This window comes from Herbaspirillum sp. NPDC101396 (assembly GCF_044767365.1).
In the GTDB taxonomy this organism is placed as follows: Bacteria; Pseudomonadota; Gammaproteobacteria; order Burkholderiales; family Burkholderiaceae_D; genus Herbaspirillum.
Window position 1 is genome coordinate 57,672 of sequence record NZ_JBIWNT010000002.1, and the last position, 450,764, is coordinate 508,435.

Annotated in this window: 436 protein-coding genes, 5 tRNA genes, 1 pseudogene and 1 riboswitch (2 of these 443 cut by a window edge); of the genes and pseudogenes, 236 read left to right on the forward strand and 206 right to left on the reverse strand. The window is 60.7% G+C overall.

The window, feature by feature from the left end; translation table 11 throughout:
• The 3 genes in view from ACIROY_RS05175 to pcaF are tightly spaced (at most 25 nt apart) and all read left to right on the forward strand, a layout consistent with a single transcriptional unit that may run on beyond the window.
• A protein-coding gene (locus ACIROY_RS05175) for a 3-oxoacid CoA-transferase subunit A (protein ID WP_402277613.1) crosses the window boundary here: on the forward strand, window positions 1-522 show its 3' portion. Its footprint begins 183 nt before the window's first position; the window shows 522 of its 705 coding nt (coding positions 184-705); its start codon lies off the left edge, out of view; its stop codon occupies window positions 520-522.
• Window positions 519-1,160, forward strand: coding sequence for a CoA transferase subunit B (locus tag ACIROY_RS05180; protein WP_402340245.1), 642 nt, complete (start codon window positions 519-521; stop codon window positions 1,158-1,160). Before ACIROY_RS05175 ends, ACIROY_RS05180 begins: the two co-directional genes overlap by 4 nt.
• Window positions 1,161-1,185: 25 nt before the next feature.
• Window positions 1,186-2,388, forward strand: a complete 1,203-nt coding sequence (gene pcaF, locus ACIROY_RS05185; RefSeq protein ID WP_402340248.1) for a 3-oxoadipyl-CoA thiolase — start codon at window positions 1,186-1,188, stop codon at window positions 2,386-2,388.
• A 27-nt stretch (window positions 2,389-2,415) separates the two neighbouring features.
• Here pcaF and ACIROY_RS05190 read toward each other — a convergent pair whose 3' ends face one another.
• Window positions 2,416-3,201, reverse strand: a complete 786-nt coding sequence (locus ACIROY_RS05190) for an IclR family transcriptional regulator (protein ID WP_402277607.1) — start codon at window positions 3,199-3,201, stop codon at window positions 2,416-2,418.
• Window positions 3,202-3,462: 261 nt separating this feature from the next.
• Between ACIROY_RS05190 and ACIROY_RS05195 the strand changes: the two genes are divergently transcribed.
• Together ACIROY_RS05195 and ACIROY_RS05200 are read left to right on the forward strand one after the other, a co-directional pair.
• Complete coding sequence (locus ACIROY_RS05195; protein ID WP_402340251.1) at window positions 3,463-4,848, forward strand: MFS transporter; 1,386 nt, start codon at window positions 3,463-3,465, stop codon at window positions 4,846-4,848.
• Window positions 4,849-4,874: 26 nt separating this feature from the next.
• A complete protein-coding gene (locus ACIROY_RS05200; protein WP_402277604.1) occupies window positions 4,875-5,315 on the forward strand; it encodes a type II 3-dehydroquinate dehydratase in 441 nt (146 codons plus the stop codon).
• A 79-nt stretch (window positions 5,316-5,394) separates the two neighbouring features.
• Here the strand turns inward: ACIROY_RS05200 and pcaD are convergent, their stop codons facing one another.
• From pcaD to pcaH, 4 genes are read right to left on the reverse strand one after another with little or no spacing between them, the layout of a single operon-like run.
• Complete coding sequence (gene pcaD / locus ACIROY_RS05205) at window positions 5,395-6,663, reverse strand: 3-oxoadipate enol-lactonase (RefSeq protein ID WP_402340254.1); 1,269 nt, start codon at window positions 6,661-6,663, stop codon at window positions 5,395-5,397.
• A 7-nt stretch (window positions 6,664-6,670) separates the two neighbouring features.
• Window positions 6,671-8,062: a lyase family protein gene (locus ACIROY_RS05210; RefSeq protein WP_402340257.1), complete on the reverse strand. Its 1,392-nt coding sequence runs from the start codon at window positions 8,060-8,062 to the stop codon at window positions 6,671-6,673.
• A gap of 18 nt (window positions 8,063-8,080) precedes the next feature.
• Window positions 8,081-8,599 carry a protocatechuate 3,4-dioxygenase gene (locus ACIROY_RS05215; RefSeq protein ID WP_402340259.1) on the reverse strand — a complete coding sequence of 173 codons (519 nt, stop codon included), beginning with the start codon at window positions 8,597-8,599 and terminating at the stop codon, window positions 8,081-8,083.
• Window positions 8,600-8,615: 16 nt separating this feature from the next.
• Window positions 8,616-9,308, reverse strand: coding sequence for a protocatechuate 3,4-dioxygenase subunit beta (pcaH, locus tag ACIROY_RS05220; protein ID WP_402340262.1), 693 nt, complete (start codon window positions 9,306-9,308; stop codon window positions 8,616-8,618).
• A gap of 203 nt (window positions 9,309-9,511) precedes the next feature.
• Here pcaH and ACIROY_RS05225 point away from each other — a divergent pair, with 203 nt between their 5' ends.
• From ACIROY_RS05225 to ACIROY_RS05255, 7 genes are all read left to right on the forward strand, one after another.
• Window positions 9,512-10,330 (forward strand): IclR family transcriptional regulator C-terminal domain-containing protein, encoded by an 819-nt coding sequence (locus ACIROY_RS05225; RefSeq protein ID WP_402277594.1) that lies wholly within the window; start codon window positions 9,512-9,514, stop codon window positions 10,328-10,330.
• A 251-nt stretch (window positions 10,331-10,581) separates the two neighbouring features.
• Window positions 10,582-11,373, forward strand: coding sequence for a MetQ/NlpA family ABC transporter substrate-binding protein (locus tag ACIROY_RS05230; RefSeq protein ID WP_402277592.1), 792 nt, complete (start codon window positions 10,582-10,584; stop codon window positions 11,371-11,373).
• Between the two features lie 33 nt (window positions 11,374-11,406).
• Window positions 11,407-12,708, forward strand: coding sequence for an LLM class flavin-dependent oxidoreductase (locus ACIROY_RS05235; protein WP_402277590.1), 1,302 nt, complete (start codon window positions 11,407-11,409; stop codon window positions 12,706-12,708).
• A 363-nt stretch (window positions 12,709-13,071) separates the two neighbouring features.
• A complete protein-coding gene (locus tag ACIROY_RS05240; RefSeq protein ID WP_402340265.1) occupies window positions 13,072-14,544 on the forward strand; it encodes a PDZ domain-containing protein in 1,473 nt (490 codons plus the stop codon).
• A gap of 43 nt (window positions 14,545-14,587) precedes the next feature.
• Window positions 14,588-15,601, forward strand: coding sequence for a S1C family serine protease (locus tag ACIROY_RS05245; protein WP_402340268.1), 1,014 nt, complete (start codon window positions 14,588-14,590; stop codon window positions 15,599-15,601).
• A 273-nt stretch (window positions 15,602-15,874) separates the two neighbouring features.
• Window positions 15,875-16,339, forward strand: a complete 465-nt coding sequence (locus tag ACIROY_RS05250) for a (2Fe-2S)-binding protein (protein ID WP_053200521.1) — start codon at window positions 15,875-15,877, stop codon at window positions 16,337-16,339.
• Window positions 16,340-16,349: 10 nt separating this feature from the next.
• On the forward strand, window positions 16,350-18,470 hold the full coding sequence (locus ACIROY_RS05255; protein ID WP_402340270.1) for a molybdopterin cofactor-binding domain-containing protein: 2,121 nt from the start codon (window positions 16,350-16,352) through the stop codon (window positions 18,468-18,470).
• Between the two features lie 67 nt (window positions 18,471-18,537).
• Here the strand turns inward: ACIROY_RS05255 and ACIROY_RS05260 are convergent, their stop codons facing one another.
• Both ACIROY_RS05260 and ACIROY_RS05265 read right to left on the reverse strand, forming a co-directional pair.
• Complete coding sequence (locus tag ACIROY_RS05260; protein ID WP_402340272.1) at window positions 18,538-19,269, reverse strand: 2OG-Fe(II) oxygenase; 732 nt, start codon at window positions 19,267-19,269, stop codon at window positions 18,538-18,540.
• Window positions 19,270-19,358: 89 nt separating this feature from the next.
• Window positions 19,359-20,201: an aldo/keto reductase gene (locus ACIROY_RS05265; RefSeq protein WP_402277579.1), complete on the reverse strand. Its 843-nt coding sequence runs from the start codon at window positions 20,199-20,201 to the stop codon at window positions 19,359-19,361.
• A 160-nt stretch (window positions 20,202-20,361) separates the two neighbouring features.
• Here ACIROY_RS05265 and ACIROY_RS05270 point away from each other — a divergent pair, with 160 nt between their 5' ends.
• Window positions 20,362-21,111, forward strand: a complete 750-nt coding sequence (locus ACIROY_RS05270) for a CDP-diacylglycerol diphosphatase (protein WP_402340274.1) — start codon at window positions 20,362-20,364, stop codon at window positions 21,109-21,111.
• 10 nt (window positions 21,112-21,121) lie between these two features.
• Here ACIROY_RS05270 and ACIROY_RS05275 read toward each other — a convergent pair whose 3' ends face one another.
• The gene (locus ACIROY_RS05275) at window positions 21,122-22,186 is read right to left on the reverse strand and encodes an AraC family transcriptional regulator (RefSeq protein WP_402340277.1); all 1,065 of its coding nucleotides are present in this window, start codon (window positions 22,184-22,186) and stop codon (window positions 21,122-21,124) included.
• Between the two features lie 343 nt (window positions 22,187-22,529).
• On the opposite strand from ACIROY_RS05275, the gene ACIROY_RS05280 reads away from it, so the two are divergent.
• The gene (locus tag ACIROY_RS05280; RefSeq protein WP_402340280.1) at window positions 22,530-23,975 is read left to right on the forward strand and encodes a PLP-dependent aminotransferase family protein; all 1,446 of its coding nucleotides are present in this window, start codon (window positions 22,530-22,532) and stop codon (window positions 23,973-23,975) included.
• Window positions 23,976-24,154: 179 nt separating this feature from the next.
• On the opposite strand, the gene ACIROY_RS05285 is transcribed toward ACIROY_RS05280, so the two are convergent.
• The 4 genes from ACIROY_RS05285 to ACIROY_RS05300 form a co-directional block, all read right to left on the reverse strand.
• Window positions 24,155-24,652: a spore coat U domain-containing protein gene (locus tag ACIROY_RS05285; RefSeq protein WP_402277571.1), complete on the reverse strand. Its 498-nt coding sequence runs from the start codon at window positions 24,650-24,652 to the stop codon at window positions 24,155-24,157.
• A 224-nt stretch (window positions 24,653-24,876) separates the two neighbouring features.
• Window positions 24,877-26,586, reverse strand: coding sequence for a thiamine pyrophosphate-binding protein (locus ACIROY_RS05290; protein ID WP_402340283.1), 1,710 nt, complete (start codon window positions 26,584-26,586; stop codon window positions 24,877-24,879).
• Window positions 26,587-26,764: 178 nt separating this feature from the next.
• On the reverse strand, window positions 26,765-27,658 hold the full coding sequence (locus ACIROY_RS05295) for a helix-turn-helix domain-containing protein (RefSeq protein WP_116434580.1): 894 nt from the start codon (window positions 27,656-27,658) through the stop codon (window positions 26,765-26,767).
• Between the two features lie 115 nt (window positions 27,659-27,773).
• Window positions 27,774-28,037, reverse strand: coding sequence for a hypothetical protein (locus tag ACIROY_RS05300; RefSeq protein WP_402340286.1), 264 nt, complete (start codon window positions 28,035-28,037; stop codon window positions 27,774-27,776).
• A gap of 94 nt (window positions 28,038-28,131) precedes the next feature.
• Here ACIROY_RS05300 and ACIROY_RS05305 point away from each other — a divergent pair, with 94 nt between their 5' ends.
• The 3 genes from ACIROY_RS05305 to ACIROY_RS05315 all read left to right on the forward strand — a co-directional run bounded on the left by ACIROY_RS05305 (window position 28,132) and on the right by ACIROY_RS05315 (window position 31,105).
• Entirely contained in the window at window positions 28,132-28,470 is a 339-nt protein-coding gene (locus ACIROY_RS05305) for an NIPSNAP family protein (protein ID WP_402277568.1), read from the forward strand.
• A 107-nt stretch (window positions 28,471-28,577) separates the two neighbouring features.
• The gene (locus tag ACIROY_RS05310; protein WP_402340289.1) at window positions 28,578-30,203 is read left to right on the forward strand and encodes an L-lactate permease; all 1,626 of its coding nucleotides are present in this window, start codon (window positions 28,578-28,580) and stop codon (window positions 30,201-30,203) included.
• Between the two features lie 86 nt (window positions 30,204-30,289).
• Entirely contained in the window at window positions 30,290-31,105 is an 816-nt protein-coding gene (locus tag ACIROY_RS05315; protein ID WP_402340292.1) for an SDR family NAD(P)-dependent oxidoreductase, read from the forward strand.
• Window positions 31,106-31,168: 63 nt separating this feature from the next.
• Here the strand turns inward: ACIROY_RS05315 and ACIROY_RS05320 are convergent, their stop codons facing one another.
• Both ACIROY_RS05320 and ACIROY_RS05325 read right to left on the reverse strand, forming a co-directional pair.
• Window positions 31,169-32,068: a serine hydrolase domain-containing protein gene (locus ACIROY_RS05320; protein WP_402340295.1), complete on the reverse strand. Its 900-nt coding sequence runs from the start codon at window positions 32,066-32,068 to the stop codon at window positions 31,169-31,171.
• Between the two features lie 9 nt (window positions 32,069-32,077).
• Window positions 32,078-32,803 (reverse strand): GntR family transcriptional regulator, encoded by a 726-nt coding sequence (locus ACIROY_RS05325; protein WP_402277561.1) that lies wholly within the window; start codon window positions 32,801-32,803, stop codon window positions 32,078-32,080.
• Window positions 32,804-33,053: 250 nt separating this feature from the next.
• On the opposite strand from ACIROY_RS05325, the gene ACIROY_RS05330 reads away from it, so the two are divergent.
• The 6 genes from ACIROY_RS05330 to ACIROY_RS05355 all read left to right on the forward strand — a co-directional run bounded on the left by ACIROY_RS05330 (window position 33,054) and on the right by ACIROY_RS05355 (window position 39,039).
• The gene (locus tag ACIROY_RS05330; RefSeq protein WP_402277559.1) at window positions 33,054-34,352 is read left to right on the forward strand and encodes an ABC transporter substrate-binding protein; all 1,299 of its coding nucleotides are present in this window, start codon (window positions 33,054-33,056) and stop codon (window positions 34,350-34,352) included.
• A 77-nt stretch (window positions 34,353-34,429) separates the two neighbouring features.
• Complete coding sequence (locus ACIROY_RS05335) at window positions 34,430-35,281, forward strand: carbohydrate ABC transporter permease (RefSeq protein WP_402340298.1); 852 nt, start codon at window positions 34,430-34,432, stop codon at window positions 35,279-35,281.
• Window positions 35,282-35,283: 2 nt separating this feature from the next.
• Entirely contained in the window at window positions 35,284-36,123 is an 840-nt protein-coding gene (locus ACIROY_RS05340; protein ID WP_402340300.1) for a carbohydrate ABC transporter permease, read from the forward strand.
• Window positions 36,124-36,126: 3 nt separating this feature from the next.
• Window positions 36,127-37,107 (forward strand): hypothetical protein, encoded by a 981-nt coding sequence (locus tag ACIROY_RS05345; RefSeq protein ID WP_402277553.1) that lies wholly within the window; start codon window positions 36,127-36,129, stop codon window positions 37,105-37,107.
• 17 nt (window positions 37,108-37,124) lie between these two features.
• On the forward strand, window positions 37,125-37,880 hold the full coding sequence (locus ACIROY_RS05350; RefSeq protein ID WP_402277551.1) for a ribonuclease activity regulator RraA: 756 nt from the start codon (window positions 37,125-37,127) through the stop codon (window positions 37,878-37,880).
• 58 nt (window positions 37,881-37,938) lie between these two features.
• Window positions 37,939-39,039, forward strand: a complete 1,101-nt coding sequence (locus ACIROY_RS05355; RefSeq protein ID WP_402277550.1) for an ABC transporter ATP-binding protein — start codon at window positions 37,939-37,941, stop codon at window positions 39,037-39,039.
• 22 nt (window positions 39,040-39,061) lie between these two features.
• On the opposite strand, the gene ACIROY_RS05360 is transcribed toward ACIROY_RS05355, so the two are convergent.
• The gene (locus ACIROY_RS05360) at window positions 39,062-39,979 is read right to left on the reverse strand and encodes a LysR family transcriptional regulator (protein WP_402277548.1); all 918 of its coding nucleotides are present in this window, start codon (window positions 39,977-39,979) and stop codon (window positions 39,062-39,064) included.
• 257 nt (window positions 39,980-40,236) lie between these two features.
• Here ACIROY_RS05360 and ACIROY_RS05365 point away from each other — a divergent pair, with 257 nt between their 5' ends.
• The 7 genes from ACIROY_RS05365 (at window position 40,237) to ACIROY_RS05395 (ending at window position 47,501) form a co-directional block, all read left to right on the forward strand.
• On the forward strand, window positions 40,237-41,340 hold the full coding sequence (locus ACIROY_RS05365; RefSeq protein ID WP_402277708.1) for a porin: 1,104 nt from the start codon (window positions 40,237-40,239) through the stop codon (window positions 41,338-41,340).
• Between the two features lie 91 nt (window positions 41,341-41,431).
• Window positions 41,432-42,469 (forward strand): ABC transporter substrate-binding protein, encoded by a 1,038-nt coding sequence (locus ACIROY_RS05370; protein WP_402341380.1) that lies wholly within the window; start codon window positions 41,432-41,434, stop codon window positions 42,467-42,469.
• Between the two features lie 204 nt (window positions 42,470-42,673).
• Window positions 42,674-43,483, forward strand: a complete 810-nt coding sequence (locus ACIROY_RS05375; RefSeq protein ID WP_402340303.1) for an ABC transporter permease — start codon at window positions 42,674-42,676, stop codon at window positions 43,481-43,483.
• Window positions 43,480-44,259 carry an ABC transporter permease gene (locus tag ACIROY_RS05380; RefSeq protein ID WP_116434571.1) on the forward strand — a complete coding sequence of 260 codons (780 nt, stop codon included), beginning with the start codon at window positions 43,480-43,482 and terminating at the stop codon, window positions 44,257-44,259. Before ACIROY_RS05375 ends, ACIROY_RS05380 begins: the two co-directional genes overlap by 4 nt.
• Before the next feature lie 6 nt (window positions 44,260-44,265).
• Complete coding sequence (locus tag ACIROY_RS05385) at window positions 44,266-45,282, forward strand: ABC transporter ATP-binding protein (RefSeq protein WP_402340306.1); 1,017 nt, start codon at window positions 44,266-44,268, stop codon at window positions 45,280-45,282.
• Window positions 45,283-45,320: 38 nt separating this feature from the next.
• A complete protein-coding gene (locus ACIROY_RS05390; RefSeq protein ID WP_402340309.1) occupies window positions 45,321-46,286 on the forward strand; it encodes a nucleoside hydrolase in 966 nt (321 codons plus the stop codon).
• Window positions 46,287-46,427: 141 nt separating this feature from the next.
• Complete coding sequence (locus tag ACIROY_RS05395; protein WP_402341382.1) at window positions 46,428-47,501, forward strand: adenosine deaminase; 1,074 nt, start codon at window positions 46,428-46,430, stop codon at window positions 47,499-47,501.
• Window positions 47,502-47,671: 170 nt separating this feature from the next.
• Here ACIROY_RS05395 and ACIROY_RS05400 read toward each other — a convergent pair whose 3' ends face one another.
• Window positions 47,672-48,712: a hypothetical protein gene (locus ACIROY_RS05400; RefSeq protein WP_402340312.1), complete on the reverse strand. Its 1,041-nt coding sequence runs from the start codon at window positions 48,710-48,712 to the stop codon at window positions 47,672-47,674.
• 203 nt (window positions 48,713-48,915) lie between these two features.
• On the opposite strand from ACIROY_RS05400, the gene ACIROY_RS05405 reads away from it, so the two are divergent.
• From ACIROY_RS05405 to pdeM, 4 genes are read left to right on the forward strand one after another with little or no spacing between them, the layout of a single operon-like run.
• Window positions 48,916-49,986 (forward strand): ligase-associated DNA damage response exonuclease, encoded by a 1,071-nt coding sequence (locus ACIROY_RS05405; RefSeq protein WP_402340315.1) that lies wholly within the window; start codon window positions 48,916-48,918, stop codon window positions 49,984-49,986.
• On the forward strand, window positions 49,979-51,649 hold the full coding sequence (locus ACIROY_RS05410; protein WP_402340318.1) for an ATP-dependent DNA ligase: 1,671 nt from the start codon (window positions 49,979-49,981) through the stop codon (window positions 51,647-51,649). Before ACIROY_RS05405 ends, ACIROY_RS05410 begins: the two co-directional genes overlap by 8 nt.
• Window positions 51,630-54,200: a ligase-associated DNA damage response DEXH box helicase gene (locus tag ACIROY_RS05415; protein WP_402340321.1), complete on the forward strand. Its 2,571-nt coding sequence runs from the start codon at window positions 51,630-51,632 to the stop codon at window positions 54,198-54,200. Before ACIROY_RS05410 ends, ACIROY_RS05415 begins: the two co-directional genes overlap by 20 nt.
• Complete coding sequence (gene pdeM, locus ACIROY_RS05420; protein WP_402340323.1) at window positions 54,197-54,880, forward strand: ligase-associated DNA damage response endonuclease PdeM; 684 nt, start codon at window positions 54,197-54,199, stop codon at window positions 54,878-54,880. Before ACIROY_RS05415 ends, pdeM begins: the two co-directional genes overlap by 4 nt.
• 3 nt (window positions 54,881-54,883) lie before the next feature.
• Here the strand turns inward: pdeM and ACIROY_RS05425 are convergent, their stop codons facing one another.
• Together ACIROY_RS05425 and ACIROY_RS05430 are read right to left on the reverse strand one after the other, a co-directional pair.
• A complete protein-coding gene (locus ACIROY_RS05425) occupies window positions 54,884-56,254 on the reverse strand; it encodes an iron-containing redox enzyme family protein (protein ID WP_402340326.1) in 1,371 nt (456 codons plus the stop codon).
• 489 nt (window positions 56,255-56,743) lie between these two features.
• Window positions 56,744-57,139 carry a hypothetical protein gene (locus ACIROY_RS05430; protein ID WP_402277527.1) on the reverse strand — a complete coding sequence of 132 codons (396 nt, stop codon included), beginning with the start codon at window positions 57,137-57,139 and terminating at the stop codon, window positions 56,744-56,746.
• A 323-nt stretch (window positions 57,140-57,462) separates the two neighbouring features.
• Here ACIROY_RS05430 and ACIROY_RS05435 point away from each other — a divergent pair, with 323 nt between their 5' ends.
• Entirely contained in the window at window positions 57,463-58,026 is a 564-nt protein-coding gene (locus ACIROY_RS05435; protein ID WP_402340328.1) for a hypothetical protein, read from the forward strand.
• Window positions 58,027-58,036: 10 nt separating this feature from the next.
• Here the strand turns inward: ACIROY_RS05435 and ACIROY_RS05440 are convergent, their stop codons facing one another.
• The 4 genes from ACIROY_RS05440 to ACIROY_RS05455 form a co-directional block, all read right to left on the reverse strand.
• Window positions 58,037-59,962: a PAS domain S-box protein gene (locus ACIROY_RS05440; RefSeq protein WP_402277525.1), complete on the reverse strand. Its 1,926-nt coding sequence runs from the start codon at window positions 59,960-59,962 to the stop codon at window positions 58,037-58,039.
• Between the two features lie 180 nt (window positions 59,963-60,142).
• Window positions 60,143-60,463: a DMT family transporter gene (locus ACIROY_RS05445; RefSeq protein WP_402277523.1), complete on the reverse strand. Its 321-nt coding sequence runs from the start codon at window positions 60,461-60,463 to the stop codon at window positions 60,143-60,145.
• A gap of 59 nt (window positions 60,464-60,522) precedes the next feature.
• On the reverse strand, window positions 60,523-60,978 hold the full coding sequence (locus ACIROY_RS05450) for a carboxymuconolactone decarboxylase family protein (protein WP_402340331.1): 456 nt from the start codon (window positions 60,976-60,978) through the stop codon (window positions 60,523-60,525).
• 124 nt (window positions 60,979-61,102) lie between these two features.
• Complete coding sequence (locus ACIROY_RS05455; protein WP_402277519.1) at window positions 61,103-62,536, reverse strand: PLP-dependent aminotransferase family protein; 1,434 nt, start codon at window positions 62,534-62,536, stop codon at window positions 61,103-61,105.
• Window positions 62,537-62,754: 218 nt separating this feature from the next.
• On the opposite strand from ACIROY_RS05455, the gene ACIROY_RS05460 reads away from it, so the two are divergent.
• Together ACIROY_RS05460 and ACIROY_RS05465 are read left to right on the forward strand one after the other, a co-directional pair.
• Complete coding sequence (locus tag ACIROY_RS05460) at window positions 62,755-63,363, forward strand: FMN-dependent NADH-azoreductase (RefSeq protein WP_402277517.1); 609 nt, start codon at window positions 62,755-62,757, stop codon at window positions 63,361-63,363.
• Window positions 63,364-63,518: 155 nt separating this feature from the next.
• On the forward strand, window positions 63,519-64,790 hold the full coding sequence (locus ACIROY_RS05465) for an HD-GYP domain-containing protein (RefSeq protein ID WP_402277515.1): 1,272 nt from the start codon (window positions 63,519-63,521) through the stop codon (window positions 64,788-64,790).
• A gap of 16 nt (window positions 64,791-64,806) precedes the next feature.
• On the opposite strand, the gene ACIROY_RS05470 is transcribed toward ACIROY_RS05465, so the two are convergent.
• From ACIROY_RS05470 to ACIROY_RS05480, 3 genes are all read right to left on the reverse strand, one after another.
• Window positions 64,807-65,070: a DUF2024 family protein gene (locus ACIROY_RS05470; protein WP_402277513.1), complete on the reverse strand. Its 264-nt coding sequence runs from the start codon at window positions 65,068-65,070 to the stop codon at window positions 64,807-64,809.
• A 92-nt stretch (window positions 65,071-65,162) separates the two neighbouring features.
• Window positions 65,163-65,708 carry a carboxymuconolactone decarboxylase family protein gene (locus tag ACIROY_RS05475; RefSeq protein ID WP_402277511.1) on the reverse strand — a complete coding sequence of 182 codons (546 nt, stop codon included), beginning with the start codon at window positions 65,706-65,708 and terminating at the stop codon, window positions 65,163-65,165.
• Window positions 65,709-65,783: 75 nt separating this feature from the next.
• Complete coding sequence (locus ACIROY_RS05480) at window positions 65,784-66,536, reverse strand: hypothetical protein (protein ID WP_402340334.1); 753 nt, start codon at window positions 66,534-66,536, stop codon at window positions 65,784-65,786.
• 138 nt (window positions 66,537-66,674) lie between these two features.
• On the opposite strand from ACIROY_RS05480, the gene ACIROY_RS05485 reads away from it, so the two are divergent.
• A complete protein-coding gene (locus ACIROY_RS05485; RefSeq protein WP_402340337.1) occupies window positions 66,675-67,550 on the forward strand; it encodes an AraC family transcriptional regulator in 876 nt (291 codons plus the stop codon).
• Between the two features lie 17 nt (window positions 67,551-67,567).
• Here the strand turns inward: ACIROY_RS05485 and ACIROY_RS05490 are convergent, their stop codons facing one another.
• Window positions 67,568-68,470: a LysR family transcriptional regulator gene (locus tag ACIROY_RS05490; protein WP_402277505.1), complete on the reverse strand. Its 903-nt coding sequence runs from the start codon at window positions 68,468-68,470 to the stop codon at window positions 67,568-67,570.
• 122 nt (window positions 68,471-68,592) lie between these two features.
• Between ACIROY_RS05490 and ACIROY_RS05495 the strand changes: the two genes are divergently transcribed.
• Window positions 68,593-69,273, forward strand: a complete 681-nt coding sequence (locus ACIROY_RS05495; RefSeq protein ID WP_402340340.1) for a type 1 glutamine amidotransferase domain-containing protein — start codon at window positions 68,593-68,595, stop codon at window positions 69,271-69,273.
• Window positions 69,270-69,578: a putative quinol monooxygenase gene (locus ACIROY_RS05500; RefSeq protein ID WP_402340343.1), complete on the forward strand. Its 309-nt coding sequence runs from the start codon at window positions 69,270-69,272 to the stop codon at window positions 69,576-69,578. Before ACIROY_RS05495 ends, ACIROY_RS05500 begins: the two co-directional genes overlap by 4 nt.
• Window positions 69,579-69,587: 9 nt before the next feature.
• Here ACIROY_RS05500 and ACIROY_RS05505 read toward each other — a convergent pair whose 3' ends face one another.
• Window positions 69,588-71,375: an ATP-binding protein gene (locus ACIROY_RS05505; RefSeq protein WP_402340346.1), complete on the reverse strand. Its 1,788-nt coding sequence runs from the start codon at window positions 71,373-71,375 to the stop codon at window positions 69,588-69,590.
• A 112-nt stretch (window positions 71,376-71,487) separates the two neighbouring features.
• Here ACIROY_RS05505 and ACIROY_RS05510 point away from each other — a divergent pair, with 112 nt between their 5' ends.
• From ACIROY_RS05510 to ACIROY_RS05520, 3 genes are all read left to right on the forward strand, one after another.
• Window positions 71,488-72,114, forward strand: a complete 627-nt coding sequence (locus tag ACIROY_RS05510) for a response regulator (protein WP_402340349.1) — start codon at window positions 71,488-71,490, stop codon at window positions 72,112-72,114.
• A gap of 183 nt (window positions 72,115-72,297) precedes the next feature.
• Window positions 72,298-73,761, forward strand: coding sequence for a hypothetical protein (locus ACIROY_RS05515; RefSeq protein WP_402340352.1), 1,464 nt, complete (start codon window positions 72,298-72,300; stop codon window positions 73,759-73,761).
• A 1-nt stretch (window position 73,762) separates the two neighbouring features.
• Window positions 73,763-75,184: a surface lipoprotein assembly modifier gene (locus ACIROY_RS05520; protein ID WP_402340355.1), complete on the forward strand. Its 1,422-nt coding sequence runs from the start codon at window positions 73,763-73,765 to the stop codon at window positions 75,182-75,184.
• Between the two features lie 6 nt (window positions 75,185-75,190).
• On the opposite strand, the gene ACIROY_RS05525 is transcribed toward ACIROY_RS05520, so the two are convergent.
• Window positions 75,191-76,138: a cupin-like domain-containing protein gene (locus ACIROY_RS05525; RefSeq protein ID WP_402340358.1), complete on the reverse strand. Its 948-nt coding sequence runs from the start codon at window positions 76,136-76,138 to the stop codon at window positions 75,191-75,193.
• 61 nt (window positions 76,139-76,199) lie between these two features.
• Window positions 76,200-76,820: a CGNR zinc finger domain-containing protein gene (locus ACIROY_RS05530; RefSeq protein WP_402340361.1), complete on the reverse strand. Its 621-nt coding sequence runs from the start codon at window positions 76,818-76,820 to the stop codon at window positions 76,200-76,202.
• Between the two features lie 286 nt (window positions 76,821-77,106).
• On the opposite strand from ACIROY_RS05530, the gene ACIROY_RS05535 reads away from it, so the two are divergent.
• The 5 genes and pseudogenes from ACIROY_RS05535 to ACIROY_RS05555 all read left to right on the forward strand — a co-directional run bounded on the left by ACIROY_RS05535 (window position 77,107) and on the right by ACIROY_RS05555 (window position 80,302).
• Entirely contained in the window at window positions 77,107-77,955 is an 849-nt protein-coding gene (locus ACIROY_RS05535; protein WP_402340364.1) for an alpha/beta fold hydrolase, read from the forward strand.
• Window positions 77,956-78,130: 175 nt separating this feature from the next.
• A pseudogene (locus ACIROY_RS05540) lies at window positions 78,131-78,178 on the forward strand (hypothetical protein); the annotation flags it as partial.
• On the forward strand, window positions 78,178-78,969 hold the full coding sequence (locus tag ACIROY_RS05545) for a zinc-binding dehydrogenase (RefSeq protein ID WP_402340367.1): 792 nt from the start codon (window positions 78,178-78,180) through the stop codon (window positions 78,967-78,969). The pseudogene ACIROY_RS05540 and the gene ACIROY_RS05545, both read left to right, overlap by 1 nt.
• A 46-nt stretch (window positions 78,970-79,015) precedes the next feature.
• Window positions 79,016-79,783, forward strand: a complete 768-nt coding sequence (locus ACIROY_RS05550; RefSeq protein WP_402340370.1) for an SDR family oxidoreductase — start codon at window positions 79,016-79,018, stop codon at window positions 79,781-79,783.
• A 93-nt stretch (window positions 79,784-79,876) separates the two neighbouring features.
• Window positions 79,877-80,302, forward strand: a complete 426-nt coding sequence (locus ACIROY_RS05555) for a hypothetical protein (RefSeq protein WP_402340373.1) — start codon at window positions 79,877-79,879, stop codon at window positions 80,300-80,302.
• Here the strand turns inward: ACIROY_RS05555 and ACIROY_RS05560 are convergent.
• The 6 genes from ACIROY_RS05560 to ACIROY_RS05585 form a co-directional block, all read right to left on the reverse strand.
• Window positions 80,299-81,999: a methyl-accepting chemotaxis protein gene (locus ACIROY_RS05560; RefSeq protein ID WP_402340375.1), complete on the reverse strand. Its 1,701-nt coding sequence runs from the start codon at window positions 81,997-81,999 to the stop codon at window positions 80,299-80,301. The genes ACIROY_RS05555 and ACIROY_RS05560 overlap by 4 nt on opposite strands.
• A gap of 359 nt (window positions 82,000-82,358) precedes the next feature.
• Complete coding sequence (locus ACIROY_RS05565; RefSeq protein ID WP_402340378.1) at window positions 82,359-83,480, reverse strand: porin; 1,122 nt, start codon at window positions 83,478-83,480, stop codon at window positions 82,359-82,361.
• Between the two features lie 154 nt (window positions 83,481-83,634).
• Window positions 83,635-84,090 (reverse strand): hypothetical protein, encoded by a 456-nt coding sequence (locus tag ACIROY_RS05570; protein WP_402277704.1) that lies wholly within the window; start codon window positions 84,088-84,090, stop codon window positions 83,635-83,637.
• A 248-nt stretch (window positions 84,091-84,338) separates the two neighbouring features.
• Window positions 84,339-85,022, reverse strand: coding sequence for a 4-carboxy-4-hydroxy-2-oxoadipate aldolase/oxaloacetate decarboxylase (ligK, locus tag ACIROY_RS05575; RefSeq protein ID WP_402277702.1), 684 nt, complete (start codon window positions 85,020-85,022; stop codon window positions 84,339-84,341).
• A gap of 11 nt (window positions 85,023-85,033) precedes the next feature.
• Window positions 85,034-86,065 (reverse strand): amidohydrolase family protein, encoded by a 1,032-nt coding sequence (locus ACIROY_RS05580; protein WP_402277700.1) that lies wholly within the window; start codon window positions 86,063-86,065, stop codon window positions 85,034-85,036.
• A gap of 8 nt (window positions 86,066-86,073) precedes the next feature.
• Window positions 86,074-87,225 (reverse strand): 4-oxalomesaconate tautomerase, encoded by a 1,152-nt coding sequence (locus ACIROY_RS05585; protein WP_402340381.1) that lies wholly within the window; start codon window positions 87,223-87,225, stop codon window positions 86,074-86,076.
• A 125-nt stretch (window positions 87,226-87,350) separates the two neighbouring features.
• Here ACIROY_RS05585 and ACIROY_RS05590 point away from each other — a divergent pair, with 125 nt between their 5' ends.
• The 3 genes from ACIROY_RS05590 (at window position 87,351) to ACIROY_RS05600 (ending at window position 91,486) form a co-directional block, all read left to right on the forward strand.
• A complete protein-coding gene (locus ACIROY_RS05590) occupies window positions 87,351-88,556 on the forward strand; it encodes a LysR family transcriptional regulator (RefSeq protein ID WP_402277469.1) in 1,206 nt (401 codons plus the stop codon).
• 268 nt (window positions 88,557-88,824) lie between these two features.
• A complete protein-coding gene (locus ACIROY_RS05595) occupies window positions 88,825-90,153 on the forward strand; it encodes an MFS transporter (RefSeq protein WP_402277467.1) in 1,329 nt (442 codons plus the stop codon).
• Window positions 90,154-90,163: 10 nt separating this feature from the next.
• The gene (locus tag ACIROY_RS05600) at window positions 90,164-91,486 is read left to right on the forward strand and encodes a gallate dioxygenase (RefSeq protein ID WP_402340384.1); all 1,323 of its coding nucleotides are present in this window, start codon (window positions 90,164-90,166) and stop codon (window positions 91,484-91,486) included.
• 46 nt (window positions 91,487-91,532) lie between these two features.
• Here the strand turns inward: ACIROY_RS05600 and ACIROY_RS05605 are convergent, their stop codons facing one another.
• A complete protein-coding gene (locus tag ACIROY_RS05605) occupies window positions 91,533-92,420 on the reverse strand; it encodes a LysR family transcriptional regulator (protein WP_402277465.1) in 888 nt (295 codons plus the stop codon).
• Window positions 92,421-92,582: 162 nt separating this feature from the next.
• On the opposite strand from ACIROY_RS05605, the gene ACIROY_RS05610 reads away from it, so the two are divergent.
• Window positions 92,583-94,115: an MFS transporter gene (locus tag ACIROY_RS05610; RefSeq protein ID WP_402340387.1), complete on the forward strand. Its 1,533-nt coding sequence runs from the start codon at window positions 92,583-92,585 to the stop codon at window positions 94,113-94,115.
• Window positions 94,116-94,124: 9 nt separating this feature from the next.
• Here ACIROY_RS05610 and ACIROY_RS05615 read toward each other — a convergent pair whose 3' ends face one another.
• From ACIROY_RS05615 to ACIROY_RS05625, 3 genes are all read right to left on the reverse strand, one after another.
• Entirely contained in the window at window positions 94,125-94,790 is a 666-nt protein-coding gene (locus ACIROY_RS05615; protein ID WP_402277461.1) for a response regulator transcription factor, read from the reverse strand.
• 233 nt (window positions 94,791-95,023) lie between these two features.
• Window positions 95,024-96,184 carry an alpha/beta hydrolase family esterase gene (locus tag ACIROY_RS05620; protein WP_402340390.1) on the reverse strand — a complete coding sequence of 387 codons (1,161 nt, stop codon included), beginning with the start codon at window positions 96,182-96,184 and terminating at the stop codon, window positions 95,024-95,026.
• A gap of 22 nt (window positions 96,185-96,206) precedes the next feature.
• Complete coding sequence (locus ACIROY_RS05625; RefSeq protein WP_402340393.1) at window positions 96,207-96,620, reverse strand: CopG family transcriptional regulator; 414 nt, start codon at window positions 96,618-96,620, stop codon at window positions 96,207-96,209.
• Window positions 96,621-96,997: 377 nt separating this feature from the next.
• Here ACIROY_RS05625 and uvrA point away from each other — a divergent pair, with 377 nt between their 5' ends.
• Window positions 96,998-99,577, forward strand: a complete 2,580-nt coding sequence (gene uvrA / locus ACIROY_RS05630; protein WP_402340396.1) for an excinuclease ABC subunit UvrA — start codon at window positions 96,998-97,000, stop codon at window positions 99,575-99,577.
• Here the strand turns inward: uvrA and ACIROY_RS05635 are convergent.
• From ACIROY_RS05635 to ACIROY_RS05650, 4 genes are all read right to left on the reverse strand, one after another.
• A complete protein-coding gene (locus tag ACIROY_RS05635; RefSeq protein WP_402277454.1) occupies window positions 99,558-100,019 on the reverse strand; it encodes a cupin domain-containing protein in 462 nt (153 codons plus the stop codon). The genes uvrA and ACIROY_RS05635 overlap by 20 nt on opposite strands.
• 63 nt (window positions 100,020-100,082) lie before the next feature.
• The gene (locus ACIROY_RS05640; RefSeq protein ID WP_402277453.1) at window positions 100,083-101,399 is read right to left on the reverse strand and encodes an MFS transporter; all 1,317 of its coding nucleotides are present in this window, start codon (window positions 101,397-101,399) and stop codon (window positions 100,083-100,085) included.
• Window positions 101,400-101,469: 70 nt separating this feature from the next.
• Window positions 101,470-102,228, reverse strand: a complete 759-nt coding sequence (locus tag ACIROY_RS05645) for an aldolase (RefSeq protein WP_402340399.1) — start codon at window positions 102,226-102,228, stop codon at window positions 101,470-101,472.
• A gap of 95 nt (window positions 102,229-102,323) precedes the next feature.
• The gene (locus tag ACIROY_RS05650) at window positions 102,324-103,202 is read right to left on the reverse strand and encodes a LysR family transcriptional regulator (RefSeq protein WP_402277449.1); all 879 of its coding nucleotides are present in this window, start codon (window positions 103,200-103,202) and stop codon (window positions 102,324-102,326) included.
• A gap of 291 nt (window positions 103,203-103,493) precedes the next feature.
• Here ACIROY_RS05650 and ACIROY_RS05655 point away from each other — a divergent pair, with 291 nt between their 5' ends.
• Complete coding sequence (locus ACIROY_RS05655) at window positions 103,494-104,615, forward strand: asparaginase (protein ID WP_402340402.1); 1,122 nt, start codon at window positions 103,494-103,496, stop codon at window positions 104,613-104,615.
• A gap of 280 nt (window positions 104,616-104,895) precedes the next feature.
• On the opposite strand, the gene ACIROY_RS05660 is transcribed toward ACIROY_RS05655, so the two are convergent.
• Together ACIROY_RS05660 and ACIROY_RS05665 are read right to left on the reverse strand one after the other, a co-directional pair.
• Window positions 104,896-105,849, reverse strand: a complete 954-nt coding sequence (locus tag ACIROY_RS05660) for an amino acid ABC transporter substrate-binding protein (protein ID WP_402340404.1) — start codon at window positions 105,847-105,849, stop codon at window positions 104,896-104,898.
• Between the two features lie 26 nt (window positions 105,850-105,875).
• Window positions 105,876-106,298 carry a VOC family protein gene (locus ACIROY_RS05665; protein ID WP_402277699.1) on the reverse strand — a complete coding sequence of 141 codons (423 nt, stop codon included), beginning with the start codon at window positions 106,296-106,298 and terminating at the stop codon, window positions 105,876-105,878.
• Between the two features lie 168 nt (window positions 106,299-106,466).
• Between ACIROY_RS05665 and ACIROY_RS05670 the strand changes: the two genes are divergently transcribed.
• Window positions 106,467-107,390 carry a LysR family transcriptional regulator gene (locus tag ACIROY_RS05670; RefSeq protein WP_402277444.1) on the forward strand — a complete coding sequence of 308 codons (924 nt, stop codon included), beginning with the start codon at window positions 106,467-106,469 and terminating at the stop codon, window positions 107,388-107,390.
• A 210-nt stretch (window positions 107,391-107,600) separates the two neighbouring features.
• Window positions 107,601-107,891 carry a putative quinol monooxygenase gene (locus ACIROY_RS05675; protein ID WP_402340407.1) on the forward strand — a complete coding sequence of 97 codons (291 nt, stop codon included), beginning with the start codon at window positions 107,601-107,603 and terminating at the stop codon, window positions 107,889-107,891.
• A gap of 90 nt (window positions 107,892-107,981) precedes the next feature.
• Here ACIROY_RS05675 and ACIROY_RS05680 read toward each other — a convergent pair whose 3' ends face one another.
• Both ACIROY_RS05680 and ACIROY_RS05685 read right to left on the reverse strand, forming a co-directional pair.
• Window positions 107,982-108,389, reverse strand: coding sequence for a VOC family protein (locus ACIROY_RS05680; protein ID WP_402277442.1), 408 nt, complete (start codon window positions 108,387-108,389; stop codon window positions 107,982-107,984).
• Window positions 108,382-108,879: a helix-turn-helix transcriptional regulator gene (locus ACIROY_RS05685; RefSeq protein WP_402340410.1), complete on the reverse strand. Its 498-nt coding sequence runs from the start codon at window positions 108,877-108,879 to the stop codon at window positions 108,382-108,384. The genes ACIROY_RS05680 and ACIROY_RS05685 overlap by 8 nt, the downstream gene beginning before the upstream one ends.
• Before the next feature lie 278 nt (window positions 108,880-109,157).
• Here ACIROY_RS05685 and ACIROY_RS05690 point away from each other — a divergent pair, with 278 nt between their 5' ends.
• On the forward strand, window positions 109,158-109,589 hold the full coding sequence (locus tag ACIROY_RS05690) for an acyl-CoA thioesterase (protein WP_402277439.1): 432 nt from the start codon (window positions 109,158-109,160) through the stop codon (window positions 109,587-109,589).
• 158 nt (window positions 109,590-109,747) lie between these two features.
• Here the strand turns inward: ACIROY_RS05690 and ACIROY_RS05695 are convergent, their stop codons facing one another.
• Complete coding sequence (locus ACIROY_RS05695; RefSeq protein ID WP_402340414.1) at window positions 109,748-110,002, reverse strand: hypothetical protein; 255 nt, start codon at window positions 110,000-110,002, stop codon at window positions 109,748-109,750.
• A 96-nt stretch (window positions 110,003-110,098) separates the two neighbouring features.
• Here ACIROY_RS05695 and ACIROY_RS05700 point away from each other — a divergent pair, with 96 nt between their 5' ends.
• On the forward strand, window positions 110,099-110,878 hold the full coding sequence (locus ACIROY_RS05700; RefSeq protein ID WP_402340417.1) for an AraC family transcriptional regulator: 780 nt from the start codon (window positions 110,099-110,101) through the stop codon (window positions 110,876-110,878).
• Between the two features lie 475 nt (window positions 110,879-111,353).
• Here the strand turns inward: ACIROY_RS05700 and ACIROY_RS05705 are convergent, their stop codons facing one another.
• Together ACIROY_RS05705 and ACIROY_RS05710 are read right to left on the reverse strand one after the other, a co-directional pair.
• On the reverse strand, window positions 111,354-111,767 hold the full coding sequence (locus tag ACIROY_RS05705; protein WP_402340420.1) for a TipAS antibiotic-recognition domain-containing protein: 414 nt from the start codon (window positions 111,765-111,767) through the stop codon (window positions 111,354-111,356).
• A gap of 245 nt (window positions 111,768-112,012) precedes the next feature.
• Window positions 112,013-112,918 (reverse strand): LysR family transcriptional regulator, encoded by a 906-nt coding sequence (locus ACIROY_RS05710; RefSeq protein WP_402277433.1) that lies wholly within the window; start codon window positions 112,916-112,918, stop codon window positions 112,013-112,015.
• Between the two features lie 199 nt (window positions 112,919-113,117).
• Here ACIROY_RS05710 and ACIROY_RS05715 point away from each other — a divergent pair, with 199 nt between their 5' ends.
• From ACIROY_RS05715 to ACIROY_RS05735, 5 genes are all read left to right on the forward strand, one after another.
• Window positions 113,118-114,440 carry an aspartate aminotransferase family protein gene (locus tag ACIROY_RS05715; RefSeq protein ID WP_402340423.1) on the forward strand — a complete coding sequence of 441 codons (1,323 nt, stop codon included), beginning with the start codon at window positions 113,118-113,120 and terminating at the stop codon, window positions 114,438-114,440.
• Between the two features lie 110 nt (window positions 114,441-114,550).
• The gene (locus tag ACIROY_RS05720) at window positions 114,551-115,441 is read left to right on the forward strand and encodes an amino acid ABC transporter substrate-binding protein (RefSeq protein ID WP_402277430.1); all 891 of its coding nucleotides are present in this window, start codon (window positions 114,551-114,553) and stop codon (window positions 115,439-115,441) included.
• Between the two features lie 181 nt (window positions 115,442-115,622).
• Complete coding sequence (locus ACIROY_RS05725) at window positions 115,623-116,336, forward strand: amino acid ABC transporter permease (RefSeq protein ID WP_402340426.1); 714 nt, start codon at window positions 115,623-115,625, stop codon at window positions 116,334-116,336.
• 51 nt (window positions 116,337-116,387) lie between these two features.
• Window positions 116,388-117,071: an amino acid ABC transporter permease gene (locus ACIROY_RS05730; protein ID WP_402277427.1), complete on the forward strand. Its 684-nt coding sequence runs from the start codon at window positions 116,388-116,390 to the stop codon at window positions 117,069-117,071.
• A 15-nt stretch (window positions 117,072-117,086) separates the two neighbouring features.
• A complete protein-coding gene (locus tag ACIROY_RS05735) occupies window positions 117,087-117,824 on the forward strand; it encodes an amino acid ABC transporter ATP-binding protein (protein ID WP_402277426.1) in 738 nt (245 codons plus the stop codon).
• 247 nt (window positions 117,825-118,071) lie between these two features.
• Here ACIROY_RS05735 and ACIROY_RS05740 read toward each other — a convergent pair whose 3' ends face one another.
• Both ACIROY_RS05740 and glmS read right to left on the reverse strand, forming a co-directional pair.
• The gene (locus ACIROY_RS05740) at window positions 118,072-118,617 is read right to left on the reverse strand and encodes a hypothetical protein (RefSeq protein ID WP_402340429.1); all 546 of its coding nucleotides are present in this window, start codon (window positions 118,615-118,617) and stop codon (window positions 118,072-118,074) included.
• A gap of 83 nt (window positions 118,618-118,700) precedes the next feature.
• Window positions 118,701-120,518 carry a glutamine--fructose-6-phosphate transaminase (isomerizing) gene (gene glmS / locus ACIROY_RS05745; RefSeq protein WP_402340432.1) on the reverse strand — a complete coding sequence of 606 codons (1,818 nt, stop codon included), beginning with the start codon at window positions 120,516-120,518 and terminating at the stop codon, window positions 118,701-118,703.
• A gap of 147 nt (window positions 120,519-120,665) precedes the next feature.
• Here glmS and ACIROY_RS05750 point away from each other — a divergent pair, with 147 nt between their 5' ends.
• Window positions 120,666-121,130, forward strand: a complete 465-nt coding sequence (locus tag ACIROY_RS05750) for an Lrp/AsnC family transcriptional regulator (protein ID WP_402340434.1) — start codon at window positions 120,666-120,668, stop codon at window positions 121,128-121,130.
• Between the two features lie 37 nt (window positions 121,131-121,167).
• On the opposite strand, the gene glmU is transcribed toward ACIROY_RS05750, so the two are convergent.
• Window positions 121,168-122,526, reverse strand: coding sequence for a bifunctional UDP-N-acetylglucosamine diphosphorylase/glucosamine-1-phosphate N-acetyltransferase GlmU (gene glmU, locus ACIROY_RS05755; protein WP_402340437.1), 1,359 nt, complete (start codon window positions 122,524-122,526; stop codon window positions 121,168-121,170).
• A 277-nt stretch (window positions 122,527-122,803) separates the two neighbouring features.
• Here glmU and ACIROY_RS05760 point away from each other — a divergent pair, with 277 nt between their 5' ends.
• Entirely contained in the window at window positions 122,804-123,862 is a 1,059-nt protein-coding gene (locus tag ACIROY_RS05760; protein WP_402340440.1) for a glycosyltransferase family 4 protein, read from the forward strand.
• 58 nt (window positions 123,863-123,920) lie between these two features.
• Complete coding sequence (locus ACIROY_RS05765) at window positions 123,921-124,823, forward strand: hypothetical protein (protein WP_402340443.1); 903 nt, start codon at window positions 123,921-123,923, stop codon at window positions 124,821-124,823.
• A gap of 63 nt (window positions 124,824-124,886) precedes the next feature.
• Here ACIROY_RS05765 and ACIROY_RS05770 read toward each other — a convergent pair whose 3' ends face one another.
• Window positions 124,887-126,845, reverse strand: a complete 1,959-nt coding sequence (locus ACIROY_RS05770; RefSeq protein ID WP_402340446.1) for a hypothetical protein — start codon at window positions 126,843-126,845, stop codon at window positions 124,887-124,889.
• Between the two features lie 305 nt (window positions 126,846-127,150).
• Between ACIROY_RS05770 and rfbF the strand changes: the two genes are divergently transcribed.
• The 4 genes from rfbF to ACIROY_RS05790 are packed head-to-tail and all read left to right on the forward strand — an operon-like array spanning window position 127,151 to window position 131,391.
• Window positions 127,151-127,927: a glucose-1-phosphate cytidylyltransferase gene (gene rfbF / locus ACIROY_RS05775; protein WP_402340449.1), complete on the forward strand. Its 777-nt coding sequence runs from the start codon at window positions 127,151-127,153 to the stop codon at window positions 127,925-127,927.
• A 10-nt stretch (window positions 127,928-127,937) separates the two neighbouring features.
• On the forward strand, window positions 127,938-128,489 hold the full coding sequence (locus ACIROY_RS05780; RefSeq protein ID WP_402340452.1) for a dTDP-4-dehydrorhamnose 3,5-epimerase family protein: 552 nt from the start codon (window positions 127,938-127,940) through the stop codon (window positions 128,487-128,489).
• Window positions 128,486-129,709, forward strand: a complete 1,224-nt coding sequence (locus ACIROY_RS05785; protein WP_402340455.1) for a methyltransferase domain-containing protein — start codon at window positions 128,486-128,488, stop codon at window positions 129,707-129,709. Before ACIROY_RS05780 ends, ACIROY_RS05785 begins: the two co-directional genes overlap by 4 nt.
• A 32-nt stretch (window positions 129,710-129,741) precedes the next feature.
• Window positions 129,742-131,391: a hypothetical protein gene (locus ACIROY_RS05790; protein WP_402340458.1), complete on the forward strand. Its 1,650-nt coding sequence runs from the start codon at window positions 129,742-129,744 to the stop codon at window positions 131,389-131,391.
• Between the two features lie 53 nt (window positions 131,392-131,444).
• Here ACIROY_RS05790 and rfbD read toward each other — a convergent pair whose 3' ends face one another.
• From rfbD to ACIROY_RS05835, 9 genes are all read right to left on the reverse strand, one after another.
• Window positions 131,445-132,380, reverse strand: a complete 936-nt coding sequence (gene rfbD, locus ACIROY_RS05795) for a dTDP-4-dehydrorhamnose reductase (protein ID WP_402340461.1) — start codon at window positions 132,378-132,380, stop codon at window positions 131,445-131,447.
• A complete protein-coding gene (gene rfbC, locus ACIROY_RS05800; RefSeq protein ID WP_402340464.1) occupies window positions 132,377-132,922 on the reverse strand; it encodes a dTDP-4-dehydrorhamnose 3,5-epimerase in 546 nt (181 codons plus the stop codon). Before rfbC ends, rfbD begins: the two co-directional genes overlap by 4 nt.
• An 11-nt stretch (window positions 132,923-132,933) precedes the next feature.
• A complete protein-coding gene (gene rfbA, locus ACIROY_RS05805; RefSeq protein WP_402340466.1) occupies window positions 132,934-133,839 on the reverse strand; it encodes a glucose-1-phosphate thymidylyltransferase RfbA in 906 nt (301 codons plus the stop codon).
• Window positions 133,836-134,903, reverse strand: coding sequence for a dTDP-glucose 4,6-dehydratase (rfbB, locus tag ACIROY_RS05810; RefSeq protein WP_402340469.1), 1,068 nt, complete (start codon window positions 134,901-134,903; stop codon window positions 133,836-133,838). Before rfbB ends, rfbA begins: the two co-directional genes overlap by 4 nt.
• Before the next feature lie 22 nt (window positions 134,904-134,925).
• Entirely contained in the window at window positions 134,926-135,936 is a 1,011-nt protein-coding gene (gene galE / locus ACIROY_RS05815; RefSeq protein WP_402340472.1) for a UDP-glucose 4-epimerase GalE, read from the reverse strand.
• 32 nt (window positions 135,937-135,968) lie between these two features.
• Window positions 135,969-137,048: a CDP-glucose 4,6-dehydratase gene (rfbG, locus tag ACIROY_RS05820; protein WP_402340475.1), complete on the reverse strand. Its 1,080-nt coding sequence runs from the start codon at window positions 137,046-137,048 to the stop codon at window positions 135,969-135,971.
• Window positions 137,049-137,397: 349 nt separating this feature from the next.
• Window positions 137,398-138,372, reverse strand: a complete 975-nt coding sequence (gene ttcA, locus ACIROY_RS05825; protein WP_402277382.1) for a tRNA 2-thiocytidine(32) synthetase TtcA — start codon at window positions 138,370-138,372, stop codon at window positions 137,398-137,400.
• A 35-nt stretch (window positions 138,373-138,407) separates the two neighbouring features.
• Complete coding sequence (locus ACIROY_RS05830; RefSeq protein WP_402277380.1) at window positions 138,408-138,803, reverse strand: dihydroneopterin aldolase; 396 nt, start codon at window positions 138,801-138,803, stop codon at window positions 138,408-138,410.
• A 39-nt stretch (window positions 138,804-138,842) separates the two neighbouring features.
• Window positions 138,843-139,634: an SDR family oxidoreductase gene (locus ACIROY_RS05835; protein WP_402277378.1), complete on the reverse strand. Its 792-nt coding sequence runs from the start codon at window positions 139,632-139,634 to the stop codon at window positions 138,843-138,845.
• Between the two features lie 73 nt (window positions 139,635-139,707).
• Between ACIROY_RS05835 and ACIROY_RS05840 the strand changes: the two genes are divergently transcribed.
• From ACIROY_RS05840 to ACIROY_RS05860, 5 genes are all read left to right on the forward strand, one after another.
• Window positions 139,708-140,853, forward strand: a complete 1,146-nt coding sequence (locus tag ACIROY_RS05840) for a class I SAM-dependent methyltransferase (RefSeq protein ID WP_402277376.1) — start codon at window positions 139,708-139,710, stop codon at window positions 140,851-140,853.
• Between the two features lie 13 nt (window positions 140,854-140,866).
• Window positions 140,867-141,061, forward strand: coding sequence for a DUF2905 domain-containing protein (locus ACIROY_RS05845; protein WP_053200312.1), 195 nt, complete (start codon window positions 140,867-140,869; stop codon window positions 141,059-141,061).
• A 9-nt stretch (window positions 141,062-141,070) separates the two neighbouring features.
• Window positions 141,071-141,727, forward strand: a complete 657-nt coding sequence (locus tag ACIROY_RS05850) for a response regulator (RefSeq protein ID WP_402277374.1) — start codon at window positions 141,071-141,073, stop codon at window positions 141,725-141,727.
• The gene (locus ACIROY_RS05855) at window positions 141,724-143,028 is read left to right on the forward strand and encodes a sensor histidine kinase (protein ID WP_402340478.1); all 1,305 of its coding nucleotides are present in this window, start codon (window positions 141,724-141,726) and stop codon (window positions 143,026-143,028) included. The genes ACIROY_RS05850 and ACIROY_RS05855 overlap by 4 nt, the downstream gene beginning before the upstream one ends.
• A gap of 90 nt (window positions 143,029-143,118) precedes the next feature.
• Complete coding sequence (locus ACIROY_RS05860; RefSeq protein ID WP_402340481.1) at window positions 143,119-144,606, forward strand: DegQ family serine endoprotease; 1,488 nt, start codon at window positions 143,119-143,121, stop codon at window positions 144,604-144,606.
• 85 nt (window positions 144,607-144,691) lie between these two features.
• Here the strand turns inward: ACIROY_RS05860 and kefC are convergent, their stop codons facing one another.
• Both kefC and ACIROY_RS05870 read right to left on the reverse strand, forming a co-directional pair.
• Complete coding sequence (gene kefC, locus ACIROY_RS05865) at window positions 144,692-146,491, reverse strand: glutathione-regulated potassium-efflux system protein KefC (protein ID WP_402340484.1); 1,800 nt, start codon at window positions 146,489-146,491, stop codon at window positions 144,692-144,694.
• A 21-nt stretch (window positions 146,492-146,512) separates the two neighbouring features.
• Window positions 146,513-147,097 (reverse strand): NAD(P)H-dependent oxidoreductase, encoded by a 585-nt coding sequence (locus ACIROY_RS05870; RefSeq protein ID WP_402340487.1) that lies wholly within the window; start codon window positions 147,095-147,097, stop codon window positions 146,513-146,515.
• Between the two features lie 294 nt (window positions 147,098-147,391).
• On the opposite strand from ACIROY_RS05870, the gene ACIROY_RS05875 reads away from it, so the two are divergent.
• From ACIROY_RS05875 to ACIROY_RS05895, 5 genes are all read left to right on the forward strand, one after another.
• The gene (locus tag ACIROY_RS05875; RefSeq protein WP_402277364.1) at window positions 147,392-148,432 is read left to right on the forward strand and encodes a gamma-glutamyl-gamma-aminobutyrate hydrolase family protein; all 1,041 of its coding nucleotides are present in this window, start codon (window positions 147,392-147,394) and stop codon (window positions 148,430-148,432) included.
• Between the two features lie 190 nt (window positions 148,433-148,622).
• On the forward strand, window positions 148,623-148,928 hold the full coding sequence (locus ACIROY_RS05880; RefSeq protein WP_116434473.1) for a YqjD family protein: 306 nt from the start codon (window positions 148,623-148,625) through the stop codon (window positions 148,926-148,928).
• A 17-nt stretch (window positions 148,929-148,945) separates the two neighbouring features.
• The gene (locus ACIROY_RS05885) at window positions 148,946-149,338 is read left to right on the forward strand and encodes a phage holin family protein (protein WP_402277362.1); all 393 of its coding nucleotides are present in this window, start codon (window positions 148,946-148,948) and stop codon (window positions 149,336-149,338) included.
• Window positions 149,339-149,358: 20 nt separating this feature from the next.
• Window positions 149,359-149,775: a hypothetical protein gene (locus ACIROY_RS05890; RefSeq protein ID WP_402277361.1), complete on the forward strand. Its 417-nt coding sequence runs from the start codon at window positions 149,359-149,361 to the stop codon at window positions 149,773-149,775.
• 73 nt (window positions 149,776-149,848) lie between these two features.
• Window positions 149,849-150,505, forward strand: a complete 657-nt coding sequence (locus ACIROY_RS05895) for an OmpA family protein (protein WP_116434470.1) — start codon at window positions 149,849-149,851, stop codon at window positions 150,503-150,505.
• Between the two features lie 102 nt (window positions 150,506-150,607).
• On the opposite strand, the gene ACIROY_RS05900 is transcribed toward ACIROY_RS05895, so the two are convergent.
• Entirely contained in the window at window positions 150,608-151,192 is a 585-nt protein-coding gene (locus tag ACIROY_RS05900; protein ID WP_116434469.1) for a cytochrome c5 family protein, read from the reverse strand.
• A gap of 204 nt (window positions 151,193-151,396) precedes the next feature.
• Here ACIROY_RS05900 and ACIROY_RS05905 point away from each other — a divergent pair.
• From ACIROY_RS05905 to ACIROY_RS05965, 13 genes are all read left to right on the forward strand, one after another.
• Window positions 151,397-151,472, forward strand: a tRNA-Arg gene (locus ACIROY_RS05905).
• 329 nt (window positions 151,473-151,801) lie between these two features.
• Window positions 151,802-152,146 (forward strand): ATP synthase subunit I, encoded by a 345-nt coding sequence (locus tag ACIROY_RS05910; RefSeq protein WP_116434468.1) that lies wholly within the window; start codon window positions 151,802-151,804, stop codon window positions 152,144-152,146.
• Window positions 152,143-152,958, forward strand: coding sequence for a F0F1 ATP synthase subunit A (gene atpB / locus ACIROY_RS05915; RefSeq protein WP_016835152.1), 816 nt, complete (start codon window positions 152,143-152,145; stop codon window positions 152,956-152,958). Before ACIROY_RS05910 ends, atpB begins: the two co-directional genes overlap by 4 nt.
• A gap of 77 nt (window positions 152,959-153,035) precedes the next feature.
• Window positions 153,036-153,281: a F0F1 ATP synthase subunit C gene (atpE, locus tag ACIROY_RS05920; RefSeq protein ID WP_006461334.1), complete on the forward strand. Its 246-nt coding sequence runs from the start codon at window positions 153,036-153,038 to the stop codon at window positions 153,279-153,281.
• A gap of 76 nt (window positions 153,282-153,357) precedes the next feature.
• Window positions 153,358-153,828 (forward strand): F0F1 ATP synthase subunit B, encoded by a 471-nt coding sequence (locus ACIROY_RS05925; protein ID WP_116434466.1) that lies wholly within the window; start codon window positions 153,358-153,360, stop codon window positions 153,826-153,828.
• Window position 153,829: 1 nt separating this feature from the next.
• The gene (locus tag ACIROY_RS05930; protein ID WP_402277357.1) at window positions 153,830-154,363 is read left to right on the forward strand and encodes a F0F1 ATP synthase subunit delta; all 534 of its coding nucleotides are present in this window, start codon (window positions 153,830-153,832) and stop codon (window positions 154,361-154,363) included.
• A 54-nt stretch (window positions 154,364-154,417) separates the two neighbouring features.
• Window positions 154,418-155,959 (forward strand): F0F1 ATP synthase subunit alpha, encoded by a 1,542-nt coding sequence (atpA, locus tag ACIROY_RS05935; protein ID WP_402340490.1) that lies wholly within the window; start codon window positions 154,418-154,420, stop codon window positions 155,957-155,959.
• Between the two features lie 17 nt (window positions 155,960-155,976).
• Window positions 155,977-156,864 carry a F0F1 ATP synthase subunit gamma gene (gene atpG, locus ACIROY_RS05940; RefSeq protein WP_116434464.1) on the forward strand — a complete coding sequence of 296 codons (888 nt, stop codon included), beginning with the start codon at window positions 155,977-155,979 and terminating at the stop codon, window positions 156,862-156,864.
• 52 nt (window positions 156,865-156,916) lie between these two features.
• Complete coding sequence (atpD, locus tag ACIROY_RS05945; RefSeq protein WP_016835147.1) at window positions 156,917-158,317, forward strand: F0F1 ATP synthase subunit beta; 1,401 nt, start codon at window positions 156,917-156,919, stop codon at window positions 158,315-158,317.
• Between the two features lie 71 nt (window positions 158,318-158,388).
• A complete protein-coding gene (locus ACIROY_RS05950; protein WP_402277353.1) occupies window positions 158,389-158,811 on the forward strand; it encodes a F0F1 ATP synthase subunit epsilon in 423 nt (140 codons plus the stop codon).
• Window positions 158,812-159,035: 224 nt separating this feature from the next.
• Window positions 159,036-159,446 carry a CoA-binding protein gene (locus ACIROY_RS05955; RefSeq protein ID WP_402277351.1) on the forward strand — a complete coding sequence of 137 codons (411 nt, stop codon included), beginning with the start codon at window positions 159,036-159,038 and terminating at the stop codon, window positions 159,444-159,446.
• A 46-nt stretch (window positions 159,447-159,492) separates the two neighbouring features.
• Window positions 159,493-160,305, forward strand: coding sequence for a PPK2 family polyphosphate kinase (locus tag ACIROY_RS05960; protein WP_402277349.1), 813 nt, complete (start codon window positions 159,493-159,495; stop codon window positions 160,303-160,305).
• Window positions 160,306-161,073, forward strand: a complete 768-nt coding sequence (locus ACIROY_RS05965; protein ID WP_402340493.1) for an SGNH/GDSL hydrolase family protein — start codon at window positions 160,306-160,308, stop codon at window positions 161,071-161,073.
• Window positions 161,074-161,123: 50 nt separating this feature from the next.
• On the opposite strand, the gene ACIROY_RS05970 is transcribed toward ACIROY_RS05965, so the two are convergent.
• Complete coding sequence (locus ACIROY_RS05970; RefSeq protein WP_402340496.1) at window positions 161,124-161,921, reverse strand: transporter substrate-binding domain-containing protein; 798 nt, start codon at window positions 161,919-161,921, stop codon at window positions 161,124-161,126.
• 147 nt (window positions 161,922-162,068) lie between these two features.
• On the opposite strand from ACIROY_RS05970, the gene hemE reads away from it, so the two are divergent.
• The 9 genes from hemE to ACIROY_RS06015 all read left to right on the forward strand — a co-directional run bounded on the left by hemE (window position 162,069) and on the right by ACIROY_RS06015 (window position 172,709).
• Entirely contained in the window at window positions 162,069-163,163 is a 1,095-nt protein-coding gene (gene hemE / locus ACIROY_RS05975) for a uroporphyrinogen decarboxylase (RefSeq protein WP_402277344.1), read from the forward strand.
• Window positions 163,164-163,903: 740 nt separating this feature from the next.
• A complete protein-coding gene (locus tag ACIROY_RS05980) occupies window positions 163,904-165,940 on the forward strand; it encodes a primosomal protein N' (RefSeq protein WP_402277343.1) in 2,037 nt (678 codons plus the stop codon).
• Window positions 165,941-166,099: 159 nt separating this feature from the next.
• Window positions 166,100-166,618 (forward strand): DUF6622 family protein, encoded by a 519-nt coding sequence (locus tag ACIROY_RS05985; protein ID WP_402340499.1) that lies wholly within the window; start codon window positions 166,100-166,102, stop codon window positions 166,616-166,618.
• Between the two features lie 135 nt (window positions 166,619-166,753).
• Window positions 166,754-168,481 carry an arginine--tRNA ligase gene (gene argS / locus ACIROY_RS05990; protein ID WP_402340502.1) on the forward strand — a complete coding sequence of 576 codons (1,728 nt, stop codon included), beginning with the start codon at window positions 166,754-166,756 and terminating at the stop codon, window positions 168,479-168,481.
• Window positions 168,482-168,488: 7 nt separating this feature from the next.
• Window positions 168,489-169,139 (forward strand): SPOR domain-containing protein, encoded by a 651-nt coding sequence (locus tag ACIROY_RS05995; RefSeq protein WP_402277339.1) that lies wholly within the window; start codon window positions 168,489-168,491, stop codon window positions 169,137-169,139.
• Between the two features lie 87 nt (window positions 169,140-169,226).
• Complete coding sequence (locus tag ACIROY_RS06000; RefSeq protein ID WP_402277338.1) at window positions 169,227-169,937, forward strand: thiol:disulfide interchange protein DsbA/DsbL; 711 nt, start codon at window positions 169,227-169,229, stop codon at window positions 169,935-169,937.
• 92 nt (window positions 169,938-170,029) lie between these two features.
• The gene (locus ACIROY_RS06005; protein WP_402340505.1) at window positions 170,030-170,803 is read left to right on the forward strand and encodes an SDR family oxidoreductase; all 774 of its coding nucleotides are present in this window, start codon (window positions 170,030-170,032) and stop codon (window positions 170,801-170,803) included.
• 12 nt (window positions 170,804-170,815) lie between these two features.
• Window positions 170,816-171,781, forward strand: coding sequence for a methionyl-tRNA formyltransferase (gene fmt, locus ACIROY_RS06010; RefSeq protein ID WP_402277336.1), 966 nt, complete (start codon window positions 170,816-170,818; stop codon window positions 171,779-171,781).
• A gap of 22 nt (window positions 171,782-171,803) precedes the next feature.
• Window positions 171,804-172,709, forward strand: a complete 906-nt coding sequence (locus ACIROY_RS06015) for a LysR family transcriptional regulator (RefSeq protein WP_402340508.1) — start codon at window positions 171,804-171,806, stop codon at window positions 172,707-172,709.
• 80 nt (window positions 172,710-172,789) lie between these two features.
• Here ACIROY_RS06015 and ACIROY_RS06020 read toward each other — a convergent pair whose 3' ends face one another.
• From ACIROY_RS06020 to ACIROY_RS06035, 4 genes are all read right to left on the reverse strand, one after another.
• A complete protein-coding gene (locus ACIROY_RS06020) occupies window positions 172,790-173,242 on the reverse strand; it encodes a cupin domain-containing protein (protein WP_402340511.1) in 453 nt (150 codons plus the stop codon).
• A 24-nt stretch (window positions 173,243-173,266) separates the two neighbouring features.
• Window positions 173,267-173,878: an isochorismatase family protein gene (locus ACIROY_RS06025; protein WP_402340513.1), complete on the reverse strand. Its 612-nt coding sequence runs from the start codon at window positions 173,876-173,878 to the stop codon at window positions 173,267-173,269.
• 202 nt (window positions 173,879-174,080) lie between these two features.
• Window positions 174,081-174,866 (reverse strand): glycosyltransferase, encoded by a 786-nt coding sequence (locus tag ACIROY_RS06030; RefSeq protein WP_402340516.1) that lies wholly within the window; start codon window positions 174,864-174,866, stop codon window positions 174,081-174,083.
• 172 nt (window positions 174,867-175,038) lie between these two features.
• Window positions 175,039-175,602, reverse strand: a complete 564-nt coding sequence (locus tag ACIROY_RS06035; RefSeq protein ID WP_402340519.1) for a 5'-methylthioadenosine nucleosidase — start codon at window positions 175,600-175,602, stop codon at window positions 175,039-175,041.
• Between the two features lie 192 nt (window positions 175,603-175,794).
• On the opposite strand from ACIROY_RS06035, the gene metH reads away from it, so the two are divergent.
• The 4 genes from metH to ACIROY_RS06055 all read left to right on the forward strand — a co-directional run bounded on the left by metH (window position 175,795) and on the right by ACIROY_RS06055 (window position 182,156).
• Window positions 175,795-179,541: a methionine synthase gene (metH, locus tag ACIROY_RS06040; protein WP_402340522.1), complete on the forward strand. Its 3,747-nt coding sequence runs from the start codon at window positions 175,795-175,797 to the stop codon at window positions 179,539-179,541.
• Window positions 179,542-179,590: 49 nt separating this feature from the next.
• The gene (locus ACIROY_RS06045) at window positions 179,591-179,866 is read left to right on the forward strand and encodes a hypothetical protein (RefSeq protein ID WP_402277328.1); all 276 of its coding nucleotides are present in this window, start codon (window positions 179,591-179,593) and stop codon (window positions 179,864-179,866) included.
• A 325-nt stretch (window positions 179,867-180,191) separates the two neighbouring features.
• A complete protein-coding gene (locus ACIROY_RS06050) occupies window positions 180,192-181,376 on the forward strand; it encodes an MFS transporter (RefSeq protein ID WP_402277695.1) in 1,185 nt (394 codons plus the stop codon).
• Between the two features lie 99 nt (window positions 181,377-181,475).
• Window positions 181,476-182,156, forward strand: a complete 681-nt coding sequence (locus ACIROY_RS06055; protein ID WP_016834912.1) for a MarC family protein — start codon at window positions 181,476-181,478, stop codon at window positions 182,154-182,156.
• 6 nt (window positions 182,157-182,162) lie between these two features.
• Here the strand turns inward: ACIROY_RS06055 and ACIROY_RS06060 are convergent, their stop codons facing one another.
• The 4 genes from ACIROY_RS06060 to ACIROY_RS06075 all read right to left on the reverse strand — a co-directional run bounded on the left by ACIROY_RS06060 (window position 182,163) and on the right by ACIROY_RS06075 (window position 187,718).
• Entirely contained in the window at window positions 182,163-182,777 is a 615-nt protein-coding gene (locus ACIROY_RS06060; RefSeq protein ID WP_116434441.1) for an LON peptidase substrate-binding domain-containing protein, read from the reverse strand.
• 40 nt (window positions 182,778-182,817) lie between these two features.
• A complete protein-coding gene (locus ACIROY_RS06065; RefSeq protein ID WP_402277326.1) occupies window positions 182,818-184,380 on the reverse strand; it encodes a SpoVR family protein in 1,563 nt (520 codons plus the stop codon).
• Window positions 184,377-185,642 (reverse strand): YeaH/YhbH family protein, encoded by a 1,266-nt coding sequence (locus tag ACIROY_RS06070; protein WP_402277325.1) that lies wholly within the window; start codon window positions 185,640-185,642, stop codon window positions 184,377-184,379. The genes ACIROY_RS06065 and ACIROY_RS06070 overlap by 4 nt, the downstream gene beginning before the upstream one ends.
• Before the next feature lie 153 nt (window positions 185,643-185,795).
• Entirely contained in the window at window positions 185,796-187,718 is a 1,923-nt protein-coding gene (locus tag ACIROY_RS06075) for a PrkA family serine protein kinase (protein ID WP_402277324.1), read from the reverse strand.
• A 1,000-nt stretch (window positions 187,719-188,718) separates the two neighbouring features.
• On the opposite strand from ACIROY_RS06075, the gene rpmH reads away from it, so the two are divergent.
• From rpmH to mnmE, 5 genes are all read left to right on the forward strand, one after another.
• Entirely contained in the window at window positions 188,719-188,856 is a 138-nt protein-coding gene (gene rpmH / locus ACIROY_RS06080) for a 50S ribosomal protein L34 (RefSeq protein WP_006461360.1), read from the forward strand.
• A 37-nt stretch (window positions 188,857-188,893) separates the two neighbouring features.
• Window positions 188,894-189,304, forward strand: coding sequence for a ribonuclease P protein component (gene rnpA, locus ACIROY_RS06085; RefSeq protein ID WP_116434435.1), 411 nt, complete (start codon window positions 188,894-188,896; stop codon window positions 189,302-189,304).
• The gene (gene yidD, locus ACIROY_RS06090) at window positions 189,304-189,573 is read left to right on the forward strand and encodes a membrane protein insertion efficiency factor YidD (protein ID WP_402340524.1); all 270 of its coding nucleotides are present in this window, start codon (window positions 189,304-189,306) and stop codon (window positions 189,571-189,573) included. The genes rnpA and yidD overlap by 1 nt, the downstream gene beginning before the upstream one ends.
• A gap of 19 nt (window positions 189,574-189,592) precedes the next feature.
• A complete protein-coding gene (yidC, locus tag ACIROY_RS06095; RefSeq protein WP_402340527.1) occupies window positions 189,593-191,245 on the forward strand; it encodes a membrane protein insertase YidC in 1,653 nt (550 codons plus the stop codon).
• A 105-nt stretch (window positions 191,246-191,350) separates the two neighbouring features.
• A complete protein-coding gene (mnmE, locus tag ACIROY_RS06100; RefSeq protein WP_402340530.1) occupies window positions 191,351-192,757 on the forward strand; it encodes a tRNA uridine-5-carboxymethylaminomethyl(34) synthesis GTPase MnmE in 1,407 nt (468 codons plus the stop codon).
• Window positions 192,758-192,963: 206 nt separating this feature from the next.
• On the opposite strand, the gene ACIROY_RS06105 is transcribed toward mnmE, so the two are convergent.
• On the reverse strand, window positions 192,964-193,155 hold the full coding sequence (locus ACIROY_RS06105; RefSeq protein WP_053195427.1) for a hypothetical protein: 192 nt from the start codon (window positions 193,153-193,155) through the stop codon (window positions 192,964-192,966).
• 242 nt (window positions 193,156-193,397) lie between these two features.
• On the opposite strand from ACIROY_RS06105, the gene ACIROY_RS06110 reads away from it, so the two are divergent.
• Both ACIROY_RS06110 and ACIROY_RS06115 read left to right on the forward strand, forming a co-directional pair.
• Complete coding sequence (locus ACIROY_RS06110; RefSeq protein WP_402277319.1) at window positions 193,398-193,994, forward strand: nitroreductase family protein; 597 nt, start codon at window positions 193,398-193,400, stop codon at window positions 193,992-193,994.
• A gap of 77 nt (window positions 193,995-194,071) precedes the next feature.
• Window positions 194,072-194,148, forward strand: a tRNA-Asp gene (locus tag ACIROY_RS06115).
• Between the two features lie 262 nt (window positions 194,149-194,410).
• Here ACIROY_RS06115 and fusA read toward each other — a convergent pair.
• A complete protein-coding gene (gene fusA / locus ACIROY_RS06120) occupies window positions 194,411-196,519 on the reverse strand; it encodes an elongation factor G (RefSeq protein ID WP_402340533.1) in 2,109 nt (702 codons plus the stop codon).
• Window positions 196,520-196,865: 346 nt separating this feature from the next.
• Here fusA and ACIROY_RS06125 point away from each other — a divergent pair, with 346 nt between their 5' ends.
• Complete coding sequence (locus tag ACIROY_RS06125; RefSeq protein WP_402277315.1) at window positions 196,866-197,498, forward strand: TetR/AcrR family transcriptional regulator; 633 nt, start codon at window positions 196,866-196,868, stop codon at window positions 197,496-197,498.
• Window positions 197,499-197,586: 88 nt separating this feature from the next.
• On the opposite strand, the gene ACIROY_RS06130 is transcribed toward ACIROY_RS06125, so the two are convergent.
• From ACIROY_RS06130 to ACIROY_RS06165, 8 genes are all read right to left on the reverse strand, one after another.
• A complete protein-coding gene (locus ACIROY_RS06130) occupies window positions 197,587-198,519 on the reverse strand; it encodes a recombination-associated protein RdgC (protein ID WP_402340536.1) in 933 nt (310 codons plus the stop codon).
• Between the two features lie 107 nt (window positions 198,520-198,626).
• A complete protein-coding gene (gene dinB / locus ACIROY_RS06135; RefSeq protein ID WP_402340539.1) occupies window positions 198,627-199,781 on the reverse strand; it encodes a DNA polymerase IV in 1,155 nt (384 codons plus the stop codon).
• A gap of 48 nt (window positions 199,782-199,829) precedes the next feature.
• The gene (locus ACIROY_RS06140) at window positions 199,830-200,042 is read right to left on the reverse strand and encodes a SlyX family protein (protein WP_116434429.1); all 213 of its coding nucleotides are present in this window, start codon (window positions 200,040-200,042) and stop codon (window positions 199,830-199,832) included.
• The gene (locus tag ACIROY_RS06145; protein WP_402340542.1) at window positions 200,039-201,334 is read right to left on the reverse strand and encodes a TIGR03862 family flavoprotein; all 1,296 of its coding nucleotides are present in this window, start codon (window positions 201,332-201,334) and stop codon (window positions 200,039-200,041) included. Before ACIROY_RS06145 ends, ACIROY_RS06140 begins: the two co-directional genes overlap by 4 nt.
• Complete coding sequence (locus ACIROY_RS06150) at window positions 201,315-202,058, reverse strand: amino acid ABC transporter permease (protein ID WP_402341383.1); 744 nt, start codon at window positions 202,056-202,058, stop codon at window positions 201,315-201,317. The genes ACIROY_RS06145 and ACIROY_RS06150 overlap by 20 nt, the downstream gene beginning before the upstream one ends.
• Window positions 202,059-202,183: 125 nt before the next feature.
• Window positions 202,184-202,984 (reverse strand): basic amino acid ABC transporter substrate-binding protein, encoded by an 801-nt coding sequence (locus tag ACIROY_RS06155; protein ID WP_402277309.1) that lies wholly within the window; start codon window positions 202,982-202,984, stop codon window positions 202,184-202,186.
• A gap of 245 nt (window positions 202,985-203,229) precedes the next feature.
• Window positions 203,230-204,111 carry an alpha/beta hydrolase gene (locus tag ACIROY_RS06160; RefSeq protein ID WP_402277307.1) on the reverse strand — a complete coding sequence of 294 codons (882 nt, stop codon included), beginning with the start codon at window positions 204,109-204,111 and terminating at the stop codon, window positions 203,230-203,232.
• Between the two features lie 99 nt (window positions 204,112-204,210).
• Window positions 204,211-206,292, reverse strand: coding sequence for a UvrD-helicase domain-containing protein (locus tag ACIROY_RS06165; protein WP_402277305.1), 2,082 nt, complete (start codon window positions 206,290-206,292; stop codon window positions 204,211-204,213).
• 112 nt (window positions 206,293-206,404) lie between these two features.
• Between ACIROY_RS06165 and ACIROY_RS06170 the strand changes: the two genes are divergently transcribed.
• Window positions 206,405-206,878, forward strand: a complete 474-nt coding sequence (locus ACIROY_RS06170) for an SRPBCC family protein (RefSeq protein ID WP_402340545.1) — start codon at window positions 206,405-206,407, stop codon at window positions 206,876-206,878.
• 10 nt (window positions 206,879-206,888) lie between these two features.
• Here ACIROY_RS06170 and ACIROY_RS06175 read toward each other — a convergent pair whose 3' ends face one another.
• The 7 genes from ACIROY_RS06175 to ACIROY_RS06205 all read right to left on the reverse strand — a co-directional run bounded on the left by ACIROY_RS06175 (window position 206,889) and on the right by ACIROY_RS06205 (window position 214,138).
• On the reverse strand, window positions 206,889-208,487 hold the full coding sequence (locus tag ACIROY_RS06175) for a PfkB family carbohydrate kinase (protein ID WP_402340548.1): 1,599 nt from the start codon (window positions 208,485-208,487) through the stop codon (window positions 206,889-206,891).
• Between the two features lie 71 nt (window positions 208,488-208,558).
• Window positions 208,559-209,317 carry an SDR family NAD(P)-dependent oxidoreductase gene (locus tag ACIROY_RS06180; RefSeq protein ID WP_402340551.1) on the reverse strand — a complete coding sequence of 253 codons (759 nt, stop codon included), beginning with the start codon at window positions 209,315-209,317 and terminating at the stop codon, window positions 208,559-208,561.
• Complete coding sequence (locus ACIROY_RS06185; protein WP_402340554.1) at window positions 209,310-210,560, reverse strand: class I SAM-dependent methyltransferase; 1,251 nt, start codon at window positions 210,558-210,560, stop codon at window positions 209,310-209,312. Before ACIROY_RS06185 ends, ACIROY_RS06180 begins: the two co-directional genes overlap by 8 nt.
• Entirely contained in the window at window positions 210,557-211,105 is a 549-nt protein-coding gene (locus tag ACIROY_RS06190) for a WbuC family cupin fold metalloprotein (protein WP_402340557.1), read from the reverse strand. Before ACIROY_RS06190 ends, ACIROY_RS06185 begins: the two co-directional genes overlap by 4 nt.
• A gap of 390 nt (window positions 211,106-211,495) precedes the next feature.
• Window positions 211,496-212,290: a nucleotidyltransferase family protein gene (locus ACIROY_RS06195; protein WP_402340560.1), complete on the reverse strand. Its 795-nt coding sequence runs from the start codon at window positions 212,288-212,290 to the stop codon at window positions 211,496-211,498.
• Between the two features lie 67 nt (window positions 212,291-212,357).
• Complete coding sequence (locus tag ACIROY_RS06200) at window positions 212,358-213,008, reverse strand: FkbM family methyltransferase (RefSeq protein ID WP_402340563.1); 651 nt, start codon at window positions 213,006-213,008, stop codon at window positions 212,358-212,360.
• A gap of 197 nt (window positions 213,009-213,205) precedes the next feature.
• Window positions 213,206-214,138, reverse strand: a complete 933-nt coding sequence (locus ACIROY_RS06205; protein WP_402340566.1) for a glycosyltransferase family 2 protein — start codon at window positions 214,136-214,138, stop codon at window positions 213,206-213,208.
• Between the two features lie 546 nt (window positions 214,139-214,684).
• Here ACIROY_RS06205 and ACIROY_RS06210 point away from each other — a divergent pair.
• On the forward strand, window positions 214,685-216,118 hold the full coding sequence (locus ACIROY_RS06210; protein ID WP_402340568.1) for a GSCFA domain-containing protein: 1,434 nt from the start codon (window positions 214,685-214,687) through the stop codon (window positions 216,116-216,118).
• A 54-nt stretch (window positions 216,119-216,172) separates the two neighbouring features.
• On the opposite strand, the gene ACIROY_RS06215 is transcribed toward ACIROY_RS06210, so the two are convergent.
• The 11 genes from ACIROY_RS06215 to ACIROY_RS06265 form a co-directional block, all read right to left on the reverse strand.
• Entirely contained in the window at window positions 216,173-216,958 is a 786-nt protein-coding gene (locus tag ACIROY_RS06215) for a phytanoyl-CoA dioxygenase family protein (RefSeq protein WP_402340571.1), read from the reverse strand.
• A 38-nt stretch (window positions 216,959-216,996) separates the two neighbouring features.
• Window positions 216,997-218,052 carry a zinc-binding dehydrogenase gene (locus ACIROY_RS06220; RefSeq protein ID WP_402340574.1) on the reverse strand — a complete coding sequence of 352 codons (1,056 nt, stop codon included), beginning with the start codon at window positions 218,050-218,052 and terminating at the stop codon, window positions 216,997-216,999.
• A gap of 4 nt (window positions 218,053-218,056) precedes the next feature.
• Window positions 218,057-218,728, reverse strand: a complete 672-nt coding sequence (locus ACIROY_RS06225; protein WP_402340577.1) for a class I SAM-dependent methyltransferase — start codon at window positions 218,726-218,728, stop codon at window positions 218,057-218,059.
• Window positions 218,729-218,731: 3 nt separating this feature from the next.
• Complete coding sequence (locus ACIROY_RS06230; RefSeq protein ID WP_402340579.1) at window positions 218,732-219,730, reverse strand: aminoglycoside phosphotransferase family protein; 999 nt, start codon at window positions 219,728-219,730, stop codon at window positions 218,732-218,734.
• On the reverse strand, window positions 219,712-220,263 hold the full coding sequence (locus tag ACIROY_RS06235; RefSeq protein ID WP_402340582.1) for a haloacid dehalogenase-like hydrolase: 552 nt from the start codon (window positions 220,261-220,263) through the stop codon (window positions 219,712-219,714). Before ACIROY_RS06235 ends, ACIROY_RS06230 begins: the two co-directional genes overlap by 19 nt.
• 76 nt (window positions 220,264-220,339) lie before the next feature.
• A complete protein-coding gene (locus ACIROY_RS06240; RefSeq protein WP_402340585.1) occupies window positions 220,340-221,272 on the reverse strand; it encodes a transketolase family protein in 933 nt (310 codons plus the stop codon).
• Complete coding sequence (locus ACIROY_RS06245; RefSeq protein WP_402340588.1) at window positions 221,269-222,096, reverse strand: transketolase; 828 nt, start codon at window positions 222,094-222,096, stop codon at window positions 221,269-221,271. Before ACIROY_RS06245 ends, ACIROY_RS06240 begins: the two co-directional genes overlap by 4 nt.
• 71 nt (window positions 222,097-222,167) lie before the next feature.
• Entirely contained in the window at window positions 222,168-223,160 is a 993-nt protein-coding gene (locus ACIROY_RS06250; protein ID WP_402340590.1) for a GDP-mannose 4,6-dehydratase, read from the reverse strand.
• A 10-nt stretch (window positions 223,161-223,170) separates the two neighbouring features.
• On the reverse strand, window positions 223,171-223,770 hold the full coding sequence (locus tag ACIROY_RS06255) for an SIS domain-containing protein (RefSeq protein ID WP_402340592.1): 600 nt from the start codon (window positions 223,768-223,770) through the stop codon (window positions 223,171-223,173).
• Window positions 223,767-224,717: an NAD-dependent epimerase/dehydratase family protein gene (locus tag ACIROY_RS06260; RefSeq protein WP_402340594.1), complete on the reverse strand. Its 951-nt coding sequence runs from the start codon at window positions 224,715-224,717 to the stop codon at window positions 223,767-223,769. The genes ACIROY_RS06255 and ACIROY_RS06260 overlap by 4 nt, the downstream gene beginning before the upstream one ends.
• Window positions 224,718-225,168: 451 nt before the next feature.
• The gene (locus ACIROY_RS06265; protein ID WP_402340597.1) at window positions 225,169-226,248 is read right to left on the reverse strand and encodes a YeiH family protein; all 1,080 of its coding nucleotides are present in this window, start codon (window positions 226,246-226,248) and stop codon (window positions 225,169-225,171) included.
• Between the two features lie 129 nt (window positions 226,249-226,377).
• On the opposite strand from ACIROY_RS06265, the gene ACIROY_RS06270 reads away from it, so the two are divergent.
• Window positions 226,378-227,289 carry a LysR family transcriptional regulator gene (locus ACIROY_RS06270; RefSeq protein WP_402340600.1) on the forward strand — a complete coding sequence of 304 codons (912 nt, stop codon included), beginning with the start codon at window positions 226,378-226,380 and terminating at the stop codon, window positions 227,287-227,289.
• A 4-nt stretch (window positions 227,290-227,293) separates the two neighbouring features.
• Here the strand turns inward: ACIROY_RS06270 and ACIROY_RS06275 are convergent, their stop codons facing one another.
• The gene (locus ACIROY_RS06275) at window positions 227,294-228,748 is read right to left on the reverse strand and encodes a sensor histidine kinase (protein ID WP_402340603.1); all 1,455 of its coding nucleotides are present in this window, start codon (window positions 228,746-228,748) and stop codon (window positions 227,294-227,296) included.
• Window positions 228,745-229,422: a response regulator gene (locus tag ACIROY_RS06280; RefSeq protein WP_402340606.1), complete on the reverse strand. Its 678-nt coding sequence runs from the start codon at window positions 229,420-229,422 to the stop codon at window positions 228,745-228,747. Before ACIROY_RS06280 ends, ACIROY_RS06275 begins: the two co-directional genes overlap by 4 nt.
• Window positions 229,423-229,807: 385 nt before the next feature.
• Between ACIROY_RS06280 and ACIROY_RS06285 the strand changes: the two genes are divergently transcribed.
• The 5 genes from ACIROY_RS06285 (at window position 229,808) to ACIROY_RS06305 (ending at window position 236,165) form a co-directional block, all read left to right on the forward strand.
• Complete coding sequence (locus tag ACIROY_RS06285) at window positions 229,808-230,785, forward strand: Bug family tripartite tricarboxylate transporter substrate binding protein (RefSeq protein WP_402277293.1); 978 nt, start codon at window positions 229,808-229,810, stop codon at window positions 230,783-230,785.
• A gap of 42 nt (window positions 230,786-230,827) precedes the next feature.
• Window positions 230,828-231,922, forward strand: a complete 1,095-nt coding sequence (locus ACIROY_RS06290) for an ABC transporter substrate-binding protein (RefSeq protein ID WP_402340609.1) — start codon at window positions 230,828-230,830, stop codon at window positions 231,920-231,922.
• 169 nt (window positions 231,923-232,091) lie between these two features.
• Window positions 232,092-233,900, forward strand: coding sequence for an ABC transporter permease (locus tag ACIROY_RS06295; protein ID WP_402340610.1), 1,809 nt, complete (start codon window positions 232,092-232,094; stop codon window positions 233,898-233,900).
• A 59-nt stretch (window positions 233,901-233,959) separates the two neighbouring features.
• Window positions 233,960-235,039 (forward strand): ABC transporter ATP-binding protein, encoded by a 1,080-nt coding sequence (locus tag ACIROY_RS06300; protein WP_402340613.1) that lies wholly within the window; start codon window positions 233,960-233,962, stop codon window positions 235,037-235,039.
• 64 nt (window positions 235,040-235,103) lie between these two features.
• Window positions 235,104-236,165 (forward strand): porin, encoded by a 1,062-nt coding sequence (locus ACIROY_RS06305; RefSeq protein ID WP_402277285.1) that lies wholly within the window; start codon window positions 235,104-235,106, stop codon window positions 236,163-236,165.
• Window positions 236,166-236,238: 73 nt separating this feature from the next.
• On the opposite strand, the gene ACIROY_RS06310 is transcribed toward ACIROY_RS06305, so the two are convergent.
• Both ACIROY_RS06310 and ACIROY_RS06315 read right to left on the reverse strand, forming a co-directional pair.
• Entirely contained in the window at window positions 236,239-236,979 is a 741-nt protein-coding gene (locus ACIROY_RS06310; protein WP_402340615.1) for a DsbA family oxidoreductase, read from the reverse strand.
• 58 nt (window positions 236,980-237,037) lie between these two features.
• On the reverse strand, window positions 237,038-237,973 hold the full coding sequence (locus tag ACIROY_RS06315) for an SDR family oxidoreductase (protein WP_402277281.1): 936 nt from the start codon (window positions 237,971-237,973) through the stop codon (window positions 237,038-237,040).
• 112 nt (window positions 237,974-238,085) lie between these two features.
• Between ACIROY_RS06315 and ACIROY_RS06320 the strand changes: the two genes are divergently transcribed.
• A complete protein-coding gene (locus tag ACIROY_RS06320) occupies window positions 238,086-238,448 on the forward strand; it encodes a winged helix-turn-helix transcriptional regulator (RefSeq protein ID WP_402340618.1) in 363 nt (120 codons plus the stop codon).
• Window positions 238,449-238,474: 26 nt separating this feature from the next.
• Here ACIROY_RS06320 and ACIROY_RS06325 read toward each other — a convergent pair whose 3' ends face one another.
• Together ACIROY_RS06325 and ACIROY_RS06330 are read right to left on the reverse strand one after the other, a co-directional pair.
• A complete protein-coding gene (locus tag ACIROY_RS06325; protein WP_402341385.1) occupies window positions 238,475-238,972 on the reverse strand; it encodes an asparaginase domain-containing protein in 498 nt (165 codons plus the stop codon).
• A 79-nt stretch (window positions 238,973-239,051) separates the two neighbouring features.
• A complete protein-coding gene (locus tag ACIROY_RS06330) occupies window positions 239,052-241,685 on the reverse strand; it encodes a chemotaxis protein CheW (RefSeq protein ID WP_402340621.1) in 2,634 nt (877 codons plus the stop codon).
• 321 nt (window positions 241,686-242,006) lie between these two features.
• On the opposite strand from ACIROY_RS06330, the gene ACIROY_RS06335 reads away from it, so the two are divergent.
• The gene (locus ACIROY_RS06335) at window positions 242,007-242,762 is read left to right on the forward strand and encodes an L-asparaginase (protein WP_402340623.1); all 756 of its coding nucleotides are present in this window, start codon (window positions 242,007-242,009) and stop codon (window positions 242,760-242,762) included.
• On the opposite strand, the gene ACIROY_RS06340 is transcribed toward ACIROY_RS06335, so the two are convergent.
• Both ACIROY_RS06340 and ACIROY_RS06345 read right to left on the reverse strand, forming a co-directional pair.
• Complete coding sequence (locus ACIROY_RS06340; RefSeq protein ID WP_402340626.1) at window positions 242,740-243,726, reverse strand: D-2-hydroxyacid dehydrogenase family protein; 987 nt, start codon at window positions 243,724-243,726, stop codon at window positions 242,740-242,742. The two genes, ACIROY_RS06335 and ACIROY_RS06340, sit on opposite strands and share 23 nt — an antisense overlap.
• A gap of 90 nt (window positions 243,727-243,816) precedes the next feature.
• Window positions 243,817-244,842, reverse strand: a complete 1,026-nt coding sequence (locus tag ACIROY_RS06345) for a zinc-dependent alcohol dehydrogenase family protein (RefSeq protein ID WP_402340629.1) — start codon at window positions 244,840-244,842, stop codon at window positions 243,817-243,819.
• A gap of 191 nt (window positions 244,843-245,033) precedes the next feature.
• On the opposite strand from ACIROY_RS06345, the gene ACIROY_RS06350 reads away from it, so the two are divergent.
• On the forward strand, window positions 245,034-245,918 hold the full coding sequence (locus ACIROY_RS06350; protein ID WP_402340632.1) for a LysR family transcriptional regulator: 885 nt from the start codon (window positions 245,034-245,036) through the stop codon (window positions 245,916-245,918).
• Window positions 245,919-246,390: 472 nt separating this feature from the next.
• Window positions 246,391-248,259 carry a phosphoenolpyruvate carboxykinase (GTP) gene (locus tag ACIROY_RS06355; RefSeq protein WP_402340635.1) on the forward strand — a complete coding sequence of 623 codons (1,869 nt, stop codon included), beginning with the start codon at window positions 246,391-246,393 and terminating at the stop codon, window positions 248,257-248,259.
• Between the two features lie 55 nt (window positions 248,260-248,314).
• Here the strand turns inward: ACIROY_RS06355 and ACIROY_RS06360 are convergent, their stop codons facing one another.
• Window positions 248,315-248,755 carry an acyl-CoA thioesterase gene (locus ACIROY_RS06360; protein WP_402277265.1) on the reverse strand — a complete coding sequence of 147 codons (441 nt, stop codon included), beginning with the start codon at window positions 248,753-248,755 and terminating at the stop codon, window positions 248,315-248,317.
• Between the two features lie 329 nt (window positions 248,756-249,084).
• Between ACIROY_RS06360 and ahpC the strand changes: the two genes are divergently transcribed.
• Together ahpC and ahpF are read left to right on the forward strand one after the other, a co-directional pair.
• Window positions 249,085-249,648 (forward strand): alkyl hydroperoxide reductase subunit C, encoded by a 564-nt coding sequence (gene ahpC / locus ACIROY_RS06365; RefSeq protein WP_402277263.1) that lies wholly within the window; start codon window positions 249,085-249,087, stop codon window positions 249,646-249,648.
• A gap of 172 nt (window positions 249,649-249,820) precedes the next feature.
• Window positions 249,821-251,416, forward strand: coding sequence for an alkyl hydroperoxide reductase subunit F (gene ahpF, locus ACIROY_RS06370; RefSeq protein WP_402277261.1), 1,596 nt, complete (start codon window positions 249,821-249,823; stop codon window positions 251,414-251,416).
• A gap of 130 nt (window positions 251,417-251,546) precedes the next feature.
• On the opposite strand, the gene ACIROY_RS06375 is transcribed toward ahpF, so the two are convergent.
• From ACIROY_RS06375 to ACIROY_RS06390, 4 genes are all read right to left on the reverse strand, one after another.
• Window positions 251,547-252,692, reverse strand: a complete 1,146-nt coding sequence (locus ACIROY_RS06375) for a D-alanyl-D-alanine carboxypeptidase family protein (protein ID WP_265214746.1) — start codon at window positions 252,690-252,692, stop codon at window positions 251,547-251,549.
• 199 nt (window positions 252,693-252,891) lie between these two features.
• Window positions 252,892-253,527 carry an alpha/beta hydrolase gene (locus ACIROY_RS06380; RefSeq protein WP_402340637.1) on the reverse strand — a complete coding sequence of 212 codons (636 nt, stop codon included), beginning with the start codon at window positions 253,525-253,527 and terminating at the stop codon, window positions 252,892-252,894.
• Window positions 253,528-253,552: 25 nt separating this feature from the next.
• Window positions 253,553-253,891, reverse strand: coding sequence for a (2Fe-2S) ferredoxin domain-containing protein (locus tag ACIROY_RS06385; RefSeq protein WP_402277257.1), 339 nt, complete (start codon window positions 253,889-253,891; stop codon window positions 253,553-253,555).
• A 42-nt stretch (window positions 253,892-253,933) separates the two neighbouring features.
• Entirely contained in the window at window positions 253,934-255,139 is a 1,206-nt protein-coding gene (locus tag ACIROY_RS06390) for a VanZ family protein (protein ID WP_402340640.1), read from the reverse strand.
• Window positions 255,140-255,192: 53 nt separating this feature from the next.
• Between ACIROY_RS06390 and ACIROY_RS06395 the strand changes: the two genes are divergently transcribed.
• The 4 genes from ACIROY_RS06395 (at window position 255,193) to argB (ending at window position 258,690) form a co-directional block, all read left to right on the forward strand.
• Window positions 255,193-256,044: a biotin--[acetyl-CoA-carboxylase] ligase gene (locus tag ACIROY_RS06395; RefSeq protein ID WP_402340643.1), complete on the forward strand. Its 852-nt coding sequence runs from the start codon at window positions 255,193-255,195 to the stop codon at window positions 256,042-256,044.
• Window positions 256,045-256,048: 4 nt separating this feature from the next.
• Window positions 256,049-256,810: a type III pantothenate kinase gene (locus ACIROY_RS06400; RefSeq protein WP_402340646.1), complete on the forward strand. Its 762-nt coding sequence runs from the start codon at window positions 256,049-256,051 to the stop codon at window positions 256,808-256,810.
• 37 nt (window positions 256,811-256,847) lie between these two features.
• Window positions 256,848-257,642, forward strand: coding sequence for a hypothetical protein (locus ACIROY_RS06405; RefSeq protein ID WP_402340649.1), 795 nt, complete (start codon window positions 256,848-256,850; stop codon window positions 257,640-257,642).
• A 148-nt stretch (window positions 257,643-257,790) separates the two neighbouring features.
• Entirely contained in the window at window positions 257,791-258,690 is a 900-nt protein-coding gene (gene argB, locus ACIROY_RS06410) for an acetylglutamate kinase (protein ID WP_016834869.1), read from the forward strand.
• An 87-nt stretch (window positions 258,691-258,777) separates the two neighbouring features.
• Here the strand turns inward: argB and ACIROY_RS06415 are convergent, their stop codons facing one another.
• Complete coding sequence (locus ACIROY_RS06415) at window positions 258,778-259,695, reverse strand: TraB/GumN family protein (RefSeq protein WP_402340652.1); 918 nt, start codon at window positions 259,693-259,695, stop codon at window positions 258,778-258,780.
• A 25-nt stretch (window positions 259,696-259,720) separates the two neighbouring features.
• Between ACIROY_RS06415 and ACIROY_RS06420 the strand changes: the two genes are divergently transcribed.
• Window positions 259,721-260,449, forward strand: coding sequence for a pyrimidine 5'-nucleotidase (locus ACIROY_RS06420; RefSeq protein ID WP_402277246.1), 729 nt, complete (start codon window positions 259,721-259,723; stop codon window positions 260,447-260,449).
• Between the two features lie 30 nt (window positions 260,450-260,479).
• Here ACIROY_RS06420 and ACIROY_RS06425 read toward each other — a convergent pair whose 3' ends face one another.
• The 4 genes from ACIROY_RS06425 to ACIROY_RS06440 form a co-directional block, all read right to left on the reverse strand.
• The gene (locus tag ACIROY_RS06425) at window positions 260,480-261,061 is read right to left on the reverse strand and encodes a Fur family transcriptional regulator (RefSeq protein ID WP_402277244.1); all 582 of its coding nucleotides are present in this window, start codon (window positions 261,059-261,061) and stop codon (window positions 260,480-260,482) included.
• Window positions 261,062-261,189: 128 nt separating this feature from the next.
• Window positions 261,190-262,158: a tyrosine recombinase XerC gene (gene xerC / locus ACIROY_RS06430; protein WP_402277242.1), complete on the reverse strand. Its 969-nt coding sequence runs from the start codon at window positions 262,156-262,158 to the stop codon at window positions 261,190-261,192.
• Between the two features lie 26 nt (window positions 262,159-262,184).
• The gene (locus ACIROY_RS06435) at window positions 262,185-262,853 is read right to left on the reverse strand and encodes a DUF484 family protein (protein WP_402340655.1); all 669 of its coding nucleotides are present in this window, start codon (window positions 262,851-262,853) and stop codon (window positions 262,185-262,187) included.
• Between the two features lie 235 nt (window positions 262,854-263,088).
• Entirely contained in the window at window positions 263,089-264,294 is a 1,206-nt protein-coding gene (locus ACIROY_RS06440; RefSeq protein ID WP_116434383.1) for a porin, read from the reverse strand.
• 369 nt (window positions 264,295-264,663) lie between these two features.
• Between ACIROY_RS06440 and ACIROY_RS06445 the strand changes: the two genes are divergently transcribed.
• Complete coding sequence (locus tag ACIROY_RS06445; RefSeq protein ID WP_402340658.1) at window positions 264,664-266,256, forward strand: hypothetical protein; 1,593 nt, start codon at window positions 264,664-264,666, stop codon at window positions 266,254-266,256.
• 79 nt (window positions 266,257-266,335) lie between these two features.
• On the opposite strand, the gene dapF is transcribed toward ACIROY_RS06445, so the two are convergent.
• From dapF to ACIROY_RS06460, 3 genes are read right to left on the reverse strand one after another with little or no spacing between them, the layout of a single operon-like run.
• Window positions 266,336-267,187, reverse strand: a complete 852-nt coding sequence (gene dapF / locus ACIROY_RS06450; protein ID WP_402277235.1) for a diaminopimelate epimerase — start codon at window positions 267,185-267,187, stop codon at window positions 266,336-266,338.
• Window positions 267,188-267,210: 23 nt separating this feature from the next.
• Window positions 267,211-268,089: a lipid A biosynthesis acyltransferase gene (locus tag ACIROY_RS06455; RefSeq protein WP_402340661.1), complete on the reverse strand. Its 879-nt coding sequence runs from the start codon at window positions 268,087-268,089 to the stop codon at window positions 267,211-267,213.
• Window positions 268,086-268,970 carry a lysophospholipid acyltransferase family protein gene (locus ACIROY_RS06460; RefSeq protein WP_402341387.1) on the reverse strand — a complete coding sequence of 295 codons (885 nt, stop codon included), beginning with the start codon at window positions 268,968-268,970 and terminating at the stop codon, window positions 268,086-268,088. The genes ACIROY_RS06455 and ACIROY_RS06460 overlap by 4 nt, the downstream gene beginning before the upstream one ends.
• 138 nt (window positions 268,971-269,108) lie before the next feature.
• Between ACIROY_RS06460 and metK the strand changes: the two genes are divergently transcribed.
• The 4 genes from metK (at window position 269,109) to metF (ending at window position 273,293) form a co-directional block, all read left to right on the forward strand.
• Window positions 269,109-270,272: a methionine adenosyltransferase gene (gene metK, locus ACIROY_RS06465; RefSeq protein WP_402277231.1), complete on the forward strand. Its 1,164-nt coding sequence runs from the start codon at window positions 269,109-269,111 to the stop codon at window positions 270,270-270,272.
• Window positions 270,273-270,380: 108 nt separating this feature from the next.
• A riboswitch (S-adenosyl-L-homocysteine riboswitch) is annotated at window positions 270,381-270,457 on the forward strand.
• A 45-nt stretch (window positions 270,458-270,502) separates the two neighbouring features.
• The gene (gene ahcY, locus ACIROY_RS06470; RefSeq protein WP_402340664.1) at window positions 270,503-271,915 is read left to right on the forward strand and encodes an adenosylhomocysteinase; all 1,413 of its coding nucleotides are present in this window, start codon (window positions 270,503-270,505) and stop codon (window positions 271,913-271,915) included.
• Window positions 271,916-272,051: 136 nt separating this feature from the next.
• The gene (locus ACIROY_RS06475) at window positions 272,052-272,402 is read left to right on the forward strand and encodes a phage holin family protein (protein ID WP_402277227.1); all 351 of its coding nucleotides are present in this window, start codon (window positions 272,052-272,054) and stop codon (window positions 272,400-272,402) included.
• Window positions 272,403-272,450: 48 nt separating this feature from the next.
• Window positions 272,451-273,293, forward strand: a complete 843-nt coding sequence (metF, locus tag ACIROY_RS06480) for a methylenetetrahydrofolate reductase [NAD(P)H] (RefSeq protein ID WP_402277225.1) — start codon at window positions 272,451-272,453, stop codon at window positions 273,291-273,293.
• A gap of 59 nt (window positions 273,294-273,352) precedes the next feature.
• On the opposite strand, the gene ACIROY_RS06485 is transcribed toward metF, so the two are convergent.
• The gene (locus ACIROY_RS06485; protein ID WP_402340667.1) at window positions 273,353-273,982 is read right to left on the reverse strand and encodes a 5-formyltetrahydrofolate cyclo-ligase; all 630 of its coding nucleotides are present in this window, start codon (window positions 273,980-273,982) and stop codon (window positions 273,353-273,355) included.
• A gap of 26 nt (window positions 273,983-274,008) precedes the next feature.
• On the opposite strand from ACIROY_RS06485, the gene ACIROY_RS06490 reads away from it, so the two are divergent.
• The 7 genes from ACIROY_RS06490 to ACIROY_RS06520 all read left to right on the forward strand — a co-directional run bounded on the left by ACIROY_RS06490 (window position 274,009) and on the right by ACIROY_RS06520 (window position 284,467).
• The gene (locus ACIROY_RS06490; protein WP_402277221.1) at window positions 274,009-275,961 is read left to right on the forward strand and encodes a transglycosylase SLT domain-containing protein; all 1,953 of its coding nucleotides are present in this window, start codon (window positions 274,009-274,011) and stop codon (window positions 275,959-275,961) included.
• A gap of 41 nt (window positions 275,962-276,002) precedes the next feature.
• Window positions 276,003-276,971, forward strand: coding sequence for a complex I NDUFA9 subunit family protein (locus ACIROY_RS06495; RefSeq protein WP_402340670.1), 969 nt, complete (start codon window positions 276,003-276,005; stop codon window positions 276,969-276,971).
• Between the two features lie 24 nt (window positions 276,972-276,995).
• The gene (locus ACIROY_RS06500) at window positions 276,996-277,694 is read left to right on the forward strand and encodes a glutathione S-transferase family protein (protein WP_402277217.1); all 699 of its coding nucleotides are present in this window, start codon (window positions 276,996-276,998) and stop codon (window positions 277,692-277,694) included.
• Between the two features lie 7 nt (window positions 277,695-277,701).
• The gene (locus ACIROY_RS06505) at window positions 277,702-278,928 is read left to right on the forward strand and encodes a multifunctional CCA addition/repair protein (protein WP_402277215.1); all 1,227 of its coding nucleotides are present in this window, start codon (window positions 277,702-277,704) and stop codon (window positions 278,926-278,928) included.
• Between the two features lie 12 nt (window positions 278,929-278,940).
• Entirely contained in the window at window positions 278,941-279,648 is a 708-nt protein-coding gene (locus tag ACIROY_RS06510; RefSeq protein ID WP_402277213.1) for a GNAT family N-acetyltransferase, read from the forward strand.
• A 96-nt stretch (window positions 279,649-279,744) separates the two neighbouring features.
• Window positions 279,745-280,632 (forward strand): phenylalanine 4-monooxygenase, encoded by an 888-nt coding sequence (phhA, locus tag ACIROY_RS06515; RefSeq protein ID WP_402340673.1) that lies wholly within the window; start codon window positions 279,745-279,747, stop codon window positions 280,630-280,632.
• A 238-nt stretch (window positions 280,633-280,870) separates the two neighbouring features.
• Complete coding sequence (locus ACIROY_RS06520) at window positions 280,871-284,467, forward strand: indolepyruvate ferredoxin oxidoreductase family protein (protein ID WP_402340676.1); 3,597 nt, start codon at window positions 280,871-280,873, stop codon at window positions 284,465-284,467.
• 87 nt (window positions 284,468-284,554) lie between these two features.
• Here the strand turns inward: ACIROY_RS06520 and prmC are convergent, their stop codons facing one another.
• The 17 genes from prmC to ACIROY_RS06605 form a co-directional block, all read right to left on the reverse strand.
• Entirely contained in the window at window positions 284,555-285,406 is an 852-nt protein-coding gene (gene prmC / locus ACIROY_RS06525; protein ID WP_402277207.1) for a peptide chain release factor N(5)-glutamine methyltransferase, read from the reverse strand.
• Between the two features lie 6 nt (window positions 285,407-285,412).
• Window positions 285,413-285,883, reverse strand: a complete 471-nt coding sequence (locus tag ACIROY_RS06530) for a disulfide bond formation protein B (RefSeq protein ID WP_116434367.1) — start codon at window positions 285,881-285,883, stop codon at window positions 285,413-285,415.
• Between the two features lie 418 nt (window positions 285,884-286,301).
• Complete coding sequence (prfA, locus tag ACIROY_RS06535) at window positions 286,302-287,381, reverse strand: peptide chain release factor 1 (protein ID WP_402340678.1); 1,080 nt, start codon at window positions 287,379-287,381, stop codon at window positions 286,302-286,304.
• A 102-nt stretch (window positions 287,382-287,483) separates the two neighbouring features.
• Window positions 287,484-288,785, reverse strand: a complete 1,302-nt coding sequence (hemA, locus tag ACIROY_RS06540) for a glutamyl-tRNA reductase (protein WP_402340681.1) — start codon at window positions 288,783-288,785, stop codon at window positions 287,484-287,486.
• 119 nt (window positions 288,786-288,904) lie between these two features.
• Complete coding sequence (locus ACIROY_RS06545) at window positions 288,905-289,816, reverse strand: alpha/beta fold hydrolase (protein ID WP_402340683.1); 912 nt, start codon at window positions 289,814-289,816, stop codon at window positions 288,905-288,907.
• A gap of 6 nt (window positions 289,817-289,822) precedes the next feature.
• Window positions 289,823-290,506, reverse strand: a complete 684-nt coding sequence (locus tag ACIROY_RS06550; RefSeq protein ID WP_402340686.1) for a winged helix-turn-helix domain-containing protein — start codon at window positions 290,504-290,506, stop codon at window positions 289,823-289,825.
• Window positions 290,507-290,593: 87 nt separating this feature from the next.
• Window positions 290,594-290,860, reverse strand: a complete 267-nt coding sequence (gene minE / locus ACIROY_RS06555; protein ID WP_050476381.1) for a cell division topological specificity factor MinE — start codon at window positions 290,858-290,860, stop codon at window positions 290,594-290,596.
• 1 nt (window position 290,861) lies between these two features.
• Window positions 290,862-291,677, reverse strand: a complete 816-nt coding sequence (gene minD / locus ACIROY_RS06560) for a septum site-determining protein MinD (protein WP_402277197.1) — start codon at window positions 291,675-291,677, stop codon at window positions 290,862-290,864.
• A 52-nt stretch (window positions 291,678-291,729) separates the two neighbouring features.
• Window positions 291,730-292,521 carry a septum site-determining protein MinC gene (gene minC / locus ACIROY_RS06565; RefSeq protein WP_402277195.1) on the reverse strand — a complete coding sequence of 264 codons (792 nt, stop codon included), beginning with the start codon at window positions 292,519-292,521 and terminating at the stop codon, window positions 291,730-291,732.
• A gap of 140 nt (window positions 292,522-292,661) precedes the next feature.
• Window positions 292,662-293,063 carry an SRPBCC family protein gene (locus ACIROY_RS06570; RefSeq protein ID WP_402340689.1) on the reverse strand — a complete coding sequence of 134 codons (402 nt, stop codon included), beginning with the start codon at window positions 293,061-293,063 and terminating at the stop codon, window positions 292,662-292,664.
• Window positions 293,064-293,188: 125 nt separating this feature from the next.
• Window positions 293,189-294,325: a BMP family ABC transporter substrate-binding protein gene (locus ACIROY_RS06575; RefSeq protein WP_402340692.1), complete on the reverse strand. Its 1,137-nt coding sequence runs from the start codon at window positions 294,323-294,325 to the stop codon at window positions 293,189-293,191.
• Window positions 294,326-294,406: 81 nt separating this feature from the next.
• A complete protein-coding gene (locus tag ACIROY_RS06580; protein ID WP_402340695.1) occupies window positions 294,407-295,327 on the reverse strand; it encodes an ABC transporter permease in 921 nt (306 codons plus the stop codon).
• 6 nt (window positions 295,328-295,333) lie between these two features.
• A complete protein-coding gene (locus ACIROY_RS06585; protein ID WP_402277687.1) occupies window positions 295,334-296,422 on the reverse strand; it encodes an ABC transporter permease in 1,089 nt (362 codons plus the stop codon).
• Window positions 296,423-296,426: 4 nt separating this feature from the next.
• Window positions 296,427-298,001 (reverse strand): ABC transporter ATP-binding protein, encoded by a 1,575-nt coding sequence (locus ACIROY_RS06590; protein ID WP_402277187.1) that lies wholly within the window; start codon window positions 297,999-298,001, stop codon window positions 296,427-296,429.
• A gap of 112 nt (window positions 298,002-298,113) precedes the next feature.
• Window positions 298,114-298,896, reverse strand: a complete 783-nt coding sequence (locus tag ACIROY_RS06595) for an ABC transporter permease (protein WP_402277185.1) — start codon at window positions 298,894-298,896, stop codon at window positions 298,114-298,116.
• A gap of 23 nt (window positions 298,897-298,919) precedes the next feature.
• Window positions 298,920-299,747: an ABC transporter ATP-binding protein gene (locus tag ACIROY_RS06600; RefSeq protein WP_402340697.1), complete on the reverse strand. Its 828-nt coding sequence runs from the start codon at window positions 299,745-299,747 to the stop codon at window positions 298,920-298,922.
• Entirely contained in the window at window positions 299,744-300,775 is a 1,032-nt protein-coding gene (locus tag ACIROY_RS06605) for an ABC transporter substrate-binding protein (RefSeq protein WP_402340700.1), read from the reverse strand. The genes ACIROY_RS06600 and ACIROY_RS06605 overlap by 4 nt, the downstream gene beginning before the upstream one ends.
• A gap of 711 nt (window positions 300,776-301,486) precedes the next feature.
• On the opposite strand from ACIROY_RS06605, the gene ACIROY_RS06610 reads away from it, so the two are divergent.
• Together ACIROY_RS06610 and ACIROY_RS06615 are read left to right on the forward strand one after the other, a co-directional pair.
• Complete coding sequence (locus ACIROY_RS06610) at window positions 301,487-302,311, forward strand: outer envelope protein (RefSeq protein WP_402340703.1); 825 nt, start codon at window positions 301,487-301,489, stop codon at window positions 302,309-302,311.
• 136 nt (window positions 302,312-302,447) lie between these two features.
• A complete protein-coding gene (locus tag ACIROY_RS06615; protein WP_402340706.1) occupies window positions 302,448-303,662 on the forward strand; it encodes a urate hydroxylase PuuD in 1,215 nt (404 codons plus the stop codon).
• Window positions 303,663-303,730: 68 nt separating this feature from the next.
• On the opposite strand, the gene puuE is transcribed toward ACIROY_RS06615, so the two are convergent.
• From puuE to ACIROY_RS06630, 3 genes are read right to left on the reverse strand one after another with little or no spacing between them, the layout of a single operon-like run.
• Window positions 303,731-304,669: an allantoinase PuuE gene (puuE, locus tag ACIROY_RS06620; protein ID WP_402340709.1), complete on the reverse strand. Its 939-nt coding sequence runs from the start codon at window positions 304,667-304,669 to the stop codon at window positions 303,731-303,733.
• Between the two features lie 29 nt (window positions 304,670-304,698).
• Entirely contained in the window at window positions 304,699-305,430 is a 732-nt protein-coding gene (locus tag ACIROY_RS06625) for a GntR family transcriptional regulator (RefSeq protein ID WP_402277174.1), read from the reverse strand.
• A gap of 17 nt (window positions 305,431-305,447) precedes the next feature.
• A complete protein-coding gene (locus ACIROY_RS06630; protein ID WP_402340712.1) occupies window positions 305,448-305,696 on the reverse strand; it encodes a hypothetical protein in 249 nt (82 codons plus the stop codon).
• 220 nt (window positions 305,697-305,916) lie between these two features.
• Between ACIROY_RS06630 and ACIROY_RS06635 the strand changes: the two genes are divergently transcribed.
• Complete coding sequence (locus ACIROY_RS06635; RefSeq protein ID WP_402277170.1) at window positions 305,917-307,173, forward strand: M20/M25/M40 family metallo-hydrolase; 1,257 nt, start codon at window positions 305,917-305,919, stop codon at window positions 307,171-307,173.
• Window positions 307,174-307,241: 68 nt separating this feature from the next.
• Here ACIROY_RS06635 and ACIROY_RS06640 read toward each other — a convergent pair whose 3' ends face one another.
• On the reverse strand, window positions 307,242-308,294 hold the full coding sequence (locus ACIROY_RS06640; RefSeq protein ID WP_402277168.1) for an adenosine deaminase: 1,053 nt from the start codon (window positions 308,292-308,294) through the stop codon (window positions 307,242-307,244).
• A gap of 271 nt (window positions 308,295-308,565) precedes the next feature.
• On the opposite strand from ACIROY_RS06640, the gene ACIROY_RS06645 reads away from it, so the two are divergent.
• Window positions 308,566-309,111, forward strand: a complete 546-nt coding sequence (locus ACIROY_RS06645) for a hypothetical protein (RefSeq protein ID WP_402340714.1) — start codon at window positions 308,566-308,568, stop codon at window positions 309,109-309,111.
• 170 nt (window positions 309,112-309,281) lie between these two features.
• Here the strand turns inward: ACIROY_RS06645 and ACIROY_RS06650 are convergent, their stop codons facing one another.
• From ACIROY_RS06650 to ACIROY_RS06675, 6 genes are all read right to left on the reverse strand, one after another.
• On the reverse strand, window positions 309,282-310,010 hold the full coding sequence (locus ACIROY_RS06650; RefSeq protein WP_402277160.1) for an amino acid ABC transporter ATP-binding protein: 729 nt from the start codon (window positions 310,008-310,010) through the stop codon (window positions 309,282-309,284).
• Complete coding sequence (locus ACIROY_RS06655) at window positions 309,991-310,647, reverse strand: amino acid ABC transporter permease (protein ID WP_402277158.1); 657 nt, start codon at window positions 310,645-310,647, stop codon at window positions 309,991-309,993. Before ACIROY_RS06655 ends, ACIROY_RS06650 begins: the two co-directional genes overlap by 20 nt.
• On the reverse strand, window positions 310,644-311,315 hold the full coding sequence (locus ACIROY_RS06660; protein ID WP_402277157.1) for an amino acid ABC transporter permease: 672 nt from the start codon (window positions 311,313-311,315) through the stop codon (window positions 310,644-310,646). The genes ACIROY_RS06655 and ACIROY_RS06660 overlap by 4 nt, the downstream gene beginning before the upstream one ends.
• An 89-nt stretch (window positions 311,316-311,404) precedes the next feature.
• Window positions 311,405-312,187, reverse strand: coding sequence for a transporter substrate-binding domain-containing protein (locus ACIROY_RS06665; RefSeq protein ID WP_402277156.1), 783 nt, complete (start codon window positions 312,185-312,187; stop codon window positions 311,405-311,407).
• Complete coding sequence (locus ACIROY_RS06670) at window positions 312,187-312,993, reverse strand: GntR family transcriptional regulator (protein ID WP_402277155.1); 807 nt, start codon at window positions 312,991-312,993, stop codon at window positions 312,187-312,189. Before ACIROY_RS06670 ends, ACIROY_RS06665 begins: the two co-directional genes overlap by 1 nt.
• Window positions 312,994-313,288: 295 nt before the next feature.
• Complete coding sequence (locus ACIROY_RS06675; RefSeq protein WP_402340717.1) at window positions 313,289-314,284, reverse strand: 5'-nucleotidase; 996 nt, start codon at window positions 314,282-314,284, stop codon at window positions 313,289-313,291.
• Window positions 314,285-314,579: 295 nt separating this feature from the next.
• Here ACIROY_RS06675 and ACIROY_RS06680 point away from each other — a divergent pair, with 295 nt between their 5' ends.
• From ACIROY_RS06680 to otnI, 6 genes are all read left to right on the forward strand, one after another.
• Entirely contained in the window at window positions 314,580-315,275 is a 696-nt protein-coding gene (locus ACIROY_RS06680; RefSeq protein ID WP_402340720.1) for a FadR/GntR family transcriptional regulator, read from the forward strand.
• 107 nt (window positions 315,276-315,382) lie between these two features.
• Window positions 315,383-316,276 carry an L-threonate dehydrogenase gene (gene ltnD / locus ACIROY_RS06685; RefSeq protein ID WP_402277153.1) on the forward strand — a complete coding sequence of 298 codons (894 nt, stop codon included), beginning with the start codon at window positions 315,383-315,385 and terminating at the stop codon, window positions 316,274-316,276.
• A 21-nt stretch (window positions 316,277-316,297) separates the two neighbouring features.
• Window positions 316,298-317,584 (forward strand): 3-oxo-tetronate kinase, encoded by a 1,287-nt coding sequence (otnK, locus tag ACIROY_RS06690; RefSeq protein ID WP_402340723.1) that lies wholly within the window; start codon window positions 316,298-316,300, stop codon window positions 317,582-317,584.
• Between the two features lie 7 nt (window positions 317,585-317,591).
• Window positions 317,592-318,230: an aldolase gene (locus ACIROY_RS06695; RefSeq protein WP_402277151.1), complete on the forward strand. Its 639-nt coding sequence runs from the start codon at window positions 317,592-317,594 to the stop codon at window positions 318,228-318,230.
• A gap of 237 nt (window positions 318,231-318,467) precedes the next feature.
• Window positions 318,468-319,793, forward strand: a complete 1,326-nt coding sequence (locus ACIROY_RS06700; RefSeq protein WP_402340725.1) for an MFS transporter — start codon at window positions 318,468-318,470, stop codon at window positions 319,791-319,793.
• A 66-nt stretch (window positions 319,794-319,859) separates the two neighbouring features.
• Window positions 319,860-320,666: a 2-oxo-tetronate isomerase gene (otnI, locus tag ACIROY_RS06705; protein WP_402277148.1), complete on the forward strand. Its 807-nt coding sequence runs from the start codon at window positions 319,860-319,862 to the stop codon at window positions 320,664-320,666.
• 128 nt (window positions 320,667-320,794) lie between these two features.
• Here the strand turns inward: otnI and ACIROY_RS06710 are convergent, their stop codons facing one another.
• Window positions 320,795-320,947 carry a hypothetical protein gene (locus ACIROY_RS06710; RefSeq protein WP_016834768.1) on the reverse strand — a complete coding sequence of 51 codons (153 nt, stop codon included), beginning with the start codon at window positions 320,945-320,947 and terminating at the stop codon, window positions 320,795-320,797.
• A 233-nt stretch (window positions 320,948-321,180) separates the two neighbouring features.
• Between ACIROY_RS06710 and arr the strand changes: the two genes are divergently transcribed.
• Window positions 321,181-321,627 (forward strand): NAD(+)--rifampin ADP-ribosyltransferase, encoded by a 447-nt coding sequence (gene arr / locus ACIROY_RS06715; RefSeq protein WP_402277685.1) that lies wholly within the window; start codon window positions 321,181-321,183, stop codon window positions 321,625-321,627.
• A gap of 87 nt (window positions 321,628-321,714) precedes the next feature.
• On the opposite strand, the gene ACIROY_RS06720 is transcribed toward arr, so the two are convergent.
• Window positions 321,715-321,790, reverse strand: a tRNA-Phe gene (locus tag ACIROY_RS06720).
• Between the two features lie 195 nt (window positions 321,791-321,985).
• Between ACIROY_RS06720 and ACIROY_RS06725 the strand changes: the two genes are divergently transcribed.
• Together ACIROY_RS06725 and ACIROY_RS06730 are read left to right on the forward strand one after the other, a co-directional pair.
• Window positions 321,986-323,254 carry an FAD-dependent monooxygenase gene (locus ACIROY_RS06725; protein WP_402340727.1) on the forward strand — a complete coding sequence of 423 codons (1,269 nt, stop codon included), beginning with the start codon at window positions 321,986-321,988 and terminating at the stop codon, window positions 323,252-323,254.
• A gap of 94 nt (window positions 323,255-323,348) precedes the next feature.
• Entirely contained in the window at window positions 323,349-324,086 is a 738-nt protein-coding gene (locus tag ACIROY_RS06730; RefSeq protein ID WP_402277146.1) for a DsbC family protein, read from the forward strand.
• A 45-nt stretch (window positions 324,087-324,131) separates the two neighbouring features.
• On the opposite strand, the gene pth is transcribed toward ACIROY_RS06730, so the two are convergent.
• A complete protein-coding gene (gene pth, locus ACIROY_RS06735; protein WP_402277144.1) occupies window positions 324,132-324,713 on the reverse strand; it encodes an aminoacyl-tRNA hydrolase in 582 nt (193 codons plus the stop codon).
• A gap of 215 nt (window positions 324,714-324,928) precedes the next feature.
• Here pth and ACIROY_RS06740 point away from each other — a divergent pair, with 215 nt between their 5' ends.
• A complete protein-coding gene (locus tag ACIROY_RS06740; RefSeq protein WP_402340730.1) occupies window positions 324,929-327,280 on the forward strand; it encodes a Tex family protein in 2,352 nt (783 codons plus the stop codon).
• Between the two features lie 109 nt (window positions 327,281-327,389).
• Here the strand turns inward: ACIROY_RS06740 and ACIROY_RS06745 are convergent, their stop codons facing one another.
• From ACIROY_RS06745 to pilM, 9 genes are all read right to left on the reverse strand, one after another.
• Window positions 327,390-328,124 (reverse strand): DUF5610 domain-containing protein, encoded by a 735-nt coding sequence (locus ACIROY_RS06745; protein WP_402340733.1) that lies wholly within the window; start codon window positions 328,122-328,124, stop codon window positions 327,390-327,392.
• A gap of 264 nt (window positions 328,125-328,388) precedes the next feature.
• The gene (locus tag ACIROY_RS06750) at window positions 328,389-329,540 is read right to left on the reverse strand and encodes an ABC transporter substrate-binding protein (RefSeq protein ID WP_402340735.1); all 1,152 of its coding nucleotides are present in this window, start codon (window positions 329,538-329,540) and stop codon (window positions 328,389-328,391) included.
• Between the two features lie 154 nt (window positions 329,541-329,694).
• A complete protein-coding gene (locus ACIROY_RS06755; RefSeq protein WP_402277139.1) occupies window positions 329,695-330,846 on the reverse strand; it encodes a deoxyguanosinetriphosphate triphosphohydrolase in 1,152 nt (383 codons plus the stop codon).
• Window positions 330,847-330,921: 75 nt separating this feature from the next.
• The gene (gene aroKB / locus ACIROY_RS06760) at window positions 330,922-332,616 is read right to left on the reverse strand and encodes a bifunctional shikimate kinase/3-dehydroquinate synthase AroKB (protein ID WP_402340738.1); all 1,695 of its coding nucleotides are present in this window, start codon (window positions 332,614-332,616) and stop codon (window positions 330,922-330,924) included.
• Window positions 332,617-332,776: 160 nt separating this feature from the next.
• Window positions 332,777-334,840 carry a type IV pilus secretin PilQ gene (gene pilQ / locus ACIROY_RS06765; protein ID WP_402340741.1) on the reverse strand — a complete coding sequence of 688 codons (2,064 nt, stop codon included), beginning with the start codon at window positions 334,838-334,840 and terminating at the stop codon, window positions 332,777-332,779.
• Window positions 334,837-335,370, reverse strand: coding sequence for a pilus assembly protein PilP (locus ACIROY_RS06770; protein WP_402277133.1), 534 nt, complete (start codon window positions 335,368-335,370; stop codon window positions 334,837-334,839). Before ACIROY_RS06770 ends, pilQ begins: the two co-directional genes overlap by 4 nt.
• Window positions 335,367-335,972, reverse strand: coding sequence for a type 4a pilus biogenesis protein PilO (locus tag ACIROY_RS06775; RefSeq protein ID WP_402340743.1), 606 nt, complete (start codon window positions 335,970-335,972; stop codon window positions 335,367-335,369). The genes ACIROY_RS06770 and ACIROY_RS06775 overlap by 4 nt, the downstream gene beginning before the upstream one ends.
• The gene (locus tag ACIROY_RS06780) at window positions 335,969-336,538 is read right to left on the reverse strand and encodes a PilN domain-containing protein (RefSeq protein WP_402340746.1); all 570 of its coding nucleotides are present in this window, start codon (window positions 336,536-336,538) and stop codon (window positions 335,969-335,971) included. The genes ACIROY_RS06775 and ACIROY_RS06780 overlap by 4 nt, the downstream gene beginning before the upstream one ends.
• Window positions 336,535-337,548: a type IV pilus assembly protein PilM gene (pilM, locus tag ACIROY_RS06785; RefSeq protein WP_402340749.1), complete on the reverse strand. Its 1,014-nt coding sequence runs from the start codon at window positions 337,546-337,548 to the stop codon at window positions 336,535-336,537. The genes ACIROY_RS06780 and pilM overlap by 4 nt, the downstream gene beginning before the upstream one ends.
• Window positions 337,549-338,017: 469 nt before the next feature.
• Here pilM and ACIROY_RS06790 point away from each other — a divergent pair, with 469 nt between their 5' ends.
• Window positions 338,018-340,333, forward strand: a complete 2,316-nt coding sequence (locus ACIROY_RS06790; protein ID WP_402277683.1) for a penicillin-binding protein 1A — start codon at window positions 338,018-338,020, stop codon at window positions 340,331-340,333.
• A gap of 96 nt (window positions 340,334-340,429) precedes the next feature.
• Here ACIROY_RS06790 and queC read toward each other — a convergent pair whose 3' ends face one another.
• The 3 genes from queC to ACIROY_RS06805 form a co-directional block, all read right to left on the reverse strand.
• The gene (gene queC / locus ACIROY_RS06795) at window positions 340,430-341,158 is read right to left on the reverse strand and encodes a 7-cyano-7-deazaguanine synthase QueC (RefSeq protein ID WP_402277127.1); all 729 of its coding nucleotides are present in this window, start codon (window positions 341,156-341,158) and stop codon (window positions 340,430-340,432) included.
• A gap of 53 nt (window positions 341,159-341,211) precedes the next feature.
• Window positions 341,212-342,003, reverse strand: coding sequence for a DUF3108 domain-containing protein (locus tag ACIROY_RS06800; RefSeq protein ID WP_402340752.1), 792 nt, complete (start codon window positions 342,001-342,003; stop codon window positions 341,212-341,214).
• A gap of 145 nt (window positions 342,004-342,148) precedes the next feature.
• Window positions 342,149-343,228, reverse strand: coding sequence for a DUF3108 domain-containing protein (locus ACIROY_RS06805; RefSeq protein ID WP_402340755.1), 1,080 nt, complete (start codon window positions 343,226-343,228; stop codon window positions 342,149-342,151).
• Between the two features lie 115 nt (window positions 343,229-343,343).
• Between ACIROY_RS06805 and ACIROY_RS06810 the strand changes: the two genes are divergently transcribed.
• From ACIROY_RS06810 to rfaE2, 3 genes are all read left to right on the forward strand, one after another.
• On the forward strand, window positions 343,344-344,069 hold the full coding sequence (locus tag ACIROY_RS06810; protein ID WP_402340758.1) for a PhaM family polyhydroxyalkanoate granule multifunctional regulatory protein: 726 nt from the start codon (window positions 343,344-343,346) through the stop codon (window positions 344,067-344,069).
• A gap of 140 nt (window positions 344,070-344,209) precedes the next feature.
• Window positions 344,210-345,067, forward strand: a complete 858-nt coding sequence (locus tag ACIROY_RS06815; RefSeq protein ID WP_402277120.1) for a ferritin-like domain-containing protein — start codon at window positions 344,210-344,212, stop codon at window positions 345,065-345,067.
• A 94-nt stretch (window positions 345,068-345,161) separates the two neighbouring features.
• A complete protein-coding gene (gene rfaE2 / locus ACIROY_RS06820; RefSeq protein WP_116434312.1) occupies window positions 345,162-345,635 on the forward strand; it encodes a D-glycero-beta-D-manno-heptose 1-phosphate adenylyltransferase in 474 nt (157 codons plus the stop codon).
• An 87-nt stretch (window positions 345,636-345,722) separates the two neighbouring features.
• On the opposite strand, the gene ACIROY_RS06825 is transcribed toward rfaE2, so the two are convergent.
• On the reverse strand, window positions 345,723-346,229 hold the full coding sequence (locus ACIROY_RS06825) for a copper chaperone PCu(A)C (RefSeq protein ID WP_402277117.1): 507 nt from the start codon (window positions 346,227-346,229) through the stop codon (window positions 345,723-345,725).
• A 50-nt stretch (window positions 346,230-346,279) separates the two neighbouring features.
• Window positions 346,280-346,630 carry a DUF2946 family protein gene (locus tag ACIROY_RS06830; protein WP_402277115.1) on the reverse strand — a complete coding sequence of 117 codons (351 nt, stop codon included), beginning with the start codon at window positions 346,628-346,630 and terminating at the stop codon, window positions 346,280-346,282.
• A gap of 278 nt (window positions 346,631-346,908) precedes the next feature.
• Between ACIROY_RS06830 and ACIROY_RS06835 the strand changes: the two genes are divergently transcribed.
• The 4 genes from ACIROY_RS06835 (at window position 346,909) to ACIROY_RS06850 (ending at window position 350,786) form a co-directional block, all read left to right on the forward strand.
• Complete coding sequence (locus tag ACIROY_RS06835; RefSeq protein ID WP_402277113.1) at window positions 346,909-347,886, forward strand: ABC transporter substrate-binding protein; 978 nt, start codon at window positions 346,909-346,911, stop codon at window positions 347,884-347,886.
• Between the two features lie 98 nt (window positions 347,887-347,984).
• Window positions 347,985-348,959, forward strand: a complete 975-nt coding sequence (locus ACIROY_RS06840; protein ID WP_402277111.1) for an ABC transporter substrate-binding protein — start codon at window positions 347,985-347,987, stop codon at window positions 348,957-348,959.
• A gap of 137 nt (window positions 348,960-349,096) precedes the next feature.
• Window positions 349,097-349,990: an ABC transporter permease gene (locus ACIROY_RS06845; RefSeq protein ID WP_265211753.1), complete on the forward strand. Its 894-nt coding sequence runs from the start codon at window positions 349,097-349,099 to the stop codon at window positions 349,988-349,990.
• Between the two features lies 1 nt (window position 349,991).
• On the forward strand, window positions 349,992-350,786 hold the full coding sequence (locus ACIROY_RS06850) for an ABC transporter ATP-binding protein (protein ID WP_402277108.1): 795 nt from the start codon (window positions 349,992-349,994) through the stop codon (window positions 350,784-350,786).
• A 61-nt stretch (window positions 350,787-350,847) separates the two neighbouring features.
• On the opposite strand, the gene trmL is transcribed toward ACIROY_RS06850, so the two are convergent.
• Together trmL and ACIROY_RS06860 are read right to left on the reverse strand one after the other, a co-directional pair.
• Window positions 350,848-351,330, reverse strand: coding sequence for a tRNA (uridine(34)/cytosine(34)/5-carboxymethylaminomethyluridine(34)-2'-O)-methyltransferase TrmL (gene trmL, locus ACIROY_RS06855; protein WP_402277106.1), 483 nt, complete (start codon window positions 351,328-351,330; stop codon window positions 350,848-350,850).
• A 25-nt stretch (window positions 351,331-351,355) separates the two neighbouring features.
• Window positions 351,356-352,099, reverse strand: coding sequence for a phosphoribosyltransferase family protein (locus ACIROY_RS06860; protein ID WP_402340761.1), 744 nt, complete (start codon window positions 352,097-352,099; stop codon window positions 351,356-351,358).
• A 154-nt stretch (window positions 352,100-352,253) separates the two neighbouring features.
• Here ACIROY_RS06860 and ACIROY_RS06865 point away from each other — a divergent pair, with 154 nt between their 5' ends.
• The 8 genes from ACIROY_RS06865 to ACIROY_RS06900 all read left to right on the forward strand — a co-directional run bounded on the left by ACIROY_RS06865 (window position 352,254) and on the right by ACIROY_RS06900 (window position 358,725).
• Window positions 352,254-353,189, forward strand: a complete 936-nt coding sequence (locus ACIROY_RS06865; RefSeq protein ID WP_402277102.1) for a methyltransferase domain-containing protein — start codon at window positions 352,254-352,256, stop codon at window positions 353,187-353,189.
• A 241-nt stretch (window positions 353,190-353,430) separates the two neighbouring features.
• A complete protein-coding gene (locus tag ACIROY_RS06870) occupies window positions 353,431-353,889 on the forward strand; it encodes a DUF2244 domain-containing protein (RefSeq protein WP_402340763.1) in 459 nt (152 codons plus the stop codon).
• 42 nt (window positions 353,890-353,931) lie between these two features.
• Window positions 353,932-355,104 carry a cytochrome c oxidase subunit II gene (coxB, locus tag ACIROY_RS06875; protein ID WP_402277099.1) on the forward strand — a complete coding sequence of 391 codons (1,173 nt, stop codon included), beginning with the start codon at window positions 353,932-353,934 and terminating at the stop codon, window positions 355,102-355,104.
• 61 nt (window positions 355,105-355,165) lie between these two features.
• Window positions 355,166-356,785, forward strand: a complete 1,620-nt coding sequence (gene ctaD, locus ACIROY_RS06880) for a cytochrome c oxidase subunit I (protein WP_402277098.1) — start codon at window positions 355,166-355,168, stop codon at window positions 356,783-356,785.
• A gap of 34 nt (window positions 356,786-356,819) precedes the next feature.
• Window positions 356,820-356,927, forward strand: coding sequence for a cytochrome oxidase small assembly protein (locus ACIROY_RS06885; RefSeq protein WP_016834733.1), 108 nt, complete (start codon window positions 356,820-356,822; stop codon window positions 356,925-356,927).
• A complete protein-coding gene (locus ACIROY_RS06890) occupies window positions 356,927-357,496 on the forward strand; it encodes a cytochrome c oxidase assembly protein (RefSeq protein WP_402277096.1) in 570 nt (189 codons plus the stop codon). Before ACIROY_RS06885 ends, ACIROY_RS06890 begins: the two co-directional genes overlap by 1 nt.
• A 43-nt stretch (window positions 357,497-357,539) precedes the next feature.
• A complete protein-coding gene (locus tag ACIROY_RS06895) occupies window positions 357,540-357,767 on the forward strand; it encodes a DUF2970 domain-containing protein (RefSeq protein WP_016834731.1) in 228 nt (75 codons plus the stop codon).
• Between the two features lie 97 nt (window positions 357,768-357,864).
• Window positions 357,865-358,725: a cytochrome c oxidase subunit 3 gene (locus tag ACIROY_RS06900; RefSeq protein ID WP_402277095.1), complete on the forward strand. Its 861-nt coding sequence runs from the start codon at window positions 357,865-357,867 to the stop codon at window positions 358,723-358,725.
• Window positions 358,726-358,878: 153 nt separating this feature from the next.
• Here ACIROY_RS06900 and ACIROY_RS06905 read toward each other — a convergent pair whose 3' ends face one another.
• Window positions 358,879-359,079 (reverse strand): twin transmembrane helix small protein, encoded by a 201-nt coding sequence (locus tag ACIROY_RS06905; RefSeq protein WP_016834729.1) that lies wholly within the window; start codon window positions 359,077-359,079, stop codon window positions 358,879-358,881.
• A gap of 69 nt (window positions 359,080-359,148) precedes the next feature.
• Between ACIROY_RS06905 and ACIROY_RS06910 the strand changes: the two genes are divergently transcribed.
• From ACIROY_RS06910 to ACIROY_RS06930, 5 genes are all read left to right on the forward strand, one after another.
• Complete coding sequence (locus tag ACIROY_RS06910; protein ID WP_402277093.1) at window positions 359,149-359,880, forward strand: SURF1 family protein; 732 nt, start codon at window positions 359,149-359,151, stop codon at window positions 359,878-359,880.
• 76 nt (window positions 359,881-359,956) lie between these two features.
• The gene (locus ACIROY_RS06915; protein ID WP_402277681.1) at window positions 359,957-360,475 is read left to right on the forward strand and encodes an SCO family protein; all 519 of its coding nucleotides are present in this window, start codon (window positions 359,957-359,959) and stop codon (window positions 360,473-360,475) included.
• A gap of 7 nt (window positions 360,476-360,482) precedes the next feature.
• Complete coding sequence (locus ACIROY_RS06920) at window positions 360,483-361,589, forward strand: heme A synthase (protein ID WP_402277092.1); 1,107 nt, start codon at window positions 360,483-360,485, stop codon at window positions 361,587-361,589.
• A 4-nt stretch (window positions 361,590-361,593) separates the two neighbouring features.
• Window positions 361,594-362,487, forward strand: coding sequence for a heme o synthase (cyoE, locus tag ACIROY_RS06925; RefSeq protein ID WP_402277090.1), 894 nt, complete (start codon window positions 361,594-361,596; stop codon window positions 362,485-362,487).
• Window positions 362,487-363,083 carry an SCO family protein gene (locus tag ACIROY_RS06930; RefSeq protein ID WP_402277088.1) on the forward strand — a complete coding sequence of 199 codons (597 nt, stop codon included), beginning with the start codon at window positions 362,487-362,489 and terminating at the stop codon, window positions 363,081-363,083. Before cyoE ends, ACIROY_RS06930 begins: the two co-directional genes overlap by 1 nt.
• Window positions 363,084-363,169: 86 nt before the next feature.
• Here ACIROY_RS06930 and rpoH read toward each other — a convergent pair whose 3' ends face one another.
• The 4 genes from rpoH to ftsY all read right to left on the reverse strand — a co-directional run bounded on the left by rpoH (window position 363,170) and on the right by ftsY (window position 367,145).
• Window positions 363,170-364,060: an RNA polymerase sigma factor RpoH gene (gene rpoH, locus ACIROY_RS06935; RefSeq protein WP_402277087.1), complete on the reverse strand. Its 891-nt coding sequence runs from the start codon at window positions 364,058-364,060 to the stop codon at window positions 363,170-363,172.
• 335 nt (window positions 364,061-364,395) lie between these two features.
• Window positions 364,396-365,319 (reverse strand): permease-like cell division protein FtsX, encoded by a 924-nt coding sequence (gene ftsX / locus ACIROY_RS06940; RefSeq protein ID WP_402340766.1) that lies wholly within the window; start codon window positions 365,317-365,319, stop codon window positions 364,396-364,398.
• Window positions 365,316-366,008, reverse strand: a complete 693-nt coding sequence (locus ACIROY_RS06945; protein WP_402340769.1) for a cell division ATP-binding protein FtsE — start codon at window positions 366,006-366,008, stop codon at window positions 365,316-365,318. The genes ftsX and ACIROY_RS06945 overlap by 4 nt, the downstream gene beginning before the upstream one ends.
• 57 nt (window positions 366,009-366,065) lie before the next feature.
• Window positions 366,066-367,145 carry a signal recognition particle-docking protein FtsY gene (ftsY, locus tag ACIROY_RS06950; protein WP_402340772.1) on the reverse strand — a complete coding sequence of 360 codons (1,080 nt, stop codon included), beginning with the start codon at window positions 367,143-367,145 and terminating at the stop codon, window positions 366,066-366,068.
• Between the two features lie 173 nt (window positions 367,146-367,318).
• On the opposite strand from ftsY, the gene ACIROY_RS06955 reads away from it, so the two are divergent.
• The 9 genes from ACIROY_RS06955 (at window position 367,319) to ACIROY_RS06995 (ending at window position 375,798) form a co-directional block, all read left to right on the forward strand.
• A complete protein-coding gene (locus ACIROY_RS06955) occupies window positions 367,319-368,728 on the forward strand; it encodes a M16 family metallopeptidase (protein WP_402340775.1) in 1,410 nt (469 codons plus the stop codon).
• 79 nt (window positions 368,729-368,807) lie between these two features.
• On the forward strand, window positions 368,808-369,485 hold the full coding sequence (locus ACIROY_RS06960) for an AAA family ATPase (protein ID WP_402277079.1): 678 nt from the start codon (window positions 368,808-368,810) through the stop codon (window positions 369,483-369,485).
• Window positions 369,486-369,539: 54 nt separating this feature from the next.
• Window positions 369,540-370,856, forward strand: coding sequence for a M16 family metallopeptidase (locus ACIROY_RS06965; protein WP_402340778.1), 1,317 nt, complete (start codon window positions 369,540-369,542; stop codon window positions 370,854-370,856).
• Window positions 370,857-370,860: 4 nt separating this feature from the next.
• On the forward strand, window positions 370,861-371,523 hold the full coding sequence (rsmD, locus tag ACIROY_RS06970; protein ID WP_402340781.1) for a 16S rRNA (guanine(966)-N(2))-methyltransferase RsmD: 663 nt from the start codon (window positions 370,861-370,863) through the stop codon (window positions 371,521-371,523).
• Window positions 371,524-371,573: 50 nt separating this feature from the next.
• The gene (coaD, locus tag ACIROY_RS06975) at window positions 371,574-372,062 is read left to right on the forward strand and encodes a pantetheine-phosphate adenylyltransferase (RefSeq protein WP_029363547.1); all 489 of its coding nucleotides are present in this window, start codon (window positions 371,574-371,576) and stop codon (window positions 372,060-372,062) included.
• Between the two features lie 81 nt (window positions 372,063-372,143).
• On the forward strand, window positions 372,144-372,401 hold the full coding sequence (locus tag ACIROY_RS06980) for a YfhL family 4Fe-4S dicluster ferredoxin (protein ID WP_402277075.1): 258 nt from the start codon (window positions 372,144-372,146) through the stop codon (window positions 372,399-372,401).
• Between the two features lie 188 nt (window positions 372,402-372,589).
• Window positions 372,590-373,219: a cysteine dioxygenase gene (locus ACIROY_RS06985; RefSeq protein ID WP_402277073.1), complete on the forward strand. Its 630-nt coding sequence runs from the start codon at window positions 372,590-372,592 to the stop codon at window positions 373,217-373,219.
• Window positions 373,216-374,832, forward strand: coding sequence for a rhodanese-related sulfurtransferase (locus ACIROY_RS06990; protein ID WP_402340783.1), 1,617 nt, complete (start codon window positions 373,216-373,218; stop codon window positions 374,830-374,832). The genes ACIROY_RS06985 and ACIROY_RS06990 overlap by 4 nt, the downstream gene beginning before the upstream one ends.
• A gap of 78 nt (window positions 374,833-374,910) precedes the next feature.
• Window positions 374,911-375,798, forward strand: a complete 888-nt coding sequence (locus tag ACIROY_RS06995) for a DMT family transporter (RefSeq protein WP_402277071.1) — start codon at window positions 374,911-374,913, stop codon at window positions 375,796-375,798.
• On the opposite strand, the gene ACIROY_RS07000 is transcribed toward ACIROY_RS06995, so the two are convergent.
• From ACIROY_RS07000 to ychF, 3 genes are all read right to left on the reverse strand, one after another.
• Window positions 375,795-376,889 (reverse strand): DUF484 family protein, encoded by a 1,095-nt coding sequence (locus ACIROY_RS07000; RefSeq protein ID WP_402340786.1) that lies wholly within the window; start codon window positions 376,887-376,889, stop codon window positions 375,795-375,797. The two genes, ACIROY_RS06995 and ACIROY_RS07000, sit on opposite strands and share 4 nt — an antisense overlap.
• A gap of 132 nt (window positions 376,890-377,021) precedes the next feature.
• On the reverse strand, window positions 377,022-377,921 hold the full coding sequence (locus tag ACIROY_RS07005; RefSeq protein ID WP_402340789.1) for a class I SAM-dependent methyltransferase: 900 nt from the start codon (window positions 377,919-377,921) through the stop codon (window positions 377,022-377,024).
• A 15-nt stretch (window positions 377,922-377,936) separates the two neighbouring features.
• Window positions 377,937-379,028 carry a redox-regulated ATPase YchF gene (gene ychF / locus ACIROY_RS07010; protein ID WP_402277066.1) on the reverse strand — a complete coding sequence of 364 codons (1,092 nt, stop codon included), beginning with the start codon at window positions 379,026-379,028 and terminating at the stop codon, window positions 377,937-377,939.
• A gap of 290 nt (window positions 379,029-379,318) precedes the next feature.
• Here ychF and ACIROY_RS07015 point away from each other — a divergent pair, with 290 nt between their 5' ends.
• From ACIROY_RS07015 to tatC, 24 genes are all read left to right on the forward strand, one after another.
• Window positions 379,319-380,122: an ABC transporter ATP-binding protein gene (locus tag ACIROY_RS07015; protein WP_402277064.1), complete on the forward strand. Its 804-nt coding sequence runs from the start codon at window positions 379,319-379,321 to the stop codon at window positions 380,120-380,122.
• Window positions 380,119-380,898, forward strand: a complete 780-nt coding sequence (gene mlaE, locus ACIROY_RS07020; protein WP_116434277.1) for a lipid asymmetry maintenance ABC transporter permease subunit MlaE — start codon at window positions 380,119-380,121, stop codon at window positions 380,896-380,898. Before ACIROY_RS07015 ends, mlaE begins: the two co-directional genes overlap by 4 nt.
• Before the next feature lie 105 nt (window positions 380,899-381,003).
• Window positions 381,004-381,480 carry an outer membrane lipid asymmetry maintenance protein MlaD gene (gene mlaD / locus ACIROY_RS07025; RefSeq protein ID WP_402277062.1) on the forward strand — a complete coding sequence of 159 codons (477 nt, stop codon included), beginning with the start codon at window positions 381,004-381,006 and terminating at the stop codon, window positions 381,478-381,480.
• Entirely contained in the window at window positions 381,477-382,187 is a 711-nt protein-coding gene (locus tag ACIROY_RS07030; RefSeq protein WP_402277060.1) for a VacJ family lipoprotein, read from the forward strand. Before mlaD ends, ACIROY_RS07030 begins: the two co-directional genes overlap by 4 nt.
• A gap of 255 nt (window positions 382,188-382,442) precedes the next feature.
• Entirely contained in the window at window positions 382,443-383,075 is a 633-nt protein-coding gene (locus tag ACIROY_RS07035; protein ID WP_402340792.1) for a phospholipid-binding protein MlaC, read from the forward strand.
• A gap of 23 nt (window positions 383,076-383,098) precedes the next feature.
• Window positions 383,099-383,383 carry a lipid asymmetry maintenance protein MlaB gene (locus ACIROY_RS07040; protein WP_402277058.1) on the forward strand — a complete coding sequence of 95 codons (285 nt, stop codon included), beginning with the start codon at window positions 383,099-383,101 and terminating at the stop codon, window positions 383,381-383,383.
• A 176-nt stretch (window positions 383,384-383,559) separates the two neighbouring features.
• Window positions 383,560-384,471 carry an ABC transporter ATP-binding protein gene (locus ACIROY_RS07045; RefSeq protein WP_116434272.1) on the forward strand — a complete coding sequence of 304 codons (912 nt, stop codon included), beginning with the start codon at window positions 383,560-383,562 and terminating at the stop codon, window positions 384,469-384,471.
• A complete protein-coding gene (locus ACIROY_RS07050; protein ID WP_116434271.1) occupies window positions 384,468-385,232 on the forward strand; it encodes an ABC transporter permease in 765 nt (254 codons plus the stop codon). The genes ACIROY_RS07045 and ACIROY_RS07050 overlap by 4 nt, the downstream gene beginning before the upstream one ends.
• A 74-nt stretch (window positions 385,233-385,306) precedes the next feature.
• Window positions 385,307-385,543 carry a BolA family protein gene (locus ACIROY_RS07055; RefSeq protein WP_029363541.1) on the forward strand — a complete coding sequence of 79 codons (237 nt, stop codon included), beginning with the start codon at window positions 385,307-385,309 and terminating at the stop codon, window positions 385,541-385,543.
• Between the two features lie 14 nt (window positions 385,544-385,557).
• Window positions 385,558-386,808, forward strand: a complete 1,251-nt coding sequence (gene murA / locus ACIROY_RS07060; protein WP_116434270.1) for a UDP-N-acetylglucosamine 1-carboxyvinyltransferase — start codon at window positions 385,558-385,560, stop codon at window positions 386,806-386,808.
• A 13-nt stretch (window positions 386,809-386,821) separates the two neighbouring features.
• The gene (hisG, locus tag ACIROY_RS07065; protein WP_402277054.1) at window positions 386,822-387,487 is read left to right on the forward strand and encodes an ATP phosphoribosyltransferase; all 666 of its coding nucleotides are present in this window, start codon (window positions 386,822-386,824) and stop codon (window positions 387,485-387,487) included.
• Between the two features lie 65 nt (window positions 387,488-387,552).
• A complete protein-coding gene (gene hisD, locus ACIROY_RS07070; protein WP_116434268.1) occupies window positions 387,553-388,866 on the forward strand; it encodes a histidinol dehydrogenase in 1,314 nt (437 codons plus the stop codon).
• Between the two features lie 46 nt (window positions 388,867-388,912).
• Window positions 388,913-389,704, forward strand: a complete 792-nt coding sequence (locus ACIROY_RS07075; RefSeq protein ID WP_402340795.1) for a DNA-methyltransferase — start codon at window positions 388,913-388,915, stop codon at window positions 389,702-389,704.
• Window positions 389,685-390,773: a histidinol-phosphate transaminase gene (hisC, locus tag ACIROY_RS07080; protein WP_402340798.1), complete on the forward strand. Its 1,089-nt coding sequence runs from the start codon at window positions 389,685-389,687 to the stop codon at window positions 390,771-390,773. The genes ACIROY_RS07075 and hisC overlap by 20 nt, the downstream gene beginning before the upstream one ends.
• A gap of 43 nt (window positions 390,774-390,816) precedes the next feature.
• Window positions 390,817-391,413 carry an imidazoleglycerol-phosphate dehydratase HisB gene (gene hisB, locus ACIROY_RS07085; protein WP_402277046.1) on the forward strand — a complete coding sequence of 199 codons (597 nt, stop codon included), beginning with the start codon at window positions 390,817-390,819 and terminating at the stop codon, window positions 391,411-391,413.
• Between the two features lie 63 nt (window positions 391,414-391,476).
• The gene (hisH, locus tag ACIROY_RS07090) at window positions 391,477-392,115 is read left to right on the forward strand and encodes an imidazole glycerol phosphate synthase subunit HisH (protein WP_402340801.1); all 639 of its coding nucleotides are present in this window, start codon (window positions 391,477-391,479) and stop codon (window positions 392,113-392,115) included.
• Window positions 392,116-392,222: 107 nt separating this feature from the next.
• Complete coding sequence (hisA, locus tag ACIROY_RS07095; protein ID WP_402277042.1) at window positions 392,223-393,014, forward strand: 1-(5-phosphoribosyl)-5-[(5-phosphoribosylamino)methylideneamino]imidazole-4-carboxamide isomerase; 792 nt, start codon at window positions 392,223-392,225, stop codon at window positions 393,012-393,014.
• Window positions 393,011-393,775, forward strand: a complete 765-nt coding sequence (hisF, locus tag ACIROY_RS07100; RefSeq protein WP_094562503.1) for an imidazole glycerol phosphate synthase subunit HisF — start codon at window positions 393,011-393,013, stop codon at window positions 393,773-393,775. The genes hisA and hisF overlap by 4 nt, the downstream gene beginning before the upstream one ends.
• Window positions 393,772-394,236 carry a phosphoribosyl-AMP cyclohydrolase gene (hisI, locus tag ACIROY_RS07105; RefSeq protein WP_402277040.1) on the forward strand — a complete coding sequence of 155 codons (465 nt, stop codon included), beginning with the start codon at window positions 393,772-393,774 and terminating at the stop codon, window positions 394,234-394,236. Before hisF ends, hisI begins: the two co-directional genes overlap by 4 nt.
• Entirely contained in the window at window positions 394,233-394,577 is a 345-nt protein-coding gene (locus ACIROY_RS07110; RefSeq protein ID WP_402277038.1) for a phosphoribosyl-ATP diphosphatase, read from the forward strand. The genes hisI and ACIROY_RS07110 overlap by 4 nt, the downstream gene beginning before the upstream one ends.
• A gap of 80 nt (window positions 394,578-394,657) precedes the next feature.
• On the forward strand, window positions 394,658-395,041 hold the full coding sequence (locus ACIROY_RS07115; RefSeq protein ID WP_116434260.1) for a histidine triad nucleotide-binding protein: 384 nt from the start codon (window positions 394,658-394,660) through the stop codon (window positions 395,039-395,041).
• 83 nt (window positions 395,042-395,124) lie between these two features.
• On the forward strand, window positions 395,125-395,346 hold the full coding sequence (tatA, locus tag ACIROY_RS07120) for a Sec-independent protein translocase subunit TatA (RefSeq protein WP_016834683.1): 222 nt from the start codon (window positions 395,125-395,127) through the stop codon (window positions 395,344-395,346).
• Window positions 395,347-395,486: 140 nt separating this feature from the next.
• Window positions 395,487-395,987 (forward strand): Sec-independent protein translocase protein TatB, encoded by a 501-nt coding sequence (tatB, locus tag ACIROY_RS07125; RefSeq protein WP_402277036.1) that lies wholly within the window; start codon window positions 395,487-395,489, stop codon window positions 395,985-395,987.
• 42 nt (window positions 395,988-396,029) lie between these two features.
• A complete protein-coding gene (tatC, locus tag ACIROY_RS07130) occupies window positions 396,030-396,803 on the forward strand; it encodes a twin-arginine translocase subunit TatC (RefSeq protein WP_402277034.1) in 774 nt (257 codons plus the stop codon).
• A gap of 71 nt (window positions 396,804-396,874) precedes the next feature.
• Here the strand turns inward: tatC and ACIROY_RS07135 are convergent, their stop codons facing one another.
• A complete protein-coding gene (locus tag ACIROY_RS07135; protein ID WP_402277032.1) occupies window positions 396,875-397,561 on the reverse strand; it encodes a DUF2461 domain-containing protein in 687 nt (228 codons plus the stop codon).
• A 14-nt stretch (window positions 397,562-397,575) separates the two neighbouring features.
• The gene (locus ACIROY_RS07140) at window positions 397,576-398,748 is read right to left on the reverse strand and encodes a Do family serine endopeptidase (protein WP_402277030.1); all 1,173 of its coding nucleotides are present in this window, start codon (window positions 398,746-398,748) and stop codon (window positions 397,576-397,578) included.
• Between the two features lie 25 nt (window positions 398,749-398,773).
• Between ACIROY_RS07140 and ACIROY_RS07145 the strand changes: the two genes are divergently transcribed.
• Window positions 398,774-399,544 (forward strand): Nif3-like dinuclear metal center hexameric protein, encoded by a 771-nt coding sequence (locus ACIROY_RS07145; RefSeq protein WP_402340804.1) that lies wholly within the window; start codon window positions 398,774-398,776, stop codon window positions 399,542-399,544.
• A gap of 81 nt (window positions 399,545-399,625) precedes the next feature.
• Here the strand turns inward: ACIROY_RS07145 and mscL are convergent, their stop codons facing one another.
• The gene (gene mscL / locus ACIROY_RS07150) at window positions 399,626-400,057 is read right to left on the reverse strand and encodes a large conductance mechanosensitive channel protein MscL (protein WP_402277026.1); all 432 of its coding nucleotides are present in this window, start codon (window positions 400,055-400,057) and stop codon (window positions 399,626-399,628) included.
• A gap of 253 nt (window positions 400,058-400,310) precedes the next feature.
• Between mscL and petA the strand changes: the two genes are divergently transcribed.
• From petA to ACIROY_RS07180, 6 genes are all read left to right on the forward strand, one after another.
• Window positions 400,311-400,919: a ubiquinol-cytochrome c reductase iron-sulfur subunit gene (petA, locus tag ACIROY_RS07155; protein ID WP_053195379.1), complete on the forward strand. Its 609-nt coding sequence runs from the start codon at window positions 400,311-400,313 to the stop codon at window positions 400,917-400,919.
• 2 nt (window positions 400,920-400,921) lie between these two features.
• Window positions 400,922-402,328 carry a cytochrome bc complex cytochrome b subunit gene (locus ACIROY_RS07160; protein ID WP_402277024.1) on the forward strand — a complete coding sequence of 469 codons (1,407 nt, stop codon included), beginning with the start codon at window positions 400,922-400,924 and terminating at the stop codon, window positions 402,326-402,328.
• 22 nt (window positions 402,329-402,350) lie between these two features.
• Window positions 402,351-403,115 (forward strand): cytochrome c1, encoded by a 765-nt coding sequence (locus ACIROY_RS07165; protein WP_116434252.1) that lies wholly within the window; start codon window positions 402,351-402,353, stop codon window positions 403,113-403,115.
• A 93-nt stretch (window positions 403,116-403,208) separates the two neighbouring features.
• A complete protein-coding gene (locus ACIROY_RS07170) occupies window positions 403,209-403,820 on the forward strand; it encodes a glutathione S-transferase N-terminal domain-containing protein (RefSeq protein ID WP_016834673.1) in 612 nt (203 codons plus the stop codon).
• Between the two features lie 151 nt (window positions 403,821-403,971).
• Complete coding sequence (locus ACIROY_RS07175) at window positions 403,972-404,463, forward strand: ClpXP protease specificity-enhancing factor (RefSeq protein WP_402341389.1); 492 nt, start codon at window positions 403,972-403,974, stop codon at window positions 404,461-404,463.
• A 24-nt stretch (window positions 404,464-404,487) separates the two neighbouring features.
• Window positions 404,488-404,563, forward strand: a tRNA-Thr gene (locus ACIROY_RS07180).
• A 1,138-nt stretch (window positions 404,564-405,701) separates the two neighbouring features.
• Here the strand turns inward: ACIROY_RS07180 and ACIROY_RS07185 are convergent.
• The 7 genes from ACIROY_RS07185 to ACIROY_RS07215 all read right to left on the reverse strand — a co-directional run bounded on the left by ACIROY_RS07185 (window position 405,702) and on the right by ACIROY_RS07215 (window position 411,172).
• A complete protein-coding gene (locus ACIROY_RS07185) occupies window positions 405,702-406,007 on the reverse strand; it encodes a hypothetical protein (RefSeq protein ID WP_402340807.1) in 306 nt (101 codons plus the stop codon).
• A 450-nt stretch (window positions 406,008-406,457) separates the two neighbouring features.
• Window positions 406,458-406,781 carry a hypothetical protein gene (locus ACIROY_RS07190; protein WP_402340810.1) on the reverse strand — a complete coding sequence of 108 codons (324 nt, stop codon included), beginning with the start codon at window positions 406,779-406,781 and terminating at the stop codon, window positions 406,458-406,460.
• Window positions 406,782-407,610: 829 nt separating this feature from the next.
• A complete protein-coding gene (locus tag ACIROY_RS07195; RefSeq protein WP_402340813.1) occupies window positions 407,611-407,919 on the reverse strand; it encodes a hypothetical protein in 309 nt (102 codons plus the stop codon).
• 103 nt (window positions 407,920-408,022) lie between these two features.
• Complete coding sequence (locus tag ACIROY_RS07200; protein WP_402340816.1) at window positions 408,023-408,280, reverse strand: hypothetical protein; 258 nt, start codon at window positions 408,278-408,280, stop codon at window positions 408,023-408,025.
• 153 nt (window positions 408,281-408,433) lie between these two features.
• Complete coding sequence (locus ACIROY_RS07205; RefSeq protein WP_402340819.1) at window positions 408,434-409,210, reverse strand: DUF4189 domain-containing protein; 777 nt, start codon at window positions 409,208-409,210, stop codon at window positions 408,434-408,436.
• A 360-nt stretch (window positions 409,211-409,570) separates the two neighbouring features.
• Complete coding sequence (locus tag ACIROY_RS07210) at window positions 409,571-410,098, reverse strand: Atu4866 domain-containing protein (RefSeq protein WP_402340822.1); 528 nt, start codon at window positions 410,096-410,098, stop codon at window positions 409,571-409,573.
• A gap of 3 nt (window positions 410,099-410,101) precedes the next feature.
• Entirely contained in the window at window positions 410,102-411,172 is a 1,071-nt protein-coding gene (locus ACIROY_RS07215) for an aldo/keto reductase (RefSeq protein WP_402340825.1), read from the reverse strand.
• Window positions 411,173-411,371: 199 nt separating this feature from the next.
• Here ACIROY_RS07215 and ACIROY_RS07220 point away from each other — a divergent pair, with 199 nt between their 5' ends.
• The 3 genes from ACIROY_RS07220 to ACIROY_RS07230 all read left to right on the forward strand — a co-directional run bounded on the left by ACIROY_RS07220 (window position 411,372) and on the right by ACIROY_RS07230 (window position 414,652).
• Window positions 411,372-412,256 (forward strand): AraC family transcriptional regulator N-terminal domain-containing protein, encoded by an 885-nt coding sequence (locus ACIROY_RS07220; RefSeq protein ID WP_402340828.1) that lies wholly within the window; start codon window positions 411,372-411,374, stop codon window positions 412,254-412,256.
• Between the two features lie 24 nt (window positions 412,257-412,280).
• On the forward strand, window positions 412,281-413,477 hold the full coding sequence (gene chrA, locus ACIROY_RS07225) for a chromate efflux transporter (RefSeq protein ID WP_402340831.1): 1,197 nt from the start codon (window positions 412,281-412,283) through the stop codon (window positions 413,475-413,477).
• 182 nt (window positions 413,478-413,659) lie between these two features.
• Window positions 413,660-414,652: an SLAC1 anion channel family protein gene (locus ACIROY_RS07230; RefSeq protein ID WP_402340834.1), complete on the forward strand. Its 993-nt coding sequence runs from the start codon at window positions 413,660-413,662 to the stop codon at window positions 414,650-414,652.
• A gap of 13 nt (window positions 414,653-414,665) precedes the next feature.
• Here ACIROY_RS07230 and ACIROY_RS07235 read toward each other — a convergent pair whose 3' ends face one another.
• On the reverse strand, window positions 414,666-415,631 hold the full coding sequence (locus ACIROY_RS07235) for a GlxA family transcriptional regulator (RefSeq protein WP_402340837.1): 966 nt from the start codon (window positions 415,629-415,631) through the stop codon (window positions 414,666-414,668).
• 112 nt (window positions 415,632-415,743) lie between these two features.
• Window positions 415,744-416,370, reverse strand: a complete 627-nt coding sequence (locus ACIROY_RS07240; protein WP_402273883.1) for a flavin reductase family protein — start codon at window positions 416,368-416,370, stop codon at window positions 415,744-415,746.
• A gap of 127 nt (window positions 416,371-416,497) precedes the next feature.
• Here ACIROY_RS07240 and ACIROY_RS07245 point away from each other — a divergent pair, with 127 nt between their 5' ends.
• The 4 genes from ACIROY_RS07245 to ACIROY_RS07260 are packed head-to-tail and all read left to right on the forward strand — an operon-like array spanning window position 416,498 to window position 421,221.
• The gene (locus tag ACIROY_RS07245; RefSeq protein ID WP_402340840.1) at window positions 416,498-418,387 is read left to right on the forward strand and encodes an ABC transporter permease; all 1,890 of its coding nucleotides are present in this window, start codon (window positions 416,498-416,500) and stop codon (window positions 418,385-418,387) included.
• A complete protein-coding gene (locus ACIROY_RS07250; RefSeq protein ID WP_402340842.1) occupies window positions 418,384-419,160 on the forward strand; it encodes an ABC transporter ATP-binding protein in 777 nt (258 codons plus the stop codon). Before ACIROY_RS07245 ends, ACIROY_RS07250 begins: the two co-directional genes overlap by 4 nt.
• A complete protein-coding gene (locus ACIROY_RS07255) occupies window positions 419,157-419,882 on the forward strand; it encodes an ABC transporter ATP-binding protein (protein ID WP_402340845.1) in 726 nt (241 codons plus the stop codon). The genes ACIROY_RS07250 and ACIROY_RS07255 overlap by 4 nt, the downstream gene beginning before the upstream one ends.
• Before the next feature lie 28 nt (window positions 419,883-419,910).
• Window positions 419,911-421,221, forward strand: a complete 1,311-nt coding sequence (locus tag ACIROY_RS07260) for an NAD(P)/FAD-dependent oxidoreductase (protein ID WP_402340848.1) — start codon at window positions 419,911-419,913, stop codon at window positions 421,219-421,221.
• A 100-nt stretch (window positions 421,222-421,321) separates the two neighbouring features.
• Here ACIROY_RS07260 and ACIROY_RS07265 read toward each other — a convergent pair whose 3' ends face one another.
• Window positions 421,322-422,809 (reverse strand): hypothetical protein, encoded by a 1,488-nt coding sequence (locus tag ACIROY_RS07265; RefSeq protein WP_402340850.1) that lies wholly within the window; start codon window positions 422,807-422,809, stop codon window positions 421,322-421,324.
• A 320-nt stretch (window positions 422,810-423,129) separates the two neighbouring features.
• Window positions 423,130-424,881, reverse strand: coding sequence for a putative bifunctional diguanylate cyclase/phosphodiesterase (locus ACIROY_RS07270; protein ID WP_402340853.1), 1,752 nt, complete (start codon window positions 424,879-424,881; stop codon window positions 423,130-423,132).
• A gap of 288 nt (window positions 424,882-425,169) precedes the next feature.
• Between ACIROY_RS07270 and ACIROY_RS07275 the strand changes: the two genes are divergently transcribed.
• Window positions 425,170-426,879, forward strand: a complete 1,710-nt coding sequence (locus tag ACIROY_RS07275; protein WP_402340856.1) for a methyl-accepting chemotaxis protein — start codon at window positions 425,170-425,172, stop codon at window positions 426,877-426,879.
• Window positions 426,880-427,096: 217 nt separating this feature from the next.
• Here the strand turns inward: ACIROY_RS07275 and ACIROY_RS07280 are convergent, their stop codons facing one another.
• Entirely contained in the window at window positions 427,097-427,570 is a 474-nt protein-coding gene (locus ACIROY_RS07280; RefSeq protein WP_402273899.1) for an Lrp/AsnC family transcriptional regulator, read from the reverse strand.
• Window positions 427,571-427,706: 136 nt separating this feature from the next.
• Between ACIROY_RS07280 and mdeB the strand changes: the two genes are divergently transcribed.
• The 4 genes from mdeB (at window position 427,707) to ACIROY_RS07300 (ending at window position 435,184) form a co-directional block, all read left to right on the forward strand.
• Window positions 427,707-430,409 (forward strand): alpha-ketoglutarate dehydrogenase, encoded by a 2,703-nt coding sequence (gene mdeB, locus ACIROY_RS07285; RefSeq protein WP_402340859.1) that lies wholly within the window; start codon window positions 427,707-427,709, stop codon window positions 430,407-430,409.
• Window positions 430,410-430,684: 275 nt separating this feature from the next.
• Window positions 430,685-431,539: an undecaprenyl-diphosphate phosphatase gene (locus ACIROY_RS07290; protein ID WP_402340862.1), complete on the forward strand. Its 855-nt coding sequence runs from the start codon at window positions 430,685-430,687 to the stop codon at window positions 431,537-431,539.
• Between the two features lie 111 nt (window positions 431,540-431,650).
• Window positions 431,651-433,486, forward strand: coding sequence for a DNA helicase RecQ (recQ, locus tag ACIROY_RS07295; protein WP_402273906.1), 1,836 nt, complete (start codon window positions 431,651-431,653; stop codon window positions 433,484-433,486).
• 123 nt (window positions 433,487-433,609) lie between these two features.
• On the forward strand, window positions 433,610-435,184 hold the full coding sequence (locus ACIROY_RS07300) for a methyl-accepting chemotaxis protein (protein ID WP_402340864.1): 1,575 nt from the start codon (window positions 433,610-433,612) through the stop codon (window positions 435,182-435,184).
• A 146-nt stretch (window positions 435,185-435,330) separates the two neighbouring features.
• On the opposite strand, the gene trmB is transcribed toward ACIROY_RS07300, so the two are convergent.
• The 7 genes from trmB to ACIROY_RS07335 all read right to left on the reverse strand — a co-directional run bounded on the left by trmB (window position 435,331) and on the right by ACIROY_RS07335 (window position 442,508).
• Window positions 435,331-436,050: a tRNA (guanosine(46)-N7)-methyltransferase TrmB gene (gene trmB, locus ACIROY_RS07305; RefSeq protein WP_402340867.1), complete on the reverse strand. Its 720-nt coding sequence runs from the start codon at window positions 436,048-436,050 to the stop codon at window positions 435,331-435,333.
• Between the two features lie 110 nt (window positions 436,051-436,160).
• Window positions 436,161-436,234: transfer RNA gene (locus ACIROY_RS07310), tRNA-Gly, on the reverse strand.
• 317 nt (window positions 436,235-436,551) lie between these two features.
• On the reverse strand, window positions 436,552-438,483 hold the full coding sequence (locus ACIROY_RS07315) for a hypothetical protein (RefSeq protein WP_402340870.1): 1,932 nt from the start codon (window positions 438,481-438,483) through the stop codon (window positions 436,552-436,554).
• A gap of 207 nt (window positions 438,484-438,690) precedes the next feature.
• Window positions 438,691-439,572: a hypothetical protein gene (locus tag ACIROY_RS07320; protein WP_402340872.1), complete on the reverse strand. Its 882-nt coding sequence runs from the start codon at window positions 439,570-439,572 to the stop codon at window positions 438,691-438,693.
• Between the two features lie 94 nt (window positions 439,573-439,666).
• A complete protein-coding gene (locus ACIROY_RS07325) occupies window positions 439,667-440,503 on the reverse strand; it encodes an HNH endonuclease (protein ID WP_402340874.1) in 837 nt (278 codons plus the stop codon).
• On the reverse strand, window positions 440,500-441,123 hold the full coding sequence (locus ACIROY_RS07330; RefSeq protein ID WP_402340877.1) for a flagellar motor protein MotB: 624 nt from the start codon (window positions 441,121-441,123) through the stop codon (window positions 440,500-440,502). Before ACIROY_RS07330 ends, ACIROY_RS07325 begins: the two co-directional genes overlap by 4 nt.
• Before the next feature lie 77 nt (window positions 441,124-441,200).
• Window positions 441,201-442,508, reverse strand: coding sequence for a hypothetical protein (locus ACIROY_RS07335; protein ID WP_402340880.1), 1,308 nt, complete (start codon window positions 442,506-442,508; stop codon window positions 441,201-441,203).
• 492 nt (window positions 442,509-443,000) lie between these two features.
• Here ACIROY_RS07335 and ACIROY_RS07340 point away from each other — a divergent pair, with 492 nt between their 5' ends.
• Window positions 443,001-444,188, forward strand: a complete 1,188-nt coding sequence (locus ACIROY_RS07340; protein ID WP_402340883.1) for a GGDEF domain-containing protein — start codon at window positions 443,001-443,003, stop codon at window positions 444,186-444,188.
• 77 nt (window positions 444,189-444,265) lie between these two features.
• Here the strand turns inward: ACIROY_RS07340 and ACIROY_RS07345 are convergent, their stop codons facing one another.
• The 4 genes from ACIROY_RS07345 to ACIROY_RS07360 all read right to left on the reverse strand — a co-directional run bounded on the left by ACIROY_RS07345 (window position 444,266) and on the right by ACIROY_RS07360 (window position 447,326).
• A complete protein-coding gene (locus ACIROY_RS07345) occupies window positions 444,266-445,093 on the reverse strand; it encodes a 2-keto-4-pentenoate hydratase (RefSeq protein WP_402340886.1) in 828 nt (275 codons plus the stop codon).
• Between the two features lie 173 nt (window positions 445,094-445,266).
• Complete coding sequence (locus ACIROY_RS07350) at window positions 445,267-445,704, reverse strand: DUF6196 family protein (RefSeq protein ID WP_402340889.1); 438 nt, start codon at window positions 445,702-445,704, stop codon at window positions 445,267-445,269.
• A gap of 27 nt (window positions 445,705-445,731) precedes the next feature.
• Entirely contained in the window at window positions 445,732-446,358 is a 627-nt protein-coding gene (locus tag ACIROY_RS07355) for a trimeric intracellular cation channel family protein (protein ID WP_402340892.1), read from the reverse strand.
• Window positions 446,359-446,429: 71 nt separating this feature from the next.
• Complete coding sequence (locus ACIROY_RS07360; RefSeq protein WP_402340895.1) at window positions 446,430-447,326, reverse strand: LysR family transcriptional regulator; 897 nt, start codon at window positions 447,324-447,326, stop codon at window positions 446,430-446,432.
• Window positions 447,327-447,416: 90 nt separating this feature from the next.
• On the opposite strand from ACIROY_RS07360, the gene ACIROY_RS07365 reads away from it, so the two are divergent.
• Both ACIROY_RS07365 and ACIROY_RS07370 read left to right on the forward strand, forming a co-directional pair.
• Window positions 447,417-448,409: a quinone oxidoreductase family protein gene (locus tag ACIROY_RS07365; RefSeq protein WP_402340898.1), complete on the forward strand. Its 993-nt coding sequence runs from the start codon at window positions 447,417-447,419 to the stop codon at window positions 448,407-448,409.
• A gap of 188 nt (window positions 448,410-448,597) precedes the next feature.
• On the forward strand, window positions 448,598-449,728 hold the full coding sequence (locus ACIROY_RS07370; protein WP_402273961.1) for a branched-chain amino acid ABC transporter substrate-binding protein: 1,131 nt from the start codon (window positions 448,598-448,600) through the stop codon (window positions 449,726-449,728).
• A 15-nt stretch (window positions 449,729-449,743) separates the two neighbouring features.
• On the opposite strand, the gene ACIROY_RS07375 is transcribed toward ACIROY_RS07370, so the two are convergent.
• On the reverse strand, window positions 449,744-450,598 hold the full coding sequence (locus ACIROY_RS07375; RefSeq protein ID WP_402340900.1) for a D-hexose-6-phosphate mutarotase: 855 nt from the start codon (window positions 450,596-450,598) through the stop codon (window positions 449,744-449,746).
• 137 nt (window positions 450,599-450,735) lie between these two features.
• Here ACIROY_RS07375 and ACIROY_RS07380 point away from each other — a divergent pair, with 137 nt between their 5' ends.
• Window positions 450,736-450,764 carry the start of a homoserine O-acetyltransferase gene (locus ACIROY_RS07380; protein ID WP_402340903.1) on the forward strand. Its footprint extends 1,249 nt past the window's final position, so only the first 29 of its 1,278 coding nucleotides appear in the window; the start codon lies at window positions 450,736-450,738; the stop codon falls past the right edge of the window.

Sequence of the window (450,764 nt, forward strand, 5' to 3'; positions counted from 1 at the left end):
CTGGCGGCGCTGCTCAAGGCCGGACGGGTGAAGAAGATCATCTGCTCCTTCCCGCGCCAGACTGATTCCCAAGTGTTCGACGCGCTCTACCGCGCCGGCAAGATCGAACTGGAACTGACGCCGCAAGGCAATCTCGCAGAACGCATCCGCGCCGCCGGCGCCGGCATCGGCGGCTTTTTCAGCCCGACCGGATACGGCACCATGCTGGCCGAAGGCAAGGAAACGCGTCTCATCGATGGCCGCCACTACGTGCTGGAGTCGCCCATCCACGCCGACTTCGCATTGATCAAGGCGTTGCGCGGCGACCGCTGGGGCAACCTGGTCTATCGCAAGACCGCGCGCAACTTCGGCCCCATCATGGCCATGGCCGCCAAATGCACGATCGCGCAAGTCAGCGAAGTCGTGGCGCTGGGAGAGCTCGATCCGGAAGTCATCGTCACGCCGGGCATCTTCGTCCAACGCGTGGTGCAGACCGGCGTGCAAACCAGTATCCCGAGCAATCTGCAGGAGGCCGCACAATGAGCCGCTATACCCGTGAACAAATGGCCGCACGCGTGGCCCGCGACATTCCCGAAGGCGCCTACGTCAACCTCGGCATCGGCCTGCCTACCAAGGTCGCCAACTACCTGCCGGCCGACAAGGAAATCTTCCTGCAAAGCGAAAACGGCCTGCTCGGCATGGGCCCCGCGCCGGCACCAGGCGAAGAAGACGAAGACCTGATCAACGCCGGCAAGCAGCCGGTCACGCTGCTGACCGGCGGCGCCTATTTCCACCACGCCGATTCCTTCGCCATGATGCGCGGCGGCCATCTCGACATCTGCGTGCTCGGCGCCTTCCAGGTATCGGCCGGCGGCGACCTAGCCAACTGGCACACCGGCGCGCCGGATGCGATCCCCGCGGTGGGCGGCGCGATGGATCTGGCCAGCGGCGCCAAGCAGGTGTTCGTGATGATGGAGCATCAGACCAAGAACGGCGAAAGCAAGATCGTCGGTCAATGTGCCTATCCGCTCACCGGCATCGGCTGCGTCAATCGCATCTACACCGACCTGGCCGTGATCGACGTCACGCCGCAGGGCCTGCAGGTGCTGGAAATAGTCGAGGGATTGTCCTTCGAAGAATTGCAAAAACTGACCGGCGCAACGCTGCGCCCGGCCGCCTGAGCTACATGACTGCAGTGAGGAAAACATGACAGACGTATTTATCTGCGACGCTGTTCGCACTCCCATCGGCCGTTTCGGCGGCGCGCTCAAGGACGTGCGCGCCGATGACCTCGGCGCCGTTCCGATGCGCGCGCTGATGGAGCGCAATCCTCAGGTGGATTGGAGCACCGTCGACGACGTGATCTACGGCTGCGCCAACCAGGCCGGCGAGGATAACCGCAACGTCGCGCGCATGTCGCTGCTGTTGGCCGGCCTGCCGCAGGACGTGCCGGGCGCGACCATCAATCGCCTGTGCGGATCGGGTATGGATGCGATCGGCATCGCTGCCCGCGCCATCAAGTCCGGCGAGGCGCAACTGATGATCGCCGGCGGCGTGGAATCGATGACGCGTGCACCGTTCGTGATGGGCAAGGCCGACAGCGCTTTCTCGCGCCACGCGGCAATCCATGACACCACCATCGGCTGGCGTTTCATCAATCCGCTGATGAAGGCGCAGTACGGCGTCGACGCCATGCCCGAGACCGGCGAAAACGTCGCCGACGATTTCCGGATCAGCCGCGCCGACCAGGACAAGTTCGCGGTGCACAGCCAGGCCAAGGCGGCCGCGGCGCAGCAGAACGGCATCCTGGCGCAAGAGATCGTGCCGGTGATCATTCCGCAAAAGAAGGGCGAGGCGATTACCGTGACGCAGGACGAGCATCCGCGCGCCACCAGCATGGATGCGCTGGCCAGACTCAAGCCCATCGTCAGGGCTGACGGCAGCGTCACCGCCGGCAACGCCTCCGGCGTCAACGACGGCGCCTGCGCCTTGCTGCTGGCCGGCGCCGACGCGGTGGAAAAATTCGGCCTGAAGCCGCGGGCGCGCATCCTCGGCATGGCCACTGCGGGGGTCGCGCCGCGCATCATGGGCATCGGTCCGGCGCCCGCCAGCAAGAAGCTGTTGGCGCGGCTGGGTCTGGACATCGCACAGATGGATGTGATCGAACTGAACGAAGCCTTCGCTTCGCAGGGATTGGCGGTGCTGCGCGAACTTGGCGTGGCCGATGACGATGCGCGCGTGAATCCCAACGGCGGCGCCATCGCTTTGGGCCATCCGCTCGGCATGAGCGGCGCACGCCTGGTGACCACCGCGACTTACCAATTGGAACGCGTTGGCGGCCGTTACGCCTTGTGCACCATGTGCATCGGCGTGGGACAGGGCATTGCGATGGTCATCGAGCGGGTTTAATCGAAGAGGCGTACTCGGCCGACGGTCTTACTCGCGCGACTGATTGAAAATCGGCGAGGACGGACTGTTGCCCGCCAGCTCACGCGCAGCGGCGAGCAGATCGGGGCCGAGGCTCTCCATGCGGCGCATGTCGAGCCGTTGCAGCGGGCCCGCGATACTGATTACGCCGATGGCCGCATAGCCGGTGCGCTGTATCGGCGCCGCCATCGCCGTCATGCCCGGCGCAAATACTTCACTGATGAGCGCATAGCCGCGACGACGGCTTGCCTGGATGAATTCCAGCAAAGCCTGGATCGTCGTCGGCGCGTTGGGACCGTAGTCCTTGGGCTTGCCGAAGCCTTGCCTCGACACCAGTTCCAGCGCACGCTCGTCGGACATCGTCAGCATCCATGCGTGGCCGGTGGCGGAGCACGACAGCACCGTGTCCATCCCCATGTCCGGATCGTAGCGCAAGCCCTTCCTGGCGCCTTGCGACTTCGCCACCCACGTCAGCCGGTCGCCGTCGACGATGGCCAGCCGCACCAGTTCCCCCGATATTTCCGCCAGCCGGTCCAGCGTCGCCTGGGCCACGTCGACGATGCCCGACGTCGCCAGATAACTGAGTCCGAGGCCAACCAGTTTGGTCGTCAGCACGTAGTCGCCATGCTCGCGAATCTGACGCACATAGCCGCAGCGCACCAGGTCGGTCAGCAGGCGATGACAGGCGCTGCGCGGGATCTCGAGTTCATCGGCCAGCAGGGTCAGCGGCGTCGCTTCCGCCTGTGCCGCCAGGTACTCCAGTATCCCCAGCGTGCGCTCCAATACGCCATTCATTGCGGTCCGTCTCCATTGTAATTTTCATGATGCGGAATCAAATTCCAGTGTGGAATTATGTTCCAGAAGCGCTGATATTATCCGCTCAGAACACCGAAGTAAATCTGTAAATGTGTCGAATTAATTCAGGTTACATAAGGCTTTCAGACTGGATTTGAAGTTCTCGCAGCGAATTGAAATTTATTTTTCGGCAGTTCTATTAATAAAAATATGTTCGATTATCGAACAACCAGATAAATTAATTTCCAACAGGAGACAAGGATGAGCACGAGCAGTTATCAAGACTCTCAGCAGGCCGCGCACGAACGCATGGGGACGCGCGCCGTCACCGCCGCAACCGTCGGCACGGCGCTGGAATGGTTCGACTTCACACTGTACGGCGCGGTCTCCGCGACCGTGCTTCCCAAGCTGTTCTTCCCCTCGATGGATCCGACCAACGCCTTGCTGGCCTCGCTCGGCACCTTCGGCGTCGGCCTGGCGGCGCGTCCTCTCGGCGCCATCATCTGCGGCCATCTGGGCGACAAGATCGGACGCCGCAACCTGATGCTCGGCACCGTCACGATCATGGGTCTGGCGTCCGTGCTGATGGGCCTGTTGCCGACCTACGCCATGATCGGCGTGTGGGCCCCGATCCTGCTGGTGCTGCTGCGCATCATCCAAGGCTTCGCGCTCGGCGGAGAATCGACCGGCGCACAACTGATGGCGCTGGAACATGCCTCCCCGGATCGCCGCGGCAAGTATTCGGGTCTGCTGGGTTTGTGCTCACCGCTCAGCCAGATCATGGCCAACGGAGTGCTGCTGCTGATTTCATCGTTGTTGACCAATGACGCCTTTGAAAGCTACGGCTGGCGTATTCCCTTCGTCCTCAGTTTCGTGCTGGTGGTGGTCGGTCTCTACATCCGTCTGAAAGTCGATGAGACGCCCGCCTTTGTGGAACTCAAGAAGACCGCCGCCGCGCGCGTCAGCAGCCCGCTGAAAGACGCCGTGCGTTTTCACTACAAGACGGTGCTGCGCTGGATGTTCTTCTTCTGCGGCCCGGCAGCGCTGTTCTACCTGATCGTGGTGTTCTCGCTGAGCTATGTCACCAAGACGCTGGAAGTGCCCAAGCAAACCGCCTTCCTGCTGCTGATGGGCGCCAACGTCTGCGCCATCGTCGGCGCACTGGCCGGCGGCATGCTGAGCGACAGGATTGGCCGCAAGAAGGCGTTGGCGGTCGGTTCGATTGCCACACTGCTGATCCTGTTCGTGTACTTCCCGATCCTGGAGACCAGGAGCTTCTTCCCGATGCTGGCGATCATGGGCTTGTTCCTCGGCTTCACGCAATTCCAGAGCGGCATCCAACCGGTGGCGTTTGCCGAGGCGTTCCCGACCAATGTGCGCTACTCGGGATCCGCGCTGGCCTACACCGGCGCCAACCTGCTGACCGGCGGCCCGATGCCGATCGTGGCGGTCTGGCTGCTGAGCAAGTTCAACGGCTCGCCTTGGGCGGTGGTTGGCGTGTGCGTGGTGCTGAACCTGCTGTCATTGCTCATGATCATGTGGGGACCGGAGACGCGCGGCATCGACATGAACCGCGTCGATACATCGCATGACGCGGCTGCGCACGACGGCACCGTTGCCGGTGTGCAGACGCGCCGGGCCACCTGAAAACCGATTCAATACTGACTTCATCTATGTCCAAGCTTATCTACGTCCTCAACGGCGCCAACCTGAACATGCTCGGCAAGCGCGAGCCGGAAATCTACGGCACCACCACGCTGGAGGAAATTCGCCTGCGCACGCTGGCCGAGGCCAAAGAGCTGGGGCTGGAGTGCGACTTCCGCCAGACCAATCACGAAGGCGTCATGGTCGACTGGCTGCAGGAAGCCTTCGAGCGCGACGCCGGCGTGATCATCAATCCGGCGGGATTTTCGTTCGCCTCGATTCCGGTGCTGGATGCCGTGAAGCTGATGTCGCAACCGGTGGTCGAACTGCACATCAGCAACATCCATCAGCGCGACGAAGCGCATCGGCATTCGCTGGTGTCGCTCGCGGCCAGGGCGGTGATCTGCGGCCTTGGCGCCGCAGGTTATCCGATCGCGGTTCGGGCGATCGCGGCGTTGATGGAAAATTGAAGTTACTCGGGGGAGGGAAAACGGGCTGTCCGGATGGATTCGGACAGCCCGTTTTTTCTTGAAGCGCAGAGAAGGTCTTTTACAGTTGCGCGAGGAAGTCGCCGACCAGCGCGGCAAAGGCTTCGGGCTGCTCAACGGCGCTGATGTGCGAAGCGCCTTCGATCACCTGCAGCTGCGCGCCGGCAATGGCGTCGGCCAGCGCCTGTCCCATCGCTACCGGCGTTCCCTGGTCGAGCGCGCCGGCGATCACCAGCGTCGGTACGGTGATCTTGCCCAGCCGTGCAGTGGTGTCGACCCTGCCGACGGCGTTGCAGCAGCCGACATAGCCTTGCGCGTCGGTGCTGGTCAGGCGCTCGCGGAAGCGGGCAACGGTGGCGGCCTGGCCGGCCCGGAAGTCGTCATGGAAATAACGCCCCATGACGGCGTCGGCGATCGCCTCGATGCCTTGCTCGCGCACCGTGACGATACGTTGCCGCCAGGCTTCGCGTGCAGCCTCCGGATAGGTCGACGTGGTGTTGGCGAGCACCAGCGCGCGCACCAGTCCCGGATGGCGCAGCGCCAGTTCCTGTCCCGCCATGCCGCCCATGGACAGGCCCACCCAGACTACCGGTCCGGTATCGAGTTCGCGCAGCAGGCGCGCGGCGTCGTCGGCCAGGTCGGCCATCGAATACAAGTCCTCACCTTCACCCTTGTCCGAACTGCCGTGGCCGCGATGATCGTAGGCGATCACGCGGCAATCGCTTGCCAGTTGATTGGCCAGGCCGTCCCACATCATCAGGTCGGCGCCGATGGCATGCGACAGCACCACCGTATGGCGTGGTGCGCGACCGTTGCGCGGCTCGCGCACGGTGTAGTGCAGCGCGGGTGAAGAGAGCGTGCGGCCCTGTTTGCCGATGCCCGGATGGCAGGTGTCGGCCGGACGCTGCGGTTCGACCTTGTAGCCGATCTGCTCGCCCACCTCACGCAGGATTTGCTGGGCGTGACTGAACGCGGTGTTGCCCGCCGGGACGCCGGCGTAGATGGCGGACTGGATCAGCACTTCCTTCATTTCATCGGGCGTCAGGCGCGTGGCGGCGTCGCCCAGCAAGCCGGCGCGCACGTGCAGTTCGAATTCTTCCCAGCGGCCCAGCGCAATCGTGATGGCCAGCACGATGATGCGGCGGGTCTTGTGGTCGAGACCGGGACGGCCCCAGATTTCATTCCAGGCGAAGCGCGTGATCAGGTTCTGAAACTCGGCGTTGAAGTTGGTGGCGCCCGCCACCGAACGGTCTACCCAGGCATCGCCGAGGACGCTGCGGCGATTGCGCATGCCGCGCTCGAAATCGTGGTCGAGAGGATCGAAGCTCATGGTGGTCTCAGTCGTTTTTGTCAAGAAAAAGGGATGACGGGCGGCGCTGCAGCAAGCTCTTCAATTGATGCTCCGCCAGTGTGCGCGCTGCACTCAGCGCCTGAACCGGATCGAACAGATCTTGCACCCGGCGGATGTCGATCTGCTTGCCGAGTTGAGCGTCGTCGTTGATCGCCGCAGTCAGCACATCGGCCAGCTGGCCTTGCGTCGCCACGGTCTGCTGCGTAAGTTTTTCCAGCAAGGCGTGCGCAGCGGGACGGCCGATGGCGCCCGCCAGAAAGATCGATGCCGCTTCGGCAAATACCAGCCCTTGCAGCGCATCGATATTGCGGCGCATGCGGTTGGTGTCGACAACCAGTCCGGCGAAGGCGTCATTCAGTGCGTTGAGAGCGCCGTGCGCGCCGAGGAACAGCGCCGGCCATTCGGCCAGTTCCGCCTGCCAGTTGCCAAGACCGCGTTCATGCTGCTGCGCCATGGCGGACAGCAAGGCGGCCGCGTGATGAGGCGCACGGTTGGCCGCGGCCAGCGCGATCATGGATGACACCGGATTGCGTTTGTGCGGCATGGCCGAGGAGCCGCCGCGGCCGTTGCCGGCGGGTTCGGCCAGCTCGGCGATTTCACCTTGCGCCATCAGGCTGAGGTCGGTCGCCAGCTTGCCGAGGCTGCCGGTGAGCACTGCGACTTCCATGCCGAGCCGGACCCATTCATCGCGCTGGGTGTGCCAGGCGGCGTCCGCCTTTTTCAGCTGCAAGGCGTCGGCCATGCGTTGCGCCACTGCGGGGCCTTTGTCGCCGAGCACGGCCAGCGTGCCGACCGCGCCGCCCAGTTGCAGTTGCAGGGCGCGCGCGGATTGTGCGCGCAGTTGTTCGCGTGCGCGCACCAGCGGCGCGGCCCAGCCGACCAGCTTGAAGCCGAAGCTGGTGACCTGCGCCGGCTGCATCAGCGTGCGCGCCAGCACCGGCGTGGACAGATGTTGCCCGGCCAGCTTCAGCAAGTGTGCGGTCAACTGGTCGAGCTCCACGTCAATCAGTTGCAAGGCCTTGCGCGTGGCCAGCACCATTGCAGTGTCGAGCACGTCCTGGCTGGTGCTGCCCCAATGCACGTGCGCGGCCGCTTCCTGGTTGTCGAGCGCCACGGTTCGGGTCAGCTCCTTGACCAGCGGAATCGCCAGCGCGCCGGCGCGCCGACCGGCTGTGACGATGGCCGCGATGTCGTAGCGATGTACATCGCAGGCATCGCCAATCGCACGTGCTGCGGCTGCGGGGATGACGTCCTCGGCGGCTTCGGCGTTCGCCAGCGCCGCCTCGAAGTCGAGCATCGCCTGGACGATGGCGGCATCGTCGAAGACTGCCATCATCTCCGGCGTGGTCAGAAAACTGTCGAACAGGGAAACGCTCATGGGGAATTCCTCAGCTTCTTATGTGTAGTCGAAGAATACGGTTTCCTGCGCGCCCTGCATATGGATGTTCCACAGATAGGAGCCGTCCGCCTGCTTCTTCGCAATCAGGGTATCGCGGCGTTGCGCGGGCACCTGAGCCAGCAGCGCCGAGTGCGCCAGCCCGGCGTCGTCTTCGAGGAATACGGCAGTGAACTGATGCTTGGTCAGGCCGCGCGCAAACACGGTGATGTACGCCGCCGGCTTTCCGGACGCAGCCGCCGGCGGCTGCGACACCTGCAGCGTGAAGCCGCCTTGTTCGCCGCTCGGTACGCGGCGATAGCCGGGGATGGCGTGCGCGGCTTCCTGCGATGCGCTGGCCGGCATCCAGGCTTCGATCCAGGCGTCATTGATGGCGACGCCGTCGCCGTCGAAGACGGCGCCCGTGATGCGGATGGTCGATGCGCTGCTGTCCACGCCGGTCGTCAGGTCGACGGCCCAGCGCCAGGCTTCATGCGGAAAAGGACCGATGGTCTGCGATGTGGTGATCTTGCTTGTCATGATGTTGTCCAATTGTTCAAAGGCCCATCGGCGTGGCATCGCGGCCGCGCAGCACGATGTCGAATTCATAGCCGAGCATCTTGTCGTCGACGGTCTGCTCCAGGCTGAAGCGCGAGATCAGGCGCTGGCGCGCCGCCGCATCCGGAATACTCTGGAAGATCGGGTCGTACTCGAACAGCGGATCGCTGGGGAAGTACATCTGCGTCACCAGGCGTTGCGCATACACGTTGCCGAACATCGAGAAATGGATGTGCGCCGGACGCCAGGCCTTGTGATGGTTGCCCCAGGGATAAGGGCCCGGCTTGATGGTGACGAAGCGATAGCGGCCGTCGTCGTCGGTCAGCATCTTGCCGAGGCCGGTGAAGTTGGGATCGAGCGGGGCGTCGTGCTGATCCTTCTTGTGCCAGTAGCGGCCGGCGGCGTTGCATTGCCAGACTTCCAGCAGTGAATTGCGCACCGGCTTGCCGTCCTCATCGAGCACGCGGCCGGTGACTACGATCTTTTCCCCCAACGGTTCGCACTTGCCCTGGGCGGTCAGGTCCATGTCGTGCGGCAGGATCAGTTTCGGCGAGGCGAACAGATTGGTGGTCGTGGCCTGCTCGTCGCGCACCCGCAACGGCGCCAGCGTCGGGCCGCGTTTGAGGGTGGATTTGTAGGCGGGATGGATCAGTTCCGGATAGACACCGGGTTCGATGGCGTCGAATTGCATGGGCTCTCCTCAATGGGCTGTCGGCTGGCCCGCAACGGCATGGGGATGTCTCCTGCACGTTCCGCGGGCGGTGGGCAAATCATAGGGAAAACGCCCTTGCGCCCACAAGCGCGGAGCAGCGCACAACATTCGCCATTCGCCCTATTTGTGCGAGAATCGCACAAATAGGGTCTTTTCCGCATTTGCCATTCGCCGAGGAAATCATGGTTCCCATCACACCAGAACTGCAACGCCAGACAAGGGCAGAAGAGGATGCCGGCCTCGGGCAACCGCTCAAGCGCGATATCGTCGCCGGTCTGGAGAAAGGCCTGCAAGTGATCGAGGCCTTCGACCAGGAACGCACGCGCCTCACCATTGCTGAAGTCGCGCAACGCACCGGGCTGACACGCGCCGCCGCGCGCCGCTACCTGATCACGCTGACCCACCTCGGTTACATGCGGCACGACAACAAGACCTTTTCGCTGACGCCGACCGTGTTGCGCCTCGGCCAGTCCTACCTCCATTCGGCGCGCCTGCCGCGCATCGTCCAACCGTTGCTGTATCGGTTGGCGTATTCGCTGGGCGAGGCGGCGTCCTGCGGCGTGCTCGATCACGATCAACTGGTGTGTGTTGCGGCGGTCAGCGCCGGCCAACTGGTGTCGACCACGCTGCAACCGGGTACGCGCGTGCCGGCGTATTGCACCGCCAACGGCCGCATCCTGCTGGCCAATCTGCCGCATCAGCGCATGGCGCAGATGCTGGACAAGCTGGACGTCGAGCAGATCACCTCGCACACGATTACCGACAAAGTGCTGCTCGGACAGGAGATCGTCCGCACGCGCGAGCAGGGCTATGCGCTGGTCGATCAGGAGCTGGAACTGGGCCTGCGCACCATGGCCGTGCCGCTGCGCAATTTCCGCGGCGATGTGGTCGCAGCGATGAACATCAGCGTGCACGCCGCCCGCATGAAACTGGAAGACATGGTTGAACGCTGCCTGCCTGCGCTGCTGAAAATACAAGTCGAAGCAGGTGCCTTGCTGTAGCCTGATTTACCCCTTCTCCGCAGTCATCGTCTCCTTCGCGATGGCCATCGACGTCCGCAAAAAGCGAGCTCGTTCAATCTCGCTGTTGCCGCTCTCCAACTGCAATGAAAACCGCATAACCTAGCGCGGTTTTCTACGTTGGTGCAGCCGGCGCCGGGACCTACACTAGGCCCGGATTCAATTTCAAACCTACGCATCCGGATTCGGGCAAGACGCCCGGCGGGCGCGCACTCAGCTCATAGAAAACCGCCATGATTTTTTCCAAGAAACTGCAGCGCCTGGCGCTGGCCGTCGCCATGTTCTCCGCCGCCGTGTCGGCGCACGCCAATGACACCATCCGCATCGGCCTCAACCCCGGCGTGACCATCGACGTCGTCCAGTTCGTCAAGCAGCAAGCGGCGGCGCAAGGGCTGGACGTGCAGATCGTTGAAATCAGCGACTGGATTTCGCCCAACATCGCGCTCAACGACGGCAACCTGGACGTCAACTTTTATCAGAACACCGCCTTCCTCAACACTCAGCTCAAGCAACGCAAACTGAAGCTGGTGCCGGTGGCGTCGATCTGGAGCATCCAGTCCGGCCTGTTCTCGCGCAAGCTCAAGAAGATCGACGACCTGCCGGTCGGCGCCTCGGTTGCGATCGCCAGCGATCCGCTCAACGGCGCGCGCGGTTTGCTGCTGCTGGAAAAAGCCGGCGTCATTAAATTGAAGGACGGCGTCGGCATCGAAGCCACACGTTTCGATATCGTCTCCAATCCGAAGAAAGTAAAGATCGTCGAGCTCGAAGGACCGCAACTGGCGCGCGCGCTGGATGACGTCTACCTGTCGGCGATCTCGCCTTACGTTTATCTTCCGGCCGGCATCGATCCATCGACCGCCTTCGTCACGGAAGACCTGCGCGATCCGTTGTTCCACCAGGTCGTGGTGGCGCGCGAGAACAACAAGGATGATCCCAAGGTGCAGAAGTTCGTCGCCATCTTCCGCAGCCCGGCCGTCAAGGATTACATCCAGAAAAAATATCCCGCCTTCAAGGTGCTCTGGTAACTTTGGCAATCACGGCCCTACGGCTGCAATGACATGACACAAAAGAATCTGATCTTGAGCCTGTTCCTCGACAAGGCCGGGCATGACTTCGCCGGCTGGCGCCATCCCGACGCCGACAGCGACAATCTCTTCACGCTCGACTACAGCATCAATCTGGCGAAAGCGGCCGAGGCGGCCAAATTCGACATGGTGTTCCTGGCGGACGCGCTGACGCTGCTGCCGGAGAACAACACGGCGTACACCACCACCTTCCAGCTCGAGCCGATCGTGCTGCTGTCGGCCATCATGGCCCATACCACGCACATCGGCCTGACCGCCACCGTCTCCACCACCTACACCGATCCGTATCACGTCGCGCGCAAGTTCGCGACGCTGAACCTGCTCAGCCGTGGTCGCGCCGCCTGGAATATCGTCACCTCCATGCGCGAGTCCGAGGCGCGCAATTTCAATCTCGAAAAAGCCCTATCGCATGAGGCGCGCTACGAACGGGCGGATGAATTCGTCGACGTCGTCAAAAAGCTGTGGCGCAGCTGGGAGCCGGACGCACTGGTGCTCGACCGCGCCTCGGGGCAGTTCGCCGACGACGCCAAGGTGCGGGCGATTCATCATCGCGGCAAGCATTTCTCGGTGGAAGGCGCGCTCAACGTGCCGTCGTCCGCCTATGGTGAACCGGTGCTGGTGCAGGCCGGCGCATCGGGCGTGGGCCGTGAATTCGCGGCGCGCACCGCCGACGTGATCTTTGCCTCGGTGGTCAATCGCGCAGCGGGCCAGGCTTTCTACGCCGACATCAAGCAGACGGCCGCGAAGTTCGGACGCAATTCCGATCACATCAAGATACTTCCCGGCTTCATCCCGGTGATCGGCGACACGTTTGCCGAAGCCAAAGAGAAGAAGGCCTTCCTCGAGAGCCAGGTGTTGTCCGTCGCCGCGATCAGGTATTTGTCGCAATGGCTGGAGACCGATCTCTCCGCGTTCGACCCGGACGCGCCGTTGCCGGACATCTTCGACATCGACAAGATCAAGGGACAGAAAGGGCGCTTCCAGAACATCATGAAGATTGCCAACGACGACAAGCTGAACCTCGGACAACTGGCCGCGCGGGTGGCGGCAACGCGCACGCACCATTCGATGGTTGGCACGCCGGATTTCATCGCCGACGAAATGGCGAACTGGTTGCAGACGAATGCCTGTGACGGCTTTAACGTCCTGCCCACGCATTTCCCCGGCGGGCTGAATGAGTTCACCGAAGCCGTGGTGCCGCGGCTGCAAAGCAAGGGCGTGTTCCGCACCGAGTATGCACAATCGACGCTGCGCGGGCATCTGGGAATTGCCTGACGGCGAGCGCGACGCCGACAATCGATGATGCCGCCTTCGGGCGGCATTTTTTTGCGAGGCGTGGCAAGTCCGCCACGAATTGCATCGCGTTGAAGCAGTGATAGGCACTGGATTTTTCCGATGTTAAGATCGCCGGCAAGCAAAAAATAACAGCAGAGGGTGCGTGCAACGCGCAAGACTAAGCACAGTGCGCGGCGCTTTGATGCATGGGGGAAATTCTTTCGTTTCTTGATGGAAACGCAGAATTGGAAATGTGCTGCAAGCCAATATTTCCATGGGCAAAATTCTCCCGTCTTCCTGATCCCGGATGCGCCGCATCCTGCTGTTATTTTTATTCAAAATCAAATAACGACGGGGATGGACATGATCAATGTGTTGAAGGGGAAGACTTGCGCGGCTTGTGTGGTGGCGGCGTCCTTGCTGGCAGGCTGTGGCGCGCTGGATCCGGTCAACATGATTCTGTCGGCGCGGGCATCGTCCTACGACATGGTTGCCGAGATGACTTCCCCCGAAATGCGCAACATCACACTGACGTCCTTGCGCACCGCCGACTGTTCAGTGCTGGAAGGCATGATCCCGATCTACCAGGAAGACCTGCGCAAGGGCCAGGCCAAGGCGGATCGCGTCGACATCGCCGTCGCCGAAATGAACCTCTCCGTCGTCAGGCAGATCCAGGGCGAAAAATCCTGCCCTGCCGCCAAGCCGCCGACGGTGGCGAAGAATCCGGCATCCACATTGACCGGCCCCGCCGCGGCAGCCGCTTCCACTGCGGCGGCCAACACCAATCAGGGCACGCTGAACATCAGCGTCGACAACGTCTCGCCGGCCATCGCTAAATCGCAGGGCATGGCCGATCAGAAGGGCGCGCTCGTGATCGAGACAAAGAAGGGCAGCGCCGCCGACAAGGCCGGCATCAAGCCGCTCGACGTGATTGTCGAAGTCAACGGCCAGCCGGTGTCGACGCCGGCCGAGTTCGACCAGATCGTCAGCCGCATGCGCCCCGGTTACAAAGCACCGCTGCGCATTGCACGCGCCGGCAAGACGCGCAACGTCACCGTGGTGGTGAGCAAGGACGAGCACGCTGCATCGCCTGCTTCTGCATCAGTTGCATCTGCCGCACCAGTTACATCAATCGCGATCACCGATCCCGATACCGCGCCGTCCATGAGTACGCCGTTGCTGGCCGGGCATGGATGGATGGGCATGCAGTACGGCATGAGCGCTGTCGGCGTGCTGGAAAACATGCCGCCTGCCATTGCAGCTGCGCTCGGCCTGCCGCGACCGCAGGGCGTCCTGATCGGCGGCGCGCTGCCGGGAGCCGCAGCGGACCGGGCCGGTCTCAGAACGCTGGATGTCGTCGTCTCGCTCAATGGCCGGCAAATCGAAAACAAGGAGCAACTCTCCCAACTGTTGGGACGCCTGCCCGCGGCCTCCACCATCAAGCTGGGCATCTGGCGCAACCGCAAACTGGAATATGCGCAGGTCACGCTCGATCCGCAAGTCTCGCAACTGTTGTTGCCGAGCGCCGCACCGGGCTATTGCTTCGCCTGGATCAATGCCAATGCCGCCGCCAAAACCGGCGCCGTCAGTTATGAATTCGTGGTGTCGGCAGCCGACGCTGCGGAGGACATCAATCCGGTCATCGGCGCGCAGTTCCGTGCCTACCTGACCGAGCGCGGCATTGGCGCCGAGTTCGGCAATGCACCCGGTTATGCGGTGTGCCGCAAGTCGCGCGAGGCCATCATCAATGCACGCAATGAAGCGACGGCCGCGACCAAGCAGACGCTGGCGACGACCGGCAAGGACACGCTGGCGGTTTATTGGATACCGCGCTGAGATGCACTGAGCCGCTGCCGATCATCTATTTCAGGGACATCTCATGAATACCTTCCCGAGGGCGCTCGCCTGGCCCACCACCGCCTGCGTCGCGATCGCGCTGTCGGGCTGCATGGCCGTGCATTCGGTGGTCTCGCCGATGATGCAGTCGGCGATGCAAAGCACCGTCGAAAACAATGCCACGCCCGAAAGCATGGGCATCGGCACCTCCGCTTATCGCGGCCATGACTGCGCCTACCTGGCGAGCATGGCGCAGACCTTCACCAAATCGCAAAACGATCCCGCCACGGAAGCCTTCACCCGGAAGACCTTCGGCTGGCACGTCGACGCCATCAATCAGGTGCGCGCCGAACAGGGTTGCGTCGCCGGCATCCCTGCCAGGGTGCCCGCTTCAGGTGAAGTGCCGATGTACGGTTTTTGCTGGTACGCGGAGCCGGGCGGCGTCGGCGCCATTTACTTTTCGACCGTGTTCGCCTATGTGGACTGGTATGCCGATCAGGGGCAGCATGAGCAAAAGGAATTCGACGCCTACCTGAAAGGCCGTTACGCGCCCAAGCCGGCGAGCGCGCTGTGCCAGGGCGAAGACTCGCGCGTCAAGGCCGACGCCGCCCGTGACAAACTGTGGGGCCAGATGTTCGGCAACCTCAGTTCCAGCCGTGTCTCGGTGCCGTGGACGCCGGCCTCCAAACCGCCGCCGCGCCGCACTGTTGCAAAGGCTGCCGCTGTCAGCGCACCAGCAGGCGCATCAGCCTCGGCTGCCGGTGCAGGCAAAACGATCGGCCTGCAATTGAGCGACCTTGACGACGCAACCGCGAAAAAACTCGCACTCAATCCCGCGCAAGGTGCGCTGGTCGGCGAGGTCGCCAGGAGCGGCACTGCAGCGAAGGCAGGCTTGCGCGCGCAAGATGTGATTGTCGAAATCGGCGGCCAGGAAGTGCGTTCACGTGCAGAAGCGCAGACCATCCTCGATGCCATGCGTATCGGCTTCAATGTGCCGCTGCGCGTCTGGCGTGCGCGCAAGATGCATGAGCTGACGCTGGAGGTGGCGCCGCGCTGAACTGTCGATCATGGCGCCGGCCGCAATCCCGCTGCCAGCGCAGTATACAAGCGGGAATAGCGAAAAATTCCTCCTGCAAGTTTCTGCGGATAAGCCTATGATCTGCAAACGCAATCGAGACGGAATCGTCCGCCGCGCTATCCGGCGGGCCTGCTCCGACATTGTCTCCGCTCCATTCTCCCCGGCATTCCCGGTTGCGCCAGGCACGGACATCCGGATGGAGTGACGTCTTCCCCGATGTTCTACCCAACAGGACGTCGGAGGAGTTAAAAGATGACAACCAGCTTCAACCTCAACGGTAAGCAAGTCACAGTCAAAGCGGAACCGGATACCCCGCTGTTGTGGGTGATCCGCGATGAAATCGGCCTGACCGGCACCAAGTTCGGCTGCGGCATGGCGCTCTGCGGCGCCTGTACCGTGCAGCTCGACGGCGCGCCCATCCGTTCTTGCCAGACCCCGGTCTCGGCAGCGGCCGGCAAGAAGGTCGCCACAATCGAATCCCTGTCCAAAGACAATTCCCACCCGCTGCAAAAAGCCTGGATCGCGCACGACGTGCCGCAGTGCGGCTATTGCCAGTCGGGCCAGCTCATGAGCGCCGCAGCGCTGCTGCGCACCAACAAGAATCCCAGCGACGCCGACATCGAAAACGCCATGAGCGGCAACATCTGCCGCTGCGGCACCTATAACCGCATCCGCGCCGCCATCAAGAGCGCCGCGGCTGAAATGCGCAAGGCCTGAGGAGATCGCCATGACAACCACACGACGCGATTTCCTCAAGGTAACGGCGCTGGTCGGCGGCGGCCTCACGCTCGGCGTCAGCCTGCCGGGCGCGGTCAGCGTAGCGCAGGCGGCCGGCACGCTGCACACGCCCAACGCCTGGGTCCACATTGCCGACGACAACACCATCACGCTGATTTCCGCGCGCTCCGAAATGGGCCAGGGTGTCTACACCTCGATGCCGATGCTGATCGCCGAAGAATTGGGCGTCGACATCCGCAAGATCAAGGTCGAGATCGCCCCGGTCGGCGAGGTCTACACCAACGCCTTGCTCGGCGGCCAGCTCACCGGCGGCTCGACCTCGGTGCGCGACGGCTGGGAAAAGCTGCGCGTGGCCGGCGCCCAGGTGCGCACCATGCTGGTCACGGCGGCGGCGCAGAAATGGAACGTCGACGCCGCCACGCTCAAGGCCGCTGACGGCAAGGTCACCGGCCCGGGCGGGCGCAAGGCGACCTACGGCGAACTGGCCGACGCCGCATCCAAGCTGCCTGTGCCCAAGGACGTGGTGCTGAAGGATCCGAAAGATTTCAAGATCATCGGCAAGCCGACCAAGCGCCTCGATACGCCGCGCAAGGTCAACGGCACCGCCGTGTTCGGCATCGACGTCAAGCTTCCGGGCATGGTCTACGCCTCGCTGGAGCAGTGCCCGGTGATCGGCGGCAAGGTCGTCAGTTTTGACGCGAGCAAAGCCAAGGCCATGCCGGGCGTGATCGACGTAGTGCAGATCCGCGACGGCGTGGCGGTGGTGGCTGACAGCTACTGGCGCGCCAAGAAGGCGCGCGAAGCCCTGACCGTCACCTGGGACGAAGGCGCGGGCGCCGCCATCGACAATGCTTCGATGATGGACGGCATCCGCAACGCCAAGGATGCGCCGACGCCGATCAAGAAAACCGGCGACGCCGACGCCGCCATGAAGAGCGCCGCCAAGACCATGCAGGCCGAATACTGGTCGCCGCTGCTGGCGCATGCAACGATGGAACCGCAGAATTTCACCGCTGACTACAAGGACGGAAAATGCCTGGTGATCGGCCCAGCGCAATTCCAGCAAGGTACGCAGGGCAACGTCGCGGCGGCGGTCGGTCTCAAGCCGGAAGACGTCACGGTGCAGACCACCTTCCTCGGCGGCGGTTTCGGCCGGCGTCTGGAATACGACTTCGCGGTGCAGGCGGCGCAGATTTCCAAGGCGGTCGGCAAGCCGGTCAAGCTGCTGTGGAGCCGCGAGGACGACACCACCCATGACTTCTATCGCCCGATGGCTTTCCATCGCATGGCGGCCGGACTTGACGCCGCCGGCAAGCCGGTGGCGTTGACCTTCCAGCTGACCTCGCAGTCAGTGACGCAGCGCGCCTTCGGCCTGCCCAAGGGCACGCTCGATCCGTTCATGGCGGAAGCGGCGGTGGTCGGCTACGACATCCCCAACATGACGCAGGAACTGATCGAACACGACAGCGGCCTGCGCGTCGGCTACTGGCGCTCGGTCAGCCACGCGCTCAACGCCTTCGCCAACGAAAGCTTCATCGACGAGCTGGCCGCAGCCGCCGGCAAGGATCCCTATCAATACCGGCTGGCGCTGCTGGACAAGCAGCCGCGCTTCGCCAACGTGCTGAAGATCGCCGCGAGCAAGGCCGGCTGGGGCAAGCCGCTGGCGAAAGGACGCAGCCGCGGCATCGCCCTGATGGAAGGCTATGACACCTACATGGCGCAGGTGGCGGAGATTTCGGTGAAGGACAACGAGATCACCGTGCACAAGATGTGGGTGGCCGCCGACCTCGGCCGCATGGTCAACCCCGACACGGTGGAAGCGCAGATCGAATCGAGCATCGCCTTCGGCCTGTCGTCGGTGCTGGGTTCGGAAATCACGCTCGACAAGGGCCGTGTGCAGCAGACCAACTTCCACGACTATCCGGTGATCCGCATGTCGCAGATGCCGCGCATCGACGTCACGCTGGTCAAGAGCACCGAGAAGCCGGGCGGCATCGGCGAACCGGCCACGGCGCTGGTTGGACCGGCGGTGGCGAACGCCTTGTTCGCAGCCACCGGGAAACGCGTGCGCAAGATTCCGCTGTCGCCGGACAATATCAAGTCGGCTTGAGCGGAAAATGAAGTAAGCGCAGCAAAATCAGGAAGCGCCTCCGCTGCAAACGGAGGCGTTTTTTTGTTTACAGCGCGTCGTGGAAAATCACGCCCGCCGTATAGCGATGGCCTGAGCGCAGGCGGCTCACGCCGTGGCGCATCTTGACGCGGTAGTAACCGCGCGTGCCTGATACCGGCCGCTCGTTGACGGCGAACAGCAGCGCGTCGCCCTGACGCAGCGGCACCACCTCGGCGCGCGACTGCATGCGCGGGCGCTGTTCGGTGATGACGAATTCGCCGCCGCTGAAATCGCGCCCCGGCGCCGACAGCAGGATCGCCATTTGGATAGGGAACACGTGTTCGCCGTACAAATCCTGGTGCAGGCAGTTGTAGTCGCCGGTTTCATACTTGAGGATCAGCGGCGTCGGCCGCAGCTGTCCGGCGGCGTGGCAGCGCGCGATGAAGTTCTCGTGCGCGGCGGGATAACGCACGTCGATGCCCATCGCTTCGTTCCAGCGGTTGGCCTGGGGCGCCAGGCGGGCATAGAAGGCGGCGCGCAATGCGCCGATGGTATCGGGCAGCGGGTAACTGTAGTACTTGTATTCGCCGCGCCCGAAACCATGGCGCGCCATCACCACGCGGCTGCGATAGAGTTCATCGCGCGCATAGCCGGCGATCAGCGCTTCGCACTCGTCCGCCTGCAGCAGGCCAGGCAGCAGGGCGCAGCCATGTTCATTGAGTTCGGTGGCGATGTCCTGCCAATCCAGCGCATCGGCGCGCCGGACGATGGAGTTGCTGTGGTCGGCCGCGGTATGCATTGTTTCATCCTCTCGTCTGCAAATCGTTATGGACTCAGTGTAAGAGGGCGAGGCGGCGCCGGCACTCCGGCGCTTGCTTTCGAATTCGGCTACAGCATTTCCAGGGGGCGGCGTTTCTTCGGCGGCGCGAAGGCACGGTCGAGTTCGGCAAGATCGGTCGCATCGAGGATCAGGTCCAGGCAGGCGCGATTGTCCTGCACGTGCTGCACCGTCGACGCCTTGGGAATCGAGATCACGCCGGGGCGGCGCAGGGTCCAGGCCAGCGCCACCTGCGCCGGCGTGGCGCCATGGCGTTTGGCGACGGCGGCGAGCGCAGGTTCCTTGAGGATGCGGCCCTGTTCGATCGGCGAATAGGCCATGAGGACGATGTTCTGCTCGGCGCCGAAGGGCAGCAGGTCGAACTCGACACCGCGCCGCGACAGGTTGTACAAGACCTGGTTGACCTGCACATGATGGCCGTTGTCCTGCTCGAGCAGCTCCTGCATGTCGTCGAGGTCGAGGTTGCTGACGCCCCAGGCGCCGATCTTGCCCTGGTCGATCAGCGTTTCCATGGCGTCGATGGTGGCGGCAAACGGATGCGTGCCGCGCCAGTGCAGCAGGTAGAGGTCGATGCGTTCGACCTGCAGGCGTTTGAGGCTGGCTTCGCAAGCCTTGACCGTACCTGTGCGCGAGGCGTTGAAGGGCAGCACCTTGCTGACCAGGTAGACGGCGTCGCGGCGGCCGGCGATGGCCTTGCCGACCACCTTCTCGGCACCGCCGTCGCCATACATTTCGGCGGTGTCGATCAGCGTCATGCCGAGGTCGATGCCGTGTTGCAGCGCCCGCACTTCATCGGCGGCGCGCGCGGCCGACTCGCCCATGTTCCAGGTGCCCTGGCCGAGCGCGGGAACGCGGTCGCCGTTCTTGAGGGTGATGGTCGGGATGGGTTTCATGGCGGCTCCGTGGTGCGAGTGGCGAAGGCTCCAATGTAGCGCAGCCGGCGGGGTCTTGCAGCAGCGGTTAAGATCTTGCATCGTCGGGCATCGCCTTGCTGTAACGGCATCGACATATTCACCACTTAAGCTTAGCCGTCCGGACCAACTAACATCGATCATGCGCATCCTCTCCCCGCTGCTTGTTCTGACACTTGCTCTGCTGTTCACCGCGGCGGCTCCGGCTCACGCCGCCAATCCCGACGCACTATGGCAGATCGCGAACGGAAAATGCCTGCCCAACAGCCTTGCGTCCGGCGATCCCGCGCCATGCTCCATGGTCGATCGCGAACGCGGCTTCGTGATCCTCAAGGACCTGGTCGGCGCGGGCCAGTATCTGCTGATCCCGACCGTGCGCCTGACCGGCATCGAAAGCCGTGAACTGCTGCAGCCGCAATGGCCCAATTACTGGCGCTATGCCTGGGAACAGCGCGGTCGCGTCGGCGCGGCGCTGGGACGGCCGCTGGAACCGGCCCAGCTCGGCCTGGAAATCAACTCTGCCGCGGCGCGCAGCCAGCTACAGTTGCACATCCATATCGATTGCATGCGCCGCGACGTGCCGGGTTTGCTGCGCGCGCACCGGCACGATCCCTTGGGGAAATGGATGCCTTTTATGCTCGAGGGACATCGCTATTGGGTCATGCGGCTGGACGCGGATGCCTTGCAGACGCAAGATCCGTTCAAGCTGGCTGCTGCGCGCAGCGAGCATGCCGCCAACGCGATGGGCGCGCAGTCGCTGTTGCTGACGGGGGCGCGCTTCGATGACGGCGCCGAGGGTTTCTACCTGATCAACATGCCGGTCAATTTCGACCGTGAGGAATTCGGCAGCGCCGAAGTCCTGCTCGACCACGACTGCGCCATCGCGCGCTGAGTCATCCGCCTCAGGACTGGCGCAAGTCCAGCCCGAGTGCGCGGAAATCCTGCGGCGCCATGCCGTACGCGCGGCGGAACGCGCGCGTGAAGTCGGAGGCGCTGCTGAAGCCCAGGCCGTAGGCGATTTCCATGACCGCCGTGCGGCGCAGGCTGACCAGTTCTTCGGCGGCTTCGCGCAGGCGGCAATTGCGGATGTAGGTGCCGAGGCCGCCCTCGCTTTCAAACATGCGATACAGAGTAGGCCGCGACAGGTCGAAGGCGCGCAGCACGCTCTCCGGCGTCAGATCCTTGTGATACAGGTGACTCTGGACGTGGCGCTGGATCTGGCCGCGCAGTACCGACTGGGCGGCGGAGCGGGCGCTGCCGGTGAGGCGCTGCTGTTTGCCGAATGCAGCCAGCAGCAGGTCGACGCAGACGCGGATGGCTTCTTCCGCCGCCGCGGGCGGCATGCTGCGCAGATCCTGGCTGAGCGCCACCAGATGCGCCAGCAGCAGGCGCGTCAGCGGTGACGTGTAGGCCAGCACCTGGCCGTGCAACGCATCGGCGTCGGCGATTTCCGCTTCGACCGTGGCGCGCGGCAGGAAGAAGGCCAGCACATGCGCATAGGTCGGACGCAGCATGCGCATCGGCTGGCCCATGTCCAGCGCCAGAATGCCGGGCACGAATTGGGTCGACTTGCGTTCGCGGCGGGTGTCGGTGAGGGTTTCCATGATGCCCTCCACGGCGACGTGGAAGACGAAGTCGCGCACGTTGTCGCACGAGATTTTAGCCAGCGTGCGCGCCTGCGCCAGCGGGTCGGTGCGGCAGTCGAGATAGATCATGTCCTTGAAGACATACGAATCCATCTCGCCGGTGAAACTTTGCTGGCGCTGCGTGCGTGACATGGGTGTGTCGAGCAGGCCGCTGACGCGTTCGCTCCAGGCCTGCGCCTGCAGCGCGATAGGTTGCTGCGCGACGCTGAAATGATGATGGGTGAAGCGCGATTCGCCGGCAGTTTCAGCCTGCAGGTGCAATGGCCTCTTGCCGCGCGCCGCAATGACGCGGCTCGCCAGGCCCTGATGTTCGCGCGTCATGGACGTCGTCCGTCGCCGGCACATGCGGGCGCCGTGGAAGAGAGTAGGCCGCTGCAAGCGGCTGCTGGGGATGCAGGAATCATTGCCGGGCGATAAAAAGAGGTGTTCTGAGATGTAGCGGGACGGCGATTTTTGTGCAATGCAGTTACTCTAAACAATCCTGTTCTTGCTGCAAAGAAAAATGATTGCCACATCGTATTTTGTTGAGTGAAGCCAACATCCCGGCATTGGATTCTCGTCGGGAAATATTTCGCCAGAGCGCCATGCCCATGGCCTCCCGGCTCGCAGTGTGCGACTATCTTGTCATCCCGCATCTCTTCAAAAACGTACCAACGACTGGTCCATGAAAACCGCCCCCGCTTCCCTGGAACTCAGCGTCGACCGCACGCTGCAGCTGCCGATCTACCTGCAGATTTGCAGACGCTTCAAGACCGCCATCGCTCAAGGCCATCTGCGCGCCGGTCAGCGCGTGCCCGCAGTGCGTGCGCTGGCGACGGAGCTCAACCTGGCGCGCGGCACCATCGAGACCGCGTACCGCATCCTGACTGACGAAGGTTACCTGCAGATGCGCGGCGCCGCCGGCACGGTGGTGTCGCCGGCCTTGCCGGCCCCGGCGGTCGTCACCGACCTGCCGGGCCGTTTTGCAGTGGCCGCCGCCGGCGCGCTGGCGCCCACGCCGGGCGAGCATCACGGGCGCGAGCCGGAGCCGCTCAAGCTCGGCCTGCCCGCGCTCGACGCCTTCCCGCGCAAGGTCTGGAACCGCATCGCCGGCCATCGCCTGCGCACCGGCGAGCCGCTCACCATGGCCTATCCCGATCCGGCCGGCTACGGCCCCCTGCGCGAACGCATCGCCACCTATCTCGGGTTGTCGCGCGGCGTGACCTGCCTGCCGGAACAGGTGTTCGTCACCGCCGGCTATCGCGCCACGCTGGAGCTGGTGCTGCGCAGCCTGGCCACGCCCGACGACGTGTTCTGGTTCGAGGATCCCGGCTATCTGCAGGCGCAACTGTTCCTGCGCAATGCCGGTGCGAAACTGGTGCCGGTGCCGGTGGACGGACACGGCCTGATGGTGGAGGAGGGCGTGCGGCGCGCGCCCGATGCGCGCTTTGCGCTGGTGACGCCGTCGCACCAGAGCCCGCTCGGCGTGACGCTGTCGCTGGAACGGCGCATGGCCTTGCTGGAATGGGCCGGCAAGGCCGGCAGCTGGATCATCGAAGACGACTACGACAGCGAATTCCGCTACCAGGGGCGGCCGCTACCGGCGCTCAAGAGCCTCGACCGCGCCGACCGCGTGATTTATTGCGGCACCTTCAGCAAGGTGATGTTCCCGGGTTTGCGGCTCTCTTATGTGGTGGTTCCGGTCGGTGCGGTGCAACGCTTCCAGACCGTGTGCGCCAGCCTCAACGCGGGATGTCCGTATCTGTTCCAGGCCGGCGTCGCCGACTTCATCGCCCAGGGACATTTCTCGCGCCACCTCAAGCGCATGCGCCTGCTGTACGCCGAGCGTCGCGCGCTCTTCGTGCGCGCGCTGGAGCAGGCCTTCGGCAGCCGCCTGCAGATCGAATTGCAGCCGGGCGGATTGCATATCGTCGCCAGGCTGGACACGCAGGAAGACGACGTGCTGCTGGTCGGGCGCGCCCATGCCGCCGGTTTCGGCATCAAGTCATTGTCCAGCTGGTATCTCGACGCCGAGCCGCAGCGCGGCCTGCTGCTCGGCTTTGCCAACGTGGTCGACGCCGCCATGGCGAAGCGGCTGGCGCAGCGCCTGAAGAAGGCGCTCGACGGCTGAGGCAAGGCCGGTTCAGGCCGGACGCGCAGGCGATTCAGGAAATCTGTTTGGGGTGCAGCAGATACGTACCTGGCAGTCGACGCCCTGGCATGTCGCTGATCGCGCAGTGAGCGCGTGCCGGGCCGTCGAAGAAATGAAGCGAGTTGAGGAGCTGCGGTATTTCGGTATTGCCTGATTGCTTAGTAAGTCAGGGTAACCGTGACGGTGTCGGTATAGACGCCGGCCAATGGTGTCTGGGCGGAAGCGATGCGGCCGTAGACGGTCAGGTTTTGCAGCAGGCCTGTGCCGGTGCCGGCTTGGGTGTCGGTGCCGATGGTCGAGCCCCAGTTGTTGGTGCGGCCGGAATCGCGATACAGCGCATAGTTCAGTGTGCCGCCCAGCGAGCCGGTCATCTTGCGTGCGCTGGTGGTGGCGCCGGTGCCGGCGCCTGCATCCAGGCCGATGGTGTAGGAAGTGCCGTTGGTGCACAGCACGGCGATGTTGCCGGTCTGGTCCACTTGTGTGCTGGTGTAGTTGCCGAAGGCGACGGTCGAACCGACCACGGTGCAGGACGCCAGCACGGTGGCGGTCACGACCAGCGAGCCGGTTGCCGTGGCGGCATACACCGGAGCGCCGGAAATCATGAGGGAAGCAGCGAGAGCAGCGGCGATGATGCGGTTTTTCTTGATGTTCAACATGGCATTTTCTCCTGATCCGGCTGTTTCATCCTCGTCCCATTACGAGGATTTCGAATTCGCCGGGCACAGGTGAACTTTATGTTTTCACCATCTTTGTCGGTATCGGGAGTTCCCTGAAAGTTGTCGCCATTGCTTCGGGAAATTCCTGAGTCGACGCAAACACTCCATTTCCATCGCGCGACCCTCGCTTGTTTCTGCGGGGAAATTGGTTCCGCAATCCCTTGTCACGACTGGCTTTCCTTGCTGTCGGTGCGTTCGGCCAACGCAGTCTTGCGCAATCCCGACAGGGTCGCGCGCGGTGTCAGCATTTCCTTGTCCAGGCGGATTTCGATCAGGTAAGGCATCGAGGTCGAACTGGCGATGCCAAGAGCTTTCTCCAGCGCCGGGGCGAATTCCGCCGTCTTGTCGATGGCGCCGGCGTCGAGGCCGAACGACTTCGCATACGCCACGAAATCCGGATTGTTGAGATCGGTCGCCATCACGCGGCCGGGATAGTTCTTTTCCTGGTGCATGCGGATGGTGGCGTACATGCCGTTGTTGAACACCAGGAAGACGATGCCGAGGCGATGCGCCACGGCCGTTGCCAGCTCTTGAGAGCTCATCAGGAAGCAGCCGTCGCCGGCCAGGCAAATCACCTGGCGGGCGGGGAAGCACAGCTTGGCCGCGATCGCTGCCGGCACGCCGTAACCCATCGCGCCGCTGGTCGGGGCCAGCTGGCATTTGGGTTGCGAGAACTGGTAGTAGCGATGCGCCCAGGCGGTGTAATTGCCGGCGCCGTTGGTCAGGATCGCATCCTGATTCAGGATGTCCTGCATCTGGCGGAACGCCAGCGCCGGGTCGAAGTCGGTCACGCGTGGCGGTGGTTCGATATACGCCAGGTAAGCGTCGCGCGCCTGCTTTTGCCAGCCGCGCCAAGCTTGCGCATCGACCGCCGGCAATTGCGCCGCCATGCGCGCGAAGGCGTTCAGCGTCGCCAGGATCTTGACGTCGGTTTGATAGACACGACCGAGTTCCTCCGCCGCCGGCATCACATGCACCAGCTTTTGTTTGGGGCGCGGCACATCGAGCAGCGTGTAGCCGCTGGTCACCATTTCACCGAGGCGCGAGCCGACTGCGATGAGCAGGTCCGCTTCGCTGACCATTTTGGCCAGCGCCGGATTGACGCCGATGCCGACCTCGCCGATGTAGTTCGGATGGCGGTTGTCGAACAGGTCCTGGCGGCGGAACGACGCCGCCACCGGCAGATTGTGCTGGGCCGCGAAGCGCTCGATGTTGCGAACGCCGTCCTGGTCCCAGTTGGAGCCGCCGAGGATCAGCATCGGTCGCTTGGCCTGTTGCAGCAACTTTTGCATTTCCTGCAGCGCGTCGGGAGCGGGATAGGCTTGCACCGGTTCGACCTTGCCGATGTCGCGCGGGAAGGTCGACTCGGTCAGCATGTCTTCCGGCAGCGCGATCACCACCGGACCGGGCCGTCCCGACATCGCCACGGCAAACGCGCGCGCCACGTATTCGCCGACGCGCGAGACGTCGTCGAGCTGGGTCACCCATTTAGTGAAGGGGCCGAACATGCGGCGGTAGTCAATTTCCTGGAAGGCTTCGCGCTCGCACATGTCGAGTCCGACCTGGCCGACGAACAGGATCATCGGTGTCGAATCCTGGAACGCCGTGTGCACGCCGATGCTGGCGTTGGTGGCGCCGGGTCCGCGCGTGACGAAGCAGATGCCGGGCTTGCCGGTCAGCTTGCCGTAGGCTTCGGCCATGAAGGCGGCCGGGCCTTCGTGGCGGCACGAGATCACGCGGATTTCCTGCTGGTGGTCGTACAGCGCATTGAGGACGTCCAGGTAGCTCTCGCCCGGAACGCAGAACGTGGTATCGACACCTTGCGCCAGCAGCGCATCGACCAGTAGCTGGCCGCCGGTTTTCAGTTTTGACATGCTCGTCTCTTGTATGCCGGCGCACCGGCTGTTGTTGGTTGACAGGGGAAGCAGACGGTCGCAAGGGACCGCCAATCACTGAGACGAGAATACAAGCTGGCGATTTGCCGGTGATAGGACTAATCCGCAGATTTGCTGTACTTCTCGGAGAAAGTGCCGGACGCGAAGGGAGACGAAATCAGGACAGCGGCGCCGAGAATTTTTTCTTGAACTCGCCCGGCGTCATCTGCACGTTCTTCTTGAAGAAGCGGCAGAAGTAGGCGAAGTCGTCGAAGTTGAGGCGATACGAAATCTCGGCAATGCTGAGTTCGGATTGCGCCAGCAGTCGCTTGGCTTCCATCAGGATGCGATCGTGGATCAGCTGCGTGGCGGTACGTCCGGTGGTGGTCTTGACCGCCTCGTTGAGCTTGCGATCAGTGACGAACAGGCGCGCCGCGTAATCTTGCACCGAGCCGAATTCAAGGTAATGCTGTTCGATCAGCAGCTTGAAACGCTTGGTCAGACTGTAGCTGCGCGGTAGCACCGACTCGGCGTCATGCGGCTGGTGCAGGCGGCGCAATCTGGTGAGCAGGATCTGCAGGAACGAGCGCACGATGTCGTAACGCCAGCGCTGGTCTCCGGCGTTTTCCTTTTCGATTTCCTTGAGCAGCGGGAACAGCTCGTCATGCTGCTGCGGTGTCAGGTACAGCACCGGATCGGCATTGGCGATGTGGAAGAACGGGAACTCCGCCAGCTCTTCAATACGGGGGAAAACCTGCAGGAAAAATTCGGGGCTGAAATTGATCGCATAGCCGCTGGCGTCGATCTCCGAGGTCCAGCCGTGGATCTGTCCCGGTGAGATGAAAAACACCGAGTGCGGCACGATGCCGTAGTTGTCGAAGTCGAGCACGTGGTTGCCCTGCGCGTTGCTCATCCACAGGATGTGATAGTAGCTGTGGCGATGCAGGAAGGGGCGCGGGATTTCGTTGCGGCCCTCCAGCTTGACCAGGTCGAACACGAATTCCGCATGGCCGCCGCTGAAATCGGAGACCTCGAAATTGGGCGTGTCGTCGGGAAAGCGGATGTCTTTCATGGGGTCGCTTCAGTGTTCGTCCTGCGATGTCTCCGCCGTGTTGTTGTGATTGATTTCGGTCGGCTGCCTATGCATCGCGTGGTCGCGATTTCCTCTCGGGAAATTGTTTTCGCTGTCATCGATGCACCGGCACAGGATATACAAGCGCGCGTAAAAAGAAAAGCGGCGCAGCTGCCTGTGCATCGCGCGCAAGCCCGCATGTTGCGGCGCATTCCGGCTTTCGGTGGAAAAATCCAATAGAAAAGAAATTAAGTCCTACCGTGCGTCCGGAGGGCTTGGTTAGCATCTGAACCACGCTGATCAATGCCGATTCAATCCGCGCATCGGAACTGTTTTTCCGGATGCGCTTCATTGACTCCGCCGGCGGTTCCATCTCCATACGAAGCTTTCCGACGCGACCTGAAAAACGGTCGCGGGGGTGCGTTCGTCCCTGAAATCTTTGCATCTTGTCCGCATCACTCGAAAGGAATTTTATGTTGCTCGACGTTCGCACCTACACCGCGCGTCCCGGGGCCCTGAAAAAGCATCTGGCGCTGTACGAAGAACACGGCTTCGACATCCAGCGCAAGCACCTGGGCGAACCGCTGGCCTATCTGGTCGCTGAATCCGGTCGCCTCAATTGCTACACGCACATCTGGGTATACCAGGACGCCGCCGACCGCAACGCGCGTCGCGACAGGCTGCAAGCAGACCCGGCCTGGACCGCGTATCTGCAGAAGAGCGCCGACGCAGCTTACCTGGTGTCGCAGGAAAACCAACTGATGACGCCGGCCAAATTCGCGCCGCTGCAATGGCCGCTTACACAGAAATAAATTCAGGCACCGATCCATTTTTCAATCAGGCGAGGACCAGCACAGCCAGCAATCCGCCAGCGCTCCGACGCTCATAAAAAAATAACCATCCATATTGGAGGAGAACCATGTTTCAACAAATTTACGATCCCGTAAACGGGTCGCTGTTCGCGTCCGCCTTGTGCGCGATGCTGCCGTTGCTCTCGATGTTCGTGATGCTCGGCTGGCTGAAGATTTCGCCGCACGTATCGGCGGCGATTTCGCTGCTGATCTGCGCCGTGGTGGCGGGCTTCGTCTATGGCATGCCTTGGGCGACGGTCGCCAACGTCGGCGTCTACGGCGCGGTGTTCAGCGTGCTGACGGTGTTGTGGATCATCGTCAACGCGATCTGGCTGTACAACCTGACGGTGCGCTCGGGCCACTTCGCCGTGCTGCGCGACAGTTTCGCGCTGATCAGCGATGACCCGCGCATCCAGGCGATCCTGATCGCGTTCAGTTTCGGCGCATTGATCGAAGCGCTGGCCGGTGCCGGCACCCCGGTGGCGATCGCCGGCGCGATGCTGGTGGCGATCGGTCTGCATCCGCTGAAGGCGGCGGTGATCGCGCTGGTGGCCGATACTGCGCCGGTGGCCTTCGGCGCGCTGGCGGTGCCGATCACGACGCTGGCGCAAGTGACCGGCCTGTCGTTTGAAGAACTGGGTTATCACGTCGGACGCCAGACTCCGGTGGTTGCCGCCTTCGTGCCGCTGGCGCTGGTGTGGATCATGGACGGCAAGCGCGGCCTGCGCCAGACCTGGCCGGCTGCGGTGGTGGCAGGTTTTGCCTTCGGCGCGGCGCAATGGATCAGCGCCAGCCATTTTTCGGTGGTGCTGGCCGACGTGGTGGGCGCGTTGGCATCGGCCGCTGCCGTGGTGGTGCTGCTGAAATTCTGGAAGCCGGCCAAGTTGCCGGCCGACGCCTTCCAGAACGAGGTCACCAAACAGGCCGAACGCATCCACAGCGACGTCGCCGTCGGCCACAGCCGCAAGCAACTGATGCTGGCTTATGCGCCGTACCTGCTGATCATTGCAATCTTCACCGTGGTGCAGTTCGGCCTCGTGCAGAAGTGGCTCGGCGCGGGCACTTTCAAGTTCGCCTGGCCGGGCCTGGCGATCAGCACGCAGGAAGGCAAGTCCATCGGCACCATGTTCACGCTCAACAGCTTGTCAGCAGCCGGTTCGCTGTTGCTGCTGGCCGGCGCGATCAGTGCGATGATGCTGAAGGTATCGGCGCGCGCCGCGCTGGAAACCTACGGCAAGACGCTGGTGCAGATGCGCTGGGCGGTGCCGACGGTGCTGTGCGTGATGGCGCTGGCCTTCATCATGAATTACTCGGGCCAGACGGCGACCCTGGGCCGCTGGCTGGCGGGCACCGGATCGGCATTCGCCTTCCTGTCGCCGGTGATAGGCTGGATCGGCGTGGCCGTGACCGGCTCGGACAATTCGGCCAACGCGCTGTTCGGCGCCCTGCAGGTGGCGGCGGCGCATGAGACCGGCTTGTCGCCGGTGCTGCTGGCGGCGGCCAATGCTTCGGGCGGTGTGCTGGGCAAGATGATCTCGCCGCAAAGCCTGGCGGTCGGCGCCGCAGCGGTCGGCATCATCGGGCAAGAAGGCCTGATCTTCCGTAAGGTGGTCGGCTGGAGCCTGTTCTTCCTGCTGATGATGGCGACGCTGGTGTACCTGCAATCGACGCCGGTGTTGTCGTGGATGCTGTAAGCGCCGGGGATGTTTTCCGGCGGCAATGACGATTTTTAAAACGAAGGCGGCGCGAGTGTGCGCCGCCTTCCTCGAAGGAGCAAGCAATGCAGGACTATAAGAAACTGTTCGACCTGAGCGGCAAGACCGCCGTGGTGATCGGCGCCGCCTCGGGCATCGGCAAGGCCTCTGCCGAAGCCATCGCCAGCCTTGGCGCACAAGTCATCTGCGCTGACGCAGACCTGGCCGGCGCACAAGCCACAGCGCAGGAAATCTCGGCGCTCGGTCTCGCGCCGGCGACCGCGATGAAGATCGACGCCGCCGACGGCAAGGGCATCGACGCACTGGCGCAGCACGCGCTGCAATTGCTTGGCAAGATCGACATCGCTGTCAGCACGCCGGCGCTCAACATCCGCAAGCTGATTCTCGACTACACCGAGGAAGAATACGACCGCGTCATGAACCTGAACATGAAGGGCGCATTCAACTTCTTCCGCAGCTTCGGCCGGCCGATGATGAAGCAGGGCTTCGGCAGCATCATTGCCTGCTCGTCGATGCGCGCGGTGACCATCGAACCGGGACTCGGCGTGTATGCCGCCTCGAAAGCCGGCATTGCGCAGCTGGTGAAAGCCTTTGCCGCCGAGATGGGGCCGTACGGCGTGCGCGTCAACGCCATCACGCCGAGCATCATCGAGACCAAGCTGACCGCGCCGCTCAAGGAACGCGCCGACATCTTCAAGACCTACGCCGGCCACACCGTGCTGAACCGCTGGGGCCAGCCGTCGGAAGTCGGTTCCGCCGCGGCCTTCCTGGCGTCGGATGCGGCCAGTTACATTTCCGGCAGTTCGCTGCTGGTGGATGGCGGCTGGACCGCAATCGACGGCCCGCCGACCGGACTGACGTCGACGCGGCCTTCGGAATAAAGCGCGACCTCACTTCGCTTAAGCCGGAATGAAAAAACGCCACGATCATCGTGGCGTTTTTCGTCAGGAAGCTACAGCGTTGCAGGCTGCCCATTCAACCACTGCCTGATCCGCCGCAGGCGCAAAAGCGGCCACGGTGCAGCCCGTACTCGCGTAGCGATACACCGCCGCCACGCTGCCCGGTCCGGCGCCGGTATGGCCGACGGCGCCGTCCGCAATCATCAGTCCTGCGCCATAGCCGAAGTTGCGCGCCGGGCGTCCGGGCAGGCTCTCGCCCAGCGGCGTCTTGCGCAGCATTTCCGCCAGTAAGGCCGGCGGCAGGAAATCCGTCGTCAGCAAGCGATCCAGCAGCAAGGCGGCAGCAGCGGGGGACCCCAACAGCAAGCCGTGATAGACCCAGTCCGGATGGTAGCCGTCGGCATTGCCCCAGGCGGATGCGGCGAGGTCGTCCGGTGTTGCGGCGATCATCACCTCCTGAATGCCGAGCGGCGTCATCACAAGCTGCTCAAGCGCCTGTTGCAATGACAAGCCGGTGGTGTCTTCGATGAGGCCGCGCACCAGGAAATAACCGGTATTCGAATAACGCCATCCAGCATCGGGAGCGAACGACAGCGTGTCGGCATCGACCCGCGACAGCATCTCGTCGGGCGGCCACGGCGCATCGCCGCGGGCCACAGCCTGCGCATAAATTTCCCGATCGGAATAATTCGGCACGCCCGCGCTGTGGCGCAGAAGTTGCCGCAGCGTGTAGGGCTTGGCAGGCAGCGGCGCATCAAGCGTGAGCTTGCCGTCGCGCACCAATGACAGGGCAGCGGCGGCCAACACGGTCTTGGTGAAACTCCACCACGGCACCGGCGGCGCATGCAGGTCGCCGCGCACCAGTTTGCCGTCGCGTACAACAGCGATGGCAATCTCGCCGGATGACACAGGAGGGGAAGCCGAGGGAGAAGGAGAAGCGCTCATGCGCGCATCTTATTCGAAGTAGTCCGGATAGCGGCCGGCGATGTCTTCCACGAAGCCTTCGATGAGGCGGATATGCGCGCGCAGCTCTTCCGCCAGCACATCCGGGTCGCCCGCGATCAGGGCCGCGACGATGCGCTCGTGCTGCTCCAACGCCTTGGTGTTGCCCTGCAATTCGGGCACGGCCATGCGGCGTACGCGTTCCATGTGGGCGCGCGCCTGGCGCACCGGTTCCCACGCGGCGCTGTGGCCGGACAAGTCAATCAATGCGCGATGCAGGTCGCCGTCGCGCTGCAGGCCGCCTTCGACGTCGCCGCGCAAGACCGCCTCGCGCTGGCGCTGCAGCAGGTCGCGCACGTGTTCGCGCGCCGCCAGCGGCGCTTTCGCGGCCAGCCGGGCGGCAGCGCATTCAATCGATTCGCGGATGAACAAGGCATCAGCCAGCGTGGCGCGGCTCATTTTCTTCACCACCGTACCGACTTGCGGCGACACCGCCAGCAAGCCTTCGGCGGCGAGGCGGCGAAAGGCTTCGCGCACCGGGGTACGGCTGACGTGGAGGTTTTCGGCGATGTCGGCTTCGGACATCGCCATGCCGGGAGTGAGCGCGGTGCTCAGGATGGCCGTGCGCAGCATGTCGTAGACCTGTTCGCTGGCGGTGCCGCGCCCGGAAGGGCTGAGCGGGACCAGTCGCTGGCTGATATCTACGTCGTCGCGGGTGCTGTTGCGCTGCCTGGGCATGGGGGCTTTCTGGTGAACGGAAACAAGTAAATCTGCAGAGGGCACTCAGTCTACGAGGCGACCCGACCGGCGGTCAACCTCGATGCGAAGCACCTTTCAGCCGACTTCAAAAAAATGTTTGACGCCGTTTTTTTATATAAGTATTCTAGTATACCAATAAAAACAAAGACAGAAAACAAGGCCGTGGACAGGCAACGATGAGCCGCAGCCGTTTTCCGATCCCCATAAACAGGAAAAAACAGGAGACAACATGAACAAGGCTTTCAAGCGCCGTGCAGGCGTAGCCGTGGCTGGCGCTATCACGCTGCTTTCCGCATTCGCGGTACAGGCGCAGCAAGTGGTGCTGAGCTATTCCGACTGGCAGCTGGCGCAGGGCGTGTGGGGCAAGTCGCTCAACGATGTCATCGACCAGTTCGAAAAGAAATATCCCAACATCAAGGTCAACCGCGAGCCGGTGCCGCTGGCGCAGCGCGACGTCAAGTTCTCCACCGCGATCCGCGCCGGCGCCGGGCCCGATGTGTTTGCGCTGGACGCCAATCCGGTGCGCCAGTACATCGCCGAAGGCTGGGTGCGGGAACTCGATCCCTATATTAAAAAAGAAGCCGCCGGTTATATCGACGATTTCTATCCGGTCAGCATGATCCCGCTCACCGTCGACAAGAAGACCTACGGTATCCCGATGAATACCGTGGCCATGACCCTGGTCTACAACAAGAAGCTGTTCGCCGAAGCCGGCATCAAGGCGCCGCCCAAGACCTGGGATGAATTCCGCGCCGACGCCAAGAAGCTCACGCGTTCCTCCACCGGCGGCGCCAACATCGACCGCTGGGGCTTCACCTTCGTGATGGCGCCGGCCGGCTTCGACCTGCGCGCCTCGTCGATCATCCGCGGCTTCGGCGCCGACTTCCTGACGCCCGACAACAAGCATACCGCCTTCAACACGCCGGAAGCGGCGGCCGCCTTCAACTACATCCTCGACCTGATCATGGTCGACAAGTCGGTGCCGCCGGGCGTGACGCAAGTCGACGCCAACGGCGCGCGCCGCCTGCTGGCCAACCGCACCGCCGCGATCAAGATCGGCACCACGTGGAGCCTGCCGGAAGTCAGCGCCATGAACCCCGACCTCGACGGCTGGAACACGCTCGGCATGGCGCCGATGCCGCAGCAGGCCGGCAACGACAAGAAGGTGCGCACCACGCTGTTCCAGAAATCCATTTTCATCAACAAGAACTCCAAGCATCCTGAAGAGGCATGGCTGCTGGTCAAGCATCTGACCGACGCCGCCGCAATGAAGCGCTGGTACGACGACAACAACATGCTGTCGTCGCGCAAGAGCGTCAATGAAGGCTACGACAAGATCCTCGGCAGCGAATCGGCGCGCATCGTGTCGGCGGAAATCCCGCGCGGCTCCTTCCTGCCGCAAACGCCGAAGTGGCCGCAGGTGCTGGAAATCTTCCGCCAGAATTTGCAGGCGGCGGTATCCGGCAGCAAAACCCGCGCTCAGGCGCTGGCTGACATCAATAGTCAGATCGAACTGGCCCTGAAGTAAGCAAGTCAAGCCGCAACAATCTCGGCGGACGTCGTCCCGGCGTCCGTCCGACCTCTTCAAGTTCCTCTGGAAAGCGCATGTTCAATCATCGTTCTTTGGGCTACGCCTTTGTCGCGCCGGGCATCGTCCTGCTGATCGTCATCCTCGGGTTTCCGGCGCTGGCGTCGCTGCTGCAAAGCTTCAACCTGTGGGGCGGCAGCGGCACGCCCGGCATAGGCGCGTATCAGAAGCTGCTGCTTGATCCGGAATTCCGCCAGACCCTGCTCAACACCGCGCTGTTCGTCGTCGTCGTAGTGGCCGCGCACGTGGTGTTGGGACTGAGCGTGGCGCTGCTGCTCAACCTCGATGTGCCGGGGCGCTGGCTGTTCCGGGTCATCGCGATCCTGCCGTGGACCATGCCCGACATCATCGGCGGGCTGATCTTCCGCTTCATCTTCGACACGCTGGCGGGCGGCGTCAACGCCGTGCTGGCGCTGGCCGGTTACGCACCCGTCGACTGGTTCGGCGCGCCCGGGCAGGCCTTCGGCACGGTGATCTTCGCCGAGGTGTGGCGCGGTTATCCCTACGTCATGCTGATCCTGCTGGCGGGTTTGCAAGCCATCCCGCGCGACCAGTACGAAGCCGCCGAGATCGACGGCGTCGGCAAGTGGAAGACCTTCCTGCACATCACGCTGCCGAACCTGAAGCCGATGCTGGCCATCGCCATCATCCTCGACGCCATCTGGGAATGCCGCCTGTTCGGCATGATCTACGGCATGACCGGCGGCGGTCCCGGTTACGCCACGCAGAACCTGTCGCTGCTGGTCTACAAGAACTACTTCCAGTTCTTCGACACCGCCTACGCGTCGTCGATTGCGGTGGTGCTGGCGGCGCTGTTGCTGGTGCTGGCGATCCCGTATGTGCGCATGACCCTGAAAGAAGAGAGCTGAGCATGCAACAACGCCAACAAGGAATAACGTATTGGATCGGCATCGCCGCCGCGCTGCTGGCGATGGCGGCCTATAACCTGCTGCCGTTCTTCTGGATGATCTCGTCCTCGCTGAAGACCGATATCGAAGTCACGTCCTTCCCGGCCACCATCCTGCCCAAGGGGCTGACTACCGCCGCCTATTCGCGCATCTGGAACCAGGAAGGCTTCGTGCTGTACTTCCTCAACAGCGTCAAGGTGTCCGGTTCGACCGCGCTGCTGTCGGCGCTGGTGGGTGTGTTCTGCGCGTACGGCTTCTCGCGCTTCCGCTTCGGCGGGCGCAAGTTCCTGATGACGCTGCTGCTGGCCAGCCAGGTGATTCCGGGCGTGCTGCTGGTCGGTCCCTATTTCAAGATGATGACGCTGGCGGGACTGTACGACACCCACTTCGCGCTGATCCTGGCGCAGACCACGCTGACGCTGCCGTTCTCGGTGTGGATGCTGAAGGGCTACATCGATACCGTGCCGATCGAGATCGACCAGGCTGCCGAGATCGACGGCGCCTCGCCGCTGCAATGCCTGATTTACTGCATCCTGCCCAACATCCTGCCGGGTCTGGTGGCGACCATGATCTTCGCCTTTCTGCTGGCCTGGGGCGACCTGCTGTGGGCGCTGTGCCTGATCAACAGTCCCGACAAGCTGACCATGACGCTGGGCGTGACCAACCTGGTCGGCCAGTTCCGCGTGCTGTGGTCGGACATCATGGCGGCCACCGTGATCGGCTGTGCGATTCCGGCGGGGGCCTACATCTTCCTGCAAAAGTACCTGGTCAAGAGCGCCGCATCGTCGGCGGTGAAGGGTTGAACCATGAACAGCATCACGCATACGCCATTGGGACAAAGCGGCATCGCGCTCTCGCGCATTATCCTCGGCGGCCATGAATACCTGCCCGATGGCCGCTCGCGCGCCTTCAACGAAGACCTCGCCAAGGCGGTCACGCCCGGCCACGTGTTTGCCGGCTTCGGCGGCGCGCAGCGCCAGGCCTTGCTGGCGCATGCGCTCAGTCTCGGCATCGACGCCTTCGACGTCACCATCGATTCGGAGAAGGAGGCGCTGGGACGCAACCTGACCGCGCTGGGCACCCCCGCCGCGATCATGCAGACGCGTCCCGAAGGCATGCTCTACAGCTACGACCCGGGCAATCGCAAGCTGGTCTCGCCGGGTTTGCTGGAAGCCGAAGTGCGGCGCATCCTTGCGCTGACCGGACGCACGCAGATCGACATCCTCAACGTCGGCATCCTCGCCACGGCCTTGCAGCAGGACGCCGATTACATCGCGCGGTTGGGCGAGCAGATCGCGCTTCTCAAGCAAAAGCAGCTGATCCGCTGCGCCGCCGCCGACAGTTTCTCGGGCGCGGCGACATATCTGGCGATGATTGCCGGTGGCGCTTTCGATTCCCTCAACATCAACTTCAACCTGGCTGATGACGCCGCCGCCGATGAAGTACTGCCGGCGGCGAGGGCGGCCGGCATGACGGTGGTGGCGCGCGAGATCTTCATCAAGGGCGCGCTGTTCAACATCGGCCGCGAACTTGGTCTCGCGGCGCCTGCCATCGCGCGCGCCGGCCTGCTGTGGGCCGCGCAACGGCGCGACGTTGACGCGCTGATCGTTGGTGCGCAGGACGTCGGCCAGTTCGATTCCTCGGTGCGGCAGATCCGCCAGGTGCAGCAAGCCGGCGTCGGAACGGAAGAAGACATGCAGACATTGCAGCAACTGCGCGACAGCGACGCCTTGCGCACGCTGCGTCATCGCAATCGCGACGCCTTCCACGGTGTCGCCAACCAATAACCTTAACGGAAGCCACCATGACCACCTCCTCCGCCTCCACCTTGCAAGCAAGCAGCCCGCGCACCCTCGATCCGGCTTTGCGTGACATTTTCCTGCAAGTCAGCGTCGCCACGCTGTCGACCGCGCTGTTCAAACGCGGCTTCCGCAATACGCTGATCCAGGGCGCGCTGCCGCTCAATCCAAACGCGCCGCGCATGGTCGGCCTGGCCACCACGCTGCGCTACATTCCTTCGCGTGAAGACATCGACCACGTCGGCACTTTCGCCGATCGCGAGAACCCGCAGCGCAAGGTGGTCGAGACCATGCCGGCCGGCCATGTGCTGGTGATCGACAGCCGCGGCGACGCCAGCGCCGCCTCGGCCGGCGGCATCCTGATTACGCGCCTGATCCGGCGCGGCGTGGCCGGCGTGGTCAGCGACGGCGGCTTTCGCGATGCACCCGACATTCGCCAGATGGACTTCCCGGTGTATTGCAAGAGCCCGTCGCCGCCGACCAACCTGACGCGCCACCACGCCGCTGACATCGACATGCCGATCGGCTGCGGCGGCGTGCCGGTTTATCCCGGCGACGTCATCGTCGGCGACCTCGAAGGCGTGATCGTGATCCCCGCCGCGATTGCCGCCGAGGTCGCACAGGAAGCCGCGCAGATGACCGTGTTCGAAGACTTCGTCATGGAGCAGGTCGGCAACGGCGCCTCGACCTATGGCCTGTACCCGCCCGAAGAACCGGCGCTGCGCGCCTTCGAGCAATGGAAGCAGGCGCACGGGCGATAAGCGCCGGCATGCACACATCACACGCATCACCAGAATCAACCGAAGGGATATCGCAACCATGGCATCAGTAAGCATCCGTCAACTCGGCAAGCGCTACGGCGACACGCAGATCATCAAGGGCATCGACGTCGACATCCGCGACGGCGAATTCCTGGTGCTGGTGGGACCGTCGGGCTGCGGCAAATCCACCTTGCTGCGCATGATCGCCGGCCTGGAAAATATCAGCAGCGGCGAGCTCGCCATCGGCGGCAAGCGGGTCAACGACGTTCCGGCCAAGGCGCGCAACATCGCCATGGTGTTTCAGAACTACGCGCTGTATCCGCACATGACGGTGGCCGGCAACATCGGCTTTTCGATGCGCATGGCCGGCGTCGGCAAGCACGAGATCGCCACCCGCGTACAGTCGGCGGCGGCCATGCTGGGACTGGAAACCTACCTCGACCGTTATCCGCGCCAGCTGTCCGGCGGCCAGCGCCAGCGCGTCGCGATGGGGCGCGCGCTGGTGCGAGATCCGCAGGTGTTCCTGTTCGACGAGCCGCTGTCCAACCTCGACGCCAAACTGCGCGTACAGATGCGCGCCGAGATCAGGCAACTGCACCGGCGCGTCAAGACCACCATGGTCTACGTCACGCACGATCAGGTCGAGGCGATGACCATGGCCGACCGCATCGTGGTCTTGCGCGACGGCGTGGTGGAGCAGATCGGCGCGCCGCTGGAGCTGTACGACCATCCGCGCAACCGTTTCGTGGCCGGCTTCATCGGCTCGCCGACGATGAATTTCATCGACGGCAGTATTGTTCGCAATGAAGGCGGCATGGCGTTCGCGGCCGGCGACGGCATCCTGTTCCCGCTCAACGCCGACACACAGCAATGGGAAGGGCGCGAATGCGTCTACGGCATCCGTCCGGAGCATCTGCAACTGGTGGGTGAAGCAGGCGGCGGAAGCGTACGGGCGGTGCTGGAGTCAGTCGAACCGACAGGATCGGAAACGCATCTGAGCCTGTCGCTGGGCGGGCATGCCGGAAACAAGCCGCGCACGCTGGTGTGCTTGAGTCACGAGCGGGTTGCGGCGGGCGAGGGCGATGCGCTGTGGCTGCGTCCGGTGGACGGCCGCTATCACCTGTTCGACAGCGCCAGCGGCAACGCGCTGGCAATATAAGAAGGCGCCGTCAGTCGGAATATCAGAACCAGTGGTTGGCCTGTTTCAGGTCATTGCGCAATTCGCGGAAGCAGTGATCGGTCCATTCGCTGCGACTGACTTCATTGCGCCGCATCAGCACGATCTTGCGCTTGAGCGTGGGGAAGCGCAGCGGGGCCACATGCAAGGTGTCGTCGCGCAGGTAGCTGGTATACAGGCTCGGCATGATGCCGATGGCGATGCCCGAGCGCACCACGCCGTACAGCGATTCGCTATGCACCATCTGATAGCGCCGCGATGCCGCCAGGCCGTGCTGCAGCAAAGCGGCTGAAGCGAATTCCCACACGCTGCCCTGGGCGAACATCACGATTTCTTCGCCGGCCATCTGGCGCCAGTGGACTTCCTTCGCGTCGGACAGCGGATGCTGTTTCGACACGATCAACACCAGTTCATCCTCGAACAACGTCACCGTATCGAGCGACATCGAATCGGGCGGCTTGATGCCGACGCAAAAATCCAGTTTGCCCGTATGCAACGATGACAACAGCGCATCGTTGGGCATATCCGACAACAGAATCTCGACATGCTCGTCGTGCGCCTCGTTGTAGCGGGCGATGACCGCCGCCGTCAGCGTCACCGCCGACGGAATCGCGCCGATGCGCACGCGATGGCGGCCGGTGCCGATGGCGTGGCGGATATCGTCAAAGGTATTGGTGGCGGTGTTGAGCAGGTGCTTGGCGTATTCCAGCACCACCGCGCCCTGCGCCGTCAGCGCGATCTGGTGCGTGGTGCGGTCGAACAGCTTGGTGCCGAGCTGGTTTTCCAGCTGTTTGATGGACGCGCTCAGCGCCGGCTGGGTCACTGACAACTGCTCCGCCGCCTTGCTGAAACTGTTGGTGCCGGCCAGCGTGGCGAAGGCCTGCAGGTGGCGCAGCGTGACCTTGTTGGTAAGCTTGATCATGGCGAGGGGGAGCGGCGGCAGCGTAGTCGTGTTGTGATTGGCATATCGTTTACAGATTACTTCCCTGTCGATTCTTTATGGTTATAAGTTTAATTTATGAAATTATAAATATAAACAAATTATATTATTGTTTGACTTGACCTATTCTCCACTTCGGCAAAACGGAATTGATATCGGGCGTTCACCGGCATCGATGTCCGACCTTACTTATTCTGGCCTGAAGGCCTTTTTCCCGGGGGATGGTGATGAAGCAATGGATGATCGGCGCAGTCGCAGTGCCAGCAATGCTGGCGGGCGCTCAGGCGCATGCACAAAGCAAAATGGAAATTTACGGCCTGATTTCCGGCGGCGTCGGCTACCTCACCAACCAGGGCGGTCCGCATAACCTGGAAGCCCTGAGCGGCACCAACCAGAATCCGCGCATCGGCTTCCGCGGCCAGGAAGACCTGGGCGGCGGCTCCAAGGCCATCTTCAACCTCGAGAACGGCTTCAACGTGATGACCGGCGCCGCCGCGCAAAGCGGCCGCCTGTTCGGCCGTCTGTCGTATGTCGGCCTGAGCAACACCGACCTCGGCACACTGACGCTGGGCCGCCAGTACGAAGCGGTCAAGGACTACCTCGGCCCGGTCGTCATCGCCAGTAACGGCGTCCACATCGGCGACAACGACAACGGCTACAACAACCTGCGCGCGCAGAATTCGGTCAAGTACATCAGCCCGACCTTCAGCAACTTCAACGTCACCGCACTGTACGGTTTCGGCGAAGCGGCCGGCGACGCCAGCATCAACCGCGTCATGAGCATCGGTTCCGGTTACAAGAGCGAGCGCTTCAAGTGGGCCGTCGCCTACACCCAGATGGATACGCCCAACAGCGCCAAGAGCCCCGATGGCGCAATGAGCAACGACTACGCCAGCTCGCTGCTGATCTTCAACAAAAGCGCCGTCAACAGCAGCCAGGGCGTGCGCAAGCAGCGCATCGCCGGCACCGGCGGCTTCTACACGGTCGGCAACACCGATTTCGGCCTGATGTACAGCAACGTCAAGTACGACTACCTGGACAACACCAAGCTGACGCTGCAAAACCTGGACCTGAACCTGGTGAATCACTTCACGCAGGCCTTGAACCTGGGCGCATCCTACTTCTACACCGTCGGCAAGTACGACACCATCAACACCAATCCGAAGTGGCATCAGTTCAACTTCCAGGCCGACTACTTCCTGTCAAAGCGCACCGACGTCGCCATCACCTACAGCTACCAGATCGCTGCGGGCGATGCCAAGAACGCCACGATCTTCGGCTTCCCGTCGTCGAGCGACAAGCATCAAGGCGTACTCATGATCGGCATGCGCCACGTCTTTTAAAATCGTAGAAAGCGCTTCGGCCTAAAATGGGCATCGCATCCATGTTTAAAGGAATCTCATTTTGAAAAAAGCATTATTGGCGGGCCAGAATCTGACCCTGAGTCTGACCCTGAGTCTGACCTTCAGCGCAGGCCTGTTCGGCCTGACCGCCACGCCTGCCCATGCCGAAAAGCGCACCCTGGTGCTGTCGGCCTATCCGATCGCCCAGCCGCTGTTTGCCAAATACGTCTATACGCCGTTCAAGGAAAAATGCGGCTGTGAGATCGTGGTCGAAACCGGCAACAACGCCGACCGCATCGCCAAGCTCGATGCGCGTCGCGACAATCCGGTGGTCGACCTGGTCCTGCTGTCGGACTTCGGCATGCTGGAAGCCGCGCGCAAGGGCCTGATCCAGCCGCTCGACTATGCCAAGCTGAAGAACTACGGCCAGGTCTACAATTTCGCCAAGAACCCGATCGGCGGCAACTTCGCGGTCGGCTACACGATCTATTCGGTCGGCCTGGTGTATCGCACCGACAAGATCAAATCGCTCGCTTCGTGGAAAGACCTCTGGCGTGCTGACATGAAAGGCCATCTCTCCCTGCCTGATGTCAGCACGACCCAGGGGCCCCTGACGCTGCAGATGGCGGACATCGCCTGGAACGGCAAGGGCGACGACTTCGCCACCGGCATGCAAAAGATCCTCGAGATCAAGAACAACGTCGTGACCTTCTCCAAGAACAGCGCGCAGTTGTCGTCGCTGTTCGCCCAGGATGAGATCTGGGCGGCGCCGGTGGCGCGCTTCACCTGGGCGCAATTGGCCAAGACCGGCTTGCCGCTCAAGTGGACCATCCCGACCGAAGGCCAGGCCGCCGGCATGAACGTGATGGGCATCGTCAACAAATCGAAGAACGCCGACCTGGCCTACCAGCTGATCGACTTCTGGCTGTCGAAGGAAGTGCAGACCGCGCTGGCGATGGACCTGGTGGATTCGCCGGTCAATACGCAAGTGGTCCTGCCGAAGGACAAGGCCGAGTTCAACACCTACGGCGCCGACCACATCGCCTCGCTCAAATTCGTCAAGCCGGAAAGCCTGCTCAAGCACCGCTCGTCGTGGATGGAGCAGTGGAACAAGGGCATCAGCAAATAAGGTGGCAAGTAAGTTGGCAGTAAGTTGAAAAATGAGCAGGAAGCAAGTTAGAAAGAAGTAAGAAGGATCCTGCCGATGCAGGAAACGCCCGGCGCTCATGCAGCGCCGGGCTTGTGCATTTGAAGCAATAGAAACAACAGAAGCAGCAGAAGGAAGAGGGAGTCCAGGCCGATGTCGGTGCATCAAAAAAAATGGAACGGCGTCATGCTCGTCATGCCGGCGTTGATCTTCACGGTGGTGTGCTTCCTGCTGCCGGTGCTGGCCTTGCTGCTGGACGCCTTCCGCGTCGACGCACCGGCGGCGCATTGGGGGCTGGGGCGCTTTGCCGATTTTTTCGCCGAGCCGCTCAATCGCCAGGTGTTCCTCCGCACGCTGCGCATCGCCGCGCTGGTGACGCTGGTGTCGGCGCTGCTGTCCTATCCCGCCGCCCAGGCCATCGTGCGCGTGGCGCCGCGCTATCGCGGCATGGTGCTGGGCATGATGATCCTGCCGCTGATGGTCTCGCCGATTGCGCGCACCTACGCCTGGATCGTGCTGTTCGGCCGCAACGGCGCAATCAATTCCATCCTGCTCTCGCTGGGCCTGGCCGATGAGCCGCAACGCCTGCTGTTCAGCGAAATGGCGGTGTTCGTCGGCCTGCTGCAATTGCTGTTGCCGCTGATGCTGATGTCGCTGGTGAGCTCGATGGAAAACCTCTCGCGCGACATCACGCTGGCCGCCTCCACGCTCGGCGCCAACGCCTGGCAGGTGTTCACGCGCGTGACCTTGCCGCTGACGCAGGAGGGCCTGATCGTCGGCGGCACGCTGGTGTTTACCGGCTGCGTCACCGCCTACGTGACGCCGGCCTTGCTGGGCGGCCCCAAGGTGCTGATGCTGGAAACGCTGCTGTACCAGAAGGTCAGCGTGGAAAGCGATTTCGGCACCGCCAATGTCATCGCGGTGATCCTGGTGCTCATGACGCTGGCCGTCAACGCCGGATTGAAACGCATCTCTTCGAGTCGGAGCACCGTATGAAAGAAGGATTGTTTTCGCGCGCCATGCTGTGGCTGGTGTTCCTGTTCCTGCTGGGGCCGTTCGTCATCGTGTTCCTGGCCGGCTTCAGCGCCGGCGACACGCTGGCGTTTCCGCCGGAATCATATTCGCTGCGCTGGATCGGCGAAGTGCTGGTCGCCGACGAGTTCCAGCGCGCCTTTCGCACCAGCCTGGAAATCGGCCTGCTCGCCACCGTGATCGCGCTGCTGCTGGGCGTGCCGGTGGCCTACGCCATGTCGCGCATGCCGCCGCCGGGCATGGGTGCGATCAAGCAGATCCTGACCTCGCCGCTGATCATCCCGGCCATGCTGGTGGGCCTGGGTTTGCTGCGCCATTTTGTGCTGCTGGTGGATGCGCCGGTGTTCCTCGGCCTGCTGATCGGGCACATCGGCTTGCTGACGCCGTACGCCGTACGCGTGGTATACGCCAGCCTGGTCAACCTGCGCGTCGACATCGAAGAAGCCGCCATCACGCTGGGCGCGTCGCGCCTGCAGACCTTCTTCCTGATCGTGCTGCCGAACATTCGCAGCGCCGTGATCGCCGCCTTCTTCCTGGCGTTCGTGACCTCGTTCAACCAGGTGCCGGTGTCGCTGTTCCTGACCGGTCCGGGCATCAGCACCTTGCCGATCGAAATGCTGGGCCATATGGAAAACAGCTTCGATCCTTCTATCGCGGCCTTGTCGACGCTGCTGGTGCTGTTCACCATGGCCTTCGTGCTGGTGACAGAAAAGGTGCTGGGCATTTCAAAATACATGTGAGACACGATGAGCTATCTCGAACTACATCAACTGGCGCTCGGCTACGGCAAGAACAAGACCGCCGTCGAGCAACTGGACCTGGCGGTCGAGCAGGGTGAACTGATTTCGCTGCTCGGCCCCAGCGGCTGCGGCAAGACCACCACCATGCGCGCCATCGCCGGCCTGATCGACCTGCGCGCCGGCAGCATCATGCTGGACGGTCGCGACATCGGCCGCCTGCCGCCCAACAAGCGCAACATCGGCATGGTGTTCCAGTCGTATGCGCTGTTCCCGCATCTGAACGTATTCGACAACGTCGCCTTCGGCCTGCGCCTGCGCAAGGTCGATGCGGTCACGCTGCGCAGCAAGGTCGAGCGCGTCATCGCCGCGGTCGGCCTGAGCGGCTTCGAGACGCGGCTGCCGGCGCAGATGTCGGGCGGCCAGCAACAGCGCGTGGCGCTGGCGCGCGCCATCGTGATCGAGCCGAAACTGCTGCTGCTGGACGAGCCGCTCTCCAACCTCGACGCCAAGCTGCGCGTGCAAATGCGCGCCGAGCTGCGCCGCATCCAGCGCGAGCTGGGCATCACCATGCTGTACGTGACGCACGACCAGGAAGAAGCGCTGGCGCTGTCGGACCGCATCGTGGTCATGAACGGCGGCAAGATCGAGCAACTGGACGTCCCGGAAAACCTCTTCAACGCGCCGCGCACGCGCTTCGTCGCCAATTTCATGGGCTTCGAAAACCTGTTCGATTATCGCGATGGCTTCCTCCACGGTGACGGCGGCAAGTTGCCGTTCGCGGTGGCGCCGCCGGACGGCACCGTGTGCGCCGGCTGGCGTCCGGAACGCGTCACCGTCGGCTCCGGTCCCTACAACGGCACGGTGCTGTCGCGCGGTTTCCTCGGCGATGCGGTGGAATACCTGCTGCAGACGCCGGTCGGTCCGGTCAAGGGCATGGCCGCTGCGGCTGCGGCGCGCTGGCGTGAAGGCGACAGCGTCGACTTCGCCTTGCCGGCCGGCGCGGCCTTGCTGCTGCAAGCCTGATTTCACTTCACAAGAACAACCAGCAAGCTGAACACATCATGCAAAAAATATGGCTCGATACCGATCCCGGATTTGACGACTGGCTCGCCATGCTGCTGCTGTCGGCCAACCTCGACGTCGAATGGCTGGGCGTCTCGGTGGTGGCCGGCAATGCCCCGCTGTCGGTGACCTACGACAACGCCCTGCGCATCCGCAAGCACTACCATCTGGAAGTACCGGTGTACGCCGGCTGCGAAGCGCCGCTCAGCGGCGCCGTCGAAACTGCACAATGCATCCTCGGCGCCGACGGCATGGACACCACCGGCGAACCCTTGCCGACGGTGGATATCGGCCAGGTCGAACGCGAACAGGAGCAGCAACAAAAACGCAGCCCGCTGCCGCACGCCGTCGACGCGCTGATCGAAGCGGTGCGCCGGCATCCGGGCCAGCTCACGCTGATGTGCATCGCGCCGCTGACCAACATCGCCACTGCCTTGCAACGCGCGCCCGACATCGCCGCACAAATCAAGGAGATTATCCTGATGGGCGGCTCGGCCGACCAGGGCAATCACACCGCAGCGGCGGAGTTCAACATCTACGCCGATCCGGAAGCAGCCGACATCGTCTTCAACGCCGGCGTGCCGCTGCGCATGTTCGGCCTCAACCTGTGCCGCCAGTTGCTGGTGACGACAACCGAAGTGCAGCAGGTGCGCGCGCTCGGCACCCTGCGCGCCAAATGGCTGGCCGGCTATTTCGAAGCCTATCTGCGTATTCGCAGTCCCGATGGTTCGGTGCCGATGCCGATGTACGACCCGGCGGTGGCGATTTATCTGCGCCGTCCCGAGCTGTTCAGCTTCAAGCCTGCGCGCGTGGATATCGAACTGCAGGGCAAGCTGACACGCGGCATGACGGTATGCGAATTCCGCGTGCCGCGCCGCGCCGCCGCCAACGTCGAGGTCGCCATGACGGTCGATGGCGAACGCGCCATGGCCTGCATGATGCAGGAGTTGCTGGGCACGCTGTAGTCACCAGTCTACCGTCGCTGCATTGCCGCCGCAGGGACAGCGGCAGTTGTTTTTTGCCTATGAATATGGATGTACGCTTTATGAGAACCATGGATGCTTCCGCCGCTGCTGCTGCAGGTCCTGTCGCTGCCGGACATGAATATGCTTGATACCGACATCGACACAATCGGCCCCCTGAATCTGGAACAGTTCGTGCGCGCGCTGCCGAAGATGGAATTGCATTGCCATCTGTTCGGCGCGGTGCGTCGCCAGACCTTCATCGATCTGTCGGTGAAGGCCGGCAACCGCATCTCGCATGACGAGATCGAGGCCTTTTATACGCGTGGCGAGAAGCCGGTCGGTGTGCTGCGCGTACTGCGCGCGCTCGACGCCCATCTGATCCAGGGGCCGTCCGACCTGCATCGCATCACCTACGAATACCTGGAAGACGTGCATCGCCACGGCGTGCGCTACACCGAGTTCTTCTGGAACCCCACCGGCACCGTGCGCGTCTCCGGCATCAGCTACGCCTCGGCGCAGGCCGCCATCGTGCTGGCGATCCGCGACGCCTTGCGCGACTTCGGCGTGATCGGCCGGCTGATTCCCAGCATCGACCGCGAAGCCAGCCCCGATGAAGCAGTGGCCATGGTCGAATGGATGTGTGCGCACCGCCAGCCCGAAGTGATTGGCATCGGCATGGATTACCGCGAGAACGACCGGCCGCCGGAATTGTTCTGGAAAGCCTATCGCGACGCCCGCGTGGCAGGCTTCCGCACCACCGCCCACGCCGGCGAATTCGGCATGCCGTGGATGAACGTGGAAAGCGCCATCGACCTGCTCAAGGTCGACCGCGTCGATCACGGCTACACGGTGGTCGACAATCCGGCCTTCCTGCAGAAGTGCCGGGAGCGCGACATGATCTTCACCGTGGTGCCGACCAATTCCTACTACCTGCGTACGCTGGAGCCGGCGCGCTGGGCGCTGGATCATCCGATCCGCGCGATGGTGCGCGCCGGCCTGCGCGTGCACCCGAATACCGACGATCCGACGCTGCACCTGGTCACACCGACGCGCGCCTGGCTGATGATGATGGAGTTCGGCTTCGGCATCGACGACATGCACGGCTTCATGCTCAACGGCCTCGATGCCGCCTGGATAGCCGACGACCTGCGCCGGCAATGGCGGCAGGAATGGAGTGCAGCGTTCGAATCGCTGCGCGGCCGCCTGGTCATGTAACGGGGATGTTATTACTGAATGAAAAAAGCCGCGCCCTGTTAAAGGCGCGGCTTTTTCTCTTTTTAAGCCTCGGTGGGCGGCTGAATCAATGCATCAGCAGCACGATGAGGATGATGATGGGAATCGGGATTCCCAACAACCAAAGCAGTATGGCTCCCATGCTGATCTCCTTAGGTCAAAGTAACGGATTCGTGTGTGCTGTTGCCGCCGACGGTAGGTTCTACCGCCGTGTACACCACACGGTCCTTGCGGTCACGCAGACGACCGCCGAAAGTTGCCGCCAGGCTGGCGATGAACGCACCGCACAGCAGCGCCACGAACATCCACAGCGAACCGTAGGCTGCAGCCTTGCGGGCGGTATCGGCAGCTTCCTTGGCCTTGGTGGTGGCGTCGTCGATGGCCTTCTTGTAAGCGGCATAGGTGTCGTCGACGCGTTTTTCCGCATCGGCCTGGCTGATGCCGCTACGCTTGGCGATCACTTGCGCAACATAGGTCTTGTCGGCGGCCGGCAGCGCACCGGTGCGCAGCGCATTGGCGAAAATGCGCGTCACTTCATTGCGTTGTGCAGGCGCCAAAGGTGGGCTGTCAGGAGCACCGTTGGCAAGCGGCGCAACCGGAGCTGCATCGGCTGATGCCGGTGCACCGGTTTGCGAGCCTGCAGCAGGAGCGCGGAACAACGTGTCGATGAAGTAGCCAGACGCAGCATCGGCAGTATTGCCATCCGCTGCTGCAACACCACCGGCAGCAGCTGTAGCGCCGGTAGCCACTACTGCCGCCCCGGCCGAACCGGCCACTTTGGCGCCGCTCGATATCACGCTGCCGATGGCGGTGCTGAGCAACGCCGCCGTCGCCAGCGATGCCACTGCCCAGGCCAGGAAGCCGTGCGCGGTGTCGCGGAAATACACTTCATCGGTATGCACGCTGGCCCATTTCACGCGCAGGCGTCCGGCCATGTAACCACCGATGGCTGATGCAGCGATTTGCGTGAAGGTAATCCACGCTACCGTCGACCAGCCGATGGTCTGTGCGCTGAGACCGTTGCCGGACCAGGGCGAGACCGAAGAAAATCCCAGGCCGAAGCCGAGGATCACCAGGATGAAGGACAACGCCGCCGCAGCGAACGCACCCGCAAGGATGGCTCCCCACGAGACGCCGGACGCGATGCTGTCGTCCCCACCAACTGCATGTGCATGCAGGCTACTATTAATCATGTTTTTCTCCTCGAGAGTGTTCTTGTCACGAGAGCAAATGTACCGGCGGCGTTCGCCGCCAACCATAGGACGATCTCGTCACCTTTCGTAGGATTTGCGGCAGACCAGAGGGTGACCGACGCCACAAGCGGAGGTCCGCTGACAGCGCCCGTGTTGCGTCCTGATTACAGTAATGACTTTCCATCATCCTTTTGCGGAGCGGCATGAGCGACATGGTCGTAGTGCGCAAGGAAGGCCTGTACTGCGTTCCAGGTGACTTTTACATCGACCCGTGGCGTCCGGTGGACCGCGCGGTGATCACGCACGCCCATGCCGACCATGCCCGCACCGGCCACGGCCATTATCTGGCGACGGCCGACGGCGCAGGCATCCTGCGCGCGCGGCTCGGCGAGATCCGTCTCGACGCCTTGCGCTACGGCGAATCGATTACCCATAACGGTGTGGCGCTGTCGCTGCACCCGGCCGGCCACGTACTCGGCTCGGCCCAGCTGCGCATGGAATACCGCGGCGAAGTCTGGGTCGCCTCGGGCGACTACAAGCTGGAGCAGGACGGCACCTGCGCGCCGTTCGAGAGCGTGCGCTGCGACACCTTCATCACCGAATCGACCTTCGGCATGCCGATCTATCGCTGGCAGCCGCAGGCGGAAATCTTCGACGACATCAATGCCTGGTGGCGCCGCAATGCAGGGGAAGGGCGCACCAGCGTGCTGTTCTGCTACGCCTTCGGCAAGGCCCAGCGCATCCTGCATGGCCTTGATCCCAGCATCGGCAGCATCGTCTGCCACGGCGCGGTAACGCCGCTCAACGCGCTCTATCGCGATGCGGGCGTGGCCTTGCCGCCGACGTTGGCAGTCGGCGACGTTGACGACAAATCCATCTTGCAACAGGCACTGGTGCTGGCGCCGCCGTCGGCCGCCGGCTCGCCGTGGATGCGCCGCTTCGGCGACTACAGCGATGCCTTTGCCAGCGGCTGGATGCGCCTGCGCGGATCGCGCCGGCGACGCGGCGTCGATCGCGGTTTCATTCTGTCCGATCACGCCGACTGGCCCGGGCTGCTCAGCGCCATTACCGCCACCGGAGCGCCGCGCATCATCGTCACGCATGGTCAGATTCCCATCATGGTGCGCTGGCTGCAACAGAACGGCCTCGATGCCGGCGCCTTCGATACCGAATATGGCGGCGAGGAAGAGATCGAGACGGATAAAGATGTGCCGACATCTGCAGAATCTGCAGAATCTGCAGAATCTGCAGAAGGACAATCCGATCATGCGTGATTTCGCCCACCTCTACGCCGAGCTCGACGCCACCACCGCGACCAACCGCAAGCTGGACGCGCTGCAGGCCTATTTCCGCCGCGCCGAAGCCGCCGATGCGGCCTGGGCGGTGTATTTCCTGGCAGGCGGCAAGCCGCGCCAGGCGGTGCCGACCAAGTTGCTGCGCCACTGCGCGATGCAATACGCGCAGCTCGACGAGTGGTTGTTCGACGAGTGCTACCAGGCCGTCGGCGACCTCGCCGAAACCATCGCCCATATCCTGCCGCCGGCCACGCGCGAGGATGATCTGGGTCTGAACCGGTGGATGACGGAACGCATCGCGCCCTTGCGCGGCGCCGACGCCGAGACCATTCGCGCGGCGCTGTTTTCGTATTGGGACGTGCTCGACTGGCAGGGCCGCTTCCTGCTCAGCAAGCTGATCGGCGGCAGCTTCCGTGTCGGCGTGTCGAAGTTGCTGGTCACGCGTGCGCTGTCCGTGGTCGCCGACGTCGACGCCAAGACCGTCGCGCAGCGGCTGGTCGGCTGGACCGACCGCAGCACGCGCCCGACCGCCGAAGGATTCACCGACCTGATCGCACCGCCGTCCGAGGCCGATCGCCAGCGCCGCGGCGGCCAGCCCTATCCGTTCTTCCTGGCGCATCCCTTGCTGGCCGATCCGGCCACCCTGGGTGACCTGGGCGACTGGCAGGTCGAATGGAAATACGACGGTATCCGCGCCCAGCTGGTGCATCGCGAAGGACGCAGCTGGCTATGGTCGCGCGGCGAAGAGCTGATCACCGAACGGTTTCCGGAACTGGCGCAGTTGCCGCTGCCTGAAGGCGCGGTCATCGACGGCGAAATCGTGATCCGGCGCGGTGAGGGGAACAATGGTGTGATTGCCCCGTTCGCCGACCTGCAAAAGCGCATCGGCCGCAAGACCTTATCCGCCAAACTGCTGGCCGAATTGCCGGCGGCGCTGATCGCCTACGATCTGCTCGAACTGGATGGCGAAGACTTGCGCGGCAAGCCGCAGCACGAGCGGCGCGCGCTGCTGGAACAACTCGCTGGACATATCCCGGCGCTGACTCTGGCGCCCGTGATCGATCTCAACCAAGCCGCCGACTGGAGCGCGCTGGCCGCGCTGCGCGAAAGCTCGCGCGCACGCGGTGTCGAGGGCATGATGCTCAAGGCGAAATCGGCGCACTACGGCATCGGCCGCACCAAGAACGTCGGCACCTGGTGGAAGTGGAAGATCGATCCCTACTCGGTCGATGCCGTGCTGATCTACGCGCAGGCCGGCCACGGCCGGCGCGCGTCGCTGTATACCGATTACACCTTCGCCGTGTGGGATGCCGAAGACGCGGCCGGAGAACGACGGCTGGTGCCGTTCGCCAAGGCCTATTCGGGATTGACCGACGCCGAGATCGCGCGCGTCGATCGCCTCATCCGCAGCAGCACCCTCGAGAAGTTCGGCCCGGTGCGCAGCGTCAAGCCCAGCATGGTGTTTGAAATCGGCTTCGAGGGCATCGCCGCCTCGCCGCGCCACAAAGCCGGCATTGCGGTGCGCTTCCCGCGCATCCTGCGTATCCGCGAGGACAAGCCGATTACGGAGGCGGACAGCCTGTCGACCTTGCAAGTCTTGCTCAACGAAGCGGAAGGACAGCATGCGGCGCGCACAGACTGACAACCCCGGCGCCGATGCCGACCTTCCGCTAGCCGTGGGAAGCGCGCGCAGCACGCCGGTGGAGCGTTGGTTCGCCGCACAGGGCTGGAAGATCTTCGCCTTCCAGCGCGACACCTGGCAAGCCGCCCTGGGCGGCGAGTCGGGCCTGCTGCATGCCAGCACCGGCTCCGGCAAGACCTACGCGGTCTGGTTCGCCGCCTTGCAACGTGCCGTGCCGGCGTTGGGCAGAGCCGGTCCTGTGCTTGCCGCTCCCATCCCCGTCCCCGCTGCCAAGCGCGCCAAAGCGGTCAACCAGACCGGCCTGCGCATCCTCTGGATCACGCCGATGCGCGCGCTCGCGGCGGACACCGCGCGCGCACTGGAAGCGCCGCTGAGCGCCTTGTTGCCGACATGGACCATCGGCAGCCGCACCGGCGACACCTCCGGCAGCGAACGCGCGCGCCAGCTGCGCAGCTTGCCGAGCACGCTGATCACCACGCCCGAGAGCCTGTCGTTGTTGCTGAGCCAGGACGATGCGGCGGCGCGCTTCGGCAAGCTCGACGCCATCATCGTCGATGAATGGCATGAGCTCATGGGCAGCAAGCGCGGCGTGCAGACGCAACTGGCGCTGGCGCGCTTGCGCCGCTGGCGGCCGGACCTGATGGTGTGGGGACTGTCGGCCACGCTGGGCAACCTGCAGCAGTCCAAGGACGCCTTGCTCGGCGTCGACCGCGGCGTGCTGGTGCAGGGCAAGACCCGCAAGAAGATCGTGGTCGACACCCTGATTCCGGAGCATCCCTCGCGCTTCGCCTGGGCCGGCCATCTCGGCCTGCAGATGCTGCCGGCGGTTGTCGCCGAGATCGATCGTCACGCCAGCACGCTGGTGTTCACCAATACCCGTTCGCAGGCCGAGCTGTGGTACCAGAACCTGCTTGCGGCGCGGCCCGACTGGGCCGGCCTGATCGCGCTGCATCACGGCTCGCTGGATCGCGAAGTGCGCGAATGGGTTGAGCTGGCGATCAAGAACGGGCAACTCAAGGCGGTGGTCTGCACGTCCAGCCTCGACCTCGGCGTCGACTTCGCGCCGGTCGAGCGGGTGCTTCAGATCGGCAGCGCGCGCGGCGTGGCGCGCCTGTTGCAACGCGCGGGCCGCAGCGGCCATTCGCCCGGCCGTGTATCGCGCGTGACGCTGGTGCCGACCAATACGCTGGAATTGCTGGAAGCCGCCGGTGCGCGCCATGCGGTTGCCGCCGGCCAGGTGGAACAGCGACCGGTGCCGGAGACGCCGCTCGACGTGCTCGTCCAGCACCTGGTGACGATCGGGCTGGGCGGCGGCTTCCGCTCGCAGGAATTATTTGACGAGGTGCGGACTGCGTACTCCTATCGCGCGCTGCGTCCCGACCAGTGGCAATGGGCGCTCGATTTCGTCGCGCGCGGCGGCCAGAGCCTGACCGCTTATCCCGAGTATCAGCGCGTGGTGCCCGACGCCGATGGCGTGTATCGCGTGCCGGATGCGGCGATTGCGCGCCGCCATCGCATGAGCATCGGCACCATCGTGTCCGACGCCAGCATGCAGGTGCAATACCTGCGCGGTGCACGTATTGGCACCATCGAGGAAGGCTTCATCGCACGCCTGCGCGCGGGTGACCGCTTCCTGTTCGGCGGCCGCATGCTCGAGTTCGTGCGCGTGCATGAGATGACCGCCTATGTGCGGCGCGCCACCAGTGGTTCGGGGGCGGTGCCGCGTTGGCAGGGCGGCCGCATGCCGCTGTCTTCGACGCTGGCGCATGCGGTGCTTGATTGCCTGGAAGAGGCCGCGCATGACGATTATTCCGGCCCCGAAATGCAGGCGGTGAAACCCTTGCTGGCCTTGCAGCAGCAATGGTCGGCGTTGCCCACCGCCCGCAAGCTGGTGGTTGAGCATTTGCACAGCCGCGAAGGTCATCATCTGTTCTTTTATCCCTTCGCCGGCCGGCTGGTGCATGTGGGTCTGGCGGCGTTGATCTCTTACCGGCTGGCGCAGCGGCGCGCCGCGACGTTTTCAATTGCGGTCAACGACTATGGCTTCGAGTTGCTGAGCGTGACGCCGGTCGACATCGCGGAAATATTTCCGGACTCGGACATGGGCGGCGCCTTGTTCTCGTCAGAAAATCTGCTGCAAGACGTCATCGCCAGCCTCAACGCGACTGAACTCACGCAGCGCCGCTTCCGTGAAATCGCGCGCATCTCCGGACTGGTGTTTCAGGGCTTCCCCGGCCAGCCTAAAAGCACGCGCCAGCTACAGGCCTCGGCCAGCCTTTTCTTTGAAGTGTTCCGCAAGCACGACGCCGGCAACCTGCTGCTGACGCAGGCGCAGACCGAAGTGCTGGAGCAGGAACTGGAATTGCAGAGACTGCGCGAGACGCTGGCAGAATTGCGCGGCCGCAGCCTGCAGGTGTGCAGCATCACGCGGGCGACGCCGTTCGGATTCCCGCTGATGGTGGAGCGCTTCCGCGAGAAACTGTCGACCGAAAAGCTCAGTGACCGCGTGGCGCGCATGTTGCAGGAACTGGAAAAGGCGGCGTTGCGATGACAGCAAACCATTCGACTCCCGGCGGTGCTCTGGACATCATCGTGCTCGGCGAGCAACTCAGCCTGTTGCCGCAGCGCGCCGTGCTATGGCGCACGCGCAAGATGCTGATCGTGGCGGACATTCATTTCGGCAAGGCGGCGGCATTTCGCGCCGGCGGCATCCCGGTGCCGCACGGCACCACCCGCGCCAACCTCGATGCGCTGGATGCGCTGATTGCGGCGCACGAGGTCCGGCACATCGTCTTCCTCGGCGACTTCTTGCACGCCAGAACTGCGCGCGCCCCTGCGACGTTGATGGCGTTGCAGCGCTGGCGCGAGCATCACCCTGATATGAAGTTGACGCTGGTGCGCGGCAATCACGATCTCCACGCCGGCGATCCGCCCGCGCAGCTCGCAGTGCATGTTGTCGACGAACCATGGCAGGTGGGTCCGCTGGCCCTGTGTCATCACCCGCAAGAATTGACCGGAGCGTACGTGCTGGCGGGACACGTGCATCCCGTCGTGCGGCTGGCGGTGGGGCGTGATTCGCTGCGGTTGCCGTGCTTCGTCTTTGGCGAGAAACAGGCAACGCTGCCGGCATTCGGTGCGTTCACCGGCGGGTATGAAATACGCGGCGGGCAGGACGAACAATTGTTCGTCTGCACCGATGACCGCGTGTTTATCTATCCGCGGCAGGTCTGAAGATCAGCCGCGCAGTGCGACGCTGAACATGCGCGTCGCCTGCAGTCCTTGCGCCGAGTGATGCGCGCCGGGAGACAGCGCAGTGATCAGCGTTGTCGGATCGTTGCTTGTTGCATGGTCTGCGCCGACAAGACGCATGCCGGTGCGACCGTTCACAGCCTCGCGCGTCGCCCGCACCCGTGCAGCTGCACGGTGAGTCATGCCGCGGCTGTTGCCATCGGCGCGCGTGATCCAGTCGCGCAACAGTTGCTCTTCGCGTGGACTGAAGACGCCGAACATCTCCGCCCCCGCGCCGTTGATGAGTCGCCAGAAGCGGCTCTCCTCAGGATCGCTGCCGCGCTTGATCCAGCCCGCGCGTTCCAGTTCGTACAGGAAGCGGCCGGCGTCTTCCGGATTATCCAGCCATTCATTGACCGTCTTGCCGGCGAAGCGGCAATAGTCCGAATGCATGTTGCGACCGACCGTGGCCTTGTCCTGCAATACGGCGACCAGCGCACGCTCGGGATCGAAGCCGGCAATGACCGCATTGGTGCTCATGCCCAGATCGTTGAGACGATAGCCGTCGCGCACGCGCCGGTAAAACGCGGCGGGGTCGTCCTGCCGCGCGGCGATGTCCGCCACCGCCTGCGCTGCCTTGTGGGCGTGGCCGGTGGATGCATTGTCGATGGTCACATGCAGCGTGAAGTAATACGGGTCGATGCCAAGCTCGTTGAGTTCATAGGCGCTGATCAGCAAATGCAGGGGCAGTTGCTCGTAGCCAAGGTTGTAGCCGATTACCTCGGGCAGGAATCGTTCGGTCTGATAACCGAGCGCCAGCTGGATCGCGCCTTGCACGAAATGCTCGTCGGACAGATCCTGCCAGTCATCGCAGTCGTGCGCGGCCAGCAGCTTCTTGTAGAGCGTGACGTGATTCATGGCCGGATCGCCGTCTCCGAGTTCTTCCAGATAGGTCAGGATTAGCGGACGGAAGTCCGGGTCTTCCCAGTACGCCAGCGTGCCGTACAGCCAGGAGCCGTCCACCAGCTTGGTAGGCGCCACTGCACGGATGAAATTAAGTGCATGCGAGCGCGTCGGGAAGTAACGGCGCGGCGCGCCGTCCTTGCGTGCCGACAGATAAGCCGCGTATTGCTCGCCGACGTGCGCAACACGTTCGCTTACCCATGCCTGCAAATCGTCGGGCGAATCCGGCATGTCGCAGGGCAAGTCGCGCGCCAGTTCCAGTTGCGCCTGCAGATAGCGGGCGCCGTCTTCGCGCGCCATTCGAGATGGTTTGGGGATGGACAAGGCACGGTAGAGAACCGAGCTGGATGCGTGCGTCGCTTCGTTTTGCGCAGGTGCGGTACGGGCGAGAAAATTTGTTGCGGTGGAAGCCATGGTGCCTCTGGATACAAAAAGGGGACAGGTTTCATCTTCGCGCAGTGCGCCGTTCAAGGTAATAGGCCGATCACGCAGTTTGAAGTCGGACGAGACCTGATAGCAGCGTCATCCGAGCATCCTCCCGACGCCATGGTCTTACTGCAATAACAGCGGTGCGCCGACTGACGCCGGAAGATACAGCGTCTATCGTGAACACATGGACGTCGCCTCATGCGAGGCAAGGCATCCTCGGCGTCCCCCAATCACCATACAACATCAAACATCAGGAGAGCATCATGGATATCCGACATCACTCGAAGGCGCCGGTGACGATTGCCGCCACGCTGGTCGCACTGATCGGCATCGGCGCGGTGTGGTTGCTGCGCGTGTATTGGTTCGGCATATAAAAGAAAAGCAAACCGTGTTCCGAGGCTTCTCTTTTTTTGCCATAAAAAAGGCCGCCCCGAAGGCGGCCTGAACCCAAAAGACTATTCTTGACTCAGGGCATCAGCTTTGCTTGGAGCCGCCCTGATTGTTGCCTTGCTGCTTGTTCTGATCGCTGGAACCGGCTTGCTGGCCCTGGCGCGAACCCTGCTGGTCTTGCTGCTTGTTCTGCGGCTGGTTGGCCTGTTCGTGCGAACGTCCGCCGCCCTGCGTGATGCTGGAGTTGCCGGAATTGTCGGCGCTGCCTTGCTGACGACCGGAGCTGGCGTTGTTCTGGTCCTGCTGATTGCGCGAGCCCTTGTCGCTGCCGGCTTGTTGCTGTCCTGCATTCTGACCTTGGCCGGCTTGTTGGCCGCGTTGCTGGTTTTGCTGATCTTGCTGGGCCTGATCCTTTTGGGATTGATTTTGCTGAGCCTGGCCGGGTTGTTGCTGCTTGCTGTCGTTTTGTTGATTGGACATGTAATTCTCCTCGTGATCCGGTCGTTGGAAGACGCCGGCGGACTTGACCGTAGATCCGTTGGCGAGAAACCATCTTGCCTGCAAGCCGGGGTTGTTTCTATCGGCGCAATGCCCATCCCGTTGTGGGTCGACATACCCGCCGCTGTCAGCGGATTGCTCACCGGGAAGGCGGGAAATGCGATTGCTTGCCCGTCAACAATAAGAAATTCTCCTATAGGGCGCGCGCTCAAGGATCGCTACGATGTTGTCATCGGCGCCCCCATGATCAGGTCGGCACTAACGCGCCATCATCAGCGTTTGGAGAATCGGAATTGATTCATGAAGTGACAGTTTATTTCCCGTGGCTGGGAGCTTGTCTGGCGGGATTCGTCCTGATCGCGGCGGCGGCCATTTTCGTACTGCGTCTTTACCTGGTGGAAAACCGCGTCGAGAAGGAGTTGCGCGGCTGCGACGAATTCCTGTTCCTGTGCAAGCGCGCCTGCGATGAAGCCATTACCCCCGATGAGGCATGGTGGCGTGCCGAGCAGGGCGACCTGGGCGCCGGGGCGGCGCGTCTGCATCACCGCCGTAACACCCTGCGCAAAGCCATCAAGATCCTGACCGTCGCCGCACTGGCGGCGTGCGCCTTGCTGATCGCGGGGGCGTTGTCGGCAGCCACGGCGACCGGCAGCATGGCGGTGTCGGCGATAGTGCTGACGCGTTGCATCATTCGCTTTCCCGCGCGCGGTAGCGATGCTGATAGCAGTTGCAGTGAAGGCGTCGCGCCGGTCCGTTCGGTGCAGATCGTGCAATTGGATAAACCGGAGGCGGAGGTCGCCGTGACGCCCGAGTCGGCGCCGCCCGGACTGTCCACACCGCGGACGCAGGTCGTGACGCTGACTTACTGACGGGCAGTGGTCAATCCTTGCTGCGCAGGATTTTGGCCAGATCGGACAGCTGATAGGGTTTGTTGAGGAATGCGAATTCAGTGCCCAATTGCTGGTTGGAGGTCAGTGCCGGGAACGGATGGCCCGAGGCGAGGATGATCTTGGTCGATGGGTGGCGCTGGCGAGTCAGTTGCGCCAGCTCGATGCCGCTGATGCTGTTGGGCATGATCACATCAGTGAACAGGATGTCGATCTGCGGCATCCGCTCCAATACTTCCAAAGCCTCGGCGCCGTTGGTGGCGGTGAGAGCTTCATATCCCATGGTGCGGAACAGCTCGGCCGTGATGTCGAGCAGGTCGATCTGGTCGTCGACGATCAGCACGGTCTCCGCGTGCTGCTTGTGGTCGGTGCTCTGTACATTCGTGGCGTCGGCCTCGACATCGACAGGGACATAAATCGTGAAGCAGGAACCGCAGCCGACTTCGCTGGAGAGCGTCACCTCGCCGCCCGATTGCGAGATGAAACCGTAGACCTGGCTCAGGCCCAGGCCGGTGCCCTGGCCGGAAGCCTTGGTGGTGAAGAATGGCTCGAACACGCGCGCCTGCACCTCGGGCGTCATGCCGCTGCCGGTGTCGGCCACGCTGATCTTGGCATAGACACCGCCAGGCAGCGCGCCCACGGCTTTGTCCCGCAGCGTGACTTTCTCGGTGGCGATGGTGACCTTGCCGCCGTCCGGCATGGCCTGCGTCGCATTGACCACCAGATTCAGCAAGGCGGTCTCGAAGCGCGTGGCGTCCAACTTCACCATGACCGGCGCCGGGCTCTTGCGGATGTCGAACTGGATCGACGAATTGCCCGCACGGCGCAACACCGATTCGAAATCGGCGATGAGCGTGTTGACTTCATGTGTCTCCGGCTGCAGTGGTTGTTGCCGCGCGAACGACAGCAGCTGCTGGGTCAGGATCGCGCCGCGCGACAGCGCCCGGCGGATGCTTTCCATCGAGCGGGAACTGTCCAGCTCGGGAAACTGCACCGCCAGCAATTGCAGGCCGCTCGACGCCACCGCCAACAGATTATTGAAGTCATGCGCCACGCCGCCGGTGAGCTGGCCCAGCGCTTCCATCTTTTGCGACTGGAACAGCGCCGCATTGGCGCGCGCCAGGGCCTGGGCGGTTTCGCGCCGTTCCGTGACGTCGCGCGTGACCTTGGCGAAGCCGATCAGGTCGCCCAGTTCGCTGCGGATGGCGTCGACGATCACGTGCGCCCAGAAGGTTGAGCCGTCCTTGCGTACGCGCAATCCTTCCTGCTCGTAGCGGCCGTGTTCGGCGGCCGTCATCAGGGCGCGCTCGGGCAGGCCGTCGTTGCGGTCGGTCTCGGTGTAGAAGTTGGAGAAATGCGTGCCGATGACTTCTTCCGCCGCATAGCCCTTGATGCGCTGGGCGCCGGCGTTCCAGTTGGTGACCTTGCCTTCCGGCGACAGCATGTAGATGGCGTAGTCGGTGACGCCCTGTACCAGCAGGCGGAATTGCTGCTCACTGGCTTGCAGCGTCTGCGCCGCCAGTTTGTGTTCGGTGATGTCGCGCATGATCTTGGCGAAGCCGAGCAGCTCGCCGTTGTCGGCGACGATCGGATCGATGATGCAACTGGCCCAGTACGTCGCGCCGTCCTTGCGCAGGCGCCAGCCCTCGTCTTCGAACTTGCCGTCGCGCAGGGCGGTGTCGAGCGCTTGTTGCGGCAGGCCGGCGGCGCGTTCTTCCAGGGTATAAAAAACCGAAAAATGCGAACCGAGGATATCTTCGCTGGAGTAGCCGGTGAATTGCTGCGCGCCTTTGTTCCAGCTGGTGACCTTGCCCTGTGGGTCGAGCATGCAGATGGCGTAGTCACGGATGGCCGAAATGATCAGCTGGAAGCGCTGCGCATCGGTGAGCGCCAGGTGGGCGGGTTGACTGCTGAGCATCGGTGTTCCTTGTCTGGCATCCTGAACCTCCGCCGCATGGCCGGTCGCAACGGCGCTGCATGCATGCTCGCCGACGTCGGCTGACAGAGGGTATGGTGCAGTATGCCGGGAGCGGCGCAGTCTTTCAACCTCCACGCCGTGTAGGACTCCCGGCAACAAGGACCGTGCCCGGGCGCCAGCTCAGCTGGCGCTCACCAGCTTGAGCCCGATCACGCCCGCCAGAATCAGCGCGATGCACAGCAGGCGCAACGGCGCCGTCGAGTCGCCCAGCAGCGCCATGCCGAGGATCGCCGTGCCGGCCGCGCCGATCCCGGTCCACACTGCATAACCGGTGCCGACCGGCAGCGTACGCAGGGACAGCGACAGCAGGACGACGCTGGACAGGCCGGTCGCCACCGTCAGCAGCGAAGGAATCAGGCGGGTGAAGCCGAGCGAGGCCTTCATGCCGAAGGCGAAACCGATTTCAAGTACGCCTGCAATGCTCAAGAATAGCCATGCCATGGGATATGTCCGTGGTGATACGCCGGGCCGTGCGGCCGGGCGCGAGGGTGAAAAATGACTTAAGCGGAAACAGCCGCAGCAGGCGCTGGACGGAACGCAACACCGAAACGATTGAAGGCATTCATCAGGCCGATTGCGTAGGTGAGGTCGGCCAGTTCCTTGTCGTTGAATTCGGCCGTCGCGGCGGCATAGTGGGCGTCTGGCACGCCGGTGTCGGCCACGCGGGTCACGCTTTCGGCCCAGGCCAGCGCGGCGCGTTCGCGGGCGCTGAACAAGGCGCCGCCTTCATGCCAGACCGGCACCAGCACCAGCTTGTCGATGGCCAGGCCGGACTTGAGCAGGTCGCGGGTATGCATGTCGATGCAGAAGGCGCAGCCGTTGATCTGCGACACGCGCAGATAGACCAGATCGATCAGCGCCTTGGGCAGGCTGCCTTTGAGCAGGGAGGAGTAGACGCCGCCGAAAGCCTTGTAGGTGTCAGGCGAGGCGTTGGCGTAGTCGATGCGCTTGTTCATGATGAGTCCTTGTGTTTGTCAATGAAGAGACTCCATGGTGCGCCGGCTTGGCCTAGTCCGGAAGATCCATAAATGGACTTGGTTTGTGGACCATGATTTGGCGTGCGGGCGTGCGGATCACCTCTTACAGCAGCGCCAGGATGCGCCGTCCCAGCGCCTCGGCGGCGGCTTCGGAAGCGACGTTGGTGAAATTGACCAGCAGCGCCGGCACGCGCGCGCCGTCGGTGGTCCAGTCAGTCAGCGCTTCGGCGTACAGGCCGTCCTCACGCATGCGCGCCACCAGCTTGCGGTCCGACACGCGGCCGCGCAGGCGCAGGATCAGGTGCATGCCGCCGGGCGGTGATTCAATGCGGATGTGCTTGCCGAGCACGCGCTCAAGGCCGCTGCGGACGGCGTCGCGGCGTTCGGCGTAAAGCTTGCGCATGCGCTGGATGTGGCGGGCGAAATGCCCCTCGGCGATGAAGGCGGTGACGATCTCCTGCGTCAGCGCCGGAATCCCCGCTGCGAACACTTGGCTGACTCCGGCGAAGCGTTCGACCTGCGACTCCGGCACCACCAGATAGGCCAGTCGCATGCTCGGGAACAGGACCTTGCTGAAGGTTCCCGCATACAGCACACGGCCGTCGCGGTCGAGGCTCTTGAGCGCCGGCAGCGGACGGCTGACGTAGCGGTATTCGCCGTCGTAATCGTCCTCGACGATCCAGCTGTCGTTGCGCGCCGCCCATTCCAGCAGCGCCAGCCGCCGCGGCAGCGACAGTGCGACGCACAACGGACTCTGGTGCGCCGGCGTGACCACTGCTGCGCGCGCCCTGGGCGCGGCCGAGATGCCGTGTGCGACCTGCATGCCGTCTTCGTCGACCGGCACCGGCACGGCGCTCATGCCCATGTGCGTGAGCAGTTCGCGCGTCGGCGGGTAGCCGGGATCTTCGACCCAGATGCGGTCGCCGGTGTTGAACAAAGCGTGACCGATCAATTCCATCGTGTGGCGGTAGCCCGCCGTGACGAACACCTGCGCTGGCGAGCAATTGATGCCGCGCGACAGTTGCAGGTAAGAGGCGATCTCGGCACGCAGCGCCGGCAAGCCGTAGACCGACGGATGCGCCATGTCGGCGGCCTGCATGGCGCGCACGCAGCGCGCTCCCAGTCGCGCCCAGATCTTGCGCGGGAAGGCGTCCAGCGCCGGCAGTCCCATCTGGAACGGCAGGATGGAGTCAGGCCGGAAGCTGCTGACCAGCGCCTGCTTCGGCGCGGGCAGTTCAGCGCCGGCCAGGCGTGGTTTGAGATCGGGCGTGACGATGGTGCCGGCCTGGCCGCGCGCCTGGATATAGCCTTCCGCCGCCAGCAGCGAATAGGCCGCCTCGATGGTGCCGCGCGCCAGCCCCAACTCCTGGGTCAGCGCGCGCGCCGATGGAATGCGGTCGCCCGGCTTGAGCACGCCGGCGGCGATGGCGCTGCGGAAGCGGTCGTAGATCTGGCGGTAATACGGTGCGGCCGCCTGCGGATCCAGGGGCGCAAGAGGATTGACGGGGTGGGCGGGCTTGCTTTTGGCGGAGGACATGGTCTGGCAACAGTTATACAGATGTTGAAAAACGATGATGCCATGATGCTACCGGTCGGGGGTACAGGCAAGGTGGATTCGAGTCATCATGGATCAATCAGAATGCAGATTCATGGATCTTGGAGATGGGGCATGGATTTTTTAGAATGAACGCAGTTACTTCCAATTACCTCCGGCTTGGAAGCTCCCCAACCTCACAAACCTCGAATGGATCGACCATGAACATATTGCATCTCAGCTGCAGCCCGCGCGGGCAAGAATCCGAGAGCTACCGGCTCTCGCAGAAAATCATCGGCTTCCTGCAGGGCCGCACGCCGGCGCTGACGGTAGTCCACCGCAACGCCGCCGAGGGCGAGGTGGCCCATGTCGACGGCAACTATGCGGCCGTGCTCGGTGCGGCGCAGGAACCGTCGGGTTTTTCCGCGGAGGGTTCGATCTCCCGCTCGGAGCAACTGATCCGCGAACTGGAGCAAGCCGACGTCGTGCTCATCAGCACGCCGATGCATAACCTGACGGTGCCGTCAGCATTGAAGGCATGGATCGACCATGTGGTGCGCATCCGCCGCACCTTTGACGTCACGCCGCAGGGCAAGATCGGCACGCTGCGCGACCGGCCGGTGTACATCGCCGTGGCGTCGGGCGGCGTGTACGCCGGCGAACGCGCGCGCCAGCCTGACTTTCTGACGACTTACCTGAAGACCATCCTGGCCTCGATCGGCCTGCACGACCTGCGCTTTTTCTCGGTGCAGGGGACGGCTTTCGGCCCGAATGCGCTGGCGCAGGCCAGGGCGGAAGCGGACTTGGCGCTGCGGACTCACTTCGCCTGATCCTGTGTTGATCTTGCTCCGATAACTATTTCATTTTTAACAAGAGGCAAAAAAAAGAGTCACGTTTTACATGTTTGCAATACTATTTGGGCCGGAGAGATAAACAACGCTAAACAGCACCGTCATTCGCCCTAGCCTGAGCAGATTGCAGAAACATGAGCCTTTTGAAAAAGATCAAAGTCGACGAACTCGAATTGGGAATGTATTTTTGCGGCTTCGAAGCCGCATGGCTGGACCATCCATTCTGGAAAAATCGCTTCCTGCTGAAAGATACTGCCCATTTGCAACAGGCGCGCGCCAGCGGCATTACGTATTGCTGGATCGACGTTGAACAGGGCAAGGACGTCACCGTGGCAGAGCCGGAAGCGGAAGAAGTCGAGGCGGAATCTGCACCGGAATCCGTAGCGGAATCCGCAGTTGTTGAAACCGCGCCGGGTTTGCGCGACGAACTGCCGGCCATGGTCGGCGCCGATCCTTTCTTCGAAGAGCTGGAGCAGGCGCAACGCTTGTGCGAGACCGCCAAGGACACCACCAAGGCCATGTTCGCCGACATCCGCATGGGCCGCGTCATCGACATGGACCGCTGCATGGACCTGGTCGACCAGGTGACGGCGTCCATTCTGCGCAACGCCGCCGCCATGACCAGCATCGTGCGGCTCAAGCTGGCCGACGATTACACCTACATGCATTCGGTGGCGGTCTGCACGCTGATGGTGGCGCTGGGCCGCACCATCGGCATGGATGAAGCCGCCTGCAAGGAAGCCGGCCTGGCGGGCTTGCTGCATGACGTCGGCAAGGCCTTCATCCCGGTGCCTATCCTGCACAAGCCGGGCGGCCTGACCCCGGCCGAAATCGACATCGTGCGGCGCCACCCGGTGCTCGGCTACAACCACCTGATCAAGAATTCCAACATCCCGCAATACGCCATCGAGGTGTGCCTGCACCACCACGAAAAAATCAACGGCACCGGCTATCCCGACGGCCTCAGCGGCGCCGGCATTTCGCTGCTCTCGCGCATGGCGGCGATTTGCGACGTCTACGATGCCGTGACTTCCGACCGTCCGTACAAGAAGGGCTGGGATCCGGCCGAGTCGCTGACGGCCATGTCGTCCTGGAGCGGCCATTTCGACAAGACCCTGCTGTCGGCCTTCGTCAAGACGCTGGGCATCTATCCGATCGGCTCGCTGCTGAAAATGGAATCCGGCCGCCTCGGGCTGGTGATTCGCCAGAGTGCGGCCGGACTGACCAAACCGGTGGTGAAGGCGTTCCGCTACGACAGCAACGGCGACATCGTCGACTCGGAAGTCATCGACCTGTCCGACCCGGCGGCGACCGACAGCATTCTCCAGCGTGGCGGCGAGGAATGGCTGAAGTACAACGGCCTCAACAAGCTGTGGATGCAACCGACCCCGCTGCAACCGCGATAAGCCAGCCGGGCCCGGGTCAGGCGCAGTTTTCCATTTCGAGGATCGCGAAGCCGCGCGCCGCAACCTCTTGCTCCACCAGCGCCGTGGCCGACTCCATGTGGCAATAGTTGCATTTCTCCACCGTCAGATGCGTCGGTTGCAATCCTTTCGCCGCCAGGTAGGTGCGGCCGTATTGCAGCACGGTTTCCTGATCCTTGACATCGGCCGGCACCAGGATATCGAAATGCATGCGCCGTCCGTCCGGGCGTTGCACGTAGGTGTCATAGACTGAAATCTGCATCGCTTTCCATCCTTTTCTTTTCCATTGAAGACTGCCGTTCCGACGCCGGGCCTTGAGCTTGCTCCTTGACGCCGGCTCGAAACGGCATGACATCAGGCCGCCGGGTTCAGCGCTACTTTCGGGAAGTCCACCGGCACGTCGAACGCCACGTTGACGTAGTTGGTGAAGATGTTCAGCGCCACGTGGGCGAGGATTTCGACGATGTGTTCATCGTCGAAACCGGCGGCGCGCAAGGCCGTCACATCACCGTCGGCCAACTGGCCGCGATTGCCGACGACCTTCAAGGCAAACGTCAGCGCCGCCGCGGTTTTCGGATCGTCGGATTGGCCGGCTTGCGCGGCCGACATCTGCGCCGCGCTGACGCCGGCGCCTTTGCCTAGCACCGTATGCGCAGCCAGGCAGTATTCGCAGCGATTGCGCTCGGCGATGGCGACGGCGATCTGCTCGCCCAGTCTGGCGCCGAGCACGCCCGAACCGAGCGCGCCGAACGCGCCCCACATGCTCTTGAGCGCAGCAGGAGAATTCGCCACCGCCTTGAACATGTTGGGCGTGGCGCCGAAGGCCTTGTTGATCTGCGTCAGCAGTGACTGGCGATTGGCGGTGGTGTCGGCGGGATTGATGAGTGGTACGCGGGACATGGTGTTTTCCTTTGTTAAAAAATGAAGAGGCGGCGATGTGCTCGCCAGGGGTGATTGCGTTACTGCGCTACTGCATCACTGATCGACTTTGCCCGGCAGGGACAAATTGCCGGAGGCGACCTTGAAGACGTCGGCCACGCACAGCAAAGGGCTATGAACGCTGGCATTGACACGCAGGCCGGCGGTGACGCCGTCGAAGGCGGCGGTTTTCACCACGCCGATGTCGTCGAAGGGCACTTTGACTTCCAGCGTATTGCCCTTGAAGACCGGATTCCAGCCCGGGCTGTCGATCAGCAGGGGCAGGCCGGGCCAGGTCTTGGGCAGCTTGGGTTTGGCGCCTTCAGGAATATCCACGACCTTCAGCGCGCCCTTGCCGCAGGCGTCATCGGGTTGCAGCACCACCCAGTGCGAATGCCAGTCGCCGCCGCTGCCCGCGAACAAGGGGGTGTCGTTGAAATCGGGATGGCTGGTGACGGCGAAGGCGAGGATGCCGCTCTTGGCCTCGAAGCCGACCACGGACGGATCCATGGTGGTCGGCCAGACATAGGAAAACACTTTGCTGCCGGCCAGCTTGCCGGTCTTGCCCGGCTTGCTGGCGCCGGCTTTGCCGGATACCGCGATGTGGAACGTGGCGATGTTGCCTTCGGTGGTGATGCGCGTATGGACGATGTCGAATGGCGCTTTCACTTTGGTGGCGGCAGCGCTCTGGATGCCGCCGCTATGGTCACTGTGATCGCCGTGGCCGGTGCCGTGCGCTGCGGCCAGCTGGCTCAGGCCGGTGCAGGCCAGCGCTATCGTGATGCGCCGGAAGCTTGGATGCAATGTCATGGGAATGTCTCGGTAAATGGGTTGATCCGGATTGGGTGTTTGTGGGCTCACGGAAGTGAGCACAGGAAGAAGTTTGCAGCCGCTGGCGCTACAATTGGTATCAAATCGTCGTTACAACATATCTATTCGTCCAATATCATGGCTGACACAACACCGCCGCTGGATCGGCTTTCTTCGCTGCTGGAGCAGTTCCCGGTCTCCGCGCGGCTGTTCCATACCGGCGCGCTGTGCGGCGTCAGCACCTTTGATGCGCAACCGGGCCGAGGCTTTTTCCATGTGCTGCGGCAGGGTGAGATGGTGGTTACGCACAGCCAGGGCGCCGGGGTGGTGCGCCGGATTGAAGCGACCGAGCCGACCCTTTTTTTCTATCCGCAGCCGCTGACGCATCGCTTCCACAATGCGCCGCGCGACGGCGCCGATTTCACCTGCGCGTCGGTGCACTTCGAAGGCGGCGCCGGTCATCCGCTGGTGCGCGCCTTGCCGCCGCTGATCGTGTTGCCGCTGGCGAGCGTGCCGGCGTTGGCGGGGGTACTGGATTTGCTGTTCCAGGAAGCCGACCAGGTGCGTTGCGGCCATCGCCTGATCGCCGACCGGCTGTTTGAAGTGGTGTTGTTGCAGTTGTTGCGTTGGCTGCTCGATCACGGGCAGGAAGGCGGCGTGTCGATCGGACTGGTGTCCGGCCTGGCCGATCCGCGGCTGGCGCGAGCCTTGACCGCCATGCACGACAGTCCGCATTTGCCGTGGTCGCTGGAATCCCTGGCCGAGCAGGCGAGCATGTCGCGCAGCGCGTTCGCCAGTCGTTTCAAACAGGTGGTGGGAGTGGCGCCGGCTGACTACCTGACCGACTGGCGCATGACGCTGGCGAGGAAGCAGTTGCGCAATGGATGCGCAGTGAAGTTGATCGCACCCGAACTCGGCTACGCCAACGCCTCGGCCTTATCGCGCGTGTTCACGCAACGTATGGGGATGTCGCCGCGCGAGTGGCTGGCGCAACGGCAGGCCGAAGAGAAATAGAGCAGGGTAGAGGGCGTTCACCAGGTATTATCGCGCGCCGTCTCCAGCAGGAAGTCGCGCAGCAAGCGCGCGCTCGGTCCGACCCGCTGCGAGTGGACCAGGAAGATTTCCAGCGGCGCGGTTTCGACTTCCGGCAGCACCTGCACCAGTTCCCCTGACGCCAGCAGCGCGCCGGCGTCGTACGCCGGCAGCCGCGCAATGCCTTCGCCGGCGAGCACGAAGGCCAGCCGCGAGGTGGCGCTGTCGGTCACCAGGTCGCCTTGCACGGCGACTTCGATGCTTTCGCCGCCGGCACGCACGGTCAGCGCCTTCTGCCCCGGCGGATAGATCACCCAGCGATGCTGCTCCAGTTCGGCTACCGACGCCGGCGCACGATGACGGCGCAGGTAGGCCGGCGCCGCGCACAGCATGGTCGGCTCGCGCACCAGGCGGCGCGCCACCAGCGACGAGTCGGCCAGCGGTCCGGCGCGCACCGCCAGTTCGATGCCCTGATTCGCCAGATCGACATTGGCGTCGTTCATCGCCACCTGCAGGCGGATGGCCGGATAACGTCGGCGGAACGCTAGCAAGGCCGGCAGGATGCGTTTGTTGCCGAAGTGATGCGAGCAGGTGATGCGCACTTCGCCGCGCGGCTCGGCGCGCAGCAGCTCCATGCCGCGGATGCCGTCGTGGGCTTCGTCGAGCAGGCGCTCGCAATGCACGCGGAAGGCTTCCCCGGCCGGCGTCAGACTGAAACTGCGCGTACTGCGCAGGGCCAGCGGCACGCCGAGTTTGGCTTCCAGTGCGCGGATATGGTGGCTGACGACGGCGCGGGTCAAGCCCAGAGCACGCGCGCCGGCGGCGAAATTGCCGCTGCGCACGACGGTCGCAAAGATCGCCATGGCGCGCAGTTCATCGAGGATGGGGGAGGGGTTATCCATGTCTGATTGTATTATATTGTTTGACACTGCGTCATCATTGGCGGTGCTACCGGACGCCTGTTCTCCTTGATATCGTTCTTCTCAGCCGAAATGTCTCGGTTTTTTGGAACAAGGAGATTGCCATGAGCGTTCAACATGTACTGTTTATTTTGACAAACACAGCCGAGATCGGTCCGAACAAGCGTGCTACCGGTTACTTTTTCCCGGAAGTCGCCCATCCGTACGAAGTCTTCAATCACGCGGGCATCGCCGTCGAATATGCATCGCCGCTGGGCGGTACGCCGCCGGAAGACGGCTACGACGCCAACGATCCGGCCCAGCTGGCGTTCCGCAACAGCGCCGCCATCCGCCGCATGGCGCACAGCCGCAAGTTGTCCGAAGTCGACGTGCTGGACTACGACGCGATCTTCTTCCCCGGCGGCCTCGGCCCGATGGGCGACATCGCCACCGATCCGGAAGTCAAGCGCGTGATCGCCCGCGCCTGGAACGCCCGCAAGATCGTCGCCGCAGTCTGCCACGGTCCGGCCGCCTTCCTCGGCGTCACGCTGGAAGACGGCACGCCGCTGCTGCGCGGGCGCAAGCTGACTTCCTTCTCCAACCATGAAGAAGCCGGCTACGCCCAGGCCGACGTGCCGTTCCTGCTCGAGGATGCATTGCGCGCCGAAGGCGCCGAGTACGTGGCGGCCGACGACTGGCACTCCCACGTGGTGGTCGACGGTCGTCTGCTGACCGGCCAGAATCCGGCCTCGGGCGGCCCCCTCGCTGAAGCGATCGTCGCTGCATTGAACGGAGCAGCACAATGAGCGCCGCCAATGAAATCACGGTGGTGGCCCGCTGGCAACCCGCCAGCGGAGCGCACGGCGACGTGCTCGCGCTGATCGCCGAACTGCGTCCGAAGTCGCTGGCCGAGCCGGGTTGCCTGGCTTACGAGGTGTACCAGAGCGTGGACGTGCCGCGCAGCATCTTGCTGGTCGAGCGTTACCAGGACCAGGCGGCACTCGATGCGCACAAGGCGTCGGCGCATTATCAGGAGCTGGTGGTGGGACGCGTGCTGCCCTTGCTGACCGATCGTCGCGTGCAGTTGTTGCAGGCGCGCGATGCCGGTTGATGCGCGGGATCAGTCCGCCATCAGCAACTGCGAGATGGCTGCGCGCAGTTGTTGCGGATCCAGCGGCTTGTGCAGCACCTGATAGCCGCTGGCGCTGGCCAGTGCGATGCCTTGCGGCGAGGTGTCGCCGGTGACGATGATGGCGGGGACCTCGCGGCCCGTGGCATGAAAGACGGCGTGGATGACGTCGATGCCGGTGACGTCGGCGGCCAGGCGGAAGTCGCTGATCACCAGGTCCGGTCGGCGCGCGTCGTCGTCCGCTGCGTCCAGGGCCTCCAGCGCTCGCTCCAGCGAACGCGCGGCGAGCACCTTGTAGCCCCAGCTGCGCAACAGGATCTGCATGCTGTCGAGCACTTGCTTGTCGTCGTCGACCACCAGTACGGTGGCGTCCGGCGCAGTTGAGGCAACAACAAGCGGCGCCACGAAAGCAGGCGGGATGTCCGCCTGCCGGGTGTCGCGCAGGCTGCGCAGGTGCAACGAGAAGCACGACCCTTTTCCCGGTGCAGAGCGCAGGTCGACGCGCGCATCGATCAGCTCGGCGGTGCGCTGCACGATCGCCAGTCCCAGTCCCAGACCTTGTTCGCGGTCGCGGGCAATGTTCTGGACCTGATAGAACTCGTGGAAGATGTGCCCGAACTGATCGGCGGCGATGCCCACGCCGGTGTCGATCACGCAGATCTCCAGCATATCGTTGCTCCTGCGCCGGCAGGCCAGCAGGATCTTGCCGTTTTCGGTATAGCGCACGGCGTTGGAAAGCAGGTTGGCCAGGACGTTGTGCAGCAAGACCGGATCGGTGTCGAGCCAGGCCGTGGTCGGCCTGACCTTGAGTAGCAGTCCCTTGGCGGCGGCAACCTGGGCGAACTGGTTGGACAGCAGCGTGAAGGTTTCCTGCAGGCCGAAGCGGCGTTTCTCGATGCGGATCACGCCCGCATCGAGGCGCGAAATATCCAGCAGCACATTGAGCAATTGCGACATGCCGGTGAGCGCCGACTGCAATCGGCCGGCCAGCATGTCGACCATGCCGGGTTCGATGTGCGGCGCCTGGGCCACCGTGCGCAGCGTGGCGATATACAGGCCGAGCGCGTGCGCCGGCTGGCGCAGGTCGTGGCTGGCCGCGGCGAGGAACTGCGACTTGCTGCGGTTGGCTTGCTCGGCGCGTTCTTTCTCTTCGGTGAGCTGGCGGATCAGGGCGTTGTTCTCGAAGCGCAGCGCAATGGCGTCGCGCACGGTGCGCTGGATCACCCGGCTATACGCCAGGTTGACGCCCAGCAGGAACAGCGACAGCACGCCAAGCACCGAAAACAGATGAGTGCCATGCGCGAACGAGCGCATGGCGAATGGCAGCACCGTCGGCAGGGCGTAGACGTAATAGGCCGGCCAGAATGACGACAGCGACGCCACCGAACCGCCGGTCATGCCGGCCAGCACGATGCAGATGTAGACGGTCACGATGGTATTGTCGGGAGAGAAAAACAGCAGTCCCATCGCGCCCCACAGGCAGCCGGATACACCCGCCCAGGCCACGTAGCGCCAGCAGCGGCGCGACGCAGACGCCTCTGCCGCAGTGCCCAGGCTGCGGCGATCGCGCCACACCAGCACGATGCGCAGCGCGGTGAGCAGATAAATGGCCGCCGCCCAGCCCAGCAACGCGGCATGGGCCACTTCCTTCCACAGCAGGAAAATTGTCAGGCCGGCAACCGCAGCGTTGCCGAGAAAAATCGGCGGCGACTGGCGATACAGTGTGTTGACCAGTTCCAGATACACCGACCGGTCTTGGGTGGGGAGCAGGCGCGTCATTGTCGTTGGATGCCGTTGGCTCAGGGCGGCAGGCTTGCCGGGTTGCAATGCAGTTTACTGTAATATCGGCGATCTGATGGGGTGCACGCTGCATTGCAAGGGGATCGCGGGAATGAAAAACATAGTGCTGGCCGAAGACCACGCGATCATTCGCGACGGTCTCAAATTGCTCATCTCGACGCGGCCGAATCTGAGCGTGGTGGCCGATACCGGTGATGGCGGCGACGTCGAGCGTCTGCTGCGCGAGCATCAACCGGACCTGCTGCTGCTCGACCTCGACCTGCCCGGCCTGCATGGCCTCGAGCTGACCCGCCGCATCAAGACATCCACGCCGGCCGTGCGCGTGCTGATCCTCACCGGCAGCCCCGGGCCGGCCTCGGTGCGCGCGGCTTTCGAGGCTGGCGCCGACGGTTACGTGCTCAAGCATGAAAACGCCGATGAATTGTTGCACGCGATTTCCCTGGTGCTGTCGGGCATCGTCTACCTCAGCAAGGGTCTCAACGGCATGGCGGATTTGCCGTCGTCGCCGGCGCCGGCGCCCATCACCGCGCGTGAACAGGAAATCCTCGCCCTCATCGCCCATGGCGCTTCCAGCAGCGACATCGCGGACAGACTCCATCTTTCGGTGTTGACGGTGCGCAAGCATCGCCAGAATCTCATGGGAAAACTATCGCTGCACAACGTCGCCGAAGTCACCGCCTACGCCTTGCGCAGCAACTTGTTCCGCCCCCCGCCTTAGCAGCCGTGGTGGAGGCAAATACTACAGATGCAGTATTTACCGCCGGCCCACCCGGTCTTAGCATGATGCCCACAGAAAACAATGCCGTGATCACCGGCAATCCAGGGGGTAAGCATGCCAGGAAACCATCCATCGCGTATCCGTTTGCAGCGTAGCCGCAGCGTTGCACATCGACTTCCCGCAATGATCGGTCTGCCGCTGATGCTGCTGGCGCCCGGCGCACAGGCGCAACTGCCGGCGGGGGTGTCGGGCGTCAACATCGAACCAATGGATCTGGCCTCAGTCATGTTGCTGGTTCAGCAGCAGCGCACCACCATTCAGAATGCTGATTCCGGTCAGCAACCGCAACTGCAGCAGGAACAGACCAGGCAGGAACAGCAGCAATTGACGAAGCAGGAGCAGGAGCGCAAGGAACAATTGCAGCAGCTGGAGCAAAAGATAAAGCGGCAAGAGCAGGTGAAACAAGAGCAGGTGAAACAAGAGCAGGTGAAACAAGAGCAGGTGAAACAAGAGCAGGTGAAACAAGAGCAGACAAACCAGGAGCAGCAGACAAAGCAGGAGCAGCAGACAAAGCAGGAGCAGCAGACAAAGCAGGAGCAGCAGACAAAGCAGGAGCAGCAGACAAACCAGGAGCAGCAGACAAACCAGGAGCAGCAGACAAAGCAGCAGCTGACAGCCAAAGAACAGGCGGTGAAGGAGCAGCAGCAACTGTCCAAGCAGGCGCTGGGGCGCAAGGAGCAACTGGAGTTGCTGCAGCAAAAGATGAAACAGGAAGAGCAAGCGAAGCAGGAGCTCCAGACCAAGACAGGACAGCAGCAGGCGAAATCGCAGCCATCGGCCACGCCCGACGGCAAGATCGTGTCGCCGCCAAGGCAGCAGTTACTGGCACTGCTTGACCCCGGCAATGGCAAGTCTTCCTCTGCACTGACGACAACCGGCGACGTCGCGATCCATCTGGCTTCCGGACAGGGTAACCGCGATGCGCAGGCGCAAATCGTTGCGTCTGCCGTCGGCACCGCCGTTACCGGCCCGGCGCCGACCGGTTCAATTCCGCCCGAGGCCACGATGCCGTCCGCGGGCGTCACCGCAACAGGTATCGCGGGGATATCTACAGGTGTCGCCGCCGTCGCCGCGGCGCTGGGGGCAGCGGTGTCGAGCAGCAGCGACGCCGGTGGCGCCGTACAGAGCGCACTGCAACAGCAACAGCAGCAGAGTGCAGTGACTGCCGCACAACAGCAGGCCTTCAGTTACGTCACGGCCAACCTGGTCACGCCGCTGGCAAGCTTTCCGACTTCCATGCAGGCCACATACACCGGCCCGGTGACCGGCTCCGCCAGCGTGGGCGCAGGCGTGACCGGTACATTCCAGGCGCAGGTCGATTTCGCGACGATCAGGGGCGGCGCACCGTCGGTGCCTGGCACCATCACCTTCGCCAACGGCCTCGGAGGAACGTCCTTCACGCTGACGCTGATGGGCGGTTTTGTCGGCGGCGCCATGTCCGGCACCTACGCGGGACAGGCGGTCACGGGCTTCGTGATGAACGGGCGCTTTTATGGCCCGGCGGCTGAGCAGCTGGCGGGCAGCTGGTCCATGCAGAACGCCGGCGCCACGCTGACCGGATCCGGTTCCTTCAAGGCGCAGCGCTGACATGAACTCATTCTCTTCCGCCCCGTTCCGGCGTCGCGCCACGTCGCGCGCCTTGTGCGTCGCGCTGTGCCTGAGCTTCGCGGCAGGCAATCCGGCTCATGCACAGGGCACTGCCGAGCCCCGCGAACAGCAGGCGGCGCTGCGTGAACAGAACGCACTGGAACTGGCGTTTGCGCGTCGCGCCCTGGCCGAAAAACGTCCAGACCTCGCCTGCGCGCTGTTGGTCAACACGCTGCCGCAGGACGATACCGAGGCCGAGCGCATGCTGCTGCTGGGACGCTGTTCCAGCGCCAAGCAGGAGCGCGAGCAGGCCGAGCAATACTATCGCCGCGCGATCGCGCTGGCGCCTGCCGCCGCCGCGCCCAAGGTCGAACTGGCCGGTCTGTATCTGGCCGGCGGCCGACGGGTGGACGCCGCGTCCTTGCTCAGTCAGGCGGCCGACGCCAGCGAAGGCCAGGCGCGCGTCATGCTGGATCAATTGACGGCGCAACTGCGGCCCAATGATCCGGTGTCGGCCAGCCTCGGCTCACGCGACAAGCCCTGGGCGTTGCAGGCGTACATGGGCCTGACCTGGGATGACAACACCAATGCCGGTCCGGTGTCGCGCAGTGTGCCGGCCGTCCTCGGCGGCATTCCGATCACCTTCGACCTGGTGGCGGACGCCATGCCGCGCAAGTCTGCGGGCGCCGCGCTGGGGCTCAACGGCAGCTATGCAGTGCGGCTCGACGAGCGCTTCTCGCTACTGTTCCAGGCGGCATGGTCCGGCACCGGCTACTTTGATCGGCAGGACTACAACAATGACAGCACCACGCTGGCAAGTGCGCTGATCTACAGCGACAAGGCCTGGTCCGCGAGCTTGCAGCCCAACGTGCGTTACACCCGCCTGGACGGGCGTTTGCAGGAGACTTCGCCGGGCATGGTCGGGCGCGTCGCCCGTGCGGTCAACGACACAGTCTCGCTGACCGCCACCGGCGGCTACGCCAAACGCATCGTTCATACCGACAGCAGCCGCGATGCCGATGCCTGGCAAGGCGGCGTGGGCGCCATCGCACAGTTGACGCCCGCTCTGCTGGTCGGCGGCGAGTACCTGTGGCAGCGCGAACAAGCGCGTGAAACGGTGTATTCGCGCCGCCTGTCAGGTCCCAGCGCTTACCTGCAATATCGCATCTGTTCCGACGTGCTGCTTGGCGCGAATGTCAGCTACACCGATGTGCGCTATGACCAGGCCATGGCCTTGTTTGACCAGCCGCGCGCCGATCGGCAGATCACCAGTTCGCTTTCCGCACTGTGGGACATCAGCCGCCATGTCGGGCGCAACATGGTGATCCGCGCACAGTACACGCACATCGATAATCCTTCCAACATCGGCTACGGCTATTTCCGCCGCAATATGGCCAACCTGGGCGTACAGATGCAGTTCTGACGCACGTTAAAAATGCGTTGCTGTCGGAGCTTCGTCGCGCAGCACCAGCGGTTGCGCCCGGGCCCAGCGATTGGCCGACAGTGAAAACGTCAGCGCGCGCACCTGGTGATACCAGCCCGCCGGCACGTACAGCAGCTCGCCGGCTTGCATGATGCATTCGGTCAGCGCCGCCTGGCGCGCCAGCGGAAACTGGTCGAAGTCCGGCGCTTCCGGATCGAAGGGCGAGCCGAACAGGATGGCGTTGGCTTCGCGCGGATAGAGGAATTCATCGTGATGCGGCGGCGCCAGGAAGATGCGTTTGACGCCGCGAATCTGCGCAAAGATGTTGTCGTCGTAGTCGCAATGCAGCGGCGTCACGGTGCGCGCCGGCCCGAGCCAGAAGCGCGGCGGCCCCATCTTCTTGAAGTAGGCCGGCCAGTGGCACAGCCGGTTCAACGGGCGCATTTCCAGGTTGCCCACGTAGGGCGGCAAGTCCGGATCTGTCTCGGTGCCGGCGGTGAGATCAAGATATTCACGCAGCGACATGTCCTGCATCGCGCGGTCGGGTGCGAACGCGGTGTTGACGTAATCGCCGACACGCGCACGCACCGGCAACTCGCCGAATTCTGCGCGCAGGTCTTGCGGCGTCAGCGCGCACAGCGGCCACTTGCCGACCAGACCGGTGATGATGAAGGGCAGGCCTTTTGCCGCCAGCGCGTTGAAGGCGGCGGCGTCGAGTGCAGCCACGCGCGGTACTTCGGAAATGGCGGGTAGAGAGCGACTCGCCTGTTTGATGGCGTCGCGCATTGCCGCGATCGAGGCGACGCCGCGCACCTCTGCATCCTTCTGCTCGCGCGCCTGTTTGCGGGCGAGCGCGTCTTCCGGCGACAAGGGTGTTTCCGGCCGCGGCGGCAACAGCCGGGCCGGGTGGGCGGCCTCCTGTGCTTTCTGACTACCTGTTGAGTTTTTTCTCATGGTCTGTTTTTCTGTTGGCGGCGAACAGTTGCGGAGATGGAAAGGCCATCGCCGGCGGCCGCTACCCGTTCCCCTCATTCTTGCGCGACCGGTGCGCCGCCTGCTTGGCGCGATTGCCGCACACGGCCATGCTGCACCAGCGGCGCGCATGGCCCTTGGTCCTGTCCAGGAACAGCATTGTGCAGGCCGGGCCTTCGCAGGCTTTGACGTAGGTGAAATTGTCGTCGCAGACGACGTTCGCCATCGCCTCGGCCAGCGGCAGCAGCAAAGACTCCGGCGTGCGCCAGCGGCGCTCCTGCTTGCGGACGACGCCATTTCCGTCACTCGCCACCATTTGCACGAAAGCTTCATCGCGCGCCAGCAAACGGTTGAGCGGCTCCAGTTCGGCGACGACCGAATCAGGCAAGGGCTGCCCTTTGTGCCGCACGACAAAATCGCGGAACCACTCCCGTAATCCTCTGGCCTGTGCGGCGATCGCATCCAGTTCGCCCGGACCTGCGCTGCGTGCAAATTCTTCCAGCACCGATGCCGGCGCCAATTTCGCCGCGCTCAGCCACGCCAGAAAATCCCTGCCCGAACCCAGCCATTCGACCGGCGTGTCGACGGGCGTGGCCACGGAGTTCAAAAAATCCAGGCCGAGAGCATCGGCCAGGAACATCGGCGGCGGCAGTTGTTGGTCCATGTTGCGACATCCTTTCGTGCTTTGATTACCCAAATAGTAACTTAATAAATGATTTATTAGAAGTTACCTGCCTCTTGAAGGGAAGACCCAGGAAGCGCATCAGAAGGCTATCGTCGTATTCCGACGTATCCATGCAGTAGTGCGTCCTCCCTATCGATATGCGCTCCACTCCTGGAATTTCCATGGGCTGATTAAATAACCTTTAAAAAATAGTTTGACAGGTTACAAATGAATAAGTAACCTTTAAATTGAAATTTAACCAGTTATTCAATTCGAGGAGCCCGTTATGCAGAAAGTACGCAACAAGAAAGTGGTAGTGGATGGTCTGGAAGTGTTTTACCGGGAGGCGGGCCGGCGCGACAAGCCGACGCTGTTGCTGCTGCACGGCTTTCCCAGCAGCAGCCACATGTTCCGCGACCTGATCCCGCTGCTGGCGGAACAATTCCATCTGGTGGCGCCCGACTTGCCGGGATTCGGCCGGACCGCGATGCCGCCGCGCGAGCAGTTCGACTACACCTTCGAAAACCTGGCGCGGGTGATCGCCCGTTTTACGGAAGTGGTGGAGCTGGAGCGTTTCGCGATCTACGTGTTCGACTACGGTTCGCCGGTCGGCCTGCGCCTGGCGACCATGCATCCGGAACGCATCAGCGCCATCGTCACGCAAAACGGCAACGCCTATCTGGAAGGACTCAGCGACGGCTGGAATCCGATCCGCCAATACTGGCAGGCGCCCAACCAGGCCAACCGAGACGCGCTGCGCCAACTGCTAACGCCGGAGGCCACGCTGTGGCAATACACGCATGGCGTCAGTGAGATTGACGCGGTGTCGCCGGACGGTTATTCGCTCGACGACTTCTACATGACGCGGCCGGGTGCGCATGAAGTGCAGCTCGACCTGTTCCTGGACTACGCCGACAACGTCGCGCGCTATGCCGAATTCCAGGCCTATTTCCGCAAGCATCAGCCGCCCGTGCTGGTGGTGTGGGGACGCAACGATCCCTTCTTCCTGCCGGCCGGCGCCGAGGCGTTCAAGCGCGATATTCCGGGCGCAAGAATCGTGTTCTACGATACCGGCCACTTCGCCCTCGAGACGCACGCGGCCGAGATCGCCGCCGAGATCCGCGCCTTCCTGTAAGCGCATCCATCACGTTCACAAACATCAGAGAGGGTTTGCCATGCGCGCCATCGTCATCCAGCAATACGGTCCGGTCGAAGGGCTGGTCTATCAGGACCTGCCGCAGCCGGAACCGCAACACGGCCACGTCGTCATCCGCGTCAAGGCCTTCGGCATCAATCACGCCGAAATGCACATGCGCCGCGGCGAATGGGCCGAGTCGGCGCCGGTCAGCGGCATCGAATGCGTGGGCATCGTCGCGGCCTGTCCGGGCGGCGAATTCGCCATCGGGCAGAAAGTCGCAACCCTGATGGGGGGCTCGGCCGCACCGTCAACGGCAGCTATGCCGAGTACACCCGCGCCCGTGTCGACAACGTCGTCGCCATCGATTCGGACCTGCCGTGGGAAGAGCTGGCGGCGATCCCCGAATCGTATGCGACCGCATGGACCTGCCTGTTCCGCAACCTCGAGATCCGCGCAGGCCAGACGCTGCTGATCCGCGGCGCGACCTCGTCGTTCGGCCAGGCGGCGGTCAACCTGGCGGTCAATGCGGGCTTGCACGTCATCGCCACCACCCGCAGCAAGGAGCGTTTCGCCATGCTGGAAACGTTGGGCGTGATGCGCGTCGAACTGGAAGGGCCGTCGCTGTCGGCGCGCCTGGCGGAAGCGGGGCAGGTCGACGCCGTGCTGGACCTGGTCGGCAATAGCGTCGTGATGGATTCGCTGGCGATCGTGCGGCGCGGCGGGCGTGTGTGCCTGGCGGGATTTTTGGGCGGGCTGGCGCCGGTGCCGGATTTCAATCCGCTGCTGCAGATGCCGAGCGGGGTGCACTTCAGCTTCTTCGGCAGCTTCGTGTTCGGCAATCCGCAATTCCCGCTGTCGGACGTGCCGCTGCAGGCCATCGCGCGCGACGTCGCTCTGGGACGCTACCGGGCCAAGCCGTCGCGGGTATTCAAATTCGATGAGATCCATGCCGCGCATCGCGCGATGGAAGCCAACCAGGCCAACGGCAAGATGGTCGTGCTGGTCGACTGATCAATACAAACTACTTAGACATCAACACACATCAAGGATGAACAACATGAAGAGAACAGCCATCGTCACCGGCGCCAGTCAAGGCATCGGCCGCGCCACCGCAATTCGTCTGGCCAAGGATTTCGGCGTCGTGGTCCTGGTCGCCAGAAATGCCGCAAAGCTGGCGGAGACCGCCGCCGAAGTGGAGAGGGCCGGTGCGCAGGCGCTGGTCATCGACGTCGACCTGAGCGAGCCGGCCGCGCCCGACCTGGTGGTTTGCAAGACGCTCGACGCCTTCGGCCGCATCGATGCGCTGGTCAACATCGCCGGCGACGTGCCGCAGATCGACCTGTTCCAGATGACGGACGCGCAGTGGGATGCCGGCATGTCGCTCAAATTCCACGGCGCGCGCCGCCTGACGATACGCGCGTGGGAAGCGCTGAAGGCCAGCCGGGGATCGGTGATCGTCACCTCCGGCAACTCCGCCGCGGTGCCGAAGGCCGGGTTTGCCGCCGTGGCCGCGATCAACGCCGCCATCGTCTCGCTGGCGAAAGCCTTTGCCGAACGCGGCATCGAGGACGGCGTGCAGGTCAACAGCGTGTTGCCCGGTCCGGTGATGACCGGACGGCGCGAATCCTTCCTCGGCAAATGGTCGGCCGCGCACGACATGTCGGTGGAAGAAGCCAAATCGAAGTTCCTGGACGCGGCCGGCATCAGCCGCTACGGCCAGCCGGAAGAAATCGGCGAGCTGATGGCCTTCCTGGTATCGCCGGCCGCGAAGTGGATGACGGGTTCGGCGATACGCATGGATGGCGGGGAAATCAAGGCGATGTGAGGCAGCGCAGACGGGGCGCATCCTGTTCCATGAGATGATGCGCCTCGGAAAGCAGCGCTGCGATTGGCGCTGCCGCAGACACTCATCTTCACCATGCAAACAACTTTCCTGTTATTGAATGCGCTGTGGTTCGCCGCCGGCTTCATCACGTTCAGCCTGCGCAGCAAGCGCTTCATGAAATTCCTGGTGCGCCGCATGGACCGGCAGGAAAATACCTTGCTGCAATTGCGCACTTCGCTGCATTTTCTCGGCGGCTTCAATTTCGCGCTGGCGCTGTTTTGCGTCGCGCTTGTGGTCACGGGTAAGGTGTTCACGGATGCGCGTCAATGGCAGTTGATCTACTCCTTCCTGTCACTGGCGCATGCGGCGCAATTCCTATGCAATGTACCGGTCGCCTTGCGCGAAGTGAAGAAGCGGCCGCATGCCTGGCCGGTCCTGCGCGGGCCGATGCTGTTCATCTTCGTCACCGATGCCGTCCTGATGGTCGCCAATGCGGCGGCGGTGATCATGCTCGGCTAGAAACTTTCCCAGCTGTCGTTGCTTTGCGTCGCAACAGCAACAACGCTTGCTTTTGCCGGCAAATCCTTCACCGTCTTGCGCGGCAGCTTTGAAGCTTTGGGCGTCACGTCGACGATTCTCACGTTGTCTGAAGCCGCGACGGCGTCGCCCAGCTTGAAAATGCTGACCGCCTGCGATAGCCGTTCAGCCTGCTCCTGCATCGATTGCGCGGCAGCCGCTGCTTGCTCGACCAGCGCGGCATTCTGCTGCGTGACGCCGTCCATTTGCGTGATGGCGCGGTTGATCTCTTCGATGCCGGTGCGCTGTTCCATGCTGGCGGCAGAAATTTCCGCCACGATATTGGTCACGCGCCTGACGCTGGCGACCACTTCTTCCATCGTCGCCCCGGCCTTGCCGACCAGCTTGCTGCCGTCGTCGACCCTGGCCACCGAGTCGTCGATCAGCAATTTGATTTCCTTGGCGGCGGCCGCCGAGCGCTGCGCCAGGCTGCGCACTTCACTGGCCACCACCGCAAAGCCGCGACCCTGTTCACCGGCGCGTGCCGCTTCCACTGCGGCGTTCAACGCCAGGATATTGGTCTGGAAGGCGATGCCGTCGATCACGCCGATGATGTCGACGATCTTGCGCGACGAGGTATCGATGTCGTTCATGGTGCTGACCACCTGGGCCATCACTTCACCGCCTTGCATCGCGATGCCGGACGCCGACACCGCCAGTTGGTTGGCCTGGTGTGCGTTGTCGGCATTCTGCTTGATGGTCGACGTCATCTGCTCGATAGCGGAGGCGGTCTCTTCGATGGAGCCGGCTTGCTGCTCCGTGCGCGCCGACAGATCAAGATTGCCGGAAGCGATCTCGCCGGAAGCCGTGGTGATGGTATCGGTGCCCGTGCGCACTTCGCTGACGATCTTGTGCAGGTTGTCGTTCATGTGTTTCAGCGCATCCATCAATTGGCCGGTCTCGTCGCGCGACTTCACTTCGACGCCGCCGCCGAGATCGCCGGCGGCGACGCGCTGCGCCATGCGTACCGCTTCGCCGAGCGGTCGCACGATCGAACGCGTCAGCACGAAGCCGAGGCAGAGCGACGCCAGCACCGTCAGTGCGGAGCACGCCAGGATCACGTTGATCGCCGTGGTGCCTTCCGCAAATGCGCTGGCGCCGGCCATCCGCAATTGCTTGTCCTGCACTTCGACGAAGCTGTTGGCCGTTTCCAGAAATGCATTCTGCGACGCCAGCAATTTGCGCAGCACTGCATCGGCGGCGGCTTCGGCATTACCGGCGCGCGCCTGAGTAATCACTTCCAGCTTGGCGACGTCGAAATTGCGCGCGGCGTCGGTCAACGCCTTGGCGCGCTTCCTGCCGATTTCGGTGACCTGATTGGCGTCGATCTTGTTGATGGCCTCCTGGGTCTTTCTGGAAGACTCGTCAAGGCGCTCGTAGCGCACCTTGTTGAATTCAGGGCGTGTCGTGTCGATCACGATCCCGCGCAGGTACCTGATCTGTTCATCAAGTCCGTCGCGCACCTCAAAGGCCAGCCGCACCTTGAGGTAACGCTCGTTCATCATCTGGTCGACCGCGCCGTTGATGTTGGTGATCTTGACCACGGCGGTGGCCGCGACCACCATCAGCAGCAACACCACGATGCCAAATGCAGCGCCCAGCCGCGCCCCCACCTTCATATTTTTTATGGATGCCACCATATTCATTCCCGGTTAATTTTATTGAAAAAGCGTCGATGCCTGGTTCCGGCTGTTTTTATATTTATGCCGAAAGCACGGATATGTACTCCCAGTATTGATGCAGAGCAAGAGCGGAGAAGGCCGATGGCGAGGGCTGGAGGGCGGGGTACGGAAGGAAGAACGAGGCGGCGGACCGCAAGGACCGGGGCACTGCAGTCAAAAGAGAGGGTTTTCGGGGTTAACAATAATTTATGAGGCGGCCGCCATTATTTATATTCTTTTGCACGCGTACGCCCACACGCTGCAGCCGGCGATGCAAATGCTTGCCGGCCGCCGCATGCGGGCGTGACGCCTCCCCTTGCAGGAAGCTCCTCAAGATATCAGAACAGGTGACGGATGCCGACCTGGAAGCCGGTTTCGCTGGCGCCCTGGTCCGGGCTCAGCGCCTGGGTCGCGGTCAGGCTGGCACCGGTCATCTTGAAGGCGGCGGTGTGCTCGTTGATCAGTCGGGATGCAACCGCGTAGGCGCGCGTACGTTTCGAGATGTCGTAGTTGACGATCAGACTGAATTGCTTGGCATTGTTGTTGTAGCTGGAGCTGTCCTTGATGTAGCCGCCGCCGGCGCCGACCGTGGTTTGTGGCGTGACACGGTAGTCAGCCGAGAGGCTGTAGGTGTTGTGATAATTGCCGGCCGTGTTGGCGACCACGCTGCCGGTCGGATCGTACTTGCCGGCCGGATTGGTCAGCGCGTTGCCGGTGGTGGCGGAAATCACTTCGTTGGTGCGGAAGAATCCCAGGTAGACCTTGCCGGCGCCGTAGTCGTAATTACCACCCAGCATGAACTGTTTCACGCTCACCGAGTTGGTGGCGTTGTTGGCGTTCAGGTAGGCCGTGCCCAGGTACAGCGGACCTTGCTGCGTCTGCAGGCCGGCTTGGTAGACGGCGTTCGACGGCGTGCTGCCGGCCTTTTCTCCGACCGAGTAGTGCAACTCAAGCGTGGAGTTGGCGAACTTCGGTGAGATGTAGCTAATGTCGTTGTCGACACGTGCCAGCCAGTTGGCGAAGTTGTTGAAAGCGGAGCCGTAAGTGGCCGCGCCGAAGGCATCCATGTTGCCGCTGTAGAAGAACATCGGCGTGTTCTGGCGCCCCAGGCGCACCTCGCCGAAACCGCCGCCCAGTCCGACCCACGACTGGCGGTCGAACAGGCGGAAGCTGTTTTGCTGTGCGCCTGTGCTGGGGTCGAAACCGGTCTCCAGATTGAATGTCGCGCGATAGCCGGCGCCGAGATCTTCGCTGCCGCGGAAGCCGAGCCGGCTGGTCATTTCACCGTTGTTGCCGATCACCGACAGCGACGTGTTCTTGCCGCCTACGGTGCTCTTCTGATAACCGCCGAAGACGTCGAGCACGCCGTAGACCGTCACCGAGCTCTGGGCCTGGGCGAATGGGCTGTACGCGAGCGCCAGTACTATCGGGGCATATTTGATTTGCTTTTTCAATTTCATGGTGGACTCCTCCTGTTGTGTATGAATTTTTCGCAGCGTTTTTTTTCAGACAAGCAGACCCACTCCGCGCCGCCTCTGAGGTTTGCTCTGAGGGCGGCATGGATCGCTGCGCTGCTCTGGTGAGCAGCGCGGTCCTGCAATGGCGGTCGACGGCTTAGCGTTGCCGTTCGAAGTGTTTCTTCACGATCAGCGCCAGTGGCACCGCGAAGAAGAAGTGCGACATGAAGCCGCCGATGATCACCACCGGATCGTAGTAGTTGGGATGGTTGTCCGAGGCGATCATGATGGCGACGTGCATCGCGATCCAGGCCACCACGGCGTAGAACATCGCCACCAGGGTCGCCTCATAGCCTTTGCGGCGGAAATACGGCCAGATGGCGGCGAACAGGATTCCCCACACCAGCGTGAAGAAGAAGTGGATGCCGGTGCCGAGGAAATAGGCCAGCACGCCGAGCGACTCCTGTACGTCCTTGCCGAACACCAGGCCGGTGGCGTTGCGCGGGATGCCGCCGAGCGGCATCAGGTGCTGTGCACCGACCCAGATCAGGGCTTCGTAAATCCAGATGATGACGCCGCCGGTCAGGCCGCCGATGATGCCGGCCCTGAGCATGTCGCCGCGATTTTTCCATCCGTCCGTGGATGGCGCCGCGCCGGTGACGGCGGTGTGTTGTGCTGTTTGCATGATGTCTTCCTTTTTCCTCTTGCGATGGGATAGGGGCTGGGGCGAGAGCGACGGTGATGTCTCTGCGCCTGCCGTTCTTTTGCTCTTGTTATTTCTGGTGCAGCGTGACGAATTGCGGTGTGATCTCCTTTCCTGCGTTCCGGCCGCGCTTTGCCGACCGGCCGTCTGAAAATTGCTCAATCGATGTAGGTAAGTCCGGCCTGCGCCAGCGGACCGCGCATGTCGTACATATCCAGTCCCAGCACACCTGCGGCCAGCCTGGCGCGTTTCGCGCCTTCGAGGTCTTCGCGCTTTTGCGCGACCTGGGCCACACGCACCGCGTCGCCGGCCGGCACCACGGCGACGCCGTCGTCATCGGCCACCACGACGTCGCCGGGATTGACCAGCACGCCGGCGCATACCACCGGGATGTTCACCGAACCCAGCGTGGCCTTGATCGTGCCCTTGGCGCTGATGGCTTTGCTCCAGACCGGGAAACCCATCTCCTTGAGCACCTTGACGTCGCGCACGCCGGCGTCGATGATCAGCGCCCGGGCGCCGCGCGCCATGAAGCTGGTGGCTAGCAGATCGCCGAAATAGCCGTCGGTGCACTCGGCCGTGATTGCCGCGACCACGATGTCGCCCGGCTGGATCTGTTCCGCCGCGACGTGCATCATCCAGTTGTCGCCGGGATGAAGCAGTACGGTCACTGCGGTGCCGGACACCGCCGCGCCGGAGTAGATCGGCCGCATATAGGGCTTCATCAGGCCGGTGCGGCCTAGCGCTTCATGCACGGTGGCGGCGCCGAATTTGCCCAGCTGATCCGCCGCTGCGGCGTCGGCGCGGGCGATATTGCGATAGACGACGCCGAGCTGATTCATGGTGGAAGTTGTCATGCCGGAAGTCCTCGTTGGGTGAGCGCCTGATCCAGGCGTGGATAGACGCGACGTGCATTGCCTTCGAAGATCTGGCGGCGCTCGGCGTCGCTGAGCGCCGCCGCGTCGATGTAGCGTTTGGTGTCGTCGTAGTAGTGGCCGGTCTCGGGATCGATGCCGCGCACCGCGCCGATCATCTCCGAGGCGAACAGCACATTGTCGACCGGGATCACCTTGGTCAGCAGGTCGATGCCGGGCTGGTGGTAGACGCAGGTATCGAAAAAGATGTTATTCAGCAGATGATCCTGCAGCAGCGGCTTCTTCATTTCCTGCGCCAGTCCGCGGAAACGTCCCCAGTGATATGGCACCGCGCCGCCGCCATGGGGGATCAGGAACTTCAACGTCGGGAAATCCTTGAACAGGTCGCTGGTCAGGCATTGCATGAAAGCGGTGGTATCGGCGTTCAGGTAATGCGCGCCCGTCGTATGAAAGCAGGCGTTGCAGCTGGTGCTGACATGGATCATCGCGGGGATATCCAGCTCCACCATTTTTTCATACAGCGGATACCAGTAGTGGTCCGACAGCGGCGCCGAAGTCCAGTGACCGCCGGACGGATCGGGATTCAGGTTGGCGCCGACGAAGCCGTACTCGAGCACGCAGCGTTCCAACTCTGCGATGGAGGTGCGCACGTCGGCGCCGGGCGACTGCGGCAACATCGCGGCGCCGATGAAATTGTCCGGGAACAGTGCCGCCACGCGATGGCACAGTTCATTGCAGATCGCCGCCCAGGTCTGGCTGGTGTGCAGGTCGCCGATGTGGTGCGCCATGAAACTGGCGCGCGGCGAAAAAATGGTGAGGTCGGCGCCGCGTTGCTTCATCAGGCGCAACTGATTACCCTCGATCGACTCGCGCAACTCGTCATCGCTGATGCGCAGTTCGGATGCCTTGGGCGCCGCCGCTGGATTCTGCAGGCTGGCGATCTGCCGGTTGCGCCACTCCTCCAGCGCCTTGGGCGCGGTGGTGTAATGGCCGTGGCAATCGATGATCAGGGGATTTCTCATTCCGTTGTTTCTTTCCAGAGGTCGGCGGGGATGAGTACGTCCCCGCGCATGATGGGACGTGCCGTGCGGAGCAGGGCGGCGCTGACGATTTTTTGTGGATCACGTGCATCGAGTTCGAGCTCGACGGTGAATTCGCCGCTTGGGTGTTCTACCGACACGCTGCGCTGCAGTCCGGTGCCGGCGTTCGCCAATTCATCTGCGACGGTGCCTGCCAGCACGCAGGCCGTCGCGACGGTGACGGCCGCCAGCACGCCGATGGCGTCGTGGCAGACGTGTGGAATGAAGCAGCGCGTGGTGATGGCGCCGCCGGCGCGGGGCGCCGCGACCAAGCACATCTTCGGATAGTTGCGGGCGCGGATGTCGCCCAGCCCCATCGGTTCGCCGACGGCCAGGCGCAGCGCTTCCAGCCGCGCGCGCAGCGACTGGTCGGCATTGAGTTCGGCGGCGCTTTCGTAGCCGCTGATGCCGAAGTCCACCGCGCGCACCAGCACCATCGGCATGCCGTTGTCGATCAGCGTGGCCGCGACTTCGTGCAGGGCGCCATCGGGTGTGTGGAAGCGAATCCGGTCAAGCACCTTGCCGGTGGGCAGCATCGCCGGGCAGACCGAACCGGCCGTGTCCAGGAAATTGATCTTGACCGGCGCGGCTGTACCCGGTACGCCGTCGATGCGGGCGTCGCCGCTGTAGTGCAGGCGGCCGCCCGGCGTCTGCACCGTGACATTGCATTGCATGCCGGTGTTGAGCGTGCGGATGCGTGCCGTGGTGACGCCGTCGCGGATGCCGATCAGGCCGCGCTCCAGTGCAAACGGCAGCACCGCCGCCAGCATGTTGCCGCAGTTGGGCGTCAGGTCGACCTTGTCTGACTCCGGCTGCAACTGGGCAAACAGAAAATCCAGGTCGACTCCTGCGCTGCCGCTGCGCGACACGATGCCGATCTTGCTGGTGAGCGGATGTGCTCCGCCCAGGCCGTCGATCTGGCGCTTGTCGGGCGAACCCATCGCGGCCAGCAAGACCCGGTCGCGCACGCCCGGATCGGCCGGCAGATCGGACGCCACGAAGAACGGTCCGCGCGACGTGCCGCCCCGCATCAAGGTGCTGGGAATGGAGCGCAAGTCGGCGAGCAGGTCCGGATTCTGAGTAGTGTCCACGATCTTTACAAATGAAAATTGACCGGGCAAGTATGCGTGAGCGTATCGTGAGCATGGTTGCGTTGTAACCCTTCCTCTGTTCTAATTTTCTTATCGAGGTGGTTTTTAAATTTTTCGGAAACGCCATGGACCTGCTCAATCTCCGTCACTTGCATGTATTCAATGTGGTCGCCGCGACCGGCGGCGTGCGTCGTTCATCCGACACGCTGCTGCGCGCGTCATCGGCGGTGGCGCGCTCAGTAGCCGCGCTGGAACAGGCCCTGAACACGCAGCTGTTCGAGCGCAAGGGGCGCGGCATGCTGCTGACCGGCGCCGGCGAAGCGGTCCGGTTGCGGGTCGATCGCATCGAAGGCGAACTGCGTGAAGTGCGCGACGATGCGCTGCGCCTGCGTGAACGTACCGGCAGCCAGGTCGCCAGCCTGGATGCGTTGTTCAACGAAAGGCGCCTGCAGGCCGCCGTGCTGCTGGCCGATACGCATCACATGCCCAGCGTGGCGCGCCTGATGAACGTATCGCCGTCAGCAGTCAGCCAGTCCATTTCCTTGCTGGAAGGCATACTCGGGCAGTCGCTGTTTTTCCGCACCGCCCACGGCATGCTGCCGACCGATGCCGGCCGGCGCTGGAGCGAACGATTCGAGCGTGCGCTGGCCGAGTTGCGCCACATTCCTGCAGACATCGCCGCGCTGGACGGCATCGTGCAGGGCACCGTCACGGTCGGTGCATTGCCGCTGGCCCGTTCGCTGTTGTTGCCGGCCGCCGTGGCGCGCGTCCTCGAGAAACATCCGCGTCTGCAAATCCGCTCGCTCGAAAGTCCCTATGAAGAACTGGCGGCAGGATTGATGAGCGGCCGCATCGACTTCATCGTCGGCGCGATGCGTGCCTTCAGTACCGACACCTTCGATTCACGGCCGCTGTTTGCGGACAGCGCGGCGCTGATTGCACGTAGCGGCCATCCGCTGGCGAACAAGAAAAAGATCTCCTACGCCGATCTCGAGGGTTACCCCTGGGTGTTGTCGCGCGCCGGTACGCCGCTGCGCGAATCGATAGAACAGTTCTTTCATGACGACGGTCGGCCGATTCCGCGTGCCGCCGTGGAAACCGGCGATCTCGCATTGCTACGCGGCGTGTTGATATCGAGTGACATGCTGACGGTGATTTCCGCTTACCAGTTGCATCACGAAATTGCCGCAGGCCAGCTGATCAAATTGCCGTTCGCCATGGTGGGCATGGAACGCAAGATCGGCATCACGCAACGCAAGGGTGCGCATCTTTCGCCGGGTGCGGCGGCGCTGGCGCGTGAAATCGAAGCGGTTGCGCCGGACTGGAAATGAAGCAGGCATGCAGCGCCGCCGGCAGTGGCCGGCGCTGAAAAGAATGCCTGAACTTGCCGGCCAGGACCGCCGCCGCAGATTTCAAAGAATCCACCGCGATTAGAAAATTGGAACGCTCAGGTAGCCGAAAGCAATACTCGACGGCGTGCGGAAACGTACACTGCTTGCCATGTCGGGGCCGCTTCTTTGCACTTCGGCAAGCCGGCTCTCCCAGCGCGCAGAGGAGCGGCGGCGGCCCATACCAACTAATACCTATATTGGAGACTTAATGAATACAGCACAATCGCTGGATGTGCGCGCCCATATCAATGGGCGCAAGATGTCCGGTTATCAATGGCTTTTACTGATCCTCTGTTTCCTGATCGTGGCGACCGACGGTATGGACGTGGCGATCATGGGTTTCCTGGCGCCGGGCATCACCAAGGAGTGGGGCATCTCGCGCGCCGCCTTCGGTGCGGTGATGAGCGCAGCGCCGATCGGCCTTGCCATCGGCGCGCTGCTGGTGGGACCGTTGTCTGATCGTTACGGACGCAAGAAACTGCTGATGCTGGCGGTTGGCTGGTTCGGCGTGTTCAGTCTGCTCTCGGCGGCCGCACACGATGTGTTCACGCTGTCAGCATTGCGCTTCCTGACCGGCCTCGGTCTTGGCGCAGCCATGCCCAACGCCACCACGCTGCTGTCGGAATATGTGCCTGAGCGTTCGCGCAGCACCTTGCTGGCGATCATGTTTACCGGCTTTAACCTCGGTTCCGCATTGATCGGCTTCGTTGCCGCAGCGCTGTTGCCGGAATACGGCTGGCGCGCGGTATTGGTGGCCGGCGGCGCCATCCCGCTGGTGTGCCTGCCGATCTATATCTGGCTGGTGCCGGAATCGGCGCGTTTCATGGTCGTGCGCAATTATCCTGCTGACCGGATCGCCCGCACGCTGGCCAAAGTCTGTGGCGGCGATTTTGCACCGGGCCAGACCTTCGCCGTCAGCGAGCCTGCCGTCAGTGGTTCGACGCCGGGCAAGGTGTTGTTGTCGGCGGCCTATCGCAAGACCACGCTGTCGCTCTGGGGCACTTATTTCATGGGCCTGCTGGTGATTTATCTGTTGAGCGGCTGGTTGCCGACGCTGATCAAGGACGCCGGCCTGCCGATCGAAAAGGCAGCCAGCATCACCGCGCTGTTCCAGCTCGGCGGCACCGTCGGCGCACTGGTGGTAGGCTATTTCATGGATCGCTGGGCACCGAGCAAGGCGATAGCGGTCGCCTATGTTTCGGGCGCGGTGTTCATCCTGCTGCTGGCCTCGGGCAGCGTGCAGTCGGGCATGTTTGCAGCGTATGTGTTGCTGGCGGGTTTTTGCATGAGCGGCGCACAAACCGGCATGAACGCCTTCGCTCCATCCTGCTATCCGACCGTGGTGCGCGCCACTGGCGTGAGCTGGATGCTGGGCGTGGGACGTTTCGGCAGCATCCTCGGTTCGTTCGCCGGCGGCGTGCTGCTGTCGATGGGTTGGGGTTTTGCGTCGGTGATCGCGATCCTCGCCGTACCGGCGGCATTGGCGGCGCTCATCATCATTTTCATCCAACTCGGTCAGCGTACCGCAGCAGCATAGGAATATCGTCATGGCAAATATCGTAGGCGCGATCGCGTCGTCGCACACTCCCACCATCGGCTTCGCACTCGATGCCGGCAAGCAGCAGGATGCGGTCTGGGCGCCGATCTTCAAGGCCTACGAGCCGGTGCGAAAGTGGCTGGCCGAGAAGAAGCCGGACGTCCTGCTGATGGTCTACAACGATCACGTGACGTCGTTCTTCTTCGATCACTACTCGGCGTTCACCTTGGGTGTCGGCAACGAGTACAAGGTGGCCGATGAAGGCGGCGGCCCGCGCGACCTGCCGGCCATCGGCGGCCACGCAGCGCTGGCGCAACACATCGGCAGCTCGCTCATGGCCGATGAATTCGACATGTCGTTCTTCCAGGACAAGGCGCTCGATCACGGTTGCTTCTCGCCGCTGTCGATCCTGTGGGAGCACGCCGACGGCTGGCCCGGCAAGATCATCCCGCTGCAAGTCGGCGTGCTGCAGTTTCCGATTCCTTCGGCGCGTCGTTGCTTCAAGCTGGGCCAGGGCCTGCGCCGCGCCATCGAAAGTTATCCGGAAGACCTGAACGTGGTGCTGGTCGCCACCGGCGGCCTGTCGCACCAGGTCCACGGCGAGCGCGCCGGTTTCAACAACACGCCATGGGACCACCAGTTCCTCGACCTGTTTGAAAAAGATCCGGAAGTGCTGCTCGACATGACCCACGCCGATTTTGCGCGGCTGGGCGGCATGGAAAGCGCCGAAGTCATCATGTGGCTGGTGATGCGCGGCGCCATGCCGGCGTCATTGCAATGCCTGCATCGCGAGTACTACCTGCCGTCGATGACCGGCATCGCCGTCGCCGTGTATGAAGGCGCCGCTGCGGCTGGAACGGCCGACGCCGCCTTGCTGGAGCGCCGTGCGGCGGAACATCGCGCGCACATGGCGCGCCAGTTGCAAGGCATCGAAACGCTGCCCGGCACCTATCCGTTCACCCTCCAGACCAGCGTGCGCAATTACCGTATCAACCGTTACCTGCATCAGCTGGCGCAGCCGGCTTTCCGCGAGCGTTTCCGGAACGACGCTGCGGCAACGTACGACGAAGCCGGACTGACGCCGGAAGAGCGCGACATGATTGATCGTCGCGACTGGCAGGCGCTGATTCGCTACGGTGTGATTTTCTTCCTGCTGGAAAAAATGGGTGCGGTGGTCGGTGTTTCCAACCTGCATATCTACGCCGCCATGCGCGGGCAGTCGCTGGCCGATTTTCAACAGACCCGCAATGCCCCCGGCGCGCTGTATTCTGTGGCGGGCGGCGGCGCCGCCAACGCTAAGGAATGGGACCAGCCGAAAGACGGTTCACGCTGAGGCAACCGGCGGCTTCGTCGGCCGAAATTTCGCGCAAAGCAACGGGTCACCGTTGCTTTTTTCTTGTCGGCTTCCGCCTCGTCGCAATCTCTTGCGACAAATCCAGAATCAACTGACCGAAGGCCTGCACCGCCGGTGTCTTTCCTTCGCCGCTGCAGATCAAGGTGAAATTGGCCTTGGGCAGCGGCGGCAAGCCATAGGCGCCGTCGACGATGCGCATGCCCGGCTCGACGTCTTCCTGCGGCAATACCGAAATCGCCAGGCCCGACAGGATCGCCGCGCTGATGCCTTGCTGGCTGGGCGAGGTGAACACGGTATGCCATTTCACACCGGTGTCGTCCAGCGCGCTGATGCCGACGTGGCGATTGATGCACGGCGCCGGGAAGAAGGCGAACGGCAGCAGACGGTCCGGCGCCAGGTCGAACGACTCCGCCGCCACCCACACCAGTTGCGTCTGGCGGATGCGCGTGCCTTCGTCGCTGTCTTCCGTCGTCATGACGACGGCCAGATCCAGGTCGCGGTTGCGCACCAGTGAGCGCAGGTCGAGCTGCATGTTGACGCGTACGTCCAGGCGCACTGACGGGAATGAGCGCGCGAACTGGCACAGCAGCGTCGGCAGGCGATCGCCGACAAAATTCTCCGGCGCGCCGAACCTCACCTCGCCCGAAATCGGCGACGGCCGGAACCGACACTCCAGGGCATCCAGCGCATCCAGGATTTGCCGCGCATAGCGCCGCAGGTCCTCGCCGTCCTCGGTCGGCGTCAGGCTGCGCGTGGTGCGCTGGAACAGCGGCCGTCCCAGTTGTTCCTCCAGCCGGCGGATCTGGTGGCTCACCGCCGACTGCGTCAGGTGCAGGCGCTCGGCGGCGCGCGTGAAGCTGCCGGTATCGAGTACGGCGACAAAGGTGCGCAGCAGCGCGGGATCGAGGTTCATGGAGGGACGGTCGCTCTATTCTCTATTGATGATGGAAATTAATAAGTGCTGCGAAATTAAATCGTTTGTATCACAAATCATCCTTGCCCAGAATCGGGGGTCTGCTTCCGGCCGTCTGCAATCGGCGACCGGAATTCGCTTACTGCTAACCGGGTCTCTGCAATGTCCTTCTCGAAAAACTCCCTGGCCCTGGCCTCGGTCTGCCTGGCCGCACTCATGTTCGGCCTGGAAATCTCCAGCGTGCCGGTCATCCTGCCGACGTTGGAACGCCTGCTGCACGGCGACCTCGCCGACCTGCAATGGATCATGAACGCCTACACCATCGCCTGCACCACCGTGCTGATGGCGGCCGGTACGCTGGCCGACCGCTACGGCCGCAAGCGCCTGTTCATCGCGACCATGTGCTGCTTCGGCGTCACCTCGCTGCTGTGCGGCCTGGCGACCAGCGTGTCGGTGCTGATCGTCAGCCGCTTCCTGCAAGGCATGAGCGGCGGCGCCATGGTGATCTGCCTGCTGGCGATCCTGTCGCATCAGTTTCGCGGCGGCCATGAACGCAGCCGCGCTTTCGGCGCCTTCGGCATCGTGTTCGGCGCGGGCCTCGGTTTCGGTCCGGTGATCGGCGGTGGCATCGTGGCCCTGCTGGACTGGAAATGGGTGTTCCTGGTGCATGTCCCGCTGACTGCGCTGACATTGTTGCTGGCGCTGCGCGGCGTGACGGAGTCGCGCGATCCGCATGCGGGGCGGCTCGACGTTGCCGGCATCGTCACGCTGTCGCTGGCGGTGTTCGGGCTGACGTTCTACATCACGCAGGGAGCCGATTTCGGTTACGGCAGCGTCGCCGGATTGGCGCTGATCGGCGCGACGGCAGTGAGCTTTGCCGTGTTCCTGTGGGTGGAAACCACCGTCGCCCATCCCATGTTCGATTTCTCGGTATTCCGCATCCGCGCATTTTGCGGCGCGCTGCTGGGCTCGGTCGGCATGAACTTCAGCTTCTGGCCTCTGATGATTTACCTGCCGCTGTATTTCCAGGCGGTGCTCGGCTACGACACCGTCGACGCCGGGCTGGCGTTGCTGGCGTACACCTTGCCGACGCTGATCGTGCCGCCGTTCGCCGAACGCTTGTCCTTGCGCTTCCAGCCGGGCACGGTGATTCCTGCGGGCTTGTTCCTGCTCGGGCTGGGTTTCCTGCTGATGTACTGGGGCAGCGCCGGCAGCAATGCGATACAGGCCGGCTGGCTTGCCATGCTGCCGGGTTGCCTGGTCGCCGGCATCGGACTGGGCCTGACCAACACGCCGGTGACCAATACCACGACCGGTTCGGTACCGCCCAATCGCGCCGGCATGGCATCGGGCATCGACATGAGCGCGCGCCTGATCACGCTGGCGATCAATATTGCGGTGATGGGTTTGTTGTTGCTGGAGAGCGTGCAGTCCTATGTGCAGCAGCACGTCGTGGCGGGACTGTCATCGGCGCAGTTGCGTCAGGCCGCGGCTTCCATTGCGGCAGGCAACCTGGCGCAGGGCGTGCAGCAGTTGCAAGGGACAGAGGCGGCCGGCGCCTTGGTGCAAGCCGCGCTGGCGCATGGCTTCGGCGTGCTCATGCTGTACGGCGGTTTCGGTGTGTGGATATTGGCGGCGCTGAGCCGGGCGATCTTCGGTGGGAAGAAGGTGGCGGCTATCCCGGCCTATGAATGAAGGCCAAGCTCACCCGATGATGTCGATGCTCTCGCAAAAACTGTAACCCTGACCATGCTCGGTGCGCAGCGGCAGCTTTTCGCCGCTCAGGTTTTGCCAGCGGCGGCGCAGGCGGCTGATGATCTGGTCCAGGCGGCGTTCGTCGTAGTCGATCCACTCGACGCCGAAGGCCTTGGCGATCTGCTGGCGATGCACCACTTGGCCCATGTTGCGCGCCAGCAGTTGCAGCAGCAGGATTTCCATCGCGTTGATGTCGTGGAAGCGCCCGTCCGGCGCATACAGCCGCCGCTCCAGCAGGTGCAGGCGCCAACTGCTTTTTCGGAGGCGGCGCGAGACCGATGACACGTAGGCCGACAGTTCTCCGAGCCGGACCGGCTTGATGAGGTAGTGGTCGGCGCCGCGTTTGAGGCCTTCGATCTTGTCGTCGATGCTGCCGCGCGCGGTCAGCATGATGGTGCCGATATGCGGATGGGTACGATGCAGTTGTTCGAGGACGGCGAAGTCGTTGCCGTCAGGTGCGCCGATGTCCATGATGGCGATGTCGGCGTCGTCAATCCGGTGCAGGAATTCGGCAAGACTGCCGGTTTCCGATACGCCATGACCCTCGCGTTGGAGAAAGTCGGCGACCTCGTTGCGCAGGCCGGCTTCGTCCTCCAGCAGTAACACCCGAGCCATTACCGGCCCTCCCTGTTTGAAAAATCTGGGCGAGTATAGCACCATGCTTTTAGCGCTGCCTGAGGCGGTTGAAATCGTCCTGGATCTCAGCTTGCCGGCGGACTTTCCGACTTTGCGGTCCATTTCCGCTATTGCTGCGGCAGCTTTTCGGAAAGCATATTCCCATACGCATGGCGACCGTCAACATCAACGGCGTCAACGCCCACCTGCCGGCGCCGTTACGCTCGCCGCATTCAGTCCTGCAAGCTCTCGCTGTCGGCTCTCTGCGTACTGAAAAACCGCAGCATTTCACGCGATGCATCCGGGCCGTTGGCGTCGGTGTAAGAACCACGCGCGCTGCCGCCGGCCCAGGCGTGACCGGCGCCGTGGATCAGCCAGTGCTCGGCCAGCACCGGACGGCCGTCGACGTGCAGCGAGGTGCGCGAGTAGCGATGACCGGTTTCGGTTTTTCCTTCTTCCACGACGGTGCTGATCTTCTCTTCGGATGCCGCCGTTTGCTCGAACCTGGCGACGAAGTCATCGATCAGGCCGGTGCCGTTGGACGGGCTGACCGTGGCATCGCGGTCGCCATGGAAAACGATGACAGGAATCGCCTGCAGCTTGGCGGAAGCGCCGCCCCGGCGTGAAGACGAGAGGGAGGTGCCAGAGGCGCCCCGCATCGCGCTCAATGCCGACGTCAGGTCGCTGGCCGACGCATACGGCAAGCCTGAATGCACGCCCACGGCCTGGTAGAGATCCGGATAGGTCGAGCCCATGATGATGGCCATCGCGCCGCCGGCCGACAGGCCGGCGACGAACACCTGCTTGCGGTCGAGACCGTACTGATTGATCACTTCATTGGTGATGCCGGCGATGAGCGATGGTTCGCCCTGGTCGCGTTGTTGATCCATGGCCTTGAACCAGTTCCAGCATTTTGACGAATTGTCGGAGGCTTCCTGCGCAGGATAGACAACCAGGAAACCTTGCTCTTCCGCCAGCGCGTTCATTTGCGTGCCGCGCGCGAAGTCGTCGGGGTCTTGGGTGCAGCCGTGCAGCATGACGACCAGCGGCATTGCCTCGCCGTCGTAGCCGGACGGGACGTACACCTTGTAGCGGCGGCTGCCTGCCGTGTTGGCATAGGAGCCGGCGACAAATTTGCCGCCGTTCAGGTCGGGAGCTTGCGTGTCGGCTTGCGGCGTGGTTGCGGCGCCGCCAAGGCCGAGCTTGCCCAGCAAGTCGCTCACGAAGTTCTGCGGCGCCAGCTTCTGTTTGGTGCCCGCGGACATGGACGGCGGCTTCAGACCCGCCGCAGCCAGCGCGTCCTGGATGACTTGCGTGGTCTTGCCTGCGCCGTCCGAGTTGAGACGACGGGTGATTTCCGCCATGCGTGCTTGTAAATCGCCGAGCTGAGACATGGATTTCCTTTGAAAAATGAAGCTAATGGATTCGTCCCGCCAACGCCGCCTTGACGGCGGCGCTGGCATGGAAGGCGCCGAGGACGGTCACCGAGTCGATGACCGCTGCCGCCAGTTCGGGGGGAACGTCGGCGGCGATGCTGGCCAGTCCGACCACCTGGACCTGCAGTTTTTCTCCGTTGGCCCGGCTGGTTTCGAGCTGCTGGCGGGAAAAAGCCTGCAAGCCCAGCACCAGGCTCTTGCGCACGATGGTTTGTTTGACGACATCGGAGTGGACTGCAAGCTGGTTGCGGATGGCGGTGCGGATCAGGTCCGTGCGATTGGTGTAAAACCCTTCCTGCACCAGCAGGTCGATCTGGCCCAGATCGACCACGCCAAGATTGATCGTGACTTTTTCGCTGTCTCCTACGCGTGGCTTAAGTTCTGTGACCGACATTGCTGTTCTCCTTTTTATTGATAAAAAGCAATTAAATACAATTAAATAGCTATCCGGGATCTGCGTGGAATCTATTTGGAATCCATTTAGAATCTATATGGATGGTAAGTGGAGTATATGCTAAATTTCGATGATGGCAAGCCCCGGTTCGCAGCAGGTGGTGCAAAGCGCCCCAAGGATGGAGTCTTACGCGCGTTATGCCGAGACGCCGCTACGCAGCGCGCCGGCGCGGGCGGATACTCGGGCGGATACCTTTTCACCGGCGGGCTTGCGCGGCGCTCACGGCGCACATGCGCGGGGGTTGGACGTCTTGACGCTCCCTTCGTCGCTACCATCGCTACCTTTGCCGCTATCACAACAACTTACCGAGTGTTGACATGCCAGGAAAAAACGCTTCTCTGCCGCAGCAACCGGGCTTTGTGCAAGTACGCGGCGCCCGCGAACACAATCTGAAAAACGTCGACCTGGATATGCCGCGCGACGCCTTGGTGGTATTCACCGGCGTCTCCGGTTCGGGAAAGTCGTCGCTGGCCTTCGGCACCTTGTATGCCGAAGCGCAGCGCCGTTACCTGGAATCCGTGTCTCCCTATGCGCGGCGGCTGTTCCATCAGATGCCGGTGCCGGAAGTGACCGAGATCACCGGCTTGCCGCCGGCAGTGGCCTTGCAGCAGCAACGCGGCTCGCCGACCACCCGGTCGTCGGTCGGCAGCGTCACCACCCTGTCGAACTCCCTGCGCATGCTGTATTCGCGCGCCGGCGATTATCCGGCGCGCCAGCCGCTGCTGTACGCCGAATCGTTTTCGCCGAATACACCCGAAGGCGCATGCCCGCGCTGCCATGGTCTCGGTCGGGTGTATGAAGTCACCGAACAGTCAATGGTGCCGGACGATACGCTGACCATCCGCGAGCGCGCCATTGCGGCGTGGCCGACCGCATGGCACGGCCAGAACCTGCGCGACATCCTGGTGACGCTGGGCTACGACGTCGATACGCCATGGCGCGAGATGTCTAAAAAAGACCGGCGCTGGATCCTGTTCACCGATGAGCAGCCGGTAGTCCCGGTGTATGCCGGATTCACGCCGGCTGAAGTCCGCCAGGCGCTCAAACGCAAGGAAGACCCGAGCTATCAGGGCACTTTTACCAGCGCGCAGAAGTACGTGATGCAGACCTTCGCCAACACCGAGAGTGCGTCCATGAAGAAGCGCGTGGCGCAGTACATGGTCAGCAACGAATGTCCCTTGTGCAAGGGGAAACGGCTGCGTCCGGAGTCCTTGGCGGTGACCTTCGCCGGCCACGATATCGCCGATATCTCGCGGTTGTCGCTACGGCAGCTGGCGGAGATTTTCCGGCCAATGATTGCCGGGCAATCAGGCCGGCAAACCGCCGCCGCCAGGGCGCATCCGGAAAAGCAGATCGTCAGGCAGCGCATCGCCGCCGATCTGGTCGCGCGTCTGGACGTCCTGCTCGAACTGGGACTGGGTTACCTGACGCTGGAGCGCAGCACGCCGACATTGTCGCCGGGCGAGTTGCAGCGGCTGCGGCTGGGCACGCAAGTGCGTTCCAACCTGTTCGGCGTCGTGTATGTGCTCGACGAGCCTTCGGCGGGTTTGCATCCGGCCGATACTGAGGCCTTGTTGCGTGCGCTGGATCGCCTGAAGGCTTCCGGCAATTCGCTGTTCGTGGTCGAGCATGCGCTGGACGTGATTCGCCATGCCGACTGGATCGTCGACGTCGGACCCGCGGCCGGCGAAAAGGGCGGGCATATCCTCTATAGCGGCCCGGCGGCGGGACTGGAAGCGGTGACGGCGTCGGCAACCGCGCGCTACCTGTTTGCGCGCGATCGCATGCCTGCGCGCCGGCTGCGCATTCCGGATACCCCGGACGGCTTCCTGAAACTGCGTCAGGTGACGCGCAACAACCTCGACCGGCTGGATGTCGATTTTCCGCTCGGCGTGTTGACGAGCGTGACCGGCGTATCCGGTTCTGGAAAATCCAGTCTGGTCAGCCAGGTGCTGGTCGACCTGGTGACCGCGGCGCTCGGCCAGACGCTGGAAAAAGAGCCGGAAGAAGATGGAGACGACTATCTTGAAGAGGGCATCTCGCACGGTCGCATCGCCGCCGGACTGGAGCGCATCCGGCGACTCATCCGCGTCGACCAGAAGCCGATCGGCAGGACGCCGCGCTCCAACCTGGCGACTTACACCGGCTTGTTCGACCACGTGCGCCGTTTGTTCGCGGCGACCAAGACGGCGCGGTCGCGCGGCTACGATGCCGGACATTTTTCCTTCAACGTGGTCAAGGGACGTTGCCCGACCTGTGAAGGAGAAGGCGCCGTGATGGTCGAGCTGCTGTTCCTGCCGAGCGTCTACGCACCCTGTCCGGATTGCCATGGCGCGCGCTACAACGAGAAGACCCTGGGCATACGCTACCGCGATCGCAATATCGCCGACGTGCTGGCCATGACGGTGGATGCTGCGGCGGCGTTCTTTGCCGACGAGGAGCAGGTGCTGCGTTCGCTGGGCATGCTGCAGGATGTCGGGCTGGGCTACCTGCGGCTGGGGCAGCCCGCGACCGAACTGTCCGGCGGGGAAGCGCAGCGCATCAAGCTCGCCACGGAATTGCAACGCGCCCGGCGCGGCGACCTGCTGTACGTTCTGGACGAACCGACCACCGGCCTGCATCCGGCCGACGTCGACCGGCTGATCAAGCAACTGCATACGCTGGCCGATGCCGGCAACACCGTCATCGTGGTGGAACACAACATGCGCGTCGTCGCCGCCAGCGATTGGGTGATCGACATCGGACCGGGCGCCGGAGAAGAGGGCGGCAAGGTGGTCGCAAGCGGCACGCCCGCCGAACTTGCGCTATCCCGGAGCAGCAGGACGGCGCCGTATCTGCGCCGCTTCCTGGAGGAGCATCGGGACCAGACCGGAGAGTTCATTTCGCCTGGGGAGTGACCGGCGCACGCTGCGTCTTTATTTGCTTGCGTGCGCCCGGATCGAAGCCGGCGCTATTCTTGAAGATGTTGGGTTTGCGATAGATCGCCAGGATGACGCAGCCCTCGGCGCTGTGCGTTTCGTGCAGCGAATCCTTCTTGCGCCAGACGTAGTCGCCGGCACGGGCCATGCCGTCATGGTCTGAAAAAGATCCCTCCAGCACGTAGCTTTGCTCCAGGTCTGCATGCCGGTGCATCGGCAGCGTGGTGCCAGGTTGCCAGCGCAGCAGGCAAGTCATTTCTCCGGCTTCCTTGTTTTCGTACAGCACCTTGATTTCCACGCCTTCGAACTGGGATGGCTTCCAGTCCATTTCCTGCGGGCAGACGTAAATCGAGCCGCCCGGTGTCGGCAATGGCTGGCCGCTCAGCCGTTCTTCATAGGACTTGTCGTGTTGCTCGCTCATGCTTGATTTCCTCCGTGGATTGCGTCTCCGCCTTTGCAGACAGGAGACGCAAGATTCAGATGGCTATTCGTTCGGTTTCATCAGCGACACGCTGACCACGGCGATGAGGCCGAGGCAGGTCAGGTAAGTCGCCAGCATCAGCGGATTACCGTGATTGGCCTTGAGCAGCCAGGTCGCCACCAGCGGTGCCAGCCCACCGCCGATGGCGCCGGACACCTGCACCGCCAGCGAGATGCCGCTGTAGCGCACATGCGGTGGAAACTGTACCGAAAACAGATTGCCTTCCGGGCCGTACAGCAGTGAATAGATCACGCCGATCGCAATCACCATCGCCAGGTAGATATAGGCCTCGGTGCCGGACGCCAGCAGCTTGAAGAACACGAAGCCGAACAGGCAGATGCCGACAGCGCCGAGCGCAAAGATCCTGCGATGGCCGAACTTGTCGCCAAGTATCCCGGTCATTGGCATGAAGAACAGTGCCACCAGCGCGCCGACGATGATGGCGTTGAGCATCAGGCTCTTGGTCAGGCCCAGCTGCAGGGTGCCGTAGGACAGGGCAAAGGTGGCGACGGTGTAGAACCAGGTGACTTCGGCCAGCCGTGCGCCGCAGACCTTGAGCAGGCTTTTCCAGTGATGCCGGATGACGTACACGACCGGCAGCTTCACTTCCTGGCCGCGCTTCTTCATGTTCTCGAAGTCGGGTGACTCGGCCACCTTGATGCGGATGAACCAGCCGACGATCAGCAGGGCCACGCTGGCCACGAAGGGAATGCGCCACGCCCAGCCCAGCATGTCCGCCTCGGGCAGGCGCGCCACTGCAGCCATCGCCAGCGACGACAGGATCAGCCCCGGGGCCACGCCGGTCTGCGGCAGGCTGCCGAAGAATCCCTTCTTGCCTTTCGGCGCATGCTCCACCGCCATCAGCACTGCGCCGCCCCATTCGCCGCCGACCGCCAGGCCCTGGATGATGCGCATGATCACCAGGATCACCGCGCCCCAGTAGCCGATTTGTTCATAGGTCGGAATCAGGCCGATGATGATGGTCGGTATCCCCATCATCAGCAGCGTGATCAGCAGCATTGATTTGCGTCCGATCTTGTCGCCGAAGTGGCCGAACACGATGCCGCCCAGCGGCCGCGCCAGGAAGCCGACGGTGTACGTCGCGAACGACGCCAACGTGCCCGTCAGCGGATCGAAGGCCGGGAAGAACAGCTTGTTGAAGATCAATGCGGCGGCGGTGCCGTAGATGAAGAAGTCATACCATTCGATGGTGGTGCCCAGCATGCTGGCGATGCCGGCCACCACGTGCTGGCGGCCTTCCTTCTTCTCGTGCGGGACGGCGCGCGCGTCCAACTCAACGTTTCTTGCGTTTCCTTGCATGTTGTCTCTCCTCTTTTTTGTCCCGGCACGGGCCCCAGGCATGCAAGCTGCGGGCCGGATTGAATCCGTGTCAGCGGGAAGCGTCGTCCTGGCGGCACCAGTAGTCGAAGGTGCCTTTGACGATGGCCGGCTTCAGCAGGTAGTCGTGCGCCTCGGCGGCGAGATGGTCGGGCAGCGGCGTGGTCGGGCCGAACACGCGCGCGCGGATCTGCATGCGTGCCGCGCGTTCCAGATAGACCGCCAGATAGGTGGCTTCCTCCACGCAGTTGCCGGTGGTCAGCTGGCCATGGCTGGCCAGGATGATCGAGCGGTTGGGACCCATTGCCTCCGAGATGATCACGCCCTCCTGGTCGGCGATCGGCACGCCCGGCCACTCCGCCAGGAACGCGCAGTCGTTGTGGAACGGCGTCATGTCCATCTGCGACACCACCAGCGGCTGCCTGGCGGCCGCCAGCGCCGAGACGTAGGGAGAGTGGGTGTGGACGATGCTGTTGCAATGCGGCCGCTCCTTGTACACCCAGAGATGGAAGCGCGTCGCGGGATTGGCCATGCCCTCGCCGGACAGGGTGGTGAGGTCGCCGTCGACCTCGATGAAATCATCCGCCGTGGCTTCGTCGAAACCGAGGCCGAAGCGCAAGGTCCAGTAGGCGCCGGCGCGTTCGGAGCGGGCGCTGATCTGGCCCGCCAGGCCGGCTTCCTGGCCGGTCATCGCCAGGATGCGGGCGGCATAGGCCAGTGTCTCGCGCAGGGAGCGATTGCTTTTGCCGAGGTGCTGCTGCATTTCCTGCGTGGCGCGCTGGTCGAAATATTCCTTGCTTCGCAGTTCCATCACTACTCTCCTCATCTGATTTGGAATGGGAGGAAGTATTGGTGACGGACTTTATTTAATCCATGACGCCGGATGCATAGCTGCTATGCGTTTTTTTACTTGCTGTTTTGCAGTGCGATCTCAAGAATGAAATCGACCAGCGCCGTCTTTGCACGCCCCTTTTTGGTGATGGCGACGATGCGCCGCTTCAGGGCAGGACCGGCCAGCGGCACGCGCACCAGGCCGTAGTCGTGCAGCAGTTCGGCGGAGATGCGGTCGGGCAGCACGCAGCATGCCGAGGTCAGCGACACCAGCTTGAGCATGGCGTCGACGGTCTCGACTTCGGCCGAAATCTTCGGCGTGAAACCATGGCGGTCGAGCATGCGCCGCAACGCGTAATGCGGCGGAAAGGCCACCAGGGGAATCTCCTGCGCCGCCAGGTCAACCGACGGCTTGTTCGCCAGCGGCGAGCCGGCCTGCACCACCAGCACCATGGTCTCTTCGAACAGCGGCGTGATCTCCACCGCATCGGTGGCGACTGCCGTGTCGTAGACAAAGCCGATCTCGGCCTGGCCCGCCTCGACCAGGTCGACCACCTCCGGCGAACTCCGGCCGACCACGGAAATATTCACCGCCGGGCGCTGGCTCATGAAACTGGCCACCACATTGCCCATGAAGTAATAGCTCAGCGTGTGGATGGTGGCGACCTTGATGCTGCCGGTGGTCCGGCCTTGCTCGTTGCGCAACTGCTTGACGACGTCGTCGATGGCGTCGTAGGCGGGACGCGCGGCGTCGCGCAAACGCACGCCCGCTTCGGTCAGCTTGATGCCGCGGCCGTTGCGGTCGAACAGCTGGTTGCCGACTTCGACCTCCAGTCCGGCCAGGGTGCGGCTCAGGCTGGACTGGCTCATGCCGAGCAGATTGGCGGCTTCCGAGAGCGTCGGGCAGCGGCAGATTTCGAGGAAGAGGCGGACTTGGTGGTCGGCGTGTTTCATGGCTTGGCTGTGATGGCGGAGATGGCTGAAGTGGCTGAGATTGACGACGCTGATGAAGCTGCGATTTTGCGATAAGTCGGACGTCTCCGATACCAAATTCTGGAATTCCGCCATAGGCGGATGATGACCATGAGAAACAGGTAGTGAAATCAACAGCTTGCAGCGTGGGAGGTGCGTTTGCCGGATTGGCCTGATACTTGCACATGTTTCGCAGGCCAGGTCTGGATTGTCGTTTTTTAACTGACTCTCCGTACCGACGCCATTTCTATAAATACAACATCAGGAGACAGCATGAATCAATCTGCACGTTCGTCCACACCCCGCCAGCCGGGAAATCTTGCCGCAACATTCTTCCGCTTCCTCAAACCGAAACGCTCCCTTGTCGCCTTCGCCGCTTGCTGTCTGGTATCCGGCGCCGCGCTGGCGCAGGGGAAGCCCGTGGTGCAGTTCATCGCCACCGGCGGTACCATCGCCATGAAAATCGATCCCGTGACCAAGGGCGTGGTGCCGGCCATTTCCGGCGACGATTTGATGAAGACCGTGCCGGACGCCGGCAAATTCGCCACGATCGAGGTGAATAATTTCTCCAACATGTCGGCCAACTATGTCGAGCCGAAATGGTGGTCGCGCCTGACCAAGGAGGTCGACGATGCGCTGGCCCGGCCGGAAGTCGCCGGCGTGGTCGTCTCGCAAGGCACCGACACGATGGAAGAGACGGCCTACTGGCTTGACCTGACCGTGAAGTCCGACAAGCCCGTGGTACTGATCGGCGCGCAACGCAACGCGTCCGAATCCGACTTCGACGGCCCGCGCAATCTGCTCAACGCCATCCGCATCGCCACCACGGCAGAAGCCAAGGGCAAGGGCGTGATGGTGGCGATGAACAACCAGATCAATGCCGCTCGCAGCGTGACCAAGACGCACACCGGCGCAGTGGAAACCTTCAAGTCGGGCGACTTCGGCTTCCTCGGCGAAGTGTGGGATGACAAGGTGGTGTTTTCACGCACGGCATTGCGTCGCCAGCACATCGATATCGGCCCCGGCGAGATGCCGCGCGTGGAAATCCTGTCGATGTTCGGCGGCGCCGACGGCTCGCTGCTGCGCTATGCAGTCGACCAGGGCGCCAAGGGCATCGTGGTGCAGGCGGTGGGGATGGGGAACATGAACGTCTCGATGTTCGAGGCGGTGAAATATGCGCTGTCCAAGAACGTCCCGGTGGTGATCTCGACCCGCGTCTATAACGGCCGGACCATGCCGGTGTACGGCTTCCCCGGCGGTGGCAAGACCACCTTCGATGCCGGCGCCGTCATGGCGGGCGACCTGAGTCCGCAAAAGGCGCGCCTGCTGCTGATGCTGTTGATGCATCAGGGCAAGACCAGCAAGAAGGACTTGCAGGCGGCGTTTGAGAATTGAAGCCGGCCGGGCTTGGTTGAGTCTGCCGCCGGCAGGGGCGCCGCCGGCGTCGAAATAAACGGTTTCCGGTTCGCGCTTTGGCCTGTCCCTTTTTCCACATCTCGAGGCACCAGGCCCATCACGTCTTGAACTTGCACGGCATTGTCGTGTTCCCCCGGTTGCTGATGCGGCCGGGGGTGTTCAGTCAGCGGCCTCTGACGTAGTGCACGTGCTTCAATAGTTTCTGTACGTGAAGCCACGAGGACTGATCTGCGACGGGCAGGTCATCGGTTTGATCCGCCTATTTCTTCCTGATCGTCGACAACTGCTCTTTTGGTATCGGAGCGTAGTCGGCCGGATTCGGTGAGTTGCTGATCTTGGCGATGGCCGCCTGTGTTTCGGGACTCATCGGCCAGTTCAGGTTTTGCCCATGGGGCAGCGCCGGCGACTGGAACCACTTCGCGTAGATCTTGTTGATGTCGCCGGACTTGAAGATTGTGCTGATGCTCGTGTCGACGATCTGTTTGAATGCAGGATCGTTCTTGCGATAAATCAAGCCGAACGGTTCGACCGACAGCGCTTCCTTTCCGACCACCAGTTCGTTGCTGATCTTGCTCCCGCCTGCCAGGGACGCCAGTACGATATCGTCATTGATGAATGCGGCGGCCCGGCCGGTTTCCACCAGCAACATTCCTTCCGCCGTATCACGTGAGGCAATGATGTCGATACCCAGCTTCTGCCCGTCATTGAGCGTGCTGACCATCTTGATGTGGGTGGTTCCGCTATTGATGGCCAGCTTCTTTCCACGTAGATCTGCCAGGGTCGTGATATTGCTGCTGCGTTTGCTCAGGATGCGGGAGCCGCTCACATAGTAGGTCGGTGAAAACTCCACGATGTTCTGACGTTCTGCAGTATTGGTGGTGTTGCCGCATTCGATATCAACGGTGCCGTTCTGGATCAGGGGAATGCGGCTGGAGGAGGTCACCGGCAACATGGAAATATTCAACTGCGACATGCCCAGCTTGCGTTGAATATTCTTGGCAATGGCCAGGCATAGGTCCACTGCATAGCCTTCATAACTCTGCTTGTCGTTCAGGTAAGAAAATGGTTTGGTCGAATCGCGGACGCCAAGCACCAGCACGCCTTTTTCCTTGATCTTCTTCAATGTTCCGGTCAATTCTTCATCTTGAGCGGCGTTGGCAAGGTGTACTGCCTGGGTGCTCACGAGGCAGAGCGCCATGATGATTTTTTTCATTTTCTTTTCCCTTGAGATTTCAACGGCTACTTGGCAAAGATGTAGTCCATATTGGCGAACGACTTGAACTCCAGTGCATTGCCGGACGGATCCAGGAAAAACATCGTGGCTTGCTCGCCCACTTCGCCTTTGAAGCGGATGTACGGTTCGATGATGAATTTGATATTCGCAGCCTTCAACTTTTCCGCCAGGGCTTCCCATTCAGACAGTTCCAGGATCGCGCCGAAATGACGCGATGGCACGTCGTGATCGTCTACCGAATTGCTCACGCTGAAACCGGTCTCTTCCGGCGCCAGATGCGCCACCAGCTGGTGGCCGTAAAAATTGAAATCCACCCATTTGTCCGAACTGCGACCTTCCGGGCAGCCCAGTAAATCGCCGTAGAAAGCGCGTGCTTCGGCAATGTCTTTCACGGGAAACGCCAAATGGAACAACGATGTCGATGTCATTTTCAATCCTTCTGTTGATGTCGGTTTATGCTGCCCCGCAATGCGCGGAACGCATGCGGACGAAGCACATGACCCTGTGAGTGGCAAGGGATTGAAGCAGTCTAAATACATAAATTTATAATGTAAAATTCTGTATTTTCGTCTTTCATATTCATATTTTTCATAAGCATGATTCGCTATCTGAAGACATTCATCGCCGCCGCACGGCTCGGTTCCTTCTCGACTGCGGGCGCCAGGCTCGGTTTGACGCAGTCGGCGGTGAGCATGCAAATCAGGCGACTTGAAGATGAGTTGAACTGCGAGCTTTTCACTCGCGTGGGAAAGACGGTCGCTGTCAGCGAGCACGGCAAGCAGTTGCTTGTCACAGCAGATGAAATCGTGCGGCTCTTCGAATCCATGAAGGGGCAGACGGAGATCGCTGCCACGCGAGGGAAAATCGACATCGGTGCGATCTCCACCGTGCAGCTCGGATTGCTTCCTGCGGTGCTGGCCGATTTCTGCAAGGAGTTGCCGCTGGTCGAAGTGAACGTGGTGCCGGGGACCTCGGTGCAACTGATGTCGCAGATCGACAGCAACGACTTGTCGCTGGCGGTCATGATCCGGCCCAACCTGAAAATGACCAAGGGCTTGAAATGGACGACCATGCTGCGCGAAACATATGTCGTCATCGCCCCCACCTCGGCGCGTGAGACCTCGATCAAGTCCTTGCTGGAGTCGTATCCGTTTTTGCGTTACAGCCGCAGGTCGTACGGCGGACAGCTGGTCGACCGCTATCTGAAACGCACGCGCTTGCAGGTGAATGACACCATGGAGCTGGATGAGCCGATGGTCATTATCGAGATGGTGAGGAAGGGGCTGGGCGTGGCGATCATTCCCTATGACCTTGCCGCCGGCGCCTCTATCCGGAAAGTGCGTGTCCTGCCGCTGGAAGGGGAGGGGTTCTTCAGGGAAATCGGCGTTTTGCAGCGCGTTACGCCGACACCAAGCGTCGTGGTGTCCACGCTGATGGAGTGTATTTCCCGCGCGGCGGAGGCAAAGGAAGAGAGCAGCATGAAAACGTTGAAGGCGGATATCGACAAAGGGATGCGTTAGTAATCACGCCAATAATCATGCCAAAATCGCGCGGATAACAAGAATTGCAGATCCGGATCTTGACCGGGGACTGAGCCGCTGACATCAGATTACTTCCTTGGTCCAGCCAGAGGGTGCGCTCCGGCACCAAGCCAGTTGGGGCCGAAGCCTCGCACGTCGTTTGCAAAAATAGGATAGCGTACGTGGCTTGATTACTTGTGCGAGGGAAAAATGGATCAAAAATTAGTCATTGTCGCCACGCTGACGGCCAAGCCGGGCCATGGCGCCACGTTGAAAGCCGCGTTGGAGAAGGTAGTGCCGCCAAGCCGGGCCGAAGCCGGATGCCATCGCTATGATTTGCACGCCGACAACGGGAATCCCGATTCCTTTGTCATGCTGGAAGAATGGCGGGACGCGGCTGCGCTGACAGAGCATGAGTCGACGCCACATTTCCAGGCGCTTGTCGCTGCGGTGGGAGGGATTGCCGAGATCCAGATCCGCAAGCTGACCCAGATTGCCTGAGAAGAATGAACGCGGATTGATCGGGAGGGAGCTGCGCAAGGCTCCGCTCCCAGCTCGCAGCGCATTTCTGAAAGCCTTGGTTGGCTCAGTTCAGCGCCGTTCCTGAATCACCTTCCAGCCGTTTCCCGATGGATCGCGAAAACCCGCGTCGACCGTGCCGTAACGCTCCACGGGCTCCTGGGTGATTTCCACGCCCTGCGCTTTCATCCTGGCGCAGGTCTCCCGGCAATCGCGCACGCTCAGCACCAGCGGCGGCATCGCGCCTTTGGCCACCATCGCTTTGAGCGTCTGCGCAGTCGCGGCATCGTGCATCGGCGGCCCGGGGGTAAACAGGCCCAGCTGAAAACCTGGCTGCTCCGGATGCTGCACGGTCAACCAGCGATAGTCGCCGTTCTTGACGTCGGTATGAACGCCGAAGCCAAGCTTGTCCACGTAAAACGCCAGCGCTTCATCCTGGTCCCGCACGTATAGACCCGTTACTTGTACACCATCACTCATTGTCGATCTCCTTTGGTTGGGTCTCCTTTATACCGTCGGCCGACTGGCGCCGCTTCTCCAAAACTGAGGTCTTGAGATCGGGGCGGTGGGCGGCGCTGACGATGCAGGCAGGAACGCTGCTCAGTTCTTGCGCGGCAGCCCGCGCCTGCATGCGTACCGTGCTGGGCTTTTCGCCGGCGATTTCGCGGAAAACGCGCCCGAACGTGCCGAGGCTGCGCCAGCCCGTCTGGAAGGCGATGTCCGTGATCGGGAGCTCGCTGTCGCGCAGCAAGGCGACGGCCCGCTCGATGCGCCGGGTCAGCAAATAGCGATGCGGCGGGGTGCCGAAGGCTTCCTTGAAGGCGCGTGCGAAATGCGCTTGGGATACGTGGCTGACACTTGCCAGCCGTTCAACCGGCCAGTCTTCGTGCGAGGCGGCGTCCATGCGGTCCTTGGCGCGAAGCAGGCGGCGCAATAACTCAGGGCTCTGGATAAGGGTCTCGTTGCTCATTTTATTGTCGGGAATTCTCCTGCATACACCGCCGCAGCGGCCAATGAATAGTCACCTTGCACTTGTCGGGCTTGCAAAGAGTGACGCATCGATACGTCCGGCCGGCGTTGTGAAAGATACGACGTGAAGGCGGATCGGAAGCCCCCGGATCTTGCATTTTAAGAGCTGGGGGCAGATTTTTTTGTTCTTGTCAGCGCGTTGTCAAAAAAAAAGAAGCTCTATCATCAATAATCTGCCAAGTGCTGCCTGGAGTGAGTCGGGCGGTTTCGATTTTTATCTTGAAAACATCACTGCCAGATTGGGTTAAATGTATGTTCACAAAGCACTTCGAAGTAGATCCTGCTCATATCGATTTTCAAGGCGTGGTTGACGGCCTCTATTACCCGTTTTATATGGAGTGGACTCGCCATGCATTCATGAAAGAAGGGCTTGGAATAGATATCGAAGAGGAATTCAAGCAAGGAAAGCTGTATATGGTGCTTGAATATTCTTTGCGCTTCCGTAAAAGCCTGAAGAGCGGGGATAAGGTGGAGGTCACGTGTGAGCTGCAAAGGAATGAAAAGCGCAATCGCGTCAATTTTTTCCAGCAGATCAAAGTTGACGGAGTGCCTTTTGCAGATGCTACGTTCGTCGCGACATGCTTCGTCAACGGCCGTCCGTCCATGCCCGATGCGGTGGCAGAGGCGTTGGCTGAAATGGAAGTGGAGTGAGCAGCGACGCTGGAGCGTGATCTGTTGATTCGCTTGCAGAATGACGAGCCTCAGTTGATCCGTCTTCCAACGTCTGGCGAAAGCGTCCGTCACGATCGTGCGAGCCCCTCATGCGGCGTCAGCTTCTGGCCGATAGCAGGTGAGCAACTCCAAACGCATCAATGTCTCTCCACGAAATCGCGTAAAGCATCGTCACTGATCGAAAGTACCTCGAACAATCCCAGCGCTCGCAGCGCCGGCAAGGAGTCGAGGAGGTCACGTTCGGCAACTGCTCGCTGCGCAGGTTCAGCCGCCGGATCGCACCATACCTTTGCGTTGACCAGAAAAGCACCGACGGTACCCTTGCGGATGATGGTGCCATCTGAAAATTGGAATTTATTTTGGTGATCGGGTAACAGGTCTTCGGCTCTCATCGGAACTCCTTAAGTAGTGGTAACGGGATCATCGTACGTGGCGATCAATGACCAATGTGCGGTATAAAGGACATTCAATAGTCTTTCAAGGCCACAATGACTGCCACTTTGATACCGCTCGAACAAGCTTCTTCTACCGGAGAGCCGCTACTATTGGCCGTGGCGCAGCAGTCTGGAACGGTGCGCATGACCCGTCGCCATCGCCATGCGCGCGGACAATTGCTCGGTGCCGCACAAGGGCTGCTATCGGTCGACGCGGGTAACAGCCGCTGGGTGGTGCCCGCCACGCACGCGGTCTGGATACCACCGGAGGTGCCGCATGGGCTGCGCTCGCACGGGCCGTTCGCTGGTTGGAGTATCTATGTCGCGGCGCCTGCTTGCGCTGAACTACCCGACAAGCCCTGCATCCTGGCAGTTTCCGGCTTGTTGCGCGAAGCTGTGGCGCGCGCTGCATCATGGAAGGACAAGGCGCTGAACGCGGCGCAGTTGCGACTGGCTGGTGTGATCCTCGACGAGATTCGCATCTCGCCGCATGAGGCACTGGGTTTGCCCATGCCGCAGGACGCACGGTTGCTGAAGATTGCGCGCGCACTATCAGATCGTCCCGATGACGAACGTCGGATGGAAGAATGGGCCAACTGGGCCGGTATCGCGCCGCGTACGCTAACACGTCGTTTCACGGCAGAGACGGGATTCAGTTTCACGGGATGGCGCCAGCGCGTGCGTCTGCTGCGCGCACTGGAACTGCTGGCAGCCGGTAAGCCGGTGACGACGATTGCTCTGGACTTGGGCTATGACAACGTGAGTGCCTTTATAGCCTTGTTTCGACGCACTTTCGGTGTTACGCCGGGACGCTACGATACGTTGATGCGTTGAATGTCGTGCGGCTGTTAGCGACAAGATGCCATGTTGGCGAGCGGCGACATTCTTTCAAATTCAGCGTCTGCTCCTGGCCGATTGCGGACCTTAACGTCTACTCGTAGATTTTTCCGAGATATAGAAACACAGCTAGATCTTTCCATGACGGTCCAGTATCACCGCCCCAATCCCTTTGCGCTTCAGCACCTGCAATCGCTGCCTCTAGAAAGCTAGCGATCGAACTATTCTGCCATCCGTTTGCACCGCCCCACTTATATCGCTCGGCGTCAGCGCGTTCGATGTCTTCGGCCTCGGACCTATCTGCACATAGCCAATCTACAAATTGCATAAAACTATCGCGGTCATGGACTGTGTCTGGATCAAAGAAATCTCGTTTCATTAAAGGCGTGTCTCTCTAAGGGGTTATGAATTTGAAGGACTGCTTCTGGCCGGATGCGGACACCGTGCAGTCATGTTCCGGGCGCACTAATTCTTAGAGATACTGATGCGAATAGTGTTGAATGGCTATGCCAAGAAAGCTAACCATAGCAGGATGATATGCATTGTGGAAATTCCGCATATCTTCATTCTCTTCGTAAAACAAACTAATCCCAATATAGGCTTGCTTCGAGGGAGTATAAAAACGGGAGAGAATTTTGTAGTGACGCTCTATTAACGATTGGACCTCCGGTGAGGTAGCGTCAGAATCTTGAATTAGTGGGCTTAACTCTTTATATAGAACGTCCCAATCTTGATGAACCTTATTTTTATCTACATGGGACCAGTTGTCAGTTGCGGATAGGGACGCAGCCTGCTCTGTAGCGAGTGCATCTCGGCATTCTTGAAAGTATTGAGGGCTTGTGTTTTGTGTCGTCATTATTTTGGGGTGATAAGCGGTTCTACTCATAGTCTCCAAGAAAAAATCCTTCTTGTAGCGATTGCGGGCATCATAGCGACGCACAACTAGGAGAGCAACGGGATCTTAAAGGTCTGTTCTCCAAATGACAAAAACCTTCAGCATTTTCTCTTCCCCCTCCAGGTAAGAAAACACATCGACGCTACACGATATTGTTGTATTGGATGGCTGCTACTGGCCGATGGCGCCCTTGATGATCCAGGCAGGGCGATTCTGTTGCCCGTCCCGGGCAATGGTCAGGCTTGCATTTCTTTGTACTTGAGAATCTCTCGCCACATTCTAACCACCAGCGGCCGTAAATTGTTCTTCGGTTTGAATGCGAGGATGGAGACTTCCGTATCCCACGCCCCGTCGCCGACCGGTTCAAGACTCCAATGACGGTGCTGACTGAACGAGCTGTCGGGCAGCCACGCAACTCCCAGTCCCTGAGAGGCGAGGTCGCCCAGCACATCCGACATCTCTGTCTCGAACATGGGCGTGCCTTCCAGCTTGACTTCAGATCCTTCGATGATCTGATCGACGACGCGCGCGAAATACACGCTGGAGCTGTACATCAGCAAGGGTGCAGGGTTGCCTGCACTACCAAGCGAAGCGTGCATTCCGATTTTTTCAATCAAGGCGGGCGACGCGTACGGACGTACGCGCTCTCGACCCAATTCGACGCTTTCAAATAGCAGAGGATCGATCTGGATAGGTGACGCTGCATGATAAAAGCAGATGAGCAGATCGACATTGCCGGCAATGAACGACGACACGATGTCGTGCACGTTGCCGGTCTCCAGCGCACAGATCAGCGGTTGGCCACTGGTCCAGCTGTCCCACCATCCAGGAAGCCGGGTAGTCGCCAGCGCATAGGGCATGGCCAGTTTGATCTTGTCGCGCGACTGGTTGCCGGCCAGGTCGGCCTTGGCGTCGGCTATCTGGCTGACAATCTGCGCCGCGACGCCGCGAAATTTTTCTCCGGCCGGGGTCAGCCTGGTCGGGTACGAACTGCGGTCGATCAGCTTGGCGCCCAGCATCTGTTCCAGAGAACCGATGCGTCTGCTGAACGCTGCCTGAGAAAGATTTCTGATCTCGGACGCACGCGTGAAATTGAGAACTTCCGACAGCGTCAGAAAATCCTGGAACCACTTGATATCCATTATTGCCTTCCTCCCTTACCTATCTTACGTCCAGATCCGCCGATTTCGGCCATGTGAATTTGCGATCACGCGATGCGTCCTGAACATGACGGCGATGCTGCACTTTGCATTGGACGCTCTGCATTCTCAACGTAATACTTAAGCAAATTCTGTGCAACCAGAACTCATCTCATCAAACCATTTTTTGAAAGGAATAGCGATGCCAACATCGACAGAACTGCATTTCGCTGCGAAAGAATTCATGGTGCGCTATGGCGGCGATACGTTTCCGAATCTGTTTCGTTCGGCCAAGGGGGCGGTGGTCATCGACGATGCCGGTCGCGAGATCCTTGACTTCACTTCGGGGCAGATGTGCGCCACCATCGGGCATAACCATCCGGCCATCGTCGCAGCGGTGCAAAAGGCGGGCGAAGAAGCGTTCCACATGTTCAGCGGCATGATTCCAGAGGTGGTCGCCGAATTGGCGACCACCATGGCGCAAGACTGGATGCCGGAGTCTCTGACCAAGTCCATCTTCGTCAATACCGGTTCGGAAAGCAATGAGATCGCACTGCGCATGGCAAAGATGTACACCGGTGGTTATGAAGTCCTGGCGGTAGGCGGCTCATGGCATGGCGTCACCGGCGGATCGAGCAGCGTGTCGTTTGCCAGCGATCGCAAAGGTTACGGCGTGTCGACGCCAGGTGTCTATGTGTTGCCGGAACCGAATGACTATCGTCCCTATATCAAGGGCATGAATGGAGAAGAGTCGGCGCTGACCTGTCTGGAAATCGGGTTGAAGATGTTCGACATGGCTTCCTCTGGTCGTCCCGCTGCGATCATCATCGAACCCATCATCAGCGCCGGCGGCGTGCTGGTACCTCCCAAGTCTTACATGCAGGCGCTACGCAAAGCCGCGGACGAACGCGGCATGCTGTTGATCTTCGACGAGGCGCAAACGGCGTTCGGCCGCATCGGTCAACGCACCGCCTCAGACCTGTTCGGCGTTGTTCCGGACATCATGTCTGTCTCCAAGACCATGGGTGGCGGCTTGCCGCTGGCGGCGACTGTCACGACAGCGCAGATCGAACAGGCTGTGCATGAGCGCGGCTTCACCTTCTACACCAGTCACGTCTCAGACCCGTTGCCTGCGCGCGTGGGCCTGGCAGTGCTCAATACGATTCGCAATGAGGATCTGATTCGTCGCGCGCAGTCTACCGGTTCTTATCTGCGTTCTCGCCTGTTGGAACTACAAACGCGCTATGAAAGCATCGGCGACGTGCGTGGTGAAGGCTTGCTTCTGGGCGTGGAACTGGTGGCCGACAGGGAGTCACGCAATCCGGCGCACGAATTGGGTGCATTAACCACTCAGCGTTGCTTCGAACTGGGACTGAGCATGAACATCCGGCGCCGTCCGGAACGCGGATCCGTGTGGCGCATTGCGCCGCCGCTGACGGTAGAGCACAAGCAGATCGATCAGGCAGTGGATATTCTGGATCGTGCCCTGCGAGAAAGCCTCGACAAGATGGCTGGTGCCTGCTAGTCCCGCCCCGAACCTGTTGCAAATTGCTGTCGAATGCCGCGCCACCTCTGTACCTCATGTGGCTCGTCCAGATTGTCGCGTCTTAAACTCACTTCATGGGGAGCACTGTCATGGTTTCAATTCGTCTTGCAGCATTTACTTTTACCTGTGCGTTGGCAGCATCGGGGGCGATGGCCCAATCCATCGGCACGCTGCAAAAGATTAAGCAGTCCGGAGAGATCGTGTTTGGCTACCGCGAAAGCGCGATTCCATTTTCCTATATCGACGCGAATCAGAATCCGGTCGGCTTCTCCATCGACCTCTGCAACCGGATCGCTGCCGCCGTGCGCGACAAACTGAGCCTGCCCTCCCTGAAAGTGAAATTCGAACCCGTGACTGCATCCAACCGGGTCCCCTTGCTGGTCAATGGTGCTGTCGATGTCGAGTGCGGTTCCACCACCAACACGCTGGAACGGCAAAAGTCAGTCGATTTTCTGAATACGACTTACGTCAGCGGTACGCGGATCATGGTGCAGACCAGCAGCAACATTGCCTCCATTGCCGACCTGAAAGACAAAGCCATTGCGGTCACCGCCGGTACGAACAATATAAAAGCGGTCCAGCAAGCCAATCAGGCCGGCTCCCTCAATCTGAGTCTTGTCTACGGCAAGGACCACGCGGAAAGTTTCCTGATGCTGCAAAACGGCCGGGTAAGCGCGTTCTCAACAGACGACGTTCTGCTCTACAGCATCCGCGCGATGTCGCGCAATCCTGCCGGCACCAAGGTGGTTGGCCCGTTGCTGTCGCAAGAACCCTACGGTCTCATGATCCGCCGCAACGATGATGAATTCAAAAAATTTGCCAATGACGTGCTGGGCGGCATGTTCGGCAACGGTGAATTCAAGAAGACTTACTACAAGTGGTTCAACGCGCCGATCCCTCCCAAGAACATCAATCTCAGCATTCCCATGTCGCCCGAGCTGGAAAAACTGATGGCTGCACCAAACAGTCACGGCGTGTAACAGGCCAGCCTGGTTCAGGCCGCCGCAGGCGGTATCAGCAACGCGATTTCATCCATGTTGCCGCCTGCCTCAATGCTTCCCTGATTTCTTCTTTAACTTGCAGCTCGTGCCCGATATTCCGAGAGGCGATGCATGATCGCTTACGAGTACGCGTTACTTCGGATATGGCAAAGGATAAGCGATGGAATATCAATGGCACTGGAACGTTTTCTTCCAGATATCGCCGGACGCCGGCCAAGCGTACTGGATTCTTTTTGTCAAAGGCTTTGCCGCCACGCTGGCCGTATCGGCCGCGAGCTGGATCATCGCCTTTGTGCTGGGTGTGATCGTCGGCGCGGCGCGCACTTCCCTGATCTTTGGGATACGCATGCCCGCGTATCTGTATGTGCACTTGTTTCGCGGCGTTCCCTTGCTGGTCCAGCTATTCCTCTGGTATTTCGTCTTCCCCGAAATGTTCGACAGCGTGAAGGCGGTGGTAGTGAGAACCGACGCCACGTACGTGCAATTCATCGCCGTGACAGTTTGCCTGGGCTTGTTTACCTCGGCGCGGGTGGCAGAGCAGGTGCGCTCCGGCATTGAGTCACTGTCGCGTGGCCAGCGTAGCGCCGGCATGGCGCTGGGATTGCATCCGGTACAGATCTATCGGTACGTGTTGCTGCCGCAGTCGATGCGCCTGATCGTTCCACCGTTGACCAGCGAGTTGATGAACCTGATCAAGAATTCATCTATTGCACTGACCATCGGCTTCGCAGAACTGACATTTCGTGCGCGTGAAATCGGAGAGACCACATTTTCCTATTTCGAGGCGTTCATTGTGACCACCATTGTCTACATCGCCATCGCGCTGACTGCCTATGCTGTCATGGCGCGTTTCGAACCGAGAAAAACGGCGTAACTGCTGTATTTGCCGTAACGCACGCTTGCGCAGGCAGAGAGGATATTCAATATGACACTGGATTTCGGGATCGTTTCCGACAATATTTCCTACATTGCCAATGGCTTCGCCTTTACGTTGCAGCTGACGGCGGTCGCGACAGTAATCGGCATGCTGCTCGGCCTCATGCTGGCGCTGGCGCGAGAATCCAAGGTGCGGCTCGTTGCGCGCTGTGCCTCGACCTACGTCATCGCCATGCGGTCGATTCCACTGATTCTGGTGCTGTTCTGGATATTCTTCCTGATGCCTTTGGCTTTGCAGTTTCTCTTGGGAGCGGGGGCGCCCGTCAAGGTCGATGGAAAACAAACGGCCATGGTCACGTTCAGCCTGTTTGAATCGGCTTACTTCTGCGAGATTGTTCGCTCGGGCATACGCTCGGTATCTGCAGGCCAGCGCTCTGCTGCATTCGCGCTCGGTCTCAATCCGGTGCAGACGATGGGCTATGTGATATTGCCGCAAGGATTGCGCAATATGTTGCCGATCTTTCTGACCCAGATCATCGTCCTCTTTCAGGATACTTCGCTGGTTTATGTGATTTCGGTCACGGATTTCATGGGCGCTGCTGCCAAGATCGGTGAGCGCGACGGCAGCCTGATCGAGCCGTATCTGTTCGTCGCGGCGATTTATCTCGTGATCAGTGTGGCGATAGCCGAAAGCGCAGTCCGGTTGTTTCGAAAAAAGACCGCACGCGTTTAACTACAAGGAAAATTCATGCTTGCAATAGACAATCTGTCGAAATGGTATGGCGATTTCAAGGTTCTCAGCGACTGTTCCGTTCGCATCGACAGGTGCGACGTCGTGGTCATTTGTGGACCGTCCGGTTCAGGAAAGTCTACGTTCATCAAGACGATCAACGGTCTGGAACCGTTCGATCAAGGGCGTATCTCGATACAGGGAATCGCCGTCAGCTCAAATATGCTGCGCAGCGCGGCGCATCGACGACGCGTCGGGATGGTATTTCAGAACTTCGAATTGTTTGGTCACCTTAGTGTGTTGGAAAATCTCAATCTTGCTCAACGAAAGGTACTGCGGCGTTCACATGAAGAAGCTTCGGGACGTAGTAGAGCAATGCTGGCACGTGTAGGTCTGACGGCTCACGCGGCCAAATATCCGCACCAACTATCCGGTGGGCAGCAGCAGCGCGTTGCCATTGCAAGAGCGCTGACCATGGACCCCGACATCATGTTGTTCGACGAGCCAACTTCTGCCCTTGATCCCGAGATGGTGAAGGAGGTGTTGGATGTGATGGCGGAACTGGCCGCAGCGGGCATGACGATGTTGGTCGTGACCCACGAAATGGGTTTCGCCCGGCAAGTCGCCGATCGGATTATTTTCATGGAGGAGGGGAGAATCGTCGAAGACTGCAGCAAAGAACATTTTTTCGGCGCCGCCAACGACCTCAGTGCTAGAGTACGGCGTTTCTTATCTGTGACACAGGTCTCTCATTGAGAAAATCGTCTGTCGTTGAATGTAGACGTAGTGATATTCTCCAAGCTCACTTCTCTCGGTCATGTTCCTATGGTGTGGTTTCCTAAATGAGAGGGCTGTTTTTGACCGACTGCAGATGTCAAATAATACCAAACTGCAATCCGCGCTATTCGTGGTCACTAGCGAAAATGCACCATTATCGATAGTCAGCAATGGCGTATTTTCCACGAGCCTAAATTGTTCAACGACTGCTCCTGGCCGGTTGTAGTCACTCGATATTCAACACTGCGGTATCACTATGTTGATTGTGAATTGCTGCCAAACCTCGTAAAAAATCATCTAGTTGCGCTGGATGGGATCGCAGATGAAATTTTCCTTCGTTGGCAACTTTCTTCCCGTCACAGTCGAAAAATTGCGACTGCAAATGTGCGGTGATGATCAGCATCCCCCGCGCATTGAATTTCAGCAAAAAATGACAAGCCCCTGCAGCGAATTGCGGATCAAACTCTCCGAACCGTAAGTCATATTGGGTGCCAGGAGCCTCCCCCTTGAATGCCTCCAAGGCTAAAACAAGCTGGCCTAGTTGTTCGTGCCCTGCATAGACTTCAGTCTGAAATCGGGAGCGGCCTTCATTGATTTCGATTCGTAGTTCCAGCAGATCGTCATCCGACCATATCTTGGTGAAACATATTCCTGCATTCATTTCATTCTCGTTCTCAGGATGGCCGCCTCTGGCCGATTGCGTACGGAATGTTGCAAGTGTCGCAAAAGAAAAGCCACTCGTACAAGTGGCTTTTAACTTTTGAAATGGCACAGTGGAATCAATTTCGGACCAGCTGTATTCGGGCCCGACCAACTTTATTGATTGTAGTCAGTTCACTCCAATTTTGTGCAACCTCACTCCACCGTCACAGATTTAGCCAGATTCCGCGGCTTGTCCACATCCGTCCCCCGCGCCAGCGCCGTGTGATACGCCAGCAATTGCAGCGGCACCACGTGCAGGATCGGTGACAGCAGGCCGTAGTGTTCCGGCAGGCGGATGACGTGGACGCCTTCGCTGGAGGCGATGCTGGAGCCGGCGTCGGCGAAGACGTACAGCTGGCCGCCGCGCGCGCGTACTTCCTGCATATTTGACTTCAGCTTTTCGATCAGCGCGTCATTCGGCGCGACTGTGACGACCGGCATTTCTTCCGTTACCAGCGCCAGCGGGCCGTGCTTGAGTTCGCCGGCGGCGTAGGCTTCGGCGTGGATATAGGTGATTTCCTTGAGCTTCAACGCGCCTTCGAGGGCGATCGGGTAGTGCAGACCGCGGCCGAGGAACAGGGCGTTCTCCTTGCGTGCGAAGGCTTCGGCCCAGGCGGCGATGCTTGGTTCCAGCGCCAGCACGCTTTGCAGCGCGGCGGGCAGGTGGCGCATGGCCTTGAGGTGTTCGGCTTCCTGTTCGTCGCTGAGCAGGCCGCGGGTTTGCGCCAGCGCCAGCGTCAGCAGGAACAGCGCCGCCAGTTGGGTGGTGAAGGCCTTGGTCGAGGCGACGCCGACTTCGACGCCGGCGCGCGTGATGTAGGCCAGTTGCGATTCGCGCACCATGGCGCTGGTGGCGACGTTGCAGATGGTCAAAGTGTGCTGCATGCCCAGCGAGCGCGCATGCTTGAGCGCGGCCAGGGTGTCGGCGGTTTCGCCGCTTTGCGAAATCGTCACGACCAGCGAGTTTGGATTCGGCACGCTGTCGCGGTAGCGATATTCGCTGGCGATCTCGACGCTGACAGGGATTTTGGCGATCGACTCGAGCCAATATTTGGCGGTCAGCCCGGAGTAATAGCTGGTGCCGCAGGCGAGGATCAGGATGGAATCGACACTCTTGAACACCTTGTGGGCGCCGTCGCCGAATAGCTCCGGCATGATGCCGCTGACGCCTTCGAGCGTGTCGGCGATGGCGCGCGGCTGCTCGAAGATTTCCTTCTGCATGTAGTGCTGGTAGGGGCCGAGTTCGACCGCACTGGTGTAGGCCTGCACGGTCTTGACTTCGCGCGTGACGCTTTTGCCCGCAGCGTCGACGATCCAGTAGCGTTGCAGTTGCAGGTCGACCACGTCGCCTTCTTCCAGGTAGATGATCTGGTCGGTGGTGCCGGCCAGCGCCATGGCGTCGGAGGCGACGAAGTTCTGTCCTTCGCCGACGCCGACGATCAGCGGCGAACCCTGGCGCGCGGCGACCACGCGGTGCGGTTCGTCGACGCAGAAGACAGCAATGGCGTAGGCGCCGGTGAGGCGGCGCACGGCTTGCTGCACGGTCTCGAACAGGTCGCCGGTATACATGTGATCGACCAGGTGGGCGATGACTTCGGTGTCGGTCTGGCTTTCGAACAAGTAGCCGACACCTTGCAGTTCTTTGCGCAGCTCTTCGTAGTTCTCGATGATGCCGTTGTGGACCAGCGCGATACGGTCGCGCGAGAAATGCGGGTGGGCGTTGTGCGTGGCGGGTGCGCCGTGCGTGGCCCAGCGCGTGTGGGCGATACCGGTGAAGCCGGCCAGGTGGGTTTCGGCGACCTGCTTTTGCAGCTCGGCGACGCGTGCGGTGCTGCGCGAGCGCTGCAGCTTGCCGTCCATGTGCACTGCCACGCCGCAGGAATCATAGCCGCGGTATTCGAGGCGCTTGAGGCCTTCGAGCAGGATGGGAGTGACGTCCTTTTGCGCAACCGCGCCGACAATACCGCACATATGCTGCCTTTCAGAATTGAGTGAATGGCGTCATCTTAGGCTAGCGGGATTGAAATAAGATTTCTAAATTTGTCAATATTTGGTCTATTATTGCTTTCAATATCGGTGATGAAATAATATTTCAAATTAAAATGATAATTTTGTCTAATGACTATTGCTCTTGATGATCTGGATCGTCGCATCCTGAATGCTTTGCAGGAGGACGCTGCTCAAACCAATTTCCAGCTGGCCGAACACGTGCATGCGTCGCCGCCGACCTGCCTGCGCCGGGTCAAGCGGCTGGTGGAGGCGGGGGTGATCACGCGCCAGGTGGCGCTTCTGGCGCCGGAAAAGCTGGGGCCGGCCCTGACCGCGATCGTCGAGATCACGCTGGACCGGCAGGGCGATGAGCAACAGGTGGAGTTTGAGGCGCTGATGGCGGCGGAGCCGGCGGTGCTGCAGTGCTACCGCGTGTCGCCGGGGCCGGATTTCGTGCTGGTGGTGCAGGTGGCGGATATGCCGGCGTATCATGGGCTGGCGCATCGCCTGTTCGCCACGCATCAGAACGTGCGCAACGTGCGCAGCTACTTTTCGATTCACCGCAGCAAGTTCGAGACCCGGATCGCCGTCTGAACAGGTTCGGGGCGATCCGGGCGGGGTGCGTCCAGGATTATTTCTTGATCTTGACCGGGCGTGTCCAGCCCGGCAGCGAGAGCTGTTTGGCGCGCGACAGCGTCAGCTGGCCTGCCGGCGCGTCCTTGGTCAGCGTGGTGCCGGCGCCGATGGTGGCGCCTTTGCCGACGCGCACCGGGGCGACCAGCTGGCTGTCGCTGCCGATGAAGGCATCGTCTTCGATGATGGTTTCAAACTTGTTGACGCCGTCGTAGTTGCAGGTGATCACGCCCGCGCCGACGTTGACGCCCGAGCCGATCACGGCGTCGCCGATGTAGGCCAGATGGTTGGCCTTGCTGCGTGCGGCAATGCGGCTCTTCTTCACTTCCACGAAATTGCCGATGTGCACTTCTTCGCCAAGTTCGGCGCCCGGGCGCAGGCGCGCGTACGGGCCGACCTGCGCGGACGCGCCGACGATGGCGCCGTCGATGTGCGAGAACGGTTTGATCTGGGCGCCCTTGCCGATGCGCGCATCCTTGATGATGCAGTTGGCGCCGATGCTGGCGCCGTCTTCGATTTCGACCCTGCCTTCAAAAATGCAATTGACGTCGATGCTGACGTCGCGGCCGCAGGAGAGCGTGCCGCGCACGTCCAGCCGGGCCGGATCGAGCAGCGTGACGCCCTGTTCCAGCAGCGCGTTGGCGACGCGGCGCTGATAGGCGCGTTCCAGTTCGGCTAGTTGCACCTTACTGTTGACTCCCAATGTCTCGGCGACGTCGGCCGGGTTGGCCGAGACGACTTCGACGCCGTCGGCAACCGCCGCGGCGATGACATCGGTGAGGTAGTACTCGCCCTGGGCGTTGTCGTTGGATAGTGCGGCCAGCCAGCTGCGCAACTTCGCGGTCGGGGCGGCGATGATGCCGGTATTGATTTCGCAGATGGCGCGCTCGGCTTCGCCGGCGTCCTTTTGCTCGACGATGCGGGTGATCTTGCCGTTTTCACGCACGATGCGGCCGTAGCCGGTCGGGTCCGCCACGGTGATGGTCAGCACCGCCAGCTTGTCGTTGCCGGCTGCGGCCAGCAGGCGTTGCAGCGTGGCCGGGGTGGTCAGCGGTACGTCGCCGTACAGCACTAGCGTGGGCGCGTTGTCGTCGATAAAAGGCAGCGCCTGCGCGACCGCATGGCCGGTGCCGAGCTGCGGTTCCTGCAGCGCGAAGGACAGCGTATCGTCAGCAAAGCTGGAAGGTACGGCGTCGCCGCCATGGCCGTAGACCACGCACAGTTTCGTCGGCGCCAGCGTCTTGGCGGTGTCGACGACATGGCGCAGCAATGGCTTGCCGGCGAGGGGGTGGAGTACTTTCGGCAGCGCGGATTGCATGCGCTTGCCCATGCCGGCGGCGAGGATGACGATGTTCATGAGTGGCGTTCGAAAAATAAGGCAAAAGTGTAGCACGCGGCCGGCGGCGCAGGCTTGGTCAAACCTGCCGGTAAGCCGATGCAAACAACCTTGTCCAAATGCAAAGTTGAGGGCCATTTCCGCATGTTCTCGGCCCTTTGGCCGATGTTCCAGCCGTTACTATGGGAGCCGGACTAGTGCGTGCATTGCCTGCTCGCAACGCTTTGCGTGAGCGCGAAGCAAATGAAGGTGCACGGCGGATTAAAGCAAAAGACTGTTTTTGAAAATAAGGTTATGCATGAAGATTCTCCTCCTCAATGACGAGTTCTACACTACCGGCGCGAGCATCGCGATGCTGCGCCTGGCCGAGCGCCTGGTGCAGAACCACGAAGTATCCGTAATGTCGCGCATCGAAGGCGAAGGCGAGATCAAGAAGAAGTTTGAAGAACTCGGCATCCCCATCGTCAAGGATATCCAGGCCGGCGCGATCGACCTGCTGATCGCCAACACGCTGTTGTCGGGCGCGCATGTCGCCGCCGCGGCGCCGAAGATTCCGGTGATCTGGTGGATCCACGAAGCCGAGATCGGCCGCGACATGATCTTGCGTTTCCCGCAGTTGGCCGATGGTTTCAAGCATGCGTCGCACATCGTGTTCCAGACCGAATTTCAGCGCATCGTGTACGGCAGCTTCCTGTTCGACAGCCCGGCCACGGTGCACGTGCTGCCGTTCTGGAACGATGCGATCTATCGGCAGCAAGACTTGCAGCCAGAGCCGAAACCGGCCAAGAAAAAACGCATCGTGTCGATCGGCACCATCGAGCCGCGCAAGCGCGTGTTCGATACCATCATGGCGGTGGAGAGTCTGGACGCCGAGCTGCGCAACCAGATCGAATGCGTCTTCATCGGCAAGTACCTGCAACTGCCGGAAGGCACGCAGAAACTGGTGGACGCCTTCCCGGACCGCTATCGCATGCTGGGCGAATTGCCCAACGAAGTGGCGCTGTCCTACATGGCATCGGCCGATCTGTTCGTGCTCGCCAGCGACAGCGAATCGCAGCCGCTGACGATCTGGGAAGCGTTCGAGCTGGAAGTGCCGGTGTGCCTGTCTGATCTCGAAACCTATCGCCACGTCGGCCTGCGCCATGCGCGCAACGTCATGATGCATCCGGTCGGCAACCTCGAAATCCTGGCCACCAACATCCGCCTGATGCTGACCAGCGAATCGCTGCGCAAGAGCGTTACCTCCGCCGGCAAGAGCCTGTTGCTCAAGAACCTGACGAGCGACTGGACCGACACCTTCGAACGCCTGGTGTACCGAGTCCAGACCGAAGCCGAAATCAAGAAACTGGGCTTTTGAGCCTGCGCCGGGTTGTGCGGTCGCACGGTCCGGCAATCATCTGAATGAGACGAGAAAAATGACTTTCAACCAACGCGCAACCACGCTGCTGCAGCTACCGCTTTCCCCATTGACCTGGGACGGCATCCTCAAGGAATGCGACCGGCTCGAGCAGGAATTCATGCAGATTCCTTCCGGCTACAAATGGGCGCTTGACTACAAGCGCTTCCAGGTGGAGCAGGCGCGCAGCAACAACAGCGCCGCCCTGACGCACCTGAAGACGGCCATTGCCGCGATGCCGTACAACAGCGACATCATCGGCGACTACAAGGAATTGGTGAAGAAGACCTCGGGCGTCAAGAGTCTGGTACTGATCATCTCCAGCAAGAAGAGCGAAGCCAAGGCCCAGCGACTGGCGGCGCAGCTCGACAACGCCAACATCGAATACATGATCGTCAGCGGCTCAGACACGCCGTCGATCAAGCATGTGCGCGCCTTGCAGGTGGATGCGCCGGACAGCTACGAAGGCGCGCCACGCAAGGTGGCGGGGGCGTTGACCTGGGTCTACGAAAACATCGGCAACAATGTCGGCGTGCTCAAGGTGGAAGACGGCATGTCGCTGCGCGATCCCGCCAAGCTGCGCCAGGCATTGAGCACGTTGGCCCAGGAAAACGGCTATGTTGGTGTGCGCTCGGCCAACCTCGATCACGACCGCTGCCTGCATTGGGGAAAATGCAACGACGCCAAACTCAATCGCAGCGTCTACGGCAAGCCGGTATTGCGTCCATGGGCTAACGGCGCCGCCTATTACCTTGGTGCGGGTCCGCTCGAGAAAGTCGTGCTGGCGCTGACGCGTTTCCCCGGACTGTTCGACGGTGAATATTACGAAGACAAGCTGGTGGGAGACGTGTTGGTGTTCGAAGGCGTGGAACCGAAGTTCATCAATAACTACGACGATTTCGGCCTGACTGCCGGTCTGTAGTCTGTAGTCGTACGAAAACCGGCGGCGTTCTGCATGTGCAGACGCTGCCGGATGACTCTGCAATCAGAAGAAGTCGATCGGCTGCTGCGCGTCGTATTCCGTATCGCAGCGGCGCAGCACGTCATGGCGCAAGGCCCGGTAGCGCTGCAGGTACGCCACATCGTTGGAGTTGAGGTAGGCCTGCTTCAGCGCATCCAGAATAACCATCTCGTCGCGGCAGGGATAGAACATCGGATTGCCGATGCGCATGGCATCGACCGGTATGTTCACAACACGCAGTTCCGGCATCAAGGCCAGCACCAGCGAGCCGATGCGCTCCATGATGAAGACCTTCATCTGCACCGTGCTCTTGCCGTAATCGGTGACTTCGGTCAGCTTTCTGGCGAGGGTGCTGTCGCCGGCCTCGGCAATCTCGAACATGCGTTCGTTGATGGCAAACCATTTTTCCCAGAACACCGGCTTGGCGATAATGTAGTTGCAATACACCGTGCTGCGAAAATCGTTGATCAGCGTATGGATGTCAACGTCCAGTCCGACTGCGCGCATGAGCTCGATGGTGATGGGCAGCATTTCCGGATGGCGGCGGTTGCCTTGTTCGAACACGCTGAGGTAGCAGGCGGCGTCCGACATGGTCGGCGAAAAGGTGTAGACATCGGCCCCCGGATTGGCGTCCATGTGGCCCTTGACCTGATGCGCCTGCAAACCGGTCTTGCTGTGGAAGATGGGCGACAGGAAGCCGTAATACGCGTCGGCGTCGAGATCATTGCTCAGGAAGTACGTGCGGATACCCCAGTATTCGCGCCAGTCTGCACGCGGATTGCCGACGATCTCCAGCGGGATGAAACCAGGATCCAGCATGCGACGGCTAGCGTCGTCATAATGGATTTGCAGTATGTTCTTGGTCATGGTGGCGGCGTCCGAGGTTGGCGCTGGTGCGGCAGCGGCGGTTGCAATTGGTCGTGCCGTCGCGGTCGGTGCGGCGACGTTTTGAGGCTTGCCGGCGATGCTGCTGTAGACGGCGTCATACAGCGCCGCCTTGGCGCGCAGGTCGAAATCGCGCTGCACTTCCTGTTGTCCGGCCAGCGCGATGGCGCGGCGTTTGGCGGGTGATTCGATCAGTTGCGTGATGGTGTCGAGCCAGGCCCGGTCGTCGTTGGGCAGCAGGAAGCCGGTCTCGTCGTGCGTGACCACCTGGTTGTACACGGTCACGTCGCTGAACGCCGAGGCGATGCCGGCGGCCGAATAATCCAGCCACTTGATGTAGCTCTTGCACTGGTTGTACTCGTCGCTGGCCAGCGGGATCAGGGCGATGTCCCAGTTCCATTGCTTGAGCTGGGCTGCGTAGTCGACGTATTCGTGGATGAAGCTCTGGAACCTGGCGTTGGGATGGTTTTCCCACCCGGCCGGGCAGTGCCAGCCGACGAAGTGGATGCGCAGCCGCTCGCCGTAGCGTTCGCACAGCGTGCGCAAGGACTTTTCCACCAGCGCAAAATTGGACGGCTGGATCGACGAGCCGAGCAGGCCGATGGTGATCGTGCCGCCGGCCTGTTCCGCATTAGGGACTGGACGGAAGAACAGTTCGAAGTCGAGGTAATTCGGCAGCACGTGCACATTGGGATTCAGCGCGCGGTACTTGTCGGCCAGGAATTCGGTGGAGACCACGATCGCTTTCGCGCGGCGTGCGGTGTATTCGATGCCTTCCTTCCAGCTGGCGCCGGCGGCGGCTTCGGGATGGTCGTGTGGGATTTCATTGAGCAGGTCGTCGGACTCGTACACCACCGGCTTACCCAGAGCGAAAATCGCCTCCAGCGCAGTGATCGGCAGCAGGCCGGGTGTGAAGCGGTGCAGCAGGATGAGGTCGGCGCTGTCCACCGCGTCGGTCATGATGATGCCGTCGCGGATGCCCCAGATCAGCTCCCATTCATCTTCCAGGTGGGCGAACGGGCGGATCAGCCGGATCTGCGGGCAGGGGCTCCAGGTGGATTCGACGGTATAGATCAGGATGCGTTTCTTGCGACTCACAGCTGCTTTCCTCATGGTTGTTGCTGCCGATGTCCGGCCTGGGGACATGGCGGCGGTCCGGCGGCAACGCTCCGCGCCGGCCGGGGATCATTTTGCCAAAACACTGAATAGTCATGGGAAAACCAGCGTTTTGCGGCGCTTTCGGCGCCAAATATAACGTACAATTTTCCACAGACTAGCCTGCCGACGCGCAGTAAAAGCGCCGAAAATGCGGCTGGAGCGGGCTTGAAGCAAATCGGAAACCATATTATGCCGCCGCCGGCACGGGCGCTATCCGTTGAAATGACCTATGTTTGGGGGTGTTTGTGAAAGTTGTGATTCTTGCAGGTGGCCTGGGAACGCGTCTCGGCGAAGAGACCGACGTGCGTCCGAAGCCGATGGTGGAAATCGGCGGCAAGCCCATCCTGTGGCACATCATGAAGAGCTATTCGCACTTCGGTTTCAATGAATTCGTGATCCTGCTCGGTTACAAGGGCTTTCTGATCAAGGAATACTTCGCCAACTATTTCCTGCATCAAGGCGACGTCACCATCGATCTGGTCGACAACAAGGTTGAGGTGCATCGCAACAAGTCCGAGCCCTGGAAAATCACGCTGCTCGAGACCGGCCTGCATACGCAAACCGGCGGCCGTTTGCTGGCGGCGCGCGATTACCTCGGCGACGAAGATTTCATGCTGACCTACGGCGACGGCGTGGCAGATGTCGACATCAAGGCGCTGGTAGCCCATCACGACAGCCACAAGGCGCTCGTCACCATGACCACCGTGCAGCCGGAAGCACGTTTCGGCATGGTCAACACCGACGAAAACGGCTACATCAACGATTTCCGCGAAAAGCCGCCCGGCGACCTGGGCTGGATCAACGGCGGCTTCATGGTGTGCCGTGCCGGTGTGTTCGACTATCTGAACGACGGCGAAGCCACCATTTTTGAACGTGCGCCGCTGGAAAACATCGCCCGCGACGGCATGCTGCTGAACTGGCAGCACCACGGATTCTGGAAGTGCATGGATACCCTGCGCGACAAGATCCAGCTCAACCAGCTGTGGGACAACGACGCGGCGCAATGGAAAAAGTGGGCGTAAGTCAGCGCTCATGAAGACCATCACCACCGATATCGCCGGCGTGCTGCTGGTCGAAACCGACCGCCGGCGCGACGAGCGCGGCGGTTTTGCACGCTGGTTCTGCGACACCGACCTGGCCGACGCGCTGCAGGGCGCCGCGATCCGCCAGATCAACCACTCCCATACGGTACAGCGTGGCAGCGTGCGCGGCATGCATTTCCAGCATGCGCCGCACGCCGAGAAAAAAATCATCCGCTGCCTGACCGGCAAGATCTTGGACGTGGTCGTCGACCTGCGCCGCGGCTCGCCGACCTTCCTGGCCTGGCGCGGCTTTGAGCTTGAGGCAGGGGACGACCGCGCCCTGCTGATTCCGGAAGGCTGCGCCCATGGATTCCAAGCGCTTACCGACGAAGTGCAGATGCTGTACCTGCACACCGCTCCCTATACCCCGGCGGCTGAAGGCGCGTTGCGCTACGATGATCCGCGCATCGCCATCGCCTGGCCGTTGCCGCCGCAAAACCTGTCCGAACGCGATCTCCAGCATCCATTGCTGAGCGCCGATTTTTCCGGGATAACCTTATGAAATGCCGTCATTGCCAGACCGAGTTGCACGATACCTTCATCGACCTCGGTTTTTCGCCGCCGTCCAATGCCTACCTGCGTCAGGAAGACCTGATGCGTCCGGAAACCTATTACCCGCTGCGGGTGATGGTGTGTCGTTCGTGCTGGCTGGTGCAGACCGAGGACTATGCGCATTACGACCAGCTGTTTGAATCGGATTACGCCTATTTTTCATCGACCTCGACGACATGGCTCAAGCACGCCTCTGACTACGTCGACATGATCGTCAGCCGCCTCGGCCTGGGCAAGGATTCCAAGGTGGTGGAGCTGGCTGCCAATGACGGTTATCTGTTGCAGTACGTGCAGCAACGCGGCATCCCTTGCCTCGGCGTCGAGCCGACCACCAGCACCGCCGACGCGGCGCGCGCCAAGGGCATTCCGATCGTTGAAGAATTTTTCGGCGTCAAGCTGGCGCAGGAGATCGTTGCGCGCGACGGCAAGGCCGACCTGATTGCCGCCAACAACGTGCTGGCGCATGTCCCGGACATCAACGATTTCCTCGGCGGCATGGCGGTGTTGCTGAAGGATGAAGGCACCATCACGATCGAGTTCCCGCATCTGCTGAACCTGATTGAGCAGAGTCAGTTCGACACGATTTACCATGAGCACTTTTCCTATCTGGCGCTGGGCAGCGTCGACCGCATGATGCGCACACTGGGTTTGCGCGTGTACGACGTGGACCAGATCCCGACGCACGGCGGCAGCCTGCGCGTGTACGCCTGCCGCCTCAACGCTGCGCATCAGCCGGGCGCAGCGCTGGCGCGCGTGCAGCTGCAGGAAAAGGAATTCGGCCTGGAGGCCATTGAGACGTATCGGGGATTCCAAGCCAGGGCCGAGGCCATCAAACTGGGCCTGCTGGAATTCCTGCTGGAACAGAAGCGTGCGGGCAAGAAGGTGCTGGCCTACGGCGCCGCCGCCAAGGGCAATACTTTGCTCAACTATTCCGGCGTGCATGCCGACCTGCTGTCGCTGGTGGCCGACGCCGCTGCCTCAAAGCAGGACAAGTACATGCCGGGCAGTCACGTGCCGATCGTGACGCCGGCAGCTTTGCTGGCGTCGCGCCCGGATTACGTGCTGATCCTGCCGTGGAATCTTAAAACGGAAGTTGAAGCGCAATTGGCCGAGATTCGCAGTTGGGGCGGCCGGTTCGTCATCGCCGTCCCTGATCTGCAGGTCTGGTAAGCACCCGAAAACAAAAAAACACGACACGCGTCATGAGCATCTATCTCTATCAGATTTCCCGTCATCCCGAAGTCGGTTTTTTGTCATTGCAGGAAGGCGATCGTCCGGACTGGGGCGACTATGCGGCGATCCGCGCGTACTTCGTCAATGAGGTCGTCGACGAAGAGGCGCTGTACGGATTCTTTCCAGCCGGGTTTGCTGAACAGAGCGGCATCGCCGCCGCCGACATGGTGCAGTTCGTTGAGCGCAATCCCGGCAACGATGCCTATCTGTTCGTGCCGAACCAGCGCGATGCGACCTGCTTCCTGAATGTGTTCGAAGAAGCCGAGTTTCGCCATCCCGGCTTCCGCCAGCTGGCGCAGGACTACCTGGACGCCGTCGGCCTGTCGCTCGATCTGCGCGAGTTCGTCACCGACTCCCGCGCCACCGCGCATACCGGCAATGTGCTGGCCAAGCCGGTGTTCTGGAAGACCTGGTTCGACCTGTGCGAACAGGTTTTCGCCGTGGCCGAGTCCGGCGACGGCCCGCTTGCCGCCGGATTCAATGCCGCTTCGGGCGATGCTTCGCAGGCGCCCTTGAAGGTCTGGCTGACTGAACGCGTCGCCTCGCTGGTGCTGGCGCTGGATCAGCAATTGCGCATCGCCGTGTACGATCACGCGGCGCGGGCATTGCCGGATCTCGCCTCGTTGGCTTACCGCGACAAGTTGCCGCGACTTGACGCTCTGAAGCGCGACTATCTCGCGACCGGCGACATCGCGCTGATCGACGGCTTCCTGGAACTGCGGAACAGCATCCTGCAATACGCGGGAAAAATACCGGCAACGGTGCAGACGCCTGCGCCAGGCGGCATCCCTGCACGCGATGCCGAGCTGGTCTACGGCTGTATCACCCACGTCGAATTGCCGATCCGCTTCCCCGATTTCGTCACACCGATTTACCTCGGCGATTCGCAGGCTCCCGGACGCATGAATTTGCGTGATCTTGCGCCGAAATGGGTGCCTTACCATCCCATCGTCGGTGGCATGGTCGGCAACTTCGCGCTGCGCAACTACATTCTCGAGCATCATCCCAAGGTCAAGCGCATCGGCGTGTGCATGTACCGCAAATTCATTTCGCGCGAGCGCATCAGCGGCGTGCCGGCGGAAGACAACTGGATGATGGACGTGGTGTCGGACAAGGAGCTGGAGCGTCAGAGTTTCGACAGCATGCTCGATCCAGGAGCCGGTGACCTGCTGGTCGGCAAGACCTGCGGATTTCTCTCGGATGGGCAAAGTGCCGGCTACCTCAGGCACTATGCAAGTGCACATCATGTGGAAGACCTGCTGCGCTTTGCAGCGGCCGCGGTGGAGCTGGGCGTCCTGCACAGCCGTGAAGTGGAATTGTTTTTCGACGAGCGCGTGTTCTTCATGGGCGGCGTCGAACTTGGCGTGTTCCCGGCCGCGTTCTGGCTCAAGAGCATCGCCGACATCGAAGCGGTGGCGTGGGCTTGCGTGCAGCGCTACCAAGTCAAGCGCGAAGGTTATCAGTCACGCGCCTGGGCGTTCTGCGCCGAGCGGCTCGGCAGCTATTTGCTGTTGCGCTACCTGCGCTCGATCTGCGGCGGCGACAACTTCGAACAGTATATGGGCCAGTTGAACCTGATTACACGCGGCGACCAGACGCTGTACGTACCTAGCAACTGATACGTTCATTTTCTTCCGGCGAGATCGACTGCCGGAAGAAACTCACGCCTTCCTCATACCAGTTTGCGTCCATCGGCCAGGCCGTATTCACCCACGATATCCTTCAGGCAAGCGGCGACGTCGGTTTGCCATGACGGCATCGTCACGTCGAAAGTCGACGCCAGTTTTGCGCCCGACAGACGCGAACTCTTGGGACGATGCGGCGGCACGGGGTAGGTGCTGGACGGCACCGGGGCAATAACGGCGCTGCCGCCGACCCTGATCGGGACATTCAAGGCCTGCAACTGATCGACGATGAATGAGGCGTAGCCGTGCCAGGACGTTTCGCCGGCGGCGGTCAGATGATAGATGCCGCTGGTGTCGCGCACGCGATCGCGAGAAATCTGTGCGCTGCCATTGAGCAGCAGGCGGGTGGTCATGTCGCTGATGGTCTTCGACCAGGTGGGAGCGCCGAACTGGTCGCCGACGATGGTGAATTTTTCCTGTTCCTGCGCGAGGCGAATCACGGTCTTGAGGAAGTTGCCGCCGCCGACGCTGTAGACCCAGCTGGTGCGCAGGATCCAGTAGGCTTCGCAATTGCGGGCGATGGCTTCTTCGCCGGCGCATTTGCTCTGGCCGTAGACGTTGATCGGATGGGTCTTGTCGCCTTCTTCGTACGGTGTGTCTTTCGTGCCGTCGAAGACGTAATCGGTCGAATAGTGTACTAACGGCGCACCCAGCCGTTGTGCTTCTTCAGCGATCACGCCGGGCGCCTCGCCGTTGATGCGCGTGGCCAGCTCCGGTTCGCTTTCGGCCTTGACTACAGCGGTGTACGCGGCCGGATTGATGATCAGGTCGGGGCGTGCAGCGCGGATGGTATCGCGCACCTGGTCCAGGTCGGCCAGGTTCATCTGCGCACGCGAGAACGAGACGATCTCGGCCTTGCCCAGCAGGCTCAGCGCCAGTTCATTGCCGATCTGGCCGCTCTGGCCGGTCAATAGTATCTTCATGCGAATACCTCGGCGTCGGCCAGCAGTTTGCCCTGGACGTCCTTGGCCGACAGCACGGGGTCGCCCGTGATCCCCCAGTTGACGCCGATGGCGGGATCGTTCCAGAGGATGCTGCGCTCATGCTCGGGCATCCAGTAGTCGGTGGTCTTGTAGAGGAATTCGGCATAGTCGCTGCGCACCACGAAGCCGTGGGCAAAGCCGGGCGGTACCCATAGCTGGCGTTTGTTCTCGGCCGAGAGCACCACGCCGATCCAGCGCCCGAACGTGGGCGAGGATTTGCGAATGTCGACGGCGACGTCGAGTACTTCGCCGGCAGTCACGCGCACCAGCTTGCCTTGTGGATGCTGTATCTGATAGTGCAGGCCGCGCAGCACGTTGCGTGCGGAGCGCGAGTGATTGTCCTGTACGAAATCGGTGGCGATGCCGGTCAGTTCATGGAATCGGCGCGCGTTGAAGCTCTCGAAAAAGAAACCGCGGTCGTCGCCGAACACCTTCGGTTCGACGATCACGACTTCAGGGAGGTCGGTGGGAATGATTTGCATGACTCAGTCGCTCAGTAACTCGGATCGGTTAGCAGGCGCAGCAGGTATTGGCCGTAAGCGTTCTTCTTCAACGGCGCGGCCAGCTTCTCCAGTTGCTCGGCGTCGATGTAACCGCGGCGATAGGCGATTTCTTCGGGGCAGGCAACCTTCAGGCCCTGGCGTTTTTCGATGGTGGCGATGAACTGTCCGGCTTCCAGCAAGGACTCATGCGTGCCGGTGTCGAGCCAGGCGATGCCGCGGCCCATCAGTTCAACCTGCAACTGGTTGCGGTTCAGGTAGGTGTTGTTGACATCGGTGATTTCGAGTTCTCCGCGCGCTGAAGGTTTGATGCTGTCGGCGATGTCGCACACCTGGTTGTCGTAGAAGTACAGGCCGGTGACGGCGTAATTCGATTTTGGTTGCTGCGGCTTTTCTACGATGCTGACCGCGCGGCGGCTCTTGTCGAATTCAACCACGCCGTAACGCTCGGGATCGTTGACGTGGTAAGCGAAAATCGTTGCACCGTCGGCCCCGGCCGAGGCTGCGCGCAACTGCGTTTCGAACTCGCGGCCGTAAAAGATGTTGTCGCCGAGGATCAGCGCCGACGGTGCGCCGTCGATGAACTGGCGGCCGATGATGAAGGCCTGTGCCAGACCGTCCGGCGAGGGTTGTACCGCATAGCTGAGGTTCAGGCCCCACTGGCGGCCGTCGCCCAGCAATTCGGTGAAGCGCGGCGTGTCCTGCGGTGTGGAAATGATCAGGATGTCGCGGATGCCCGCCAGCATCAGGCTGGTCAGCGGGTAGTACACCATCGGCTTGTCGTAGATCGGCATGAGCTGCTTGGACATCACCGTGGTCGCCGGATACAGGCGCGTGCCTGAGCCGCCGGCGAGGATGATACCTTTGCGTTCGGGCAGGATGCGTGCTGCTGTCGTCATGATTTTTCCTTGCTGCCGTAGTGGAGTTCCAGCCATTTCAGATAACCGCCCGAGCGCACGTTGGCGACCCATTGCGGATTGTCGAGGTACCAGCGCACGGTTTTGGCGATGCCGGTTTCGAAGGTGTCGGCCGGCTTCCATTCGAGTTCGCGCTCGAGTTTGCGGGCGTCGATGGCGTAGCGGCGATCGTGGCCGGGGCGGTCCTGCACGAAGGTGATCTGGTCGCGATAGCTGCCTGCGACCTTGGGCCGGAGTTCATCGAGGATGTCGCACAGCGTATGGACGACGTCGAGGTTGGCTTTTTCGTTCCAGCCGCCGATGTTGTAGGTTTCGCCCGGCACGCCGCGCGCCAGCACTTCACGAATCGCGGTGCAATGGTCGCCGACGAACAGCCAGTCGCGTATCTGCTGGCCATCGCCATAGATTGGCAGCGGCTTGCCGTCGAGCGCGTTGAGGATGACCAGCGGAATCAGTTTTTCGGGGAAATGATAGGGGCCGTAATTGTTGGAGCAATTGGTGGTCAGCGTCGGCAGGCCGTAGGTGTGATGGTAGGCGCGCACCAGATGGTCGGATGCCGCCTTGGACGCAGAGTAGGGGCTGTTTGGCGCATACGGCGTGGTCTCGCTGAACGGCGCGTCGTCCGGGCCTAGCGTTCCGTACACTTCATCGGTGGAGACGTGCAGGAAGCGGAAATCTTCCTTGATGCCCGCAGGAAGCGCAGACCAGTATGCCCGTGCCGCTTCCAGCAAGGTGAACGTGCCGTTGACGTTGGTGTGGATGAATTCGCCGGGACTGTGAATCGAGCGGTCAACGTGGCTTTCGGCGGCAAAATGCACGATTGCGCGCGGCTGGTACTGTTCAAACAAGGCATCAATCGTTGTCCGATCGGCGATGTCTGCCTGCACGAAGTGATAACGCGCGTCGCCGTCCAGGCTGCTCAGGTTATAGGGATTGCCGGCATAGGTCAGTTTGTCGATGTTGAGCACATGCTCATCGTTACCCGACAAATAGTCGAGGATGAAATTGCTTCCGATGAAGCCGGCGCCGCCTGTGACAAAAATCATGATCTGTTCCAGTGTTCAGTGCTTAGATTCGGAAACCGTTCGGATTTCCCTGTTGCCAGCGCCAGCTGTCGGCGCACATGGTCTCCAGCGAGCGCGTCGCTTCCCAGCCGAGCAGCGATTTTGCCAGCGTTACATCGGCATAGTAGGACGGCAGGTCGCCCGGTCGGCGCGGGCCGATTTCATAGGCGATGCGCTTGCCGCAGGCTAGTTCGAAAGCCTTGACAAGGTCAAGCACGCTATGGCCGTGGCCGCTGCCGAGATTGACGGCAAAGCATTGCGGTTGCTGCAGATGGGCCAGCGCCTTGACATGGCCGATGGCGAGATCTTCAACATGAATGTAGTCGCGCACGCCGGTTCCGTCGGGCGTGTCGTAGTCGCCGCCCCAGATGTTGAGTTTGTCGCGTTTGCCGATCGCCACCTGGGTGACGAAGGGCATCAGGTTGTTCGGTGTACCTTGCGGATCTTCGCCGATCAGGCCGCTGTGGTGTGCGCCGACCGGATTGAAGTAGCGCAGCAAGGCCACGCGCGAATCCGGTTGGGCGATATGGAAATCGCGCAGCATGTCTTCGATCATGAGCTTGCCGCGGCCGTAGGGACTGGTGGAGGACAGCGGGTGATCTTCCGTGTAGGGAAGAAACTGCGGCACGCCGTAGACCGTTGCCGAAGAACTGAACACGATGGTCTTCACGCCGGTAGCTTGCATGGCTTCCAGCAGTCGGATCGTGCCGACGACGTTGTTGTCATAATAAAGCAGGGGTTTGGCGACGGATTCGCCTACCGCCTTGAGACCGGCGAAATGGATGACGGCGTCGCAGGCATGCTCGCGCAAGGCGCGTTCGATCGCGGTACGGTCGCGGATATCGCCGTCCACCAGCGTCAGCGATTTCCCGGTGATTTGTTCGACGCGGCGCACCGCCTCGGGGAAACTGTTGCAGAAATTATCGAACACCACGACCTGGTGCCCGGCCTTGAGCAGTTCCACGCAGGTGTGCGAGCCGATGTAGCCGGCGCCGCCCGTAACCAAAATATTCATGCTGATTCTTGCCTGAGTGACAGAACGCTGGATTATGTCAGATTCTGGTAGAACTCAATCTGGCTTTCGCTCAGCGCCCGCAAGTCCTCGTTGTTGATGTAACCGCCGTACCACTGCGCGGTCAGTTCCAGCGCGGTGTAGAGCTCCATCTTGGGAATCCAGTCCAGCCGCTGGCGTGCCTTGGAAATGTCGAGACGCAGAAACGCTGCTTCGTGCGGTGCGCCAGCCTGGCTTTCGAGGCGCACTTCGACCGGCGGCACTTCGTTCTTTTGCAGCGAATGGTTGAACGTCGCGCAGAGCTGGCTGACTGTTTGCAGATCGGTATCAGCAGGACCGAAGTTCCAGCCCTCGGCGAATTGCTGGCCCGACTCATACAGTTTTTGCGCCACTTGCAGGTAACCCGACAAGGGCTCCAGCACGAATTGCCACGGACGGATCGCGTGCGGATTGCGAATGCTGACGGCTTCTTCCTTTTCCAGTGCGCGGATGAAGTCCGGGATCAGGCGATCGTTGGCGAAATCGCCGCCGCCGATGACGTTGCCGGCGCGCACGGTGGCGATCCCCGCCTGGGTGTCGCCGCCCTGCTGGAAGTAGGAACGGCGATACGCCGAGGTCACCAGTTCCGCCGCGCCTTTGCTGCTGCTGTACGGATCGTGGCCGCCCATCGGGTCGTCTTCGCGGTAGCCCCACAGCCATTCGCGGTTTTCATAGCATTTGTCGCTGGTCACCACGATCACCGAGCGCACGCTCGGCGTATGGCGCACTGCCTCCAGCACGTGGGCGGTGCCCATCACGTTGACGGCGAAAGTGTCGATCGGCGTGTTGTAGGAGTCGCGCACCAGCGGTTGCGCCGCCAGGTGAAACACCACGTCCGGCTGCACCGCGGCCATGGTGTCGCTCAGATGCTTGAGGTCACGCACGTCGCCGGTGGTGGTCTGGACGCAATTCTGGAGACGCGCCAGATGGAACAGGCTCGGATTGGTCGGCGCGGGCAACGAATAGCCGTAGACCTTGGCGCCCCAACGGTGCAACCACAAGGTCAGCCAGCTACCCTTGAAGCCGGTATGGCCGGTGATGAATACGCGCTTGTCGCGCCAGAATTGTGCTGCCATCAAACTTCCTCATGCACGAAATAAGCAGTGTCGGCATGGGCAGAGGTGCGGATGGTGGTTCCATCACGGTGGCGGAAGGGTTGATCACCAACTTCCTTTCTGAGGCCCCCTGCGGCTGTCGCGACTTTCTTGATTTGATTGATATTGTGGCCCTTCTGCGAATTGCCCGAGAGTACTGGAAATTACGCAGATGACGGTCAAATTAAATCATGGGGGGCAACGGCTTCAAGCGATGATCAGGAGGGTATTTGGCATCCAATCCGTGCAAATATGCGGTTTGTAAATAATTTTTTACGCATAACGGCGCGCAAAGTGCGTCGTTATGCTTAACCGATATTTACTTTGCAAGTTAATCGCCGAGATGGAGGGAGATCACATTCTGCCCGGCAGGTGCGCCGGTCGAGCACGGATCTTCATCGAACGCGATGTCGCCGTTGGCGTCGGCTTCGCCGGTGGCCTTGAGGTTGGCGAAGTCGAACAGGTTGCGGTCCATCAGATGCGACGGGGCGACCGTCGAGAATGAGGCAAAGATGTTGTCGACGCGTCCCGGGTATTTCTTTTCCCATTCGCGCATGAGGCCTTTGATCTGCTTGCGTTGCAGGTTTTCCTGGCTGCCGCACAGGTCGCACGGAATGATCGGGAATTCCTTGACCTCGGCGTAACGCGTGAGATCGGCTTCCTTCACATACGCGAGCGGACGGATGACGATCTGCTTGCCGTCGTCGGACTGCAGCTTGGGCGGCATGCCCTTGAGTTTGCCGCCGAAGAACATGTTCAGGAAAAAGGTCTCAAGGATGTCGTCGCGATGATGCCCTAAGGCAATTTTTGTGGCGCCCAGTTCTGTTGCAACGCGGTACAGGATGCCGCGGCGCAAACGCGAACACAGCGCACAGGTGGTTTTGCCTTCCGGGACCACGCGCTTGACGATGCTGTAGGTGTCCTGGTTTTCGATGTGGTACGCCACGCCCAGTTTTTCCAGATAGGCAGGCAGGATGTCGGCCGGAAAGTTCGGCTGCTTCTGGTCCAGGTTCACCGCGATGATGTCGAAGTGGATCGGCGCGCGCTCGCGCAACGTCAGCAGGATGTCGAGCAGTGCGTAACTGTCCTTGCCGCCGGACAGGCAAACCATGACCTTGTCGCCGTCCTCGATCATGTTGTAGTCGCCGATGGCCTGCCCGGTCAGGCGGCACAGGCGCTTGTGCAGCTTGTTGTTCTCGTAGGCGATTTTTTCCGCCTGCTTGACCGAAGTCGTGGCCTCGGCAAGGTCGGTGGTGGCGGCAGCGGCGCTGGCGGCGAGTTTGGCGTGTTCGAGCAGATCGTTCATCTTGGGTCCTGCAAATAGAGGGTTCAGAGCGCTTTTCAGAGCACTTCTTTGACGCGGAAGACTTCCACGCCGACGGAATCACAATCGGGATAGACGTCCGGTTTTTCGGTGGAGACGCGCACGGCGCGCACTTTTGGATGCGCCAGCATGGCCTTGACCACGTCGTCGCACAAGGTTTCCTGCAAATGGATATGGCCCTGCGCCATGCGCTTGGCGATGGTGCTGCGGATGAAGTCATAGTCGACCACTTCCTGCAACTGGTCGTGTTCCGGGGTCGACATGGCCAGCGGGATGAACAGGTCGACGTTGATCAGGATGCGCTGCTCGCCCTTCTTCTCGAATTCGTGCACGCCGATGTTGATCAGCACTTCATAGTTGCGCAGGAACAAGCGGCGGCAATCGTTCAGTTCGGGATGAGAAAGAGAAAACATGGAATCCAGACAAGAGATAAATGAATAAAAACGAAACGCCTATTTGGCGAGGAACATCACGTCGCGTTGCAGCGGCACCAGGTGCTGGCCGCCGTCGACCAGGATCGTCGTGCCGGTGATCGCCTGCGCGGTGGCGACGAAACAGACTGCGGCGGCGACATCGTCCGGCGTGCTGCTCTTGCCCAGCGGCGTCACGCGATGGGCCTTCTGGAACCCGGCCTCGCTCTGGTCGGCCGAGACCAGGGTGATGCCCGGTGCCACGCCGACCACCCGCACGCGCGGCGCCAGCGCCTGCGCCAGCAAGGTGGTGGCGCTTTGCAGCGCGGCCTTGGACAGCGTGTAAGACAGGAAATCGGGATTGGGATTGTACAGCTTCTGGTCGAGCAGGTTGATCACCACGGCCTGGCGGCCTGCGGGCGTGGCGTCATACAGGGCTTGCGCCAGCAGCACGGGGGCGCCGACGTTGGCGCGCATGTGGGCGTCCAGTGAATCCATCGAAAAACTTTCGGCGCGGTCTTCGCGAAATAGCGAGGCGTTGTTGACCACGCAGGCCACCGGGCCGAGCCGGCCGGCCTGGCGCACCAGCGTGCGCACGCCGGCTTCGTCGGCCAGTTCGCATTGCAGCGCGATGGCGCGGCGGCCCAGCGCAGCGATTTCCGCCACCAGCGCTTGCGCCTCGGCTGCCGATTTGCCGTAATGCACGGCAATGTCCCAGCCGTCGCGCGCCAGCGCGAGCGCAATCGAGCGGCCGATACGTTTGGCGGCGCCGGTGACGAGGGCAACTTGTTGTCGGGACGGAATCATGATGTTCATTTCGTGGTGGATGCCCATGGGGCGCAGCGCTGCATGGCGACAGGAGCCAATTGCGAAGGCAGGGGCGGATTCAAATACAATACGCCCCATCATGCAACTGCAACTACCCGAACCTTCCGCCGACGCGCTTGCCGCTTCCCGCTCTCTCCAGCTCCTGATCGCCGACGATATCCGGCGCAATGGCGGCTGGATTTCGTTTGCACGCTATATGGAGCTGGTGCTGTATGCACCCGCGCTGGGCTATTACAGCGGCGGTGCGGCCAAATTGGGCAAAGACGGTGATTTTACAACCGCACCGGAAATTTCGCCGCTTTTCGGCGCTACTTTGGCGCATTTGGCAACGGAATTGTTTCCGCAGACCGGCGCCGCCATCATGGAGTTCGGTGCCGGCACCGGCAAACTGGCCTTCGATATCCTGAGCGAGCTGCGCGCCGCCGGCAGGTTGCCGGAGCACTATTACATCGTTGAAATCTCGTCGCAGTTGCGCGCGCGGCAACAGGAAAAGCTGCGCGACTTCCCGCAGGTGCAATGGCTGGACAGCCTGCCGCCGACCTTTTCCGGCGTGGTGATCGGCAACGAGGTGCTCGACGCCATGCCCGTGCAACTGGTGGTGCGTAGCGAGCAGGGATGGCTGGAGCGCGGTGTGGCGCTCGATGATGCGGGCGCCTTCACGTTCGCCGACCGCGCCGGCGACGCCGCTCTGGCGGCGCAGATCCCCGACGGCGACGCGCTGCCGGTCGGCTACCTGAGCGAAGTCCACCCCATCGGCGCCGCGTTCATGCAATCGCTGGCGACAATGTTGCAGCACGGGAATGCTGCGGCGCTTCTGATCGATTACGGCTTCCCGGCGGCGGAGTACTATTTCCCCGGACGTGCCCAGGGCACGCTGATGTGCCACTACCGCCACCATGCGCACGCCGATCCGTTTTACTTGCCGGGCTTGCAGGATGTCACCGCCCACGTCGACTTCACGGCAATGGCGCGTGCGGCGATCGAAGGCGGCCTGGACGTGCTGGGCTACGCCAGCCAGGCGGGATTCCTGCTCAGCGCCGGCATCGGCGAACTGTTGCTGCGCACGTCGCCGGAACAAAGCGCACAATACCTGCCGCAGTCCAATGCCGTGCAAAAGCTGATTTCGCCGGCTGAAATGGGCGAGTTGTTCAAGGTGCTTGCCGTGGGCAAGAACGTCGACTGGCCCGAGCGTTTACTGGCGCACGACCGCACCCACCGCCTTTAACCTGAAAGTTCATATGATTCGTTGGGTCGTCGTCATCTTCATCGCCGTGATCGTGTTTTCCAGCTTGTTGCCATGGCTGGAAAAGCTTGGCATCGGCCGCCTGCCGGGCGACTTGCGCTTCAAACTGTTCGGCCGCGTGTTTTCGCTGCCGTTTGCATCGACCATCCTGATTTCGGCGGTGGTGTTCTTGCTGGCGCGCTTCCTGTAGGAGACCGCCATGCGCATCCTGCTGGTCGAAGACGATCTGATGGTGGGTGAAGCGGCGCGCAAGGGTTTGCGCCAGGACGGTTTCGCTGTTGACTGGGTGCAGGACGGCGCTGCGGCGGCGCTGGCATTGCGCCAGGAAGATTACGCGCTGGTGCTGCTCGACCTCGGGCTGCCGCAAAAGAACGGCCTGGCCGTGCTGCAGGAATTGCGTGCGGCCGGCAACAAGGTGCCGGTGTTGATCGCGACCGCGCGCGACGCCGTCGCCGATCGCGTGGCCGGGCTGGATGCCGGCGCCGATGACTATCTGATCAAACCTTACGACCTCGAAGAACTCTCGGCCCGCATGCGCGCCTTGCTGCGCCGCCAGGCGGGCCGCGCCGACACCCTCATCCATGTGCGCGACGTCAGCCTGAATCCGGCCACGCGCGAAGTCTTGCTGCAAGGCCGGCCGGTGACGTTATCTGCGCGCGAATTCACCTTGTTGCAGGCTTTCCTGGATCGTCCGGGCGTGGTGCTGTCGCGCGCCCAGCTGGAAGAAAAACTCTATGGCTGGGACGACAGCGTCGACAGCAACGCGATCGAAGTTCACATCCACGCCTTGCGCAAGAAGCTCGGCAGCGACTTCATCAAGAACGTGCGCGGGATTGGCTACCTGGTGCCCAAATGAACTCGATTCGACGACAACTATTGCTGTGGCTGGCGCTCGGCCTGAGCGCCGGCATCCTGCTGGCCGGCATCGCGCTGTACTTCCAGGCGCGCGGCGAGGCCAATGAAATCTTCGATTATCAGATGCGCCAGATCGCCGCTTCGTTGCCGCGGCAGGCCTTTGCGCCGATCGCACCGGGCCAGGATGCGCCCGGCCTCGATGACGAAATCATGATGCAAATCTGGGACAGCACCGGCACCGTGATCTACCACTCGCACTCGCGCAGCGTCATGCCGCAGCAGGCCGAGCTCGGTTTCGCCGATGTCCCGGGGCCGGGCGGCATGTGGCGGGTCTACAGCGCACAGATCGGCAATACCGTGGCACAGGTGTCGCAGCCGCAGAGCGCGCGCAAGCAGGTGGCGGCGCAGGCGGCGGTGAAGACGGTGATGCCCTTGCTGTTGCTGTTTCCCTTCCTCGGCGCGCTGATCTGGATCGCGGTCGGCCATGCGCTGGCGCCGGTGCGGCGCGCCGCCGCCGACGTCCAGTCGCGCGACATGCATACGTTGGCGCCGGTGGCCGACCACGGCCTGCCGCAGGAAATCCGGCCGCTGACCCATGCTTTCAATGATCTGCTCGAACGTCTGCGCCAGGCCATGCAGACGCAGCGCGCTTTCGTCGCCGACGCTGCGCATGAGTTGCGCACGCCGCTGACGGCCTTGCGTTTGCAGGCACAACTGGCCGAGCGCGCCGGCGACGACGAAGAGCGTCGTGCTGCGTTCAACGATCTGCGTCACGGTCTCGAGCGCGCCACGCATCTGGTGCATCAGTTGCTGACGCTGGCGCGCCAGGAGCCGGGCGTGCAGGAAATGGCGCCGCTGGAGCTGGCGCCGCTGCTGCGTAGCGTGGTGCAGGACTACGCGCCGCTGGCTGAACACAAGGGCATCGATCTCGGCATGACCGCGCAGGTGGCTGGTGCAGTCAATGCCAATACCGACGCCTTGCGCATCCTGTTCGGCAACTTGTTGTCGAACGCGCTGCAGTACAGCCCGTCCGACAGCGCCGTTGATGTCGCCATGCGGACCGACGGCGATGGGTTGGTGGTCACCGTGGAAGATCGCGGCCCTGGCATTCCCGAACAGGATCTGGAGCGCGTGTTCGATCGCTTCCACCGCGCTGCCAACGTACTGCCGTCGCAACCGGGCAGCGGCCTCGGCCTGGCCATCGTGCGCCAGATCGCCGATTTGCATGGTGCGCTTGTCCGTCTGGAGAATACCGGCACGGGCTTGCGTGCCGAGGTCCGTTTCGCCAAAGCCAAGGTGTAACAGTTTGTTTCCTTAAGTCTGTCTTAATTTTCGCGACTTACGCTGCATTCCATCGGGTGGAGAAACCACCTCTTTCGCAAGGAGTGCACCATGAATCGCCGTACCGTTTTCGTTCGCAATACGCTCGCCATCGCACTGGCCGCCGTCGTCGGCGGCAGCTACGTGTACTTCCGCGGCGCTGAACTGCCAGCGGCGCAGGCCGCGATCCTGCCGGCGCCGGTGGCTGCTGCGGCTGCTACCGCTGGCGCTTCCACTGCCGTATCCGGATTGGCGACGCCGACCGATTTCTCCGGCATCGTCGAGCGCGCCGGCCCGGCGGTGGTCAACATCAGCGTCACCGGCAAGGCGAAACGCGTATCCGACGATGCTTCCGACGACGCCGATCCCAACGATCCGTTTTCTGAATTCTTCAAGCGCTTCGGCCCGCAATTCCAGCAACAGCCACGCACGCCGCAAATCATGCGCGGTCTCGGCTCGGGCTTCATCATCAGCCCGGATGGCCTGATCCTGACCAATGCCCACGTCGTCGACGGCGCCCAGGAAGTCACCGTCAAGCTGACCGACCGCCGCGAGTTCAAGGCCAAGGTGCTGGGCGCCGACAAGCAGAGCGATATCGCCGTGATCCGTATCGCTGCCAAGGATCTGCCGACCGTGCAGATCGGCAATCCGGCGCTGATGAAGGTCGGCGAGCCGGTGCTGGCGATCGGCTCGCCCTACGGCTTCGACAACACCGCCACGGCCGGCATCGTCAGCGCCAAGTCGCGCGCCCTGCCGGACGACAATTACGTGCCGTTCATCCAGACCGACGTCGCCGTCAATCCCGGCAATTCGGGCGGCCCGCTGTTCAACCTGAAAGGCCAGGTGGTTGGCATCAACTCGCAGATCTACAGCCAGACCGGCGGCTATCAGGGCCTGTCGTTCTCGATCCCGATCGATGTCGCGATGAAGGTCGAGCAGCAACTGGTCCAGCACGGCAAGGTGACGCGCGGCCGTCTCGGCGTGTCGGTGCAGGAAGTCAATCAGGCGCTGGCGGAATCCTTCGGCCTGAAGAAGTCGGAAGGCGCGCTGGTCAGTTCGGTCGAGAAGGCCAGTCCGGCCGAGAAGGCGGGCGTGCAGCCGGGTGACGTGATCCTGCGCTTCAACGGCCAGGCCATCGATCACTCGGTGGACTTGCCGACGCTGGTGGCCGACACCGCGCCCGGCACCACGCAGAAGATCGACGTGATGCGCAACGGTGCGCTCAAGTCGCTCAACATCACGGTCGGCGAGCTGAAGCCGACCAAGGAAGCAGTGGCCAGCCGCAACGAGCCGCAGGGTCGGCTGGGGCTGGCAGTGCGTCCGCTGGACAAGAACGAACAGCAGCAGATCGGCGTGCATGGCGGGCTGCTGGTGGAAGACGTCAACGGTCCGGCGGCGGTGGCGGGCATCCAGAGCGGCGACGTGATCCTGTCCTTGAACGGCAATGCGGTGACCAGCGTGGAGCAATTGCGCAGCCTGGTGGGCAAGGCCGGCAAGAGCGTAGCGCTGCTGGTGGAGCGCGGCGACGACAAGATCTTCGTGCCGGTGTATTTGAACTGATTCAGATCCAGATTCAGATGTAGTTGAGGCAATAAAAAAGGCCGGATCGCAATAGTGTCCGGCCTTTTTTCATGCGCAGGAAAATTCAATCCCAGCGATGCTTGTCGCCGTCGGTGATGGCGTCGTTGTCGCTGGCGAACATGGCCTCCAGTTCTTCGCGCGCCTGCACCGCCATCGACACCATCTGCTGCTGATCCTTGTAATGCGGATAGAGCTTGTGCAGCGTCTCGATGTTGTGGGCGCGGAATTTCATCGCGGCGCGGTGTGCGCGATATGAACCGAAATCCAGCTGGCGCAGCACCTGGCGGCCCATTTGCAGCGCGCTCTCGAAGGTCTCGCGCTCAAGCACCGTGACGCCGCGGTCCATCAGGTCGTACAGGTGCGTGACGTTGCGCGCGCGGGCGGCGATCTTCAGGTGCGGGAAGGCGCGTTGCACGGCTTCCACCAGCTTCAGGCTGGCCGGCGCATCGTCGATGGCGATCACGATCAGGCGCGCCTTGTCGGCGCCCGCAGTGCGCAGCAGGTCGATGCGCGTGGCGTCGCCATAAAACACCTTGAAGCCGAACTTGCGCAGCGATTCGACCTGGTCCGGATCGTGGTCGAGGATGGTCAGCCCGATGCCGTTGGCGTGCAGCAGGCGGCCGACGATCTGGCCGAAGCGGCCGAAGCCGGCGATGATCACCGGATTGTCCTGTGGCTCGATGTCATCCTCCGGTTGCCTGCCGCGCGCCTGCAGGCGTGGCAATATCACGCGATCGTGCAGCAGTAGCAGCAGCGGGGTGATCACCATCGACAGCGCCACCACCACCACCAGGATCGACGAGATGCGCGGCGTCAGCACTTGCGCGGTCGCTGCGGCGCCGAACACCACGAAAGCGAACTCGCCGCCTTGCGACAGCAGGAAGGCAAAGAAGATCTGCTGGTCGCGCGGGATGCGGAAACATTTGGCCAGTCCGTACAGCACCGCAGTCTTGATCACCAGGAAGCCCAGCACCATGCCGAGGATCAGCCACGGCTGTTCGAGGAAGATGCCGAAGTCGACCGACATGCCGACGGCGATGAAGAACAGACCGAGCAGCAATCCCTTGAACGGCTCAAGGTCGCTTTCGAGCGCGTGGCGGTATTCCGAATCGGCCAGCAGCACGCCGGCGAGGAAGGTGCCCAGCGCCATTGACATGCCCACCGATTGCATCAGCAGGCAAGTTGCGATCACGAGCAGCAGCGAGAAGGCAGTGAAGATTTCGCGCATGTCGGTTTTGGCGATGATCCGCAGGATCGGGCGGATCAGGTAGCGGCCGCCGAAGATCAGCAGCGCAATCACGGCGACCACCTGCAGCGTGTGCAGCCAGCCCTGGCCGCTGCCTTGCGCCACCGCTACGCCCAGTAGCGGAACCGCCGCCATCATCGGGATCGCGGCGATGTCCTGGAACAGCAGGATGGCGAATCCCGCAGAGCCGGCCGGCGTCGCCGTCAGCTTGCGCTCGCCCAGCGTCGCCAGCGCAATCGCGGTGGACGAGAGCGACATGCCGAGCGCGCCGATCAGCGCCACGCGCCAGTCGATGCCGACCGCCAGCGCCGCGCCGAACAGGCCGAGGCTGACCAGTCCGACTTGCGCGCTGCCCCAGCCGAAGATGTGACGGCGCAGCGACCACAGCCGTTTCGGATCGAGCTCGAGGCCGATCAGGAACAGCAGCAGCACGACGCCGAATTCGGAGAAGTGCAGGATGTCCTCGACCTCGCTGATCAGTCCCAGGCCCCAGGGACCGATGGCGATGCCGGCCAGCAGGTAGCCGAGCACGGCGCCCAGGCCCAGTTTCTTGGCGATGGGTACGGCGACGACCGCGGCCAGCAGGTAAATCAGCGGATGCAGCAGAGTTTGTTCCATGGTGTTCTTGTGGTCCCGGCGTTAACGTGGAAGGGAGACGGACGGAAGGGCGGCGGAGGCGGAGTCTGACCAGTCCGGATAGCTGTCGAGCAGGGCGCGGTAATTGGCCGCGTGCATGGTGATGGCGGCGTTGTCGACCTGATGTGCGCCGTGCAACAGGTAGGGCGCTTTCCAGTGCATGCCGCACAGTCGCGCGGTCTGCTGGTACGGCGGCAGGAAATCATCGAAGGGATGGCCGTGGCGCGCACCCGGCTGGTACGAAGTCTCGTCGCCACCGGTGCTGGCGACCAGCCAGAAATCCTTGCCGCGCAAGGCATCGCCGCCGGGACCGAAGGCCCAGCCGCGCTCCAGCACCAGGTCGGTCCATTCCTTTTGCAACGCCGGCATGCTGTACCAGTGGATGGGGTGATGAAACACGATCAGGTCGGCTTCATGCAGCTGCGTCTGTTCGTATTCGACATCGATGTGGAAATCGGGATAGCACTCGTACAGGTCATGGATGCGCACGTTGGGTAGCGTGCGGGCCGCGTCGATCATGGCGCGGTTGGCGCGCGAGCGTTCGTGGGCCGGATGCGCATAGAGGATAAGAATGCGTGAAGTGGTCATGTAGGAGCATGCCTGAGCGAGGCAATAAGCAGGAAAGAAGTCAGAAAGGATTGGAACATATATCGTCGGTTTGTTGTCTGGATTATTGAAAAGGGACGAGAAAACACCTGACATGCTTGAATGGACGACGCCACGGGCGGGATCCGGCTGCCGCGTCCCCATCCCTTGCCGTGTTGTGCCTCGCTGTTTCGTGAGCAACTGCCCAAAGCAATTCAATGCGCTTATACTTTGGCAATCCTGTTCGCGGACGCAGCACCTGGTCACAGCCATTGATAACAACCTAACATAGCCGCCATGTCCGATATTAGCGATTCCGAAGCCAATCAACCAAGTTCCCCACGACCGCCTCGTCCCGATGCACCTGCTGCGGCGACGCCGGCACAGGCGCCTGCAACGGGGCAACAGCAGCCGCAGCAAGCATCACAGCAACCACCTCAGCAGCCGCAGGCGCCGCATCCGGCCTATTCGCCGCCGCCGCTGGATACGCCCTGGGCGCAGACCTGGCGTTTACTGGGTGCGCGCTTCAAGGCCATGTCCGACAAGGCCGGTCGCCGCATCATGCAGCGCACGCTCAAGATCGGCATCTCGGCGCGCATCTTCCATCCGGAAACCGGTGCCAAGGGTTTGCGCGGCAAGACGCTGCAATACCTGGAAGAGTCGATCGCGCAATGGATCATGTCGCGCGACGTGCTGGTGTTCATGATCCCGACCGTCAACACCAACGGGCTGGTCCATCCCAGCAACATCCGTCTACGCGACTACGCCAAGCATCTCGACGGCCTGGTGCTGCAGGGCGGCGCCGACGTTTCTCCGCAGAGTTACGCGGAGGCCGCCACGCGGCCCGAATGGAATGGCGATCGGGTGCGCGACATGTACGAGCTGGAATTGCTGCACGAATTCATTGAGGCCGGCAAACCGGTGCTGGGCATCTGCCGCGGTTGTCAGCTGATCAACGTCGCCTTTGGCGGCTCGCTGTACCAGGACATCGCCACCGACGTTCCGGCCGCGATCGCCCACGTCAACGACCTGTACGACAGCAACTATCACGAGCTCAAGTTCCCGCCCGGATCGACCTTGGCATCGCTGGTCAACACCCAGAACGCCGTGGTGAACTCCATCCATCACCAGGCCGTGAAGGACCTGGGGCGCGATCTGTCGATCGAAGCGGTGTCCGGCACCGACAACATCGTCGAGGCGATCCGTTATCGGAAGGCACCGTTCGTGATGGGGTTGCAGTGGCATCCGGAGTTCCACCGCGCCGGCGGGCCGGAGTTGCTCGATTGCATGCCTATTCTGGACAGTTTCCTGCGGACGGCGCGCGAAACGCGGTTTTGAACGTTTTTGCCGTTGCTGAAACTTATATAGAAGAAAGCTATCAAAATGAGCCTGCATTGCAGATCTCTTCCGGACTGCCTATGGCCCGGAATGATAGGCAACGGCGCGCTGACAACGGCGCCAATGCTCAGGCTCCCGCCCATTTAATCGCTTTCGTTCGCTTGAGCATTTAATCAATAGGAGAATCTCCATGACAAAGTCCGCCCTTAAAACAGTGAGAAACGATATGAAAACCCTCGTCAAAGATGCGCAAGAATTGTTCCGTGAAGCAGCTGCAGCCACCGGCGACAAAGCCGACGAACTGCGCAGCAAGGGCCTGACCATGCTGGAAGCAGCGGTCGAGGCGGCGCAAAACGCGCAAGCCGTGGCCATCGAAAAAGGCAAGGAAGTCGCTGCCGCCACCGACGACTACGTGCATGAAAACCCATGGCGCGCCGTGGCGATTTCGGCCGGCGTCGGGCTGCTGGTCGGCCTGGTCATCGGTCGCAGCAAGTAATCGGGCGCGCCGACACAATGGAGCATAAACACGCGCAGGCGGAGCCGGCCAATCCCGGTCTCACCGCCGGATTGCTGGGCATCGCGAGGAATCTGCTCGGGCTGATCATCAATCGCATCGAGCTGGCTTCACTGGAGCTGTCGGAAATCGGCGGCAACCTGGTGAAATTCCTGGTGCTGTTCACGCTGGCGGCAATTGCGGTCTGGTTCGCCATCGCGTTCTGGACGGTACTGCTGGTGTTCCTTGCCTGGGATTCCTGGGGCTGGAAGATCCTCATCGTGCTCGGCGCGTTCTTCACCGTTGCTGCGGCGGCGATCGGCTGGTACGCCTTCGCGCTGCTGCGCAATGGCAAGCTGGCTTTGCCCGCCACCATGGCGGAGCTTCGCAAAGACCGCGACGCGCTGCTCTGACCTCGGGAAACGGGAAAATCATGCCTCAAACAGACTGGAAACCGGACGTCCCGCTGGAAGAACGCAAGCGCAAGCTGCTGGCGGAAGGCGCGCTGTTCCGCATCGGCATCATGCAGTCGCGCGGCACCGTGCGCGCCAACCTGAACGCCGAATCGCTGGCCAAGGGTGCTTTCAACCGCATCGTCGGCGCGGTGTCTTCCACCTTCAGCGGCGCCTTGTCGGGCAAAGGGAACAGCAATCTGCAGTCGCTGTCGCCGCTGCTGATCGGTGGCATCTCGCTGCTGTCCAAGCGCTACTTGCGCAAGCCGCTGCTGTACGGTGCGGTGATCAGCGCGGGTGGAGCTTTCGCGTATTACCTGACGCGCCGCAAGGATCGCCAACAGAGCGTCGATGCGGGCGTTGACGCTGACGAAGCCTCCACGCCTGACGGCGAATAGCGCCGCAGTCGGATCCAACACCATGCCCGCTGTTCAGCGGTGCATTGGAATCACACGAATAAAGGAAATCATCATGCGTAAATTAACTCTCGGCGCGCTGGCGCTGACTCTGGCAGCAACCGGCTGTGCAGACATGACCGCGACCCAACGCGGCACGGCTACGGGCGCCGGCGTCGGCGCAGGCGTGGGCGGTATTCTCGGTGCTGCAACGGGCGGTGGCGGTGGTGGCCGTACGGCCGCCGGTGCAGCGATCGGCGCAGGCCTCGGTGCAGTCATCGGCAATGTCTGGTCGAATCGCATGGAAAACCAGAAGCGCGCCATGGAGCAGGCTACCCAAGGCACCGGCGTGCAAGTCACGCAGACTCAGGATAACCGGTTGAAGCTCGAGATTCCGAGCGATATCTCCTTCAATACCGGCCGCGCCGATATCCAGCCGAACTTCCGTGCCGTGCTGGATAAATTCGCCGCCACGCTCAACGAAAACCAGGCTACCACGGTGAACATCATCGGCCATACGGACAGCACCGGCAGCGACGCCGTCAACAATCCGCTGTCGATGGAGCGCGCAGCCCGGACACGCGATTACCTGACCGCGCGCGGCGTTTCGCCGGGCCGTTTCCACATCGACGGCCGTGGTTCGCATGAGCCGCTGGTGGACAACAACACTGAAGCGAATCGCGCCAGAAACCGTCGCGTTGAAATCTTCGTGGCGGAGCCGCAGCAGCGTTGATCCAGTTTGTCGAGGCAATAAAAAAGCCCCGCGATGCGGGGCTTTTTTATGGGCGGGCGTTGCCGGATATTCTCGATACCGGCGACGCCAGTCCCTGATTGATTACTTCTTTTCTGCCGGGGCGGCAGCAGCCGGAGCAGCGGCGTCGGCCGGTGCAGCAGGTGCAGCCGCAGGAGCCTTCACTTCCGGTTCCTTGAACTTGGCGCCGGACTGGTTGGCCATGTAGACCACGGTGCGGGCGATTTCCACGTCGTCCAGATCAGGATTGCCACCTTTCGGAGGCATGGCGTTCAGGCCGTTGATGGCGTGCGCCAGCAGTTTGTCGTAGCCTTCGCCGATGCGTGCTTTCCAGGCGGCAGGATCGCCCACCTTCGGTGCACCGGCGATGCCGGCGCCGTGGCAGGCTGCGCAGGTGGACTTGAAGACTTCTTCGCCACTCAGCAATTGCTTGGGTGCGTTGGAATCACGGAAGGTAAAACCTTCGGAGGCAACGGGCTTGATGCGCGCGGCGATCATTTCAGGGGTCTGGCCGGCGGAACCGGCGCCGGTGGTCTGGCCGTTGGTGACGTACTCTACCAGCAGCACGATACAGATGATGGGGATAATAAAGCCTGCCAATACAGCAGCAATCAACTGTTTCGGCGTTTTGATTGCGGATTCGTGGTGTTCGTTATGTGCGTCGCTCATAGTTCCCTCAGTGCAATATTCTTCGAAAGCGTTGACCCGATTTTTTGAAAAATCGGTGTTTATTACTGTTTAGAGAAGCGCTGTCTCGCCCAACCTTAGATTATAGACACAATGTAATTCATTGGGAACGGAAAATAGTTGCCCGCCGTGGACGGGACGGGGGAAAAACTGTATCCTTCATCCCTCTTCGACGTTCGTCCCAAAGCGGCTGTAGCTCAGTGGATAGAGTATTGGCCTCCGAAGCCAAGGGTCGTGGGTTCGATCCCCGCCAGCCGCACCATATTTGCCGTTCCTCGATTCATCCCAGTCCCGCCGTGGTTTTTGTGCATTTTTGCCCATCCGGATCGCGTTTTTGTCAGTGCGGTGACAGCATTCCCGAAGTTTGTATGGTTGTAGTTTGCATTACCTTGCAGGTAATCGCCGATCGCCCGATTTTGGCTCACAATGCAGCTGTATGTTAAAGCCGACAACTGACCTGCAACTTGACGATATAACACTGTAATCGTGCGTTAAAAGTTTGACGGATTCGGACGCAAGCCTTTATAATCGCCGGGCTTCTAAACCGCCGTCTGCTCATAATGAGTGCGGCCTGCACGATATTGGATATATATGCTGCGCATCATCCTTTTGCAGCTTGTGGCCATGGTCGTCGCTGCATGTATTGCTGGTTTGCTGGGCGGGGTATCTGCGTTGTGGTCTGCATTGCTGGGCGGGATGTGTTGCTTCATTCCCAACGGCCTGTTCGCCCTCCGTCTCTATACAAGTACTCGCAAGCCCGGTGGGGCTGACCCGATGACGTTTTTGTTCGGGGAATTTATCAAGATTGCTACGACTCTTGCGCTCATGGGCGCAGTTGTTTGGTTGTATCGCGGTGTGAACTGGCTCGCATTTGTGCTGAGCTTCATCGTGGTGCTTAAAAGTTACTTAATTTTACTGTTTAGACATCGACCATGACTGCTGCTGCGCACGCACCTACTGCTTCAGAATACATCGTCCACCATCTCGGACATTTCTCTTCGCAACACCAAGACAAGATCGTCGATTTCTCGATCATCAACATGGATACCATCTTCTGGTCGGTGTTCTGTGGCGTGGTCGGCTGCCTGTTCATGTACCTGGCAGCGCGCAAGGCCACTTCGGGCGTGCCGGGCCGTTTCCAGGCGTTCGTCGAAATGGTGGTCGAAATGGTCGAAGACCAATCGAAGGCCATCGTCCACGGCGATCGTACTTTCATCGCACCGCTGGCGCTGACCGTGTTCGTCTGGGTCGCCTTGATGAACTCGCTGGACTTCCTGCCTGTCGATCTGGTGTCGGGCATCATGCGCTTGGCCGGCCTGGAAGAAATCCACCACCGCATCGTTCCTACCGCCGACCTGAACGGCACACTGGGCATCGCCCTGGGCGTGCTGGCGCTGATGCTGTACTACAGCTTCAAGATCAAGGGCGCGGGCGGCTTCATCCATGAACTGTTTGCGGCGCCGTTCGGCATCTGGCTGGCGCCTTTCAATCTGCTGTTGAATATCATTGAATTTGCTGCAAAGACCGTGTCGCTGGGCATGCGGTTGTTCGGCAACATGTATGCGGGTGAGCTGTTGTTCTTGCTGATCGCATTGCTGGGTTCGGCTGCTACGGCGTTCGGCTTTGTCGGCCACGTCATCGCAGGTTCGATCTGGGCAATTTTCCACATCCTGATCGTGTTGCTGCAAGCATTCATTTTCATGATGTTGACACTGGTTTACCTCGGCCAGGCGCATGAGGCGCACTAACAAGGCTGCTGTACGGTTTTAGCTTTTTGGTTTGTTTTTTGATTTTCGTATTAACTTTAACTTTCTAAGGAATTGTCATGACTGATGTCTCTTTCGTTGCTTTGGCTTGCGGTTTGATCATTGGCCTGGGTGCTATCGGTGCTTGTATCGGTATCGCAATCATGGGCGGTAAGTACCTCGAAGCATCTGCACGTCAGCCAGAACTGATGAACACACTGCAAACCAAGATGTTCCTGCTGGCCGGTCTGATCGACGCTGCGTTCCTGATCGGTGTTGGTATCGCCATGTTGTTCGCATTTGCAAATCCGTTCATCGCGAAGTAATTCGGGCGGCATAGCCGATTCTCACTTTTGCCGGATTGACTGATCCGGCACACGATATTCTGAGAAGGAAATTACCGTGAACTTAAATGCAACATTGTTTGCGCAGTTCGTGGTCTTCTTCATCCTCGCCGGCTTTACGATGAAATTCGTTTGGCCGCCGTTGATCAAGGCGCTCGACGAGCGTGCGAAGAAGATTGCGGACGGCTTGGCTGCGGCTGACCGCGGCAAGGCTGACCTGGCGGCTGCTGAAAAGCGCGTTCAGGCAGAACTGTCGACAGCACGCGACGAAGGCCAGAAACGTATTGGCGACGCTGAAAAGCGTGCTCAGCTGATTATCGAAGAAGCGAAGAAAACCGCTTCCGAAGAAGCAGCGCGCATCATCGCCAACGCCAAGGCGGATGCAGAGCAGCAAGTGACCAAAGCGCGTGAAGATCTGCGTGGCGAAGTAGCGACCCTCGCGGTCAAGGGCGCCGAACAGATTCTGAAGCGTGAAGTCAATGCAGCGGCGCATGCCGACTTGCTGACCCAACTGAAGACAGAGCTGTAATATGGCCGAACTCGCAACGATCGCTCGCCCTTACGCAGAAGCCCTGTTTCGTGTAGCCAAAGCCGGCAGTTTGTCGGCTTGGGCTGATCTTGTTTCCGAGATGGCGCAAGCTGCAGCGCACCATGATGTGAAAGACATGGCTCAAAATCCGGCACTGACGGATGAGCAAGTCGTCTCCACGTTTTCGTCCGTTCTGAAAACACCATTGAGCGTCGAAGCGAAGAACTTCGTCAGTACGCTGGTGCAGAACGGCCGTCTGACGCTGTTGCCTGAAATTGCCGCCCAATTCCATACGCTGAAAAACGCACAGGAAGGCGCCGCTGATGCCGAAATCACCAGCGCGTTCGAATTGTCCGATGCGCAGTTGAAGGATGTGGTCGCCACGCTGGAAAAGAAATTCGGTCGCAAGCTGACGCCAACCGTCAAGGTGGACAATGCTTTGATCGGCGGCGTGCGTGTGGTTGTCGGTGACGAAGTGTTCGATACCTCGGTGCGCGCGAAGCTGCAACAGTTACATGTTGCCTTGGCTGCATAAAACCTGGGCCTTGGCGTAAGAGCCTAAGCGATAGAAAAATTTTTAGGAGTTAGTATGCAACTCAACGCATCTGAAATCAGCGAGCTGATCAAGAGCCGGATTCAAGGCCTTGGCGATACCGCTGAGATTCGCAATCAAGGCACGGTTATTTCCGTGTCCGACGGTATCTGCCGTATCCATGGTCTGTCTGACGTGATGCAAGGTGAGATGCTGGAATTCCCGGGCAACACTTTCGGCCTGGCGCTGAATCTCGAGCGCGATTCCGTTGGCGCCGTTATTCTGGGTGACTTCGAACACATTTCCGAAGGCGATACAGTCAAATGTACCGGCCGTATCCTGGAAGTGCCGATTGGTCCGGAACTGCGCGGCCGTGTAGTCAATGCACTGGGCCAGCCTATCGATGGCAAGGGTCCGGTCAACACCAAGCTGACAGCCCCGATTGAAAAGATCGCGCCAGGCGTTATTGCCCGCCAATCCGTTTCGCAGCCAATGCAGACCGGCATCAAGTCGATCGACGCGATGGTGCCGATCGGCCGCGGTCAACGCGAACTGATCATCGGCGACCGTCAAACCGGCAAGACTGCTGTTGCGATTGATGCGATCATCAATCAAAAGGGCCAGGACGTGACATGTATCTATGTCGCGATCGGTCAAAAAGCATCGTCGATCAAGAACATCGTGCGCTCGCTGGAAACACACGGCGCCATGGAGTACACCATCGTTGTTACCGCATCGGCTTCCGAGTCGGCTGCGATGCAATACCTGTCGGCCTACTCCGGCTGCGCAATGGGCGAATACTTCCGTGACCGTGGTCAAGATGCGCTGATCGTGTATGACGATCTGTCCAAGCAAGCTGTTGCATACCGTCAGGTATCCCTGCTGCTGCGCCGCCCACCAGGCCGTGAAGCTTATCCTGGCGACGTGTTCTACCTCCACAGCCGTTTGCTGGAGCGCGCAGCACGCGTGAACGAAAAGTACGTCGAAGATTTCACCAAGGGTGAAGTCAAGGGCAAGACCGGTTCGCTGACTGCACTGCCTATCATTGAAACGCAAGCAGGCGACGTTTCCGCCTTCGTTCCGACCAACGTGATTTCGATCACCGACGGTCAGATCTTCCTGGAAACATCGTTGTTCAACGCTGGTATCCGTCCTGCGATCAACGCCGGTATTTCGGTGTCGCGCGTCGGTGGTGCTGCTCAGACCAAGGTCATCAAGAGCCTGTCCGGCGGTATCCGTACCGACTTGGCGCAGTATCGTGAACTGGCTGCGTTCGCGCAGTTTGCTTCCGACCTCGACGAAGCGACCCGCAAGCAACTGGACCGCGGCGCACGCGTTACCGAACTGTTGAAGCAAGCGCAATACTCGCCGTTGTCGATCTCGCTGATGGCTGTGACGTTGTTCGCCGTCAACAAGGGTTTCCTGGACAGCATCGAAGTCAAGCAGGTACTGCCGTTCGAAAGCGGTCTGCACAATTTCATGAAGACCAGCCACGCGCCTTTGCTGCAAAAGATCGAAGAAACCAAGCAAATCGACAAAGATGGTGAAGCTGCATTGTCTGCTGCCGTTGCTGATTTCAAAAAATCGTTCGTAGCTTAATTTAACTGGAGCACGGAATGGCTACAGGTAAAGAGATACGCAGCAAGATCAAGAGCGTAGAAAATACGAAGAAGATCACCAAGGCGATGGAAATGGTTGCTGCCTCCAAAATGCGCAAAGCGCAGGACCGGATGCGTGCGGCACGTCCCTACAGTGAAAAGATTCGTAATATCGCGTCTAACTTGTCGCAAGCCAATCCAGAGTACACGCACCCGTTCATGGTTAAGCAGGACAACTCCAAGAACGTTGGTTTCATCGTCGTCACCACAGACAAAGGTCTGTGTGGCGGCATGAATACCAACTCCTTGCGTTTGCTGACCGCGAAACTGCGTGAGCTGGAAGGACAAGGAAACAAGGTTCAGGCAGTAGCGATCGGCAACAAGGGTCTGGGTTTCCTCAACCGGATCGGCGCCAACGTCGTTGCGCATGCCGTGCAAATGGGTGACACGCCACATCTGGACAAGCTGATCGGGCCAGTGAAAGTACTGCTCGATGCTTACCAGGAAGGTCGCCTCGACGCCGTTTATCTGGTGTACACCAAGTTCATCAACACGATGAAGCAAGAGCCGATGCTGCAGCAATTGCTGCCGTTGTCAGCTGATCGTCTTGAGGCTGATCGTAAAGCTGCTGATGCAGCAGGTTCGCATTCCTGGGACTATATTTACGAGCCGGATGTGCAAAGCGTCATCGATGAATTGCTGGTGCGTTATGTGGAAGCGCTGATTTATCAGGCTGTCGCAGAAAACATGGCGTCCGAGCAATCGGCGCGGATGGTGGCGATGAAGTCGGCTAGCGACAACGCAGGTAACGTGATCGGCGAATTGAAACTGGTTTACAACAAGACTCGTCAAGCTGCGATTACCAAAGAACTCTCGGAAATCGTTGCCGGTGCGGCTGCGGTGTAACGCGCAAACTGCGCTTAACAGAACTTAATTTTATATTATTGAAGGAACGAAAATGGCTGATGGCAAAATCGTTCAGTGTATCGGCGCTGTGGTGGACGTTGAATTCCCACGTGACGCGATGCCTAAGATTTACGACGCCTTGAAGATGGATGGCTCGGAACTGACGCTGGAAGTACAACAACAGCTGGGCGACGGCGTAGTCCGTACCATTGCGCTGGGTACATCCGACGGTTTGCGCCGCGGCATGGCAATCAAGAACACAGGCCAGCCAATCATGGTGCCGACCGGTAAAGCAACACTGGGTCGTATCATGGACGTGCTGGGCAACCCGATCGATGAATGCGGTCCGGTGAGCCACGCTACGACGGCCTCGATTCACCGCAAGGCTCCTGCGTACGACGAACTGTCGCCGTCGCAAGAACTGCTGGAAACCGGCATCAAGGTTATCGACCTGGTGTGCCCGTTTGCCAAGGGCGGTAAAGTCGGTCTGTTCGGCGGCGCGGGTGTGGGCAAGACCGTGAACATGATGGAACTGATCAACAACATCGCTAAGGCGCACAGCGGCTTGTCCGTGTTCGCCGGTGTTGGTGAGCGTACCCGTGAAGGTAACGACTTCTATCACGAAATGGCCGACGCCAAGGTTGTGGATCTGGAAACTCCGGAGAACTCCAAGGTCGCCATGGTCTACGGTCAGATGAACGAACCGCCGGGCAACCGTCTGCGCGTGGCGCTGACCGGTCTGACGATCGCTGAAGGCTTCCGTGACGAAGGCAAGGACGTGCTGTTCTTCGTCGACAATATCTACCGTTACACACTGGCCGGTACTGAAGTTTCCGCGCTGTTGGGCCGTATGCCTTCCGCCGTGGGTTACCAGCCTACGCTGGCTTCGGAAATGGGCCAACTGCAAGAGCGTATTACTTCGACCAAGACTGGTTCGATCACATCGATCCAGGCCGTCTACGTTCCAGCGGATGACTTGACCGACCCGTCGCCTGCAACCACGTTTGCCCACTTGGACTCGACCGTCGTTCTGTCGCGTGACATCGCTTCGCTGGGTATCTACCCTGCGGTCGATCCACTGGACTCGACATCGCGCCAGCTGGACCCGCAAGTCGTCGGCCAGGAACACTACGAAACAGCCCGTGCTGTTCAAGGCATCCTGCAACGCTACAAGGAATTGCGCGACATCATCGCGATTCTGGGTATGGACGAACTGGCTCCGGAAGACAAGCTCCTCGTTGCTCGCGCACGTAAGATGCAGCGTTTCCTGTCGCAACCGTTCCACGTTGCTGAAGTGTTTACCGGTTCGCCAGGTAAATACGTTTCGCTGAAAGACACGATCAAGGGCTTCAAGATGATCGCGAGCGGCGAACTCGATCACCTGCCGGAACAAGCGTTCTACATGGTTGGCACGATCGAAGAAGCAATCGAAAAGGCCAAGAAGATCAACTAAGATCTCTTGATTCTCGCGAAGCCGTTATTGCCTGAAGTCCGGGCAAGACGGCTGACCGGATAGGAAACGATATGGCACATACTATTCACGTTGACGTAGTCTCCGCCGAAGAAGAAATCTTCTCCGGCGAGGCGGAATTCGTCGTGTTGCCGGGTGAATCGGGTGAGCTGGGGATTTATCCTCGCCACACTCCCTTGATCACGCGCATCAAGCCAGGTGCAGTACGCATCAAGATTCCTGGCCAGGCGCAAGAAGAGTTCGTATTCGTCGCCGGTGGTTTGCTGGAAGTGCAGCCAGACACCGTGACCGTTCTGGCCGACACCGCGATCCGCGGCTCGGATCTGGACGAAGCCAAGGCCAGCACCGCGAAGAAACTCGCGGAAGAAGCCCTGGCGAATCGTGACTCCCAAATCGATTACGCAGCTGCACAAGCCGAACTGGCGACTGCAGTGGCGCAATTGGCCGCGATCGCGAAACTGCGTCAGAAGCGTTAATTACCCGCGCTCTGCAGCAACGGCGTCATCAGCATCATTAAAAAAGGCAGCTTCGGCTGCCTTTTTTATTGCCTGCGATCTTGGCGGTGGCGGTGTTCAGGATGCTGCTGCGATGTCGGCACGCGACGCCCTGACACCCGATCGGTTAAAGTGAACGTTCGTGAATAGTCGCCGACGTCGCCTCGGGCAGGCGTCGGCAGTTCTTTGATACAGGAGTTTGCCTTATGAGCGCCAAGCCAGTCATCGCCGTCGTCGGCCTGTCCAATCGCCCCGACCGTCCCAGCTACGATGTCACCGCCTACATGCAACGCCAGGGCTATCGCATCGTCGCCGTCAATCCCATGTACGCCGGTGAGCAGATACTCGGCGAGCATTGCTATGCCAGCCTGACCGACGCCGCGCAGGCGCTGGACGGCCAGGTCAGGATCGACATAGTGGATTGCTTCCGCAAGTCGGCGGATATCCCACCTGTGGTTGACGAAGCCATCGCCATCGGTGCCACCTGTGTCTGGATGCAGCAGGGTATCGTCAATGATGTGGCCGCAGCCAAGGCCGAAGCCGCCGGCCTGAAAGTCATCATGGATCGCTGCATCAAGGTCGATCACGCCATGGGAATTACCCACGGCGTGCTGTAGTCCAATCGCTTTCATTGCGCCGGAAGGCACACAGGAGATCGTCACGATGGGTATAGGTATACGCGAACAATTCCGCGCCACCAAAAAGCAGGAAATCAAGGACGAAAACGCCGGCGCCAAACCGCTCTCAAGCGGTGACAAGGCCGCCGACAAATTGCAGGTCCAGACACTGGCGGCGCAGATCGCCGAGCAACAGGCAATGCTGTTCGCGCAGCATGAGCGCAAAGTACTGGTGGTGCTGCAAGGCATGGACACCAGCGGCAAGGACGGCACCGTGGCCGGTGTATTCGGTGGCGTCAATCCGCAAGGCCTGCGCATCGTCAGCTACAAGGCGCCGAGCCAACCCGAGCTGCAGCGCGACTATCTGTGGCGCATCCATCAGCAGGTGCCGGCAAAAGGTGAACTGGCCATCTTCAATCGCAGCCACTACGAAGACGTATTGATCACGCGCGTACACGAGTGGATCGACGCGGCCGAGTGCAAGCGCCGCTACACCCAGATCAACGACTTTGAGCGCATGCTCGCGGAAACCGGAACGGTGGTGCTCAAGTTCTTTCTGCACATCTCGAAGGACGAACAGCGTGCGCGCCTGCAGGAGCGCGTAGACGATCCGACCAAGCATTGGAAGTTCGAGCTGCAGGATCTGGAGGAGCGCAAGAGCTGGGACGACTACCAGAAGGTCTACAGCCAGGCGATCCAGGCCACCGATGCCGATCATGCGCCGTGGTACGTGATCCCGTCCGACTCCAAGACGCATCGCAACTTGGCCATTGCGGGCGTGGTGCTGGAGACCTTGCAGGCGATGAAACTGGCCTTCCCGCCGGCCAAGAAGGAACTCGCCGGCCTCAAGGTGAAATAAATGCGGCGCTGGCTGCCAGAACTGCTCGCCTTGCCGCTGTTGCCCTGGCTGCTGGTGCAAGGCAAGCGCACGCGCCGCATCACACCGCGCCTGCCTGAAGCGGATGGGGCGCGTGAAGGTTTATGCATGCCGCCCGACGTCAGCAGCGCCGTTCCGGTCGTTCTCATTGCCATCGGTGAGTCGCCGGTAGCCGGGGTGGGCGTAGAGCATCAGGAAGAAGCCATTACCGCGCAGTTTGCGCAGGAGCTGGCCGTTGCGCTGAAGCGGCCGGTCCGGTGGCGCGCCTTCGGCAAGAATGGCGCCACAGTCGCGGATGCCTGTCATGAAGTCCTGCCGCAGCTCCAACAATTGCCGATGCCGCAGGCCGGCGAAATGCGTATCGTGCTGATCGCCTTCGGCGTCAACGACAGCACCGCCTTCCACAGCAGCAGCCGTTACCACCGCGATCTAGCTGCGTTGGCGCGCGCATTGCAGCAGCAACTGTCGCCGACCTTGCTGCTGATTTCCGGCGCACCGCCGCTGCATCTGTTTCCCGCTCTGCCGCAACCCTTGCGCCATGTGCTCGGCATGAAGGCCGCGGCACTCAGCCGCGCCGCGCAGCAATTGGCAACGGAGTTGCCGCAAGCGATTTACGTGCCGGTGCGCAGCGATGCCCGCGAACGCAGCCTGATGGCGCATGACGGCTATCATCCATCCGCTGCCGGTGCGCGTGTCTGGGCGCAGCAACTGGCGCACGCCGCCGTCGAAGGCTTGCGCGGACTGAAATAAAAACGCCCGCATCATCGGCGGGCGTCGTACGGCGAAAACTTCTCAACGCATCAATGCAGCCACTTGTTGAGCACGCGGTCGTAGTCGCCGGTGGCTTTCTGCAAATGCATCCAGGCATCCACGTATTCCTTGAAGGCGACATCTGCGCGCGGGAGCATGAAGGCCTTTTCCGAGAATTGCAAAGGCTGGTCCGGATGCACCGGGCACAACTCCGGATGCTGCTTGGCCTGCCACAGGGTTTCGCTGGCGTCGGTGACCATGATGTCGGCCTTGCCGTCGATGATCTGCTGGAAGATCGTGACGTTGTCCGGATGCAGGATCAGCTGTGCCCGCTTGTAATTGGCGCGCGCAAAGCGCTCATTGGTGCCGCCCGGATTGAAGATGGCGCGCGTGGTCGGCTGGTCGATCATGTCCAGCGTCTGGAACTTGGCGACGTCGGCGCAGCGTACGATCGGCGATTTGCCGTCGACCATGTGCGAGACCGCAAACGCTGCTTTCTTTTGGCGATCCAGCGTCACGGAGACGCCGCCCATGGCGATGTCGCATTTGGCCAGGAAGTCGGTCATCAGGTTGGTCCAGGTGGTCTTGACCAGCTGCACTTCGACGCCCAACGACTTGGCCAGCGATTGCGCCAGGTCGACGTCCATGCCTTCAAAGGTGTTGTCGGTCTTGAAATAGGTAAACGGCTTGTAGTCGCCGGTCATGCACACGCGCAACTTGCCGGACTGGATCACCTCGTCCAGGCGGCTGCTTTCGGCGGCGCCGGCGGTCTGCATTGCCAAGCCGGCGCAGAGCAGCGAGAGCGGCAACAGCCACGTTTTGAGGTATTTTTTGAGGTATTTCGTCATATCGTCTCCGGATTATTTTTGTGAAGCAAAGACGATATCACCAGCAGCCCCGGGCATCAATCGCGCGCGGTTGTTTTGCGGTTTGGATGAGATAATAGAAGATTGCCGATGCGGCCAACATGAAGTCCCATTGCTCCAGATCGCCACATGTCTCAATTGTCCAAATCTCAATTTGCTCCGCTCAAGAACGACACCTTCCTGCGCGCCTTGCTGCGCCAGCCGACCGATTACACGCCGTTGTGGCTGATGCGCCAGGCTGGTCGCTACCTGCCCGAATACCGCGCCACGCGCGCGCGCGCCGGTTCCTTCCTGGGCCTGGCCAAGAATCCCGATTACGCCACTGAAGTCACGCTGCAGCCGCTCGAGCGCTATCCGCTGGACGCCGCGATCCTGTTCTCCGACATCCTGACCGTGCCGGATGCGATGGGCCTGGGCCTGTTCTTCGCCGACGGCGAGGGACCGAAGTTCGAGCGTCCGCTGCGCGACGAAAAGGCCGTGCTGGCGCTGCAGGCGCCGCAACTGGACAGCCTGCAATACGTGTTCGACGCCGTCACCCAGATTCGCACCGAGCTGGACGGCCGCGTGCCGCTGATCGGCTTCTCGGGCAGCCCGTGGACGCTGGCCTGCTACATGGTGGAAGGCGGCGGCTCCGACGACTTCCGCACCGTCAAGACCATGTTGTACGACCGTCCCGATCTGATGCACCACATCCTCAGGACCAATGCCGCCGCTGTTGCCGCCTACCTGAATGCGCAGATCGACGCCGGCGCCCAGGCCGTGATGATTTTTGATACCTGGGGCGGGGCGCTGGCCGATGGCGTGTACCAGGCGTTTTCGCTGCACTACATGCGCGAAGTCATGCGCCAGCTCAAGCGTGACAAGGATGGCGTCAAGATTCCCGCAATCGTCTTCACCAAGGGCGGCGGATTGTGGCTGGAACAGATCGCCGACATCGGCGCCGACGCTGTCGGGCTGGACTGGACCGTCAACCTGGCCGATGCGCGTCGCCGCGTCGGCGACAAGGTGGCGCTGCAGGGTAACCTTGATCCCAATGTGCTGTTTGCGGGCCCGGCGCAGATCGAGGCTGAAGTGCGCAAATTGCTGGAATCCTTCGGCAAGCCCGAAGCCGGCGCAGGTCACGTGTTCAACCTCGGTCACGGCATTTCCCAGTTCACTCCGCCTGAGTCGGTCACGGTGCTGGTGGAGGCGGTCCACGGCATCAGCCGGGAACTGCGCGGCTGATCCTGAGCGCGGCTTGAATCGTTAAGCCGCTGAAAACAAACACATACTCTTCAGCATGCGATGTGGTGCACATTGTGCCCGTACGCATGCGCAGTTATGCACACGAACGGGGCTTTCCTTAGTGGGAATCATTCATATCCATATTTGTAAAGCGATGGAATCTTGAATTTTGCAAGTTGTTGATTTTTAAGGATTTTGCTTCGTGCGCGGGATTTGTGCAAACTATCGAGACCCGCATGAAACATGGGTTTCGGGGCTGTCAAGAGGGAGTTACCCACAAAGTTATCCACAGGAATTGTGGATAGTTGAAAAAGCACTTATGAAACCGTGAGTTACATGCTTTTTTAACGTTTTACTTTAAAAACCGGGGCGGAATCCTACGTTCCTGTCAGAGGCATCCCGACAAAATTTGCTTGACAGAAAGTAGTGCGGACAATCTCGCGGCGATACCTTTTCGGTGCGAAAAAGCAGACTTATGCACAAAAAAGCTTTTGTGCGAAGCAATAATAAAAATTTAAAAATAAATTTCATGGGTAGTGGTGTGATTCGCAAGTCATTGATTTTTATAAGTTTAAATTTTGCTTTTGATTTGGGCAATTTATTGAAACCCGCATCCAGACTGGGAAAAACGCTGTCAAGCCCGAGTTATGCACAAAGTTATCCACAGGTTTTGTGGATAGCCTAAAAAGTAGTTACGAAACCGTTACTTAGGCCATCTTTTCAGGAATCACATTAAGTTCGTGGAACAACGCATCCTTCAGATCGTTCTCGACACCCCGCTTGACAGGACCTTCGATTACCGCTGGATCCGCAACGGCGACGAGGCGCTGCCGCAAATCGGCCAACTGGCGATCGTGCCGTTCGGCCGTCGCGAGGTCGCGGGCCTGATCGTCGGCCTGGCCGAACAGACCGACGTACCGGCAGGCAAGCTCAAGGACGTGCTGGCAGTGCGCAGCCAACTGGCGCCGCTGCCGCCGCAATGGCTGGCGCTGTGCGGTTTCGCGGCCGACTATTACCAGCGTCCGCTGGGCGAGGTGGCGTTGCCGGGCTTGCCGAAGAACTTGCGCACGCTGACCACGACCGCGCTTGACCGCGCGCTCAAGAAGCTGGCCAAGCTCGATGCCGGCCATGACGGCAGTCCGGTCAACACGCCGCAGTTGAAGCCTGAACAACAGGACGCCGTCGACGCCATCGCCGGTGCGCAGGGTTTTGCGCCGCTGCTGCTGTACGGCGTGACCGGCAGCGGCAAGACCGAGGTCTACCTGCAGGCGGCGGCGCGCATCCTGGCGCAGCACGAAGCGGTCGGCGACATCGCGCAGGTGCTGGTTCTGGTGCCTGAAATCAACCTGACGCCGCAGCTAGAATCGAACATCCGCGCGCGTTTTCCCGGCGTGCACGTGGTCAGCCTGCACAGCGGCCTGGCAGAGGGCGAGCGCACGCTCAGCTGGCTGGCGGCACATCAGGGCCAGGCGCGCATCGTGCTCGGCACGCGGCTGGCGATCCTGTCGTCGCTGCCGCACCTCAAACTGATCGTGATCGACGAAGAGCACGATCCGTCCTACAAGCAGCAGGAAGGCCTGCGTTATTCGGCGCGCGACCTCGCGGTCTGGCGCGCCCATCAGCTGGCGATTCCGGTGGTGCTGGGTTCGGCCACGCCCTCGCTGGAAACCTGGCAGCACGCCCAGGCCGGCCGTTACCGCAAGCTGCAACTGCGTGAGCGCGCGGTGCGCGACGCCGTGCTGCCCAAGGTCAAGATGATCGACATGGAGCGCGACCGTCCCAACGACGGCCTGACTTCGACGCTGGTGGCGGCGCTCAAGCTGCGCCTGGAGCGCGGCGAGCAATCGCTGCTGTTCCTCAACCGGCGCGGCTATGCACCGGTGCTCAATTGCGACGCCTGCGGCTGGATCAGCAACTGCATGCGCTGCACCTCGTTCATGGTGCTGCACAAGCCCGAGCGACGCCTGCGTTGCCACCATTGCAGCCTGGAGCTGTACATCCCCAAAGCCTGCCCGACCTGCGGCAACGTCGACCTGCAGCCGCTGGGCCGCGGCACCCAGCGCGTGGAAGAAGGCCTGCAGGCAATGTTTCCGGAAGCGCGCATCCTGCGCATCGACGCCGATTCCACACGTCTCAAGGGTTCGGCCCAGAACGCCTTCGACAGCGTGCACCGCGGCGACGTCGACATCCTGATCGGCACACAGATGGTCGCCAAGGGGCATGACTTCAAGCGCCTGACGCTGGTGGGCGTGATGAATCCCGACACCGCGCTGTTTTCGCATGACTACCGCGCCAGCGAGCGTCTGTTTGCACAGCTGATGCAGGTTGCGGGTCGTGCCGGGCGGGCCGGCCAGAAGGAGGGCGGTTCACCCAGCGAAGTACTGATCCAGAGCCGTTATCCGCATCATCCCTTGTACGGCGCGGTGGCCGCGCACGATTACGACGGCTTCGCCACGCAGTTGCTCGAAGAGCGCCAGCAGGCGGCCTTGCCGCCGTTCCTGTACCAGGCGCTGCTGCGCGCCGAAGCGGCTGAACTCGATATCGCGCTGGCTTTCCTGCAGGACGCGGCCGGCTGTCTGGAACACGCCGGCATCACCATCAACGATCCCATTCCGATGACTATGACGCGCGTGGCCAATGTCGAACGCGCCCAGTTATTGATCGAATGCCCGTCGCGACCGGCCCTGCAGGCCTTCCTGCGCGACTGGATGGACGTCTTGCGCCAGATGAAGACGCGCGCCAAATGGTCGCTGGAAGTCGATCCGGTCGATATCTGAGCGTCCGAACGTTTTGCGCCAATCCGGCGTACCCGTTCGTCACGTCAAAACCCCCGCAGACCGCCGTCTTCGCGCCGTTCGTCGCATGGCGCTGGGATCGCGCGCGGGGCCTGCCTAACATGGCGGCATTCCTCTTCCTTCTTCATTTCAGGAGTCGCCATGTTGCAACAAATCATCATTCATACGCCGCTGTGGGTCTGGGCCATGCTGGCCTTCCTGGTCTATCGCGGCTGGGCCGCCAGCGCTGATCGCGAAACACCGCTGTTCAAGGTCGCGTTGGTTCCGCTGCTGTTGCTGGCCTTGTCGCTGCATGGTCTGTATGCACAATCGCATGCCGATGCGCTGGCTCTGACGGCAGCCGCGTTGATGGCGTTGGGCAGCGGCTTCCTGAGTTGGACGGCGGCCGGCCGGGGCGGCATTGCGCCGCATCCCGCGCACGGAACGGTCTGGTTGCGGGGCAGCTGGTTGCCCTTGTTGATGATGATCAGCGTGTTTGCGGTCAAATATACCGTGGCCGTGTTACAGGCAATGCACTCCGGCCACGCCCGGGGCGCCGTGTTCACGCTGGCGGTCAGCCTGCTGTACGGCCTGTTCATGGGGTTGCCGGTCGGTCGTTTGTTGCGCATCGTGCATCTTTATCGCCAGGCGCAGTCACCGGCAGCCCAAGCGGCCGCCTGAGGCTGGAGCAATACTCACGAGTGCTTACAAGATCGGCTTCAATCCGAGCACGGCAAGCCGGTATAATCCGGGGTTTATATATTCATCAATGTGCGGCTGGCGTTGTCAGCGCGGCCGCCGACCCCTTCTGTTCCCATGCTCGCCCAACAAAAACAACGCATCACCGAATTATTCCAGGCCGCCATGGCGCCGCTGATCGAGGGCTCCGGCCTGACGCCGACGATCACGCTGGAGCGTCCGCGCGACCCGTCGCATGGCGACATTGCCTGCAACCTGGCCATGCAACTGGCCAAACCGCTCAAAAAGAACCCGCGCGAACTGGCCCAGGCGCTGGTGGACGGCGTGCTGTCCCAGCCCGGCCGCGAAGAACTGATTTCCTCCGCCGACATCGCCGGCCCCGGCTTCATCAACCTGCGCGTGGCCGACGCCGCCAAGCAGGCCGTGGTGAAGGTCGTGCTGGCCGAAGGCGCGCAATACGGCAAGAGCAGCGCCGGCGCCGGCAAGAAAGTGCTGGTCGAGTTCGTTTCCGCCAATCCGACTGGTCCGCTGCACGTCGGCCACGGCCGTCAGGGCGCGCTCGGCGACGCCATGTCGGCGCTGCTGCAATCGCAGGGCTATGACGTCATGCGCGAGTTCTATTACAACGACGCCGGCGTGCAGATCGCCACACTGGCGACGTCGGTGCAGGCGCGCGCCAAGGGTTTCAAGCCGGGCGACGCGGGCTGGCCCGAGTCGGCCTATAACGGCGATTACATCGCCGACATTGCCGACGATTTCAAGGCGAAAAAGACGGTGTCCGCCAGCGACGGCGAACCGGCCACCGCCAGCGGCGACGTCGACGACATCGAATCGATCCGCCGCTTCGCCGTGGCTTATCTGCGCCGCGAGCAGGATCTGGACTTGCAGGCCTTCGGCGTCAGGTTCGACAACTACTACCTGGAATCTTCGCTGTACACCGAAGGCAAGGTTGCCGCCGCGGTCGACGCATTGATCAAGGCCGGCAAGACCTACGAGCTGGACGGCGCGCTGTGGCTCAAGACCACCGACTACGGCGACGACAAGGACCGCGTCATGAAGAAGGGCGACGGCACCTACACCTACTTCGTGCCCGACGTCGCCTATCACATCACCAAGTGGCAGCGCGGTTTTGGCAAGGTCATCAATATCCAGGGCAGCGACCACCACGGCACCATCGCGCGCGTGCGCGCCGGCCTGCAGGCGGCCAATGTCGGCATACCGCAAGGCTACCCCGACTACGTGCTGCACAAGATGGTCACTGTGATGAAGAACGGCGAAGAGGTAAAGATCTCCAAGCGGGCCGGTTCTTACGTTACGCTGCGCGATCTGATCGAATGGTCCAACGGTACCGAAGCGGACGCGGGCGATTTGACGCGCGGCCGCGACGCCGTGCGTTTCTTCCTGATCTCGCGCAAGGCCGACAGCGAATTCGTCTTCGACGTCGACGTCGCGCTGACCCGCAACGACGAAAACCCGGTCTATTACGTCCAGTACGCCCACGCGCGCATCTGCTCGGTGCTGAACCAGTGGGGCGGGGACGAAGCGACGCTGGATCAAGTGCAGGATCTGGCGCCGCTGACCGCCCCTCGCGAAGTCAGCCTGCTGGCCAAGCTGGCCGAATATCCGGAAGCGCTGGCCCATGCATTGCAGGAGCTCGGACCGCATCAGGTGGCTTTCTACCTGCGCGACCTGGCAGGCGAATTGCATAGCTACTACAATGCAGAACGCGTGCTGGTCGACGACGTCCCTACCAAGATGGCGCGCCTGGCGCTCATGAGTGCGACCCGCCAGGTGCTGCGCAACGGCCTGGCATTGATCGGCGTCTCCGCCCCGACAAGAATGTAAACCTGTAATGAAGACACAAGTGAAACAACACCATCCGATTTTACGCAAGCAGGCCGGCGGTACTTTCCTGGGCCTGATCCTCGGTCTCATCGTCGGTCTCGGCATTGCCGTGGTCGTCGCCCTGATGATCACCAAGTCGCCGATTCCATTCGTCAACAAGGTCACCAAGCAGGAACGCACCGAGCTGTCGCCGGGCCAGTCCTCCGATCCGAACAAGCCGTTGTACGGCAACAAGGACGTCGCCAAGGAAGCCCCGCCGGCGCCGAAGGCTCCCGACCAGGACAAGCCTGCGCCGGACGCCAAGAAGCCCGACACGCCGCCGGCGCCGAAGGTCGACGTGCCGAAGGACAAGGACAAGCTGGCCGCGATCACCAAGGAGCAGTCGCCCAAGGCCGACAAGTCCGATAGCGCGGTCGACGACAAGTGGACTTATTTCCTGCAGACCGGCGCCTTCCGTGAACAGGCCGACGCCGAAAACGCGCGCGCCAAGCTGGCGCTGCTCGGCTTCGAAGCCAAGGTCAGCGAACGGCCTTCCGATAACGGCACCTTGTACCGTGTACGGATCGGCCCGATCGGACAGCAAGAGACAGTGAACCGCATGCGCAGCAAGTTGTCTGATAACGGCGTCGATGCCGCCATCGTCCGCATACCAAAATAAGGACCGTTTTTGCCGCGATTCAAATGCGCGGCATGGCGGTCCGCCATCATATTTATTGTCGAATACCTTGAGAAGGGGTTAAGAATTATGCGTTTGTTCCGTCATGCTCTCGCTGCCATCAGCCTGGGTTTGCTGGCCATCTCGGCCGGCGCATCACCCGCCAATCCACAGAACGGCACCGATTACCGTACGCTGGAGCAAGCCCAGCCGACCGAGTCCGGCAAGAAGATCGAAGTCACCGAGTTTTTCTGGTACAGCTGCCCGCATTGCGCAGCCTTTGATCCGGCGCTGACGGCGTGGGTCAAGAAACAGGGCGACAAGATTGTCTTCAAGCAAGTGCCGGTCGCTTTCCGCGAATCGTTCATCCCTCAGCAAAAGCTGTACTACGCGCTCGAAGCGATGGGCAAGACGGCGGAGATGAATCCGAAGATTTTCCAGGCCATCCATGTTGACCGTCAGCGCGTCGACACCGACAAGACCATCCTGGAATTCATCGAGAAGCAAGGCATCGACAAGCAGAAATTCCTCGACCTGTACAATTCCTTCGGCGTCCAGACCAAGGTGCGTCGCGCCTCGCAGCTGCAGGAACAGTACAAGATCGACGGCGTGCCGACCATTGCCATCGACGGCCGTTACCTGACCTCGCCATCGATTGCCGGCGCCTCCATGGCCAACCAGCCCGAGTCCATGCAGCAAGCCGCATCGCTGCAAGTGATGGATCATCTGCTGACCAAGCTGGCGGCGGAAAAAGGCGCTGAAAAGCCTGCCGAAGCAGCCAAGCCGGCCAAGAAGAAATAAGCTTCACCGCACCGAACACGGTCCGTCGCTCGCGAGAGGACGGGCCGTTTTTATTGGCGCGCATCGATAACAATTTGAACGGAAGGGATGCTATGCAGCGAGTCTTCATCACCGGCGCATCAAGCGGCATCGGCGCCGCACTGGCCGCCGCCTGCGCGCAGCAGGGCGCCGTGCTGGGCCTGGTTGCACGCCGCCGCGACAAGCTCGAGCAATTGCGCGCAGGGCTCGCCCATCCCGGGCGCCATCACCTGTATGTGCTCGATGTCACCGACCACGCCGCCTTGCAGCAGGCCGCGCAAGATTTCCTCGCCGCGACCGGCGGCATCGACGTGGTGATCGCCAACGCCGGCATTTCGCAAGGCACGCTGACTGAATTTGCCGAGGATATCCCGGTGTTCGAGCGCATCATCGCCACCAACGTCACGGCCACGGTCGCCACCTTCCATCCGTTCATCGCTGCCATGAAGCGCCAGCCGAGACCGCAGGACTGCCGGCTGGTCGGCATCGGCAGCGTGGCTGGTATTCGCGGCCTGCCCGGCGCCGAGGCGTATAGTGCATCCAAGGCAGCGGTCATCAGCTATTGCGAATCACTGCGCATCGAGCTGCGCGCCAGCGGCATCAAGGTGGTGACGATTGCGCCCGGCTATATCGATACGCCGATGACGCAGGTCAATCACTACCGCATGCCCTTCCTGATGCCGGTACAGAAATTCGCGGCGCGCGCATTGGCGGCAATCGCCGCCGGCGACAGCTACCGCGTGATCCCGTGGCAGATGGGCGTGGTCGCCAAACTGTTGCGCCTGTTGCCCAACAGCGTGTACGACTTTGCGTTTTCCAAAGCGCCGCACAAGAAACGACATCCCTGAACGAGCAAGACCATGAAAATCATTTACGCCGGAACCCCCGAATTCGCCGCCGTCGCGCTGGAAGCGCTGTACGCCGCGGGCCACGACATCACGCTGGTGCTGACCCAGCCCGATCGTCCCGCCGGCCGCGGCATGCAGTTGCATGCCTCGCCGGTGAAGCAATGCGCGCTGGCACACGGCACGCCCGTGGCGCAGCCGGTGTCGCTGCGGCTGGACGGAAAATATCCGGACGTCGCGCGCGAGGCGCACGAGCTGCTGCGCAACACGCCGCACGACCTCATGATCGTCGCCGCCTACGGCCTGATCCTGCCGCGCAGCGTGCTGGACATTCCACGCCTGGGCTGCATCAACATCCACGGTTCGCTGCTGCCGCGCTGGCGCGGCGCCGCGCCCATCCATCGCGCCATCGAAGCCGGCGACAGCGAAACCGGCATCACGATCATGCAGATGGAAGAAGGCCTGGACACCGGTCCGATGCTGCTGATCGAGTCGCTGCCGATCGCCGCCGATGACACCACCGCCAGCCTGCACGACAAGCTGGCGGCGCTGGGCGGCAAGATGATCGTCGAGGCGGTGCGCAAGCTGGAACTGGGGGAGTTGCCGGCCACGCCGCAACCGGATGAAGGTGCCAACTATGCCGCCAAGGTCGGCAAGGAAGAGGCTGCGCTGGATTTCACGCAGCCGGCCGCCGTGCTGGCACGCAAGATCCGGGCGTTCAATCCTTTCCCGGGCGCGTCGGCGCAATTTGCAACGCCTTCGGGCGACGTTACCGTCAAGCTGTGGCAGGCGCAGGCGCTCGCTGAAACGACGGCAGCGACACCCGGCAGCATCCTCGCCGCCAATGCACACGACGGCGTCAAGGTTGCCTGCGGCGACGGCGTATTGCTCATCACGGAATTGCAAAAACCTGGCGGCAAGCGTCTGCCGGTGGCAGAATTCCTCAAGGGTTTTGCACTGGCGGACGGCAGGTTCCAATAAGGCAGTTTGTCGCGGAGGAGCAATGGATCAACTGGCGGCAATGCGCATCTTCAGGCGCGTGGTGGAAAGCGGTGGTTTCTCGGCCGCCGCCGATGCGCTCGACATCTCGCACACGGTGGTGTCGCGCCAGCTGCGCCAGCTCGAGGAGCTGCTCGGCGCGCAATTGCTCAACCGCACCACGCGGCGATTTTCGCTGACGGAAGTAGGTCAGCTTTACTACCAGCGCTGCATCGACATCATCGACCAGGTCGAAGACGCCGCGCGCGTGGTCTCGCACCATCATGCGCGTCCGGCAGGGGTATTGCGCATCAACGCGCCGATGGTGTTCGGCACGCTGGAAATGCCCAACTGGCTGCCGCAATTCATGCAGGCGTATCCCGAACTGAAAGTCGACGTAGTCTGCAACGACCGCTTCGTCGACCTCATCAGCGAAGAGTTCGACGTCGGCCTGCGCATCACGCGCGCTTTGCCCGATTCGACGCTGGTGGCCAAGCGGCTGACGGTCAGCGACATGGCGCTGGTGGCGACGCCTGCCTATCTGGAAAAGCACGGCACCCCGCGTGAGCCCAAGGATCTGCAGAAGCACAATTTCCTGGCGTATTCGCTCGCGCTGCAAACTACCGAGCTGGTGTTCACCGGTCCCGACGGCCGCGAGCAGATGGTCAGCCTGAGCGGCAATGTCCAGGCCAACACCGGCCTGATCGTCTGCGCCGCCGCACGCGCCGGCATGGGCATCACGGCGTCGGCCACCTTCGTCGTGCACGAGGATCTGCGGCGCGGCGCGCTGGTGGAAGTGCTGCCTGAATACCGCCTGCAGTCGCGCGACCTGTATGTGCTGTATCCGCAGAACCATCATCTCTCGCCCAAGGTGCGCGCTTTCGTCGATTTCCTGGCGGACTATTACGCCACGCCGCGCTGGCCCGTATAGGCAGACGCCCAGACGAAAAAAGCTGCACCCGCAAAGGTGCAGCCTTTTTTCACTCATGCAGCGAATTTACTCTTCATCGATTACTTCTTCTCGACCGGCACCAGGTCAAAGTGATCGGCCTGGTACTGGAACAACAGGCAGTCGTCGCCCTTGGCGCAACCGCTGTAGTGCGGCATGTTGGCCGGCAGGTTGTAGAACGAACCGGCCGGATACTCGGTGCGCTTGCCGTCGATGACGGCGTAGAAAGTGCCTTTCAGGACCACCGTCGGCAGGTTCTGCGTGTGCAGGTGGTAAGGATTGTCCTTGCCCGCGGGAAAAATCACGAAGGCGTCGTAGGGACCCTTGCCGGTGATGCTACCCCGCACGTCGGCCACCTTGATGCCGCCGGTGCCGGGAAGTTCGCGCCACTTCAGGTCGGCGGCCGGGAAGGAAACCAGCGACTGGACGGCGGGCTTGCCGGCTTTGATGTTGTTGTCTGCGAAGCTGGCGCCGGCGGCGACCAGCAACAGCAAGGCGATTGCGATGCGTTTCATGGTGTTCCTTTAATGTGAGGGGAGTTATTGCACTTGCAGTTCAAGAATGGCGCTCGTATCGAGCACATCGCCGAACGTGTCGGCGATGGTCGTCAACGCACCGCGATGCAAGACGTCGTGCGTGATCACACCGCCGCCAGGCGCATCAAGGTCGCGCGTGGCCGAGGCGTCGGCAGCGACGATCACGTCGTAACCCGCAGGGACCGCATCGCGCGCGGCGCCGGCCACGCAGGCATGCGTCATCAGGCCGGCGATGATCAGCGTCTTGACGCCGGCCGCTTTCAGTTGGACATCGATGTCGGTAGTCGGGAACACGCTGACCGAGCTCTTCTGCACCACGCGATGGTGGGCGGCCGGCTGGATATCCTTGTGGATGGCGACGGTATCGCCGTCCACCGCAAAGATCGGTGTGCCGGACGGCGTCACGTGCTGGACGTGGAACACCGGCATGTCGTGGCGATCGGCAAAGGAGATCAGGCGTTTGGCGTTGTTCAGCGCCGCCATGCCGTCGGGGATCGGCATCTTGCCGCTGAAGTACTCGTTCTGAAAATCAATGACCAGCAGCGCGGTGCCGGCGGCTTGCAGTGCAACCGGTGCAGCAACGCCGGCGATGGTGCGGATGGTGGGATGGGACATGTTCTTCTCCTGGGTTGAAAGCGACAGGACGAAGAGTAGGCGAACGCGCGCCGCGCCAACAGTAGCGCGGCGTCACAAGATATGTGCGTAATTTGCACAGATGGATTGCCTGGAGGCTTTCGGTGCAGGACGAGAAGCGGAAGCGGATGTTGCTCAGGGTCGACAGCTGTCGACCCACGGGCCTGGCGATGAGGCTAAGCCATCAAAGCAATTCTTGCGGCAAATCGAGACCCAGTTGCCGCAGCATGTCTTTCCGGCGCGCTTTGACGTCGTCGTCCGGGATCGGCCATTTGCGATAGATCGACAAGAAGTCCAACGCGATCGAGCCGCTAGTCTTGGCGTCGTTGTTGCGGCTCTCGCCCGCGTTGATATGAACCACCGGACCGGAAATGTCGAGGAAGTTGAAATCGTGTTTCAACACCAGCGACAGCAGGTATTCCCAGTCTTCGTGGCTGTCCAGGTTGGCGTCGAAACGGTTCTGTTTCGCCATGGAGGCCGGCAGGATGATGGCGTTGTTGGGAATGAAGTTGCTGACCAGCAGAGTGCTGATCTCCGTTGTGCCGAGTGGCATCTCGGTCGATGAAATTGTCTGCATGTCATGCGGGGTGCGGATTTCCTTCAATTGCGTGTAGTTGACGTAATTGATCGCGTCGTTGCGAAAGCCCGGCACGTTGGTCAGGTCGGCAAGGAAATTCTCACGATAGCTGTCGTCGTCATCCAGGTACAAAACGTAGTTGCCTCTGGCGTGATGGACGCCGGCATTGCGCGTCTCCGCGGGACCTTTGGTATGCGGCAGCACCAGGAAAATATCGTCTTCGCGCAGGAACCGGGCTGCGGTTTCCTTGGTTTCCAGGCTGCCTTCGTCGGCCACCAGCACAATTTCAAAGTCGGTGAAGGTCTGGGCGAGCACGGAGGCCAGCGCACGCGTCAGCGTCTGCGGCCGCCTATGCGTCGTGATCACGATGGAGAACAGGGGTGTTTTGGTCATGACTGTGCCGGGTTATGCGGAATAGGGCTGAAAGATGGCGAAAATGTCAGTTTCTCACGCTTTTTGTCCCTGAATCCTTCTGAATTCAAGGGAAAAACCCATGTGTTCAGGGGTTTGCCTGCTTTGCCGCGCAGGTCTCATCTCCGGCATCCATGTCAGCAGAAAAACTTCCTCAATTCGCGCGGATCCGCGCCAAGACCTGCCAGAACAGCGTCGCGCCGCGATGCACGTTGTTGTTCCAGTGGTCGGCAGCATTTTCGTCGGCAGCGTCGGTGATGAACTTGAATGCCCGCCAGGGGACGCCATGTCGATGGCAGGTGTGGGCGATGGCGAATAGTTCCATATCAACAACATCCACGCCTTGTTCGATCAGCCACGGATCGGCGGCGGTGACGAAGCTGTCGCCGGTGCCGCAGCGGGCATCGCCATGGCCGGAGGTGTAGCAGCTCGGTTCGTCCGACAAGGGCGTCACGCCGCGCGCGGCCAGCGGGATGGCCAGCATGTCGCGCTGGATCACGCTGGCGATGTCGAGCAGGCCGTCGCGGTCCGGATTGATCTTGCCCGCCGTGCCGAAATTGATCACCAGTTGCGGTTGGTGCTGCAAAATGGCCGCTGTCGCGGCGGAGGCGGCATTCACCTTGCCGACGCCGGTGTAGATCACGTCCACGCCGGCCGGAGCCTCAGCGGCGTTGAGTTCGGAGGCAAGGGCGGTCAGCACCAGGATCTTCTGTGTCATTGCGGCGTGTCAGTATTCGTTGTTTGCGAGGAAAGCGGGGCGGTCGGCCAAGGGTTTGGCAGGCGTTTCACGTATAATTTCAAGTCTTAACCGATTTGATGAACCCGGCATGTTGCGTGACCGGGTTTTTGCATTCGGCTTGCATTATTCCACAGGCATTATCCGAACTGTTCCACATTGAAGAATCTCGCCATGAAGCCAAACGATCTGTGCCAAACCGAACTGCTGTTGCGCGACCTGATGTCGCAGCGCATCCTGATTCTGGACGGCGCCATGGGCACCATGATCCAGCAGTACAAGCTGACGGAAGAAGATTATCGCGGCGAGCGCTTCAAGGACTTCAGCGTGCCGGGCAAGGAGTTGTTCGTCAAGGGCAACAACGAGTTGCTGAGCCTGACCCAGCCGCACATCATCCAGGAAATCCACGAGCAATACCTGGCTGCCGGCGCCGACCTGGTCGAGACCAACACCTTCGGCGCCACCGGCGTGGCGCAGGACGACTATCACATGGCGCATCTGGTGTACGAGATGAACGTGCAGTCGGCCAAACTGGCGCGCGCCGCCTGCGACAAGTATTCGACGCCCGACAAGCCGCGCTTCGTCGCCGGCGCGCTCGGTCCGACGCCGAAGACGGCCTCGATTTCGCCGGACGTCAACGATCCTGCGGCGCGTAACGTCACCTTCGATCAACTGGTGGCGTCCTATCTGGAGCAAACGCGCGCACTGGTCGAAGGCGGCGCCGACGTGCTGCTGGTCGAAACCATCTTCGATACGCTCAACTGCAAGGCCGCGCTGTTTGCGATCGACGTGTTCTTCGAGGAGTCCGGCAAGCGTTTGCCGATCATGATCTCGGGCACCGTCACCGATGCTTCGGGCCGCATCCTGTCCGGCCAGACCGTGCCGGCCTTCTGGCATTCGATCCGCCATGCGCGGCCGCTGACCGTCGGCCTGAACTGCGCACTGGGCGCAGCATTGATGCGTCCGTATGCCGACGAGTTGTCCAAGATCGCCGACACCTTCGTCTGCATTTATCCCAACGCGGGTTTGCCCAATCCGATGAGCGACACCGGTTTCGATGAAACGCCCGACGTCACTTCGTCGCTGCTCAAAGATTTCGCCGAAAGCGGCTTCGTCAACGTCGCCGGCGGCTGCTGCGGCACCACGCCCGCGCATATCAAGGCGATCGCCGACACGGTGGCGACGATTGCGCCGCGCAAGGTTCCGGAAGGCAAGCACGAGATGCTGCTGTCGGGGCTGGAACCGTTCATCATCAACGACGACTCGCTGTACGTGAACGTCGGCGAGCGCACCAACGTCACCGGCTCCAAGGCGTTCGCGCGACTGATCCTCAACGAGCAATACGACGAGGCGCTGGCGGTGGCGCGCCAGCAGGTTGAGAACGGCGCCCAGATCATCGACATCAACATGGACGAAGCGATGCTCGATTCGCAGGCGGCCATGACGCGTTTCCTCAACCTGATCGCTTCCGAGCCGGACATCGCGCGCGTGCCGATCATGATCGACTCGTCCAAATGGTCGGTCATCGAAGCCGGGCTCAAGTGCGTGCAGGGCAAGTCCATCGTCAATTCGATTTCGATGAAGGAAGGCGAAGAGAAATTCCTGCACGAAGCCAAGCTGTGCCGTCGCTACGGCGCCGCCGTGATCGTCATGGCGTTCGATGAAGTCGGCCAGGCCGATACCTACGAGCGCAAGATCGAAATCTGCGAACGCGCCTATCGCCTGCTGGTCGACCGGGTCGGCTTCCCGCCGGAAGACATCATCTTCGACCCGAACATCTTCGCGGTTGCCACCGGCATCGAAGAGCACAACAACTACGCCGTCGATTTCATCGAGGCGACCCGCTGGATTCACCAGAACCTGCCTTACGCCAAGATCAGCGGCGGCGTCTCCAACGTCAGCTTCAGCTTCCGCGGCAACGATCCGGCGCGTGAGGCGATCCACACCGTGTTCCTGTACCACGCCGTCAAGGCCGGCATGACCATGGGCATCGTCAACGCCGGCATGATCGGCGTCTATGACGACCTCCCTGCCGAATTGCGCGAAGCCGTCGAAGACGTGGTGCTGAACCGCCGTCCGGACGCCACCGAACGCATGATCGACATCGCCGCGACCCTGAAGGCCGGCGACAAGAAGGAAGAAGCCACGCTGGAATGGCGCAGCGAGCCGGTCGAAAAGCGCCTCGCGCATGCGCTGGTGCTCGGCATCACCCAATGGATCGTCGAGGACACCGAGGAGGCGCGCCAGAATCTGTTGAAGAGCGGCGGCCGTCCGATCCATGTGATCGAGGGTCCGTTGATGGATGGCATGAACGTGGTCGGCGATCTGTTCGGCCAGGGCAAGATGTTCCTGCCGCAAGTAGTGAAATCGGCGCGCGTGATGAAGCAGGCCGTGGCGCACCTGATTCCCTTCATCGAAGAAGAGAAGCGCCTGATCGAACAGGAAACCGGCGTCGTCGCCAAGCCCAAAGGCAAGATCGTCATCGCCACCGTCAAGGGCGACGTCCACGACATCGGCAAGAACATCGTCTCGGTGGTCCTGCAATGCAACAACTTCGAAGTCGTCAACATGGGCGTGATGGTGCCGTGCTCGCAGATCCTGGCCAAGGCCAAGGAAGAGAACGCCGACATCATCGGCCTGTCCGGCCTGATCACGCCGTCGCTGGAAGAGATGGCCTACGTCGCCAAGGAAATGCAGCGCGACAGCTACTTCAGCGGCGTCAAGATGCCGCTGCTGATCGGCGGCGCCACCACTTCGCGCGCGCATACCGCGGTCAAGATCGCGCCGAACTATTCCGGTCCCGTGGTCTACGTGCCGGATGCCTCGCGCGCCGTCTCGGTTGCGCAGTCGCTGCTCACGCCCGAGCAGAAGGACCAGTACATCGCCGACATCGCCACCGACTACGAACGCATCCGCGAGCAGCACGCCAACAAGAAGGCGGTGCCGCTGGTGCCGATCGCCGCTGCGCGCGACAACAAGATGCAACTGGAATTTGCGCCGGTCAAACCGAAATTCATCGGCCGCCGCGTGTTCAAGAACGTCGACCTGGCGACGCTGGCGAAATACATCGACTGGGGGCCGTTCTTCCAGACCTGGGACCTGGCCGGTCCGTATCCCGCGATCCTGAAGGACGAAGTGGTTGGCGAAGCCGCCACCAAGGTATTCGAGGAAGCCCAGGCCTTGCTCAAGAAAGTGATCGACGGCCGCTGGCTGACCGCCAATGGCGTTGTCTCGCTGCTGCCGGCCAACACCGTCAACGACGACGACATCGAGATCTATACCGACGACACGCGCACTCAGGTGGCGCTGACCTACTACGGTGTGCGCCAGCAGACCGAAAAGCCGGTGATCGACGGCGTGGCGCGTCCCAACCAATGCCTGGCCGATTTCATCGCGCCCAAGGCATCCGGCATCGCCGACTACATCGGCATGTTCGCCGTGACCTCCGGTCTCGGCATCGAGAAGTACGAGAAGCGCTTTGAAGACGCGCACGACGACTATTCCTCGATCATGCTCAAGGCGCTGGCCGACCGTCTGGCCGAAGCCTTCGCCGAGTATCTGCACGAGCGCGTGCGCACCGATCTGTGGGGCTACGTGTCGCAAGAGTCCCTGAGCACCGAAGAACTGATCAAGGAAAAGTACGTCGGCATCCGTCCCGCCGCCGGTTATCCGGCCTGCCCGGAACACACTGTCAAGGCCGAGGCGTTCAGGGTCATGCAATGCGACGAAATCGGCATGACAGTCACCGAGTCGTACGCGATGTTCCCGGGCGCATCGGTGTCGGGCTTCTACTTCGCGCATCCGGAATCGAAGTACTTCGTGGTTGGCAAGATCGGCGACGATCAGGTCACTGACATGGCCGTGCGCCGCGGTGTCGCCAAGGAAGACGTCGAACGCTGGCTGGCGCCGAACTTGTCCTGATCGCGGTTTTCACTTACCCTTTGTCCATCCCGTTTTTTATTCTCGCGCCATGATCGATTCCGCCGACAACGTCACCCACATGTTGCCCGTCACCGGGCCGTTGCGCCTGAACTTCTTCACCGACCAGCCCGATGCGGCGCGGCTGTTCGTCGCCGACCTGACCCAGGATTTGCTGGGCGACTGGATCGTCACGCAATGCTGGACCGGCAAACCGCAGGCGCGCGGCGGCGGCCGTGTGACCGTGGTCAACGACCAGGAAGCCGGCTTCAAGTTGATCCAGAAGATCGCGCAGAAGAAGGAAAAGGGCGGCTATCGCCTGATCTGACGCTGTCTTCGGCGAGGCGTCGGTAGTTTGAAGAGCGGAGAGATTTTTCTCTCCGCTTGTTTTTGCGGCATCGCTTTTTGGCCTCGCCTGCATGCCCCGGCGTCTCGTGTTAGGCTGTCCACCGCTGTTAAATCGACGATAGCGTTGTTGTATTGATCATGCCGTCGCGATTCGATAGCGGGAGACAAAATAACTGAACGAGACGGAGAACCCGCGCGTGACTTCCACCCCAGCAGCACATCCCCCTTCCAAGGACAATCCCGACAGCGATTCCGGCGCCGACTCATCCTATGCCGTTGTACGCCTGCTGATCACGCTGGTGCTGATGGTGATCGGCGCCAGCGGCATGTATGTGGTGGCCGTCGTGTTGCCTGCGGTGCAGGCCGAATTCGGCGTGGCGCGCGGCGTGGCGTCGATGCCTTACACCTTGTCGATGATCGGCTTCGGCATCGGCGGCATGCTGATGGGCAAGCTGGCCGACCGGTTCGGCGTGATGATTCCCTTGCTGGTCGGCGCGGTATGCCTGGGCCTTGGTTTCATCCTGGCCGGCATGGCCCCCAACATCATCGTTTTCACACTCGCACACGGCTTGTTGATCGGCCTGTGCGGCAGTTCGGCGACCTTCTCGCCGCTGATTGCCGATACCTCGCTGTGGTTCGTGCGCCGGCGCGGCATCGCGGTGGCGGTATGTGCCAGCGGCAATTACCTGGGCGGCGCGATCTGGCCGCCGATCGTGCAGCATTTCGTCGACACGGTGGGCTGGCGTCAGACGTATTTTGGCCTCGGCGTGGTGTGCTTCATCGTCATGGGCGGGCTGGCGCTGCTGATGCGCCGTCGTCCGCCCGTGGCGGTTGCTGCCGCTGCGCGCAATGGCGTCAGCCTGACTTCGGAGCGTCCGTTCGGCCTGCCGATGGGCAAGGCGCAATTGCTGCTGTGCGTGGCCGGCATCGCCTGTTGCGTGGCGATGGCGATGCCTCAGGTGCACATCGTCGCTTACTGCGGCGACCTCGGCTACGGCGCCGCGCGCGGCGCGCAGATGCTGTCGCTGATGCTGGCGTGCGGTGTCGTGAGCCGGCTGATTTCCGGATTGATCTGCGATCGCATCGGCGGCTTGCGCACGCTGCTGCTCGGTTCGGCGCTGCAGGGGATTGCCTTGCTGCTGTTCCTGCCGTTCGACGGACTGGTGTCGCTGTACGTGATCTCGGCCTTGTTCGGGTTGTTCCAGGGCGGCATCGTGCCGTCCTACGCCATCATCGTGCGTGAATACTTCCCCGCCTCCGAGGCCGGCGGCCGGGTCGGCGCCGTCATCATGTGCACCATGCTCGGGATGGCGCTGGGCGGCTGGATGTCGGGCCAGATCTTCGACCTGACCGGCTCGTATCACGCCGCCTTCATCAACGGCATCCTGTGGAACCTGCTCAACTTCAGCATCTGCATGTTCTTGCTGCGACGCACCCTGCGCAGCAAGAAGGGCGGCGGCAGCGGCGGTTTGCAGACTGCAGGCGCGTAGCAGCAAAGTGCACGGCCGGTTTGATTTGGCGGCGCTCCTGCATTACGCTACGGGAATGCAGGCGACCGCCTGCGGTTTCCTTGCTTCCCTGGGCCCCAGATGCTGATCATTTTCCTCAAAGCCGTGCTGCTGATTCCGGTGACCCTCTTGCCCATCCTCAATCCGCTCGGCATTGCCCCGGTATTCGCTAACCTGTTGGGCGACGTGCCGCGCCAGATCGAAAACCGCGTCGCGCGTCAGGTGGCGATCAATTGCTGGTTCCTGCTGGTAGGCGCGATTTTCATCGGCTCACACGTGTTGGCGTTCTTCGGGATATCCCTGCCGATCGTGCGTATTGGCGGCGGCATTCTGGTCGCGGTGTCGGGCTGGAAATTGCTCAGCGACGGCGGCAACGACGCGGCGATTCCCAAGCAGGTTGCCAAGGCCTACGACGACGAGTCGAACGAAGAATTGAAGGCGCGCAGCTTCTATCCGATCAGCTTTCCGCTGACGGTCGGCCCCGGCACGATTGCCGCATCGATCACGCTCGGCGCGAACACGCCGGCGCGGCTGGTGGATTGGGTCATGTCGATCGGCAGCGCGGCGCTCGGCTCGGCGCTGACGGTGCTGGTGATCTACTTGTGCTATCGCTCGGCCAACAAAATCGTCAGCCTGCTAGGCCGTCTCGGCACCATGGTGGTGTTGCGGCTGTCGGCATTCATCCTGCTGTGCATCGGCATCCAGATTTTCTGGTCGGGATTCACCGGTTTGCTGGTGGAGACGGGGATGCTGCCGCCGTAGAAATTTTCAATGGAGCAACCCGCGCTCGCCGAGCAGGTCCTGCACCAGTTCCAGGCGCAGCACGGGGTTGTCGAGCGCCAGCAAGCCTTGCTTCTGTTCCACGCTCATCGGCAGCATTTCGCTCCAGCGGTTGGCGACCCAGCCGCAATCATCGAGACGATACGGCGCCGCCACCGGGATATCGCTCTCCGGAATGGAGTGGTTCTTCAGCGACGCCAGCAAATTCATCAGTGCGGTGACGGTGTTCTGCAGCTCCTCGGGAATCGCAACGCTCTGATCGTTCTCCAGCGGCTCCACCTGCGCCATCCACAGACCGTGCTTCAACTGCTCCTTGGCGGCGATGCGGAAGCGCGACGTCCCGTTGCAGGAAATGCGCAGCAAGCCCTGCACCGGCGCCGACCACTCCTTGATATGCGCCAGCGTGCCAACCGGCACGAAGCTCTCGACCAGGCCGGGTTTGCGGACTTCGTTGCCGGCCGTCAGCGCGACCACGCCGAACGAAGTGCCGTTGGCGATGCATTTGTTGATCATGTCCAGGTAGCGGACTTCGAAGATCTGCAACGGCAGCCGGCCGTCCGGAAACAGCGCCGAGCCTAGCGGGAAAAGCGGGATGGTTTCCATATAGTGAGGTGATGCTTTGTAATTTCCTAAGAGCGCCGCTCTATGTGCGCAAAACGTAACGATTGTCGCTGATGCATTCATAGCGCTGCACGATGTAGCCGTTGTCGTCGACGCTTTCCAGGTAGACGTCGAATTGCCACAGTCGCGCCATGTGACGGAGGACTTCGTTGGTGCTGTCGCCCAGCGAGCGGCCGTCGCTGCGGAAATGGCGCAAGGTCAGGCTGCGGTTGCCGCGCGTGTTGACCGACCAGACCTGGATATTCGGTTCGCGGTGGTTGATGTCGTACTGCCGTGACAAGGCCTGGCGTACGTACTGATAGCCGCTGTCGTTGTGGATCGCCGAGACTTCCAGCTCGCTGCGGCTCTCATCGTCGAGCACGGCGAACATGCGCATGTCGCGCATCAGTTTCGGCGACAGGTATTGCGCGACGAAGCTCTCGTCCTTGAAGTTGCGCATCACATAGTGCAGCGTGTCCAGCCAGTTGCTGCCGGCCATGTCGGGAAACCACTGCTTGTCTTCGGCGGTCGGGTTTTCGCAGATGCGGCGGATATCGCTCATCATGGAGAATCCCAGCGCGTACGGATTGATGCCGTTGTAATACGGCTTGGTGATCGGCGGCTGGAACACCACGTTGCTGTGCGAGTGCAGGAATTCCATCATGAAGCTGTCAGTCAGCTTGCCCTGGTCGTACATGGTGTTGAGCAGCGTGTAATGCCAGAACGTGGCCCAGCCTTCGTTCATCACCTGAGTCTGCCGCTGCGGATAAAAATACTGGCCGACCTTGCGTACGATGCGAATGACTTCGCGTTCCCACGACTCCAGCAGCGGCGCATTCTTTTCGGCGAAATACAGCAGGTTTTCTTGCGGCTCCGGTGGGAAGCGCTCGTCCACTTGTGCCGCTGCAGTTTCCTTTTTCGCCGGCAGGGTGCGCCACAATTCGTTGACCTGGGATTGCGCATAGGCTTCGCGTTCACTCTGCTGTGCGCGTTCTTGCGCCAGCGACATCCGCTGCGGGCGTTTGTAGCGATCGACGCCGTAGTTCATCAGCGCGTGGCAGGAATCGAGCAGCTCTTCCACACGATCGAAGCCGTAGCGCTCTTCACATTCGGCGATGTAACCTTTGGCGTAGACCAGATAGTCGATGATGGCGCTGGCGTCGGTCCACAGCTGGAACAGGTAATTCCCCTTGAAGAAGGAGTTATGTCCATACGCCGCGTGCGCCACCACCAGCGCCTGCATGGTCATGGTGTTCTCTTCCATCAGATACGCGATGCAGGGATTGGAATTGATGACGATCTCGTACGCGAGGCCCATCTGGCCGCGCTTGTAGTCGCGCTCGGTAGCGAGGAAATGCTTGCCGAACGACCAGTGGCGGTAATTGACCGGCATGCCCGAGGAGGCATAGGCGTCCATCATCTGTTCGGCGGAAATGATTTCCAGCTGAATCGGATAAATATCCAGCTTGTAGCTCGCCGCCACCTTGGCGATTTCCTCGTTGTAGCGTTCGATCAGCTCGAAGCTCCAATCCGACGGGCAGGGCAGGGGATCATGTTTGGGCGGCGCAGTCGGCGGCACAGGCGGCGTGTTCAGTCGCGTATTCATGCATGGACCTGCTTTTCAAAAAGTTCGCGGAAGACCGGATAGATCTCGGACGAGGACTGCACCTTCTTCATCGCAAAGTGCGGATGCTCGTGCAACAACTGCGTGTATTCCGTCCACAGGTTCTGTTCCGGCTCGGCCACCTGGATATAGGCGAAGTAACGGCACATTGGCAGGATCGTTTCCTCCAGGATGCTGCGGCATTTCGGCGAGTCGTCGTTCCAGTTGTCGCCGTCGGAGGCCTGGGCGCCGTAGATGTTCCATTCGCTCGATGGATAGCGCGTCCTGATGATGTCCTGCATCAGTTCCAGCGCGCTGGAGACCACCGTGCCACCGCTTTCCTGCGAGTGGAAGAAGGTCTCCTCATCGACTTCATCGGCGCGCGTGTGATGGCGGATGAACACCACCTCGATGTGTTCGTAATTGCGCGTCAAAAATAGATACAAGAGGATGAAGAAGCGTTTCGACAAATCCTTGCGCTGTTCGTCCATCGATCCCGACACGTCCATCACGCAGAACATTACGGCGCGGCTCGACGGCTGCGGCTGGCGCACGCGGTTGACGTAACGCAGGTCGAACGGATCGATGAAAGGGATGCGCCAGATGCGGCCCTTGAGATGATGGATTTCTTCTTCCAGCAGCAGGATTTCCGGGCGCCGGTCGTCGGGATCCTTCTGGAGCTCGCACAATTGCTCTTCCAGCTCGCGCAGCTTGGCAACCAAGGGACCTCCCAGCGCAATGCGGCGACCCAGCGAGCTGCGCAGCGAACGCACGATGTCGATGTTGGCGGGCGAACCGTCGACCGAGTAACCGGCGCGCATGTTCTTCCAGTTGGGGATCGACATCAGGTTGGTCTGAATCAGGCGCGGCAGCTCCAGGTCTTCGAAGAAGTACTGCATGAATTCTTCGCGCGACAGTTCGAAGGTGAATTCGTCCTGGCTCTCGCCTTCATTGCTGGCGGTGCTGCCGCCATCGCCCGAGCCGCCGCTGCGACGCGGAATGCGGTCGCCCTGCAGGTAATCCTGGTTGCCGGGATGCACAATCTCGCGCTTGCCGCCACGGCCGTGGTGGAAGGCCGGTTCGGAAATATCCTTGCGCGGAATGGTGATGCTCTTGGAGCTTTCGATGTCCTTGATGCTGCGGTCGCGTACCGCTTCGGTAACGGAACGCCGGATATCGCTGCGAAAGCGCCTGAGGAAACGCTCCCGGTTGGCGATGCTTTTATTCTTGCCAGCTAGCCTACGGTCGATGATCTGGTGGAGCAAGTGCTTCTCCCGCTAGTGGGGACCTGCTTTGGATCTCGCTGCGAGCCCTTGATCCGACACCGGCTGACGGTCTCGCGCTTGGATCGAAAACAGGTCCAAAGGCGGGTTGCTTTCAGCTGACGCGTTCTGTCATTGGCAACCCGCGTTCCTGGTTCAAGAGGATTTGCGTACGCGCAAATACCATTCGCACAGCAAGCGCACCTGCTTCGGCGTGTAACCCTTGCTGACCATGCGATTGACGAAGTCTTCGTGCTTTTGCATTTCTTCGGTCGAACCCTTGGCGTTGAAGGAGATCACCGGCAGCAGATCCTCGGTGTTGGAGAACATCTTCTTCTCGATCACCACGCGCAGCTTTTCGTAACTGGTCCACAGCGGGTTCTTGCCGCCGTTGTTGACGCGGGCCCGCAGCACGAAGTTGACGATCTCGTTGCGGAAGTCTTTCGGATTGCTGATGCCGGCCGGCTTCTCGATCTTTTCCAGTTCTGCGTTCAGGGAGGCACGGTCGAAGCTCTCGCCCGTGTCGTGATCGCGGAATTCCTGATCCTGGATCCAGAAGTCGGCATAGGTGACATAGCGGTCGAACACGTTCTGACCGTATTCCGAGTACGACTCCAGGTACGCAGTCTGGATTTCCTTGCCGATGAATTCTGCATAGCGCGAGGCCAGCGTATCCTTGACGAAGGACAGGTATTTTTGCTCCTGCTCGGGCGGGAACTGCTCGCGCTCGATCTGCTGCTCCAATATGTACATCAGGTGCACCGGATTGGCCGCGATCTCGGTGGTGTCGAAGTTGAATACGCGCGACAGGATCTTGAACGCGAACCGCGTCGAGATGCCGGTCATGCCTTCGTCGACGCCGGCGTAGTCGCGGTATTCCTGATACGACTTGGCCTTGGGGTCGGTGTCTTTCAGGTTTTCGCCGTCATACACCTGCATCTTGGAGATCAGGCTGGAGTTCTCCGGCTCGCCCAGACGCGTCAGAATCGAGAACTGCGCCATCATCTTCAGCGTGCCAGGTGCGCAGACGGCCTTGGCCAGCGAGGAGGTGCGCAGCAGTTTTTCGTAGATCCGGATTTCTTCCGATACGCGCAGGCAGTACGGCACCTTGACGATATAGATACGATCAAGCAGCGCTTCGTTGTTCTTGTTGTTGCGGAAGGCCTTCCACTCCGATTCGTTGGAGTGGGCCAGGATGACGCCGTCGAAAGGAATCGCGCCGAAGCCTTCGGTGCCCTTGAAGTTGCCTTCCTGGGTTGCGGTCAACAGCGGATGCAGCACCTTGATCGGCGCCTTGAACATTTCGACGAACTCCAGCAGGCCCTGGTTCGACAGGCACAGGCCGCCGGAATAACTATAGGCGTCGGCGTCGTCCTGCGAGTATTGCTCGAGCTTGCGGATGTCGACCTTGCCGACCAGCGTGGAAATGTCCTGGTTGTTTTCGTCGCCCGGCTCGGTCTTGGAAATCGCGATCTGGCGCAGGATGGACGGATAGCGCTTGACCACGCGGAACTGGCGGATGTCACCGTTGAATTCATGCAGGCGCTTGACGGCCCACGGGCTCAGGATGGATTTGAGGTAGCGGCGCGGGATGCCGAACTGCTCTTCGAGGATCTGTCCATCTTCTTCGTAGTCGAACAGGCCGAACGGCGATTCATTGACCGGCGAGCCTTTGATCGAATAGAACGGGATGTGCTCCATGAGCTGTTTGAGGCGTTCGGCGATGGACGACTTGCCGCCGCCGACCGGGCCCAGCAGATACAGGATCTGCTTCTTTTCTTCCAGGCCTTGCGAGGCATGGCGGAAATAGGCGACCACTTGTTCGATCACTTCTTCCGCGCCGTAAAATTCCTTGAAGGCGGGATAGACCTTGATCACCTTGTTGGCGAACAAGCGCGACAAGCGGGGGTCTTCGCGCGTGTCGACTTTCTCAGGTTCGCCGATCGCCATCAGCATGCGTTCTGCGGCCGATGCGTACACAGCCGGATCGTTCTTGCAAAGACTCAGATACTCTTCAAGCGAAAATTCTTCTTCTCTGGTTTTGTCAAAGCGACTCGCAAAGCTGCTGTAGATATCCATACCACCTCCGTAACTTCAATGAGACAACAAATTGAATACGTGCGTTATGTTTTTAGATTTATCGACCGCGGTTCCCTGAGCATCAGCTCCTGACCAGCTCCAGCAGTTTCACTATCGTGCGCTGCATTGGAATTCCCAATGCTTTTTTCAGTGCGCTGACGATGCGTGCGCGCTTATGAACTTGGACCGGAAAACAAAATTTTCGTTTTTATTCTATTCCTTTTTTTCTGAAGTCATTGTGCTGCTTTTGTTTCAGCGTACTGCTAAATGATTTTCTCGTAGTCGAAAACAACTGTCGTTTTCGGAGCCAGCTTTTCGATATGCAAAAGCGTCGAAATTGTGCGCCGCAGTTTTTGCTATTCCCCTGTTCATTAAATGGTTGAGCGTCATCTGCGGTTGACCTTGTTACGTAATTCAGGCGTGCGGCCTTGCAAGCGAATCGGGGCAGGCTTTGCGCGCTGGTCGGACGAGGTCGGCGGACATCGCGCGGCGCACATTTTTCGTTATCGAAAACCGTCGCAAGAGGCAATGCAAGTTTGATGCCGGGAAATATCCCATCGACAGGATGGAGATAGGAACGAACTGGTATCGGCCAAAATGACGCCGAAATCTTTTTTCAATTGCATGCCTGAAACGTTGCTTTTTTACCATGTGACCGCTTCACAACGGCTAATTCGATAGCTTTCCAGCAAGCTTTGCAATATTTTTGATAGATGGCCTCGATGAACATACTGGGAAAACGGCTCCGGCCCTCTCCCCAGCGCGTTAGCAAGCGATCCGCAGAGAAAGCCCGGCGTAGATAAGTCATTGACAAACAAGTGAAAAATGCAGTCTAATTCAGGGTTCACCATCCGTTGAATTGCGTTCGTGCTGTGGCCTTGCGGTTTCGGCTCTCAAATGCCTCTCTGATCTACAGGAAGAGGCACGCGCAAAAAAACAGAAATTCCGCGGAGATTCCGAAGTATTTTTGCCGATTATTGATTAAGTAAGCGAGTCCAACATGAAACGTACCTACCAACCTTCCGTCGTGCGCCGCAAGCGTACCCATGGTTTCCGTGCCCGTATGGCAACCCGTGGTGGCCGCGCTGTCATCAACGCACGCCGCGCCAAGGGCCGCAAGCGCCTGGCAGCTGTTTGATCCAGGCAATAGCCAGAATCAGTGCGCTGCTGTTCGTGTGACAGGCGATCGTTCCTATCTCTACTCACGCGATCAGAGAATCGTTAAAACGGATGAGTTTTCATCCGTTTTTCGTTTGCGACCGGTGTATCGGACTGCCCATTTCGTCCTGTACGCGCGCAACAACGACTTGCCGCTAGCGCGTCTGGGTGTCGTCGCCGCCAAACGCATGGCGCCGCGCGCGGTCACCCGGAACACGATCAAACGCGTCACCCGCGAATTGTTCCGGCAAACGGCATTGGCATTGCCCCAGATAGATTGCATCGTGCGTTTGTCGAAACCGGTCAACAGCAAGAGCGGACCGGCGACCAACGCCAGACTCAAAGCGGAATTGCGCGACGAGTTGTCACAGTTGTTTGCATTTTTGCTGAACGCGACCGCGTTTGCCAGGAAGCCGGAAAATACGTGATGAAAACGCCTTTGCTCCTGCTGTTACGCGCCTACAAGCTGGGAGTCAGCCCGTATCTCGGGCAGAATTGCCGTTTTTATCCCAGCTGTTCCGACTACGCCGCCGAAGCCATCCGCCTCCACGGTGCATGGAAGGGTAGCGTCCTGGCCGGCAAGCGCCTGTGCAAATGCCATCCCTGGCATCCCGGCGGACTCGATCCGGTACCTGAGTCCACCACATCAGATTCCTCCTCTCCCACTGTAGCCGCTGGCGGCTGCAGCCACTCCTGATTTATTGGTCAATACTCTTATGGATATCAAACGTACCGTCCTGTGGGTTGTCTTCTCGTTTTCCCTGCTGCTGCTCTGGGATAGCTGGCAACGTCATAACGGCAAGCCGTCGATGTTTTTCCCGACGACGACCCAAGAGGCGACTCCGGCTGCCGCCGGCGCTGACCCGTCCAAATCGCCTGTGCCGCAAGCGGCTGGCGCCGCCGGCACAACCGCCGGCGCAGCTGACGTTGCAGGCGGCTTGCCTGCCGCCAAGGGTGAAACCATCACCATCACGACCGACGTCGTCAAGGCCGACATCGATACCGTCGGCGGCGAACTCAAGCGTCTGGAACTGCTGAAGCACCGCGACACCGTCGATCCGACCAAGAACCTGGTCTTGTTCGATTCGAGCGCCGGTCACACCTATCTGGCTGAATCCGGCCTGATCGGCGGTCCGTTCCCGAACCACAAGTCGATCTTCACCGCCAAGCCGGGCGCACGCGCGCTGGACAACGGCAACGAAGTCCAACTGGTGCTGGAAGCGCAGGAAAACGGCGTCAAGCTGACCAAGACCTACACCTTCAAGCGCGGCGACTACTCGATCGACCTGAAGCACACCGTCACCAACGACAGCGCCGCGGCGATCACTCCTTCGCTGTACCTGCAACTGGTGCGCGACGGCAACAAGCCGGGCGGCGAATCGCACTTCTACAGCACCTTCACCGGTCCTGCCGTGTACACCGATACCGACAAGTTCCAGAAGCTGACCTTCGAGAAGATCGAAGAAGGCAAGGAACAGCACGCCAACAAGGCCGACAACGGCTGGATCGCGCTGGTGCAGCACTATTTCGTGTCAGCCATCATTCCGCCTGAAAAAGCGCAGCGCGACATCTTCACCAAAAAGATCGGCACCAACCTGTACGCCGTCGGCAACATCCTGCCGCTGGGCGCAGTTGCTCCGGGCGCCAGCGTCACCATGGACGCGCGCCTGTACTCCGGTCCGCAAGAATCGTCCGTATTGGAAAAGACCACTCCGGGCCTGGAGCTGGTCAAGGACTACGGCTGGCTGACCATCATCGCCAAGCCGATCTTCTGGCTGATGATCCACATCCACGCCTACGTCGGCAACTGGGGCTGGACCATCATCCTGCTGACCATGCTGATCAAGGCGGTGTTCTTCCCGTTGTCGGCTGCCAGCTATCGCAGCATGGCCAAGATGAAGGCCGTCACGCCCAAGATGACCGCGATCCGCGAGCGTCACAAGGGCGATCCGCAGGCGATGAACCGCGAAATGATGTCGCTGTACAAGACCGAGAAGATCAATCCGCTGGGCGGCTGTCTGCCGATCGTGATCCAGATCCCGGTGTTCATTTCGTTGTACTGGGTGCTGCTGGCCAGCGTGGAAATGCGCGGCGCGCCATGGTTGGGCTGGATCCACGATCTGACCGCACCTGATCCGTTCTACATCCTGCCGGTGCTGATGGCTGTCTCGATGTTCATCCAGACCAAGCTCAACCCGACCCCTCCGGATCCGGTGCAGGCCAAGGTCATGATGTTCATGCCTATCGTGTTCTCGGTGATGTTCTTCTTCTTCCCGTCCGGCCTCGTGCTGTACTGGGTCGTGAACAACGTCCTGTCGATCACGCAGCAATGGGTCATCACCCGAAAAATGCAGACAGGCAAGGCTTAACGACCTGCTTGTAAGTCACTTGTTAGTCGAAAAAGCCCGTGGCATGATTTTCACGGGCTTTTTTTTCGTCTCTGTTTTCCGATTTTTTGAAAAGTAGTGCGCATCATGACTCTCGATACTTCTCCCATTGCCGCCATCGCCACCGCCCCCGGACGCGGTGGCATCGGCGTGGTCCGTCTCTCCGGTAAAAATCTGTGGCCGCTGGTACAGGCCGTCTGCGGCAAGGATGAAAGCACGCTGGCGCCGCGCCACGCCAGCTATCTGCCGTTCAAACGCGCCGACGGCAGCCTGATCGACCAGGGCCTGGCGATCTACTTCAAGGCGCCGCATTCCTATACCGGCGAAGATGTGCTGGAACTGCAAGGCCACGGCGGCCCGGTGGTCATGCAAATGCTGCTGGCGCGCTGCCTCGAAGCCGGCGTCGACATCGGCCTGCGCCTGGCCGAGCCGGGTGAATTCACCCAGCGTGCTTTCCTCAACGACAAGCTTGATCTGGCGCAGGCCGAAGCGGTCGCCGACCTGATCGAAGCGTCCACCGAAGCAGCCGCCAAGTCGGCTTCGGAATCGCTGTCAGGCGCGTTCTCCAAGGTCATTCACGATCTGGTGAGCAAGGTTACCAATCTGCGTATGCTGGTCGAGGCAACCTTGGATTTCCCCGAGGAAGAAATCGACTTCCTTGAGCAATCCGACGCCCGCGGCCAGCTCGCCGCCATCCGCGCCACGCTCGACGACGTCTTCATGCATGCCTCGCAAGGCGCGCTGTTGCGCGACGGCCTCAACGTCGTGCTGGCCGGCAAGCCCAACGTCGGCAAGTCCTCGCTGCTGAACGTGCTGGCCGGCTCCGACGTCGCCATCGTCACGCCGATTGCCGGCACCACGCGCGACAAGGTTACCGAGACCATCCAGATCGAAGGCATGCCGCTCAACATCATCGATACCGCCGGTATACGCGAAGCCGATGAAGATGGCAGCGGCCCCGACGAAGTTGAGCGCATCGGCATCGAACGCACCTGGGGCGAAGTCGCCAAGGCCGATGTCATCCTGCACATGCTCGACGCCGACCGCGGTCCGACACTGGAAGATGAAAAGATCACCGAGCGTTTCCCCGACGGCGTGCCGGTCATCCGCATCTGGAACAAGATCGACCGCTCCGGCCACAAGCCCGCGGTCGACAAGATGTCGGACGCCACGCATATTTACCTGTCCGCCACCGACCAGGTCGGCATCGACTTGCTGCGCGGCGAATTGCTGCGCATCGCCGGCTGGCAGCAGACGGTGGAATCGCGCTACCTCGCACGCGAACGCCATCTGATCGCCTTGAAGTCCGCGCGCGACTATCTGGAAAGCGCCGCCATGCACGCCTCGGTCGACAATCAGGCCAGCGACAAGTCTCTGGATTTGTTTGCGGAAGAATTGCGCCTGGCGCAGGAGCGCCTGAGCAGCATCACCGGCAAGTTCACGCCGGATGATCTGCTGGGCGTGATTTTCTCGCGCTTCTGCATCGGTAAATAAGGTGGCGCGACCTGCGGGGAAGTATGCGAACACAATCCTGTAACGGATGTTACAGGGTGTAAAAACCATAGGTGAGCAGGGAAGGGGGCGTTATCTTGAGCACTCCCTCCCCTCCAATTCATCACCCCCCTGAGGATTGGATTTAACCCGCGCGCCGCAAGGCCGCGGGTTTTTTTCTGGGCGACGCTGATAGCGTGAACGGCGCGTCAGACTTCTTCGGAACGATCGTGCGGCGCGGTCTGCAGGATGGCCGCCGGCGGATACAATTGCAGCGCGTTATGCAGCTTGCCGATGGCGCGGCACATGTCTTCGAAGCCGCTGGCTTCCACTTTCGATTTGAACTGGTAAATCGTGCCGTCGACCCAGACTTCGCGCTCGGCTTCTCTGAGTATGTTCATGTTTGTCTCCATCTCATTTTTGTGAGGGAATGGTAGCACGGTGGTCCGGCAGCGCAATACGGTGGCGGTTTTTGCGACACATCATTGGATCCTTCTGCAGCTTGTTCATCTGCTGAAAAATGCAAACCGGCGCTATACCGACGCACTTTTTCACGTCGCCTGCAGAGCCTGAAAACAACTGCTAAGATGCCCCTCTGCCCGATGCCGCAGAGCAGCATCTTTCCCATTTTTCAGGAGTCTTCATGTCGCAAACCAACCCACGCGTTGCCGATCATCCCATCGATCCACAATTCCTGAACCGCTGGTCGCCGCGCGCCTACACCGGCGCCGACATCTCCGAAGAAACCGTGCTGAGTTTCCTCGAAGCCGCACGCTGGGCGCCGTCGTCCTACAATTCGCAGCCATGGCGCTTCGTCTACGCGCGTCGCGGCACGCCGCAATGGGACAGCCTGCTGGGCTTGCTCAACGACTTCAACCGCAGCTGGGCGGACAAGGCCTCGGTGCTGATCATCGTGTTGTCCAAGACCACCTTCACGCCGCCCGGTGCCGCTGCGCCGGGACCTGCGCCGACACATTCCTTCGACGCCGGTTCGGCTTGGGCCTACCTGGCGCTGCAAGCGAGCCTGTCGGGTTGGCATGCACACGGCATGGCAGGTTTCGATAAGGAAAAAACCCGAACCGAACTGGGCATTCCCGCTGACTTCGCCATTGAAGCTGCAGTTGCGATCGGTAAAATCGGCGACAAATCGATCCTTCCGGAAGGCCTGCAAGCCCGCGAACTGCCGTCTCCGCGCGAGCCGCTGAGCAAATTGGCGTTTGAAGGTAAATTTCAGGGTTAATTTGTAGAAAAGTACTGGAATTCCTGGAAAAGCTCCGCTATAATTGCGGTCTTTCAGCGAGACTGAAAACCAGATCTGGAGTGGTAGTTCAGTTGGTTAGAATACCGGCCTGTCACGCCGGGGGTCGCGGGTTCGAGCCCCGTCCGCTCCGCCAAAACACAAACGCCTGCTTAGTGCAAACTAAGCAGGCGTTTTTGTTTGTATTTTCATATTCATGCCCGAAGGGCATGCATTATGCGGAGCGGAGAGAGCCGCCTGCGCGGCTCTCGGCGGGGCTCGAAGGGATTCGCTTGCAAGCGAATCGGCGGCCTGCGGAACGTAGGCGAGCCCCAATGCCCCGCAAAAGTAAAAGCCCCGCTTAGTGCAAACTAAGCGGGGCTTTTACGTCGTACAAGAGTCAAAGAGTTTAGTCGAGTTTACTTCCCCTTCCTCTCCGTACTCAACTGCTCAATCACATGCCGCGGCGCCTCGGCATAATGCTTGAACTCCATCGTGTAAGTAGCGCGCCCCTGCGTCGCCGAACGCAAGGAAGTCGAGTACCCGAACATCTCCGACAGCGGCACTTCGGCCTTGATGATCTTGCCGCCGCCACCGGCAATTTCATCCATGCCCTGCACCATGCCGCGTCGTGACGAGAGATCGCCCATCACGCTGCCGGCGTAGTCTTCCGGCGTTTCCACCTCGACCGCCATCATCGGCTCCAGCAGCACCGGATTGGCCCGGCGCATGCCTTCCTTGAACGCCATCGAACCGGCCATGCGGAAGGCATTTTCGTTCGAGTCGACGTCATGGTAAGAACCGAAGGTCAGCGTCGCACGGATGTCGACCACCGGATAACCGGCCAGCACGCCGCTGCCCAGTGTTTCCTGGATGCCCTTGTCGACCGCCGGAATGAATTCGCGCGGCACCACGCCGCCCTTGATGGCGTCAACAAACTCGTAGCCTGTACCAGGCGGCAGCGGTTCCAGCTTCAGCACCACGTGGCCGTACTGGCCGCGTCCGCCGGATTGCTTGACGAATTTGCCTTCGACATCTTCAATCGTCTTGCGAATCGCTTCGCGGTAAGCCACCTGCGGCTTGCCGACGGTGGCTTCGACGTTGAACTCGCGCTTCATGCGATCGACCAGGATTTCCAGATGCAGCTCGCCCATGCCGGAAATGATGGTCTGGCCCGATTCCTCATCGGTACGCACGCGGAACGATGGATCTTCCTGCGCCAGGCGATTCAGGGCGATGCCCATCTTTTCCTGGTCGGCCTTGGTCTTCGGTTCCACTGCCTGCGAAATCACCGGCTCAGGGAAGACCATGCGTTCCAGGATGATCACGTGATCCGGATCGGTCAGCGTGTCGCCGGTGGTGACATCCTTCAGCCCGACCGCAGCCGCGATGTCGCCTGCATACACTTCCTTGATTTCCTTGCGCTCATTCGCATGCATTTGCAGGATGCGGCCGAGGCGTTCCTTCTTGCCCTTGATCGGGTTGTAGACGGTGTCGCCGGAATTGACCATGCCCGAATACGCACGGAAGAAAACCAACTGGCCGACGAACGGGTCGGTCATGATCTTGAACGCCAGCGCCGAGAATTTTTCGTCATCGGAAGGGTGGCGTTCAATCTCATTGTCGTCTTCATCGTGACCCTTGATCGCCGGCACGTCGATCGGCGACGGCAGGTAATCGATCACGGCGTCGAGCATGGCTTGCACGCCCTTGTTCTTGAAAGCGCTGCCGGCCAGCATCGGCACGATCTCGCCGGCGATGGTGCGCAGGCGCAGGCCGTGCTTGACGTCTTCTTCGGTCAGCGGCGTGCCGCTGAGGTATTTTTCCAGCAGCTGTTCATTGGCTTCGGCGGCCTGTTCGATCATCTTGTCGTGCCACTCGCGCGCAGTCTCTTCCAGCTCGACCGGAATCGGCTGGTATTCGAACTTCACGCCCTGGCTGGCTTCATCCCAGATGATCGCTTTCATCTTGACCAGATCGATCACGCCCTGGAAATGGTCTTCCGCACCGATCGGAATCTGGATCGGCACGGCATTGCCTTTCAGGCGGTCGCCGATCTGTTTCTGCACGCGGAAAAAGTCCGCGCCGATACGGTCCATCTTGTTGACGAAGGCCATGCGCGGCACGCCATATTTGTTCGCCTGGCGCCACACGGTTTCGGATTGCGGCTGCACGCCGCCGACCGAGTCGTAGACCATGACCGCGCCGTCGAGAACGCGCATCGAGCGTTCGACTTCGATGGTGAAGTCGACGTGGCCCGGCGTGTCGATGATGTTGATGCGGTGTTCCGGATAATTGCCGGCCATGCCTTTCCAGAAGGCGGTGGTGGCCGCGGAGGTGATGGTGATGCCGCGTTCCTGCTCCTGCTCCATCCAGTCCATGGTCGCAGCGCCGTCATGCACTTCGCCAATCTTGTGATTGACGCCGGTATAAAACAGGATGCGCTCGGTGGTGGTGGTTTTACCGGCATCGATGTGCGCACTGATACCAATGTTCCGGTAATGTTCTATACGGGTCTTGCGTGTCATGACATTTTCCTTTTCGTTGCATCGTTGGATGGAACCGGCAGAAAGCAATCGCGGCGGAGTCACATTATGCGCATATTTTTGCATCCTATGCTGTCCGCCGTACTGGCTGATCGGCGCTGAAAGTCCGAACTGCAATTCTTCCCAGGTTCTTCTGGCGGCTTTCTTTCCTGCAAGACAACAGCAAGACCGGAAGCCTGCGCATCATCATAGTTTGTATTTATGTAATGCGTGTTACATAATAGATTTTCACTGAAAATCTTGTCAAGGTATTTTTGTAATTCAAGTTATATTAAGCTACACTGGGCGTTGATATCCCATGCAGTCGTTGTAAAAAAGGAGAATTCCCATGCAGCAAACAAGAGGGCGGCCGCGCAGTTTCGACCGAGACGAAGCGTTACGCCTGGCAATGCAGGTTTTTTGGAACAAGGGTTACGAAGGCACCACCATGGCCGACCTGACGGCCGCCATCGGCGTCAAGGCGCCGAGCCTGTACGCCGCGTTCGGCGACAAGAATGCGCTGTTCCGCGAAGCCATCGATTTCTATTCGGCAACCACCGCCATCGGGCCGATCAACGCCTTGAAAGAGGGCAAGGGCATGCGCGAGGATTTGCACAACATGTTGCAAACCAGCGTCGCGTTGTATGCCGACCCGGCCAACGGCAAGGGCTGCATGGTGGTCGTCTCGGCCATCAATTGCGCCCCTGAAAATGCCGCCCATGCCGAAGAAATGACGGTGCGCCGCCAGAAGAAGCGGCAGGAGCTGGTCAAGCGTTTCCGCAAGGCGCAGGAGCAGAATGAAGTGAGCGCCGACGCCGACATCGACGGCCTGGCCGATTTTTACACCGCCGTCCTGCACGGCCTGTCGCTGAGCGCGCGCGACGGCGTCAGCTGCGAGCGTCTGGCCGGCACCATCTGTCACGCCATGAAGGCGCTCGATGCGGTGCTGGTTACGCCGAAGAAAAAGCGCACAGTGCAATAGACAGCAGAATTCCGCAGCGCCATCAAAAACGCCGGGCCGATCTTGCGATCGCCCGGCGTTGTTCGTTGGCGGAATTGGCAGAGACGAATCAGGCCGCAGCAGCCAGTGCCGCAGAGCCGTCGTTCTCGCGCAATTGTCCACCCAGCGCTTCGATCAGGTCGGCCAGCATCTTGCTGACTTCCCCGGTCATCAACATGAAGTCGCTGTCAAAACGCTCGTCGTCGTTCTTCGATGTGACGTCGCTGTCTTCCTTCAACACGTCCAGCGGCGTGATCTTCTTCACGCTCAGGTTTTCGGTCAGCACGAACGACACGCGGTCGTTCCAGGTCAGCGCCAGGCGCGTGCATTGCTTGCCCGATTCGATGTGGCGCTGCACGTCTTCCGGCTCCAGCGTGTGGCGCACGAAGCGTACGGTCGCCTTGCTGTCGCCGCTGGCACGCAGTTCGGTGTCCTGATCGACGGTGAAGCCGCTCGGCGCTTCGTCCGAGGCCAGCCAGTCGGTCATCGACGACAAGGGTGAGCGCACCGTGCGCAGCGTTTCCAGCGGGAACTTCGGGATCGCCTTGAGCAGCAGCTTCAACACTTCTTCAGCCTTGCCGGGGCTGCCGGCATCGACGATCAGCCAGCCGTTGACCGGGTCGATCCAGGTCCAGGTGCTGCGCACGATGCTGAAGGCGCGCGGCAGCAACTCATCGGTGACCTGCTCTTTCAATTCCTTGGTCTGCTTGCGGCCCGGCGCGAAACCTTGTTGTTCTTCCAACTCGGCGGCGCGCGCCTTGGTCACCTGATTGATCACGGTGCTCGGCAGCAGTTTCTTTTCAGTGTCCAGCTTGAGCAGGAACTGACGATTGACGACATGCACCAGGCGTTCGTTGCCGCGCGGCGAAACCCAGCCCTGCGACTGCATTTCCAGGCTGGAGCAGGCGGCAAAGGCCTGCGGAGCGAGATTGGATTCGAGCTGGTCGGCGCTGATGGCCCAAGGGGCCGGAAGGCGATAAATCTGAAGGTTCTTAAACCACATGGCGTTCTGGCAAAAGCGTCCATTTTACACGCAGCTTGAGGGGCCTCCGATATTCCCGCCGACTTTATCTGCGTGCGCTGGCGCAGGCCGCATGCAGCCTGATTCGGCTATTCGAACCCGAGTTCGCCTTGCGAAAAATCCTCGCGTTCGGGCGCGCCGTCGTTCTTCGACAGGGCTCCCACGCGCACGCCCAGCAGCCGGATGCGCTGCTCCAGCGGCACCCGCCGCAGGCATTCGCCGGCGGCGCGCCGGATCGCGGCGGGGTCGTTCACGGATGCCGGCAAGGTGACATCGCGCGTCACCGTAGAGAAATCGGCGTAGCGCAGCTTGATGCCGATGGTGCGTCCAAGATAACCCTTGCGGTGCAGGTCTTCCGACACGCGCGTGCACAGCGCGGTGAAAATTTCGGACAGCTTGTCGCGGTCATGACGCGCATGCAGGTCGCGCTCGAAGGTGGTTTCGCGGCTGATCGACTTCGGCTCCGAGCTGGTCGTGACCGGCCGGTCATCGATGCCTTGCGCAACATTGCCGAGCCAGGCCGAATAGCTGCGGCCGAAATGATCCTGCAACAGGCCGGCGTCGGTGCGCGCCAGGTCGCCGATGGTGAGGATGCCGAGCGCGGTCAGCTTCTCGGCCGCCTTGGGACCGATGCCGTTGATCTTGCGCGCCGGCAGCGGCCAGATGCGCGTGGGCACGTCGGCCATGGTCAGGATGGTCAGGCCGTTGGGTTTTTCCAGGTCTGAGCAGATTTTGGCGAGCAGCTTGTTGGGGGCGATTCCGATCGAGCACGACAGACCGGTGGTTTCGTTGACGGCGTTCTTGATGCGCGTGGCCAGTGCGCGCGTTTCTTCGTCGTGTTCGCTGAGGTCGATGTAGATTTCATCAATCCCGCGATCCTCGATCAGCGGGGCGATACTCGCAACGGCCTTCTTGAACAGCCGGGAATAGTGACGATAAGAATCGAAATCCACCGGCAGCAGGACGGCGTCGGGCGCCAGCTGCGCCGCCTTCATCATGCCCATGGCGGAAAACACGCCGAGAGCGCGCGCTTCATAGGTGGAGGTAGTGATGACACCACGCCCGACGTAGTCGCGCAGGATGGAAAACTCGCGCGTACCGTCTTCGCGCATCACCGGCTGGTGCACCGAGCGGCCGCCGATGACCACGGCCCGGCCGCGCAATTCCGGATAGCGCAGCAACTCCACCGATGCATAGAACGCATCCATGTCGAGGTGCGCAATGCGGCGGGCGTTGGCAGTCATGAAGTTCGGTTGAGATAACTTGAGCACGGCGCATTGCCGTACGCCGCATCAATAATGCGGTGGTCTTTCATTCTCGATGCTGCGCGGCTCGCTTGCACTGTTGGCGGCGTCCTTCACCTGCCGCGCCAGCGCGGTCAGCAGTTTTTCGAGCTCGTCGATTTTCTTTTGCTGCTCGTAGACAATCTTGTTGAGTGTATCGACGGTATCTTCCTGATGCGTCAGTTTCAGTTCGATGTCGACCAGACGTTCTTCGTCGATCATGGTGTGTTCTCCTGTGCGGCCGGCGTGTCGCCGAGCCAACGTAATGCGCCTTGTGCGGCCTTGCGACCGCTGGCGAAGCAGGCGGTCAGCAGGTACCCGCCGGTCGGCGCTTCCCAATCCAGCATCTCGCCGGCGCAGAATACGCTCGGCGCCTGACGCAGCATCAGGTGATGTTCATCCGCGTCCTGCATCGCCTCGAATGGTACACCGCCGGCACTGCTGATGGCTTCGTCTATCGGCCGTGGCGCGCGCAATTTGACCGGCAACTCCTTGATCGCCTGCGCCAGCTTGTGCATATCCTGGAAATCTTCCGCGCTGGTGCATTCGCGCAGCAGCGCCGCCTTTGCACCCTTGAGTTTGAGCCGGCTCTGCAGATTGCTGGACATCGAGCGGGCGCCGCGCGGATGTTGCAGCTCGCTCAGTACGCGCGCCGGCAGCCAGTCCGGCAGCAGATCGAGATACAGCGTGGCCGGCGCGGACGGCGTGATGGCGTCGCGCAAAGGCGCAGACAGGGCATAGATCAGGCCGCCTTCGATGCCGGTATCGGTGATGATGCATTCGCCCTGGCGGCGCAGCGGTGTGCCGTCGCTGAGGATGACGGTGGCGGCGACGGTTTTGAGCGGTTCGCCGGCGGCGCGGCTGCGGAAATGCTCGCTCCAGTCGACGTCGAAGCCGCAGTTCGACGGCCGCAGGGGCGCCAGATCGACGCCGCGTTCGGCCAGCAGCGGCATCCATGCGCCATCCGAGCCGAGGCGCTTCCAGCTGCCGCCACCCAGCGCAAGAATGGTGGCCGCTACGGCTGCGGTCGTGGAAATTTCACCTTCGGGCGTGGCGAAGCGCAACTTGCCATCCGCATCCCAACCTTGCCAGCGATGCCGCATGTGGAAGCGCACACCCGCTTCGCGCAGGCGATGCAGCCAGGCGCGCAACAGCGGCGCGGCCTTCATGTCGGTCGGGAAAACACGTCCGGAACTGCCCACGAAGGTGTCGATTCCGAGTCCGTGTATCCACGTGCGCAAATCTTCGGGCGTGAAATCCTTGAGCAATGCGGCAACTTCATTGCGGCGCGCGCCGTAGCGCGAGAGGAAGCCGTCGAGGTCTTCCGAATGGGTGATGTTCATGCCGCCCTTGCCGGCCAGCAGGAACTTTCGGCCCACCGAAGGCATGGCGTCGTAGAGGTCGACCTGCACGCCGGCCAGCGCCAGTACTTCGGCGGCCATCAGGCCGGCCGGACCACCGCCGATGACGGCGACCGGGGCAGTGCGAGCGGGGTCAGTGGCGGGATGGGGCACTGTATTTCTTTTCCAGTCTGGCCACCAGCATGGCCAGGCAAATCGTCATGCTGAAATACACCACCGAAATCGTGATGTACGGCTCCCAGTAGCGCGAATAACTGCCTGCCACGGTGCGCGCGGCGTAGGCTAGTTCTGCCAGGCCGATGGTCGACACCAGTGAGGAATCCTTGAGCAGCGTGATGGCTTCATTGCCCAGCGGCGGCAGCATGCGGCGGAACGCCTGCGGCAAAATGATGTAGCGCATGCGCAGGCGATAGCCCATGCCAAGACTCGATGCCGCATAGCTCTGGCCGCGGTCGATCGACTGGATGCCGGCGCGGAAGATTTCGGAGATGTATGCCGCAGCATTGAGCGACAAGGCCACGATGCCCGACACGAATGCGCCGTAATCCTGCTTGATGGTGCGCGCCAGTTCGCCGGAAATCAGCAGGCCGTTGTCCTGGTGGATCAGCACCGGCATCACGGCGAAATGGATCAGCAGGATCTGTACGAACAACGGCGTGCCGCGGAAGAAGGCGACGTAGAAGCCGGCGATCCACTTGGTGACGCGCAGGATGTATTTCCACACGCCGTGCCGCACGTCGGCCAGCCGCAGCATGCCCAGCAGGAGGCCCATCACGGTGCCCGCGACAATGCTGATCACGGCCACTTCGAGCGTCATGAAGAAGCCCTTGATGAACAGCGGCGCGTAGCCTTCGATGATGCTCCAGCGGAAATCCATGGCGGAAAATTGTATGGTGGACATGAAAAATGCGCAATCCGGCGGACTGCGCATTTGTCGGGATTATACCGTAGCGCCGCCGCCGCACTGTGATTGCGGCGGCTGCACTACGGCCTGCAAAGATGTTATTTCTTGGCGCCGAAGTACTGCGTGCTGATCTTGTCGAAAGTGCCGTCGGCCTTCAGGTCGGCCATGCCCTTGTTGACCTTGTTGAGCAACTCGGTGTTGCCCTTGCGCACGGCGATACCGTAATACTCTTTCGGGAAGTTGGCGTCCGACACGGTGCGCAGCTTGCTCGACGGATTGTTGGTGATGTAGTTCTTGACCACGGCGTCGTCGGCGACCACGGCGTCAACACCGCCGGTTTCCAGTTCCTTCAATGCCAGCGGGGTGGAGTCGAGGCGCTTGATGTTGGGATTGTTCTTGCCCAGCAATTGCTGCACGATCTCGTCGCCCGAGGTCGCGCTCTGCACGCCGACCTTGAGGTTCTTGAGGTCGTCGAACTTCTGCACCTTGGCGTCGGCTGCCGGCACTGCGATCAGCTGGCTTGCTTCGAAATACGGCTCGGAGAAGTCGACGGTCTGCTTGCGCTCGTCGGTGATGGTGATGGCGGAGATCAGCAGGTCGCGATCGCCTTGCGCCAGGAAGTTGAAGAAGCCTTCGAACGGCGTCGGCACGAACTTCACTTCGATGCCGATCTTTTGCGCCAGCGCCTTCATCACGTCGATATCGAAGCCGACCACTTCCTTCTTTTCGTTTTCCGCCGAGAACGGCGCATAGGCGGACTCCACGCCGACCAGGTAGACCTTGGCGGCAGCGGCGGCGGGCGCTTGCGCTGCTTCGTCTTTCTTGCCGCAAGCGGACAGTGCGGCGACGGCGGCGACCAGCGCCAGTGCAGGAGCGAATTGCTTGAAGTACTTGTTCATGACCAACCTTGTAAAAATAGGAACAGCAGATGAAAACAGGGCCCGGGTAGGCCGCCGCCGCGCAAGCGCATCGGGGTGTCGGAAAGGGGAGGATTGTAAACGTTTACGGTCCGGTTCAACGCCATTTGCAGCGCAAAATAAGGTGCAATCGCGTTTTCGATGCGCGGATATTGAAAAATGTGCAACAAATGTGGGAGGGCGAGGGCCTGTCCGCCGTACAGGGGCGGACAGCTAAAGCCGGCAGCCTATTGCTCAGGGCGTCGGACGGTCTGGAAAATGTATTTGAGGGCATCGCCGATGGTCGATTCCCACACCGGCCAGGCATGGGCGCCGTTGACGATGCGCAGTTCGGCCGGTTGCTTGTTCTTGCGCAGCAGCGCATAGAACTGGGTGGCTTCGCTCTCGATCATGAAGTCGTCATCGTCGCCGGAGTTGATGTACATCGGCACTTTGATGTTCTTCTTCAGGAATTCGTCCCACAGCGCCGGATAATTGTGCGCCTTCCAGATGGCCGGATCGAAGTCGGGTGAGCCGAACACCTTGACGAAGCGCGCCGATGAGGTGGCAGGCGGCTCCGGATTATAGATGGCCGGGCTCAGCAGCGCGGCGGCCTGGAATTTTTCCGGATACTTGAGCGCAAAACGCATGGCGCCATAACCGCCCATCGACAGCCCGCCGACCAGGCGACCGTCGCGTCCGGTCAGGGTGCGAAAGCGTTTCTGCACTTGTGGAATCAGATCGGCAAAAAAGGCGGTCTCGACTTTTTCCTTGAGGTCAACGAACCAGGTGGTGCCGGCGTCCGGCATGATGATGATAGCCGGGGGAATATCGCCGGAGGCAATCAGCGCGTCGGCAGTGGCCTGAATGCGTCCCTTGACCGGCCAGTCATTGCGATGGCCGTCATTGCCGTGCAGCAGATACAGCACCGGGTAACGCAGGTTGGATGTTTCATAGCCGGTCGGCAGGTAGACGTTGTAGTTCCATGCGCGTCCCAATGCGGGCGACTGGAATTCGACGTTGGTGATGCTGCTCGCCTGTGCGCCGGCAGATGCCAGCAATAGCATTGTCAGCAGCGCAAGTAGTGAACGATATGACCGGGCAAGCGGTTTCCTGAAAATGGACAGCATGTCTTCTCCTCCTTATTGTTGTCGGAGACTGCGGATGCCTGGATGTCATCTCACAGCCGGGGCATTGCCCCGCAGAAAATTATACGCGGTGCAGGTGGGTCAGTCGTTGGACGGCGTCGGCGTGCTGCGCGGCTGTTGCAGCAAGGCCTTCAGGTTGGCCAGCCGGTTCTGCGGCGTGATTTTTTCCTCTTCCTTGGGTACGGCGTCGCCGACATCGAGGTTCATTTCCTTGATGAAGCGCGACGGGTCGCAGGCGGTGAATTCACGTGCGCGCTTGCGCCGTTTGCACCAAGTGATCTGCAGGCTGCGCTGGGCGCGCGTGATGCCGACGTACATCAGGCGGCGTTCTTCTTCGATCCGTGCGGCGATGGTCTCGGCCGGCGCGTCGGGATCGCCCTTGTGCGGCAAGATGCCTTCCTCCACGCCGATCAGGAACACGTGCGGATATTCCAGGCCCTTGGAGGCGTGCAAGGTCGACATGCGCACGGCGTCCTGCTCTTCATCCTTGCCTTCGAGCATGGTCATGAGCGCAACCATCTGGGTCAGTTCCAGCAAGTTCTTTTCTTCGCCTTCGCCGTCCTTGCCGCCGCAGCCGCGCTCCTTGAGCCAACTGGTGAAGTCGACCACGTTCTGCCACTTGCTTTGCGCCTGGCGTTCGTCGAAGGCGTCGTAGCAGTAGCCTTCGTAGTTGATCGCTTCCATCATGTCGTCGAGTACCTGCGCGGCGTTCTCGCCGCTGCCGGACGGACCCGGGCGGCTGGCGCGCGATTCGAGATTGTTGATGAAGTCGCAGAACTGGCGCAGCGGCAGCAATTGCTTGTCGGGCAGCTTGTCTTCCAGCGCGCCCTTGTACACGGCTTCAAACAGCGAGCACTGCCACTGGCCGGCAACCGTGCCGAGTACTTCCAGCGTGGCCTGGCCGATGCCGCGGCGCGGCGTGGTGACGGCGCGGATGAAGGCAGGATCGTCGTCCTGGTTGGCGATCAGGCGCAGGTAACTGATGATGTCCTTGATTTCGGCGCGATCGAAGTAACTCTGGCCGCCCGACATCACATAAGGAATGCGTTCGCGCCGCAGGGCTTTTTCGAAGATGCGCGCCTGGTGGTTGCCGCGGTACAGGATCGCGTAGTCGGAGAATTTGGCACGGCGCTCGAAGCGATGCGCCGACAGCATGATGGCGACCTGGTCGGCCTCGGCCTCGTCGTCGTCCATCGCCATCACCTTGACCGGATCACCCAGTCCGTGTTCCGACCAGAGCGCTTTTTCAAACAGCTTGGGATTGTTGGAAATCACCGAGTTGGCGGCTTGCAGAATGCGCGTGCTGGAGCGGTAATTCTGCTCCAGCTTGATCAGGTGCAGATTGGGAAAATCGATCTGCAGCGTCTTCAGATTCTCGATGGTGGCGCCGCGCCAGGCGTAGATCGCCTGGTCGTCGTCGCCCACGGCGGTGAACATCGGCTTCTTGCCGATACCGCTGACCAGCAGCTTGACCAGCTCGTACTGGCAGGTATTGGTGTCCTGGTATTCATCCACCAGCAGATAGCGCAGGCGCCGCTGCCAGCGGTCGCGCACTTCTTCATTACCCCGAAACAGCTCCACCGGCAGGCGGATCAGATCGTCGAAGTCGACCGCCTGATACGCCGAGAGCGTGGCGACATAGCTGCGATAGATGCGCGCGGCCACCGCTTCTTCTTCGTCAACCGCGTTCCTGAGCGCAAGCTCGGGGTCGATCAGGCCGTTCTTCCACAGCGACATCGCATTCTGGATGCGGCGGATCAGTTGCTTGTCGGTCGTTACCGCCAGATCCTGCACCAGCGAGAAACAATCGTCGCTGTCCATGATCGAAAAGCGATCCTTCAACCCCAGGTGTTTGGCTTCCTGGCGCAAAATTTTTACACCCAGCGAATGGAAGGTCGACACCGTCAGATGCTTGGCCTGTTTCGGTTCCTTGAGCAGCTTGGCGATGCGCTCCTGCATTTCCAGCGCGGCCTTGTTGGTAAAGGTCAGCGCGGCGATGTGGCGCGATTCGTAGCCGCAATTCTCGATCAGGTGGGCGATCTTCTGCGTGATGACGCGCGTCTTGCCCGAGCCGGCGCCGGCCAGCACCAGGCAAGGGCCGTTCATGTACAAAACGGCTTCGCTTTGCGGCGCGTTGAGACCAAATGCGGGGGCGGAAGACATGCAGGGATCGATTGGAAGGGGATGAGGGATAACACGCCATTGTAGCAGGCCGGCCCTGCCCGGCCGGGCCTTCTGTGGGACAATAACGGCATCCCGAAACAGGTTCAAAAGCATGAAATTCAATCACTTGATTCAAATCAACGATCCGCTCAACCCGCTGATCGACAATCTGACCCGCGAACAGCTGTGGCGCGGCCTCGTCATGCGCGCCGAAGCGCCGCAATTGTTCATGGAGCATCTCGACGAATGCGTACTGTCCGACAAGACGGACGCGGCGGTCAAGCGCATGCTGCGCTATGGCGAATTGCGCATCCATGACGTCGTGACGTATGAGGCGCTGCAGCGCGTGCATTACCACGTGCCGGCGCAGGGCGAGATCCCGACGTCCAGCCTGAGCATGACGATTGAGGAGCCCGAGGAAGAGGCGCTGTTCGTGCGTTTCGAATACGACGACGGCGCGCCGGAAGAAGAAGCCGGCACTGAAAAAGCCTTTTACGACCAGTTCCGCCGTTCGGCTTATGAAGCGGCGGACATCGACACCATCCGCATCATTCGCGAACTGATTATCAAGGGGTCAGTTCACTAGACGGCATCCGTTACATCTTGCTCTGGCTGGATGACGCAAGAAGCTTGTCCGTGATGGAAAAATCTTTCAATTCCTGCATCAGATCGGAAGACGACAAGGGGATGTTGCCGACGCGGCTGATTTGGCAGGCTGCGGCAATGGAGCCCATGTACATGCTTTGCCAAATATCCGCCCCGACAGCCATTGCCATCGATGTGCATGTCAGCAAACTGTCGCCGGCGCCCGCAGTGTCTTTTGGCGAGATGTTGAAAGCGGGTAGCCTGTCGGTCAACCAATCGCCTTCTTTTTCAGGCTGAGCATGCGCGAGAATACCTTCTGCTCCGAGCGTGAGAATGATGTTGTCAGCCTGAGATTGCTGACGTAATTTTTCTGCGAGCACGACCAGCCCGGAATTAAAGTCCCGCACTGCAAGGCGCGCTTCGCGTTCAGTAGGCGTCAGTAGTGTTGCGCCTTTGAACCTTGATACGTCACCCATTTGTGACGATGACTGACTATCTGCGACGAACGGGATATTGCGTTCGACGCAGGCGGCAATCAGTTCATCGACGACCACCTGCGGGAGACAACCGTAATTGAAGTCTGAAAAAATGACCAGATCGCATGCAGTCAGGTCATTTTTCACCTTCTCAACGAAACGGCGGGCAAGTTTGGGTTCAATGTCATGTTGCCGTAGATGGCTTACGCGCAACAAGGTTTTTCCTGCAGCCCGAAAACGCTGCTTCAAGGTTGTCGGCCTGCTGTCATCTTCGAAAATTGTTGCCGCAACATTGTATTCCTGCAGTTTTTCGCGAGCAAAATCAGCCGCAACGTCCGTTCCGGACACGGAAAAATAGCGGACCTCCGCGCCAAGCTTGCAGGCATGTGATGCAACAATCCCTGCCCCCCCGATAAATCGCTCTTGCAAAATAGGGGTCACTACCAAGGTCGGATCTTCTTGGGACATGCCAAGCGCTTCGCAACTGACATATTCGTCGACGATCAAGTCTCCGATAACGGCAACGCGGAAACCTTTGAACTTCTCCATTGTGGCGCGCAAATCGCGCATCGAAAATCCATGGCGATCCAGATAGTCGTGAGGACGGATTATCGAACCCAGATTCGGCTCCAGGATATCCCGCTTTAGCAAGTCAATTGATGAGAACCGCATTTCGCCGGAGCTGAACATCAATTTCCCGCCGTATTCGTCAACGGCGGCTTGCTCTGGATTGTGTTTTGATTCGTGTTCGTCGCCCTTTACCACGACCGTTGGTTGCAAGACACGGATAATGTCTTCCGGCGTGGAGGTCATGACGAACGCATAGTCGACGAAGCTGATTGCGGTTATGCCGTCGAAACGCAATTTTGCAGGAAGCAAAGCACCTGGGACATGGTCGCCCGCCACGCCGACAACCAGAAAATCTCCGCATTCAGAGGCAAATTTCAGCAAGCGCAAATGTCCGGGATGAACGGTATTGAAGTTCCCCGCCACAAATACGATGCGCGCACTGGTGCCCGCGCGTGCCTTTATCTCTGTAATTTCTGCCATATCTGACAACAATGAATTATCCAATCTATCCTCCGATGCGACTTCCATCCCGGGTGTCGCTTTCAATTCAGCATGGTCTTGCATGATCTCGATGCATTCGAACCGCTATCCCCGAGAATTTTTGTGCCAAGTAGTATTTACAGATCCATCTGCCGTCATTTTTCTTGAGGGAAATCTCTGATGATGGACTCGTGGCTACGCAGTGTAAGGCCACCATCAACTGCGATATTCTGGCCCGTGATATAGGACGCTTGATCGCTGGTGAGAAACATAATGGCGTTGATGATGTCTTGCGATGTGCCAGCGCGTTTGAGCGGTATAAAACGCTCGAACCGGTCTGTAATCCAGCTGTTCTGCCGATAGTATTCCTGCGCTGCTTCTTTGATTACCACGCATGGCGATACGATGTTGACGCGAATGCCTTTGTGCCCGAGTTGCAATGCATAGTAGCGCGCCAATTGCGCCAGACCGGCTTTGCTGACGTGGTAGCCGAGATCCTGTTCGGGGGCGATGTAATGGTCGGCAATGGAGCTGACCATGACGATGCTGTCTCCTGCTTCGTTCCCGGCGAAATAAGCGCAGTCGATGAGATGGTCGATAGCAACTCTCGTGGCCGTCAGCGCTACGGACAAATCGGTTTCGAACGCATCCGTCGACGATCGGTTGCGTTGCATGAAGATGATGCTGTTGACCTTGCCATGCGTGGCGACGGCCTGGTCCAGCGCGGAACGCAGGGCTGCCGCATCTGAAACATCCACCACATATATTCCCAGACGAGGCGACGCCTCCTCCTCGACATGATTGCGGCCGAATACAGATACCCGATAGGCGGTGTCCTCAGCGAGCAAATGCTCTACGAGAGCCCGTCCGGTTCCCCGGGTGCCGCCGACAACGATGTAATGCTTGTCAGTCATGTTTAATGATTTTGAATTCGGGCAGCGGCACCACGAAACAACCGCCCTGGTCGAGGAATGCCTGATGCTTTTGCATGAAGGTGTCTGCAAAGCGCCATGCCAGCACCAGGACATAATCCGGCTTGCGGTCGTAGATGGCCGACGACGGCAGAACCGGCAGATGCCACCCGGGGCTATAGCGCCCTTGCTTGGCCTGATTGTCGTCGACGAGGTAATCGAGGTATTCGCCTAGCTCGAAATGATAGATCAGCGTGGTTCCCGTGATGGATGCGCCAAAACCGGCAACCGTCTTGTTTTCTTTCTTCGCTTGCTTCAGGAATTGCAGCGTCTGCTGTTTGAGCCCCTCGATTTTTGCCGTGTAGGCGTCGTAAGTTTCCTTGCGATAGATGCCCTTGCTTTCTTCTTCAGCCAGCAGTTGCGCCACCGAACCATCCTTCTGCATCGGGCCGTCCGGACGTTGTACGAAATAACGGAGTGAACCGCCCTTGGTTGCGACGCGTTCAATCACGGTCAGTTCCAGGCCGACGCCGGCGAACAAGGCCTGCATCGGTTTCACCGAGAACGACGACAAGTGTTCGTGATAAATGAAATCAAACACCATGTTGTCGATCAGATCGGCCAGATAGTAGCTCTCGAAAATAAATACGCCGTCGTCTGCCAGCAAGGTATTAATGCCGTCGACCCATGACCGCAAATCGTCGATGTTGGCAAATACATTGTTGGCCGTAATGACGCGAGCATGGCCGTGAGAGGCGACAATCTGCGTGGCCAGATCGCGTTCGAAGAACTTGCCGATGGTTTCGATGCCGCTGGCGGTTGCCTGCTCCGCGATATGCGCGGCAAACTCGACGCCGAGGACCTTCATGCCCAGTCCCTTGAATGACCGCAACAATGTGCCGTCATTGGAGCCGAGGTCCATGACCAGCGATTCCGGCTCAACTCGGCAACGCTGCACGACGTTTTCGGCATAGGCCTGAAAATGCGAATTCAATCCGAATGAGCTTTGCGTTACGTAAATGTAGTTACCGTACAGTACATCCGGATCGATGATGTCGGTGATTTGCGCCAGGCCGCATTGTCGGCACATGAACAGGTCGATCGGATAGCTTGGTTGTGCCTCATCCAGGCGATCCTGGCTGACGTAATCGTCTCCGATCGGCGTCGGTTTCAACGCGAACACCAGCTCCATATCTGTACTTGCGCAGGCACGGCAGTCCGTGCGTCGATGAATAATTTGCTTCATTGCTTTCCTGTCGGAGGATTGATTCGTTGATCCACATCCCTCATGTAGCGTTCCGCCGCAGCGATGTCGCTGCCATCCGGCGCCCAGTCGGGAAATACGGTTGTGCCCAGTTGAAACGGGCCGTTCGTCGTTTCGTGAAATACCAGTACATCGGAACGGATAATGAGCGTATGAAATACCGGCTTCTCGACGCGTTCGTAAAACGTCAGTCCCGATGCGTAGTCGCCCATTTCTATCACTTGCGCCACTGCGCCGCCGTTGTCAAAAATGACCAGATCGACTCGCCCGGAAATGACATGCATCGATTCGGATTTTCCCGGATGCTTGTGGGGACGGACATAAGCGCTGCGCTCATGGATGATCAGCATTTCGTGCAATGCGTTTTCAGGCGTATTGTGTGCGCACAGTCGAATCCGCTTGCGAGGATTTTTGGAAGAAAGGTCCTCCAGGTGGCTGATATCCGCACGCGATGCGGTAACTATTTCAAGATCCGAATAGATAACTTCCGGGTTCTGAAAGCGGTATTTGCGCGCGTCCTCGCTCATGGTCTTTTCATATCCGCAGCAATCCCGACCGGAACGGGCCGATTTTGCGCATTCTTTCGGCCGGCGGTATGGTTGTCGCCAGAATTGCATTCATGTTCAACAGTCATGATATTCAGTGAGTATTCGTAGATTAAACAACTATGAAAATTATTTGATTGATTTGTTCATGAATATCATCATGATTTCGATATCGGTGTGTGGCTGATTTTCAATTTCCGATCGTTCCCGCGAAGGGATGGACAATGTCAAAGAATACATCTCGCTTTATGCTTTTGATCGGGAAAACAGCCTTGTAAATGATGGGCAAACATCGCATTTGAACGACTCTGCGGCCGGTTGCTTCCGCGGGCTGGTACGAACCCGGGCAGACTCAGCAGTTCGAGTAAAGATTCAGTTTGTTGTCAGATTGCTCATCAATCGAGGCAATTCCGGGTCCAGAGAGGCCATGAGCCTGTTCCACGCCAGTTCATTCTCAGGAAGTGCCGGGGGCATTCCAAAATCCCGCTGGGCCTCTGTCCAACTCTTGATTGTGCCGATATCCCGATGGTATGAGTGATTCAAAAAAGTGGAAATCCGGCCCATGAAGTGTGGAATGACCTCCGTGCTGAAATCAATCTCCGGCTTACCCAGTGTTGCCATGTACTCCACGACAACCGGTTCGACGATATAGATGGCGGCGTTGGCGAGATTGCCGGGAGGATTGGCGACTTTTTCATGAAACTCCTGGACGATACCGTCCTTGTCCAGATCGACAATTCCACATGATCGAGGATCTTCAGTCTCGAACAGCATCATCGTAAGGGCGGCCTTGTCTGGTCGACGTCGATGGGTGTCTATGAACTCCGTGCAATTGAAGCGCGTCAGATTATCTGCGTGCGCGATCAGGAATGGCTCATCGCGGAAAAAGTCACGATTAGCCAGCGCAGTCCCAGCCGTTCCAAGCAAGCGACCTTCATGAACCAGTGTTACCCGATTGTTCCAGCTGCTCTGACGCAGATAATCCGTCACCAGCGCCGCCTGATAGTGCGTGTTGATGAGAATTTGATCGACCCCTTGCATCAGCAAATTCTCGATCCAGTAATCCAGAAGCGGCCGCCCATTGATGGGCATGAGGCACTTGGGCAGGAAGTTAGTCAGCGGCTGGAGTCTGGACCCCAGTCCCGCGGCGAGTAATAGTGCGCGCATGCCGGGATTTACCTCATCAATGATTGCAAGTACGGTCGCTGCATCACGTTCACATTCGCAGCCCGCGTCATTGCTTGGTAAACACCATGTTGCGCGCGCCTTCAGAAGAGCGCACGCCGTGATAACCGAACTGCGCCAAAAATTCAGGCACGCCGGTTGTGGCATGTTGAACTTCTACAATCAGTACGGGGTGGTCGCGCTGAATAAGCTCCGTCATTCCCTTGCAAACGGCAAGTTCGTGGCCTTCCACATCCATCTTGATCAGTGCGATACGATGCGGCAGCTTAAGTGAATCAATACTCAGGCCCAATTTGCTGTCGCCGGCTTCGTTGTCGGCGTTGGAAATACGGGAACCGGTGTTGGTGTCGAAAATATAATTCGGGTTTACCGGGAAGGGATCTGCCGCAATATGGATAAGGCAGGATTGCTCAGTGGCGGCAGCATTGAGCATCGTGATGTTGCGGTATCCGCTTTTTTCCACAAAGTGAGTTAAAAGATCGAAGGTATGCGTCAGCGGCTCAAACGCGATGACCTGACCCGAAGGGCCGACCAGTCTGGACATTTTCAGGCTGTAGCGGCCGACATTGGCGCCAACGTCGATGCACCAATCGCCGGGCTTCAGCCAATCGGATAGTCTTCCCCATTCCGCCTCATCGCTTTTGAAGCGACCTGTCCGTATCTGCCGGAAAAAATACCATTTCGAGGCAGCATGTTGCATGCTGTTCGGGAGCATTGTTACGCACGTCCTCAGAATTTTCATCATTGGACTTACCATGTCATGCTCCCCGTGAAGATGGTATTCGCGATGCTGATTACGGTAGATGCGCTATTCACAATACTTTTCTCTTTATTGGCTAAGGTCTAATGATTCGGATAGCAGGGCATCGAATGGTTTTTGAGTGATTTCAAACGGGGCTACATGTTAACGAGAAGGGCGTCGGCTGCCAGTAAAATCGGTTTGTAGATGTCGTTGAAGTTTTGGCTTTGCTTTCCCGCATCGGTCATTTGCCCAACTTTCGCGTAGAAAAGATTTTTAATTGCATTTCTGAAGAACTCCGAATTCTTAACCCGTTGCCTCAGTTTGTAGTCTTGCAGATGCCTCAATATCAGCATTCCCATCTCATAGGCTGCGCGGCCTGTATGGAGATATTTGTCATCCGAAGAGAGCTGCGATGCAACTTTGCGGAAGCAGCCGCAATACTCGTCAAGGAAGTAAAAACGGTTGGGATGATCCTTTGCCATGTCGAGCGCCATACTCCAGTCATGTGCTCTGAACTCGCCAAGGCCATCCACCTTGGCCATCTGATCGAGTGTAAAGTCCCATGGCATATTGTCGGATCCGTAACGGGGAAGATGCTCGCACTTGAAGATGCTGACAATGAAAGACGTGTAATGATCGAATCCCAGGATCGAGCAAAATTCATCCGGTCCGGCTTGTCGTCTTGCCCGCCATCCGGGATGGTTCAGTTCAATGATCTGGTCGCCGTCTTCAATGACATATTTTCCGAAGCCGACATAGGCGTCGTTCTTGATCATTTCATCTAACAGCTTGGCCAGTTTGCCGGGGAAGAAATAGTCGTCGCTCGCCATGAACATGGCGTAGGGTGTTTCGACATGAGGATACATCAGTGCTTCCGATCCCATCGCCCCGATACTTTTTTCATTGTGAAAAATCCGTATCCTCTTGTCCCCGGAAAATTTCGCCAGAATGGCTGCGGTCTCATCGGTCGACCCATCGTTGCAGATCAGCAGCTTGGTGACCGGCGATTCGTCGGCAAAAATTACATTGGTAATCAAGTGATCGAGGTAGCTACCGTGGTTCTTGGTAGGGATGATGACGGTAAGCATGTTCTTCTCCAATTAATAGCTTCACTGGCGCGTCGAAATTCAAGATCGACCGCATTTCTTTTCTCTGCAATTTACTATGCCGCAGGACGTGCAGCTATTCAGATACTTGATCGAGGTCGGGAAAAACAAGGGGAGTTTGCTGCAATTCGATGAGTATCTCAGTTTGCAGGGAGGACGCCGGGCACGTTGTCTATCCAGTGGAGATAAGTCAAAGTTCCCCTAATTTATCTCTAACTAATCAATGATAAATGCAAGTGTGCAAAGCTGAAACGGTGAATAACGCCCTTAAAGACCCGCTAGCTCTTCATTTCATCGGCTGAATCGCCGGCCGGCCCGTTATAGACAGGTTTGCCGGAACAAGCCTGGTGTCAGCGGGATTTGCCATACTGTTTCTCCGCGTGTTCACCATTGGCGGACTTTACAAACGTCACCAGAAAATGTGTAGAATCAATTCAGCCACCGTCGCTTTTCAATGGCTGATGGCGCGTTTCCGATCGCCGCAGGTACCGGCGCGCTTCTCCAGAAAACTTTACCGAATTTTCAAACATGACAAATTCCTCCCTACCACTCGACGCCAATTTGGCTCAGTTGCTTGAAGCAGGCAATCGTGACGCCATTCGCGAAGCAGCAACCAAGTTTATCGGAGAGAACCGACGCGCTGAAGCGATTGTCTGTTTTGAGAAACTTGCGGAAGAAAAAAGCGATCTGGATTCGCGGTTCATTTATGCGCAGTTGATCGATGACGGCACGCACAAACAATTGGCAATTGCCCGGGATCTGGCGTTGTCGATTCTGGATGACTATCCGGTGCTGTTTGAGGACAATGCGGAAGCCAACTGTTCTCTGGTTCGCTTTGCAGCGCAGCGGTGCAGCTATGTCGGTCCTCAGGAAAAAGCTGCCGAGTTGTATCGCAAAGTCGCCTCCATGTCGAATAGCGCTGACGACTACTATCATCTTAGCGAAAGCCTGTCGCATATCAACACTGTTGCAAACAATCTGGCGGACTCCATCGCCGCCCTGGAAAAAGCTATCTCGCTGAATCCGGCAACCTACGACACCGAAACGAACCGGGAAACGATCAAAATCGGAAAAGCCGGACTGGCGTCGGCCAATACCGAAGTTGTCGCACAAAAGCGAAAGAAAATCGGGCGCTATCCGCTGACGGAAGATTTTCTGGGCAACCTGCCCGATCTGATCAAGAATCATATCGCCCTAGATCTGCGGAACGAGAAAAAATTTATCAGCAAATCGACGCGGTTTTTCACAATGGGTTCCTGCTTCGCACGAAATATCTCCGCCAGCCTGAACAAGAATGGCTTCAACAGTACGCACATGGAGATTTCCGAATACATCAACACCACGTTTGCAAATAAAGCTTTTGTTGACTGGCTGAGCACAGGGAAAGTCGATGGCGCCATCGGTGACCGAATTCACGAATTACTGCCGCCGGGATGGAATGCCCAGAATACGCTGGAAAAGATCACGAACACGGACGTGTTCATTCTTACCTTGGGTGTCGCCCCGGCCTTTTTTGACAGGGCCACCGGCGACTTTGTCTTGCCACGACCCACAGCACTGAATTCCCGGGTGCTTGCCGAAAAATACGAGTACCGTACAACATCGGTTCAGGAAAACGTCGACAACGTGCTCTACCTGATCAATTTCATCCGCCGCCTTGCTCCGGATGTGAAGCTGGTCATCACGGTTTCTCCAGTGCCGTTAATCGCATCTTTTGAGTTCGAATCGTGTATCGCCGCAGATTGCCTTTCGAAGAGCACGATGCGGCTGGTAGCGCATCAAGTCGTTAACCAATCCGGCCTCAAAGACATTATCTACTGGCCGTCATTTGAAGTATTCCGTTGGGCCGGATCCAATGCCAGCAATTTCTATGCTGCCGACGATGGCGCGGCATGGCATGTATCTGAAGAAAAAGTGAATGGCACGATCGGCGCCTTCATCGATATGTTCAATGCCGGCTGAACCGGCAAGGCATGATCAAGGTTTGTGAAATGGGGCCACAAAAGTGGCTCCATTTCATTGGGCTGTTGGGGTGGATCTGTTTGCGAAGACCATCGTGATTTCAACGCTGACACGGGTCTGGTCGCCCATGTTAACGGCGCCGCCGTGCAAGATGCCTTCATTGAAGATCAACATGTTGCCGGGTTCGGTCAGCATCAATTCGGCGCCTAGCGTTTCCACGTCTTCGTCAATGACCGGCTTCATGCCGCCGGCGCCTGGCGCTGCATGATAGCGGTAGGATTTACGATGGGAATTAGGCACGATCATCAAGCCGTTCTTGCCTGGCTGCGAGAAAATGGGTATCCATATTTTGACCGTCTCGGCTTCCGCCGAAAAAGCCTGATCGTCCATTCCCATGACGTCATGAAACCATTTGTCCGCATGCAAGGAGCCAACATCTTTCGCTGCATTCGGCCGTACCAGCCGCCAGTAAATCTCCTCCCGGCCAGCTTCATGCGTGTCGCCATAAAACACATCAGAAATCGCAAACTCACCCAGCTCGTCGCGCAATGTCTGGAAAAAAGGCAATACCTTGATTTTGTCGCAGCTATGTTTAGGCAAGCAACGCGTCTGCTTTGGCCATAAGGTTTCATGACTCAGCAAATGCGCGAGTTGGTGATAATTGGAGATGCCAACTTCTCTGAACTGAGACACCAGCTCGGGATGCGTCGCACCGATGACGGACAGCCATTGCTCTGTGATTGCGTCACGAAATACGGCCAACTCATCCGGCGTGAGTCGGACATCCTTCGAAAATCCTGGAGCATCAAAGATCTTGCTTTTCAGATTGAGTGTGTTCATGTGTCTATTTCGCTATATCTCGGACGATGCATGCCAATTCAGGCATCCATCTTGATCAGGCAACGCCCCGCCAACTCACCGCTGCGCATGCGCTGTATCGCCACGTTGATGTCGTCAAGTTTGAAATGCTCGGTAATCAGGGGCTTGAGCTGGATGCGGCCGGCATCGAGCAGCTTGGTATAGCGTGGAATGTCGACATGGGGAACCGCTTCGCCGCCGTGAGAGCCGCTGATGCGCTTGTCGAAATGCAGCGGCAGGGAATAGATGCTGATGTTACGTCCCTTGCGCGGCACGCCGACCAGCACCACGCGCCCTTGCGCCTTGGTGAGCTCGTAGCCGAGTTCGATGATGGCGGGCTGGCCGGTGTTGTCGATGAAGACATCGATGCCCTGGTTACCGGTCAATTCCTGCAAGGCGGCCTTGGCATCGACCTTGCTCGAATTGATGGTGTGGGTGGCACCGAGTGACTTTGCCAGATCCAGCCGATTGTCATGCAGATCGACGGCAATAATGGGGTAGGCGGACAGCAAGCCCGCCGCCTGGATGATGTTGAGGCCGACGCCGCCGGCGCCGAACACCACCACTGCTTCACCGAAACGGATCTTGGCGTTGTTCTCGGCCACGCCGAAACCTGTTGTGACCGCGCAGCCGAACAGCGAGGCGATTTCCATGTCAGAGGTCGGGTCGATGCGCGTGACGCGGTTTTCCGAGACCACGGCGTATTCGTTGAAGGTTGCGATCAGTCCGGCGTTGAGCGTCTTGCCTTTCCAAGTGTAACGCGGCGGCGCCGACTCGATGCCTTGGCTTTTGCGCCAGTGCAGTACGACGTGATCGCCGGGTTTGACGAAGCGCACACCCGGGCCGACGGCTTCGACCACGCCGGAGCCTTCATGGCCGAGCAAATGGGGAAGATACTTGTCCTCGCCCTTGGCGCCGTCGATTTCACCGAGCTGCGAGCCGCAGATGCCGCTGTTGTTGACCTTGACCAGGACCTGGCCGACGTCCAGCGCCGCCGGCAATTCGACTTCATCCACCACCAAAGGCTTTTGCAGCTCGACCAGGATGGCCGCCTTCATGGTTTTTGGCATGTTCATGGCTTTACTCGAAATAGATTAAGGAATGGTCGCCGGTGTAGCCGGTCTGCTTGAACCACCAGTCCCATTCTTCTGGTGTACAAAATGCTTCGCACGTCACTTGCCAATACAGCAGGTTGGCTTTTTCCGACTCGTTGCGGTAAGACTCGACACACAGATATTTATTCTTTTTGCCGACGCGTTCCATCTCGCGCAACGCCTTGTCCAGATCGTAATTGTGCAGATTGTGCAGCGTCGTGATCGAAAAGACAAAGTCGAAGTGCTTGTCAGGGAAGGGCAAGCTGGTGGCGTTGGCCACTTGCAGGTTGGGCTTGATTTCTTCCTTGGCGTTGGCGATGGCGTATTCCGAAATATCGATGCCATGGATCTCCACGCCCGGCACCAGCAGGGAAATCTCATACAGCAAAAAACCCTTGCCGCAACCGATGTCCAGGATCTTGTCGCCGGCCTTGATGCCATAGTGATCGATCATCGCCTGCGCCACCGGCGCCCAGCGGCCTGGCATGTAGCGATAACCGCCGTAGCAGATGCGACGGTCGCCGTCCCAGTAATCGAAGCCCCATTGTTTGGCCAGCGCAGCTGCTTTGGCTTTTGGAAACTCGGTGTCGTTGACGCGCGCCAGGTAGTCGCGCGTGGTGCTCTTGTGGACGGAAGTGAGGAAGTCTATGTATGCCATGATTTATATCAGCCTGGATTGGAAAAATTGTTCTGTCTTGTCGAGCTGCCTGCGCTGCCTCTGTTCCAGAGACGAAGCTGGATCTGCAAATTGCCGGCGTTGTGCCGCAGTCGGCAGGAATTCATTGAGCATGATGCAGCACCATTTGATCTGGAAGGCTGGCAGCAGCAGATGTGCCCGTTCGCGCAACACCTGCGGCCGCGCCGAATAGCTGACGACTATCTCGGCAAATTCGTCGAAATACGTCGGCGGCACAGGCACTGCCGGTTGGCAAAAGAAGTCGCCGATCAGTTTGGCCGGATCGTCCCAGCCGGCATATTCGAAATCGATGAAACACAACTCGCCGTCGCCCTTGAGCAAGGCGTTGTGAAAACCGAAATCGGACGGCGAAATGCACTGATCGTCGTGGGACAAATCAGGCGCCGCCGCAGCAGCAATCTGTGCGCGACGACGACGCCAGGCGTCAGTGAGTTGGCGTACCAGTTCCCTTGCTTTGCGCTGCGGGTCATCATCGCCGGCGATGTCCTGCAATCGCTGCAGCCGGCGGTCGACCATGTCCAGATGCTGTTCAATGGTAAAGCATGCTTCGGATGCGGGCGGCAAGACCGCGCTGCGTCGAGAATCACCATTGAGCGTGGCGATGAACTGTGCCGCGCTGCGCACGTGGTGCGGCTGCAAAGTATCCGCCGTTATTTTGACGCCGTCGATGAATTCGTAAATGCCGAGATGATCTGCATCGCTGCGCGCCACCGGCGCTGGGACGGTTCTAAGTCCGAGTGTGGCGGCGTAGGACAGGAATGCATACTCGGTGCCGAGGCGATCGCGCGTATCTGCTGGGTGATTGAAATAGGCCTTCGCCAGATAGCGACCGGTATCCAGATCCATCGAAAAAACCTGGTTGTTGCCGCCGCCGCCAACCACGGACAGCGACAATCCCGCAGAGGCGATGCCGCAGGACTGCAGCAAGCCAGCGACTTTTTCCGTCAGTTCCGGGCTGACCATGTCGCCTCGAAAAATGCTTGAATCTCCGGCCATGAACCGAAATGCGCGCTGACACCTTCGCCGTTGTGATTGCGTTCCGGATCGAACAGCAGCCGCTGGGTGTGCGCCGGAAAGCCGGGCATGCGCAAAATCTCGGGAAGGTCATCGATGAAATAATCGCATTCGCACGCGGCGATGCGCGCGATTTTCTCTTCCTTGGTGAGCTCGAAGAACACGCAGTCCGTTGCGAACAGAGGCGCAGTGCCATCGACCAGCGCAGATGCAATCCAATCGGCCGCCGCCGCATGCAGATCGTATTGTGGACCGAGGAATGGATGCTTCGTCTTGTGACTGACGATCACGATTTCGGCGTGTCGGCGCGCCTGCCGGATGAACTCGATCGCGCCTGGATAAGCTGCTGCCTGCTCCATGCGCGCCCCATAGACATAGCCTTGCAATTCGGTCCAGGCTGCTTCGTTGCCGATCTGCCGCAAATGATCGCGCACGGCAATCTTGGATACCGGCGTCGCCGCAGGCACCAGCGATTGTTCCACCGCGACCGCGTGGAACAATTCGTCGTAGCTGACAATCGTGTTGTCGAAGTCGAAGCCAATACGCATGATATGCATGTCAGGCGCGTGCTTTCGCATGGGCCACCTGCACTTTGGCGGCAATGTTGTCGGCCGTCAGGCCGTACTTGGCGCGGGCATAAGCCTGGCTGCCGACTTCATGCATGAAGTCGTCGTCAGTGCCGAAGCTCAGCAAGCGACCTTGCATCCGGTCCTGTTGTGCCAGCCATTCCGCAATGCTGCCGCCCAGTCCGCCGATGCGGCTGTGTTCTTCGACCACCGCGACCACGCTGTAATTCGAAAACGCCGCATGCACCGTGTCGGTGTCGAGCGGCTTGATCGTGTGGAAACTTTCCACCCGCGCCGTGATGCCTTGTGCTTGCAGCAGCTCGGCCGCCTCCAGTACCGTTGGCAGCAAGGTGCCGGTGCCGATCAGGCAGACATCGACGCCCTCGCGCACATTGATGGCGCGGCCGATTTCGAATGTGTCGTCTTTCTTGGGAACGATCTGCTCGCCTTTTTTGCCGATACGGATGTAGACCGGGCCGTTTTGCCTGAGCGCGGCGCGCAGGCACTGGCGCAGCTCGACTTCATCGGCCGGCGCCATGACTGTCATGTTCGGCAGCACGCGCATGATGGCGAGGTCTTCGCATGAGTGATGGGTCGGACCGAGTTCGGCGTACGACAGACCCGAGCCGGTGCCGACGATGATCACCGGCACGTTGTGGTAGCAGGCGTCGACGCGGATCTGCTCGTAGCAACGCGTGGTCGTGAACGGCGTGATCGTGTAGATCACCGGACGCAGGCCGGACAGCGCCATGCCGGCGGCGACGCCCATCATGTTGGCTTCGGCGATGCCGCAATTGAGGAAGCGGCCTTCGCTGGCGGCCTTGAATTTGTCGAACAGCTTGTTGCCGATATCACCCGACAACAACACCACGCGGGGATCGCTTACGCCCAGTTTGGTAATTTCATCTGCGAATGCGTTTCTCATGCTGTGACTCCCAGTTCCAGGTAAGCAGCGGCCAGTTCATCCGCATTCGGAATCCGGTAGTGCCAGTTGTTGTCGTCTTCCATGAAGGAGACGCCCTTGCCCTTGACGGTATGCGCGATCACTGCAACCGGCTTGCCGGTGCGCTTGCGCGGACGGCCCATGATGTCGGTCAGCGCCGACATGTCGTGACCGTCGATTTCTGTTGCGTCCCAGCCGAATGCGCGCCACTTGTCGACCAGTGGGCCGAGGGCCAGCACATCTTCGCTGCGGCCGGTTGCCTGCCATTTGTTGAAGTCGACGATGGCCATCAGGCTGCCGACTTGCTGGCCGGCGGCCATCATGGCGGATTCCCAGACCGAGCCTTCGTTGCATTCGCCATCGCCCAACAGTACCGTGACGTCATAGCTGCGCTTTTGGATGCGCGCGGACAACGCCATGCCGAGTCCGATCGGCAAGCCGTGTCCGAGTGAGCCGGTGGCGGCTTCAATGCCGGGCAAATGATCGGGTGTCGGAGGATGCTCGGCGAAGATGCCGCCGTCCTGGCCGTACGATTCCAGCATCGCTTCGGGATAGAAGCCCTTGTGCGCGAGCACCTGAAACAATGCTGCGGCACCATGTCCCTTGCTCAGGATGAAGCGGTCGCGATCGGGATCGGCGGGTTTGGACGGGTCGATCTTGAGTGCGCTGAAATAGGCTGCGATCAGAATGTCGACGCAGGACAGGCATGATCCCAGGTGCGGGGTTTGTGTGTGATGCGAGGTTGCAATGATGCGACCGCGGATCGTGGCGGCGGTTTTTTGCAGGGCGAGGATGTCTGGCGTCATGGCAGTCTCTAAAAACAATGCCCGTTTTTTACAAACGGGCAGTAATCAATGCTTGTCGAAGCGACAAGCGGTTACGGCTTATGAACGTAATTCCATTCCATCGATTGCATCGCGTCCAGATTGTTTTTTACCCAGGCGATGCATTCGTCCAGCCCTTGGTCGAGGTCGATCCTGACGTCCCAGTCGAGGGTCTTGCGCAACTTGCTGCTGTCGAGCATGTAGGCAGCGTCCTTGCCGAGTCGTTCGCCGACGACTTCGACGCAGGAGTTGAAATCGACATTGAGTTTGCGGCAAATGCGCTCCACCAGTTCGCGCACGCTGACGATCTCATCGGTTGAAATATGATACGTCTGGCCGGTCTTTCCTGCGGTTGCAATTTTGTGGGTGGCGTTCGACACGTCGCGCATGTGAATGAAAGAGCGGCGCGAATGCCCGCCGCCATGCAATTGCAGTTTCTTGCCGGTCAGAATAGACAGAATGGTGCGCGGGATGATGCGGTACAGCTGCTGGCCGGGGCCGTAGACGTTGGCCGCGCGCGTAAAAACCACAGGGAAACCGTAAGCGTCGAAATAGGTTTTCAGGCTCATGTCGGCGGCTGCGCGTGAAACGGCATACGGCGTGCTCGGATTGAACGGCGTGTCTTCCTTGATGAAGCCATCGGTGCTGCCGTAGACCTCGGGCGTGGTGACGTGCACATACTTTTCCAGAAAGTCGCAGTGTCGCAACACTTCATGCAGGCGGATCGTCGCCATGACGTTGGTCTCAAACCAATGTTCGGGATTTTTCCAGCTTTCGGCCACCATGCTTTGTGCCGCGAAATTCACCACGAATGTTGGTTTTTCTGCCTGGATCAGCGCCGTCAGCGGCTCCAGATCCTTGTTCAGGTCGTAATTGTAGAAACGGAAATCGGCGTCCTTGCCGGACCAGCGGTAGGGCAGGAATGCCTTGTGCGGTTCTTGTGAGCGGCTGGTGCCGATGACGCTGTCGCCGTTGCGCAGCAGGAAATCGGCGAAGCTGGCACCGGAAAAGGAGTTGCTGCCGATGATGAGGTATTTGCCCGACATGTTTTTCTATCTATTCCGCTACAGGTTTATTTTCGTACAGCCATTGCATGACCATGTGGCCGACAATCAGTTGCATGTCTTCAGCAATTTGCATGTCGTCGATGGCGAAATGGATGGGTATGTCACACATGGCTTTGGCCTTGCCGCCGCTGTAACCGAGAATGCCGCAGGTTTTCACGCCCATGGCCTTGGCTTGTTCCAGCACGCGCAGGATATTGGGTGAATTGCCGCTGCCCGACAGGACGATCAGCAGATCGCCGGCTTGTGCCTGGACTGCGAGCTGCTCGGAATAGATGGCATCGTACCCGACGTCGTTCGCCAGGCAGGTGATCACGGCTGCGTTGGCCGACAGCGAAGACACCCGCATGCCGCCGCCGGTGCGTTTGGCGATGCCGTAGAGATAGTCGTTGGCCAGATGGATTGCGTTGCCGGCGCTACCTCCGTTGCCGCAGAAAAATACTTGGCGTCCGTTCACCCAGCAGTCCTTCATGTCCTGCGAAAGTTGCGCCACGCCTGACCAGTCCGATGTCGCCAGCACCTCTTGCAAGCGGCTGGCGTATGCGGTGAAGACGGCGGTCGGCAGTTTTTCCGTAGTCACTTCTGCGTTCATGCTGCTTTCGGAGCAAGTACGGTCTGCTCCATCCATTTCAGGTTGTAATAACGGTCTTCGTCCTTGAGCTCGCCGCTGCGATACTTTTCGATGATTTCGGTAATCGCGGTTTCGACCGACTTCGACGGTTTGAATCCGGTCGCCAGCAGCTTGTCGGAGTTGACGCGGTACGAGCGCGGGTCGTTCGATTCGGTGACGACGATGTCGACCGGGATGTGCTTGGCGACCATCTTGGCGATGTCGAGGATCGAGATGTTCTCGAAGCCGGCGTTGTAGACACCGGTGACTTCCGGGTGATCGATCAGGTGCAGGTAGACGTCGGTGATGTCGTCGATATGGATGTTGGGACGTACTTGCGCGCCGCCGAACACGGTGATCTTGCCCTTGGACAGCGCCTGCATCGTCAGCAGGTTGACCGACACGTCCAGGCGCATGCGCGGCGAGTAGCCGCACACGGTCGCAGGACGGACGATCTGCACCACCATGCGGTCCTTGTAGCTCAGCAGCACCGGCTCGGAGACCATCTTGGTCTTGTTGTATTCGGAGATCGGCTTGAGTTCGAGATCTTCGGTCACTTGCAGTTCTTCCTTGACGCCGTAGACACTGCCGGAAGAGGCATAGATGAATTGCTTGACGCCTTTGCGCACGGCCTTGTCGGCCAGTTGCATGGTCGCCAGGGCGCTGACTTCCCAGGTCAGTTTGGGATCGAGGTCGCCGCACGGGTCATTGGCCACTGAAGACAGGTGGATGATGGTGTCGACGCCGTCGAGCGAGATCTGGTCGATGTTGCGCACGTCCCCTTGCGTGACGGTCAGGTTCGGATGCGGCTGCAGGTAATTGCCAAACCACATGATGTCCAGGACATGCACCTTGTAGCCGCGCGCGAGCAATTTGGGGACCAGAACCGTACCTTTGTAGCCGCAGCCACCAGTAACTAAAATATTCATATATGCGCGTGATTCTCTAAAAAATTGAATGAACCTGATTTACCGTTGCTGCGGCGCTGTCGATCCGGCCAGGACCCTCGGGATTTGCACATCGGCAATTTATCCGGCAATCCGTCCCGCTTTCACCGCCTTGTTCCCTGCGCCGACATTGCTGTCTGCGTGCACTGTATACGGACGGGAATCGGAAAACTGGAATGGAGGGATGAAATTGCGGCGGGCTTCTATCCTTTGCCTCTGCGGCCTAGCGCCAAGGCTAACCATGCTGGTGCAATCTTAGTGCGGGGAAAGCTGTGGCAAAGAGGCAATAACACGCCGAATCCGGTCTTTGTTCTTCTTTTGCCCGGATGGCGGTGCAAAGCCCCATTTCATGGAGGGGAAAAGGGATTGCCGCGCTGATTTGTAGCGGCAATCGGCGCGCATTTCGAGGGCGGAAATGCGTTAAAAGTTATTTTTATGACAATAAGTACGTGATTGCGCCATTGACCGCCGCGCCGCCCGAGATCAACCAGACAAACAGCAGGGCACCCAGCAGCAGGGGACGAACACCGGCACGGCGCACGGATGACAGATGGGTGGTCAGGCCCAATGCCGCCATCGCCATCGCCAGCAGGAAGGTGTCGGCGTCAAGCAGTGCGCCGGTTACGGCAGCCGGGATCGGCAGCAGCGAGTTCAGCGCCACCACGCCGACGAAGGCGAAGGCGAACCACGGGACGCCGGCCAGGCGCGAAGTAATTGCGCGCCCCTCAGCGGCGGTCGCCGAGCGGCCGCGCTGCATGTAAGCCGACAGGATCAGCAGGAACGGCGCCAGCATCATCACGCGCACCATCTTCGCGATCACCGCGGTGTTGGCGGTGTGATCGTCGATCGAGCGTGCCGCCGCCACCACTTGCGCCACTTCATGTACGGTCGAGCCGATGTAGACGCCGAAGTCGGCGTGACCCTGCAGGAAGCCCAGGCTGTGCAGCAGCGGGTACAGGAAGATCGCCGCCGAGCCGAATACGACCACCGTCGACACCGCCACCGTGACCTGTTCGCTGCGCGCACGCAGCACCGGTTCGGTCGCCATCACCGCCGCCGCCCCGCAGATCGAGCTGCCGGCGCCGATCAGCATCACGGCATTGCGATCCAGCTTGAATACCTTCACGCCAAAAAAATAAGCGATTGCGAACGTCGACATCAGCATGCAGGCGTCAATCACCACGCCGCTCACGCCGACGTGGGCGATGTCCTGGAAGGTCAGGCGCAGGCCGTACAGCACGATGCCCAGGCGCAACAGATTCTGTTTGGAGAATGCCACGCCGCTGCTGCAGCCGGCGGCCATGCGCGGATAGACGGTATTTCCGACCAGCATGCCGAGCACGATCGCAATCGTCAGCGCGCTGAAACCATGCGCCTGCAACCAGGCAAGGCGGCCGGCTTCAATCGAAGCCAGCGCCAGCGCGGCGCTCAGAGCCAGGCCGGGGAGAATGCGGTGCAACTGCGCCAGAGGGGCTGACGGGGTGGCGACGACGGTAAGCGGCGGGGTGTTCATGATGTGCCTGACATTGAGGACTGAGCAATGAAGGCACTTTAGCGTTCTGCTATCTAAAAGAAAAACGCGTTATTTTGTTAATATCTACCTGAATAATAAGTAGATTAATGAGTCATCAAGCGATTCGACATGAAAATTACCCTTCGGCAATTACAAATATTCCTGGCCGTGGCGCAATCCGGCAGTACGACCGCTGCGGCCGATCTGGTCGCGCTGTCGCAGTCGGCCGCCAGCGCCGCGCTCAATGAACTCGAGAACACGCTCGCCGTGCAGCTGTTCGATCGCGTCGGCAAGCGCCTCATGCTCAACGACAACGGCCGCCTGCTGTTGCCGCAGGCGCAGCACCTGCTCGACGCCGCCAACACCATCGAGCAGCAATTCCTGACGCCGGATCAGGTCGGCGCCGAATTGCACATCGGCGCCAGCACGACCATCGGCAGTTACATGCTGCCGCAAATGGTGGCGGCCTATCGGCGCGCGCATCCGCAGTTACGCGTGCGCGCGCTGGTGGCCAATACCGCCGACATCGTCAACGCCGTCAGCAATTTTGAAGTCGATGCCGCGTTGATCGAAGGCCCATGCCATGCGAATGATGTCGACGTCGAGCCGTGGATGACCGATGAACTGATCGTGGTCGCCTCGCCGCGCCATGCGCTGGCGGCGCAGGGCAAGGAGCTGACGCTGAAGGCCTTGAGCGAAGCCGACTGGCTGCTGCGCGAAGAGGGCTCCGGCACGCGCGAAGCCGTCGAGCACGCCTTGCTGCCTTACCTGCATCATTTGCCGTCGGCCTGCGAGTTCGGCAATTCGGAAGCGATCAAGCGCGCCACCGCCGAAGGCATGGGCATCAGTTGCCTGTCGCGCGCGGTGGTCGAGGATCTGCTGGAATCGGGCCGGTTGATCGAACTGGCGACGCCGTTGCCGCCTTTGCGCCGCCATTTCTACATGGTGCGCAACAAGCAACGGGTGCTGTCGGTCAGGCTGGCGTCATTACTGGATTTTTGCCGTGACTGGGCGGTGCGGCACGAACAGCGCCGGGACTGAGAGTTCAGGCGCGCTTCGATGCCGGGAAGCGCACCTTCAACAGCAAGCCGGTATTTTCAGCGCCGTCGGCCAGGATGATCTCGGCGCCATGCGCCGACGCGATGTCGCGCACGATCGACATGCCCAGGCCGGCGCCATGCGGATTGACGAGTTGCGCCGACGGCGCGCGATAGAACGGCGCAAAGACGCGTTCGCGATCCGAGGCCGGGATGCCGGGACCGGTATCCTCAACGTCCAGCACCGGGCAGGTATCTGCACCGATTTGCTGATATCCCACGCGCACCGCGATGCGGCCGTTGACCGGCGTGTAGCGGATCGCGTTGTCGAGCAGGTTGACGACAAGTTCGCGCAGCAGCAACGGGCTGCCGTAGATCAGCACTTCGCCGGCGGTGTCGAAGGACAGATCGATATGTTTGGCCACGGCGTTTTGCGCCAGTTCGAGCGCGACCTGGCGTGCGGCATCGGCAAGGGATACCGGGACGATGCCGCCCTCGACCGCGCCATGTTCGGCGCGCGCCAGTGTCAACAGGCGATTGGCCAGATGCACGGTGGAGTCGGTGGTGCCGGCGATGCTCTCGACCAGTTCGCGCAAGGCGCGTGGATCATTGGGCGTGCGATCGAACTCACGCAGCGCCAGTTCGGCCTGTGTCTTCAATACCGTCAGCGGTGTGCGCAACTGATGCGAGGCGTCGGCGATAAAGCGCCGCTGCCCCGTGATCAGGGTTTGCAGTCGCTCCATGTAGCCGTTCATGGCCAGCACCAGCGGTCGAACTTCCTTGTGCACGCGCGCAGGATCAAAATCGGATAAATCGGTCGGCGCGCGCGACTCGACTTCGCTGCGCAATTGCATCAGCGGGCGCAGCACGAAGCGCACGGCGAACCACACCAGCAGAGCAGCCACCGTCACCAGCACGCCTTGGCGCCACATGGTGTCGAACAGGATCTTGCGCGTCATGCCGCGGCGTGCGTCCATGGTTTCGCCGACCTGGATCAGCGCAATGCCGCGCATCGTATCGTCGTAGACCGGCTGGTACAGTGCGGCGATGCGCACCGGTTGATTGTGGTAGTCGGCCTGGTAAAAACGCACCAGCGCGGGATACGCTTCCGAGCGTTTGACATTGGCCGGCAGCGGCGGCAAGTCATCGTAGCCGGACACGAACTCGCCGTTGACGCCGGTCACCTTGTAGTAGATACGGCCTAATGTATCGGTTTCGAAACTGTCGAGCGCCACATAAGGCACGTCCGCTACCACCTGGCCGTTGACGACGGATACGCGCTCCGCCAGTGCACGCGTCGATGCCAGCAGCGAACGGTCATAGGCGATGTCGGCCACTTCCAGCGCGTTGTAATACACCGAGACCGCGTCGAGCGCGACCAGGATCAGCAGCGGCACCAGCAGCCAACGCATCAGCTGGCTGCGCAGACTGCCTAGTCCGGTAGTGATCGGTTTGCGTATCATCCGGCGGCTTGCAGCAGGTAGCCAAGACCTCGCAAGGTGGTGATGGAGACACGGCCTTGCTCCACGGCGTCGAGTTTCTTGCGCACGCGATGGATATAGATTTCGATCGCGTCGACGTTGGCGTTGTCATCGAGCGAGAACACTTCCTGGAACAGCTTCTCCTTGGCGACGGTGCGGCCGGCGCGCGTGATCAGCGTCTCCAGCACCGCATGTTCGCGCGGCGTCAACGCCAGCATCGCATCGCCGTAGGTGAACATCCGCGACACCGTGTCGAAGCTCAGCGCGCCGCACTGGATGGTGACTGCTTCATTGCCTTGTGCCCGTCGCAGCAGCGCCTTCACGCGCGCTTCCAGTTCCACCAGCTCGAAGGGTTTGGCGAGGTAGTCGTCGGCGCCGAGATTGAGGCCGTTGACGCGGTCATTGAGTCCGCCGCGCGCGGTCAGGATCAGCACCGGTGTGCGGCTGCCGCGTGCACGCAGGCGCTTGAGGACATCGAGGCCATCCATCTTCGGCAACGTCAGGTCGAGGATGACCAGCGCATACTCCTGCGTCAGCAACAGGCTGTCCGCATCGTCGCCGTTGCTGGCGCATTCGACGGTCAGGTGTGCATCCTGCAGCGCCTTGGACAGCCAGCGGGAAAGTTCGACATGATCTTCAACCAATAGAATGCGCATGATGCCGGTGCCATGAATGAGAAGCGACGTGACGGAAATACGGAACGTCGAAATGCACTGCAACAAGGAGAACAGCATGAAAAAAATCAGACCGACCGGCGCTGCAATGCGACGAATAGTTGCGGATGCTAACAGAAGCGCAGCCTTTGCAATAGCGGCTTTGCGGCACGGCGGCCAACGCTTTCGCAACACTGAAAGCCGAATGAAAGTTTGGCCGCGTAGCATCCGCTCACATAATCAAATCAAAAATAATAACAACCATAACTTGGAGACACGGCATGAGCCATCGCACCTGTTTGCGTACCAGCTTAGGTACTTGCATACGTATTTTCCCGTATTCGTTTTACGACGTACCCGTTATCTTGCGCAACGTCTGATGGCTGTCATGAATCCGTTCATTCGGCGTCATCTGTTGACGGCGTGCGCCTTGCTGGTCGGCGCCGCCGCACTGCACGCGCCCTCGGCGCAGGCGGTGGAATGCATCGTGCCGGCCAAACCTGGCGGCGGCATGGACGGCGCTTGCAAGATGATCCGCAAGGCCTTGCCTTTGAGTGCAGAGGGCGCGCCGGTGAAGATCAGTTACCTGCCTGGCGGTATCGGCGCGGTGGCGTGGAGTTCAGTGGTGTCGCAGCGTCGCGGCGGCGCGGACACGCTGGTGACGTTCTCGGGCGGTTCATTGCTCAATCTGGCGCAGGGAAAATACGGCAAGGCCGCGGTGTCTGACGTGCGCTGGCTGGCTGGCGTCGGCGTCGACTACGGCATGATCGCGGTGCGCAGCGATGCGCCGTACAAGAACTTGCGTGAACTCATCGACGCCATGCGCAGCGAGCCGGGCAAGATCACCATCGGCGTCAGCGGCACGGTCGGCAGCCAGGACTGGCTGAAGGTGGCAATGATCGCGCGCCGCGCCGGTATCGATCCGCGCAACTTTCGCTTTGTCGCCCTGGAAGGCGGCGGCGATTCATTCACCGCGTTGCAGGCCAATCACGTGCAGGTGATTTCGGGCGACGCCTCGGAAGCGGCAGCGTCCGTCAAGGACGGAAAATCCCGCGTGCTCGCGGTGCTGTCCGAGCAACGCCTGCCGGGTTCCCTGGCCGACGTCCCGACCGCGCGCGAACAGGGCTTTGACGTCGTGTGGCCGATCATCCGCGGCTTCTACATGAGCGCCAAGGTCAGCGACGCCGACTATGAGCGCTGGGTGGCGGTGTTCGACCGCACCATGGCAACCGAAGAATTCAAGCGCCAGCGCGTGGCCGGCGGACTCTATCCGTTCGCCATGACCGGCGCGCCGCTGACCGACTACATTCACAAGGTAGTCGAGCAATATCGCAAGCAATCGCAGGAACTGGGGCTGGTCAGATGACCCCGGCATCCTGCTCCTGAATAACTGAAGAGGAGATTTCGCATGTTCGTAAAACGCCGCATCATGATCGTACTGGCGCTGGCCGGTTTGTCCGCACACACGCTGGCGCAGAGCCCGGCGGGCTATCCCGCGGACTACGCCAAGGTAGTCGAAGCGGCGAAGAAGGAAGGCAAGGTCGTGGTCTACAGCACCACCGATTCCAAGGCGGCGGAAGCGCTGATCCGCGATTTCAGCACCCTGTATCCGGCCGTGAAGGTGGAGTACAACGACATGAACTCCACTGAAGTCTATAACCGCTTCATCTCCGAAGCCGCCGCCGGCGGCGCTACCGCCGATGTGATGTGGTCGTCGTCGATGGACCTGCAGATGAAGCTGGCGTCGGAGGGCTACGGCCTGGCCTACAAGTCGCCGGAAGCGGCCGCCGTCCCGGCCTGGGCCAACTGGAAGGACACCGCTTACGGAACGACGTTCGAGCCGACCGCCATCGTCTATAACAAGCGCCTGGTGCCGGAAGCCGAAGTACCGGCCACGCACGCCGACTTCACCAGGCTGCTGACCACCAGGCTCGACAAGTACAAGAACAAGGTCACCACCTACGACATCGAGAAGTCCGGCGTCGGCTTCAGCCTGATCACGCACGACCTGAAACTCAATCCGCAGTTCTGGGACTTCGCCAAAGCGCTCGGCGGCGTGGCGGTGCGGGTGCAGTCGTCCACCGGCACCATGCTCGAACGCATCTCGTCGGGCGAGAACCTGATCGGCTACAACATTCTTGGTCCGTACGCATTGACGCGCGCCAAGAAGGATCCGTCGATCGGCATCGCCTTCACCAAGGACTACAACCTGGTGCTGTCGCGCGTGATCTTCGTCAACAAATCAGCCAAGAACATCAACGCCGGCAAGCTGTGGCTGGATTACATCCTGTCCAAGCGCGGCCAGACCATCATCGCCAATGATGCGCAATTGTTTGCCATCCGCGGCGACGTTGCCGGCGCCACCACCTCGGCCGAGCTGACCAAACAACTCGGCGCGGCATTGAAACCGATGCCGGTCAACACCGACTTGCTGGAATACCTGGACCAGACCAAGCGCCTGGCTTTCCTCAAGCAATGGAAGGATGCGGCCGGCAAGAAGTAAGCGCCGGCAGCGATAAGTCCGGCGCACGGCCGGACTGCCTTGTAGCGACATTCATCTCGTAGTACCCGTCTTGGGGACGCAGCTGTTGCGCCTCCAGGCCCCCGGCTTGTCTGAATTGTCGAGATGCCGGAGACGCGGGCTGCTTCATCACCAGAAACGGCAGGTTCTCATGCAAACACTTTCTTCCACCACCGGCGCCTTGCCGATACGGCGCGCCCGCTTCCGCCTGAACTGGCCGCGCGGCGTCGTGGTCGCGCTGGCGGCGCTGGCCATTTTCGTGCCGCTGCTTCTGATTTTCTATCAAAGCTTCCTGTCGGCACCGTTCTTCGCACCGGTCAAGACGCTGACGCTGGATTCGTATCGTTTCATTTTTGACGATTCCGATTTTCGCCAGGCCTTCGTCAACGGCTTCTATCTCGCCTCCGGACTTGCCCTGATCGCGGTGCCGCTGGGCGGCATGCTGGCCTTCCTGATGGTACGTACCGACTTGCCGGGGCGCGCCTGGATTGCGCCGATGCTGCTGGTGCCGATCTTCGTCTCGCCGATGGTGATTGCCTTCGGTTACGTGGTCTCGATGGGACCGGTCGGGTTCTATACCGTGTGGGTGCGCAACCTGCTGTCGGTGGTCGGCTTTGAAGGTGATCCCTGGAACGTGTATTCCTTCCCGTCCATCGTCATCATTGCCGGCCTGACGCACGTGCCGCATGTCTATCTGTACGCGTCGGCGGCACTCAAGAGCCTGGGCTCGGATGTCGAAGAAGCTGCGCGGGTGGCCGGCGCCTCGCCCCTGCAGGTGGCGCTCAACGTGTCGCTGCCGATGATCATGCCGGCGCTGGCCTATTCGGGCGTGCTGGTGTTCTTCCTCGGCTTCGAAGTGTTCGGCCTGGTGCTGGTGCTCGGTGATCCGGAAGGCCATCTGGTGCTGGCGACCTATCTCTACAAGCTGACCAACAAACTTGGGACGCCCTCGTATCATCTGATGGCGGCGGTCGCGGTTTGCCTGGTGGCGGTGACGATGCCGCTGGTGATGCTGCAGCGCTGGTTGCTGAAGTCAGCAAACAAGTACGTCTCGATCAAGGGCAAGGGCGCGCGCCAGAAGGCGCTGCCGCTCGGCAAGTGGCGCTGGATCGCGTTCGCGCTGATCGCCTTCTGGCTGCTGTTCACGGTGATCGTGCCGCTGTCGGGCATCGCGTTGCGCACCTTCGTGTCGCACTGGGGCGACGGCGTCAAGCTGATGGAGGTGCTGACGCTGCAGAACTTCCGCGACGTCTGGAGCCAGCCTTCGCTGGTGCGCGGCATCATCAATACGGTGCTGATCGGCGTCATCGGCGGCGCGTTTGCGGTGGTGTGCTACAGCGCGATTGCGCTGGCCATGCATCGCAAAAACGACGGCATCACGCGCTTCCTCGACTACAGCGTACTGGTGCCGCGTGCGGTGCCGGGTTTGCTGGCCGGCCTGTCCTTCCTGTGGGTGTTCCTGTTCGTGCCGTCGCTGCTGGACAACTTCCTCAAGGGCTTCGACAACGACGTCGCGCGCTGGCTGTCGGACAGTTTCATCCCGCAATTGCGCTCGTTGCGTTCGACGATCTTTTCGGTGTGGCTGGCGTATTCGGTGGTGTGGATGGCCTACGGCCTGCGCCTGATCACCACCGCCTTGCTGCAGGTCGGTCCCGAGCTGGAGGAGGCGGCGCGTGCGGTCGGCGCACAACGCGGCCAGGTCACGCGCGACGTCACTCTGCCGCTGGTGAAGTACGGCCTGCTGGGCGCGTGGCTGATGGTGTTCCTGATCTTCGAGCGCGAATACTCGACCGGCGTCTACCTGCTGTCTCCGGGCACCGAAGTGATCGGCTCGATGATCGTCTCAATGTGGGCCGCAGGCGCGGTGGAACTGGTGGCGGCGCTGTCCTTCATCAACATCACGCTGGTCGCCATCGGTCTCGGAATCGCCCTGCGCTTCGGCATCAAATTGCACGATTAACTTACTCAACATACGAGACTGCGGCGTGATCGCCGCAGCCTGCAATCAAAGGAATCATCATGTCAGAACTCTCCGTCAATGATTTGCACCTCGACTACGGCAGCGGCGCCGGCGCCAATCCAATCCTCAAGGGCGTCTCCATGCAATTGCAGCGCGGCGAAGTGGTCGCCTTGCTGGGCCCGTCGGGCAGCGGCAAGACCACGCTGCTGCGCGCCGTCGCCGGGCTGGAGTCGCCCAAGGCCGGCACCATCGATATCGCCGAGCGGCGTGTGTTCGACGGCCCGCGCAATTATGAAATGCCGGCCGAAGAACGCAATCTCGGGCTGGTGTTCCAGTCGTACGCACTGTGGCCGCACAAGACCGTGTTCGACAACGTCGCCTACGGCCTCAAGCTGCGCAAGATGGGCGGCAGTGAGATTGCGGAGCGCGTCAAGGCCGTGCTCTCGCAACTCGGCCTCGGCCACCTGGGCGAGCGCTTTCCGCATCAACTGTCCGGCGGCCAGCAGCAACGCGTCGCGATCGCACGCGCGCTGGTCTATAACCCGCAGGTCATCCTGCTCGACGAACCGCTGTCCAATCTCGACGCCAAGCTGCGTGAAGAGGCGCGCGCTTTCCTGCGCGAACTGATTGTGCGACTCGGCCTGTCGGCGCTGATGGTCACGCATGACCAGGGCGAAGCGATGGCGATTTCGGATCGCATCCTGCTGCTCAACAACGGCAAGATCGAACAGCAGGGTACGCCGCAAAGCATGTACCAGACTCCCGACACGTTGTTCACTGCGGAGTTCATGGGTAGCAACAATCGTCTCAAGGGCAGGGTGCTGCAGCGCGACGGCCAGCGCGTCACCTTGCAGGTCGAGGGCGGCACGGTAGTCGCCAGCGCGCGCGGCGGCAATATCGGCAATGAGGCCACCGGCATCATCCGCCTCGAACAGGTTCGCATCTCAGACCACCAGACCGACAACGCCATTCGCCTGCCGCTTTCCACGTGCATGTACCTGGGAGACAGGTGGGAGTGCCTGTTCAAAGCCAAGAGCGCGGACAGCACGACGGTCGGCTTGCGCGCCTACGCGCCGCACAAGCTGGCGCAGGGCGAGTACTGGCTCACATTGCCGGAACAAGCTTTGTGGGCTTTTTGATTTCAACGTAACAACACCGCAACACCACAACCATAAAAACGATTTTTACCAAGGAGAAACCAGAGTGCAAAAAAAATTATTGGCAGCTGCCATCCTGTCGACCCTGAGCGGCGCGGCGGCGGCGCAGAGCAACGTCACTGTGTACGGCCTTATCGACACCGGCATCGAATACCTCAATAATGCAGGCGCCACCGGCGGCAGCGTCACACGCATGAGTTCCGGCGCGATGAATACCTCGCGCATCGGCTTTCGCGGCACCGAAGATCTGGGCGGGGGCCTGAAGGCGATCTTCCAGCTGGAAAACGGTTTCAAGCTCGACAACGGCGCCTTTGACGGCGACGCCGGCCAGCTGTTCAACCGCCAGTCCAACGTCGGCCTCGAAGGCAGCTTCGGTCGCATCGTCGCCGGCCGTTCGTTCAGCACCACCTACGACTTCATTTTGCCGTTCGATCCGATGGGTTACTCGGCGCAATATTCGTGGGTGACGTCGGCCGGCGCCACCGGCGGGCGCAAGGACGGCATGCCGACCGGCGTGTCCAACCTGGTCAAGTACCAGGGCGACTTCGGCGGTTTCAAGCTGGGTGCGATGTACGGTTTCGGCGAAGTGGCCGGCAGCGTCAATGACTCATCCAAATATGGCCTCGGCCTGGGATACGGCAACGGTCCGTTCTCGCTGGCGACCACCTACGATCGCGTCAACGGCACCGCCGCAGTGCCGGGCGGGTCATTCGACAAGACCACCACGGTGCATCTGGCCGGCGGCTATCAGGTCATGGAATCGCTGAAGTTCAACCTCGGCTACCGTTACTTCAAGAAGAGCCTGGCGTCCGGTGCGACCGACCTGCGCAGCGATTTCTACTGGGGCGGTGCAACATACAAATTCACACCGGCCTTGAGCCTGATCGGCACGATCTACTATCAGAACCAGAAGAACCTGGTCACCGATGCCGATCCGATCATGTATTCGCTGCGTCTGAAATACGCCTTGTCCAAGCGCACCGATTTGTACGCCAGCGGCGCTTATGCAAAGGCGAAGAACAACCAGCTGGTCGGCCTGTCGCGTGACGACGTCGGCTTCGGCAACAGCCAGGTTGGCGTCACCCTGGGCATGCAGCACCGTTTCTGAGCCGCTTGGGCATCAAGAAGCAGGATGAGCGTTGTGGCGCCGGTGCGATGCAGGTGCCGGCGATCACAACAGCTCAGCATTGACCATTCAGGGAGCAACTTTCTCCCGACATCGCAACTTCGGCAGGGGGCACGGTTTTTTGCTGCCATCCGTCGAACGCGGTGTGCAATAGCGTGCTGAAGGCGGCCACCGATTGCGCTCCCGACAGCGCCTGTTTTCGATCCAGTACGAAGAAGGGGATGCCGCGCACGCCGATCTGACTTGCCTGCGCCACATCTTCCTCGACTTCAGCAGCATAGGCGCGCGACGACAACATGATTTCCGTCGCCGACGCATCCAGTCCGAGCTCGTCCCCCAGTTGCGCCAGGACCCGGCGGTCCTCCAGGTTCAAGCCTTCTTCAAAGAATGCCTGGAACAGGCGCTCCTTCATTTTGCTTCCCAGATCGTTTCCAAGATCGTGCATCGCGGCCCAGTGCACCATTCTCAGTGCGTCGAATGTGTCGACCATCTGCAGACGGTCGAAATCGAATCGAATGTCGACGTCGCGGCCCAATGCAGTCACATGCGCGATCGCCTGTTGCATGGACGATCTCGCCAGGCCCTTGGTCTTGGCGAGGACCGTGCAGGCGTCACTTCCTTCCTGGTACCGGACGTCGGGGAAAAGACGATAGCTTTTCCAGACAACCTGAATCTGCCCCTTGTGCGCGAAGGCGTCGAGTGCCTCGTCAAAGAGGCGTTTGCCGATGAAGCAGAAGGGACACATGATGTCGCTCCAGATCTCGATCTGCATTTTTTCGGATGGTGTGGTGTTCATGTATTTTTTCGTTGAAAATTGGAAGTTCGCCGATGCGGATGGGCGGCGGCAAAGTTGTTCAGGCTTGCGCCATGGCGTTCTGGGCGAGGTCTTTCCAGGGAATCTGCGCGGCCCAGCTGTCAATCGAAGCTTGCGGCACGGCAAATTCAGCCCTTGCCGCGCGCAGGTCGACGTTAAGGATGTCGGCATGCGCGGGATTGGTCATGTAGCGATACAGATTGGCGAGAGCGCCGCCGGTCTCGGCGCCGAAGGCGGCGGACAGTCCGGCTTCGAATTGCTCGATCGGCAGCGGGAAATAGAACACGTTGCGACCCACGGCCTTGCCGATGGCGGCGGCCAGTTCATTGCCCGTGATCGCTTGCGCGCCGCCGATGTCGAATGTCGGCCGTCTTGCCGCCAGATCGGGACGTTGCAGGGCGGCGACGACATAGGCGGCGGTTTCTTCCCAACTGATCCAGGATACTTTCTGGCCGGCGGGAACAGGGTAGGCCAGCACGCCATCGTTGACGATCGACGGCGTCGCGAACGGCGCGGTCAGGTTGCCCAGGTACAGCGTGGGGCGCAATACGATGCTGGGGATAGTCGCCTGCTTCAGATAACGTTCAAGCTCGGACTTGATATCGATTGCGACGCTGCCGGTGGCCTGCCCCGCCTCGGCTGCACCGACGATGCTGGTATTGAAAACCATCAGCGGCGCCTCGGCTGCGACGGCGGCGTCGATCGCGTTTCTGCCCCAGCGAATTGCCTTGTCGGCGTTGAACTGCAATGGCAGGGCAAAGTAGACGCCGGCGACGTCGCGGCTCGCGGCCAGCAGTTGTGCCGGCGAATCCAGGTCACCGATCGCGACTTCCACACCGGTGTCCTCGAACGAGGATTTGTTGTCGGCATTTCGCAGCAGCACGCGCACCTTCTTGCCGCTTGCCCTCAACGCGCTCACCACTGCACGGCCTTGTGCGCCGGTGGCGCCGAGCACCAGATAGATTTGTTCTTTCATCATTGACTCCAAAATGTGGTTAAGAAGTCAACAGTGTAGGAGCTTGGTCAGGTATTGAATAGAATGTACATGCATGTGCAATACCCACAAAAATGTACCTATTGGAGCCGTCATGAAAGCTGCATCACCTGATCGTTGTCCCGTGGATATGGCGCTGGATCTGGTCGGCGGCAAATGGAAGTCACTGGTGTTGTATCGCCTCAGCGCGGGGACTTTGCGCTTCGGGCAGTTGCAAAGAAGCATTCCTGAAGTGACGCAGCGCATGCTGACGCTGCAGCTGCGCGAGCTGGAGCGCGACGGCCTGGTGCGCCGGGTGGTGTATGCGGAGGTGCCGCCCAAGGTGGAGTACAGCCTGACGCCGCCGGGGCAGTCATTGACGCCTGTGCTTGAGCAATTGGGGGGATGGTTCCATCAGAACGTGTCGGCGTTGCAGGACTACGCGGATGCCGGCACGGCAGAAAGCGGAGAAGACTGAACATTGTCTCCTCCGGTGAGATGCCCTCAGTCTTCCGTTTCGATCTCTTCGAACACGCCTGCGCCGCGATTCTTCACTACTTTATCCCAGGCAAATACGCGCCCGTTCATCGCGACATACACGCCGTGCGGCAGCAGCTGCGCCACGCCGCAGGCGAAGCCGAAATTGAATTGCGCATCCGAGCCGTGGATGGCGTAAGGAATCATGGCGCCGGTCAGTACGATGGTCCTGGCCAGTTGCGCCGCGCCGAGCACGCGTGCGGTGTCCTGCATGGTGTCGGTGCCGTGGATGACGACGATGGCGTTTTCTTCCGAGCGGTCGCATGAGGCGAGCACGCGGCGCCGGTCGATGTCCTGCATGTCGAGCGAATCGAGCAGCGGCAGTTCTTCCAGCGTGACGGGAACGGTCAGGCGTGCACGCGCGATGACCTCGGGCAGGTGGCTGTTGGCGAAAACAAGCTGGCCGGCGAGCTCGTCGTAGTGCTTGTCGAAGGTGCCGCCGGTGGCGATGATGCGTAAAGTCATGATCATGGAAAATCAGAAAAAGTCCCAGCCATCATACCCCACATCACGCTACCGGCGGCCCGTGCAAATCAACTCTTGATTACGCTGCCAGCAGCTCTACCGTGCGTTTGCCGTCAGCTGCGACTACCGGGGCTGCCGATTGCGCGGCAGCTTCCACAAGCTCGGGCGGCATCGCTATCTGGCCGTCGATCAACAGCGCGAACAAACGCTCGACGTCGATCGCCTGGATCAGCAACTGGCCGTTGTTGGCCTTGATCACCTGGGTCACCAGCATCGATGCACCCTGCATCGCGAACGGCGTGTGCATGATCTGGGCAGGATTGAACTGCGGCACGGCGTGCAGCTCATCGACCAGCAGGCCGATTGTGTGTTCGCCTTCGCGCACGATCATCACCTGGCTGCTGCCGCTGACGGCGGAGCGGGTGCCGCGCATCATCTGGCCAAGGTCGAACACCCAGACGAATTCCTTGCGCTTGCCGTCGCCGTCATCGCGCCGCAGGTTGAGCACGCCGATCTGTTCCGGCCGCGAGCCCATCGAGGTGGGTAGCACTTCGCTGAACGGCACCGCTTCCACCACGTGGGCGGCGGAGATGGCGAACAGGTTGTGGTCGCTGAAGAAGGTGGCGTATTCGTTGCCGTCGGTGATGGTCGGATCGGTTTCGAGCAGGTATTGGCGGCCGTCGGTTTGCGAACCTGCGCCTTGCACCGCGCCGAAGGATTCGAATACCACCGCGATGACGTCTTCCTGGTAACCGTCGCTGACCTTGAATTCACGATAGCCGTTTGATACCGAGCAGGCGACGATGGCATATTCGCCGTCGTGCACCGCGACCTGCGACGCACGGCCGCCGTTGGGGATGGTCAGCAGCGCCGGATCGATGTCCAGCGTCTCGCCGACGCTGCGCGCGCTGTCAGTGGTCGAGATGATGCGTGCATTGCGATCAATGTAGAAAGCCTTCATATTCTTCTTGGCGGTAATGCCGCTGGAGAGCATGTTGGAAAACTCCGGCATCGAGTCGAACACGATGCCGATGCCGCCTACCACCACGGCTTCGTTCTCGAGATCGCGGATCGCTGCGTGATAAATGTAGGTGTCCTTGCCGTCGTACAGCGCACTCGGCGTGAAGGCGCTGACGTAGTACTGCTGCTGCGTGCGCAGCGACAGCACCTGGCGCAGGCTGTCTTCATCAACGTTGCCGCCGACGATCTCGCCGGTGTTGTCGCCGGTGCTGGCGATGATGCGGCCGTGGCGATCGTAGACGAAGATGCGCGTGTAGACGGTATACAGACCGTTGATGTAGGCCAGGATATTGGTCATCTTCTCGACCGTGGCCTGGTCCTGCGCCGGTTGCGCCAGCGCGCTGCGCAGTTCCGGCGTGAGCGCCCACCAGCGGCAATCGTCGGAGCGCTCGTAGAGATTGCGGTCGAGCAGGTCTACCAGCAGGCTGGTGGTGAACTCGGCATCGCGCATGCCCGACACCAGTACGGTTTGGTAGAGGTCATGAATCGATTGCGCGAACAACTCGTTGCTGCGATTGCCGGTCTCGCTGATCTGGTCGAGGATGGTCTTGAGCTTGAGCATTTCGCCGCGTTGGCCCGCGGTCATGACCTGGCCGTTCCAGACGATGCGTTGGATGGTCTTGGCGGCGGTCATGATGTCGTACAGCGGCGGGCAGAATGAATGCGCGTGCGACAGCAGGCCTTCGGCAATCTCGGGCGACAGCTTGGTGAGCACGTCGCTGATGACGCCGCTGAAGGCCACCTCGACCGGAATCATCACCTGGCCTTGCCAGCCGCTCGGACCGGGATAGCCCTGATAGCCGTCGGAGGACACCGTACGGACCAGATATTCGCGGCCGCAGAACAGCATCAGCGCGGCGTTGCCATCGCGATTGACCGGCACTTCGGTGCCGACCGGGATCCACAATTTATCGGCGCTGGCGATGACGCGGTTGTCGGCGTCCAGCAGCAGCATGTTGGAGCGCGCTTCGGCGTCACGATGCGAAGAGAAGATGCCGGCCATTTCTTCTTCGAAGTGGAAGCACAGGCACAGGATGCCGACTACCGCACCAGTTTGGGGATGCTGCATGCGACGCGAATAAATCAGTGCACGTTCCTTGCCGGGACGCAGGTCGCTGAAGCGGAAGGTCTCCACATAAGTGTCGGAGTTGAGCGTCTCGGCGATCAGCGCATCGGCGCTGTGTTCCAGCGGTGTGGCCGGATCGATCTGCACCAGCACGTTGCCTTCGGTGTCAAGCAGCATGATCTCGTCGTAGACGGTGTATTTATCGCGGTACTGGCGCAGGCGATAACGGATCGCCTCCACGCTGTCGGGGCCGTCAGTGACGCCGGCGACAAAATTGCACAGTTCGCGATCAGTGGCGAGGAAGCCGACGTCGGCGGTGCGCTCGAACAGATTGCGCACCACGATGTCGATCACGTACTGCGCCTTGGTGCCGATTTCGGTGAGCACGTTGCGGACTTTTTCCTGGACCAGGCTGACCACCAGCTCGCGTTCCAGACGGCTGAAGCCGGTGCGCGTTGCCGCCATGGTCGGCAGGATGGTCTTGGCTTCACTGGGGCAATTCATTTTTGCCGAGGCTTCAATCACACGCCACATCAGATTCAGTTCCTGCAGCGACTGTTCGCATTTGGTGACGTCGCGCATGTACGGCAGGAAGGTTTCGGTTTGAATCGCTACGTGTTCAGTCATGTTGTCCCTTTTATTGAAGAAGCCCGCAAGAACTTGTCCGCGCCGCACTTATATTTAGTAATTAATGTCGGCACTCAGTTGTTATTACGCAAATTGCGTGCCACGCATTCTATTGGTAAAACGATATGCATGTTGTCTACAAGATCGTCCGCAAAGCCGCATGCAGATTGACTTTCAATAATTTCCGCGTGGAAATTGTAAAGACGTTTTTTGTCGTAGCGGGAACTGCGCGGCGAATTATTTTTCTGAATCGCTCATTGCGTACGCGCTGATCGCTAATGCTGCCCGGTCAGGTTTTTGATAGTTGGATAAAATCGAGACATGAAACCGATTGCTCCCGGCACCGTCATCTTCCATCGCCATCGCGGCTATGGCGTCATCGTCTCCGTCAACTTGCTGACGGGATGGATTTCTGCGCGCTTCGGCAGCGAGGTGCGCACGCTCGATTTGAATCTGTCATCCGATGAAGTGCAGCATGCCGACGGTACGCCGATCATGTTCCGCCGCCAGCCGCCCGACCGCATGCCGCATGCGCGCCTGATGGCGATGGTGCGCGAGTTGCACGCGGCCGGTTATCAACGCTTGTATCTGTACAGCTGGCCCAAGCCTTCGGGCCTGCACTGGCGCTGGCATTTGTTCGCGGGGCCGCGTCATTGGAATGAACGGCCGTGGCGCGAAGGCTGGTACGGCTCGGGCGCGGACTACAATTTCAATCCGATTTTCGGCTGGGGCGATACGCCCGGCGCGAGCGCCCAGGATCTCGCCAGCGCACTGGCGCAATTCGATCCGCAGGGACTTGCGCAGGCGCTCGGACGCGATGAGGATCACACGGCGTGGTTTGCGGCGGTGTGCGATGCGCTGTTGCCGCATCATGCGTATAGCATGGGATGGGATCACGCCGGATCGATGCCGGAACATTTGCCGGTCATCGCCGTGCGCAGGGGAGTGGAGCCGTACGCCGGGCGGCCGCTGCCATGGCCGCCCGGCTGGCTGCATCTATGGAAGGTGTCGCACGCCCAGCATCTGCAGTATGCGCCGCCGACGCCGGTGCGCGTCAGGCCAACGCCTCAGGATTGAGGACGTTCTTCGGCGCGCCGTTGGCGAAGTCGACGATGTTCTGGAAGGCCGCGCGGAAGTACAACTCGTAGCCGTCTTTTTCCACATAGCCGAGATGCGGCGTGGCCACCACGTTGTCCATGCGCAGCAGCGGCGAGTCCTGCGGCAGCGGTTCGGTTTCGAACACGTCGAGACCGGCGAAGCCAGGACGGCCCTGCTGCAGCGCTGCTTCCAGTGCGCCGCTCGCCACCAGTTCGGCGCGGCTGGTGTTGATGAAGGTGGCGCTGGGCTTCATCTGCGCCAGGTCTTGCTCGGTGACGATGCCGCGCGTGGCGTCGTTGAGGCGCAGGTGCACCGAGACGAAGTCCGCCGTCGAAAAAAATTCTTCCTTGCTGGCGGCGGCGGTGTAGCCGTCTTTCTGCGCCTGCTCCAGGCTGGCCTCGCGTCCCCACACCACGATCTTCATGCCGAAGGCTTTGCCGTAGCCGGCCACCATGCGGCCGATTTTTCCGTAACCCCAGATGCCGAGCGTGCGGCCCTTGAGGGCGACGCCGATGGGATTACGTTCCGGCGCGGCCGAGACTTGCTGCCAGAGGCCGGCCTTGAGGTTGGCGGTGTATTGCGGAATGCGGCGACCCGCCGCCATGATCAGCGCCCAAGTCAGTTCGGCCGGTGCGGTAGGGTCGCCGACGCCTTCGACGATGGCGATGCGCTGCGCGGTGGCGGCGGCGACATCGACGTGGCCGCTGATCTTGCCGGTTTGCGAAATCAGCTTCAACGCAGGGAGTTTTTCGAGGATGGCTTTGGTGAAGACGGTGCGTTCGCGGATCAGCACCAGCGCGTCGAACGGCGCCAGGCGCGCGACCAGCTGGCCGGCGCCGCGCACGGTGTTGTTGAATACCTTCACGTCATGACCGTCCAGCAGCTTGAAGCAGTCGAGTTGGCGGACGCTGTCCTGGTAGTCGTCGAGGATGGCGATCTTCATGTGGTCTCCGGAAGGCGGTAGGTGTTGGGGAAAACCACATCATAAAACGCCCGCCGGATTTTTGCCGCATCGGTTCAGCCGATGAAAATATCAGGCCGGGATTTCAATCACCAGCTTGCCGCGCGCGCCGCCTGCATCGATGACGTCGTAAGCGGCATCGGCCTGGTCGAAGCCGAAGCGACGCGGATCGACCTGCACCACGATCTTGCCGGCTTCAATCAGCTTGGTGGCTTGCTCCATGATCTCGCCATGATGGGCGCGACCCTTGCCGGTCAGCAGTGGCATCAGCGTGAACACGCCCGAGTAAGTCGCGGCGCGGAACGACAGCGGCGCCAAGGCGTGCGTGCCCCAGCCGAGACAGCTGACGACGTGGCCGTGGTAGCGTTTCGCCGCGATGAAGGAGGCGTCCAGCGTGGCGCCGCCGACGGTGTCGTAGACGATGTCGAAGCCTTCGCCGGCTGTGTATTGCTGCACGTATTCTTCCACCGTGGCGGTGCGGTAATCAATGAAGGTGGCGCCGTAGCCGGTGATGACCTCGCGCTGTTCGGCCGAACCGGTGGCGTAGACGTCGGCGCCGAAGGCCCTGGCGATCTGCACTGCAATATGGCCGACGCCGCCGGCGCCGCCGTGCACCAGCACCTTCTGGCCGCTGCGCACATGGGCGCGATCAACCAGACCTTCCCAGGCGGTGATGAAGATCAGCGGCAGCGCGGCGGCTTCACGCATGCCGACGTTGGCTGGCGTGTGCGCCAGCAGGGCGGCGTCGACGGCCGCGAATTGGGCCAACGAACCTTGTACTCTGCCGACGCCGCCGGTCATGCCGTAGACCTCGTCGCCGACGTTGAAGCCGGACACGCCGGAACCGATCGCTTCGACCACGCCGGCCATGTCGATGCCGAGCACGGCAGGCAACTGCGCCTGCGCATGTCCGGCCTTGCCGGCGCGGATCTTGGCGTCGAGCGGATTGAGTCCGGCCGCGCGGATGCGCACCAGCACCTGGCCCGCGCCGGCAACGGGGCGATCAACGCTGGTGGTTTGCAGCGGTGCGCCATGGGCGCGCAGCAGTACTGCGGTCATGGAGGACGCGTTGGAGGTATTGGAGGATGCGGTGGTCATGGCGTTTCCTTTCTGAGTCTGTGGATGAGTGACGCCGCGTTCTTGTTTGCAGCGATGAAGCAAGTCTAGAGACGGAAAGGCCTGAGAAAAACGGGGCAGACGGCAATACAGAATGGTGAAAACGTGGATAATCGGCAGCACCCACGAATCCTCATTCGTCATCCCTCATACGCCGGAGAAGAACAGCAAACATGGACCGCCTGGATGCCCTGAAAGTGTTTTGCAACGTCGTCGAGGCCGGCGGTTTCAGTCGTGCGGCGGACCGGCTCGGGATTTCGACCTCATCAGTGACCAACCAGGTGTCGGCGCTGGAGACGCATTTCCGCGCCAAGCTGCTCAACCGCACCACGCGCAGCATGTCGCTGACGGAAGAGGGGCGCCGCTGTTACGAGCAGGCCTTGCTGCTGCTGGGCGGCATGAGCGACCTGGAAGGCAGCATGATGCAATCGCAGGCGCTGCCGGCCGGCACGCTGCGCGTCGACATGCCCAGCGTGATCAGCCGCCAGTACATTGCACCGGCGCTGCCGCAGTTCCTCGCGCAGTATCCCGACCTCGCACTCAAGATCACGGTGGGCGACCGCATGATCGACATGGTGGAAGAGGGCGTGGATGTGCTGATCCGCATCGGCGACCTGCCTGATTCCAACCTGATCGCCAAAACCGTCTTCAAGACCAGCTACATGTGCTGCGCCTCGCCTGAATTCGTCGCGCGCCATGGCGTGCCGAAGACGCCGCAGGAGCTGGCCGATTTCCCTTGCCTGGGCTTCCTCAATCCGAAATCGCGCATGGTGCGGCCCTGGCAGTTCAGCAAGGGCAAGGAAAGCCATAGCTACGTGCCCAAGGGCGCGCTGGCGATGGATCACGTCGAGTCGCTCATCGAAGCGGCCAAGGCCGGTTGCGGCATCGTCCAGCAAATGTCGGTGTCGCTGATCCCGCCGGTGCGCAGCGGCGAACTGGTGCCGTTGTTGCCGGACTGGCTGGCGCCGGGGCCGGATGTCTCGGTGCTGGTGCAGCAAAAGAACCATCGCGCGGCCAAGATCAAGGCTTTTGTCGATTTCGTCGCCTGCGTGTTCTAAGGTGATCTCTACAGCGGAAAATTGTTGCCGGAGGTCCAACTTTCGGGGCTGCTGCGCAGCAATGTCGGTGAATTGCTGACGCCATGTCGGCCGTTTGTCCTGTGGCACTTTGACCCGCACGAAATGTCCATTCAGTAAGGCTCAGGCAAGCAAAGCCCTTTTGCTGCGCTGCTTCGTAATGAAAAAACACAATCGCGTTAAAAGCGTATTTCCTACTACATTAGTCGGTTACTTTTCACTACAAACAAGCAGGGTACGGGTGTACAATCGCCGCCTGATTTTCATAAAGTCGGCTGCTGCGGAACAATCTTTCGCGCCTGATTTTATGGATGGTTTCAGGCGAGGCCTGAAGCATTCGACAAGACCGCCGTACCACCGGCTGATGGCGCCACCCGCCTCGCCGGCTGCATGCAACGACGATCCTGCCGTGCCAACGAATTCGATTTAACTTTAGGCATTGGAGGTAGTGTTTATGAATCAACCTGTCATGGAAGGCGTCGCCGCATTGAACGCCCCCGCTTTCGTCAAACACCAAAAACTGATCAACTGGGTCGCCGAGATCGCCGCGCTGACCAAGCCGGAAAGCATCTACTGGTGCGACGGTTCGCAGGAAGAGTACGACCGCCTGTGCGCTGAAATGGTCGCCGCCGGCACCATGAAGAAGCTGAACCAGGACAAGCGCCCGAACAGCTATCTGGCCTGTTCCGATCCGTCGGACGTGGCGCGCGTGGAAGACCGCACCTTCATCTGCTCCAAGAACAAGGATGACGCCGGCCCGACCAACAACTGGACCGACCCTGCCGAAATGCGCACGACCCTCAACGGTTTGTTCGATGGCAGCATGCGCGGCCGCACTTTGTATGTGGTGCCGTTTTCGATGGGCCCGCTGGGTTCGCCGATCGCCCACATCGGCGTCGAGCTGTCCGATTCGCCTTACGTTGCGGTGAACATGCGCATCATGACCCGCATGGGCAAGGCCGTGTATGACGTGCTGGGCGCCGACGGCGATTTCGTACCTTGCGTGCATACCGTTGGTGCACCATTGCAAGCCGGCCAGAAAGACGTCGCCTGGCCATGCAACCCGACCAAGTACATCGTCCATTATCCCGAGACTCGCGAAATCTGGTCCTACGGTTCCGGCTACGGCGGCAATGCGCTGCTGGGCAAGAAATGCTTCGCGCTGCGTATTGCGTCGACCATGGGCCGCGACCAGGGCTGGCTGGCCGAACACATGCTGATCCTCGGCGTCGAATCTCCTGAGGGTAAAAAGCACTACGTCGCAGCGGCTTTCCCATCGGCCTGCGGCAAGACCAACTTCGCCATGCTGATTCCGCCGAAGTCCTTCGACGGCTGGAAAGTCACTACCATCGGCGACGACATCGCCTGGATCAAACCGGGTGAAGACGGTCGCCTGTACGCGATCAATCCGGAAGCGGGTTATTTCGGCGTGGCCCCAGGCACCAATGAAAAGACCAACTTCAACTGCATGGCTTCGCTGCGCGCCAACACCATCTTCACCAACGTCGCGCTGACCGACGACGGCGACGTCTGGTGGGAAGGCATGACCAAGGAAGCGCCTGCGCATCTGGTCGACTGGCAAGGCAAGGACTGGACACCGGAAATCGCCAAGGAAACCGGCCGCAAGGCAGCGCACCCGAACGCGCGTTTCACCGTCGCCGCGACACAAAACCCTGTGATCGACGCAGCCTGGGATGACCCGGCCGGGGTGCCGATTTCGGCCTTCATCTTCGGCGGTCGCCGTTCGACCACCGTGCCGCTGGTGACCGAAGCGCGCAACTGGGTCGAAGGCGTCTACATGGCTGCGACCATGGGTTCTGAAACCACCGCAGCCGCGGTCGGCCAGCAAGGCGTGGTGCGCCGCGATCCGTTCGCGATGCTGCCGTTCGCCGGCTACAACATGAGCGACTACTTCCAGCACTGGCTGAACCTCGGTCGCAAGATCGCCGCTTCGCCCGCCGAACTGCCGAAGATCTACTGCGTCAACTGGTTCCGCACCGACGCCGACGGCAAGTTCGTCTGGCCAGGCTTCGGCGACAACATGCGCGTGCTGAAGTGGATGCTGGAACGCATCGAAGACCCGCAAGGCGTGCGCGTCGGCGGCGTTCCACACATCTTCGGCGTGTCGCCGCGTTACGAAGATCTGCAATGGGACGGCATCGATTTCACGCCGGAACAGTTCGCCACGATCACCTCGATCGACAAGGCGGCCTGGGCCAAGGAAGTCGAGCTGCACACCGAGCTGTTCGACAAGCTCAAGCACAATCTGCCGCGCGAGCTGGTGGAAGTGAAGGTGGCGCTGGAGAAGAAGCTGGCGGCGTAATCAGTGACGTTGTGCACCGCCAAGGAAAAACGGCCATCTTTCGATGGCCGTTTTTTTATGTCCGCAAGATAGTGTGCAGCACCGCGCGCATGTGCTCCGGCACCGTCACCGGTCGTCGTGTCGCCGCGTCGACGTAGACGTGGATGAAGTGTCCCTGCGCCGCGGCCGTGTCGTCGCCCTCGCGGAAAATTCCCACCTCGTAACGCACGCTGGAGTTTCCCACGCTGGCCACGCGCACGCCGACATGGACCAAGTCCGGGAAGCTGACAGGGGCGAAATAATTGCACTGGGTTTCAATGACCAGGCCGATGACGTCGCCGTCGGGAATGTCGAGCGCCTTGCTTGCCATCAGGAAATGATTCACGGCCGTGTCAAACCAGCTGTAATACACGACGTTGTTGACGTGGCCGTAGACATCGTTGTCCATCCAGCGCGTCTGCAGGGGGTGGAAATGAGGATAGTCGGCGCGGCGGGAAGCGGTCGGTTTGCTGGTCATCGTATTTTTGCCTCGGTGTTTTGCCAGGTCGCACGCATGTTGCCGTGCTGAAGTAATATTGCGGCGGGAACGAACCCCGTCTCCTGATTTCAATCGAACGGTGAGCCGGCAGTGTAAGCGATCAGCAGTGCCGACGCAGCAAGCCTGCGCTTGCATCCGGCGCTTTGGCGCCCATATGCAGCTTGTCCCTTGTCATACCGGCAAGCCGTTCTGTACGAACGCCGATAGTCAAATGCAATCAAAAGTATTAAACAAATAAATTTGATTAATATATAGAGGCGCTTTACTATGGCTTCACTCTCTTTCAACCCCAAGTAAAGGAAATAGCAATGTCCCTGATCAATACGACAATCAAGCCATTCAAGGCAACTGCTTACCACGACGGCAAATTCGTCGACATCTCCGAAGCAACCCTGAAGGGCAAGTGGTCCGTGTTCGTGTTCTACCCAGCTGACTTTACTTTCGTCTGCCCGACAGAATTGGAAGACCTGGCCGACAACTACGCTGAATTCAAGAAACTGGGCGTGGAAATCTACGGCGTGTCGACCGACACCCATTTCGCGCACAAGGCATGGCACGACACTTCGGAAGCCATCAAGAAAGTCCAATACCCACTGGTCGGCGACCCAACCACAACACTGGCTCGCAACTTCGAAGTCCTGATCGAAGAAGAAGGTCTGGCGCTGCGCGGTACTTTCGTGATCAATCCGGAAGGCCAGATCAAGATCCTGGAAATCCATGACAACGGTATCGGCCGCGACGCTTCCGAACTGCTGCGCAAGGTCAAGGCAGCGCAATACGTTGCTTCGCACCCAGGTGAAGTTTGCCCAGCAAAGTGGACTGAAGGCGCTGAGACCCTCAAGCCATCGCTCGACCTGGTCGGCAAGATCTAATTAAATCGCAGCGCGATTTAATGCAGTGATCATGCAGTGATCAAGAAGTACAGAAACAAAAACTGAAGCACCCGTCCGGATTCGGCGCAAGCAACGCCGCAGAGCTCACGAGGCCGAGCGGCGGAGTCCGGACAATATTGAAGTCTCACATCAGAGGAAAGTGGAAATCATCATGTTGGATGCCAATCTCAAAGCCCAATTGAAAGCCTACCTGGAAAAGGTCACGCAGCCTATCGAGATCGTCGCGTCGCTGGATGATGGCGCCAAGTCCCGTGAGTTGCAGGAGCTGCTGCAGGAAATCGTTACGCTGTCCGAGCGCATCACGCTCGTTGAACGCAACGATCACGCCGCGCGCAAGCCATCCTTTTCATTGAATCGCCCCGGTACCGATATCAGCGTGCAATTCGCCGGTATCCCGATGGGCCACGAATTTACGTCGCTGGTGCTGGCGCTGCTGCAAGTCGGCGGCCACCCCATCAAGCTCGACGACAAAGTGATCGAACAGATCCGCAACCTGGATGGCGATTACAGCTTTGAAACCTATATCTCGCTGACCTGCCAGAACTGCCCAGAAGTCGTGCAGGCGCTCAACGTGATGTCGATCATCAATCCGCGCATCCGCTCGGTGACGGTGGACGGCGCACTGTTCCAGGACGAAGTCGAAAAACGCCAGATCATGGCCGTGCCGACCGTCTACATGAATGGTGAAGTGTTCGGCCAGGGCCGTACCGGCGTGGAAGAAATCCTCGCCAAGCTCGACACCGGCGCCGCCGCCCGCAAGGGAGAGGAACTGAGCGCGAAAGAAGCTTATGACGTGCTGATCGTCGGCGGCGGTCCTGCCGGCGCCGCAGCGGCGATCTATGCAGCGCGCAAGGGCATCCGCACCGGCGTTGTCGCCGAACGTTTCGGCGGCCAGGTGCTGGATACGCTGGCGATTGAAAACTTCGTCTCCGTCAAGGAAACCGAAGGTCCGCAATTCGCCACCGCGCTGGAACAACACGTGCGCAGCTACGACGTCGACATCATGAACACGCAACGCGCCGAAGCACTCGTGCCGGGCAATGGCCTGATCGAAGTCAGGCTGGCCAACGGCGGCGTGCTGAAGGGCAAGACTGTGATCTTGTCGACCGGCGCACGCTGGAGGCAAGTCAACGTGCCGGGCGAGGACGAATATCGCAACCACGGTGTGGCGTACTGCCCGCACTGCGACGGTCCGCTGTTCAAGGGCAAGCGCGTGTCGGTGATCGGCGGCGGCAATTCCGGCGTCGAAGCCGCAATCGACCTGGCCGGCATCGTCAGCCATGTCACGCTGCTGGAATTCGCCGCGGAACTGAAGGCCGATGCCGTGCTGGTGCGCAAGCTCAAGAGCCTGCCCAACGTTACCGTCATCACTTCGGCGCAAACCAGCGAAATCACCGGCGACGGCAAGAAGGTCAACGGCATCAGCTACAAGGAGCGTGTCAGCGGTGAAGTGAAGCACATCGAGCTGGAAGGCGTCTTCGTCCAGATCGGCCTGGTGCCGAACACCGAATGGCTGAAGGGTACAGTGGCACTGTCCAAGCATGGCGAAATCGAAATCGACGCCAAGGGCCAGACATCGATTCCCGGCGTGTTTGCTGCCGGCGACGTGACCACCGTGCCGTACAAGCAGATCGTGATCGCGGTCGGTGAAGGTTCCAAGGCGGCATTGAGCGCCTTCGATCACCTGATCCGCAGCTCGGCGCCGGAAGAAGCACCGGTCGCCGCCAAGGAAGCAGTGACAGCGTAATCAATCAGTTGAAAATCAGTAGTTGCAAGCCGGTCATCCGTCGCCCCTTCGGCGGACGGCCGTAAAAAAAGCCACCTCGCGGTGGCTTTTTTTTATGGACGCAACCCGCAGGTCACGCCCGGCCGAATGTTTACTTGAACAGCAAACGCAGCGAATCCCAAGCGCGGCCGAAGATGCCGGCCGGACCCACCGATTCCAGCGCCACCAGCGGCAACTCGGTGACGGCCTTGTCGTCGATCATGATCTTCAATGTACCGACCTTGGCGTTTTCCGAAATCGGCGCGATCAGCGGATCGTTGCGTTCAACGCGCGGCTTGATCTTGTCGGCGGTGCCCTTCGGCACGGTCACGTAGACGTCGCGCATGAAGCCGATCTTGATCTTGCCTTGCGACCCCTTCCAGACGTCAGGCGTATCGACGGCCTGGCCCTTGCTGTACAGCTTCACGGCGTCGAAATTCTGGAAGCCCCAGTTCAGCAGCTTCTGGCTTTCCTGCGTACGGACCTGGTCGGACACGGTGCCGATGACCACCGAAATCAGGCGGCGCTCGCCGTTGGCGACCGGACGCTTGGCCGAGGTGATCAGCGAATAGCCGGCGCTGTCGGTGTGGCCGGTCTTCATGCCGTCGACGGTCGGGTCGAGCCACAGCAGGCGGTTGCGGTTGGGCTGGGTGATGTTGTTATAGGTGAACTTCTTGACCGAGTAATAGGTTTTGTAGAAGTCGGGGAAGTCGTTGATCAGGTTGCGGCACAGGATCGCCAGGTCGCGCGCGGTCGTGTACGTATCCGGGCTCGGCAAACCGTGCGGGTTGCTGAAGTGAGTGCCGGTCAGACCCTGGCGTTGCGCTTCGCGGTTCATCAGCACGACGAAGGCGTCGGTAGTGCCGGAGACGGCTTCGGACAGCGCCACGGCGGCGTCATTGCCGGAGACCGAGATCAGGCCGTACAGCAGGTTGTTGACCGAGACCGGCTTGTTCGGCTCGATGAACATCTTGGAGCTGCTCGGATCGACTTTCCAGGCGTTGACCGAGACGCTGATTTCCTGGTTCAGGTCGAGGCGCTTGTCGCGCACGGCGGCGAACGCCAGGTAAGCAGTCATCAGCTTGACCAGCGACGCCGGTTCGACGCGCGTGTCGGCTTCCTGCGACGCGATGATCTGGTTGCTCGACGCATCCAGCAACAGCCACGATTTGGCGGCGACGCTAGGAGGTGGAAGGCTCTGGGCGGCTGCCGAGAAGCTCAGGACGGTTGCGGCAATGGCCGCGAGTAGTTTTTTCATCTTCGGGTGTAAAAAATGTGTCCCGCCGGACTGCATGCGGGACTGTCGTTTGAAAAGAGATGAGTGAACATCGCACCGGGATTATAAACGCCGAGCCTGACAACAAGGCTGTGCGGCGTCGGCTTGCAGAGTATTCCGGTCTCATGGTCCGTAGCGAGAGGCCGGCTGACGACCTCGCGGTAGGACCATGGGGCTGGAATCAGCGATGCCAGAGTTGGACTATCAGGTTCTTGATATGTTGCAACTTGCGGTGAAAAAAGTGATCCGCGCCGGGAATCACGATGACGGGCAGCTCTTGCGGGCGCGCCCAGTCCAGCACCGCCGTGAGCGGAATCGTGTCATCCAGCTCGCCGTGGATCAGGATGGTGTCGGCCGGGACCGGCGGCATCGGCCACTTGCCGGCGGCGGTGCCGACCAGCGCCAGCCGCTCGGCCGGTGTGCCTGCTGCGATCAGACGCTGCTGCAACTGCGCCTGCACGAAAGTGCCGAATGAAAAGCCGCCCAGCGCCAGCGGCAGATCGGGATATTGCGTGCGCATGTGCGCCAGCAGCAGCGCCATGTCGTCGGTTTCGCCATTGCCGTTGTCATGCACGCCTTCGGACTTGCCGACGCCGCGGAAATTCATGCGCACCGTGGCGTAACCCAGCGCCAGGAACGAGCGCGCCAGCGTCTGTGCAACCTTGTTGTCCATGGTGCCGCCATACAACGGATGCGGATGGGCCACCAGTGCGAGGCCGCGCGGCGCGGCGAACTGCTCGGGATCGGGCAGGTCCAGTGCGCATTCCAGCTGGCCGACGGCGCCGGGGATCAGAAAGGCTTGTGTTTGTGCGTTCATGCGTTTAAGCGTCTAGGGGGCGTATTCAGATTTTGAGGCGGTCGACGATCTTGCCGTCGACGATGTGCGAGTCGATGATTTCATCGATGTCTTCGTTGTCGACGTAGGTGTACCAGGTGCCTTGCGGATAGATGACCACGACCGGGCCTTCCTCGCAGCGTTCCAGGCAACCGGCCTTGTTGATGCGGACCTTGCCTTCGCCTGCCAGGCCGAGTTGCTTGATGCGTTTCTTGGCGTGTTCCTGTGCGGCTTGCGCACCCTTGTCGGCGCAGCAGGTACGCTCGCCCGGCTTGCGCTGGTTCAGGCAGAAGAAGACGTGATGTTCGTAGAACGGCTTGTCGGCGGTGTCAGGAGTATCTGCCATGGCGAGGTTCCGAGTGGATCAAAGGCGTCATGATACACCTCGTCATTTAGGCGCGCCCGGGCCGCCGGCCCGGCGATGCACCGGGTGATACAGGAACCACAGCGCCAGGAACGGCCATAGCACCGAGAGGAATTGCGCGGCGCCGTCGAAATTGAGGAATTTTCCCTGCACCCAGGTCTGCAGCGTCGAGACGAAATACGGATTGGCGGGCACCGCATTGGTCGCCAGCAGGCTGAAGATCAGCGCCAGTCCGGCGATGCGCCGCTGCGCCACCAATGGCGCGAACGACAGGCCGGCCAGCATCAGGCCGCCGACGATCATGCCGCCGGCGGCGCCCGGCGTGAACCAGGCGAAGGCGTTGTCAGGCGCGAAAAACAGCGCGCAGGACAGCGACTTGATGAACACCGCGCCGAGCAGGTAGACCGCCATCAGCATGTTGCGCGGCGCCGCCTTGCGCAGCAGCAGGAGCATGGTCAGCACGGCGCCGGTGAGGCCACAGGCGGTGACGATGATTTCGGCCAGCCAGTATTGTTCGGCGCTGAGCTGGGCGCTGTTGGTCCACCAGGTGGCGAGGTCGATCGGCGTATCGAGCAGGTCCGACAGCAGGCTCGATAGCGGTGGCACCACGTGGCCAAGGCCGAACAGATGGTTCTGCGGATAGATCAGCGCCAGCGGCCACAGTCCGACCACCACCAGGCCGCGGCTGGCTTCGCGCGAGAACCAGCTGCGCCGCACTTCCAGCAAGCGGCTCTGGCGCAGGAAGTAGCGGCTGGTCCAGGCGCCGATCAGCGCGCCCAGCAAGGTGCCGCAACTGTTGGTGATGAGGTCGAGGTTGGAGGGAATGCGCGTGGGCAGGTAAGTCTGCACCGCTTCCATGACGGCCGACAGCGCGACGCCGGCCAGCGCGCTGAGCAGCACCGCCCACAGCGAGCGCACGCGCGGATACAGCGCATACACCACCAGTGCACCGAACGGCGCGTAGCCGACCACGTTGGTCCAGAGGTCGAAACCGGTCCAGTAATACGGCAGCCGCGCCCACAGGTAATCGTAGGGCAGCAATCCCATGTCGCGCCAGCCCGAAAACGGGTACCAGCTGGCATATACGATCAGCAGCGTGTAGATCAGTAAACTGACGCGTGCAAAGGAGGAAGCCGCCGGCCTGGCGACTGCGGTTGCGATGGAGGCGGAGGCAGGGGCAGGCGGGGCGACTGGTGCGGGCGATTGTGGCGGTCGGTAAGGCGCGTCCATGCCAGCGAGGGTAACCGATTTCTCCTTCGCTTGCACCTTGGACAACCGTTACAATGTGCGCCATGCACGCCACCGAAACTTCACTCGCCACGACGATTTCCGCCCAGCGCATCGCCGCATTGATCGCCAGTTCCAGCAACGATAACGCCAAGACCGTCGCGGTCGAAGTGGTTGCCGAAACCGGCTCGACCAATGCCGATCTGCTGGCGCGCGTCACCGCTGCCGATGGCGACAGGCTGGTGGCGCCGGTGCTGCTGGTGGCCGAGTCGCAGACCGCCGGGCGCGGGCGCGCGGGACGGCCGTGGCAGACCACCAAGACGTCGGCGCTGACGTTTTCGCTGGCGTGGAAATTCAATCGTCCGCTGCATGCGCTGATCGGATTGCCGCTGGCCGTCGGCGTTGCGCTGGCCGAGGCGCTCGGGATTTTCGGTATTGATGTCGAATTGAAATGGCCCAACGACGTCCTGCGTGACGGCGCCAAGCTGGCCGGCATCCTGATCGAGACGGCGCAAGACAAAGGCACGGGCGCGACCGGAACCTGGACCGTCATCGGCATTGGCGTCAACCTGACCATGCCGCCGGATCTGCAGCAACGCATCGGCCGCGCCGTGGCCGACGTGTCTGAACTATTGACCCAAGATCGCGAGCGCCTGTTGGCGATTTTGCTGAGCGCCTTGTCGGATGCGCTGGCCGATTTCGATGCGCGCGGATTCAGGCATTTCGTGGCGCGCTGGAATCGTTTGCACGCATACGCCGGCCGTACCGTGCGCATCCTCGACGATGGCCGCGTGCTGCACGAGGGCGTTGCCGTCGGGGTCGACGAGCAGGGTTGTTTCCTGATGGATACCGCGAACGGGCGCGTGGCAGTCACCGCCGGCGACGTGTCCTTGCGTTTGCAGGAGTAGCGCCATGTTGCTACTGATTGATGTCGGCAATACGCTGATCAAATGGGGTGTTCCGGCGGAACAAATTTTCTCCGTTACCGGTGCGGGCCGCTGGCGTCACGTCGGCGCAGTGGCGCGCGGTGAGGTCGCTGCATTGACACAGGCCTGGCAGGGTTTGCCGGTGGTGCGCGTGCTGGTTTCAAACGTCGCGGGTCCGGTCGTCAGGGAGGCTTTGCAGGCGGTGCTGCAGGCGGCCTTCGGAGGCGACCTGCGCATCGACTGGTTCGCATCGCAGCCGCAACTGGCGGGCGTGCGCAATCGCTACAAGAATCCCGGCCAGCTAGGCTGCGACCGCTTCGCTTCGGCCATCGGCGCGCATGCGCTGTTTCCGCAGCGTGCGCTGATCGTGGCTACTTGCGGCACCGCCACCACGGTTGATGCAGTCACGCCGGACGGCGATTTCCTGGGTGGCATGATCTTGCCGGGGCTGGGTGTAATGGCGACGTCGCTGGCGCTCAATACCGCGCAATTGCCACAGATACAAAGCATCAGTGCAGTCGCCACGCCGTTCGCCGACAACACCACGGACGCCATCATCGCCGGCTGCATTTCAGCGCAGACTGGCGCCATCGAGCGCGCCGTCGCGGCGCACCAGCAAGCGCATGAAGAAGTCCTGTGCGTGCTGGCGGGCGGCGCCGGGCCTGTGTTGGCGCCTTATTTGTCAACGCCCTGCGAAAAAGTCGATAATCTGGTGTTGATCGGCCTGCATGCAGCGGCCGCAGAATGAAGGCGATGACTTCAATAAATCGAACTGACGGTTCATCATGCTGAAATTGTTTTTTTGGCTACTGTTGATCGGCAATGCGGCCCTGTTCGCCATGCAGCGGGGCTATCTCGGCGCGACCGCCTCCGAGCGCCACGAGCCCAAGCGCCTGGCGCAGCAGCTACATCCCGAAACATTGACCATCCTGCCGGCCAACAGCGAAAAACTGGTGGCGCCGGCCAAGGCCGATGCGCCGGCAGGTACGGTTGCCGCGGTCGCGACGGTCGATGCCGCCAAGGACGCGAAACAAGGCAAGCCGGATGCGACACCGCCGGAGGTCAAGGCGCCCGTCGCTGATCCTGTCCCTGCTGTTGCTGCCGCTCCGGTCGTCGCCTGCACCGAAATCGGCAATTTCAACGCCGTCGAGGTGCGCAAGTTCGACGCCCAGCTGAGCAGTCTCAACCTGACCGTCAAGCCGACCACGCGCAGCGTGCAGGAAGCCGCCAGCCACATGGTCTATATCCCCACGCAGGACGGCAAGGACGGCGCCGACCGCAAGGCCGCTGAACTGCGCCGCCTCGGCATCCAGGACTTCTATGTGATGCCGGAGTCGCAAGCCAATCCGGCGTTGCGCTGGGCCATTTCGCTGGGCGTATTCAAGACCGAAGAGGCCGCCAAGGCTTACATCGGCCGCTTGATCCCGCAAGGGGTGCGCAGCGCTCGCATCATGGCGCGCAACGTCACGTCGAACAAGCAGGCTTATCAATGGCGCAATGTCGATGCGGCAAGCAAGACGGCGCTGGACGGCCTCAAGGCCAAATTCCCCAATCAGGAAATGCGCAGCTGCCCGAGTTGAGCCTCGCCCATGCATGGCCGGTGCGGCTTGGCGGGCACAGGCCGATTTTGCATAGGGGCGATAAAACGTCAACTCCGCCGCAATCGAAACGCGCTTTCCATGTAAAATCGCGGACATTCCGAATATCTCTCCTGCCCAGGAATTGCACATGACCGATTTGACCGACCTGACCGACGTTGACCCTATCATCAAGGCTGAAATCCTGGCCGAGGCGTTGCCGTATATCCGCAAGTTCCACGGCAAGACCATCGTCGTCAAATACGGCGGCAATGCGATGACCGAAGAGCGTCTCAAGCACGGCTTCGCTCGTGATGTGATCCTGTTGAAACTGGTCGGCATGAATCCGGTGGTGGTGCACGGCGGCGGTCCGCAAATCGACAACGCACTCAAGAAAATCGGCAAGCAAGGCACCTTCGTGCAGGGTATGCGCATCACCGATGAAGAAACCATGGAAGTGGTGGAGTGGGTGCTGGGCGGCGAAGTGCAGCAGGATATCGTGATGCTGATCAACCACTACGGCGGCCAGGCAGTCGGCCTGACCGGCAAAGATGGTGGCCTGATCCGGGCGCGCAAGATGCAGATGCCGGACAAGGAAAACCCGGGTCAATTCCTCGATATCGGTTTCGTCGGTGAAATTGAGGCGATCAACCCGGCGGTGGTCAAGGCGCTGCAGGATGACGCCTTCATCCCTATCATTTCGCCGATCGGCTTCGGCGATGACGGCCAGGCCTATAACATCAATGCCGACGTCGTGGCCGGCAAGATCGCCGAGATCCTGCATGCGGAAAAGCTGATCATGATGACCAACATTGCCGGCGTGCAAGACAAGAAGGGCAATCTGTTGACCGATCTGTCGGCGCGCGAGATCGACGAAATGTTCGAAGACGGCACCATTTCCGGCGGCATGCTGCCAAAGATTTCGTCGGCGCTGGACGCCGCCAAGTCGGGCGTGAATACCGTTCACATCATCGATGGCCGTATCGAACATTCGCTGTTGCTGGAAGTGCTGACCGAACAGGCATTCGGCACCATGATCCGCTCGCACTGAACATCGCTAGCGTATTGCGCAAAAAAGGCGCCCCGGGAAACCGGTGGCGCCTTTTTTATTGAAGCGTATATACGTATATGAGGACGTTCAGTAAATCCGTTCGACCTTGAAGCCGCGCTGTTGCAGCAAGGCAGGCACGCCCGTCGGGCCGACCAGATGCAGGATGCCGATGGCGGCGAAGATACGGTCGCGGCTCTTGAGCAGACCACCGATGCGTTCTGCCAGGGCTGGGTTGCGCTGGTCCAGCAAGACCTCCCTGGTGAAGCGGCCGACGAAGCTGCCGTCGCCGGCCATCTCATCGAGCAGGCCTTGCAGGCCGGACAGGTTGGCCGTGCGCCAGAATTCGGCCAGCTCCACGACACGGACCGCGCTGTCGGGATCGTCGAGTTCCTTGAGAGTGTCTTCGAGCAGCAGGCTTTGCTGTTGCCGGCTCAGCGCGCCGAACAGTGCCAGCTGGGTTTCGGCGCCTTCCAGTTCGATCACGGGCTTGTTGCGCTTGGTGACGAAGTCGGCCAGGTGGCTGTCGACCGCGAGGTCAGCGCGATAGCCTTTGCTGCCGAACTCCTGCACGGTGAGCAGGCTGGCGATCATCCAGGGGCGAAAGCGTACGACTGCCTCGGGTGGGACATTGTATTTTTTCAGCGCGGCCTGCACCTGCTGCTGCAGTTGCGGGCTGAGGTCGGTCTGGTAGCTCTGGCCTTCGGGATAGAAGCCGTAGCGCAGCACGGCCGCCTGCATGGCGGGTGTCTTCTTCGGATCGATTTCGAGGGCGATTGCCGGGGCCTGTTCCAGCGCTTGCATCACGCGTGGTTCAAGCGGATAGAAGTTGGCGGCGCCGACGTGGATGGTGCCGAACAAATACAGCGTGTGATGCGCGTCCTGCACCTTGAACAAGGCGCCGCGGTGTTCCGTGCGGGCAGGTGCCGACGTGGTTTCTGCGGCATTTGCCAGCGGCAGATAAAGGCAGAACAGCCAGCTGAATGTCACTATAATCAGGCGTCGCATCGTTGCGCTTTCATCATTATTTACCGTGCCGAATACTACACCGCTCTGGCTTTTCGATCTCGACAACACGCTGCACAACGCGTCGCACGCGATTTTTCCGGCGATCAACGCCAACATGAATACGTTCATGGAGCGCGTACTCAGGGAGCAGGGATTGCCGGCCGATCAGGACGCAGTCAACGCGATGCGGCAGCGCTATTGGCGCCTGTACGGCGCGACCTTGCTGGGCATGGTGCAGCATCATCACGTGCGGCCGGAGGATTTCCTGCGCGACGCGCACGACTTCGCCGATCTGTTTGGCATGATCCGCGCCGAGCGCGGCCTGCTGAATCTGCTGGAGCGCCTGCCGGGACGCAAGATCCTGCTGACCAATGCGCCGTTGCGCTACTCGCGCGACGTGGTGCGACATCTGGGCCTGCATCGCCATTTCGACAAGCACATCTCCATCGAATCGATGCGCGTGCACGGCAAGCTCAAACCGAAACCGTCGCGGCAGATGTTGCAACAGTTACTCGCGCGTGAACGTGTCCCGGCGCATCGTTGCATTCTGGTGGAAGATACCGTGGTCAATCTGAAGTCGGCCAAAGAGCTGGGTGTGCGTACGGCGTGGATTACCCAATACCTGGCCGGCAATCCGCATTTTTCAGCGGCCGGCGTGCGCAGGATGCAGACCATGCATCCGTCTTATGTCGATGTGAAGGTGCGTTCGGTACGCCAGCTGACCAGCCATCTGCGTCGCCTGGCCGGCGCGTAGGCGGGAATTAGCCGTCTATTCAGTCGGGACTCAGTCGTCCGCGCAATCAGCGCACCAACCCTTGATGGTCAGTTCGATTTCGTGACTGCGAAAGCCTTTGCCGAGGGATTTTTGCAGGGCGGTCTGCAACTGCGCCGCGGTGGTCTGGCGCTTGCCCGATGAGGGCAGCACACTCTCAAGAAAGCCTGCTTCGCCGCTGCCATCCAGGCAAAACACCCGGGCGCAGCGCGTGCATTTGAAATGGCCGTGCTGATGCTGGGCATGGCCGTGTGCGTGTTGATGGCCGCCATGGCTACCGTGATCGTGATGCTCGGCGCCGGTGCCGGCGTTATAACGGAAGATGCGGTCGTCGCTGGCGATCTTGTGCGCCAGCCCGGCCTCGGTCAGGCAATCGAGCGCGCGATACAGCGTGACGCGATCCATATCGACCAGCTTGTCCTGGATATCCTGATGCGACACCGCGCTGCGTGCGCTGAGCAGCGCCGCCATGACGCTCACGCGCGCCTGCGTGACGCGCACCGACGCGTCGCGCAATTGCAGCTCGGCCAGAGCCTGCGCAGCGGCGGGGTCGTGGGGCAAAGCGTTGGCGGTGATGTCGGCTTTGGATTTCATGGCATATCGCTAATGTGACTGGTGCGGCTGGTGTGAGGGCGGCCCGCCCATGCGGCGCCCGGTCAAAGACCTACCCGAATTATGCCGCAATTCGCCGATGGCGGCTTTGTCAGGGCCCAAGGCAAGGCTTATTTACCGGCAATCTTCTTGGCGCGCGGATGGGCGGCGTCATAGACTTGCGCCAGGCGCTGGAAATCGAGCGAGGTGTAGACCTGAGTCGCCGTGATCGAGGCGTGGCCCAGCATCTCCTGCACCGCGCGCAGGTCGCCCGAGCCTTGCAAGACGTGGGAGGCGAAGGAATGACGCAACACGTGCGGATGGACGTTGGTGGCCAGACCCAGCGCCTGGCCGTGCGCCTTGAGCCGCAATTGCGCCACCCGCGGCGACATGCGCGCACCGCGCTCGCTCAGGAACAGCGCACGCCGCTCGGCGTCGGCATGCCCCGCGATGACGGTCTCGCGTGCCGTCAGCCAGGCTTTCAGCGCTTCCATGGCCGGTTTGCCGACCGGCACGCTGCGCATCTTGTTGCCTTTGCCGGTGACGGTCACTTCATTGCTGTCCATATCAATCCATCCGGCCGATACATAACCGGCTTCCTGGCGATATTGCACATCCAGACCCACCAGTTCGGAAATCCGCAAGCCGCTGGAGTACAGCAATTCGAACATGGCACGATTGCATAGCTGGGCAGGTGCGGCGGCGTCCTTGAGCGGATTGGGCTGCGACACCAGATGAACGGCGTCATCGGCGGCCAGCGCCTTGGGCAGCGGCTTGGCTTTCTTGGGCGCTTTGACGCCGTCGACGGGATTCGATTTCAGCCGGCCCTGTTCGGACAGCCAGTCGTAGAAGCCGCGCCAGGCCGACAGTTTGCGCGCGATGGAGCGCGCATTGAGGCCGCGGCCGTGCAATTGCGCGGCGAACTTGCGTATCTGGAAATGGGAAACTGCATCCAACTCCGCGCCGGCGGCTTGCGCCAGCTCGGATAACTCGGCCAGGTCGCGGCCGTAATTGCTCACCGTATGCGGCGACAGCATGCGCTGGCTCAGCAGGGTGTCGAGATAGCGGTCGATTTCGGCTTGGTTGGCGTCGGCGCTCACACGGTCGGGATGGAAGTCGGGATAAATCAGTGTAGCAGGCAGGCCAGCGCTGCGCTGGCGGTTTCACTGATGCGGCTGAGGAAATCAGTGGCCATGTCGGCGCTGAAGCGGCTGGGGTCGGGCGAGCCAAGCACCAGCAAACCAAAGGCTTCCGGCGCGGCGCCGACGCGTAGCGGCAGCATCGCCAGCGACTTCACGGAAGTGGCGTCTTCCAGCCAGCCGGCGGCTTCGAAATCGTTGTTGGCGCCGCAGAACGGCGTCGTCAGGCCATTGGCAAAAATGCGCGCATCTTCCGATACGGTCGCGGTGTACCAGTTGTCGTTGTGACTTTCGGCGACGTTCCACAGGCGCAAGGTGACCTGCGGGACGTTGAAGATTTCCTGCAGGTTGCGGGTCAGCGCCTGCGGCAGGTCGGCGTCATTGCGCGCCAGCAGCAGGGCGCGTGTCCAGGCCTGGAATTTTCCGGTGATTTCGTCGTTTTCCTGGGCGATGCGCATCAGGTCGGCCATATGCAATTCCTGCACCTTGATCTTTTCACGCAGGATTTCCATCTGGCGCTCCTGCAAGGAGATGGCGCGACCCAGCAAGGGGCTGGTCAGCTTGATCCGGCCAAGCAATTCGGCGTGTTCCTCGAAGAAGTGAGGATGGTCGAGCAGATAGTCGGCGATCGAATCGGAATCCAGATGGGAGGTCATGTGCGTTTTTTGAGTTTGGTTGTTCCGGAAAGTCGCGCCGGGCGCGCCGGATTGCATTACCGCAATATCGCGAGATTATCTACGCTATCGGTAGTGCTGACAACTTTTTAATCAGGCCGAGAAGGCTTGGCATCGCCAATAAAAACGGGCTTACATGATTGCTCATGTAAGCCCGAATCGTTCAAGCTAAGTTTCTGATTCTGACGTTTGCACGCCAGAGGTTCAGGCGCTTAAATTAGAACTTGTGACGGATACCAACAGTAACTGCTGTTTGGCTAGCGTCGTTACCAGTTGTGTCGCCATAGGCGCCTGGGTTACGCATGTCTTTAGCACGCAGGTTCGACACGAATGCGTACAGGTCAGTACGCTTCGACAGCCAGTAGTCAGTACCGATGTTGTACTGAGTCAGCTTGCCCTTACCGTTCAGACCGTCGAAGTTAGCTGTTGTGTATTCCACAGCAGCCAGCAGCTTCAACGATGGAGTCAGCGAGTAAGCAGTACCCAGTTCGAATTGGTCCGACTTACGCGAGTTTGCCAGAGTAGCTGTAGTGACGCGATTTGCAGCTGTCAGAGCGACAGGCGTTGCCAAACCAGCCAGATTTGCTTGGGTATTCAAGTCTTGCTTGACGCGCGACCAGTTACCATAGACGCGTGCTGGGCCAAACTGATAGCTGGCGACCAGGTTGAACACCTTAACTGCCGTGTTGCCAGTATTGGCAGCAGTAGTGCTCAAAGTTGCTGTTGTAGCAGTCGCTGGAATGATGCTGGTGTCCGAAGGAGTTGGACCAGCTTTGGATTGGTAGTAGTTGGCACCCAGACCCAGTGGGCCGTTGTCATACTTGACGCCCAGACCGAACGATTGGCCAGCAGTTGTCTTGCCAGCTGTTTCGCCGAAACCGTACAACACGTTAGCTGTGAAGCCAGCCAGGTTGTTGGTGGTGTAGCTGATCGAGTTGTTGGTACGTGTACCTTGCAAACGGTTCAGGGCCGAACCTGCGTTTTGGATAACGCCGCCGAAATCAGCAACGCCAGTGTAGGCGCTGATTGTGTCAGCGAAGTCAGTTTGACGACCGACCAGAACCGAACCGAAACCACCGGCCAGACCGACAACCGACTTACGACGGAACAGGTTCGAACCAGTAACAGCGTCGGAACCTTGCAGGCCGCCGTTGTCGTTGGTGAAGCCAGTTTCCAGGTTGAACACTGCGCTCAGACCGCCGCCCAGATCTTCAACGCCCTTGAAACCGATGCGCGAACCTTGGATGTTGCCGGAGTTCAGAGCAAACTTGCTACCGGTGTTAGTGCCGCCAGCTGGAGTTTGAGCCTTGCTTGTGTAAGTAACGCCGGTATCAACGATACCGTAGATAGTGACGGAGCTTTGTGCTTGTGCAGCACCTGCAAACGCGCCGAGAACGGCCAGTGCAAGCAGAGATTTTTTCATTTGACATCCTTCTATAAAAATAGTCTTGAGGATCCGTACATCTAGTCGGATGGTGAGACATTAAGGGTTCTCATTAGCGCTGGCCTCAGATTGGTCGTTTGGCGGACGAAGTTTTGGTTGAAATTCCGAAACTCCTACACGACTGTTGTTTTTTTCTAACGCTTTCGAGGTGAATCTCCCACAATGAGGATTTTCCGGGGTTCCAAAGGGCCTCCGGAGATTCGATTGTTTTTATGATAACAAATGACGTATTAAAGACTTGAATTGTTGTTTTAAAGCTCCAATTTGATCTCTTAAAGATCGGATTAAAAAAATATCATGATTTATAGGGGATAATTTTTTCCTTCGAAAGAGTGCTTGGATTGATTTATGGCGAGTCGGGAAGATTTGGCAATTATTCGCGCGGCGCGTGCCGGACAGGCGGAAGCGCAACTGGCGCTGGGCCGGCGCTACTTATTCGGCGGCAACGGATTGCCGCAAAGCTTCGCCACGGCGCTGCACTGGCTTGACCGCGCGGCACGTCAGGGGGTGCCGGATGCCTGGACGCTGATTGGCGAGCATATACCCTATGAGGTGGTGGCGCAGGCGCCGAAGCCGCTTGAATATGTGCTCTGGTATGAGCGCGCTTTCGAGGCCGGTCGCAAGCTGGCCGGGCTGAGTTTCGCGCGGCTGGTGCTGGCGCATCAGGCACAACCCGAGGCGCAGGCAATGCTGGGCAAGGCCGTCAAGGCGCTGGAATCGGAGGCCAATGCCGGTACGGCTGAAGCGCAATGGTTGCTGTCGCAGCAACAGGGCGGGCGAAAGCCGGCCGACGTCGCTACCGCCACCGGCGAACAACGCGCGGCAGAGCAGGTCACTGCAACCCAATGGGCGCAGAAAGCTGCCGACGCCGGCATCGGTCAGGCGCAACTGGCGCTGGCCGACGCCGCCTGGCTGCGCTTGGATCGTGCGGACTTCATTCGGCGCGCCTTGCCGCTGGCGCGTTCCCTGCTGGCGCAATACGGTGCGGATTTGCCGCAGCTGAACGCACCCTCCGAAGGACTGGCCCGGCATCTGGGTGAGGGAAACATCGTCTTGTTGTCGCGGCTTGCGCAAGTACTTGCCGAAATCAACGAGGTTGATGCTGACGAAGCGCAATTAATGCTGGAGCTGGCGGCCTATGCCGACGACAAGTCGGCGCAGCTGTCGCTCGGGTTGTTCTTTGCGCGCATGAATGAGAATGGCGGGCGCGCCTTCCCCGGTTTTGGTTCTGCTAATTATAAGAAGGCGATTCGCTGGTTGACCCTGGCCGGCGAACGGGGCCTCGCAGCAGCGTGGTATGCCTTGTCGCGTATTTATCTGAAGCCGGAGTTTTCCCAGCGCAATCTTGCCGATGCGCAGCATTACCTGGAGCGCGCGGCCGAAATGGGGCATGTGTTGGGGCAGCTGGAATGCGGCAGCAGCGCATGGCGCAACCGCAGGGAAGATCCCGCCAACGATGTGCGCGCGGTGTACTGGCTGCAAAAGGCGGCAGCGCAAGACAATGCCGATGCGCGGGACTTGCTGGCCAAGATTGCCGATCGTCCGGCCGCTGCTGCCTGGGCTGTGGAGGCCCGCAGCCAAATGACACGCGATTTCCTGAGCGCCTATCCGTTCCTGGCGGCGCGGCTGGAGCTGGCGATCCTGTTCGGACTGACCCGGCCCGAAGCCTTGTTGATCGATCTGAAACAGGCTGACTGCGGCCATTGCCTAGTGGTGGACATCCGCGACTACTATGCACGTAGCAAGCGGCGCCTGATATTAATAGAGACCGGCGACGAGCGGCAGGTTCTTAACCGCATCGGCAGGCTGTTCGAAGACGTCGATTGCAGCCTGAGCGGCCCGGAAGGCAACTACCGGCAGCGGTTGTACCGGCTGAAGACCGCGTTGCCGCTGGATGACGATGAGCAGGAAGAAGAGGGTGACCTGGCTGAAGAGTCTTAGGTCGGATTCCCGCCAGGCAAAATAAAAAGAGAGGGCCGAAGCCATCTCTTTTTTATTTGTGCGCCATTGTCTGCGATGTTCAGATGTCAATTTCGCCTTCGAACACCGACACCGCCGGCCCGGTCATCATGACTGGCTTGCCCGGTCCCGCCCAGGCGATCACCAGTTCGCCGCCGTGGGTTTGCACCGCCACCGGTGTATCCAACAGGCCGCGACGGATGCCGGCGACCACGGCCGCACATGCTCCGGTGCCGCACGCCAGGGTTTCGCCGACGCCGCGTTCGAACACGCGCAGGTTGACGTTGTGGCGGTCCACCACCTGCATGAAGCCGGCGTTGACGCGCCTGGGGAAGCGCGCATGGCGCTCGATCAGCGGGCCGTCAGTCAATACCGGCGCCGCCTCAGTATCGGCAACGATCTGTACTGCGTGAGGGTTGCCCATCGACACCACCGAAATCCAGGTCGTCTTGCCGTCAACGTCGAGCGGCCATAGCGTGTCATCTCCTTCGGTCTTGCTGCCAAGGCCCGATGGGTCGAACGGCACCTGTTCCGGGGCCAGTACGGGCGCTCCCATGTCAACGGTGACGCGACCGTCGTCTTCCAGCGTGGGTTCGATGACGCCGGACATTGTTTCCACACGGATAACGCGCTTGGTCGTGAGGCCCTTGTCGCTGACGAAGCGTGCAAATGCGCGCGCGCCGTTGCCGCACTGTTCGACTTCGCCGCCATCGGCGTTATAGATGCGGTAACGAAAATCGATGCCCTCGGACGCCGTCTTTTCCACCACCAGCATCTGATCGGCACCGATGCCGAAGCGCCGGTCGGCAATGAACTTCCATTGCGCAGGCGTCAGCGCGATGTCCTGGTGAATGGCGTCGACGACAACGAAGTCGTTGCCGGCGCCGTGCATTTTGGTGAATTTGATTTTCATGGCATTAATTATAGACGGCCGCACTAATCGTGGCCGTATACATTAGGTGTGCCCGGAGGGTGTGTTTTAAAGCGTTTGTGCGCCCAAAAATATTCTGCCGGCGCCTCCCGCACGCGCTCTTCGATAAAGGCATTCATGCGGCGGGTCGCCTCGACGATATCGTCGCCGGGATAGTTTTCCCAGGCGGGATAGAACGTGGTTTTCCAGCCTTTGTAATTGGGAAGGAAGGTCGTGATCATCGGCACCACGTTGGCGTGCGTCGCCGCGGCAATGCGCGCGGTGGCCGTCAGCGTTGCGGCAGGCACGCCGAAGAAGGGGATGAATTCAGCATCGCGCAGGCCGAAGTCCATATCCGGCAGCATGATGAACGGCAAGCCGTCGCGCATGGCGCGGATGATGGGCTTGACGCCTTTTTCGCGCGCCAGCAGGGTCACGGGTCGAAAACGGGAGCGGCCTTTGAGCAGCGCCTGATCGACGACTTCGTTTTGTTGTTTGGAATAGATGGTGCAGATCGACAAGTCAGAATTGAGCACCAGCGCAATGCCGGGGATCTCCAGGCAAACAAAATGCGGGCAGAGCAGGATGGTCGGGCCGGACTTGATGACTTCGACAGGCACGCGCGGTTCGACCTTGATCAACCGCTTCAGCCGCGCTTCCGAGGCCCACCACAAGATGCCGCGTTCAAGCGCACTGCGCGCATAAGCCTGGAAGTGCTGGCGGGCAATGTTTTTGCGTTCGGTTTCGGTTTTGTCTGGAAAGCACAGGCGCAGGTTGGTCATCGTAATGTGCCGGCGCGGCTTCATGATGACGAAGAGCAACGAACCGAGCGCTTCGCCCAAGCGGCCGAGGATGGGCAACGGCAACCAGTGCAGCAGCCACATCAACGCAATCAGCGCCCTCACGATTGCGCTCCGGGAGCGGCCACGCCGGGCGGCGTCTTGTAGCGGTTGTAGCTCCAGATATATTGTGCCGGACAGCGTGCGATCAGTTTTTCCATTGCCGCGTTGATCGCGCGCGCCTGTTGTTCAGGCGTTTCGCCCAAAGTCTCTTCAAACGCCACGAAGCGGATGACGAAGCCACGTCCCCATGACAGGCGCTCGGCATAGGACAGGATGATCGGCGCGCCGCTCATCTGGTGCATCTTGGCCGACAGCGTCATGGTGTATGCCGGTTTGCCGAAGAAGTCGGCCCAGACGCCTTCGCCGTGCTGCGGCACCTGGTCCGGCAGGAGGCCGATCGCTAGTCCCTTCTTGAGCGCCTTGAGCAAAACACGAACGCCCGACAGATTGGCTGGCGCCAGATGGAGGTTGGGACGTGAGCGCGCGCCTTCAATCAGGGGCTTCAGCGCGGCCTTGCGCGGCGGACGATAGAGCGCGGTCAGCGAGGTTTTCTCAGCAATGGCCTGGGCGATGATCTCGAAGCAGCCGAGATGAGGGGTCAGGAACACCACACCGGTTTTTGCGTCCAGCGCCTGTTGGGCCAGGTCCCAATTTTCGATGCGGGCGGTGCGCAAGACGCGCTTGGGGTCGGCACACCAGATGAACGGCAATTCGAAGATGCCCTTGCCCGCTTCGTTGACAGCGGACAACAAATGCTGTCCATGGCCGGCACGCGTCAGGTTGCTTTTGAGGCGCTTCCGATAGGACGGCGATGCCAGGTAAACAAGCCATCCCATCGCGATCCCGATGAGGTGCAACAAGGGTAGCGGAAGAAATGACAACAGGCGGAATAAAGAAAAAAGCATACTTGCCGTTACCGTGAATAATGCTGTGAAATTGCGAATTTTTGCAAGACGCGTAAAATAGCATGAAAGCCGTCGAGTTAATGACAACTTGCGAGACGGGATATAAATTTCGCTAAAGCGTCGCAGGCTGGAGATAGGCCGCGACACCGGTTAAATCTCTATATGCAGGAGCCTGTGATGTCCAACGAGTATCTCTTTACTTCCGAATCCGTCTCGGAAGGCCACCCAGACAAAGTAGCCGACCAGATTTCCGATGCGATTCTGGATGCCATCTTTGCACAAGATCCCCTCTCCCGCGTCGCCGCCGAAACCCTGTGCAACACAGGCCTGGTCGTGCTCGCCGGTGAAATCACTACACGCGCCAACGTTGACTATATCGACGTCGCTCGCCAAACCATCAAGCGCATCGGTTACGACAACGCCGACTACGGCATCGACTACAAGAGCTGCGCCGTGCTCGTCGCCTACGACAAGCAATCACCGGACATCGCCCAGGGCGTTGACGAAGGCAAGGGCCTCGACCTCGACCAGGGCGCGGGCGACCAAGGTCTGATGTTCGGCTACGCCTGCGATGAAACACCGGAACTGATGCCTGCTGCCATCTACTACGCGCACCGTATCGTCGAACGCCAGTCGCAACTGCGCAAGGATGGCCGCCTGCCATGGCTGCGTCCCGATGCAAAATCGCAAGTGACGCTGAAGTATGTCGATGGCCGTCCGGTCGCCATCGACACCATCGTGCTGTCGACCCAGCATGCGCCTGAAATGGAACACAAGGCCATCGAAGAAGCCGCGATCGAAGAAATCATCCGCCCGGTCGTGCCGGCAGAGTGGATCAAGAACACCCGTTACCTGATCAACCCGACCGGTCGCTTCGTTATCGGAGGTCCGCAAGGCGACTGCGGCCTGACCGGTCGCAAGATCATCGTCGACACCTACGGTGGCGCAGCACCACACGGCGGCGGCGCGTTCTCCGGCAAGGATCCCTCCAAGGTTGACCGTTCGGCAGCCTACGCCGGCCGTTATGTCGCCAAGAACATCGTGGCCGCCGGCTTGGCGTCGCGTTGCCAGATCCAGGTGTCGTACGCCATCGGTATCGCCAAGCCGACTTCGGTCATGGTCACCACTTTCGGCACCGGCAAGATCAGCGACGAAAAGCTGGCCGAACTGGTGCTGGAACATTTCGACCTGCGTCCGAAGGGCATCGTGCAAATGCTGGACCTGTTGCGTCCGATTTACCAGAAGACCGCTGCTTACGGCCACTTCGGCCGCGAAGAGCCGGAATTCTCGTGGGAACGCACCGACAAGGCGGCTGCATTGAAGGCTGCTGCGGGCTTCTAAAAAAGAACAAGGATCGCTGTTTGCTGCGATCCTGCCGATAAGCCGGCGCGAGCCGGTTTATCGATGTACGATGGCATTTCGTACATAAACTGATTTACAATGCCTTTCCGTATCAAGGAGCGTTGCGACAAGACATCGATCTTGCCAGGCTTGATACCGTCAATATGCAACTGCGCTCACGTTACTTTTTTTCTGATTTTTCGAAAGGAGGGCGTGAGAACGCCGCAGCCATGACTACCAATTCCAACAAAGATTATGTGATCGCCGATATCAGCCTGGCGCAATGGGGCCATAAAGAGATCAAGATCGCTGAAACCGAAATGCCAGGCCTGATGGCCATCCGCGAAGAGTTCGCCGCGGCCCAGCCGTTGAAGGGCGCGCGCATCACCGGTTCGATCCACATGACCATCCAGACCGCCGTACTGATCCAGACGCTGGAAGCACTGGGCGCCAAGGTCCGTTGGGCATCCTGCAATATCTACTCGACTCAGGACCATGCTGCCGCGGCAATCGCCGACAAGGGCACGCCGGTGTTCGCGTTCAAGGGCGAATCGCTGGACGAGTACTGGGAGTTCACGCACCGCATCTTCGAATGGCAAGGCGGCGACAACGAACAAGCCAACATGATCCTCGACGATGGCGGCGATGCAACGCTGCTGCTGCATCTGGGTACACGCGCTGAAAAAGATGCATCGGTGCTGAACAATCCGGGTTCGGAAGAAGAAATCTGCCTGTTCAACTCCATCAAGAAAAAGCTGGCGACTTCGCCAAACTGGTATTCGACGCGTCTGGCGCAAGTCAAGGGCGTGACCGAAGAAACCACTACCGGCGTGCATCGTCTGTATCAGATGTTCAAGGACGGCAAACTGGCTTTCCCTGCGATCAACGTCAACGACTCCGTCACCAAGTCCAAGTTCGACAACCTGTACGGCTGCCGTGAATCGCTGGTCGACGGCATCAAGCGCGCCACCGACGTCATGATCGCCGGCAAGGTCGCCGTCATCGCCGGTTACGGCGACGTCGGCAAGGGCTCGGCGCAAGCCATGCGCGCGCTGTCGGCACAAGTCTGGGTCACTGAAATCGATCCGATCTGCGCACTGCAAGCGGCAATGGAAGGCTATCGCGTCGTTACCATGGATTACGCTGCTGAACACGGTGATATCTTCGTGACATGTACCGGCAACTACCATGTGATCACGCACGACCACATGAAGAAGATGAAAGACCAGGCCATCGTCTGCAACATCGGCCACTTCGACAACGAAATCGAAGTCGCCGCACTGAAGCAATACACCTGGGAAAACATCAAGCCGCAAGTCGACCACATCATCTTCCCTGACGGCAAGCGCATCATCCTGCTGGCCGAAGGCCGCCTGGTCAACCTCGGTTGCGGCACCGGCCACCCGTCCTACGTGATGAGCTCGTCGTTCGCCAACCAGACCATCGCCCAGATCGAACTGTTCGTGAACACCAAGAACTACCCGGTCGGCGTCTACACGCTGCCGAAGCATCTGGACGAAAAGGTTGCACGTCTGCAGTTGAAGAAACTCAATGCCCAATTGAGCACACTGACTGCGGAACAAGCTTCTTATATCGGCGTGAAGGCGGATGGCCCTTACAAGCCTGAACACTATCGTTATTAATCAGCGTTAAGGGCGACGGCTATGCCGTCGCCTGGTTGTTTGTCCACTGCTAGTTCACTACTTGTTCGTCGTTTTGTCCGCCGCCTGCCGACTATATTGTTGGTGCCGGTCGGCGCACCGCCTGAAAGGAAATTACATGCGTCTGCTCATCCTCTGGCTGATCAATGCGCTGGCCTTGCTGGCCGTGCCTTACCTGTTGCACTCGGTGCAGGTCGACAGCTTCGGCGCCGCCCTGATCGCGGCCCTGATCCTCGGTTTCGTCAATACACTGGTGCGTCCGGTGCTGGTGGTGCTGACCTTGCCGGTGACCCTGCTCACGCTGGGTTTGTTCATCCTCGTGATCAACGGGCTGATGTTCTGGGTGGTGGCGCAACTGGTGGGTGGTTTCCATGTGGGCGGCTTCTGGTCCGCAGTGGGCGGCGCGCTGTTGTACAGCATTGTTTCGTGGGCCCTGTCGACGCTGCTGCTGAAGTCCACTCGCGGCTGATCAGCAGTTGCAACGACCAGGCCCTGATCGTTTTCGGATCGAATTCTCATGACACAACATAATTTCAGCATCGAGTTTTTCCCGCCCAAGACACCTGAAGGCATGGAAAAGCTGCGCGTCACGCGCGCCAAGCTGGCCGAGCTGCAGCCGAAGTATTTTTCGGTCACTTTCGGCGCCGGCGGTTCGACCCAGCAAGGTACGCTCGACACCGTGCTGGAAATCATCAGCGAAGGCCACGTGGCCGCGCCGCATCTGTCCTGCATCGGCAGCTCGCGCGACGCCTTACGCGCTATTCTGACCGAGTACAAGTCGCACGGCATCAAGAAGCTGGTCGCCTTGCGGGGCGATTTACCGAGCGGCTTCGGCGCCGCTGATTTTTCGTCCGGCGAATTCCGCTATGCCAACGAGCTGGTCGAGTTCATCCGCGCCGAAACCGGCGATTGGTTCCACATCGAAGTCGGCGCCTATCCGGAAATGCATCCCCAGGCCAAATCGCCGCAGGACGACGTGCAGAACTTTGCGCGCAAGATCAAGGCTGGCGCCGATGCCGCCATCACGCAGTATTTCTACAATCCCGACGCTTACTTCAACTTCGTCGACGAGGCGCAAAGGCTGGGCGTCAACGTGCCCATCGTGCCGGGCATCATGCCGATCACGAACTACACCCAACTGATGCGTTTCTCGGATATGTGCGGCACTGAAATCCCGCGCTGGATCCGGCTCAAGCTGGCCAGCTACGGCGACGATGCCGATTCGATCCGGGCCTTCGGCCTCGACGTGGTGACGCAGCTGTGCGAACAATTGCTGGAAGGCGGTGCGCCGGGTCTGCATTTTTACACGCTGAACCAGCCTGCCGCGACAATGGCAATCTGGCAACGACTGGTGGATTGATACAGCTGCAAGCAATAAAAAAGCCGGCTTCGAGCCGGCTTTTTTATTGCGCTGCCCTTTCACGCATCGGTAAGAATCACATCCAGCGCAATGTCATGCGGCTGCCCTCCGAATTCGGCCAGCGCCCCGGCATAGGCGACGCCGATGGCCAGCGGCCGCGGAGCCTGCGCCAGCGTACGGTCGTAAAAGCCGCCGCCATAGCCCAGCCGCAGGCGCGCCGCATTGAAGCCCAGGCACGGGATCAGCAGCGCCTGCGGGCGCACGGTCTCGCCTCCCTCAGGCGCCGAGGTGCCCATGGCATCTTTCACCAATGGTTCGCCCGGCGTCCAGCGGACGAATTCCAGCGGCGCATCTTTTCCGCGAATTATCGGCAAGGACAGGTGCACGCCTTGGGCCGCCAGCGCGTTATAAGCCGAATGCAGGTCCGGTTCCTGGCGGATCGGGTGGTACACCCCGAGGCTGGCGACCGGATTCTTTTGCAGCCAATCCAGCAGACGGCTGCAGATCATCGCTTCAGCCGCGGCCCTGGCGGCCGGCGTCATGGCTCTGCGGGCGGCGAGCAAACGCGTGCGCAGGACCGATTTTTCCGACGCGGCGGCTGTTGTTGTTGCCGCTGTTGCCGCTATTTGCGGCGTGCGCCCGACAGCGTCAGTGTGCGCAGAACCGCGTGCTATCCTTGAAGTCGTCATTTGTTTCAATCGAAGGTTGTATAAGAATGCAATTAAAGAAATGCGTGGTCGTGATCACATGCGCTGCTGCGGCGGCAATGAGTTTTTCTCTGCCGGCCCAGGCGCAGAAACGGCCCTCCGCCGCTGCGTCGCAGGATGACGTTTTTCTTGCGCTGCGCGACGCCTCACGGGTCGACGACTCGGCCACGGCGCTCAATCTGGCGGCGCGTTTGCCCGATTATGTCATTCCTTCCTACGTTGACTATTATCGGCTGAAACCACGCGTGCGCGACTTCACCGCGCCAGTGTCGGAAATCCGCGATTTCCTGGCGCGCTACGATGGCACCGCGATCGGCGATCGCCTGCGCAACGACTGGCTGTTGGCGCTGGGCAAGACCGGCGACTGGACTACCTTTGATGAGCAATACCCGTTGTTCGTGCTGAACGATGACGTACAGGTCAAATGCTTCGCGTTGAATTCGCGCGCGCTCAAGGGCCAGAATGTCGCCGATGAAGCGCGCGCCTTGCTCACCAGTCCCAAGGATTACGGCCAGGGCTGCAGTGACCTGATTGGTACGCTGGCGCAAAACCATCAATTCGGCGAAAGCGACATCTGGGCGCAGATCCGCCAGGCGGTTGAAGCCGGCAGCATCATGGTGGCGCGCCGCGCCGCGATCTTTACCGACAACGGCGACGTCACCCTGCAGCAGGTAATCGACAAGCCGGCGCCGTTGCTGGCGCGCGGGCCGGGTCAGGGCCGCACCGCGCACGAGCTGTACATCATCGCCATCGGCCGGGCCGCCAAGAACAACCCGCAGCAGGCCGCCGCGTTCCTGAGTGGCGCCTCCGGCCTGACCGCGCAGGAACAAGCCATCGCCTGGGCCCAGATCGCCTTGCCGGCGTCGATGAAGCTGATGCCGGAAGCGATCGACTACTGGCGCAAGACCAAGGACGCGCCGCTGTCCTACGAAGCGTATCAGTGGAAAGTACGCATCGCCCTGCGCGCCGGCGACTGGAAGCTGGTGAAGTCCACCATCGACGCCATGCCGGCTTCGCTGCGCAGCGACATCACCTGGACTTACTGGCTGGCGCGCGCGCAAAAGGAAGACGGCCAGACCGAATCGGCCCAGCGCCTGTTCCAGTCGATCGCCTCGAACGTCAGCTTCTACGGCCAGCTGGCCACCGAAGAACTGGGCCAGAAAATCGTGATCCCTGCCGGTCCGACGCCGCCGACGCCGGCCGAGATCGCACCGATGGCGCAGAACAGCGGCTTCAAGCGCGCGCTCAAGTTCTATGACCTCAACATGCGCTACGAAGGCATCCGTGAATGGAACTGGGAATTGCGCCGCATGAGCGACCGCCAGTTGCTCGCCGCCGCCGAGTTCGCACGTCAGAGCGATGTGCTCGACCGCATGGTGAACACCTCCGACCGCACCAAACAGGAAATGGATTTCACCCAGCGCTTCCCGGCGCCGCACCTGAGCGAAATGACCGCCAACACGCGTCCGCTCGGCCTGGAAAATGCCTGGGTCTATGGCCTGATCCGCCAGGAATCGCGCTTCATCAAGAACGCCAAATCCTATGTCGGTGCCTCCGGCCTGATGCAGCTGATGCCGTCGACTGCGAAATACGTCGCCAAGAAAATCGGCCTGACCGAGTTTTCGCAGGACCAGATCAACGACATTAACACCAACCTGCTGCTGGGCACCAGCTACCTGAACATGGTGCTCAACAACCTCGACGGTTCGCAGGCCTTGGCGACCGCTGCCTACAACGCCGGTCCCGGACGTCCGCGTACGTGGCGCTCGACGCTGAACCGCAGTGTTGAAGGTGCGATTTTCGCTGAATCAATCCCATTCAACGAGACGCGCGGCTACGTCAAGAACGTGATGTCCAATGCTACTTATTACGCCGCCCTGTTCGAGAACAAGCCGCAGTCGCTCAAGCAGCGTCTCGGCACGGTGGCGCCGCGCACCAATACCCCGACCGACCTGCCTTGATACCGCGTGGCGGCCCAGAAGCAAAGAAAGCGATGACGGCCATGGCGTACAAAAACATCTTGATCATCGGCGGTTCCGGATTCATCGGCAGCCAGCTGGTCGCCCAGTTGGCGCGCAGCACGGCGGCCAGAATCACGGTGCCGACCCGGCGCTACGAGCGCAGCAAGCATTTGCTGGTGATGCCGACGGTGCGCACCACGATCGCCGACGTGCACGACGATGCCGCACTGGATCGCCTCGTGTCTCAGGCCGATGTCGTCATCAATCTGGTCGGCATCCTGCATTCGCGCAGCGGACCGCGCGGTAGCGCCTGGGGTCCCGATTTCGAACGCGCCCACGTCGAATTGCCGCGCAAGATCGTGGCCGCCTGCGCCAGGCATGGCGTGCGACGTTACCTGCACATGAGTGCACTGGGCGCGTCGGCGCAGGCGCCGTCGATGTATCAGCGCTCCAAGGCGGCGGGCGAAGTTGCGGCCTTCTCGGACGCCGCTGTCGCGACCACGGTGTTCCGGCCTTCGGTGGTGTTCGGCGAACACGACAATTTCCTCAACCTGTTCGCCGCGCTGCAAAAGCGTTTCCCCGTCATGCCGCTGGGCGGCGCCGATGCGCGTTTCCAGCCGGTGTATGTGGGCGACGTGGCGCAGGCTTTCGTCAGTGCCTTGCAGAATGATGCCACGCAAGGCAGGAGCTACGAGCTGGCCGGGCCGCAGGTCTACACGCTGCGCCAGTTGGTGCAGCTGGCCGGATTGTGTTCCGGCCATCCGCGTCCGGTGTTCGGATTGCCGCCGGCGTTGGCGTCTTTGCAAGCTTTTTTGCTGGAACATTTGCCAGGACGCATGATGAGTCGCGATAATCTGGCTTCCATGCAGGTGGACAATGTGGCGAGCGCGCCGATGGCGCCCGAGTTGCACATCATGCCGACCGCACTGGAAGCGATTGCACCGCGTTACCTTGCCGGCGTGCACATGCAGCAGCAGATGGACGCCCATCGTCGCGGCGCACGGCGCTGAAGCCAACCATTTTTAAGGATAGCCATGCAGAACACCGAACTTGATCCGACCCTGTCGGCGACGTTGGAAAAGGCCGGCAAGAACGCCATCACGCTGGTCATCGGCAACAAAAATTATTCCTCCTGGTCGATGCGCCCATGGGTGGTGCTGACGGCATTCGACATTCCGTTCCGCGAAATCCGCATCTGCCTCGACCAGCCCGACACCGCCAGCAAGATCGCCGAATATTCCGCCGCCGGCCGCGTGCCGGTGCTGCTCGACGGCCAGACGCACATCTGGGACTCGCTGGCCATCTGCGAATACCTGGCCGAACAATTTCCCGACCGCAAACTGTGGCCGCAAGAGACCGCTGCGCGCGCCGTCGCGCGCAGCATCACGGCCGAAATGCATTCCGGCTTCACCGGCCTGCGCAGCGCCATGAGCATGGACATCCGCGGCAGCTATCCGGGCAAGGGCCGCACGGCCGAAGCGCAGGGCGACATCGGCCGCATCTGCGAAATCTGGGAAGACTGCCTGGCGCAGTTCGGCCATCACGAATTCCTGTTCGGCGACTTTTCGATCGCCGATGCCTTCTATGCACCCGTGGTGATGCGCTTCCGCAGCTACCACGTGTCGCTGGCGCCGGCGCTGCAAGCTTACGTTGACCGCGTGGTGGAACATCCCGCCGTGGCCAAGTGGATCGCCGAAGCGCTGGTCGAAAAAGAAGTCTTGCCCGACCATTGAGCCGCTGATGAAGATCTACGTCGTCGGCGGCGCGGTGCGCGATGAACTGCTCGGCTTGCCGGTGCAGGATCACGACTACGTGGTCGTCGGCGCCACGCCCGAAGACATGCTCGCACAGGGGTTCCGTCCGGTCGGCAAGGACTTCCCGGTGTTCCTGCATCCCGACACCCAGGAGGAATACGCGCTGGCGCGCACCGAACGCAAGACGGCCCCGGGCTACAAGGGATTCGTGTTCCATACCGACAGCGCTGTCACGCTCGAGCAGGACCTGGCGCGGCGCGACCTCACCATCAATGCCATCGCCAAGGGCGAAGACGGCGTGCTGGTCGATCCTTATCATGGTCAGGAAGATATCCGCCGACGCGTGTTCCGGCACGTCTCCGACGCGTTCGTCGAAGACCCGGTGCGCATCCTGCGCCTGGCGCGTTTCGCGGCGCGCTTTCCTGATTTCACGGTTGCGCCGGAAACCAATGCGCTGATGCAGAAGATGGTCGCCGCCGGCGAGGTCGACGCGCTGGTGCCTGAACGCGTGTGGCAGGAATTGGCGCGCGGCATGATGGAACAGACTCCCTCGCGCATGTTCGCCGTGCTGCGCGACTGCGGCGCCCTGGCGCGCATCCTGCCCGAACTGGACGCGCTATGGGGCGTGCCGCAACCGGCTAAATACCATCCCGAAATCGACACCGGCGTGCACGTCATGATGGTGCTCGACTATGCCGCCGGCCGCGGATATTCGCTGGGCGTGCGCTTCGCCGCGCTCATGCACGATCTCGGCAAGGGCACCACGCCGCCCGATCTGTGGCCCAGCCATCACGGCCATGAAGGCCGCAGCGTCGAGCTGGTGCAAGGCATCTGTGACCGCCTCAAGGTGCCCAACGATTGCCGCGACGTGGCCGTGATCACCGCGCGCGAACATGGCAACGTCGGCCGCGCCTTCGAACTGCGCCCGGCCACCATCGTCAATCTGCTGGCGCGCTGCGACGGCTTCCGCAAGCCGGGGCGTTTTCACGACATGCTGCAGGCGTCAGAGTGCGACCGGCGCGGCCGCACGGGTTTTGAAGACGTCGCGTTTCCGCAGCTGGATTACCTCATGGGCGCTCTCAAGGCGGCCCAGGGTGTGGATGCCGGCGCCATCGCCGCAAAGTTCAAGGAGCAGCCGCAACGCATCCCGGAGGCAATCATGGCCGCGCGCACGGAAGCGGTGGCGGAATATGCCGCCACCAACGCCAGTTAAGCCGCCCCGCCCATGTCACCCTTCATCACGCAACTGCGCGCCAGGCTGGACCGCCTGAAGCACACACTCAGCGCCCTCGCCGAGGCATCGGAAAAGCCGATGATCCTGGTCAAGGAGCTGTCGCCGCGCGCGCGTCGGCATCTGCTGCGGCATTTCCTGGCGCTGGAAGAAAAAGACCGGCTGCTGCGTTTCGGCAGCAAGCTGTCCGATGAGCTGGTCACGCGCTATGTCGAAAACATCGATTTCTCCCGCGACACGATTTTCGGCGTCTACGATCGCAAGTTGCGCCTGCTGGGGGCCGGTCACCTGGCTTTCGCGCCGCGCGAGACTTCCCCCGTCAGCGGCGCCACGCTCAAGGCGCGCGTCGCCGAGTTCGGCGTGTCCGTCTCGGCGGCAGCGCGCGGCATGGGCGTCGGCACCAAGCTGTTCGTGCGCGCCGCGATCCGTTGCCGCAACGCCGACGTCGACACGCTGTACATGCATTGCCTGTCGTCCAACAAGGTCATGATGCACATCGCCAAGAAAGCCGGCATGGAAATCCATCGAGACTACGGTGAAGCTGACGCCTACCTGAAGCTGCAGCCGGCCAATCCGGTCACGTTGTTCCAGGAAGCCATGGAAGAGCAGGTCGCCATGCTCGACTACATCATCAAGGCCAACATGCGCGCGCTGTTCAAATGGATCAGCAGGGTCTTCGGCATCGGCAAGCCGAAGGCCTGAACAGCGCCTGAGCCCGCCCGCCAACCGCGCAAGCATGCGGCCGCCGGAGCGAAATCGGCGATAATGGCGGCTTACAGGCATTTTCCAGCAGAACACATGAACAACTCCGCCAGCACCGACGACTTCTTTGCCAGCGTGGCCGCCAAGTCGGACAGCGGCGCCTTGCGCGGCGACTACAGCAACGCCGACAAGAACTTCGTCGTAGACCAGAACTGGGCCGCTTACACGCCCGCCCAACACGCGCTGTGGCGACGCCTGTACGAGCGCCAGGCAAAACTGATTCCGGGCCGCGCCTGCGACGTCTTCCTCGACAGCATCAAGGCGCTCGACGTCTCGCAAGGCATTCCGCAATTCAACCGCACCACCGAGGCGCTGTACAAGGCCACCGGTTGGCAACTGGTCGCCGTGCCCGGGCTGGTGCCGGACCATACTTTCTTCGAGCATCTTGCCAACCGTCGCTTCCCGGTCACCGTGTGGCTGCGCGAAGAGAGCGAGTTCGACTACATCGTCGAACCGGACGTGTTCCACGATTTCTTCGGTCATGTGCCGCTGCTGTTCAATCCGGTGTTTGCCGATCATCTGCAGGAATACGGCAAGGGCGGCCTGAAAGCACTCAAGCTCGACGGCCTGGCCTTCCTGGCGCGCTTGTATTGGTACACGATCGAGTTCGGCCTGATCCAGAGTCCGGAAGGCTTGCGCATCTACGGCGCCGGCATCCTGTCGTCGGGCGGCGAGGTCGATTACGCTCTGCGCGGTTCACAGGATCAGCAGCCGAACCGCATCCCGTTCCAGGTCGAACGCGTCATGCGCACGCTGTACAAGATCGACTCCTACCAGGAAACCTATTTCGTCATCCGCGACTTCCAGCAATTGTTCGACGATACCGCGCCCGACTTCACCGCGCTGTACGAGCAACTGAAGGCGCAGGACGCCCTGCCGGCCAGCACCCTGTTGCCGGGCGAGCAAAACCTGCCCATAACCTGATCCGCAGCAACCGAACGCCGCCCCTGCCTTCCCGCAGGGGCTTTTTTTTCGCTGTCAGCGCATCGTCAGCCCCGCGTCCGCCATGCTGCGCCGTGCGTAGCGGCAATACGCCGCTTGTGCTACTGTAACCGCATCAAAAGAACAGAACCATTCGCCCACAAGGCGGACGAGTTTTAAGCAGGATCTCGAACAGATCCATGTGCAAACAAAGACACGATTTTTGGCACGGAGACAATGCATGAACGCACCCCTACCTTCCAGTGAACGCCTGTTGCTGGATGACATTTCCCTGGACGACAAATATTCGCTGGAGCGCGGTCGCGTTTTCATGACCGGCATCCAGGCGCTGATACGGCTGCCGATGCTGCAGCGACAGCACGACCTCCAGGCCGGATTGAACACCGCCGGTTACGTCACCGGCTATCGCGGTTCGCCTTTGGGTACGGTCGACCAGACCGCCGCCAAGGCCAAGAAATATCTCGACGCCGCCCACGTCAAATTCCACCCCGGCATGAACGAAGACCTGGCCGCCACCGCCGTGTGGGGGACGCAGCAGGTCAACCTGTTCCCGGGCGCGCAATACGACGGCGTGTTTTCGCTGTGGTACGGCAAAGGCCCCGGCGTCGATCGCTGCGGCGACGTCTTCAAGCACGCCAACATGGCCGGCACCTCGCAGCACGGCGGCGTGCTGGTGATCGCCGGCGACGACCACGCCGCCAAGTCGTCCACCACCGCGCACCAGAGCGAGCACATCCTCAAGGCTTGCGGCATCCCGGTGCTGTATCCGTCGTCGGTGCAGGAATACCTCGACTACGGCCTGCACGGCTGGGCCATGAGCCGCTACACCGGCCTGTGGGTGTCGCTCAAGTGCGTGACCGACATTGTCGAATCCGGCATGTCGGTGGAGATCGATCCGCAGCGCGTGCAGCCGATCATTCCCACCGATTTCGAATTGCCGTTGGGCGGCCTCAACATCCGCCAGCCCGACACCGTGCTTGAGCAAGAGACGCGCATGAACGTCTACAAGTGGTACGCCGCATTGGCCTATGCCCGCGTCAACAAGCTCAACCAGATCATCTGGGACAGTCCGCAGGCGCGCATCGGCATCGTCACCGCCGGCAAGTCCTATCTCGACACGCGCCAGGCGCTCTACGATCTCGGCATCGACGAGCAAGTCGCGCGCGACATCGGCATCCGCCTCTACAAGATCGGCATGACCTGGCCGCTGGAAGCCGAAGGCGTGCGCGAGTTCGCGCAAGGCCTCGATGAGATCCTGGTGGTCGAAGAGAAGCGCCAGATCCTCGAATACCAGATCAAGGAAGAGCTCTACAACTGGCGCGACGACGTGCGTCCGCGTGTGGTCGGCAAGTTCGACGACACCGGCGAATGGAGCGGCTCGCCGCGCGAAGGCCACGGCAACTGGCTACTGCCTGCAACTTACGAACTGAGCCCGGCGCAGATCGCACGCGCCATCGCTACGCGCATTTCCAAGTACTACGCCGGTCATCCGATCGAGCAGCGCGTCAAGGCGCGCATCGCTTTCCTCGAAGCCAAGGAAGCCACGCTCAACGTCAGCACCAAGCCCGATCCGAACAAGGACCGCATCCCGCATTTCTGTTCGGGTTGCCCGCACAACACCTCGACCAAGCTGCCCGACGGCAGCCGCGCGCTGGCCGGCATCGGCTGCCATTACATGGTGACCTGGATGGATCGCGAATCGACCATCTTTTCGCACATGGGCGGCGAGGGCGTGACCTGGGTCGGCCAGGCGCCGTTCACCAGCGAGAAACACGTCTTCTCCAACCTCGGCGACGGCACCTATTTCCATTCGGGTTTGCTGGCCGTGCGCGCTGCGGTGGCGGGCAAGGTCAACATGACTTACAAGATTCTGTACAACGATGCGGTCGCCATGACCGGCGGACAGGAGTTCGACGGCCCGCTCGATCCGGCCATGATCTCGCGCCAGCTGGCCGCCGAGAACGTGCGTCCGATCATCGTCGTCACCGACGAGCCGGATAAGTATCCCGCCGGCACGCCGTGGGCCGAAGGGGTGACTGTCCGTCATCGCAGCGAACTCGACGCCGTGCAGCGCGAATTGCGCGAAGTGCAGGGCGTGTCCGCCATGATCTACGACCAGACCTGCGCCTCGGAAAAGCGCCGCCGCCGCAAACGCGACGCCTATCCCGATCCGGCCAAGCGCGCCGTGATCAACGAAGCCGTGTGCGAAGGCTGCGGCGATTGCAGCGTGCAATCCAACTGCCTGTCGGTGGAGCCGCTGGAAACCGAATTCGGCCGCAAGCGCCAGATCAATCAATCGTCGTGCAACAAGGACTATTCCTGCGTGAACGGCTTCTGCCCGAGCTTCGTCACGGTGGAAGGCGGCAAGCTCAAAAAGGCCAAACGCGTGGCGGTTGAAAAGACCGAAGCCGCAGCGCAGGGACCATCCCTGCCCGAACCGCAATTGCCCTCCATGGGCGACACCTACGGCATCGTCGTCACCGGCATCGGCGGCACCGGCGTGATCACCATCGGCCAGATCCTGGCGATGGCGGCGCACGTCGAAGGCAAGGCCTGCTCGGTGCTCGACATGAGCGGCCTGGCGCAAAAGGGCGGACCGGTGATGTCGCACGTGCGTCTGTCCGAACGTCCCGACGATTTGTATTCGACGCGCGTGGGCACCGGTGCGGCGGATCTGGTGATCGGCTGCGACGTCATCGTCACCGCCAGCCGCGACGCCTTGTCGCGCATGGGCGAGGGACGCACGCACGCGGCCGTCAATTCCACCCGCATGCCGACCGCGGCTTTCGTGCGCAATCCGGACTGGCAGTTCCCGGCGGAGTCAGCCGAGGGCAGCATCCAGAGCGCCTGCGGCACGGAACGCGTGGCCCTGATCGACGCCGGCAACATCGCCACCGCACTGATGGGCGACGCCATCGCGACCAACATGTTCATGCTCGGTTATGCATGGCAACGCGGCTGGGTGCCGCTGTCGGAAGGCGCGCTGCTCAAGGCCATCGAACTGAACGCCTTGTCGGTCGAGTTCAACAAGCAAGCCTTCGGCTGGGGCCGCGCCGCCGCGCACGACGCCGACATGGTGGCGCAAGCCGCCCGTCGCAACGGGATGACGGCGCAGGTGATCGACTTCAAACGGCCGCCTTCGCTGGAGGAAGTGCTGGCCAAGCGGATCGACTTCCTCACGCAATACCAGAACGCCGCTTATGCGCGCCAGTACAGCGATTTCGTCGCGCAGGCGCAGCATGCGGAAGCCGCACTGGGCGAAGCCGGCAAGGCGATGAAGCTCAGCACGGCGGTGGCGACTTACCTGTTCAAGCTGATGGCGTACAAGGATGAATATGAAGTCGCGCGCCTCTACACCGCGCCTGCCTTCCGCGAAAAGATCGCCGCCATGTTCGAGGGCGACTACCAGTTGAAATTCCACCTGGCGCCGCCGCTGCTGGCCAAGCATGACAACAACGGTCATCTGATCAAGAAACAATACGGCCCATGGATGATGCGCGCCTTCGGCGTGCTGGCCAAGCTGCGCTTCCTGCGTGGTACGCCGCTGGACGTGTTCGGCTACACCGACGAGCGCAAGCAGGAGCGTGCGCTGATCGCCGAATACTGCAAGACGGTCGGCGGTTTGTTAAGCAAACTCAGCGCCGACAACCTGGCGCAGGCTGTGGCGATTGCGCGCATTCCGGAAGATATCCGCGGCTATGGCCATGTCAAGGAGCGCCACCTGAAGGCGGCGAAACAGAAGGAGGCGGATCTGCTGCGCATGTTTGACGCAGGGCAAAAGCCGCAGACGCCGGAAGGCGGGCAGAAGGCGGCGTAAGCCTTTACGCCGACGCTGTCGCAACACTCGCCGTCGTCCCGGGCAATGCCGGGACGACGGCGTTTTTATTTCGCGGCTTGGAAGAGATTAGGAAGTGGCAGTGAGCCTGCCGCCGCTGACACGTTCGATCCCGGCCAGGTCGCGCCAGCTTTGCACTTCGGCGAAACCGCGCTGCTCCAGCAGCTTGCGCACGGCCTCTGACTGATCGTAGCCGTGTTCCATCAACAGCCATCCGTCCGCTTTCAGATAAGTCGCCGCACCGTCGATGATGATGCGCAGCGCCGACAAGCCGTCAGCGTGATCGGTCAATGCGCTGATCGGTTCGAAGCGCAAATCCCCCTGCGACAAGTGCACGTCGCCGGCGACGATGTAAGGCGGATTGGAAACGATCAGGTCGAGATACGGAGCCGTGGCGTCGCCCAGCGCGGCGTACCAGTCGCTGCGCAAAAACTCTACCTTTGCATCATGCCGTTGCGCATTCCCTGCAGCGACCTTCAGCGCGCCTTCACTGACGTCGAGCGCTGTCATGGAGACATCCGGCCGCGTGTGCGCAATGGCCACCGCGATGGCGCCGGAGCCGGTGCCCATGTCGAGCGCCCGGCCGTGTTGCGGCAAGCGCTCCAGCGCCAGCTCCACCAGCAATTCGGTGTCGGGACGCGGGATCAGGACATCCGCTGTGACCTGCATCGCCAGGCCGAAGAACTCGCGCTCACCGACGATGTAGGCGATCGGCTCGCCTTGCAGGCGACGACGGAACAGCGCGCTCAGTTGCGCCGCTTCATCGGGTGTAAGTTGACGTTCGGATTGGGTGATCAGCTGGATGCGCGTCAGTTGCAGCGCATGGCCGATCAGGATGCGATTTTCCAGCGAGTCGAGCGGGGCGTTGCGCAGCGCCTCGGCCAGGCTGACGCCTGGCCGGATGTCCGGAAAATCAGTCACGGAAAATCAACCGCGCTTGACGATGCGACGCACCAGCACGATCGCGATAATGGCGAACCAGATCAGCGACCACTGCGGAATCGATAGCCCGAGGAAAGGATACGGATTGGCGCACAGACCGTCAGCCTTGAACAGCGTCGGGAACAGCGTCGCCGTCGGGATGGTGTTGAGCGACGTTTCCAGCGGATCGATGCCGCAGGATGTGCCCGGATGCGCCTGCACCCACAGGTGCCAGCCGGCGGTGGCGATACCGCCCAGCGCAGCCAGCGTGCCGAGGCCGGCGCCAAGCTTGGCAGAGCCGGGTGGCAGGAAGGCGAAGATGATGCAGATGATGGCGATGGCGACGAAGATGTAGCGCTGGATGATGCACAGCGGACACGGCATCATCTCTTCGACGATTTGCAAATAGAGAGCGGCGCCGAGCAGGGCGATGCACAACAGGGCGACTGACAGGAACAGGGATTTGGACGATTTCATGGGCGTTTGATTTTGATGTTGTTCGGAATTAGAACTCATTTCCTGAATATCCGCGAGTGCGAACGATCCTGTTTGGGAGGTAGTGCAAGGCGTGTCGCGCAGCCAAGGGTGGTTCCCTTGGCAAGCGGCGCAACGCAGCAATACACCCAAACAGGACGTTCCCGAAGGGTTTGCTCCAGAAAGGGCGCTGGCTGCGTTGCGCTCCTTGCGCGTGGCACCGCCACGCGACGCGTCGCACGCCTTGCCAGCGCCCTTTCTGGCGCAAACGCATCTCACGGATATTCAGGAAATGAGTTCTATAGCCTAAGCTGTACCCTCAGAGGGGGCCTGGTGAAATTGGTTCCGGCGCTGCTGCATTGTGCCACAGCCCGCGACAATGCTGGGTTACTGGACGATCGTGCTGAACAATCGTCACTGTTTATTCGTCGCCCAGTTGCGCCAGCAATTCAGCCTGATGCTCGGTAATGAGCGCATTGGTCAGCTCTTCCAGATCACCGTCCATGATGAAATCCAGCTTGTACAGCGTCAGGTTGATGCGGTGGTCCGTCATGCGGCCCTGCGGGAAATTGTAGGTGCGGATGCGCTCGCTGCGGTCACCTGAGCCGATCAGCGATTTGCGCGTGGCGGCTTCCTTGGATTGCTGTTCACGCAGTTGCACGTCCTTGATGCGCGCCGCCAGCACCTTCAGCGCCGAGGCCTTGTTCTTGTGCTGGCTGCGGTCGTCCTGGCATTCCACCACGATGCCTGTCGGCATGTGCGTGATACGCACCGCCGAGTCGGTCTTGTTGATGTGCTGACCGCCCGCGCCCGAGGCGCGGTAAGTGTCGATGCGGATATCGGCCGGATTGATGTCGACGTCTTCGACTTCATCGGCTTCCGGCATCACGGCCACGGTACAGGCCGAGGTGTGGATGCGCCCCTGGGTTTCGGTGGCCGGCACGCGCTGCACGCGGTGGCCGCCGGATTCGAACTTCAGGCGTGAATATGCGCCGAAACCGGCGATGCGCACGATCACTTCCTTGTAGCCGCCGACTTCCGAATCGGAGGCCGACATCATCTCCACCTGCCAGCGATTGCGCTCGGCGAAGCGCGTGTACATGCGCAGCAGGTCACCGGCGAACAGCGCCGATTCGTCGCCGCCGGTGCCGGCGCGGATTTCCAGGAAGATGTTGCGCTCGTCGTTGGGATCCTTCGGCAGCAGCATCTTTTGCAGGTCCGTCTCCAGCGCGTCCATGCGTGCCTTGGCGCCGTTGATTTCTTCCTGCGCGAATTCCTTCATGTCTGGATCCGACAGCAGCTCCTGTGCCGTGACGATGTCGTTCGCGGCCTGTGAATAGGTCAGGTACAGCGCCACCAGCGGACCGAGCTCGGCGTGTTCGCGCGTCATCTTGCGATAGTTGTCCATGTCGGACGTGGCTTCCTGCTGCATCAGCAGGTTGTTGAGTTCTTCCAGCCGTTCGGCGAGCTGGTCGAGTTTGGCGAGCATGGAGGGTTTCATGGACTGACTTTACTAAATGAGGGGGTGATGCGATGCCCGCGTTACAAGCAGGGGGCAGAGAATGCCGGCGATCGCAAGGATGCCGGCCGGCGAACGAAGTCGCTAACGTTTTGTGCGGAACAGTTGCGGCAGCAGCTGGACCAGATGTGCGCGCTCGTCGCCTTGCGCGTGATGCAGGGCCTGTTGCGGGCCATGCAGGAATTTGGCGGTGAGTCCCCGGGACAGCGCATCGAGCACGGCGTCCATGTCTTCGCCCTTGGCCAGCAGCTTGCGCGCGCGTTCGAGCTCGGCCAGGCGCAGCGTTTCGCCGGCGTCGTGCAGGTCCTGGATCACCGGCACCACGGCGCGGGTGTCGATCCAGTGCATGAAGGACTGCACGCGGGTTTCGATGATGGCTTCAGCTTGCGCGACGGCGGCCTGGCGGTTTTCGACGCCGCTCTGCACGACCGAGGCAAGGTCGTCAACGGTGTACAGGAAGACGTCGTCGAGGCGGCCGACTTCGGATTCGATATCGCGCGGCACGGCCAGGTCAACCATGAAAATCGGTTTGTGGCGGCGCGCCTTGACGGCGCGCTCGACCAGGCCGAGGCCGATGATCGGCAGCGACGAGGCAGTACAGGACACCACAATGTCGAACTTCGACAATTGCGTCGGCAGATCGGCCAGGCGCAGCGCCGCGCCGTTGAAGCGATGTGCCAGCGTCTCGCCGCGTTCCAGCGTGCGGTTGGCAACGGTCAGCGATTTCGGATTCTGCGCGGCGAAGTGGGTGGCGCACAATTCGATCATTTCACCGGCGCCGATGAACAGCACGTGCTGGCCCGAGATTGAATCGAAAATCCGTTGCGACAAGCGCACCGCAGCGGCGGCCATCGACACGCTGTGCGCGCCGATCTCGGTGGTGCTGCGGACTTCCTTGGCGACCGCGAAGGTGCGCTGGAACAGTTGATGCAAATAGGTGCCGAGCCCGCCGGCGGCGTCCGCCTGGCGCACGGCGTCCTTCATCTGGCCGAGGATCTGCGGTTCGCCCAACACCATCGAGTCGAGCCCGGAGGCGACGCGGAAGGCGTGACGCACGGCATTGTCCTGCGGCAAGGCATACAGGAAGGGGCGTAGTTCGGCGTAGGAAAGCTTGTGGTAATCGGCGAGGAAATGCGCGGTACTGTCGATGGCGGCATCGACGCCGCCTGCGGCAGCGGTGCTGGCGGCGTACAGCTCGGTGCGGTTGCAGGTCGACAGGATCGCCGCTTCGCCGGTCTGCGCCAGATTGGCGCTCAGGTCTGCGCGCCCGAACCAGGCCCGCGCAGACGCCACCGCCTGGCCGATCTGGTCGGCCGGGAACGCCACTTTTTCGCGCAGGGAAACCGGCGCGGTAGTGTGGTTCAGTCCGACGGCAAGCAAGTGCATGGCGACTCTAGGGTTGTCGAGCTAATACAGCGCGAAAAATGGGGGAATATCAACTCGATATTATACCCGCTGCGGGTAAAGGGGTTTTGAAGTGTATCAATAATGACTATTTATGCACGCTATGAGCCGACGCGGGCGTGTATGGTCAATTTTTGCATGTGGGAAACAATTTCCAGCGCGTAACGCTCCGGCTGTTCCAGGTCGGGAAAATGCCCGCAATCGCCGAACTGCACGATCTCCGCTTGCGGCAGGCAATCGCGCAGCGATTCCGGCGGCGTGGCGCGGTGAGATCGATCAAGATTGCCCCAGACCAGCGTGCAGGGGGTGTCCGGCAAGGTGGCGAGCGAGGTTTCGCGCAACAGTCCCTGCACCACGCCCGCCAGGCAGAAGCAGCCACCGGCATCGAACGAGCGGCGTGCAATTTCCTGAAACGCGCCGGCATCCGCGCCGGCCGGCAAGGCGCTGCGATACCACAGCTGCGCCAGTTTGCGACGGGCCAGCCAGGTGATCAGTTGTCCCGCCACCGGCACGCGCAAAGGCCGCGGAATCATCCTGTAGGCCCATGCCTGCATCGCCGCCAGCGCGGGCGTTTGCGTCAGCATCAGGCTGGCGATGCGCGCCGGCGCCAGCTGCGCCGCGCGGATCGCATACAGGCCGTTGGCGCAGCTGAAGGCCAGCGTGGCGCGCTCAATCTGCAATTGATCCAGCACTGCCAGCACCACGCGCGCGCCATGGTCCAGCGAGTGGGTGTAATCCGGGGCCGGCAATGAAAAGCCGAATCCCGGCATGTCGAAGCAGACCACGCGGAAATGCGGCGCCAGCAAGTCGACCAGGCGTTGATAGTGGGCCACGACATTGGGGCCATCAGGTGTGAAGACGATGCAGGGGCGGTCGTCGTCGCCGCAAGCCGAGTCGGTCAGGTGCACGCGTCCGGCAGCGGTGTCGACAAAGCGGCCGTGGCGAAGCGCAGGATCGCGCGCCACCGATGCCGCAATACGGGTGAGGAGATGATCGGTGCGTGCGCCGGACACGGTCTGCTATTTCCTTGGCGCTGGCGCGTCCAGCCGCTCCAGCTGGTAGCCATAGCCGTACACGGTGCTGAGCCGGTAGCCGTTCTCCGGCTTGAGCGCGAGCTTGCTGCGCACGCGCGAGATGTGGGTGTCGATGGTGCGGGTCGGCACGGCGTTGTCGTCCTCTGCGCCCCAGACGCTTTCCTGCAGGGTGACGCGCGACAGCGGCCGGCCGAGGCCGGCGAACAGCAGCAGCGCCAGCGCGAATTCCTTTTGCGTCAACGTGACCGGTACGCCCGCGTGTGTGACCAGATTGGCCGGCGTTTCAAAGCGGTAATCGCCGAATTGCTGCACCTGCCGCTCGTCGTGACCGGGATAGGCGCGCTGCAGCAGCAAGGCCACGCGCGCGGCAAGGGCGTGGCGGCGCAAGGGCTTGAACTCGCTCTCGACCAGCCGCCGGCCGGCGTATTCGGATAACGCCGCCAGCTCGGCGAGCGCGTCGCCTGCCAGCAGCAGCACCGGCAGCGTCGTCGCCGCTTGCACGATTTCAGCCAGATGTTCCCCGGCGTCGGCTACATCCACGATCAGCAATTGCGCCTGCGCACGGCGCAGGTCCGCGCGCTGCTGCACGGCTTCGCAGTCGTGCGCAGGCAGGCTGCGTGCGATCAGGGCGAGGTCGTCGGCGGAGCGGCTGAAGATGGAAATGTGCATGGCATGCAGGGAGAAGTTTTCGGCGGCGAGGAATCCGGCCCCCGAAAAGCACCGCGCCGGATCAAGTCCGGCGCGGTGAGAAGGAGCTTAAGGCGCGTCGGCGTCCGGCAGCACCACGTTCACGTCGAGCACTTCCAGGTTGCCCTGGCGGTCGAGCGAGATCTTGATGTCGTCGGCGTTGACCTTGGTGTACTTGGAAATCACCTCGATCAGTTCCTTGTGCAGCGCCGGCAGGAAGTCATAGCCCTGGCCTTGGCGACCGCCGCGCTCGCGCGCGATAATGATCTGCAGGCGTTCCTTGGCGGCCGTGGCGCTTTTTGCCTTGGGCGGAAACAGGAAGGAAAGCAAAGCCATGTCATTTACCTCCGAAAATACGCTGGAGCAGGCCCGGCTTTTCATAGCTGATGAAGCGCAGCGGCAGGTCTTCACCGAGGAAGCGGCTGACCAGGTCCTGGTAGGCCTCGGACACGTCGGTCTCTTTCAGATGAATCGCAGGATTACCCTGGTTGGACGCGTGCAGCACCGACTCCGATTCAGGAATGATGCCGATCAGCGGGATGCGCAGGATTTCCTGCACGTCGGTGTATGACAGCATTTCGCCGGCTTCGACGCGCTTGGGCGAATAGCGGGTGATCAGCAGGTGTTCCTTGACCGGCTCGCCGCCGCTCAGGGCGCGGCGCGACTTGGCCTGGATGATGCCGAGGATGCGGTCCGAATCGCGCACCGAGGAGACTTCCGGATTGGTCACGATGATCGCTTCGTCGGCGAAGGTCAGCGCCATCACGGCGCCGTGTTCGATGCCGGCCGGCGAATCGCAGATGATGTACTCGAAGTCCATCTTTTGCAGGTCGCCCAGCACGCGTTCCACGCCTTCTTCCGACAGCGCGTCCTTGTCGCGGGTTTGCGAGGCCGGCAGGATGAACAGGTTGTCGCAGTGCTTGTCCTTGATCAGGGCCTGGTTCAACGTGGCTTCCTGATTGACGACATTGATCAGGTCGTACACCACGCGGCGTTCGCAGCCCATGATCAGATCGAGATTGCGCAGGCCGACATCGAAGTCGATGACGACGGTCTTGTGTCCGCGCAGGGCCAGACCCGATGCGAAACTGGCGCTCGACGTCGTTTTGCCGACGCCGCCTTTACCGGATGTCACAACGATGATTTTTGCCACAAAAGACTCCTTAGAAGATCAGATTTGAATACTTGATGATGCGAATACTAAATTATTTGCTGGTATTGATCGGCAGCACGTCGATACGGTCGCCGGTCAGGCGCACCTGCACCTGTTTTTGCGCCAGCTCGGGCGGATGGCCGTTCTCGAAGGTACGGTAGACGCCGGCAATCGACACCAGTTCCGCTTCCAGGCTCGCCGCGAAGATGCGCGCGCCGGTATTGCCGCTGGCGCCGGCCAGGGCGCGGCCGCGCAGCGGGGCGTAGACGTGGATGCTGCCGTCGGCGATGATCTCGGCGCCGTTGTTGACCGCCGCCATGATCACCAGGTCGGCGCCACGGGCGTAGATGCGCTGGCCTGCACGCACCGGCGTGTCGATGATCATCGTGGCGGCCGTCGGTGCAACCGGTGCGGCCTGAACTTGCACAGAAGCGGCAGCCGGAGCCGCGGCCGCAGCTACAGCAACCGGCTTGGGCGCTTCCTCTGCAACAACAGCGGTTTCGGTTTCCTGCTGCTGTGGCGGACGCGGTGCGCCGCCGTCGATGGACAGTCCCTGCGCGGCGATCTCGGCGTGCAGTTCTTCCGGCGCATTGCGCACGGCCACCGCGTTGAGGCGATAGCGCTTGAACAAAGCCACCAGCGCGGTCCAGTCGATGCCCGCAGCGCCGCTGTCCAGCGCGCCGATGTCGATCACGGCGAATTCGTCTTCAAAGAAGTCGGACACGCCGCCGGTCATGTCCTTGAGGGCCTGGTCCAGCGCCGCCGGATCGGTTTCGTGCAGGATCGCGGAAATGGCGACCACCGTGGATATCTTGATGTCGATCGGTTTACGAGCTTTTTGCATAAGTTGTTCAGTGCCCGCGTTTTCCCGGTGGGAAAACTGCAGGTTCATTGCGTTCGGGGAGGTTCCGTCTGGCGCGAGGCCGGTGTTGGTTTGGCATTATACAGTCAGCGCGCCGGCGCGATAGAGGCCATCGGCGGCAGTCAGGCCTCCAGCAAGGTCTTGAGGGCCTCCAGGTCGCGCGTCACCCAGGCGGTGTCGTCATTGAACCTGGCGTCATCCATCTCCGGCTGGCGGAACAGGGTGAAAGTCAGCTCGCAGCCGTCGCCGTTGGCCACCGCGCGCATCGGGATGGCCACGCTCTGGCCGGAAGCCAGCACCACCTCATGATCGAGCACGCCGAAGTCGTTGGCCGGTGCAAAACGGACTTCCAGCTTGCCTTCCGGGGTGTCGGCGAGCCATTTTCCATCGACTTGCTGTATGCCCTTGCCGAGGCCGGAAGCCCATTTCGGCATGTTTTCCGGATTGGCGACGAAGCGGTAGACGTCCTGTACGGGACGTTCGATGGTGACGTGCAGGAGGCGGGTGGGAAGCGGCTTGGGCATGGCGAATCTCCTTGGACAAGGAGGCCATTATGCAGCGCAGGAGATAAAACAAGCAGACAAAAAAAAAGCCGGGGACGGTAAGTCCCCGGCAGCTTGCTACATTGGCAAGTCAGGTGGGCGGACGATCAGCCCGGTACCTTGCCTTCCACGCCTTCGACGTAGAACTTCACGCCGTGCAGGAAGCCGTCATCAGCCACTGCGTCCTTGGCGACTTGTTCCTTGCCGGTGTTGTCCTTGATCGGACCCTTCCAGATCGGAGCGGAGCCGTCGGCGATACCCTTCTTGCGTTCTTCCACCAGCGCCTTGACGTCGGCCGGCAGTTCAGGATTGAAGCCGCCCAGGTCGATGCCGTTTTCCTTCAGGCCGAGCCAGGTGGTGCCGGTCTTCCACGAACCGTCCAGCACCGCTTGCACGCGCGCCGTGTAGTACACGCCCCAGTTGATCATCGATGCAGCCAGATGGGCCTTCGGGCCGAAGCTGGTCATGTCGCTGTCCCAGCCGAATGCGTAGACGCCTTTTTCCTGCGCGGTCTGGACCACGGCGGCGGAATCGGTGTTCTGCATCAGCACGTCGACGCCCTGGCCGATCAGCGTGGTGGCGGCTTCACGTTCCTTGCCCGGATCGAACCACTTGTTGACCCAGACCACGCGCGTGGTGGCTTTCGGATTGATCGAGCGCGCACCCAGGGTGAAAGCGTCGATGTTGCGAACCACTTCAGGAATCGGCACCGAGGCGACCACGCCCAGCTTGCCCGACTTGCTCATCTTGCCGGCGACCACGCCTGCCAGGTAAGCGCCTTCATAGGTGCGCACGTCGTACTGCGCCAGGTTGTCGGCGGTCTTGAAGCCGGTGGCGTGTTCGAACTTGACGTCCGGGAATTCCTTGGCGACCTTCAGCATCGCTTCCATGTAGCCGAAGGTGGTGCCGAAGATCAGCTTGTTGCCGTCGGTGGCCAGCTGGCGCATCACGCGCTCGGCGTCGGCTGCCGACTCAGGGACGTTTTCGACGAAGGTGGTCTTGACCTTGTCGCCGAACTTCGCTTCGACCGCCTTACGGCCGTTATCGTGGGCGAAGGTCCAGCCGGCGTCGCCGACCGGGCCGATGTAGACGAAGGCAACCTTCAGCGGTTCGGCCGCGGCCGGCGCTGCAGCAGGCGCGGCGGCAGCTGCGGGAGCCGCTTCTTCTTTTTTGCCGCAGCCGATCAAGGTGGCGGCCGCCAGTGTGGCGAGCATCGCAATCGATGCCCTGCGCGAAATTTTCATACTTTCTCTCCCTGTTGAAAAATCAAAATCGGTTCAATTAAAAATGCACTGCAAAACGAACTGTAAAAACCAACAACAAAATCAGGATGCCCCCGGGCGGAACGGCTTGCCCAGCGACGCCGGCATGTTCAGGCGGATCCAGTCGGGATTGCGCGAGATCAGCGCCAGCACCACGATGGTGGCGACATAGGGCAGCATCGACAGGATCTGCGACGGAATCGTCACGCCGACGCCCTGCAGATAAAACTGCAAAATCGTCACGCCGCCGAACAGCAGCGAACCCAGCAAGACCCGTGCCGGACGCCAGGTGGCGAAGGCGGTCAACGCCAGCGCGATCCAGCCGCGACCGGAGACCAGGCCTTCGACCCACATCGGTGTATAGACCAGCGACAGATACGCGCCGGCCAGGCCGCAGCAGGCGCCGCCGAACAGCAGCGCGAGGAAGCGGATGCCGCGTACCGAATAGCCCAGTGCATGGGCCGACTCCGGCGACTCGCCAACCGCGCGCAGGATCAGGCCGGCGCGCGTGCGGTACAGGAACCAGGCAATCGCCGCGCACAGCAGCAGCGCGACATAAGCCATCCAGTGCTGGGTGAAGAAGGCGGGGCCGACGAACGGAATATTGTTCAGGCTGGGAATGCCGGTGCTTTGCGACGGCAGGGCGAGGCCGACGAAACGCTGGCCGATGAATGCCGACAGTCCGGCGCCGAAGATCGACAGCGCCAGCCCGGTGGCGACCTGGTTGGTCGCCAGAATCAGCGCCAGCCACGAAAACAGCGTCGCCATCAGCATGCCGCACAGCGCGCCGGCGAGGAAGCCCAGCAGCGGGCTCTTGGTGGTGTAGCCGACTGCGAAACCGGCGATGGCCGCGACCAGCATCATGCCTTCCGCGCCGAGGTTGAGCACGCCGGCGCGTTCGTTGATCAGCAGGCCGATGGCCGCCAGCAGCAGCGGCGTGCCGGCGTTGATCGAGGCCGCGATGAGAGGAGCGAGTTGGTCCATGTTTGCTTATCCTTTTTGTTTCCAGCGCAGGCGGTAATCGATCAGCGTGTCGCACGCCAGCAGCAGGAACAGCAGCATGCCCTGGAACACACCCGTGATCGCCGACGGCAGGCCCAGGCGCGATTGCGCCAGCTCGCCGCCCAGGTACAGCAGCGACATGATCAGTCCGCCGAACACCGCACCGATCGGATGCAGGCGGCCGATGAAGGCAACGATGATCGCCGCGAAGCCATAGCCCGGCGACACCGACGGCAACAGCTGGCCGATCGGCCCGGCGATTTCGAACGCCCCCGCCAGCCCGGCGAAACCGCCTGAAATCAACAGCGACACCCACAAGGCGTTGCGACTGGAAAACCCTGCGTAGCGCGCCGCATGAGGCGCAACGCCGCCGACCATCAGCGAGAAGCCGCGGAAGCTGCGCATCATGAACACCGCCATCACGATCGCCGCCACGATGGTCACCGCGAAGCCGATGTGCAGGCGCGTGCCGCTCATCAGCATCGGCAGCATGAACTCGCTGGAGAAGACCTTCGACTGCGGGAAGTTCATGCCGTTGGGATCCTTCAGCGGACCGTTGACGGCGTACATCAGCAGCAGCTGCGCGACATAGGTCAGCATCAGCGACACCAGGATTTCGTTGGCGTTGAACTTGTCGCGCAAGAGCGCCGTGATGCCGGCCCAGAGAGCGCCGCCGATCACGCCGGCGACGATCATCAGGATCAGTCCGAGGCCGCCCGGAATCGCATGGTCGGGCACGTCAATCCACACCAGCAGCGCCCCCGCGCATAAGGCGCCGACGGTGAACTGGCCTTCCGCGCCGATGTTCCAGATGCTGGCGCGGAAGCACACGGCCAGGCCCAGCGCGCACAGGATCAGCGGAATCGATTTGAGCAGCAGTTCGCTGATGGCGCGCTTGCTGCTGAACGGATCCACCAGGAAGACCTTGAGGCCGGCAATCGGATCCTTGCCCAGCGCCAGGAACAGCAACGCGCCGAGCAACAGCGTCAGGATGATGGCGATGACCGGCGACAGATACGTCATGCGGCGCGACGGCACGCCGCGCAGCTCGAGCCGGAAAGGGAGCGAGGTGAACATAGACTTAACCATGTGCAGCCTCCGCAGCATTGTTCGGCGCAGGCGGCGCGTCATTGTTCCACAAGCCGCTCATCCACAAACCGACCTGCTCCCGCGTGGCCTGTTCAATCGGGACGGAAGGCGACAAACGTCCCTTGGCGATCACATGCAGGCGATCGCACAGCGCGAACAACTCATCAAGTTCTTCGGAGATCACCAGCACGGCACAGCCTTCTTGTTTGAGCGCCAGGATTTCGGCATGGATTTGTGCGGCGGCGCCGACATCGACGCCCCAGGTCGGTTGCGCGACGATGAAGACACTGGGTTTGCGCTCCATCTCGCGGCCGACGATGAATTTTTGCAGGTTGCCGCCGGACAGGCTTTTTGCCAGCGCGTCGGGGCCGCTGGCCTTGACCTTGAAACGTTCGATGATGGAGGCGGCGATCTTGCGCGTGTAGGCGAAATCGATCATGCCGTGTTTGACGTACGGCACTTTCTGGTGCGACAGCAGCATGTTGGCCGACAGGCTCAGCGTCGGCACGGCGCCGCGGCCGAGACGTTCTTCGGGCACCAGGCCGAGGCCCTTGGCGCGGCGCGGATTGGGCGCCAGATGACCGACGGCGGCGCTGCTCAGCATGATCATGTTGGGCGCGGCACGCTGGTCTTCCCCGGACAGCGCCGCCAGCAATTCCTGCTGGCCGTTGCCGGACACGCCGGCGATGCCGACGATCTCGCCGGCGCGCACTTCGCATTCGATGTCTTGCAGTTCGGTGGCGAACAGATGCGCTTTCGGCAGGCAGAGGCGATTGACGTGCAGCTTGCGCTCGTTGCGTTGCATGCCGGAAAACTGCGGATTGCGTTCGCGGCGCAGCCGCACCAGCTCTTCGCCGATCATCATGCGCGACAGGCCGGCGCTGGTTTCATTGCGCGGATCGCAGGTCCCGGTCACGCGGCCGCCGCGCATCACGGTGGCGCTGTGGCACAGTGCGCGGATCTCGTCGAGCTTGTGGCTGATGTAGAGGATGCTGCAACCTTCGTCGGCCAGCAGGCGCAGCGTGACGAACAGCTTCTCGACCGCCTGCGGCGTCAGCACCGAAGTCGGTTCGTCAAGGATCAGCAATTGCGGATTGGTCAGCAGCGCACGCACGATTTCCACGCGCTGGCGCTCGCCCACCGACAACGTGTGGACGTGACGATTGGGCTCCAGCTCGAGACCGTATTTTTCGCCGGTCTGGCGGATGCGCGCGACCAGGTCCTGCATGTCGGTGTCGGCGTCGAGACCCAGCGCGATGTTTTCCGCCACGGTCAGCGTGTCGAACAGAGAAAAGTGCTGGAATACCATGGCGATGCCGAGCTTGCGCGCGATCTGCGGATTGGCGATGTGCGCCAGGGCGCCGTTCCAGTAGATTTCACCGGCGTCGGGTTTGACGGTGCCGAAGATGATCTTCATCAGCGTCGACTTGCCGGCGCCGTTCTCGCCAAGGACGGCATGGATCTCGCCGGGCGCGACGCTCAGGTTGATGTCGTCGTTGGCCAGTACTCCCGGATAGGCCTTGCGGATATGCGCTATTTGCAGGCGCGCAGGCGACGTTGCGGTCACGGATTTCCCCTCGCAGGAACCGCGCCTTCCCGCGCGCGTTCCAGGTTATTCAAATGATCTGCGGAATTTACCATAGCCAAATTGTCGACAATCGGGAAAATTGCAAAAAATATCACGAACGGTTGCCGCCGCGGTGGGCCCAGCGCGTGGTGCGTTTTTCGATGATCGCAAACAGTTCGTACATAGCCATCGCCATCGCGCCGATGACCACCAGTCCGGCAAAGGCCAGCGGCATCTTCATCGACGAGCCGGCCGACACCAGCAGGTAGCCGATGCCTTCGTTGGAGGCGTTCATCTCCGACACGGTCGAGCCGACAAAGGCCAGCGTGATGGCGACCTTCAACGAGGCAAAGAAGTAGGGCAGCGAGCGCGGCATGCCGACCTTGAGCAAGATGTCCATGCGTTTGGCGCCGAGCACGCGCAAGACGTCTTCCAGTTCCGGCTCCAGGGTCGCCAGACCCGTGGCGATGTTGACCATGATCGGGAAGAAGGAAATCAGGAAGGCCGTCAGGATCGCCGGCCCGGCGCCGATACCGAACCACACCACCAGCACCGGCACGAAGGCGGCCTTGGGCAGGGCGTTGAACGCCGTCATCAACGGATACGCCGCGGCATACAGCAGTGGCGAAGAACCGATCAGGAAGCCCAGCGACACGCCGACCGCGACCGCAATCGCGAAGCCCACCATGGTGACCCAGAAGGTCGACAGCGCGTGATGCGCGATCGGGCCGGCGAATTCGATCATGGCCTCGATGATCGCCATCGGGCTCGGAAAGATGAACTCGGACACGTCCAGCGCGCTGCAGATGATTTGCCAGACCACCAGGATCGCCAGCAGCAGTATCCATGGCGCCAGCGTGCGGGCGGCTTGGTTCATTGAGGAAAGTTTTTTCATGGGCGCCTTGGTTCAGGTGGTTCTCAGGTGTTGCGCACGCGGCCGATATGCTCGCGCAGCTCGTGCACCAGGGCGTTGAAGGGATCGGTGTAGGTGAGCTCCAGCTCGCGCGGACGCGGCAGCGGATTTTCCTTGCGCGCCACGATGCGGCCGGGGCGTTTGCTCATCACGTAAATGGTGTCGGCCAGGAAAGCAGCCTCGCGCAGATCGTGGGTCACCAGGATGACGTTGAACTGGCGCTCGGTCCACAGGTCGCGCAGCACGCACCACAGCTCTTCGCGGGTGAAGGCGTCGAGCGCGCCGAAGGGTTCGTCCAGCAGCAGCATCTTCGGCTCGTGGATCAGCGCGCGGCAGATCGACGCGCGTTGCTGCATGCCGCCCGACAGTTCCCACGGAAACTTGTCGGCATAGCCGTCCAGGCCGACGGTCTTGAGCAATTTGAGCGCGCGCTCGGTGTACTGCGCCTTGTTCTTCTTGAAGTCGTGGCGATACGGCTCGACGATTTCCAGCGGCAGCAGAACATTGTCGAGCGTGGTGCGCCATGGCAGCAGAGTCGGCGCCTGGAAGGCCATGCCGACGAATTTGAGGGGGCCGGTCACCTCGGCGCCGGCGATGGCGACGCTGCCGCGCGTGGGCCGCTTCAGGCCCGTTGCCAGCTTCATGAAGGTCGACTTGCCGCAGCCGGACGGGCCGACGATGGCGATGAATTCCCCTTGCCTGGTTTGCAGGGAAATGTCTTCGACCGCAAATTCGTCGGAGCCGTCGTAGGACAGGAAGACACGGCGGAAGTCGACGAAGACTTGCGCCGTATCGGTCACGCCTGCTTCGATGGTGTCAGCTTGCAATGTCATTTCCCGAACACGTTGAGCAATTCCTTGGACGGCAGGTAGGCCGGCGTCCAGATCTTTTCTGCGTTGACGCGCGTCTTGGTGCCGTAGGCATCCGACACTTGCGAAGCCATCAGCGTCAGGCGCGGCAGGAACACCTGGCCGTAACCTTCGGCCTTGGCGTGCGGCGTGGCGATGGCGCTGGAGATGGCCAGCTTGAGACGGCGCAGTTCCAGCTTCTCGTCAATCAGGCCGTCGCGTTCCTTGAGTATCTTGATGGCGGCTTCGGGATTGGCCAGCACGTCCTTGGTCGCCTTGGCGAAGGCGCGCAGGAAGCCCCTGAGCGCTTCCGGATTGGTCTTCATGAGGCTTTCGTTGGCAATGATGGCGTTGCCGTACAGCTTGACGCCATAGTCGGGGAACATCATCACGTTGATGTCCGCATCCTTGATACCGCGCGCGTTCAGGTTCAGCAGTGAAGTGAAATAGAAACCGGTGATGGCGTCGACGTCGCCGCGCGCCAGCATGGTTTCACGCAGCGGCGGATCCATGCTGATCCAGTTGGCTTTGGACGCATCCAGGCCGTTGGCCTTGGCGAAGATCGGATAGCCGCGGCGACCGGCGTCGAACACCGGCGAGCCGAGCTTCTTGCCGACCAGATCGGCCGGTGTCTTGATGCCGGTCTTCTTGAGCGAGAAGATCGCCGCAGGGGTGTCGTTGTAGACCATCATCACGGCCATCGGCTTGCCCGGCGAAGCCGGATTGTTGGCGGTGAATTCCATCAGCGCCGCCATGTCGGCAAAGCCCATGTCGTAAGTGCCCGAGGCCACGCGATTGACCGCGTTGCCGGAGCCGCTGCCGGCGTCGATGACGACGTCCAGTTTCTCCTGCGCGAAATAACCCTTGGACTTGGCCACCAAGAACAACGCAGACGGACCTTCAAAGCGCCAGTCGAGCTGAAACTTGATTTTGGTTTCTTGCGCGAAGGCGGCCGAACAGGCGGCGCTGAGCAGCAGGGCGGCGGTGAACTTGAAGAGCTTGTTGGCGTGCATGGTGGGCTTCCCGTTGGAGTCAGTTGATCGGTTGGCCGGGCGCAGGCGGCGGTGAAGTGATGTCGCCAATGCGGCCCGGTTTTGTTGTCCGGTTTTTACAAACGATGTCCGATGAAAAGCATTTACTGTGCCAAGAACGTCGGATGGCGGCGACAGCGAAGGCAGCGCTGCAGTCGGCTTTCGAGCCGGCTTTATTTTGTCGACAATCCAAAATTTCATTTGCGACAATTTGGTGCTTTGCTGCACCGCTCTAGCAAGAGTTGCACTAAAAACAGTATTCTTGCGGCCGCGTAAGCCTTGTAAATAGAGGTGTGCGTCGATGAGCGGGTTTAGTACTGTCGTTCTATATCTTGTCGACAATCTTCCGTCGCAACCTTCTCGGCGGCATGGTGGGGAGGGTTGTTTTCATTCTGTGCAGCGGTGCCGGCTGGCGTGCGGACATCGGCTTCGCCGGATCCATTTTTTCGCATTGACGATGCACGCGCCGGCGCATTGTCGACAGTTTTTTGACGACTTGTTTTCGGCTGGCATGACGTTTGCATTGATGGACCCGGCGGATTGCGCAGCGACGGTTGTTGGGTGCGATGCCAGACCTGATTGGATATGGGTGAGCAAATGAAGGAGCGCGCGTTGCAGGTTGCAGCAAGCAGCCAGTGACGAGCGATGGGATCCGGATTTATTTTTCAATGAAACGCAAAAGGGAGAAAACGTATGAAGAAGAGTGCAATGGGGATGTGCTTGACTACCGCAGCGCTGGCCATCTCGGCCATGGGCAGCATGTCGGCCAACGCGGCCGAATGGGCAGATAACTCGATCGGTTACCGCTACGGCACCAAGTTTGCCGAGCCGTTCAATTCGCAGGACATCACCAAGAACATCATCAACTTCACGCACGCCAGCGGCTACAAGTACGGCACCAACTTCCTCAACGTCGATCTGCTGATGTCCGACAAGAAGGACAACAATGCGCAGGAAGCCTACATCGTCTACCGTCACACGCTGGATCTCGGCAAGATCAGCGGCAAGGACCTGTCCTTCGGCCCTGCACGCGGCTTCGGCCTGACCGCCGGTTTCGACTGGAACACCAAGAACGATCCCGGCTACGGCTCCAAGAAGCGCATGATCGTGGCTGGTCCGACCATTATGATGGACGTGCCGGGCTTCCTCAACATCAGCCTGCTGGCGCTGTGGGAAAGCAACCAGCCGGTCGGCGTTACCAGCCGTTATTCGTATGACACGCATCCGATGCTCAACGCCGCCTGGGGTATCCCGTTCGGCACCAGCGGCTTCGCCTTCGAAGGTTATGTGAACTACATCGCCGCCAAGGGCAAGAACGAATTCGGCGGCGGCACCGCGCCCGAGCTGAACTTCGACGGCCAGATCATGTATGACGTCGGCACGCCGCTGGGCATGGGCAAGAACACCTTCCGCGTCGGCCTGGAATACCAATACTGGCGCAACAAGTTCGGCAACCCGCACAACGTCCCGGGCTCGCTGGCCAAGACGCCGATGATCCGCGCCGAATACCACTTCTAAGCGTTTCTGCGGGCATGCCAGGGTGGGCGTCATCTCGGCATGCTCAGTTCCTTCGGTGCCGGGTCTTTTGATCCGGCATTTTTTTCGGCAGTAATGGTATAAACAATTCCGGTATCGACTCACTACGCGGGGCGCAATGGAAGCATACATTCTCGACTGGCTCAATCTCTTGCTGCGCTGGCTGCACGTCATCACCGCGATTGCCTGGATCGGCTCCTCGTTCTACTTCGTCTGGCTCGATAACAGCCTGACTCGGCCGGACGATCCCGAACTGCTCGAAAAGGGCGTCGGCGGCGAGTTGTGGGCGGTCCACGGCGGCGGCTTTTACAATCCGCAGAAATACCTGCTGGCGCCGAAGACGCTGCCGCAAAACCTGCACTGGTTCTTCTGGGAGTCCTACAGCACATGGCTGTCCGGCTTCGCGCTGTTCTCGGTGCTGTACCTGTTCAATGCCGGCACCTTCCTGGTCGACAAGCACGTGCTCGACATGAGCGCGACGACGGCGGTGTTTGCCGCGCTGGCCTACCTGGCTGCGGGCTGGCTGGTGTATGACGCCATCTGCCGTCTGTTCGGCGACAAACCGGGCGGCGACCGCGTGGTCGGCGTGCTGGTCACGCTCTATGTCGTCGCTGCGGTCTGGGTGGCGTGCCATGTGTTTTCAGGACGCGCGGCGTTCCTGATGACCGGCGCCTCGCTGGCCACCGTGATGAGCGCCAACGTGCTGTTCTGGATCATTCCCGGCCAGCGCAAGATGGTGGCGTCGATGCGCGCGGGGCAGAGTCCGGATCCCATCCATGGCAAGCGCGGCAAGCAGCGCAGCGTGCACAACACCTATTTCACGCTGCCGGTCATCTTTGCAATGCTGTCGAATCACTACAGCATGACCTACAGTGCCGGCAACAATTGGCTGGTGCTGCTGCTGATCATGCTGGCAGGCGTGCTGATCCGGCAGTTCTTCGTGCTCAAGCACAAGGGCGTCATCAAGTGGCAGTATCCGGCTGCAGCGGTGGTGATCCTTGCCGGCGTGGCCGCGTGGATCGTGCCGAAGTCGGCGCTGCAGCCTGCGCCTCCACCTTCACAGCAAAACGCACCGGCCGTTTCGTTCGCGCAAGTACAACACGTGATCGAAACGCGCTGCATCCAGTGCCATGCGGCCAAGCCGACGCTGATGCCGGTGCCTGGCAAGGGCATCCTGCTCGACAGCAAGGATGGCGTGTTGCAGCATGCGCAGCAGATCTACCAGCAAGCGGTGGTGCAGAAGGCCATGCCGCTGGGGAACATGACCAATATTACGGATGACGAGCGGGCCTTGTTGGGCAAGTGGTTTGAAGCAGGCGCCAAGGGCGAATGATCAGATAGCAGGCGCCAAAGCAAAAAGGCTGAACACAACGTTCAGCCTTTTTCTTTTCGACGGTGCATTCAGCCGGGGTAAGGATGCTGCTCGCGCCAATGGTTGGCGATGTCGATGCGGCGGCAGATCCATACGCGCTCATGCGACTGCACGTAATCGAGGAAGTGTTGCAGCGCGGCGAAGCGGCCCGGGCGGCCGAGCAGGCGGCAATGCATGCCGACCGACAGCATCTTGGGCGCCTCTTCTCCCTCTGCGTACAGCACGTCGAAGCTGTCCTTGAGGTATTGAAAGAACTGCTCGCCGGTGTTGAAACCCTGCGGCGTGGCGAAGCGCATGTCGTTGCTGTCGAGCGTGTAGGGTACGACCAGATGCGGTTGCTCACTGCCGTCGGCCAGCGCCACCCGGGTCCAGAACGGCAAGTCGTCGCCGTAGTAATCGGAGTCATAGGCGAAGCCGCCGTGCTCGACCACCAGCCGGCGCGTATTGGGTGAATCGCGGCCGGTGTACCAGCCTTGCGGATGCACACCGGTCAGCTCGCGGAAGATCTCGACAGCGGCGCGCATGTGTTCGCGCTCGGTCTCGACATCCATGTTCTGGTAGTGAATCCAGCGCAGGCCGTGGCAGGCGATTTCGTGGCCCAGCTCGACGAAGGCCTGGGTGACTTCGGGATGTCGCTGCAACGCCATGGCGATGCCGAATACCGTCAGTGGCAGCTGCCGCTTTTCGAACTCGCGCAGGATGCGCCAGACGCCGACCCGCGAGCCGTATTCATAAATCGACTCCATCGACAGGTGACGCGCCGGATAGGCCGCGGCGCCGATGATTTCAGACAGGAACTGTTCGGAGGCCGGGTCGCCGTGCAGCACGGAATTCTCGCCGCCTTCTTCATAGTTCAGTACAAACTGCACTGCGATCCTGGCCCGGCCCGGCCAGCTGGCGTGAGGAACGTTGCGGCCGTAGCCGATCAGGTCGCGTGGATAGTTGCCATCTGGTCGTATGTGTTGCATGTGTTCTTTTGAAATGTGGAAGACGGTGTTCAGGAACTCTTTCCCAGCACCGATCGCAAATCGAAGTGATCGTCGTCGCTGGGGCGGACGCGGTCTTCACACAAGTGCAAATGGTGTGCCATGTGTTCCTGCGCCAGCGCGATGTCGCCGCTTTCGAGCGCCGCCAGCACGGTGTCGTGTTCGTCGAAGGAGCAGGCATTGTGTCCCGGCGCTTCGGTCTTGGCGATCATCAGCGTGGTGCGCGAGACCAGCTTGCGCAGGGTGTCGACCAGCAGCGCGTTGCCGGTCAGCTCGGCCAGCGCCAGGTGAAACTGCGCCGAAAGACGGATCCAGCGCGGTCGGTCGCCGGTCAGGTAGGAGTGGCGTTCTTCTTCGACCATCTTGCGCAGGCCGGCGATCTGGCGCGTGCTGGCTTCGCGGCCGACCTTGTCGAGCACTGCGTATTCGATGATGTTGCGCAGCTCGAACATGTCCTTGACCTCGGCGTGCGAGGGACTGGCGATGAAGGCGCCGCGATTGGCTTCGAGATCGACCATGCCTTCGGTGGCCAGGCGCGACAGCACCTTGCGCACGGTGTGCCGGGCGGTATCGTAAATCTGGCACAGGACCTGCTCAGTAAGCTTGGTGCGCGGCGGCAGGCGATGTTCCATGATGGCGTCGTAGATGTCCTGGTAAAGACGCTCTTCGACGGCCGGCGAATGATCGCGGACGGCGGGATGCGAAGCCAGGGGCGAGCGGGATGTCTTGCTTGGTTTGGTCATGGCGGGAATAGACGGCATCAAGGGTTGGACGGAAGCGAAAGCTTGTTTGCGATCATGCAGGAGTCATACCGGCGGTCGGCATTGTCGACAATGGAAAAAATAATCTGCAACAATTTGGTGAAATTGCGCACCAAAAGCGACGCGGCGGCGCGCGGCGTGCACCACAGGAATCGCTCTGCAGTTATTGTTCCGCAGCACATTGCGGGCGCCATTGCCGCAGCAACGGTGTGATGGAGATTGTCGACAATCATTTGTGTATTTTTCATTGGATATTGCCCATGCATTTTGACAACGACTTTCCTTCTTATGCAAGAAGCGTACTTGCTGCGCGTTTTTGTCGGATGCGGGCGATGGCCAGGGAATAAACAAGAAGTAAGCAAGGAACAAGCAAGGGCCGAACGCCCGCGCGGCAAGTCTTCTACAATCACGTATGCAGTTTTTACAGCAGTCTCCAGTTCTCCTCAGTTTTCTTTTACAGGTCATCTCATGCCGTCTTCATTGCAACAATCCGTAGTTACCTTCCTTGATGCGGAACACGCCGCGCAAACACGTTTCCTGCAGGAACTGGTTCGGGTGCCGTCCGACAATCCGTCCGGCGATTGCGCCGCCCATGGCGCATGCGCCCAAGCCCTGCTGGAGCAACTGGGTTTCGATGTGGAAGTGCACGCGGTGCCGGATGATCTGGTCAAGGCCAACGGCATGATCTCGGCCGTCAACCTGATCGTGCGCAAGCGCTTCGGCAGCGGCGGTCCGACCATCGCGCTCAACGCTCACGGGGACGTGGTGCCGCCCGGCCTCGGCTGGAGCAAGGATCCCTACGGCGGCGAGATCGTCCAGGATGCCGAACACGGTCCCGTCATGTACGGTCGCGGCGTAGCCGTGTCGAAGTCCGATTTCGCCACCTACACCTGGGCGTTGCTGGCCTTGATCGCGGCAGAGAAACAAGGCGCCGTCCTCAACGGCGCCATCGAACTGCAATTCACCTATGACGAAGAAGCCGGCGGCGACATCGGTCCCAAATGGATCCTCGAGCAAGGCCTGAGCAAGCCCGACTACGCCGTCTCGGCCGGCTTCGCCTATGGCATCACCTCCGCCCACAACGGCTGCCTGCATCTGGAGGTCACGGTCAAGGGCAAGCAGGCGCACGCCGCCATGCCGCACACCGGCATCGACGCCATTGAAGCGGCGACCGGCATCTTGCAGGCGTTGTACGCCTACCGCGCCGAACTGGCGAAGAAGAAATCCGCCGTCAGCGGCATCGACCATGCCACGCTCAACGTCGGCCTGATCAAGGGCGGCATCAACACCAATGTGGTGCCAGACCTGGCGAGTTTCCGGCTCGACCGCCGCATGATTCCGGAAGAAGCCGGATTCGACGCCGAAGGCGATCTGCGTCGCGTGATCGACGCCGCAGCAGCGCGTTATCCCGGCATCCAGGTTAGCGTGCAACGCATCCTGCTGGCCGAGCCGTTGGCCGAATTGCCGGGTGTGGAAAAGCTGATCGGCGCCTTCAGCCGCCATGCCGAAGCCATCCTGGGCGAGCCGGTCAAGGCCCATGGCGTGCCGCTCTACACCGACGCGCGTCACTATACCAAGCAAGGTATTCCGACGATTTTGTACGGCGCCGGTCCGCGTACGCTGATGGAGGCGCGCGGCCACAATTCGGACGAAAACCTGCGCCTCGACGACTTGTTCAAGGCCACCAAGGTGGTCACGCTGGCGCTGGCGGAGCTGCTGCAGTAATTTTCCTCGCTGAAAAGAAAAACGGCGCCGCGACCTGATGGTCGCGACGCCGTTTTTATGTGCTCGAATTAATGCGCTGCGGCGTACTGATCGAGCTCGGCAGTCAGGCGGCCTTTGTCGGCAGCCGGCAGGAAGCTGGCATCGATGCCGTTGCGCGCCAGCTGCACGATCTCGGCGCGCGAGAGATCCAGCGCCGACACGACGGCCAGGTAGTTGTCGTTCATGTAACCGCCGAAATAAGCCGGATCATCGGAATTGATCGTCACCGCCAGGCCTGCGCGCAGCAGTCGCGCCAGATTGTGCTTGGCCATGTCGTCAACCACGCACAGCTTGAGGTTGGACAGCGGGCATACCGTCAGCGGCATCTTCTCGCGCGCCAGGCGCTCCATCAGCGCCGGGTCTTCTTCGCTGCGTACGCCGTGGTCGATGCGTTCCACCTTGAGCACGTCGAGCGCACCGATGATGTAGGCCGGCGGGCCTTCTTCGCCGGCATGGGCGACCAGGTGGAAGCCGAGCTCCTTGCAGCGCGCGAACACCTTGGCGAATTTTTCCGGCGGGTTGCCGCGTTCCGATGAGTCCAGGCCGATGCCGTTCCACAGGTCGCGGTATTGCTCGCGCAGCGGCAGCGCCGCCTCCAGCGTGGCGAAGGCGTCCTCTTCGGAGAGATGACGCAGGAAGGACATGATCATGGCGCTGGAGAAGCCATGTTCATCGCGCGCCGCGCGCAGCGCGCGGGCGATGCCGGCGAACACCACGTCGATGCCGATGCCGCGCTCGGTATGGGTCTGCGGATCGAAGAAGATCTCGGCATGGCGCACGTTGTCGGCGCGAGCGCGCGCGATGTAGGCGGCGGTCATGTCGTGGAAGTCCTGCTCGGTCTGCAGCACGTTGGCGCCGGCATAGTAGAGATCGAGGAAGGATTGCAGGTCGGTGAAGTCGTAGGCCGCGCGCAGGGCATCGACCGACGCATAGGGCAGCGCCACTTTGTTGCGCTGCGCCAGGGAGAACAGCAATTCAGGCTCCAGCGTGCCTTCGATGTGCAGGTGCAGCTCGGTCTTGGGCAGGGCTTCGACGAAGGAGCGCATTGCTGCGGGCAGGGGGAGGGTGGCGGAAGTAGTCATGGCGGCCTTTGGTGACGAACTGGAACAAGGGCGTATTTTCTCAGAAAGCACCGCCGGACCTCGGAAAAACATTCATAAATTCCCGGCCGTTGGGAAAACTAAATCGTGTGGACGTTGACTAAGAGGCAGCGTCCCATCGCAGAAGGGCACAGGAAAAATGTAAAGTTTCCGTGAAATGCGGCGTATCCCCGGCAATGCATGTTTTAATGCTGGGCCGTCAGGCGGACCAAAAAGAAATTGCATAAGCAAAACAGGAGCGGTCGGATCAGGTATGAAGAAGATTATTGCGACGACAATGACATGCAGCATGCTGGCGGGAGCAAGCGTGGCGCTGAGCGGCTGTTCGCTGTTTTTCTGGAAGAAGAAGGAAGACACCAGCCTGGTGCCGTTCTCGACTATTCCGAGCAGCGCCTACCAAAGTTTTGTCAAAACCTGGGACGACAAGGCGCAGCCGGTGCTGTGCGCGCTGATCCGCTCCCAGGCCGATTGGAATTACTGGTTCCAGCCGGCGGCGACGATGCGCGCGCAACGCGCATTGACCCCTTCGGAAGAATACTTCGAGACGCGCCAGCTGTTGCTCGCCACGCGCGTGATCCAGGCGCCCGACGCCGCCGAGCGCAGCCAGATTTTCAGCGCCGACAAGGTCACGATGAAGGACGGCGTGCTGAAGCTGGAATATCGTTTCGTCAAGCCGCTGTCCGGCGCCACCTACAAGGTCAAGGATTTTCTCCTGGTGGAAATCCCCAAGGAGCGCTACACCACCGGTCCGGTAGTGTTCGTCGAAAACGGTTCCAGGGTGTGCCAGATCGGGCGCTGATTTGTCGCGCTGCACCAATGCAAAAAGGCCTGCGCTCATCGCTCAGGCTTTTTTTTCGTCTGACGCCGCTGCGACCCAAAAAAAATCCCCTCCAGGCCAGTGCGATGTGCAATGACGGGCAGGGGAGGTGCAGAAAAGAACAGGTGTTGCCGTTGTTGTTATCTAGATTATTAGTGCGTCATGCCAAGGAACTGCTGTAACTCTGGTGTCTTCGGATTGGCGAACAACTCTTCCGGTGGTCCGATCTCGTGGACCTTGCCCTGGTGCATGAACACCACGCGGTCGCACACTTCGCGCGCAAAGCGCATTTCGTGCGTGACCATGAGCAGGGTCATGCCGTCGTCGGCCAGGCTGCGCACCACGGCCAGAACTTCATTGACCAGTTCGGGATCAAGCGCCGAGGTGATTTCATCGCACAGCAGGGCTTGCGGCTGCATGCTCAGCGCGCGGGCGATCGCCACGCGCTGTTGCTGGCCGCCGGAAAGCTGGTCGGGGAAGGCATCGAACTTCATGCCGAGGCCGACGCGCTCCAAATTCTTCTTGGCCAGCTCGCGCGCTTCGGCTTCCGAGGTGCCCTTGACGATCATCGGCGAGATCATCACGTTGCGCCCCACGCTCAGGTGCGGGAACAGGTTGAACTGCTGGAAGATCATGCCAACCTTCAGGCGCAGCGTCTTCAGTTCCAGTTCGCTTTTGCCGAGATAGGCGCCGGCCACGCTGATCGAGCCTTCGTCAATAGTCTCGAGGCCGTTGATACAGCGCAGCAGGGTGCTCTTGCCGGAACCGCTCTTGCCGATGATGGCGATCACTTCCCCGGCATCGACGGACAGGCGAATGCCCTTGAGCACTTCGTTGTCGCCGTAGCGTTTTTTGACATCCTCAATGGCGATGAGCGGCATTGAATTTCCTTTCCAAGAATTGGCTGTACTTCGACAGCGGCCAGCACAGGGCAAAGTAAAAAAGTCCGACGACGGCAAACACGGTGAACGGCATGAAGGTGGCGTTGGTGATCACGGTGCCGGCCTTCGACAGTTCGACGAAGCCGATGATCGAAGTCACCGCAGTGCCCTTGATCACCTGCACGCCGAAGCCGACGGTGGGCGGAATCGCGATGCGCAGCGCCTGCGGCAGGATGATGTGGCGCATCTGCTGCATGTGGCCCATGGCCAGCACCGAGGAGGCTTCCCATTGGCCGCGCGGAATCGCATCGACACAGCCGCGCCAGATTTCGGCGAGGAAGGACGCGCTCCACAAGGTCAGCGCCAGCCCTGCCGCCAGCCAGGCCGGCACTTCCAGCCCGAACAGCGCGAGCCCGAAGAAGATCAGGAATAATTGCATCAGCAGCGGCGTGCCCTGGAACACTTCGATGTACAGCTTGGCGGCGCGTTGCAGGGCAGGGCGTTTGGAGATGCGCGCGAACAGGATGATCATGCCGACCACGCTGCCCAGCACGAAGGTCGCCAGCGACAGCAGCACGGTCCAGCGCCCCGCCAGCAGCAGGTTGCGGACGATGTCCCACAGGGAAAAGGAGATCATGAAGCCCTCCGCGCAAAGATGAACTTGTCGCCGATCAGGCGCAGCAGTTGCCGCAGCAGGATCGCCATCACGAGGTAGATGGCGGTGGCCAGCAGGTAGGCTTCGAAGGCGCGGAAGTTGCGGCCCTGGATGAAGTTGGCGGCGAACGACAGCTCTTCCACGGCGATCTGCGAACACACCGCCGAACCCAGCATGACGATCACGATCTGGCTCGACAGCGCCGGCCAGATTTTTTGCAGGGCCGGACGCAGGATGATGTGGCGGAACGCCTGCACGCGCGACATCGACAGGCTCAGCGCCGCTTCCATCTGGCCGCGCGCAATCGCATTGACGCCGGCGCGGATGATTTCCGTGCTGTAGGCGCCGAGGTTGATGACCATGGTCAGGATGGCCGCCTGCATTTCGCTGATCTGTATGCCAAGGCTGGGCAGGCCGAAGAAGATGAAGAACAGCTGCACCAGGAAGGGCGTATTGCGGATCAGCTCGACGTAGCCGCTGACGATGGGCTTGAGCCAGCGCGGTCCCTGCGTGCGCGCCCAGGCGCCGAAGATGCCGACGGCGATGCCGATGACGCCGCCGACCGCGATCAGCTCGACCGTGGTCAGCACGCCCTTGACCAGCACGTCGGTGTAATCGAACGCCGCGAGGAAATCAAAGTGATAGGCCATGTGGATGCATTTTCCGAGTATGGGTGGTGTGAATCACTTCAGCTTGCAGCAGCGCCGGACCCCGTTGTGCGGGATCCGGCTTGCAGGTATTACAGGTTTGCCGGCAGCGGCAGGCCCAGCCACTTGACTGTCAGTGCGCTCAGTTCGCCGTCCTTCTTGATTTCGGCGAGGATGGCATTGACCTTGTCCTGCAGTTTCTTCTCGTCCTTGTTCAAACCGATGAAGCACGGCGAATCCTTGATCAGGAACTTGGTTTCGGGCTTCTTCGGCGGGTTCTTGGCGATGATGGCGGCGGCGATCACGTTGCCGGTCGCGACCAGTTGCACCTGGTTCGACAGGAACGAGCTGATGGTGCCGTTGTTGTCTTCATAGCGCTTCACGGTGGCGCTGGCCGGCACGATCTTGGACAGTTCCAGGTCTTCGACCGAACCGCGCGTGACGCCGATGGTCTTGCCCGCCAGATCGGCAGGGCCGCTGACCTTCTGGTCGGCCGGACCGAACACGCCGTTGAAGAACGGTGCGTAGGCGGCGGTGAAGTCGATCACTTTTTCACGTTCGGCGTTCTTGCCCATGCTGGAGATGACCAGGTCGACTTTCTTGGTTTGCAGGTAAGGCACGCGGTTGGCGCTGGTGACCGGGATCAGTTCGACTTTCACGCCGAGCTTCTTGGCGATCAGCGAGGCGACGTCGATGTCCAGGCCTTGCGGTTTCAGGTCGGAAGTGACCGAGCCGAACGGCGGGAAATCCTGCGGCACGGCCACGCGCAGCACGCCGGCCTTCTGGATGTCGTCAAGCGCATCGGCGCGGGCGACCGAAGTGGAAATCAGCAGCGCGCCAGCCATCAGGCCAAGCAACAGTTTCGAGAGTTTCATCATGATTCTCCAAGTTGAGATGAAGTGAGGGAAATGGCTGAAGCAGCCTGTTTTTTGACGGAGCGCGAAGCCGTCTTCTTGCGCTTCGCGGGTGCTGCAAAAGCATTGCCGACCGCCGATACTGCTGAAACCGGCGCCAGCGCCTGGCGCAGGGGCGCCAGCGGATCGTTGACTTCGGCCTTGTTGAGGCCGGCTTCGACGTGTTGCAAATGGTCGTGCATCAGTTGCTCGGCTGCGGCCAGGTCGCCGCGTTCCAGCGCCGCGACGATGTGGACGTGTTCGGCGCAGGAGTCTTCGGCTTGTTCGGACGACTGATGCAGCATCGCAGTCAGCGTGGTGCGCGCGGTGAGGTCGCGCAGCGTGTCCGACAGCAGCGTATTGCCCAGGCATTCGCACAGGGCCACATGGAAGTCGCCGAGCAGGTAGGCGCGTGCACCGACGTCGTCGCCTTCGATGGCCGCTTGTTCGCGGTTGATGTGATCGCGCAGTTGCTCGATGGCGCTTTTGGTAATCGGTCGTGCGTGGCGCAGCAGGCCGAGTTCAATCACGCGGCGCGCCTCGAAGGCTTCACGCGCATCGCTCGGCGACGGTTCGATGACGAACCAGCCGCGCCGGGCGCTGACGGTGACGATGCCGCGCGTGACCAGGCGCGTCAGCGCTTCGCGCACCAGCGTGCGGCTGACGCCGAACAATTCGGACAGTTGCTGCTCGCCCAGGCGCGTGCCGGGGGCAAGCTGCTTGGCGAGGATCGCTTCCATGATGCGGTTGGCGATCTGGATCGAGGATTTGATGGCGTCGGTGCTCATATCCGCTATCTGAGCAATATGCATGCCAATCTTGTATATCAGATTGACGTACAGAAATAACACCTTGGACGACAGAGTGAAAGCGGCGGCAAAGTCTTTGCTGACGTGATATTTCGTGATGGAGAGGGGCGGCTGCGGGGCAGGGCGGTGATTGAATTTGGCGCGTTGCTATCCCTGCCTTGGTGCGTTTTTTTGCGAGATCTTGTATATCAGATCACCGCGGCTCACCGCTGCGGCGCAAAAAAGGCCGCAGGTACGATCCGGCGGCCTGATGTTCTGCATGCGAGAGGGCGCTTCAGTTCTTCGATGTTTCCAGCGGGGCATCGCTGTCGGCCGCTGCCGGCGGCGTCAGCAAGATCGGCTTGGCGCTCTTGCGCGCATTGCGCACGCCGAGCGCGCCGCCTTCATACGGCACGCGGCCCGACGGCACCACGGCGGAAGCCAGTTCCACATGGCCTTCCTGGTCGTCGAAGAACATGTGCGCGCCGAAGGCGTGCAGCACGTCCGCCTTGGGCAGGCCGCCAAGGAAGAAGGCCTCGTCGACGGTGACGTTCCAGGTGCGCAGCGTGTGGATGACGCGCTTGTGCGCCGGGCTGTTGCGCGCGGTGACGATGGCGATGCGCACCGGGCAGGTCTCAGGCGTGAATTGCTTCTGGATTTCAGCCAGGGCGAACAGCAGCTTGGCCAGCGGGCCTTCCTTCATGGCCTTGTTGCGGTGGCGCTGCTCGTGGCGCACGAAGGCTTCCAGGCCTTTTTCGGCATAGATCTGTTCCGATTCGCGCGAAAACAGCACGGCGTCGCCGTCGAAGGCGATGCGGATCTGGTTTTCCGGGGCGACGTAATTGGTTGGCGCGGTATACAACTGCGCTGCGGCGACGCCGCCGTCGATGGCGGCCTGTACGTCGCTCTTGTCGCGCGACAGGAACAGGTCGATCTTGAATGCGTCGAGGTAATGCACGATCGGTTCGCCGCCGGTGAAAGCCGCGCGGCTGATGTCGAGCTTGTGCGCCTCGATGGCGTTGAAGGCGCGCAGGCCGGTGTCGGGCGAGTTGCGCGAGATCACCACCACTTCCACCAGGCGGCGGTCGGGGATCAGCGTATTGAGGCGGAGCAGGGCCTTGACCAGCGGGAAGGCCGTGCCAGGCTCAAGCGGGTCGTTTTCATGCTGGCGCTGGTAGTCGCTATAGGCGTCCACGCCCTCGGTGTCGTAGATGGCGTTTTCGTGTTCGAGGTCGAACAGCGCGCGCGAGGAAATGCCGATGACCAGCATGCCGGAAAGATCGTAAGCCATGTCTTTATATATAAGCGATTGATGTGCGGTTGCGCCGCAAAACTGATCTGCGCAGTGTGCCACAGATGGCATTTGCCCCCTAGTTTTGTCGCGATTTGGCTGCATGCAACATCGGCATGGGATCTGCGGCTCCGGCTTTTTCTGGATATTTGTTTCGTTCATCAATCAACGTCGCGCATATTGCTTGCTTCTTTGTTAAATATTGCTGAAAAGTATTTTGCGGTCACGGATTGCATGGCGCTACATAAATTTGTATGATGACCGTATAACTTACTTAAAAGACCCAGAGACAAGCATGTTTCAGAAGATCCCGGTGCAGGCGCTCAGCGACACGGTAGCGCGGCAATTGCTGGAAAAAATCGACCTCGGCGCCTTTCCGCGCGGCGGCAAGCTGCCGACCGAAGCGGTGCTGGCGCAGGAGTTCGGCGTCAGCCGGACGGTGGTGCGCGAGGCGATTTCCCGGCTCAAGCACGAAGGCTTGGTCGAGCCGCGCCAGGGTAGCGGCGTGTTCGTCACCGAGCAGGCCGGCATCAAGCCGCTGCGCATCGATTACACCGAGGTCAGTTCGCCCGAAGCGGTCTTGCAGATCGTCGAATTGCGTCGCGCCATCGAAGCCGAAGTCGCAGCGCAGGCCGCCAAGCGCCGTACCGACGCCGACATGGTGGCCATTGATGACGCGCTGGCGCGCATCGGCGAAGACGTCCGTGCAGGCAGCGACGGCGTCGCCGCCGACGTCGCCTTCCATCGCGCGCTGGCGAGCGCCACGCGCAACCCGTATTTCATCAAGACGCTGGAATTCCTCAGCCAGTATCTCGAAGCGGCTACCGCCGTCACGCGCGGCAACGAAGCACGGCGCGACGATTTCTCGCGGCAGGTGCGCGAAGAGCACGAAGCCATCGTCGCGGCGATTCGCGCCGGCGACGAAATGGCGGCGCGCGCGGCGGCGCAGACCCATATGTTCAACGCGGCAAGGCGCCTGGGTCAAGCTTGAAAGTCAGGCCTGAAGATTTCAACGATTCACTTATTCCTAACCAGGCGCAGCCAGGCGAGAGGCCATCCGGTCCCCAGCCAGCGCCGCCAAATTTATCGGAGTCGACAATGTCAAAAAATGTAGGTGTGATCGGTTTGGGGGCCATGGGCCTCGGCGTCGCCCGCTCTTTGCTGCGCGCTGGCTTCAACGTGCATGCCTGCGACGTACGCAAGGAAGTGCTCGACAAGTTCGCCGCCGACGGCGGTGTCGCCTGCGCTTCGCCGGCGGAGATGGGCAAGGCCGTCGACGTGATCATCACGCTGGTGGTGAACGCCGCGCAAACTGAAACCGTGCTGTTCGGCGAGAACGGCGCCGCCGCGACCTTGAAGCCGGGCAGCGTGGTGATCTCGAGCGCTACCGTGGCGCCGGATTTCGCCGTCACGCTGGGCCAGCGCCTCGCTGAAAAAAATCTGCTGCTGCTGGATGCGCCGGTGTCCGGTGGCGCCGCACGCGCCGCATCCGGCGAGATGACGATGATGACTTCCGGCCCCGCCGACGTCTACGCCAAGATCGAAGACGTGTTGAAAGGCATGGCCGGCAAGGTATATCGCCTCGGCGATGCGCACGGCATCGGCTCCAAGGTCAAGATCATCAATCAGCTGCTGGCCGGCGTGCACATCGCCGCGTCCGCCGAAGCCATGGCGCTGGGCCTGCGCGAAGGCGTCGACCCCGATGCGCTGTATGACGTGATCACGCACAGTGCCGGCAATTCGTGGATGTTCGAAAACCGCGTGCCGCACATCCTCAAGGGCGACTACACGCCGTTGTCGGCAGTCGATATCTTCGTCAAGGACCTGGGCCTGGTGCTCGATACCGCACGCCGCAGCAAATTCCCGCTGCCGCTGTCGGCCGCCGCGCATCAGATGTTCATGATGGCGTCCACCGCCGGCCATGGTGGTGAAGACGATTCCGCCGTGATCAAGATTTTCCCTGGCATCGACCTGCCGCCGTCGAAACAGTAATCCAGCAATCCGGAGTTCATCATGTCTCAAGCCAAACCTCTGCTCGGCTGCATCGCCGACGATTTCACCGGCGCCACCGACCTGGCCAACATGCTGGTGCGCGGCGGCATGCGCACCGTGCAAACGATCGGTATCCCCGAACAGATCCCCGGCGTGGACGCCGATGCGCTGGTAATCGCGCTGAAGTCACGCACGATTCCCGCCGCCGAAGCCGTCGAACAATCGCTGGCTGCGTTGCGCTGGTTGCAGCAGCAGGGCTGCACGCAATTCTTCTTCAAGTATTGCTCGACCTTCGACTCCACCGACGCCGGCAACATCGGCCAGGTGACTGACGCGCTGCTGAAGGAACTGGGCGCCGACTTCACCATCGCCTGCCCGGCCTTCCCGGAAAACGGCCGCACGATTTATCGCGGCTACCTGTTCGTGGCCGATGGCTTGCTCAATGAATCGGGCATGGAAAACCATCCGCTCACGCCGATGACCGACGCCAACCTGGTGCGCGTGCTGCAGCGCCAGACCGAATCGAAAGTCGGCCTGGTGCGCTACGACACCGTCGCCAAGGACGCCGCCGCCGTGACCGAGCGCTTCACCGCGCTGCGCACCGACGGCGTCAAGATGGCGATTGCCGATGCCGTGTCGGATCGCGATTTGTACGTGCTGGGCGAAGCCTGCGCCGAACTGAAACTGGTCACCGGCGGCTCCGGCATCGCGCTCGGCCTGCCGGAGAATTTCCGTCGCGCCGGCTTGCTCCACGCCAGTGCCGAAGCCGCACAATTGCCGCAGGTCGGCGGCTTGTCGGCGGTGCTGGCCGGCAGCGCATCGAAGGCCACCAACGCGCAAGTCGCGGAATGGAAGTCGCATCATCCGGCGCATCGCATCGACCCGCTGGCCCTGGCGCGCGGCGAAGCCGTGGTGGCGCAGGCGCTGGCGTTCGCCAATGAACACATCAACAAGGAGCCGGTGCTGATCTACGCCACCGCCACGCCGGACGAAGTCAAGGCGGTGCAAAAGGAACTCGGTGTCGCCAAGGCCGGCCATCTGGTTGAACAGGCGCTGGCCGATATCGCCAAGGGCCTGCGCGAACGCGGCGTGCGCCGCTTCGTGGTGGCCGGCGGCGAGACCTCCGGCGCCGTGGTGCAGGCGCTCGATGTGCGCGCCTTGCGCATCGGCCCGCAGATCGATCCGGGCGTGCCGGCGACCGCGACACTCGACGACCAGCCGCTGGCGCTGGCGCTCAAGTCGGGCAATTTCGGCAGCGTCGATTTCTTCGAGAAGGCCTTGCGCTTCCTCGGCGGCGCCAAGGAGTGAGTTGAACATGAGCACGGAAAACCAACTGCGCGAAGAGATCTGCCGCACCGGCGCCAGTCTTTACCAGCGCGGCTACACGGTCGGCTCGGCCGGCAACATCAGCGCGCGTCTGGACGATGGCTGGCTGATCACGCCGACCGATGCCTGCCTCGGCTATCTCGATCCGGCCAAGATCGCCAAGGTCGACGCCGCCGGCAACTGGGTCTCGGGCGACAAACCGTCGAAGACGCTGGCGCTGCATCGGATGGTCTACGACAACAATCCGGAGATGCACGCGGTGGTGCACACGCACTCGACTTACCTGGTCAAGCTGACGATCTCGGGCGTGTGGTCGCAGGACGATGTGCTGCCGCCGATCACGCCTTACTACGTGATGAAGGTCGGCCACATCCCCTTCATCGCCTATCGCCGTCCGGGCGATCCGCTGGTGGCGGAGCAGGTGAAGCAACTCGCCAACAAGGTGCGCGGCGTGCTGCTCGAGCGACTCGGTCCGGTGGTGTGGGAAAGCTCGGTTTCCAAGGCGGCCTACGCACTGGAAGAGCTGGAAGAAACGGCCAAGCTGTGGCACCTGGCGGGCGGCGATGTCGCACCGCTGGACGACGCTGCGCTGACCGAATTGCGCGAGGTATTCAACGCGCGCTGGTAGGCATTCAGCGCTTCGGTCCGGCTTCAACAAAACAAAAAAAATGACGCGACAAGGACGCCGGCTCACGCCGGTATCCAGGCCGCAGCATTCACTTTTTTCGCCAGCCACGCGCCAGCCGGTTTGTATCAGCACGTCAGATTTTTAAATTGCCTGCACATGTCTTTCAAGCGGGCGCTATAAACCAACGGCCGTGGGAGCGGCCGTATATCAACATAATCAACAGGAGATTGTCGTAGCATGACTGCATCAACCAACATCGGCGCCGCACCGGGTGTCAACACCAGCGCCAACGAACAAGAACAGAACCGCGTCTATGCCAAGGTATTCTGGCGCATCATGCCTTTCCTCATGCTATGTTACGTGATCGCCTATCTCGATCGCGTCAACGTCGGCTTTGCCAAGCTGCAGATGTCGGTCGACCTGGGTTTCAGCGAAACCGTGTTCGGCCTCGGCGCCGGCGTGTTCTTCCTTGGTTACTTTCTGTTCGAAGTGCCGAGCAACATCCTCATGCACAAGGTGGGCGCGCGCGTCTGGATCGCCCGCATCATGATCACCTGGGGAATCCTGTCGGCCGCCTTCATGTATGTTGAAACACCGCTGCAGTTCTACGTGCTGCGCTTCCTGCTCGGTCTGGCCGAGGCCGGTTTCTATCCCGGCATCATCCTGTACCTGACCTACTGGTATCCGTCGCATCGCCGCGCCAAGGTGATCGCCGTCTTCATGTCCGGCATCCCGGTCGCCGGCATCCTCGGCAACCCGCTGTCGGGCTGGATCATGGACGCCTTCCACGGCACCACGGGCATGCACGGCTGGCAATGGATGTTCGTTATCGAAGCGATTCCCGCCGTGCTGATCGGCCTGGCCACGCTGGCCTACCTGGACAACGGCATCGCCAAGGCGAAATGGCTGACTGACGGTGAAAAGAAGCTGCTGGAAGATGAAATCGCCGCCGACCAGAAGGGCAAGGAAAGCGTGCATTCCTTCGCCGATATCGTCAGCGACAAGCGCGTCTGGCTGATGTGCCTGATCTACTTTTGCTTCGTCATGGGCCAGTACGGCCTGACGCTGTGGATGCCGACTCTGGTGAAAGCCACCGGCGTCACCGGCAACCTGCACATCGGTCTGCTCAGCGCGATTCCGTTCGGCTGCGCCATCATCGCGATGAACCTGATCGGCCGCAGCGCCGACGCGCGCCGCGAACGCCGCTGGCATCTGATCGTGCCGGCCCTGATGGGCGCAGTCGGCTTCGTCGGCGCGGCGCTGTTCGCCGACAACACTGCGGTCTCAATCGCCGCACTGTCCCTGGCTGCTGCAGGCGTGCTGACTTGCGCACCGCTGTTCTGGTCGCTGCCGACTTCGTTCCTGTCGGGCGCTGCAGCCGCTGTCGGCATTGCCGCCATCAACTCGGTCGGCAATCTGGCCGGCTTTGTCAGCCCCTACCTGATCGGTTACCTGAAGGACCTGACCCACAGCGGCGCGACCGGCATGTACATGCTGGCGATCATGCTGGTGATCGGTTCCGCCGCGGTGTTGAAGACTTCGCCGAAGCTGGTGAACAAGTAAGTTTCACACTAGACTTATCCGGCGCGCACTGTAACAAGTGCGCGCCACTATTCCAAGGAGATCACGATGCTGCGTTTCGCCGCCAACCTGAGCATGATGTACAACGAACATGCTTTCCTCGATCGCTTCGCCGCTGCCGCCAAAGATGGCTTCAGCGGCGTCGAGTTCTTGTTTCCCTATGATTTCCAGCCGGAAGAAATCCGTTCGCGCCTCGACGCCAACGGTCTGACGCAGGCGCTGTTCAACGCGCCGCCGGGCGACTGGTCCGCCGGTGAGCGCGGCATCGCTTCGTTACCGGGCCGCGAAGACGAATTCAAGCGCAGCATCGAGACCGCGCTGAAATACACCGAAGTCATCGGCAACAAGACGCTGCACGTGATGGCCGGACTGATCCGTCCCGACCAGGATCGCGCCAAGCATCGCGCGGTCTACCTGGACAACCTGTCGTACGCGGCCCATCACGCCGACCTGGCGGGCGTGACCGTGGTGATCGAGCCGATCAACACGCGCAACATCCCCGGCTTCTTCCTCAATCGCCAGGACGACGCGCAAGCCATCTGCGCCGAGATCGGCGCCGAGAACCTCAAGGTGCAGTTCGATTGCTACCACTGCCAGATCGTCGAAGGCGACGTCGCCGTGAAGCTGAAGCGCGACATGGCCGGCGTCGGCCACATCCAGGTCGCCGGCGTGCCGGAGCGTCATGAGCCGGATGTTGGCGAGCTGAACTATCCCTACCTGCTCAAGCTGATTGACTCGCTGGGCTACAAGGGCTGGATCGGTTGCGAGTATGTCCCGGCTGCGGCGACCTCGGACGGCCTCGGCTGGCTCAAGGCGCTGGCGGCGCAGGGACTGACGGAACTGAAGCCGCGCTGATCGTATCGGCGGGGTGAAAGGACTGTTCTTCACGGATGGAGGTGAAGAACAAAAAAGCGGGGCGCTCCTGACGGAACGTCCCGCTTAATTTTTATTCTTGCCGAATTTCTGCTGACTGCTCTCGCCAGTTAATCGTTCGGATGGATTTGCTTGGTGACGCTGCTTTTATCGTGGCATTTGATGCAGGTCGCGTAATGCCAGATTGCAGGGAGCGGAATCTTGTAGCCGTGTTTCTGGCCACAAGCCAGACATACCAATTCGCCTTGCTCGGGGATGTTCATGTTGTGCTGCTACGTGATGAAGGTTGCTCGAAGTCGCGGAGCCGTCCGGCTTTTAGTTGATAAAAATCAATTTTTGACGGCAATCTGCTGACTGTTGCTGATTTTACCCGGTAACGGGAAAGTACGCTGGCGGGGGACGTTTTGGTATCGCTCGGTGTGCCGGGTTCCGCTTTCAAAAATTGCAGGATAAGATTTCATCTCACTCATCGGCACCAGTGCACAAGTAAATGACCATGCAAAAAGACAGACCTGAGAACAAACCGATCCTTCAAAAGCCATTCGCTCAGACCTATTTTCACGGCACTAAAGCGGACCTGAAATTGGGGGATTTCATCGAAGCGGGTTTCAACTCCAACTTCGGACAAAGAAAAAATGCGAAATACATTTTCCTGACGGCGACACTGGACGCCGCCATCTGGGGCGCCGAGCTCGCGATCGGGGAAGGACGCGAAAGAATTTACCTGGTGGAACCGATGGGAGAGATTGAAGACGATCCGGATCTGACCGACAGAAAATTCCCCGGCAATCCGACGCAATCGTTTCGTTCCATGCAGCCGTTCAAGGTTGTCGGCGAAATCACGCTGTGGCAGGGACATCCTGCGGAGCAAGTGCAGGCGATGAAGGATGGATTGACGAAGCTTAGGGAGCAGGGCGTCAACTCGCTGAACGACGAGGACTAGTCCGACGCGGGTCTGAACTATTCAGAAAGAATTTCAGGACCGCAGAACGTAAAAAAGGCCTAGCCGAAGCTAAGCCTTTCATATTCTTGGTGGCCCGGGGCGGAATCGAACCACCGACACAAGGATTTTCAATCCTCTGCTCTACCGACTGAGCTACCAGGCCAAGAGGCCGAATTATAGCAAGATAATTTTAGAATGCAAAGGGTGCTTCCACTTTTTTATCAAAAAGTTCGCCGGCCCTCTGTGGAGTGCGCTTTGCAGTAATTATTTCCGGTGTTTCCTTTTCGCTTCCGATGAGTCCTTCCTGTGATGGAGATCAAAGAAGGGCCTGCGGGGAAGGCGTTTATAATGCTTTCCCATGAACGGCATCTCATCCCATCCTTCTTCCAACGCCGCCGCACGCAAAATTGCGGGTGCGTCTTCTCCATCCGATATCTGCATCGTCGGCAACGGCGCCATCGGCAAGACCGCTGCGCTGGCATTGGCGCAAGCCGGACTGCGCGTAAGCTTGCTGGCGCCGGCTTCCGCATCTGCCGGACCTTCTGTGGCATCGGCTACGGAGCAAGCCAGCTGGGATGTGCGCGTCTACGCCGTCAACCAGATCGCGCGCGACTTGCTGTCGTCAATCAAGGTCTGGGATGCGCTCGACGCCGAGCGCGTGGCAGCGGTCGACGGCATGAACGTCACCGGCGACGATGAAAACCATCCGGGCCATCTGGTGTTCGACGCCTATTCGGCGCACGTCGATGCGCTGGCGTGGATCGTCGAGGACCGCAACCTGAATGCCGCGCTCGATGCGGCGCTGAAATTTTCTCCCAACGTGCGCGTCGTCAACGGCCGCGCCGTGTCCATGCGCAGCGACCTGCACAGCGTCACTCTGCAGCTGGAAAGCGGCGACACGCTCGAGGCATCCTTGCTGGTCGGCGCCGACGGCGGGCAATCGTGGGTGCGCGGCCAGTGCGATATCGGACTGGACTACCGCGCCTATGGACAGCGCGCCATCGTCACCAATTTCTCCTGCGAAAAAGCGCATCAGGGTGTGGCTTATCAATGGTTCACCGCGACCGAGGGCATTGTCGCGCTGTTGCCGCTGCCGGGGCAGCGCGTGTCGCTGGTATGGTCGGCGCCGGATGCGCTGGCCGAGACGCTGATGCGCCAACCGGCTGCGCAACTGGCGCAGCATCTGGGTAAATACGCTTCGCATGTGCTCGGTGCCTTGACGCCGCTGGAGCCGGAAGTGGTGCGCGATTTTCCGCTGACGCTGGTCAAGCCGCACGCCATGACGGCGCCGCGCGTGGCGCTGATCGGCGACGCTGCGCACGTGATCCATCCGCTGGCCGGTCACGGCATGAATCTCGGTTTCGCCGACGTGGTCGCCTTGCTGAAGGTCATCAATGAGCGCGAGCAGCAACGCGATTGCGGCGATGCCCGCGTGCTGAGCCGCTATGCGCGTGCGCGCAAGGAAGAAGTCCTGCTGATGCAGCTGGCCACCGACGGCCTGGCGCGCCTGTTCGGCACCGGCCTCGAGCCGCTGCGCATGGTGCGCAATATCGGGTTGAACTTGGTGAACAACCTGCCGGTCTTAAAGCGGCGTCTGATGGCGCATGCCCTCGGCAAACGGATTTGACCGATTTACTTTATAGTTTGACGACTTTGCGTCGGGCTCCATCCGACGAGGTCTCAAAACGATTCCGAACATCGCCTTACTATTGGAACAGAACATGAAAAAGATTTTTGCACTCCCCGCCTTCCTGGCTGCAGCCGGCCTGCTGCTGGCATGCGTGGGCGGCTCGGCCTGCGCGGCCGACGCTACTGAAGCCGCCATCAAGAAGGCGATCGAACCGCGCCTGGGCGAAGGCGCCAAGGTCGAGTCGGTGAGCAAGACGCCGTATGCGGGATTGTATGAAGTGCAGGTCGACGGCGACGTGATCTACACCGACGCCAAGGCGCAGTACCTGTTCATCGGCCGCGTGGTCGATTCGCAGACTTACCGCGATTTCACCAAGGAAAAGATCCAGGCCATCAACAAGGTCAAGTTCTCCGACTTGCCGCTGGACCTGGCGATCAAGACCGTCAAGGGCAACGGCAAGCGCACCATCGCCGTGTTCGAAGATCCGAACTGCGGCTACTGCAAGCGTTTCCAGAAGACCTTGCTGGACGTCGACAACGTGACCGTGTACACCTTCCAGTACAACATCCTGGCGCAGGATTCGATCGAGAAGTCGCGCAATATCTGGTGCTCGTCCAACCCGGGCAAGGCCTGGAGCGACTGGATGCTGAACGGCAAGGAAGCCTCGGCTGCGCCGGCAACCTGCAACGCGCCGCATGACCAGGTGCTGGCGCTGGGCCAGAAGATGAAGATCACCGGCACGCCGACCATCATTTTTGCGGACGGCTCGCGTATTCCCGGCGCCATCGATACCAAGGGTCTGGAACAGAAGTTCGCTACGCTGAAGTAAGCCCATCCGCCGTCAGCATTTTTGCTGCGGCCGTCAGGTTGAAATTTACTTGGCGGCCGTATGCAACTGCATCATTCCTGCTTCAAACTTCCCCTCGCACAACAACGGAATCGCATCGAGACTCTTCTCGATGGCGTCGTTGATGAGCGCCTGTTCTTCCTTGCGCGGACGATGCAGCACGAAGTCGGCCACCGGTTGCTGCAGGCCCATCGTGCGCGGATGGCCGATGCCGATGCGCAGGCGCCAGTAGTCTTGCGTGCCGAGCGCGGCGGTGATGTCCTTGAGGCCGTTGTGACCGCCGGAAGAGCCGCCTTTCTTGATCTTGGCGCTACCGGGCGGCAGGTCCAGTTCATCGTGCACCACCAGCACTTCATCGGGGGCGATCTTGTAGAAGCGCGCGAGTGCGCCGACCGACTGACCGGAGCGGTTCATGAAGGTCTGCGGTTCCAGCAGCCAGACTTCCTGACCGGCGACGGAGGTCTTGGCAGCCAGCGCATTGAAGCGCGTCTCGCGTGCGAGACGAATGCTGCCGGCGAGATTGTCGACCAGCCAGAAGCCGGCGTTGTGCCGGGTCTGCTCGTATTCCGGGCCGGGATTGCCGAGGCCGACGATAAGGCGTATGGGCATGCTGATAAGAAGTTAACAGGAAAGCGCCGATTATCGCGGATAACGAATCGACCCGTCCAATTCCGCTCAGTTTCTGTTCCGTTTCCATCCCGGATTGCCGTGTTTATTGCTGCAAATCCATTTATTTCGTGCATTTGGGGGCTGTCAAGATTGGCGCGTCCCCCTGAATTGCGTATCATCCAACGCTTGTTTTTCAATTCCCGGATTTCATTGTCATGTTGCCTTCCATCGAACAACGTTTAGCTCTCGAACTCGTCGCCAAGCCGGTGCAGGTTGCCGCCGCGATCGCCTTACTCGACGAAGGCGCGACCGTGCCTTTCATCGCGCGCTACCGCAAGGAAGCCACCGGAGGCCTGGACGATACCCAGCTGCGCCTGCTGGAAGAGCGCCTGCGTTACTTGCGCGAGCTGGAAGACCGCCGCGCCGCGATCATCTCGTCCATCGAAGAGCAGGGCAAGATGACGCCGGTCCTGCTGGACGCCATCGTCCACGCCGAAGACAAGACCCGTCTGGAAGATCTGTACCTGCCCTATAAGCTCAAGCGCCGCACCAAGGCCCAGATCGCCGCCGAAGCCGGCCTCACCGAACTGGCCGACGCGCTGCTTAACGACCCGATGCTCAATCCGGAAGAGGAAGCGGCGAAATACCTCAAGCCCGCCTTCACCACCGACAGCGGCGACAATCCCGGCGTGGCCGATGCCAAGGCGGCATTGGACGGCGCGCGTCAGATCCTGATGGAACGTTTCGCTGAAGATGCGCAGCTGTTGCAGGCGCTGCGCGAATACATCACCGAACACGGCATCGTTGAATCGAAGGTGATCGAAGGCAAGCAGGACGCCGGTGAAAAATTCGCCGACTATTTCGACTACTCCGAAACCATCGGCACGATTCCATCGCACCGCGCGCTGGCCTTGTTCCGCGGTCGCCGCGAAGAGATGTTGACGGTGGTTCTGCGCCTCGACACCGAAGAAGAAAAACCGAAGTGGGACGCGCCGCACAACCCGTGCGAAAACCGTATCGCCGCGCGCTTCGGCGTCAGCAGCAAGGGTCGTCCCGCCGACAAGTGGCTGGCCGACACCGTGCGCTGGGCATGGCGCGTGAAGGTCTTCATGCACCTCGAAACCGAACTGATGACGGGCCTGCGCGAGCGCAGCGAAGCCGAAGCGATCAACGTCTTTGCCCGCAACCTGAAGGATTTGCTGCTGGCCGCGCCGGCCGGTCCGCGCGCCACCATGGGCCTGGATCCGGGACTGCGCACCGGCGTCAAGGTGGCGGTGGTTGACGCCACCGGCAAGGTGGTCGACACGACCGCCATCTTCCCGCATCAGCCGCGCAATGACTGGGAAGGTTCGCTGCACACGTTGGCCAAGCTGGCTGAAAAGCATAACGTCTCGCTGATTTCCATCGGCAACGGCACCGCTTCGCGCGAAACCGACAAGCTGGCGCAAGACTTGATCAAGATGCGTCCGGAACTGAAGCTGACCAAGATCGTCGTGTCGGAAGCCGGCGCATCGGTGTATTCGGCCTCTGAATTCGCCTCGAAGGAATTGCCTGATCTGGACGTGTCGATCCGCGGCGCGGTGTCGATTGCACGTCGTCTGCAAGATCCGCTGGCCGAGTTGGTCAAGATCGATCCGAAGTCGATCGGCGTTGGCCAATACCAGCATGACGTCGGCCAGTCGCAACTGGCGCGTTCGCTTGACGCCGTCGTCGAGGATTGCGTGAATGCCGTCGGCGTTGACGTCAACACCGCTTCCGCGCCGTTGCTGGCGCGCGTGTCCGGCCTCAACGCCAGCGTCGCGCAAAGCATCGTGTCGTATCGCGACATGAAGGGCATGTTCACCTCGCGCGCCGGTTTGCGTGAAGTGCCGCGCCTGGGCGACAAGACCTTCGAACAGGCGGCCGGATTCCTGCGCGTGATGAACGGCGACAACCCGCTCGACGCGTCGGCGGTCCACCCGGAATCGTATCCGCTGGTGGAAAAAATCCTGGCCGACATCAAGAAGGACGTGAAGGGCGTGTTGGGTGAAAGCGCCTTGCTGAAATCGCTGAGCCCGGCCAAATACGCCGACGAAAAATTCGGTGTGCCGACCGTCACCGACATCCTGAAGGAGCTGGAAAAGCCCGGCCGCGATCCGCGTCCTGAATTCACCACCGCAACCTTCAAGGATGGCGTTGAAGAAATCAAGGACCTGCGCCCCGACATGATCCTCGAAGGCGTGGTGACCAACGTCGCCGCCTTCGGCGCCTTCGTCGACATCGGCGTGCATCAGGACGGCCTGGTGCATATCTCGGCCCTGTCCAACACCTTCGTCAAGGATCCGCACACCGTCGTCAAGGCCGGTCAGGTGGTCAAGGTCAAGGTGCTGGAAGTCGACGAGAAGCGCAAGCGCATTGCACTGACCATGCGCCTGTCCGACAGCGCACCGGTTGCCGGCAGCAAGCCGGAGCAACGCGGCGACCGTAACGATGCACGTCGCCTGTCGCAGCACCAGGGCCAGCAGTCGCGTCAGCCGGCGCCGGCGAACAACGCCATGGCGGCGGCGTTCGCCAAGCTCAAGGGCTGATGCGGAGCGGTTGAATAAATCGATGGACAAAAAAAGACGCGGCTTGCCGCGTCTTTTTTTACGCCTGCAGCGTGGCTGCAGGGGCGTTGCTCCGATGCCGGTTGCGGAATCAGTAGTTGGTGACGGTGGTGCGGCTGGCCGTGATCGAGACCGACACCGAGACGCTGGTGGTGGTCGAGCTGCCGTCCGTCGGCGTGGAACCATCATCGGTCGTCGGGTTCTTCAGCGCAGCGACGAAATCGGCGATGCCCTTCTTCAGGATTTCATAGGTCTTGTCGATGTTGCTGGCGATGTCGCCGTTGAGGACCTTGAGGCTGGACAGGATGCCGCGCGCTTCATCGAAGCCCTGGTCGACGCCCTTCTGGATCAGGCTCATGAACTTGTCGATGTTGGCGTCCCGCTTGCTGGTGTCAGCGGCGCCGTCGGCGCTGTCGGCACCGTCCGTGCTGTCGCCGGTCTTGCTGTTTTGGCTGAACAAGCCGAACGCGCTCTTGATGAACGACAGGATGCGGCCGGCGGTGGCTTCCGGGCTGTTGTCTTGCGAAGCGGCGTTCTGGATGGCGTTGTCGCCGAGTTCCGGCTTCAGTATGTCGTTGAGGTTTTCGATCGCCGACTTGTAGACCAGCGACAGCGGGTCGTTCTGCGAGGACAGCGACACTTCCAGTGACGATTGCAGAATGGCTGCGTTGAGCTGTTGCTTGGCGATGGCCGGGGTCAGTTTGACATCTTTCGCACCGGTCGCGCCGTCCGTCTTGGTGGCGTCGTCAGTGGTGGAGGCATCGGTGGTCGCGGGCAGGCTGGTGGCCGGCGTGTTGGTATTGATCGTGTTGGTGCTGATAGACATGGCAGGTCTCCTGTACAAGGACCGCACGCAAGAAGGAGGGGAAATGGCAGTCCATCCTCAACTTACGGCATGCTGACCGAAATCTGAAGGTCACAATGCCAACTTCGTTTGTAAGAATTTATGACCAGAATCGAGACAATACGTATCGTTTTCACTGAAATTGAGGTAATTATTGTTTTTTGGAAACGTCCTTTTGCAGCTATCGTGCATCTCAGTTCATGAGAGCGATGATCCTGTCTCTCAAATCGCTTGCGGCGAAATTATCTAAGGTTGGATGACACCGCTCTTGTCCACTGTCGTCACGTCGACATAGGTGGAGCCCTGATGACTGGACGGTGAAAAATTGATTTGATAGCCGGCGTGGTCGTAGGTTTTGTCGTTGACTGTTTCCAGCGCGACAATCAATTTCTCGTGCGTCAGCCGGTGGCTTGCGCGACTAAGGCCTTCGGCCAGCACTTTTGCGGCGATATAACCTTCGAGTCCGAGATAGCTGAATTGTCCGATCCTGGCGACGCGCATCGCCTTTTGGTATTCATGCACGATGGGCGTGCGCGCTTTCCACGGATGCGGCACGACTTGCGAAATGATCAGGCCGCTTGCGGCTTCTTCCAGGTCGCTGGTCAGCAGCGGGCTGCACACCAGCGAAGCGCAATAAAAATAACCGAGATAGCCCTTGGCGCGCAGGTTGCGTATCAAGGCGCTGTTGACGTTTTGTGAAATGCTCATGATTAGCACCACGTCGGGTCGGCTTTCCAATAGTTTGTCGGCGATCTTGTCGACGTTTTGTCCCATGATGCTTTCCGACGCGACCAGCTGTGCGTTTGCATTGCTGATCTTGGCTTTCATCATGACGTTGTGCGGCAGTCCCGTAGCGTCATTGAAGATCGCCAGCCGTTTCAGTCCCATCTGCGTGAAGCGCGAAAACAGATAGTCGTATTCGTTGGCATAGCTCGCGCGTATCGTGAAGACATGCCGGTTGAACGCGGCGTACACAATCCAGGAGCCCGTCACAGGGGCGAAATACGGCACCTTGCGTTCGTTGATCAGCGGCAATACGGCGGCGGTGGTTTGTGCGCCGATATAGCCGAACAGCGCGATGGCCTTGTGCTCGTCGAGCAGCTCCTGCGTGTTCTTGAGCGCCAGGGTGGGATCGTTCTGGTCATCCAACGTCATCAACCTGACCCGGCGACCCGCTATGCCGCCGCGACTGTTGAGCTGGGCGAAGTAGACGTTTGCTCCGGTGATGAACTGGCGTGTGATCTTGGCATAGGGGCCGCTCAGATCCGCAGACTGGCCGACAACAATGTCGTTGTTGCCGGCAGGTTCGGCGGGATTGAATTGTCCATGGGCATGGCAACACAAAAAAAACAGGGTCAGCGCAGCGATGCGCCGCACGGGAAGGAATGGTATTCGCATGGTCTCGACACCTCCACCAGTTGTTGGCCGTAGAGATGGTTTTGTCGTGCTACTCAGAGTAGCAACGATGCACGAGGAGGCAATGCTTTTATGCGAATCGGACCCACAAACCGGCTGAATCTTGACGATGTACGAACCTCGTCAGAATCTTTTTCTACAGTTCTTCCACCATGAACAAACGCCGGTGTTCGCGCATGGCGTAACGGTCGGTCATGCCGGCAATGTAGTCGGATACCTGGCGCGCCTGGCGGCGCTGGCCTTCGTCGTCCTGTTCGGCAACCACGTAGTCGGGCGGCAAGAGCGTTGGTTGCGCCAGGAAGGCCTGGAACAATTCGGCGATGATGCGGCGCGCCTTGGCGGTCATGCGATTGACCTGGTAGTGGCGATACAGGTTCTGGCGCAGGAAGCGCTTGAGCACGGCGGCTTCCTGCTGCATCGGTTCGGAGAAGGCGATCAGGGGCGCGGCGTTGCGTACGTCCTCGATGCTGAGGGGCGCTGCGGCGGCGATGTTTTCCTGCGAGGTGCGGATGAGGTCGACGATCAAGGTATTAATCATGCGGCGCACGGTTTCGTTGATGGCGCGGCGACCGGTGATGCCGGGATAGGCCAGTTCCGCTTCGCGCTGATGGCGTGCGAAGAAATCCACTTCACCCAGCTGCGCAATCGTCAGCAGGCCGGAACGCAGGCCGTCGTCGATGTCGTGGTTGTTGTAGGCGATCTCGTCGGCCAGATTGGCCAGCTGTGCTTCCAGGCTAGGCTGCTTCTTGTCGATGAAGCGCTGGCCGATAGCGCCGAGCTGGCGCGCGTTGGCCAGCGAGCAGTGCTTGAGGATGCCTTCACGCGTCTCGAACATCAGGTTGAGGCCATCGAAGGCACCATAGTGCTGTTCGAGGTCGTCGACCACGCGCAGGCTTTGCAGGTTGTGCTCGAAGCCGCCGAAGTCCTTCATGCAGGTGTTCAGCTCATCCTGGCCGGCGTGGCCGAACGGCGTGTGGCCGAGGTCATGGGCCAGCGAGATGGCTTCCACCAGGTCTTCGTTGAGGCGCAGATTGCGTGCGCAGGAGCGCGCAATCTGGGCGACTTCGATGCTGTGGGTCAAGCGCGTGCGGAACAGGTCGCCCTCATGATTGACGAAGACCTGAGTCTTGTATTCGAGGCGGCGGAACGCGGTGGAGTGGATGATGCGGTCGCGATCGCGCTGGTATTCGGTACGCGATCCGGGAGCAGGTTCGGAGAAGCGGCGCCCGGTCGATGTTGCTGCATGGGCGGCATAAGGTGCAAGGTGGAGCGGCGCGTCTTGGGTCATGTCAGGAACTCATTCAGGTGCTTCAATGCAGATCTTCAATCGACGGCGACGCAATGACTTCTGCAACCGTCGTCCTCAGCTCGGGGTTTGTACGCAGGCCGCCAGCGTCTGCAGCAAGACATCCTGCGGCACGTTGGTGATCAGCGGCTGACCCAGCGGCTTGATCAGGATGAACTTGATCGCGCCGCCTTCATTCTTCTTGTCGACTTCCATCAGTTCCAGCCAACGCTCCGTCCCGAGGTCTGGCGCCACGACAGGCAGGCCCGCTGCCTTGACCAGTGCAGTCAGGCGATCCTTCGAGACGGCGTCGATGTAGCCCAGCCGATGCGACAGGTCGGCCGCCATCACCATGCCGCAGCCGACCGCTTCGCCGTGCAGCCATTGGCCGTAGCCGAGGCCGTTCTCGATCGCGTGGCCGAAGGTGTGGCCGAAGTTGAGGATGGCGCGCAGGCCGCCTTCGCGTTCATCCTGGCGCACTACCTCGGCCTTGATTTCGCAGGAACGCTGGATCGAATAGGCCAGCGCGGCGTTGTCCTTGGCGACCAGCTTGCCGATGTTGGCTTCGATCCAGTCGAAGAACGGGGCGTCGATGATGGCGCCATGCTTGATCACTTCGGCCAGGCCGGCCGCCAGTTCGCGCGACGGCAGCGTGTGCAGCGTGGCGGTATCGGCGATCACGGCTTGCGGCTGGTAGAACGCGCCGATCATGTTCTTGCCGAGCGAATGGTTGATGCCGGTCTTGCCGCCGACCGAGGAGTCGACCTGCGACAGCAGCGTGGTCGGGATCTGCACGAACGGCACGCCGCGCATGTACGACGCCGCTGCGAAACCGGTCAGGTCGCCGATGACGCCGCCGCCGAGTGCGACCAGCGTGGTCTTGCGATCGCATTTTTCGGCGAGCAGGACATCGAACACTTTCATCAGGCTGGCCCAGGTCTTTTGTTCTTCACCGTCGGGCAGCACGATTTCGGTGACTTGCTTGCCGGCGTCTTCGAGCAGCTTGCGCACGCGCGGCAGGTACAGCGGACCGACCTTGTCGTTGGTGACGACGGCGACGCGCTTGCCGGCGACGTGGCGCGTGAGCAATTCGGGGTTCGACAGCAGATCGTGGCCGATGGTGATCGGGTAGCTGCGCTCTCCCAGTTCGACTTGCAGGGCGACGGGGACGAAGGTGGAAGCGGTCATGGCAGGTTCGGCGGAGGCGGCTGGTGGTGTGGAGGAGGTAGCTGGCGCAAAGGCGGCATCGGCAGTCTGTTTGGGTGTCAGTTCGAGCTGGCTCAGGATGGCCTGCACCAGGAACTGCACGTTGGGGCGGCCGGTCTCGATGACGAAATCGGCTACTTCGCGGTAATACGGATCGCGCTGGCGCGACAACTCTTCGAGCTTGCGGCGCGGATCGGCGGTTTGCAGCAACGGGCGATTCTTGTCGCGCCCGGTGCGCTGCAGGATCTGGTTGATGCCGGCGCGCAGATAAATCACGGTGCCGCGCTGCTTCAGGTAGGCGCGGGTTTCGGCGCGCAGGATGGCGCCGCCGCCGGTGGCCAGGACGATGTCTTGCTGGGCGCTCAGTTCGCGGATGACGTCGGCCTCGCGCTTGCGAAAACTTTCCTCGCCTTCGATTTCAAAAATCACGGGAATGGTTGTGCCGGTGCGCGACTCGATCTCGTGATCGGAGTCGACGAAGCGCTTGTTCAGTTTTTTCGCCAGGGCACGCCCTATCGTTGTCTTGCCGGCGCCCATCAGGCCGACAAGAAAAATGCTTCCACTCATATACGATTTTTCACTGCGGGATTGTCCGGATAGCTGGTCGCTGGAGGCCTCTGTTGTTGGTTTTTCGGCCTGCCGTGCGCAACCAGCTGCAACAGACGATTTTACCGTCTGTTGCGCCGTTGTCGGGGAAATATCGGGAAAAACATGGATTTCGAGATGATTAACGCAGGAAATTGCGGTCGGCGACGATTTTCGGCGTGAGGAAGATCAGCAGTTCCGTCTTGTGGTCGATGCGGGCGCTATGTTTGAACAGGTTGCCGATCACCGGGATGTCGCCCAGCAGCGGCACCTTGGAAACGGTGTTCGATTCGGTCTGCGTGTAGATCCCGCCGATGACGACGGTGCCGCCATTTTCCACCTGCACCAGCGTCTTGACGTGTTTGGTGTTGATTGCCAACCCGCCCGGCGTGGCGGTGCCGCGGCTGTCCTTGTTGATGTCGACGTTGAGGATGACGTTGCCGTCCGGTGTGATCTGTGGCGTCACTTCGAGCTTGAGGTTGGCCTTCTTGAAGGCAGTCGAGGTGGCGCCGCTGCTGGTGGCTTGCTGGTAGGGAATTTCCTCGCCCTGTTCGATCAACGCAGGTTGCTGGTCGGCAGTGACCACGCGCGGGCTGGACACGATCTTGCCTTTGCCGTCGGCTTCCAGCGCCGATAGTTCTAGCGTAAGGAAGCGGTTGGCGGCGGCGTTGAACAGGCTCAGCGCGAAACTGCCTGCAGCTGCGCCGCCGATTCCTTGCGCCGGCAGGTTGACGGCGTGGTTGGCGGAATATGAACTGGCGGCAGCCTTGGTCAGACCCGCCGCTTCGCCCACCTGGTTGTAGGTGCTGCCCGCGGCGAAGCCATTGGCCCGGGCGGAAAATCCGAGGCGCGCGCCGAGATTGCGGCTGAAGCTGTCGTCGGCTTCGACGATGCGCGCTTCGATCAGCACCTGGCGAGCGGCGACGTCGATCTTTTCCAGCAGCTTGCGGATGTTGTCGAGCACCGATGGCGTATCGGTCACGAACAACTGGTTGGTGCGCTGATCCACCACTGCGCTGCCGCGGCGCGACAGCAGTGTGGGGCGGCGTTCGCCGTGCGGGTTGATGCCGGCGGCGATGTCTTCGCCGAACACTTTGCGGAAGGCTTCGGCCTTCTGGTAGTTGAGCTGGAATACTTCGGCGCGCAACGGTTCGAGTTCGGCGATCTGGGCGCGTTGCTCCAGTTCAAGCCGTTCGCGCGTCAGCAGCTCTTCGCGCGGCGCCACCCACATGACGTTGCCGTTGCGCCGCATGTCCAGCCCGCGCGCCTGCAGCACGATGTCCAGCGCCTGATCCCACGGCACGTCTTTCAGGCGCAAGGTCAGCGCGCCGCCGACGCCATCGCTGGCAATGATGTTGATGCCCGTGAAATCGGCCAGCACCTGCAGGATGGCGCGCACCTCGATGTTCTGGAACTGCAGCGACAGCTTGTCGCCGCGGTAAGGCTGATGGCGTTGCGCCGGCCCCTTGCCGGCGTCGGCCGGGGCGCGCACTTCGATCACCAGTTGCGCCTCCTTCTGATAGGCGTGATATTCCGCCAGCGGTTCGGCGTCGATCAGCAGCCGTACAGCCGCACCGCGACGGCCAGCGTCGATGGCGTTGACCGGCGTGCCGAAATCGCCGACCTCAAGGCGTCGCGGCAAACGCGCGGGCAGGTCGGCGTTGAGGATGTCGGCGATGATCTGCCGTCCTTGCCGGCGGATGTCGAGCGCGGTCTCCGGTCCCGGCAGATCGACGATGACGCGGCCCTCGCCTTGCGTGCCGCGGCGGAAGTCGATGCCGCCGATCAGGGGCCTGCCGGCCGCCGGCAACGTCTCATTGCCGGAAATGGCGACGACGATGGCGCCGGCTTCGGTGCGCACGGAGTAGGGCGACATATGCCGCAGGTTGAGCACCACGCGGCTGCGTCCGGCAGAGGACGCGACGGAATGGTTGCGCAACGGCCCGGTGTCGAGGTTTTGTTGCTGGGCGTCGATGGCGTTGTCTGTGTCGGCAAGATCGATCACGATGCGGGCCGGCGAGACGGTGGAGAAATGCACGGGCGCGGTTGTCGGCGGGTAGCGCAGTGTCAGGCGTACTTCGACACGGCTGTCGAGTTGCTCCGCGTCGATGGCGAGAAGGGCGTTGCGCTGCTGTGCCTGCACGCCACCGCAAATCAGTGGCGAGAACGCCGTCCACAATGCGAGCCGGTACAGCGTTTTGATCATTTTCCGCTTCCTTGCAATTCGAGCGCCGTCATGCGCTTTTCCCAGTTGCCGCCGTTGCGGACCAGTTCTTCCAGTTCGATGCGTCTGTCCTTGATGCTGCGGATGACGCCGAAATTCTGGCCCAGGTAATCGCCCGCACGCGCGGGATAGACGATCTTGTCGACCTGCAGCAAGGCATCCGAGCGACCGTCGCGCGACAGTGTGCCGACCAGGCGTATCGATTCCAGCGGGACGCCCTCGAGCGGTTGTCTGGCGCCGCGCTGGGGTGGACGTTCATTGCTATCGATCTCGTCCGGCAGGGTGGCCGGATGGCCGAACGGGGTAACGGCATCTCCATCGTCTGCGATGGGGTACGCCTGGGGAATGAACTCATTTGCCGGCTGGATGACGGGCTGCGTCGATGGCGTGTCAAGGCGAATGGCGTCGAGCTGCGCGCGCAGTTGCTCCGGCGTGTCGCGTTCGGCACAACTCGTCAGGAGCAAGGCAAACAGGATCGCCGGCGAAAACGGTCGGACCGATTGCCGCGTCATGGCTTTTCCTCATCGCCTGTTTTACTGCGATAGGCCAGGGCGAGCGCTTCCAGCGTCACGCGGCCGGGCCGCTCGGCGTTGCTTAGACGCAGGTCGCTCAGGATGACGAGATGCGCCGTTGCCGCCATGTCGGCGGCAAAACGGCCGATGTCGTGGTAGTTGCCGCTCAGCCGGATGGCGATGGGCGCTTCGACGTAGCCGTTTTTTGTCTCTGGTCGCCCCGGCCTGGCGAATTCGAATTGCAGCCGGTTTTGCAGCGCGGCATCGCCAATGGCGTCCAGCACCGGATCGATGCCGGCCTGCGGTTGCAGTTGCTGTTCCAGTGTCGCGACAATGTGCTCCAGATGTTGAGCGCGTCGGGCGGAATGGGTGAAGGTCATGGCCCGGCGGTACTTTTCCCGATAGCTGGATTTCAGTGCGGCGTAGTCGAGTTCGCTGAGGTCCAGCGCGTCGATTGCAGGTCGCAGGCAGAGCTGCCAGCCGGACAGCAGCACCGCCAGCAAGAGCATCAGCAGCAAGGCGCCGCGCCATGCGCGCGGCCAGGTCGACGGATGGCGGCCGTTGAGTTCACGCCATTGCAACAGGAGTTCCGCCGCGTTCATCGCGCCGCCACGACACGATGGCCGGCCGTGATCACGAAGTCATGGAGTCGGCCGGGATCGGTCGATGCGGGTTTTGTGTTGACCGCGCTGCGTGCTTCTTGCAGCTCAATGTGTGTGAATGCACCGTCGGCGTCGCGCAATGCTTCCAGCAGTTGCATCACATGCCGGTGCGACGGCGCGGAACCGTTCAAGGTGAAGCTACGGCCTTGCTGGACCAATGTGGTGAGGAAAACTTGCGGCGGCATGCGGCGCGCCAGTTCTGCCAGTAATCGCGTTGCCTCGTTGCGCTGCTGTTGCAGCGCTTCAAGGTGGCGTCGTTGGTTTTCAAGCGCGGCACTCTTTTCGTCCTGTGACTTACCCGCCTCGATGGCGGTATCCAGTCGGCCGTGCTCGGCGCGCAACAGATCGAGCAGTTGCTGCTGCCGTGTCGCTTGCCCCGCGATATGCCATGACAGGAACAGTACGACGGCAAGTCCGGCGGCCACCGTCGCGGCCAGCAACAGGTAAAAGCGGCGATGCGCTCCCGCTGCGGGATTGCGCTGTGCCAGGAAATTGATGCCGCTCATCGGTCGAAGCGCCGCAAGGCCAGGCCGCACGCAGTGGCGCAGGCAGGGCCGTTCACCGCCAGCTTCCCGCGGTCAATGCCGGGCGTCAACGCCACGCCGGCGAAGGGCGCGGCCACCAGGGTGCTGACAGCCGTGTGCCGGTGCACGGCCTCAACCAAGCCGGGAATGCTCGCCCCCGGTCCCGCCAGCACGATGTGTGCAGGCGCGCACGACGACTGCTGCCGCAATGTTTGCAGCGCCTGCGCAATATGCCTGGCTGCGTGTGCCAGGTAGGTCGCCAGGACATCGTTCTGGTCGGCATCATATTGCTGCAAGTCGCCCTGCAATTGCCGGTGGCCGATTGCCAGTTGCCGTTCGCCGGCAACGCAGCCGTCGCAGCACAACGACAGGAGTGCGCCGTGTGTTTCCAGGTTCACCAAAGCGAAGGTGGAAGAAGTCTGTGCTGCAGGCAGTGTCCTCGCCACGGCCGTCAGTGCCGCATGGCTTTCGATGTCGGCGACCACTGCCTGCAGTCCAAGGGACTCCGTCACGGCGATGCGGTCTTCGACGTCGTCGCGGTGCGCTGCGGCGATCAGCATGTCGAGCTGTCCCGGCGTATCGCGCGTTGGTCCGATGATGCGAAAATCGAGCAGGGCTTGCGCCAGCGGATAGGGCAGCACGCCTTCGGCATGTTTGCCGGCCAGGGCCGCCTGCTGCTCCCGGCTGCTGCCGGCAGGGACTGCGAGTATGTGCGTGATCGCCTGTGCGGACGGGATGGCGATGGCGACTTGTCTGGTCTGCGATCCGCTTTTCTCCCACAGACGGGACACGGCCTCCATCACCTGGCGCAGATTGTCGATGCCGTCCTCGCCGATGGCGCCGTCGGGCAGCGCTTCGCGCGCGCAATATGCCAGTTGCGCCACGTGCGCGCGATCTCCGGAGAATTCGACCATCCTGACTTCGGATCGGCCGATGTCCAGCCCGACCATTGACGGTGCGCTGCGGTGGAAGAAGCTGGACAGATTCAACAAAATTGCATTCTGGACATGAGAGGAAGCGACGATGTTTGCCTGGCGCGGTCGCGGATCACCGGACCAAACAATCGAGAATGATTGTCATTAAGACAATATGCGGCATCCTAGCAACAACATTTGTTGTCTGTAAAGCAATTTTCCTGTCGGCATCATCGCGGATCCCAAACCGGCGTGGCGAAACTTCCCGGCGCAAACGGTTTCTGAGCAACGATTGCGCTGCGACGCGTTGCCGTCACGCGACCCGCGCTGCCGTATTTCAGCCTTGTTCCGGAGAATTGCCGGAATTCACCTTCCCGCAAGTCGTTATAATGCGGGGATTGTCTTTCTCACCAGTCTCACGCGCATGACCACCCCAGAAAACAACGGCAAAGCGCCAGCTTCGCAACCCGCTGACGCAACACCGAACCCTGCGAGTGCCTCCGCACCTGCAGCTACTCCCGCCGCCGCCAAGACAGTCAAAAAACGCCTGCATCCGATCCTGCGCGTGCTGCTGGGCAGCGTCGGCCTGCTGGTGGCACTCGTGCTGATGGCGGTGCTGGTGCTGGGGTTTGTGGTCACGCTGGCGTATCCCAAGCTGCCTGACCTCGACACGCTGACCGACTATCGTCCCAAGATTCCGCTGCGGGTGTTCTCCGCAGATGGCGTGCTGATCGGCGAGTTCGGCGAAGAGCGCCGCAACCTGGTGCACATCAAGGACATCCCGGACATCATGAAGAAGGCCGTGCTGGCGATCGAAGATGACCGCTTCTACGAGCACGGCGGCGTCGACTATCAGGGCATCGTGCGCGCCTCGGTGGCCAACCTGTCGGGCGGCAGCGGCGGCGCCAGCACCATCACGCAGCAGGTGGCGCGCAATTTCTTCCTGACCAGCAACGAGCCGACCTTCCTGCAAAAAGCGTCGCGCAAATTCCTCTACGAAATTCCGCTGGCCTGGAAAATTGAACGCAACCTGACCAAGGACCAGATCCTCGAGGTCTACATGAACCAGATTTATCTGGGGCAGCGCGCTTACGGATTTTCCTCGGCGGCGCAAATTTACTTCGGCAAGCAGCTCAAGGAGCTGACCATCGCTGAATCGGCCATGCTGGCCGGTTTGCCAAAGGCGCCGTCGGCCTATAACCCGGTAGTCAACCCGAAACGCGCTCACGCGCGCCAGCAATACATCTTGCTGCGCATGCGCCAGCTCGGCTACATCACCGACGCGCAATATACCCAGGCCAAGGATGAGGAACTGAAGGTCAAGACCGACAGCACGGCCTTCGGCGTGCATGCGGAATACGTCTCGGAAATGGCGCGCCAGCTGGTCTATGCGCAGTTCAAGGACGACACCTACACGCGTGGCCTGAACGTCTTCACCACCATTACCAAGGCCGACCAGGACGCCGCCTACCTGGCGCTGCGCCGCGGCATCATCGACTACGAACGTCGCCACGGCTACCGCGGTCCGGAAGGCTACATGGAGATTCCGACCGCCTCGAAGGAAGAAGCCGACGACGCCATTGAATCCGAGCTGGCCGATCACCCGGACAGCGACGACCTGATCGCCGCCGTCGTGCTGGAAGCCACCACCAAGGAAATCACTGCCGTGCTGGCCACCGGCGACGAGATCAAGATTTCCGGCAGCGGCCTCGGCTTCGCCGGCAACCTGCTCAGCGAAAAAGCGCCGCCGCAGAAGAAGATCAAGCGCGGCGCCATCATTCGCGTGTTCCAGGACGGCAAGAACTGGATCGTCACGCAAATGCCGGAAGTCGAATCGGCGTTCATTTCGCTCGATCCCAATGACGGTTCGATCCGTTCGCTGGTGGGCGGCTTCGACTTCAACCGCAACAAGTTCAACCACGTGATCCAGGCATGGCGCCAGCCGGGCTCGTCGTTCAAGCCGTTCATCTATTCATCGTCGCTGGAAAAAGGTTTGTCGCCGGCCACCATCATCAATGATGCGCCGCTGACGTTCACCCAGACCGGCGGCCAGGTATGGCAGCCGAAGAATTACGGCGGCAAGTTCGAAGGTCCGATCTCGATGCGCCGCGCACTACAGAAGTCGATCAACCTGGTGTCGATCCGCATCCTCGAACGCGTCGGCGTCAAGTATGCGCAGGAATACATCACGCGCTTCGGCTTCGACGCCGACAAGAACCCGCCTTACCTGACGCTGGCGCTGGGCGCCGGCGCGGTGACGCCGTTGCAGATGGTGGGCGCCTATTCGGTGTTCGCCAACGGCGGCTACAAGATCAATCCCTACCTGATCTCGAAGATCACCGACAACAACGGCAACACGCTGTCCGAAGCACATCCGGCACGTTCCGGCGACGAAGCCAACCGCGTCATTGATGCGCGCAACGCCTTCGTGATGGACAGCATGCTGCGCGACGTCGTGCGTCACGGCACTGCGGTCAAGGCGCTCTCGCTCAAGCGCACCGACCTGGCCGGCAAGACCGGCACCACCAACGATTCGATGGACGCCTGGTTCGCCGGTTATCAACCGAATCTGGTAGGTATCGCGTGGATGGGCTACGACCAGCCGAAGAGCCTGGGCGACCGCGAAACCGGCGGCGGCCTGGCGTTGCCGATCTGGATCAGCTACATGCAGAAGGCCCTCAAGGATGTGCCGATGGTCGACCGTACGGTGCCGACCGGTCTGATCGAGTCGGGCGGCGAGTACTACTATTCCGAATATCCGCCGAGCTCCAGCGTGCGCGATCTGGGTCTGGGCGAACATGGCGCGGCGGCGTCGCCGGAAGAGGAAAAAGCCAAGAACCAGATGAAGAACGAATTGTTCTGACGGCCGCAATATCGGCAATCTGATGGCGCAAAAGAAAACGGCAGGGTGATCGAACCCCTGCCGTTTTTTTACGTCTGCAATATCGTCGTCAGATTGTCAGGCCGTCTGCGCGTATTGCTGATAACCGCGCGCCCGCAGATCACAGGCCGGGCATTTGCCGCAGCCGTAGCCCCAGTCGTGCAAGGCGCCGCGCTCACCCAGATAACAGGTGTGCGTGTCCGAGCGGATCAGGTCGACCAGCGCCTTGCCGCCGAGGTCTTCGGACAGGCGCCACGTTGCGGCCTTGTCAATCCACATGAGCGGCGTTTCGACTTTGAGATGCGTCGCCATGCCCAGGTTGAGCGCGACCTGCAAGGCCTTCATGGTGTCGTCGCGGCAATCCGGATAACCCGAGAAATCAGTCTCGCACATGCCGCCCACCAGAACATCCAGCCCGCGTCGATAGGCCACCGTCGCCGCTACTGTCATGAACAGCAGATTGCGGCCCGGCACGAAGGTGTTGGGCAAGCCGTTTTCTTGCATTGAGATGGCGACGTCCCGCGTCAAGGCGGTGTCGGAAATCTTGCTGATCAGGGACAGATCGATCATATGGTCTTCGCCAAGCTTGTTGTTCCACTCGTCCGAAAAGCCGCGCATTTTTTCCAGCAGCGCGGGGCGCACTTTCAGTTCGATGGCGTGACGCTGGCCGTAGTCGAAGCCGATGGTTTCGACTTTGTCATAGCGCGAAAGCGCCCACGCGAGGCAGGTGGTGGAGTCCTGGCCGCCGCTGAACAGGACCAGCGCGCGGTGCGGCAAGGAGGGACGTGGCGTTGTTGCGATGTTCATGTTTCTGTCTTCTTATTGATGGGTCGTGAGGCTTGTTGTTGCTACCGCTGTTTCTATTTCTTGCTGACGTTGTCAAGCGTCTGTTCAATGAAGTCGCCGTCCGGATCGGTAAAACGCAGGCGCACCGGATACCAGTCCGATGACGGCGCCAGCCAGATGTCAAGCTTCTGGCTCTTGTCGTCCGGCGGCGGCGCGCGGAAGATGTGCACGGCGTTGACCTCGCCCTGTTTTGTCTTGATCTTTTCGCGGCCGACCACCTTGAAGCTCCATTGTTCGGCGTCGCGCGGACCGGCCACGAAGAACAGCCATTCGGAACCGTTGGTGAACTTGTCCGGCGCGCCGCGCGCCACCGAGATCAGTTGCCAGATGATGCTGGTGCGATCCTGTTCACCGCCCTTGAGCGGATAGGTCTCGGTCGATTGCGTGAAGTTGATGGCGTGGGTTTCGCGATTGAAGGTGGTGGTGGACGCTTCGCGGCGGAAGCGCTTCTCCACGAAGCGCGCCGGCGCCAGTCCGTACTCGTCAATGTCGCCTTCGCTGGTGGCTTCAAGGATTTTACCGACCAGCATGGCGCGCGTTTCGGCGTTGACGCTGTATTTGCCGTTGGCGTTGCTCCACTTGACCGTCGATTCGCCGGTGACTTGCAGGCCGCTTTGCTTGGCTTCGATGTTGTAGTGGAGGTCGGCCGACGGCGGCAGGCTGACCTTGCGCTTGAGCACGGGATGTTCAGCCGGATCGGCGGCCAGGGCCAGAGGTGAAATGGTGGCTGCACTCAGCAGCAGGACGCCAAGCAGGCGCGACAGGTGCGACAGGTGCGAAGAGATGTTGTCGGTTTGACTATGCATGTGAAATCACTTGAAAATTCGGCAACTGCCCGGCGGCGATGCGTGTGCCGGGACGGTCCATGCCTACGGTTTTTCGGAGCGTTGCAGATTTGTTCGACCACGCTCGATGGCGCTAGTTTATAGAGTTTTTATTGCAGAGTTTTTGTCACGAGGTTTTGATGCTGGACAGCGACAGTTCCAGATAGTCGCCGTTTGTTTCGGTAAAACGCAGCCGCGCCGGATACCACTGCCGTCCCGGCTCGAGCCAGATGTCGAGGCGTTGCTCGTAAGAGCCCGGGCGCGGCTGGCGCACTACATGCCAGACCTGGGCGGCGCCGGTGATGAGGCGGATTTCTTCCTGCCCGAGCACCTGCATGCGCCACACTTCGCCGTCGCGTACGCCCGCCACGAACATGTCGATGACCGCGCCGGGTGCGAATTTTCCGCTGTCGCCGCGACCGATGGCGGCCAGTTGCCAGATCAGGCTGGCGCGATCCTGCTCGCCGCCGGCGCGCGGATAACTGGTGGTCGAGGCGGAAAAGCTGACAACGTTGCGTTCGCGGTTGAAATGTGTGTTGGTGGCGGGGCGGTTGCGTTTCTTCTCGGTGTACAGCTCGGGCTCGACGCCGAACGCGCCGATCTCGCCGCTGCTGGTGAAGTTGAGGAAGGCGATCTTGGCAAACAGGCGCGTATAGACCTCGCCGTCGACCGTGTAGCGGCTGCGGTCGGTTTTCCAGTCCAGCGTGCTGGTGCCGCGCCAGGTAAGGTTGTCGGAAAATGCCACCACGTCGTATTCAAGTGCGGCCGATGGCGGCAGATCGATGCGATATTGCGTGCCCTGGACGAGGGGCGGGCTGTCCTCTTTCGGCGCCGCGGGTTCGGCGACGTCGTGAGTCTGTAAGGGCTGCGGCGCCGGAACATCGCTTGTCGGCGGGCTGTCGCCGGCGGCGAAGGTTGCAACCGAATCTGATGGTGGTTGCGCCGGGGAGGCCGGCGGGCGCGGTTTTTTGAGAACAGGTTTCGGCGATTTGGGTGCAGCAGCGGCCGGCAGAGACACCGGTTGCGTGGGCAACGCCAGCGGGCGCAGCGTCACGCTCACGCTGGAGGCGGCGCGCTCATCGGCAGTCGCCGCGTTGAAATAGTTCTTGCCCCAGTGGATGGCCAGCACGTGCAGCACGATGGTGAGCAGGATCAGCGCGGCAATGCGCCGGCGCCTGGTGGGTGGAAAAGCGGTTGCTTCTGTCATGGCGCAAGTGTATCGCGGCCTTGCGATCCTAAGGCGAGGAATGCGTTGCCCGCGCCTGCAAACCACGTACAATCATCGCAAGCTTAGTGTACGTTTTTACCGATGGGAGACTGCAATGCTGAACCAAAACAACATGCCCGGCGCCGGATCGATTTCCGACACCATGGAATTCATGCGCAAGATGTGGGGCAGCATGGGCGCGCCGGCGATAGGCATTCCGTCGCTCTCGGTAGACGAAATCAACAAGAAGATCTCGGACCTCAAAACGGTCGCCTCCTGGCTTGAACTCAACATGAACATGTTGCGCGCCACCATACAGACGCTGGAAGTGCAAAGCGCCACGCTGACGACGCTGCAGGCGATGGGGGCGATCCTGTCGACGCGCGAAGGCGAGGGCGCCGCCGCGAAGACGGGGTCGCCGTTCGGCTTCCCGGCATGGCCGCCGCAAGGCAAGCCGGCGGCGGAATCCGCACCTGCGCGTGCGCCGGAACCTGAGCCGGAACCGGAGCCTGAAGTTGAACCGGAAGAGGCCCCGCAGCCTCAAGCCGCTGCACCGTCCGCTTCCGGCGACAAACCCGACCCCGCCGCGCCCGACTTCCAGGCGTCGATGGCCAATCCGACGGCATGGTGGAACTTGCTGCAGGAACAATTCCAGCAGGCGGTCGGCAACGTGCTGGCGGATCAGCCGCCGGTCGGAAAAGATGTCAAAACACCATCTCCCGGGGCTCAGAAAAAAACAACAAAAGCCAAACCTGCGGCCAAACCGCGAACACGCGCTAAATCGACTGTTGTACAATCTGGCAAACCCAAGCCAGCCTCCCGCAAGCCAAAATCCCCTTGATCGGCGCAAAACAACAACATTTGTCCGCATAATTTGCGAGACTTTGCCGCTTGTCATCATTCTGAAATGAAGCCGTTTTAGTATGGGGACGGGGAAAATTCTTGGTAAAATCAACAAGTTAAATCATAGGCAAGGTCAGAATGCTGTACCCAGAACTGTTTAAATCGCTCGAGCAAGTCCGCTGGAACATGGATAAAGATATTCCTTGGGACAAATTCGACGCGTCCATGCTCTCCGACGAGCAAGCCCAGACCATTCGCATGAATGCGATCACTGAATGGTCGGCGCTGCCTGCGACGGAAATGTTTCTGCGCGACAACCGCGGCGACAGCGACTTCTCCGCATTCATGTCGGTGTGGTTCTTCGAAGAGCAAAAACATTCGCTGGTGCTGATGGAATATCTGCGCCGCTTCAAGCCCGAGTTCGCGCCGACCGAAGAAGAATTGCACAATGTGCGCTTTGAGTTCGATCCGGCGCCGCCGCTGGAAACGCTGATGATGCACTTCTGCGGCGAAATCCGTCTGAACCACTGGTACCGCTGCGCCTCCGACTGGCACACCGAGCCGGTCATCAAGCAAATCTACAAGATCATCAGCCAGGACGAAGCGCGCCACGGCGGCGCTTATCTGCGCTACATGAAAAAGGCTCTGGTCGAAGTCGGCGATACTGCGCGCGCAGCCTTCGCCAAGATCGGCGTGCTGATGGCTTCGGCCCGCCGCACCGAAAAGCCGCTGCATCCGACCAACCTGCATGTCAATCAGGCGCTGTTCCCGAACGATACCGTGCAAAGCCGTTTGCCGGATCCGGAGTGGCTGGAGCACTGGCTAGACACGCAGATCAAGTTCGACAGCGAGTGGGAAAAGAAGGTCGTCGACCGCATCCTGCACAATATGTCGCTGCTGTTTGAGCGTACGTTCGAGACCGTGCAGGAGCTGAACCGCTACCGCAAGGAAGTCGTCACGCGCATGGCGCCGCCGGCACATCCCGCCGCCGCCTGACCGGGTCGCTTCCGAATCGGCAAAGCCGCACTCAGGTGCGGCTTTTTTACATGCGAATGCAAGCTTGCAACGCAAACGTTATCTGGAATTGTCCATGAGTGATTTCGAGAAAAAAATCTGCAGCCGCGCCGACCTGCAAGCGCGCGTCGCCGCCTTGCCGCAGCCGGTAGTGCTGACCAACGGCGTGTTCGACATCCTGCATCGCGGCCATGTGACCTACCTGGCGCAGGCGCGCGCCGAAGGCGCATCGCTGGTGGTCGCGGCCAATACCGATGCCTCGGTAAAACGCCTCGGCAAGGGCGATGATCGTCCGATCAACACCTGCGAAGACCGCATGGCCGTACTGGCCGCGCTGGAGTCGGTGTCGCTGGTGGTGCCCTTCGATGAAGACACTGCACTGGAAGTGGTGCAGGAAGCGCGCCCGCAGATTTACGTCAAGGGCGGCGATTACGACATGGCGGCGATTCCGGAAGGGCAGGCAGTTGCGGCCTACGGCGGAAAATCCGTGGCGATTGCGTTCGAACACGACCGTTCGACGACCAAGCTGCTGGCCAAGGTGCGCAAGTAGGCCGTCAGCCTCGGCGCCTGGAGCGCAGATGAAAAAAGCGGCCCGCGGGCCGCTTTTTTTCTGCTCACCTTCAGTGGGCGAGACACCTCAGTGATGCATGTGTTCCATCCCACCCTTGGCGTCTTTCGCATCCTTGCCGGCGGTCTTGTCTTCGACGTAAATCGATACCTCCAGCTTGCCGGCCTTCTCAAACGTCAGCGTCAGCGGAATCTTGTCGCCCAGCTTGAGCGGCTGGCTCAGGCCGATCAGCATGATGTGATAGCCGTTGCCGGGCTGCATGGCGATCTTTTCGGATGGCTTGATGTCGATGCTGCCGACTTCGCGCATCTTCATGACGTTGCCGTCCATGGACATGGTGTGGATTTCGGAGGATTTGGCGACCGGCGAACTGACCGACACCAGCTTGTCGCCGGTCTTGCCCTTGTTTTCGATGCTCAGGTAAGCGCCGCCGGACGGCTGGCCCGGGACGGTCGGACGCGCCCACGGGTGGCCGACCTGCAGGTCGCCGGCTTTGTAATCATGGGCGGAAGCGGCACCGCTCAGCGCGATGCCGGCGATCAGGGCCAGGCGGGAGAATAAATGACGGTGGAACATGGATATCCTTGGAAAAATGGGAGAGGGAGGTCGATCTTGCGGTACATCCCTCAAACCGGTGGCGCGCGCGCCCAGCTGTCTTCGCGCAACCGCTGCAGTTGCGATACCCGTTGCGGTGCCGGCGTCGTGATGTAGACCAAGGCGGCGTGGAAGGCGTCGACATTGCTGTCCGGAAAATCCAGGTGAAACGGCTGGCCCCCGCTGCAGTACAGGCAATGCGCATGCGCCATCTGGCCCGGTGCGCCCGTAGGGCTTTGCCACGATGCCGAGGTCGAGCAGATCCCCATGGCCATCTCGGACGACGATTTGGCCGCCGCCTGCGATGCCAGCGGCAACAGGCTGCCGATCACCAGGCAGGCGATGGCGATCCAGGTGGCGACGGGACGGAGAAGGCTCGGCATAGGGCGCAGATTATAGCAAGCGGGTTTTTCTTGCACGCCTGCAGCAAGTCGTTTTACCGTGGATAATGCCGCGCCGGGCCGAATTTCGGTGAAATACGAACGGATGTGCCAAAGATCGCACCGGATGAAGTCTTTTGAACGAATCGGCCCGCTTTTATGTGATTTCATGCGATTTTGCCGCAGCATCGAAATCGCCGACGCAAATTGATTGTTGGCAGGCGCTAGGCTAGACTTACCGTCTTTTGCCGGTTTCATCTAATAATTTTGAGGAGACATTCATGTCCAGCATGAAAAAACTGTCGTTGCGCACCTTGGTCAGCACCCTCGTATTGGCAGCAGTCTGTTCCGCGCCGGCCCTGGCTGCGGACAAGGCAGTTCTGGTTACCGCAATCGTCGAACATCCTGCCCTGGATGCCGTCCGCGACGGCGTCAAGGACGAACTGAAGGACGAAGGCTTCGAAGCCGGCAAGAATCTCAAGTGGGAATACCAAAGCGCCCAGGGCAACACCGGCACCGCTGCGCAGATCGCCCGCAAATTCGTCGGCGACAAGCCTGACGCCATTGTCGCCATCGCCACACCATCGGCCCAGGCCTTGGTCAGCGCCACCAAGACCATTCCGGTCGTCTATTCCGGCGTGACGGATCCGGTCGCTGCGCAACTGGTCAAGGACTGGAAGCCTTCCGGCACCAACGTCACCGGGGTGTCCGACCTGCTGGAACTGGAAAAGCAAGTCGACCTGATCAAGCGCGTCGTGCCCAACGTCAAGCGCGTCGGCATGGTCTACAACCCCGGCGAAGCCAATTCCGCCGTGGTCGTCAAGGCGATGAAGGAATTGCTCGGCAAGTCCGGCATCACGCTGGTTGAAGCCGCTGCGCCACGTACGGTCGACGTCGGTTCCGCCGCCAAGAGCCTGATCGGCAAGGTCGATGTGATCTACACCAACACCGACAACAACGTCGTGTCCGCCTATGAAGCGCTGGTCAAGGTCGGCAACGACGCCAAGATTCCGCTGGTGGCCTCCGATACCGACAGCGTCAAGCGCGGTGCGATTGCTGCGCTGGGCGTGAACTACTATGACCTGGGCCGTCAGACCGGCAAAGTTGTCGCACGCATCCTGAAGGGCGAAAAGCCGGGCGACATCGCCTCGGCCACCAGCAGCAAGCTGGAATTGTTCGTCAATACGACCGCTGCGCAAAAACAAGGCGTGACCTTGTCGGCTGACCTGATCAAGTCGGCCAAGACAGTCATCAAATAATCAGTCATCAACGAAAAAGCAAGCGCCCGCCTAGAGGCGCTTTTTGCGCCTCCCCCCTAGAGGCGCTTTTTCATACACAGCATCACAGAGGAGAGGGTATGTTCACACTGAGTAAAACTTTGCGCGCCGTCACCGGCGCACTCGCGCTGGCGGCCGTTTGCGCCGCGCCGGCCATGGCCGCGGACAAGAGTGTCATGGTCACGTCGATCGTTGAGCATCCGGCGCTGGACGCCGTACGCGACGGCACCCGCGACGAACTCAAGGCTGAAGGTTACGAGGCCGGCAAGGGTTTCAAATTCGAATTCCAGAGCGCCCAGGGCAATGCCGGCACAGCCGGTCAGATCGCCAAGAAATTCGTCGGCGACAACCCTGACGTGATCGTCGCCATCGGCACCCCGTCGGCGCAGCCGCTGGTGGCGTCGACCAAGACCATCCCTATCGTGTACTCCGGCATCGCCGACCCGATCGCCGCGCAACTGGTCAAGGACTGGGGCCCGTCCGGCACCAACGTGACTGGCCTGTCGCACATGCTCGACCCGGTCAAGCAAGTCGAGATCATCAAGAAGGTCCTGCCGACCGCCAAGCGCATCGGTATCGTCTACAATCCGGGCGAATCCAATTCGGTGTCGGCCTTGAACGCCATCAAGGCCGTGCTGGAAAAGCAGGGCATGACGCTGGTGGAAGCCGCCGCGCCGCGCTCGGTTGACGTCGCGCCGGCCGCCAAGAGCCTGATCGGCAAGATCGACCTGATGTACACCACCACCGACAACGTGGTCGTATCGACCTTCGAGTCGCTGGCCAAGGTCTGCAACGATGCCAAGATCCCGCTGCTGGCTTCCGACACCGGTAGCGTCAAGCGCGGCGCCGTGGCGGCACTGGGCGTGAATTTCTACGACCTGGGCCGCCAGACCGGTAAAATCGTGGCGCGCATCCTCAAGGGTGAAAAGCCGGGCGACATTCCATCGTCGACCAGCAAGAACCTGGAGCTGTACATCAACACCTCCGCCGCACAGAAACAAGGCGTGACGCTGTCGCCCGAGTTCCTCAAGTCGGCAACCAAGGTCATCAACTGATCGGAGCAATCCGCTCGGCGCAGTAATCTTGAAGCACGGCATGCGGCGTTACCGACGGCGCATGCCGTGATTTTCAGAGGACATTCGGCATCGGCCAGCAGCCGATGCCGAATGTGTTTTTTTAGAAAGACCTTTTTATGTCGCTGTATACGTTGTTGGGCGCACTGGAAATCGGCCTGATTTTCAGCCTGGTCGCCCTCGGGGTGCTGATTTCTTTCCGCATCCTCACCTTCCCTGATCTGACCGTCGACGGCAGTTTTCCGCTCGGCGGCGCCGTTGCGGCCACCATGATCGCCGCCGGCTACAACCCGTTCCTGGCCACCGGCGTGGCCATCCTGGCCGGCGCGCTGGCCGGTTTCACCACCGCGTGGCTGAACGTGCGCCTGAAGATCATGGATCTGCTGGCCAGTATCCTGATGATGATTGCGCTGTATTCCATCAACCTGCGCGTGATGGGCAAGCCGAACGTGCCGCTGATCAACGAACCGACCATTTTCAGCATCCTGCTGCCGGACTGGATGCCCGACTACGTCGAGCGTCCGCTGGTGCTGCTGGTCGTGGTGATTGTCGCCAAGCTGCTGCTGGACTGGTTTTTCTCTTCCGAAATCGGCCTGGCCATGCGCGCCACCGGCGCCAACGCCCGCATGGCGCGCGCCCAGGGCATCGCCACCGGCCGCGCCACGTTGGCCGGCATGGCGCTGGCCAACGCGCTGGTCGCATTGGGCGGTGCGCTGTTTGCGCAGACCCAGGGCGGCGCTGATATCTCCATGGGTATCGGCACCATCGTGATCGGCCTGGCGGCCGTCATCATCGGTGAAAACATCCTGCCGGCGCGACGCCTTGTGCTGACCACGCTGGCCGTGATCCTCGGCGCGATCCTGTACCGCTTCTTCATCGCGCTGGCGTTGAACAGCGATTTCATCGGCCTGCAGGCGCAAGATCTGAACCTGGTCACCGCCGTGCTGGTCATGCTGGCGCTGGTGCTGCCGATGGGCAAGCGCAAGCTGAAACTGCTGCGCAAGGGAGCCTGACATGTTGAAGGCCAAAGAACTCAAGATCACCTTCAATCCGGGCACCCCGATTGAAAACCCAGCCCTGCGCGGCCTCAACCTGGAAATCCCGACCGGCCAGTTCGTTGCCGTGATCGGCTCCAACGGCGCCGGCAAGTCGACCTTCCTCAATGCGATTTCGGGTGACCTGCTGGTGGACTCCGGCAGCATTGAAATCGACGGCGTCGACGTCACGAAGAAACAAGCCTGGGATCGCGCCGGCATGGTGGCGCGCGTGTTCCAGGATCCGATGGCCGGCACCTGCGAAGCGCTGACCATCGAAGAAAACATGGCGCTGGCGATGGCGCGCGGCAAGCGTCGCGGCTTTGGTTTCGCGATCAAGCGCAACATGCGCGAACTCTTCCGCGAGAAGCTGTCGATTCTGAACCTGGGTCTGGAAAAGCGCCTGACCGACCGCATCGGCCTCTTGTCCGGCGGCCAGCGCCAGGCCGTCAGCCTGCTGATGGCGTCGCTGCAACCGTCGCGCATCCTGCTGCTGGATGAGCACACCGCCGCGCTGGATCCGAAGACTGCCGCGTTTGTGCTGCAGCTGACCGCCAAGATCGTTGCCGAAAGCAAGCTGACCACCATGATGGTGACCCACAGCATGCGCCAGGCGCTCGATTACGGCGACCGCACCGTGATGCTGCATCAGGGGCAGGTGGTGCTGGACGTTTCAGGTGAAGAGCGCGCCGGTCTCGACGTGCCTGACTTGCTGAAGATGTTCGAGCGTACGCGCGGCGAAGTCTTGTCCGACGACGCATTGCTGCTCGGCTGAGGTTGGTCTCTGCACAATAAAAAAGGCCGCAATCGCGGCCTTTTTTATTTGGCGTCACATTCTATGCGCCGCCGGCAAAGCCATTCTGCCGCCATGCTTCATAGACCACCACGGCCACCGTGTTGGACAGGTTGAGGCTGCGGTTGTCGGGCCGCATCGGCAGGCGGATGCGTTGCGTGGTCGGGAAGGATTCGCGCAGTTCCGGCGCCAGGCCGCGGGTTTCGGCGCCGAACACGAACACGTCGCCGGGGCGGAATGCCACGCTCGCAAACGGCGTCGAGCCGTGCGTGGTCAGCGCGAACATGCGCCCTTCATCGAACTGCGGATCAGCACGGCGCTTGGCGATGAAGGCATCCCAGTCCGGATGCACCTGCATGCTGGCATAGTCGTGGTAATCCAGCCCGGCGCGCCGCATCTTGGCGTCGTCAAGCGGAAATCCGAGTGGTTCGATCAGATGCAATTGCGCACCGGTATTGGCGCACAGACGGATGATGTTGCCGGTGTTGGGCGGGATTTCCGGCTCGACCAGGACGACGTGGAACAAATGACTCTCCTTGATGATGATGTGACTACTTCGCCACGGTGCGGGCGAACACGATGTTGGTCACGCGTCGCGCACCGAAGCGCTTGAGCGTTTCGGCAATTTCATTGAGCGTTTCGCCGGTGGTGATGACGTCATCGACCACGCCGATGTGCGCGCCGCGCACGTGGTTCATGGCGCTGGTGGGTACCACGAAGGCGCGCCGCATATTGCGTTTGCGCTCGTCGTTGGGCAGCGTCGCCTGCGCCTGGGTATCGCGCAGGCGCACCAGCAATCGCGGCTCCAGGCGGATTTCCAATGCGCGCGCCAGCGGCCTGGCGATCTCCAGCGACTGGTTGAAGCCGCGCTCCTGCAGGCGTGCCGGGCCCAGCGGTACTGCTGCCATCAAGGTCGGCAGCGGCAGGCCGCGTTCGGCGTGATGACCAAGCGCTTCGCGCAGCATGTCGGCCAGCAGCGGCGCCAGTGGCAAGGTCGCGCCGAACTTCAGCGCCAGCACCAGCTGGTCGGCTGGCGCGGCATAATCGCCGGCGACTACGGTGGCGTCGAAGGCGGGCTTGTGCCTGAGGCAGTCGCCGCAGCGGATCTCCCTGGCGGTGGTTGGGATAGGGATCGCGCACTGCACGCAGCGCCGCGGCCGGATCGAAAAATAGCGCGTCCGGCATGACTGGCACAACGCGTCACTGTCGGTCTGTCCGCACAGCACGCAAGATGACGGCAGCAGGCGCCCGAAGGGGAGCAAGCGGCGGGAAATCGTCAGCAGGCGCGAGAGCATGGATGATGGATGCGTAGGTGAGTGGGTGCGCAGGTGCGCGTAGGTACGAGAAGTCGGTCCGGATTTTCGGCCGCGTCGCAGCGGCGGCGCACCCGAAAAGAGGAATTGGACTAAACTAGCGCCGATTATCTCATCTTGTCCGCCCGAATTTTTCATGTCTTTGCCACCGCCTAACGCCAGCGCCAAATTGAGCGCGCCCATCGATTTGCCCCTGGTGCGCCGCCTGTTCTCGGCGCCGGCGCGCGTGGCGGAATCCGATTTCCTGCGCCGCGAGGTGTCGGCGCGCATGCTGGAGCGCCTGCTGCTTGTCAAGATCGACCCGCAACGCGTGCTGGACGCGGGTTGTGGCGAGGGCGCCGACATCGCCGCGCTGCAAAAGCGTTTCACGGACGCCCAGATCGTCGGTCTTGACGGCGCCTTCAACATGGTGGCGCTGGCCCGTGAGCACCAGATCGCCGCACAGTCCGCCGTCAACCGCCTGCTCAACAAATGGCTGCCTGCGGCCAATGCCGGCGGCGGCGCCAGCCTGGCCTGCGCCGATTTTGCGCAGCTGCCGTTTGCGCCCAATGCGCTCGACATGGTCTGGTCCAATCTGGCGCTGCACTGGCATCCGCAGCCGGACCGGGTCTTCGCCGAGTGGCGCCGGGTCTTGCGGGTCGAGGGTTTGCTGATGTTTTCGTGCTTCGGGCCGGATACCTTCAAGGAGCTGCGCACGGCCTTCGAGGCAGTCGACGCCGATCCGCACAGCTTGCCCTTCGTCGACATGCACGATTTCGGCGACATGCTGGTCAATGCCGGCTTTTCGACGCCGGTCATGGACATGGAAGCCATCACAGTTACGTATGACACGCCGCAGCGCCTGCTGGCCGACCTGCGCGCCTGGGGCGGCAATCCGCTGGAAAGCCGGCGGCGCGGCCTGCTCGGTCGCAAGGCCCACGCCCACCTGTTGCAGGCACTGGACCGGCAGCGCGGTGCCGACGGCAAGATACCGCTGAGTTTTGAGGTGATTTACGGCCACGCCTTCCGGCCTGTACCCAAGACCACAGCCGGTGGCGAGGCCATCATCCGCTTCGATTTGCCCAGAAAGTAGCAGGACCGTCGCCCAAGGAGCCGCCGATGAATGCCGCGAAGCCGAACCGCCGAGTTGTCGCAATGCGCGCCAAAGGCGGTTTTCCAGACGCGGAAGTGGTTGTTTCAGGGCCTGAAAAGGCATTGTGTCAAGAGCGAAAAAGCGACTTTATTCCGCTTGATAACATTTATGGTTACCCCTTATACTCCGAGGGTTTTAGCTTGTGCGGACGTGCTCGGCCCAACGGCCTGGAGAATGTCCGATGGTAAAGCGGGAGTGGCTGTTGAAGCGCAACTGTTCGATTGCGCCGCGCCAATTGGGGCAGGTTTTCGCGATCCTATGCGCGGTTTCGCTGGCAGTAGCGTTCGTTTTCACTTTGCGTGGAGCCTGGTACATATTGGTTTTTTCTGTACTTGAGTTGTCCGCAGTCGGTTTTGCTTTTCTGATTTATGCACGTCATGCGACTGATCGCGAATATATCGCGCTGGTCGAAGATTGTTTGCTGGTCGAATTCGTACAGGCAGGAAAAACGAGTCATTACAGGCTCGATCTGCAGCACGTACGCCTTGGTCCGGCAGGGTTTCACTCAGCTGGGAAACTGGTGAGGCTTGAGTCCTCTGGAATACGAGTCGATGTAGGTCGGTACCTGACGGAATGGAAGAGACGCGAATTCGCACTGGAGCTGGAACGCGAGTTATCAGCAAGCAGTAACGTCAGGTAGTCGGCACAATTCTTATAATTATTTTGGGCTTTTGAGGAAATCATGATAATTGCGAAGCGCCTTCACTCTTTGCTACTTGGTGCATCGCTCCTGGCGGCTTCCGTGCCGTCATGGGCATGGGGTGATAAAGTCGTCGACAGCCAGGGTGGTCCGGCCGTGTTGCAGACCAATTTCCAGCCGCCGGTCACGCAGATCGCCGAACAGATCTACGATCTGCATCATCTGATGCTGATCATCTGTCTGGTGATTTTCGTCGCCGTGTTCGGCGTCATGTTTTACTCCATCCTCAAGCACCGCAAGTCCCTCGGCCACAAGTCGGCCAGTTTCCACGAAAGCACCACCGTTGAAATCGCCTGGACCGTGATTCCGTTCCTGATCGTGATCGGCATGGCGCTGCCCGCCACCAAGACCGTGGTCGCGATGAAAGACACCTCCAACGCCGACCTGACCATCAAGGCCACCGGCATGCAATGGAAGTGGGGCTACGACTACCTCAAGGGCGAAGGCGAAGGCATTTCGTTCCTCGCCAACCTGGCCACCCCGCGTGAACAGATCACCGATCCTTCGCTGAAGAAAAACGACAATTACCTGCTCGAAGTCGACAACCCTGTCGTCGTGCCGGTCAACAAGAAAGTTCGCATTATCACCACCGCCAACGACGTGATCCACTCGTGGACCATCCCGGCGTTCGGCGTGAAGCAGGATGCGATCCCCGGTTTCGTGCGCGACACCTGGTTCAAGGCTGAAAAGATCGGCACTTACCGCGGCCAATGCGTTGAGCTGTGCGGCAAGGACCACGCCTTCATGCCTATCGTGGTCAACGTCGTCAGCGACGCCGACTACAAGACCTGGGTCGACGGCAAGAAGAAGGAAATGGCCGCCAAGGCCGACGATCCGACCAAGGTCTGGACCATTGACGAACTCAAGCAACGCGGCGAAAAAGTCTACACCTCCAATTGCGTGGTCTGCCACCAGGCCAACGGCAAGGGCGTGCCGGGTGCATTCCCTGCACTGGACGGAGACCCGGTTGTGAACGGTCCGCGCGCTGCGCAGATCGCGGTCGTGCTGAACGGCAAGAACGCCATGCCGGCATGGAAATCGGTCCTGAACGACACCGAGATCGCCGCCGTGATCACCTATACACGCAACAGCTGGTCCAACAAAGCACAAGAAAACATCGTCCAACCGGCCGAGGTCCTGGCTGCGCGCAAGTAATTGAACTAAGTGAGAACCTGCGCGCCGGGAAGGTGCGCATGTATCGAATTGGGAGACTGAAATGAGCACAACAGTAGTCGATCACGGCCACGATCATTCGCATGACCACGCACACGGCCATGATGATCACGGACATCACGATCATCCGCACGGCTGGCGCCGCTGGATCTTTGCAACCAACCACAAGGACATCGGTACGCTGTACCTGTGGTTCTCGTTCACCATGCTGCTGTCCGGCGGCGTGCTGGCGTTGCTGATCCGCGCCGAACTGTTCCAGCCCGGCCTGCAATTCTTCCGTCCTGAATTCTTCAACCAGCTGACCACGATGCACGGCCTGGTGATGGTGTTCGGCGCGATCATGCCGGCCTTCGTCGGCTTCGCCAACTGGATGATCCCTCTGCAGATCGGCGCCTCTGACATGGCGTTCGCCCGCATGAACAACTTCTCTTTCTGGCTGCTGCCGCCTGCGGCGCTGCTGCTGGCCGGTTCCTTCCTGGTGCCGGGCGGTGCGACTGCCGCCGGCTGGACCCTGTATGCGCCGCTGTCGACGCAAATGGGCCCGGGCATGGACATGGGTATTTTTGCGATGCACATCATGGGCGCGTCGTCGATCATGGGCTCGATCAACATCATCGTCACCATCCTCAACATGCGCGCTCCCGGCATGACGCTGATGAAGATGCCGATGTTCTGCTGGACCTGGCTGATCACCGCCTACCTGCTGATCGCCGTGATGCCGGTGCTGGCAGGCGCGATCACCATGACGCTGACTGACCGCCACTTCGGTACTTCGTTCTTCAATGCTGCCGGCGGCGGCGATCCGGTGATGTATCAACACATCTTCTGGTTCTTCGGCCACCCTGAGGTCTACATCATGATTCTGCCGGCGTTCGGCATCGTGTCGCAGATCATCCCGGCCTTCGCCCGCAAGCAACTGTTCGGCTATGCATCGATGGTCTATGCGACTGCTTCGATCGCGATCCTGTCGTTCATCGTCTGGGCCCACCACATGTTCACCACCGGCATGCCGGTGACTGCACAGCTGTTCTTCATGTACGCCACGATGCTGATCGCCGTGCCGACCGGTGTGAAGATCTTCAATTGGATCGCCACCATGTGGCGCGGTTCGATGACGTTTGAAACACCGATGCTGTTCTCGGTCGGTTTCATCTTCGTGTTCACCATGGGCGGCTTCACCGGCCTGATCCTGGCCGTGACCCCGATCGACATCCAGATGCAGGATACCTATTACGTGGTGGCGCACTTCCACTACGTGCTGGTGGCCGGTTCGCTATTCGCGCTGTTCGCCGGTTTCTACTACTGGGGTCCGAAGTGGACAGGCTTCATGTACAACGAAACCCGCGGCAAGATCCACTTCTGGAACTCGCTGGTCTGGTTCAACGTGACCTTCTTCCCGATGCACTTCCTGGGTCTGGCCGGCATGCCGCGTCGCTACGCCGACTATCCGGCGCAGTTCACCGACTTCAACATGCTCGCGACCATCGGCGCGTTCGGTTTTGGTCTGTCGCAGGTGTACTTCCTGTTCTTCGTGGTGATCCCGTCGATCAAGGGCGGCGTCAAGGCAGCAGACAAGCCATGGGAAGGCGCCGAAGGTCTGGAGTGGACTGTGCCGAGCCCGGCGCCGTTCCACACATTCGAAACGCCACCGACAGTTAAGTAAAAAAGGAGCGGCGGGCTGGTTCCGCCCACTTCGTATGACAGATCGTAAAAAGCCGAATAATCTGCGCACGGGTTTGTTGCTGGCGCTGGTGGCATTTGTGTTCTTTGCCGGCATCTTCATCAATCGCATCTGGTTCCGCTGATGAGTGACGCCGACAAGAACGACGCGTCGCCGGAAAGCAGCCTGAACCGCAAGATGCTCGGCAAGCTGCTGGTAATTGCAGTGCTGATGTTCGGTTTCGGCTATGCGCTGATCCCGGTGTATAAAAAGATTTGCGAAGTGACCGGCGTCAATTTCCTGACGCCCAAGGATGTGACGGTCGAAGCGCCGAGCAACAGCCAGATCGACAAGAGCCGTACCGTGACGATCGAGTTCGACGGCAATTCGCAGGGACCGTGGCGTTTCCGCCCGACCGTGGCCAGCATGAAGGTCCATCCGGGCGAAATGACGCAGGTGGTGTACGAGGTGGTCAATACCCAGGCGCGCAGCGTCGACGCCCAGGCCATCCCGAGTTACGCGCCGCAACAGTCGGCAGCCTTCTTCAAGAAGGTGGAATGTTTCTGTTTCACGCAGCAGACGCTGGGTCCGAACCAGGCCAAGCAAATGCCGGTGGTGTTCTACATCGATCCGGCGCTGCCCAAGGATGTAACGACGATCACGCTGTCTTATACGTTCTTCGAGATCGGCGGGCAGGCCAAGAAGGCCAGCTGAAGAAAGTAAGCGGAGGTCGTCGGCAACAGTAAGGAAGCGGCACATGAGCGACTTGAAGGATGCATCACAGCGCAAGGCGTCATTTGCAGCGACGATGAAGGCGGTGTTCTGGTCGTTCTTCGGTGTGCGCAAGCGCAGCGATTACGAAAGTGACGCAGCCAAGTTGAATCCGCTGCACGTCATCATCGCCGGCGTCATCGGCGCGGCGATTTTTGTGACGGTATTGGTATTGATCGTGAAAATGGTAGTGGGCTCGGCGGTTTCTTCGTGAGGCAGCCGCAGTCCGGCAGCAAGACACAACGGATGTGGCAGTGCAGGTCAGAAGCAGTCATTTATAAAAGATCCGAATTTTGTATTGGGAGATGGAGATGAGTTCTCAACACGCTAAAGCGCCGTACTATTTTGTACCTGGTCCCTCGCAGTGGCCGGTGCTGGCGGGTATTGCAATGCTGGTCACCATGGCCGGCGCATCGGCATGGGTCAACAGTTATGCCTGGGGCATGCCGCTCAACCTGATCGGCATCGTCGCCGTGCTGGTGGTGCTGTACAAATGGTTCGGCCAGGCCATCGGCGAGTCCGAATCCGGTCAGTACAGCGCGCGCATCGATGCCTCGTTCCGTTGGAGCATGGGCTGGTTCATCTTCTCCGAAGTGATGTTCTTCGCGGCGTTCTTCGGTGCGTTGTTCTATGCCCGCAGCATCACCATGCCGTGGCTGGCTGATCTGGATCACAAGGTGATCTGGCCCGACTTCGCTGCGCACTGGGGCAACATCGGCCCGGCCCGCACGATCGAATCGTTCCAGACCATGGGCCCGTTCCCGATCCCGACCATCAACACTGCATTGCTGCTGACATCGGGCGTGACGCTGACGATTTCGCACCATGCGCTGCGCGCCGGCCATCGTGCGCAAACCGCGATCTGGCTGTTCGCCACCGTGCTGCTGGGCGCGATCTTCATGGGCTTCCAGGCTTACGAATACATGCACGCCTACAGCGAGCTGAACCTCAAGCTCACCTCCGGCATCTACGGTTCGACCTTCTTCATGCTGACCGGCTTCCACGGCTTCCACGTAACCATGGGCGCGATCATGCTGTCGGTGGTGCTGTACCGCGTGCTGCGCGGCCACTTCACGCCGGAACACCACTTCGCCTTCGAAGGCGCCGCCTGGTACTGGCACTTTGTGGACGTGGTCTGGCTGGGTCTGTACGTCGTGGTCTACTGGCTGTAACGACTAGCCGCTCCGGCAACAAAAAGCCGCACTTCGGTGCGGCTTTTTTACGGGCGAAACATTCCTCGAAAAATCAGGAAAGCGTGCGCTGCATCGTGTAAGCTGTGGCGGCTCGCGCAGCAGTGGAGGTAGTGGCAGCCGCGGCGACAGAGGTCAGCGAATGCCGGTCGGTTGTATCCAGCCCAGGCGATAAGCGATCAGCAGCAGGATGAACAGCAGCACCGAAAATCCCACGCGCATCGTCAGCGCATACACCGTGCGATTGCTCTTGCCCTTGTCGCGCATCATGAACAGCAGGGCCGATGCAAGGCTGCCGATGATGAGCACGAAAGCGATGGCGACGATGATTTTCATGGCGGGTGCAGGTGGGTGAAAAGGAAGGCGCCGCAGCGTGCGGGGCGGCTTGAATAAAGTGACATTGTAATGCCAATCAGATTCCGTATTCGATGGATTCCGCTGCTGGCCACCGTGATCGTGGCGGCCATCGGCATATCGCTGGGCCAGTGGCAGACGCGGCGCGGTGACGAGAAGCAAGCGATTGAGGCGAAGATGGCGGCGCGCCAGTCGGCTCCGGCCATGGCGCTGGAAAACGCCGCCGGGATCGACATTGCCGAGGCTGAATTCCGCCACGTCAAACTGCGCGGCCGCTTCGTGCCCACGTGGGTGACTTATCTGGAAAATCGCCCCTACAATGGCGTGCCCGGATTCTATGTGCTGATGCCGTTTAAAATAACCGGCTCCGCAGAGTCGGCAATCCTGATCGAACGCGGCTGGGCGCCGCGTGACGCAAACGACCGCACGCGCGTGCCGGTGGTGCCGACGCCGGCGGATGAAATTGAAATTAAAGGCGTGATCCGCAGCGACGCCGGCCATTTGCTGCAGCTCGGCGCGGCCGAGGTGCCGCGTCCCGGCGCGATCATGCAGAACCTCGACATCGCCGCCTACGCACGCGCCAGTCAATTGCCGCTGGCGCCGTTCGTGGTGGAACAGTCGGGAGAAATCAAGGATGGCCTGGTGCGCGACTGGCCGGCGCCGTCGCTGGGAATAGACCGTCATCGCGGCTACGCCGTGCAATGGTATGCGCTGGCCTTGATGGCCGTGATTTTTTTCGTTGTCACAGGATTCCGAAGTGGAAAAAAACAAAGAGCAGGGTAAGAATCAATCGCCAAGTCAACAACGCAAGATCGGCCGCTGGAAGCTGCTGCTGGTGGTGGCGGTGTGCGCCGCACCGATGATCGCGTCGTATTTGACTTACTACGTGATCAAGCCGGAGGGCCGCACCAACTACGGCACGCTGCTCGACCCGCGCGACTACCCGATTCCGCCGCTGGGCAGCACGGAACTCGACGGCAAGCCGGCAAAGCTTGAGGACTACAAGGGCAAGTGGGTCCTGCTGCAAGTGGCCGGCGGCGATTGCGATCAGTCTTGCAAGACGCGCCTGTTCGCCATGCGCCAGCTGCGCCTGATGCAGGGTAAGGAAATGGAACGCATCGAACGGGTCTGGCTGATCACCGATGCCAAGCCGCTCGACACTGTGCTTATGCGCGAATACGACGGCACCGACATGCTGCGCGTCGATCCGAAACTGCTCAAGGCGTGGCTGCCGACCGACGCCGGCACCAGCGTGGAAGACCACCTCTACATGATCGATCCGCGCGGCAACCTGATGATGCGCTTTCCCAAGGACGCCGACCCCAACAAGGTCAAGAAGGACATCAGCAAACTGCTGCGCGCATCGAGCATAGGATAAGGTCGCCATGCTGATTCAACTTGCCATCATGGGCCTGCTGGTCGCGCTGATTCCGCTGACGCTGACCTGGGTGTCCAACGACGCCGACAAATACCGCAAGCTGGTCTGGATCACGCTGTTCCTGACCTTCGACCTGATCATGTTCGGCGCCTTCACGCGTCTGACCGATTCCGGCCTGGGCTGCCCGGACTGGCCGGGTTGCTACGGCCACTCCAATCCGCTGCTGGCGCATGAACACATCAGCGCCGCGCAGGAGGCGATGCCGACCGGACCGGTGACGGTCGCCAAGGCCTGGATCGAAATGATCCATCGCTACCTGGCGATGGCGGTCGGCGTGCTGATCATTACGCTGATGGTGATTGCGTGGCGGCGCTGGATCAAGTCGGGGCGCACCGAGCTCAAGTTCCGGCCTTGGTTTCCGACGCTGCTGTTCCTGTTTGTCTGCCTGCAGGGCGCGTTCGGCGCCTGGACCGTGACGCTGAAGCTGCAACCCGTGATCGTCACGATACACCTGCTGCTCGGCCTGACACTGCTGGCCATGCTGACCTGGCTGGGGGCGCGCCAGAATGCGCACGCGCCGGTGTCGTCGCCCGGCCGCGCACTGGCGGTGCCGGCGCTGCTCGGCCTGCTGCTGCTGATCGTGCAAGTTGCGCTGGGAGGCTGGGTCAGCACCAACTATGCGGCGCTGGCGTGCAACGATTTTCCCCTGTGCCATGGCGCGCTGATTCCGCAGATGGATTTCGACAACGGCTTCACGTTGTGGCGCCATCTGGGCAAGACCGCCGATGGCGAATACCTGCCGTTCCCGGCGCTGACGGCGATCCATTGGGTGCACCGCACCTTCGCCTTCGTGGTGATCGCCTTCATCGCCTGGTTGGCGCACAAAGCGCTCAAGGACGGCGGCCTGCGCAAGACCGGGCGCGGGCTGCTGATCGTAATCGCGCTGCAACTGGTCACCGGCCTGGCGACGATTTACCTGAACTGGCCGCTGGCCATTGCCGTCGTGCACAACGGCGGTGCGGCGCTGCTGCTGCTTTTGCTGGTCATGTTAAACTACAAGACCAGACACGCCCCTGCCGTCGAGGCCGCACGCGCCGTTCCCGCACCGTTTTGAAGACATGACCACATTGACCGCACAACCCAATCGCATCGCCCAGTACTGGGCCTTGACCAAGCCGCGTGTGACGCAGCTTGCGGTATTCTGCGCCGTCATCGGCATGTTCCTGGCGACGCCGGAATTGCCTGACTGGCGCAAGGTCGTGTTCGCCACCGTCGGCATCTGGCTGCTGGCCGGCGCCGCTTTCGCCATCAACTGCCTGGTCGAACGCGAAATCGATTCGCGCATGGCGCGCACCGCACGCCGTCCGATGGCGCGCGGCGAAATCACCGTGCCGCAGACGCTGATGTTTTCCGGCGTAATCGGCGGCATGGGCATGTGGGTGCTGTACGCACTGGTCAATCCGCTGACCATGTGGCTGACGCTGGCGACCTTCGTCGGCTACGCCATTATCTACACCATCATCCTTAAACCATCCACGCCGCAGAACATCGTCATCGGCGGCCTGTCGGGCGCCATGCCGCCGGCGCTGGGCTGGGCTGCGATCGCCAACGACGTGCCGATGCAAGCCTGGATCCTGGTGCTGATCATCTTCATCTGGACGCCGCCGCACTTCTGGGCGCTGGCGATGTACCGCCGCGACGACTACGCCAAATCCGGCCTGCCGATGCTGCCGATCACGCACGGCATGAAGCTGACGCAATTCCATATCCTGCTCTACACGATTGCGCTGATCGCCACCACCATGCTGCCGTTCGCGGTCGGCATGAGCGGGCTGATCTATCTGGGTACGGCGATTGTGCTGGGATTGATTTTCTTCCATTACGCCTGGCAGATCTATCGCCACTACACCGATTTGATTGCACGCAAGGCCTTCACGTTTTCGATCATTTACCTGTCGATTCTGTTCGCCGCGCTGCTGGTCGACCATTACCTGCTGTTCAGGACTTTCTGATGAAACGTTTGCTGTCTTTCCTGCCGGCCGTGCTGCTGGCCCTCGGCGTACTGTCGCTGGCCGCCTGCCAGCAGAACCCCGCCGAGAAATTTGTCAACACCGACGTCACCGGGCTGGAATACGCCAAGGACTTCGCATTGACCGACCACAACGGCAAGCCGCGCACGCTGGCCGATTTCAAGGGCAAGGCGGTGGTGATGTTCTTCGGCTATACGCAATGCCCGGACGTCTGCCCGACTACCATGGCCGAAATGGCGAATGTGATGAAAGAACTCGGCCCGCAAGCCGACAAGGTGCAGGTGTTGTTCGTGACCGTCGATCCGGCGCGCGATACGCCGCAGATCCTGTCGCAATATGTGCCGGCCTTCGACAAGCGCTTCCTCGGTCTTTACGGCGACGAAGCCGCGACCGCCAAAGTGGCGAAGGAATTCAAGGTGTTCTACCAGAAGGTGCCGGGCAAGACTGCGGGCAGCTATACGATGGACCACACCGCCGGCAGTTACGTGTTCGATCCGCAGGGGCATATTCGTCTGTTTGTGCGGCACGGCCAGGGCGCCGAGCCCATCGTGCATGACCTGAAATTGCTGCTGTCCTGAACGGACTCTGCGGACAAAAGAAAAGGCGCTCAAATTGAGCGCCTTTTTCATTGCTGCCGGGTTTGCTTGTTGGGTTTGCCTGATTCTCAGGCAAAAGCCTGCAGCGAACCCTTCATCTTCTTCAACGCCACCGCTTCGATCTGGCGGATACGCTCGGCGGACACGCCGAATTCGTCAGCCAGTTCGTGCAATGTCGCGCCGCTGCCGTCGTCATTGGCCAGCCAACGAGCTTCCACGATACGGCGCGAACGGTCGTCGAGCTTGCTCAGCGCAGCTTCCAGGCCTTCCGACTGCAGGCGGTCGTATTGCTTTGCTTCCATCACGCGAGTCGGCTCATTGTTGTCCGAAGACAGATAGGCGATTGGTGCAAACTTGTCGTCTTCATCGTCAGTCGGCGCTTCCAGCGCAACATCGCGGCCGGACAAGCGGGTTTCCATCTCGATGACTTCTTCGCGCTTGACGTCCAGCGTCTTGGCCAAGGCGTCGACTTGCGCCGGCGTCATGGCGTCCAGGCCGGTCTTGTGGCTGCGCAGGTTGAAGAACAGCTTGCGCTGCGCCTTGGTCGTCGCAACCTTGACCAGACGCCAGTTCTTCAGGATGTACTCGTGCATCTCGGCTTTGATCCAATGCATCGCGTACGACACGAGACGCACATTTTGATCGGGGTCGAAGCGCTTGACCGCCTTCATCAGGCCGATATTGCCTTCCTGGATCAGGTCGGCATGCGGTAGGCCGTAGCCCAGATAACCGCGGGCGATCGACACCACCAGACGCAAATGGGACAGCACCATCTTTTGAGCGGCGCCGAGGTCATTCTGGTCGCGCAAGGCGCGGGCCAGTGAAATTTCTTCAGCTTGCGTCAGCATCGGCAGACGATTGACGGCCGAAATATAGGCGTCAATGTTGCCCAGGCTGCCGGAGAAGCCGAGCGCAAGCGCATTGGTCTCGACGGGCATGAGTGCAGTAGCTGATTTCATTGATTCTCCTTGGTTCCTGTGAGGAAGCGATGCGTAAATGTGGCAGTTGCCAAATGTGGCAGTTACCTTAAAGCCGCACTATTTCTATCAACTATTCTAGCACTCCTCAAATGAGAGTGCTAATAACGAATCTGGAAGGAAGAAATAGGTATTTTCTATGACTGCTTTTTAGGCAATTGGCTTTTTCATCGCAAGAATTAGAGGGGATCTGGGGGCCAAAGTTGCTTGTTTCAAGCATAAACCTGTAACAAATTTTGCAGAGCAACATTGAAAAATGGCAACAATTCCGCCCAAGGAGTTGCTGCCATTTCAAGAAGAGATTGAAGGGAGAGGGCTCAGGCCAGCCGCGACAAATGCCGTTTGACCGACAACATCGCGCCGATCAGGCCGAGCAGGGCGCTGACGCCGAGCAGGAAGCCGATGGCCGCAATACTCGGCGGCGCCAGGCGGAATTCGGAGGCGTACAGGCGGGCGAAGTCGGTGATCGCCAGGTTCAGCGGCTGCAACGCCAGCACCACCAGGCCCAGCGCCAATCCGCCGGCGCACACGCCGAGCAGGGCGCCGGTGTAATAGAACGGCCGGTGGATGAAGGCGTTGGTGGCGCCCAGCAGGCGCGAGACCTCGATTTCCTCGTACTGCGTCATGACCTGCAGGCGGATGGTGTTGAACACTACCGCCACCACCACCGCGCCCAGCGTGATGCCGAGGAACAGCAGCACCAGCCGCAAGATGCGCAGCAGTGCCGCCAGCCGTTTGACCCAGGCTGAATCGATCTGCACCGTGTCGACGCCCGGCATGGCCTTGAGTTTTTGCGCGATGTCGTCGACGCGGGTGGCGTCCATGGCGTCCTGGAAGCCAGACATCTTCAGCACATAGCTGTCAGGCAGGGGATTGGCGCCCAGCGTTGCCAGCACGTCGTTGAGGCCGGTCTTGCTCTTGAGCGAGTCGAAGGCCTTCTCGCGCGGCGTGAAATCGACACGCGCGGCGCTGCCGCTGTCGGCCAGCACGGCGCGGATGTTGCCGGCCAGCGCGGTGGCCTTGTCGCGCGAGAGGTCCATTTTCAGGAAGATGCTGATCTCGGGCTCGACCGCGAGCTGTTCCGAGACCGGGCGCACGTTTTCAAGCACGGTCAGGCCGGCGAACGGCAGCGCCAGCGCGATCGACACTACCAGTACGTTGAGGACGAAGTTGCCGGGCGAGCGCAGCAGGTGATGGAAGGCGTCGGCGAAGGCGAAGAAATGTTGGCGCAGCCAGTTCATTGCGAAATCTCCACCGGGTTGCTGACGCCGTTGTGCCAGCCGTCGACGATGCGGCCGCGGTCAAGATAGATGATGCGGTCCGCGCCGGTCAGGTATTGCTCGTCATGGGTCGAGATCAGGCAGGTCACGCCGACGCCGTGAAAAGACTTCAGTGCAGCCAGCACCTTGTTAGCGTTGTCGCGGTCGAGATTGGCGGTCGGTTCGTCGGCCAGGATGATCTGCGGACGGTTGACGATGGCGCGCGCAATCGCCACGCGCTGCTGTTCGCCGCCGGACAGTTCCTGCGGGCCGGAAGTCGCCTTGTCGAGCAGATCGACCTTGTCCAGCGCGGCGCGGGCGCGTTTTTCAGCATCCGAACGCGGTGCGCCGGTGACGATCAGCGGCAGCATCACATTGGCCAGGATGCTGCGATCCTGCAGCAGGCGTTGTTGCTGAAAAATCAGGCCGAGGTTGCGGCGCAGGTAAGGCATGCCGGAAGGCTTGATGGTGTTGATGCTCTGGCCGTTGACAGTGAGCGTGCCGGCGCTTGGGCGCTCCATCGCGGCGATCATCTTGAGCAGGGTCGACTTGCCGGCGCCGGACGGACCGGCCAGGAACAGCAGCTCGCCCTTCTGGACCGAGAGCGTGATGTCGCGCAGCGCAAAGACGTCGCGCGAATATTGTTTGGAGACCTTGGCGAATTCGATCATCGTCGGTGATGGATTTGTTTTTCTCGGGCGCGGTTCAAATTGGTTTTCAGCTTATTTTCAGCTTAGCAAGGCATCCACGAATTCTTCGGCGTCGAAGGCTTGCAGGTCGTCGATCGACTCGCCCACGCCGATGAAATACAGCGGTATCGGACGGGTCTTGGCGATCGCCGCCAGGATGCCACCCTTGGCAGTGCCGTCCAGCTTGGTCACGACCAGGCCGGTCAGGCCCAGCGCGTCGTCGAAGGCCTTGACCTGCGCCAGCGCATTTTGGCCGGTATTGCCGTCGATGACCAGCAGTACTTCATGCGGCGCGGTGTCCATGGCCTTGCCGATGACGCGCTTGATCTTTTTGAGCTCGTCCATCAGGTGCAACTGAGTCGGCAGGCGGCCTGCTGTGTCGACCATGACGACGTTGGTGCTGCGCGCCGTGGCCGAATGCACGGCATCGTAGGCCACCGCCGCCGGATCGCCCGATTCCTGCGAAATCACGGTGATGTTGTTGCGCTCGCCCCAGATCGTCAGTTGCTCGCGGGCGGCGGCGCGGAAGGTGTCGCCGGCGGCCAGCAGCACCGATTGGTCATGCGCCTGCAAATGCTTGGCCAGCTTGCCGATGGTGGTGGTCTTGCCGGCGCCGTTGACGCCCGCGATCATCATCACCAGCGGCTGATGGCGGCCCAGCACCAGCGGCTTCTGCAGCGGGCGGAGCATCTCGATGAGCAGTGCGCGCAAGGCCTGGCGTACCTGGTCGGCTTCGGTCAGCTTTTCGTCCCGGACTTTTTTCTTGAGCGCATCGAGCAGGAACTGGGTCGCGTTGACACCGGCGTCGGACACCAGCAGGGCCGATTCCAGTTCTTCATACAGCTCGTCGCCGATTTTGGCGCCGACGAACAGGGTGGTCAGGTTGCTGGAGGTCTTGGAGAGACCGCTTTTCAGGCGCGCCAGCCAGGAACGTTTGGCCTCGACCGACGGCGGCGCAGCTTCGACGATCTCTTCGGCTGCCGGAGCAATTGCAGAAGAAATTGCGGGAGTAGCCGCAGGGATTGCAGAGGCCGCAGCCGTGACGGGCGCGGCCTGAGGAGCTGCTTCTTTGGCAACGGCGGGTTCAGGCTGGGGTTTTTTCTTGAAGAAACTAAACATCGGATGCTGGGCTGGCTCTGTCGAAAGTGGCTGCGGTGTCTGATGGAGGGCGTTTCCGGCCGTTTCCAGGCGGGAAATCGCAATGAACAAGGTACAATTGGCCAGCCTCATGCCCGGATACTGCCGTCCGGGCGGTCCTTGGCCAGCCCCCGCATTCTATCAGAGCACAGCGCATGAAATTGAAGATCAGAGCAATCCTGTCGACCGGTTTGGTGTTTGCGTCCCTGGCGGTCCAGGCCCAGTCTTCCGGTCCCGCGACGGCTCAGGCGTCCACGCAGGCAGCTGCGCAGGCAACTGAATTCACGCTTAAAAACGGCATGAAAATCATCGTCAAGGAAGATCACCGCGCGCCCACGGCCGTCCAGATGGTCTGGTACAAGGTCGGTGCTATCGACGAGATCAACGGCACCACCGGCATCGCCCACGCGCTGGAACACATGATGTTCAAGGGCACAAGGAAGCACAAGGTCGGCGAGTTCAGCCGCCTGGTCGCCGAACTCGGCGGCCGCGAAAACGCCTTCACCAACCGCGACTACACCGCCTACTTTCAACAGGTCGGGCACGACAGCCTGGAAGCGGTGATGGCGCTGGAAGCCGACCGCATGCGCAACCTGCAGTTCGACCAGAACGAATTCGCCAAAGAAATCCGCGTCGTCATGGAAGAGCGCCGCTGGCGCACCGACGACCAGCCGCAAGGCCTGATGAACGAAGCGCTGCACGCCGCCGCCTTCGTGGCCCATCCCTATCATCATCCGGTGGTCGGCTGGATGGACGACCTGCAGCACATGACTATCCGCGACATCGAGGACTGGTATCGCCGCTGGTATGCGCCCAATAACGCAACGCTGGTGGTTAGCGGCGACGTCAGCGCGCAGAAGGTGGCGGCGCTGGCGGAAAAATACTTCGGCCCGATTCCGTCCAAGACCATCGTGCGCGGCAAGCCGCAGAACGAACCCGAACAACACGGCCTGCGCCGCGTAACCGTCAAGGCGCCGGCGGAAAATCCCTACGTCATCCTGGCGTTCAAGGTGCCCACGCTGCGTGAAGTCGAAAAAGACCAGGACGTCTATGCCCTCGACGTACTGTCGGCGGTGCTCGACGGCTACGACAACGCGCGCCTGAACGACAAGCTGGTGCGCACCGATAAGGTCGCCAACAGCGTCGGCGCCAGCTACGACGACATCACGCGCGGCCCGACCCTGTTCACGCTGGAAGGAAGCCCCGCCTCCGGCACCAGCACTGCGCAACTGGAAACCCTGCTGCGCGCCGAAGTCGAGCGCATCGCCCGCGACGGCGTCTCGGAACAGGAATTGCAGCGCGTGAAAACGCAGCTGATCGCCTCGCAGGTCTACAAGCGCGACTCCATTTTTGGCCAGGCCATGGAAATCGGCGTGATGGAAATGTCCGGCCTGTCGCACAAGAACATCGACCGCATCGTAGAGCGGCTCAAGTCGGTCACGCCACAGCAGGTGCAGGCGGTGGCGCAGAAGTATTTCAGCGACGACAAGCTGACTGTGGCGACGCTGGAACCCTTGCCGCTGTCCGGCAAGAAGGCCGGTCCGCCGCCGGGACCGCTGCGCTGAGCTCAGTTTGGCTGACTGCAAGACACGAACACCCTGATTTGCCGATTGATCTTCAGTTGTACTCTCACGGAGGAATAGCATGCCAGTGATCGTCGTTGCGAACCCCAAAGGCGGCGTAGGTAAAAGCACTCTCTCGACCAACCTCGCCGGCTACTTCGCCAGCCGCGGCCACGGCGTGCTGCTGGGCGACACCGATCGCCAGCAGTCGGCGCGCGCGTGGCTCAACATCCGGCCGCCGGCGGCGGCGCCGATCGCCACCTGGGAGATCAGCGAAGACTACATCGCCAAGCCGCCCAAAGGCACCACGCACGTGGTGCTGGACACACCCGCCGGTTTGCACGGCTGGCGCCTGAACGACGTCCTCAAAATGGCGGACAAGGTGATTGTGCCTTTGCAGCCGTCGATTTTCGACATTCTGGCGACGCAGGATTTTCTGCGCCGGCTGGCCGAAGAAAAAGCCGTGCGCCAGGGCGACATCGACGTCGGCATCGTCGGCATGCGCGTCGATGCGCGCACGCGCTCGGCCGACCAGCTGCATCGCTTCATCGAAGGTCTCAACCTGCCGGTGCTGAGCTATCTGCGCGACACCCAGAATTACGTGCAACTGGCGGCGCACGGCCTGACCCTGTGGGACATCGCGCCCTCGCGCGTGCAGCGCGATATCGAGCAATGGCAGCCGGTCATTGACTGGGTGGATGGCAAGACTGCCGCCGCTCCTGCTGCAGTCGTGGCCGATCCGGCCGGGCAGGGTGGATGAGAATGAATACAGATAGCTTCTGTTTTGCTTTGATTTGATTGGTCCGGTATCAAGATGAAAAAATATTTGTTGTTGTGTGCCCTTGTCCTCGGCGGTTTTGCAGTGCAGGCGCAGGCGGCACTGCAGATCCAGTCGTGGTCGCTGCCCAACGGGGCGCGCGTGCTGTTCGTGGAAAACCACGCGATTCCTATGCTCGATCTGAGCGTGGAATTCGACGCCGGCGCGCGCCGCGATCCCGACGGTAAATCCGGACTGGCCTCGCTGACCAACGCCCAGCTCACACGCGGCGTAGCAGCGTCAGGTGACGGGCCTGCGCTGACTGAGGCGCAGATTCTCGACGGCCTCGCCGACGTGGCTGCCCAGCGCGGCGGCGGCGCCAGCATGGATCGTGCCGGCGTGACCTTGCGCATGCTGTCGAGCGCCGCCGAGCGCGATGCTGCGATCGGCTTGCTGGCGCGCACGCTGGCGCAGCCGAGCTTCCCTGAGGCGCTGTTCGCCCGCGACAAGGCGCGCACCATCGCTGACGTGCGCGAGTCGCAGACCAAGGCCGAAGACATCGCCGCCAAGGCATTCTGGGCTGCACTATATGGCACTCATCCCTATGCGCGTCAGGAAAGCGAAGACAGTGTCGTCGCCATCACGCGCGAAGACCTGGTCGCTTTCCATCGCACGCACTATGTCGGCAACCGCGCCGTTGTCGCCATGATCGGCGACGTCACACGCGCACAGGCCGACCAGATCGCGCAACGGCTGACGCAGCAATTGCCGCAAGGCGCGCCATTGCCGGCCTTGCCTTCCATCGGGCTCACTGCGCCGAAGGACCAGCGCATCAGCCATCCCGCTTCGCAATCGCATATCCTGATCGGCATGCCGGCGCTGGTGCGCGGCGATCCGGATTTCTTCGCGCTGACGGTCGGCAACTACATTCTCGGCGGTGGCGGTTTCGTCTCGCGCCTGACCAATGAAGTCCGTGAAAAGCGTGCGTTGACGTACAGCGTCTACAGCTACTTCTCGCCGATGGCGCAGAAGGGACCGTTCCAGATCGGCTTGCAGACCAAGCAGGAACAAACCGCCGAAGCGCTCGAGGTGGTACGTCGCACGCTGGCCGATTACCTGCGCGACGGCCCGACTGCGGGCGAGCTCAAGGCGGCCAAGGACAATCTGGTCGGCGGCTTCGCGCTACGCATCGACAACAACCGCAAGATCCTCGACAACCTCGCGGTGATCGGCTATTACGGCCTGCCGTTGGATTATCTGGACACCTGGACCGCCAATATCGGCAAAGTCACCGTGGCGCAAATCCGCGCCGCTTTCAAACGTAAAATCGCCCTCGATCAACTCAGTACGGTCGTGGTCGGCGAGGCAAAATAAAAACATGAGCAAGACAGCAAGAAAACATGGCGTGGCCGCAGGTGGTCATCACAGCAATCGCGCTTCGCATCAGGTGCGCATCATCGGCGGACAGTGGAAGCGCACGCCGCTGCCGGTGCTCGAGGCCGAAGGTCTGCGCCCGACCCCGGACCGCGTGCGCGAGACGGTGTTCAACTGGATCACGCACCTGATCGACGCCGACTGGCAAGGCGTGCGTTGCCTCGACCTGTTCGCCGGCACCGGCGCGCTCGGTTTCGAAGCCGCCAGCCGTGGCGCACAGCGCGTGGTCATGGTGGAGAATCACGGCCCGGCTGTCCGCCAGCTCGACGCCAGCAAGGAAAAATTGAAAGCCGCGCAGGTCGAAGTGAGGCGCGGCGATGCGCTGGCGCTGTTGCAGGGCTACAAGGCGCCAAGCCTGACGCCGACAAACTCAAGCGCGGGATTCAACCTCATCTTCGCCGATCCGCCGTATCATCAGGACTGGCTCGCGAAGATCATGCCCATATGCGAGCAAGTGCTGACCGATGGCGGCCTGGTGTACGTCGAATCGGAGCATGCGCTGGAACGCGAAGAGTTGCCCGCCTGGATGGCGCCCTGGGAGGTTGTCAGGGCCGACAAGGCGGGCATGGTGTTTTATCATTTATTGCGGCGCAAAAACATCGGCTAATTCAGGCATAATGCGCGTTCTGATTGCTTAGCTGGTGAGGAGAGACCCTGATGGTGACAGCTGTTTATCCGGGAACATTCGATCCGTTGACACGAGGCCATGAAGATCTGGTCAGACGCGCATCGGGATTGTTTGACAAGTTGGTCGTAGGCGTAGCGGACAGCAAAAACAAGAAGCCGTTTTTCTCTCTCGAGGAGCGCCTGTCGATAGCAAATGAAATACTCGGGCACTACCCGAATGTCCAGGTGGAAAGTTTTTCCGGTCTGCTCAAGGATTTCGTGCGGCAAAACAACGCGCGCGTGATCGTGCGCGGCCTGCGCGCGGTATCGGATTTCGAATATGAATTCCAGATGGCCGGCATGAATCGTTATCTGCTGCCCGACGTGGAAACCTTGTTTCTGACGCCGTCGGACCAATATCAATTCATATCGGGCACCATCGTGCGCGAAATCGCCCTGCTGGGCGGCGACGTATCGAAGTTCGTATTTCCCTCGGTCGAAAAATGGCTGAAGGAAAAGATGGCCAAGATGGATTTGTAATGTCCGCATTGCCTGCCGGAACGAAACCGGCCGGCAATCCGGCAGTCCAAGTAATGAGCTGCATGTAAAGGAAGCGTTTGTATGGCACTGATGATCACCGATGATTGCATTAACTGCGACGTCTGCGAGCCCGAGTGCCCGAACGAGGCGATTTACATGGGCCCGCAGATCTATGAAATCGACCACAACAAGTGCACCGAATGCGTCGGCCATTTCGATGAGCCGCAATGCCAGCAAGTCTGCCCGGTCGCCTGCATCCCGTTCGACCCGGCCTGGCGCGAATCCAAAGAGCAGCTGATGCTCAAGTACGAGACGCTGCAGGCCGCGGCCAAGACCTGATCGTTCTTCCCGTACTTCCTCTCTTCTTCTTTATTCTTTCCGCCTCATAAGAAAAACCTGCTTGCATATAGGCAGTTGGTATTTCTGCTGTGCGCCGCTCGCGCGGTATCATCGTCGCTCGCCATTTTTTTCGCAGTTTCATGCGCGCGCCGATGGATCTCACCGGCCGCCTCGCCGGGAAAACAGCCATGCCCAATCATCAGCGCCTGCGTCAGTTCATCACTTCCTTCTCCGATTTGCTCGGGCGTGAAAGCGCCGAAGCGGCCATCCTGCGCGACGGCGCCGAGCTCCTGCGCGATCTGGTCGCAGTCGACGACTGGTTGCCGGAAGCCTATGCCCAACCGGATCCGGAACGCTATCGCCAATACCTGCTGCACGTCGATTCGGCGCAGCGCTTTTCGGTGGTCAGTTTCGTCTGGGGACCCGGCCAGCAAACGCCGGTGCACGACCATACCGTGTGGGGCCTGATCGGCATGCTGCGCGGCTCGGAATATTCGCAGTCCTATCGTTGGCAGGGCGGCAACGACAACGGTAACGGCAAGGGCGCGCTCGCGCCGCACGGAGAACCGATACAATTGACGCCCGGCATGGTGGAGCCGATTTCGCCCAACCTCGAAGGCCTCGACGATATCCACCGCGTGCACAACGCGCATGCGGACCAGGTGTCGATCAGCGTGCACGTCTACGGCGCTAACATCGGCGCGGTAAACCGTTCGGTGTATCAGCCGGACGGTACGCGCAAGGCGTTCATCTCGGGCTATTCGAACGACACGCTGCCCAACATCTGGGATTTATCCAAGGAGAGCAAGACGACATGAGCAGCATCCGCATCGGCATACGAAGCTTTCAACAAGTCCGCGACGACCTTCTGGCGCGCCGCGAAATCGCGCTGCTCGACGTGCGTGAAGAAGCGCCGCACGCCGAAGCGCATCCGCTGTTCGCCGCCAACCTGTCGTTCTCGCACCTGGAATTGCTGGCCTATGCGCGCATTCCGCGCCGTGATACCACCATCGTCGTGCTCGACGACGGCGAAGGCGTGGCGCAGAAGGCTGCCGAGCGCTTCGTCGCGCTCGGCTACAGCAATGTCAGCGTGCTCGACGGCGGCGTGACGGGATGGAAGGCCGCCGGCGGCGAGCTGTTCCAGGACGTCAACGTGCCTAGCAAATCCTTCGGCGAGCTGGTCGAAAGCAAGCGCCACACGCCGTCATTGTCGGCGCCCGAGGTCAAGGCGCTGCTCGACGCGAAGGAAAACGTGGTGGTGCTCGATGCGCGCCGTTTCGACGAATACCAGAACATGAACATCCCGACCTCGATCAGCGTGCCAGGCGCCGAGCTGGTCTTGCGCGTGCGCGAACTGGCGCCGGATCCGAACACGCGCGTGATCGTCAACTGCGCCGGCCGCACGCGCAGCATCATCGGTACGCAATCGCTGGTCAACGCCGGCATTCCCAACCAGGTCCACGCGCTGCGCAATGGCACCATCGGCTGGACGCTGGCCGGGCAGCAACTCGAACACGGCAACAGCCGGCAATTCCCGGTTGAGCTGACGGCGGCAACGCGCGCGCAGGCGGCGGCCGATGCCCGCGCCGTGGCTGACCGCGCCGGCGTCAAACGGCTGGAAGTACAGGGTTTGCAGGCGCTGCGCACCGACACCGCGCGCACCACCTATCGCTTCGATGTACGCACACCGCAGGAATATGAAGCCGGCCATCTGCCCGGCTTCCTCAGTGCGCCCGGCGGACAGCTGGTGCAGGAGACCGAGTCCAACGCCACCGTGCGCGGCGCCCGTATCGTGCTGATCGACGATGACGGCGTGCGCGCCAACATGACGGCTTCATGGCTGGCGCAGATGGCGTGGGAAGTCTACGTGCTCGACGGCGCAACCGCGCAGCAATTCAGCGAACAAGGTCTTGCACCGCGGGAATTGCCGCCGGCGCCGTCCTCTGAAAAAATTACGCCGCAGACATTGGCCGGCTGGCTGGAGCAAGACAAAGCCCAAGGCAACGCGGGCAAGGGTACCGTCGTGCTGGATTTCTCCACTAGCGCGAACTACGTCAAGCAGCACGTTCCCGGCGCCTGGTTTGCCTTGCGCTCGCAACTGGCGCAAGCCTTGCAGAATGTGCCGGCAGCCGAGCGTTACGTGGTCACTTGCGGCAGCAGCCTGCTGGCGGCATTCGTCATCGGCGATCTGGCCGCACTCACCGATAAGCCGGTGTTCCTGCTGGAAGGCGGCAACAACGGCTGGAAAGCCGCCGGCCTGCCGATCGAGACCGGCGCGACCTCGCTGGCTTCGCCGCGCATCGACCGCTATCGTCGTCCTTACGAAGGGACCGACAATCCCGCCTCCGCCATGCAGGCCTATCTCGATTGGGAGTTCGGGCTGGTCGAGCAGCTTGGCCGCGACGGCACTCATGGGTTCCAGGTCATATGAGGTATTGCTGAACGACAGGCAAAGAAAACGCGCGACCCGATTACAATGACGGTCGCGTTTTCTTTTGAAACGGTACTCATGCAACACATCCCGCCGCGCGCAGTCGGCGCACTGCTCGTCAACACCACCATCTGGGGCTTGTCCTGGATCGCCTTCAAATCCCTGCAGCAGCAGGGCATCCATCCGCTGTGGGCGACCGCGATCATCTTTTCCTGTTGCACGCTGTGGATGCTGCTGCTCAAGCGCAAATCGCTGGGCGAGATCGGCAAGCATCCCGAGCTGATTTACGTGGCGATTGCGTCCGGCCTGACCAACACCGCCTTCAACGGCGCGGTGGCGTTCGGCGACGTGGTGCGCGTGGTGCTGCTGTTTTACCTGATGCCGATCTGGGCAGTGATCCTGGCCCGGCTGGTGCTGCACGAGCCGATCACGCAACGCGCCTTGCTGCGGATTGCACTGGGTCTGACGGGTGCCGTCATCGTGTTGTACCAGCCGGCGATCGGCGTGCCGCTGCCGCACGACCTGGCCGATTGGGTGGCGCTGGCCGGCGGTTTCTTCTTCGCGGTCAACAACATCATGTTGCGTCGCCTGCATGGCGTCGCCGACGGTGCCCGCGCCATCGCCATGCTGAGCGGCGGCGCGCTGCTGTCGATTATGCTGGGCGCAGCGCTGGCGGCGTCCGGACTGATCGCCTGGCCCGAGGCCATCGGCGCACCCTCGGTGCCGACGCTGGCGCTCTGGTCGGTGCTGTTCATGGTGTCCAACCTGTGCTTGCAATACGGCGTGTCGAGGCTGCCGGCGAACATCACGGCAGTGGTCATGCTGGTGGAAATCATCATCGCCGCCGTGTCGGCGTGGTTGTTCGGCGCGGCGGAATTGCGCGTCCAGGATCTGATCGGCGGCGCCTTGATCATCGCCACGCCGTGGCTGGTGCGTGACCGCCGGGTGGCGGAGCAGCCGCTCTAAACCGCCAGCATCACCCGGTTGCGGCCGCCTTCCTTGGCGCGGTAGAGCGCCTCGTCGGCGCTGGCGATCAGTTTCTGGCGCGCCTGGTCGGCCGGCATGCTGCGGTCGGGTGGCGTCTGCGAGGCGGCGCCGATGGAGACGGTGATCTGCAATGCTTCGTCGGCGCCGATAATCTCAATGACTTGCTGGGCCACGCTGGCGCGAATGCGCTCGGCGATGCGCTCCGCGTCTTGCATGGTCGCCTGGGTCAGCAGCACGATGAATTCTTCGCCGCCGTAACGTCCCAGTGAATCGCTCAGGCGCAATTCCTTCTTGATACGCGTCGCCACTTCGCGCAACACGTCGTCGCCGCTCTGGTGGCCGAACTTGTCGTTGACGCGCTTGAAGTGGTCGATGTCGATGAACAGGCAGGACAGCGCCGAACGGTCGCGTTGGGCGCGGCCGATTTCTTCCTGCATGCGTTGTTCGATGTAGCGGCGGTTGTTGACGCCGGTAAGCGGATCGGTCAGGCCGATGTGCTTGAGGCGTTCGTTGTTGATGACGTTTTCCAGGCAGATCGCCACCACCGAGGCCAGCCGTTCAATGAAGTCGGTCGCCAGGTTGCCGGTGAAGCGGCCTTCATGGGCGCTGCCCAGGGCCAGGTAGCCGATCAGTTTCTGATGGCGCGTCAGCGGCAGGATCGCTACGCTGGCGGGCTGGTAAAGCGGGAACAGCGACTGATGCAATTCGTGCTGGTAGGGGCCGAGCGTGGGTTTCTCCAGCGGCAGGGCGGGGCCGTCTTCGGGCAGGAACAGCAGGTTGGGATACTCGTCGAGACCGATTTGCAGGTCGTGCAGGATGCGGCGTACGTCGAAGGCGTAGTCGACCAGCGTGAGCGTGACGATTTCGAGGCTGAAGGTGTTGGGCATCAAGAGCGACACCGTTTCGATCAGGTCGCGGAATTCGCTGGAGCCGATCAGGCGCAGGTCGAAATCCTGGTGGCGCTGCATGATTTGCTGGTTGATGCGGGCCTGCTCCAGCAGGTCCTGCAACTCGGCGTGCAACTGCTGGTTTTCCACCAGCAATGCTTGGGTGTCGACAGCGCTATTCATCGTGGTCCGGTCTTGTGCCGTTTTTGCTTGGTTCCCTTGATACCCTCAACGCTGGCCGGAGCCGCGTTCCCCTTGCCCGGCAGGCGATTTGCTGCGGACGCACAAGCTTACCACCAGCGCGCCGCGATTGGCTTACAGCGTGCTGAAAAAACGCTCGCCCATTTCTTCCAGGCCGAGCGACTGCAACACGTCGTGCAGGCGTTCAGTCGGCCGCTTGCGCGGCAGGTCCTTGTAGCGGGCGATGATCAGTTCGTTCTTCATCGAATGTTCCCAGCCGACCAGCTCGGTCACGCTGACCTGGTAGCCATGCGCCTCCAGCTGCAGGCAGCGCAGCACGTTGGTGACCTGGCTGCCGAACTCGCGCGTGTGCAGCGGATGGCGCCACAGCTCGGTCAGCGAAGTACGGCCCAGCGAGGCGCCCTTGTTGCGGTTAAGCACGGAAGCGACCTCGGCCTGGCAGCACGGCACCAGCACGATGAACTGCGCGTGTTTTTTCAGCGCGAAGTGGATGGCGTCGTCGGTCGCCGTATCGCAGGCGTGCAGGGCGGTGACGACGTCGATCTGTTCGGGCAGCGCGGTCGAGCCTATCGAGTCGGCCACCGACAGGTTGAGGAAGGACATGCCCGGAAAGCCCAGGCGTTTGGCCAGCTCGGTCGATTTCTGCACCAGTTCTTCACGGGTTTCGATACCGTAGATGCGCGAATTGCCTTCCAGCGCCTTGAAGAACAGGTCATACAGGATAAAACCGAGATAAGACTTGCCGGCGCCATGATCGACCACGCTGACATCGGGATGCGCGTTGCGGATCTCCTGCAGCAGCGGTTCGATGAACTGGTACAGGTGATAGACCTGCTTGAGCTTGCGGCGGCTGTCCTGGTTGAGCTTGCCGTCGCGCGTCAGGATGTGCAACTCCTTGAGCAGTTCGATCGACTGGCCCGGACGGATTTCCGGAATTGTCGCGGCAGGGTTGGCGCCGCTGGAACCTGCAGCGGCGCCGGCCGCCGCAGGTTTGTTGTGCTTCTTGCTGCTCATAGGGATGGCAATGGCTTAGACGTTGAACAGGAAGTTCATCACGTCGCCGTCCTTGACGATGTATTCCTTGCCTTCGGCGCGCATCTTGCCCGCTTCCTTGGCGCCGTTTTCACCCTTGTAGGCGATGTAGTCTTCGTAGGCGATGGTCTGCGCACGAATGAAGCCGCGTTCAAAGTCGGTGTGGATCACGCCGGCCGCCTGCGGGCCGGTGGCGCCGACCGGTACGGTCCATGCGCGCACTTCCTTGACGCCTGCGGTGAAGTAGGTCTGCAGGCCGAGCAGCTTGAAGCCGGCGCGGATCAGGCGGTCCAGGCCCGGTTCATCCATTCCCATGTCGGCCAGGAATTCGGTCTTGTCGGCGTCCTCGAGGTCGGCGATTTCCGATTCGATGGCGGCGCAGATGGCGACGATCGGCGCACCTTGCTCTGCCGCGTACTTGGTCAGCAGGTCCAGCAGCGGGTTGTCGGTGAAGCCTGTGTCGGACACATTGGCCACATACATGGCCGGCTTGGCCGTGATCAGGCACAGCGGCTTGATCAGCGCCATTTCTTCCGCGTCGAGGCCGAGTGCGCGCACCGGCTGGGCGTCGTCCAGCGCCGGCATGATGCGTTCCAGCAGGGCCACCAGCTTGGCGGCGTCCTTGTCGCCCGAGCGGGCTTTTTTCTGTTCGCGATGGATCGCCTTCTCGACCGTGCCCATATCGGCCAGCGCCAGTTCGGTCTGGATCACGGCGATGTCGTCCAGCGGGCTGACCTTGCCGGCCACGTGGATCACGTTCGGATCTTCAAAGCAGCGCACCACGTTGACGATGGCGTCGGTTTCGCGGATGTGGGACAGGAACTGGTTGCCCAGGCCTTCGCCTTTGGAGGCGCCCGCCACCAGGCCGGCGATGTCGACGAATTCCACGGTTGCCGAAAGAATACGTTCCGGCTTGACGATCTCTGCCAGCGCCTGCAAGCGCGGATCGGGCACTTCGACCATGCCGACGTTCGGTTCGATGGTGCAGAACGGATAGTTTTCAGCGGGAATGCCCGCCTTGGTCAAGGCATTGAACAGGGTCGATTTACCGACGTTGGGCAGGCCGACGATGCCGCATTTGAGGCTCATGACAAAATTCTTTCTTAATCAAAAGCGGTATTGTATCAAGTCGGGCGGCCGATCCGCAGCTTTGCTGTGGTCGGTGCGGCATCTCCGGCAAGCTTTGTGCTGCGACGCGGAAACATAAGAATTGCATCTCAAGTCGCCGAGATTGGTCAGTTGAAGTGTTGCCGCTTTGTTTCAAGGCGTTAAATCTGCGGTTTGGCGTTGGATTGTATTTACACTGCCTGTTGCCCCGCCGAAAGCAATTGCTGTTTTTGCTCTACAATGTCGCCTTTGGAGAATTCTTGGTATACGTCTTGCCTAACATCGTAGAAATCCGCGACTTGCACTTTGGCTATGGGGACCGCCCGATTTTGTCGGGCCTCCACATGGACTTCCCACGTGGAAAAGTGATCGCCGTCATGGGCGGATCCGGTTCCGGCAAGACCACCATCCTGCGCCTGATCGGCGGCCAGTTGCGCCCGCAGTCGGGCACGCTGACGGTGGACGGCGAGAACGTGCCGTCGCTTGATACCCGCGACCTGTATCGCCTGCGCCGCAAGATGGGCATGCTGTTCCAGAACGGCGCATTGTTTACTGACATGACGGTGTTCGACAACGTCGCGTTCCCGCTGCATGAGCACACCGACCTGCCGGAAGAACTGATCCGCGACCTGGTGCTGCTCAAGCTCAACGCCGTCGGCCTGCGCAATGCCGCATCGCTCAAGCCGGCCGAGATTTCCGGCGGCATGGCGCGTCGTGTGGCGCTGGCGCGCGCAATCGCGCTGGACCCCGCACTGATCATGTATGACGAGCCGTTCGCCGGTCTCGATCCGATTTCCATGGGCGTCACCGCGAACCTGATCCGCAAGCTCAACGACGCACTCGGCTCGACCTCGATTCTGGTCTCGCATGACGTCAACGAGTCGTTTGGCATCGCCGACTACGTCTACTTCCTGTCGGCAGGCAAGATCGTCGCGCAAGGCACGCCGGACGAGATGCGCGCCTCGCAGGACCCTTACGTGAAGCAATTCGTGCACGCCGAGGCCGATGGCCCGGTGCCGTTCCATTATCCGGGCCGCTCGCTGGCAGAGGACGTCGGCCTGGGAGGACGTCAATGATCGCTGGTTTCCTGGGCGGCATCGGCCGCTCTCTGCGCGAATTCGTGCTCGGCCTCGGTTTTGCTGCGCGCATGTTCTGGACTGTGATCCGCTCGTCGGGAGGCCTGTGGCGCCGTCCGCGTCTGATCACCGACCAGATCCACTTCATCGGCAACTATTCGCTGGTCATCATCGCCGTGTCGGGCCTGTTCGTCGGCTTCGTGCTTGGCCTGCAAGGCTATTACACCCTCAACAAGTACGGTTCCGAACAGGCGCTCGGCCTGCTGGTGGCCCTGTCGCTGACGCGCGAACTGGGACCGGTCGTGACCGCCTTGCTGTTCGCCGGCCGCGCCGGCACGTCGCTGACGGCTGAAATCGGCCTGATGAAAGCCGGCGAGCAACTGTCGGCGATGGAAATGATGGCCGTCGATCCGCTGCAGCGCGTGGTCGCGCCGCGCTTCTGGGCCGGTGTTGTTGCCATGCCCGTGTTGGCCGCGATTTTTAGTGCCGTCGGTGTGATGGGTGGTTATATTGTGGGTGTACTGATGATCGGCGTCGATGAAGGCGCGTTCTGGTCGCAGATGCAAGGTGGTGTGGATGTCTGGAACGATATTGCCAACGGCGTGCTCAAGAGCATCGTTTTCGGTATTGCGGTAACCTTCGTTGCCCTTTATCAGGGCTACGAAGCCAAGCCGACCCCGGAAGGCGTTTCGCGCGCCACCACGCGCACGGTCGTGATCGCTTCGCTGATGGTGTTGGGATTGGACTTCCTGCTGACGGCGCTGATGTTCAGCTGAGCAGCATAGGCCGGAATACAGGCAGGAACGCAGTCAGGAATAATGAGGGCAAGTCCGCAACGAACTTCATCGCGGGCTTCGGATTGATTTTTAGGATGGCAGTGTATGCAACGTAAAACATTAGACGTGTGGGTGGGCTTGTTTGTCTTGCTGGGAGCGGCTGCGCTGGTTTTCCTCGCGCTCAAGGCGGGCAACATGAGCTCGTTCTCGTTCAATCAGAAGACCTATTCGATCACGAGCAAGTTCGACAACATCGGCGGCCTCAAGCCGCGCGCCGCAGTCAAGAGCGCCGGCGTGGTGGTCGGTCGGGTTGATGCGATCCGCTTCGACGACAAGACATTTCAGGCATCGGTGACGCTCAATATGGATGAGCGCTACCAATTTCCAAAGGATAGTTCGGCCAAGATCCTGACCTCAGGTCTGCTTGGTGAGCAATACATCGGTATCGAACCGGGGGGTGATGTAAAAAATCTGGCGGCAGGCGACACGATCAAGATGACGCAATCGGCGATCGTGCTGGAGAACCTGATCAGCCAGTTCTTATATAGCAAGGCAGCAGAGGGAAAGGATAATTCAAAATGAAAATAACAGCTCGCATCGGAGCGCTGGCCATGGTCGCCGCGCTCAGTGGTTGCGCCACTTCGCAAAACCCGAACGATCCGCTTGAAGGCTTCAACCGCGCGATGTTCAGCTTCAACGACACCGTCGACAAGGTGGCGCTGAAACCAGCCGCGCAAGCGTACCAGTTCGTTTTGCCGAATTTCGTGCAGACCGGCATCGGCAACTTCTTCGGCAACATCGGCGACCTGTGGTCGGCGGTGAACCAGATCCTGCAAGGCCGCGTTGAAACGGGCGTCACCAGCTTCATGCGCGTGGCGGTCAATACCACCTTCGGTCTGGTCGGCGTGCTCGATGTCAGTACCGAAGCGCGTTTGCCGAAGCAGAAGTCCGACTTCGGCCAGACGCTGGGCAAATGGGGCGTAGGCTCCGGCCCGTACGTCGTGCTGCCGCTGCTGGGCCCGTCGACGATTCGCGATACCGCTGCGTTGCCGGCCGATTTTTATGGCGATCTGTGGTCGTACAAGAAGCCGGTGCGCTGGCGTAACGTCGGTTCGGTGGTGCGCGTGATCGACAAGCGCGCACAGTTGCTGGACGCTTCCAACCTGCTGGAAGACGCCGCGCTCGATAAGTATGACTTCGTGCGCGACACCTATCTGCAAAGCCGCCAATCGCAAATCGACGGCACCAAGGACGATCATCGCAGCAAGGAAGAAGTCGTCAAGCCGTAACCGGCGCGCGACCTGCATTACAGGTGGAACCGGCCGGGCGCGATCATCGCGCCCGGCCTCACTTGAAAATCCGGAGAATGCATCCACGTTGGATGTCCGGTATCCAATATCCGTTTTAACCCGCCGCACGCGTTGCACAAAATTGTGGCAAAGTGGAATGGCAACAGCGTATCGGATCATCTCCGGCACGGCTGCGGCAGGCGGCGAAAGCGAAAAACGGATCGTGGCGCCTTATTTATGAATGGATCGTAGATTATGAACATGCTTACCAAATTTCTGGCGATTGCCCTGTCGGCTTCCGCGCTGACGTTCGCTTTTGCTGCCTCTGCGCAGGAAGCGCCCGACGCGCTGGTCAAGCGCATCAGCGACGACGTCATCAACACCGCCAAGAGCGACAAGGAAATCCAGGCGGGCAACATCAACCGCATCGTTGCCCTGGTGGAAGAAAAAATCCTGCCTTACGTCGATTCCGAGCGCATGACCTCGCTGGCGGCCGGCCGCTACTGGCGTCAGGCGACGCCTGAGCAGCAGAAGCAACTGATCACCGAATTCCGCAGCCTGCTGATCTATACGTACTCTGGCGCGCTGTCGCAAATCCGCGACCAGAAGATCGAATACAAGCCGCTGCGCGCCGATCCGGCCGACACTGAAGTGGAAGTGCGTTCGCAAGTGATCCAGTCGCGCGGCGAGCCGATCCAGCTGAGCTATCGTCTTGAAAAGCTGTCGTCGGGCTGGAAGATGTATGACGTCAACGTGATGGGCGCGTGGTTGGTGGAGGCTTATAAAGGCACCTTCAACAGCGAAATCACCAAGGGCGGCATCGACGGCCTGATCAAGAGCCTGTCCGACAAGAACAAGCAGCTGGCTGCGCGTTCGGGCAAGAAGTAACCGGGACCGACAGGAAACCTGACATGTTCAAACCCGCCGCCACCCTTACCGCCGACAATGCCAGCGCCACGCTGGCGGCCGGCCTGCAGGCAATTGCCGGCGGCCAGTCGGCGATCGACCTGAGCGGCGTTGCGACCGTGGATTCTTCCGCCGTCGCCACCTTGCTGGCGTGGCAACGCGCCGCCAGGAAAAAGGGGCTGACGCTGCAATTCGGCGTGCTGCCGGCCAATCTGCAAAGCCTGGTCGACCTGTACGGCGCCGCGTCGCTGCTGGGCGCGCCGACTTCCGCATCCGACCGACACCACTGATCTCCTGAAGGCGGCCGGCAATGCCGGCAGCCGCTTCCCCCATTCCGGCTGCAAGAGCGGAAATCCCCTATAATCCAACGTTTCGCTGCACCGCTTGTTGCCTTGATGCAAAAGGCCGGCAGCCTGATTCGTTCCCTTTTTGCTTACTCTGACGCGTCCCGAATACGGACCAAAAAATGGCAGCTCTACAGATCAACAACGTCGAAAAACGCTATCAGTCGCTACAGGCGCTGGGCGGAGTTTCGCTCTCGATAGAAGAGGGTGAGTTTTTCGGCCTGCTCGGCCCCAACGGCGCCGGCAAAACCACGCTCATCTCGATCGTGGCCGGCTTGAATCGTGCCGACTCCGGCTCGGTCACCATCCACGGTCACGACGTCGTCACCGATTACCGTGCGGCGCGCACCAAGCTCGGCGTAGTGCCGCAGGAACTGGTGTTCGACCCATTCTTCACCGTGCGCGAAACGCTGCGCATGCAATCCGGCTATTTCGGCTTGAAGAACAACGACCGCTGGATCGACGAGGTGATGGACAACCTGGACCTCACCAACAAGGCCGACACCAATATGCGTGCGCTGTCCGGCGGCATGAAGCGGCGCGTGCTGGTGGCCCAGGCGCTGGTGCACAAGCCGCCCGTCATCGTGCTTGACGAGCCGACTGCAGGCGTCGATGTCGAGCTGCGCCAGACCCTGTGGAAATTCATCGGTCGCCTCAATCGCGAAGGTCACACCATCGTGCTGACCACGCACTACCTTGAAGAAGCGCAGGCGCTGTGTAACCGCATCGCCATGCTGAAGTTCGGCAAGGTAGTGGCGCTGGATTCGACGGATGCGCTGATCAAGCGCATTTCCGGTTCGCAACTGGTGCTGCGCCTGAAGTCGGGCGGCTTGCCTGACAGCCTGCGTCCGCTGGTGACGCATCCCGAAGAATTGTTGTCCGGCCTGAAATATACGCTGCGCGTAAACGACTACAACGACGTCGAGCCGATCCTGGCGGCGCTGCGCGAAGGCGGCGCGGTGATCGACGACATGCAGCTGCAACAGGCTGATCTGGAAGATGTCTTCATCCAGATCATGGGAGGCGTCAAATGACCGGTTTTCAAACACTGTTTTACAAGGAAGTGCTGCGTTTCTGGAAGGTCGCCACGCAAACCGTGACGGCGCCGATCATGACCGCCATGCTGTACCTGATGATCTTCGGCCACGTGTTGCAAGACCGCGTGCAGGTGTATCCGGGAGTGCAATACACCGGCTTTCTGGTGCCCGGGCTGGTCATGATGAGCGTGTTGCAGAACGCCTTCGCCAACAGCTCGTCCTCGCTGATCCAGTCCAAAATCACCGGAAACCTGGTGTTCGTGCTGCTGACTCCGCTGTCACACTGGGAAATGTTCGGCGGCTACGTGCTGGCAGCAGTCGTGCGCGGTCTGATCGTCGGCGCCGGCGTGTTCGTGGTGACGGCGTGGTTCGGTCACCTGAGCTTCGTGGCGCCGTGGTGGATCGTGATCTTCGCCTTGCTGGGCGCTGCCATCCTCGGCACCATGGGATTGGTCGCCGGGATCTGGGCGGAGAAGTTCGACCAGTTGGCGGCGTTCCAGAATTTTCTGATCGTGCCGCTTACCTTCCTGGCCGGCGTGTTCTATTCGATCCACTCGCTGCCGCCATTCTGGCAAACAGTCTCGCATTTCAACCCGTTCTTTTATATGATTGACGGTTTCCGTTACGGCTTTTTCGGGCAGTCCGACATCAATCCCCTGATCAGCCTGGCGATTGTCGTGGTGTTCTTCATCGCGCTGTCGACGCTGGCGGTACGGATGCTGAAGAGCGGCTACAAACTGCGCGCGGGCGCACATTGACGCACATCGACGCATATTGATGGCGACGTCCGACGTTCGCCATTTACCTTGATTACCTAGTGAAGAGCCGCATCATGCTACCCACACCTGAACTCGTTAAGAACTACATCGCTGCCGGCCTGGCCTGCTCGCACCTCGAAGTCGAGGGCGACGGCCAGCACTTTACCGCCGTTATCGTGTCCGACTCCTTCGCCGGCAAGCGTCTGATCCAGCGTCACCAGCTGGTCTACGCAGCGCTCGGCGATCGCATGCGCGAGGAAATTCACGCCCTGTCGATGAAGACCCTCACTCCCGAAGAATTTCAGAAATAAGGCCTAGCTTTTTCATGGACAAGCTTTTAATCCGCGGCGGTAATCGCCTCTCCGGCGAAGTCGTCATCTCCGGCGCCAAGAATGCTGCGCTGCCTATTCTGTGCGCCGGCCTGCTGACCGCCGATACGTTGAATTTGTCGAACGTGCCGAACCTGCAGGACGTGAGCACGATTCTCAAACTGATGCGCCAGATGGGTTTGCGCGCAGAGCAGAACGATCACAGCGTCACCCTCAACGGCAATGACATCACCAAGCTCGAAGCGCCTTATGAACTGGTGAAGACCATGCGCGCCTCGATCCTGGTGCTCGGTCCGCTGCTGGCGCGCTTCGGCGAAGCCAAGGTATCGCTGCCGGGCGGCTGCGCCATCGGCTCGCGTCCGGTCGACCAGCACATCAAGGGTTTGCAGGCGATGGGCGCGGAAATCACCATCGATGCCGGCTACATCTACGCCAAGGCCAAGCGCCTCAAGGGCACCCGCATCGTGACCGACATGATCACCGTCACCGGCACCGAAAACCTGCTGATGGCGGCCGTACTGGCCGAAGGCGAGACCGTGCTGGAAAACGCCGCACGCGAACCTGAAGTCAGCGACCTGGCGCATCTGCTGGTCGCGATGGGCGCGAAGATCGAAGGCATCGGCACCGACCGCCTGGTGATCCAGGGCGTCGACAAGCTGCACGGCGCTTCGCACACCGTCATCGCCGACCGCATCGAAACCGGCACCTTCCTGTGCGCCGTGGCGGCCGTAGGCGGCGACGTCACACTGAAGAATACCCGCAGCAGCCTGCTCGACGCTGCGCTCGACAAGCTGCGTGAAGCCGGCGTCATCCTGACGACAGGCGACGACTGGATCCGCGTGCAGATGGCGCGTCGTCCCAAGGCGGTCAGCTTTCGCACCACAGAATATCCAGGCTTCCCGACCGACATGCAGGCGCAGTTCATGGCGCTGAACTGCATCGCCGAAGGCACCAGCCACGTCACTGAAACGATCTTCGAGAATCGCTTCATGCACGTGCAGGAAATGAATCGCCTCGGCGCCGCCATCGACATCGAAGGCAATACGGCGATCGTCAAGGGCGTGGAAAAATTCATCGGCGCGCCGGTGATGGCGACCGATCTGCGCGCCTCGGCGTCATTGGTCATCGCCGGCCTGGCCGCGCAAGGCGAGACGCTGATCGAGCGCATCTATCACCTCGACCGCGGCTACGATCGCATGGAAAACAAATTGTCCTCGATCGGCGCCCAGATCGAACGCGTCAAATAATCGATAGCAAACAATGACTCAGCAACTCACTCCGCAGCTCACCCTGGCCCTATCCAAGGGCCGCATCTTCGAAGAAACGCTGCCGCTGCTCAAGGCGGCCGGCATCGAAGTCACCGAAGATCCCGAGACCTCGCGCAAACTGATCCTGCCGACCAATGACCCGGCCGTGCGCGTGATCATCGTGCGCGCCTCGGACGTGCCGACTTACGTGCAATACGGCGCGGCAGATTTCGGCGTGGCCGGCAAGGACGTATTGCTGGAGCATGGCGGCGAAGGCCTGTACCAGCCGATCGATCTGAACATCGCCAAGTGCCGTTTGTCGGTCGCGGTGCAGGAAGGTTTCGATTACGCCAGTGCGGTGCGCCAGGGCGCGCGCCTGCGCGTTGTCACCAAGTACGTCAAGACCGCGCGTGAACATTTCGCGTCCAAGGGTGTGCACGTCGACCTGATCAAGCTGTACGGCTCGATGGAGCTGGGCCCGCTGGTCGGCCTGTCCGACGCCATCGTCGACCTGGTCAGCACCGGCGGCACCTTGCGCGCCAACAAGCTGGTGGAAGTCGAACACATCATGGAAATTTCATCGCGCCTGGTGGTGAACCAGGCTGCGCTGAAACTGAAACGCGAACGCCTGCAACCGATCCTCGAAGCATTCGAAAAAGCGTCGCAGGCAAACGCATAACAGACACATGCGCTGAACATCACAGCGCAAGCATCGAACGTACTGAAAGCACCGAAGGCGACATCATGGGCATAGCAATCCGAAAACTCGATTCCACCGACGCCGGCTTCAGGCAGACTCTGTCGTCCGTGCTGGCCTTTGAGGCCGGCGAGGACGAGGCCATCGATCGCGCCGCTGCCGGCATCCTGGCCGACGTCAAGGCGCGCGGCGATGCCGCCGTGCTGGAATACACCAACCGTTTCGATCGCCTGTCCGCCACCGCCGTGTCCGCGCTGGAAATCGGCCAGGACGAGTTGAAAAAAGCATTGGACGGCTTGCCTGCTGCGCGTCGCGCCGCCTTGCAGACTGCCGCTGACCGCGTGCGTGCCTACCATGAGCGCCAGAAGAAGGAATGCGGCTCCGACGGTTTTCTCTACACCGAAGCCGACGGCACCGTGCTGGGCCAGAAGGTCACGCCGCTGGATCGCGTCGGTATCTACGTGCCGGGCGGCAAGGCTGCCTATCCGTCGTCGGTATTGATGAACGCCATCCCGGCCAAGGTGGCCGGCGTGCAGGAAGTCATCATGGTGGTGCCGACTCCGGACGGCGTGAAGAACGAACTGGTGCTGGCCGCTGCGGCGATTGCCGGCGTCGACCGCGTGTTCACCATCGGCGGCGCCCAAGCCGTCGGCGCGCTGGCTTACGGCACCGACACGATTCCGCAAGTCGACAAGATCGTCGGTCCCGGCAATGCCTACGTCGCCGCCGCCAAGCGCCGCGTGTTCGGCACGGTCGGCATCGACATGATCGCCGGTCCGTCCGAAATCCTGGTGATCTGCGACGGCAGCACCGATCCGGACTGGATCGCCATGGACCTGTTCTCGCAAGCCGAGCATGACGAGCTGGCGCAATCCATTTTGCTGTGCCCGGATGCCGATTACATCGCCAAGGTCGAAGCCAGCATCAACAAGCAACTCGACGCCATGCCGCGCAAGGATGTGATCCGTACGTCGCTGACCGATCGCGGCGCGCTGGTCAAGGTGCGCGACATGGACGAAGCCTGCGAGATCGCCAACGCGATCGCCGCCGAGCATCTGGAAATTTCCACCGAACAGCCGCAGCAATGGGCCGACAAGATCCGTCACGCCGGCGCCATGTTCCTCGGTCGTTTCTCTTCTGAAGCGCTGGGTGATTATTGCGCCGGGCCCAACCACGTGTTGCCGACATCGCGCACCGCGCGTTTCTCGTCGCCGCTGGGCGTCTACGATTTCCAGAAGCGCTCTAGCATCATTCAGGTCAGCGAAGCCGGCGCCCAGACACTGGGCAAGGTTGCCGCCGAACTGGCTTACGGCGAAGGTTTGCAGGCGCACGCCCGTTCCGCCGAGTTGCGCCTCAAATGACGACCCTGCGCGTCCGCCCAGCTCAGTCAGCCCGGCCGGGTCGGCGATGAGCTGGCGCGACCGCGTTTTTTGCGAAGATGCGCTGGACGGCCTGGCGCGCATTCCGGATGGTGCGATCGACCTGCTGATTGCCGATCCGCCTTACGGTCTCGGCAAGGACTACGGCAACGACTCCGACAAGCTCGACAACGATGCTTACCTGGCGTGGACCGAGCAGTGGATCGATGCCGCGCTTCCCAAGCTCAAGCCCAACGGCAGTCTTTACATTTTTCTGACCTGGCGTTACTCGCCGGAAATCTTCGTCATGCTCAAGCGTCGCATGACCATGCTCAACGAAATCGTCTGGGACCGCCGCGTGCCGTCCATGGGCGGCAGCACGCGCAAGTATTCTTCGGTGCACGACACCATCGGTTTCTTCGCACGCGCAAAAGATTACTATTTTGACCTCGACGCCATCCGCATTCCGTACGATGCCCAGACCAAGAAGGCGCGCTCGCGCTCGATCTTCGTCGGCGCCAAGTGGCTGGAGATGGGGTACAACCCGAAGGACGTCTGGAGCGTGTCGCGCCTGCATCGCGAGCACAAGGAGCGCGCCGACCATCCGACCCAGAAGCCGCTCGAAATCGTCGAGCGCATGATCAAGGCGTCGTGCCCACCCGGCGGCGTGGTGCTGGATCCCTTCATGGGCAGCGGCACCACGGCGGTGGCGGCGCGACGCTGTGGCCGCCAGTTTGTCGGCTTTGAACTGAATCCGGCCTATTGCGCGCTGATCGATCAACGCGTGGCCGACCTTGATCCCACTTCGACACAGATATCCGATGAGCAAGTCCCTGGTTGAACGCATCATCCGCGCCGACGTGCGCGCGCTGTCCGCCTATCCGGTGCCGGATGCCGCCGGCTTCGTCAAACTCGACGCCATGGAAAACCCGTACACGCTGCCGCAGGCCTTGCGTGACGAGCTCGGGCAACGCCTGGCCGCGGTGGCGTTGAATCGTTATCCGGTGCCGTCCTACAAGCTGCTCAAGGAAAAACTGTGCCGCCACATGGGCGTGCCGACCGGCTTCGACGTGCTGCTGGGCAATGGTTCGGATGAGCTGATTTCCATCGTCTCGGTGGCATGCGCCCAGGCCGGCGCCAAGGTGCTGGCGCCCGAGCCGGGCTTCGTGATGTACGGCGTGTCGGCGAAATTCGCCGGGCTCGAGTACATCGGCGTGCCGCTCACGGCCGACTTCACGCTCGATCGCGACGCCATGCTGGCGGCGATCGCCGCGCACCGGCCGGCGATTACTTACCTGGCGTATCCCAACAACCCGACCGGCACGCTGTATGACGTGGCCGACATCGAAGCGGTAATCCGCGCGGTCGGTGACGGCGGCATCGTGGTGGTTGATGAAGCCTACCAGCCGTTTGCGCAGGAAAGCTTCATGCCGCGCTTGCCGGAATTCAACAATCTGGTGGTCATGCGCACCGTCTCCAAGCTCGGGCTGGCCGGCATCCGCCTTGGTTACATGGCTGCGGGAGCCGCCTTGTTGCAGGAATTCGACAAGGTGCGGCCGCCCTATAACATCAACGTGCTGACGCAGGCGGCGGCCGAGTTCGTGCTCGACCACACCACCGAACTGGACCGTCAGGCGGCGGCATTGCGCAATGCGCGCACCGGTCTGGCGGCGGCGCTGGCGGCGCTCGACGGCGTTGAAGTGTTCCCGTCCGCCGCCAATTTCCTGCTGGTCCGGCTGGCAAATGCGGATAAAGTATTCACCGGGCTGCAGCAACGTAAGGTATTAGTCAAAAATGCCGGTAAAATGCATCCATCGCTGCAAAATTGCCTCAGAGTCAATGTCAGTACACCCGAAGAGAATTCCCTGTTCCTGATCGCCTTGAAAGAAACGCTTCAAGAGCGCATCTAGGAAGCACCTTTGTCATTTTTGTAATGTCTGTTTTACCCTGATCATGTCAACTCCACGAACTGCAGAAGTCGTCCGCAACACCAACGAGACGCAAATCCGCGTCGCGATCAACCTGGATGGCACCGGCCAGCAAAAGCTGGACACCGGCGTGCCTTTCCTCGATCACATGCTGGACCAGATCGCGCGCCACGGGCTGATCGACCTCGACATCCAGGCCAAGGGCGACCTGCACATCGATGCGCACCACACCGTGGAAGACGTCGGCATCACGCTCGGCCAGGCCTTCGCCAAGGCCATCGGCGACAAGAAGGGCATCCGCCGCTACGGTCATGCCTACGTGCCGCTGGATGAAGCGCTGTCGCGTGTGGTGATCGACTTCTCCGGCCGTCCAGGCCTGGAATATCACATCCCCTTTACCCGCTCCATGATCGGCGGCTTCGACGTCGACCTGACCAGCGAGTTCTTCCATGGTTTTGTCAATCATGCGCAAGTCACGCTGCATGTGGACAATCTGCGCGGCATCAACGCGCACCATCAATGCGAAACCGTATTCAAGGCTTTTGGCCGCGCCCTGCGCATGGCGATCGAACTCGATCCGCGTTCGGCGGGAACGATTCCTTCCACCAAAGGTAGCCTGTAATGTGAGCCGGGCGGGACACTCCGTTCCGCCATTGACACTTTCCGTGCGTTTGCATTTTTCGATATGAATAAAATTGTTGTAGTGGATTACGGAATGGGCAACCTGCGCTCGGTCGCGCAAGCCCTGCGCCATGTCGCGCCCGAAGCCGACGTGCGCATCTCCGGCGAAGTCGCCGACATCGAAGCGGCCGACCGGGTGGTGCTGCCGGGCCAGGGCGCGATGCCGGACTGCATGCGCAGCCTGCGCGAGTCCGGCGTGCAGGACGCGGTGATCGCGGCCTCGCGCAGCAAGCCGCTGTTCGGCGTGTGCGTGGGCGAACAGATGTTGTTCGACTGGAGCGAAGAAGGCGATACGCCCGGCCTCGGCTTGTTGCCCGGCAAGGTGGTGCGCTTTCAGCTCGACGGCCGGATCCAGGAAGACGGTTCGCGTTTCAAGGTCCCGCAAATGGGCTGGAACCGCGTGCATCAGAAAGTCGCGCATCCGCTGTGGCAGGGCGTCGACGAGCAGGCCTACTTCTATTTCGTGCACAGCTATTACGCGCAGCCGGCCGACAGCGCCCATACTGTCGGCGAGACGGTCTACGGCGCGCCGTTCGCCTGCGCCGTGGCCCGCGATAATATTTTTGCAACACAATTCCATCCGGAAAAAAGTGCCGCTGCGGGTTTGCAGCTGTACCGGAATTTCGTACACTGGAAACCTTGATTTTTGCTTAATTCTTGCGCAGTACTTTTATCCACCGCCAGGCCATGCGCATATTGAACATAGTGCGCTGACCTGTCCTTCACTTACTCAACGTCATTACCGTAGCCATGCTGCTGATACCTGCCATCGACCTGAAAGACGGTCATTGCGTTCGCCTGAAGCAAGGCGATATGGACCAAGCCACCGTATTCTCCCAGGACCCCGCCGAAATGGCGCGGCACTGGCTGATGCAGGGCGCGCGTCGCCTGCATCTGGTCGACCTCAACGGCGCCTTCGCAGGCAAGCCGAAGAACGAATCGGCCGTCAAGGCCATCCTCAAGGCGGTGCGTGATTTCGCCGTCGAGAACGACGTCGAGGAAATCCCCGTGCAACTGGGCGGCGGCATCCGCGACCTCGACACCATCGAGCGCTATCTCGATGACGGCCTGTCCTACATCATCATCGGCACCGCCGCGGTGAAGAATCCGGGCTTCCTGCACGATGCCTGCAGCGCGTTCCCGGGTCAGATCATCGTCGGCCTCGACGCCAAGGACGGCAAGGTCGCCACCGACGGCTGGAGCAAGCTGTCCGGCCATGAAGTGATCGACCTGGCGCAGAAGTTCGAAGGCTACGGCTGCGAAGCCATTGTCTACACCGACATCGGCCGCGACGGCATGATGGGCGGCGTCAACATCGAAGCCACCGTGCGCCTAGCGCAGGCGGTCTCGATTCCGATCATCGCCTCCGGCGGCGTGCACAACATCAAGGACGTCGAAGCTCTGTGCGGCGTGCAGGACGAAGGTATCGAAGCGGTCATCTGCGGCCGTTCGATCTACGAAGGCACGCTGGACCTGAGCTCGGCGCAGGACCGCGCCGACGAATTGACGGAATCCGAAGGGTCCGACAGCGAACCATCATGACACTCGCAAAACGCATCATCCCCTGTCTCGACGTGACGGCCGGTCGCGTCGTCAAGGGCGTCAATTTCCTCGAGTTGCGCGATGCCGGCGACCCGGTTGAAATCGCGCGCCGCTACGACGAACAGGGCGCGGACGAAATTACCTTCCTCGACATCACCGCTTCCTCGGACGGCCGCGGCCTGATCCTCGACATCATCGAAGCGGTAGCGTCGCAGGTCTTCATTCCGCTGACCGTAGGCGGCGGCGTGCGTGCAGTCGACGACGTACGGCGCTTGCTTAATGCAGGCGCCGACAAGGTCGGCATCAACACGTCGGCGGTAACCAATCCGCAACTGGTGGAAGACGCAGCGAGCAAATACGGTTCGCAATGCATCGTGGTGGCGATTGACGCCAAGCGGACCGGCGAAGGCAAGTGGGAAGTCTTCACCCACGGCGGCCGCAACGCCACCGGGCTGGACGCGGTCGAGTGGGCGCGCAAGATGGCGCAACTCGGCGCCGGTGAAATTCTGCTGACCAGCATGGACCGCGACGGCACCCGCAGCGGTTTCGACCTGGCGCTCACACGCGCAGTGTCGGAAGCGGTGGCCATTCCCGTGATCGCCTCGGGCGGCGTCGGCGGCCTGCAGGACCTGGCTGACGGCATCAAGCAGGGCAAGGCCGATGCAGTGCTGGCGGCAAGCATTTTCCACTATGGTCAACACACCGTGCAGGAAGCGAAACGTTTTATGGCGGATCAAAATATCCCGATGAGGCTGGCATGAGCATCAGTGCAAAATGGCTGAACAAGGTGAAGTGGGACGAAGTCGGCCTGGTGCCGGTGATCGCCCAGGAAGTCGGCTCCAACGACGTGCTGATGTTCGCCTGGATGAACCGCGAAGCGCTGGCCCGCACCGTGCAGACCGGCGAAGCCGTGTACTGGAGCCGTTCGCGCAAGAAGCTGTGGCACAAGGGTGAAGAGTCCGGCCATTTCCAGAAGGTGCACGAAATCCGCCTCGACTGCGACGAAGACGTGGTCTTGCTCAAGGTCGAGCAGGTGGCCGGCATCGCCTGCCACACCGGCCGTCATTCCTGCTTCTTCCAGAAGTTCGAAGGCAACGCCGAGACCGGCGAGTGGCAAACCGTCGAGCCGGTGCTCAAAGACGACGAAGCGGCGCCCGCCCAGGAAAAGCCCAAGCGCGTACGCAAGACAATTACCAAGACAGCCCCCAAGGTAACGCCATGAGTGAAACACTGCGCCGCCTTGCCGACGTGATCGAGTCGCGCAAGCTGGCCAACGGCGGGGACCCCGCCACGTCCTATGTCGCCAAGCTGTTTTCCAAGGGCGACGACGCCATCCTGAAAAAGATCGGCGAAGAAGCCGCCGAAACCATCATGGCCGCCAAGGACGCGCGCGTCAGCGGCGATGCCTCGAAGGTGCTCTACGAGTGCGCCGACCTGTGGTTCCACTCAATGGTCATGCTGGCCCATTTCGACCTCAAGCCGCAAGACGTGCTCAACGAACTGGCGCGCCGCGAAGGCTTGTCTGGTCTCGAAGAGAAGGCAGCTCGTCCGGCGGACGCGTAATCAACACAATCAGCATCAACGCATAAGAATTCACGACCGCAACAGCGGCGATTAACCGGGACACCCCAGGAGGAGCAGCTTTGGACAACTGTATTTTTTGCAAGATCGCCGCCGGAGAAATCCCGTCGAAGAAGGTCTACGAAGACGACGACGTGCTGGCGTTCCACGACATCAACCCGGCCGCGCCGGTGCATTTCCTGATCATCCCGAAACTGCACGTCGCTACGCTGGCCGACTGCGGCGAGAAACATGCGGCGCTATTGGGTAAAATGGCCCTGCTTGCGCCAAAACTGGCGCAGGAACAGGGATGCGGCTACCAGCTTGACGCGACCGGCAACAAGACCGGCGGTTTCAAGACGCTTTTCAATACAGGCCCGGACGGCGGCCAAGAGGTGTACCATCTCCACATGCATGTCATTGGCGGCGCCCATCCGTGGCGCACCAAGTCCGTGCTGCAGGGATAAGGACAACGCATCCGGCCTGGCAGGAATATTGCAACAAAGATTTATTTGAATACAGGGCACGCGTGTCCGCTTAGGAGAGAAAAATGGGTTCGTTCAGTATCTGGCATTGGTTGATTGTTCTGGTGATCGTCATGGTGGTGTTCGGCACGAAGAAGCTGGGCAATATGGGTTCCGACCTCGGCAAGGCCGTCAAGGGCTTCAAGGACGGCGTCAAGGGCGAAGAAGAAGACAAAGACAAGCCTGTCGCCAAGGATCAGACCATCATCGACGTGCAAGCCAAAGACAAAGAAAAATCCGGCAGCTGAGTCTTCCGCCGACGCCCGCACCGTTTCGCCGCTTGTGGTTTGGCGAGGCTGCGCGGGCTATCGTTGTTCCTGATGCCCCGCCGGCCCGGCCTCGCGCACGCTGATTTTCTCGGCATTCACTTTCGATTGTTACCCTTGCAATGATTGATATCGGACTTTCCAAGCTGGCTCTCATCGGCGTCGTCGCGCTGGTGGTGATCGGTCCTGAGCGCCTGCCCAAGGTGGCGCGTATGGCCGGTTCGCTGTTCGGCCGCGCGCAACGCTACATCAACGAGGTCAAGACGGAAGTCAGCCGCGAGATCGAGCTGGAAGAACTGCGCAAGATGCAAAAGGATGTGCAAGACGCCGCCGGGGACGTCCACAGCAGCATTTCCAAGAGCGTCGCCGATGCGGAGAATTCCATCCACGATGCCTGGAACGACAGCAGTTCCGGCAGCAGCACCAGCTGGAGTACAACGCCAAGCCCGGAAGCGCTGGTCATCAAAGCCAAGAATTTTCGCAAGAAGAAACTGGCGCGCACTTCCGGTGTTCCTTCGTGGTACAAGAACCAGAGCGGCCGCCGCACCCGCGTGATTTCCGCCGCGGCGCGCGTGGCCAAATATCGTCCTATCGGCGCCGGCAAATCGGCCGGTTTTTTCTAATCCCGATGGACTTGTTTTCCATCCCACTCCTGCAGTAATTCCATGGCCGAAGAACAGAAAACGTCAGGTAGCGAAGATACCTTCATTTCGCATCTGATCGAATTGCGCAGCCGCGTGGTGAAAGCGTCGGCAGCGGTGCTCATCATCTTCCTGTGCATGATGCCGTGGTCCGCGCATATCTTCGACTTGCTCGCGGCGCCGATGATCAACGCGCTGCCGGTCGGCAGCAAGATGATCGCCACCGGCGTGATCACGCCGTTCCTGATCCCGGTCAAGGTCACCATGCTGATGGCCTTCATGATTGCGCTGCCATGGGTGCTGTACCAGATGTGGGCTTTCGTCGCGCCGGGTTTGTATTCGCACGAGAAGCGCCTGGTGGCGCCGCTGGTGATTTCGTCCTCGCTGCTGTTCCTGATGGGTGTGGCGTTCTGCTACTTCTTCGTGTTCGGCGTGGTGTTCCCCTTCATCAATAATTTCGCGCCGAAGTCGGTTTCGGTGGCGCCGGATATCGACAGCTACGTCGACTTCGTGCTGACCATGTTCCTGGCCTTCGGCATTACCTTTGAAGTGCCGATCATCGTGATCGTGCTGGTGCGCATGGGCCTGGTGCCGTTGGCCAAGCTCAAGCAGATCCGCCCTTACGTGGTGGTCGGCGCCTTCGTCATCGCCGCCGTGGTGACGCCGCCGGACATCATGAGTCAGCTGATGCTGGCCGTGCCGCTGTGCCTGCTGTATGAAGTCGGCCTGCTGGTGGCGCCGATCTTCGAGAAAGCCACGCGTGCGCCGGAACAGCGTGAAGACACCGTCGGCAGCTGACCGGCACGAACCTCCGATATTGAAAAAGGCCACTGCATGCAGTGGCCTTTTTGTTTTGCAGCGGATTCAATTCACTCCGCAATGATCAGCGGAACCTGGCGCAGCCAGCTCACCAACGGATAGGCGTCCTTGAATCCGGCCAATACTTCCTTGCCGATATCAGCCGGGATCTTCTTCTTCAGGCTCGATTCCTTCCAGACGATGAAGTTTTTCAGCTTGATGTACTCGAGATGCGGACTGTCGGCGTCGAAGCCTTTCGGCGGACGCGTCAGCTTGCCTTCTTCCTGCAAGCCGCCGTAGTTGTCCTTGATGGTCTTGTTCCTGAGCACTTTGCTGAAGCCGGCAGCATCTTCAATGACGCGCTGGCGAATCGCGCGCAGGCGATCCGATGGCGGCATGTATTCGCCGCCCGCGATCAGCAACTGGCCGTCAGCGTCGATGTGGAAGTAGTACGCCGGGCCGCCACCCGAGCTCGGCTTCTTCAGGCCGCTCGCGGTCAGCGACGCCGAGAAGTGCGTCTTGTACGGGCTCTTGTCGTGCGAGAAGCGCATGTCGCGGTTGATGCGGAACAGCGCTTTCTTCGGATTGCAGCTGGCCATGATGGGATCAAACTTGCTGATGTCGGCGATCAGCTGCGTCACCAGTTCAAGGAACTCCGCGCGCAGGATGTCGTAGCGTGGCTTGTTCATGACGAACCAGGCGCGATTGTTGTTCTCCGACAGTTCGGCGAGGAATTGCGTCAGGTCACGGATATGCATGTTGCGTTCTTTCCTTACTCTCGTTCTTCACGTTTCGGCGGCGGACGTTTGCCGACGACGATCTCCAGCGTGGTCTCCTGCGCCTTGCGCAGCACCGTCATTTTCGCCTTCTGCCCCGGGATAAGCTGGGCGATCAGGTTCAGCATTTCGGTGGTGTCGGTGACCGGTTTGTCTTCCACGCTGATGAGGATGTCGCCCGGCTTCATGCCGGCCTTGTCGGCGGGACCGTTCTTGAGTACACCGGCAATGATGGCGCCGGTCTTCTTGGTCAGGCCGAAGCTCTCTGCCAGCTCAGGCGTGATGTCCTGCGGCTCGACGCCAATCCAGCCGCGCACGACCTGGCCGTGGTTGATGATCGCTTCCATCACGGTCTTCGCGGTCGACACCGGAATCGCAAAGCCGATGCCGAGGTTGCCGCCGGTGCGCGAATAAATCGCCGTGTTGATGCCCAGCAGGTTGCCGTTGGTGTCAACCAGCGCGCCGCCCGAATTGCCCGGATTGATCGCCGCATCGGTCTGGATGAAATTCTCGAAGGTATTGATGCCCAGGTGATTGCGGCCCAGCGCCGAGATGATGCCCATGGTGACGGTCTGGCCGACGCCGAAAGGGTTGCCGATGGCCAGCACGATATCACCGACGGTAGCCTGCTCGACGTGCGCCAGCGTGATCGCAGGCAGATTGGGCAGGTTGATCTTGATGACCGCCAGATCGGTCTCGGGATCGGTGCCGACCACCTTGGCGGACGCCTTGCGGCCGTCGGCCAGCGCCACTTCGATTTCGTCGGCGGCTTCGACCACGTGGTTGTTGGTCAGGATATAGCCCTGCGGGCTGACGATCACGCCCGAACCGAGGCTGGATTGCTTGTCGTCCTGCTGTTGGTCCTCGAACTGGTCGCCGAAGAACTTCTTGAAGAACGGATCATCCATGAACGGATTTTTTTGCGGCCGCGCTTCCGTCGTGGTGAAGATGTTGACCACCGACGGCATGGCCTGGCGGGCGGCGTCGCGATAGGAGTTCGGGGTGGGAGCGCCCGGTGCGGCTTCCTGCATTTGCACCGTGGAGGAGGCGGAGCGGACCCGGGAACCGAGCGTACCGCTCGCCCAATCGGGCTTCAAGGTAGCTACAATGAACCAGACCGCCAAACCGACAGTCACGGTTTGAGCAAACAACAGCCAAAAACGTCGCATATTGAAATAAAGATGAGGATGAAAGATGACCCTGCGCACAGCAAATAGGGAAGAGCTTGCCAACTACCTGGCGCAAACGCTGAATATCGCACAATACCGCGATTATTGCCCAAATGGGCTACAGGTGGAAGGGCGCGGGGAAATCGGCCTGGTTGTCAGCGGCGTCACCGCCAGCCAGGCGCTGATCGAAGCGGCGCTTGATCTCAAGGCCGACGCCATCCTGGTGCACCACGGTTATTTCTGGCGTGGAGAGGACGCACGCGTAATCGGCACCAAGCACAAGCGCCTCAAGGCGCTGCTGGCCAACGACGTCAATCTGTTCGCGTATCACCTGCCGCTGGATGGCCATACGGAACTCGGCAACAACGCGCAACTGGCGCGCCAGCTGAGTCTGGTCGGCAGCGATCGCTTCGGCGAAGACAAGCTGGGCTGGCTGGGGGGGCCCGAAGCCGATGCCAACATCGCCACGGTCGGCGACCTGGCGCGCCTGATAGAGCGTCGCCTCGGCCGCGCACCGCTGCTGATCGGCGACGCCGGCCAACCGCTCGGCAAGATCGCCTGGTGCACCGGTGCCGCGCAAGGCTTCCTGGGCGACGCCATCGCCGCCGGCGCATCGGTCTACATCAGCGGCGAAATCTCCGAGCCGACCGTGCACCTGGCGCGCGAGACCGGCGTCGCCTACATCGCTGCCGGCCATCATGCGACCGAGCGCTACGGCGTACAGGCGCTCGGGGCGCATCTTGCGGGCCACTTCGGCATCCGCCATCAGTTCGTCGACATCGATAATCCGGTCTGATTTCTTGATTTCCTGCATTCCGCCGCAGCATGAAAAAAGCCCGCATCGCGGGCTTTTTCGTTGGCGCGGGGTGGAATCCGCTTACTTCTTCAGCGAATCGCGGATTTCTCGCAACAGCACGATGTCTTCCGGCGGTGCGGCAGGCGCAGCAGGCTCCGTCGCTTTTTCATGGATGGCCAGGTCGCGCGCCTTGTTGATCATGCGCACCATCTGGAAAATGATGAAGGCCAGGATCAGAAAGTTGATCAAAATAGTCAGGAAATTGCCGTAAGCGAACACCGCGCCGGCTTTCTTCGCTTCAACCAGCGTCAACTGCGTTCCCTGGCCATTGAGCGGCAGGTAATAGTTGGCGAAATCCAGCCCGCCGAAGATGCGGCCCACCACCGGCATGATGATGTCCTGCACCAGGGATTCCACAATCTTGCCGAACGCGCCGCCGATAATCACGCCTACTGCCAGGTCGACAACATTTCCCTTTAGCGCGAAAGTGCGGAATTCTTGCATCATGCCCATCTTTTTCTCCTAGAAATTGTTGCAAAACAATGCAGTCGGTTATATCGTGCTTCGATTAAAAAGTAAATTGCTGGCAATTTATTGCACAATACAAAGCACGAGACATTTTCCTGTGGGGCTTGAAATATTAAAAAAGTTCCATAAATTGCATTTCCCGAATCTTATTCGCTTTAAAAGGCATCCCAGGTTAGTTATAATCTAGGGTTGCTGGAAGTTCCGTGCAGTTTTCGTATTTTCACTAATTGGGGTTGGTATGAGTAACGAAAAACAGGTCGACTCCAGTCGACGCGGATTGCTTGTCGCGACTTGTGCGGCAGGTGGTGTGGCTGGATTGGCTACAGCGGGGGCATTTGTTTCCACCTTTCAACCATCCGAGCGCGCCAAAGCCGCCGGTGCACCGGTTGAAGTGGACATTTCCACATTGACGCCGGGCGAAATGCGCACCGTAGAGTGGCGCGGCAAGCCGGTGTGGATCCTCAAGCGCACGCCGGAAATGATCGAGTCGCTCAAGAAGGTCGATGCCCAGGTGGCCGACCCGGAATCCAAGCGCACCGAATTCTCGACCACGCCCGAATACGCCCTCAATGAATGGCGTTCGATCAAGAAGGACCTGCTGGTCGTGGTCGGCATCTGCCCGCACCTCGGCTGCTCGCCCAGCTCCAAATTTCAGACCGGTGCGCAACCGTCGCTGCCGGACGACTGGCAGGGCGGTTTCCTGTGCCCCTGCCACGGTTCGACGTTCGACCTGGCGGGCCGGGTCTACAAAAACAAACCGTCCCCAGACAACCTCCAGGTTCCACGGTATATGTTTGAAGGTGACACCAAGCTGGTCATCGGCAAAGATGAGAAAGGCGAGGCGTAAGCATGGCTGCATTCCACGAAAAACAATTGCCCAAAGACGCACCGGTATCCGCCAAAGCATTGAACTGGGTTGACGCCCGCTTCCCTCTGACTTCCACTTGGAAAGCGCACCTTTCCGAATACTACGCTCCCAAGAATTTCAACTTTTGGTACGCCTTCGGTTCGCTGGCGCTGCTGGTGCTGGTCATTCAGATCGTGACCGGGATTTTCCTGGTGATGCACTACAAGCCCGACGCCACGCTGGCGTTCGCTTCGGTCGAATACATCATGCGCGACGTCCCATGGGGCTGGCTGGTGCGCTACATGCACTCCACCGGCGCCTCGGCGTTCTTCATCGTGGTCTACCTGCACATGGTGCGCGGCCTGCTGTACGGTTCCTATCGCAAACCACGCGAACTGGTCTGGCTGTTCGGCGTCGCCATCTTCCTGTGCCTGATGGGCGAAGCCTTCATGGGCTACCTGCTGCCATGGGGTCAAATGTCCTATTGGGGCGCGCAGGTGATCGTCAACCTGTTCGGCGCGATTCCTTTCATCGGTCCTGACCTGTCGCTGTGGATCCGCGGTGACTACGTCGTCTCCGACGCCACGCTGAACCGCTTCTTCTCGTTCCACGTGATCGCCATTCCGCTGGTGCTGATCGGCCTGGTCGTGGCGCACATCATCGCGTTGCACGAAGTCGGTTCGAACAACCCGGACGGCGTTGAAATCAAGGAAAAGCTGGACGCCAACGGCATCCCGCTGGACGGCGTGCCGTTCCATCCTTACTACTCCGTGCATGACATCATGGCGGTTGCCGTGTTCCTGATCGTGTTCACCGCCGTCGTGTTCTTCGCGCCGGAAATGGGTGGCTACTTCCTCGAATACAACAACTTCGTCCCGGCCGATTCGCTGAAGACGCCGCCACACATCGCACCGGTCTGGTATTTCACACCGTTCTACTCGATCCTGCGCGCCACGACATCCGACTTCATGGTCTACCTGATGGCCGGTGTCGCCGCCTACGTTGCGCTGCTGGTGTTCCGCTCCCAGCGCAGCGGCATCTTCAAGATCGCCGCGATCGTGATCGGCGTTGCCGTGATCGCCGGCATGGCCATCTTCGACGCCAAGTTCTGGGGCGTGGTGCTGATGGGCGTGTCCGTCATGATCCTCGGCGGCCTGCCGTGGCTCGATCATTCGCAAGTCAAGTCGATCCGCTATCGCCCAAGCTGGCATAAATATGTCTACCTGGTCTTCGGCGTCGCTTTCGTTGCCCTCGGCTACCTCGGCGTGCAACCGCCGACCGCCGTCGGCACCACGATCGCCCAGATCGGCACCTTCATCTATTTCGGCTTCTTCCTGTTGATGCCATGGTGGAGCGCATTGGGCCGGTTCAAGCCGGTTCCAGACCGCGTTACCTATCATCCGCACTAAGCCAGCCGCCAAGAGGATAAAAATGACATTGCTGAAAAGACTGATCGCGACTCTCGTGCTGCTGCCGGCGCTGGCTTACGCCAACGAAGGCGGCTACCCGCTGGACAAGGCGCCGAATCGCACCACCGATGTATCGTCGCTGCAAAACGGCGCCAAGCTGTTCGTCAACTATTGCCTGAACTGCCACTCGGCGTCGGCCATGCGTTACAACCGCCTGCGCGACATCGGCCTGACCGAAGACCAGATCAAGAACAACCTGCTCTTCACCGGTGAAAAAGTCGGCGACCTGATGAAGACCACCATGCTGCCGCAAGACGCCAAGGCATGGTTCGGCGCCGTGCCTCCGGACTTGTCCGTGATCGCCCGCGCCAAGGCGTCCGAAGCCGGTTCCGGTCCTGACTGGATCTACACTTACCTGCGTACCTACTACAAGGACGACAGCCGTCCGACCGGTTGGAACAACATGGTTTTCCCGAACGTCGGCATGCCGCACGTCCTGTGGGAACTGCAAGGCATTCGCGCGCCGAAGTTTGCAGAAGAGAAAGATCCACATGAAGAAGGCAAGACCATCCACAAATTTGTGGGTTTTGAACAGTTGAAACCGGGCAAGTTATCCGCGCTCGAATACGACAATGCGGTGGCCGATCTGGTCGGCTACTTGCAATGGATGGGCGAACCCGCGCAAAATACGCGTAAGCGCCTCGGCGTCTGGGTTTTGCTGTTCCTGGGCTTGTTCCTCGTGTTGGCATGGCGTCTGAACGCCTCCTTCTGGAAAGAAGTCAAGTAAAGCAGAGTTTTTCGTGCCCGCGCAGTCTGCGGGTGTACGTATCGGGGTGAGGCGTACGGCGTCTCGCCCCTTTGTTTCTAAGGCACTACAAAAATGATGGTTCTCTACTCGGGCACAACCTGCCCATTCTCGCAACGTTGCCGTCTTGTCCTGTTCGAAAAGGGCATGGACTTTGAAATTCGCGACGTCGACCTGTTCAACAAGCCGGAAGATATTTCGGTCATGAACCCATACGGCCAGGTGCCGATCCTGGTCGAACGCGACCTGGTGCTGTACGAATCCAACATCATCAACGAATACATCGACGAACGCTTCCCGCATCCGCAACTGATGCCGGCCGATCCGCTGATGCGCGCGCGTGCACGCCTGATGCTGTTCAATTTTGAAAAAGAATTGTTCATCCACGTCCACACGCTGGAAAACGAAAAGACCAAGGGCGCCGAAAAAGCCCACGAAAAGGCCCGCTCGGAAATCCGCGATCGCCTGACCACATTGGCGCCGCTGTTCCTGAAGAACAAGTACATGCTTGGCGACGAGTTCTCCATGCTTGACGTCGCTTTGGCGCCGTTGCTCTGGCGTCTCGACCACTACGGCATCGAATTGTCGAAGACTGCAGCGCCGCTGATGAAGTACGCCGAACGCATCTTCTCGCGTCCTGCCTACATCGAAGCGCTGACGCCTTCCGAAAAGGTCATGCGTCGTTAATCGACAGAGCTCAGCAGCACGCAGCATCAAGCATCATCGCGCCTCGCCGGTTGATCCACACAAGGGACAATCGGCGAACGCATTTAAGACTGCCGCCTCGGCGCAAATGAGGCAAGCCAGCGCAGTCAGTCTTTCCGGATCGGTTTACGTCATGCCAGAAGTGTCTACCAAACCCTATCTCCTGCGCGCTATTTACGAATGGTGCACGGACAACGGCTATACGCCGCATATTGCGGTCGTCGTGGACGCCAGCACGCGCGTCCCGATGCAATTCGTCAAGAACGGCGAGATCGTCCTGAACATCAGTTTTGAAGCCACCAGCGGCCTCAAGATGGACAACGACTTCATCAATTTCAGCGCCCGTTTCGGCGGCGTCTCGCGCGACATCTCGGTCCCCGTCGAGAACGTCATCGCGATTTACGCCCGTGAAAACGGCCAGGGAATGGCCTTCGAAGCGCCGGCCGTACTGGCCGTCGGCGAGACCGAAGATGCCCCTGAATCCGCACCGGGATCCGCGCCGCCACCCGGCCTGGCATCGGTCCCGACCGCAGACAAAACCAACGCAAATAACAAGCCCGCACCCGACGATGAGCCGGAACCACCAAAAAAAGGTGGAAGGCCTGTACTAACCAGAATTAAATAGGTTATAATCGCCGTCTCAGTTTTTGCTGGCTTAGCTCATCTGGTAGAGCACCTGACTTGTAATCAGGGGGTGGCGGGTTCAAGTCCTGCAGCCAGCACCAGTATTTAAAAGGCCCACCGTTCGGTGGGCCTTTTTCTTTTGCTTCGCAACGCCCCTTTTTTGCGAAGCGGCCTGTTTTTGGTGATTTTATGCAGTCGCTAAAACTGGACGATTTTTACTCGCAAAAAAATAGCCCAAATTAATTGGGCTATTTTTTTGCTGATCACGTTAGCTTCGCTCACTTTGCGGACGATCACGCAGGCCGCTTGGATTTTGGAGTTATCTCAGCAGTGCCGCCACGAAGGCTTACTCTCCGGCATATCCACCAGTAGGCAAGTCCGCTTGCGAGCCCTGATCCTAGATAGTTCAAAGAATCATAAAAACCGGACTGTACCCAACGAACAGATGTGAACGGTTGAGCAAGCTCGATCCAGAGAGGTATGGCGCAGATAAAGCCAGCTATTCCGTACTGCCACCATCGCGTTAGACGAAACTTCCAAAACAAAAGTGCAAGCGGTAAGCCAACGATCAGCGCCGCAATTATCGCGAGAGGGAAGCCAATGAACCACATCAGGGGCAAGGCAGCACACCACGTCCCTGTTCCGTGGGCGAGCCCTACGCCGCAGGTTGTAAATGTGGCTCCAGTCATGCCAATAACGGCAGCGACCCCAAGCATCGACATAGTACGGAACACTGACTGGGTAGTTGGACGCATTGTTTCTTCCTGTGGTGCTGCTGCGGGCATTCTATCGAGCTAACTCTCGAGGTTTGCGAAACCACATTCCTAAAAAATACAGGATCGGTAATGAGAGCGAAGTAAAATTCAACATCGGAACCCTTAGGGGGCCAAATAGAGGGGGGTGTTCTACAATCCGGAGATGCTCTGCCGGAGGCTCAGGAAGAGTCCAGCCAATCACCAGGCTATAGCAAATAAAAAGCAAGATCAAAGATGCGGACGCAAAAAGCCAAGGGTGATTGATTCGCCCCCAAAAGAAGATCAAAGAGAGTGCTGTGTAAATAATAGGTAGAGCGAAGGCAAGCGCTAGTTCTAACTCTACTCCATCAGCAAACAGGTTTAACAAGTTATACATATTCTCGAGCTAAGTCGTAATTGCGCTTGCCGCTGTCATTTTCGGGAATTGATAACAGCGACCGTTATTGACCGGAAGCAGACGTCTAACGGCCTATGCAGGACTCGTCTAAGTGGTTTTGCGGAAGAAATACCCCGCAACGAGCAGTAGAAGAATTGCCGCTACTGAACACTGAATCATGAATACAGCATCTGCACCAAGCAGAGGCTTGTCCCCAGAGGCGCTGGCAGGGTCTCTATACTCCAAAAATGTATTTGCGCCAGGCCCATAGTAGAGTGCCACCAAGGCATACATGATGTTAAGGATCACGGTCGAGAGAATGACAAACAACCACGGTCGACTGAGGCTGTTCCAAGTGATGCACGAAAAACCTATGGTGAGCAAGGATGGCAACGCGATGAACAGCAAAAACATGACTCCCCTCTTTTTGATTTAGGTAATTGGCAGCTCCTGGTCGATTGCGGACCTCGGCGCTATGTTTATCGCTCAACTTTATCAGGAACAGCCCCGTATTCGCATTAAGAACTGGAAATTCCGCTTCGCAATTCGCAATTTAACCGCGTGTAATAAGCCTTTGCGACCGGCTATAAATCCTTATTGCGAAGCAGAAAATAACCTAAGTTATTGATTTTATGATTTCTGCGGCGGACTTGTAATCAGGGGTGGCGGGTTCAAGTCCTGCAGCCAGCACCAGTATTTAAAAGGCCCACCGTTCGGTGGGCTTTTTCTTTTTTGCGAAGCGGCCTGTTTTTGGTGATTTTATGCAGTCGCTAAAACTGGATGATTTTTACTCGCAAAAAAATAGCCCAAATTAATTGGGCTATTTTTTTGCCGATTAAGTCCGCTTCTGGCTGGTTGCGGCCGTTACTCGGAGGCTTCGCATTCTGTAATTTCGATGCAACCTGCTATTACTTCAAAACAGCCGAAATCTCCTTCGAGATTCAGTCGAGTAGGGGATACAAGTAATCCCTCAATTTCGCCGAGGCATGGTCGTCCGTCATCAGTACTGAGGCCCGCTCTGAAACTGAGGCCGTGAAAGAAAATTTGAACGTCAATGTCACCTAATGCGATGGCAGCGATTCGAACTTTCTTGCCTTCAACAGTAGTAGCTTCTATGGCTGCAAAGGTTTTATTTTCCTGCCAATCAACGGAAAGAAGATAGCCATCCAATATGTCTTCTACTTTCATGCGTAACTTCACATAATGAATCTAGACGTCGACTCTTGTTGGACTATTGCCGCAAGTGCATATTCAAAAGCGGCAGACGAAGTTCGTGGATGTTTTTATTGGACTTAAATTCTTCAATCTGGCGTAGCTCGAGAAGATATCTATCCCAGAACGAGTCCCATTTTTTCTTCTTCTTGGGAGACGGAACATGAAGCTTCCAATGAACCCGAATGCTTTCTCGACCACATAGTGGGCAGTGAAATGCGTCGATATTTTGGTCTTTGCGCTGCAATTTTTTGCAGTACAGGCAGGCAAAAGTTCGATTACTCATATATTTCTCTATAGGAAATGTACCGCTTTATGCTCTTGACGAACGTCCGCTTCTGGCCGGTTGCGGACTTATTTCTTCAGATTGAAGACCGCTTTCTGAGTCGCGACTGCTCATACGAAAAATGTAATGTTACAGACAACGGCAATCCAACCAGAACGGCAAAGACGCCATAGGGAATTCCTTGATGCATAACTACCATTCCGACAAGTGCACCTATGAGTGCAGATATAAAAGACAGTCCGAACCTGTAGGCTTGCTGTAGTGCTGTGTATATAGCAAGCTTCCAGAACTCAAACAATGCCCATATGCAGCCAGCGACACCTATTGCGGCTTGAGGATTCCCATCAAATAACTGATAAAGAGAGCCTCCTACGATATAGGGAAGTCCATAAAGAAAGACCAATGTAGTTGGAGCGCAAAAAATAAGTGCCTCTAAGAACAAAAATTTCCCACGCATGATTAACCATTTCCCTAAGACTAAATTTCTCTGCTAGGTCTGCTGTTGGCCGATTTCGGGCATCATCGCAAATGAGTGCCGTTTGGATTTATTGCATCTTCGTCTCGTCGCGTGGGATAGTAAATTTTCTTCTTTTCGAGTTCGTAGAACAGCAGTCCATGAATTCCCACCGCATTTTTCTTTTCAATCCTACGCTGCCAGATTGATTTGAAAGTCGCTGCGAGCACTGTAGCGTCGCCATTCTGCATGACCTCGTCTATAAAAGCGATGTCAGTTCCCGTAGGAAAAATCCTCGAAAACTCTTCTTCCGTTGCCGAGAAAATGTCATATACGGAATTTATTGCACCATCGATTACCTGGATATTCTTCACTTAAAGCTTCCTCTGTTTTACGCACCGATGTCTTATTTTGATTCTAAGTTATTCGCTAGTAGCGACTGCTTCCGCCCGTTTGCGGACGTGGGTAGTCAACCTTTCATAACGGTTCAATATCTGCAGGAAATTGGCTTGCTTTTTCCCACTCCATATCACTCAGATCTTCGTGAAAGTCGCGGCGATGCCATGCTCTATTGAGATGCGAAAAGACATGTCCAAGATCAATCCGTAGATTGGCGTCGTCATACTCTGGATCCTGGCGCATATCCTCGATCAAACTAGAGAGATGTTCTTTTGCGTCTTCCAATTCAGACATCAGTAAAGTCCATCCGACAGGGGCGTCTTCTTTTGTAATCATGACTTGGTCTTCTCTTAATCCAATGTCGGTTTCTGGCCGGTTGCAGACTCTTGTTCAAGAGATAGCGGTCGCGAACGCCCCTACGTTTCTTTACTTGCCGTCAGGGTACGCTCGAACAAGCATGCGAAAACCGGATGCATGACAATGGCTCAGCTACTTTTTGATTAGAACGATAATGCCGCCCGCGCCGGCATTGTCTTTGTTGACCCCCTTCAGGACGTTGTTGCTGATCTTGTTGAGCGTGTAATTGTCTGCGTTGTAATTACCGCTACCTGACACAAACACCGGGTTACTGCCATTGATGGCGATCGTTTCCCCCTGCACAGTAATCAGCGCATCTTCCTGAATCTGCTTGGTGACGCCACTGAAGGTATACGACAGCACGATAACGCCACGGAAGACACCATCGCCGACGGCGTTCGTTACGCGCACGATGCCGTTTGCCGAATAGCCGCGCGCCGTGGTGTAATCCAGCGTCCACTCGCCCAGCATGGTGAATGCATTGCCATCTTGCTTCGGCGTTTTTGCATTGGCTTGTCTGTCGTTCGCCTTTATCGTGTCGCAGCCCCACGCGCGCACAATGCAGCTGGATCCACCCTGGTTTCGGCATTCGGATAGGGCTCGCTGTTGCACGACGGCGCTGGTGGCCGCACCCTGCCACCAGCCGTAAACGGTAGAGCCGGCAGCCTGATCGGCAGCAAACGCGGCGCATTGGTTTTCAAAGCGTTTCACAATGTTGCAATCCGGGCCGCACTCTCTCTTTGCACGCTCGTCAGCGACGCCGTACGACGGATGGTTGAAAGAGAATCCGTATTCCTTGCCCTGCAGTGTGTCAATGGCCAGCGAGCCAGCTGCGAAAGCTGTGCCGGCGACAATAGCCGTAATCAGACCAATCACACCTGCTGCAATCTTTATCACTCCACCGTGCATACATTTCCCCTTTTTTATTGTTGCCTTCTGTGAAGGCGGCTTTTGCATTATTTTTGTACTGTTTTCACTGCCGCTTACTGCGACTGATGTCGTCTCTGAAGGCAGCACGGATCAATTTATCGGAATTGGTGCACTTAGACAAACATTTCCCTGTGCGACGCTTAGGTTGCGTGCCGTGGGGAAATTGTTACAGCGGATGAAAAGGCCCGCTCTTATCCGGGCATCAATCCTGCTGCACGATCGCTGTCGAGAACGTCGTCGCACGTTGCGATGTTGATCTGTCCGCAAGCCGGCAATTGCGCACTGCCGATTGGTGTTATTGATTTTTTCTACGTCGAACTTGTAATCAGGAGGGCGATTTCAAGTCCTGCAGCCAGCACCAGTATTTAGAAGGACCACCGTTCGGTGGGTCTTTTCTTTTTGCTCTGCGTTTTCGGCATTCGGCAAAATGTCAGTCGGTTCGACTCGCAGATAACTTCCGGAATTCGTCCTCGCCGAGGTGAGCCTCCGCTTACTTCTCGCGGTAAAAATCATGCCGCCGTGATGCAGTTCGTCATCGCCGACAAAGTCGCCGTCCGCTGTAAATCCGGTGTCGTCCCAGTAGTCGATATGCTTGCTTCTGACTTCATACCGCCCTTGGTACATGCTTTTTCTGGCGCCCCGCGCCTCGTCATACCGTCCGTTCGACAGCAGTTCCTGGCGGATACGGCCGTCTTTGGTGACCCACATGCCGATGTAGGGATGTTTTTTCATCGTGGTTCCGTAGTCTGTTTTGTTGATGGTCGGGTTGATGTTCGATTGGTCGGCGACCGAAGGCGCATGCACGAATGTGCAGCACGCAGCGCCGGCCAGGACGAGGCCTGGCCAGGCAGGCGCTTTGCGGACCACGGTTCACTTTCTGTCGGTCAACGTGGCATTGCCGAAGATCAGCTGCTGCGCCATCGGGCGTCCGATAAAGCGCTCGGGAAAGATCGGCGCCGGCGCGCTGGCTTGGTTCAGGCGAGTCAGTTGATCCTCGCTCAGCGTCACTTCCAATGCGCCCAGATTGTCTTCCGCCTGGCGCAACGTACGCGCGCCGATGATCGGCGAGACGACCGCCGGATTGTTCAGCGTCCAGGCAATCGCGACTTGCGAACGCGAGACGCCCAGCTCCCCGGCGACGACGCCGACCACATCGGCAATATCCAGCGAGCGCTGGTTCAGATGGCCCGTCGACGCGATCACACCTTTGCGGCTGGTGGCGACGTCCGCTTCGTTTTCATCGGAGAGATCGGCGCGGCCGTATTTGCCGGTCAGGATGCCGCCGCCCAGCGGAGACCAGGGCAGTACGCCAAGTCCCAGCGCTTGCGCCATGGGCAGAAGCTCGTGCTCCACGGTTCTTTCCACCAGGCTGTATTCGATCTGCAGCGCAACCAACGGCGACCAGCCGCGCAGGTCGGCGAGGGTCTGCAGCTCCGCCACGCGCCAGGCCGGCGTATTGCAGATGCCCAGATAGAGGATTTTTCCTGCGCGCACCAGATCGTCCAGCGCGCGCATGACTTCATCCGGCCTGGTAGTGAAATCCCACGCGTGGACGTACATCAGATCGATGCGATCCGTGTTCAGCTGGCGCAGGCTGGTTTCGACCGAGCGCACGAGATTGAAGCGGTGGTTGCCGCCGGAGTTGATATTGGCCAAGTCGCGGGCCATCGTGAACTTCGTGCCAATTACGAGCTGGTCGCGCTTGCCTTTCACAAAGCTGCCGAGAATGCGCTCGGAGGCGCCGTTCGTGTAGTTGACTGAAGTGTCGATGAAGTTGCCGCCGCGATCCACGTAGGCATCAAAGATGCGTCGTGCTTCTGCGTCATCGGCGCCCCAGCCCCAATCGGAGCCGAAGGTCATCGTCCCGAGCGACAGCGGCGAGACCCGCAGGCCGGAGCGTCCGAGAAGGCGGTAGTGGTTGAGTGAGGTCGGTGTGGTCATGGTCGTTTTCTCCGTATGAAGATGATTGAGTTGAGTGGCTTCCTGCGTAGAGCCGGTTCAAAAGCACTCTTCGCCTTGGGTCCATTCTCTTGATTTCAGGGAGAGCACCGGTAGACGGAATTTCCGGTAAGCTTGCACGATCGTCCGAGATCGCTGAAAAGAGCGCCCTCGCTAGCCAAAATCCGTGGAATGGAAACCCATGAGCCAGTCCGAGCTGTTCAGGAACGCCGTCGCGCGCCATGCCTTGACTGACGGCACGTTTGAATGCGCCCTTCCCGGCGTGAAGCTAATCCGCTGTTCGGCGCCGACCATGCCGATGCCGGTCATCTACGAGCCGACCGTCTGTTTCGTTGCACAAGGGCGCAAGCGCGCCTCGCTGGGCGCCAGTATTTTTCACTACGACCCGGCCAGCTATCTGGTGGCATCGGTCGGGCTTCCTGTGGTGGGCACGGTCGTCGAGGCGACCCAGGAGCATCCGTACCTGAGTCTGCAACTCGACCTCAATTCACCGGAACTAACGGAGCTGGCGTTGAGGCATCCGCGTCAGGCCGGGAAGGGTGGCCTCTCTGCAGGTCTGACCCTCAATGAAATGACCGCGGGCCTTCTCGATGCCGCCACACGCCTCGTGACGTTACTGGATACGCCTGATGACATCGAGGCGCTCGGACCGCTGGCGGTACGCGAGGTCTTCTATCGGCTGCTTTCCGGGCCAGGCGGCGGGGTCATTCATGCGGTCACGCAGTCCGACAGCCGGCATGGACAGATCGCCCGCGCGATCATCTGGATCAGGGCGCATTTCAAGGAAGTCTTTCGCATCGACGAGGTTGCCAGAATCGCCGGAATGAGTCGTTCGACGTTTCACGACCACTTCAAGGCCGTCACGGCAATGAGCCCGCTGGAATTCAGGAATCAGTTGAGAATGCAAGAGGCCCGTCGCCTGATGGTCGGCGATGGCCTGGATGCGGCAAGCGCGGGATATCAGGTGGGCTACGACGGTCCCTCCCAGTTTAGCCGTGACTATTCGCGCCTCTTCGGCGCCGCGCCGGCGAAGGATGCCAGCCGTTTTCGTCTGGCGGCCAAATGATTTTTTTCAGCGGGCATTGAATCGATGAACAGCCTTCGGAATGGCAGCGAGACAGTACGCCTGTTCTTTGTATTTCTCAAACTTGGCCTGACGGCATTCGGCGGACCCGTCGCGCATCTTGCCTACTTCCGGCAAGAGTTCGTCGTACGCAGAAACTGGTTCAGCGAACAGGCCTATGCGGATATCGTCGCGCTGTGCCAGTTCCTTCCCGGCCCAGCGAGCAGCCAGGTCGGCATGGCGGTCGGCATCTCGCGCGCCGGTATTCCTGGAGCCATCGCGGCCTTCATGGGGTTTACCTTGCCCTCGGCGCTTGCACTGGTCCTGTTCGCGATCGGATTGAGTCACTTCAGCGCCCAGTTGGGCGTGGGCTGGATACACGGTCTAAAAGTCGTGGCGGTATCGGTGGTGGCGCAGGCGCTATGGGGAATGAGCAGGACGCTCGCGCCAGACATGAAACGCGCCGTGATGGCCGGGGTCGCTGCCGCCGTCGTCCTGACGGCGCCGTCGTCAATCGGGCAGGTCGCCGCAATTGCCATCGGCGGCTTGTACGGGTTCGCGTTTCTCGCAACACCAACCGCGCCCCACGACGCGAGACTGCATGTCACGATCAGCCGTACCACAGGCATCGCAAGTCTGTTCCTTTTTATCGGTTTCCTGATCATCTTGCCGATCATCGCCGAAGGATCCGGCATCTATGCACTGAAGCTGTTCAGCGGCTTCTATCGCGCCGGCGCCTTGGTGTTTGGCGGCGGCCACGTCGTGCTGCCGCTGCTGCAAGCCGAAGTCGTGCCGGCCGGATGGGTGTCGAACGACGCATTCCTCGCCGGTTACGGCGCGGTGCAGGCTGTTCCCGGCCCTCTCTTCACGTTCGCCACGTTCCTGGGAGCGATATCTTCGCAAACGCCGAATGGATGGACGGGCGCGGCAATCGCGACGTTTGCCATCTTCTTGCCGGCCTTCCTGTTGATCGTCGCTTTCGCGCCGTTCTGGGAGTCGCTGCGTCGATACGGGGCCGTGCGAAGGGCGATGCTGGGCATCAACGCCGCCGTGGTCGGGATACTCCTGGCGGCATTCTACAATCCCGTCTGGAGCAACGGCATCCGGTCCTGGAACGATTTCTGGCTCGGACTCGCCGCCTTTTTGTTGCTGGCGTTCGGGAAGTGGCCGCCGTGGCTTGTCGTCCTCTGCACGGCTGTTGCTGCCGGACTACTCTCGGCATAGCGCGCTCCCACCATCGGCTTGATGCAACGCATCAACGCCGTGTCATCACGCAACAGCCCCTGATCGTTTTCGGGACAAGCAATCACGCTTTTGGGACAAGCGCCGTCGGCGACGAATCAAGCGCGCAGAGCTCATGCAGAATCCGGGCATACGGTGATACACCGCATCTACATGGAGTCTGTATGGAAACTGCCTCAACCAGCCGTGCCGCCATTCCGGCCGCGCGCACGCAATCTGTCCGTCATATGCCGATCGGTCTGTTCGGCTCCGTCATGAGCATCGCCGGCCTTGCGCTGGCCTGGCGTCTGGCCGGCAAGGCCTACGGCGTCAACATCGCCGTGTCCGAGACCATCGGTGTCGTCGCACTGGCGCTGTTCGTCGTGCTGGCGCTGTCCTATCTCGGCAAGCTGATTCTGCATCCGGAAATCGTCAAGGCGGAGTTCGCACATCCTGTCAGCGGCAGCTTCTTCGGCACCGTCGGCATCAGCATCATGCTGCTCTCGAGCGTGATCGGCAGCTACAACAGCACAGCGCAACTGGTGGTCTGGTGCATCGGCACCCTCATCACGCTGGCGCTGAGCGTGCTCATGATCTCGCGCCTGCTGAACGGCAACGCCGCCCCGGCGAGCGCGGTGCCGGCTTGGCTGATCGGCGGCGTCGGCAGTCTCGACATCGTGGTCACGGGCGGCAGCTTTACCGCGAGCTGGACGCATGAGGTGAATCTGTTGGCGGCCGCCATCGGCAGCGTCAGCGCGATTGTTTTCTTCATCCTGATTTTTTCGCGCCTGATTCATCACGATCCGCTCGGCGCCGCCATGCGTCCGTCGAAGATGATCCTGATGGCGCCGTTCGCGGTCGGCTTCATCGCTTACGTCAACCTGGCGCAGAAGGTGGACATGTTCGCCGCGCTGCTGTTCTACTTCGGCCTGTTCCTGTTTGCGATCATCCTGTACCGCCTGCTGGTCAAGCCGGCGCCGTTCTCGTCGACATGGTGGGGCATCGGCTTCCCGATGGCGGCCATGACCAATGCGGCGTTCATCTACGCCGGTGCAGTGGGAGGGAAGGGGTTGGGATTCATCGCGGCGCTGCTGCTGTTTGTGCTGACGACCTCGATCATCGTGCTGTCCTTCCGCACGCTGCACGCCTTGCTTACCGGACGCTTGCTGAGCGCATAGTGCGGTCTCAGTCTCAGGTACGCTCCGCGCGAAAACCGTCTCTGTAAGTTTTCGGCGTGGTGTTCAGCTGACGCGAAAAGATCATGCGCATCTGTGTCGCGTTGCTGAAGCCGCAGCGGAACGCCACCGTCTTCAGCGGCACGTCGGTTTCCTCCAGCAGCTTACGCGCGAAGTCGATGCGGACCTGTTCGACGAACACCGACGGCGTCACGTTTGCATGCTTGGCAAAGGCGCGTGAAAAGGTGCGGCGGCTGACCCCCACCGCATCGGCGATTTCTTCAATGGTGAGGGCGTCGCTGATGTGGTCGGTCACGTATTTCAGCACCTTGGCCACCAGCGAATCCTCATTCGGTCCGACCGCAAGATAAGGGCTGTATTGCGACTGTCCACCCTCGCGGCGGATGTAGACGATCAGCCGTTTGGCCACCTTGATGGCGAGCTCGTGACCCCAGTCTTCGGCCACCAGCGCCAGGCACAGATCGATGCCGGCGGTGACGCCGCCGCAGGTAAACAGATTGCCGTCGCGCACGAAGATCTTGTCGGGCCGGACGTTCAGTTCGGGGAATTGTCTGGCGAGACGCTCGGCATGATCCCAATGCGTGGTCACTTCGCGACCGGTCAGCAATCCGGCGTGGCCCAGCAGGAAGACGCCGTTGCAGACCGCGCCGAATTTCGCGGCGCCGCGCGCGCGGTCATTCAGCCAGTCCATGAAGGCGGGATCGGGCCGGTATTCCGGTACGCGCGGCCCGCCTGCCACCAGCAGCAAGTCGCTGTCGGCGTGGAAATTCGGATAGTCGACATGGACCCGGAACTCCATCCCGCTGGAGCACATGACGCTGTCCGGCCGTTCGCCCACCAGCGTAATCTGGTAATGATCCTTGGCCGGCAGCAACAGGTTGGCCTCCGAGAACACATCCAGGGGGCCAGCCACGTCCAGCGCTTGTACGCCGTCAAAGACAACCAGGGTCAGCTTCTTCATCACATCGTTCCTTGCGGCTCAGCATGCCGTGTTTTTATTGTTGGCCCAGCGCGCGCATGCGGCCGGGGTCCAACTTTATCAGGAAATCCCGGCGTTTCTATCTTGCTTCCCTTCATTTCTCCCAACCGCGCGGACGCGACAATTCAAAGTTGGCGTCGCTGCGCGTGCGGCCATACCAGTCGCCGCCCATTCGCGCCAGCAAATTGAGTTTGACCGGGTCGGGCAGTTGCTTGTCGTTGAGGATGCTCTCGTCGAAATGCGCGGCCAGCACGCGGCCCAGCAGGATGTGGCAAGACGGCGCGTCGGCGGGATAGGGCGTGCAGCTGACCAGTTCGCATTCGAGGCTGACCGGCGCTGCCGCGACGCGCGCGGGCCGCACCAGTGTCGACGGTGCGGTGGCGACGCCGCAGCGCTCGAATTCGCTGACGTCGGCGTCGTATGAGAACGAGGTTTCGTTCATGGCGTCGGCCATGTCGAAGCCGACCAGGTTCACCACCAGCTGGCCGGTCTCTTGTGCATTGCGCACGGTGTCCTTGATGCCGCCGTCGCGTTGCACCAGCGGCGAAATCATCACCGTCGGCGGCTTGCCCGTGATCATCTGGAAGAAGCTGAACGGCGCCAGATTGCTCACGCCCGCCGCCGACACGGTGGACACCCAGGCCACCGGCCGCGGGATGACGGCCGAGGCCAGCCAGCTATACGCCTGGCGCGGATCAACCTGGGAAAAATCAAGAAACATGCAGACTCCATTGTTGGCAAGGGTGGGCGCACAGGACGTTTGGCGGCGCGGCATCGTATACTCTAGCCCAATATTCCCCGATGGCGTGCGCGCAAGCCGCAGCGCCGTCCTCCGGCAAATACATGCAATGACCTTTTCCAGCCTCGCAGTACAACTGATCAACGGCCTTGCCGACGCCTCCGCCATGTTCCTGGTGGCGGCCGGCCTGTCGCTGATTTTCGGCGTCACGCGCATCGTCAATTTCGCCCACGGCTCGTTCTACATGCTCGGCGTATTCATCGCCTATACGCTGGTGAGCCTGATCGGCGCCAGCGGCGTCGGCTTCTGGAGCGCGGTGCTGCTGTCGGCCTGCGTGGTGGCGCTGCTCGGCGCGCTGGTCGAGATCACCATCCTGCGCCGCATCTATCGCGCACCCGAGCTGTTCCAGTTGCTGGCGACATTTGCGGTGGTGCTGGTGCTGAAAGACGCCGCCCTCTACCTGTGGGGGCCGGAAGACCTGTTCGGTCCGCGCGCCCCCGGCCTGGCCGGCTCGGTGGAGCTCCTCGGACGTCGCCTGCCGCAATACGACCTGGTGCTGATCGTCATCGGCCCGGTCGTGCTTGGTCTGTTGTGGCTGCTGCTCAACCGCACGCGCTGGGGCACACTGATCCGCGCGGCGACCCAGGATCGCGAAATGGCCGGTGCGCTCGGCATCAACCAGTCATGGCTGTTCACCGGCGTGTTCGCGCTCGGCTGCTTCCTCGCCGGCCTGGGCGGCGCGCTGCAGGGGCCGCGCATCCCGGCCACCCTGGCGCTCGACCTGGAAACCATCGGCAACGCCTTCGTGGTGGTGGTCGTCGGCGGCATGGGTTCAATCGGCGGCGCCTTCCTGGCGGCCTTGCTGATCGCCGAAATCAAGGCGCTGTGCGTGGCCTTCGGCCAGATCTCGATTGGCGGGGTCGTGGTCTCGCTGTCCAAGTTGACGCTGGTGGCCGAGTTCCTCGTCATGGCGCTGATCCTGGTGCTACGACCCTGGGGCCTGCTCGGCAAGCCGCAGGTCGCCAATCGTGTCGCCGGTCCGCCCGAGGTGCCGCTGCGCCCGGCAAACACCCTGCAGCGCCGTGTTGGCGTGGCCGGGTTTGTCTTGCTGCTGGCAGCGCCGCTGCTGGCCGGTAGCTTCCCTTACCTGAGCGTGTTGCTGGTGGAAATCCTGATCGCCGTGCTGTTCGCCGCCAGCCTGCATTTCATCATGGGGCCGGGCGGCATGCATTCCTTCGGTCATGCCGCGTATTTCGGCTTGGGCGCCTATGCGGCGGCGCTGGTGTTGACCGGCCTGCACCTGCCGATGGAAGTGGCGCTCATCGCCGGCCCGCTGGCGGGCGCAGTCGGTGCGCTGCTGTTCGGCTGGTTCTGCGTGCGGCTGTCGGGCGTCTACCTGGCGATGCTGACGCTGGCGTTCGCGCAGATCGTCTGGGCCATCGTGTTCCAGTGGGACGAGGTCACCGGCGGCAGCAACGGCCTGGTCGGCATCTGGCCTTCGGCCTGGGCGGCATCGCCGACAGCTTTTTACTATCTGGCGCTGGCGTTCAGCGTGGCGGGCGTGTTGCTGCTACGGCGCGTGCTGTTTGCGCCGTTCGGCTACGCCATGCGCGCCGGCCGCGATTCGCCATTGCGCGCCGAAGCGATCGGCATCGACGTCAAGCGCGTGCAATGGATGGCCTTCATTGTTGCCGGCTTGTTCTGCGGCATGGCCGGTGCGTTGTTTGCGTTTTCCAAGGGCAGCATTTCACCGGAAGCGATCAGCGTGAGCCGCTCGGTCGACGGCCTCGTGATGGTCATGCTGGGCGGCATCCAGACGCTGTTCGGGCCGGTGGCCGGTGCGGCCGTGTTCACCTGGCTGCAGGACGTGATCGCGCGCGAGACGGATTACTGGCGCGCCCTGCTGGGAGCGGTCATCCTGGCGCTGGTGCTGTTGTTCCCTGCAGGTATCGCCGGCTTCTCCAGCAGATGGCGCAAGAACCCAGGGGAGGCCGCATGAGCCTGCTGCAAGTACGCGACCTCGGCAAGAGTTTTGGCGGCGTCAAGGCGCTGGACGGCGTGTCCTTCGACCTGCCTGAAGGCCAGTTGCTGGCCCTGCTGGGGCCGAACGGCGCCGGCAAGTCGACCTGTTTCAATATCCTCAACGGCCAGTACAAGCCCGACGCCGGCACGGTGCACTTCGACGGCCGCGAGATCAGCAATGCGCGCAGCAGCATGCAGCCGCGCGATGTCTGGCGTCTGGGCGTCGGCCGCACCTTCCAGATCTCCGCCGCCTTCAGCTCCCTGACCGTCGTCGAAAACATCCAGATGGCGCTGATCTCGCGCGAGCGCAAGGTGTTCAGCCTGTGGCGTCCGGCGGCCAGCAGGTATCGCGATGAAGCGATGGAACTGCTGGCCACGGTCGGTATGGCCGCACAGGCGCAGCGTCCCTGCGGCGTATTGGCTTACGGCGACGTCAAGCGCGTCGAGCTGGCGATCGCGCTGGCCAACCGTCCGCGCCTGCTGCTGATGGATGAGCCCACCGCCGGCATGGCGCCGGGTGAGCGCAACGAACTGATGGCGCTGACCAAGGAGCTGGTGGTCGAGCGCAAGCTCTCGGTGCTGTTTACCGAGCACAGCATGGACGTGGTGTTCGCCTTCGCCGATCGCATGATCGTGTTGGCGCGCGGCCGCATCATCGCGCAAGGTGACGGCGAAACCATCCGCAATCATCCGCAGGTGCAGGAGGTGTATCTGGGCACCGGCAAGACATTCGAAAAGGAAGCGCGATGAGCGGCGTGCAGACGGACAGCCTGTTGCGTGTCGAGAATCTCAACGCCTGGTACGGCCAGGCCCACATCCTGTTCGACGTCGGCCTGGAAGTCCGGCGCGGCGAAGTGGTGGCGCTGATGGGCCGCAACGGCGCCGGCAAGTCGACCACGATGAAGGCCGTCATGGGATTGCTCGATCGCGCCGACGGCAAGGTCGTGTTTCGCGGCCAGGATATCAGCCGTACGCAGCCGCACAAGATCGCGCGCATGGGCATGGGTTACGTGCCGGAAGACCGGCGCATCTTTTCCGAGCTGAGCGTGCTCGAGAATCTCGAAGTCGGCCGCCAGCCGCCGCGGCCCGATGCCTTCGTGTGGACGCCGCAGCAATTGTTCGAGTTGTTCCCCAATCTCGGTGAAATGCCGCAGCGCGCCGGCGGCCACATGAGCGGCGGCGAGCAGCAGATGCTGACCGTCGCGCGCACGCTGATGGGCAATCCTTACCTGGTGCTGCTGGACGAGCCGTCCGAAGGCGTGGCGCCGGTGATCGTCGAACAGATGGCCGACATGATCCTGCGCCTGAAGCAGGCCGGCATGGCGATCCTGCTGTCGGAACAGAACCTGCATTTCGCCGGCCTGGTCAGTGACCGCGCCTACATCCTCGAAAACGGCCACATCCGCTACCAGGGCACCATGCAGGAACTGGCGCGCGATGACGCCGTGCGCCGCGCTTACCTGGCAGTGTAGTGACGCCAAACTGCGTATACTTGAGGCCATGACTACGCCCACTTCCTCCGCTTCCCCCTCAGAAATTTCTGCCGCCTCCGTGCAGCGCCACGTCGTCGTCATCGGCGCCGGCGCGGTGGGGTTGATGAGCGCGCTGCATGCGCTCGACCAGGGTTTGCAGGTGACCATCGTCGATCCGGGGCAGCCGGGTGGCGAGCATGCCTCGAGCTACGGCAACGCCGGCTGGCTGTCTTCGCATTCGGTGCTGCCGCCTTCCGAGCCTGGCGTGTGGAAGAAGGTGCCGGGTTTCCTGGCGGATCCGCTGGGGCCGCTATCGGTGCGCTGGCGCTACCTGCCGCGCACCTTGCCGTGGCTGTTGCGCTATCTGGTGGCCGGTTCCACGACAGCGCGCATCAGCGCGGCTGCGGCGGCATTGCGGCCGCTGCTGCAGGGCGCGGCGCCGCTGCACAAGAAAATCGCGGACCGCGCCGGCGTCGGCGACCTGATCGACCTTGGCGGTCTGCTGCACATCTATCGTTCGCGCGAGCACTTCGAAACCGACGCGCGGGGCTGGGGCATTCGCCGCAAGCTTGGCATCGGCTGGCAGGAATTGTCTGCGCAGGAACTGCACGCACGCGAACCGGACCTTGATCCGTCCTACGGTTTCGCCGTGCTGATTCCGGAAGCCGGGCATTGCCGCAATCCCGGTGCGTACATCGCGGCGTTGGCGGCGCATGCCTGCGCACGCGGCGCGCGTCTGAAGGCGACGACGGCAACAGGTTTTCGTTTTGAAGGGAAGAAACTGGTGGGGGTGCAGACCGACGCCGGTGACATCGTTTGCGACGCCGCCGTCATCGCCGCCGGCGCGCAGTCGAAAGCATTGGCCGCGCAAGCCGGCGACAAGGTGCCGCTGGAAACCGAGCGCGGCTACCACGCCATGGTGCTCGCGCCCGAAGGCCGGCCGCGCACCCCGATGATGATCATGGACCGCAAGGTCATCGCCACGCAGACGCAAGAGGGCTTGCGCGTGGCGGGACAGGTCGAGATTGCGTCCTTCGATGCCGCGCCGGACTGGCGGCGCGCCGCGATCATGCGCGACCTCGCATTGAGTTTGTTCCCGGCGCTGCCGCGCGACTTGCCTGTGAATCGTGTGCGTTACTGGCTGGGACGTCGTCCCAGCATGCCGGACGGCTTGCCCTGCATCGGCCCGTCGTCGCGCAGCGCCGACATCATCCACGCCTTCGGCCACGGCCATATCGGACTCGGATCATCGGCGCGTACCGGGCGCCTGGTCGGGCAGTTGCTGGCGGGGCAGTTGCCCGAGATTGACATGGCGCCGTTCAGTGCGCAGCGCTTCTGATTCCGTCGCTCTGCCGTGCCGGTTTCAATTGAGACAGGTCAGGAATTTCTCCCTCCGCCAGCCGCACGGCGCTTGGCCGGCGGGGGAGGGGATAAAGGCGCTACTTTGCCAGATGCAGGGAGTGCCCGTTTTTGGAGCGAGAGCTGAGGAACTTCTCGGCGAAATAAATCAGCATGATATTGAGTCCGATGGTGCCAAACAGCAGGTAGGTCTGATTCGGAACGTAGCCAAAGCTGCATAAGCGATAGGCAACGATCTGGCCGAACAGCGAACACAGGATCAGATTTCTTCCACAGAACCGGAAGACCAGAAATTCCACCGCACCGGCGGCCAGGCCTGTCACCAGCACGGCAAAAAGCAAGAACAGGAACGAGCCCGGATAGAAGCAGAAGGCGACGATTCCTGGCAGGCTGATGAAGTGATTCTTGGTGCTGTCCATCGTGAGGTACGGCGACGTGATCAGATTCAGGTCATAGAAGCTGGTGCTGCTTTCGGTATAGCGCTCAGCCCAGGCCTGCCGCCATAAATCCCAGCCCAGCGCATCGTGGCTGGAGACTGCCAGGACGCCTTCAATTCCTACCCATCGATCTACAAACAGTGGCGGTGCCATGTTCAGGCTGACGGAAATGCTGCGCTCGGTGGACAATGCGGCTTCGCCTTGCTGATGCACCGACGGGGCACTCATCAGAGCAAGTATTGAGCCTTCGGAACGCAGGTAATTGACGGTCAGTACGGACCCGACAAACAGCACGACGAACGCGCAGGCAATGACGCCGAAAAACTGGAGGCGGCTGCGCACGCCGCGAAAGCGCAGATTCACCATGAGACCGTAGAACAGTGCACTGGTATTGAGGATCATGCCACGGCTCAGCAGCGACACATTGGTCAGGCAGCTTTCCAGCAGCGAAATCAGGGCCAGCGACAGCGTACGTTTCTGATTGACGACATATTCAAACTTGAACATCAGCGCCGCGAACGCAGAAAGTCCGAACAGCAGCAGCCATTTGTAAATGCCGCTCATATGGAATGGCAGGATCGTCTGCGCCACTTCGCCACGCTGATAAATGCCGAAATAAAGATTGCTGAGGCCAATAAAAGCGGCCAGCAAGAAATAACCCAGCCATAGTATCTTCCGGTGCTTGCAATAAAAGGCATACAAGCCGGGCTGGTAAATACTGCCGTCATGCTTGTCGGCATAATGGAAATAGCGTTGCCGTAGCAGCGACGCCAGGATCAGCCCCAGCATGCCGCATGACGCGACCAGCAGGCCGCGGTCAAAGGCCGCGCCGGAGTGGTCGAACGTACCGACCGCTTCGCTGAACTGACCTTTCGTGAATATGATGCGCAAGGTCAGCTTGAGCCAGAATCCGAGCCAAAAGAAGACACCGATGAAGGCATCGAAGAAGATCGCCTTTTTTCGGAATCCCATTGCCAGCAAGGCATTCGCGAGAAGCGAGAAAAGCAGGTAGACGTACCAGTGGCCCGCATAGAAGCCGAGCGCGTAGACGGAGCTGCTTCCGGTCGCAAGGGCGAACGCGATGAGCAGCACTGTGGGGAAATTTAATTGCCGTGATTCAGGTGAATGCATGCAGGACCATAGTGGAATTCATTTATGTAGCGACAATATGGTGATGCTTACAGGGTGCGGAACATATCCCGACGTACTCTTCTGAAGTACGAACCAGCTAGGTTTTGGAGAGATAGTATTTGTAATGTTGCATTATTTACAACTTCGCATCTGCGTATGCGGGCGCGTAGTCCTTGATTGGCTAAGCACCAGCTATCCTATAGGCAGTGAAAACAGGGATTTAGTTCCGGGCGCTCGATGTTGCGGCTACCGGAGCATGGCAACGCCGGAGCTCAAAGATGAAGAGAGCGGGAAGGCGACCGACCGCGCTTCCGCAGAAATTAGTTCAGATAAGCCAAAAATTCCTCCGCCGCCACCGGCCGTGCGAAGAAATATCCCTGCACTTCATCACAGCCCCAGTCCTTCACCAGGCCCATGATCTCTTCGGTCTCGACGCCTTCGGCGACGATACGGTAGTCGAGGTCTTTGGCCAGCGCGATGATGGAGCGCACGATGCGCTGGTCGCGCTGGTTGGCGTGGACATTGCGGATCAGCGATTGATCCAGCTTGACCGTGGTCGCCGGCACATATTGCAGGTAGGAGAAATTGCTGTAGCCGGTGCCGAAGTCGTCGAGCGCAATGCTCATGCCAAGGCTGCGGATGTCATGCAAGGTCTGCAATACCTTTTCGCTGTTCATCCACAAGCCTTCGGTGCATTCGATCTCGATCTGCGACGGTGAAATGTCGTAGCGATTACACAGTTCGGCCAGGCGGGCGCAAATGTTGGGCTCTTCCAGGTTGCGCGCCGAGACGTTGAGCGCGATCTTCGGACGTTTGCCGATCGCGGCCCAGGCACGCATCTGCCTGAACGCGCTTTCCAGCACCCAGTCGGTCACGGGTTTGACCAGCGCGGTCTTTTCCACCAGCGGAATGAACTCAGCCGGCGAAATCGCACCGAGTTCGGCGTGCGTCCAGCGCAGCAGCGCTTCGGCGCTGTGACAGGTATTGCTGGCGAGATCCAGCTTTGGTTGAAACACCAGGCGGAATTCATCGGCATGCAGCACCTGCGGAATATCGTTCAGCAAGCGGAATGCGCGCCGGTGGGTGTCGTCTTCCTGCTCGTTGTAGATCGACCAGCGGCGTTGCTCGCTCTGAGCCTGCTTGATCGCCGCCAGCGCCTTGCGCGGCGCATCGAGCACGCCTTCGCGGTCGGTGTTGAAGCTCACCATCCCGGCGTTGAGCGCCAGGTTCAACGGAATGTTCTGGATATGCAGCGGTGCATCGAAGGCGTCGTCCATGCCGCCCAGCACCGTGTGGAAATTCTCCACGTCATGCGCATGTGACAGCAGCGCGAAGCGCGTGCCGACGATGTGGAACACCGTCGCATGTTCATGCATCATCGTTTGCAGGCGTCGCCCGGTATTGCGCACCAGTTCATCGTAGGCCGCTGCGCCGAGCGCGCTGGCAATGTCATGCGCGGCAGCGGCGTCGGGCATGTCGAGATAGACCAGCGCCCGTTTTTCGGCGACGCCCATGGCAGCCAGCAGGTCGAGCTCATCGGCCAGCTGATGCGAATTGGCCATGCCGGAAATCGGATCGAGCCGGTCGACTGCGCGGCGCAGCGACAAGTGCGACATCACCAGCGAGGCCAGGCGTTGCAACTGGGCGCGGTCGTCTTCGCTCATCGTGCGCGGCACCTTGTCGGCGATACAGAAGCTGCCGATGGCGTGGCCGTCGGCGGTCAGCAGCGGCGCGCCGGCATAGAAGCGCACCGCGCTCGGACCGGTCACCAGCGGGAAATCGCGGAAGCGCGGATCGAGGTGGGTGTCTTCGATCACCATCGGTTCGGCAGTGCGGATGGTGTAGTCGCAGAACGATTCCTTGCGCGGCGTCTCGCGCATGGTCATGCCGACGCTGCGCTTGATCCACTGGCGCTCGCCGTCAATCAGCGAGATGAAGGCCATCGGCACCTTGAAATGGCGCGCCGCCAGGTGGGTGATGTGTTCCAGTCCGTCCGCAACCTTGCTGTCGAGCACGGCCAGCGCATCAAGTTGTCGCAAGGCCAGAATGCGCTCTGTTTCTCGGGTATCCATTACTGCTGCCTGTAGGTAATTTTTATGATGGGTGCATAGCTATGCATTGGTAGGCATGCCAGCCTGCGCCGGCTGCAACCCCCTCGCAACCGTACTGACCGCACATGATAGCGGTTGCCGAAAAAACAAGCATGACGCCACCCAATTTCTCTGAAGAAAGCATGTGCTTTCATCCACTCAGGAAAAGCCCGATATTCGCCCGCACCGATTTATCTGAAAATCTGTTCACCCACTAGAAACATCCAGCAGTCCCGGCAGTCCCCTCACACAACCCCAAGGGAGAACAACATGAAAAACTGGAAAATCGGCGTACGCCTCACTATCGGTTTTGGCATCGTCCTGGCACTGCTGGTCGCCGGAGCAACATTCGGCCTGCGCCAGGTCGCCAAGCTGAACGATCGTGTCGAATTCATCACATCGGTCGATGAAGGTAAATTGTTGGCGCTGAGCAAGGTTCAGTTCGCCGTCGGCCTGCGCGCCATCGCGGCCCGCAACCTGGTGCTGGTGACTGACCCGGCGCAGCAAAAAGGCGACATCGAACTGATCACCAAAGCACAGAAAGACATCGACAGCGGCATGCAGGAATTGACCGCATTGACGAAGAACCCGGCTGACGCCACTGCCAAGGAGCGCGAGATGCTCGAACAGCTGCGCGCACTGGAAGGCAAATACCTGCCAATCGCCACCAAGATCGGCGCATTGGCCACAACCCAGCAGACTGAAGCAGCCAAGGCATCGCTGGTCGCCGACTGCATGCCGCTGCTCAAGCAAGTGATCGCCCATATCAACGAATTCAACGTCGTGATGCGTACCAGCGCCACCGAGAGCGTTACTGCAGCGCAAGAAGCCTACGAAGTGTCGAAGTGGACCATGCTGGCCTTGAGCGCGGTCTCGCTGCTGCTCGGTTCGCTGATCGCCTGGTGGCTGACCCGCTCGATCTCGCGTCCTCTGAAGGAAGCCGTGACGATTGCACAAAACGTCAGCGCCGGTGACCTGACCAGCACCATCACGGTCGACAGCAAGGATGAACTGGGTCAGCTGAAACTGGCTCTCAAGGAAATGAACGACAACCTGCTGCGCATCGTCGGCGACGTCCGTCACGGCACCGACACCATTGCGACTGCCTCGAGCGAAATCGCCACCGGCAATCTGGACCTGTCGTCCCGTACTGAACAGCAAGCCGGCTCCCTGCAGGAAACCGCTTCGGCGATGGAAGAACTGACCGCCACCGTCAAGCAAAACGCCGAGAACGCACAACAAGCCAACAAGCTGGCGACAACAGCCTCCGACATCGCCGTCAAGGGTGGCGCAGTGGTGGCCCGTGTGGTGGAAACCATGGCCTCGATCAACGAGTCGTCGAAGAAAGTGGTCGACATCATCGGCGTCATCGACGGCATTGCTTTCCAGACTAACATCCTTGCGCTCAACGCCGCAGTGGAAGCGGCACGTGCAGGTGAACAAGGGCGCGGTTTTGCGGTGGTCGCTTCGGAAGTGCGCAGCCTGGCCCAGCGTTCGGCTTCGGCAGCAAAGGAAATCAAGCAACTGATCGGTACTTCGGTCGAAAAGGTCGATGCCGGCGCAGCGCTGGTTGACGAAGCCGGCGCCACCATGGGCGAGATCCTCGACAGCATCCAGCGCGTCACCGGCATCATGGGCGACATCAGCTCGGCCAGCGACGAACAGACCCGCGGCATCGAACAGATCAACCACGCCATCGCCCAGATGGATCAGGTAACGCAACAAAACGCCGCGCTGGTGGAAGAAGCCGCCGCTGCTGCAGCGTCGATGCAAAGCCAGACCAGCAGCCTGGCCGAACTGGTCAGCGTGTTCAAGCTCGACGATCAGCACATGGAATACGCAACAGAACAGGCAGCGCCGGCCCTGGCCTTGAACACAAGCCGCAACGTCGTGTCGTCCAAAGCGGCCCAGGTGCATCACCTGCCCAAGCCAGCCAGCGCACCGGCCTTGTCGCTGGACAACCTGAGCTACGCCGCGTAATTCGGAATACGGAATGCGGAAGACGCTGAAAGCAGGTCAATGAATTTGTAGTGGGGGTAGTAGCTGTAAGCAGCAAGCAGTTCTGTAGTGGGGTGAGGGAGTGAGGTGCAGCATGCGCAAGCAAGGCCTCATGAACCGACGTGATGAACGTCGGTGCAGGCGGTTCGCAGCGATGCGATCCGCCTTTTTTTATTTCTGCCGGAACAACGGAAGAAAATCAGCGCGGCAGGTTGCCCAGCGGCAGCGCGGTCTTGTACTTGACCTGCTTGAGCGCGAAGCTGGAGCGGATGTTCTTGATGCCGGGGATCTTGGTCAGGTGGTCCAGCACGAAATGCTCAAGCGCCTGCAGGTCCGGCACCACCAGGCGCAACAGATAATCTTCGTCGCCGGTCATCAGGTAAACCTCCATGACTTCGTCGAAGGCGCTCACCGCTTCTTCGAACTGCGCCAGCGTGGCCGACTCCTGTTTCTCCAGGCTGATCTTGATGAAGACATTGACCTTGAGCCCGAGCAGGTGCGGATTGCCCAGCGCGACGTAACGCGAGATGATGCCTTCGTTCTCCAGCCGCTTGACGCGCGCCAGCGTCGGCGACGGAGAAAGGTTAATCTTGGAAGATAGTTCGAGATTACTCAGCGCGCTGTTTTGCTGCAGCATGCTCAGAATACGTAAATCGATGGCGTCGAGTTCCATATGCAGAATTTATCTCCGTGAATTTTGTGTGGGCGGCATTTTGTGCTGTTTATTGTATGCCAAAGCGTCGATTTCAGTGACTCATGCGGCCTGCTCAGGCGTACAGTCGTCAATTCACTCAGGAGGAGACCAGAAAGTGGATCTGTCATCAGCTAGCGGCATCGCCAAAGACATCGATATCGACGCACAAGAAACCCAGGAATGGCTGCAGGCGCTGCAAGGCGTATTGCAGGAAGTCGGACCCGACCGCGCGCGCTTTCTGCTGTCGCGCATGTCGGCCGCCGCCCAGCAATGGGGCATCAACTGGCGCGACGCCCGCAACACCCCTTACATCAACACCATTCGCCCCGAGCAGGAGCCTCCCTTCCCGGGCGGTTCCGACGCCCAGGCGATTGAAGAACACCTGGCCTCGGTCATGCGCTGGAACGCGCTGGCGATGGTGGTGCGCGCCAACCGCGCCTACGGCGAACTGGGGGGCCACATTGCCAGCTACGCCTCCGCCGCCGACCTGTTCGAAGTCGGGTTCAACCATTTCTTCCGCGCGCGCGACGAGCAGTTCGCCGGCGATCTGGTCTACTTCCAGCCGCATTCGGCGCCCGGCATTTATGCCCGCGCGTTCCTCGAAGGCGCACTGACCGAAGACGACCTCGGCTTCTATCGCCGCGAGATCGAAGCCAAGAAACACGGCAAGCAAGGCCTGTCGTCGTATCCGCATCCGTGGCTGATGCCGCACTTCTGGCAGTTTCCGACCGGCTCGATGGGCATCGGCCCGATCAATGCAATTTACCAGGCGCGTTTCCTGCGCTACCTCGAACATCGCGGCCTGTTGCAAGACCAGGGCCGCAAGGTGTGGGGCGTGTTCGGCGACGGCGAAATGGACGAGCCGGAATCGCTGGCCGCCCTGAGTCTTGCCTCGCGTGAAAAACTCGACAACCTGATCTTCGTGGTCAACTGCAATCTGCAGCGCCTGGACGGTCCGGTGCGCGGCAACGGCCACATCGTCGACGAGCTGGAGACCATCTTCGCCGGCGCCGGCTGGAACGTTGTCAAGCTGCTGTGGGGTTCGGACTGGGACAGCCTGTTCGCACGCGACAAGGACGGAGAACTGATCGATGCGCTCAACCGCACCGTCGACGGCCAGTTGCAGACCTTCGCCGCCAACGACGGCGCGTTCAATCGCGAGCACTTCTTCGGCCAGACCGCCGGCACGCGCCGCATCGCCGAGACGCTCACCGACGAAGAAATCAATCGCCTGCGTCGCGGCGGCCACGACATGAAGAAGATCCATGCCGCCTACGCCGCCGCCGCCAACCATCGCGGCCAGCCGACCGTGATCCTGGCGCAGACCAAGAAGGGCTACGGCATGGGTGCGGCAGGCGAGGGCAAGATGACCACGCACCAGCAAAAGAAGCTCGACGAAGAAGTGCTGATCGCCTTCCGCAATCGCTTCAAGCTGCCGATCAGCGATGAGGAATGCAAGAATCTGGCGTTCTACAAACCGGCCGCCGGCAGCGCCGAGATGAAGCATCTGCTGGCGCGCCGCGCCTCGCTGGGCGGACGCATGCCGCGCCGCGTCGCCAACGCCGACGACAAGGCGCAATTGCGCGTGCCGGCCATCGAGACCCACGCCAAATTCGCGCTTGAGGCCGAAGGCAAGGAAATGTCGAGCACCATGGCGCTGGTGCGCATGTTGGGCAGCATGCTCAAGGACGCCGATCTTGGTCGCTATGTGGTGCCGATCGTCGCCGACGAAGCGCGCACCTTCGGCATGGCCAACCTGTTCCGCCAGGTCGGCATCTATTCTTCGCAAGGCCAGTTGTACGAGCCGGAAGACATCGGCTCCATCCTGTCCTACCGCGAAGCCAAGGATGGCCAGATCCTCGAAGAAGGCATCACCGAAGCCGGCGCGATTTCGTCGTGGACGGCGGCGGCGACCAGCTATTCGGTGCACGGCCTGCCGATGCTGCCGTTCTACATCTACTACTCGATGTTCGGCTTCCAGCGCATCGGCGACCTGATCTGGGCGGCGGCCGACCAGCGTGCGCGCGGCTTCCTGATCGGCGCCACCTCGGGCCGCACCACGCTCGGCGGCGAAGGCCTGCAACACCAGGACGGCAGCAGCCACGTGACCGCCGCCGGCATTCCGAATTGCGTGTCCTACGATCCGGCCTACGCCTACGAGATGGCGGTGATCGTCGACGACGGCATGCGTCGCATGCTGGAGCGCAACGAAGACGTGTTCTATTACGTCACCGTCACCAACGAGAACCAAGAGCAGCCGAGCTTGCCGCAAGACCGCGACGTCAAGGACGGCATCTTGCGCGGCATGTACTGCCTCGCACCGCAAGCCGACGCGCAGGTGCGCCTGCTGGCCGCCGGACCGATGCTCAAGGAAGCGCTGTCGGCTGCACGCACGCTGCAGGAGCAGTTCGGCGTCACGGCCGAGGTGTGGAGCGTCACCAGCTTCACCGAGCTGGCGCGCGACGGTATCGCCGCCGAACGCCAGGCGCGTCTGCAGCCGGGCGTGAAGAGCGTGCTTCCGTATGTCACGCAGCAGCTGCAATCCGGCAAGGCGCCCGTCATCGCCGTCAGCGACTACGTGCGCACCTTGTCCGAAAGCATCCGCGCCTACGTGCCGGCGCGCTACGTCACGCTGGGCACCGACGGTTTCGGCCGCAGCGACACGCGCGCCAACCTGCGCGACTTCTTCGAAGTCGATGCTCGCTGGATCGCCTACACCGCGCTGACCGAAGTCTTCGGCGCCGATGCAGGCAAGCTCAAGGATGCCGCCGTCAAGCTGGGCGTCGATCTGGACAAGCCTTTGTCGACCTCGGTCTGAGCGATTAGCTGCAAACGGATTCGCCGCTTACCCAAGCAGTGAAGTGAACGCCATCTGCCGCCACGAGCGCAGGTGGCGTTTTTCTTTGCTGACGTCGGCCTGACGCCGGTCTGACTTATTGTCTGACTTAGTTCGAGAAAATCCCGCCAAGGACGCGGACTTTGGCGCAAAACCCCCACCTTCCGCGCCAAGCCAGTAAAATGCTGACTTCGCCCGGCCTTGCCGCCGGCAAACACCGATTTCCACCCACTTACTTTCCCTTACTCCCCCTCAGCATGGATACTCTCCTCGCGCTCAAAGCGCTCATCATGGGCATCGTAGAAGGCCTGACCGAATTTCTGCCGATTTCTTCCACCGGACACCTGATCCTTGCCGGCAGTCTGCTCAATTTCGCCGGTCCGGGCTTCTCCAAGGAAAAGGTCGACGTCTTCGAAATCGTCATCCAGGCCGGCGCCATCCTGGCCGTGTGTTGGGAATACCGCGTGCGCATCGCCTCGGTGCTGATCGGCCTGTTTTCCGATCGCAAGGCACAGCGCCTGGTGATCAACCTGATCATCGCCTTCCTGCCGGCGGCGATCCTCGGTCTGTTGTTCAGCAAGAGGATCAAGGCCGTACTGTTCGCACCGGTGCCGGTGGCGATCGCCTTCATCGTCGGCGGCCTGATCATCCTGTGGGTCGAGCGTCGCAACAAGGGCCGCATGGGCTACTCCTCCTCGCGCATCGATTCGGTCGACGACATGACGCCGCTGGACGCGCTCAAGGTCGGCTGTGCACAGGCCTTCGCGCTGATCCCGGGCACCAGCCGTTCCGGCGCCACCATCATCGGCGGCATGATGTTCGGCCTGTCGCGCAAGGCCGCGACCGAGTTCTCGTTCTTCCTGGCGATTCCGACGCTGTTCGCCGCCACCATTTATTCGCTGTACAAGGAACGCGCGCTGCTGAGCGCCGCCGACGTGCCGCTGTTCACGATCGGCACCGTGGCCGCCTTCGTCTCGGCCTTCCTGTGCGTGCGCTGGCTGCTGCGCTACATCAGCTCGCATGATTTCACTGCGTTCGCGTGGTACCGCATCGTGTTTGGCCTGGTGATCCTCGTTACTGCCTACACCGGCGTGGTGGCCTGGGTAGAGTAAGCTCATTGCATCAAGGGCGGCACATTACTGTGTCGCCCCGGCCAGGATTCGACCCAGCCTCGTGTAATTGATGTTTTTATTGGTTGTGGTCAGCAAGGGATGTCGCATCACATGTCAGAACTCGTTCAGGAGCAGCAGAGCAAAGCGCTGCACATACTCGAAACCGTATTCGGCTACTCGTCGTTCCGCGGCCAGCAGGCCGACATCGTCCAGCACGTGGTGCAAGGCGGCGATGCGCTGGTGCTGATGCCGACCGGCGGCGGCAAGTCGCTGTGCTACCAGGTGCCGGCGCTGGTGCGTGACGGCGTGGGCGTGGTGGTGTCGCCGCTGATCGCGCTGATGCAGGACCAGGTCGATGCGCTCGCTGAAGTCGGCGTGCGCGCCGCCTTCCTCAATTCCACCCAGACCTTCGACGAAGCGATGCAGATCGAGCGACGCGTGCGCAGCGGCGATATCGACCTGCTCTACGTCGCGCCCGAGCGCCTGATGACGCCGCGCTGCCTCGAGTTGCTGGAAGCCGCGCACATCGCGCTGTTCGCCATCGACGAGGCGCATTGCGTGTCGCAATGGGGCCACGATTTCCGTCCTGAATACATCAAGCTGTCGGTGCTGCACGAGCGCTTCCCCAACGTCCCGCGCATTGCGCTGACCGCGACCGCCGACCAGCAGACCCGCGAAGAAATCATCCATCGCCTGCAGCTCGAAGACGCGCGCCAGTTCGTGTCGTCCTTCGACCGCCCCAACATCCGCTACCAGATCGTCGAAAAAGCCAACGGCCGCAAACAGCTGCTCGACTTCATCGAGAGCGAGCACCCCGAAGACGCCGGCGTCGTGTACTGCCTGTCGCGCAAGAAGGTCGAAGAGACCGCCGAATTCCTCAAGCAGAGCGGCATCAACGCATTGCCCTACCATGCCGGCATGGACTACGCCAAGCGCACCGCCAACCAGTCGCGCTTCCTGCGCGAAGACAAGATCGTCATGGTCGCCACCATCGCCTTCGGCATGGGCATCGACAAGCCCGACGTGCGCTTCGTCGCCCATCTGGACCTGCCCAAGAGCATCGAAGGCTACTACCAGGAAACCGGCCGCGCCGGCCGCGACGGCTTGCCGGCCAACGCCTGGATGGCCTACGGCCTGCAAGACGTGGTGCAACAGCGCCGCATGATCTCCGAATCCGAAGCCGACGAAACCTTCAAGCGCGTGCTCGGCATCAAGCTCGACGCCATGCTCGGCCTGTGCGAAACCCTGCATTGCCGCCGCGTGCGCCTGCTCGATTATTTCGGCCAGCACGGCCAGCAAGCCTGCGGCAACTGCGACATCTGCCTGACGCCGCCGGTGTCCTTCGACGGCACCCTGATGGCGCAAAAACTCTTGTCGACCGTCTATCGCGTCGAGCAGCGTTTTGCCGCCGGCCATGTGCTGGACGTCTTGCGCGGCATCGATGGCGAGAGAGTGAAGCAATGGCGCCACGACCAGTTATCGGTGTTCGGCATCGGCAGCGAATATGGCGAAGCCGAATGGCGCGCCGTGCTGCGCCAGGTCATCGCGCTGGGTTTGCTGAGCGTCGACCATGAAAACTACAGTTCGCTCAAGCTCACCGAAGAAGCCAAGCCGGTGTTGCGCGGCGAACAAAAGATCCAGCTGCGCCAGTACCAGAAACCGGTCAAGCCCAAGCGCACGTCCTCCTCCAAATCCAACTACGTCGAGACCGACCTTTCCAGCGAAGAACAGACCATCTTCGACAAGCTGCGCTGGTGGCGCGTCGAGACCGCGCGCAAACACAACGTGCCGGCCTACGTCATCTTCCACGACGCCACCATGCGCGAAATTGCCAAGGCCAAACCGTCTTCCCTTGACGACCTGCGCGGTGTTACCGGTGTTGGCGAAAAGAAACTTGAAACCTACGGCGCGGAAATCATTTCCCTGATCCGGGAAATTTCCGGCTAGGTCTTCAGCGGCGGGGTTCTCCTGCCGTTAATGTAATTATTCTGATAAGAAACCGACCGGCCGTGCGCAGCCGGTCGGTTCCGCTCGCTGCCATAGTTCCGCGCTGACATGCATGGAGGGTATATGAAGCTGACCGATTTCAGGATAGGCACGCGTCTGGGTTTGCTGGCGGCCTTATTGTTGCTGGCGACTGTTTTCGTCGGCGTACGCGGATGGATGACGCTCAACGAAAGCTTTGAGCAGAACACGCAGGCGATGCAAAAAGCCGGCACCATCGAAAAAGCCATCGACTCCGCCCGCAGCGCCCAGGTGCAATTCAAGATCCAGGTACAGGAATGGAAGAACACCTTGCTGCGCGGCAAGGATGACGCCACCTTCAACAAGTACCGCCAGGCCTTCATCGACGAAGGCAAAGCCACCCAGGTCAACCTCGAGAAGCTCACCACCTTGCTACCGGCGCTCGGCATGAGCACCGACAAGCTCAAGCAGGCGCAGAAGGCGCACGCCGATCTCGGCGTCCACTATCTCGCCGCGCTCCAGAATGAATTTAAACCGGAAGACCGCGACAGCGTCGCCCGCGTCGATGAGGCCGTCAAAGGCGCGGACCGCCTGCCGACCCAGATGATCGACGACATCGTCGCCGAGGTGCGCAAGTCCGCCGACAAATTCCGGGAAGAGATCGCCCTCGATGCCGCCGCCGATTATCGCGAAGCGCGCCTGACGCTGGTGGTGTCGATCGTGCTGGCGCTGATCCTCGGCAGCATCGTCACAGTCTGGCTGGTCACCAGCATCACGCGTCCGCTCAACACCGCCGTCCTGATCGCGCAGACCGTGGCCGCAGGCGACCTGCGCTCCGAAGTCATCGTCAGCGGCAAGGACGAGACCGCGCAACTGTTGCAGGCGCTCAAGGACATGAACGACAACCTGGTGCGCATCGTCAGCGAAGTGCGCAGCGGCACCGACACCATCGCCACCGCCTCCACCGAGATCGCCACCGGCAACCAGGACTTGTCCTCGCGCACCGAACAGCAAGCCGGCTCACTGGAAGAAACCGCCGCCTCGATGGAAGAGATCACCTCCACCGTGCAAAAGAACGCCGAGAACACGCAGCAGGCCAACAAGCTCGCCGCCGACGCCTCGGGCGTGGCCGTCAAGGGCGGCCAGATGGTCGCCGCCGTGGTCGACACCATGAGCGCCATCGAGCAAAGCTCGCACAAGATCGTCGACATCATCGGCGTCATCGACGGCATCGCGTTTCAGACCAACATCCTCGCGCTCAACGCCGCAGTGGAAGCAGCCCGCGCCGGAGAACAGGGCAGGGGCTTCGCCGTGGTCGCATCCGAGGTGCGCACGCTGGCCCAACGCAGCGCCACCGCCGCGAAGGAAATCAAGGAGCTCATCGGCGACTCCGTCACCAAGATCAACACCGGCACCAGCCTGGTCGGCAACGCCGGCCAGACCATGCAAGAGATCGTCGGCGCCGTCGCGCAGGTGGCCAGCATCATGGACGAGATCACGCGCGCCAACCGCGAGCAAAGCGCCGGCATCGACGAAGTCAATCGTGCGGTGGTGCAAATGGATATGGTCACGCAGCAGAACGCCGCGCTGGTGGAACAAGCCGCCGCCGCTGCAGAAAGCCTGCAGGATCAGGCGGCAGGTCTTGCGCGCACAGTCAGCGTATTCAAACTGCGCGCCTAACCTGTCCGCGATCTTACTGCGAGGCCATGATCCGGCGTCGGGCGGTGCTCGGAATCCTCACGTACTCAAGTACGTTCCGGTTCCTCCGCTCCGTCCGCCACCGGCTGATGGCCTCTCGCTACAGATCGCAAACAGGTTAGAAGAGATCAGCCCTGCTTGATAAACACCAGATCCCACACCCCGTGGCCTAAACGCAGGCCGCGGTTTTCAAACTTGGTGACGGGACGGTAATCGGGACGCGGCGCATAACCTTCGGCGGCATCGGTGCTGTTTTTCAGCGCCGGTTCCGCGCCCAGCACTTCCAGCATCTGGATCGCATACTCTTCCCAGTCGGTCGCGCAATGCAGGTAACCGCCCGGCGCCAGACGCGACGCCAGCAGACTCACCAGCGGCCCCTGGATCAGGCGGCGCTTGTTGTGGCGCGCCTTGTGCCACGGATCGGGAAAGAACACATGCACGCCCGCCAGCGAGCCCGGCGCAATCATGTTGGTCAGCACTTCAACCGCATCATGCTGGATCAGGCGCATATTGCTCAGACTCTGTTCGCCGATCTGTTTCAGCAGGCTACCCACTCCCGGCGTATGCACTTCCACGCCGATGAAATTCTTCTCCGGCATATCCGCCGCAATCTTCGCGCTGGTGTCGCCCATGCCGAAACCGATCTCGAACACCGTCGGCGCCATGCGTCCGAAGGCCGCATGGATATCCAGCGTCTCCTTCGCATACGGCAACAGGAACTGCGGACCGAGCTCCTCAATGGCGCGCGCCTGCGCACCGGACAAGCGACCCGCGCGCGTGACGAAGCTGCGGATGCGATGTTCGGTCGGATCGTAAAAAAGCGGTTTGCCGGACTTGTTTTCTGACATGGATGACTCGTGAAGCGAAAGATCGGAGGATGGAATTGTTATGCGGCGTGCAAAAGGCAGGCAAAAGGCAAATAGAGCAGCGAAGAAAAGCGCGTGATCGTCTTGCACCCTGGAGCGGGTGAAGGGGATCGAACCCTCGTCGTAAGCTTGGGAAGCTTCTGCTCTACCATTGAGCTACACCCGCGAACCCCGCATTTTACGCGGGATTTGAGGTGTTTTGTGAACTCGAGGGTTGTTCAGTGTGATGGATTCTGGGGTGGCCGATTGCTTCAAGCTGTTATCGCTTGTGTGGAGATTCGTTTCGGATGTCTTTGTTGAACTTGTATAGCTACCCGCATCCACGATGTCTTGAGTTAAGGTCAACCGGATGTGTAGCGACTCCTTAGGAGTTCATCCGTAACCTCGTATCATCCATTTTTTTGAAGGTACCAAACAAAATAGGACGCATCATCGCACTGCGATGATTTAGTTTGCTTTGATCACAACGTTAGACGCGATAGGTCAATTCTCTATATTAATCCGGTCAATTGCGTCTATAAAGTCGGATTTTCTACCGAAAATATCAATGTTCTGCAATGCGCGGTGGAGCACGTTATATGCACGGAATATAAAAACTTCCAGCGATTTTTGTTCAAAAGGTGTTGGAGCAATCGTGGCTTGTCGTCGCCTTAGACGAAATGCTTCGCGGACATTACTTGTTATGTCAATTCGTTCTGCCTCGGTTTCCGCCAGAAGTAAACTTACGCGTTCACCTATGTTGAACTCGACTGCTTCTGCATCATGCCTTAGTAAGAGAATCTCTAAGGATGACAATGTGTGTGCGAGACGATCAATTTGGTTCGGGAAAGTAGTTCCGGTGCTATAAACGAGCAAGCAGGATCGAAGTGCAAGCTCAAAATCATTGAGTCCATCAGGCCATACCAATTTACCTACTCTGGAAAAACTCATTTTTTCTAAATCAGCTAATTTTTCTTTTGACAATCTCCATTCTGCGAAAGATTTGGAGATGATCTGTTCAGTGTATGAAAATTGACTTTCGTTAAAAACAATTATGTTTGACTGAGGAATGATTTCTGAGCCCATCAATGCAATAGGACACAAGCGAGATGCTGAGTGGGCACCAGGGCAAAAGAATCGTAAAAGACCTACAACGTTCTGAGCGAGGATTTTTCCATATTGGGCAGCCCTTTCCGTCTCTGCCTCTACGTTTAAAACCACTGCAGCAAAACCTTGAATTCTTCGGCGCAAATTCTTGAACATACTTTCGACATCAGCTTTTTGATGCTTTGAATTTTCAATGTGAGGTTCCGCTAGTCGATTAAACGTATCTTCTGTAATTGGGGCAATTTGTGCTGAGCCAAATTTAAAAGGTACCTCTGTTTCAAAATGCGCAACTGGAATCCAGATCTCTAAAAGTTTTACAGCATTTCGACACTCGTTAACTAAGATCTCAGAAAAATTTATATGTTTCTCAGCCCTAAACGACGCGCGGCTCCAACGGATAATTGCATGTTCGATGAATTCTCTACTGAGCATTCGTTGGGTCCAGTTTTCCTTAAGGATTTTATCCTGCAGAGAGAGAAATTTAGAAATCCCCGCGTCACGCAAACCAAATACCTGATCCTCTACTTGTATAAAAACTACAGCCTGGTTGCCCGCAGAGTCTTGTCCCCAAAACGTTGGAATTTCGACTGGGGTCACAGTGGCAACGGGTTTGGCAGTAGAAAACGAGTCGGGCAACTGTGCCATTTCGATGGCACATATGTTACTTAGCAGGTCGACGCTTAATTCGTTTATATCGCGAGCTAGTTCGTTCGAGAATTCGAAGGAGGGTGTGTCCGGATGAGTTATCTCGTGGGGTATGCTTGATGCCAAAATCTTCTTCTCAGCAATTGAAGCGTTATCTACTTTCTGTTCTTCAGCCTGTAGGCATAACAATTCGGCGATGTCTTTTTCATGAAAATGATCCAATTCGGCCGTAAGCCATTCATGGAATTGAACTACCTTTTCTAGATATTCTTCAACGAATATGTGTACATGAACATATTTTCCAGCCGACTCAATGTATGCCTTCGCAGGCGCAGTCCAGCGTGGCCATTCTAGCAGTGCATCAGATTCGTACCTAACACCAGAATTGACTGTCGCTCCATGATGAGGATCTTGCTCTATTTCTAAAAACATGCTTGATGGCGGAAGCCCTTTATGCAGCATGTAATTTCGGAGATCCTGTACAAACTTAGCTACAGGAACTTCCGCAAAGTCCACATTCAGCCGTTCTGAATAGGATGAAGCAATAGGCGTGTTTGCATAGTTTTCAGTGACGAATTGGCGGGTATGGTCTATTAACGTTTTTGCCGCAGCTACAAAATTGTGTACTAGTCGGTTTATCTCTCTATGAGTCTGAAGTCCCGCCTCTTTATTGGCGTCAGACATAAGGCGGATTCCTTCATCAGGATCGCGTACCTGCCGAGTAATCGCGATCAATTCCTGTGCATTTAGCTTAAAGATGTTTAGTGAAAAGCTCCGGGAATGAGTTCGATTAAAATGAGCCATTCCTGCAGACGAATGGATTTCATTTAACCGAGAGTTTGTATTTATTATTTCAGACACGCGCTACTCCTATCACTCCTCATTGCAGAATCAAAAAAATGACTTTCTGACACCAGGCCAACTATCGTGTTCGAGCTGGGCAGCAAAGTCTCTATCTGTTAGTCGTCGTACGGAAGATGCGGCTACGAACTGCACGCCGAGAGCGAGTTTGACAATATCGAGTCGTGTTAAATTGGTTAGGTCGTATCGTGTACCTACATAGCTGGGCAATTTCGTCACGACAGATTCGACCATGATATCGTCCCTGTGCTTCTTAACAACTGACAGGCGTGCGGCCATAGCTTTGTGTTGGTGACTAAATTTTCGAACTTCATCTGGATCTACGTCGCAATAAAGTAACGCGGCTTTTATTGATAATTCTGCGGTCATGCAAATGGGTTGAATAACCGATGCGGTGCTATATCCGGTGCTGAGAATGTTGGCAACGTCCTCCAGATTTGACAAAGCTAGATGCCAGTAGCGAATAGCAATAGACTTTGATTCACGTAAATCATCTATGCCATATGTAAAATCGTGGAGATCGGCTCCAGAAAAAAAGCCTTTTGCCGCTATGTCAGGGTCATGTCTGCACCATTGCAATGCTTGAACATCAGTATCAAAATTTAGTACCGTTTCTAGCGACAATATCGGTCTTCCGAAGCCGACGCCGGCAGTTATTTTACGTACCTGGTCGACTGACGCGGCGATACCAATACCCATGCCAGGCCAAATAGTATCCGTCTCCGGGATGAGGCGTTGATATGCCGCTATAATGAATTCGGCTTCGTCATTGTCAAGCAAGTCCAATGAAAATAGGCCACCCATCAGCTCTATCGCTGCGCGCATGGGGCGAGCATGAAATGCGATATTTTCTTCGGCGAATTTTTGATCGAGTTTTAGTAGATCTTGATCAGTCCAAATGTTTTTTTTCATATTTTCGAAATGGCGATGTGAATATAATTACCTGGCCATGTGACCACAACTCCCCATTCCTTTAACAACGCCTAATATCGCCGTGAATATTAACTTAAACGGGATAGCGCGAAACAAAATCCAAATAGGCTGGTAATGCCTTCATGTGTCCATGCATCGGCTCGTCTGCATGGCATCGGATACATAGCACAGCAAGATTTTCATCCGAATTATCATTCTTCATACCATTCACGTGGTGGACTTGCATATATTTCGCATCTCGCATGCCGAGCGAAATGCGGCATTTACTACAGCAATATCCTCGTGTTTGTTTGACTCGCTCAGATATATCTCCCCAATCCAGAGAGTAGTCATTCAGCGGTGCCGTTTCTGAGGTGTGATTTGGTTTTTCGAAGATCAGATCTTGAGGGTACTTAGTAAAAAACTCCTTTAGCAAGAAGCTTTTTACGCGTTCAACACGGATGGAGCGAGTAAGGTCCATTTGAAAACCGTTCCAGGAAATAGATGCTAAACACATTTGGCAAACATTTAGTTCCACTATTTTCGGTTTTGCAATCTGCTCCATAATATTCACTTGGAACATACCATCGTCTCGATTGGCCACAACGTAGCGCGGAAATCGATTATTTCTCTTCATTTTGTCGAGCGTGTTGCAAAAGGCCAGATGGAATTTTGGCATTTCTTCGCGTTGTCCATAATTCGATATGTCGCGTATGTATAGAAGGACACGATATCCCTTATAGGAAAGCGTGCCATCTTGTAGAACCTGCACTTCGTCGAATTTGACTTCTATACCGTCTTGTCTGAGCTGATCACGAAGATCGATAGGCTTATATATGTTTTCGATCTTGAAGTTGACTGCTAATGAAGCTCCCATTTCATGACGCAATGCATTTAGATCGGAAGCAAGAAGGAAATTTGGAAGCTTCAAGGTTGTTCTGCCTTAAGCTCGCGAGCAATTTGATCTAATCTGTCGCTCGCATTCGTGACAATACGAAACTCCACACGTTGGTTGGCTAGCTGGGCAGCAGCAGAATTATCGCTAGGTGAGATAGGCCTGGACGACGATAAACCATTGGCTGTGACATGGCTTACTAGCCAGTCCTGTTGTCGTTCTACACTGGGAAGCCTTAATAGAAATTCGAGGGCGCTTCTTGTGCGAGCCTGTGAGAGTTCCATATTCAAGAAGTATGCGGTTTTCGTATCAGTGCTATTTGTCCAACTGCGGCTAGTATGGCCTTCAATTCTTATCTCTTTTATCGCTTCCCGATATTTGTCTGACGTGAGCATTTTTACGTAACGAGGGAAAAATTCCCTCAGCATTTGCTTAAACTTTGGTTTAAGTTCAGATGATCCTGTGGCGAACAGCACAGTTGGATCATTAAATCTAATCGTCATATCGCCCAGTAGTTCTGCATTCCACTGCTTCAAATCTCGAGAGAATTCTTTTTGAAGCGCTTGCAACATGTCATTTTTTGTCTCTTCGAATTCATTCACCACTAGGGTAGTCGTCTGCTCAACTCGAAGCATAAAAGCCGCGGTTAGCAACATGAAGACCATCATTAGTCCCGTCATTAGATCTGCCAACGGAATCCAATGCGACTGATTACTCTGCTCAATGTCCATAATTACTGGGCACTAGCGAGCCGAACGACTTCGCGTAGCCGATCCGTTAATGGGCTGTAGTCTGCTACGAATTTTTCGGACAACGAAGCCAACTGGCGTCCAAGTGATTCCAAGCTCTTTGTCAGTTCTTCTTGTAACCCCTTGTCTAAAGACACAACGCTTTGTCTGACGGTATCTAGTCCCTTCTGCATTTCATCGTTCACTTGTTTCTGAGACAGCTTGATAGTTTCGGTGAGCAGCTGTTTCATTTCTGCCGAAGATCCTTGCATTTGGGTTCCGAAATTTCTAACTACATCGCTGACATCTGATTGAACTCTTGCAACTCCTAGTTTCATTGCATCAGCGAGATCTTCTAATTTTTTCGCGAATAATGGAGTTACATCTTTCATTTCAATCAATACAGTCGACAGGGACCGTTGAGACTCCTCGATAGCTACGTATTGCTGAGCTATACCTCGAAGTAATTGTTCGAGACTTGAAGCAGCTTCGGTGAAACCGTCTGCGCGGCTTACCATCAATGACATTCCGTTTGCCGCATTCTGTAAATCGGTTGCTGACGACTGTTGTACTACTTGTAGCCTGTCTAGTTCTTCTCGATATTGAACTTGCCATATCACGAGTTTTTCAACAGCCATATTTAGGTGCTGAAAATTTTGGCCGAACTGTTCGTTGATCTGTGTGTTGAAGTCTCTAATCACTTCTTTTAACGCCTCAATTAACGCCTTCGATCCATCTTCTGCCATCTTGTTTGCGAATGCGTCAAACGAGCCACGTAGCGCAATTAATTGATCATTTTGTTCTTGTCGCATGAGCTTTAGCTGAGAGAGTAGGCTGCCGTCCTCGCTGCCAGATAGGCTTTTTTGCAGAGCTTGGGTTGCGGCCACAACGTCATCTAAACTGGCTGATTTGGGCGCACCGCTACTTTGTGGAATTGGGGTTTTTTGTTGATGGTGGCGAAAACGAATGCACAATGATCCAAAGACTCCACTTACAGAAGCCCAGAATGCTGTTTTGACGCCTTCTAGCAAATGGGGAACGCTGGATGAGACTTTGGCAGAATCGAAGTGCAGCAAGGCTAGCGCGATACCCAAAAAACATCCAAATATGCCGATGGTTGTTAGTATTTCGGGGCCATGTTGTACTGCGAATCGATTAAATCGGAATACTGTGAAATAGAGCGTCAGTGAAAGATTAATCACGATAAATGTCATCGTGGTTCCGTCCTGCAGGATAGTTACGATTCCATTACTGGCGAATGCCAATGGAGAAAAAATAGCAATGCCGAGCGTTATAGCTGTTTTTAAGAGCATCTGTTTTCCCTTCCCTTTTTTCTTCTTTACAGCTCTAAAGTCGTAGCACGATGCTTGCTCTTCTTCGACTCAGGCTGCTCATTTGTTCTTGTAAGAATAGCCGATCTGAGACATTCCATTGAGTACGTCTTTATATTTTCTTTGAGAAGTGGCTAGCTGGCGGTGGGGGGTATTCGTGATTGAAGCAAACTGCCGTCGTCGATAAACCGATATGGCTTTTGACGTAGTCCGGGGTATTCCGTCAAATCAAAAAACAGTAGCGGCCTATGACTATTTTCGTTGGCCAGCCTAAGATGCTGGTGCAGGCAGTCGTCCGCCAACCCTAGCATCCCATCTGACTGATCATCTCTGCAGCAATCTTCATACCCACCACTAATGTCATAATACCGACCCTCAGCCCTGCATCGCGCATGCGGCGTTCCAATCAAAGAAAGCACCACGATGACACGTGCGGCCCAAGAAACCAAGCCAGCCAAAACAACATGGACCAGCTTGCCCGACAGAAAGATCAGCGCCACCCGCATGACCATCGCCTATGTCATTGGCGTGGCAATGACGGCGCTGTTGTTCCTGGCGGCGTACTTTCTTCTCGACAACATCATCATCGAACAACGCAGTAGCGCACAGCGGGTTCATGTCGTCGAGCAGCAGCGCGCACTGTCGCAACGCATCGCACTGCTGAGCACGGACCTGTATGTGGGCGATACGTCCACCAGCGAGGCCTTGCAAAATGCCGTCAGCGAGATGGAGCGCCTGCAAGATACGCTCAGCGGCAAAGCCGACCCCGCCGCCCGTCAGCTCACCGCGGCTGAACATGAACTGTATTTTGGCGGCAACGCACCGCTCGATGCCGAGGTGCGCAGCTTCCTGGACGACACGCGCCGCTTCATGGCGGCGACCACGATGAGCGCCGGCGACGCGGCCTATAAGGCGCTGCAACACCATTCCCGCGATCTGCTGTTGCCTGCGCTGGATCGTGCGGCTGCCTTGTTCGCCGGGCAAGCCGATGCCCGCATTGCACAGGCACGTCTGGCGCAACAGGTTTTGCTGGCGCTGCTGCTGATTGTGCTGGCGCTGGAGGCGCTGCTGATCTTCCGTCCCCTGATCACGAAAATCCGCCTCTACAATGCGCACCTCTACGAGCTGGCTACCCTCGACCCGCTCACCGGGCTGGCCAATCGGCGTCAATTCGACGAATACGCCAACCGTGAATTCCGGCTGGCGCGTCGCACGGCCAAACCCTTGTCGATGGCGATCTGCGATATCGATCAATTCCAGCAGATCAATGACAAGCATGGACGCGCCGTCGGCGATGCCGTGCTGCGCCGCTTCGGCGAACTGGCGGCGCGCATCTTGCGCGACACCGACATCATCAGCCGCGTCGGCGGCGAAGAATTTGCCTTGGCGCTGCCTGTCATGAATCTGCACGGCGCGATGATCATCGCCGAAAAACTGCGTCGCGGCATTGCCGACGATCGCAGTGACAATCTGCCGCCCTTCACCATCTGCGTCGGGGTCGCCGTCAGTGAGCATGGCGACAAGAATATGGACGCTCTCCTGCAGCGTGCCGACAGCGCCTTGCAGATGGCCAAGTCAGAGGGACAGAATCGGATTTCCTGTCTGAACAGGCCGATGACGGAAAAGCCGACGCCCAGCGATGCCGTTCCTCAAGATTCCTGAGTCAGACGCAGTAGCGAAGTGTTGAGGGATGGTCCGACGTAGTTGCTGCTGCTGTCGGCTATCCTGTTGATTCGATGTCAGGCAGTGAACGTCAACGTCATTCCCCGCAGTGCAATCCCGCCGAATTCCATATTCCAGGTTTCTCCGGCGCTGACCGGAAACGCCGCAGTCAGCGTGCCGGTCGTGATGATTTCGCCGGCCTGGATCGGGCGGCGGATTTGCTGTTTCGCCAGCACGGCGATCAGATGCGCCGTCGCGGCGAGCGGGCTGCCGAGGGCGTTTGCGCCTTTGCCGGTTTCTCGCAGGGCGCCGTTGCAGAACAGATCCACGGAACATGACGCCAGCTGCGTCAACGCATCGCTGCCCAAGCTGGCCAGCGAGGTGCGTTCTCCCACAAACAATCTTCCGTGCAATCCACCGTCAGCAATGGTGTCAGGGGCTTTGAACTGCCAGCCCGGATAGTGCGACTGCACGATCTCAAACGCCGGTGCAATCCAGTCTATGCAATCGATCAGTGCGGCGATGTCCGCATCTTCGGGCGGCGCCTGATGAAAGTGCAGGGCGATCTCAGGCTCGATCTTCGGCTCGGCTAACTGCGTGACGCTGCATGTCCCTTGCGACCCGGCGACGTCGACGATGGTGCGGTCATACATGTGTCCCCATACCGGTGCCTCCACGCCGTACCTGGCCCACATCGCGGCGTTGGTGAAGCCGATCTTGCGGCCGGCGGCGAGCGCGCCTTGCGCCAGTCTTTGCTGGTGGATCAGGTCGGCGACTTGGTAGGCGGCAGCGACGTCGAAGCCGGGCGCCTGCGTGGTGATGGGCGTGATCTGCCGCGCATGGTCTTGTGCCTGCAGCAGTTGCGCGGCGATGGCGTGCTTGTCGGGGGCGTTATCAGTTGTCATGCGGCCGGCTCCGGTATTGTGAACTCTTGGTTGTTATATGGCGGACGAGCTTGGAACGGCCATTCTGCGCGCACAGGTGCGGCGGCAACAAGAGAGAAAAATTCAGCGGAAGGTGGCGACGCGCCGTGTTTGTTTCAACAAATGAACAGCGTGTCGGCTTTGCATGAAAAAAACTACAGTGGGCCGCGCAGGCGTTGCACCTCGGCGATCACTTTTTGCGCCACCACTTCCGGTGCGCCCCAGTAATCGAAGATGCCGCCCTGGCCGGCGTTCTGACCGCAGACCACCAGGATGCCGGTGCCGATGGTGGCCTTGAGATGCGAGGCCAGCCAACCGACGAAACCGGAGTTGTCGAGCGCGGGCGGGAAGTGGAACGAGAACAGCACGAACTTATCCACTGCCGCCACCGTCGCATCGGCGGGCGCGAGGAAGCTCCACACTTCTTCGTCGCGCACGAAGGCCAGTGCATCGGCGACGCGGTGCGATGGGAATTGCGCGACCGGCGTTTCGTAAAACGCGTAGGCGCCGTCAAAGATTTCCAGCCTGGCTTGCGCCATGACCTGGCGCAATCGGGCGGTGGTTTGTTCTGGTGTTTCCTGGCTGACGTGCATGGTGAAGCGCTCCTGTGGAGTGAGGTGTTATTCGAAACCGCGAATGTCTTTGTCGTTGAATTTCGGCAGCGTCCAGTGATAGCGGATCGCCAGCAGCCGGAACAGGAATCCCACGCCCAGCGCCGTCAGCGTCGATACCGATGCATCGATGTTCAGCCACAGCATGCCGACGTACAAACCGCCCGTGACGAGCGACACGCTGGCATACACTTCGCGTTGCAGCACCAGCGGGATTTCATTACACAGCACGTCGCGCAGCAGGCCGCCGAAGACGCCGGTGATCATGCCGAATATCACCACCACAAACGGATTGAAATGCGCGAAGCCGCGTGCGATGTCGCAGCCGATGATGGTGAAGGCGACCAGGCCGAGCGCGTCGACGATCAGGAAGGCCGATTTGAAGTGATGCATCTTGCGCGCGGCCACGGCGGTGACGATGGCGGCGCAGATGGTGAAAGCGAGGTATTCCGGATGCGCGACCCAGCCCAGCGGATAGTGGCCGATCAGGATGTCGCGCACGGTGCCGCCGCCAAGCGCGGCGACGGTGCCGATCAGGCAAATGCCGAACAGGTCCATCTCGCGGCGGATGCCCATGATGGCGCCAGACATGGCTTCGGCGGAAATGGCGATCAGGTAGATGATATACAGCAGCATCAGCGTTGGCCTCGATTTGTGATTGTCAAAGAATACCGGAGATGCCGATTCTGTATCTCTCTAGTTCGAATTCACACCAGCAAATCCTGCCGCTCCTGCACAATCTCCGCCACCAGTTCGGCGATGCGTTGCACGCGTGGCGAGCGGCGCAGGTCGGGATGCACAGTGAGCCACAACTCGCGCTGCCACGCCGGCTGGCCGCTGTCAAATTCGACCAGCTCGGCGTCGCCGCGCGCGATGAAGTGCGGCAAGATGGTCAGGCCGAGGCCGGCACGGCAGGCCTGATGCAGCAGCGAAAAATCATTGGCCGTCATGACATACGGCGCACCGTCGGCGTACTGCGCCAGCCAGGCTTGGTGAGGACCGCCTTGCAGCGCTTCGCCGTAGCCGATGAACTCACGTTTGCTGCGCGCGGTGCGCTTCCAGCGCGCATGGCCGTACAGGCCGTAACCGGCGTTGCCGAGGCGGCGCGCCATCAGGCCGGGATCGTCCGGGCGCGACAGCCGCAACGCCAGGTCGGCGTCGCGACGGTGCAGGTTGGCGGCGCGGATTTCGCCGACCATGTCCAGCTGGATTCCTTCCCAGCGTTTGTGTTGCTGCGCCATCAATGGCATCAGGAAGTGGCTGGTCAGGGCCGGTGGCGCCGACAGCCGCACCGTGCCTTGCATCGCCGTCATCCCTTGTACCGCGCGACCGAAGGCGTGTGCTTCGAGCTCGATGCGTTCGGCGGCGTCGAGCAGGGTCTTGCCTTCGTCGGTCAGTTGCCAGCCGCGCGGCAGGCGGTCGAACAGGCGCAGCTGGATCGCGCCTTCCAGCGCGCCAATGCGGCGCGACACGGTCGAGTGTTCCACCGCAAGTTCGCGCGCCGCCGCCGACAGGCTGCCGCCGCGCGCCAGGCTGAGGAAGTAGCGCACGTCATCCCACGACAGCTGCTCGGGCGATATGGTCGGTTTCGATGATTTTTGCACAGTACTTGCGCCTAAATAGGGAATTCCGTTCGATTTTGCACGAAGTTATTCTGAGCGTCCACCTTCCTCATTCATTACAGGAGCACAGATATGACCGCAATCTCCACCGTCACCACCCAGCTTATCGAACTGACCGCCTATGGCGATGCCGCCAACTTCGAACTCGTCACGCGCACCTTGCCGCCGTTGGCTGCGGGGGCGGTGCGCGTGCGCCAGCATGTCGCCGGCGTCAACTACGTCGACGTCTATCAGCGCGTTGGCCGTTATCCCTTGCCTTTGCCTGCGGTGCTCGGTGTCGAAGGCAGCGGCGTGATCACGGCGGTCGGTGCGGGAGTGGACGCGTCGCGCGTCGGCCAGCGCGTGGCGTGGTCGGCGACCAATGGCAGCTATGCGGAGGTGGTCGACGTCGCCGCCGAGCGCGCCATCGCGTTGCCGGACAAGGTCTCGTTCGAGCAGGGCGGCGCCGGCCTGTTGCGCAGCATGACCGGCTACCTGCTGCTGAACCACTACGGCCGCCTGCAGCCCGGCCAGACGGTGCTGGTGCATGCCGCCGCCGGCGGACTCGGGCTGGTGCTCACGCAATGGGCCAAGGCGATGGGCGCACGCGTGATCGGCACCGTCAGCAGTGACGAGAAGGCGGCATTGGCGCGCTCGCGCGGACTCGATCATGCAATCAATTATCGCGAGCAGGATTTCGTCGCGGCGGTGCGCGACTACACCGGCGGCGGCGGCGCCGACATCGTCGTGGACGGCATCGGCGGCGCGCATTTCCTGCGCAGCATCGAGGCCACGCGCAGCGGCGGCATGGCCATCACCATCGGCTCGATTTCGGGCGAGGGCGCACCGGCCGAGGCATTGGTGGCGGCGCAATTGCGAGGCGTGTTGATGGAGCGTCCCAGCATCCTGTCCTTCATCAAGGATCTCGCTCAATATCGCCTCGCCACTGCCGCCGCCATGACGCGCCTGGAGGCAGGATTGATCATCGACATCGCCGGCCGTTTGCCGCTGGCGCAGGTTGCCGCGGCGCATCGTTTGCTGGAGGCAGGTGCGGCGCAGGGCGCGTTGTTGCTGGAAATGAACTGACCGGCGCAGAGTCGACCGCGCAGTTGTGGCCGCCGCGCCACGCTGCGCGGCGATGTAGTGGCAGAACAGGAGGAGCAATACCACGCTCATTGTCGTAAAGACAATGGAGGCGCGCGCGCACAATCAATCGGTCATCAATGACGCCGTCGCCTTCGAGGCGCGGAAGCGGAAGCGGGAGGGGGGATCCGATGAAACTGACCATCTTGTTGCCGGCGCTCTGCCTGGCCGTCGCGGCGCACGCTCAATCCACCGGCGCGAACGAACAGGTGGTGCTGGTGGGTGTGGCCGCGCCGCTGACATCGCCGCGCACGGAGAGCGGCATCGCGGCCGTGCGTCTGGCTTTCGACGACGCCAACCGCCGCGCCATCCGCATTGGCGGCAAGCAGCTGGTGTTCCGTTTGCTGGTGGAAGACGACAAGGGTGACGCCCTGTTCGCCGCGCCCATTGCGCAATACTTCATCCGTTCCAAAGTGGTGGGCGTGATCGGCCATTGGAACAGCGGCCCCAGCATCGCCATGGCGGAGCTCTACAGCGCCGCCGGCATTCCGCAGATTCCTATGGCGACCACCAGCAGCCGCTTCACGCGGGAAGGCTTGCGCACCATCTTCCAGGTCCAGGGACACGATGGCGTCGGCGCCGTGCGCCTGGCGGAATTCATCGTTCGTCAGTTGCAGGCTGTGCGGATCGCCGTGATCGAGGATGGGACGGTGTACGGCACGGATTTCGCCGATTCCTTCATCTCCGGCGTGCGCCGCGCCGGCGGCGTCGTCGTCAGTCGCGAGGCCATCAGCAGCAAGACTTCCGATTTCAATCCGGTGTTGAACAATGTGCAGAAGATCAACGCCGACGTGATCGTGTTTGGCGGCGTCGTGACGCAAAGCGCCTTGCTGGCGCGCGGCATGCTGCGCCGGAACATGAACACCCGGCTGGTGGCCACCGGCGGCACTGCGACGGGTTTGTTCGTGCAACTGGCGGAGGGTGTGCAGGATAATGTGTGGGCGCTGGAAACCGGCGTGCCGCGCGATCGCCTGCCTGGCTGGCGCGAGTTCAACGACAAGATGCGTGCCCACTTCAAGGGCGAGATCACGCACTACGCCCTGTTCGCCTACGACGCCGCCAATGTCCTCATCGCCGCCATCCAGAAGGCCGGCTCGCTCGACCCGAAAGCCGTCACTACCGCCTTGCATGAAATCCGCTACTCCGGACTGACCGGCATCGTGTCCTTCGATGCGAACGGCGCGCTGATCAATCCGGCCTACACGATCTATCGCCTGGAGCAGGGCAAATGGTCGGTGGAAAAAGTGCTGCTCGAAAAATAACCCGCCGGACCAAACTCAACCTGCGCGTGTGAGGCGCTGCAAACCGCGCCAGGTCGCCTGCGGCGACAGGCGCACCGGGTGCTCGATCTGCGCCGCTTCGATGCACAGCATGCGGGTCCAGTCCTGCGCCGGCATGTCGCCGAGCTGGGCCGCCTTGGCCGGACCCGGATTCCAGATCACGCTGTCGGCGAAACCTTGCTGCTCGAGATGCAGGAACGGCTTGCCGTCCTGCTGCAGTGCCAGCGCGGCCGGGGGCGCCCAATAGATGTTGTCGGTTTCGTCGGCGATGCGCAGCACGCTGCCGTCATGGATTGCTTCGTCGTTGCCGACGGTGGTGTCGGTGAAGCGCACGTTGCCGAGTTGCGTGACGCCGGCATTGCGTACGTCGGGTGTGGCCAGATAGGTGTGCAGCGCGGTGGTGAAATCGAAGGCGCCGTCGCCGGTGTTGGTGACGTTGAGCGCAACGCTGACCCAGCCGGCGCCGAGCTCGACCTGCAACTGCAAGGCGAAACTGTGCGGCCACAAGGCGCGCGTGGCGTCGGAGTCCGACAGCGACAGGCGTGCATAGGCGACGTCCTGGTCGGCGCCGCTCAATACATCCCCATCGAGCTGCCAGACCAGATTGCGCACCAGGCCGTGCTTGGGCAAGGCGCCGCGTCCGGAAAATTGCGGGAAGCACACCGGCACGCCGCCGCGAATGGACGCGCCGGTTTTGAGCGAAGGCTCGGGCGTGCAATACAGATGTTCGCAGCCGTCGACGGTTTGCCATGACAGCAATTGGGCGCCGTACAGGCTGATGACGGCGCTGTCGCCATGCGCGTTGTGCAGTTGCAAAAGACCGGCGACGTCGGGAAGTTTGGCGATAGGCAAGGGAAGTCTCCGTAATGAAAGCATGAATGCAAGCCCGTATTTTTACACATGGGTGGTTGTAGCGTGCCGGAGCTTGTCGTAAAGTGGCTGCTCCGCATTGCCGGACCCGCACATTCACACAATCCGGAGACGACTTCATGACCCCTGTTCGCCGCGCGTATTGCGC

Bases quoted from the DNA above. Each gene is read 5' to 3' on its own strand.
- ACIROY_RS05180 (WP_402340245.1), top strand. From the start codon at position 519: ATGAGCCGCTATACCCGTGAACAAATGGCCGCACGCGTGGCCCGCGAC.
- pcaF (WP_402340248.1), top strand. From the start codon at position 1,186: ATGACAGACGTATTTATCTGCGACGCTGTTCGCACTCCCATCGGCCGT.
- ACIROY_RS05190 (WP_402277607.1), bottom strand. From the start codon at position 3,201: ATGAATGGCGTATTGGAGCGCACGCTGGGGATACTGGAGTACCTGGCG.
- ACIROY_RS05195 (WP_402340251.1), top strand. From the start codon at position 3,463: ATGAGCACGAGCAGTTATCAAGACTCTCAGCAGGCCGCGCACGAACGC.
- ACIROY_RS05200 (WP_402277604.1), top strand. From the start codon at position 4,875: ATGTCCAAGCTTATCTACGTCCTCAACGGCGCCAACCTGAACATGCTC.
- pcaD (WP_402340254.1), bottom strand. From the start codon at position 6,663: ATGAGCTTCGATCCTCTCGACCACGATTTCGAGCGCGGCATGCGCAAT.
- ACIROY_RS05210 (WP_402340257.1), bottom strand. From the start codon at position 8,062: ATGAGCGTTTCCCTGTTCGACAGTTTTCTGACCACGCCGGAGATGATG.
- ACIROY_RS05215 (WP_402340259.1), bottom strand. From the start codon at position 8,599: ATGACAAGCAAGATCACCACATCGCAGACCATCGGTCCTTTTCCGCAT.
- pcaH (WP_402340262.1), bottom strand. From the start codon at position 9,308: ATGCAATTCGACGCCATCGAACCCGGTGTCTATCCGGAACTGATCCAT.
- ACIROY_RS05225 (WP_402277594.1), top strand. From the start codon at position 9,512: ATGGTTCCCATCACACCAGAACTGCAACGCCAGACAAGGGCAGAAGAG.
- ACIROY_RS05230 (WP_402277592.1), top strand. From the start codon at position 10,582: ATGATTTTTTCCAAGAAACTGCAGCGCCTGGCGCTGGCCGTCGCCATG.
- ACIROY_RS05235 (WP_402277590.1), top strand. From the start codon at position 11,407: ATGACACAAAAGAATCTGATCTTGAGCCTGTTCCTCGACAAGGCCGGG.
- ACIROY_RS05240 (WP_402340265.1), top strand. From the start codon at position 13,072: ATGATCAATGTGTTGAAGGGGAAGACTTGCGCGGCTTGTGTGGTGGCG.
- ACIROY_RS05245 (WP_402340268.1), top strand. From the start codon at position 14,588: ATGAATACCTTCCCGAGGGCGCTCGCCTGGCCCACCACCGCCTGCGTC.
- ACIROY_RS05250 (WP_053200521.1), top strand. From the start codon at position 15,875: ATGACAACCAGCTTCAACCTCAACGGTAAGCAAGTCACAGTCAAAGCG.
- ACIROY_RS05255 (WP_402340270.1), top strand. From the start codon at position 16,350: ATGACAACCACACGACGCGATTTCCTCAAGGTAACGGCGCTGGTCGGC.
- ACIROY_RS05260 (WP_402340272.1), bottom strand. From the start codon at position 19,269: ATGCATACCGCGGCCGACCACAGCAACTCCATCGTCCGGCGCGCCGAT.
- ACIROY_RS05265 (WP_402277579.1), bottom strand. From the start codon at position 20,201: ATGAAACCCATCCCGACCATCACCCTCAAGAACGGCGACCGCGTTCCC.
- ACIROY_RS05270 (WP_402340274.1), top strand. From the start codon at position 20,362: ATGCGCATCCTCTCCCCGCTGCTTGTTCTGACACTTGCTCTGCTGTTC.
- ACIROY_RS05275 (WP_402340277.1), bottom strand. From the start codon at position 22,186: ATGACGCGCGAACATCAGGGCCTGGCGAGCCGCGTCATTGCGGCGCGC.
- ACIROY_RS05280 (WP_402340280.1), top strand. From the start codon at position 22,530: ATGAAAACCGCCCCCGCTTCCCTGGAACTCAGCGTCGACCGCACGCTG.
- ACIROY_RS05285 (WP_402277571.1), bottom strand. From the start codon at position 24,652: ATGTTGAACATCAAGAAAAACCGCATCATCGCCGCTGCTCTCGCTGCT.
- ACIROY_RS05290 (WP_402340283.1), bottom strand. From the start codon at position 26,586: ATGTCAAAACTGAAAACCGGCGGCCAGCTACTGGTCGATGCGCTGCTG.
- ACIROY_RS05295 (WP_116434580.1), bottom strand. From the start codon at position 27,658: ATGAAAGACATCCGCTTTCCCGACGACACGCCCAATTTCGAGGTCTCC.
- ACIROY_RS05300 (WP_402340286.1), bottom strand. From the start codon at position 28,037: ATGGAGATGGAACCGCCGGCGGAGTCAATGAAGCGCATCCGGAAAAAC.
- ACIROY_RS05305 (WP_402277568.1), top strand. From the start codon at position 28,132: ATGTTGCTCGACGTTCGCACCTACACCGCGCGTCCCGGGGCCCTGAAA.
- ACIROY_RS05310 (WP_402340289.1), top strand. From the start codon at position 28,578: ATGTTTCAACAAATTTACGATCCCGTAAACGGGTCGCTGTTCGCGTCC.
- ACIROY_RS05315 (WP_402340292.1), top strand. From the start codon at position 30,290: ATGCAGGACTATAAGAAACTGTTCGACCTGAGCGGCAAGACCGCCGTG.
- ACIROY_RS05320 (WP_402340295.1), bottom strand. From the start codon at position 32,068: ATGAGCGCTTCTCCTTCTCCCTCGGCTTCCCCTCCTGTGTCATCCGGC.
- ACIROY_RS05325 (WP_402277561.1), bottom strand. From the start codon at position 32,803: ATGCCCAGGCAGCGCAACAGCACCCGCGACGACGTAGATATCAGCCAG.
- ACIROY_RS05330 (WP_402277559.1), top strand. From the start codon at position 33,054: ATGAACAAGGCTTTCAAGCGCCGTGCAGGCGTAGCCGTGGCTGGCGCT.
- ACIROY_RS05335 (WP_402340298.1), top strand. From the start codon at position 34,430: ATGTTCAATCATCGTTCTTTGGGCTACGCCTTTGTCGCGCCGGGCATC.
- ACIROY_RS05340 (WP_402340300.1), top strand. From the start codon at position 35,284: ATGCAACAACGCCAACAAGGAATAACGTATTGGATCGGCATCGCCGCC.
- ACIROY_RS05345 (WP_402277553.1), top strand. From the start codon at position 36,127: ATGAACAGCATCACGCATACGCCATTGGGACAAAGCGGCATCGCGCTC.
- ACIROY_RS05350 (WP_402277551.1), top strand. From the start codon at position 37,125: ATGACCACCTCCTCCGCCTCCACCTTGCAAGCAAGCAGCCCGCGCACC.
- ACIROY_RS05355 (WP_402277550.1), top strand. From the start codon at position 37,939: ATGGCATCAGTAAGCATCCGTCAACTCGGCAAGCGCTACGGCGACACG.
- ACIROY_RS05360 (WP_402277548.1), bottom strand. From the start codon at position 39,979: ATGATCAAGCTTACCAACAAGGTCACGCTGCGCCACCTGCAGGCCTTC.
- ACIROY_RS05365 (WP_402277708.1), top strand. From the start codon at position 40,237: ATGATCGGCGCAGTCGCAGTGCCAGCAATGCTGGCGGGCGCTCAGGCG.
- ACIROY_RS05375 (WP_402340303.1), top strand. From the start codon at position 42,674: ATGCTCGTCATGCCGGCGTTGATCTTCACGGTGGTGTGCTTCCTGCTG.
- ACIROY_RS05380 (WP_116434571.1), top strand. From the start codon at position 43,480: ATGAAAGAAGGATTGTTTTCGCGCGCCATGCTGTGGCTGGTGTTCCTG.
- ACIROY_RS05385 (WP_402340306.1), top strand. From the start codon at position 44,266: ATGAGCTATCTCGAACTACATCAACTGGCGCTCGGCTACGGCAAGAAC.
- ACIROY_RS05390 (WP_402340309.1), top strand. From the start codon at position 45,321: ATGCAAAAAATATGGCTCGATACCGATCCCGGATTTGACGACTGGCTC.
- ACIROY_RS05395 (WP_402341382.1), top strand. From the start codon at position 46,428: ATGCTTGATACCGACATCGACACAATCGGCCCCCTGAATCTGGAACAG.
- ACIROY_RS05400 (WP_402340312.1), bottom strand. From the start codon at position 48,712: ATGATTAATAGTAGCCTGCATGCACATGCAGTTGGTGGGGACGACAGC.
- ACIROY_RS05405 (WP_402340315.1), top strand. From the start codon at position 48,916: ATGAGCGACATGGTCGTAGTGCGCAAGGAAGGCCTGTACTGCGTTCCA.
- ACIROY_RS05410 (WP_402340318.1), top strand. From the start codon at position 49,979: ATGCGTGATTTCGCCCACCTCTACGCCGAGCTCGACGCCACCACCGCG.
- ACIROY_RS05415 (WP_402340321.1), top strand. From the start codon at position 51,630: ATGCGGCGCGCACAGACTGACAACCCCGGCGCCGATGCCGACCTTCCG.
- pdeM (WP_402340323.1), top strand. From the start codon at position 54,197: ATGACAGCAAACCATTCGACTCCCGGCGGTGCTCTGGACATCATCGTG.
- ACIROY_RS05425 (WP_402340326.1), bottom strand. From the start codon at position 56,254: ATGGCTTCCACCGCAACAAATTTTCTCGCCCGTACCGCACCTGCGCAA.
- ACIROY_RS05430 (WP_402277527.1), bottom strand. From the start codon at position 57,139: ATGTCCAATCAACAAAACGACAGCAAGCAGCAACAACCCGGCCAGGCT.
- ACIROY_RS05440 (WP_402277525.1), bottom strand. From the start codon at position 59,962: ATGCTCAGCAGTCAACCCGCCCACCTGGCGCTCACCGATGCGCAGCGC.
- ACIROY_RS05445 (WP_402277523.1), bottom strand. From the start codon at position 60,463: ATGGCATGGCTATTCTTGAGCATTGCAGGCGTACTTGAAATCGGTTTC.
- ACIROY_RS05450 (WP_402340331.1), bottom strand. From the start codon at position 60,978: ATGAACAAGCGCATCGACTACGCCAACGCCTCGCCTGACACCTACAAG.
- ACIROY_RS05455 (WP_402277519.1), bottom strand. From the start codon at position 62,536: ATGTCCTCCGCCAAAAGCAAGCCCGCCCACCCCGTCAATCCTCTTGCG.
- ACIROY_RS05460 (WP_402277517.1), top strand. From the start codon at position 62,755: ATGAACATATTGCATCTCAGCTGCAGCCCGCGCGGGCAAGAATCCGAG.
- ACIROY_RS05465 (WP_402277515.1), top strand. From the start codon at position 63,519: ATGAGCCTTTTGAAAAAGATCAAAGTCGACGAACTCGAATTGGGAATG.
- ACIROY_RS05470 (WP_402277513.1), bottom strand. From the start codon at position 65,070: ATGCAGATTTCAGTCTATGACACCTACGTGCAACGCCCGGACGGACGG.
- ACIROY_RS05475 (WP_402277511.1), bottom strand. From the start codon at position 65,708: ATGTCCCGCGTACCACTCATCAATCCCGCCGACACCACCGCCAATCGC.
- ACIROY_RS05480 (WP_402340334.1), bottom strand. From the start codon at position 66,536: ATGACATTGCATCCAAGCTTCCGGCGCATCACGATAGCGCTGGCCTGC.
- ACIROY_RS05485 (WP_402340337.1), top strand. From the start codon at position 66,675: ATGGCTGACACAACACCGCCGCTGGATCGGCTTTCTTCGCTGCTGGAG.
- ACIROY_RS05490 (WP_402277505.1), bottom strand. From the start codon at position 68,470: ATGGATAACCCCTCCCCCATCCTCGATGAACTGCGCGCCATGGCGATC.
- ACIROY_RS05495 (WP_402340340.1), top strand. From the start codon at position 68,593: ATGAGCGTTCAACATGTACTGTTTATTTTGACAAACACAGCCGAGATC.
- ACIROY_RS05500 (WP_402340343.1), top strand. From the start codon at position 69,270: ATGAGCGCCGCCAATGAAATCACGGTGGTGGCCCGCTGGCAACCCGCC.
- ACIROY_RS05505 (WP_402340346.1), bottom strand. From the start codon at position 71,375: ATGACGCGCCTGCTCCCCACCCAAGACCGGTCGGTGTATCTGGAACTG.
- ACIROY_RS05510 (WP_402340349.1), top strand. From the start codon at position 71,488: ATGAAAAACATAGTGCTGGCCGAAGACCACGCGATCATTCGCGACGGT.
- ACIROY_RS05515 (WP_402340352.1), top strand. From the start codon at position 72,298: ATGATCGGTCTGCCGCTGATGCTGCTGGCGCCCGGCGCACAGGCGCAA.
- ACIROY_RS05520 (WP_402340355.1), top strand. From the start codon at position 73,763: ATGAACTCATTCTCTTCCGCCCCGTTCCGGCGTCGCGCCACGTCGCGC.
- ACIROY_RS05525 (WP_402340358.1), bottom strand. From the start codon at position 76,138: ATGAGAAAAAACTCAACAGGTAGTCAGAAAGCACAGGAGGCCGCCCAC.
- ACIROY_RS05530 (WP_402340361.1), bottom strand. From the start codon at position 76,820: ATGGACCAACAACTGCCGCCGCCGATGTTCCTGGCCGATGCTCTCGGC.
- ACIROY_RS05535 (WP_402340364.1), top strand. From the start codon at position 77,107: ATGCAGAAAGTACGCAACAAGAAAGTGGTAGTGGATGGTCTGGAAGTG.
- ACIROY_RS05545 (WP_402340367.1), top strand. From the start codon at position 78,178: ATGCGTGGGCATCGTCGCGGCCTGTCCGGGCGGCGAATTCGCCATCGG.
- ACIROY_RS05550 (WP_402340370.1), top strand. From the start codon at position 79,016: ATGAAGAGAACAGCCATCGTCACCGGCGCCAGTCAAGGCATCGGCCGC.
- ACIROY_RS05555 (WP_402340373.1), top strand. From the start codon at position 79,877: ATGCAAACAACTTTCCTGTTATTGAATGCGCTGTGGTTCGCCGCCGGC.
- ACIROY_RS05560 (WP_402340375.1), bottom strand. From the start codon at position 81,999: ATGGTGGCATCCATAAAAAATATGAAGGTGGGGGCGCGGCTGGGCGCT.
- ACIROY_RS05565 (WP_402340378.1), bottom strand. From the start codon at position 83,480: ATGAAATTGAAAAAGCAAATCAAATATGCCCCGATAGTACTGGCGCTC.
- ACIROY_RS05570 (WP_402277704.1), bottom strand. From the start codon at position 84,090: ATGCTCAGGGCCGGCATCATCGGCGGCCTGACCGGCGGCGTCATCATC.
- ligK (WP_402277702.1), bottom strand. From the start codon at position 85,022: ATGAATCAGCTCGGCGTCGTCTATCGCAATATCGCCCGCGCCGACGCC.
- ACIROY_RS05590 (WP_402277469.1), top strand. From the start codon at position 87,351: ATGGACCTGCTCAATCTCCGTCACTTGCATGTATTCAATGTGGTCGCC.
- ACIROY_RS05595 (WP_402277467.1), top strand. From the start codon at position 88,825: ATGAATACAGCACAATCGCTGGATGTGCGCGCCCATATCAATGGGCGC.
- ACIROY_RS05600 (WP_402340384.1), top strand. From the start codon at position 90,164: ATGGCAAATATCGTAGGCGCGATCGCGTCGTCGCACACTCCCACCATC.
- ACIROY_RS05605 (WP_402277465.1), bottom strand. From the start codon at position 92,420: ATGAACCTCGATCCCGCGCTGCTGCGCACCTTTGTCGCCGTACTCGAT.
- ACIROY_RS05610 (WP_402340387.1), top strand. From the start codon at position 92,583: ATGTCCTTCTCGAAAAACTCCCTGGCCCTGGCCTCGGTCTGCCTGGCC.
- ACIROY_RS05615 (WP_402277461.1), bottom strand. From the start codon at position 94,790: ATGGCTCGGGTGTTACTGCTGGAGGACGAAGCCGGCCTGCGCAACGAG.
- ACIROY_RS05620 (WP_402340390.1), bottom strand. From the start codon at position 96,184: ATGTCTCAGCTCGGCGATTTACAAGCACGCATGGCGGAAATCACCCGT.
- ACIROY_RS05625 (WP_402340393.1), bottom strand. From the start codon at position 96,620: ATGTCGGTCACAGAACTTAAGCCACGCGTAGGAGACAGCGAAAAAGTC.
- uvrA (WP_402340396.1), top strand. From the start codon at position 96,998: ATGCCAGGAAAAAACGCTTCTCTGCCGCAGCAACCGGGCTTTGTGCAA.
- ACIROY_RS05635 (WP_402277454.1), bottom strand. From the start codon at position 100,019: ATGAGCGAGCAACACGACAAGTCCTATGAAGAACGGCTGAGCGGCCAG.
- ACIROY_RS05640 (WP_402277453.1), bottom strand. From the start codon at position 101,399: ATGCAAGGAAACGCAAGAAACGTTGAGTTGGACGCGCGCGCCGTCCCG.
- ACIROY_RS05645 (WP_402340399.1), bottom strand. From the start codon at position 102,228: ATGGAACTGCGAAGCAAGGAATATTTCGACCAGCGCGCCACGCAGGAA.
- ACIROY_RS05650 (WP_402277449.1), bottom strand. From the start codon at position 103,202: ATGAAACACGCCGACCACCAAGTCCGCCTCTTCCTCGAAATCTGCCGC.
- ACIROY_RS05655 (WP_402340402.1), top strand. From the start codon at position 103,494: ATGAATCAATCTGCACGTTCGTCCACACCCCGCCAGCCGGGAAATCTT.
- ACIROY_RS05660 (WP_402340404.1), bottom strand. From the start codon at position 105,849: ATGAAAAAAATCATCATGGCGCTCTGCCTCGTGAGCACCCAGGCAGTA.
- ACIROY_RS05665 (WP_402277699.1), bottom strand. From the start codon at position 106,298: ATGACATCGACATCGTTGTTCCATTTGGCGTTTCCCGTGAAAGACATT.
- ACIROY_RS05670 (WP_402277444.1), top strand. From the start codon at position 106,467: ATGATTCGCTATCTGAAGACATTCATCGCCGCCGCACGGCTCGGTTCC.
- ACIROY_RS05675 (WP_402340407.1), top strand. From the start codon at position 107,601: ATGGATCAAAAATTAGTCATTGTCGCCACGCTGACGGCCAAGCCGGGC.
- ACIROY_RS05680 (WP_402277442.1), bottom strand. From the start codon at position 108,389: ATGAGTGATGGTGTACAAGTAACGGGTCTATACGTGCGGGACCAGGAT.
- ACIROY_RS05685 (WP_402340410.1), bottom strand. From the start codon at position 108,879: ATGAGCAACGAGACCCTTATCCAGAGCCCTGAGTTATTGCGCCGCCTG.
- ACIROY_RS05695 (WP_402340414.1), bottom strand. From the start codon at position 110,002: ATGAGAGCCGAAGACCTGTTACCCGATCACCAAAATAAATTCCAATTT.
- ACIROY_RS05700 (WP_402340417.1), top strand. From the start codon at position 110,099: ATGACTGCCACTTTGATACCGCTCGAACAAGCTTCTTCTACCGGAGAG.
- ACIROY_RS05705 (WP_402340420.1), bottom strand. From the start codon at position 111,767: ATGAGTAGAACCGCTTATCACCCCAAAATAATGACGACACAAAACACA.
- ACIROY_RS05710 (WP_402277433.1), bottom strand. From the start codon at position 112,918: ATGGATATCAAGTGGTTCCAGGATTTTCTGACGCTGTCGGAAGTTCTC.
- ACIROY_RS05715 (WP_402340423.1), top strand. From the start codon at position 113,118: ATGCCAACATCGACAGAACTGCATTTCGCTGCGAAAGAATTCATGGTG.
- ACIROY_RS05720 (WP_402277430.1), top strand. From the start codon at position 114,551: ATGGTTTCAATTCGTCTTGCAGCATTTACTTTTACCTGTGCGTTGGCA.
- ACIROY_RS05725 (WP_402340426.1), top strand. From the start codon at position 115,623: ATGGAATATCAATGGCACTGGAACGTTTTCTTCCAGATATCGCCGGAC.
- ACIROY_RS05730 (WP_402277427.1), top strand. From the start codon at position 116,388: ATGACACTGGATTTCGGGATCGTTTCCGACAATATTTCCTACATTGCC.
- ACIROY_RS05735 (WP_402277426.1), top strand. From the start codon at position 117,087: ATGCTTGCAATAGACAATCTGTCGAAATGGTATGGCGATTTCAAGGTT.
- glmS (WP_402340432.1), bottom strand. From the start codon at position 120,518: ATGTGCGGTATTGTCGGCGCGGTTGCGCAAAAGGACGTCACTCCCATC.
- ACIROY_RS05750 (WP_402340434.1), top strand. From the start codon at position 120,666: ATGACTATTGCTCTTGATGATCTGGATCGTCGCATCCTGAATGCTTTG.
- glmU (WP_402340437.1), bottom strand. From the start codon at position 122,526: ATGAACATCGTCATCCTCGCCGCCGGCATGGGCAAGCGCATGCAATCC.
- ACIROY_RS05760 (WP_402340440.1), top strand. From the start codon at position 122,804: ATGAAGATTCTCCTCCTCAATGACGAGTTCTACACTACCGGCGCGAGC.
- ACIROY_RS05765 (WP_402340443.1), top strand. From the start codon at position 123,921: ATGACTTTCAACCAACGCGCAACCACGCTGCTGCAGCTACCGCTTTCC.
- ACIROY_RS05780 (WP_402340452.1), top strand. From the start codon at position 127,938: ATGAAGACCATCACCACCGATATCGCCGGCGTGCTGCTGGTCGAAACC.
- ACIROY_RS05785 (WP_402340455.1), top strand. From the start codon at position 128,486: ATGAAATGCCGTCATTGCCAGACCGAGTTGCACGATACCTTCATCGAC.
- ACIROY_RS05790 (WP_402340458.1), top strand. From the start codon at position 129,742: ATGAGCATCTATCTCTATCAGATTTCCCGTCATCCCGAAGTCGGTTTT.
- rfbD (WP_402340461.1), bottom strand. From the start codon at position 132,380: ATGAAGATACTATTGACCGGCCAGAGCGGCCAGATCGGCAATGAACTG.
- rfbC (WP_402340464.1), bottom strand. From the start codon at position 132,922: ATGCAAATCATTCCCACCGACCTCCCTGAAGTCGTGATCGTCGAACCG.
- rfbA (WP_402340466.1), bottom strand. From the start codon at position 133,839: ATGACGACAGCAGCACGCATCCTGCCCGAACGCAAAGGTATCATCCTC.
- rfbB (WP_402340469.1), bottom strand. From the start codon at position 134,903: ATGATTTTTGTCACAGGCGGCGCCGGCTTCATCGGAAGCAATTTCATC.
- galE (WP_402340472.1), bottom strand. From the start codon at position 135,936: ATGAATATTTTGGTTACGGGCGGCGCCGGCTACATCGGCTCGCACACC.
- rfbG (WP_402340475.1), bottom strand. From the start codon at position 137,048: ATGGCAGCACAATTCTGGCGCGACAAGCGCGTATTCATCACCGGCCAT.
- ttcA (WP_402277382.1), bottom strand. From the start codon at position 138,372: ATGAACGATCTGCTCGAACACGCCAAACTCGCCGCCAGCGCCGCTGCC.
- ACIROY_RS05830 (WP_402277380.1), bottom strand. From the start codon at position 138,803: ATGTTTTCTCTTTCTCATCCCGAACTGAACGATTGCCGCCGCTTGTTC.
- ACIROY_RS05835 (WP_402277378.1), bottom strand. From the start codon at position 139,634: ATGGGCATCCACCACGAAATGAACATCATGATTCCGTCCCGACAACAA.
- ACIROY_RS05840 (WP_402277376.1), top strand. From the start codon at position 139,708: ATGCAACTGCAACTACCCGAACCTTCCGCCGACGCGCTTGCCGCTTCC.
- ACIROY_RS05845 (WP_053200312.1), top strand. From the start codon at position 140,867: ATGATTCGTTGGGTCGTCGTCATCTTCATCGCCGTGATCGTGTTTTCC.
- ACIROY_RS05850 (WP_402277374.1), top strand. From the start codon at position 141,071: ATGCGCATCCTGCTGGTCGAAGACGATCTGATGGTGGGTGAAGCGGCG.
- ACIROY_RS05855 (WP_402340478.1), top strand. From the start codon at position 141,724: ATGAACTCGATTCGACGACAACTATTGCTGTGGCTGGCGCTCGGCCTG.
- ACIROY_RS05860 (WP_402340481.1), top strand. From the start codon at position 143,119: ATGAATCGCCGTACCGTTTTCGTTCGCAATACGCTCGCCATCGCACTG.
- kefC (WP_402340484.1), bottom strand. From the start codon at position 146,491: ATGGAACAAACTCTGCTGCATCCGCTGATTTACCTGCTGGCCGCGGTC.
- ACIROY_RS05870 (WP_402340487.1), bottom strand. From the start codon at position 147,097: ATGACCACTTCACGCATTCTTATCCTCTATGCGCATCCGGCCCACGAA.
- ACIROY_RS05875 (WP_402277364.1), top strand. From the start codon at position 147,392: ATGTCCGATATTAGCGATTCCGAAGCCAATCAACCAAGTTCCCCACGA.
- ACIROY_RS05880 (WP_116434473.1), top strand. From the start codon at position 148,623: ATGACAAAGTCCGCCCTTAAAACAGTGAGAAACGATATGAAAACCCTC.
- ACIROY_RS05885 (WP_402277362.1), top strand. From the start codon at position 148,946: ATGGAGCATAAACACGCGCAGGCGGAGCCGGCCAATCCCGGTCTCACC.
- ACIROY_RS05890 (WP_402277361.1), top strand. From the start codon at position 149,359: ATGCCTCAAACAGACTGGAAACCGGACGTCCCGCTGGAAGAACGCAAG.
- ACIROY_RS05895 (WP_116434470.1), top strand. From the start codon at position 149,849: ATGCGTAAATTAACTCTCGGCGCGCTGGCGCTGACTCTGGCAGCAACC.
- ACIROY_RS05900 (WP_116434469.1), bottom strand. From the start codon at position 151,192: ATGAGCGACGCACATAACGAACACCACGAATCCGCAATCAAAACGCCG.
- ACIROY_RS05910 (WP_116434468.1), top strand. From the start codon at position 151,802: ATGCTGCGCATCATCCTTTTGCAGCTTGTGGCCATGGTCGTCGCTGCA.
- atpB (WP_016835152.1), top strand. From the start codon at position 152,143: ATGACTGCTGCTGCGCACGCACCTACTGCTTCAGAATACATCGTCCAC.
- atpE (WP_006461334.1), top strand. From the start codon at position 153,036: ATGACTGATGTCTCTTTCGTTGCTTTGGCTTGCGGTTTGATCATTGGC.
- ACIROY_RS05930 (WP_402277357.1), top strand. From the start codon at position 153,830: ATGGCCGAACTCGCAACGATCGCTCGCCCTTACGCAGAAGCCCTGTTT.
- atpA (WP_402340490.1), top strand. From the start codon at position 154,418: ATGCAACTCAACGCATCTGAAATCAGCGAGCTGATCAAGAGCCGGATT.
- atpG (WP_116434464.1), top strand. From the start codon at position 155,977: ATGGCTACAGGTAAAGAGATACGCAGCAAGATCAAGAGCGTAGAAAAT.
- atpD (WP_016835147.1), top strand. From the start codon at position 156,917: ATGGCTGATGGCAAAATCGTTCAGTGTATCGGCGCTGTGGTGGACGTT.
- ACIROY_RS05950 (WP_402277353.1), top strand. From the start codon at position 158,389: ATGGCACATACTATTCACGTTGACGTAGTCTCCGCCGAAGAAGAAATC.
- ACIROY_RS05955 (WP_402277351.1), top strand. From the start codon at position 159,036: ATGAGCGCCAAGCCAGTCATCGCCGTCGTCGGCCTGTCCAATCGCCCC.
- ACIROY_RS05960 (WP_402277349.1), top strand. From the start codon at position 159,493: ATGGGTATAGGTATACGCGAACAATTCCGCGCCACCAAAAAGCAGGAA.
- ACIROY_RS05965 (WP_402340493.1), top strand. From the start codon at position 160,306: ATGCGGCGCTGGCTGCCAGAACTGCTCGCCTTGCCGCTGTTGCCCTGG.
- ACIROY_RS05970 (WP_402340496.1), bottom strand. From the start codon at position 161,921: ATGACGAAATACCTCAAAAAATACCTCAAAACGTGGCTGTTGCCGCTC.
- hemE (WP_402277344.1), top strand. From the start codon at position 162,069: ATGTCTCAATTGTCCAAATCTCAATTTGCTCCGCTCAAGAACGACACC.
- ACIROY_RS05985 (WP_402340499.1), top strand. From the start codon at position 166,100: ATGTTGCAACAAATCATCATTCATACGCCGCTGTGGGTCTGGGCCATG.
- argS (WP_402340502.1), top strand. From the start codon at position 166,754: ATGCTCGCCCAACAAAAACAACGCATCACCGAATTATTCCAGGCCGCC.
- ACIROY_RS05995 (WP_402277339.1), top strand. From the start codon at position 168,489: ATGAAGACACAAGTGAAACAACACCATCCGATTTTACGCAAGCAGGCC.
- ACIROY_RS06000 (WP_402277338.1), top strand. From the start codon at position 169,227: ATGCGTTTGTTCCGTCATGCTCTCGCTGCCATCAGCCTGGGTTTGCTG.
- ACIROY_RS06005 (WP_402340505.1), top strand. From the start codon at position 170,030: ATGCAGCGAGTCTTCATCACCGGCGCATCAAGCGGCATCGGCGCCGCA.
- fmt (WP_402277336.1), top strand. From the start codon at position 170,816: ATGAAAATCATTTACGCCGGAACCCCCGAATTCGCCGCCGTCGCGCTG.
- ACIROY_RS06015 (WP_402340508.1), top strand. From the start codon at position 171,804: ATGGATCAACTGGCGGCAATGCGCATCTTCAGGCGCGTGGTGGAAAGC.
- ACIROY_RS06020 (WP_402340511.1), bottom strand. From the start codon at position 173,242: ATGAAACGCATCGCAATCGCCTTGCTGTTGCTGGTCGCCGCCGGCGCC.
- ACIROY_RS06025 (WP_402340513.1), bottom strand. From the start codon at position 173,878: ATGTCCCATCCCACCATCCGCACCATCGCCGGCGTTGCTGCACCGGTT.
- ACIROY_RS06030 (WP_402340516.1), bottom strand. From the start codon at position 174,866: ATGACCAAAACACCCCTGTTCTCCATCGTGATCACGACGCATAGGCGG.
- ACIROY_RS06035 (WP_402340519.1), bottom strand. From the start codon at position 175,602: ATGACACAGAAGATCCTGGTGCTGACCGCCCTTGCCTCCGAACTCAAC.
- metH (WP_402340522.1), top strand. From the start codon at position 175,795: ATGAAGCCAAACGATCTGTGCCAAACCGAACTGCTGTTGCGCGACCTG.
- ACIROY_RS06045 (WP_402277328.1), top strand. From the start codon at position 179,591: ATGATCGATTCCGCCGACAACGTCACCCACATGTTGCCCGTCACCGGG.
- ACIROY_RS06050 (WP_402277695.1), top strand. From the start codon at position 180,192: ATGGTGATCGGCGCCAGCGGCATGTATGTGGTGGCCGTCGTGTTGCCT.
- ACIROY_RS06055 (WP_016834912.1), top strand. From the start codon at position 181,476: ATGCTGATCATTTTCCTCAAAGCCGTGCTGCTGATTCCGGTGACCCTC.
- ACIROY_RS06060 (WP_116434441.1), bottom strand. From the start codon at position 182,777: ATGGAAACCATCCCGCTTTTCCCGCTAGGCTCGGCGCTGTTTCCGGAC.
- ACIROY_RS06065 (WP_402277326.1), bottom strand. From the start codon at position 184,380: ATGAATACGCGACTGAACACGCCGCCTGTGCCGCCGACTGCGCCGCCC.
- ACIROY_RS06075 (WP_402277324.1), bottom strand. From the start codon at position 187,718: ATGGATATCTACAGCAGCTTTGCGAGTCGCTTTGACAAAACCAGAGAA.
- rpmH (WP_006461360.1), top strand. From the start codon at position 188,719: ATGAAACGTACCTACCAACCTTCCGTCGTGCGCCGCAAGCGTACCCAT.
- yidD (WP_402340524.1), top strand. From the start codon at position 189,304: ATGAAAACGCCTTTGCTCCTGCTGTTACGCGCCTACAAGCTGGGAGTC.
- yidC (WP_402340527.1), top strand. From the start codon at position 189,593: ATGGATATCAAACGTACCGTCCTGTGGGTTGTCTTCTCGTTTTCCCTG.
- mnmE (WP_402340530.1), top strand. From the start codon at position 191,351: ATGACTCTCGATACTTCTCCCATTGCCGCCATCGCCACCGCCCCCGGA.
- ACIROY_RS06105 (WP_053195427.1), bottom strand. From the start codon at position 193,155: ATGAACATACTCAGAGAAGCCGAGCGCGAAGTCTGGGTCGACGGCACG.
- ACIROY_RS06110 (WP_402277319.1), top strand. From the start codon at position 193,398: ATGTCGCAAACCAACCCACGCGTTGCCGATCATCCCATCGATCCACAA.
- fusA (WP_402340533.1), bottom strand. From the start codon at position 196,519: ATGACACGCAAGACCCGTATAGAACATTACCGGAACATTGGTATCAGT.
- ACIROY_RS06125 (WP_402277315.1), top strand. From the start codon at position 196,866: ATGCAGCAAACAAGAGGGCGGCCGCGCAGTTTCGACCGAGACGAAGCG.
- ACIROY_RS06130 (WP_402340536.1), bottom strand. From the start codon at position 198,519: ATGTGGTTTAAGAACCTTCAGATTTATCGCCTTCCGGCCCCTTGGGCC.
- dinB (WP_402340539.1), bottom strand. From the start codon at position 199,781: ATGACTGCCAACGCCCGCCGCATTGCGCACCTCGACATGGATGCGTTC.
- ACIROY_RS06140 (WP_116434429.1), bottom strand. From the start codon at position 200,042: ATGATCGACGAAGAACGTCTGGTCGACATCGAACTGAAACTGACGCAT.
- ACIROY_RS06150 (WP_402341383.1), bottom strand. From the start codon at position 202,058: ATGGATTTCCGCTGGAGCATCATCGAAGGCTACGCGCCGCTGTTCATC.
- ACIROY_RS06155 (WP_402277309.1), bottom strand. From the start codon at position 202,984: ATGAACAAGTACTTCAAGCAATTCGCTCCTGCACTGGCGCTGGTCGCC.
- ACIROY_RS06160 (WP_402277307.1), bottom strand. From the start codon at position 204,111: ATGCTGTCCATTTTCAGGAAACCGCTTGCCCGGTCATATCGTTCACTA.
- ACIROY_RS06165 (WP_402277305.1), bottom strand. From the start codon at position 206,292: ATGTCTTCCGCCCCCGCATTTGGTCTCAACGCGCCGCAAAGCGAAGCC.
- ACIROY_RS06170 (WP_402340545.1), top strand. From the start codon at position 206,405: ATGAAATTCAATCACTTGATTCAAATCAACGATCCGCTCAACCCGCTG.
- ACIROY_RS06175 (WP_402340548.1), bottom strand. From the start codon at position 208,487: ATGCAAGACCATGCTGAATTGAAAGCGACACCCGGGATGGAAGTCGCA.
- ACIROY_RS06180 (WP_402340551.1), bottom strand. From the start codon at position 209,317: ATGACTGACAAGCATTACATCGTTGTCGGCGGCACCCGGGGAACCGGA.
- ACIROY_RS06185 (WP_402340554.1), bottom strand. From the start codon at position 210,560: ATGAAGCAAATTATTCATCGACGCACGGACTGCCGTGCCTGCGCAAGT.
- ACIROY_RS06190 (WP_402340557.1), bottom strand. From the start codon at position 211,105: ATGAGCGAGGACGCGCGCAAATACCGCTTTCAGAACCCGGAAGTTATC.
- ACIROY_RS06195 (WP_402340560.1), bottom strand. From the start codon at position 212,290: ATGCGCGCACTATTACTCGCCGCGGGACTGGGGTCCAGACTCCAGCCG.
- ACIROY_RS06200 (WP_402340563.1), bottom strand. From the start codon at position 213,008: ATGCAACATGCTGCCTCGAAATGGTATTTTTTCCGGCAGATACGGACA.
- ACIROY_RS06205 (WP_402340566.1), bottom strand. From the start codon at position 214,138: ATGCTTACCGTCATCATCCCTACCAAGAACCACGGTAGCTACCTCGAT.
- ACIROY_RS06210 (WP_402340568.1), top strand. From the start codon at position 214,685: ATGACAAATTCCTCCCTACCACTCGACGCCAATTTGGCTCAGTTGCTT.
- ACIROY_RS06215 (WP_402340571.1), bottom strand. From the start codon at position 216,958: ATGAACACACTCAATCTGAAAAGCAAGATCTTTGATGCTCCAGGATTT.
- ACIROY_RS06220 (WP_402340574.1), bottom strand. From the start codon at position 218,052: ATGAACATGCCAAAAACCATGAAGGCGGCCATCCTGGTCGAGCTGCAA.
- ACIROY_RS06225 (WP_402340577.1), bottom strand. From the start codon at position 218,728: ATGGCATACATAGACTTCCTCACTTCCGTCCACAAGAGCACCACGCGC.
- ACIROY_RS06230 (WP_402340579.1), bottom strand. From the start codon at position 219,730: ATGGTCAGCCCGGAACTGACGGAAAAAGTCGCTGGCTTGCTGCAGTCC.
- ACIROY_RS06240 (WP_402340585.1), bottom strand. From the start codon at position 221,272: ATGAGAAACGCATTCGCAGATGAAATTACCAAACTGGGCGTAAGCGAT.
- ACIROY_RS06245 (WP_402340588.1), bottom strand. From the start codon at position 222,096: ATGACGCCAGACATCCTCGCCCTGCAAAAAACCGCCGCCACGATCCGC.
- ACIROY_RS06250 (WP_402340590.1), bottom strand. From the start codon at position 223,160: ATGTCGGGCAAATACCTCATCATCGGCAGCAACTCCTTTTCCGGTGCC.
- ACIROY_RS06255 (WP_402340592.1), bottom strand. From the start codon at position 223,770: ATGAACGCAGAAGTGACTACGGAAAAACTGCCGACCGCCGTCTTCACC.
- ACIROY_RS06260 (WP_402340594.1), bottom strand. From the start codon at position 224,717: ATGAATATTTTAGTTACTGGTGGCTGCGGCTACAAAGGTACGGTTCTG.
- ACIROY_RS06265 (WP_402340597.1), bottom strand. From the start codon at position 226,248: ATGAACACCCCGCCGCTTACCGTCGTCGCCACCCCGTCAGCCCCTCTG.
- ACIROY_RS06270 (WP_402340600.1), top strand. From the start codon at position 226,378: ATGAAAATTACCCTTCGGCAATTACAAATATTCCTGGCCGTGGCGCAA.
- ACIROY_RS06275 (WP_402340603.1), bottom strand. From the start codon at position 228,748: ATGATACGCAAACCGATCACTACCGGACTAGGCAGTCTGCGCAGCCAG.
- ACIROY_RS06280 (WP_402340606.1), bottom strand. From the start codon at position 229,422: ATGCGCATTCTATTGGTTGAAGATCATGTCGAACTTTCCCGCTGGCTG.
- ACIROY_RS06285 (WP_402277293.1), top strand. From the start codon at position 229,808: ATGAATCCGTTCATTCGGCGTCATCTGTTGACGGCGTGCGCCTTGCTG.
- ACIROY_RS06290 (WP_402340609.1), top strand. From the start codon at position 230,828: ATGTTCGTAAAACGCCGCATCATGATCGTACTGGCGCTGGCCGGTTTG.
- ACIROY_RS06295 (WP_402340610.1), top strand. From the start codon at position 232,092: ATGCAAACACTTTCTTCCACCACCGGCGCCTTGCCGATACGGCGCGCC.
- ACIROY_RS06300 (WP_402340613.1), top strand. From the start codon at position 233,960: ATGTCAGAACTCTCCGTCAATGATTTGCACCTCGACTACGGCAGCGGC.
- ACIROY_RS06310 (WP_402340615.1), bottom strand. From the start codon at position 236,979: ATGAACACCACACCATCCGAAAAAATGCAGATCGAGATCTGGAGCGAC.
- ACIROY_RS06315 (WP_402277281.1), bottom strand. From the start codon at position 237,973: ATGAAAGAACAAATCTATCTGGTGCTCGGCGCCACCGGCGCACAAGGC.
- ACIROY_RS06320 (WP_402340618.1), top strand. From the start codon at position 238,086: ATGAAAGCTGCATCACCTGATCGTTGTCCCGTGGATATGGCGCTGGAT.
- ACIROY_RS06325 (WP_402341385.1), bottom strand. From the start codon at position 238,972: ATGACTTTACGCATCATCGCCACCGGCGGCACCTTCGACAAGCACTAC.
- ACIROY_RS06330 (WP_402340621.1), bottom strand. From the start codon at position 241,685: ATGACTGAACACGTAGCGATTCAAACCGAAACCTTCCTGCCGTACATG.
- ACIROY_RS06335 (WP_402340623.1), top strand. From the start codon at position 242,007: ATGAAACCGATTGCTCCCGGCACCGTCATCTTCCATCGCCATCGCGGC.
- ACIROY_RS06340 (WP_402340626.1), bottom strand. From the start codon at position 243,726: ATGAAGATCGCCATCCTCGACGACTACCAGGACAGCGTCCGCCAACTC.
- ACIROY_RS06345 (WP_402340629.1), bottom strand. From the start codon at position 244,842: ATGACCACCGCATCCTCCAATACCTCCAACGCGTCCTCCATGACCGCA.
- ACIROY_RS06350 (WP_402340632.1), top strand. From the start codon at position 245,034: ATGGACCGCCTGGATGCCCTGAAAGTGTTTTGCAACGTCGTCGAGGCC.
- ACIROY_RS06355 (WP_402340635.1), top strand. From the start codon at position 246,391: ATGAATCAACCTGTCATGGAAGGCGTCGCCGCATTGAACGCCCCCGCT.
- ACIROY_RS06360 (WP_402277265.1), bottom strand. From the start codon at position 248,755: ATGACCAGCAAACCGACCGCTTCCCGCCGCGCCGACTATCCTCATTTC.
- ahpC (WP_402277263.1), top strand. From the start codon at position 249,085: ATGTCCCTGATCAATACGACAATCAAGCCATTCAAGGCAACTGCTTAC.
- ahpF (WP_402277261.1), top strand. From the start codon at position 249,821: ATGTTGGATGCCAATCTCAAAGCCCAATTGAAAGCCTACCTGGAAAAG.
- ACIROY_RS06375 (WP_265214746.1), bottom strand. From the start codon at position 252,692: ATGAAAAAACTACTCGCGGCCATTGCCGCAACCGTCCTGAGCTTCTCG.
- ACIROY_RS06380 (WP_402340637.1), bottom strand. From the start codon at position 253,527: ATGAACGCACAAACACAAGCCTTTCTGATCCCCGGCGCCGTCGGCCAG.
- ACIROY_RS06385 (WP_402277257.1), bottom strand. From the start codon at position 253,891: ATGGCAGATACTCCTGACACCGCCGACAAGCCGTTCTACGAACATCAC.
- ACIROY_RS06390 (WP_402340640.1), bottom strand. From the start codon at position 255,139: ATGGACGCGCCTTACCGACCGCCACAATCGCCCGCACCAGTCGCCCCG.
- ACIROY_RS06395 (WP_402340643.1), top strand. From the start codon at position 255,193: ATGTGCGCCATGCACGCCACCGAAACTTCACTCGCCACGACGATTTCC.
- ACIROY_RS06400 (WP_402340646.1), top strand. From the start codon at position 256,049: ATGTTGCTACTGATTGATGTCGGCAATACGCTGATCAAATGGGGTGTT.
- ACIROY_RS06405 (WP_402340649.1), top strand. From the start codon at position 256,848: ATGCTGAAATTGTTTTTTTGGCTACTGTTGATCGGCAATGCGGCCCTG.
- argB (WP_016834869.1), top strand. From the start codon at position 257,791: ATGACCGATTTGACCGACCTGACCGACGTTGACCCTATCATCAAGGCT.
- ACIROY_RS06415 (WP_402340652.1), bottom strand. From the start codon at position 259,695: ATGCGACGCCTGATTATAGTGACATTCAGCTGGCTGTTCTGCCTTTAT.
- ACIROY_RS06425 (WP_402277244.1), bottom strand. From the start codon at position 261,061: ATGAAATCCAAAGCCGACATCACCGCCAACGCTTTGCCCCACGACCCC.
- ACIROY_RS06435 (WP_402340655.1), bottom strand. From the start codon at position 262,853: ATGACCTCCCATCTGGATTCCGATTCGATCGCCGACTATCTGCTCGAC.
- ACIROY_RS06440 (WP_116434383.1), bottom strand. From the start codon at position 264,294: ATGAAAAAATCTCTGCTTGCACTGGCCGTTCTCGGCGCGTTTGCAGGT.
- ACIROY_RS06445 (WP_402340658.1), top strand. From the start codon at position 264,664: ATGGCGAGTCGGGAAGATTTGGCAATTATTCGCGCGGCGCGTGCCGGA.
- dapF (WP_402277235.1), bottom strand. From the start codon at position 267,187: ATGAAAATCAAATTCACCAAAATGCACGGCGCCGGCAACGACTTCGTT.
- metK (WP_402277231.1), top strand. From the start codon at position 269,109: ATGTCCAACGAGTATCTCTTTACTTCCGAATCCGTCTCGGAAGGCCAC.
- ahcY (WP_402340664.1), top strand. From the start codon at position 270,503: ATGACTACCAATTCCAACAAAGATTATGTGATCGCCGATATCAGCCTG.
- ACIROY_RS06475 (WP_402277227.1), top strand. From the start codon at position 272,052: ATGCGTCTGCTCATCCTCTGGCTGATCAATGCGCTGGCCTTGCTGGCC.
- metF (WP_402277225.1), top strand. From the start codon at position 272,451: ATGACACAACATAATTTCAGCATCGAGTTTTTCCCGCCCAAGACACCT.
- ACIROY_RS06485 (WP_402340667.1), bottom strand. From the start codon at position 273,982: ATGACGACTTCAAGGATAGCACGCGGTTCTGCGCACACTGACGCTGTC.
- ACIROY_RS06490 (WP_402277221.1), top strand. From the start codon at position 274,009: ATGCAATTAAAGAAATGCGTGGTCGTGATCACATGCGCTGCTGCGGCG.
- ACIROY_RS06495 (WP_402340670.1), top strand. From the start codon at position 276,003: ATGGCGTACAAAAACATCTTGATCATCGGCGGTTCCGGATTCATCGGC.
- ACIROY_RS06500 (WP_402277217.1), top strand. From the start codon at position 276,996: ATGCAGAACACCGAACTTGATCCGACCCTGTCGGCGACGTTGGAAAAG.
- ACIROY_RS06505 (WP_402277215.1), top strand. From the start codon at position 277,702: ATGAAGATCTACGTCGTCGGCGGCGCGGTGCGCGATGAACTGCTCGGC.
- ACIROY_RS06510 (WP_402277213.1), top strand. From the start codon at position 278,941: ATGTCACCCTTCATCACGCAACTGCGCGCCAGGCTGGACCGCCTGAAG.
- phhA (WP_402340673.1), top strand. From the start codon at position 279,745: ATGAACAACTCCGCCAGCACCGACGACTTCTTTGCCAGCGTGGCCGCC.
- ACIROY_RS06520 (WP_402340676.1), top strand. From the start codon at position 280,871: ATGAACGCACCCCTACCTTCCAGTGAACGCCTGTTGCTGGATGACATT.
- ACIROY_RS06530 (WP_116434367.1), bottom strand. From the start codon at position 285,883: ATGAAATCGTCCAAATCCCTGTTCCTGTCAGTCGCCCTGTTGTGCATC.
- prfA (WP_402340678.1), bottom strand. From the start codon at position 287,381: ATGAAACCCTCCATGCTCGCCAAACTCGACCAGCTCGCCGAACGGCTG.
- hemA (WP_402340681.1), bottom strand. From the start codon at position 288,785: ATGCACTTGCTTGCCGTCGGACTGAACCACACTACCGCGCCGGTTTCC.
- ACIROY_RS06550 (WP_402340686.1), bottom strand. From the start codon at position 290,506: ATGCACATTTCCATCTTCAGCCGCTCCGCCGACGACCTCGCCCTGATC.
- minE (WP_050476381.1), bottom strand. From the start codon at position 290,860: ATGGCTTTGCTTTCCTTCCTGTTTCCGCCCAAGGCAAAAAGCGCCACG.
- minC (WP_402277195.1), bottom strand. From the start codon at position 292,521: ATGCAAAAAGCTCGTAAACCGATCGACATCAAGATATCCACGGTGGTC.
- ACIROY_RS06570 (WP_402340689.1), bottom strand. From the start codon at position 293,063: ATGCCCAAGCCGCTTCCCACCCGCCTCCTGCACGTCACCATCGAACGT.
- ACIROY_RS06575 (WP_402340692.1), bottom strand. From the start codon at position 294,325: ATGAAAATTTCGCGCAGGGCATCGATTGCGATGCTCGCCACACTGGCG.
- ACIROY_RS06580 (WP_402340695.1), bottom strand. From the start codon at position 295,327: ATGGACCAACTCGCTCCTCTCATCGCGGCCTCGATCAACGCCGGCACG.
- ACIROY_RS06585 (WP_402277687.1), bottom strand. From the start codon at position 296,422: ATGTTCACCTCGCTCCCTTTCCGGCTCGAGCTGCGCGGCGTGCCGTCG.
- ACIROY_RS06595 (WP_402277185.1), bottom strand. From the start codon at position 298,896: ATGAAAAAACTTTCCTCAATGAACCAAGCCGCCCGCACGCTGGCGCCA.
- ACIROY_RS06600 (WP_402340697.1), bottom strand. From the start codon at position 299,747: ATGACATTGCAAGCTGACACCATCGAAGCAGGCGTGACCGATACGGCG.
- ACIROY_RS06605 (WP_402340700.1), bottom strand. From the start codon at position 300,775: ATGCACGCCAACAAGCTCTTCAAGTTCACCGCCGCCCTGCTGCTCAGC.
- ACIROY_RS06610 (WP_402340703.1), top strand. From the start codon at position 301,487: ATGAAGAAGAGTGCAATGGGGATGTGCTTGACTACCGCAGCGCTGGCC.
- ACIROY_RS06615 (WP_402340706.1), top strand. From the start codon at position 302,448: ATGGAAGCATACATTCTCGACTGGCTCAATCTCTTGCTGCGCTGGCTG.
- puuE (WP_402340709.1), bottom strand. From the start codon at position 304,669: ATGCAACACATACGACCAGATGGCAACTATCCACGCGACCTGATCGGC.
- ACIROY_RS06625 (WP_402277174.1), bottom strand. From the start codon at position 305,430: ATGACCAAACCAAGCAAGACATCCCGCTCGCCCCTGGCTTCGCATCCC.
- ACIROY_RS06630 (WP_402340712.1), bottom strand. From the start codon at position 305,696: ATGAAAAATACACAAATGATTGTCGACAATCTCCATCACACCGTTGCT.
- ACIROY_RS06635 (WP_402277170.1), top strand. From the start codon at position 305,917: ATGCCGTCTTCATTGCAACAATCCGTAGTTACCTTCCTTGATGCGGAA.
- ACIROY_RS06640 (WP_402277168.1), bottom strand. From the start codon at position 308,294: ATGACTACTTCCGCCACCCTCCCCCTGCCCGCAGCAATGCGCTCCTTC.
- ACIROY_RS06645 (WP_402340714.1), top strand. From the start codon at position 308,566: ATGAAGAAGATTATTGCGACGACAATGACATGCAGCATGCTGGCGGGA.
- ACIROY_RS06650 (WP_402277160.1), bottom strand. From the start codon at position 310,010: ATGCCGCTCATCGCCATTGAGGATGTCAAAAAACGCTACGGCGACAAC.
- ACIROY_RS06655 (WP_402277158.1), bottom strand. From the start codon at position 310,647: ATGATCTCCTTTTCCCTGTGGGACATCGTCCGCAACCTGCTGCTGGCG.
- ACIROY_RS06660 (WP_402277157.1), bottom strand. From the start codon at position 311,315: ATGGCCTATCACTTTGATTTCCTCGCGGCGTTCGATTACACCGACGTG.
- ACIROY_RS06665 (WP_402277156.1), bottom strand. From the start codon at position 312,187: ATGAAACTCTCGAAACTGTTGCTTGGCCTGATGGCTGGCGCGCTGCTG.
- ACIROY_RS06670 (WP_402277155.1), bottom strand. From the start codon at position 312,993: ATGAGCACCGACGCCATCAAATCCTCGATCCAGATCGCCAACCGCATC.
- ACIROY_RS06675 (WP_402340717.1), bottom strand. From the start codon at position 314,284: ATGGCTTACGATCTTTCCGGCATGCTGGTCATCGGCATTTCCTCGCGC.
- ACIROY_RS06680 (WP_402340720.1), top strand. From the start codon at position 314,580: ATGTTTCAGAAGATCCCGGTGCAGGCGCTCAGCGACACGGTAGCGCGG.
- ltnD (WP_402277153.1), top strand. From the start codon at position 315,383: ATGTCAAAAAATGTAGGTGTGATCGGTTTGGGGGCCATGGGCCTCGGC.
- otnK (WP_402340723.1), top strand. From the start codon at position 316,298: ATGTCTCAAGCCAAACCTCTGCTCGGCTGCATCGCCGACGATTTCACC.
- ACIROY_RS06695 (WP_402277151.1), top strand. From the start codon at position 317,592: ATGAGCACGGAAAACCAACTGCGCGAAGAGATCTGCCGCACCGGCGCC.
- ACIROY_RS06700 (WP_402340725.1), top strand. From the start codon at position 318,468: ATGACTGCATCAACCAACATCGGCGCCGCACCGGGTGTCAACACCAGC.
- otnI (WP_402277148.1), top strand. From the start codon at position 319,860: ATGCTGCGTTTCGCCGCCAACCTGAGCATGATGTACAACGAACATGCT.
- ACIROY_RS06710 (WP_016834768.1), bottom strand. From the start codon at position 320,947: ATGAACATCCCCGAGCAAGGCGAATTGGTATGTCTGGCTTGTGGCCAG.
- arr (WP_402277685.1), top strand. From the start codon at position 321,181: ATGCAAAAAGACAGACCTGAGAACAAACCGATCCTTCAAAAGCCATTC.
- ACIROY_RS06725 (WP_402340727.1), top strand. From the start codon at position 321,986: ATGAACGGCATCTCATCCCATCCTTCTTCCAACGCCGCCGCACGCAAA.
- ACIROY_RS06730 (WP_402277146.1), top strand. From the start codon at position 323,349: ATGAAAAAGATTTTTGCACTCCCCGCCTTCCTGGCTGCAGCCGGCCTG.
- pth (WP_402277144.1), bottom strand. From the start codon at position 324,713: ATGCCCATACGCCTTATCGTCGGCCTCGGCAATCCCGGCCCGGAATAC.
- ACIROY_RS06740 (WP_402340730.1), top strand. From the start codon at position 324,929: ATGTTGCCTTCCATCGAACAACGTTTAGCTCTCGAACTCGTCGCCAAG.
- ACIROY_RS06745 (WP_402340733.1), bottom strand. From the start codon at position 328,124: ATGTCTATCAGCACCAACACGATCAATACCAACACGCCGGCCACCAGC.
- ACIROY_RS06750 (WP_402340735.1), bottom strand. From the start codon at position 329,540: ATGCGAATACCATTCCTTCCCGTGCGGCGCATCGCTGCGCTGACCCTG.
- ACIROY_RS06755 (WP_402277139.1), bottom strand. From the start codon at position 330,846: ATGACCCAAGACGCGCCGCTCCACCTTGCACCTTATGCCGCCCATGCA.
- aroKB (WP_402340738.1), bottom strand. From the start codon at position 332,616: ATGAGTGGAAGCATTTTTCTTGTCGGCCTGATGGGCGCCGGCAAGACA.
- pilQ (WP_402340741.1), bottom strand. From the start codon at position 334,840: ATGATCAAAACGCTGTACCGGCTCGCATTGTGGACGGCGTTCTCGCCA.
- ACIROY_RS06770 (WP_402277133.1), bottom strand. From the start codon at position 335,370: ATGACGCGGCAATCGGTCCGACCGTTTTCGCCGGCGATCCTGTTTGCC.
- ACIROY_RS06775 (WP_402340743.1), bottom strand. From the start codon at position 335,972: ATGAACGCGGCGGAACTCCTGTTGCAATGGCGTGAACTCAACGGCCGC.
- ACIROY_RS06780 (WP_402340746.1), bottom strand. From the start codon at position 336,538: ATGAGCGGCATCAATTTCCTGGCACAGCGCAATCCCGCAGCGGGAGCG.
- queC (WP_402277127.1), bottom strand. From the start codon at position 341,158: ATGAACATCGCAACAACGCCACGTCCCTCCTTGCCGCACCGCGCGCTG.
- ACIROY_RS06800 (WP_402340752.1), bottom strand. From the start codon at position 342,003: ATGCATAGTCAAACCGACAACATCTCTTCGCACCTGTCGCACCTGTCG.
- ACIROY_RS06805 (WP_402340755.1), bottom strand. From the start codon at position 343,228: ATGACAGAAGCAACCGCTTTTCCACCCACCAGGCGCCGGCGCATTGCC.
- ACIROY_RS06810 (WP_402340758.1), top strand. From the start codon at position 343,344: ATGCTGAACCAAAACAACATGCCCGGCGCCGGATCGATTTCCGACACC.
- ACIROY_RS06815 (WP_402277120.1), top strand. From the start codon at position 344,210: ATGCTGTACCCAGAACTGTTTAAATCGCTCGAGCAAGTCCGCTGGAAC.
- rfaE2 (WP_116434312.1), top strand. From the start codon at position 345,162: ATGAGTGATTTCGAGAAAAAAATCTGCAGCCGCGCCGACCTGCAAGCG.
- ACIROY_RS06825 (WP_402277117.1), bottom strand. From the start codon at position 346,229: ATGTTCCACCGTCATTTATTCTCCCGCCTGGCCCTGATCGCCGGCATC.
- ACIROY_RS06830 (WP_402277115.1), bottom strand. From the start codon at position 346,630: ATGCCGAGCCTTCTCCGTCCCGTCGCCACCTGGATCGCCATCGCCTGC.
- ACIROY_RS06835 (WP_402277113.1), top strand. From the start codon at position 346,909: ATGTCCAGCATGAAAAAACTGTCGTTGCGCACCTTGGTCAGCACCCTC.
- ACIROY_RS06840 (WP_402277111.1), top strand. From the start codon at position 347,985: ATGTTCACACTGAGTAAAACTTTGCGCGCCGTCACCGGCGCACTCGCG.
- ACIROY_RS06845 (WP_265211753.1), top strand. From the start codon at position 349,097: ATGTCGCTGTATACGTTGTTGGGCGCACTGGAAATCGGCCTGATTTTC.
- ACIROY_RS06850 (WP_402277108.1), top strand. From the start codon at position 349,992: ATGTTGAAGGCCAAAGAACTCAAGATCACCTTCAATCCGGGCACCCCG.
- ACIROY_RS06860 (WP_402340761.1), bottom strand. From the start codon at position 352,099: ATGCTCTCGCGCCTGCTGACGATTTCCCGCCGCTTGCTCCCCTTCGGG.
- ACIROY_RS06865 (WP_402277102.1), top strand. From the start codon at position 352,254: ATGTCTTTGCCACCGCCTAACGCCAGCGCCAAATTGAGCGCGCCCATC.
- ACIROY_RS06870 (WP_402340763.1), top strand. From the start codon at position 353,431: ATGGTAAAGCGGGAGTGGCTGTTGAAGCGCAACTGTTCGATTGCGCCG.
- coxB (WP_402277099.1), top strand. From the start codon at position 353,932: ATGATAATTGCGAAGCGCCTTCACTCTTTGCTACTTGGTGCATCGCTC.
- ctaD (WP_402277098.1), top strand. From the start codon at position 355,166: ATGAGCACAACAGTAGTCGATCACGGCCACGATCATTCGCATGACCAC.
- ACIROY_RS06885 (WP_016834733.1), top strand. From the start codon at position 356,820: ATGACAGATCGTAAAAAGCCGAATAATCTGCGCACGGGTTTGTTGCTG.
- ACIROY_RS06890 (WP_402277096.1), top strand. From the start codon at position 356,927: ATGAGTGACGCCGACAAGAACGACGCGTCGCCGGAAAGCAGCCTGAAC.
- ACIROY_RS06895 (WP_016834731.1), top strand. From the start codon at position 357,540: ATGAGCGACTTGAAGGATGCATCACAGCGCAAGGCGTCATTTGCAGCG.
- ACIROY_RS06900 (WP_402277095.1), top strand. From the start codon at position 357,865: ATGAGTTCTCAACACGCTAAAGCGCCGTACTATTTTGTACCTGGTCCC.
- ACIROY_RS06905 (WP_016834729.1), bottom strand. From the start codon at position 359,079: ATGAAAATCATCGTCGCCATCGCTTTCGTGCTCATCATCGGCAGCCTT.
- ACIROY_RS06910 (WP_402277093.1), top strand. From the start codon at position 359,149: ATGCCAATCAGATTCCGTATTCGATGGATTCCGCTGCTGGCCACCGTG.
- ACIROY_RS06915 (WP_402277681.1), top strand. From the start codon at position 359,957: ATGATCGCGTCGTATTTGACTTACTACGTGATCAAGCCGGAGGGCCGC.
- ACIROY_RS06920 (WP_402277092.1), top strand. From the start codon at position 360,483: ATGCTGATTCAACTTGCCATCATGGGCCTGCTGGTCGCGCTGATTCCG.
- cyoE (WP_402277090.1), top strand. From the start codon at position 361,594: ATGACCACATTGACCGCACAACCCAATCGCATCGCCCAGTACTGGGCC.
- ACIROY_RS06930 (WP_402277088.1), top strand. From the start codon at position 362,487: ATGAAACGTTTGCTGTCTTTCCTGCCGGCCGTGCTGCTGGCCCTCGGC.
- rpoH (WP_402277087.1), bottom strand. From the start codon at position 364,060: ATGAAATCAGCTACTGCACTCATGCCCGTCGAGACCAATGCGCTTGCG.
- ftsX (WP_402340766.1), bottom strand. From the start codon at position 365,319: ATGAACTGGCTGCGCCAACATTTCTTCGCCTTCGCCGACGCCTTCCAT.
- ACIROY_RS06945 (WP_402340769.1), bottom strand. From the start codon at position 366,008: ATGATCGAATTCGCCAAGGTCTCCAAACAATATTCGCGCGACGTCTTT.
- ftsY (WP_402340772.1), bottom strand. From the start codon at position 367,145: ATGTTTAGTTTCTTCAAGAAAAAACCCCAGCCTGAACCCGCCGTTGCC.
- ACIROY_RS06955 (WP_402340775.1), top strand. From the start codon at position 367,319: ATGAAATTGAAGATCAGAGCAATCCTGTCGACCGGTTTGGTGTTTGCG.
- ACIROY_RS06960 (WP_402277079.1), top strand. From the start codon at position 368,808: ATGCCAGTGATCGTCGTTGCGAACCCCAAAGGCGGCGTAGGTAAAAGC.
- ACIROY_RS06965 (WP_402340778.1), top strand. From the start codon at position 369,540: ATGAAAAAATATTTGTTGTTGTGTGCCCTTGTCCTCGGCGGTTTTGCA.
- rsmD (WP_402340781.1), top strand. From the start codon at position 370,861: ATGAGCAAGACAGCAAGAAAACATGGCGTGGCCGCAGGTGGTCATCAC.
- coaD (WP_029363547.1), top strand. From the start codon at position 371,574: ATGGTGACAGCTGTTTATCCGGGAACATTCGATCCGTTGACACGAGGC.
- ACIROY_RS06980 (WP_402277075.1), top strand. From the start codon at position 372,144: ATGGCACTGATGATCACCGATGATTGCATTAACTGCGACGTCTGCGAG.
- ACIROY_RS06985 (WP_402277073.1), top strand. From the start codon at position 372,590: ATGCCCAATCATCAGCGCCTGCGTCAGTTCATCACTTCCTTCTCCGAT.
- ACIROY_RS06990 (WP_402340783.1), top strand. From the start codon at position 373,216: ATGAGCAGCATCCGCATCGGCATACGAAGCTTTCAACAAGTCCGCGAC.
- ACIROY_RS06995 (WP_402277071.1), top strand. From the start codon at position 374,911: ATGCAACACATCCCGCCGCGCGCAGTCGGCGCACTGCTCGTCAACACC.
- ACIROY_RS07000 (WP_402340786.1), bottom strand. From the start codon at position 376,889: ATGAATAGCGCTGTCGACACCCAAGCATTGCTGGTGGAAAACCAGCAG.
- ACIROY_RS07005 (WP_402340789.1), bottom strand. From the start codon at position 377,921: ATGAGCAGCAAGAAGCACAACAAACCTGCGGCGGCCGGCGCCGCTGCA.
- ychF (WP_402277066.1), bottom strand. From the start codon at position 379,028: ATGAGCCTCAAATGCGGCATCGTCGGCCTGCCCAACGTCGGTAAATCG.
- mlaE (WP_116434277.1), top strand. From the start codon at position 380,119: ATGATCGCTGGTTTCCTGGGCGGCATCGGCCGCTCTCTGCGCGAATTC.
- mlaD (WP_402277062.1), top strand. From the start codon at position 381,004: ATGCAACGTAAAACATTAGACGTGTGGGTGGGCTTGTTTGTCTTGCTG.
- ACIROY_RS07030 (WP_402277060.1), top strand. From the start codon at position 381,477: ATGAAAATAACAGCTCGCATCGGAGCGCTGGCCATGGTCGCCGCGCTC.
- ACIROY_RS07035 (WP_402340792.1), top strand. From the start codon at position 382,443: ATGAACATGCTTACCAAATTTCTGGCGATTGCCCTGTCGGCTTCCGCG.
- ACIROY_RS07040 (WP_402277058.1), top strand. From the start codon at position 383,099: ATGTTCAAACCCGCCGCCACCCTTACCGCCGACAATGCCAGCGCCACG.
- ACIROY_RS07045 (WP_116434272.1), top strand. From the start codon at position 383,560: ATGGCAGCTCTACAGATCAACAACGTCGAAAAACGCTATCAGTCGCTA.
- ACIROY_RS07050 (WP_116434271.1), top strand. From the start codon at position 384,468: ATGACCGGTTTTCAAACACTGTTTTACAAGGAAGTGCTGCGTTTCTGG.
- ACIROY_RS07055 (WP_029363541.1), top strand. From the start codon at position 385,307: ATGCTACCCACACCTGAACTCGTTAAGAACTACATCGCTGCCGGCCTG.
- murA (WP_116434270.1), top strand. From the start codon at position 385,558: ATGGACAAGCTTTTAATCCGCGGCGGTAATCGCCTCTCCGGCGAAGTC.
- hisG (WP_402277054.1), top strand. From the start codon at position 386,822: ATGACTCAGCAACTCACTCCGCAGCTCACCCTGGCCCTATCCAAGGGC.
- hisD (WP_116434268.1), top strand. From the start codon at position 387,553: ATGGGCATAGCAATCCGAAAACTCGATTCCACCGACGCCGGCTTCAGG.
- ACIROY_RS07075 (WP_402340795.1), top strand. From the start codon at position 388,913: ATGAGCTGGCGCGACCGCGTTTTTTGCGAAGATGCGCTGGACGGCCTG.
- hisC (WP_402340798.1), top strand. From the start codon at position 389,685: ATGAGCAAGTCCCTGGTTGAACGCATCATCCGCGCCGACGTGCGCGCG.
- hisB (WP_402277046.1), top strand. From the start codon at position 390,817: ATGTCAACTCCACGAACTGCAGAAGTCGTCCGCAACACCAACGAGACG.
- hisH (WP_402340801.1), top strand. From the start codon at position 391,477: ATGAATAAAATTGTTGTAGTGGATTACGGAATGGGCAACCTGCGCTCG.
- hisA (WP_402277042.1), top strand. From the start codon at position 392,223: ATGCTGCTGATACCTGCCATCGACCTGAAAGACGGTCATTGCGTTCGC.
- hisF (WP_094562503.1), top strand. From the start codon at position 393,011: ATGACACTCGCAAAACGCATCATCCCCTGTCTCGACGTGACGGCCGGT.
- hisI (WP_402277040.1), top strand. From the start codon at position 393,772: ATGAGCATCAGTGCAAAATGGCTGAACAAGGTGAAGTGGGACGAAGTC.
- ACIROY_RS07110 (WP_402277038.1), top strand. From the start codon at position 394,233: ATGAGTGAAACACTGCGCCGCCTTGCCGACGTGATCGAGTCGCGCAAG.
- tatA (WP_016834683.1), top strand. From the start codon at position 395,125: ATGGGTTCGTTCAGTATCTGGCATTGGTTGATTGTTCTGGTGATCGTC.
- tatB (WP_402277036.1), top strand. From the start codon at position 395,487: ATGATTGATATCGGACTTTCCAAGCTGGCTCTCATCGGCGTCGTCGCG.
- tatC (WP_402277034.1), top strand. From the start codon at position 396,030: ATGGCCGAAGAACAGAAAACGTCAGGTAGCGAAGATACCTTCATTTCG.
- ACIROY_RS07135 (WP_402277032.1), bottom strand. From the start codon at position 397,561: ATGCATATCCGTGACCTGACGCAATTCCTCGCCGAACTGTCGGAGAAC.
- ACIROY_RS07140 (WP_402277030.1), bottom strand. From the start codon at position 398,748: ATGCGACGTTTTTGGCTGTTGTTTGCTCAAACCGTGACTGTCGGTTTG.
- ACIROY_RS07145 (WP_402340804.1), top strand. From the start codon at position 398,774: ATGACCCTGCGCACAGCAAATAGGGAAGAGCTTGCCAACTACCTGGCG.
- mscL (WP_402277026.1), bottom strand. From the start codon at position 400,057: ATGGGCATGATGCAAGAATTCCGCACTTTCGCGCTAAAGGGAAATGTT.
- petA (WP_053195379.1), top strand. From the start codon at position 400,311: ATGAGTAACGAAAAACAGGTCGACTCCAGTCGACGCGGATTGCTTGTC.
- ACIROY_RS07160 (WP_402277024.1), top strand. From the start codon at position 400,922: ATGGCTGCATTCCACGAAAAACAATTGCCCAAAGACGCACCGGTATCC.
- ACIROY_RS07165 (WP_116434252.1), top strand. From the start codon at position 402,351: ATGACATTGCTGAAAAGACTGATCGCGACTCTCGTGCTGCTGCCGGCG.
- ACIROY_RS07170 (WP_016834673.1), top strand. From the start codon at position 403,209: ATGATGGTTCTCTACTCGGGCACAACCTGCCCATTCTCGCAACGTTGC.
- ACIROY_RS07175 (WP_402341389.1), top strand. From the start codon at position 403,972: ATGCCAGAAGTGTCTACCAAACCCTATCTCCTGCGCGCTATTTACGAA.
- ACIROY_RS07185 (WP_402340807.1), bottom strand. From the start codon at position 406,007: ATGTTTTTGCTGTTCATCGCGTTGCCATCCTTGCTCACCATAGGTTTT.
- ACIROY_RS07190 (WP_402340810.1), bottom strand. From the start codon at position 406,781: ATGAAAGTAGAAGACATATTGGATGGCTATCTTCTTTCCGTTGATTGG.
- ACIROY_RS07200 (WP_402340816.1), bottom strand. From the start codon at position 408,280: ATGATTACAAAAGAAGACGCCCCTGTCGGATGGACTTTACTGATGTCT.
- ACIROY_RS07205 (WP_402340819.1), bottom strand. From the start codon at position 409,210: ATGCACGGTGGAGTGATAAAGATTGCAGCAGGTGTGATTGGTCTGATT.
- ACIROY_RS07215 (WP_402340825.1), bottom strand. From the start codon at position 411,172: ATGACCACACCGACCTCACTCAACCACTACCGCCTTCTCGGACGCTCC.
- ACIROY_RS07220 (WP_402340828.1), top strand. From the start codon at position 411,372: ATGAGCCAGTCCGAGCTGTTCAGGAACGCCGTCGCGCGCCATGCCTTG.
- chrA (WP_402340831.1), top strand. From the start codon at position 412,281: ATGAACAGCCTTCGGAATGGCAGCGAGACAGTACGCCTGTTCTTTGTA.
- ACIROY_RS07230 (WP_402340834.1), top strand. From the start codon at position 413,660: ATGGAAACTGCCTCAACCAGCCGTGCCGCCATTCCGGCCGCGCGCACG.
- ACIROY_RS07235 (WP_402340837.1), bottom strand. From the start codon at position 415,631: ATGAAGAAGCTGACCCTGGTTGTCTTTGACGGCGTACAAGCGCTGGAC.
- ACIROY_RS07240 (WP_402273883.1), bottom strand. From the start codon at position 416,370: ATGTTTCTTGATTTTTCCCAGGTTGATCCGCGCCAGGCGTATAGCTGG.
- ACIROY_RS07245 (WP_402340840.1), top strand. From the start codon at position 416,498: ATGACCTTTTCCAGCCTCGCAGTACAACTGATCAACGGCCTTGCCGAC.
- ACIROY_RS07250 (WP_402340842.1), top strand. From the start codon at position 418,384: ATGAGCCTGCTGCAAGTACGCGACCTCGGCAAGAGTTTTGGCGGCGTC.
- ACIROY_RS07255 (WP_402340845.1), top strand. From the start codon at position 419,157: ATGAGCGGCGTGCAGACGGACAGCCTGTTGCGTGTCGAGAATCTCAAC.
- ACIROY_RS07260 (WP_402340848.1), top strand. From the start codon at position 419,911: ATGACTACGCCCACTTCCTCCGCTTCCCCCTCAGAAATTTCTGCCGCC.
- ACIROY_RS07265 (WP_402340850.1), bottom strand. From the start codon at position 422,809: ATGCATTCACCTGAATCACGGCAATTAAATTTCCCCACAGTGCTGCTC.
- ACIROY_RS07270 (WP_402340853.1), bottom strand. From the start codon at position 424,881: ATGGATACCCGAGAAACAGAGCGCATTCTGGCCTTGCGACAACTTGAT.
- ACIROY_RS07275 (WP_402340856.1), top strand. From the start codon at position 425,170: ATGAAAAACTGGAAAATCGGCGTACGCCTCACTATCGGTTTTGGCATC.
- ACIROY_RS07280 (WP_402273899.1), bottom strand. From the start codon at position 427,570: ATGGAACTCGACGCCATCGATTTACGTATTCTGAGCATGCTGCAGCAA.
- ACIROY_RS07290 (WP_402340862.1), top strand. From the start codon at position 430,685: ATGGATACTCTCCTCGCGCTCAAAGCGCTCATCATGGGCATCGTAGAA.
- recQ (WP_402273906.1), top strand. From the start codon at position 431,651: ATGTCAGAACTCGTTCAGGAGCAGCAGAGCAAAGCGCTGCACATACTC.
- ACIROY_RS07300 (WP_402340864.1), top strand. From the start codon at position 433,610: ATGAAGCTGACCGATTTCAGGATAGGCACGCGTCTGGGTTTGCTGGCG.
- trmB (WP_402340867.1), bottom strand. From the start codon at position 436,050: ATGTCAGAAAACAAGTCCGGCAAACCGCTTTTTTACGATCCGACCGAA.
- ACIROY_RS07315 (WP_402340870.1), bottom strand. From the start codon at position 438,483: ATGTCTGACGCCAATAAAGAGGCGGGACTTCAGACTCATAGAGAGATA.
- ACIROY_RS07320 (WP_402340872.1), bottom strand. From the start codon at position 439,572: ATGAAAAAAAACATTTGGACTGATCAAGATCTACTAAAACTCGATCAA.
- ACIROY_RS07330 (WP_402340877.1), bottom strand. From the start codon at position 441,123: ATGTTGCTAACCGCGGCTTTTATGCTTCGAGTTGAGCAGACGACTACC.
- ACIROY_RS07335 (WP_402340880.1), bottom strand. From the start codon at position 442,508: ATGCTCTTAAAAACAGCTATAACGCTCGGCATTGCTATTTTTTCTCCA.
- ACIROY_RS07345 (WP_402340886.1), bottom strand. From the start codon at position 445,093: ATGACAACTGATAACGCCCCCGACAAGCACGCCATCGCCGCGCAACTG.
- ACIROY_RS07350 (WP_402340889.1), bottom strand. From the start codon at position 445,704: ATGCACGTCAGCCAGGAAACACCAGAACAAACCACCGCCCGATTGCGC.
- ACIROY_RS07355 (WP_402340892.1), bottom strand. From the start codon at position 446,358: ATGCTGCTGTATATCATCTACCTGATCGCCATTTCCGCCGAAGCCATG.
- ACIROY_RS07365 (WP_402340898.1), top strand. From the start codon at position 447,417: ATGACCGCAATCTCCACCGTCACCACCCAGCTTATCGAACTGACCGCC.
- ACIROY_RS07370 (WP_402273961.1), top strand. From the start codon at position 448,598: ATGAAACTGACCATCTTGTTGCCGGCGCTCTGCCTGGCCGTCGCGGCG.